386 protein-coding genes, 5 tRNA genes, 4 rRNA genes and 4 pseudogenes (2 of these 399 only partly in view) are annotated in these 461373 nt (G+C 59.6%); 207 read left to right on the top strand and 192 right to left on the bottom strand.

Translation table 11 applies throughout. From position 1 onward, the window contains the following. A protein-coding gene (locus HU730_RS13565; protein WP_186527040.1) for a DUF6543 domain-containing protein crosses the window boundary here: on the top strand, positions 1–1956 show its final stretch. The gene continues 2655 nt to the left of window position 1, outside the view; only the last 1956 of its 4611 coding nucleotides appear in the window; its start codon lies beyond the left edge, outside the window; the stop codon is at positions 1954–1956. Positions 1957–1961: 5 nt separating this feature from the next. Here the strand turns inward: HU730_RS13565 and HU730_RS13560 are convergent, their stop codons facing one another. Next, positions 1962–3500 (bottom strand): PLP-dependent aminotransferase family protein, encoded by a 1539-nt coding sequence (locus tag HU730_RS13560; protein ID WP_186527039.1) that lies wholly within the window; start codon positions 3498–3500, stop codon positions 1962–1964. A gap of 87 nt (positions 3501–3587) precedes the next feature. Between HU730_RS13560 and HU730_RS13555 the strand changes: the two genes are divergently transcribed. The 3 genes from HU730_RS13555 to HU730_RS13545 are packed head-to-tail and all read left to right on the top strand — an operon-like array spanning position 3588 to position 5351. Beyond that, positions 3588–4226, top strand: a complete 639-nt coding sequence (locus tag HU730_RS13555) for an FMN-binding negative transcriptional regulator (protein ID WP_072445660.1) — start codon at positions 3588–3590, stop codon at positions 4224–4226. After that, the gene (locus HU730_RS13550) at positions 4223–4669 is read left to right on the top strand and encodes a GNAT family N-acetyltransferase (RefSeq protein ID WP_054916939.1); all 447 of its coding nucleotides are present in this window, start codon (positions 4223–4225) and stop codon (positions 4667–4669) included. The genes HU730_RS13555 and HU730_RS13550 overlap by 4 nt, the downstream gene beginning before the upstream one ends. A gap of 10 nt (positions 4670–4679) precedes the next feature. Next, positions 4680–5351: a GNAT family protein gene (locus tag HU730_RS13545; protein WP_034129143.1), complete on the top strand. Its 672-nt coding sequence runs from the start codon at positions 4680–4682 to the stop codon at positions 5349–5351. A 126-nt stretch (positions 5352–5477) separates the two neighbouring features. On the opposite strand, the gene HU730_RS13540 is transcribed toward HU730_RS13545, so the two are convergent. Next, a complete protein-coding gene (locus HU730_RS13540) occupies positions 5478–6380 on the bottom strand; it encodes a homocysteine S-methyltransferase family protein (protein ID WP_186527038.1) in 903 nt (300 codons plus the stop codon). Positions 6381–6494: 114 nt separating this feature from the next. Between HU730_RS13540 and HU730_RS13535 the strand changes: the two genes are divergently transcribed. From HU730_RS13535 to HU730_RS13515, 5 genes are all read left to right on the top strand, one after another. Then, the gene (locus HU730_RS13535; RefSeq protein ID WP_186527037.1) at positions 6495–7316 is read left to right on the top strand and encodes an ABC transporter substrate-binding protein; all 822 of its coding nucleotides are present in this window, start codon (positions 6495–6497) and stop codon (positions 7314–7316) included. Continuing rightward, a complete protein-coding gene (locus HU730_RS13530; protein WP_014720547.1) occupies positions 7313–8083 on the top strand; it encodes an amino acid ABC transporter permease in 771 nt (256 codons plus the stop codon). Before HU730_RS13535 ends, HU730_RS13530 begins: the two co-directional genes overlap by 4 nt. 155 nt (positions 8084–8238) lie before the next feature. Further along, positions 8239–11205 carry an autotransporter outer membrane beta-barrel domain-containing protein gene (locus HU730_RS13525; RefSeq protein ID WP_186527036.1) on the top strand — a complete coding sequence of 989 codons (2967 nt, stop codon included), beginning with the start codon at positions 8239–8241 and terminating at the stop codon, positions 11203–11205. Between the two features lie 144 nt (positions 11206–11349). Further along, positions 11350–12645: an autotransporter outer membrane beta-barrel domain-containing protein gene (locus HU730_RS13520; RefSeq protein ID WP_232241578.1), complete on the top strand. Its 1296-nt coding sequence runs from the start codon at positions 11350–11352 to the stop codon at positions 12643–12645. A gap of 333 nt (positions 12646–12978) precedes the next feature. Beyond that, the gene (locus tag HU730_RS13515) at positions 12979–13914 is read left to right on the top strand and encodes a hypothetical protein (protein WP_127880328.1); all 936 of its coding nucleotides are present in this window, start codon (positions 12979–12981) and stop codon (positions 13912–13914) included. 74 nt (positions 13915–13988) lie between these two features. On the opposite strand, the gene oadA is transcribed toward HU730_RS13515, so the two are convergent. After that, positions 13989–15797 (bottom strand): sodium-extruding oxaloacetate decarboxylase subunit alpha, encoded by a 1809-nt coding sequence (gene oadA, locus HU730_RS13510; protein WP_034129149.1) that lies wholly within the window; start codon positions 15795–15797, stop codon positions 13989–13991. An 11-nt stretch (positions 15798–15808) separates the two neighbouring features. Then, a complete protein-coding gene (locus tag HU730_RS13505) occupies positions 15809–17224 on the bottom strand; it encodes an acetyl-CoA carboxylase biotin carboxylase subunit (protein ID WP_003195732.1) in 1416 nt (471 codons plus the stop codon). Positions 17225–17420: 196 nt separating this feature from the next. Between HU730_RS13505 and HU730_RS13500 the strand changes: the two genes are divergently transcribed. Further along, the gene (locus tag HU730_RS13500) at positions 17421–18395 is read left to right on the top strand and encodes a LysR family transcriptional regulator (RefSeq protein ID WP_186527035.1); all 975 of its coding nucleotides are present in this window, start codon (positions 17421–17423) and stop codon (positions 18393–18395) included. On the opposite strand, the gene HU730_RS13495 is transcribed toward HU730_RS13500, so the two are convergent. The 3 genes from HU730_RS13495 to HU730_RS13485 form a co-directional block, all read right to left on the bottom strand. Beyond that, a complete protein-coding gene (locus tag HU730_RS13495) occupies positions 18325–18522 on the bottom strand; it encodes a hypothetical protein (RefSeq protein WP_073526287.1) in 198 nt (65 codons plus the stop codon). The two genes, HU730_RS13500 and HU730_RS13495, sit on opposite strands and share 71 nt — an antisense overlap. 262 nt (positions 18523–18784) lie before the next feature. Further along, positions 18785–19651 carry a transcriptional regulator HexR gene (gene hexR / locus HU730_RS13490; RefSeq protein WP_003177007.1) on the bottom strand — a complete coding sequence of 289 codons (867 nt, stop codon included), beginning with the start codon at positions 19649–19651 and terminating at the stop codon, positions 18785–18787. A gap of 162 nt (positions 19652–19813) precedes the next feature. Beyond that, entirely contained in the window at positions 19814–22687 is a 2874-nt protein-coding gene (locus tag HU730_RS13485) for an EAL domain-containing protein (protein WP_034129153.1), read from the bottom strand. A gap of 277 nt (positions 22688–22964) precedes the next feature. On the opposite strand from HU730_RS13485, the gene uvrD reads away from it, so the two are divergent. From uvrD to HU730_RS13470, 3 genes are all read left to right on the top strand, one after another. Continuing rightward, complete coding sequence (gene uvrD, locus HU730_RS13480) at positions 22965–25148, top strand: DNA helicase II (protein WP_014720554.1); 2184 nt, start codon at positions 22965–22967, stop codon at positions 25146–25148. Between the two features lie 306 nt (positions 25149–25454). Beyond that, entirely contained in the window at positions 25455–26321 is an 867-nt protein-coding gene (locus tag HU730_RS13475) for a Tim44 domain-containing protein (RefSeq protein ID WP_186527034.1), read from the top strand. A 135-nt stretch (positions 26322–26456) separates the two neighbouring features. Beyond that, on the top strand, positions 26457–26864 hold the full coding sequence (locus tag HU730_RS13470) for an SMI1/KNR4 family protein (RefSeq protein ID WP_034129154.1): 408 nt from the start codon (positions 26457–26459) through the stop codon (positions 26862–26864). Positions 26865–26946: 82 nt separating this feature from the next. Here HU730_RS13470 and HU730_RS13465 read toward each other — a convergent pair whose 3' ends face one another. Then, positions 26947–28707, bottom strand: a complete 1761-nt coding sequence (locus HU730_RS13465) for a cation:proton antiporter (RefSeq protein ID WP_057975224.1) — start codon at positions 28705–28707, stop codon at positions 26947–26949. 282 nt (positions 28708–28989) lie between these two features. On the opposite strand from HU730_RS13465, the gene HU730_RS13460 reads away from it, so the two are divergent. Beyond that, positions 28990–29475 carry an acyl-CoA thioesterase gene (locus HU730_RS13460; RefSeq protein WP_003195747.1) on the top strand — a complete coding sequence of 162 codons (486 nt, stop codon included), beginning with the start codon at positions 28990–28992 and terminating at the stop codon, positions 29473–29475. 62 nt (positions 29476–29537) lie between these two features. Here HU730_RS13460 and pdxY read toward each other — a convergent pair whose 3' ends face one another. Beyond that, positions 29538–30410, bottom strand: a complete 873-nt coding sequence (gene pdxY, locus HU730_RS13455; RefSeq protein WP_032878650.1) for a pyridoxal kinase PdxY — start codon at positions 30408–30410, stop codon at positions 29538–29540. A gap of 117 nt (positions 30411–30527) precedes the next feature. On the opposite strand from pdxY, the gene HU730_RS13450 reads away from it, so the two are divergent. After that, the gene (locus tag HU730_RS13450) at positions 30528–30923 is read left to right on the top strand and encodes a DUF3301 domain-containing protein (protein ID WP_003195752.1); all 396 of its coding nucleotides are present in this window, start codon (positions 30528–30530) and stop codon (positions 30921–30923) included. Here the strand turns inward: HU730_RS13450 and HU730_RS13445 are convergent. From HU730_RS13445 to dksA, 4 genes are read right to left on the bottom strand one after another with little or no spacing between them, the layout of a single operon-like run. Further along, on the bottom strand, positions 30917–31879 hold the full coding sequence (locus tag HU730_RS13445) for a CobW family GTP-binding protein (RefSeq protein ID WP_096143027.1): 963 nt from the start codon (positions 31877–31879) through the stop codon (positions 30917–30919). The two genes, HU730_RS13450 and HU730_RS13445, sit on opposite strands and share 7 nt — an antisense overlap. A gap of 44 nt (positions 31880–31923) precedes the next feature. After that, complete coding sequence (locus tag HU730_RS13440; RefSeq protein ID WP_060763878.1) at positions 31924–32568, bottom strand: DUF1826 domain-containing protein; 645 nt, start codon at positions 32566–32568, stop codon at positions 31924–31926. Beyond that, entirely contained in the window at positions 32568–33773 is a 1206-nt protein-coding gene (gene zigA, locus HU730_RS13435; protein WP_014720560.1) for a zinc metallochaperone GTPase ZigA, read from the bottom strand. Before zigA ends, HU730_RS13440 begins: the two co-directional genes overlap by 1 nt. Before the next feature lie 27 nt (positions 33774–33800). Further along, entirely contained in the window at positions 33801–34205 is a 405-nt protein-coding gene (dksA, locus tag HU730_RS13430; RefSeq protein ID WP_034129158.1) for an RNA polymerase-binding protein DksA, read from the bottom strand. A gap of 125 nt (positions 34206–34330) precedes the next feature. Between dksA and HU730_RS13425 the strand changes: the two genes are divergently transcribed. Next, positions 34331–34699 carry a hypothetical protein gene (locus tag HU730_RS13425; RefSeq protein ID WP_034129159.1) on the top strand — a complete coding sequence of 123 codons (369 nt, stop codon included), beginning with the start codon at positions 34331–34333 and terminating at the stop codon, positions 34697–34699. On the opposite strand, the gene HU730_RS13420 is transcribed toward HU730_RS13425, so the two are convergent. Further along, complete coding sequence (locus HU730_RS13420; protein WP_186527033.1) at positions 34696–35907, bottom strand: N-acetylmuramoyl-L-alanine amidase; 1212 nt, start codon at positions 35905–35907, stop codon at positions 34696–34698. The genes HU730_RS13425 and HU730_RS13420 overlap by 4 nt on opposite strands. A 128-nt stretch (positions 35908–36035) precedes the next feature. On the opposite strand from HU730_RS13420, the gene folE2 reads away from it, so the two are divergent. Genes folE2 through HU730_RS13390 form a run of 6 tightly spaced genes read left to right on the top strand, consistent with a single transcriptional unit; the run spans position 36036 to position 41246 of the window. After that, entirely contained in the window at positions 36036–36926 is an 891-nt protein-coding gene (gene folE2 / locus HU730_RS13415; RefSeq protein ID WP_186527032.1) for a GTP cyclohydrolase FolE2, read from the top strand. Then, on the top strand, positions 36923–37591 hold the full coding sequence (locus HU730_RS13410) for an ATP-binding cassette domain-containing protein (RefSeq protein ID WP_186527031.1): 669 nt from the start codon (positions 36923–36925) through the stop codon (positions 37589–37591). Before folE2 ends, HU730_RS13410 begins: the two co-directional genes overlap by 4 nt. Continuing rightward, a complete protein-coding gene (locus tag HU730_RS13405; protein ID WP_034129163.1) occupies positions 37592–38458 on the top strand; it encodes a metal ABC transporter permease in 867 nt (288 codons plus the stop codon). It begins immediately after the preceding gene. Between the two features lie 11 nt (positions 38459–38469). Further along, positions 38470–39348 (top strand): metal ABC transporter substrate-binding protein, encoded by an 879-nt coding sequence (locus HU730_RS13400; RefSeq protein ID WP_054916969.1) that lies wholly within the window; start codon positions 38470–38472, stop codon positions 39346–39348. After that, positions 39345–39905 carry a DapH/DapD/GlmU-related protein gene (locus HU730_RS13395; RefSeq protein WP_054916971.1) on the top strand — a complete coding sequence of 187 codons (561 nt, stop codon included), beginning with the start codon at positions 39345–39347 and terminating at the stop codon, positions 39903–39905. The genes HU730_RS13400 and HU730_RS13395 overlap by 4 nt, the downstream gene beginning before the upstream one ends. A 3-nt stretch (positions 39906–39908) precedes the next feature. Then, the gene (locus HU730_RS13390; protein ID WP_186527030.1) at positions 39909–41246 is read left to right on the top strand and encodes a dihydroorotase; all 1338 of its coding nucleotides are present in this window, start codon (positions 39909–39911) and stop codon (positions 41244–41246) included. On the opposite strand, the gene HU730_RS13385 is transcribed toward HU730_RS13390, so the two are convergent. Continuing rightward, positions 41243–41764, bottom strand: coding sequence for a DUF3617 domain-containing protein (locus HU730_RS13385; protein ID WP_014720569.1), 522 nt, complete (start codon positions 41762–41764; stop codon positions 41243–41245). The two genes, HU730_RS13390 and HU730_RS13385, sit on opposite strands and share 4 nt — an antisense overlap. Positions 41765–41894: 130 nt before the next feature. Between HU730_RS13385 and cls the strand changes: the two genes are divergently transcribed. Beyond that, positions 41895–43334, top strand: coding sequence for a cardiolipin synthase (gene cls, locus HU730_RS13380; protein ID WP_186527029.1), 1440 nt, complete (start codon positions 41895–41897; stop codon positions 43332–43334). Between the two features lie 134 nt (positions 43335–43468). Here cls and cfaB read toward each other — a convergent pair whose 3' ends face one another. The 9 genes from cfaB to HU730_RS13335 form a co-directional block, all read right to left on the bottom strand. Next, positions 43469–44653, bottom strand: a complete 1185-nt coding sequence (cfaB, locus tag HU730_RS13375) for a C17 cyclopropane fatty acid synthase CfaB (RefSeq protein ID WP_014720571.1) — start codon at positions 44651–44653, stop codon at positions 43469–43471. Between the two features lie 87 nt (positions 44654–44740). Beyond that, a complete protein-coding gene (locus tag HU730_RS13370) occupies positions 44741–45529 on the bottom strand; it encodes a DNA-binding domain-containing protein (RefSeq protein WP_054896093.1) in 789 nt (262 codons plus the stop codon). Beyond that, positions 45520–46365: a DUF692 domain-containing protein gene (locus HU730_RS13365; RefSeq protein ID WP_186527028.1), complete on the bottom strand. Its 846-nt coding sequence runs from the start codon at positions 46363–46365 to the stop codon at positions 45520–45522. The genes HU730_RS13370 and HU730_RS13365 overlap by 10 nt, the downstream gene beginning before the upstream one ends. Before the next feature lie 67 nt (positions 46366–46432). Then, entirely contained in the window at positions 46433–46684 is a 252-nt protein-coding gene (locus HU730_RS13360; RefSeq protein ID WP_003195792.1) for a membrane protein, read from the bottom strand. 116 nt (positions 46685–46800) lie between these two features. After that, entirely contained in the window at positions 46801–48687 is a 1887-nt protein-coding gene (locus HU730_RS13355) for a cation-translocating P-type ATPase (protein ID WP_034129169.1), read from the bottom strand. Further along, positions 48684–49718, bottom strand: coding sequence for a protease modulator HflK (locus HU730_RS13350; protein WP_003195796.1), 1035 nt, complete (start codon positions 49716–49718; stop codon positions 48684–48686). The genes HU730_RS13355 and HU730_RS13350 overlap by 4 nt, the downstream gene beginning before the upstream one ends. Next, positions 49715–50716 (bottom strand): protease modulator HflC, encoded by a 1002-nt coding sequence (locus HU730_RS13345; RefSeq protein ID WP_161793234.1) that lies wholly within the window; start codon positions 50714–50716, stop codon positions 49715–49717. Before HU730_RS13345 ends, HU730_RS13350 begins: the two co-directional genes overlap by 4 nt. A gap of 9 nt (positions 50717–50725) precedes the next feature. Continuing rightward, entirely contained in the window at positions 50726–52651 is a 1926-nt protein-coding gene (locus HU730_RS13340; protein WP_186527027.1) for a protease modulator HflK, read from the bottom strand. Positions 52652–52785: 134 nt separating this feature from the next. Beyond that, on the bottom strand, positions 52786–55308 hold the full coding sequence (locus HU730_RS13335) for an RHS repeat-associated core domain-containing protein (RefSeq protein ID WP_186527026.1): 2523 nt from the start codon (positions 55306–55308) through the stop codon (positions 52786–52788). Between the two features lie 434 nt (positions 55309–55742). Here HU730_RS13335 and HU730_RS13330 point away from each other — a divergent pair, with 434 nt between their 5' ends. Genes HU730_RS13330 through HU730_RS13305 form a run of 6 tightly spaced genes read left to right on the top strand, consistent with a single transcriptional unit; the run spans position 55743 to position 61420 of the window. Beyond that, positions 55743–56345 carry a CDP-alcohol phosphatidyltransferase family protein gene (locus HU730_RS13330; RefSeq protein ID WP_060763869.1) on the top strand — a complete coding sequence of 201 codons (603 nt, stop codon included), beginning with the start codon at positions 55743–55745 and terminating at the stop codon, positions 56343–56345. Positions 56346–56373: 28 nt separating this feature from the next. Next, positions 56374–58122 carry a bifunctional alpha/beta hydrolase/class I SAM-dependent methyltransferase gene (locus HU730_RS13325; RefSeq protein WP_186527025.1) on the top strand — a complete coding sequence of 583 codons (1749 nt, stop codon included), beginning with the start codon at positions 56374–56376 and terminating at the stop codon, positions 58120–58122. A 2-nt stretch (positions 58123–58124) separates the two neighbouring features. After that, positions 58125–59423, top strand: a complete 1299-nt coding sequence (locus HU730_RS13320) for a phosphatase PAP2/dual specificity phosphatase family protein (RefSeq protein WP_186527024.1) — start codon at positions 58125–58127, stop codon at positions 59421–59423. Beyond that, complete coding sequence (locus HU730_RS13315; RefSeq protein ID WP_186527023.1) at positions 59413–59856, top strand: hypothetical protein; 444 nt, start codon at positions 59413–59415, stop codon at positions 59854–59856. Before HU730_RS13320 ends, HU730_RS13315 begins: the two co-directional genes overlap by 11 nt. 9 nt (positions 59857–59865) lie before the next feature. Beyond that, on the top strand, positions 59866–60486 hold the full coding sequence (locus tag HU730_RS13310; protein WP_034129175.1) for a lysophospholipid acyltransferase family protein: 621 nt from the start codon (positions 59866–59868) through the stop codon (positions 60484–60486). A gap of 1 nt (position 60487) precedes the next feature. Beyond that, positions 60488–61420, top strand: coding sequence for a phosphatidate cytidylyltransferase (locus HU730_RS13305; protein WP_096143019.1), 933 nt, complete (start codon positions 60488–60490; stop codon positions 61418–61420). 168 nt (positions 61421–61588) lie between these two features. On the opposite strand, the gene HU730_RS13300 is transcribed toward HU730_RS13305, so the two are convergent. From HU730_RS13300 to mnmG, 17 genes are all read right to left on the bottom strand, one after another. Next, positions 61589–61954, bottom strand: coding sequence for a hypothetical protein (locus HU730_RS13300; protein WP_127880317.1), 366 nt, complete (start codon positions 61952–61954; stop codon positions 61589–61591). 84 nt (positions 61955–62038) lie between these two features. After that, positions 62039–63871 (bottom strand): glutamine--fructose-6-phosphate transaminase (isomerizing), encoded by a 1833-nt coding sequence (gene glmS, locus HU730_RS13295; RefSeq protein ID WP_034129178.1) that lies wholly within the window; start codon positions 63869–63871, stop codon positions 62039–62041. A 10-nt stretch (positions 63872–63881) separates the two neighbouring features. Continuing rightward, a complete protein-coding gene (locus HU730_RS13290; protein WP_014720586.1) occupies positions 63882–64649 on the bottom strand; it encodes a DeoR family transcriptional regulator in 768 nt (255 codons plus the stop codon). Between the two features lie 237 nt (positions 64650–64886). Continuing rightward, entirely contained in the window at positions 64887–66254 is a 1368-nt protein-coding gene (gene glmU, locus HU730_RS13285; protein ID WP_186527022.1) for a bifunctional UDP-N-acetylglucosamine diphosphorylase/glucosamine-1-phosphate N-acetyltransferase GlmU, read from the bottom strand. Between the two features lie 123 nt (positions 66255–66377). Next, positions 66378–66794: a F0F1 ATP synthase subunit epsilon gene (locus HU730_RS13280; protein ID WP_003177061.1), complete on the bottom strand. Its 417-nt coding sequence runs from the start codon at positions 66792–66794 to the stop codon at positions 66378–66380. 44 nt (positions 66795–66838) lie between these two features. Further along, positions 66839–68215 carry a F0F1 ATP synthase subunit beta gene (gene atpD, locus HU730_RS13275; protein WP_003195827.1) on the bottom strand — a complete coding sequence of 459 codons (1377 nt, stop codon included), beginning with the start codon at positions 68213–68215 and terminating at the stop codon, positions 66839–66841. Between the two features lie 27 nt (positions 68216–68242). Beyond that, positions 68243–69103: a F0F1 ATP synthase subunit gamma gene (gene atpG, locus HU730_RS13270; RefSeq protein WP_003233565.1), complete on the bottom strand. Its 861-nt coding sequence runs from the start codon at positions 69101–69103 to the stop codon at positions 68243–68245. Between the two features lie 50 nt (positions 69104–69153). Then, the gene (gene atpA / locus HU730_RS13265; RefSeq protein ID WP_003195831.1) at positions 69154–70698 is read right to left on the bottom strand and encodes a F0F1 ATP synthase subunit alpha; all 1545 of its coding nucleotides are present in this window, start codon (positions 70696–70698) and stop codon (positions 69154–69156) included. 21 nt (positions 70699–70719) lie between these two features. Continuing rightward, positions 70720–71256 carry a F0F1 ATP synthase subunit delta gene (locus HU730_RS13260; protein ID WP_003195833.1) on the bottom strand — a complete coding sequence of 179 codons (537 nt, stop codon included), beginning with the start codon at positions 71254–71256 and terminating at the stop codon, positions 70720–70722. Between the two features lie 12 nt (positions 71257–71268). Continuing rightward, the gene (locus HU730_RS13255; RefSeq protein WP_003195835.1) at positions 71269–71739 is read right to left on the bottom strand and encodes a F0F1 ATP synthase subunit B; all 471 of its coding nucleotides are present in this window, start codon (positions 71737–71739) and stop codon (positions 71269–71271) included. A gap of 56 nt (positions 71740–71795) precedes the next feature. Next, positions 71796–72053 carry a F0F1 ATP synthase subunit C gene (gene atpE / locus HU730_RS13250; RefSeq protein ID WP_002555987.1) on the bottom strand — a complete coding sequence of 86 codons (258 nt, stop codon included), beginning with the start codon at positions 72051–72053 and terminating at the stop codon, positions 71796–71798. Between the two features lie 133 nt (positions 72054–72186). Beyond that, on the bottom strand, positions 72187–73056 hold the full coding sequence (gene atpB / locus HU730_RS13245) for a F0F1 ATP synthase subunit A (RefSeq protein WP_003195886.1): 870 nt from the start codon (positions 73054–73056) through the stop codon (positions 72187–72189). Positions 73057–73072: 16 nt separating this feature from the next. Then, complete coding sequence (locus tag HU730_RS13240; RefSeq protein ID WP_010565865.1) at positions 73073–73480, bottom strand: F0F1 ATP synthase subunit I; 408 nt, start codon at positions 73478–73480, stop codon at positions 73073–73075. A gap of 148 nt (positions 73481–73628) precedes the next feature. After that, positions 73629–74501, bottom strand: a complete 873-nt coding sequence (locus tag HU730_RS13235) for a ParB/RepB/Spo0J family partition protein (RefSeq protein WP_003195890.1) — start codon at positions 74499–74501, stop codon at positions 73629–73631. A 9-nt stretch (positions 74502–74510) separates the two neighbouring features. Beyond that, positions 74511–75308 (bottom strand): ParA family protein, encoded by a 798-nt coding sequence (locus tag HU730_RS13230; protein ID WP_005792605.1) that lies wholly within the window; start codon positions 75306–75308, stop codon positions 74511–74513. A gap of 18 nt (positions 75309–75326) precedes the next feature. Continuing rightward, positions 75327–75971, bottom strand: coding sequence for a 16S rRNA (guanine(527)-N(7))-methyltransferase RsmG (gene rsmG / locus HU730_RS13225; protein ID WP_003195893.1), 645 nt, complete (start codon positions 75969–75971; stop codon positions 75327–75329). Then, entirely contained in the window at positions 75968–77860 is a 1893-nt protein-coding gene (mnmG, locus tag HU730_RS13220; RefSeq protein ID WP_034129260.1) for a tRNA uridine-5-carboxymethylaminomethyl(34) synthesis enzyme MnmG, read from the bottom strand. Before mnmG ends, rsmG begins: the two co-directional genes overlap by 4 nt. A gap of 541 nt (positions 77861–78401) precedes the next feature. On the opposite strand from mnmG, the gene HU730_RS13215 reads away from it, so the two are divergent. The 3 genes from HU730_RS13215 (at position 78402) to HU730_RS13205 (ending at position 82378) form a co-directional block, all read left to right on the top strand. After that, positions 78402–78908, top strand: coding sequence for a sigma-70 family RNA polymerase sigma factor (locus tag HU730_RS13215; RefSeq protein WP_034129182.1), 507 nt, complete (start codon positions 78402–78404; stop codon positions 78906–78908). Then, positions 78908–79852: a FecR domain-containing protein gene (locus tag HU730_RS13210; protein WP_034129183.1), complete on the top strand. Its 945-nt coding sequence runs from the start codon at positions 78908–78910 to the stop codon at positions 79850–79852. Before HU730_RS13215 ends, HU730_RS13210 begins: the two co-directional genes overlap by 1 nt. Positions 79853–79942: 90 nt before the next feature. Next, complete coding sequence (locus HU730_RS13205; RefSeq protein ID WP_186527021.1) at positions 79943–82378, top strand: TonB-dependent siderophore receptor; 2436 nt, start codon at positions 79943–79945, stop codon at positions 82376–82378. Positions 82379–82396: 18 nt separating this feature from the next. Here HU730_RS13205 and mnmE read toward each other — a convergent pair whose 3' ends face one another. The 5 genes from mnmE to rpmH form a co-directional block, all read right to left on the bottom strand. Further along, positions 82397–83767: a tRNA uridine-5-carboxymethylaminomethyl(34) synthesis GTPase MnmE gene (mnmE, locus tag HU730_RS13200; RefSeq protein ID WP_186527020.1), complete on the bottom strand. Its 1371-nt coding sequence runs from the start codon at positions 83765–83767 to the stop codon at positions 82397–82399. A 79-nt stretch (positions 83768–83846) separates the two neighbouring features. Beyond that, positions 83847–85529 (bottom strand): membrane protein insertase YidC, encoded by a 1683-nt coding sequence (gene yidC, locus HU730_RS13195; RefSeq protein WP_054898311.1) that lies wholly within the window; start codon positions 85527–85529, stop codon positions 83847–83849. A gap of 2 nt (positions 85530–85531) precedes the next feature. Then, positions 85532–85777 (bottom strand): membrane protein insertion efficiency factor YidD, encoded by a 246-nt coding sequence (gene yidD, locus HU730_RS13190; protein ID WP_019816912.1) that lies wholly within the window; start codon positions 85775–85777, stop codon positions 85532–85534. Further along, complete coding sequence (gene rnpA / locus HU730_RS13185; RefSeq protein ID WP_003177079.1) at positions 85770–86174, bottom strand: ribonuclease P protein component; 405 nt, start codon at positions 86172–86174, stop codon at positions 85770–85772. The genes yidD and rnpA overlap by 8 nt, the downstream gene beginning before the upstream one ends. A gap of 16 nt (positions 86175–86190) precedes the next feature. Next, positions 86191–86325 (bottom strand): 50S ribosomal protein L34, encoded by a 135-nt coding sequence (rpmH, locus tag HU730_RS13180; RefSeq protein ID WP_003213577.1) that lies wholly within the window; start codon positions 86323–86325, stop codon positions 86191–86193. A 585-nt stretch (positions 86326–86910) separates the two neighbouring features. Here rpmH and dnaA point away from each other — a divergent pair. The 4 genes from dnaA to gyrB are packed head-to-tail and all read left to right on the top strand — an operon-like array spanning position 86911 to position 93116. Beyond that, positions 86911–88428 (top strand): chromosomal replication initiator protein DnaA, encoded by a 1518-nt coding sequence (dnaA, locus tag HU730_RS13175; RefSeq protein ID WP_034129187.1) that lies wholly within the window; start codon positions 86911–86913, stop codon positions 88426–88428. Positions 88429–88466: 38 nt separating this feature from the next. Next, positions 88467–89570, top strand: a complete 1104-nt coding sequence (gene dnaN / locus HU730_RS13170; RefSeq protein ID WP_003187250.1) for a DNA polymerase III subunit beta — start codon at positions 88467–88469, stop codon at positions 89568–89570. 20 nt (positions 89571–89590) lie between these two features. Beyond that, positions 89591–90694, top strand: coding sequence for a DNA replication/repair protein RecF (recF, locus tag HU730_RS13165; protein WP_003187251.1), 1104 nt, complete (start codon positions 89591–89593; stop codon positions 90692–90694). Positions 90695–90698: 4 nt separating this feature from the next. Further along, entirely contained in the window at positions 90699–93116 is a 2418-nt protein-coding gene (gene gyrB / locus HU730_RS13160; RefSeq protein WP_003187253.1) for a DNA topoisomerase (ATP-hydrolyzing) subunit B, read from the top strand. Positions 93117–93220: 104 nt separating this feature from the next. On the opposite strand, the gene HU730_RS13155 is transcribed toward gyrB, so the two are convergent. Continuing rightward, on the bottom strand, positions 93221–93943 hold the full coding sequence (locus HU730_RS13155) for a response regulator transcription factor (RefSeq protein WP_054917009.1): 723 nt from the start codon (positions 93941–93943) through the stop codon (positions 93221–93223). A 409-nt stretch (positions 93944–94352) separates the two neighbouring features. Between HU730_RS13155 and HU730_RS13150 the strand changes: the two genes are divergently transcribed. Beyond that, positions 94353–96632 carry a CHASE2 domain-containing protein gene (locus HU730_RS13150; RefSeq protein ID WP_186527019.1) on the top strand — a complete coding sequence of 760 codons (2280 nt, stop codon included), beginning with the start codon at positions 94353–94355 and terminating at the stop codon, positions 96630–96632. 181 nt (positions 96633–96813) lie between these two features. On the opposite strand, the gene HU730_RS13145 is transcribed toward HU730_RS13150, so the two are convergent. The 4 genes from HU730_RS13145 to glyQ all read right to left on the bottom strand — a co-directional run bounded on the left by HU730_RS13145 (position 96814) and on the right by glyQ (position 101210). Then, positions 96814–97584, bottom strand: coding sequence for a lysophospholipid acyltransferase family protein (locus tag HU730_RS13145; protein ID WP_003187258.1), 771 nt, complete (start codon positions 97582–97584; stop codon positions 96814–96816). An 82-nt stretch (positions 97585–97666) separates the two neighbouring features. Beyond that, entirely contained in the window at positions 97667–98203 is a 537-nt protein-coding gene (gene gmhB / locus HU730_RS13140) for a D-glycero-beta-D-manno-heptose 1,7-bisphosphate 7-phosphatase (RefSeq protein ID WP_161793233.1), read from the bottom strand. Between the two features lie 2 nt (positions 98204–98205). Then, positions 98206–100260, bottom strand: coding sequence for a glycine--tRNA ligase subunit beta (gene glyS / locus HU730_RS13135; protein ID WP_186527018.1), 2055 nt, complete (start codon positions 100258–100260; stop codon positions 98206–98208). Beyond that, the gene (glyQ, locus tag HU730_RS13130; RefSeq protein ID WP_003187265.1) at positions 100257–101210 is read right to left on the bottom strand and encodes a glycine--tRNA ligase subunit alpha; all 954 of its coding nucleotides are present in this window, start codon (positions 101208–101210) and stop codon (positions 100257–100259) included. The genes glyS and glyQ overlap by 4 nt, the downstream gene beginning before the upstream one ends. A gap of 81 nt (positions 101211–101291) precedes the next feature. On the opposite strand from glyQ, the gene tag reads away from it, so the two are divergent. Together tag and HU730_RS13120 are read left to right on the top strand one after the other, a co-directional pair. Beyond that, positions 101292–101849, top strand: coding sequence for a DNA-3-methyladenine glycosylase I (gene tag / locus HU730_RS13125; protein WP_034129191.1), 558 nt, complete (start codon positions 101292–101294; stop codon positions 101847–101849). Positions 101850–101889: 40 nt separating this feature from the next. After that, positions 101890–102777 carry a lysophospholipid acyltransferase gene (locus HU730_RS13120; protein WP_014716285.1) on the top strand — a complete coding sequence of 296 codons (888 nt, stop codon included), beginning with the start codon at positions 101890–101892 and terminating at the stop codon, positions 102775–102777. A 183-nt stretch (positions 102778–102960) separates the two neighbouring features. Here HU730_RS13120 and HU730_RS13115 read toward each other — a convergent pair whose 3' ends face one another. The 5 genes from HU730_RS13115 to def form a co-directional block, all read right to left on the bottom strand. Continuing rightward, positions 102961–103272 (bottom strand): tetratricopeptide repeat protein, encoded by a 312-nt coding sequence (locus HU730_RS13115; protein ID WP_034129192.1) that lies wholly within the window; start codon positions 103270–103272, stop codon positions 102961–102963. Between the two features lie 134 nt (positions 103273–103406). Beyond that, positions 103407–104780: a Trk system potassium transporter TrkA gene (trkA, locus tag HU730_RS13110; RefSeq protein ID WP_014716287.1), complete on the bottom strand. Its 1374-nt coding sequence runs from the start codon at positions 104778–104780 to the stop codon at positions 103407–103409. Between the two features lie 22 nt (positions 104781–104802). After that, complete coding sequence (gene rsmB, locus HU730_RS13105; RefSeq protein ID WP_034129193.1) at positions 104803–106113, bottom strand: 16S rRNA (cytosine(967)-C(5))-methyltransferase RsmB; 1311 nt, start codon at positions 106111–106113, stop codon at positions 104803–104805. Next, complete coding sequence (gene fmt / locus HU730_RS13100; protein ID WP_186527017.1) at positions 106110–107063, bottom strand: methionyl-tRNA formyltransferase; 954 nt, start codon at positions 107061–107063, stop codon at positions 106110–106112. Before fmt ends, rsmB begins: the two co-directional genes overlap by 4 nt. A 69-nt stretch (positions 107064–107132) precedes the next feature. Continuing rightward, positions 107133–107639: a peptide deformylase gene (gene def, locus HU730_RS13095; protein ID WP_020301426.1), complete on the bottom strand. Its 507-nt coding sequence runs from the start codon at positions 107637–107639 to the stop codon at positions 107133–107135. A 135-nt stretch (positions 107640–107774) separates the two neighbouring features. Here def and HU730_RS13090 point away from each other — a divergent pair, with 135 nt between their 5' ends. The 3 genes from HU730_RS13090 (at position 107775) to HU730_RS13080 (ending at position 110350) form a co-directional block, all read left to right on the top strand. After that, positions 107775–108551: a hypothetical protein gene (locus HU730_RS13090; RefSeq protein ID WP_034129195.1), complete on the top strand. Its 777-nt coding sequence runs from the start codon at positions 107775–107777 to the stop codon at positions 108549–108551. Positions 108552–108614: 63 nt separating this feature from the next. Beyond that, a complete protein-coding gene (dprA, locus tag HU730_RS13085) occupies positions 108615–109718 on the top strand; it encodes a DNA-processing protein DprA (protein ID WP_034129196.1) in 1104 nt (367 codons plus the stop codon). A 74-nt stretch (positions 109719–109792) separates the two neighbouring features. Continuing rightward, positions 109793–110350 carry an L-threonylcarbamoyladenylate synthase gene (locus HU730_RS13080; RefSeq protein WP_034129197.1) on the top strand — a complete coding sequence of 186 codons (558 nt, stop codon included), beginning with the start codon at positions 109793–109795 and terminating at the stop codon, positions 110348–110350. 111 nt (positions 110351–110461) lie between these two features. Here HU730_RS13080 and HU730_RS13075 read toward each other — a convergent pair whose 3' ends face one another. Beyond that, on the bottom strand, positions 110462–111439 hold the full coding sequence (locus HU730_RS13075) for a quinone oxidoreductase (RefSeq protein ID WP_034129198.1): 978 nt from the start codon (positions 111437–111439) through the stop codon (positions 110462–110464). Positions 111440–111617: 178 nt separating this feature from the next. Here HU730_RS13075 and hemF point away from each other — a divergent pair, with 178 nt between their 5' ends. Next, entirely contained in the window at positions 111618–112550 is a 933-nt protein-coding gene (gene hemF, locus HU730_RS13070) for an oxygen-dependent coproporphyrinogen oxidase (protein ID WP_060763857.1), read from the top strand. Beyond that, entirely contained in the window at positions 112550–113368 is an 819-nt protein-coding gene (gene aroE / locus HU730_RS13065; protein ID WP_034129199.1) for a shikimate dehydrogenase, read from the top strand. Before hemF ends, aroE begins: the two co-directional genes overlap by 1 nt. Before the next feature lie 128 nt (positions 113369–113496). On the opposite strand, the gene HU730_RS13060 is transcribed toward aroE, so the two are convergent. From HU730_RS13060 to betC, 3 genes are all read right to left on the bottom strand, one after another. Continuing rightward, entirely contained in the window at positions 113497–115065 is a 1569-nt protein-coding gene (locus HU730_RS13060) for a SulP family inorganic anion transporter (protein WP_060763856.1), read from the bottom strand. A 219-nt stretch (positions 115066–115284) separates the two neighbouring features. After that, a complete protein-coding gene (gene choX / locus HU730_RS13055; protein ID WP_186527016.1) occupies positions 115285–116199 on the bottom strand; it encodes a choline ABC transporter substrate-binding protein in 915 nt (304 codons plus the stop codon). An 18-nt stretch (positions 116200–116217) separates the two neighbouring features. Beyond that, entirely contained in the window at positions 116218–117732 is a 1515-nt protein-coding gene (gene betC, locus HU730_RS13050) for a choline-sulfatase (RefSeq protein WP_127880304.1), read from the bottom strand. A 103-nt stretch (positions 117733–117835) separates the two neighbouring features. Between betC and HU730_RS13045 the strand changes: the two genes are divergently transcribed. The 6 genes from HU730_RS13045 (at position 117836) to HU730_RS13020 (ending at position 123504) form a co-directional block, all read left to right on the top strand. Further along, a complete protein-coding gene (locus HU730_RS13045; RefSeq protein WP_186527015.1) occupies positions 117836–118786 on the top strand; it encodes a LysR family transcriptional regulator in 951 nt (316 codons plus the stop codon). Between the two features lie 30 nt (positions 118787–118816). Continuing rightward, positions 118817–119143 carry a DOPA 4,5-dioxygenase family protein gene (locus HU730_RS13040; protein ID WP_014716300.1) on the top strand — a complete coding sequence of 109 codons (327 nt, stop codon included), beginning with the start codon at positions 118817–118819 and terminating at the stop codon, positions 119141–119143. A gap of 176 nt (positions 119144–119319) precedes the next feature. After that, a complete protein-coding gene (locus HU730_RS13035; protein WP_186527014.1) occupies positions 119320–120279 on the top strand; it encodes a 2-dehydro-3-deoxygalactonokinase in 960 nt (319 codons plus the stop codon). 1 nt (position 120280) lies between these two features. After that, positions 120281–120901, top strand: coding sequence for a 2-dehydro-3-deoxy-6-phosphogalactonate aldolase (locus tag HU730_RS13030; protein WP_054898859.1), 621 nt, complete (start codon positions 120281–120283; stop codon positions 120899–120901). 48 nt (positions 120902–120949) lie between these two features. After that, on the top strand, positions 120950–122098 hold the full coding sequence (gene dgoD, locus HU730_RS13025) for a galactonate dehydratase (protein WP_003187297.1): 1149 nt from the start codon (positions 120950–120952) through the stop codon (positions 122096–122098). A gap of 101 nt (positions 122099–122199) precedes the next feature. Continuing rightward, entirely contained in the window at positions 122200–123504 is a 1305-nt protein-coding gene (locus HU730_RS13020) for an MFS transporter (RefSeq protein ID WP_032894350.1), read from the top strand. A gap of 33 nt (positions 123505–123537) precedes the next feature. On the opposite strand, the gene HU730_RS13015 is transcribed toward HU730_RS13020, so the two are convergent. From HU730_RS13015 to trpB, 3 genes are all read right to left on the bottom strand, one after another. Beyond that, entirely contained in the window at positions 123538–125196 is a 1659-nt protein-coding gene (locus tag HU730_RS13015) for a BBE domain-containing protein (protein WP_096143004.1), read from the bottom strand. A gap of 187 nt (positions 125197–125383) precedes the next feature. Then, on the bottom strand, positions 125384–126193 hold the full coding sequence (trpA, locus tag HU730_RS13010) for a tryptophan synthase subunit alpha (RefSeq protein ID WP_186527013.1): 810 nt from the start codon (positions 126191–126193) through the stop codon (positions 125384–125386). Further along, positions 126193–127419 (bottom strand): tryptophan synthase subunit beta, encoded by a 1227-nt coding sequence (gene trpB, locus HU730_RS13005; RefSeq protein ID WP_186527012.1) that lies wholly within the window; start codon positions 127417–127419, stop codon positions 126193–126195. Before trpB ends, trpA begins: the two co-directional genes overlap by 1 nt. 108 nt (positions 127420–127527) lie before the next feature. Between trpB and HU730_RS13000 the strand changes: the two genes are divergently transcribed. Further along, the gene (locus HU730_RS13000; protein ID WP_186527011.1) at positions 127528–128424 is read left to right on the top strand and encodes a LysR family transcriptional regulator; all 897 of its coding nucleotides are present in this window, start codon (positions 127528–127530) and stop codon (positions 128422–128424) included. Positions 128425–128432: 8 nt separating this feature from the next. Here the strand turns inward: HU730_RS13000 and HU730_RS12995 are convergent, their stop codons facing one another. Continuing rightward, on the bottom strand, positions 128433–128759 hold the full coding sequence (locus HU730_RS12995) for a DUF883 family protein (RefSeq protein WP_003187304.1): 327 nt from the start codon (positions 128757–128759) through the stop codon (positions 128433–128435). A 157-nt stretch (positions 128760–128916) separates the two neighbouring features. Between HU730_RS12995 and HU730_RS12990 the strand changes: the two genes are divergently transcribed. Further along, complete coding sequence (locus HU730_RS12990; protein WP_005783406.1) at positions 128917–129132, top strand: dodecin; 216 nt, start codon at positions 128917–128919, stop codon at positions 129130–129132. A 116-nt stretch (positions 129133–129248) separates the two neighbouring features. Further along, complete coding sequence (locus tag HU730_RS12985) at positions 129249–129476, top strand: DUF1161 domain-containing protein (protein WP_034129210.1); 228 nt, start codon at positions 129249–129251, stop codon at positions 129474–129476. Positions 129477–129613: 137 nt separating this feature from the next. On the opposite strand, the gene HU730_RS12980 is transcribed toward HU730_RS12985, so the two are convergent. Then, on the bottom strand, positions 129614–130615 hold the full coding sequence (locus HU730_RS12980; RefSeq protein WP_060763850.1) for an LLM class flavin-dependent oxidoreductase: 1002 nt from the start codon (positions 130613–130615) through the stop codon (positions 129614–129616). A 217-nt stretch (positions 130616–130832) separates the two neighbouring features. On the opposite strand from HU730_RS12980, the gene HU730_RS12975 reads away from it, so the two are divergent. Next, a complete protein-coding gene (locus tag HU730_RS12975) occupies positions 130833–131264 on the top strand; it encodes an OsmC family protein (RefSeq protein WP_034129212.1) in 432 nt (143 codons plus the stop codon). A 212-nt stretch (positions 131265–131476) separates the two neighbouring features. Beyond that, positions 131477–131716 carry a DUF1161 domain-containing protein gene (locus HU730_RS12970; protein WP_003187312.1) on the top strand — a complete coding sequence of 80 codons (240 nt, stop codon included), beginning with the start codon at positions 131477–131479 and terminating at the stop codon, positions 131714–131716. Between the two features lies 1 nt (position 131717). Here HU730_RS12970 and HU730_RS12965 read toward each other — a convergent pair whose 3' ends face one another. Further along, positions 131718–132140 carry a hypothetical protein gene (locus HU730_RS12965; RefSeq protein ID WP_034129213.1) on the bottom strand — a complete coding sequence of 141 codons (423 nt, stop codon included), beginning with the start codon at positions 132138–132140 and terminating at the stop codon, positions 131718–131720. 110 nt (positions 132141–132250) lie between these two features. On the opposite strand from HU730_RS12965, the gene HU730_RS12960 reads away from it, so the two are divergent. Then, a complete protein-coding gene (locus tag HU730_RS12960) occupies positions 132251–133294 on the top strand; it encodes an aminopeptidase (protein ID WP_060763849.1) in 1044 nt (347 codons plus the stop codon). A 95-nt stretch (positions 133295–133389) separates the two neighbouring features. Here HU730_RS12960 and HU730_RS12955 read toward each other — a convergent pair whose 3' ends face one another. Together HU730_RS12955 and HU730_RS12950 are read right to left on the bottom strand one after the other, a co-directional pair. Next, on the bottom strand, positions 133390–134049 hold the full coding sequence (locus tag HU730_RS12955; RefSeq protein ID WP_034129215.1) for an HAD family hydrolase: 660 nt from the start codon (positions 134047–134049) through the stop codon (positions 133390–133392). Continuing rightward, the gene (locus HU730_RS12950) at positions 134046–134588 is read right to left on the bottom strand and encodes a gamma carbonic anhydrase family protein (RefSeq protein ID WP_034116625.1); all 543 of its coding nucleotides are present in this window, start codon (positions 134586–134588) and stop codon (positions 134046–134048) included. Before HU730_RS12950 ends, HU730_RS12955 begins: the two co-directional genes overlap by 4 nt. A 101-nt stretch (positions 134589–134689) precedes the next feature. Here HU730_RS12950 and prlC point away from each other — a divergent pair, with 101 nt between their 5' ends. Both prlC and HU730_RS12940 read left to right on the top strand, forming a co-directional pair. After that, entirely contained in the window at positions 134690–136741 is a 2052-nt protein-coding gene (prlC, locus tag HU730_RS12945) for an oligopeptidase A (RefSeq protein WP_034129216.1), read from the top strand. Then, complete coding sequence (locus HU730_RS12940; protein WP_020301415.1) at positions 136738–137013, top strand: YheV family putative zinc ribbon protein; 276 nt, start codon at positions 136738–136740, stop codon at positions 137011–137013. The genes prlC and HU730_RS12940 overlap by 4 nt, the downstream gene beginning before the upstream one ends. A 105-nt stretch (positions 137014–137118) precedes the next feature. Here HU730_RS12940 and HU730_RS12935 read toward each other — a convergent pair whose 3' ends face one another. After that, positions 137119–137769: a dual specificity protein phosphatase family protein gene (locus HU730_RS12935; RefSeq protein ID WP_034129217.1), complete on the bottom strand. Its 651-nt coding sequence runs from the start codon at positions 137767–137769 to the stop codon at positions 137119–137121. A 275-nt stretch (positions 137770–138044) separates the two neighbouring features. Here HU730_RS12935 and HU730_RS12930 point away from each other — a divergent pair, with 275 nt between their 5' ends. From HU730_RS12930 to HU730_RS12905, 6 genes are all read left to right on the top strand, one after another. Further along, positions 138045–138797 (top strand): gluconate 2-dehydrogenase subunit 3 family protein, encoded by a 753-nt coding sequence (locus HU730_RS12930; protein WP_034129218.1) that lies wholly within the window; start codon positions 138045–138047, stop codon positions 138795–138797. Positions 138798–138799: 2 nt separating this feature from the next. Continuing rightward, the gene (locus HU730_RS12925; protein ID WP_032894333.1) at positions 138800–140584 is read left to right on the top strand and encodes a GMC family oxidoreductase; all 1785 of its coding nucleotides are present in this window, start codon (positions 138800–138802) and stop codon (positions 140582–140584) included. Between the two features lie 12 nt (positions 140585–140596). Then, on the top strand, positions 140597–141895 hold the full coding sequence (locus HU730_RS12920; protein ID WP_072445700.1) for a cytochrome c: 1299 nt from the start codon (positions 140597–140599) through the stop codon (positions 141893–141895). An 82-nt stretch (positions 141896–141977) separates the two neighbouring features. Next, complete coding sequence (locus tag HU730_RS12915; RefSeq protein ID WP_034129221.1) at positions 141978–143036, top strand: PA0069 family radical SAM protein; 1059 nt, start codon at positions 141978–141980, stop codon at positions 143034–143036. 228 nt (positions 143037–143264) lie between these two features. Beyond that, complete coding sequence (locus HU730_RS12910) at positions 143265–143996, top strand: carbonic anhydrase (RefSeq protein ID WP_003187331.1); 732 nt, start codon at positions 143265–143267, stop codon at positions 143994–143996. Between the two features lie 85 nt (positions 143997–144081). Then, the gene (locus HU730_RS12905; protein WP_034129222.1) at positions 144082–145623 is read left to right on the top strand and encodes a SulP family inorganic anion transporter; all 1542 of its coding nucleotides are present in this window, start codon (positions 144082–144084) and stop codon (positions 145621–145623) included. A gap of 168 nt (positions 145624–145791) precedes the next feature. On the opposite strand, the gene HU730_RS12900 is transcribed toward HU730_RS12905, so the two are convergent. Continuing rightward, a complete protein-coding gene (locus HU730_RS12900) occupies positions 145792–146439 on the bottom strand; it encodes a hypothetical protein (protein ID WP_003187334.1) in 648 nt (215 codons plus the stop codon). Positions 146440–146808: 369 nt separating this feature from the next. Here HU730_RS12900 and coxB point away from each other — a divergent pair, with 369 nt between their 5' ends. The 4 genes from coxB to HU730_RS12880 all read left to right on the top strand — a co-directional run bounded on the left by coxB (position 146809) and on the right by HU730_RS12880 (position 151188). Further along, a complete protein-coding gene (gene coxB, locus HU730_RS12895) occupies positions 146809–147936 on the top strand; it encodes a cytochrome c oxidase subunit II (RefSeq protein WP_096142997.1) in 1128 nt (375 codons plus the stop codon). Positions 147937–147994: 58 nt separating this feature from the next. Next, positions 147995–149578: a cytochrome c oxidase subunit I gene (gene ctaD, locus HU730_RS12890; protein WP_003187339.1), complete on the top strand. Its 1584-nt coding sequence runs from the start codon at positions 147995–147997 to the stop codon at positions 149576–149578. A 135-nt stretch (positions 149579–149713) separates the two neighbouring features. Then, complete coding sequence (locus HU730_RS12885; protein WP_054920935.1) at positions 149714–150265, top strand: cytochrome c oxidase assembly protein; 552 nt, start codon at positions 149714–149716, stop codon at positions 150263–150265. A gap of 35 nt (positions 150266–150300) precedes the next feature. After that, positions 150301–151188: a cytochrome c oxidase subunit 3 gene (locus tag HU730_RS12880; protein WP_186527010.1), complete on the top strand. Its 888-nt coding sequence runs from the start codon at positions 150301–150303 to the stop codon at positions 151186–151188. Positions 151189–151194: 6 nt separating this feature from the next. Here the strand turns inward: HU730_RS12880 and HU730_RS12875 are convergent, their stop codons facing one another. Then, a complete protein-coding gene (locus HU730_RS12875) occupies positions 151195–151398 on the bottom strand; it encodes a twin transmembrane helix small protein (RefSeq protein WP_186527009.1) in 204 nt (67 codons plus the stop codon). 31 nt (positions 151399–151429) lie between these two features. Between HU730_RS12875 and HU730_RS12870 the strand changes: the two genes are divergently transcribed. From HU730_RS12870 to HU730_RS12850, 5 genes are read left to right on the top strand one after another with little or no spacing between them, the layout of a single operon-like run. Continuing rightward, positions 151430–152194, top strand: a complete 765-nt coding sequence (locus HU730_RS12870; protein WP_186527008.1) for an SURF1 family protein — start codon at positions 151430–151432, stop codon at positions 152192–152194. Beyond that, complete coding sequence (locus tag HU730_RS12865) at positions 152160–152744, top strand: hypothetical protein (protein WP_096142995.1); 585 nt, start codon at positions 152160–152162, stop codon at positions 152742–152744. The genes HU730_RS12870 and HU730_RS12865 overlap by 35 nt, the downstream gene beginning before the upstream one ends. A gap of 10 nt (positions 152745–152754) precedes the next feature. After that, a complete protein-coding gene (locus tag HU730_RS12860) occupies positions 152755–153834 on the top strand; it encodes a COX15/CtaA family protein (protein ID WP_186527007.1) in 1080 nt (359 codons plus the stop codon). Next, a complete protein-coding gene (gene cyoE, locus HU730_RS12855) occupies positions 153822–154721 on the top strand; it encodes a heme o synthase (protein ID WP_186527006.1) in 900 nt (299 codons plus the stop codon). The genes HU730_RS12860 and cyoE overlap by 13 nt, the downstream gene beginning before the upstream one ends. Then, positions 154718–155353: an SCO family protein gene (locus HU730_RS12850; protein ID WP_054897237.1), complete on the top strand. Its 636-nt coding sequence runs from the start codon at positions 154718–154720 to the stop codon at positions 155351–155353. The genes cyoE and HU730_RS12850 overlap by 4 nt, the downstream gene beginning before the upstream one ends. A 129-nt stretch (positions 155354–155482) precedes the next feature. Here HU730_RS12850 and HU730_RS12845 read toward each other — a convergent pair whose 3' ends face one another. The 3 genes from HU730_RS12845 to HU730_RS12835 are packed head-to-tail and all read right to left on the bottom strand — an operon-like array spanning position 155483 to position 157986. Beyond that, positions 155483–156253 carry a MetQ/NlpA family ABC transporter substrate-binding protein gene (locus HU730_RS12845; RefSeq protein ID WP_003187353.1) on the bottom strand — a complete coding sequence of 257 codons (771 nt, stop codon included), beginning with the start codon at positions 156251–156253 and terminating at the stop codon, positions 155483–155485. A gap of 51 nt (positions 156254–156304) precedes the next feature. Beyond that, positions 156305–156979: a methionine ABC transporter permease gene (locus tag HU730_RS12840; protein WP_003187354.1), complete on the bottom strand. Its 675-nt coding sequence runs from the start codon at positions 156977–156979 to the stop codon at positions 156305–156307. Then, positions 156979–157986: a methionine ABC transporter ATP-binding protein gene (locus HU730_RS12835; protein WP_014716332.1), complete on the bottom strand. Its 1008-nt coding sequence runs from the start codon at positions 157984–157986 to the stop codon at positions 156979–156981. Before HU730_RS12835 ends, HU730_RS12840 begins: the two co-directional genes overlap by 1 nt. Positions 157987–158251: 265 nt before the next feature. On the opposite strand from HU730_RS12835, the gene katE reads away from it, so the two are divergent. Next, positions 158252–160393, top strand: a complete 2142-nt coding sequence (gene katE, locus HU730_RS12830; protein ID WP_186527005.1) for a catalase HPII — start codon at positions 158252–158254, stop codon at positions 160391–160393. A gap of 86 nt (positions 160394–160479) precedes the next feature. Here katE and HU730_RS12825 read toward each other — a convergent pair whose 3' ends face one another. The 4 genes from HU730_RS12825 to HU730_RS12810 are packed head-to-tail and all read right to left on the bottom strand — an operon-like array spanning position 160480 to position 163282. Beyond that, positions 160480–161199 (bottom strand): PA5502 family lipoprotein, encoded by a 720-nt coding sequence (locus HU730_RS12825; RefSeq protein WP_089041585.1) that lies wholly within the window; start codon positions 161197–161199, stop codon positions 160480–160482. A 37-nt stretch (positions 161200–161236) separates the two neighbouring features. After that, positions 161237–162025 (bottom strand): zinc ABC transporter permease subunit ZnuB, encoded by a 789-nt coding sequence (gene znuB / locus HU730_RS12820; RefSeq protein ID WP_034129232.1) that lies wholly within the window; start codon positions 162023–162025, stop codon positions 161237–161239. Further along, positions 162018–162788 carry a zinc ABC transporter ATP-binding protein ZnuC gene (gene znuC / locus HU730_RS12815; protein ID WP_003187361.1) on the bottom strand — a complete coding sequence of 257 codons (771 nt, stop codon included), beginning with the start codon at positions 162786–162788 and terminating at the stop codon, positions 162018–162020. Before znuC ends, znuB begins: the two co-directional genes overlap by 8 nt. Beyond that, entirely contained in the window at positions 162788–163282 is a 495-nt protein-coding gene (locus tag HU730_RS12810) for a Fur family transcriptional regulator (protein WP_169921969.1), read from the bottom strand. Before HU730_RS12810 ends, znuC begins: the two co-directional genes overlap by 1 nt. Before the next feature lie 46 nt (positions 163283–163328). Here HU730_RS12810 and HU730_RS12805 point away from each other — a divergent pair, with 46 nt between their 5' ends. Further along, positions 163329–164258 (top strand): zinc ABC transporter substrate-binding protein, encoded by a 930-nt coding sequence (locus HU730_RS12805; RefSeq protein WP_003187364.1) that lies wholly within the window; start codon positions 163329–163331, stop codon positions 164256–164258. Between the two features lie 107 nt (positions 164259–164365). Here HU730_RS12805 and HU730_RS12800 read toward each other — a convergent pair whose 3' ends face one another. Next, the gene (locus HU730_RS12800; protein WP_054920916.1) at positions 164366–165319 is read right to left on the bottom strand and encodes a homoserine kinase; all 954 of its coding nucleotides are present in this window, start codon (positions 165317–165319) and stop codon (positions 164366–164368) included. A 56-nt stretch (positions 165320–165375) separates the two neighbouring features. Beyond that, entirely contained in the window at positions 165376–165666 is a 291-nt protein-coding gene (locus HU730_RS12795) for a DUF2782 domain-containing protein (RefSeq protein WP_016978788.1), read from the bottom strand. A gap of 74 nt (positions 165667–165740) precedes the next feature. Here HU730_RS12795 and polA point away from each other — a divergent pair, with 74 nt between their 5' ends. Continuing rightward, positions 165741–168536 carry a DNA polymerase I gene (gene polA / locus HU730_RS12790; RefSeq protein ID WP_186527004.1) on the top strand — a complete coding sequence of 932 codons (2796 nt, stop codon included), beginning with the start codon at positions 165741–165743 and terminating at the stop codon, positions 168534–168536. A gap of 271 nt (positions 168537–168807) precedes the next feature. Here polA and yihA read toward each other — a convergent pair whose 3' ends face one another. After that, positions 168808–169449 (bottom strand): ribosome biogenesis GTP-binding protein YihA/YsxC, encoded by a 642-nt coding sequence (yihA, locus tag HU730_RS12785; RefSeq protein ID WP_003187369.1) that lies wholly within the window; start codon positions 169447–169449, stop codon positions 168808–168810. A gap of 192 nt (positions 169450–169641) precedes the next feature. Between yihA and HU730_RS26720 the strand changes: the two are divergent. The 6 genes and pseudogenes from HU730_RS26720 (at position 169642) to HU730_RS12760 (ending at position 175121) form a co-directional block, all read left to right on the top strand. Beyond that, positions 169642–169849, top strand: a pseudogene (locus HU730_RS26720) (cytochrome). A gap of 33 nt (positions 169850–169882) precedes the next feature. Beyond that, positions 169883–170509: a cytochrome c4 gene (locus HU730_RS12780; RefSeq protein WP_014716340.1), complete on the top strand. Its 627-nt coding sequence runs from the start codon at positions 169883–169885 to the stop codon at positions 170507–170509. A gap of 167 nt (positions 170510–170676) precedes the next feature. Continuing rightward, positions 170677–171312 carry a thiol:disulfide interchange protein DsbA gene (gene dsbA, locus HU730_RS12775; RefSeq protein ID WP_014716341.1) on the top strand — a complete coding sequence of 212 codons (636 nt, stop codon included), beginning with the start codon at positions 170677–170679 and terminating at the stop codon, positions 171310–171312. A 10-nt stretch (positions 171313–171322) separates the two neighbouring features. Then, complete coding sequence (locus HU730_RS12770) at positions 171323–172201, top strand: endonuclease/exonuclease/phosphatase family protein (RefSeq protein WP_034129237.1); 879 nt, start codon at positions 171323–171325, stop codon at positions 172199–172201. After that, positions 172198–174255: a diguanylate cyclase gene (locus tag HU730_RS12765; protein WP_034129238.1), complete on the top strand. Its 2058-nt coding sequence runs from the start codon at positions 172198–172200 to the stop codon at positions 174253–174255. The genes HU730_RS12770 and HU730_RS12765 overlap by 4 nt, the downstream gene beginning before the upstream one ends. Before the next feature lie 89 nt (positions 174256–174344). After that, the gene (locus HU730_RS12760) at positions 174345–175121 is read left to right on the top strand and encodes an N-acetylmuramoyl-L-alanine amidase (protein WP_034129239.1); all 777 of its coding nucleotides are present in this window, start codon (positions 174345–174347) and stop codon (positions 175119–175121) included. 137 nt (positions 175122–175258) lie between these two features. On the opposite strand, the gene HU730_RS12755 is transcribed toward HU730_RS12760, so the two are convergent. Both HU730_RS12755 and algB read right to left on the bottom strand, forming a co-directional pair. Next, a complete protein-coding gene (locus HU730_RS12755; protein WP_034129240.1) occupies positions 175259–177046 on the bottom strand; it encodes a KinB sensor domain-containing domain in 1788 nt (595 codons plus the stop codon). Between the two features lie 10 nt (positions 177047–177056). Continuing rightward, a pseudogene (algB, locus tag HU730_RS12750) lies at positions 177057–178402 on the bottom strand (sigma-54-dependent response regulator transcription factor AlgB). A 389-nt stretch (positions 178403–178791) separates the two neighbouring features. Here algB and HU730_RS12745 point away from each other — a divergent pair. From HU730_RS12745 to HU730_RS12725, 5 genes are all read left to right on the top strand, one after another. Then, positions 178792–179076 (top strand): hypothetical protein, encoded by a 285-nt coding sequence (locus tag HU730_RS12745; RefSeq protein ID WP_020301400.1) that lies wholly within the window; start codon positions 178792–178794, stop codon positions 179074–179076. A gap of 77 nt (positions 179077–179153) precedes the next feature. Continuing rightward, the gene (locus HU730_RS12740) at positions 179154–179318 is read left to right on the top strand and encodes a DUF1328 domain-containing protein (RefSeq protein WP_003187386.1); all 165 of its coding nucleotides are present in this window, start codon (positions 179154–179156) and stop codon (positions 179316–179318) included. Positions 179319–179320: 2 nt separating this feature from the next. Next, positions 179321–179788, top strand: coding sequence for an inhibitor of vertebrate lysozyme family protein (locus HU730_RS12735; protein WP_034129242.1), 468 nt, complete (start codon positions 179321–179323; stop codon positions 179786–179788). A gap of 713 nt (positions 179789–180501) precedes the next feature. After that, positions 180502–181833, top strand: a complete 1332-nt coding sequence (gene gltP, locus HU730_RS12730) for a glutamate/aspartate:proton symporter GltP (protein WP_003187390.1) — start codon at positions 180502–180504, stop codon at positions 181831–181833. 97 nt (positions 181834–181930) lie between these two features. Then, the gene (locus HU730_RS12725) at positions 181931–183160 is read left to right on the top strand and encodes a spore maturation protein (RefSeq protein ID WP_186527003.1); all 1230 of its coding nucleotides are present in this window, start codon (positions 181931–181933) and stop codon (positions 183158–183160) included. Positions 183161–183252: 92 nt separating this feature from the next. On the opposite strand, the gene lptE is transcribed toward HU730_RS12725, so the two are convergent. From lptE to HU730_RS12630, 19 genes are all read right to left on the bottom strand, one after another. Continuing rightward, positions 183253–183864, bottom strand: a complete 612-nt coding sequence (lptE, locus tag HU730_RS12720) for an LPS assembly lipoprotein LptE (protein ID WP_070415401.1) — start codon at positions 183862–183864, stop codon at positions 183253–183255. Beyond that, on the bottom strand, positions 183861–184799 hold the full coding sequence (locus HU730_RS12715; protein ID WP_003187394.1) for an MlaD family protein: 939 nt from the start codon (positions 184797–184799) through the stop codon (positions 183861–183863). Before HU730_RS12715 ends, lptE begins: the two co-directional genes overlap by 4 nt. A 1-nt stretch (position 184800) precedes the next feature. Next, complete coding sequence (locus HU730_RS12710; RefSeq protein ID WP_186527002.1) at positions 184801–185604, bottom strand: ATP-binding cassette domain-containing protein; 804 nt, start codon at positions 185602–185604, stop codon at positions 184801–184803. After that, entirely contained in the window at positions 185601–186749 is a 1149-nt protein-coding gene (locus HU730_RS12705) for an ABC transporter permease (protein WP_034129245.1), read from the bottom strand. Before HU730_RS12705 ends, HU730_RS12710 begins: the two co-directional genes overlap by 4 nt. Before the next feature lie 54 nt (positions 186750–186803). After that, a complete protein-coding gene (locus HU730_RS12700) occupies positions 186804–187835 on the bottom strand; it encodes a DUF5924 family protein (RefSeq protein ID WP_003187399.1) in 1032 nt (343 codons plus the stop codon). Positions 187836–187903: 68 nt separating this feature from the next. Next, on the bottom strand, positions 187904–189286 hold the full coding sequence (locus tag HU730_RS12695; protein WP_060763820.1) for a pitrilysin family protein: 1383 nt from the start codon (positions 189284–189286) through the stop codon (positions 187904–187906). A 58-nt stretch (positions 189287–189344) separates the two neighbouring features. Continuing rightward, a complete protein-coding gene (locus HU730_RS12690; protein WP_003187402.1) occupies positions 189345–191003 on the bottom strand; it encodes a Na/Pi cotransporter family protein in 1659 nt (552 codons plus the stop codon). Positions 191004–191275: 272 nt separating this feature from the next. Beyond that, positions 191276–192043, bottom strand: a complete 768-nt coding sequence (locus tag HU730_RS12685) for a TerC family protein (RefSeq protein WP_186527001.1) — start codon at positions 192041–192043, stop codon at positions 191276–191278. A gap of 67 nt (positions 192044–192110) precedes the next feature. Next, the gene (locus HU730_RS12680) at positions 192111–193418 is read right to left on the bottom strand and encodes a CitMHS family transporter (protein WP_003187405.1); all 1308 of its coding nucleotides are present in this window, start codon (positions 193416–193418) and stop codon (positions 192111–192113) included. Positions 193419–193826: 408 nt separating this feature from the next. Beyond that, complete coding sequence (locus HU730_RS12675) at positions 193827–195788, bottom strand: DUF4105 domain-containing protein (protein WP_186527000.1); 1962 nt, start codon at positions 195786–195788, stop codon at positions 193827–193829. Continuing rightward, the gene (locus HU730_RS12670; protein WP_186526999.1) at positions 195785–196105 is read right to left on the bottom strand and encodes a DUF2388 domain-containing protein; all 321 of its coding nucleotides are present in this window, start codon (positions 196103–196105) and stop codon (positions 195785–195787) included. Before HU730_RS12670 ends, HU730_RS12675 begins: the two co-directional genes overlap by 4 nt. A gap of 39 nt (positions 196106–196144) precedes the next feature. Then, a complete protein-coding gene (locus HU730_RS12665; RefSeq protein WP_034129249.1) occupies positions 196145–196453 on the bottom strand; it encodes a DUF2388 domain-containing protein in 309 nt (102 codons plus the stop codon). 105 nt (positions 196454–196558) lie between these two features. Then, positions 196559–196879 carry a DUF2388 domain-containing protein gene (locus tag HU730_RS12660; RefSeq protein ID WP_034129250.1) on the bottom strand — a complete coding sequence of 107 codons (321 nt, stop codon included), beginning with the start codon at positions 196877–196879 and terminating at the stop codon, positions 196559–196561. 330 nt (positions 196880–197209) lie between these two features. After that, complete coding sequence (locus HU730_RS12655; RefSeq protein WP_003187413.1) at positions 197210–197425, bottom strand: DUF1127 domain-containing protein; 216 nt, start codon at positions 197423–197425, stop codon at positions 197210–197212. Between the two features lie 318 nt (positions 197426–197743). Further along, complete coding sequence (locus HU730_RS12650; protein ID WP_003187414.1) at positions 197744–199237, bottom strand: acetyl-CoA hydrolase/transferase family protein; 1494 nt, start codon at positions 199235–199237, stop codon at positions 197744–197746. Positions 199238–199466: 229 nt separating this feature from the next. Further along, entirely contained in the window at positions 199467–200903 is a 1437-nt protein-coding gene (locus HU730_RS12645) for an NAD(P)(+) transhydrogenase (Re/Si-specific) subunit beta (RefSeq protein ID WP_054920888.1), read from the bottom strand. After that, positions 200903–201223 carry an NAD(P) transhydrogenase subunit alpha gene (locus HU730_RS12640; protein WP_003187417.1) on the bottom strand — a complete coding sequence of 107 codons (321 nt, stop codon included), beginning with the start codon at positions 201221–201223 and terminating at the stop codon, positions 200903–200905. Before HU730_RS12640 ends, HU730_RS12645 begins: the two co-directional genes overlap by 1 nt. Positions 201224–201238: 15 nt before the next feature. Next, the gene (locus HU730_RS12635) at positions 201239–202360 is read right to left on the bottom strand and encodes a Re/Si-specific NAD(P)(+) transhydrogenase subunit alpha (RefSeq protein WP_034129252.1); all 1122 of its coding nucleotides are present in this window, start codon (positions 202358–202360) and stop codon (positions 201239–201241) included. Between the two features lie 452 nt (positions 202361–202812). Beyond that, positions 202813–203712 carry a LysR family transcriptional regulator gene (locus tag HU730_RS12630; RefSeq protein WP_034129262.1) on the bottom strand — a complete coding sequence of 300 codons (900 nt, stop codon included), beginning with the start codon at positions 203710–203712 and terminating at the stop codon, positions 202813–202815. Between the two features lie 156 nt (positions 203713–203868). Between HU730_RS12630 and HU730_RS12625 the strand changes: the two genes are divergently transcribed. The 9 genes from HU730_RS12625 (at position 203869) to HU730_RS12585 (ending at position 214453) form a co-directional block, all read left to right on the top strand. Beyond that, the gene (locus HU730_RS12625) at positions 203869–205050 is read left to right on the top strand and encodes an acyl-CoA dehydrogenase (protein WP_003187423.1); all 1182 of its coding nucleotides are present in this window, start codon (positions 203869–203871) and stop codon (positions 205048–205050) included. Positions 205051–205063: 13 nt separating this feature from the next. Beyond that, positions 205064–206284, top strand: a complete 1221-nt coding sequence (locus HU730_RS12620; RefSeq protein WP_186526998.1) for a CaiB/BaiF CoA-transferase family protein — start codon at positions 205064–205066, stop codon at positions 206282–206284. Positions 206285–206852: 568 nt separating this feature from the next. Beyond that, positions 206853–208389: ribosomal RNA gene (locus HU730_RS12615) — 16S ribosomal RNA — on the top strand. A 124-nt stretch (positions 208390–208513) separates the two neighbouring features. After that, a tRNA-Ile gene (locus tag HU730_RS12610) sits at positions 208514–208590 on the top strand. A 10-nt stretch (positions 208591–208600) separates the two neighbouring features. Next, positions 208601–208676 (top strand) — tRNA-Ala (locus HU730_RS12605). 238 nt (positions 208677–208914) lie between these two features. Then, a 23S ribosomal RNA gene (locus HU730_RS12600) occupies positions 208915–211806 on the top strand. A 151-nt stretch (positions 211807–211957) separates the two neighbouring features. Then, positions 211958–212073 (top strand): 5S ribosomal RNA (gene rrf, locus HU730_RS12595). Between the two features lie 109 nt (positions 212074–212182). Continuing rightward, positions 212183–212298: ribosomal RNA gene (gene rrf / locus HU730_RS12590) — 5S ribosomal RNA — on the top strand. Together the 16S, 23S and 5S rRNA genes with 2 tRNA genes alongside form the textbook arrangement of a ribosomal RNA operon. Before the next feature lie 274 nt (positions 212299–212572). Next, entirely contained in the window at positions 212573–214453 is a 1881-nt protein-coding gene (locus HU730_RS12585) for a methyl-accepting chemotaxis protein (protein WP_034125396.1), read from the top strand. A gap of 63 nt (positions 214454–214516) precedes the next feature. Here HU730_RS12585 and HU730_RS12580 read toward each other — a convergent pair whose 3' ends face one another. The 4 genes from HU730_RS12580 to HU730_RS12565 all read right to left on the bottom strand — a co-directional run bounded on the left by HU730_RS12580 (position 214517) and on the right by HU730_RS12565 (position 220677). Then, positions 214517–217894, bottom strand: coding sequence for an amino acid adenylation domain-containing protein (locus HU730_RS12580; RefSeq protein WP_186527896.1), 3378 nt, complete (start codon positions 217892–217894; stop codon positions 214517–214519). Further along, on the bottom strand, positions 217891–218838 hold the full coding sequence (locus tag HU730_RS12575; RefSeq protein WP_186527895.1) for a diiron oxygenase: 948 nt from the start codon (positions 218836–218838) through the stop codon (positions 217891–217893). The genes HU730_RS12580 and HU730_RS12575 overlap by 4 nt, the downstream gene beginning before the upstream one ends. After that, positions 218835–219593: a DUF3050 domain-containing protein gene (locus HU730_RS12570; protein WP_186527894.1), complete on the bottom strand. Its 759-nt coding sequence runs from the start codon at positions 219591–219593 to the stop codon at positions 218835–218837. The genes HU730_RS12575 and HU730_RS12570 overlap by 4 nt, the downstream gene beginning before the upstream one ends. Before the next feature lie 373 nt (positions 219594–219966). Next, positions 219967–220677, bottom strand: a complete 711-nt coding sequence (locus tag HU730_RS12565) for a GntR family transcriptional regulator (protein WP_186527893.1) — start codon at positions 220675–220677, stop codon at positions 219967–219969. Between the two features lie 249 nt (positions 220678–220926). On the opposite strand from HU730_RS12565, the gene lapG reads away from it, so the two are divergent. Beyond that, positions 220927–221619 (top strand): cysteine protease LapG, encoded by a 693-nt coding sequence (gene lapG / locus HU730_RS12560; protein WP_034125401.1) that lies wholly within the window; start codon positions 220927–220929, stop codon positions 221617–221619. A 14-nt stretch (positions 221620–221633) separates the two neighbouring features. Further along, positions 221634–223580: a cyclic di-GMP receptor LapD gene (gene lapD, locus HU730_RS12555; protein WP_186527892.1), complete on the top strand. Its 1947-nt coding sequence runs from the start codon at positions 221634–221636 to the stop codon at positions 223578–223580. Positions 223581–223602: 22 nt separating this feature from the next. Here lapD and HU730_RS12550 read toward each other — a convergent pair whose 3' ends face one another. Then, complete coding sequence (locus HU730_RS12550) at positions 223603–223941, bottom strand: hypothetical protein (protein ID WP_003187438.1); 339 nt, start codon at positions 223939–223941, stop codon at positions 223603–223605. A gap of 150 nt (positions 223942–224091) precedes the next feature. Further along, positions 224092–241779 carry a retention module-containing protein gene (locus HU730_RS12545; RefSeq protein ID WP_217862455.1) on the bottom strand — a complete coding sequence of 5896 codons (17688 nt, stop codon included), beginning with the start codon at positions 241777–241779 and terminating at the stop codon, positions 224092–224094. 339 nt (positions 241780–242118) lie between these two features. On the opposite strand from HU730_RS12545, the gene HU730_RS12540 reads away from it, so the two are divergent. From HU730_RS12540 to HU730_RS12490, 11 genes are all read left to right on the top strand, one after another. After that, on the top strand, positions 242119–243474 hold the full coding sequence (locus HU730_RS12540; protein ID WP_034125411.1) for a TolC family outer membrane protein: 1356 nt from the start codon (positions 242119–242121) through the stop codon (positions 243472–243474). A gap of 41 nt (positions 243475–243515) precedes the next feature. Further along, a complete protein-coding gene (locus HU730_RS12535; protein ID WP_034125412.1) occupies positions 243516–245672 on the top strand; it encodes a type I secretion system permease/ATPase in 2157 nt (718 codons plus the stop codon). Further along, positions 245662–247026, top strand: a complete 1365-nt coding sequence (locus tag HU730_RS12530; protein WP_014716369.1) for an HlyD family type I secretion periplasmic adaptor subunit — start codon at positions 245662–245664, stop codon at positions 247024–247026. The genes HU730_RS12535 and HU730_RS12530 overlap by 11 nt, the downstream gene beginning before the upstream one ends. 213 nt (positions 247027–247239) lie before the next feature. After that, positions 247240–248112, top strand: a complete 873-nt coding sequence (locus HU730_RS12525) for a TauD/TfdA family dioxygenase (protein WP_186526679.1) — start codon at positions 247240–247242, stop codon at positions 248110–248112. 60 nt (positions 248113–248172) lie between these two features. Beyond that, a complete protein-coding gene (locus HU730_RS12520; protein ID WP_034125414.1) occupies positions 248173–249093 on the top strand; it encodes a LysR family transcriptional regulator in 921 nt (306 codons plus the stop codon). Between the two features lie 227 nt (positions 249094–249320). Then, positions 249321–250856, top strand: coding sequence for an MFS transporter (locus HU730_RS12515; protein ID WP_034125415.1), 1536 nt, complete (start codon positions 249321–249323; stop codon positions 250854–250856). Between the two features lie 15 nt (positions 250857–250871). Further along, positions 250872–251930, top strand: coding sequence for an HlyD family secretion protein (locus HU730_RS12510; protein ID WP_032878511.1), 1059 nt, complete (start codon positions 250872–250874; stop codon positions 251928–251930). Further along, on the top strand, positions 251927–253372 hold the full coding sequence (locus tag HU730_RS12505; protein ID WP_186526680.1) for an efflux transporter outer membrane subunit: 1446 nt from the start codon (positions 251927–251929) through the stop codon (positions 253370–253372). Before HU730_RS12510 ends, HU730_RS12505 begins: the two co-directional genes overlap by 4 nt. Positions 253373–253446: 74 nt before the next feature. Continuing rightward, positions 253447–253956, top strand: coding sequence for a sigma-70 family RNA polymerase sigma factor (locus tag HU730_RS12500; RefSeq protein WP_054922440.1), 510 nt, complete (start codon positions 253447–253449; stop codon positions 253954–253956). Further along, positions 253953–254903, top strand: a complete 951-nt coding sequence (locus HU730_RS12495) for a FecR domain-containing protein (protein ID WP_186526681.1) — start codon at positions 253953–253955, stop codon at positions 254901–254903. Before HU730_RS12500 ends, HU730_RS12495 begins: the two co-directional genes overlap by 4 nt. Before the next feature lie 92 nt (positions 254904–254995). Continuing rightward, positions 254996–257455, top strand: a complete 2460-nt coding sequence (locus HU730_RS12490; protein WP_186526682.1) for a TonB-dependent siderophore receptor — start codon at positions 254996–254998, stop codon at positions 257453–257455. A 62-nt stretch (positions 257456–257517) separates the two neighbouring features. On the opposite strand, the gene HU730_RS12485 is transcribed toward HU730_RS12490, so the two are convergent. From HU730_RS12485 to HU730_RS12470, 4 genes are all read right to left on the bottom strand, one after another. Next, entirely contained in the window at positions 257518–258738 is a 1221-nt protein-coding gene (locus HU730_RS12485) for a type II toxin-antitoxin system HipA family toxin (RefSeq protein ID WP_186526683.1), read from the bottom strand. After that, positions 258716–259075, bottom strand: a complete 360-nt coding sequence (locus HU730_RS12480; protein ID WP_060764916.1) for a helix-turn-helix transcriptional regulator — start codon at positions 259073–259075, stop codon at positions 258716–258718. Before HU730_RS12480 ends, HU730_RS12485 begins: the two co-directional genes overlap by 23 nt. Before the next feature lie 205 nt (positions 259076–259280). Then, positions 259281–259985 carry a DUF3142 domain-containing protein gene (locus HU730_RS12475; protein ID WP_096144436.1) on the bottom strand — a complete coding sequence of 235 codons (705 nt, stop codon included), beginning with the start codon at positions 259983–259985 and terminating at the stop codon, positions 259281–259283. Then, positions 259982–262144, bottom strand: a complete 2163-nt coding sequence (locus HU730_RS12470) for an outer membrane assembly lipoprotein YfiO (protein WP_186526684.1) — start codon at positions 262142–262144, stop codon at positions 259982–259984. Before HU730_RS12470 ends, HU730_RS12475 begins: the two co-directional genes overlap by 4 nt. 193 nt (positions 262145–262337) lie before the next feature. On the opposite strand from HU730_RS12470, the gene HU730_RS12465 reads away from it, so the two are divergent. From HU730_RS12465 to HU730_RS12370, 20 genes are all read left to right on the top strand, one after another. After that, entirely contained in the window at positions 262338–263918 is a 1581-nt protein-coding gene (locus HU730_RS12465; protein ID WP_186526685.1) for a glycosyltransferase family 39 protein, read from the top strand. Positions 263919–263950: 32 nt separating this feature from the next. Continuing rightward, positions 263951–264196, top strand: coding sequence for a DUF2789 domain-containing protein (locus tag HU730_RS12460; protein ID WP_054896848.1), 246 nt, complete (start codon positions 263951–263953; stop codon positions 264194–264196). A gap of 100 nt (positions 264197–264296) precedes the next feature. Continuing rightward, positions 264297–265769, top strand: coding sequence for a Fic family protein (locus HU730_RS12455; RefSeq protein ID WP_186526686.1), 1473 nt, complete (start codon positions 264297–264299; stop codon positions 265767–265769). Positions 265770–266435: 666 nt separating this feature from the next. Then, a complete protein-coding gene (locus tag HU730_RS12450; RefSeq protein WP_186526687.1) occupies positions 266436–266855 on the top strand; it encodes a MarR family transcriptional regulator in 420 nt (139 codons plus the stop codon). Then, the gene (locus HU730_RS12445; RefSeq protein ID WP_034125425.1) at positions 266852–268930 is read left to right on the top strand and encodes an FUSC family protein; all 2079 of its coding nucleotides are present in this window, start codon (positions 266852–266854) and stop codon (positions 268928–268930) included. The genes HU730_RS12450 and HU730_RS12445 overlap by 4 nt, the downstream gene beginning before the upstream one ends. Next, the gene (locus HU730_RS12440) at positions 268927–269136 is read left to right on the top strand and encodes a DUF1656 domain-containing protein (protein WP_003187469.1); all 210 of its coding nucleotides are present in this window, start codon (positions 268927–268929) and stop codon (positions 269134–269136) included. The genes HU730_RS12445 and HU730_RS12440 overlap by 4 nt, the downstream gene beginning before the upstream one ends. Beyond that, entirely contained in the window at positions 269133–270023 is an 891-nt protein-coding gene (locus HU730_RS12435; protein ID WP_105225341.1) for an efflux RND transporter periplasmic adaptor subunit, read from the top strand. Before HU730_RS12440 ends, HU730_RS12435 begins: the two co-directional genes overlap by 4 nt. Next, a complete protein-coding gene (locus HU730_RS12430; protein WP_057977820.1) occupies positions 270020–271462 on the top strand; it encodes an efflux transporter outer membrane subunit in 1443 nt (480 codons plus the stop codon). The genes HU730_RS12435 and HU730_RS12430 overlap by 4 nt, the downstream gene beginning before the upstream one ends. A gap of 81 nt (positions 271463–271543) precedes the next feature. Beyond that, the gene (locus HU730_RS12425; RefSeq protein WP_019819550.1) at positions 271544–272176 is read left to right on the top strand and encodes a hypothetical protein; all 633 of its coding nucleotides are present in this window, start codon (positions 271544–271546) and stop codon (positions 272174–272176) included. A gap of 252 nt (positions 272177–272428) precedes the next feature. Next, positions 272429–273925, top strand: coding sequence for a YdgA family protein (locus HU730_RS12420; RefSeq protein WP_186526688.1), 1497 nt, complete (start codon positions 272429–272431; stop codon positions 273923–273925). Between the two features lie 336 nt (positions 273926–274261). Then, on the top strand, positions 274262–276742 hold the full coding sequence (gene pgaA / locus HU730_RS12415; protein WP_089042756.1) for a poly-beta-1,6 N-acetyl-D-glucosamine export porin PgaA: 2481 nt from the start codon (positions 274262–274264) through the stop codon (positions 276740–276742). Positions 276743–276754: 12 nt separating this feature from the next. Continuing rightward, positions 276755–278752, top strand: a complete 1998-nt coding sequence (gene pgaB / locus HU730_RS12410) for a poly-beta-1,6-N-acetyl-D-glucosamine N-deacetylase PgaB (RefSeq protein WP_186526689.1) — start codon at positions 276755–276757, stop codon at positions 278750–278752. 2 nt (positions 278753–278754) lie between these two features. After that, complete coding sequence (pgaC, locus tag HU730_RS12405; protein WP_034125430.1) at positions 278755–280095, top strand: poly-beta-1,6-N-acetyl-D-glucosamine synthase; 1341 nt, start codon at positions 278755–278757, stop codon at positions 280093–280095. Between the two features lie 2 nt (positions 280096–280097). After that, on the top strand, positions 280098–280574 hold the full coding sequence (gene pgaD, locus HU730_RS12400) for a poly-beta-1,6-N-acetyl-D-glucosamine biosynthesis protein PgaD (RefSeq protein ID WP_034125431.1): 477 nt from the start codon (positions 280098–280100) through the stop codon (positions 280572–280574). A 455-nt stretch (positions 280575–281029) separates the two neighbouring features. Next, the gene (locus HU730_RS12395; protein WP_186526690.1) at positions 281030–282751 is read left to right on the top strand and encodes a ShlB/FhaC/HecB family hemolysin secretion/activation protein; all 1722 of its coding nucleotides are present in this window, start codon (positions 281030–281032) and stop codon (positions 282749–282751) included. 30 nt (positions 282752–282781) lie between these two features. Continuing rightward, complete coding sequence (locus tag HU730_RS12390) at positions 282782–290938, top strand: DUF637 domain-containing protein (RefSeq protein WP_186526691.1); 8157 nt, start codon at positions 282782–282784, stop codon at positions 290936–290938. Next, complete coding sequence (locus tag HU730_RS12385) at positions 290935–291336, top strand: hypothetical protein (RefSeq protein ID WP_054896839.1); 402 nt, start codon at positions 290935–290937, stop codon at positions 291334–291336. Before HU730_RS12390 ends, HU730_RS12385 begins: the two co-directional genes overlap by 4 nt. A gap of 1317 nt (positions 291337–292653) precedes the next feature. Continuing rightward, complete coding sequence (locus tag HU730_RS12380; RefSeq protein WP_232104052.1) at positions 292654–293025, top strand: hypothetical protein; 372 nt, start codon at positions 292654–292656, stop codon at positions 293023–293025. A gap of 210 nt (positions 293026–293235) precedes the next feature. Further along, positions 293236–293628, top strand: a complete 393-nt coding sequence (locus HU730_RS12375; RefSeq protein WP_106117644.1) for an SMI1/KNR4 family protein — start codon at positions 293236–293238, stop codon at positions 293626–293628. Between the two features lie 74 nt (positions 293629–293702). After that, positions 293703–293921, top strand: coding sequence for a hypothetical protein (locus HU730_RS12370; protein ID WP_217862448.1), 219 nt, complete (start codon positions 293703–293705; stop codon positions 293919–293921). 38 nt (positions 293922–293959) lie between these two features. Here HU730_RS12370 and HU730_RS12365 read toward each other — a convergent pair whose 3' ends face one another. After that, positions 293960–294217: a hypothetical protein gene (locus HU730_RS12365; RefSeq protein WP_005783616.1), complete on the bottom strand. Its 258-nt coding sequence runs from the start codon at positions 294215–294217 to the stop codon at positions 293960–293962. A 254-nt stretch (positions 294218–294471) separates the two neighbouring features. Between HU730_RS12365 and HU730_RS12360 the strand changes: the two genes are divergently transcribed. The 7 genes from HU730_RS12360 (at position 294472) to HU730_RS12330 (ending at position 300512) form a co-directional block, all read left to right on the top strand. Continuing rightward, a complete protein-coding gene (locus HU730_RS12360) occupies positions 294472–295164 on the top strand; it encodes a hypothetical protein (protein WP_078819981.1) in 693 nt (230 codons plus the stop codon). Between the two features lie 453 nt (positions 295165–295617). Beyond that, on the top strand, positions 295618–296298 hold the full coding sequence (locus HU730_RS12355) for a CsgG/HfaB family protein (protein ID WP_005783620.1): 681 nt from the start codon (positions 295618–295620) through the stop codon (positions 296296–296298). A gap of 29 nt (positions 296299–296327) precedes the next feature. Continuing rightward, positions 296328–296690, top strand: coding sequence for a DUF4810 domain-containing protein (locus HU730_RS12350; RefSeq protein WP_003187504.1), 363 nt, complete (start codon positions 296328–296330; stop codon positions 296688–296690). Continuing rightward, the gene (locus HU730_RS12345; protein WP_005783625.1) at positions 296687–297337 is read left to right on the top strand and encodes a DUF799 domain-containing protein; all 651 of its coding nucleotides are present in this window, start codon (positions 296687–296689) and stop codon (positions 297335–297337) included. The genes HU730_RS12350 and HU730_RS12345 overlap by 4 nt, the downstream gene beginning before the upstream one ends. Before the next feature lie 201 nt (positions 297338–297538). Beyond that, positions 297539–299161, top strand: a complete 1623-nt coding sequence (locus tag HU730_RS12340) for a VWA domain-containing protein (protein WP_186526692.1) — start codon at positions 297539–297541, stop codon at positions 299159–299161. A gap of 194 nt (positions 299162–299355) precedes the next feature. Next, positions 299356–299928 (top strand): RNA polymerase sigma factor, encoded by a 573-nt coding sequence (locus HU730_RS12335; protein ID WP_186526693.1) that lies wholly within the window; start codon positions 299356–299358, stop codon positions 299926–299928. Then, positions 299925–300512 (top strand): hypothetical protein, encoded by a 588-nt coding sequence (locus HU730_RS12330; protein ID WP_186526694.1) that lies wholly within the window; start codon positions 299925–299927, stop codon positions 300510–300512. The genes HU730_RS12335 and HU730_RS12330 overlap by 4 nt, the downstream gene beginning before the upstream one ends. A gap of 48 nt (positions 300513–300560) precedes the next feature. Here HU730_RS12330 and HU730_RS12325 read toward each other — a convergent pair whose 3' ends face one another. After that, entirely contained in the window at positions 300561–301592 is a 1032-nt protein-coding gene (locus HU730_RS12325; RefSeq protein WP_105225355.1) for an SDR family oxidoreductase, read from the bottom strand. A 116-nt stretch (positions 301593–301708) separates the two neighbouring features. Here HU730_RS12325 and HU730_RS12320 point away from each other — a divergent pair, with 116 nt between their 5' ends. Beyond that, complete coding sequence (locus HU730_RS12320) at positions 301709–302578, top strand: LysR family transcriptional regulator (protein ID WP_186526695.1); 870 nt, start codon at positions 301709–301711, stop codon at positions 302576–302578. A 146-nt stretch (positions 302579–302724) separates the two neighbouring features. Here the strand turns inward: HU730_RS12320 and HU730_RS12315 are convergent, their stop codons facing one another. From HU730_RS12315 to HU730_RS12300, 4 genes are all read right to left on the bottom strand, one after another. Then, entirely contained in the window at positions 302725–303318 is a 594-nt protein-coding gene (locus HU730_RS12315) for an SHOCT domain-containing protein (protein WP_189673499.1), read from the bottom strand. Between the two features lie 124 nt (positions 303319–303442). Next, positions 303443–304060: a hypothetical protein gene (locus HU730_RS12310; RefSeq protein WP_032901746.1), complete on the bottom strand. Its 618-nt coding sequence runs from the start codon at positions 304058–304060 to the stop codon at positions 303443–303445. A 183-nt stretch (positions 304061–304243) separates the two neighbouring features. Beyond that, positions 304244–304915: an RES domain-containing protein gene (locus HU730_RS12305; protein ID WP_186526696.1), complete on the bottom strand. Its 672-nt coding sequence runs from the start codon at positions 304913–304915 to the stop codon at positions 304244–304246. Between the two features lie 493 nt (positions 304916–305408). Next, positions 305409–305485 (bottom strand) — tRNA-Arg (locus HU730_RS12300). Positions 305486–305680: 195 nt separating this feature from the next. Here HU730_RS12300 and HU730_RS12295 point away from each other — a divergent pair. The 11 genes from HU730_RS12295 to HU730_RS12245 all read left to right on the top strand — a co-directional run bounded on the left by HU730_RS12295 (position 305681) and on the right by HU730_RS12245 (position 314401). Next, positions 305681–306397: a Crp/Fnr family transcriptional regulator gene (locus HU730_RS12295; RefSeq protein ID WP_047712299.1), complete on the top strand. Its 717-nt coding sequence runs from the start codon at positions 305681–305683 to the stop codon at positions 306395–306397. 87 nt (positions 306398–306484) lie between these two features. Beyond that, positions 306485–307027 carry a sigma factor-like helix-turn-helix DNA-binding protein gene (locus HU730_RS12290; RefSeq protein ID WP_186526697.1) on the top strand — a complete coding sequence of 181 codons (543 nt, stop codon included), beginning with the start codon at positions 306485–306487 and terminating at the stop codon, positions 307025–307027. Between the two features lie 103 nt (positions 307028–307130). Continuing rightward, complete coding sequence (locus HU730_RS12285; RefSeq protein WP_003187543.1) at positions 307131–307358, top strand: RebB family R body protein; 228 nt, start codon at positions 307131–307133, stop codon at positions 307356–307358. A gap of 18 nt (positions 307359–307376) precedes the next feature. Further along, the gene (locus HU730_RS12280; protein ID WP_186526698.1) at positions 307377–307949 is read left to right on the top strand and encodes a hypothetical protein; all 573 of its coding nucleotides are present in this window, start codon (positions 307377–307379) and stop codon (positions 307947–307949) included. Positions 307950–308016: 67 nt separating this feature from the next. After that, positions 308017–308658 carry a hypothetical protein gene (locus HU730_RS12275; protein WP_229999321.1) on the top strand — a complete coding sequence of 214 codons (642 nt, stop codon included), beginning with the start codon at positions 308017–308019 and terminating at the stop codon, positions 308656–308658. A 40-nt stretch (positions 308659–308698) separates the two neighbouring features. Then, positions 308699–309022 (top strand): hypothetical protein, encoded by a 324-nt coding sequence (locus HU730_RS12270; protein ID WP_186526699.1) that lies wholly within the window; start codon positions 308699–308701, stop codon positions 309020–309022. 80 nt (positions 309023–309102) lie between these two features. Continuing rightward, on the top strand, positions 309103–309417 hold the full coding sequence (locus tag HU730_RS12265; RefSeq protein WP_003187550.1) for a RebB family R body protein: 315 nt from the start codon (positions 309103–309105) through the stop codon (positions 309415–309417). Between the two features lie 50 nt (positions 309418–309467). Next, positions 309468–309782: a RebB family R body protein gene (locus HU730_RS12260; protein ID WP_003187551.1), complete on the top strand. Its 315-nt coding sequence runs from the start codon at positions 309468–309470 to the stop codon at positions 309780–309782. 296 nt (positions 309783–310078) lie between these two features. Continuing rightward, positions 310079–311521 carry an NADP-dependent succinate-semialdehyde dehydrogenase gene (gene gabD / locus HU730_RS12255; protein WP_003187552.1) on the top strand — a complete coding sequence of 481 codons (1443 nt, stop codon included), beginning with the start codon at positions 310079–310081 and terminating at the stop codon, positions 311519–311521. Positions 311522–311698: 177 nt separating this feature from the next. Further along, complete coding sequence (gene gabT / locus HU730_RS12250) at positions 311699–312976, top strand: 4-aminobutyrate--2-oxoglutarate transaminase (protein WP_186526700.1); 1278 nt, start codon at positions 311699–311701, stop codon at positions 312974–312976. 222 nt (positions 312977–313198) lie between these two features. Continuing rightward, positions 313199–314401 (top strand): HDOD domain-containing protein, encoded by a 1203-nt coding sequence (locus tag HU730_RS12245; protein WP_034125447.1) that lies wholly within the window; start codon positions 313199–313201, stop codon positions 314399–314401. A gap of 141 nt (positions 314402–314542) precedes the next feature. Here the strand turns inward: HU730_RS12245 and HU730_RS12240 are convergent, their stop codons facing one another. Then, a complete protein-coding gene (locus HU730_RS12240; protein WP_034125448.1) occupies positions 314543–315544 on the bottom strand; it encodes a sensor domain-containing diguanylate cyclase in 1002 nt (333 codons plus the stop codon). Positions 315545–315732: 188 nt separating this feature from the next. Beyond that, the gene (gene desA, locus HU730_RS12235) at positions 315733–316917 is read right to left on the bottom strand and encodes a delta-9 fatty acid desaturase DesA (protein ID WP_032894197.1); all 1185 of its coding nucleotides are present in this window, start codon (positions 316915–316917) and stop codon (positions 315733–315735) included. A gap of 166 nt (positions 316918–317083) precedes the next feature. Between desA and dibA the strand changes: the two genes are divergently transcribed. The 6 genes from dibA (at position 317084) to HU730_RS12205 (ending at position 323426) form a co-directional block, all read left to right on the top strand. Beyond that, the gene (dibA, locus tag HU730_RS12230; RefSeq protein WP_186526701.1) at positions 317084–319000 is read left to right on the top strand and encodes a phosphodiesterase DibA; all 1917 of its coding nucleotides are present in this window, start codon (positions 317084–317086) and stop codon (positions 318998–319000) included. 297 nt (positions 319001–319297) lie between these two features. Continuing rightward, complete coding sequence (oscA, locus tag HU730_RS12225) at positions 319298–319480, top strand: sulfur starvation response protein OscA (RefSeq protein ID WP_003170956.1); 183 nt, start codon at positions 319298–319300, stop codon at positions 319478–319480. Positions 319481–319544: 64 nt separating this feature from the next. Next, positions 319545–320555 (top strand): sulfate ABC transporter substrate-binding protein, encoded by a 1011-nt coding sequence (locus HU730_RS12220; protein WP_014716420.1) that lies wholly within the window; start codon positions 319545–319547, stop codon positions 320553–320555. 194 nt (positions 320556–320749) lie between these two features. Next, on the top strand, positions 320750–321568 hold the full coding sequence (cysT, locus tag HU730_RS12215) for a sulfate ABC transporter permease subunit CysT (protein ID WP_032894195.1): 819 nt from the start codon (positions 320750–320752) through the stop codon (positions 321566–321568). 13 nt (positions 321569–321581) lie between these two features. Further along, positions 321582–322454, top strand: a complete 873-nt coding sequence (gene cysW / locus HU730_RS12210) for a sulfate ABC transporter permease subunit CysW (RefSeq protein ID WP_034125450.1) — start codon at positions 321582–321584, stop codon at positions 322452–322454. Positions 322455–322457: 3 nt separating this feature from the next. After that, entirely contained in the window at positions 322458–323426 is a 969-nt protein-coding gene (locus tag HU730_RS12205; RefSeq protein WP_034125451.1) for a sulfate ABC transporter ATP-binding protein, read from the top strand. A 56-nt stretch (positions 323427–323482) separates the two neighbouring features. On the opposite strand, the gene HU730_RS12200 is transcribed toward HU730_RS12205, so the two are convergent. Further along, on the bottom strand, positions 323483–324052 hold the full coding sequence (locus HU730_RS12200; RefSeq protein ID WP_254914076.1) for an Mpo1-like protein: 570 nt from the start codon (positions 324050–324052) through the stop codon (positions 323483–323485). An 83-nt stretch (positions 324053–324135) separates the two neighbouring features. Between HU730_RS12200 and HU730_RS12195 the strand changes: the two genes are divergently transcribed. Further along, positions 324136–324822 (top strand): Crp/Fnr family transcriptional regulator, encoded by a 687-nt coding sequence (locus HU730_RS12195; protein ID WP_054920347.1) that lies wholly within the window; start codon positions 324136–324138, stop codon positions 324820–324822. Here HU730_RS12195 and uraH read toward each other — a convergent pair. The 3 genes from uraH to HU730_RS12180 form a co-directional block, all read right to left on the bottom strand. Continuing rightward, a complete protein-coding gene (gene uraH / locus HU730_RS12190) occupies positions 324817–325227 on the bottom strand; it encodes a hydroxyisourate hydrolase (protein WP_014716425.1) in 411 nt (136 codons plus the stop codon). The genes HU730_RS12195 and uraH overlap by 6 nt on opposite strands. A 27-nt stretch (positions 325228–325254) precedes the next feature. Then, complete coding sequence (locus HU730_RS12185; protein ID WP_034125453.1) at positions 325255–325728, bottom strand: heme-binding protein; 474 nt, start codon at positions 325726–325728, stop codon at positions 325255–325257. A gap of 195 nt (positions 325729–325923) precedes the next feature. Then, positions 325924–326928, bottom strand: a complete 1005-nt coding sequence (locus HU730_RS12180; protein WP_186526702.1) for an AraC family transcriptional regulator — start codon at positions 326926–326928, stop codon at positions 325924–325926. A gap of 101 nt (positions 326929–327029) precedes the next feature. Between HU730_RS12180 and HU730_RS12175 the strand changes: the two genes are divergently transcribed. After that, entirely contained in the window at positions 327030–328100 is a 1071-nt protein-coding gene (locus tag HU730_RS12175) for a fatty acid desaturase (RefSeq protein WP_186526703.1), read from the top strand. Here the strand turns inward: HU730_RS12175 and HU730_RS12170 are convergent. Together HU730_RS12170 and HU730_RS12165 are read right to left on the bottom strand one after the other, a co-directional pair. Beyond that, on the bottom strand, positions 328087–328902 hold the full coding sequence (locus HU730_RS12170) for an ABC transporter ATP-binding protein (RefSeq protein ID WP_057975339.1): 816 nt from the start codon (positions 328900–328902) through the stop codon (positions 328087–328089). The genes HU730_RS12175 and HU730_RS12170 overlap by 14 nt on opposite strands. Then, a complete protein-coding gene (locus HU730_RS12165) occupies positions 328899–330497 on the bottom strand; it encodes an ABC transporter permease (protein WP_186526704.1) in 1599 nt (532 codons plus the stop codon). Before HU730_RS12165 ends, HU730_RS12170 begins: the two co-directional genes overlap by 4 nt. A gap of 278 nt (positions 330498–330775) precedes the next feature. Between HU730_RS12165 and HU730_RS12160 the strand changes: the two genes are divergently transcribed. Next, a complete protein-coding gene (locus tag HU730_RS12160; protein ID WP_020302215.1) occupies positions 330776–331777 on the top strand; it encodes an ABC transporter substrate-binding protein in 1002 nt (333 codons plus the stop codon). Between the two features lie 103 nt (positions 331778–331880). Here the strand turns inward: HU730_RS12160 and HU730_RS12155 are convergent, their stop codons facing one another. After that, on the bottom strand, positions 331881–332801 hold the full coding sequence (locus HU730_RS12155) for a LysR family transcriptional regulator (protein ID WP_003187586.1): 921 nt from the start codon (positions 332799–332801) through the stop codon (positions 331881–331883). A gap of 184 nt (positions 332802–332985) precedes the next feature. Between HU730_RS12155 and HU730_RS12150 the strand changes: the two genes are divergently transcribed. Then, complete coding sequence (locus HU730_RS12150) at positions 332986–333891, top strand: TauD/TfdA family dioxygenase (protein WP_186526705.1); 906 nt, start codon at positions 332986–332988, stop codon at positions 333889–333891. A 125-nt stretch (positions 333892–334016) separates the two neighbouring features. Here the strand turns inward: HU730_RS12150 and HU730_RS12145 are convergent, their stop codons facing one another. From HU730_RS12145 to HU730_RS12135, 3 genes are all read right to left on the bottom strand, one after another. Next, positions 334017–335624, bottom strand: a complete 1608-nt coding sequence (locus HU730_RS12145; RefSeq protein WP_186526706.1) for an alkaline phosphatase family protein — start codon at positions 335622–335624, stop codon at positions 334017–334019. Positions 335625–335866: 242 nt separating this feature from the next. Beyond that, positions 335867–336328, bottom strand: coding sequence for an HIT family protein (locus HU730_RS12140; RefSeq protein WP_186526796.1), 462 nt, complete (start codon positions 336326–336328; stop codon positions 335867–335869). Between the two features lie 104 nt (positions 336329–336432). Next, a complete protein-coding gene (locus HU730_RS12135) occupies positions 336433–337377 on the bottom strand; it encodes a LysR family transcriptional regulator (protein ID WP_186526707.1) in 945 nt (314 codons plus the stop codon). Positions 337378–337532: 155 nt separating this feature from the next. Here HU730_RS12135 and HU730_RS12130 point away from each other — a divergent pair, with 155 nt between their 5' ends. Continuing rightward, positions 337533–339848: a TonB-dependent receptor gene (locus tag HU730_RS12130; RefSeq protein WP_186526708.1), complete on the top strand. Its 2316-nt coding sequence runs from the start codon at positions 337533–337535 to the stop codon at positions 339846–339848. Here HU730_RS12130 and HU730_RS12125 read toward each other — a convergent pair. Together HU730_RS12125 and HU730_RS12120 are read right to left on the bottom strand one after the other, a co-directional pair. Next, complete coding sequence (locus tag HU730_RS12125) at positions 339819–341006, bottom strand: CynX/NimT family MFS transporter (RefSeq protein ID WP_034125463.1); 1188 nt, start codon at positions 341004–341006, stop codon at positions 339819–339821. The genes HU730_RS12130 and HU730_RS12125 overlap by 30 nt on opposite strands. Further along, positions 340993–341454 (bottom strand): nucleoside deaminase, encoded by a 462-nt coding sequence (locus HU730_RS12120; RefSeq protein ID WP_096143916.1) that lies wholly within the window; start codon positions 341452–341454, stop codon positions 340993–340995. Before HU730_RS12120 ends, HU730_RS12125 begins: the two co-directional genes overlap by 14 nt. Before the next feature lie 105 nt (positions 341455–341559). Between HU730_RS12120 and HU730_RS12115 the strand changes: the two genes are divergently transcribed. From HU730_RS12115 to HU730_RS12060, 12 genes are all read left to right on the top strand, one after another. Continuing rightward, positions 341560–342411 (top strand): LysR substrate-binding domain-containing protein, encoded by an 852-nt coding sequence (locus HU730_RS12115; protein WP_005783745.1) that lies wholly within the window; start codon positions 341560–341562, stop codon positions 342409–342411. 235 nt (positions 342412–342646) lie between these two features. Next, positions 342647–343459, top strand: a complete 813-nt coding sequence (locus HU730_RS12110) for an energy transducer TonB (RefSeq protein WP_096143915.1) — start codon at positions 342647–342649, stop codon at positions 343457–343459. Positions 343460–343484: 25 nt separating this feature from the next. Beyond that, complete coding sequence (locus tag HU730_RS12105) at positions 343485–344207, top strand: MotA/TolQ/ExbB proton channel family protein (RefSeq protein ID WP_096143914.1); 723 nt, start codon at positions 343485–343487, stop codon at positions 344205–344207. 1 nt (position 344208) lies between these two features. Then, positions 344209–344610: a biopolymer transporter ExbD gene (locus HU730_RS12100; RefSeq protein WP_034125467.1), complete on the top strand. Its 402-nt coding sequence runs from the start codon at positions 344209–344211 to the stop codon at positions 344608–344610. A gap of 186 nt (positions 344611–344796) precedes the next feature. Then, positions 344797–347727, top strand: coding sequence for a DUF6543 domain-containing protein (locus HU730_RS12095; RefSeq protein WP_080757646.1), 2931 nt, complete (start codon positions 344797–344799; stop codon positions 347725–347727). A gap of 192 nt (positions 347728–347919) precedes the next feature. Next, positions 347920–348501 (top strand): alpha/beta hydrolase, encoded by a 582-nt coding sequence (locus HU730_RS12090; RefSeq protein ID WP_034125468.1) that lies wholly within the window; start codon positions 347920–347922, stop codon positions 348499–348501. A 46-nt stretch (positions 348502–348547) separates the two neighbouring features. Continuing rightward, positions 348548–349474 carry a sigma 54-interacting transcriptional regulator gene (locus HU730_RS12085; RefSeq protein ID WP_072445750.1) on the top strand — a complete coding sequence of 309 codons (927 nt, stop codon included), beginning with the start codon at positions 348548–348550 and terminating at the stop codon, positions 349472–349474. Between the two features lie 106 nt (positions 349475–349580). Next, a complete protein-coding gene (locus HU730_RS12080) occupies positions 349581–350363 on the top strand; it encodes a MetQ/NlpA family ABC transporter substrate-binding protein (protein ID WP_034125470.1) in 783 nt (260 codons plus the stop codon). A gap of 364 nt (positions 350364–350727) precedes the next feature. Then, positions 350728–351393 (top strand): amino acid ABC transporter permease, encoded by a 666-nt coding sequence (locus HU730_RS12075; protein ID WP_096143913.1) that lies wholly within the window; start codon positions 350728–350730, stop codon positions 351391–351393. Next, a complete protein-coding gene (locus HU730_RS12070) occupies positions 351374–352033 on the top strand; it encodes an amino acid ABC transporter permease (protein ID WP_034125471.1) in 660 nt (219 codons plus the stop codon). The genes HU730_RS12075 and HU730_RS12070 overlap by 20 nt, the downstream gene beginning before the upstream one ends. Then, the gene (locus tag HU730_RS12065; protein ID WP_034125472.1) at positions 352030–352806 is read left to right on the top strand and encodes an amino acid ABC transporter ATP-binding protein; all 777 of its coding nucleotides are present in this window, start codon (positions 352030–352032) and stop codon (positions 352804–352806) included. Before HU730_RS12070 ends, HU730_RS12065 begins: the two co-directional genes overlap by 4 nt. Further along, positions 352803–353651 carry a transporter substrate-binding domain-containing protein gene (locus HU730_RS12060; protein WP_034125473.1) on the top strand — a complete coding sequence of 283 codons (849 nt, stop codon included), beginning with the start codon at positions 352803–352805 and terminating at the stop codon, positions 353649–353651. Before HU730_RS12065 ends, HU730_RS12060 begins: the two co-directional genes overlap by 4 nt. A gap of 112 nt (positions 353652–353763) precedes the next feature. Here the strand turns inward: HU730_RS12060 and HU730_RS12055 are convergent, their stop codons facing one another. Continuing rightward, the gene (locus tag HU730_RS12055) at positions 353764–354927 is read right to left on the bottom strand and encodes an AAA family ATPase (RefSeq protein ID WP_034125474.1); all 1164 of its coding nucleotides are present in this window, start codon (positions 354925–354927) and stop codon (positions 353764–353766) included. A gap of 121 nt (positions 354928–355048) precedes the next feature. Here HU730_RS12055 and HU730_RS12050 point away from each other — a divergent pair, with 121 nt between their 5' ends. The 4 genes from HU730_RS12050 (at position 355049) to HU730_RS12035 (ending at position 362665) form a co-directional block, all read left to right on the top strand. After that, positions 355049–356131 carry an efflux RND transporter periplasmic adaptor subunit gene (locus HU730_RS12050; protein ID WP_034125475.1) on the top strand — a complete coding sequence of 361 codons (1083 nt, stop codon included), beginning with the start codon at positions 355049–355051 and terminating at the stop codon, positions 356129–356131. Then, positions 356128–357198 (top strand): efflux RND transporter periplasmic adaptor subunit, encoded by a 1071-nt coding sequence (locus HU730_RS12045; protein ID WP_054920307.1) that lies wholly within the window; start codon positions 356128–356130, stop codon positions 357196–357198. Before HU730_RS12050 ends, HU730_RS12045 begins: the two co-directional genes overlap by 4 nt. Continuing rightward, positions 357195–360260: an efflux RND transporter permease subunit gene (locus HU730_RS12040; protein ID WP_032894148.1), complete on the top strand. Its 3066-nt coding sequence runs from the start codon at positions 357195–357197 to the stop codon at positions 360258–360260. The genes HU730_RS12045 and HU730_RS12040 overlap by 4 nt, the downstream gene beginning before the upstream one ends. 218 nt (positions 360261–360478) lie before the next feature. Beyond that, entirely contained in the window at positions 360479–362665 is a 2187-nt protein-coding gene (locus tag HU730_RS12035) for a glycoside hydrolase (RefSeq protein ID WP_186526709.1), read from the top strand. Between the two features lie 108 nt (positions 362666–362773). Here the strand turns inward: HU730_RS12035 and HU730_RS12030 are convergent, their stop codons facing one another. Next, positions 362774–363400: a class I SAM-dependent methyltransferase gene (locus tag HU730_RS12030; RefSeq protein ID WP_060764945.1), complete on the bottom strand. Its 627-nt coding sequence runs from the start codon at positions 363398–363400 to the stop codon at positions 362774–362776. 176 nt (positions 363401–363576) lie between these two features. On the opposite strand from HU730_RS12030, the gene HU730_RS12025 reads away from it, so the two are divergent. After that, positions 363577–364680 carry a hypothetical protein gene (locus tag HU730_RS12025; RefSeq protein ID WP_186526710.1) on the top strand — a complete coding sequence of 368 codons (1104 nt, stop codon included), beginning with the start codon at positions 363577–363579 and terminating at the stop codon, positions 364678–364680. 2 nt (positions 364681–364682) lie between these two features. Here the strand turns inward: HU730_RS12025 and HU730_RS12020 are convergent, their stop codons facing one another. The 11 genes from HU730_RS12020 to HU730_RS11970 form a co-directional block, all read right to left on the bottom strand. Further along, complete coding sequence (locus HU730_RS12020; RefSeq protein ID WP_003187635.1) at positions 364683–365327, bottom strand: methionine ABC transporter permease; 645 nt, start codon at positions 365325–365327, stop codon at positions 364683–364685. Next, the gene (locus tag HU730_RS12015) at positions 365317–366432 is read right to left on the bottom strand and encodes an ATP-binding cassette domain-containing protein (protein ID WP_060772800.1); all 1116 of its coding nucleotides are present in this window, start codon (positions 366430–366432) and stop codon (positions 365317–365319) included. The genes HU730_RS12020 and HU730_RS12015 overlap by 11 nt, the downstream gene beginning before the upstream one ends. Then, positions 366429–367244: a MetQ/NlpA family ABC transporter substrate-binding protein gene (locus tag HU730_RS12010; protein ID WP_186526711.1), complete on the bottom strand. Its 816-nt coding sequence runs from the start codon at positions 367242–367244 to the stop codon at positions 366429–366431. Before HU730_RS12010 ends, HU730_RS12015 begins: the two co-directional genes overlap by 4 nt. A gap of 138 nt (positions 367245–367382) precedes the next feature. Further along, positions 367383–368741, bottom strand: coding sequence for an LLM class flavin-dependent oxidoreductase (locus HU730_RS12005; RefSeq protein WP_054896664.1), 1359 nt, complete (start codon positions 368739–368741; stop codon positions 367383–367385). Then, the gene (locus HU730_RS12000) at positions 368741–369934 is read right to left on the bottom strand and encodes an SfnB family sulfur acquisition oxidoreductase (RefSeq protein WP_186526712.1); all 1194 of its coding nucleotides are present in this window, start codon (positions 369932–369934) and stop codon (positions 368741–368743) included. The genes HU730_RS12005 and HU730_RS12000 overlap by 1 nt, the downstream gene beginning before the upstream one ends. A 39-nt stretch (positions 369935–369973) precedes the next feature. Next, positions 369974–371215 (bottom strand): SfnB family sulfur acquisition oxidoreductase, encoded by a 1242-nt coding sequence (locus tag HU730_RS11995; protein WP_106118291.1) that lies wholly within the window; start codon positions 371213–371215, stop codon positions 369974–369976. 185 nt (positions 371216–371400) lie between these two features. After that, positions 371401–372189 (bottom strand): hypothetical protein, encoded by a 789-nt coding sequence (locus tag HU730_RS11990; protein ID WP_186526713.1) that lies wholly within the window; start codon positions 372187–372189, stop codon positions 371401–371403. A gap of 371 nt (positions 372190–372560) precedes the next feature. Then, positions 372561–373307, bottom strand: coding sequence for an L-cystine ABC transporter ATP-binding protein TcyN (tcyN, locus tag HU730_RS11985; RefSeq protein WP_014716461.1), 747 nt, complete (start codon positions 373305–373307; stop codon positions 372561–372563). Between the two features lie 3 nt (positions 373308–373310). After that, complete coding sequence (gene tcyL / locus HU730_RS11980; RefSeq protein WP_003187646.1) at positions 373311–373976, bottom strand: cystine ABC transporter permease; 666 nt, start codon at positions 373974–373976, stop codon at positions 373311–373313. Further along, positions 373976–374770, bottom strand: a complete 795-nt coding sequence (gene tcyJ / locus HU730_RS11975; RefSeq protein WP_014716462.1) for a cystine ABC transporter substrate-binding protein — start codon at positions 374768–374770, stop codon at positions 373976–373978. The genes tcyL and tcyJ overlap by 1 nt, the downstream gene beginning before the upstream one ends. Positions 374771–374958: 188 nt before the next feature. Next, positions 374959–375954: a D-cysteine desulfhydrase gene (locus tag HU730_RS11970; RefSeq protein WP_060764948.1), complete on the bottom strand. Its 996-nt coding sequence runs from the start codon at positions 375952–375954 to the stop codon at positions 374959–374961. Positions 375955–376120: 166 nt separating this feature from the next. On the opposite strand from HU730_RS11970, the gene epsC reads away from it, so the two are divergent. The 3 genes from epsC (at position 376121) to mgrA (ending at position 380573) form a co-directional block, all read left to right on the top strand. Next, entirely contained in the window at positions 376121–377047 is a 927-nt protein-coding gene (epsC, locus tag HU730_RS11965; protein WP_014716464.1) for a serine O-acetyltransferase EpsC, read from the top strand. 399 nt (positions 377048–377446) lie between these two features. Further along, positions 377447–379408: a choline transporter BetT gene (gene betT, locus HU730_RS11960; protein WP_167514232.1), complete on the top strand. Its 1962-nt coding sequence runs from the start codon at positions 377447–377449 to the stop codon at positions 379406–379408. Positions 379409–379535: 127 nt separating this feature from the next. Continuing rightward, a complete protein-coding gene (gene mgrA / locus HU730_RS11955; protein WP_034125489.1) occupies positions 379536–380573 on the top strand; it encodes an L-glyceraldehyde 3-phosphate reductase in 1038 nt (345 codons plus the stop codon). A gap of 140 nt (positions 380574–380713) precedes the next feature. Here mgrA and tauD read toward each other — a convergent pair whose 3' ends face one another. The 7 genes from tauD to HU730_RS11920 form a co-directional block, all read right to left on the bottom strand. Further along, entirely contained in the window at positions 380714–381550 is an 837-nt protein-coding gene (gene tauD / locus HU730_RS11950) for a taurine dioxygenase (RefSeq protein WP_186526714.1), read from the bottom strand. A gap of 14 nt (positions 381551–381564) precedes the next feature. Continuing rightward, positions 381565–382401, bottom strand: a complete 837-nt coding sequence (gene tauC / locus HU730_RS11945) for a taurine ABC transporter permease TauC (RefSeq protein WP_034125491.1) — start codon at positions 382399–382401, stop codon at positions 381565–381567. Next, the gene (gene tauB, locus HU730_RS11940; protein WP_054896655.1) at positions 382398–383177 is read right to left on the bottom strand and encodes a taurine ABC transporter ATP-binding subunit; all 780 of its coding nucleotides are present in this window, start codon (positions 383175–383177) and stop codon (positions 382398–382400) included. The genes tauC and tauB overlap by 4 nt, the downstream gene beginning before the upstream one ends. A 17-nt stretch (positions 383178–383194) precedes the next feature. Continuing rightward, a complete protein-coding gene (gene tauA / locus HU730_RS11935) occupies positions 383195–384172 on the bottom strand; it encodes a taurine ABC transporter substrate-binding protein (protein ID WP_034125493.1) in 978 nt (325 codons plus the stop codon). 259 nt (positions 384173–384431) lie between these two features. Next, positions 384432–386015 carry a glutamate--cysteine ligase gene (gene gshA, locus HU730_RS11930; protein WP_186526715.1) on the bottom strand — a complete coding sequence of 528 codons (1584 nt, stop codon included), beginning with the start codon at positions 386013–386015 and terminating at the stop codon, positions 384432–384434. Positions 386016–386229: 214 nt separating this feature from the next. Then, positions 386230–386613, bottom strand: a complete 384-nt coding sequence (locus HU730_RS11925; RefSeq protein ID WP_052199927.1) for a PaaI family thioesterase — start codon at positions 386611–386613, stop codon at positions 386230–386232. Next, the gene (locus HU730_RS11920; RefSeq protein WP_054896653.1) at positions 386613–388937 is read right to left on the bottom strand and encodes a Tex family protein; all 2325 of its coding nucleotides are present in this window, start codon (positions 388935–388937) and stop codon (positions 386613–386615) included. Before HU730_RS11920 ends, HU730_RS11925 begins: the two co-directional genes overlap by 1 nt. A 357-nt stretch (positions 388938–389294) precedes the next feature. On the opposite strand from HU730_RS11920, the gene ompR reads away from it, so the two are divergent. Further along, positions 389295–390035 carry a two-component system response regulator OmpR gene (gene ompR, locus HU730_RS11915; RefSeq protein WP_003187669.1) on the top strand — a complete coding sequence of 247 codons (741 nt, stop codon included), beginning with the start codon at positions 389295–389297 and terminating at the stop codon, positions 390033–390035. 117 nt (positions 390036–390152) lie between these two features. Further along, positions 390153–391466 carry an ATP-binding protein gene (locus HU730_RS11910; RefSeq protein ID WP_003187671.1) on the top strand — a complete coding sequence of 438 codons (1314 nt, stop codon included), beginning with the start codon at positions 390153–390155 and terminating at the stop codon, positions 391464–391466. 140 nt (positions 391467–391606) lie between these two features. Here HU730_RS11910 and rimK read toward each other — a convergent pair whose 3' ends face one another. From rimK to HU730_RS11895, 3 genes are read right to left on the bottom strand one after another with little or no spacing between them, the layout of a single operon-like run. Beyond that, complete coding sequence (gene rimK / locus HU730_RS11905; protein ID WP_186526716.1) at positions 391607–392512, bottom strand: 30S ribosomal protein S6--L-glutamate ligase; 906 nt, start codon at positions 392510–392512, stop codon at positions 391607–391609. Beyond that, complete coding sequence (locus tag HU730_RS11900) at positions 392509–392958, bottom strand: ATP-dependent zinc protease (RefSeq protein ID WP_169856571.1); 450 nt, start codon at positions 392956–392958, stop codon at positions 392509–392511. The genes rimK and HU730_RS11900 overlap by 4 nt, the downstream gene beginning before the upstream one ends. Before the next feature lie 46 nt (positions 392959–393004). Further along, entirely contained in the window at positions 393005–393784 is a 780-nt protein-coding gene (locus HU730_RS11895) for an EAL domain-containing protein (RefSeq protein ID WP_054896652.1), read from the bottom strand. A 116-nt stretch (positions 393785–393900) separates the two neighbouring features. On the opposite strand from HU730_RS11895, the gene HU730_RS11890 reads away from it, so the two are divergent. After that, entirely contained in the window at positions 393901–394308 is a 408-nt protein-coding gene (locus tag HU730_RS11890) for a S4 domain-containing protein (protein WP_003236026.1), read from the top strand. A 138-nt stretch (positions 394309–394446) separates the two neighbouring features. Here HU730_RS11890 and HU730_RS11885 read toward each other — a convergent pair whose 3' ends face one another. Further along, positions 394447–395250 (bottom strand): phosphatase PAP2 family protein, encoded by an 804-nt coding sequence (locus HU730_RS11885; RefSeq protein ID WP_034125497.1) that lies wholly within the window; start codon positions 395248–395250, stop codon positions 394447–394449. A gap of 124 nt (positions 395251–395374) precedes the next feature. Here HU730_RS11885 and hslO point away from each other — a divergent pair, with 124 nt between their 5' ends. Next, a complete protein-coding gene (hslO, locus tag HU730_RS11880; RefSeq protein WP_054920269.1) occupies positions 395375–396277 on the top strand; it encodes an Hsp33 family molecular chaperone HslO in 903 nt (300 codons plus the stop codon). Between the two features lie 179 nt (positions 396278–396456). Then, the gene (locus HU730_RS11875) at positions 396457–397998 is read left to right on the top strand and encodes a phosphoenolpyruvate carboxykinase (protein WP_005783824.1); all 1542 of its coding nucleotides are present in this window, start codon (positions 396457–396459) and stop codon (positions 397996–397998) included. Positions 397999–398055: 57 nt separating this feature from the next. Here the strand turns inward: HU730_RS11875 and HU730_RS11870 are convergent, their stop codons facing one another. The 3 genes from HU730_RS11870 to HU730_RS11860 all read right to left on the bottom strand — a co-directional run bounded on the left by HU730_RS11870 (position 398056) and on the right by HU730_RS11860 (position 400225). Continuing rightward, positions 398056–398919, bottom strand: a complete 864-nt coding sequence (locus HU730_RS11870; protein WP_254914072.1) for an EamA family transporter — start codon at positions 398917–398919, stop codon at positions 398056–398058. A gap of 191 nt (positions 398920–399110) precedes the next feature. Beyond that, a complete protein-coding gene (locus HU730_RS11865) occupies positions 399111–399467 on the bottom strand; it encodes a DUF1493 family protein (protein ID WP_186526717.1) in 357 nt (118 codons plus the stop codon). A gap of 281 nt (positions 399468–399748) precedes the next feature. Beyond that, the gene (locus tag HU730_RS11860; protein WP_186526718.1) at positions 399749–400225 is read right to left on the bottom strand and encodes a hypothetical protein; all 477 of its coding nucleotides are present in this window, start codon (positions 400223–400225) and stop codon (positions 399749–399751) included. 94 nt (positions 400226–400319) lie between these two features. On the opposite strand from HU730_RS11860, the gene HU730_RS26925 reads away from it, so the two are divergent. After that, on the top strand, positions 400320–400517 hold the full coding sequence (locus HU730_RS26925; protein ID WP_089042063.1) for a hypothetical protein: 198 nt from the start codon (positions 400320–400322) through the stop codon (positions 400515–400517). Here HU730_RS26925 and HU730_RS26700 read toward each other — a convergent pair. The 3 genes and pseudogenes from HU730_RS26700 to HU730_RS11845 all read right to left on the bottom strand — a co-directional run bounded on the left by HU730_RS26700 (position 400514) and on the right by HU730_RS11845 (position 401098). Beyond that, a pseudogene (locus tag HU730_RS26700) lies at positions 400514–400762 on the bottom strand (hypothetical protein). The gene HU730_RS26925 and the pseudogene HU730_RS26700 sit on opposite strands and share 4 nt — an antisense overlap. Further along, positions 400752–400928, bottom strand: a pseudogene (locus HU730_RS26695) (cell filamentation protein Fic); the annotation flags it as partial. The pseudogenes HU730_RS26695 and HU730_RS26700, both read right to left, overlap by 11 nt. Next, on the bottom strand, positions 400928–401098 hold the full coding sequence (locus tag HU730_RS11845; protein ID WP_186526720.1) for a YhfG family protein: 171 nt from the start codon (positions 401096–401098) through the stop codon (positions 400928–400930). The pseudogene HU730_RS26695 and the gene HU730_RS11845, both read right to left, overlap by 1 nt. A 175-nt stretch (positions 401099–401273) precedes the next feature. On the opposite strand from HU730_RS11845, the gene HU730_RS11840 reads away from it, so the two are divergent. The 3 genes from HU730_RS11840 to HU730_RS11830 all read left to right on the top strand — a co-directional run bounded on the left by HU730_RS11840 (position 401274) and on the right by HU730_RS11830 (position 405056). Further along, positions 401274–402449 (top strand): tetratricopeptide repeat protein, encoded by a 1176-nt coding sequence (locus tag HU730_RS11840; protein ID WP_186526721.1) that lies wholly within the window; start codon positions 401274–401276, stop codon positions 402447–402449. Between the two features lie 225 nt (positions 402450–402674). Next, positions 402675–404612 (top strand): RecQ family ATP-dependent DNA helicase, encoded by a 1938-nt coding sequence (locus HU730_RS11835; protein WP_054920256.1) that lies wholly within the window; start codon positions 402675–402677, stop codon positions 404610–404612. A gap of 12 nt (positions 404613–404624) precedes the next feature. After that, the gene (locus HU730_RS11830; protein ID WP_186526722.1) at positions 404625–405056 is read left to right on the top strand and encodes a thioesterase family protein; all 432 of its coding nucleotides are present in this window, start codon (positions 404625–404627) and stop codon (positions 405054–405056) included. A gap of 146 nt (positions 405057–405202) precedes the next feature. On the opposite strand, the gene HU730_RS11825 is transcribed toward HU730_RS11830, so the two are convergent. The 3 genes from HU730_RS11825 to fdhD all read right to left on the bottom strand — a co-directional run bounded on the left by HU730_RS11825 (position 405203) and on the right by fdhD (position 409218). Then, a complete protein-coding gene (locus tag HU730_RS11825; protein WP_034125502.1) occupies positions 405203–405685 on the bottom strand; it encodes a YMGG-like glycine zipper-containing protein in 483 nt (160 codons plus the stop codon). Positions 405686–406033: 348 nt separating this feature from the next. Then, on the bottom strand, positions 406034–408382 hold the full coding sequence (locus tag HU730_RS11820) for an FdhF/YdeP family oxidoreductase (protein WP_186526723.1): 2349 nt from the start codon (positions 408380–408382) through the stop codon (positions 406034–406036). Further along, complete coding sequence (gene fdhD / locus HU730_RS11815; protein ID WP_089042069.1) at positions 408379–409218, bottom strand: formate dehydrogenase accessory sulfurtransferase FdhD; 840 nt, start codon at positions 409216–409218, stop codon at positions 408379–408381. Before fdhD ends, HU730_RS11820 begins: the two co-directional genes overlap by 4 nt. A gap of 242 nt (positions 409219–409460) precedes the next feature. On the opposite strand from fdhD, the gene lysM reads away from it, so the two are divergent. Continuing rightward, a complete protein-coding gene (gene lysM, locus HU730_RS11810; protein WP_032894105.1) occupies positions 409461–409901 on the top strand; it encodes a peptidoglycan-binding protein LysM in 441 nt (146 codons plus the stop codon). Between the two features lie 127 nt (positions 409902–410028). Here the strand turns inward: lysM and yrfG are convergent, their stop codons facing one another. Continuing rightward, on the bottom strand, positions 410029–410694 hold the full coding sequence (gene yrfG, locus HU730_RS11805; protein ID WP_186526724.1) for a GMP/IMP nucleotidase: 666 nt from the start codon (positions 410692–410694) through the stop codon (positions 410029–410031). 87 nt (positions 410695–410781) lie between these two features. On the opposite strand from yrfG, the gene nudE reads away from it, so the two are divergent. Next, positions 410782–411348 carry an ADP compounds hydrolase NudE gene (gene nudE / locus HU730_RS11800; RefSeq protein ID WP_014716485.1) on the top strand — a complete coding sequence of 189 codons (567 nt, stop codon included), beginning with the start codon at positions 410782–410784 and terminating at the stop codon, positions 411346–411348. Then, a complete protein-coding gene (gene cysQ / locus HU730_RS11795; protein ID WP_186526725.1) occupies positions 411345–412181 on the top strand; it encodes a 3'(2'),5'-bisphosphate nucleotidase CysQ in 837 nt (278 codons plus the stop codon). Before nudE ends, cysQ begins: the two co-directional genes overlap by 4 nt. Before the next feature lie 127 nt (positions 412182–412308). On the opposite strand, the gene HU730_RS11790 is transcribed toward cysQ, so the two are convergent. The 7 genes from HU730_RS11790 to rfbB are packed head-to-tail and all read right to left on the bottom strand — an operon-like array spanning position 412309 to position 419378. After that, positions 412309–412764, bottom strand: coding sequence for a thioesterase domain-containing protein (locus HU730_RS11790; protein WP_186526726.1), 456 nt, complete (start codon positions 412762–412764; stop codon positions 412309–412311). Positions 412765–412790: 26 nt separating this feature from the next. Further along, complete coding sequence (locus HU730_RS11785) at positions 412791–414176, bottom strand: sigma-54 dependent transcriptional regulator (RefSeq protein WP_186526727.1); 1386 nt, start codon at positions 414174–414176, stop codon at positions 412791–412793. Next, positions 414173–415981: an ATP-binding protein gene (locus tag HU730_RS11780; RefSeq protein WP_034125510.1), complete on the bottom strand. Its 1809-nt coding sequence runs from the start codon at positions 415979–415981 to the stop codon at positions 414173–414175. The genes HU730_RS11785 and HU730_RS11780 overlap by 4 nt, the downstream gene beginning before the upstream one ends. A gap of 34 nt (positions 415982–416015) precedes the next feature. Next, positions 416016–416885 carry a dTDP-4-dehydrorhamnose reductase gene (rfbD, locus tag HU730_RS11775; RefSeq protein WP_186526728.1) on the bottom strand — a complete coding sequence of 290 codons (870 nt, stop codon included), beginning with the start codon at positions 416883–416885 and terminating at the stop codon, positions 416016–416018. Then, positions 416882–417427 carry a dTDP-4-dehydrorhamnose 3,5-epimerase gene (gene rfbC / locus HU730_RS11770; RefSeq protein ID WP_054922633.1) on the bottom strand — a complete coding sequence of 182 codons (546 nt, stop codon included), beginning with the start codon at positions 417425–417427 and terminating at the stop codon, positions 416882–416884. Before rfbC ends, rfbD begins: the two co-directional genes overlap by 4 nt. Continuing rightward, complete coding sequence (rfbA, locus tag HU730_RS11765) at positions 417424–418299, bottom strand: glucose-1-phosphate thymidylyltransferase RfbA (RefSeq protein WP_003187717.1); 876 nt, start codon at positions 418297–418299, stop codon at positions 417424–417426. Before rfbA ends, rfbC begins: the two co-directional genes overlap by 4 nt. After that, positions 418296–419378 carry a dTDP-glucose 4,6-dehydratase gene (gene rfbB, locus HU730_RS11760; protein ID WP_054896641.1) on the bottom strand — a complete coding sequence of 361 codons (1083 nt, stop codon included), beginning with the start codon at positions 419376–419378 and terminating at the stop codon, positions 418296–418298. Before rfbB ends, rfbA begins: the two co-directional genes overlap by 4 nt. 153 nt (positions 419379–419531) lie before the next feature. Here rfbB and HU730_RS11755 point away from each other — a divergent pair, with 153 nt between their 5' ends. From HU730_RS11755 to HU730_RS11745, 3 genes are all read left to right on the top strand, one after another. Further along, entirely contained in the window at positions 419532–422441 is a 2910-nt protein-coding gene (locus tag HU730_RS11755) for an aminotransferase (protein ID WP_186526729.1), read from the top strand. Positions 422442–422562: 121 nt separating this feature from the next. Continuing rightward, a complete protein-coding gene (gene aguA / locus HU730_RS11750) occupies positions 422563–423669 on the top strand; it encodes an agmatine deiminase (protein WP_034125515.1) in 1107 nt (368 codons plus the stop codon). Positions 423670–423904: 235 nt separating this feature from the next. After that, positions 423905–424120, top strand: coding sequence for a hypothetical protein (locus HU730_RS11745; RefSeq protein ID WP_054922627.1), 216 nt, complete (start codon positions 423905–423907; stop codon positions 424118–424120). Positions 424121–424570: 450 nt separating this feature from the next. On the opposite strand, the gene HU730_RS11740 is transcribed toward HU730_RS11745, so the two are convergent. Continuing rightward, complete coding sequence (locus tag HU730_RS11740; RefSeq protein WP_186526730.1) at positions 424571–426646, bottom strand: TonB-dependent siderophore receptor; 2076 nt, start codon at positions 426644–426646, stop codon at positions 424571–424573. A 407-nt stretch (positions 426647–427053) separates the two neighbouring features. Here HU730_RS11740 and HU730_RS11735 point away from each other — a divergent pair, with 407 nt between their 5' ends. After that, positions 427054–428340: an OprD family porin gene (locus HU730_RS11735; RefSeq protein WP_034125518.1), complete on the top strand. Its 1287-nt coding sequence runs from the start codon at positions 427054–427056 to the stop codon at positions 428338–428340. 81 nt (positions 428341–428421) lie between these two features. Here the strand turns inward: HU730_RS11735 and HU730_RS11730 are convergent, their stop codons facing one another. Genes HU730_RS11730 through HU730_RS11720 form a run of 3 tightly spaced genes read right to left on the bottom strand, consistent with a single transcriptional unit; the run spans position 428422 to position 431759 of the window. After that, positions 428422–429999, bottom strand: coding sequence for a M48 family metallopeptidase (locus HU730_RS11730; RefSeq protein WP_186526731.1), 1578 nt, complete (start codon positions 429997–429999; stop codon positions 428422–428424). A gap of 13 nt (positions 430000–430012) precedes the next feature. Beyond that, complete coding sequence (locus tag HU730_RS11725) at positions 430013–430378, bottom strand: hypothetical protein (RefSeq protein WP_014716500.1); 366 nt, start codon at positions 430376–430378, stop codon at positions 430013–430015. Between the two features lie 16 nt (positions 430379–430394). After that, entirely contained in the window at positions 430395–431759 is a 1365-nt protein-coding gene (locus HU730_RS11720; protein WP_186526732.1) for a CHASE2 domain-containing protein, read from the bottom strand. Positions 431760–432062: 303 nt separating this feature from the next. On the opposite strand from HU730_RS11720, the gene HU730_RS11715 reads away from it, so the two are divergent. The 5 genes from HU730_RS11715 (at position 432063) to HU730_RS11695 (ending at position 438598) form a co-directional block, all read left to right on the top strand. After that, the gene (locus HU730_RS11715; protein ID WP_072445772.1) at positions 432063–432839 is read left to right on the top strand and encodes an AraC family transcriptional regulator; all 777 of its coding nucleotides are present in this window, start codon (positions 432063–432065) and stop codon (positions 432837–432839) included. A gap of 104 nt (positions 432840–432943) precedes the next feature. Beyond that, complete coding sequence (locus HU730_RS11710; RefSeq protein WP_186526733.1) at positions 432944–433882, top strand: EamA family transporter; 939 nt, start codon at positions 432944–432946, stop codon at positions 433880–433882. Position 433883: 1 nt separating this feature from the next. Continuing rightward, the gene (locus tag HU730_RS11705) at positions 433884–435686 is read left to right on the top strand and encodes a cobalamin-dependent protein (protein ID WP_186526734.1); all 1803 of its coding nucleotides are present in this window, start codon (positions 433884–433886) and stop codon (positions 435684–435686) included. A gap of 1044 nt (positions 435687–436730) precedes the next feature. Continuing rightward, on the top strand, positions 436731–437669 hold the full coding sequence (locus tag HU730_RS11700; RefSeq protein ID WP_032894056.1) for a retron St85 family effector protein: 939 nt from the start codon (positions 436731–436733) through the stop codon (positions 437667–437669). Continuing rightward, on the top strand, positions 437666–438598 hold the full coding sequence (locus tag HU730_RS11695) for a retron St85 family RNA-directed DNA polymerase (RefSeq protein WP_084570990.1): 933 nt from the start codon (positions 437666–437668) through the stop codon (positions 438596–438598). Before HU730_RS11700 ends, HU730_RS11695 begins: the two co-directional genes overlap by 4 nt. A gap of 39 nt (positions 438599–438637) precedes the next feature. Here the strand turns inward: HU730_RS11695 and HU730_RS11690 are convergent, their stop codons facing one another. After that, positions 438638–440242 carry a DUF6119 family protein gene (locus HU730_RS11690; RefSeq protein WP_254914067.1) on the bottom strand — a complete coding sequence of 535 codons (1605 nt, stop codon included), beginning with the start codon at positions 440240–440242 and terminating at the stop codon, positions 438638–438640. Between the two features lie 242 nt (positions 440243–440484). On the opposite strand from HU730_RS11690, the gene HU730_RS11685 reads away from it, so the two are divergent. Both HU730_RS11685 and HU730_RS11680 read left to right on the top strand, forming a co-directional pair. Continuing rightward, positions 440485–441087, top strand: a complete 603-nt coding sequence (locus tag HU730_RS11685; RefSeq protein WP_186526736.1) for a hypothetical protein — start codon at positions 440485–440487, stop codon at positions 441085–441087. A 191-nt stretch (positions 441088–441278) separates the two neighbouring features. After that, on the top strand, positions 441279–441911 hold the full coding sequence (locus HU730_RS11680; RefSeq protein ID WP_186526737.1) for a hypothetical protein: 633 nt from the start codon (positions 441279–441281) through the stop codon (positions 441909–441911). Between the two features lie 315 nt (positions 441912–442226). Here HU730_RS11680 and HU730_RS11675 read toward each other — a convergent pair whose 3' ends face one another. After that, entirely contained in the window at positions 442227–442502 is a 276-nt protein-coding gene (locus HU730_RS11675) for a hypothetical protein (protein WP_186526738.1), read from the bottom strand. After that, a complete protein-coding gene (locus HU730_RS11670; RefSeq protein WP_186526739.1) occupies positions 442499–443491 on the bottom strand; it encodes an integrase domain-containing protein in 993 nt (330 codons plus the stop codon). Before HU730_RS11670 ends, HU730_RS11675 begins: the two co-directional genes overlap by 4 nt. Positions 443492–444634: 1143 nt before the next feature. Here HU730_RS11670 and HU730_RS11665 point away from each other — a divergent pair. Next, positions 444635–446623 (top strand): RNA-binding domain-containing protein, encoded by a 1989-nt coding sequence (locus tag HU730_RS11665; protein WP_186526740.1) that lies wholly within the window; start codon positions 444635–444637, stop codon positions 446621–446623. Positions 446624–446632: 9 nt separating this feature from the next. Here the strand turns inward: HU730_RS11665 and HU730_RS11660 are convergent, their stop codons facing one another. After that, the gene (locus HU730_RS11660) at positions 446633–447955 is read right to left on the bottom strand and encodes an integrase arm-type DNA-binding domain-containing protein (RefSeq protein ID WP_186526741.1); all 1323 of its coding nucleotides are present in this window, start codon (positions 447953–447955) and stop codon (positions 446633–446635) included. Positions 447956–448125: 170 nt separating this feature from the next. Next, a tRNA-Thr gene (locus HU730_RS11655) sits at positions 448126–448201 on the bottom strand. Positions 448202–448529: 328 nt separating this feature from the next. Here HU730_RS11655 and bcsQ point away from each other — a divergent pair. Further along, the gene (bcsQ, locus tag HU730_RS11650; protein WP_181124095.1) at positions 448530–449426 is read left to right on the top strand and encodes a cellulose biosynthesis protein BcsQ; all 897 of its coding nucleotides are present in this window, start codon (positions 448530–448532) and stop codon (positions 449424–449426) included. Positions 449427–449667: 241 nt separating this feature from the next. Here bcsQ and HU730_RS11645 read toward each other — a convergent pair whose 3' ends face one another. The 5 genes from HU730_RS11645 to HU730_RS11625 form a co-directional block, all read right to left on the bottom strand. Beyond that, positions 449668–450855 (bottom strand): methyltransferase, encoded by a 1188-nt coding sequence (locus HU730_RS11645; RefSeq protein WP_186526742.1) that lies wholly within the window; start codon positions 450853–450855, stop codon positions 449668–449670. Further along, complete coding sequence (locus HU730_RS11640) at positions 450836–451525, bottom strand: ABC transporter permease (RefSeq protein WP_032803763.1); 690 nt, start codon at positions 451523–451525, stop codon at positions 450836–450838. Before HU730_RS11640 ends, HU730_RS11645 begins: the two co-directional genes overlap by 20 nt. A 38-nt stretch (positions 451526–451563) precedes the next feature. Continuing rightward, positions 451564–452259, bottom strand: coding sequence for an ABC transporter permease (locus tag HU730_RS11635; RefSeq protein WP_005783890.1), 696 nt, complete (start codon positions 452257–452259; stop codon positions 451564–451566). A gap of 74 nt (positions 452260–452333) precedes the next feature. After that, complete coding sequence (locus tag HU730_RS11630) at positions 452334–453086, bottom strand: ABC transporter substrate-binding protein (RefSeq protein WP_014716503.1); 753 nt, start codon at positions 453084–453086, stop codon at positions 452334–452336. A gap of 13 nt (positions 453087–453099) precedes the next feature. Then, entirely contained in the window at positions 453100–453873 is a 774-nt protein-coding gene (locus tag HU730_RS11625) for an ABC transporter ATP-binding protein (protein ID WP_010213906.1), read from the bottom strand. A 555-nt stretch (positions 453874–454428) separates the two neighbouring features. On the opposite strand from HU730_RS11625, the gene gabP reads away from it, so the two are divergent. After that, positions 454429–455820: a GABA permease gene (gene gabP / locus HU730_RS11620; RefSeq protein ID WP_034125525.1), complete on the top strand. Its 1392-nt coding sequence runs from the start codon at positions 454429–454431 to the stop codon at positions 455818–455820. A gap of 311 nt (positions 455821–456131) precedes the next feature. Here gabP and HU730_RS11615 read toward each other — a convergent pair whose 3' ends face one another. Next, entirely contained in the window at positions 456132–456545 is a 414-nt protein-coding gene (locus HU730_RS11615) for a hypothetical protein (protein WP_034125526.1), read from the bottom strand. 158 nt (positions 456546–456703) lie between these two features. Between HU730_RS11615 and HU730_RS11610 the strand changes: the two genes are divergently transcribed. Both HU730_RS11610 and HU730_RS11605 read left to right on the top strand, forming a co-directional pair. Further along, entirely contained in the window at positions 456704–457669 is a 966-nt protein-coding gene (locus HU730_RS11610; RefSeq protein WP_057975373.1) for an arsenic resistance protein, read from the top strand. Between the two features lie 87 nt (positions 457670–457756). After that, positions 457757–459364, top strand: coding sequence for a hypothetical protein (locus HU730_RS11605; RefSeq protein ID WP_127880507.1), 1608 nt, complete (start codon positions 457757–457759; stop codon positions 459362–459364). Positions 459365–459400: 36 nt separating this feature from the next. On the opposite strand, the gene HU730_RS11600 is transcribed toward HU730_RS11605, so the two are convergent. The 4 genes from HU730_RS11600 to mutY all read right to left on the bottom strand — a co-directional run. Further along, positions 459401–460072 carry a hypothetical protein gene (locus HU730_RS11600; protein ID WP_060764861.1) on the bottom strand — a complete coding sequence of 224 codons (672 nt, stop codon included), beginning with the start codon at positions 460070–460072 and terminating at the stop codon, positions 459401–459403. Between the two features lie 172 nt (positions 460073–460244). After that, positions 460245–460320: transfer RNA gene (locus tag HU730_RS11595), tRNA-Phe, on the bottom strand. Positions 460321–460423: 103 nt separating this feature from the next. Then, positions 460424–460696: an oxidative damage protection protein gene (locus HU730_RS11590; protein WP_034125530.1), complete on the bottom strand. Its 273-nt coding sequence runs from the start codon at positions 460694–460696 to the stop codon at positions 460424–460426. Then, positions 460693–461373, bottom strand: partial view of an A/G-specific adenine glycosylase gene (gene mutY, locus HU730_RS11585; RefSeq protein ID WP_034125531.1) — the 3' portion only. The gene runs 387 nt beyond the window's last position; the window shows 681 of its 1068 coding nt (coding positions 388–1068); the start codon falls outside the window, past its right edge; it ends in the stop codon at positions 460693–460695. The genes HU730_RS11590 and mutY overlap by 4 nt, the downstream gene beginning before the upstream one ends.

The raw sequence follows: 461373 nt of genomic DNA, 5'->3' as shown, positions 1-461373 counted from the left end.
GTTGGTGAGCGCTGGTTCGAAGTCATCGTGGATGACAACGACAGTGTCATTATCATCGACTCCAAATCTCCCTTGCGTACAGGCCCGCCGCTGATCGGCAATCTGGCGGGCCAGTGGTTTGTCGACATACGCCTGCGACTGCGCGGCGGCGGTCTTCGAAACCGCCGGCGGGCGGTCAAGGTCGATCAGCCTGCGCGCATTGCAGCACTCAAGACCCAGCTCAACGCTTTTGACGCCGTCGCCGCCAGTCAACAACTGGACGTGCTTGAATCAAAGCCCGCGCTGGACGCTACCCCGGGGCCGTCCACGGACCTGCAGCGTACAGCGTTCATCGATAAGGTCGACAGGCGGCTGGCGGCGTACGACGAAGCGATCAGCCAGCTGAAGTCCTTGAGTATCATCGACACGGTACCCACCTACCAGAGCAACATGAGCGGTTACCTGAAACAACAGGTGCAACTGACACAGATAGCCATGGAGCAACAGGTGGAGAGCTACAGGAAAGCCTTGAAGGCGTCGTTGCCGGTTCTTGATGCCGAGGTAGACATTGACTATAAAAACCAGGCAAAAAGCGCACACACCCTGTCCACTCTGAACCTTGGCATCATCAGGCGGCTGGAATTCATCAACGACCGCTTCAACGAACTTAAAACCCTGGGAGATGAAGGCGCGGCGATCATTCGTAAAACCATGCGAGAGTTGCCGCAGCTCACGCTCATTGAACTCAAATCTCTCGAGATCGGCTTGGGCCGTTACCTGTGTATCGATGAAACGCAAAGCCAGATTCCAGCCACCGTGCGTGAGCGAATGGGCCAGATCGTCGATTCAGCCGAAATCAACGTTGAAAGTTTCAGTGAGATTGTTGAACGCGGTAATGGCGCCTCGCTGGATGATCGTATCGAGGTGCTCAACAGCCTCGTTGAGCAATTTTCCAGCGCCGACCAACGCCTGCTGGATCTGCACGCCGATTACCCACAGCACTTGCTCAAACCTCGCCTCGAACGTTTTCGCCTGCAAATAAGCGAGTTCAGCCAACGGGCCATCCACGACCTGGCCTACCTGCTGCGAGAGAAAAAAGCCCAGCAGCCCAAGCCCGGCAGCTCCAGGGCCGAGCCCGCCCCAAGGCGTAAAGTGATCAAGACACGTCATCACGGCTTGGTGATGGGTGAGCCCCGCCAAGCAGACAGTTCGTTGGTCGACGTCAAGGCACACATGACCGGCAAGGTGCTCGCCACGTTTCATGAGAAGGCACCGGGAGTCTGGGTTAAACGGCAGAAAGCCCCATCGCAGCCAAGCGCACCGGTAGCTGTGGATCTGGACACCAGCATCAACGCGGGGCAAGCGCTATTGGATGGCGAACAAGCTGAAACCCGTAAATACCAGGGTTTCTCCAGGAAACCCTGGCATGCGCCGCAGGATATTCAAGACATGTTCGATGATCATGCAAAGGCGCTGGAAAAAGCCTCAAACGATATCGAAGAAGCCCTGACCCAGCGCAATCTTACTGAAAGCGATCACGCTTCTGCCGCCTCAACCAAGCGCCAGCTCAACGACGCGGCGCAACGCCTCTATCGGCTTGGTAAAAAACACTACATCGACATGATCAAGCATCAAGCGCCAACCGCCGAACGGGTTGACTGGCTCAACAGCCAAGGGTTGATCCGCATCGTCAAGGTCATCAGCCGCCGCCCCCTCAAGGGGCCCAAAAAGGACTATCTGGACGAGTACGAGATTCGCGACAAAGAAAACGGCACTGTGCTGTGGTACGCGCACTTTCACTATGAAACAAAAGATGCCGCGCTGGAAAACTTCACCAAGGATCACCTCAAGACCCGCGAGCAACAACGTCTAGGCGGTGCCTATCAGCGCACCGGCCCCAGTGACTGGGACATGATTGAAATCCATCGCAGCAGCATCGGCGCCCAACTGGCCCAATCGCTGTTCTTCAACACCTGATCGGCTTATGGCAGCCAAGCCAGACGCAAACGCTCCAGCGCCTGCGCAATGCCCGACTCAGGCACGGCAGCAAACCCCAGCACCAGGCCGGCGCGTTGGTCCGGCGGTGTGCTGGAGTCTGGCAGCCAATAGGTGCTCAAGCCGTTGATCTCTACACCGACTGCATGAGCTTGCTTTAGCAATTGTTGCTCGCGGGACACGCTGTCGACACGCACCGTCAAGTGCAGTCCCGCTGCAACGTTGGGCAATGGGCCAACACCGGGTAATGCCTCTGGCCATCCAGCCAACAAGGCATTGCGTCGGCTCAACGCAGCACGGCGCATCCGGCGAATGTGGCGCTGGAAATGCCCCGCCGCCATGAACTCGGCCATCACCGCCTGGGTGCTGACTTCGGAGTGACGCACGTCCACCGCGCGGCGCCGGGTGAAGGCTTGCACCAGGCCCGGTGGCAACACCAGGTAACCCAGGCGCAACGCCGGGAACGCCACCTTGCCGAAGGTGCCCACGTACAGCACGCGGCCACTGCGATCCAGCGCGGCCAATGGTGACAGCGGCGCGCCGCTGTAGCGGTACTCGCCGTCATAATCGTCCTCCACGATCCAGCCGCCTGAACGCTCGGCCCAGGCCAGCAATTCCAGGCGGCGTGCCAGGCTCATCACCACGCCCAGCGGATACTGATGGGAAGGCGTGACATACGCCACGCGGCAATCATTGAGGGTACTGAGCACCTGGCAATCCATGCCCTCACCGTCCACCGGCACGCCGTGCAGTCGCCCCCCGGCCAAAGCGAATGCATGGCCGGCCGCGCGATAGCCAGGGTTTTCCACCGCCACGCCATCCCCAGGCTCCACCAGCAACTGTGCACAAAGGCTGATGGCCTGCTGTGCGCCGCTGGTGATCACAATTTGTTCAGCCGTGCATTGCATGCCACGCGAGCTGCGCAGGTACGCGGCGATCAAACCGCGCAGGCGGCCATCACCTGCCGGGTCGCCATAGCACAGCTGTTCCAGGTCGGGTTTGCGCCAGAACGCCCCATTCAGCTTGGCCCATACCTCAAACGGGAACAGATCGAAGGCGGGTACGCCCACGCGAAATGCCCGAGGCGGCCCCGAAGGCGGCTGAGGCAGGTGGTGGTCTTTTACCCGCGCCAACCCGGCACTGTGGATAACTTTGTCATCCAAATCCTCAGGTAAATTTGCGCATTTTGTGGATAACCCTGGGGATAAGCCTGTTGACAACCCTGTGGATACTTTTGTGGATAGTTTTTGGGGCATCGGCAATTGGGCAACATAGGTGCCATCACCCACCCGGCTCTCGATAAACCCTTCGGCATACAACTGGTCGTAGGCGCGCACCACGCTGTTGCGGGAAATCGACAAGGCTGTCGCCAAATCGCGGGTTGCGGGCAACCGCGTGCCGCTGACCAATCGCCCATCCAATACCCGCTGGCGCAGGGCCTCATAAAGCTGGCGCGTGAGGCCCTGGCGGCGGTCCAGCTCGATACCGGCGGGGTTGAAGGACAGCGGTGGCGAAACAGGCGGCATATTGGACCTATGAAAATAGCGCGAGATGGCTCTTACAACGAACCAATAGCCTGCCTAGGATGCAGGCATTCGCCAAGGAAAATCTCCATGTACACACCCCGAGCCTTTGCTCTCGATGACTTGCCCGAAATCCAGCAACTGATCCAGCACACCCGTCTGGCGCAGTTGGTAACCGTGGGTGAAAACGGCCTGCAAGCCAGCCACTTGCCTTTGCTGCTCAACCCCGATGAAGGGCCCAACGGCACGCTGTACGGTCACCTGGCCAAGGCCAACCCGCAATGGCGCGAGCTGCAAAATGGCGGTGAAGCGCTGGTGATCTTCGCCGGTGCCGACGCCTATATCAGCCCGGCGTTTTACCCCGCCAAGGCCGAGCACGGCAAAGTGGTCCCGACCTGGAACTACATCGCCGTGCACGCCTATGGCACGCCTGCGGTGTTCAGCGACGCCGAGCGCTTGCTCAAGGTGGTCACCGCCCTCACCGACCGCCATGAAAGCGCCCGCGCCCAACCCTGGCGTGTCAGCGACGCACCGGCGGACTACATCGACGGCATGCTCAAGGCCATTGTCGGCTTTGCCCTGCCGATCGAACGCCTGGTGGGCAAACGCAAACTCAGCCAGAACCGCAGCGCCGCCGACATAGCCGGTGTCCGTGACGGCCTGGCCGCCAGTGCCGATGTACGTGACCAGACCCTCGCCCGCTTTATTCCCCAAGGAGTTTCAGAATGAGCTTGATCGACATTCGCCAGGTCACAGCCGCCGACCAAGCCGCCTGGCTGCCGCTATGGCAGGCCTACTTGGCGTTCTACAACACCGAATTGCCGGACGCCGTCAGCCAAAGCACCTGGCAACGCCTGATCGACCCCAGCGAGCCGACCCATTCGGCACTGGCCTGGCAGGACGGCAAGGCGGTGGGCATGGTCAACTTCATCTACCATCGCTCCAACTGGAGCATCGAGAACTCCTGCTACCTGCAGGACTTGCTGGTTGACCCAGCCCAACGTGGCACGGGGGTCGGTCGCAAGCTGATCGAATTCGTCTACGCCACCGCCAAGGCCGATGGCTGCTGCAAGGTGCACTGGTTGACCCATGAGACCAACGCCACGGCGATCCAGCTCTATGAGCGCATCGCCGAACGCCCAGGCTTCATCCAATTTCGCAAAGGTCTTTAAGGAGCACTGCATGATCAATTCCCTCGCTGATTGGAAAGGCGTCCCGGCGCCGACTGCGCAACTGCTTGAAGGGCGTTTTATCCACCTGGAAAAGCTCGACCCGGCGCGCCATGCCGATCAACTGTGGCAAGCCCTTGACGGCCCAGGGGCCGATCCGAAGCTGTGGGATTACTTGCCCTACGGCCCGTTCACCGAGCGCAGTGCCTTCGACGCCTGGTTGAACAATCACGCCGCCCACAGCGACCCGTACTTTTTCAGCGTGATCGACCGTGCGACGGGCCAGGTTCAGGGCATCCTCAGCCTGATGTCCATCGTCCCGGCGCAAGGCCGTATCGAAATCGGCCACGTCACCTTCGGCGCACCCATGCAGCGCTCGCCGAAAAGCACCGAAGCGGTGTACCTGCTGGCCAAGTATGCGTTCGAGCAGGGCTACCGTCGGCTGGAGTGGAAGTGCAACAACGGCAACGCGCGGTCCAAGTACGCAGCCGAGCGCTTGGGGTTCAGTTTTGAAGGGGTGTTCCGCCAGCACATGGTGGTCAAGGGGCAGAACCGCGATACGGCGTGGTATTCGATCCTGGATTCGGAATGGCCGAAGGTCGGTGCCGGGTTTGAGGCGTGGTTGTCGGAGGCGAACCAGAGTGGTTCGGGCCAGTTGAAGACACTCACAGAGTGTCGGGATTAATACTCACATGTGTGGGAGCTGGCTTGCCTGCGATACAGACACCTCGGTGTATCAGGCAAACCAGTTGATGCCATCGCAGGCAAGCCAGCTCCCACATTGGAGGGTGGCGACTCTCGGAACTTAGGCTCAGCCAGCCAACTTCTGGGCCAGCACCGCAATATGCTCCGGTCCGATGCCGCAGCACCCACCCAAATGGCTAGCGCCGCGCGCTTGCCAATCGGCCGCCCATTGCAAGTAACCGGGCGGGTCGAGGTCGTCGCGCAACGGGTCCAGACCATCGTTGGCCGTGGCTTCCTTCGGTTGCGGTGGGAAAGCGTTGGCGTAGGCGCCGATCTGAATCGCTACACCCAATCGTTCGAAAGTTGCCCGCGCCGCATCAATGGCCGCGCCGATCACTTCCGGCTGGCTGCAGTTGAACAGCAATACCTGCACACCCAGTTGCGCCGCCGCCTCGGCTGCGTCCGCCACCGGTTCGCCGGAGCGCAAGCGCGGCACCTCGTCGGTGTCTTCGTCTTTCAAGGTAAACGACAGCCAGAACGGCTTGCCATCTTTCGGCAACCCGGCATGGATCGCACGCGCTTCAGCGATTGAGCTCTGGGTTTCCGCCAGCCACAGATCGACATGCGGCGCCAGGCCGTTCACCAAGCGGGTGAGCAACTCACTGACGCGCTCGGCCTGGAACAGATCTGGGCGATAAGAGCCAAACAGCGGTGGCAGTGAGCCGGCTACCTGCACGGCTTTACCGGAGGCCTGCACCGCCCGTCGCGCCAACTCACCAGCCAGGGCGGCGAGCGTCTGCCCTTCTTGGGCAAACCGCGCTTCGCCAATGTGGAACGGCACCACCGCGTAACTGTTGCTGGTGATCACATTGGCACCACTGTCGATGTAGGCCGCGTGCACCGCCTCCACCGCTTGCGGCGCTTCGCTCAAGGCCAGTGCCGACCATTCCGGCTGACGGAACGGCGCGCCACGGCGTTGCAGTTCACGGCCCATGCCACCATCGAGAATTACTGTGCTTACTGCGCCCATATGCTTTTTACTCATATGCTTATGAAAATAACTCACTATGAGAGTCGTTCTTATAACTATTTAATGCGTACCGTTCGGTTAATAACAACCTCTTTTTTATTCAGGTGTTCGATTTTGAAATTCAGACCGCTGTTGGCCCTGGGCCTGACGATGTTGGCTGCTTCAACCCAAGCCTTTGGCGGTGCCACGCTGGATCGTGTCGAGCAGAAGAAAGAGCTGGTCGGCGTGCTGATGGAAAGCTATCCACCGTTTTCATTTCTCAATGACCAGAATCAGCTCGACGGTTTCGACGTGGACGTGGCCAAGACCGTGGCGCAAAAACTGGGCGTGAAGTTGCGCCTGGAAACTCCGTCCTGGGACGTGATCGCCGCCGGCCGCTGGAGCGGACGCTACGACATCTGCATCTGCTCCATGACCCCGAGCAAGGCACGCGCCGAGGTGTTCGACTTCCCGGTGGAGTACTACGCTTCGCCCGCCGTGATCGTGGTCAATGCCAAGGACGACCGCATCCACGACGCCCGGGACCTGACCGGCAAAAAAGTCGGCCTCACCAGCGCCTCGAGCTACGAAAGCTACCTGAACAAGAACCTGGTGATCGAAGGCGCCGAAGACACGCAGTTGCAGTACCCGTTCGAGGAGGTGCAGATCGCCCCGTACGACACCGACAACGTGGCGTTCCAGGATCTGGGCCTGGGCGCTGGCGTGCGCCTGGATGCGATCCTCACCAACCTGGTCACCGCGCAGCCGCGCCTGACCCAGGACGAGCGTTTCAAGCTCGCCGGTGCGCCGCTGTACTCGGAGCCCAACTCGGTGGCCATCGAGAAAGGCGACCCGCAGTGGGACAGCAAAGTGCGTGAGGTCTTCGCCCAGCTCAAGCAGGACGGCACCTTGAGCGCGCTGTCGCAAAAATGGATCGGCGCCGATATAAGCCGATGAGTTTTCGCCTACGGCTTTACCTGACCTGGGCGGCGCTGTTCGCGCTGTTTGCGAGTTTCTTCCTTAGCTTTGACCTGAAGTTCTCGATCATCCTCGACAAGCTGCCCAACCTGGTCGGCCTGCACCTTGCGCCCAACGGCTTCCTGCAAGGCGCGGCGCTGACGCTGTTCTTGTGCCTGTGCGCCATTGTCGCGTCGTCGGTGCTGGGCTTTATCACCGCGTTGGGGCGCCTGTCCAAAAGTGCCGTGGCGTTCGGCATTGCCAGTTTCTACGCCTCGTTCTTTCGCGGCACGCCGCTACTGATCCAGATCCTGTTGATCTACCTGGGCCTGCCGCAATTGGGGCTGGTGCCAGGCGCCATCGTCGCCGGGATCATCGCGTTGTCACTGAATTACGGCGCCTACCTGAGCGAGATTTTCCGCGCTGGCATCCTCGGCGTGCCCCATGGTCAACGCGAGGCTGCGCTGGCCCTGGGCATGCGCGACAGGGCGATCTTCTGGCACGTGACCCTGCCCCAGGCCATGCGCACCATCATCCCGCCGGCCACTAACCAGTTCATCTCGATGCTCAAGGATTCGTCGCTGATCTCCGTGATGGGCGTGTGGGAAGTGATGTTTCTGGCGCAGTCCTATGGCCGCTCAAGCTACCGCTATATCGAGATGCTCACGACGGCGGCGATCATTTATTGGGTGATGTCCCTGGGGCTCGAATTGATCCAGGCGCGGATGGAGCGGCATTTCGGCAAGGGCTACGTGCGGCGCGGTTGACGTGCAGAATGTGCAATATATTGCAGCGCTCAGGCTGAATAGGCTCAAGGATCTGCAATAGATTGCATATTCATTGTCGTCATCTTTTCGACACATTCCTGCAACTCCCCTTCGCTATACAGGTCGACTCGCTTGCCATAACAAGGTCGCCCAGCATGCCCCCGTCTCCTCAACGCCTCGCGCTCGCCATCACCCTGTTGGCCAGCGGTGGTTTCATCGAAGCAGCCGCAGCCAAAACCCTGCAGATCGACACGCCTACTACCCAGGGGCAAACCTTGGGGGACAGTGATACGTTGACCACGTCGGCGCCTGGCAGCATTACAACCTCTGGGGTGGCGGTGACGCTCAAGGACGGCACCCGCGGTGCGGGGGTGGTGGTGACTAACGCGGGCAAGCTGGTCTCCAGTGGCGGTCGGGGTATCGACAGTTCAGGAAGTGTCAGCGGGGAGCGCAGGTACGGTATTTACAACCTTGCCGGCGGGGTGATCCAAGGCGCCAATGATGCGTTGCGCATCAACAGTAACGTTGCCAGCGGCAGCGTGCTGATCGACAACAGCGGCACCATTCGCTCGGCCACCGGCCAAGGGCTGGACCTGGATGCGCTGCGCAGCAGCAACGTCACCACCACCATCATCAACCGTGCCGGTGGCTTGATTCGCGGGGAGGCCAGCGACGGCATGAAGACCGGCGCCAACGCCACTATCACTAACTACGGCGAGATTTCCACCGGCAACACCTTCTCCCGCGATGACAAGTTCGATGGCGTGGACATCGACTCCGCCAGCGGCGTAACGGTCACCAATTACGGCCTGATTTCCGGTGGCCGCCATGGCATCACCACGGACGAGGGCGCCACGCTGACCAACTACGGCACGGTGATCGGCCGCAACGGCTCGGGCTTTGGTTCCGATGGCGACGGCACTGTGATCAACCACGGCACCATCACCGGCGCGTTCTCCGGGCTGCAACCGGATGGCGACGGTGACGGCGTGGACATCGACAAGATCGCCCATATCGAAAACTACGGCGTCATCCAGGGTGTCGGCGCCGGGGGTGTCGACAAGAACGGCTTTGCCAACGGCAGCGAAGGGATCGCCCTGGGCGGCGGCGCTATCTACAACGCCAAGGGCGCGCTGATCAGTGGAGCGAACAATGCCATCCTGGTGGACGACGGCAGCGACGGACCGGGGCTTGCGACTACCACCCTGGAGAACCACGGCACGATTCAGGGCCTGGATGGCTTTGGTGTGAAGTTCGTCGGCAACTACGCCGACACAGTCATCAATAGCGGCACGATCAGTGCCAGCAATGGCCTGGCCCTGGACTTGGGCGGCGGTGACGACCACGTGATCTTGCGCAATGGCAGCCGCTTTATCGGCACGGTGGACGGCGGCAGCGGTTACGACCGACTGACCCTGGACGACGTCGCAGGGGGCAGTTTTGGCGACAGCCGCAACCTTGAATGGCTGGAGGTCAAGCAAGGCATCTGGACGTTGACCGGCCAGGGTGATTTCAGCGACGGCGGCGAGATTTCCAGCGGTGCCAAGCTGGTCAACCAAGGCGGCATTGCCGGTAATGTGACGGTCGATGCAGGCGGTGTGTATGCCGGCGGCGGCTCGGTGGGCAGCCTGCTGATGAACGGCACCCTGCAGACCAACACCGCATTGGGTACCGCCAGCATCAGCCGTGACTTGCGCATGGGCAGCGGCTCGACCCTCGCCTATGGCGTCAACGCCGACGGCAGTAGCGCACCGATCAAGGTCGGCGGCACCGCTTACCTTAATGGCGCAACCCTGGCGGTCAACCCCGGCGAAGGCACCTACCCGTGGCAAAGCCATTACAGCGTGCTGCAAGCCGGCAGCATCAACGGCACGTTTGGCAAGGTCACCAGCGACTACGCCTTCCTGACCCCAACCCTGGATTACAGCGCCACTCAGGTCGGCCTCACGTACACACGTAACGACATCGCCTTCAACCAGTTCGCCAGCACCGCCAACGGTGCCAGCGCCGCCAGCAGCCTGGCGGGCCTGGGCACGAACAATCCGCTGTACAACGCCCTGCTCAATACCACCACCGCCACAGCCGGTGCAGCCATCGAGCAACTGGCGGGCAGCAGCACTGCCAGCCTCACCAGCGCCACCCTCAATGCCAGTGCTCAAGTTGGCAACAGCATGCTCGCCGCCATGCACCAGGTGGGCGGCGGTGCGGGACTGCTGGTGGGGCTGGACGGCAAAGACACACCCGCACTGGCGGCCACCGGCGTACCCGCCGAGGTGCGCAACCTCAATGACCCGAACGCCCGCGGCCGCCTGTGGCTGCAAGGTATCGGCAGCTACGGCAAGCTCGACGGCGAGCACGGCAGTAACGGTTTGACCCAACGCACCAAGGGCACAGTGCTCGGTGCCGATTGGGCGCTGGACGGCGACTGGCGCCTGGGTGTGCTGGGGGGTTATTCCAAGACCGACCTGGACACCGCCGGTGTGGACGGCAGCGTCGACAGCTGGCACGCCGGCGTCTATGCCCTGCGCCAGAGTGGCCCACTGGCCTTGCGCCTGGGTGCTGCTTACAGCGGGCACCAAGGCGACAGTAAACGCACGGTGGCCTTCAACGGTTTTAACGACCGCCCCAAAGGCGACTATGACGCCAACAGCCAGCAGGCTTTTGCTGAACTGGGCTACGCCCTTGGCACAGGTCGCTTGAGCGCAGAGCCGTTCGCCAACCTCGGCTACCAGCGCTACCAGCGCGACGGCTATAAAGAAAAAGGCGGCGCCGCTGCGTTACACGTCAAGGGCCAGACCCAGGACAACTTCAGCAGCACCTTCGGCCTGCGCCTGGCGCACCTGAGCCAGCTGGACAACGGCGTCAGCCTCACACCCCGCGCCAGCGTTGGCTGGAAGCACACCTATGGCGATGTCGACAGCACCACCGGCCAGGCTTTCCTGGCGGGGGGCACGGCGTTCAATGTGCAAGGCAGCGCCCTGGATCGGGACAGCCTGTTGCTGGAAGCGGGCCTGGACCTGGGCTTATCCGCCCGCCATCGCCTGGGCCTGGGCTATACAGGCGAAGTGGGCGGCAACAGCCGCAACCATGCACTGACCGGCCAATGGCAGATGAGTTTTTAATCGCACCGTACTAGAGACAACTCCCGCAAATCAGGGGTCGATGGCCTGACAGTTATCCCCCCCTCACCTCGCCTAAATTCCCGGCCTCATTAATCAAGAGGTTGGGACTGCATGCCATTCACCTTACAGCGACTCGTGCTCGTCATGTCCTTCGGGCTGGCCGCCAGCAGCATTCAATTTGCCCAAGCGCAGGGAAGCGTGGAACACGTGTTCGATCGGTCCGGGATCACAGAACTCACCGGGTCAATCAATCGTGACGGCGTCTTGCATCGCCTTTCGACAGACGCCCCCGTCGATTTTTACCTGGCCGAACACACAAACACTCGCAACGGCCAGCGCCTGGCCCTGGCCGTGGACGCGGCGGTCAAATCGCTACTTGAATCAGACAAACTCACCCCCTGGGACAGGTACGAACTGGGCAATATCGGCGAATACCTCAATAACCTCGCACCGGGGAAGGTCGCTCAGGCCCTCGAACAACTCGCGGGCAGCCAGAACGCCAACCTTGCCGCAGCCACCCAAATGAGCACGCAACAGGTCAGCGACACGCTGCTCTCGGTCCTGCGCGACCTGCCAGCAAACGTCGCAGACGATGCCGATGGCCGCATCTGGGTAAAAGGCCTCAGCCACAACGGCAAACTTGACGGCCAATATGGCAGCGTCGGGTTGCAGCAAAGCACCAAGGGCGTTGTTCTGGGCGCCGACTGGGCAGTCGATCACGCTTGGCGTGCCGGTGTGGTGGGAGGCAAATCCGAAAGCGAGTTTGAGCACAAGCGTTTCAAAGCAGCGCTCGACAGCTGGCATCTGGGCGCATACGCCGTACGCCAGGACGGCCCGCTGGCTCTGCGCCTGGGTGCCATCTACAGCAACCATGACGGGCAAAACAAACGCGGTGTCGATATCGACTTCTTGGGTTATCGCGAGCAACTCAAAGGCAAATACACGGCCCAAAGCCAAACCGTGTTTGGCGAAATGGGCTACCAGCTGGGCAAGGATACGTTAAGCGTCGAGCCGTTCGCAGGCTTGGGGTACCAGCGCTACCATCGTGAAGGCTTCAAGGAAAAAGGCGGCTTTGCGGCGTTGAATGTCGGTGCGCAAACCCAGCAAAACCTCAGCAGCACCCTGGGGCTTCGCTTGGGCAGCCTTTATCGTTTTGATAACAACATGAGCCTGTCCCCGCATTTGAGCACCCACTGGAAGCACCTCTACGGCGACGTGCAAAGCAGCGTGAAGCAATCTTCCCGACTGATTGACCTGACCGGAGAAAAGAGTGATTTCACCGTCGATGGCGTCTCGCTGAACCGCGACAGCCTGGCCCTGCGCACGGGGTTGGACATAGGCCTTTCTGCTCATCAGGCACTGAGCGTCGCGTACACCGCTGAGGTCGGCAGTAACAGCCGTAACCATGGGCTGGTAGGCGAATGGAAGATGGGGTTTTAAGACAGCAACTGAGGAAACTTCACGCTCAAGCCGGTTACAACGCCTGACATTAAGCCGGTGATTGTGCTCGCTACACTCCGGCCTCCTACACCGAAGAGGCCGGAAACCATGATCTCGCCATTCTCGTATATCCCTTCCATGGGCATGCTGTTTGCCCATGGCACCCAGTCCCTCGCCGCTGCCGTCACCCCGGCCACACCAGCAGAGCCACCTGCACACCCGCCAGCGTTGTCTGGCGAGCTCAAGACTGCCCATAGCCAACCGTCCAATGGCTTGCTCAATACCCATACCATCAAACTCATGACTACCCCAGGCTCAGCGAGCAGTCACGGTATGAATATCGACCACTTGGCCAAACTGACCCAAAGCGACGCCAACCTGGCTAACCCCCACCTCATGACAGCCGTTGAAATCGTCAACAGCCCGGATGTACAGATCAAGGCGCCTGTTCATGGCTTGGTCAGCTCCGGGCTCACCTCCGTCTGGCTGGATAACCGAGGGGGCATCACCGGTGCAACAGGCACGGGTGTGAAGCTGGACGGAAATAAAGCCGATGAAGTGACCAATCAGGGCGTTATCACCGGCGGCAACGGCGTAGCCCTCGACATGGGAGGCGGTGACGATCTGTTGATTATCAAGAAAGGCAGCCGTTTCAACGGCGAAGTGGATGGGGGCAGTGGCACCAATCAGGTGATTCTCGACGATGCTGAAGGAGGGACTTTTGAAGGGGCGACAAGAATGCAGCATCTGTGGGTCGGCAAAGGCTCCTGGGAGCTGACCGGTGCACTGCACGCCAACCGACAAGGCAAGGTGTACAGCGACGCGACGTTGATCAACCGTAGTGGGATCAAGGGCACAATGGATATCGAGCCGGGCGCGAGCTACTCCGGCGGTAACGTCGACAATCTTAACGTAGCCGGCACCCTGCTGCTCGACCCCGCGATTACGGCGCGGACAAGGATCACCAATGATCTGAATCTGAAACCAGGATCGAGCGTGAATTTCAAAATCGGCGTGGATCAACAGCACTCCGTGCTGAACGTCGGCAACACATTAACGTTGGGGAACCCCACCCTGCACCTTGACGTACAGCCAGAGAGCGACGAGTTGCTCAAGCGCCAGCTACCCATCGCCAAAGCAACCACCATTGATGGGAGGTTCGGCGCCATCAGCAGTAACCTGACCACCCTGGAACCTGAATTGATCTACACCCCGAAGGGCATTTTTGTCGAATTCAAACGCAAGGAGAGCCCGGCAATCACCGCCTGATGGTCAAAAAATCAGCAAAAAAAAGGGGGCACATGCCCCCCCGAGGTTTAAGCGGTAGTTGGAAGGCTGAGTAATCAGCCTTCGATCTCGATCAGGATTTCCCCAGGGTTCACCCGGTCGCCCTTGGCCACATGAACAGCGGCGACCTTGCCGGCAATCGCTGCCTGCACTTCGGTCTCCATCTTCATGGCTTCGGTAATCAACACGGCCTGGCCGGCCTTGACCACGTCGCCGACCTTGACCAGCACATCGACGATATTGCCCGGCATCGCCGTGCTGACATGGCCCGGTTCGGTCGCGTGCTTGCGCTTGCTGCCGCCGCTGCTGACAAATTCGTTTAGCGGCTCGAACACCACTTCTTCCGGCATGCCGTCGATGGACAGGTAGAAGTGACGCTTGCCTTCGGCCTTTACACCGACACCGGTGATATCCACACGGTAGCTTTCGCCGTGCACGTCGATAACGAATTCGGTCGGTACACCTTCACCGCCAGCACGGGCCACGCCGCCCGCTTCCGGGATCGGCAACAACACTTCAGGGGCCAGGGTGCCGGCATCGCGTTCTTCGAGGAACTTGCGCCCGATATCCGGGAACATGGCGTAGGTCAGCACGTCTTCTTCGGACTTGGCCAATGCGCCGATTTCGCCACGCAGCTTGGTCATCTCCGGCTTGAGCAAGTCCGCCGGGCGCACGTCGATCACGTCTTCGCTGCCGATGGCCTGGCGGCGCAGTTTTTCGTTCACCGTGCCCGGCGCCTTGCCGTAACCGCCTTGCAGGTAGAGCTTCACTTCGTTGGTGATGGTTTTGTAGCGCTCGCCGGCCAATACGTTGAAGAACGCCTGGGTGCCAACGATCTGCGAGGTCGGCGTTACCAGTGGCGGGAAGCCGAGGTCTTCACGCACTCGTGGAATCTCGGCCAGCACTTCGCTCATGCGGTTCAGAGCGCCCTGCTCTTTGAGCTGGTTGGCCAGGTTGGAGATCATCCCGCCCGGCACCTGGTTGACTTGCACACGGGTGTCGACGGCGGTGAATTCGCTCTCGAACTGGTGGTACTTCTTGCGCACGGCGTAGAAGTACAGGCCGATCTCTTGCAGCAGTTCCAGGTCGAGGCCGGTGTCGAACTCGCTGCCTTTAAGGGCTGCGACCATCGACTCGGTGCCCGGATGGCTGGTGCCCCAGGCAAAGCTGGAGATGGCCGTATCGATGTGGTCGGCACCGTTTTCGATGGCCTTGAGTTGGCACATCGCGGCCAGGCCGGCGGTGTCGTGTGAATGGATAAAGATCGGCAGGTTCTGCTCGGCTTTGAGTGCCTTGACCAGTTCGCCAGTGGCGTAGGGCGTGAGCAGGCCGGCCATGTCCTTGATCGCGATGGAGTCGCAGCCCATGGCTTCCAATTGCTTGGCCTGGGCCACGAACGCTTCCACGGTATGCACTGGGCTGGTGGTGTAGGCGATGGTGCCTTGTGCATGTTTGCCAGCGGCCTTGACCGCTTCAATGGCCACGCGCAGGTTACGCACGTCGTTCATCGCATCGAAAATGCGGAACACGTCGATACCGTTGACCGCCGCCTTGGCCACGAAGGCCTTGACCACGTCGTCGCTGTAATGGCGGTAGCCCAGCAGGTTCTGGCCGCGCAGCAGCATTTGCAGGCGCGTGTTAGGCAACGCGGCACGCAGTTGGCGCAGGCGCTCCCACGGGTCTTCCTTGAGGAAGCGCACACAGGCGTCGAAGGTTGCGCCGCCCCAGACTTCCAGGGACCAGTAGCCGACTTTGTCGAGCTTGTCGCAGATCGGCAGCATGTCGTCGGTACGCATGCGGGTGGCCAGCAACGATTGATGGGCGTCGCGCAGGATGGTGTCGGTTACGAAGATCTTCTTGCTCATTGTTATATTCCTCACAGGCCTGCGTGGGCGGCGATGGCGGCGGCGATGGCCAGGGCCAGCTCTTCGGGTTTGCGCTTGATCGAGTAGTTGGTCAGCTCAGGGTGGCTTTCCACAAAGCTTGTATTGAACTGGCCGCTACGGAATTCCGGGTTGCGCAGGATTTCCTGGTAATAGGCGGCAGTGGTCTTCACGCCTTGCAGGCGCATGTCGTCCAGGGCACGCAGGCCGCGGTCCATGGCTTCTTCCCAGGTCAACGCCCACACCACCAGTTTCAGGCACATGGAGTCATAGAACGGCGGGATGGTGTAGCCGGTGTAGATCGCCGTGTCGGTACGCACGCCGGGGCCGCCAGGGGCGTAGTAACGGGTGATCTTGCCGAAGCTTGGGAGGAAGTTGTTCTTCGGGTCTTCAGCGTTGATACGAAACTGCAACGCGAAACCACGGTGCTGGATATCTTCCTGCTTGACCGACAACGGCAGGCCGGAGGCGATGCGGATTTGCTCGCGAACGATATCGATGCCGGTGATTTCTTCGGTGATGGTGTGTTCCACCTGCACCCGCGTGTTCATCTCCATGAAGTACACCTCGCCCTCGGCGAGCAGGAACTCCACGGTGCCGGCGTTCTCGTAGCCCACAGCCTTGGCGGCGCGCACCGACAGATCGCCGATGTAGGCGCGCTGTTCGGGGGTCAGTTGCGGGCTGGGGGCGATTTCGATCAGCTTCTGGTTGCGACGCTGGATCGAGCAATCACGCTCGAACAGGTGCACCACGTTGCCAAAGCTGTCACCGAGGATCTGCGCTTCGATGTGCTTGGGGTTAACAATGCATTTTTCCAGGAACACTTCCGCCGAGCCGAAGGCCTTGGTGGCCTCGGAAATCACGCGGGGGAAGGCTTGCTCGAGTTCTTCGCGACTGTTGCAACGACGAATGCCACGGCCGCCACCACCGGAGGTGGCCTTGAGCATCACCGGGTAACCGATACGGTCGCCTTCAGTGAGGGCTTCGTGGATGTCGGCAACGTTGCCTTCGGTGCCCGGCGTGACCGGCACACCGGCCTTGATCATGCTGCGGCGCGCTTCGGTCTTGTCGCCCATGCGGCGAATCACTTCTGCCGAGGGGCCGATGAACTTGATGCCGCGCTCGGCACAGATATCTGCCAATTCGGCGTTTTCCGACAGGAAGCCGTAGCCGGGGTGCAGCGCATCGCAGCCGGTTTCCACCGCCAGGTTCACCAGCTTGCGCGGGTTCAAGTAACCGGCGAGCGGCTCGGCACCGATGCTGTGGGCTTCGTCGGCACGCTTGACGTGCAACGCATGGCGGTCGGCGTCCGAATAAACCGCGACCGAGCGAATGCCCATCTCGGCGCAGGCACGCACGATTCGTACGGCAATTTCACCACGGTTGGCGATCAGGATCTTTTTTATCACTTGGAAATTCCCTTGAGCCGATTGCTGCGTTCTTCGACCCGCTTGAGGCGGGTCGGCGCGTGACCAAATGTTTCATGACAGTCGCGAGACACACACTATGCGCACAGGAGAATTAACAAAAATCAATAATTATTGGGTTGTGTATAAGTAAAGACTTATAGTTGGCCGGACGACCGGAGAGCTAAGGGCTTATAAAATGCGTAAGTCATTGATGCGTATGACATTGCGTCAATTGCAGATCTTCAATGAAGTGTGTGATTTGCGTTCCTACAGCCGTGCCGCCGAGGAAATGTCACTCACCCAACCGGCGGTCAGCCTGCAAATTCGCCAGCTGGAAGAACTGGTCGGCCAGCCGCTGTTCGACTATGTCGGCAAAAAACTCTACATGACCGAGGCCGCCGAAGCCTTGCAACGGGCCAGCCGCGATATTTTCGGGCGCCTGGAAAACCTCGATATGCAGCTGTCGGACATGCAGGGTTCACTGCAAGGCCAACTGAAACTGGCGGTGGAGTCCAGCGCCAAGTATTTCGTGCCGCACCTGTTCGCCGCCTTCAAGCGCCAGCATCCGGAAGTGCAATTGCAGCTCACGGTGGTCAACCGTGCCCAGGTGATCCGCAGGCTCTCGGACAACCGCGACGACCTGGTAATCATGTCCATGGTGCCTCAGGACATGGGCCTGGAATTCCTGCCGTTTCTCAACAATCCGATTGTCGCCGTGGCGCTGCCAGATCATCCGTTGAGCCTGCAAGGGCCACTGCGCTTGCAGGACCTGGAGCCTTATACCCTGCTCATCCGCGAGCCGGGCTCTGGCACGCGACTGGCCTGCGAGGAATACTTCAAGGAAAAACGCGTGCACTTCACCCAGACGGTGGAAGTGGCCTCGGCCGAGGCGCAGCGTGAATGTGTGAGTGCAGGGTTGGGCGTGGCATTGCTGACGCGCCACGCCTTGAACCTGGAGCTGGCCACCGGCGGGCTCACGGAGCTGCCGGTGGAAGAACTGCCGCTGTACCGCAGTTGGTGCCTGGTACAGGCCAAGGCTAAACGCCTGTCACCGGTGGCCCATGCGTTCCTGGGCTTTATTCGCAGCGAACGGGTGCAGATCAGCGCGCTGGCTGAGCGTTTCGCTGGGCAGCCACGGGTGCCTGCCAATGCAGTTCCGGGTAGTCACTGATGCTCTGGAGCAACTGGCGCTCCTCGCAACGGTCTTCGATGGCGCGACGGAACGCCATGCGGCGCTGGTCTTCCTGCTGACGACGGGTCTTGACGGTGCTGTTGCTGTCTTCGTAGGGCCGGGTCATTTGGAGTCTCCCAATGCGAGTACGGGGAGTACAGGATGGGCGTGGGGGATGACGGTTTGGCGGCGCGGGGATTACAGGATGATGAATCTTGCGAAATTGACGCAAACTCCCTGTGGGAGCTGGTTCGCTGTGGCGAGCAAGCTTGCTTGCGCTGGGGTGCGAAGCGCCCCCAAAAAGCCGGAGACTGCTGCGCAGTCAGCGGGAGCAAGCTCCCTCGCCACAGCAAGCCAGCTCCCACACTTTGACCGAGTATGGCCTGGGCTTAGTCGTCGAGGGCTTTGACGGATTTTGGCGAGAGGCGAAGGCTACGCAAGCTGCGCTTCACGCTCTTGAGGTGGTTGACCAGGCTCGGGCCACGGGCCATGGCCACGCCCATCGCCAACACGTCGATAACCACCAGGTGGGCAATGCGCGAGGTCAGCGGCGTGTAGATTTCGGTGTCTTCATGCACGTCGATCGCCAGGTTCACCGTGGACAACTCGGCCAATGGCGTCTGGCTCGGGCACAGGGTAATCAACGACGCGCCGCTCTCACGCACCAGGTTGGCGGTGATCAGCAGGTCTTTGGAACGACCTGATTGGGAAATGCAGATGGCCACGTCAGTGGGCTTCAAGGTCACCGCCGACATCGCCTGCATGTGCGGGTCGCTGTAGGCCGCGGCGGTCAGCAGCAGGCGGAAGAACTTGTGCTGGGCATCGGCCGCCACCGCGCCGGACGCACCGAAGCCGTAGAACTCGACGCGCTGGGCCTGGGACATTGCGGTCACGGCCTTTTGCAGCTCCACCGGGTCGAGCTTCTCACGCACTTCCATCAAGGTGTGCAAGGTGGTGTCGAAGATTTTCAGGCTGTAGTCGGCAACGGAGTCGTCTTCATGGATTGCAAACTGGCCGAAGCTCGCACCGGCAGCCAGGCTTTGCGCCAGCTTGAGCTTGAGGTCCTGAAAGCCGGAGCAACCAATGGCGCGGCAGAAGCGCACGATGGTCGGCTCGCTGATGCCCACGCTGTGGGCCAGGTCGGCCATGGAACTGTGCATCACGGCCGCAGGGTCAAGCAGCACATGATCGGCAACCTTGAGTTCCGATTTGCGTAACAGGTGGCGCGACTGGGCGATATGTTGCAACAGGTTCAAAGGGCAGGACTCTTGTTATTGGCAGGCGCCAGGGATGTAGCAAGCTTGTAGTTATACTACAAGAATTGTCGTTTTGCCCGTTAGATGCATCACTAAATCGCCCTGCTCCCCTCTGATTCAGCGGGCAGCCGCTATGTAGCCATAAACGCGGCCTACGCTGCGTTAAGAAAAATCTGCGTTTTTGCGTAACAAATCCGCCAGCCCTTCGGCCCTCATGGGCGGGCTGATCAGGTAACCCTGTACCTCGTCACACTGCTCACCGCGCAGGAAATCCAGCTGCTGCTGATCCTCCACTCCTTCGGCCACTACCTTGAGCGCCAACCCGTGGGCCATGGCGATGATCGCACGGGTGATGGCCGCATCCTCGCGCCCCTGGCCAAGCCCCCGGATAAAGGCCTGGTCGATTTTTACGTAGTCCACCGGGATACGCTTGAGGTAGCTGAGGGACGAATAACCGGTGCCAAAGTCGTCGATGGCCAGCTTCACCCCCAGGTCGCGCAGTTGCTGGAAGGTGGCGATGATGTGTTCAACGCTGTCGAGCAACTGGCTTTCGGTCAGTTCCAGCTCCAGGTACTGCGGGTCCAGTGCGGTTTCCTCCAGCACTTGGCGCACCAGGCTGACCAGCTTGCCCTGGCGCAGCTGATGCACCGACAGGTTGACCGACACGCGAATCGGCGCCAGCCCCTGACGCTGCCATTCGCAGGCCTGCCAGCAGGCCTGGCGCAGCACAAATTCGCCCAACGGCACGATCAAGCCGGTTTCTTCCGCCAAACCGATAAAGTCACTCGGCGGCACCATGCCCCATTGCGGATGCTCCCAGCGGACCAACGCCTCGGCAGCCTTCAGCTTGCCAGTGACCAGGCACAGCTTGGGTTGGTAAAACACCGTGAGCTGACGCTCGTCGATGGCTTTGCGCAGGTGGTTTTCCAGCTGCAAACGCTCCAGGGTGCTGGCTTGCAGGCTGTCGGTGAAGAACTGGAAATTATTCCCGCCCAAATGCTTGGCGTGCTGCATCGCCATATTCGCCTGGCTGACCAGTGCAGAAATCTCCCGTGCGTTATCAGGCAGCAGGCTGACGCCCATAGAGGCGCTTACCACCAGCTCATGGCCCTCCACGTTCACCGGCACGCGCAGCTTCGCCAGCAACCGGGTCGCCACCCGCGCCAGGCTGGATAAGTTGCCATAGGCGTCAAACAGTACGGCGAACTCATCACCGGACAGGCGCGCAATGGTGTCGGCCTCCGGCAGCGCGTTGATCAAGCGCCGCGCCATTTTCTGCAGCAGTTGGTCGGCCACTTCATGGCCCAGGCTGTCATTGAGCAATTTGAAGCGGTCGAGGTTGATATGCAGCAGCGCGAGGCTGCGACCGCCTTGGCGCACCCGCTGGTGAGCTTCGCGCAGCCGTTCGCGAAACAGCGAGCGGTTGGCCAGGCCGGTCAACTCGTCGTAGTGGGTGAGGTAGCGCATGCGCTCTTCCGACTCGCGCCGGGCGGACAGATCGGCGAAGAATCCTACGATATGACTGACGTTCCCCCGTACATCACGCACCACATTCAGCTGTAGCCATTGCGGGTACAGTTCGCCGTTCTTGCGCGTCTCCACCAATTCGCCCTGCCAGGTGCCGTGGCTGAGCAATGCCTGGCGGATCAGCGGGAAGTGGCGCCGCGCATCGCGACTGCTGGGCAGTTCCACGACGTTGCGGCCAAGCATGTCGTCGATGTCGAAACCGGTGACGCGGCTGAACGCCTGGTTCACGGCGATCAGCGCGTAGTTCGGGTCGAGGATCACAATGCCTTCGCTGGCCGCCTCGAACACCGTCGAAGCCAGGCGTTGCTGCTCCTCCACCGCCTTGCCGGCGCTGATGTCGCGGCGCGTGCCCAGCATACGGATGACGCGGCCACTGGGCGCGCGCTCCACGGCGCGCCCGCGGTCTTCGATCCACACCCAATGCCCATCGCCATGACGTATCCGGTACTCCACCTGATAGTCCTCGCTGCGGCCTTTGAGATGCTCTACCAGCGCGTGCTTGAGCAGTGGCAGATCGTCGGGGTGCAGGCGCGGTTTGAGGTGGCTGAGCATCGCCGTGACGTATTCGGGCTCCAGGCCAAACAACTCCTTGAGTTGCGTGTGGTGGACCTCGTCGGTTTGCAGGTTCCAGTCCCACAGGCCCAGTTCACTGGCTTGCAGGGCCATGGCCAGGCGCGCTTCGCTTTTACTCAAGGCGAGGCTGGCAGCATCCAATTGCTGGCTGCGTTGCGCCACACGATCTTGCAGACCGACCTGGGCTTCACGCAAGTTCTGCTCCACCTCGCGGCGCTGCTCGACTTCGCGCACCAGGTCCTGGTTCAACTGCTCACTGCGTTGCTGCGCCTGCTGTAAATGCTCGATCAGGGCCTGGTTCTGGAAACGGCGCAACAACCCGCGCTGGATCAGGCGGTTGACCTGCCACGCGACCAGGCTCAGGGACGCCAGCAGGATCAGCCCGAGGACGCCCCAGCCTTTTTGCTGCGGGGTGCCATTCCAGAACAGGTAGACGATGGCCGGCACCAGGCACGGCAAGGCAAACGACAGGTAAGCCCAAAAGCTCACGGCATAGGCCACGCTGGCCGACAAGGTGGCGGCGCCGATCAGGCCAAACACCCAGGCCTGATGCATGAAGCTGTCCGTGGGCACCAGGGCAATGGCCGCAACGGAGAGGGTCAGGCCACTGACCGCCGAGCCGAGCATGAACATACGGCGCCACACGGGCTGGGCCTGCCGGCTGGGCATGGCCGAATCAAAGGCTGCCACTTGAATCACGCGCATCGCCACCAGGGCAAGCAGCCAGAGCAGCCAGACGCTGTCCAGCAGGTACTGATTGGGGTTCCACAGCAACCAGGCGCAGACCAGGCCGTTGACCAGCATCAGCAGCGTCGGCAGCAACGAACCTTGATACAGCAGGCGCGTGCGCTCAACCGCGATTTCGGTTGCATAGTGTTTACGGATGACCTGTGCCGGGGCCGGCGAGGGGCCAAACAGGTCGGTGCTAAGGGTCATAGGCGGTGTTCTTATAATGGTGAGCCCGAAACGTCGACGGAGCATACACAAGCAAGCGCCTGGGCCAAACTGCTACAAGTCATAAAAAACCTCCTGCGATTGGCCGCAAACCTTTGGCCCAGACCGCTTGAGCAAGACACGGCATGGGCTGCGGGCGATGACCAACCGGTCATCACCCCCGTCAGAATGTTCGCCCGTCGATAGCTTGCAGGCGTTTTGCATCGACCATCCGGCATTGGGATTTGCCCAGGCCCCCCAAGGCCCATAGAATGCGTCGATGCGCGATGATCTCTCTCTTTTGCTGAACTCCCTCAACGATGCCCAACGCCAGGCCGTAGCGGCCCCCGTTGGCCGTCAGTTGGTCCTGGCCGGTGCTGGCTCCGGTAAAACCCGAGTGCTGGTGCACCGTATCGCCTGGTTGATCCAGGTCGAAAACGCGTCCCCGCATTCCATCCTGTCGGTGACCTTCACCAACAAGGCCGCTGCCGAGATGCGTCATCGCATCGAGCAGTTGATGGGCATCAGCCCGGCGGGCATGTGGGTGGGCACCTTCCACGGCCTGGCGCACCGCCTGTTGCGGGCGCATTGGCAGGAAGCCGGCCTGAGCCAGACCTTCCAGATTCTCGACAGCGACGACCAGCAACGCCTGGTCAAGCGCGTGATCCGCGAACTGGGCCTGGACGAACAACGCTGGCCGGCGCGCCAGGCACAGTGGTTTATCAACGGCCAGAAAGACGAGGGCCTGCGCCCGCAACATATCCAAGCCAGCGGCGACCTGTTCCTGGCCACGATGCGTAGCATTTATGAGGCCTATGAAGCGGCCTGCGTGCGCGCCGGCGTCATCGACTTCTCCGAACTGCTGCTGCGTGCCCTCGACCTGTGGCGCGACAACCCCGGTTTGCTGGCCCATTACCAGAAACGCTTCCGCCATATCCTGGTGGACGAGTTCCAGGACACCAACGCCGTGCAGTACGCATGGTTGCGTCTGCTCGCCAAGGGCGGTGACAGCCTGATGGTGGTGGGCGATGACGACCAGTCGATCTACGGCTGGCGTGGCGCGAAAATCGAGAACATCTACCAGTATTCCGAAGACTTCCCGGACGCGGTGACCATCCGCCTGGAGCAGAATTACCGCTCCACCGCCGGGATCCTCAAGGCGGCCAACGCCTTGATCGCCAACAACACCGGGCGCCTGGGCAAAGAGCTGTGGACCGACGGCGGCGAAGGCGAAGCGATCAACCTATACGCGGCGTTCAATGAGCACGATGAAGCGCGCTACGTGGTCGAAACCATTGAAAGCGCACTGAAAACCGGCCTGGCCCGCAGCGATATCGCGATTCTGTACCGTTCCAACGCCCAATCACGGGTGCTGGAAGAGGCCTTGCTGCGCGAGCGCATCCCGTACCGCATCTATGGCGGCCAGCGCTTCTTCGAGCGCGCCGAAATCAAGAACGCCATGGCCTACCTGCGTTTGCTTGAAGGCCGTGGTAACGATGCAGCGCTGGAGCGGGTGATCAACATCCCGGCGCGTGGCATTGGCGAGAAAACCGTCGAAGCGATCCGCGACCATGCGCGCCATGCCGATGTGTCGATGTGGGAAGCCATGCGCTTGCTGATCGCCAACAAAGGCCTGACTGGCCGTGCTGCGGGGGCGTTGGGGGTGTTTGTCGAGCTGATCGAGAACCTGGCCGCCAAGTGCGCAGAGATGCCGCTGCACCTGATGACTCAGACCGTGATCGAGCAGTCCGGGCTGATCGCCTATCACGAAGCGGAAAAAGGCGAGAAAGGCCAGGCCCGGGTAGAAAACCTTGAGGAACTGGTCAGCGCCGCCCGCGCGTTCGAAAACACCGAGGACGACGAAGAGCTGACGCCGCTCGCCGCCTTCCTGGGCCACGCCTCGCTGGAAGCCGGCGATACCCAGGCCGACGAGCATGAAGACAGCATCCAGCTGATGACCTTGCACAGCGCCAAAGGCCTGGAATTCCCTTATGTGTTCCTGGTGGGCATGGAAGAAGGCCTGTTCCCTCACAAGATGAGCCTGGAAGAGCCCGGCCGCCTTGAAGAAGAACGCCGCCTGGCCTACGTGGGCATCACCCGGGCTATGCAGAACCTGGTGATGACCTACGCCGAGACCCGACGCCTATATGGCAGCGAAACCTACAACAAGGTGTCGCGCTTCGTACGTGAGGTGCCGAAAGGGCTGATCCAGGAAGTACGCTTGTCCAACAGCGTCAGCCGCCCGTTCGGCGGTGGCCAGCAACAGAACTCCAGCAGCATGTTTGCCGGTTCCGAAATACCGGAAACCCCGTTCAGCCTGGGCCAGCAGGTCAAGCATGCGATCTTCGGCGAAGGCGTGATCCTCAACTTCGAAGGCGCAGGCGCCCAGGCGCGGGTGCAGGTGAACTTCGCCGAGGGCAGCAAGTGGCTGATGATGGGTTACGCCAAGCTCGAAGCGGTCTGAGCTGATCACCTGTGACCATAGATTGCTTCCGCTGGCGTGCGCAGCGCGCCCGTTTTTTGGGGCTGCTGCGCAGCCCAGCGGGAGCAATCTCTGGCCACAATAAGCCCACCATCATGAAACACTGCGTAACATGAAGATTATTGGCCCAGCCTTGTTTTAGAGGCGTGCGGGCCAATATCTGTAATTGGTCCTACAGACCCTTCGGATTTGGTCTTACGCAAAAGCCCGAAACATTATGCCGCTAGCCTCTGCCACGACACCTGTGCAACATGGCGCGCGTGCAATCCACAAATGGGAATTCCCTATATGAAACGTTTTCTTAGCATCGCCATGGCGTTGTGCATCGGCCTGACGATGAGCCTCGACGCCAACGCCAAACGCTTCGGTGGCGGCAAAAGCTCGGGCGCGGCACCGACTCGCCAGACCAGCCAAATGGCTCCATCCGCCGGTGCCGGCGGTGCTGCGGCTACTGCAGGCGCAGCCGGTGCCGCTGGCGCTGCTGCCAAGGCCGGCGGTGCTTCGCGTTGGCTGGGCCCACTGGCCGGCATCGCCGCCGGTGGCCTGCTTGCGTCCATGTTCATGGGCGACGGCTTCCAGGGCATGCAGATCTTCGACATCCTGATCATGGGCGTCATCGCCTTCCTGGTCTTCCGTTTTATCGCCGCCCGTCGCCGCAAGCAGCAGGAGCATCTGGCTCCAGCCGGCGCGCCGATGCAGCGTGAAGCGTTCGAACAGAAGCCTGCCATGGGTTCGATCTTCGGTGGTTCGGCAGCCCCTGCCGCCCGTCCGGTGATCAACGCACCGGCCTGGTTCAACGAAGAGCGTTTCGTCGAGGCGGCCCGCAGCCACTTCCAGTCCCTGCAACAGCACTGGGACGCCAACGAAATGGACAAGATCTCCGAGTTCGTGACCCCGCAGCTGCTGGAATTTCTCAAGCGCGAACGTGCCGAGATCGGTGACGCCTTCCAGTCGACCTACATCGACGACCTGCGCGTACAGCTCGATGGCGTGGATGATCGTGCCGACAAGACTATCGCCACCCTGACCTTCAGCGGCGTGTCGAAGTCCTCGCGCTTCGACCAGGGCGAAGTGTTCAGCGAAAGCTGGAATATGGAACGCGCCCAGGGCGACGACCAGCCATGGCTGGTCGCCGGTATCCGCCAGAACGGCTAATACCTGCGCGTTTGAGCAAGCGGTAACAAAAACCCCGGACATGTCCGGGGTTTTCTATTTCACGGTTGCACTTATAGCGAGCTACTGTATAAAACGCCCCTATAAACCGCGCCATCTAGCAAGAGGATCCCGGCCGTGGAAGAAATCATCGAACAACTGCGTGAAGCCAACGAACCGGTCCCGGTTCCTTTGGAGCTGCCTGACGAAGACCTGCTGGTGGAAATCGAGGAACAACTGTTCATCGACATCCCCTTTGTCTTCCGTGAATTCCTGCTGACCGTCAGTGACGTGGTCTACGGCAGCCTGGAGCCGGTGACCGTCACCGACCCACAGTCCCACACTTACCTGCCAGACGTTGCCGCCAACGCCTGGGATGCCGGTGTTGATCGCAGCCTGATCCCTATCTGCCAGGACGGCGACGACTACTATTGCGTCGAAGAAGACGGCACCGTCGTGCTGTGGTCCGGTGAGGAAGAACTGGTTACTGAAGAAACCTGGGAATCGGTGTGGCACTGGGCACGGGACGTCTGGCTGGAAAGCTGAGTCCCCTGACCTCTGGCAACCGGCTTTTGTGGCGAGGGAGCTTGCTCCCGCTGGGCGGCAAAGCAGCCCCCGCCAACGCCAGTCAGTGTTCCGTATCCTTGTGGTTATCCAGCGTCTCCAGCAACGCAACCTGCATCCGCGTATGCACACGGATAAACCAGCGCCAGAGCACTGCAGCCACCGCCGCCGTGACCACGGCAATCAACACCAGCAACTTGTTGGTCGGCAGAATACTGGCCGACAAGGCTGCCAATAGCAGGAAGATCACCAGCAGCGACAAGAGGGGGATCAGCTCCGCAATCACCCTTCGCACACGTTGGGTATGCCTCCCGGCCATTTCTGGTTTCACGCTCATCTCCGCCAGCAGCATCGACAGCGCCTTGAGCTTGCGATACGCCGCAATCAGAAACGGCAACGACACCAGCAGCGCCCCGCCCCAGATCAACGCCTTCTGCCAACTCTGATCGCTGACCCAGCCCTCGAGATACCCACCGATGCGCTCCGCGAAAAAGCTGCCGGCAAAGAAGATCGCGATCACCAACGCCAGGTTTACCCCGACCTGCAGAATGATCTTGCGGATCATCGCGGCCAACATTGCCCCCTCGCCCTGAGGCTGAATGCTGCGCAGCCATTCGCCATACATGCCGAACACTCGGCTCATACGCTTGGGCATCACCGCCGCGATCTTCAATGACAGCGGGTCCGCGCCACGAATCAGGTAGGGCGTGAGCAGCGTGGTGATCGCCGAAACGGCCACCGCCACTGGGTACAGAAAGTCGCTGGTGACCTGCAGGGTCATCCCCAGCGCTGCGATGATGAAAGAAAACTCGCCAATTTGTGACAGCCCCATACCCACCCGCAGCGAGGTGCGACCATCATTGCCGGCGATAAACGCGCCCAGCCCGCAAGACAGCATCTTGCCCAACACCACGGCCACGGTGATCACCGCAATGGGCCAGGCGTATTGCAGCAGGATCTGCGGGTCGATCATCAAGCCAATCGCCACGAAGAAAATCGCGCTGAACATGTCGCGAACGGGTTCGATCAAGCGTTCGATCTTAATCAACTGCCGGGATTCAGCCATGATCGCGCCGATCAAAAAGGCCCCGAGCACCATGCTGTATTCCAACTTCACCACCAGCAGGCAGAAACCAAAGCACAGCCCCAATACCGTGATCAGCAGCATCTCGTTGCTTTCAAACTTCGCCACATAAGCCAGCAGGCGCGGCACCAGCAAAATACCAATCACCAGCGCAACGATCATGAACAGCGAGAGCTTGCCGACAGTGGAGAACACCTCGCCGGAGCTGACCGTGCCACTCACGGCGATGCTCGACAGCAAGGCAATGATGCCGATACCCAGGATGTCCTCCACAATCAGCACACCGAAAATCAGCTGGGCGAACCGCTGGTCTTTCATCTTCAGGTCGTTGAGAGCCTTGACGATAATGGTGGTCGAGGAGATTGCCAGGATCGCGCCGAGGAACAGCGAGTCCATGGTGCTCCAGTCGAACCAGCGGCCGATCTCGTAGCCGATCCAGATCATCAGTACGATTTCCAGGAACGCCGCGATAAACGCCGTGGCCCCGACTTTGAATAGCTTGCGCAGGCTGAATTCCAGGCCCAGGCAGAACATCAGGAAGATGACCCCCAGCTCCGCCAGGGTCTTGATCGTGTCTTCATCGTGGATCAGGCCAAACGGCGGAGTGTGGGGGCCGATAATGAAGCCGGCGACGATGTAGCCCAACACCACCGGCTGCTTGAAGCGGTGAAACAGGATGGTGACCACCCCTGCCACCAGCATGATCACGGCCAAGTCCTGGATAAAGCTGATGGCGTGCATGGCGAGGGGCTCCTTGAGGGTGCCGGCGCTTTTCCCACTTCCGGCCGCGCCTTTGAAGGGTCGGAAAAGTCTGCCTTGATCGTAAGAAAAGCCCTGAGAAGGGCTTTTGAAGGGTAACACCGCGACTTCTGCTGGAAAGCCGGTGCAATATATGGAAACAGATCGCTGCGCGCGTGACGGCAAGCCGCCTGACGGCGTCCCGTTAGGGATGGCGCTGCAAAGACTTTGAGTACCCGCAGAGGTGCCTCCCCCCAACCAATGCCTACAACCCGTGAGTGTGCTATGGAACCCGGAAACGCCCAGCTGTCGATGACGGTACTGATGACCCCTGACATGGCCAACTTCTCTGGCAATGTGCACGGCGGCACGCTGCTCAAGTACCTCGACGAAGTGGCCTATGCCTGCGCCAGCCGTTATGCCGGTCGTTATGTGGTCACGCTGTCAGTAGATCAGGTGATCTTTCGCGAGCCGATTCATGTCGGTGAGCTGGTGACCTTCCTCGCGTCAGTCAACTACACCGGCAATACGTCGATGGAAGTGGGCATCAAGGTGGTGACCGAGAATATCCGTGAACGCTCGGTGCGCCATACCAACAGCTGCTTCTTCACCATGGTGGCCGTGGACGACCAGCGCAAACCTGCCGCCGTACCGCCGTTGCAGCCGCAGAACAGCGAAGACAAGCGCCGCTTTGTGCAGGCTCAGCAGCGTCGGCAGATTCGTCAGGAACTGGAAAAGCGTTACCGGGAAATCAAAGCCGACGCGCCGTAATTTGTAAACCCAATCAAAATGTGGGAACGGGCTTGCTCGCTCCCACATTGGATTCTGTGTCATTACAGGCTGATCGGTGTGGCTTCGAAGCGCACACGAGGGTGGGCAATACGGTCCTGGGCCCGCACCAGTTCCAGTTCATAACTGGCGCAAGCCTGGGTTTCCAGCAGCACTTCATGCACGGCTGCGGCGGTGAATTCAAAGGCAGCCACCAGGCTATCACCCAACAGCACCCGCGCCAGAAACAGGCCCGACGTCAGGTCGCCCACGCCCACTGGCTGGCGCGGAAACGCCAGCAGGGGCCGGCGCAAGTGCCAACTGCCCTCAGCTGTCACCAGCAGCATTTCAAAACCTTCTGGCAGTTTGCCTGGGTAATCCAGGTGCTTGACCAACACCGCCTTGGGCCCGCGCGCCAGCAAGGCCTTGGCCATCGCCAGGCAATCGAACAGCGATTGCGGCTTGCGCCCGGCAAAACTATCCAGCTCCAGTTGGTTGGGGCACAGGAAGTCCGCCATGGCGGCGGCTTCATCCAAGAGGAAATCGCTGACCTCCTGCGGCACGATGCAACCCTTTTCCGGGTGGCCCATCACCGGGTCGCACAGGTACAGCGCCTTGGGGTTGATCGCCTTGATGCGCGCCACACCGCTGAGGATGGCGCGGCCCTGGTCGGCACTGCCCAGGTAACCGGACAGCACCGCATCACAGTTGCCCAGCTCGCCAATCGCGGCAATACCCTCCACCAGCGCAGGAATTTGCTGCGGCGCCAGCACTTCGCCCGCCCACTGTCCATACTGTGTGTGGTTGGAGAACTGCACCGTGTTGAGCGGCCAGACGTTCACCCCGACCCGCTGCATGGGGAACACGGCGGCGCTGTTTCCGGCGTGGCCGAAGACCACATGAGACTGGATCGCAAGCAGGTGAGGTGTACGTTTCATGCGGGAGATTTCCGTAAAACCGTTGAATTTCTGGCCGAGCAGTATGCGACTAAACGCAGCCTGTACGACAGACCGGCGACACAGTTAAGCTGCGCTCACTTTGTTGGAGTTCATGGAATGCTGACCCTGGGAAACATCTTCGTCTTGATGCTGCTGGCCACCGGCGCCGCCTGGGTTTGGCATAACCACGGCCTGCGTGAACGGGCGCTGGCGCGGGTCAAGCAGCATTGCGCCAAGCTCGATATCGAGCTGCTTGACGGTGCCGTGGCGCTCAAGCGCATCGGTTTCGTCAAGGATGCCAATGGCCGCCGACGCCTGGCGCGCATCTATAATTTCGAGTTCACGGTGACCGGCGAAACCCGGCATGCCGGGGTCATCACCCAATTCGGCGCCCACAGCGCGCAGATCGAACTGGCGCCCTACCCGTTCGAAACCAAGGAGCCGCTGCCCAGCGCCGAGATCATCGAATTGAGCCAGTGGCGCCAGGACCACGCCAGCAAGAAACATCAGTAACGGCAGGCTGCCAGGGCGCTTTGCAATGCGGCCACGTTCTGTGGTGCGCTGAAGATCAACTCAACACGTGAATCGCGCCGCCAAGCGCTGGGTTGCCAGTGCAGTGGGCTGTTATCTACAGCGTTGGCAGACACCCAACCCTCAACGCTGTGGATAACCAATTTGGCACGGCGCCAGCCCAAACTCGATAGCCACTGATGCAGACGGCTGACATCGAATCGCTGGCTTGGGTGCCAGCGCCAGCCGATGCTCCAGCCGCCCTCCTGGCTCTGACTCAGACAGATCGGCAGCCCCGGGTCGCTCCAGATCGCCGGCATTTGCCCCACCGCTTCAGGCACGCCGAGATTATCCACCGCTACGTGGGCCTGTGCTTTCAAACCGGGCAACCGGTCGAGTGGCAGTTGCGCCTGGCGTGTCCAATGGAGCGGGCAATCGGGTAATTGCGCTTCAATCGCCTGACGTTGCACCGCAGTCAGCGTCTCGTCCTTGTTCAACACCAGCAGACCGGCACTGGCTAACGCCTCCTGTTGTGCTTGCGGCAACGGCCTGCCCGCCGCCAACGCCTGGGCATCGAGTACCAGCACGCAAGGCTGCACGGCCAGCACGTTTTGCCATGGTGCGTGCCGCAGTTGCTTGAGCAATTGCGCCGGATGGCCCAAGCCTGAGGGCTCGATAAACAACCGGTCCGGCTTAGCCTTACGCAACAAGCGGCCCAGCCCTACCTGGAACGGTGCACCGTTCACACAGCACAAACAGCCGCCAGCCACCTCGCCCAAGGCGATGCCGTCATCGTCTTGTGTGAGTAGGGCTGCGTCCAGGCCGATCTGGCCGAACTCGTTGATCAGCACCGCCCAGCGCTCGTTGGCCTGGCGCTGGGCAAGCAGGTGCTTGATCAGGCTGGTCTTGCCGGCGCCCAATGGCCCTGCAATCACATGGGTAGGAATGTTCTGCAACATGAGAGGCATCGTTCAGGCCGTGTAGAGCGTTTGATCCTACGCGGTTATGCCAGCCAATCCAGTGTCAGGATCAACCGTCGCTCATCGGCCTTGAGCACTGGCGAGCGGTGGATCAGCCCATGTCCTTCATTGCCGTGCCATTTGGTGCCTTTAAGCAGCGCCACTTCACCGCAATGGATCTGCTCGATGCGCTCAGTGGGCTCGGCATCCGCCTGGCTCAATGTGCGCCGGTCCATAACGCCTTCGCGCAACCATTGGCTACCGATACCGGCGTAGGTGGTGATCAGCCGAACAGGCACGTGATCAACGTGAAAACGCGGACACATGGCCTTGTCCAATAGCCGTAAACGCACGCCGATGCGCTTGGCGCCCAGCAGGCAGGCGAATGCACTGACCAGCCACGACACATCGGCGATAAACCCATCGTAGCCTTCAAGATCGCGACAACTGGACGCCAAACCCTGCAAGTTCGGCACGGAGTCTTCGCTAACCAATTCGACCACCATGGACTCGGCCAACGGTTCATTGAGCGCCACCAGCAAAGCGCCAAACTCAGCGATATGCAGGGGCAGTTGGCGCTGCCAGATTGCCAGGTTGACGCCGTCGTTGAGGATATCGGACAGCGCCAGCGGCGTTTCTCCACAGCTTTGGCGGATGACAGGGCGTAGGGGAATGACCGGGGCCAGCATCAGGCGACCTGCTCGTACCAAGGGCCAAACGGGTCGGGTAGCTGGCGCCAACCTTCGACACCCAGGGCCATTTCTTCGTCGGTGAGCAAGCAGGCGTCCAACTCGGTACGCATCTGGGCAAAGTCGATGTTTTGCCCGATAAACACCAGTTCCTGACGGCAGTCACCCGTGCTCAACTGCCAGTTAGCCATGATCGCCGCCACGCTTTCTTCGTCCTGAGGCCACTGGCTTTTCGGCACAAAGCGCCACCAACGCCCGGCAAACCCATGGCGCATCAACCCGCCCGCCTGGGACCAACTGCCCGCATCCTGATGTTTGCTGGCCAACCAGAAGAAACCCTTGGAGCGCAACAGCTTGCCGTTGACCCAGGGGCGGTCGATAAAGTCGAAAAACCGCTGTGGATGGAACGGCCGGCGCGCACGGTAAGCCGTGGACGCTATGCCGTATTCTTCGGTTTCCGGCACATGCTCACCGCGCAATTCCTGCAACCAGCCCGGGGCCTGGGCGGCGCGTTCGAAGTCGAAACGGCCAGTGTTGAGGATTTTGTTCAGCGGCACTTCGCCCATAACCATCGGGATGATTTCCGCCTGGGCGTTGAGGCGCTCGAGGATGGCCATCAGTTCTTCGCGCTCACGGCTGCTGATCAGGTCGATCTTGCTGATCAGGATGACGTCGGCGAATTCGATCTGTTCGATCAACAGGTCGGTGATGGAACGTTCATCCTCCTCACCGAGGGTTTCGCCCCGTGAAGCCAGGCTTTCGGCGGCCTGGTAGTCGAGCAGGAAATTCATACCGTCGACCACAGTGACCATCGTGTCCAGGCGTGCAATGTCGGCCAGGCTTTGCTCGTTTTCATCGCGAAAAGTGAAGGTTTCGGCCACGGGCAAAGGTTCGGAAATACCGGTGGATTCGATCAGCAGGTAATCGAAACGACCTTCTTTGGCGAGTTTTCCCACCTCTTCAAGTAAGTCTTCACGCAAGGTGCAGCAGATGCAGCCATTGCTCATCTCCACCAGCTTTTCTTCCGAACGATTGAGCGTGACATCACGCTGCACCTCGCTGCCGTCGATGTTGATTTCGCTCATGTCGTTGACGATCACCGCCACCCGCAGGTTGTCGCGGTTGCGCAGGACATAGTTGAGCAGAGTGCTTTTACCGGCACCGAGAAAGCCGGACAACACGGTCACAGGGAGACGATTGGGCATCAGGTATTCCTCATCAAGGTTGGCCGGTCAAACTGCCCGTCTATGGCGTTCGCGCAGCTCTTCACGTTCTTTGGCTTCGATACATAAGGTGGCGGTGGGACGCAGCAGCAGGCGTTGCAGGCCGATGGGTTCGCCGGTTTCACGGCACCAGCCGTATTCGCCACGAGCCAGCAGCTCCAAGGCGTCGTCGATCTTGTCCAATAGCTTCTTTTCACGCTCCAGCAGGCGCAGTTGCCATTGGCGTTGCTCTTCGGCACTGCCGATATCCGCCAGATCGCTGTTGGTTTCCTGCTCGCGCAGCGCCTGGAACTCTGCGTCGATACGGGCTTGCAGGTCATCGCGCTGAGCCAGCAGCAGTTCGCGGAAGAAGCGCTGCTGGGCCTCATTCATGTAGTCGGCCGCTGGTTGGGCCAAAAGGTCGTGTTCGGTCATGGAAGCGGTTCGCGGGTCGGGCTGTGCATTTATGTTATAGTATAACAATACAAATAAGCCAATCCCTCTTGCTCGCCGCGACGAAGGGCGCAATGCTGGGTCACCTGCCTATGTTGAGAACCTCGATGAAATACCTGCTGTGCGCGCTGCTATTGGCAGTCGCCGGGCCTGCCTGCGCCCAGGCACCCAGCCTGTTGGCCAACTGCACACGCAGCGCCAACCTGCTGGCGTGTGTGGACCCGTTGGGCAATGCCTATAGCGTGGCAACCGTCGGCAGCACTACGTATCTGCGCGGTTTCGAAGTGATCGGCAAACGCTATTGGGCGCAGACCAACAGCCGTTATGGGCAACTGACGTTTTTTACCGGGTTGGCATCGGATGGCGAGGCGTGGGTCGGCTACACGCGGCGCGTGGGCTGGACCACCATCAACCGGTTTTCCAGCTCAGGGGGCGCCAGCGCCAAGTTCACTTGCAGCCGAATGACCGGCTGTTAGACCTGGCTGTTTTTCTGCGCCTGCACCCAGGCCATGTAGCTGTTCATGGGTGGGTTCTTCTGGAAGTAACGCTTGAGTCCTTCGAAAAGGCCATCCGCCACCGCCTGTTGATGGCGCGCCGTCACCAGCCGCTGGGCATCCCGAGGGTTGGAAATGAAACCCGTCTCCACCAGGATTGAAGGCACGTCCGGTGACTTGAGCACGGCGAACCCCGCCTGCTCCACACGTTTCTGATGCAGGCTGGTGATGTTTTGCAGACTGCCCAATACCGAGCTACCCAGTTGCAGGCTGGAGGCGATGGTCGCATTCATCGACATGTCGAGAATGACCCCGGCCAGCATCGGATCCTTGTCCTTCAGATTGAGCAAGGTGGTGGCGCCCAGCAAGTCGGCGCCATTTTCGCGTTGGGCCATGAAGCGGGCCGTGGCGGAGGTGGCGCCCCCTTCAGACAACGCATACACCGAAGCGCCCGACGCGGTCAGCCGTGGCGCGGCGTCGGCATGTACCGAAATAAACATATCGGCCTTGTGCTGACGGGCGATGTCCACGCGCTTGCGCAGCGGCACGAAGAAGTCGTCGTTGCGCACCAGTTTTACGTCAAAACCCTTTTCGCGCTTCAAGCGTTTAGCCAACAACTGGGCAATCGACAGCACCACATCTTTTTCGCGCTGGCCCTTGGAGCCAATGGCACCTGGGTCTTTGCCGCCATGGCCAGGGTCGACCACCACGATGATGTCGCGCTTGGGATGCGCCTTGTCTACCGGCGTCACCAAGGGTGCCGGCTCAGCGGCGATTTGACGGGGCGCACGGGTCGCGTTGGTCAAATCCAACACCAGGCGATGGCCTTGGCCATCCTGGGGCGGCAGCACGAAGCTGTTGAGCTGCATGGGCTCGACCAGGTCCAGCACGATGCGCGTATCGCTCTTGCCGAAATGCCCGGAACGGATCGAGGTGATCCCACTATTCTCCAACGCCAATTGGGAAAAGTCGCCGCTGAGCCCGGCGCCACTCAAGTCGATGATCAAGCGGTCCGGTGAGGTCAGGGAAAAGGTCTTGTATTGCACCGGGCCGCTGAGGTCGAACACCAGGCGCAGCTTGTCCTCCGAGCGCCACAGGCGTGCATTGCGAATCTGCGTGGCGTAAGCCCCCAAAGGCAAGGCGAACAAGGGGCTGACCAGCAGCAGGTTGAGGAGCTGACGTCGGTGCATGGCATATACCGCAGATAAAGGAGTGTCCCTACTCGATATGACTGAACAAAGGCTGGAGCAGAAAATTCATCGTAGCTCGTATTGTTATACTATAACATGTCGAATCATTTCCAACGATGGACCTGCTTATGAATGCGCTGACTCTGCCGGACATTGCCGCGCAGGCTTCACGCCAAGCCTTGCCACTCGACTGGGTGGGTATGTGCGGCATCGCCTTGCCGATCCTGATTGACGGTCAACACCTGGCCGCCACCGCTGACGCGGGCGTAAGCCTGGACGACGGCACGGCCCGTGGCATTCATATGTCACGCCTGTACCTGGCTCTGGAAATGCTCGATCAACAGCCGCTGACACCTGCACTGCTGCGTAATGTACTGCAGCGTTTTCTCGACACACATGAAGGTTTATCTAAGAACGCTTACCTGCGCATCCACACCCAGTTGTTGCTTAAACGACCCGCCCTGGTCAGTCCGCTAGCCGGCTGGAAGAGCTACCCGATGAGCATCGAAGCGCGTCTGGAAAACCAGATGTTCCACGTGGAACTAAAAATTGACGTTACTTATTCCTCAACCTGCCCTTGCTCCGCCGCACTCGCCAGGCAGTTGATTCAGCAGCAATTTGTGGATGATTTCGCCAACACGCCGTTGCAGCACGAAGCGCTGCTGACCTGGCTCGGCAGTGCCAACGGCATCGTCGCCACACCCCATAGCCAACGCAGCAGCGCGCAGTTGCACGTTCAGTTGCAAGGTACTGACCTGCCGATAATCGACTTGATCAACGCTGCCGAAGCCGCGCTCGGTACCGCCGTACAAACCGCGGTGAAACGCGCAGACGAACAAGCCTTCGCCCTGGCCAACGGGCAGAACCTGATGTTCTGCGAAGACGCCGCTCGCCGCCTGAACCTCGCCTTGAAACGCTCGGATGCCATCAAAGCCTTCCACCTCAAAGTGATCCACGCCGAAAGCCTGCACGCGCACGATGCCGTGGCTGAAAGCCGCTGGACGAGAGACTTTGCATGATCACCTGTAACTCTTTGCGCTGGGGTGCCCCTGGGCAACCGCTCACCCCGGCACTGGATTTGACCCTGGAAAAAGGCAGCCTCACCGGCATCATCGGCGCCAATGGCACAGGCAAGAGCAGCCTGCTCAAAGTCATCGCCGGCCTGCAAAAGCCGCTGGCGGGAAAGGTCATTGTGGATGTTCCACGCCGTGGCGGCCTGGCATTCCTGCCCCAGCAGCAACACTTGGACCGCCAGTTCCCCATCAGCCTGCAAGAGCTGGTCGCTGCCGGTTTCTGGGGCACCCAACACACCGCGCAACAACGCAGCCAACGCCTGCACGCGGTACTCGAAGACTGGTGCCTGACTGGCTTGGAACACCGACCGTTGATGGCATTGTCCGGAGGCGAATTGCAGCGCGCCCTGCTGGCACGCATGAGCCTGGCCGACGCATCCGTCCTGCTGCTCGACGAACCTCACGCAGCCCTCGATGAGGACGGTCAGGCGCTGTGCTGGAAACACATCCACGCTTGGCACAACGAAGGCCGCACCTTGGTGATCGTCTGCCATGACCTGGCCTCCGTGCGTCACCACACCCAGCACGCACTGCAGATCAAAAACACCGGCTGCGTATTCGGCTCCAGCAAAGAGCTGATCCGCCCGCAACCGCAGATGCAGGTGGCCTGAATGCACTTCACTGCCCACTTATGGATGCCGTTTCATGAGTTCGTCTTTATGCGCCGCGCACTCATCGGCGGTTTGGTACTGGCTTGCAGCACCGCGCCGCTAGGAGTGTTTCTGATCCTGCGGCGCATGAGCCTGATCGGTGATGCGGTGGCCCACGGCATCCTGCCCGGCGCTGCCCTAGGTTTCTGGTTCGCCGGCCTGAGCCTGCCCGCGCTGACCCTCGGCGGCCTGGGTGCAGGCCTGAGCATGGCCGGCCTGGCCGCGTGGATCACCCGCCGCACCGGGCTGCGCGAAGACGCCAGCCTCGCCGCCATCTACCCCATCTCTTTGGCCGCCGGCGTGCTGATCCTGGGCCTTGCCGGCAAGCGTCTGGACCTGCTGCACCTGCTGTTCGGCTCCGCCCTGGCCGTGGATCAAACCACACTGACCGGCATGCTCTGGGTCTCGGGTTTTAGCCTGATCGCTATGGCGCTGATCTACAAACCGCTGCTGCTGGACACCCTCGACCCGCTGTTCCTGCAAACCGTCAGCCGCCGCGGGCCCCTCGCCCATGGCGTGTTCCTGACCCTGGTGGTGCTGAACCTAGTGATCGGTTTCCAGGCCATCGGCGCGTTGATGGTGGTCGGCTTGATGATGTTGCCGGCCATCGCCTCACGCTTCTGGAGTCGACGCCTGCCAGTGCTGATCGGGGTATCGGCGCTGCTGGGATGCCTGTCGGTGTGGTTGGGCCTGCTGCTGTCGTTCTACTACTCACTGCCCAGCGGCCCGGCGATCGTGCTGGTGGCAGGCGCTGGGTATTTGTTGTCCGTGGTGTTCGGTCCGGTGCACGGCTTGTTGCGCCGCCCGCCTTTGCTCACATCCCAATGAGGTGTTTCCCGATGCGCGCTCTATTCGTGCTGTTCAGTCTGCTGCTGCCGCTTTCGATGGCCCACGCCGCCGACAAACTGCAAGTGGTCACCAGCTTCAGTATTCTCGATGACATCACCCACCAGATCGGTGGCGAGCATATCCAGATCAGCAACATGGTCGGTCCGGACGCCGACGCCCATACCTATGAACCCACGCCGGACGACGCCAAGGCACTGCTCAAGGCCAAGGTCATCATCAAGAACGGCCTCGGTTTCGAGCCGTGGCTGGACCGCCTGGTCACCAGCACCGAAACCAAGGCAACGGTGGTCACCGCCAGCAAAGGTGTGATTTCCCACACCATGGACGAGGATGGCGAAACTATTCCCGACCCGCACGCCTGGCACAACCTGGCCAACGCCGAAATTTATGTGAGCAATATCACCAAAGCGCTGGTAGCCGCCGACCCTGCCAACAAGACCGCCTACCTGAGCAACAGCCAGGCCTACCTCAAGCAAATCCATAGCCTGCTGGACGAGGCCAAGGCCAAGTTCGGCGCCCTGCCACCGGGTAACCGCCGCATCGTCACTTCCCACGACGCTTTCGGTTACCTGGGCCAAGCCTATGGCATCCAGTTCCTCGCACCCCAGGGCTTGTCCACCGAACGTGACCCTTCGGCCGCAGAAGTTGCCGCACTGATCACCCAGATTCGCAAGGACAAGGTCAAAGCCGTGTTCATGGAAAACATCAAAGACTCGCGCCTGCTCAAGCAGATCGCTGACGAAAGCGGCGCACAGATCGGCGGCACGCTGTACTCCGACGCCCTCGCCGCAGAAGGCCCGGCCAGCACCTTTATCGGGCTGTTCGAATACAACCTCAACACCCTGTGCGCCGCACTGAGCCAGCCATGATCCGCAAAAATCCTTCCGGCGACCTGCCGGTGATTGCCGAATCGGCCTACGTCGACAAGACCGCGATCATCTGCGGCAAAGTCATCATCGGTGAGAACGTGTTCGTTGGCCCTTACGCCGTGATCCGCGCCGACGAAGTGGATGCCAGCGGCGCCATGGACCCGATCACCATCGGTGCCAACTCCAACATCCAGGACGGCGTGGTCATCCACTCCAAATCCGGCGCAGCAGTGACCATCGGAGAATTCACCTCTATCGCTCACCGCTCCATCGTCCACGGCCCCTGCACAGTGGGCGACCGCGTGTTTATTGGCTTCAACAGTGTGCTGTTCAATTGCGCCGTGGGCGATGGGTGCGTGGTGCGCCACAACTCGGTGGTCGACGGCCGCGACCTGCCCGCCGCTTTCTACGTGCCCTCCACCACGCGTATCGGCCCCAACACCGACTTGTCGCACTTCCCGCCGGTGAGTGTCAGCGCCTCGGAGTTTTCCGAAGACGTGGCACGCACCAACGTCGACCTGGTGCGCGGCTACAAAGCCCTGCAAAACGAGTTCTGAACCATGAGCCGCCTGCTGATCCGCAACGCCCGCCTGGTCAACGAGGGCCAGGTATTCGACGCCGACGTACTGATCGCCAATGGTCGTATCGAGAAGATTGCCGCCAGCATTCAAGGCGATAACGAACCGGTGGAAATCGATGCCAACGGCCAGTGGCTACTGCCAGGGATGATCGACGACCAGGTGCATTTTCGCGAACCCGGCGCGCCGGAAAAAGGCAGCTTCTACAGCGAATCCCGCGCGGCGGTGGCCGGCGGTATCACCAGCTTCATGGACATGCCCAACACCCAACCGGCCACCCTGAACCTGGAAGCCCTTGCCGATAAAAAGCGTCGTGCCGCACTGCATTCAGTGGCCAACTACGGCTTTCATTTCGGCGTGAGCAACGACAACCTCGACATCGTCGCCAACCTAGACCCCCGTCAAGTGGCGGGGGTCAAGGTGTTCATGGGCGCCTCCACCGGCAATATGCTGGTGGACGACCCACGCATTCTGGAGCGCCTGTTTGCCGAGGTGCCAACCATTCTGCTCGCTCATTGCGAGCACACGCCCAGCATCCTGGCCAACGAGCAGCGCCTGCGCGAACGCTTCGGCGAGCATATTCCCGCCGTCGCCCACCCGCTGATCCGCGATGCCGAGGCCTGTTATCGCTCGTCATCGTTTGCCGTTGAATTGGCCAAACGCCATGGCACGCGTCTGCATGTGTTGCATCTGACCACCGCTCGCGAACTGGCGTTGTTCGAAGACAAGCCCCTGGCCGACAAGCACATCACCGCCGAGGTCTGCCTGCACCACCTGCTGTTCGATGACCGCGATTACCACCGCCTCGGCCACCAGATCAAATGCAACCCGGCGATCAAGACCCGCGCCGACCGCGACGCGCTGCGCCTGGCGTTATTGAGTGATCGTCTGGATGTGATTGGCACCGACCATGCGCCGCATACCTGGGCGCAAAAACTGTTGGGTTATCGGCAAGCGCCCTCGGGCATGCCTCTGGTGCAGCATGCCCTGCCGGCGTTACTGGAGTTGGTGGCCGACGGGCATTTGCCCCTGACCACTCTGGTAGCCAAGACCAGCCACCGCGTGGCCGACCTGTTTGCCATTGCTGATCGCGGCTACGTGCGCGAGGGCTACTGGGCCGACCTGGTACTGATCAAACCGGAGCCTGCTGGCAAGCCGGTCAACAGCCAGCCTATCCTCGCCCGCTGCGGCTGGACACCCTTTGCAGAACGCAGCTTTCGCCACAGCGTGAGTACCACACTGGTCAGCGGCCACTTGGCCTGGCACAACGGCCAAGTGGTCAACAGTTGCCAGGGCTTGCCCCTGCAGTTTGGGCGTTAAGCGCGGGGTTTGACCGAACCGCAATCGTTGCCCAGCCACTGGGCGTGGCTGTCCAGGCTACCCTTCTGCTGGATCCCGGTGGCATTGAAGGTACCGTTGACGCTGGTGGTGAATTCTTTCTGGCTCTGGAACGTTGCCACGCCAGTGCCCTGGGCTTTCGGGCAACTGAAACGGAATTTCCACTGGTTGCCGCTCTTGTCGGTGACTTCCTGTTTGCAGCCCGATTGAGGGTCGGTCAGGGGGATCGAATCGGAGGCCACCTGAGCCGGGGTCAGGCACACCTGTACGCCTTTACCGGCCATGTTGATGCCTTGCTTTTCGAGCATGGCGCGCTGTTCAGGGGTCATCTGTTGCTTGAGTTGACCGAGGATCAGCGACAAGTCCGGCAGGTCCTGGTTATCGACTTTCATATTGCTGGTGGTCAATTCCCACAAGCCCGGCGCCAGCATCTGCGCCTGCGCCGCCACAGGCAGCGACAAACCAACAACCATGGCCAAACCAAGCAGACGAGCATTCATCGGGTAACTCCTGGGTAATTGTGGGCGTTAGACGTCGCAAAGCAGCCAGTGTTGCATGGCAAATAAAATAGCGACATTCACAGCCGTTCATGGTCTGTTACGCACTGGACTGCCTGGAGTTACGTCGTTCATGGATTTCTTTGGCCCGCACCTGCTCGCCTACGTCATTGCCACGCTGCACTTTCTCGGAACGCTCGCCGCGATCCACGCAGTACTGACCGTGCGCACCGCACAAGGCTCGATTGCCTGGGCGTTGTCACTGATGTTCATGCCCTACCTGACGCTGATCCCCTACCTGATTTTTGGCCGCAGCACCTTCGACGCGTACATCCAGGCCCGTCGCCAGGCCAACCAGGAAATGCACACGGCCATCACCGAACTGAACTGGCGCCCGTGGGTGGAGGAAGCGCTTGCGGCGCGCAACTCCAGCGCCTACGCCTCCTTGCGCGCCATGCCCAAGCTGGGCCGCATGCCCTGCCTGGCCAACAACGAAGTGCGCCTGTTGATCAATGGCGATGCCACCTTCGGCGCGATCTTCGAGGCTATTCGTAACGCAAAGACCGCCGTGCTGTTCCAGTTTTTCATCATTCACGATGATGAACTGGGCCGCCAATTGCAGGCCCTGTTGAAGGAAAAAGCCGCTCAGGGCGTGGCCATTTACGTCCTGTACGACCGCATCGGCAGCCACGCCCTGCCCCATCGTTATGTGCAAGCGCTGCGTGACGCAGGCGTGCAGGTCAAGGCATTCGCCACCCGCAGTGGCTGGCTCAATCGCTTCCAGGTCAACTTCCGTAACCATCGCAAGATCGTCGTGGTGGACGGCATCACCGGTTTTGTCGGCGGGCATAACGTAGGCGATGAATACCTGGGTAAAAAACCGCCCCTGGCGCCATGGCGCGATACCCATATGCAGGTCACAGGCCCGGTGGTGGCTTGCCTGCAGGAGTCGTTTGCGGAGGACTGGTTCTGGGCCGCACGGGAACTGCCGCCGCTGATCCTGCCGGATGCCTACCCGGAAGACGGCGTGCTCTGCCAGTTGCTCGCCAGTGGGCCAGCGGACCCTTATGAAACCTGCTCGCTGTTTTTCGTCGAGGCCATCCATGCGGCGACCGAGCGCGTGTGGATCACCAGCCCCTACTTCATCCCCGACGAGGCGGTATTTGCCGCCCTGCGCCTGGCGGTATTGCGCGGAGTCGATGTGCGCCTGCTGCTGCCGTCACGGCCCGACCACCGCATCGTATATGCCGCGTCCAGCCTGTATGCCAACGAAGCGGTGCGCGCGGGCGTGCGGGTGTTTCGCTACACGCCGGGCTTTTTGCATCAAAAGGTGGTGTTGGTGGACAGCGAAATCAGCGCAATTGGCAGTGCCAACATGGACAACCGTTCGTTCCGGCTGAATTTTGAAGTGATGCTGCTGACGGTGGATGAAGCCTTCGCCAGCCAGGTTGAGCAGATGCTGCTGGACGACTTTGCCCTGGCCCATGAAGTCAGCCAGGAAGAAAGCCGCGAGACCCGTCGCCTGCAACAACTGGGGATGCGCGTGGCGCGCTTGATCTCACCCATCCTCTAACCGCCAACACACAACCAATAATGTAGGAGCGAGCTTGCTCGCGAAAAACTCACAGGCGCCGCGTTCATTCAGCTAGTACGCGTTATCGTTGACGTTTTTCGCGAGCAAGCTCGCTCCTACGGTTTTGAGCGTGATCAGCGGTAGAGGTCTTCCCGCGTCCACGGCAGTTCATGCCCGCCATCGGCATGGGGTTTCACTGCCAGTATCTGGTGCAGATTGATCCAGCCTCGGGCAAACGCATAAGCGCAGCCAGCCAGGTACAGCCGCCAGATGCGTAGCGCCTGTTCCGGTACCATCTTCGCCGCTGCTTCCAGGTTGTCTTCCAGGCGTTCGCTCCAATGGTCCAATGTGCGGGCGTAATGCATACGCAGGCTTTCGACATCGACCACTTCCAGCCCTGCTTCACTGATCTCGGCGGTCATCATGGCCAGGTGCGGCAGTTCGCCGTTAGGGAACACGTAGCGCTCGATAAACTCGCCGGCGCCACGGCCTACGGGGCGGCCATCGGTGTGCTTGGCGGTAATGCCATGGTTCATCACCAGACCACCTTCACGCACTGCGCCGAACAGGGTCCGGCAGTACTGCGCCAGGTTGGCGTGGCCGACGTGTTCGAACATGCCCACGCTCACCACTTTGTCGAAACGGCCGTCCTGGGGCAGGTCGCGGTAGTCGAGTAATTGCAGGTCGACCTGGTCTTCCAGGCCTTCGGCTTTCACCCGCTCCTTGGCCAGCGCCAGTTGTTCCTTGCTCAAGGTGATGCCGAACACCTTGACCCCGAACTCCCGCGCGGCATAGCGCGCCAGCCCGCCCCAGCCGCAGCCCACATCCAGCAGATATTCACCCGGCTGCAGCCGCAACTTGCGGCACAGGTGGCGGAATTTGTCTTGTTGGGCCTGGTCGATCGACTCGCTGCCGGTTTCGAAATAACCGCAAGAGTAGGCCATGTCCTGGTCCAGCCATAGCTGGTAGAACTCGTTGGACAGGTCGTAATGGTAGGAAATGGCCGCCGCGTCGGTGGCCTTGTCGTGAATCGAGCGCACCGGACGACTCTCCTCGTCGTCATCGACCAAGGCGTGACTCAACTCGTCACATACCCTGATCACTTCGGTGATGGAGCCTTCCAGCTCCAGCTTGCCCTCGACGAAGGCTTCGCCCAGTGAGTCGAGCGTTGGATGGGTCAGCCTGGATACAACCGTGGGATCCTTGACCACGATGGTGACGCTGGGCTCAGGGCCCAAGTTGAATTCATGGCCGTCCCAGAGTCGAAGACGCAGCGGTAGCTGAAGATTCTGTAAGGCCGGTGGAAGTTGCGCGAGCATGAGTAGTCCCCCCTAGTTTCAGACGTCTGCTGTGAGGGTAGACCATGCCAAACAAAGTAGGAAGCTATCGAATGAATAGCTCCCCTTCTATGGCGCTCGGCGCTCGAGCAAACCTTCCTGGACCCACTGTTTCAGCCAAGTGGCCGCTTGCAGCGACGCCCCCTCTGAATAAGTGACCGCCAGCTCAATACACAGTTCTGAAAAATTCCAGCCCATGGTCACCATGCCCGACAGCGCACAGGCTTCAGCGGCTTCCAGGCTGCGGTAGTGGCAGCGGTTCTGGTTGCGCCACACCAGGCAGATTTGCGCCGGTTCCAGCGCCTGGCTGCCGGGGAAATCCGACTCATCCTTGCTGGCTCGCCAGATCGCCACCGTGTTGAAACGGCAAAGCAGCTGCTGCACCGAAGGCGCCAGCGCAACCTGCAAGGTGGGCCAGTCTTCAGGCGCCAAATGCGCCATGTCATTCAAGGTCAGCGGCTCCCCTTCGGCGGCGTCAAACGCCAAGGTGAACGCCCACTCCAGGCGTGCCAACTCAGCCAAAGGCGCACTTTGCGCAGCCATCAAATGCTCAACGATAAACATCGCAAAGCGCTCGCCCAACCAGCGCACGCTGTAATGGGCCGACGGATAACGGCGGATGTAGGCCTCGGTCAGTGAGCAAAACTGCTCATCTCCCAGCCAATACCAGATGGCACCGAAGTCATGGCGCAGTACCTCTTGCAGACGCGACAGGTAAGCGTTGTGGTAAATCGCCAGGCCGGTGTCCACATCCAATGTCGGCCCTCCCAGCAAGGTGGCGGCAAAGCCACTGCTGGCCGCGGGCGCTTCGGATAATAGATGCTGTTCAAACGCCAACTGCCAGTCGATCAGGCGCATAACGCTCTCCGGGCCAAGGCGCTGGCACCCAACTCACGGGCTTTGTTCAACTCGGTGAGCAACTCTTCGAAGGGCGGAAAATGGTCATCGCGTTCCAACAAGGTCGACACTGGGCCCAAATGCTCCAAAGTTTGCTGATAAAGCGCCCACACCGGGTCGCACACTGGATGGTCATGGGTATCGACCACATAGTCGCCATAATCCATATGCCCCGCCAAGTGTAGTTGGCGAATGCTTTCGGCTGGCAGGTTACGAATGAACGTCCAGGCATCAAAGCCATGGTTGCGTGCGCTGACGTAGACGTTGTTGACGTCCAGCAGCAACTGGCATCCGCTCAGGTGGGCCAAGGCGTTGAGGAACTCCCACTCGGTGAATTCATCCGCCTTGGAACGCACGTAGCTTGAGACATTTTCCAGCACCAGCGGGCGCTGCAACACGTCCTGCACCTGACGCACGCGGCCGGCCACGTGGTAGAGGCTTTCTTCGGTGTAAGGCAGGGGCAGCAAGTCATGTAACTGATGCGCGCTGCCACGGCTCCAGCACAGGTGATCGGAAATCCACGCCGGCTGAATGCGCTCTGCGAGCTGTTTGATGTCGTTCAGGTAATCCGTATCGAGGGCATGTGGCCCGCCGATGGACAACGACACACCGTGCATCACCAAGGGGTAACGTTCGGCTATCGCATCCAGGTAGTACAAGGCCTTGCCGCCCTGCACCAGGTAATTCTCGGAGATCACTTCGAACCAATCCACGGCCGGCGACTGTTCTAGGATCTGGTGGTAGTACTCACTGCGTAAACCCAGGCCGTAACCCAGACTTGGAAGGGACGCGGACATGACTCACTCCAGGGCAAAGTGTCCGCAGCGGTAGCAGGCAGCCGCCGCGGTTGCACTTGTTTGCCGGTTACTCGCCGACTTTACCGCCAGCAGCGTCGCAGGCCGATTTGGTCATGGCCTTGAAGCCCATCCCTTTACACTCGCCCTGGCCCTTGCACGCGTGGTCCTTGGTTTTGCAGTCGTTCATACCTTTGCAGGAGGTCACGCCGTAGCAGTGAACGGTGGCGTCTGCCGCTTGTACCTGGGTGGCCACACCCGCGAACAGAGAAGCAGCGGCCATTGCGAGGGCGGCACCAGCAGCAGCGGATTTAATGCTCATTGTTGTATTCCTCATGATCAGTAGTGGAGCCGGTCCGAACGGATTGTTCAGTCTCGACACAGCACTAGAGTGAGGCCTCCTGTCGGCGTTACAGCCGTGAGCAAATATTTCTGAAATTATTCGTCGAGTTTCAACAGCGGCTCCTGGAAGCGCAGTAAACGCCCGGCGTTCCCCAATACCAGCAAGGTGCTGAGGTTATGCAGCACCGCCGCGATCATCGCGCCCGCCGCCCCCAGCCAGCCAAATGCGGCGAACACCACAATGGCCAGTGTCCAGCCCAAGCCAATGATCACATTGACCTGCAACGTCTGCCGACACTGGCGACTCAAGCGCACACAGGTGCCCAGGCGGCGCAAGTCGCTGCCGATCAACACCACGTCCGCCGAGGCTAGGGCGATGTCCGCACCGCCCGCGCCCATGGCTACACCGACCACGCCGGCCTTGAGCGCCAGGGAGTCGTTGATGCCATCGCCCACCACCATTGGCCTGAAGCCACTGCTGATTTCGCCCAGTACGCGGTTGAGCTTGTCTTCCGGCAGCGCTTGGGCTTCGACATCACTGATGCCCACGTCCAGCGCCAGGCTGTCGGCCACGCTTTGGCGGTCGCCGGTCAGCAGCAGTTGGCGGCCCAGGCCCAAGTCACGCAGCTCTTGCAGGGCCTGGCGCGCTTCGGGTTTGACGCTGTCGGCCAACAGCAGCCAGGCGAGGAACTCGCCGTTCAACGCCAGCCCGGCAATCGGGCCATCATGGGTGGGCACGGCGGTGGTGACGATGCCCAACTGTTCAAACAACTCCGGCCGTCCCAGCGCCGCTTCGCCCTGCTCGGTCTGGGCGACCACGCCCAGGCCCTGACGCTCGCGGATGTCGCTAAGCACCAGCATCTGCTCCTGGGTCGCCAACCCCGCCAACGCTCGGCTGACCGGATGACTGCTTGCCGAACCGAGGCTGGCCGCCAGGTTCAGCAGCGCTTGGCGATCCGGCGCGGCGGTTTCGATGGACTGCAAACGCAGGGTGCCAAAGGTCAGGGTGCCGGTCTTGTCGACCACCAGTGATGTCAGGTCGGCCAGTTCTTCCAGGAACGCCGAGCTGCGAATCAGAATGCCATGGCGCGCCGCCACGGCGATCCCCGCAATCGCGGTGGCCGGCGCCGACAGCACCAAAGCGCACGGACACGCCGCCACCAACACCGCCAGCATCGCCTGCGCATCGTTGGTGACAAACCAGGTGACCGCCGCCAGCAACAGCACCAACACCATATAGCTGCCGGCGTAGCGCTCCAGCAGCCGGGTGATCGGCGGCTTGGAACGCTCGGCGTTCTGCATCAGCGCAATGACTTTGCCCAACGTCGATTCGTTGCCGGTACGCGTGACCTCAAGGCGCAGCAGGCCATCGAGGTTGATCGCCCCACCAAACACCTGCACGCCCACGCTGGCTTCCAACGGCACCGACTCGCCGGTGATCGGCGCCGTGTCCAGGCTCGCCTGGCCGGACAACACCACGCCATCGGCCGGCACGCGGTCACCGGCACGCACTTCGACGACATCGCCGGTGTTCAAGGTGCCGTTATCCACTTCGGTGATGCTGCCGTCCGCCTGCACCAGGCGGGCGTGGCTGCGGGTGAGTTTGCCCAGGGCATGGATCGCTTCCTGGGAGCCAATCACGCTGCGCTCTTCCAGCACATGGCCAAAGATCATGATGATCGGCAGCAACGCGGCGGTGAGCAGATCACCGGTGGCCCAGGCGCCGAGCATGGCCAGGGCGATCAATTGGTCGGTGATGCCGTGCAGGCTCGGAAAGCGCAGGCTGTACCAGGCCGAACGCATCACCGGCACCGCCACCAACAGGGATGCCACGCCAAGCAGCAACTGGCTGACGCCGCTCTGGTCGGGCGCGAGCCAGCGCCACACCAGGCCCAGCACGAGCAAGCCCAGGGCGAGCATCGCCAAGGTCAATTGCCGGGCAGCGCTGCGCTGTTCGGCAGAGGTCAGCATGGGTGCGCTCATTGTTCGGCTCCCTGGATGATCAAGCGGGAGTCGTCTTTGGGATCGACGGTGGTCACTGAACCGGCCTGGCCGAGAATCTTCGGCAAGCGTTCACGGTACAGGCGCAACAGCAAACCGGGGTCTTTGACCTGGGCCAGGCTGGCAACGGTAGCGGTCTGCGCCTGGGCATTGGCCAAGCGCTCACTGGCCTGGGCATGGGCGACTTGCACCTGGCGATCAGCTTCCTGGTTGGCGGTCTGGGTGAGTTTTTCCGCTTCAGTGCGGGCGTTGGCCACGGCTTTATCGGCTTGCTGGCTGGCGGTCAATACCGCGTTGAACGCATTCACCGCAGGCCCTGGCAGGCTCGATTGCACATCGACGCGGGTGGCTTCGATACCCAGCCCCAAGCCGCTGGCCGCCAACTCCGCCAGGCGTTTATTAATGCCTTGCACCAGGTCGCCGCGCAGCCGCTCACGGCGCTCGGCGGCGCCATTGTCGCTGCCGATCAGTTCCGGGCGTGCTACCAGGATGGTGTCCAGATCCCGCGCTGCGGTGAGGGCCACGGCGCTGCGTGTCACCAACCGATCCAGGGCCGGCAGCACGTGGTCGCCCTGCAACACAAAGGCGTAGGGTTCGGTCACCTTGTAGAACACCCGCACGTCCAACTGCACCACCCCGGCATCGCCGGTCAGCAGGTAGCCGGAGCCGGCCAGGGCATCGCTCAAGGGCGTGGCGAAACTGGCCACGCGATCGGCCTGCAGCGCCGCATCGGAACGCAGCAGGTTTTCCACCCGCCGTTCGATCACCCGGTCGGCCGCTGGCAGCAGGACGACTTGTTCGAAAGGCTGCGGCCAAGCCAGCAACAATCCGGCGTTCTGAATGCGATCGAGGGCGCCAAAATGCAGGACCACGGCGCGATTCTGCGGGTCGATCTGGCGCACATTGGAAAAGGCCCAGGCCAACGCCGCCAATACGGTGACCGCGTACAGTGCCAGGAACGTCAGGCGCCCGGCCTGGATCCACGGGCTGTCCGGGCTTTCAGGCTCGCTCATGGCTGCAGGTCCTTCGGCCCATCCACCAGGGCGCGAAACGGCGCGGCGTCGGTGCGCAGGATGATCTTGGTCCCCGGCGTGACCACCGTGCCCAAGGTATCCAGCGAACGCAGCAGGTTGTACAGCTGCGGATTGCCAGCGTAGGCGCGGCCATAAATCTGCGCGGCTTCAACCCGCGACTGCGCTTCGATGTCGGCGGCTTTCACGGTGGCATCGGCCTGCATGATGCGCGCATCACGCTCGGCAGCGGAGCGGATCTGCGCCGCTTCGCGCTTGCCCACGGCGGTGCGTTCGGTGGCGATGGTTTCACGCTCGGCGCGCATGCGGTCAACCGTGGCGGTGAGGGTCACCGATGGCAACGTCAAACGCTCGATACCGACCTGCGCCACGCGCACACCATAGGTGGTGAGCAATTGTTGATCAATCTGCTGGCGCAACTGCGCTTCAAAATCGGCGATGCGCACTTGGCTGGCGTCGGTATTGATCAAGCTGGACAGGTCAAAGCTGGCTGCCGTGGTTTCCAACGCAGAGCCGACGAAGGTACGAATCTGCCGCGCCGCCTCATCCGGCTGGTTCTGCACCGCACGCATAAAACGCTGCACGTTGTCGGCATCGCCCTGCACCTGCCACGCCACATAGGCCTGCACAATAATCCGCAAGCCATCGCGGGTGCCCACATCCTGCAAGCCGCTGGACGTAGTGCGCAGGCGCAGGTCCACCGGGATCGCTGCTTCGAACGGTGCCGGCCAGCGCCAGCCCAGGCCCGGCTCCAGCAGCACGCGCGCAGGGTTGCCGAAGCGGGTAATCACCGTGGCCTCGCCGGAACGCACTTGCACCAGGCTCGCCGCTGCCACGGCAAACAGCACCAGCAACACCGCCCACGCCATGCGCCGCCAGGGAAAAGGCCCGGTCGCCTGCTCATCGCCGTGATGGTGATGGTGGTGGCCGTGATGGTGGTGATGACCGTGATCATGATCGTGGGAATGAGCGCTCAACAGACGAACTCCTTATTGAACGGCTTTGCGCGGCGCCGACGGGTCGGCGGGCAAGGTAAAAGAACGTAGATCGATCGTCGGCGCACTGTCGGCACCCAAACGATGATCCAGAATAAGCAGCTTGGCCTGAGCCAGGCCCTGGCTCAGTTGGCCCAGGTACTGTTCCAGCACGAAGGCTTGGCCCGCAGCGGCGTAGGCTTTTTGTTCGGCGGCAAAGCGCAGGTTCGCTGCTTGGGCGCCGGCATTCACTTCGCGGGCACTGGCCTGGGCCTGATCGCGGGCGGTACTGGCTTGAAGCAGCGCCTGGTTGGTCTGTTCGCTGGCGGCACCGCGTTCACGGGCGATCAGCGCCTGGGCGCCAATCTGGGCGGCTTGCACACCGTGATAAGCGTTGGCGGCCCCGGCCGGCGGATGGATCGCCTCGACCACCGTGGCGAGGATTTCCACACCGCTGTCGAGGGTTTGCAGGTCGTCTTGCACGCTGCGACCAATCTCGTCGGCGAGGCTGGTGCGCTCCTCCCCGAGCAATTCATCCAGGGTGCGCGAGGCAAAATCGTGCACCAGGATGCGGCTGGCGGTGCTGCGGATCAGGGTCGGGATATCCGCGCTGTTGTAGGTGGCGGCAAGCGCAGCCTGATCGGTGAGGCCGATGCGGTAGACAAAGCGCACGTCCATGTTGACGATCTGGAAGCCCTGCTTGTTGCCACTGCTGCTGGCAATAACCTGGGATTTGTCATTCACATGGCTGGCGTCCCACAGGCGGTTGGCGATCAACGGCGCCGGGCCTTCGGCTGCGGCCAACTGCGGTGTGGCGGCGTCACTGACGCTGGTCGCCAGCTCATGCACCACGCCGTTTTCCACGTTCAGTACGCGGCCCAACGGCCACGGCAAACCCGCATGCAGCCCGGGGCCGAACACCTCAACCGGTTTACCAAAACGCTCATAAATCCCACGGCCTTGCAGGGGCACTTCATGCACACCGGTCAGCGCCCAACCTACCCCCAGCACCACCAGCAGCACCGGGAAAAACGCTCGGCGCATGTAAGTGAAGGCCCAGATCTGGCGCAGGTCGATGCCAAAACGGTTGTGCAGTTCATGCTGCAACGCCAGCAACGGCTGCGGCGGCCAACGCAGCAGGCCGGCAATGAAACTCTGCGCCATCAAGCGCGGTTCGAGGCGCGGCTGGCGCGGGCTGAACAGCGAGAGCACGCCCCGGAGCAGGAACTCCAGCGCCACCAGCGCCGGCAACAGGCCGACGAGTGTCGCCAGGCGCAGCGGCCACACCGACTCCGCATTGGCAAACAGCAGGCAGATCGCGCTGAGCACCAAGCAGATAATTGCCATCCGGCTCAACTGCGCCAGCTGCGAGGCTTCCGGCCATTGGGCGGCAGTTTCCTGGGCCAGGCGGCGTTCGAATACCAGCAGGCCAAACGCCAGGGCCAATGCGAGCGCTGCGCCAATACTTGCCGACTGCCCGATGGCGGCAGCGGGCAAGCCCAGGTTCCAGAACTGCAGGATGCTGACCAGCGCCAGCAACGACCAGCCGCCCAACCACAGCACCGGTGCGCCAATCTGCGCCAACAGGCCGTTGCCGAACCGGTTGATCAGGCCCTTATGCCAGGGTGTGGGCTCGATGGATTGTTCGACCGCTTCACCGCGCGGCACTTCCAGCGCCTGGGCACGCCAATCGGCCACCCACCAGGCCGACTGCAAGCCGGCCACCAGCAGCAGCAAGGCCGACGCGCAGTTGATCAAAACCACCGGCCAGATCGACACGGGTGCAAACAACGCTACGAACAGCGCCAATATCCAACCACTGAGGGCCAGGGTTGTCAGGCCGATACCGGCCTGGCGCAATCGACGGGCGTGGAACAGCCCCTGCTGAAAACGCGCGAGGCCTTCAACCGAAGCCCCATCAGCCTCTAGATCCACTTGCATCTGCTCAACGCCCATTTGCACACAATTCGTTACGATATAACACGAAGCGTGAAATTTTTGTTCTCAACCCCGTTCGCACATTTAGGTCGAGGAGCACTCGCAAAATATCCGTCGGCTGTCCGGCCTTCACAGAGTTACCTCAGGGCACGTCGGGCACTGCTACCTTGAATGACTCTACGCATGTTTCGCCAAACACGATGGGCAACCCGTGAGACAGGGTTGCGCGCCGCACGGCGCAAGTCTCGCTCTACTGCTCGAGTCAAAGCCTCCAGGGACGGGCTCCTAACCATCGGAGCGGGTTCGAGAACAGGCTGAGGCTCGACATGAACCTCTATGATGTCAACGTCCGCCCCCAGTTGATAATCGTAAACTTCCTGTCGCGTGATACCCGTAGCACGCAGGCCGAAAGCAGTCATGATTCTCTGAGTTGAACGGCCATTGCCCTCACTGGCCAAAAACCGCTCCAGCATGCCTTCCTGCTGCTGCGTAGCAAGCAGAGCCTCATTGTTTTGAACGTTCCAGCGCACAATGGCTTGCGGTAAAACACCGTAAAAATTGTTATGCCTTGAAATCACTTCATACTGATGCCAGGTAACGTCGGTAGCATTGGGCCCCTCTACTGGCGCACGGTAGTTTTCCATCAAGCGCCAGCGGCCGGGCAAGAATTCGTTTCTGAACCGATACCTGCCTGGGATTGAAGCAGACGTGTAAGTAGACTCAACGCGGTGCTCGCCATACATACGGTGAGTCATGCTCCTCTCCACGGCGTCCCGGCGCTCGGCGGCGACGTGAGCATCCACGTCACGACGCCGGAATGTCTCTGGATTCTGTCGATAAGCCGGAACATGGGCACTGGAGGAATTATCCGAATAGTCGTCGGCGACTTCCGGAGCCCTGCCATCGTGGTCTCGATACCGGAGCGGATTATTTCGGACCATTCGATACAGATTCAGCCCATCGATTTCGCCCGAGGGATCCGGGTTGATCCAGCGCATCAGCCATGGCGCATAGTAACGCGAACCGTAATAGTACAATCCGGTCGCATCCCGCTCTTGGCCTGAATAACGGATGGTCTTGCCATTAACATGAGTCTGACTTCTGACCGCCCACCACGCCGTACCACCGAAGGGGTAATACCCCTCATGACTGATCACGTCGCCATATTCATCGAGTTCCAACGCAACGCTGCCCAGATGGTCATCAACGTTGTAGCGCCACTGTGGGACAGGTAGTCTCTTGCGACCGTTCGCTCGCCAGTTTAACCGTCGAACTTGACTGCGCCCTAACGCCACGCTGATGACATGCAGGACTTCTCCCGTCGCCGTATCGCTGTGTATCTCCAAACCCGGCAGATACATGACCTGGGCCACATGCTCAACAGACTTTGCCTGCCACACTCGTACCTTGCGTCCACGCTGCCCAGTGCCATGGTAGAAATACCGTTCGTTATCCGCAGGCCCCGCCTTGCGCAGCACCTGGGTGACTTGGTGCAATTGATTACGGGCGTCCCATGTCATCCTCTGCGCGCCGTCCAACATCAACAAATTGCCGTTTGCATCAAACCCATTGGCTAAATCCGGTGGATTCATCTCATCGGCCATGTACATGCTTCGATTACTACGCTCGGCTGTCTTCATCATGCGCAAGGGTTCGCTGCCATGCTTGAGCGTGATTAGATTTCCGCCGAGGTCATAGGTGTAAACCTGCGTGTAGTTACGCAACCGACTCGCGTCACCTCCTCCTGGTAGTACAACACCGGGCAGGCCAGGCTGAATGCCGGCCAGGACGCTTTCCCGTCCGGTGGCCTCAATCAAATGGTAAAGCGTGTCGTAGCGATAAGTGCTAACGGGGACAATTCGTTGAGAATCAAACCATTGGGTTGGTTGTGCCCGGTCCTCCAAGCATTGCAGGTTACCCACGGGGTCCCACTGATAATGTAGGTCCTGGAGTACTTTATCCTGCCGGATTGTGTTCAGTCTTAATAGTCGCCCACTGCGGGCGTCGTAGCCGGGCCGGGAAATGACACCATTACCCGCCAGCTGGGATTCGACTTGACCACAAGCGTTATAGCGGACCGCGCTGAGCAGCAATTGCTCCGGTTTTCCATCCTCAGTCAGACTGGATTGAACCAGTTCACCCGCCACGTTGTAGCAATGGCTCTGCACATTCGCCAACGCATCGGTTTGGCGGAGCAACTGATTCAACGCATCGTGATGCCATTGCGTGAGATACCGCATTGCCGCGCCTTGGTGATCTGTCTCCAATAACGCGTCGCGCTCATCCAAAGACTCAGGCCAATCCGCGGGTACCAATGCCTTGAGAAACTGTTGAGTCTGGCCTGCAACGTGCCCCAGCAAACCGTAATCGACAAAAACCTGGCTGCCGACCCCATCGTCATGCCGAACCAGCCGACCGCAACGATTGCCCATTTCAGTCGATGATCCGTACGTCAGCCGCTCGACGAAGGTCTGGAGAGTGGTCGCTGACTCTTCGCTCACACTAACCTGACGTATTTGGGAGTCATAGCACACCCGCCGGACAGTACCCCGCCCATCCCAACTATGCAGCGTTTGAGCTGCGTCGCCCACAAGGTTGACACGCCAGCCCGCATCTACGCTTTCAACACGCAACAGCTGGCCCGACAGACTATGGGTCATAACTTGGTTGGGCTCCCCTGTTTCACCACCCGTTGCCCACAATCGCGTGTCCCATTGTGCATGCACTCGACCAAGGACATCGCGCGAATACCTTTCGGTACGTGCCTGCAGTGCCTCGTCTAATGTCTGTCGGTGATACGCAACGACCGCTACTTGCAACCTACGCGCGTCTGTCACCCTCAGAGTCGGTGTCTGTCGGTGCAAAGTCGAAGACATTTGCGACCCTCTGCGTGTGTAGAGATGTAACTATAGACACGAACTCGATCACCTGCTGTTGAGGCCCCATAGGACGCTCCCACAAGCGGTGATTGATTATGCTCAAGAGCGTGACTAATCCCCTATAAACACGAGCCATCACTGGTGTCGGCTGCGATTAGTCGGCACACTTCAAAACAGTTTTTCGCGGGTTCACGGACAAGGAAGCGCCACCCCCCATGATTTCCATCTACCAACTCAAACCGCGTTTTCAAAACCTGCTGCGGCCTCTCGTGCAGCGCCTTTATGACAACGGCACCACCGCCAACCAGATCACCGTGCTGGCCGGGGTTGTTTCCCTGCTGGTGGGGCTGTTGATCGCGGGCTTTGCCCAACACCTCTGGCTGTTTGCACTGATCCCGCTGTGGATGATTGTGCGCATGGCGCTCAATGCCATCGATGGCATGCTGGCCCGGGAATTCGGCCAACAGTCGCGCCTCGGTGCTTACCTCAATGAATTGTGCGATGTGATCGCCGACAGTGCGCTGATCCTGCCCTTTGCATTGATCCCCGATGTGAGCCTGGCGCCGGTGCTGCTGGTGACGCTGCTTGCGGTATTCAGCGAATACGCCGGAGTGCTGGGGCCGATGGTGGGCGCGTCGCGCCGTTATGACGGGCCCATGGGCAAGAGTGATCGGGCGTTCGTACTCGGGGTGCTGGCCACGGGTGTGGCGCTGGGATGGCTCGGCGCCGGTTGGGTGGAGGCGGTGATGTGGCTGGTCGCCGCCCTGCTCGCCTATACCTTGGTCAACCGGGTGCGTCAGGGCCTCAAAGAACAATAATCTCTCCCTTCTGCATAAGGATTTTGCGATGCGCGAACAGCAACAGCACACCTTCAGTACCCATGATGGTGTCGAGCTTTTCTATCGGCACTGGCCGGCCACGGCAGGTGTCGGGCCGCGCAAGGCGATCCTGTTGTTCCATCGCGGCCATGAGCACTCGGGGCGTATTGCCCACTTGGTGGATGAACTGGGCCTGCCTGAATTCGACTTCTTCGCCTGGGACGCCCGTGGCCACGGCCAATCCCCAGGCGAGCGCGGCGACAGCCCCAGCTTTGCCACCAGCGCCCGCGATGTGCAGACTTTCTGTGACCACATCAATGCCACCTACGGCATCGAGGAGGAAGACATCGCCGTCATCGCCCAAAGCGTCGGCGCGGTGATCGCGGCCACCTGGGTTCATGATTACGCGCCAAAAATCCGCGCCCTGGTGCTCGCCTCGCCAGCCTTCAAGGTCAAGCTGTACGTGCCCTTCGCCCGCCCCGGCCTGGCACTGATGCGCAAGTTTCGTGGCAACTTTTTCGTCAACAGCTACGTCAAGGCCAAGTTCCTCAGCCATGACCCCGAACGCGTGGCGTCCTACGACAGCGATCCACTGATCACCAAGGCCATTTCGGTGAATGTGCTGCTGGGCCTTTACGAAGCGGCCGACCGGGTTGTCGCCGACGCCCAGGCGATTCAGGTGCCGACCCAACTGCTTATTTCGGGCTCCGACTTTGTGGTGCACCGTAAACCCCAGCAGCAGTTCTTCGACCGCCTCGGTAGCCTGAAAAAAGAGCTGCATATCCTCCCCGGCTTTTTTCACGACACCCTCGGCGAACGTGATCGCGCCGTGGCTGTAACCAGCGCCAAGCGCTTTATCTTGCAGAACTTCGCCCACCCGCTGGACCGCGCTTCTTTACTGGATGCAGACAAACTTGGCGCCACGTGCGCCGAATCCGAATCCCTCGCCGCGCCGTTGCCACGCAATTCACTGCGCGACCTGTACTGGCGCATGACCCGCGCCAGCATGGGCTTGGGCAAGAACCTGTCGGATGGGGTGAAGCTGGGCTTCGACACCGGCTTCGATTCCGGCAGCACCCTGGACTACGTGTATCGCAATAAGCCTACCGGCAAGGGCGGGCTGGGGCGGATGATCGATACCAACTACCTCAATTCCATCGGCTGGCGCGGTATTCGCCAGCGCAAGCTTAATGTCGAGGAACTGCTGCGCCTGGCCATGGCCAAGCTGCGTGATGATCACCGCGAAGTCCGTATCGTCGATATCGCCGCCGGCCACGGCCGTTACATTCTTGAAGCCTTGCAGGGCGTCTCGCCGTTGCCGGAGTCGATCCTGCTGCGCGACTACAGCGATATCAATGTGCGCGACGGTGGCGCGCTGATTCGCGAAAAGGGTTTGGGGGACATCGCCCAGTTCGTCAAAGGCGACGCGTTCGACCGCGCCGACCTGGCCGCCCTCGACCCCAAGCCGTCCCTGGCCGTGGTGTCTGGCCTGTACGAATTGTTCGCCGATAACGCCATGGTCGGCGGTTCACTGGCGGGCCTGGCCGAAGCCGTGGAGCCAGGTGGTTACCTGGTCTACACCGGCCAACCTTGGCACCCGCAGTTGGAGCTGATTGCCCGTGCGCTTACCAGCCACCGTCAGGGTCAGGCTTGGGTGATGCGCCGGCGCAGCCAGCCGGAAATGGACCAACTCGTCGAAGCAGCGGGCTTTCGCAAGATCACCCAGCGCGTGGATGAGTGGGGCATTTTCACCGTGTCCCTGGCACAGAAGATCTGAACATGCGCGAAACCGGTTTATTGAAACCTGCGGTGCTTTGGCTGCTGCTGTTGGCGCCGCTGTTTTTCAGCACCTACGGCTTCGCCACCTGGGTCACCAGCCAGCGCAGCGACGTCGGCACCCTGGTGTTCGGCTGGGAAACACACATGCCGTTCTGGGCATGGACCATCGTGCCCTACTGGTCCATCGACCTGCTTTACGGCTTCTCGTTGCTGCTACCCAACACGCGTCATGAGCTCAAACAGCATGCGCTGCGCCTGCTGAGTGCGCAGGTGATAGCCGTGAGTTGCTTCCTGATCTGGCCACTGCGCTTCACGTTTGAGCGGCCGGAACTGGACGGTGTGTTCGGTTGGTTGTTTGCGGTGCTGGCCGGTTTTGACAAGCCCTTCAACCAGGCGCCTTCGCTGCATATCGCGCTGCTGGTGATCCTGTGGGTGATGTACCAACGGCATACTCAAGGATTCTGGCGTTGGGTGGTGCACGGCTGGTTCGCGCTAATCGGGGTTTCGGTGCTGACCACTTATCAACATCACTTTATCGACTTACCCACAGGCGCCCTCGCGGGGTGGTTGTGCGTGTGGTTATGGCCGATGGAGCACCCGAGCCCCTTACTGAATGCACGGCTGACGCGGGATAACCAACGATGGCGGCTAGGGATACGCTATGGGCTGGGCGCAGTGATACTGACAGTGCTGGCCTGCGTATGCGGTGGCGCTTGCCTGTGGCTGCTATGGCCTGCGGTTTCTCTGGGGTTGATCACGGCCAACTACCTCGTACTCGGCGCGTCGGGCTTTCAAAAACGTGAGGATGGCCACCTTACGCCTGCGGCACGCTGGTTATATGCACCTTATCTAGCGGGCGCCTGGATCAATTCGCGGCTGTGGACGCGCAAACATCCTCAGGCCGATCCGATTGTGGATAACGTCTGGCTCGGGCGTATTCCTGCCACCCGCGAGCTGGGTTCATTCAAGGCCATTGTCGACTTATGCGCCGAACTGCCGATTAATCCACAGGGCCGTGCTTACGCCCGCGTGCCCGTGCTGGACCTGATCGCCCCAACCCCCGACGAATGCTTGAAAGCGGCCCACACCATTGAACGCCTGCAAGCGAGCGGCCCCCTGTTGGTGTGCTGTGCCCTCGGTTACTCACGCAGCGCCACTGCCGTCGCCGCCTGGCTGTTGAACACGGGGCGAGCCACCACGGTTGAGCAAGCGCTGGCTATTATTCGTACAGCGCGGGCCGATGTGGTCCTGCACCCCGAACACCGTCAAGCATTGGAGGGTTTGCCAAATGCCTGCTGATATGGAACTCCAGGTCGTCGCCAGCCTGTTGCGCCGCGGCCGCTCCCTGGATCAGTTATCCACAGGCCTGACGTTGCTAGGCGTGCTGTTCGGCCTCGCCCAACTGCTGTTGGCCAGCATTTCCACCATTTGTCTGCTGTTGGCCCTGTGGATGATCGTGCTGGGCCTGCTGCAAAAGTATTGGGCGCTGCGGGTGGCCTTTGACGCCGACCTGTTCGCCCTGCTCGCTCGCGACACCACCCGCGCGCCAGACCTGGACCAGGCCCTGCAAACCCTTGGCCTGCAATCGCCCAAGCGAGCCGGTCGGCCATGGACTGAACGCCGTCGCGGCGCCCTCAAACTGCTGCGTAAACAAGCCTGGCTGCTGGGCGCGCAAGCGCTGTTGACCCTGGGCGTCATTCTCGCCAGCCCTTGGCTACCTTTCGCCGGATAAGGAATTCCCATGTTCGAACCCGTGGTCGCCACGCTGATTACTTCCATGGCCCGCACCGTCACTGGCGCCCGCAGCCTGTGGCTGGGGTGCGCGCCGGTCCCGGTGCAGCGGATCTACTTCGCCAACCACAGCAGCCACGGCGACTTCGTCCTGGTGTGGGCATCACTGCCGCAGAACCTGCGCAAATTCACACGCCCGGTGGCCGGCAGTGATTACTGGAACAAGAGTGCGCTGCGCCGCTACATCATCAATCGAGTGTTCAATGGCGTGCTGATCGACCGTGAGCGCAAGGACCCTGTGGACAACCCATTGCAGCCCATGCTTGCGGCGTTGGAGGGCGGCGATTCGCTGATCATTTTTCCCGAAGGCACGCGCAATCTGGAGGATGGCTTGCTGCCGTTCAAAAGCGGTTTGTACCACCTGGCAAAGAGTTACCCACAGGCCGAGCTGGTCCCGGTGTGGATAGCCAACCTGAACCGGGTTATGCCCAAGGGCCGCGTATTGCCACTGCCCTTGTTATGCACCACCAGCTTCGGTGCCCCCCTGCAACTGGAAGAAGGCGAAGACAAAGCCGACTTCCTTGCCCGCAGCCGCGACGCCCTGCTCGCCCTTGCCCCGGAGCATTCCTGAGATGGATAGCCAAACCCTGATGTTATTTGGCGGCATCGGCGCGATCCTGGTCATCGCGTCGCTGATCGGCCTGATCCTCAAGCTGCGCACCCGTGGCAGCCCGAATGCCGTGATCGACAACCTCAACGCCCGCATCAACGCCTGGTGGGTGATGGTGGTGGTGATCGGCATCGCGTTCTGGCTCGGCACCGGCGCGGTGATCCTGCTGTTCTACGCGGTGTCGTTCTACGCCCTGCGCGAGTTCCTCACCCTCACGCCCACCCGACGCAGCGACTACCCGGCCCTGGTGGCCGCGTTCTACCTGGCCCTGCCGCTGCAATACCTGCTGATCTACGCCGACTGGTACGGGCTGTTCTCGATCTTCATCCCGGTGTACGTGTTCCTGCTGCTGCCGATCCTCGCCTCCCTGGGCGGCGACAGTACGCACTTTCTGGAACGGGCATCGAAGGTGCAATGGGGGCTGATGATCGCCGTGTTCTGCGTGTCTTTCGTCCCGGCACTACTGACCTTGGACATACCGGGCTACGAAGGCCGTAACCTGCTGCTGATCGCCTACCTAGTGATCGTGGTGCAGCTGTCGGACGTGTTGCAGTACGTGTGCGGCAAGCTGTTCGGCAAACACAAGATCGCGCCCAACCTGTCGCCTTCGAAAACCGTGGAAGGCTTTGTCGGCGGGGTCCTGTTGTCATCCCTGATCGGCGCAGCACTGTGGTGGACCACACCATTCAATCCCTGGCAGTCGTTCCTGATCGCGCTGCTGATCAACTTGCTGGGGTTTGCCGGCGGGATCGTGATGTCGGCGATCAAGCGCGACCGCGGCGTGAAGGATTGGGGGCATATGATCGAAGGGCATGGCGGGATGCTGGATCGGCTGGATTCGGTGTGCTTTGCGGCGCCGATTTTCTTTCATCTCGTGCGCTACTGGTGGACCTGACCCACCCCTTTCTCAAACCCGATGGAGGTCAAAATGTGGCAGCTGGCTTGCCTGCGAAAGCGGTAGTGCAGTAACAGATGCAGCGACTGACACGCCGCCTTCGCGGGCAAGCCCGCTCCCACAGGGGATATGCGCCTACCTGTAGGTTTTATGGTGCTTTCAATACCTCTAGCCAGTGATCTCGATATAGCTCGACTCTCCGCCTCCGGTCGCACCCGATAGCCAGCCCCAAACGAAACTGAGGGTAGTGCGCCCGGCGTGACCAACACCTACCGTGCCTCGTGACCACCCTGCGAGCAGCTCCCCGTCCAGGGTGACACACTGATAAAGCAGTTCGATAGTGTCTGGGCCGGTCACCCGCCCGACCTGCGTTCCCAGGCGAATTCGGCCACCCTGATAAGTGCTCGAAATCACCCCGTCTTCGACTTTGTAATGAAACACGGTGCCGGTACCGGACAAGCCTTGCGCGTTATTCGCGACCACAAACCGACGATTGTGCAGACGTGCGTGGACGGTAGAAGAAGGGCTTTGCATCAATACGCATCCTTGAATTGAGCGAATCCAGAACGAAAAAAAGGGGCTGTTTAAAACAGCCCCTTTTGGGTACGCCAGTGAGGCTTATTCCACCGTCACCGACTTGGCCAGGTTACGCGGCTGGTCAACGTCGGTGCCTTTGAGCACGGCGACGTAGTACGACAGCAACTGCAGCGGGATGGTGTAGAGGATCGGCGACAGTGTGTCGTGGATGTGAGGCATGTTGATCACATGCGTGCCTTCACCATTGGTCATGCCGGCCTTCTCATCGGCGAAGACGATCAGTTGGCCGCCACGGGCGCGTACTTCCTGCAGGTTGGACTTGAGCTTCTCCAGCAGTTCATTGTTTGGCGCCACGGTAACCACTGGCATATCGTCATCCACCAGGGCCAATGGGCCGTGCTTCAGCTCGCCGGCCGGGTAGGCTTCGGCGTGGATGTACGAGATTTCCTTGAGTTTCAGCGAGCCTTCCATCGCCACCGGGTATTGCGCGCCACGGCCCAGGAACAGGGTGTGGTTCTTGTCAGCGAACAGCTCGGCGACTTTTTCCACGGTGCTGTCCATGGCCAAGGCTTCACCCAGGCGGGTCGGCAGGCGACGCAGTTCTTCCACCAGGGTGGCTTCGACACCTTCGGCGAGGGTGCCGCGCACTTGGCCCAAGGACAGGGTCAGCAGCAACAGGCCCACCAGTTGGGTGGTGAAGGCTTTGGTGGAGGCCACGCCGATTTCGCGACCGGCCTGGGTCAGCAGGGTCAGGTCGGATTCACGCACCAGGGAGCTGATGCTGACGTTGCAGATCGCCAGACTGCCGAGGAAGCCCAGCTCCTTGGCGTTGCGCAAGGCAGCCAGGGTATCGGCGGTTTCACCAGACTGGGAAATGGTCACGAACAGGGTGTCGGGCTGCACCACCACCTTGCGGTAGCGGAACTCGCTGGCGACTTCGACCTGGCACGGGATGCCGGCCAGTTCTTCCAGCCAGTAACGCGCCACCATACCGGCGTGGTAGCTGGTGCCACAGGCGACGATTTGCACATTGCGCACTTTGGCGAACAGTTCGGCGGCTTGCGGGCCGAAGGCGTTCACCAATACTTGGTTCTGGCTCAGGCGACCTTCCAGGGTGCGCTGTACCACGGACGGCTGCTCGTGGATTTCCTTGAGCATGAAGTGGCGGAACTCGCCTTTGTCGGCGGCTTCGGCGCCATCGCGGTATTGCACGGCTTCGCGCTCGACGGATTGACCATTCACATCCCAGATCTGCACGCTTTCACGGCGGATGTCGGCAATGTCGCCTTCTTCCAGGTACATGAAGCGGTCGGTCACTTGGCGCAGGGCCAGTTGGTCAGAGGCAAGGAAGTTCTCGCCCAGGCCCAGGCCGATCACCAATGGGCTGCCACTGCGTGCGGCAACCAGGCGGTCAGGCTGGCTGGCGCTGATCACGGCCAGGCCGTAGGCGCCATGCAGTTCCTTGACCGTGGCCTTGAGGGCGGTGGTCAGATCGCTGTGATCCTTGAGCTTGTGGTTGAGCAGGTGGGCGATCACTTCGGTGTCGGTGTCCGAGGTGAAGACGTAGCCCAGGCCCTTGAGTTGTTCACGCAGCACTTCATGGTTTTCGATGATGCCGTTGTGCACCACGGCCAGGTCGCCGGAGAAGTGCGGGTGAGCGTTACGCTCGCACGGTGCACCGTGGGTGGCCCAACGGGTGTGGGCAATGCCCAGGCGACCTACTAGCGGCTCACCGGCCAGGGCTTGGTCCAGTTCGCTGACCTTGCCCGGGCGGCGCATGCGCTCCAGCTTGCCGGCGTTGGTGAAGACGGCCACACCGGCGCTATCGTAACCGCGGTATTCGAGGCGCTTGAGGCCTTCGATCAGGATGGCAGTAACGTTACGTTCGGCGACTGCGCCAACAATTCCACACATGGTGCTTCTCCTAGATGATTGCCGCGCATATCAGCGTAATGCCGCGGGCTTGGATCTGGTCGCGGGCCTCGAGCGGCAGGCGATCATCGGTAATAAGGGTATGGACGCTGCTCCAGGGCAGTTCCAGGTTGGGAATCTTGCGGCCGATCTTGTCGGACTCGACCATCACCACCACTTCACGGGCGACCTCGGCCATGACGCGGCTCAAGCCCAGCAGTTCGTTGAAGGTGGTGGTGCCGCGCTGTAAATCGATGCCATCGGCACCGATGAACAGCTGGTCAAAGTCGTAAGAACGCAGGACCTGCTCGGCGACCTGGCCCTGGAACGAATCCGAATGCGGGTCCCAGGTACCCCCGGTCATCAACAGCACCGGTTCATGTTCCAGTTCGCTCAAGGCGCGGGCCACGTTCAGGGAGTTGGTCATCACCACCAGGCCCGGCTGATGGCCCAGTTCGGGGATCATCGCGGCGGTGGTGCTGCCGCTGTCGATGATGATGCGCGCATGTTCACGCAAACGCTTCACGGCCGCACGGGCGATGGCGCGCTTGTAGACCGAGATGGGCTGGGCAGCGTCACCCACCAGCTCTTGGGGCATAGTGATTGCACCGCCGTAGCGACGCAGGAGCAAGCCGTTACTTTCGAGGGCAGCAAGGTCCTTGCGGATGGTCACTTCCGAAGTTTCGAAATGTTTGGCCAATTCGTCCACGCTGACTTCGCCCTGTTCGTTGAGCAAGGTCAGGATATTGTGGCGTCGTTGGGGGGTGTTTCGTTTCGACATGGTAGTGATAAGTTTCGTTTCGAAAGATAACGAAGGCAATCAAAACCTATTGGTGAAAGATCGTCAAGAGGCGGAAGGCATTTTGTACAGCTTTCGGACATGCCACTAAACAACTATGGGAGCTGGCTTGCCTGCGATAGCTGCGTGTCAGGCGACATCATGATGAATGTCAGACCGCTATCGCAGGCAAGCCAGCTCCCACAGGAGTGAGTCTCAACCTATCGAGTTGTGGATAACTCAGCTCTTTTTGATTTTGACCGGGCGTTTCCAGCCGTCGATGTTGCGTTGGCGAGCGCGGGCAACGGCCAGTTGGGACTTATCCACATCCTGGTTGATGGTCGAGCCCGCTGCGGTGTTGGAACCATCGCCGATGGTCACGGGAGCAACCAGCGAGTTATTGGAGCCGATGAACACGTCTTCACCAATGGTGGTCTGGTACTTATTGGCACCGTCATAGTTGCAGGTGATGGTGCCAGCGCCGATGTTGGTGCGTGCGCCGATGACGGCATCGCCCAGATAAGTCAGGTGGCCGACTTTGGCGCCTTCGCCGAGGTGAGCGTTTTTCAGTTCGACAAAGTTACCCACATGGGCCTGGGCCCCCAGCTCACTACCCGGACGCAAGCGCGCAAACGGCCCGGCATCGCTGCCCTCGCCCATCACGGCACCGTCGATATGGCTGTTGGCCTTGACCACCACGCCTTTGCGCAAGGTGCTGTCCTTGATCACGCAGTTCGGGCCGATGACCACACCGTCTTCAATGATCACGCGGCCTTCGAGGATCACGTTGATATCGATCAAGATGTCGCGGCCCACCGTGACTTCGCCACGTACATCGAAACGCGCCGGGTCTCGCAGGGTCACGCCCTGGGCCATCAGGCGCAGGCCTTCGCGCAGTTGATAGTGACGTTCCAGCTCTGCCAGTTGTTTGCGGTCGTTGGCGCCCTGCACTTCCATCGGATGATGGGGCTGCTCGGTGGCGACCAGCAGGCCATCGCTGACGGCCATCTCGATGACGTCTGTGAGGTAATACTCGCCTTGGGCATTGTTGTTGGACAGGCGGCTCATCCAGTCGGCGAGCTTGTTGGCAGGCACGGCGAGAATGCCGGTATTGCCTTCAGTAATCGCGCGCTGGGCTTCGCTGGCATCCTTGTGTTCAACGATGGCAGCCACCTTGCCGTCGGCGTTGCGCACAATGCGGCCGTAGCCCGTAGGGTCATCCAGCTCAACGGTCAGCAGGCCCATCTGGCCAGGCACCACGTGCTTGAGCAGGCGTTGCAAGGTTTCCACTTCAATCAGCGGGACATCGCCGTAGAGGATCAATACCGTGTCCGCGGTGATGAAAGGCACAGCCTGCGCGGTCGCGTGGCCGGTGCCCAGTTGCTTGTCTTGCAATACGAAATTCAAATCGTCCGCGGCAAGGCGTTCCCGTACCACATCGGCACCGTGGCCAATCACCACATGAATACGTTGTGGGTCCAATTGGCGGGCGCTGTGGATAACATGGCCCAGCATGGAGTTGCCCGCGACCGGATGCAGTACCTTGGGCAGGGCTGAACGCATGCGGGTGCCCTGGCCTGCGGCGAGAATGACGATTTCAAGAGACATGAATGGCTACCAATCCTGGGCGGTCCGGGTTCAGACCAAAGAAGTGTTTTGCAAAAAAAGAAAAAGGGTAGCCGAGGCTACCCTTTTTAATCAATCACGCATCAAGCAAAACGGCGTGGCCGCTTACTTCTTGCGGATCTGCTGGAGAGTACGCAGCTGGGCTGCGGCCTCGGCCAGACGGACTGCAGCAGCGCTGTAGTCGAAGTCTGCGCCTTTTTCGTTCAGCGCCTTCTCGGCAGCCTTGACGGCTTCCTGAGCGGAGGCTTCATCCAGGTCGCCAGCACGTTGCACGGTGTCGGCAAGTACCTTGACCATGTTCGGCTGAACCTCGAGGAAACCACCAGAGATGTAAAACACCTCCTTTTCCCCGCCTTGCTTGGTCAGAGTGATCGGACCTGGCTTCAAGCTGGTGATCAATGGCGCGTGGCCCATGGCAATACCCAGGTCACCGAGTTCGCCGTGTGCAATCACCATTTCTACCAGACCGGAGAAGATTTCCCCTTCCGCGCTGACGATATCGCAATGGACTGTCATAGCCATCTGATTGCCTCAACCTGATGAGCGCCCGTTTCCGGGCGCCAGGATTACAGTTTCTTGGCTTTCTCGATCGCTTCTTCGATGCCGCCGACCATGTAGAACGCTTGTTCTGGCAGGTGGTCGTAGTCACCGTTGAGGATGCCTTTGAAGCCAGCAATGGTGTCTTTCAGGGAAACGTATTTACCCGAGGCACCGGTGAAGACTTCAGCCACGAAGAACGGCTGCGACAAGAAACGCTGGATCTTACGAGCACGGTTTACCAACTGCTTGTCGGCTTCCGACAGCTCGTCCATACCCAGGATCGCAATGATGTCCTTCAGTTCTTTGTAGCGCTGCAGCACGTACTGAACGCCGCGAGCGGTGTCGTAGTGCTCCTGGCCGATCACGTTCGGGTCCAGCTGGCGCGAAGTCGAGTCGAGTGGATCGACCGCTGGGTAGATACCCAGGGAAGCGATGTCACGGGACAGAACGACGGTGGCGTCCAAGTGGGCGAAGGTGGTGGCTGGCGACGGGTCGGTCAAGTCATCCGCAGGTACGTATACCGCCTGGATCGAGGTGATCGAACCTTCCTTGGTCGAAGTGATACGTTCTTGCAGAACGCCCATCTCTTCAGCCAGGGTCGGCTGGTAACCTACTGCAGAAGGCATACGGCCCAGCAGTGCGGATACTTCAGTACCGGCCAGGGTGTAACGGTAGATGTTGTCGACGAACAGCAGAACGTCGTTACCTTCGTCACGGAACTTCTCGGCCATGGTCAGGCCAGTCAGGGCTACGCGCAGACGGTTTCCCGGCGGCTCGTTCATCTGACCGTAAACCAGTGCCACTTTGTCCAGAACGTTGGAGTCCTTCATCTCGTGGTAGAAGTCGTTACCCTCACGAGTACGCTCACCCACACCTGCGAACACGGAATAACCGCTGTGCTCGATGGCGATGTTACGGATCAGTTCCATCATGTTTACGGTCTTGCCTACACCGGCACCACCGAACAGACCGACTTTACCGCCTTTGGCGAACGGGCAAACCAGGTCGATAACCTTGATGCCGGTTTCCAGCAGGTCGTTGCCGCCCGCTTGTTCTGCGAACGAAGGTGCTGCGCGGTGAATGCCCCAGCGCTCTTCGGTGGCAATCGGGCCAGCTTCGTCGATCGGGTTGCCCAGTACGTCCATGATCCGGCCCAGAGTCGCTTTACCGACCGGTACGGAGATGGCAGCGCCAGTGTCGACAACGTCCAGACCGCGCTTCAAGCCTTCGGTGGAACCCATCGCAATGGTACGAACTACGCCGTCGCCCAGCTGCTGCTGAACTTCCAGGGTAGTTTCCGCGCCTTGTACTTTCAGCGCGTTATAGATGCTCGGTACGCTGTCGCGTGGAAATTCCACGTCGATAACGGCGCCGATGATTTGAACGATACGTCCGCTACTCATAGCTGGATCCTCTGAATATTTGAACCGTTAAACCGCGGCAGCGCCGCCGACGATTTCCGAGATCTCTTGGGTGATCGCAGCCTGACGCGCCTTGTTGTAGATCAGCTGCAAATCGCTGATCAGATCACCGGCGTTATCGGTAGCGTTTTTCATCGCGATCATCCGCGCCGCTTGTTCAGCTGCGTTGTTCTCGACCACCGCCTGGTACACCTGCGACTCCACGTAGCGCACCATCAAGCCGTCAAGCAGCTCTTTGGCGTCTGGTTCGTAGAGGTAGTCCCAGTGGTGCTTGAGTTCCTGATCCGGAGTCGCCACCAGTGGAATCAATTGCTCCACGGTTGGCTGCTGGGTCATGGTGTTGATGAACTTGTTGGATACCACGGAGAGGCGATCAATACGGCCTTCCAGGTAAGCATCCAGCATCACCTTCACACTGCCGATCAAATCATTGATCGACGGCTCTTCACCCAGGTGGCTGATAGCTGCAACGACGTTACCGCCGAAGTTGCGGAAAAAGGCCGCACCCTTGCTACCAACAACACACAGATCAATCTCGACGCCGTTTTCGCGGTTTACCGCCATGTCCTTGACCAGGGCCTTGAACAGGTTGGTATTCAGACCACCGCACAAACCACGGTCACTGCTCACTACCACATAACCCACACGCTTGACGGCGCGGTCGATCATGAACGGGTGGCGGTATTCCGGGTTGGCGTTGGCCAGATGCCCAATTACCTGGCGGATACGCTCCGCATAAGGACGGCTAGCAGCCATGCGCATTTGTGCCTTGCGCATTTTGCTGACCGCCACTTTTTCCATGGCGCTGGTAATTTTTTGCGTGCTTTTGATGCTCGCAATCTTACTGCGAATCTCTTTTGCGCCTGCCATGTAACACCTATCAGGTTAGCAAGCGGGAGCCTTGCGGCTCCCGCTGCGGCTTACCAGGTTTGGGTGGCCTTGAACTTCTCGATACCGGCTTTCATGCCAGCGTCGATATCGTCATTGAAGTCACCCTTCACGTTGATCTTCGCCATCAATTCGGCGTGATCGCGGTTGAAGTAAGCAATCAGCGCTTGTTCAAAGCTGCCGACCTTGGCGATTTCAACGTCGGTCAGGAACCCACGCTCAGCGGCATACAGCGACAACGCCATGTCAGCGATCGACATTGGGGCGTATTGCTTCTGCTTCATCAGCTCGGTAACGCGCTGACCATGCTCAAGTTGCTTACGGGTCGCTTCGTCCAGGTCAGAAGCGAACTGGGCGAATGCCGCCAGTTCACGATACTGAGCCAGAGCGGTACGGATACCACCGGAGAGCTTCTTGATGATCTTGGTCTGAGCGGCACCACCCACACGGGATACCGAAACACCGGCGTTCACTGCAGGGCGGATGCCCGAGTTGAACATGGCCGATTCCAGGAAGATCTGACCGTCGGTGATGGAAATCACGTTGGTCGGAACGAACGCGGAAACGTCGCCAGCCTGGGTTTCGATGATCGGCAGTGCGGTCAGGGAACCGGTTTTGCCGGTCACTGCGCCGTTGGTGAACTTCTCTACGTACTCTTCGGAAACGCGGGATGCGCGCTCCAGCAGACGGGAGTGGAGATAGAACACGTCGCCTGGGTAAGCTTCACGGCCTGGTGGACGGCGCAGCAGCAGGGAAATCTGGCGATAAGCCACTGCTTGCTTGGACAGATCGTCATAAACGATCAGCGCGTCTTCACCGCGGTCGCGGAAGAATTCACCCATGGTGCAGCCGGAGTACGGTGCCAGGAATTGCAGCGCAGGAGATTCCGAAGCACTGGCAGCCACGATGATCGTGTTGGCCAGGGCGCCGTTTTCTTCCAGCTTGCGAACTACGTTGGCGATGGTCGATTGCTTCTGACCGATGGCTACGTAGACGCAGAAAATGCCGCTGTCTTTCTGGTTGATGATCGCGTCGATCGCCAGAGCGGTTTTACCGATCTGACGGTCACCGATGATCAGCTCACGCTGGCCACGGCCGACTGGGATCATGGCATCGACAGCCTTGTAGCCAGTCTGTACAGGCTGGTCTACCGACTTACGCCAGATCACGCCTGGAGCAACTTTCTCGACCGCGTCGGTCTCGGTGTTGCCCAGTGGACCTTTACCGTCAACAGGGTTACCCAGTGCGTCGACTACGCGACCCAGCAGTTCCTTACCAACCGGAACTTCCAGGATGCGGCCTGTGCACTTGGCGCTCATGCCTTCAGCCAGACTGGTGTACGCGCCCAATACAACGGCACCTACGGAGTCTTGCTCCAGGTTGAGGGCCATACCGTAGACGCCGCCCGGAAACTCGATCATCTCGCCGTACATTACGTCGGCCAGACCGTGAATCCGCACGATGCCGTCAGATACGCTGACGACAGTGCCTTCGTTACGGGCTTGGGAGGTCACATCGAGCTTGTCGATGCGGCCCTTGATAATTTCACTTATTTCGGAAGGATTGAGTTGCTGCATTGCTCTGCTGCCCCTTCAAACTCAAGATTTCAATGCTTCGGCAAGTTTCGCGATTTTGCCGCGAATCGAGCCATCGATAACCAGGTCGCCGGCACGGATAACAACACCACCAATAAGCGATGCGTCCTCCGAAGCTTGCAGGCGCACTTCCCGATTGAGTCGTGCACTGAGAACCTTGGCGAGTTTGTCTTGCTGTTCTTGGTTCAATGCGAAAGCACTGGTCACTTCAACGTCTACCGATTTCTCTGCTTCGGCCTTGTACAGGTCGAACAGAGCGGCGATCTCCGGCAATAGCGGGAGACGGTCGTTTTCGGCAATGACGTGGATGAAGTTCTGCACCTTCACATCAAACTTGTCGCCGCACACTTCAATAAAAGTGGCGGCCTTGTCTGCGCTCGTCAGGCGCGGGGCCTTGAGCACGCGCTGCATTGTGTCGTCTTGCGACACTGCTGCAGCCAGGCCGAGCATGGCTGACCAAGAGGCCAGCTGCTGGTGGGCCTGGGCGTGCTCGAAGGCTGCCTTAGCGTAAGGTCGGGCCAACGTGGTCAGTTCTGCCATGATCGCCCTCGCTTAAATTTCAGCAGCCAGTTTGTTAACCAGCTCCGCGTGCGCGTTTTGATCGATTGTGGCACCGAGGATCTTCTCAGCACCGCCAACGGCCAGAGCACCCAGTTGGGCACGCAGCGCGTCTTTGACACCGTTCAGTTCCTGTTCGATCTCGGCATGAGCCGAAGCCTTCACACGGTCAGCTTCGACGCGGGCTTTTTCAACAGCCTCTTCGACGATCTGGTTACCGCGTTTCTTGGCTTGCTCAATGATCTCGGCTGCCTGTGCTTTAGCTTCGCGCAGTTGCTGACCCACTTTCTCGTGGGCCAACTCCAGGTCGCGAGCTGCACGGCTGGCAGCGTCCAAACCATCCGCGATCTTCTTCTGACGTTCGTGCAAAGCCGCGATGACCGGAGGCCACACGAACTTCATGCAAAACACTACAAAAATGAAGAACGCAACGGATTGGCCAATCAGGGTTGCATTAATGTTCACGCCAACACCTCGCTCATTCGTTGTCCATCACCCCAATCACTCGAAAAGTCGAGTGATTAGCCAGCGAGTTGACCAACGAAGGGGTTCGCGAAGGTGAAGAACAGTGCGATACCAACGCCGATCATGGTCACGGCGTCGAGCAGGCCGGCGACGATGAACATTTTAACTTGCAGCATTGGGACCATTTCTGGCTGACGCGCTGCGCCTTCCAGGAATTTGCCGCCCAGCAGGCCGAAACCAATGGCAGTACCCAGGGCGCCCAGGCCGATCAACAGTGCAACAGCGATAGCGGTTAGACCAACTACAGTTTCCATCTTTCCTCCCGACTTTTACGTCGTATGGTTTAGGTTTTTTAGATTTTAAAGCGGTAAAACAAATCGTTTCATAGCCCTGTTGGGCCACCTTCCCGTTTGACCGGGAAGGACATCAGACTAGTCGAGACTGGTCTTAATGGTTCTCTTCGTGCGCCATCGACAGGTAGACGATGGTCAGCATCATGAAGATGAAGGCCTGCAGGGTAATGATCAGGATGTGGAACACAGCCCACGCCCACTGCAGAACTACGCCCAGGCCGCTAAGCCAGAGCAGACCGCTGCCGAACATCACAGCGATCAGAATGAACACCAGCTCGCCGGCATACATGTTGCCGAACAGTCGCAGAGCCAGGGAAATCGGCTTGGCGATCAGGGTGACGAATTCCAGCAGGAAGTTCACCGGGATCAGCAGGGCTTGAACGAAGATGTTCTTGCTGCCGAACGGGTGCAGGGTCAGTTCGCCAATGAAGCCGCCGATGCCCTTGACCTTGATGCTGTAGAAAATGATCAGCGCGAATACCGACAGAGCCATGCCCAGTGTGGCGTTCGGGTCAGTGGTGGATACGGCGCGGAATGGAATGTGCGGGTCGCCGGAGATCGCCATGGCCAACTGAGGAATCCAGTCCACCGGAATCAGGTCGACGGCGTTCATCAGGAACACCCAGACGAAGATGGTCAGTGCCAGCGGTGCAATCACCGGGCTACGGCCATGGAAGCTGTCTTTCACGCTGCCATCGACGAATTCGACCAATACTTCAACGAAGTTCTGCAAAGCACCTGGCTGACCGGAAGTCGCCTTCTTTGCCGCCATGCGGAAAATCAGAACGAAGATCAGGCCCAATGCGACCGACCAACCCAGAGTATCCAGGTGGAAAGCCCAGAAACCCATTTCTTTGGCTTCTGCTGCGGTGTGGGCAAAGCCCCAGCCGCCATTAGGAAGCTGACCGAAGGTCAGGTTCTGCAAGTGGTGCTGGATATAGCCCGAAGCGGTTGTTTCTGCCATGGTTGCCTCAAACGCCCTAAGGTTTCGAAAGTCTTGTTTTCATTAGCAGGGGAGCGAACCAGCTGACCAGTTGGGTCAACACGAAGACGCCGAATACAGCCAGCGGCGCCAATGGCTTCACACCTGCAAAGGTCAGTGCAAACAGCACTGCCGTCAAAATCAGTTTCCCCGCCTCGCCGGCATAAAAAGACCGGACGATAGCCTGGGCTGCTCGGGCGCCGGAAAACCGAAAGGCCCTGTGAGCAAAATACATATTGGGCAGCAAGGCTATCAGGCCTCCGCAGAGTCCTGAATACCCGGCTACGACTCCATGCCAATACCAAAGCGCCAATGCGGCGATCAGCAAAATGACAAATTGAGCCAGTAGAACCGGAAAAACAGCCAAGCGATGGAACGGCAACGTGTTTGGCGTGCGGGTTTCCATCACTCTTGCTCCTCAATGGTCGGCTGCCGGAAATCAATAACTTGGCATAATTTGTGCCGACAAAATGCGCGCAGAGTATAGGGGCGGTTCAGCCCCTATTCAACTGTCGGGTAGTGATTTCCGATCACGCGCTACATAAGCAAATGTTTCAGCGGATGTGGGCAAGGACGCCTTGAAGCTCGTCAAGGGAGTTATATCCGATGACCAATTGCCCTTTGCCCTTCTTGCCGTGACGAATTTGCACCGCAGAGCCCAGGCGCTCAGCCAGGCGCTGCTCGAGTCGCGCGATATCCGGATCAGGTTTGGCGGTTTCGACCGGTGCAGGTTTGCCGCTGAGCCACTGGCGCACCAGCGCTTCAGTCTGACGCACGGTCAGGCCTCGTGCGACAACGTGTCGCGCCCCTTCAACCTGTTGATTTTCCGGCAAACCGAGCAACGCACGGGCATGGCCCATTTCCAGGTCGCCGTGGGACAACATGGTCTTGATCACTTCCGGCAGCGCGATCAAACGCAACAAGTTGGACACGGTGACGCGGGACTTGCCCACTGCCTCGGCCACTTGTTGCTGGGTGAGCTGGAATTCCTGCTGCAAACGCTGCAACGCAATCGCTTCTTCGATCGGGTTGAGGTCTTCACGCTGGATATTCTCGATCAACGCCATGGCGATCGCGGTTTCATCCGGTACATCGCGCACCATCGCCGGGATGGTTTCCTTGCCGGCCTGCTGGCTGGCACGCCAGCGGCGCTCCCCGGCGATGATCTCAAAGCGGCCACCGCCAATGGGGCGCACCACGATGGGCTGCATCACGCCCTGGGCCTTGATCGAGTTGGACAGTTCTTCCAGGGCCTGGGGGTCCATGTCCCGACGTGGCTGGTATTTGCCCCGCTGGATCAGGTCCAGCGGCAAGTGCTGCAGCTCGCGCTCGTCGGCCTGCACCGCTTGTTCTTCAAGCGATGTGACGGTCGGACCACTCAACAGTGCATCCAGTCCACGTCCGAGACCTCGTTTCTTGACGGCCATGGGGATTCCTTAAGTTGGCTGGGCTGCAGCGGTGCGTGAATTACGGCGTTGGCGGCGAACCATCTCGCCAGCCAATGCCAGGTAGGCAATGGCACCACGCGAGGATTTGTCGTACGCCAGCGCGGGCATGCCATAGCTTGGCGCTTCGGCCAGGCGGATGTTGCGTGGAATCACGGTGTCGTACAACTGATCGCCAAAGTGTTCCTTGAGCTGCGCCGACACATCGTTCATCAGGCTCAGGCGCGGGTCATACATCGTACGCAGCAGGCCTTCGACTTTCAGGTTCGGGTTGAGCAGCTCGGCAATTCGCTTGATGTTATCCACAAGGTCGCTCAAGCCTTCGAGAGCGAAGTACTCGCACTGCATGGGGATAATTACCCCATCGGCGGCAACCAGCGCGTTAAGCGTGAGCATCGACAGCGACGGTGGACAGTCGATCAAAATGTAATCGTAGTTTTCGCGAATGGGCGCCAGGGCGCTGCGCAGACGGCTTTCTTTCATCTGCATTTCCAGCAGCACCACTTCCGCCGCGGTCAGATCGCGGTTGGCCGGCAGCAGTTGGTAACCGCCGTGCTCGGAATAGTGCATGGCCTGGGCCAGGTCGCATTCGCCAATCAGCAAATCGTAGACCGAGTTTTCCAGGCCGTGTTTATCCACACCGCTACCCATGGTGGCGTTGCCCTGTGGATCGAGATCGATCAACAGCACCCGACGCTTGGTCGCGACCAGGGATGCTGCGAGGTTGATACAGGTGGTGGTTTTACCCACGCCACCTTTCTGGTTCGCTATCGCGAATACCTTAGCCATTCTTGCTTGTGTTCCCAATCATGCCGTGCGGCGCAGTATCAGCAGATGGCGTTGGCCTTGGCAACCAGGTACGGCCAAGGCGTGTTCGCTATCGAGGTGGAAGTCTGCCGGCAATGCTAACAGCTCGTCGCTTGGATGAACGCCCTTCATTGCCAACCAGCGGGTATCACGGTCGCCCAGGTGGCGTGTCCAGTTGCTGAAGTTCTCCATGCTGCTGAACGCCCGAGACACGATCCCGTTGAAAGGCAGTTCAGGCGTGAATGCTTCGACACGACTGTGGATAACTTGCAGGTTATCCAGCTTGAGTTCGAGTTTGACCTGGGTCAGGAAGCGGGTTTTCTTGCCGTTGCTGTCCAGGCAGGTCACGTGGGACTCGGGAAACAGGATCGCCAACGGGATGCCAGGCATGCCGCCGCCGCTGCCCACATCGAGCCAACGGCCATTTTCGATAAACGGCATCACGCTGAGGCTGTCGAGCAAATGCCGCGACACCATCTCGTCTGGGTCACGCACTGCTGTCAGGTTGTAAGCCTTGTTCCATTTGATCAACAGGGCCAGGTAGCCCAGCAGTAGCTCATGCTGGGCTTCGGTCAGGGCTACGCCCAACTGGCGCGCTCCTGTGGATAACTCTTCGGCGTGTTGCGAGGTGACCAACGAACTCAAGCGCTTTGCTCCAACTGACGGCCCGCGCCGCGTTTTTTCAAATGAATCATCAACAGCGAGATGGCTGCCGGAGTGACGCCAGGGATACGTGAAGCCTGCCCGAGGGTTTCCGGCCGAGTTATCCCCAACTTGCTTTGAATTTCTTTCGATAACCCGGAAATTCCGGTGTAGTCGATATCCACAGGCAGTTTGGTGTCTTCACTGGCGCGCAGCCGAGCGATCTCGTCCTGCTGGCGATCAATGTAGCCTGCGTATTTGGTCTTGATTTCAACCTGTTCGGCAACCTGTGGGTCTTCTGCGCCCTGGCCAGTCACTTCGACCAGACCAGCGTAGTCGATTTCCGGGCGGGAAAGCAGGTTGAGCAAGTTGTACTCATGGGTCAACGGCGTGCCGAATTTTTCTGCAATTGCGTCGCCTTGCTCCGTGCCCGGGCGAACCCAGGTACTTTTCAGACGCTGTTCTTCGAGCGCAATGCTTTCGCGTTTTTTGCAGAAGGCCGCCCAGCGGGCGTCATCGACCAGGCCCAGCTCGCGACCTTTTTCGGTCAAGCGCAGGTCGGCGTTGTCTTCGCGCAGGATCAGGCGGTATTCCGCCCGAGATGTGAACATCCGGTACGGTTCCTGGGTACCCAGGGTAATCAGGTCGTCGACCAATACGCCGATGTAGGCTTCATCGCGACGCGGGCACCAGCTGTCTTTGCCTTGTGCACGCAATGCTGCGTTGGTCCCGGCCAGCAAACCTTGGGCCCCGGCTTCTTCATAACCGGTAGTGCCGTTGATTTGGCCGGCGAAGAACAGGCCGCCGATCACTTTGGTTTCCAGGCTGTATTTCAGGTCGCGCGGGTCGAAGTAGTCGTACTCGATGGCGTAGCCCGGACGCACGATGTGCGCGTTTTCCATACCGCGAATCGACTGCACGATCTGGATTTGCACATCGAACGGCAGCGAAGTGGAAATTCCGTTGGGGTACAGCTCGTGGGTGGTCAAGCCTTCGGGTTCGATAAAGACCTGGTGGCTTTCCTTGTCGGCAAAGCGGTGGATCTTGTCTTCGATCGACGGGCAATAACGCGGGCCAATGCCTTCGATCACCCCGGAATACATCGGCGAACGATCAAGGTTCGCGGCAATGATTTCGTGGGTTTGGGCGTTGGTGTGGGTAATCCAGCAGCTGACCTGTTTCGGGTGCTGTTCTTTGGAACCCATGAACGACATGACCGGGATCGGCGTGTCGCCGGCTTGCTCGGTCATCATCGAGAAATCCACAGAACGCCCATCAATGCGTGGCGGGGTTCCGGTTTTCAAACGGCCGACGCGCAGCGGTAGTTCACGCAGACGTTTTGCCAAGGCAATCGACGGCGGGTCACCGGCACGACCACCGGAATAATTTTGCATACCGATGTGGATAAGTCCGCCGAGGAACGTGCCCGTGGTCAGTACGACCGAATCTGCATGAAAACGCAGACCCATTTGCGTAACGACACCGCGTACCTGGTCCTGCTCGACGATCAAGTCATCGGCGGCCTGCTGAAATATCCACAGGTTCGGCTGGTTTTCCAGGGTTTCGCGTACCGCTGCCTTGTACAGGATGCGGTCGGCCTGAGCCCGGGTAGCACGTACGGCCGGGCCTTTGCGGCTGTTGAGCACGCGAAATTGAATACCACCCTTGTCGGTGGCCATCGCCATTACCCCGCCAAGGGCATCGATTTCCTTGACCAGATGGCTTTTGCCAATCCCGCCAATTGCGGGGTTGCAACTCATGGCACCGAGGGTTTCCACGTTATGCGTCAGCAACAGGGTTTTTACGCCCATGCGTGCTGACGCCAGTGCTGCCTCGGTACCGGCATGACCGCCGCCGATGACGATCACTTCAAAACGGGAAGGGAAATCCACCACGCACCTCGTGCCTGCTTATGTAGGTAATCAGGAATTGTTTGTTGAAAGGGTTCTACAGCTTTGGCGGCAAGTATAGGGACTTCGCCCTCCCTAAAGAACCCTTTGCACAAAATTTAACCAGCTGTGGATGAATCACAGACAATAGAAATTAAAAGAGAGAAATTTATTAAATCTTTGTTTTTATGTTTATTTATACTGAGCAACATTTCTGTGGATAGATCTCTGAAGGCCTTTATTTTCAATGTGTACAGCGATTAAAAACGTTGTGGTCATCTGCCGATGAGGCCTTTGGATAAGTGCTTTAAGCCTGTGGATTAAACGACTGGTTATCCACAGGTGGGTTTTTACTCAGGTTTCAGGCCCTGTTATCAACTGGGCACAACCGCTGTTATTCACAGGGCTTAATCCACAGAAACGGCCGATTTCGTCCACGGCAAAGCTGGGAATTAATCCTGGGTGGGACAAAAACAGATCTATTGTGGGAAAACACTGGGCCAGTTAATAATAGCGATTATCATTAACCTACCTTGTCGCGCCTATGCCTTCCTCCTCACATACCGCAGCGGTCCAGCACATCTATGAACAGCACCATTCGTGGTTGCGCGGATGGCTCAAGGGAAAATTGCATAACGCCAGCGATGCAGCCGATGTGGCCCACGATACGTTCGTGCGCATGCTCGGTGGATGTCACGCAGCGCAGATCCGTGAACCACGGGACTATCTGGCCACCATCGCGAGGGGCCTGGTGATTGACCGCTATCGGCGGCACGCCATCGAGCAGGCCTACAGGCAAACCCTGGCAGAGCGTCCCGAAACCACAGCTATCAGTGAAGAAGACAAGGCAATCATCATCGAAACCCTGGTGGCTGTGGATAAAGCGCTGTCCGGCCTGGGTGAGCGGGCACGGCGAATTTTCGTGCTCGCACAGATTGAAGGGCTGACTTATCAACAGATCGCCGATCAACTGCAGGTATCGCTGACCACGGTGAAGAAACACATGATCCGCGCCCTCACCGAATGCTCCCTGATCATGGCCAGCCGGTAATGGTCAGCCCCGACCGCAAGACGTTCGAGGCCGCTGCCAGTTGGTACGTGCAATTTCAGTCGCAACCACCGACGCGCGCACAACATCAAGCCTGGCAGCAGTGGCTTAATCGTGACCCATCCCACCAGGCGGCTTGGAACCAGATGGAGCAGTTGCAGCGCAGCCTTGGTGCCCTGTCCCCTGACCTCACACGCCGCGCGTTGTCCACCACGCAACAGCGGCGCCAGGTCCTCAAGTGGATGCTGGTGCTCGGCGGCAGTGGCTATCTGGGGTGGAACGTCCAGCAACATACGTCGCTGGGCAACGTATGGGCTGATTACCGCACGTCGGTGGGCCAGAGGCGACGCATCGAGCTGGCGGATGGCACGCAGATCAATCTCAATACTCATACCGCTATCGATGTGGCATTTGATGGGCGACAACGTTTGATCCGTCTGCGCGAGGGTGAAGTACTTATCCACACCGGCACACGGGGTGGGCACTTACCGTTTTATGTCGAAACTCGCCAAGGCCGGGTCCAGGCGCTGGGCACTCGGTTTACTGTGCGCCAACTGCCGGACGCCACGCGGGTTGGTGTCTTGGAAGAACGGGTTGAGATATCCCCCGGCGACCAACCCGAACTTCGCCGCACTATTGGCGCGGGTGAGAGCGCAGAGTTTGATCGGCGCAATGTGCGCGCTGCCCAGCGATATGGCGGAGTACAGGCCGCCTGGGTCGATGGCCAACTGATCGTGCTCGATGCTCGGCTGGGAGAAGTTATCGATGAGTTGGCGCGCTATCGGCCGGGCGTACTGCACTGCGACCCAGCCTCTGCAGGCCTACGCGTTTCCGGAACCTTCCGTCTGGACTCAACCGATGCCGTCCTCACTAACCTGCAAGCGAGCCTGCCGATTCAAGTGAAATACTTTACGCGCTATTGGGTGTCGGTCACCCGGATCGGCTGATCGAAAAAATAATCCACAGAGGGTTATCTTTTTTTGACCTGGTGCGGCCCTACAGGTAATCACGACGCTACCTTCAGGGCTTACTCACCTATGCGCCTTCCCACCCCGCTTCGCAAACGACTTTCCTGCCACAGCATGACCTACGGTCTGCAGTTCATCACCGCTACCACCGGTGTGTTGTTAGCCACCGCCGTCACGGCCGCCAGCGCAACGCAACACTATGCAATTGCCGCTGGCCCGCTGGACAATGCGTTGAGCCAGTTTGCTGCCAAGGCCAATGTGATTCTGTCCTTCTCCCCCCAGCAAACCGCGCGTTTGAATACGCCGGGGCTGCAAGGTGACTATTCGGTGGACCAGGGCTTTGCGCTGCTGCTGCAGAACTCGGACCTGCAGGCGGTCGCACAAGCTCCCGGCAGCTATGTATTACAGGCGGCCCCTGCTGGCCGACTCACGTTGGCACCGACCACTGTGAGCACTTATCAACAGGGCGGCTTCAATCAAGAGATCGCCGGGGATGTAGGCTACAAGGCGCAGAACAGCCGGATCGGCACGAAGACCAGCACACCGCTGTCCGAGACTCCGCGTTCGGTGTCCGTTGTCACTGGCCAGCGTATCAAGGACCAGAAATCTCAAACCCTGACAGACGTGTTGGGCTACGTACCGGGAATCTTCGCCCCACCGTTCGCGGCGGGCGACGGCTTGGCAGGCGATCTGTTTTTCATTCGCGGTTTCAACGCCACGGATTACGGCTACGGCCTGCTGCGAGATGGCCTGCGGGTGCAAGGCAATCGATACGACACCACCAGCGAACCCTACGGCCTGGAACGGGTCGAGATTTTCCGCGGCCCGTCTTCCCTGCTCTACGGTGAAAACGCACCCGGTGGTTTGGTTAATCTGGTGAGTAAACACCCGACTGCAACCCCGCAAGGCGAGGTGCAGGTGAGTTATGGTTCGAATAATCGACGCCAGTTGGGTGTGGATATCTCGGGCCCGCTCAACGACAGTGACAATATTCTGGGCCGGGTGGTGATGCTGGGGCGTAAATCCGACACACAGACCGATCACGTCCCGGACGATCGTCTATATATCGCGCCATCCCTGACCCTGAACTTCGACGACTACAACACCCTGACGCTGCTGGCCAACTACCAGAAAGACCATACCAACCTGGAACTTGGCCTACCCGCCGCCGGTACGCTGCTTACAAATCCCAACGGGAAGCTGTCCAAACACACCCTGCTGGGCAATCCGGACTGGAACACATTTGAACGCGAAGCGTGGAGCACCGGCTATGAGTTCAGCCACAGCTTCAATGATGACTGGCAGTTCCGTCAGAACTCGCGCTATATGCAGTCACGCATCAACCGGCACGAAACCTGGCCTGGCTCATTGAATAACGGTGGCTTCGGCACCCGGCTGAACATGAACGCCTATGACCGCTACAACAAATCGATGGTCTATTCCCTGGATAACCAGCTCGAAGGCAAGTTCCAGGTGGGCGGCCTGGAAAACACAGTGCTATTGGGCGCCAGCTATGACCGAACCTCGTTCAATCAAGACTGGGATGCTGGTTTCGCCGGCACCATCGATGTGTATAACCCGGTGTACCTGCGCGACCCGCTCACTCCCCTGGCAGTGCAAAACACTTTGCTTGAACAGCAGATGAAAGGGGTTTATGCACAGATCCAAAGCAAATACGACCATTGGCTCTTTCTGCTCGGAGGCCGCCAGGATTGGGTCGACAGCAATTACCGAGACAAGGTCAAGCCATCGAGCAATATCAACTCACAGGATCGTAAATTCACTTACCAGGGCGGGGTGATGTACCAGTTCGACAACGGCCTTACGCCGTATGTCAGCTATTCCACCGCGTTTGTCCCCGTGCAGCAGATCTCCAACGCCGGCTCGCCGTTGAAACCGATCACCAGCAGCCAATATGAAGTGGGCGTTAAGTACGAACCGATCGGCTGGGATACGGCGATGACCGTGTCGGTGTATGACCTGCGCAAGCAGGACGATACCTACCTCGATGCCACCACCAACAGCTATCGCCAAGTCGGTGAAAGTCGCGCCAAGGGCGTGGAAGTCGAGGTCAACAGCAACATCAGCTCCAACTTCAACGTGACGGCGGCCTATACCTACACTGACGCCCGGATAACCGAGGATTCGGCCACTTCGCTGGTAGAAGGCCGTCAGATGACAGGCGTGCCGCGTAACCAGGCTTCGGTGTGGGGCAAATATCGCTTTCTCGACGGCCAACTCAAGGGTTTCTCCCTGGGCGGCGGGGTGCGCTATTTCGACAGTACCTTTTCCTACACCCCGCCTACGCTCTACGGGAAGCTGGACGCAGGAAGCGTCACCTTAGTGGATGCGGCACTGGGTTATCAGATCAACCCACACTGGTCGGTGGACCTGAACGCCAAGAACCTGTTCGACAAGGAATATGTATCCGGTTGCAACGATGCGGGGCGTTGCTATTGGGGTGACAGCCGTACCTTGCTCGGTACGGTGTCTTACAACTGGTAGACGAGGTGGATAACTCGGCTATTTGCCAATGCAAAAGCTGGAGAAAATCCGCCCCAGCAAATCATCCGAGCTGAAAGCGCCGGTGATTTCACCCAGCAGCTGCTGCGCCTGACGCAAATCTTCAGCCAGCAGCTCCCCAGCCCCCGCCAAGGTCAGCTGGGCCCGCCCGTGCTCCAGGGCCGCGCTGGCATGACGCAGCGCTTCCAGGTGCCTGCGCCGCGCACTGAAGCTGCTTTCCGAGGTCTGTTCGTAGCCCATGCATGCTTTAAGGTGCTCGCGCAGCAATTCCAGACCCTCGCCGGCCGATTTCGCGCTCAAGCTGATAGTGACGTGGCCATCTTCACTGGTTTCCAGGGCGATGGCTTCACCCGTAAGGTCGGCCTTGTTACGAATCAAGGTGACTTTGGCCGGGTCTGGCCGTTGTTCAAGAAATTCCGGCCACAAGGCAAAAGGATCCACAGCTTCAGGTGCAGTGGCATCCACCACCAGCAACACACGATCGGCTTCGCTGATCGCCTTGAGCGCACGTTCCACGCCGATCTTTTCCACCTGGTCGTCGGTATCGCGCAGACCTGCGGTGTCGACCACGTGCAGCGGCATACCGTCGATGTGGATATGTTCACGCAAGATATCCCGGGTAGTGCCGGCGATCTCGGTGACGATGGCCGCCTCGCGCCCTGCCAGAGCATTGAGTAGGCTGGATTTGCCGGCATTGGGCCGGCCGGCAATCACCACCGTCATACCATCGCGCAGCAAGGCGCCCTGCCCGGCTTCGCGCAGCACTGTGGATAACTCATCGCGGACTTTATCCAGCATCGCCAATACATGGCCATCCGCCAGGAAGTCTATTTCTTCTTCCGGAAAATCAATCGCGGCTTCGACGTAGATGCGCAGGCTGATCAGTTGCTCGGTCAAGTTATGCACACGCAGGGAAAAAGCCCCCTGCAATGAACGCAATGCGTTACGTGCAGCCTGTGCAGAACTGGCTTCGATCAAATCGGCGATGGCTTCGGCCTGGGCCAGGTCGAGCTTATCGTTCAAGAATGCGCGTTCGCTGAATTCCCCTGGTCTGGCCAGGCGGCAACCCAATTGCAAGCAGCGCTGCAGCAGCATGTCCAACACCACAGGACCACCGTGCCCTTGTAGTTCAAGGACATCTTCACCAGTGAACGAGTTAGGCCCTGGAAAATAGATGGCCAGCCCCTCGTCCACTACGCTGTGGTCGGCATCCAGGAACTGGCCGTAATGGGCATAACGGGGTTTCAGCTCCCGGCCGCTGATAGCCTTGGCTGCCACGCCCGCCAATGGCCCGGAAATTCGAACGATGCCGACACCGCCCCGACCTTGAGCGGTAGCGACAGCAGCAATGGTTTCACGAGGAGCGCTCATCAGCGGGTTCCAGAACAAAAGTGACGGAAAGCAAAACGCCCCACTAGGGGGCGTCTTGAGTGGTTATCCACAGAGTAAATTACGCCTCGGCTTTTTTGGTAGCCGCTTCGATTTTACGTGTGATGTACCACTGTTGAGAGATCGACAACACGTTGTTGACCACCCAGTACAGTACCAAGCCAGCAGGGAACCACAGGAAGAAGAAAGTGAAGATGATTGGCATCATTTTCATTACCTTGGCCTGCATCGGATCCGGCGGGGTTGGGTTCAGACGCTGCTGGATAAACATGGTCGCGCCCATGATGATCGGCAGGATAAAGAACGGGTCTTTGATCGACAGGTCAGTTATCCACAGCATGAACGGCGCCTGGCGCATTTCAACGCTTTCCAGCAATACCCAGTAAAGCGACAGGAACACCGGCATCTGTACCAGAATCGGCAAGCATCCACCCAGCGGGTTGATCTTCTCTTTCTTGTACAACTCCATCATGGCCTGCGACATTTTCTGCCGGTCATCACCATGTTGTTCTTTCAGCGCGGCCAGTTTCGGGGCCACGGCACGCATACGCGCCATCGACTTGTAGCTGGCTGCCGACAGAGGGAAGAAAAGCCCTTTGATCAGCATGGTCAGGAAGATGATCGACCAGCCCCAGTTACCCACGATGCTGTGGATATGTTGCAACAGCCAGAAGATCGGCTGGGCAATGAACCACAGGAAGCCGTAGTCCACAGTCAATTCCAGGCCTGGGGACAACTCTTTCAGTACCGCCTGGCTTTTAGGGCCGGCGTACAGGGTAGCGCTGGTTTCAGCCTTGGCACCTGGAGCGACGGTCAACGCCGGGCCAGTGAAGCCAATGATGTAATTGCCCTGGCTGTCCTTGCGGGTTTGAACCAGGTTCGCGTCACCCTTGTTCGGAATCCAGGCGGTCACGAAATAGTGCTGCAGCCACGCTACCCAGCCACCTTGGACGGTTTCTTTCAGCGTGCCCTTGTCGATATCTTTCATCGACACTTTTTTGTACGGCTCGTTACTTGTCCAAAGGGCGGCGCCCAGGTAAGTGGCGGTACCGGTGGCGGTGCTGGAAGACGGATCGGAGCTGGCGTCACGCTTGAGCTGGGCAAACAGGTTGCCGCTCCAGGCTTTGTCGCTGGTGTTGTCGATCAGGTAAGTGACCTTCAAATCGTACAAACCGCGGGTAAAGCTGAAACGCTTGATGTAGTTGACACCGTCGAGGCTGAATTTCAGGTCGACGTTCAACTGGTTCTGGCCGTCTGCCAGTTGATAAGTCTTTTGTTCGGTCGAATAAACCGGACGACCGGTAGCACGTGCATCCGGACCATTGGTACCGGTCAGGCCGCTTTGTGCCAGATAAGTACGTTCACCGCCGTTATCAAACAGTTGGAACGGCACATCCGGATGGTCTTGGCGACGTGGATACAGCGGCAGCTTCAGCTGTGCGATATCACCACCCTGTGGGTCGATAGCCAACTCGAGCACATCCGTTTTCACGTGGATGAGGTCTTTGTTGGTGACCACTGGCGTTTCTAACGGGGCACTTGTCTCGCCATTCGCGCTGGGTACATCGGCACTCGCGGACGCATTGTTACCCAGCGGGGTGTCCGGAATAGCCGGCGCAGCCTGATTGGTAGCAACATTCTGAGTCGGCAGGGCAGCCTGACCGTAGTCCTGGTTCCATTTAAGGACCATGACATAGGACACGATTGCCAGGGCGACGATCAGGATTGTGCGTTTAATATCCATGATTACTCGGCCATCGAAGAAGAACGGGAGGTAGGGATAGGTGGAACCGGGTCATAACCACCGGGATTCCACGGATGACAGCGACCTAAACGACGAAAGGTCAGCCAGCCACCGCGCAGAAGACCATGATTTTCTATGGCCTCTAACGCGTAGCAGGAACAACTGGGGTAGAAACGACAGTGACTGGCCATCAGAGGACTAATGGCATAGCGATAAAACTGGATCGGAACGATTGCCAGTTTACGCATCAAGGCTGTCTACCCCTACAGTTTCGGTGCTGACTGCTGGTGCTGGCTTGTGGGTACGCGCCAAACGTTTCCAGAGCTTGCCGAAATGCTGAATCAATTCGGGGTTTTCTACATCACCCAAGCCTTTGCGCGCGACGATAACAATATCCCAACCAACCAGAGTGTCCTGGTGGAGGCGAAACGATTCGCGCATCAGACGCTTGAGGCGATTGCGCTCAACGGAGAGCTTTACGCTCTTCTTGCCGATCACCAACCCGAGACGGGGGTGATCAAGATCGTTGTTGCGCGCAAGGAGCAGGAGATTTTTCCCCGGAACCTTGCCGGTGGGGGAGTCAAAGACTGCCTTGAAATGCCGGGGGGTTAGCAGACGCTTTTCCCGACTGAAGTCCTGACTCACCACCAGTACCGGATTATCAAACTGCCAGACGCGCACGACCTTTGGCGCGGCGACGCGACAGGACAGCACGGCCGTTCTTGGTAGCCATGCGAGCACGGAAGCCGTGAGTACGGGCGCGTTTGATGGTGCTTGGTTGGAAAGTACGTTTCATGGCGTTGTTACCTGGTTCGTCCACAACGGGCCGGAATGGCCCCCGTTTTAAGAGACCGGCGATTCTAGAGAAAGCAAGCCTCTAGGTCAATTTCCAACCAGCTTTTCCTTTAATTAGATGTCGACGGGGTTCTGACGACCTTCTCTCCGTTTGGCTTCCATCTGGCAGGCGATAGATATAAAAATAAAGAAGGAAGTTATTTAAAGCTTTTCTGTAAAGCTTATAAAAGCTAGGGACGCGATCATCTGTGGATAACTGCTTTGAGCCCTTGTTCCACGCGTTGTACAGAGAATGACAACACGGGGGAGAAGCGGTGCTCTGCCTGTGCTGCGCTATCGGATAAGCTGTGTGTGGAACGGGTAGTTATCCACAGGCCAGTTACCCACAGACTTTTGACCCCACTTGTGCAACGAGCTCAGGTGGGTTTATCCACAGAGCTTATGCACAGACCACTGGTCGCCTTTTTAGCGGTTAAGGCATTGATTTTGGCTGGCCTGTGAGCAACCTACATGTGGATAAGTGGACGGCTGGCCGCTACAATGGCGGCTGTTTTTGCCTCACCGGCTTTCAACTTAGGGGATATCCGTGTCAGTGGAACTTTGGCAGCAGTGCGTGGAGCTTTTGCGCGATGAGCTGCCTGCCCAGCAATTCAACACCTGGATCCGTCCGCTACAGGTCGAAGCCGAAGGCGACGAGTTGCGTGTCTATGCGCCCAATCGTTTTGTCCTCGACTGGGTCAACGAGAAGTACCTGGGCCGCGTTCTCGAATTGCTCGATGAACATGGCAACGGTCTGGCTCCTGCTCTCTCCCTATTAATAGGCAGCAAGCGCAGCTCGGCTCCCCGCGCCGCGCCGAATGCGCCATTGGCCGCCGCTGCGTCGCAAGCCCAGGCCGCTGTGGCGCCTGTCGCCGCAGCACCTGCACCGGCAGCTGCGCCGTCCAAGCCGTCCTCGCGCAAAAATGCGCCAGAGAATGAGGAGCCGTCCCGCGACAGCTTCGACCCGATGGCCGGTGCCAGCTCCCAACAGGCACCTGTGCGCTCCGAGCAACGTACTGTGCAGGTAGAAGGCGCGCTCAAGCACACCAGTTACCTGAACCGCACCTTTACCTTCGAGAACTTTGTCGAAGGCAAGTCCAACCAACTGGCCCGAGCGGCCGCCTGGCAGGTCGCCGATAATCCCAAGCATGGTTACAACCCGCTCTTCCTTTATGGCGGCGTGGGCTTGGGTAAGACGCACTTGATGCACGCCGTTGGTAACCACCTATTAAAGAAGAACCCGAATGCCAAGGTGGTTTACCTGCATTCGGAGCGCTTCGTGGCCGACATGGTCAAGGCCTTGCAGCTCAACGCAATCAACGAGTTCAAACGTTTCTACCGCTCCGTTGATGCCCTGTTGATCGATGACATTCAGTTCTTCGCCCGCAAGGAACGTTCCCAAGAGGAGTTCTTCCACACCTTCAACGCCCTGCTCGAAGGTGGCCAGCAGGTCATCTTGACCAGTGACCGTTATCCGAAGGAAATCGAAGGCCTGGAAGAACGTCTGAAGTCGCGTTTCGGCTGGGGCCTGACGGTTGCAGTCGAGCCACCGGAGCTGGAAACCCGTGTTGCGATCCTGATGAAGAAGGCCGACCAGGCTAAAGTCGATCTGCCGCACGATGCTGCGTTCTTCATCGCCCAACGCATCCGTTCCAACGTGCGTGAGCTGGAAGGCGCGCTCAAGCGGGTCATCGCTCACTCGCACTTCATGGGCCGCGATATCACCATCGAGCTGATTCGCGAGTCCTTGAAAGACTTGTTGGCCTTGCAGGACAAGCTGGTGAGTGTGGATAACATCCAGCGCACCGTGGCCGAGTACTACAAGATCAAGATTTCCGACCTGCTGTCCAAGCGCCGTTCGCGCTCGGTCGCACGTCCACGTCAGGTTGCCATGGCCCTCTCCAAGGAGTTGACCAACCACAGCCTGCCGGAAATCGGTGATGTGTTCGGCGGACGCGACCACACCACGGTCTTGCATGCATGCCGCAAGATCAATGAACTTAAGGAATCCGACGCGGATATTCGCGAGGACTACAAGAACCTGCTGCGTACACTGACTACGTGATGACACCAGCGCAGCTTATTAAGGCAAGGGACTAGACCATGCATTTCACCATTCAACGCGAAGCCCTGTTGAAACCCCTGCAACTGGTCGCAGGCGTCGTCGAGCGCCGACAGACCTTGCCGGTGCTTTCCAACGTATTACTGGTGGTCGAGGGGCAGCAGTTGTCCTTGACCGGTACCGACCTGGAAGTCGAACTGGTGGGTCGCGTCCAGCTCGAAGAGCCCGCGGAACCGGGCGAGATCACCGTGCCGGCGCGCAAGCTGATGGATATCTGCAAAAGCCTGCCCAACGATGCGCTGATCGACATCAAGGTGGATGAGCAGAAGTTGGTGGTCAAGGCAGGCCGTAGCCGTTTCACCCTGTCGACCTTGCCGGCCAATGACTTTCCAACCGTAGAAGAAGGCCCGGGCTCGCTGACGTGCAGCCTGGAGCAAAGCAAGCTGCGTCGTTTGATCGAGCGCACCAGCTTCGCTATGGCTCAGCAGGACGTGCGTTACTACCTCAACGGTATGCTGCTGGAAGTATCGGAAGGCATCATCCGCGCCGTGGCCACCGACGGTCACCGTCTGGCAATGTGCTCGATGCGTGCCGATATCGGTCAGCCGGATCGTCACCAGGTGATCGTTCCACGCAAAGGTATCCTTGAACTGGCGCGTTTGCTCACCGAGCCGGACGGCAACGTCAGCATCGTGTTGGGCCAGCACCACATTCGTGCCACCACCGGCGAGTTCACCTTCACCTCCAAGCTGGTCGACGGCAAGTTCCCAGACTACGAGCGTGTGTTGCCTAAAGGTGGCGACAAGCTGGTGGTCGGTGATCGTCAGGCCCTGCGTGAAGCCTTCAGCCGTACTGCGATTCTGTCCAACGAAAAGTACCGTGGTATTCGCCTGCAACTGGCCAACGGCCAACTGAAAATCCAGGCCAACAACCCGGAACAGGAAGAGGCGGAAGAAGAGGTGGGTGTCGACTACAACGGCGCATCGCTGGAAATCGGCTTTAACGTGAGCTACCTGTTGGACGTGCTGGGTGTCATGACCACCGAACAGGTTCGTCTGATCCTGTCGGACTCCAACAGCAGCGCCCTGGTGCAAGAATCTGACAACGACGACTCGGCTTACGTTGTCATGCCGATGCGCCTGTAATCATGCTCAGCAGAAGCTAGATGTCCCTTAGTCGCGTCTCGGTCACCGCGGTGCGCAATCTGCACCCGGTGACCTTCTCCCCTTCCCCCCGCATCAACATCCTCCATGGCGCCAACGGCAGTGGTAAAACCAGCGTGCTGGAAGCCATCCACCTGCTGGGGCTTGCGCGTTCCTTCCGCAGTGCCCGTTTGTTACCCGTGATTCAGTACGAACAATTGGCCTGTACCGTATTTGGCCAAGTGGAACTGGCTGAGGGCGGACATAGCAGCCTGGGGATATCGCGTGATCGCGGTGGCGAATTTCAGATCCGAATCGACGGGCAAAATGCGCGCAGCGCAGCGCAACTCGCCGAGATCCTACCGTTGCAACTGATCAACCCCGACAGCTTTCGATTGTTGGAGGGGGCCCCGAAAATTCGTCGGCAGTTTCTCGACTGGGGCGTGTTCCACGTGGAACCACGCTTCATGGCCACTTGGCAGCGCCTGCAGAAGGCCCTGCGGCAGCGGAACTCATGGCTGCGGCATGGTACACTTGACGCCGCTTCGCAAGCAGCCTGGGACCGTGAACTGTGCCTGGCCAGCGACGAAATAGATGAATACCGCCGCGCCTATATCAAAGCCTTGAAACCAGTCTTTGAGCAGACCTTGAGCGAGTTGTTGGACCTCGAGGGGCTGACGCTGAGTTATTACCGGGGTTGGGACAAAGAGCGTGAGCTGAGTGCAGTGCTCGCAACGTCCTTGCAACGGGATCAGCAAATCGGACACACCCAGGCCGGCCCCCAGCGCGCTGATTTGCGCCTTAGATTAGGTGCACACAATGCTGCGGATATCTTGTCCCGCGGCCAGCAGAAGTTGGTGGTCTGTGCATTGCGTATCGCGCAGGGCCATTTGGTTAGCCAGGCTCGACGCGGTCAGTGTATTTATTTGGTGGATGACTTGCCGTCAGAACTCGACGAGCAGCACCGCCGCTCGCTATGCCGCTTGTTGGAAGACTTACGCTGCCAGGTGTTTATCACCTGTGTAGACCACGAATTATTGAGGGAAGGCTGGCAGACGGAAACGCCAGTCGCTTTGTTCCACGTGGAACAAGGCCGTATCACCCAGACCCACGACCATCGGGAGTGAAGGCATGAGCGAAGAAAACACGTACGACTCGACCAGCATTAAAGTGCTGAAAGGTTTGGATGCCGTACGCAAACGTCCCGGTATGTACATTGGCGACACCGATGATGGTAGCGGTCTGCACCACATGGTGTTCGAGGTGGTCGATAACTCCATCGACGAAGCTCTGGCCGGTCACTGCGACGACATCAGCATTATCATCCACCCGGATGAATCCATCACCGTGCGTGATAACGGTCGTGGCATCCCGGTAGACGTGCACAAAGAAGAAGGCGTTTCGGCGGCAGAGGTCATCATGACCGTGCTCCACGCTGGCGGTAAGTTCGACGACAACTCCTATAAAGTATCCGGTGGTTTGCACGGTGTAGGTGTGTCGGTAGTGAACGCCCTGTCCGAAGAACTGATCCTCACTGTCCGCCGTAGCGGCAAGATTTGGGAGCAGACCTACGTCCACGGCGTACCACAGGAACCGATGAAAATTGTCGGCGACAGTGAAACCACCGGTACCCAGATCCACTTCAAGCCATCGGAAGAAACCTTCAAGAACATCCACTTCAGCTGGGACATCCTGGCCAAGCGGATTCGTGAACTGTCTTTCCTTAACTCCGGTGTCGGCATCGTCCTCAAGGATGAGCGCAGCGGCAAGGAAGAGCTGTTCAAGTACGAGGGTGGCCTGCGTGCGTTCGTTGAATACCTGAACACCAACAAGACCGCGGTCAACCAGGTGTTCCACTTCAACATTCAGCGCGAAGACGGCATCGGCGTGGAAATCGCCCTGCAGTGGAACGACAGCTTCAACGAGAACCTGTTGTGCTTCACCAACAACATTCCGCAACGCGATGGCGGTACTCACCTAGTGGGTTTCCGTTCCGCGCTGACGCGTAACCTGAACACCTACATCGAAGCGGAAGGCTTGGCGAAGAAACATAAAGTCGCCACCACCGGTGACGATGCCCGTGAAGGCCTGACGGCGATTATCTCGGTCAAGGTACCGGATCCGAAGTTCAGCTCCCAGACCAAAGACAAGCTGGTGTCTTCCGAAGTGAAGACCGCGGTTGAACAGGAAATGGGTAAATACTTCTCCGACTTCCTGTTGGAAAACCCGAACGAAGCCAAGCTGGTCGTCGGCAAGATGATCGATGCTGCACGCGCCCGTGAAGCCGCGCGTAAGGCCCGTGAGATGACCCGCCGTAAAGGTGCGCTGGATATCGCCGGGCTGCCAGGCAAACTGGCTGACTGCCAAGAGAAAGACCCTGCCCTCTCCGAACTGTATCTGGTGGAAGGTGACTCTGCAGGCGGTTCCGCCAAGCAGGGTCGTAACCGTCGCACCCAGGCCATCCTGCCGTTGAAGGGCAAGATCCTCAACGTTGAGAAGGCCCGCTTTGACAAGATGATTTCTTCCCAGGAAGTCGGCACCTTGATCACGGCATTGGGCTGCGGTATTGGCCGCGATGAGTACAACATCGACAAGCTGCGTTACCACAACATCATCATCATGACCGATGCTGACGTCGACGGTTCGCACATCCGCACTCTGCTGCTGACCTTCTTCTTCCGTCAGTTGCCGGAGCTGATCGAGCGTGGCTATATCTACATCGCCCAGCCGCCGTTGTACAAAGTGAAAAAGGGCAAGCAAGAGCAATACATCAAAGACGACGACGCCATGGAAGAGTACATGACGCAATCGGCCCTTGAAGATGCGAGCCTGCACCTGAATGACGAAGCGCCGGGCATCTCGGGTGAGTCGCTGGAGCGCCTGGTCAACGACTTCCGTATGGTCATGAAGACGCTCAAGCGTTTGTCGCGCCTGTACCCTCAGGAGCTGACCGAGCACTTCATCTACCTGCCAGCCGTGAGCCTGGAGCAGTTGGGCGATCACGCCGCCATGCAAGATTGGCTGGCCCAGTACGAAGTACGCCTGCGTACTGTGGAGAAGTCCGGCCTGGTATACAAAGCCAGCCTGCGTGAAGACCGTGAACGTAACGTATGGCTGCCAGAGGTCGAACTGATCTCCCACGGCCTGTCCAACTACGTCACCTTCAACCGCGACTTCTTCGGCAGCAACGACTACAAGACCGTAGTCACCCTCGGCGCTCAACTGAGCACCCTGCTGGACGACGGTGCTTACATTCAGCGTGGCGAACGCAAGAAGCAGGTCAAGGAGTTCAAGGAAGCCTTGGACTGGTTGATGGCGGAAAGCACCAAGCGTCATACCATCCAGCGCTATAAAGGTCTGGGCGAGATGAACCCTGATCAGCTGTGGGAAACCACCATGGACCCTGCTCAACGTCGCATGCTGCGCGTGACCATCGAAGACGCCATTGGCGCAGACCAGATCTTCAACACCCTGATGGGTGATGCGGTCGAGCCTCGTCGTGACTTCATTGAGAGCAATGCTTTGGCGGTGTCTAACCTGGACTTCTGATCAGGCACATCAGCTAAAAACAAAAGGCCAACGCTTAGCGTTGGCCTTTTTTATTGGTCTGCAGACTCGAATTCTTAAATGCTCCACGTGGAACATCGGCGTACTCAATTTTGCGCGGCGGGTGTCACACTCTCCAACCGATACCCGTACCCATAGATCGTCAACAGCTGCCAACCGCGATCAGCTGTCAGCCCTAGCTTGTTACGCAGGCGGTAGATATGCGTGTCCAACGGCCGCGACGACACCATTTCTTCGTGGCTCCAGAACCGCTCATACAGGTACTCGCGAGACAACGGTCGGGCCAGGTTGGCAAATAGACAACTTGCCAAACGGTATTCTCGTTCTGTCAGGTTGATGGGTTTGCCCGCTCGGGTGACGGTCAGTTCGGCATCGTCGAAAGTCAGATCGTTAAAGCTCTGCACTTCCTGGGTGGCCGACTTTTGCAAACCGTGGCGCCGCAGGACGGCGCTGACTCGGGCTTTGAGTTCGTTGGGCCGAAACGGCTTGCTGACATAATCATCCGCCCCACTATTCAACGCCGTTACGATGTCACTCTCGGCATCGCGACTGGTGAGCATGATGACGGCAGGGGGCGATTCCATGTGCTCGCGAGTCCAGCGCAATAACGCGATCCCGGAGATGTCCGGCAGTTGCCAGTCAAGAATCAGCAGGTCAAAGGTTTCCCGGCGTAGCTGGCGCAGCAGGTCTTCACCACGTTCGAAAAAATGCAGCGACCAAGGCTGTTCAGTCGGGCCGGGAATCTGTCGCAGTGTCTGTTCCACCCGTCGCAACTCCGCGGGTTCGTCATCCAGTATTGCGACACGCATGGGTGGGGTCCTTCCTACAAAAAACGAGAGCTTGGATAGGGGCACATGCTGTACAAATGCCGGCCTCTGAATCTGAATAATTATGGGCGGATTTTACGGTGCTCGTATCTCTCGATACGCTGAAAGCGCCGTAAACGCCACCCACTACGTCCTCAAAGAAAGATACCGGCTCCAGTCGGTCAAGAAAAGGGTCGGTGCCGATCGCCTCGCTGGTGCGTAATGCCTGCTTGAATGTGCGGTATCGTTCATTGCGCGGCCGCGGGAACTCCTCCAATGAGACCCAAATAAGCTTCACTGGTTTCAGAACACCGTATGCACTTCATCGCAACCCCATGGAGAGGGATCCTGGGCTTATGAAATCTTTACTCAATGACCATCGACTCCTTGGCACCCTTTTGGCGGTAGCCCTGTGAACCTATGGCGCAAAGCCGAGAAACGCCAACCTACCCAGGCGCAGCTTTTGTTTCATGGGCTGGTTCGTGAATGGCTGTTGATCGGTTTGGTGCTCCTGCCCTTCACCGCGTACTTATCCTTGAGTGCGGGGCTGGCACTCAACAATCCGCTCTATGACAGCCTGCGCCGCCTGACGCCGTTACCGGCAGATCCACGGATCGTTCTGGTGACCATTGATACGCCCAGCCTGGAAGCACTAGGCCCGTGGCCCTGGCCGCGCAGCGTGCATGCCGAGCTGATTGAACGCCTGAACGCCGCACAGCCAGCGGGCATTTTGTTTGACGTGATCTTCAGTGAGCCCGGCGACAATAATGACGACCAACAACTGGCCGATGCCGTCTGCAAAGCCGGCAATGTATTGCTGCCCATCGCCGGGGACAGCAGCGTCAGCCCCAGGGCCCAGATAACGCCGTTGTCGCCACTCCTCAAGTGCGCCAAGGGCGTCGGGCACATCAACGTCGAAGCGGATAACGACGGAGTGGTGCGCAGCGTGTATCTACGTGAAGGCCCTCCGGGAAGCACACTTCCTCAGTTGGCGTGGCTGGCATTCGCCATGAGCGAGCACGCCGAGACGATGCCGGGCCTGCCGCAAGAGCCTACTGGAGGTCACTGGCACCAGGAACATGAAATCCGTGTGCCGCTCACTTCGGAACCAGACCATTTTCCCAGTGTGTCCTACGTCAGCGTATTGCGCGGCGAGGTACCTCCCGAGTCGCTGCGTGGTCGCCTGGTTCTGATCGGCGCCTCAGCCTATGGCATGGCCGATCGTTTCGTGACGCCGCTCTCTTCCACCGTAGGTACTACAGCGGGCGTTGAGATCCAGGCGGACGTACTGAATGGTTTATTGCAGGGCCGCAGCATCGTCGATTTGCCCGGCTGGCTGGCGGCGTTGCTGGCAACGTCCCTGGTGGCCCTGCTGTTGGGCCTTCTGCTTGTGCGCCCACGCTACGCCCTGTGGATGACCTTGGCAGGCATGGCCGTGGCTTTGCTGGGCTCATGGGCCTTATTGCGCCTGGGCCACTGGTGGAGCCCCGCAGCGTGCCTGATCGGTTTGTTGCTGAGTTACCTGATCTGGAATTGGCGACGTCTGAGCGTGATCCTCGCCTACTTTGGCTGGGAACTGGCACGCCTGGATAACGAGCCCAAGGTGCTTCCGGAACGTCGTCGCGCGCCCGCCAGTAAGGGCGATGTGCTGCAAGGGCGGATCTTTGCCCTTGAACAAGCCGTCAGCCGTACCCGCGATACGCGGCGCTTTATGGCTGATGGCTTGGAGTGCCTGCCGGTAGCGACCCTGATTACCGATCCCCAGGGCAGTATCCTGTTGGCCAACCGCGTGGCCCGTGAAGTATTCGGCAATGATCTGGTCGGCGAAAACCTCGTCGAACAGCTCGCCGATCTGGGTTATCCCCCGCTGCATAATGGTGTACGCCCTGCCCTCTCGGCGCTGGAGCTGGTCGAGTTTCGCGATATCCACCAACGCAGTTTGCGCATGGAACTGGCCCCTTTGCTGCCTGCCGAAGGGGATTTCGCCCTCGGCTGGTTGTTGAGCCTGACGGACCTGAGCAAGGAGCGTGAAGCCCAGCAGCATCGCGAGACGATGCTGCGTTTCCTTTCCCACGACCTGCGTGCGCCACATTCAGCGATCCTCGCCCTGCTGGACGTGCACAACGGGGAGTCCCCGGTGTTTACTCAGATCGAACAGCAGGTACGGCGAGCCTTGAGTCTGACCGAATCCTTTGTGCAATTGGCCAAGGCTGAAGCGGACGGTTACCAGTTCCAGCCCACCCTGTTTGCCATGCTGGTGATGGACGCCTTTGATCAAGTGGCGGTGATTGCTCAGTTGAAGGGCATCCATTTGCTCCATGACCTGGATGAGGCGGATGAAGCCATGGTCTATGCCGACCAATCGCTGCTCACCCGGGCATTGTTCAATGTGCTGGAGAATGCGATCAAATACTCCCCATCTGGCACCACCGTCAGGTTAAGGCATGGCAGTGCGCAAGGCTGGTTGGAATGCGGGATAAGTGATCAGGGGCCGGGGATTGCGCCGAAGGATCTACCGGAGTTGTTCAACCAATACCGACGTTTCGATTCGGCCCAGGGCAGTGAAGGTCTTGGGTTGGGCCTGACTATGGTCAAGGCGGTAGTAGAACGGCATGGAGGGCGGATCGTGTGCGAAAGTGAGCTAGGCAAGGGCTCGACGTTTATCCTGCTGCTGCCGCTATTGGAGGACTGAAAAAGCGGCTTTTTTGCTGTGCATAAAAAACCGGTCACAAGGACCGGTTTTTTTATGAAGAAAAAACTTATGCACGTTTTTCTGAATTTTATGAGCTTCAGAAATATGTAAGTAAATCAGCTTGTTATGAAGCAAAAAAGCCAATTCGCCAACAAAGCGTACACAGGTTATCCACAGATCCTCAAACGGCCGGCGTCTCCACCACCACCGGTTCCGGAGGCAGGGAGCCCATGGCCCGTTGCTGCGCCTCATTCCACGCCGCAGCGCGGTCGTTCAGGGCGGCGATGGCACGTGGTCCTTCGCCTTCTGCATACATCGGTTCGCCGATCACTACGGTGATAGTCCCTGGGCGTTTAGCCCAGCCAGTCTTGGGCCAGAACTTGCCAGCGTTATGCGCAATCGGCAGCACAGGCAGGTTGGCGTTGACCGCCAGGGCGGTACCACCGCGTGAGAACTTGCCCACTGTGCCGTAGGGGACCCGCGTGCCCTCAGGGAAGATCAGCACCCAGACGCCGTCCTTGAGCAACTCATCGCCCTTCTTGGCGACATGCTTGAGCGCAGCCTTGGGGTTGTCCCGGTCGATGGCGATCGGACGCAACATGGCCATGGCCCAGCCGAAGAATGGCACATACAGCAACTCGCGCTTGAGCACCTGGCTCAACGGCGAGAAATACGCAGAGAGGAAGAACGTCTCCCAAGTGCTCTGGTGGTTCGAGAGAATCACGCACGGCTGATCAGGAACGTTTTCAGCGCCCTTGACCTCGAAACGAATATTCAGGAACACCTTGCTCAGCCACAAAGCGCAGCGGCACCAGTAGACATTGATAAAGCGATAGCGCGCCTTGAAGGGCAGGAAGGGTGCAATAAAAAAGCTCAGGGTGCACCAGAGAAACGAACTGGTGCCCAGCAGCAGGTAAAAGAAAAAGGTTCTGATGGCCTGCAAGATCGACATGGCGGCATTTACCGTTGCGGGACACGGCCCGCCTGTTAAAAGCGCACTCCCGAACAGTCCTTGGTCAGGAAGTCGAGGGCGGCTAGTTGTTGATAAGTTCTGCGGCAACGGCCGCCAGATCGTCAAAAATCAAGGTGCCTACCGGCAGGTTTTTAGCCTGGGTCTTTTCGCCTTTTCCGGTTTTAACCAAAACTGGCTGAGAGTCGACGGCTTTGGCCGCCTCCAGGTCACCGAGGCTGTCCCCGACGAACCATATCCCAGCCAAGGGCACCTTGTAATGTTCTGCAATAATTTTCAACATGCCAGGCTTGGGCTTGCGGCAATCGCAGCCTTCGTCCGGCCCGTGGGGGCAGTAGACCACCAGCCCTACCTCACCGCCCTGTTCGGCCACTAGCGTGCGCAACCGCGCGTGCATGGCGTCCAGGGTGGCGATGTCGTAGTAACCGCGGGCGATGCCGGACTGGTTGGTGGCGATGGCCACTGTCCAGCCGGCTTTGCTCAACTGCGCGATGGCCTCGATCGAACCGGGCAGCGGGATCCACTCCTCCACCGACTTGATGTAAGCGTCGGAGTCGTAGTTGATCACCCCGTCCCGATCGAGAATCAGCAGTTTCAACATGGTCAGCCCAGTACGGAGATGTCGGCGATATTGATGAACAAACCACGCAGACGCGCGAGCATGGCGTAACGGTTTTTCCGTACGCCGGCATCTTCGGCATTGATCATCACCGCTTCGAAGAACGCGTCTACCGGTTCACGCAGAGACGCCAGGCGCGCCAACGCTTGCGCGTAGTCACGCTCGGCGATCAGCGGCTTCACGGCGTTCTCTGCCTTGGCGATGGCCGAGTTCAGCGAGAACTCCTTGGCGTCGGCAAACAGGCCAGGGTCGACTTCGGCACTGCCGAGGTTATCGGCCTTGCTCAGCAGGTTCGACACGCGCTTGTTCACGGCGGCCAGGGCATCGGCTTCCGGCAGCTTGCGGAACGCTTGCACGGCTTGTACACGCTGGTCGAAGTCCAGTGCCGAACCCGGTTGCAGGGCACGTACCGACAGGTAGACGGAAACGTCCACGCCTTCGTCTTCGTAACGCGCACGCAGGCGGTCGAACACGAACTCCAGCACTTGCTCGGCCAGGCCGGCTTGCTTGACCTTGGTGCCGAACTGGCCGACGGCGAATACCACGGCCTGGGTCAGGTCGAGGTCCAGCTTCTTGTCGATCAGGATACGCAGCACGCCCAATGCCGCACGGCGCAGGGCATACGGGTCTTTGCTGCCGGTGGGCAGCATGCCGATACCGAAGATACCCACCAGCGTATCGAGCTTGTCGGCAATCGCCACAGCCGCACCCGTCAGGGTGGTCGGCAGTTCTGCACCGGCACCGCGTGGCATGTACTGCTCGTTCAGGGCCAGGGCGACATCGTCCGGCTCGCCGTCGTTGAGGGCGTAGTAGTAACCGGCAACACCTTGCATCTCAGGGAACTCGCCGACCATTTCGGTGGCCAGATCGCACTTGGACAGCAAGCCGGCACGCGCAGCCCATGCGGCATCACCGCCAATACGTGGGGCAATGTAGGCCGCCAGCTTGGACACACGCACGGCCTTGTCGTAGACGCTGCCGAGTTTTTCCTGGAACACCACGTTTTGCAGGCGCAGGTTGAAGTCTTCCAGCTTCTGCTTCTTGTCTTGCTTGAAGAAGAACTCGGCGTCGGTCAGGCGCGGGCGCACGACTTTTTCGTTACCGGCGATGATCTGCTGCGGGTCTTTGCTTTCGATGTTGGCGACGGTGATAAAACGCGGCAACAACTTACCGTCCACATCCAGCAGGCAGAAGTATTTCTGGTTGTCCTGCATGGTGGTGATCAAGGCTTCTTGCGGCACATCGAGGAAACGCTCTTCGAACGAGCACACCAGCGGCACCGGCCATTCCACCAGGGCGGTCACTTCGTCCAGCAGGCTTGGCGGCACGATGGCGGTGCCTTCCTGCAGGCGGGCCAATTCTTCGGTGCGCTTGCTGATCAGCTCGCGACGCTCATTGGCGTCGGCCAGCACATAAGCAGCGCGCAGGTCGTTGAGGTAGTTGGCCGGCGAAGTGATACGCACGCTTTCTGGATGATGGAAGCGGTGACCACGGGACTCACGACCGGCCTTCTGGGCGAGGATGGTGCAATCGATGACCTGGTCACCGAGCAGCATCACCAGCCATTGGGTCGGACGCACGAACTCTTCCTTGCGCGCACCCCAGCGCATGCGCTTGGGGATAGGCAGGTCGTTCAGGGAGTCTTCAACGATGGTCGGCAACAGGCTGGCGGTCGGCTTGCCGGTGATGACCTGGCTGAAACGCAGTTTCGGGCCACTTTGGTCGATCTCGCTCAGCTCTACGCCACACTTCTTGGCAAAGCCAAGGGCGGCCTGGGTCGGGTTGCCGTCGGCATCGAAAGCTGCCTGACGCGGTGGGCCGTCCAGGTTGATGTTGCGGTCCGGCTGCTGGGTTTCCAGCGCGGTCAGCAGCACAGCCAGACGGCGCGGCGCGGCGTAGACTTTTTTGGCTTCAAACTTCAGGCCGGCAGTCTGCAGGCCTTTTTCGATACCGGCCAGGAACGCATCGGCCAGGGTATTGAGTGCCTTGGGTGGCAGCTCTTCGGTGCCCAGTTCAACCAGGAAATCTTGAGCACTCATTGTGCAGCCTCCAGCTTAGCCAACACTTCATCACGCAAATCCGGGGTTGCCATCGGGAAGCCCAGCTTGGCGCGAGCCAGCAGGTAGGCTTGGGCGACGGAACGCGCCAGGGTGCGCACACGCAGGATGTATTGCTGGCGCGCAGTAACCGAAATAGCACGGCGGGCATCCAGCAGGTTGAAGGTATGGGACGCCTTCAACACCATTTCATAGCTTGGCAACGGCAGCGGCTGGTCGAGTTCGATCAGGCGCTTGGCTTCGCTTTCATAGAAGTCGAACAGTTCGAACAGCTTGTCGACGTTGGCGTGTTCGAAGTTGTAGGTGGACTGCTCCACCTCGTTCTGATGGAACACATCGCCGTAGGTCACCTTGCCGAACGGGCCGTCAGCCCATACCAGGTCGTAGACCGAGTCCACGCCTTGCAGGTACATGGCCAGGCGCTCAAGGCCATAGGTGATCTCGCCAGTGACCGGGTAGCACTCGATGCCGCCGGCTTGCTGGAAGTAAGTGAACTGCGTCACTTCCATGCCGTTGAGCCAGACTTCCCAGCCCAGGCCCCAGGCGCCCAGGGTTGGCGATTCCCAGTTGTCTTCGACGAAACGAATGTCGTGCACCAGTGGGTCCAGGCCCACATGCTTGAGCGAGCCCAGGTACAGCTCCTGGAAGTTGTCCGGGTTGGGCTTCAATACCACCTGGAACTGGTAGTAGTGCTGCAGACGGTTCGGGTTTTCGCCGTAGCGGCCGTCAGTCGGGCGACGACTGGGCTGCACATAAGCGGCGTTCCAGGTTTCCGGGCCGATGGCCCGCAGGAATGTAGCGGTGTGGAAAGTGCCGGCGCCTACTTCCATATCGTAGGGCTGAAGTACCACACAACCTTGCTCGGCCCAGTATTGCTGGAGGGCGAGGATCAAGTCTTGGAAGGTACGCACGGCTGGCGTAGGCTGGCTCACGAAATTCACCTGTTACTTGGGCTGCGATTTAAAGAGCGGGAGTATACCCGATTCGGCCCCGCCACCACTCCCTGGAGCCTTATGCCACGCTGCTTTTGGTGTTCTGAAGATCCGCTGTACATGGCTTATCACGATCAAGAGTGGGGAACGCCGCTGCGCGATGCGCAGGGTTTGTTCGAGTTGCTTTTGCTCGAAGGGTTCCAGGCAGGCCTGTCCTGGATCACCGTTTTACGCAAACGCGAGCATTATCGAAAGGTCTTGTTCGGGTTTGATGCGCAGCGCCTGGCCCAGTTGAGCGACGAAGAAATCGAGGCGCTGATGCAGGATCCCGGCATCGTGCGCAATCGCTTGAAGCTCAATGCCACCCGGCGCAACGCCGCGGCCTGGCTGGCGCTGGAAGACCCGGTGGGGTTGCTGTGGTCGTTTGTCGGCGGCAAACCCAAGGTCAATCACTTCAAGGATCGCAGCGACGTCCCGGCGATCACGCCCGAAGCCGAAGCCATGAGCAAAGCCTTGAAAAAGGCCGGCTTCACTTTCGTCGGGCCGACCATCTGCTACGCCTTCATGCAGGCCTCGGGCATGGTCATGGACCACACCCAGGACTGCGACCGTTACGCGGACTTGGTCAACGCCGGTTAGAATGCCGGCTTTGCGCACCACACACGATCAGGAGTGAACTGTGGAAAAGTTTAAAGGCGCCTTGCTGGTAGGCGCTCTTCGGTTGTTTGCCCTGCTGCCCTGGCGCGCTGTACAAGCCGTCGGCACAGGGATCGGCTGGATCATGTGGAAAACCCCCAACCGTTCCCGCGATACGGTGCGGATCAACCTCTCCAAATGCTTCCCGGACATGGACCCGGCAGAGCGCGAGCGCCTGGTGGGCCGCAGCCTGATGGACATCGGCAAGTCCCTCACCGAAAGCGCCTGCGCGTGGATCTGGCCGGCGCAGCGCTCCATCGACCTGGTCCGCGAAGTCGAGGGCCTGGAAGTGCTGCACGAGGCCCTGGCTTCTGGCAAAGGCGTGGTGGGCATCACCAGCCACCTGGGCAACTGGGAAGTGTTGAACCACTTCTACTGCAGCCAGTGCAAACCGATCATTTTCTATCGCCCGCCCAAGCTCAAGGCCGTGGACGAGTTGCTGCGCAAGCAGCGCGTGCAGTTGGGCAACCGCGTGGCGGCTTCCACCAAGGAAGGCATTCTCAGTGTGATCAAGGAAGTGCGCAAAGGCGGCCAGGTGGGTATTCCTGCCGACCCGGAGCCGGCTGAGTCCGCCGGGATCTTCGTACCGTTTTTTGCCACCCAGGCGCTCACCAGTAAATTCGTGCCGAACATGCTCGCGGGCCACAAGGCCGTTGGCGTATTCCTGCACGCCCTGCGCCTGCCGGACGGCTCGGGCTACAAGGTGATCCTGGAAGCGGCGCCGGAGGACATGTACAGCACCGACACCGCGACGTCCTGTGCGGCGATGAGCAAGGTAGTTGAGCGCTATGTAGGTGCTTACCCAAGCCAGTACATGTGGAGCATGAAGCGCTTCAAGAAGCGCCCGCCGGGTGAGGCGCGGTGGTATTGATTCACTACTGACTTAAATTCGCTGCGAAACCAATGTGGGAGCGGGCAAGCCCTAATGCCTGTAGGAGCGAGCTTGCTCGCGAAAAACTTCAGCGATAACGCGTGTTTCCTGAATAAACGCGGCGCCTATTGGTTTTTCGCGAGCAAGCTCGCTCCTACAGGTAGTAGGCAAGTCCCCTTCCAATCAAGCCTGGCGGTCGAGTTTCTTCAGGAACACTGCCATCTCTTTTTCGGCCTGCTTGTCGCCGTGGGCCTGGGCCGCTTCAATGCCTTTTTCCCACGCCTGTCGTGCGGAGGCACTGTCACCCTGGGCCTGGTGCGCCTTGCCCAACAACTTCCACGCCGCCGAATACTTCGGATCGAACTCGACGCATCGCTGCAAATGCTCGGCCGCCTTTGCGTTGTCCTTCAGGTCCAGATAACCCTTGCCCAGGCCAAAGCGCAGCAGCGAATTATCCACACCCTTGGCGAGCATTTTTTCCAGGGATTCGAGCATGACTGTGCGTCCTTTAGCTATATAGCGGTTTCGATATCGTCATCGCGGGCAAGCCCGCTCCCACACTTGAACGCGATCACATGTGGGAGCGGGCTTGCCCGCGATGGCGGCGGCAGGCTCACACAATTTTTTAATCAGAAAAAACTCAGCCCCACGTGGAACAGCTTCTCAACATCGCGAATATGTTTTTTATCCACAAGGAACAAAATCACGTGGTCTCCGGTGGCGATCACCGTATCGTCATGGGCAATGATCACTTCTTCATCGCGAATGATCGCGCCAATGGTGGTACCGGGCGGCAGGCCGATATCGCGGATCGCCTTGCCAATCACTTTGCTGGACTTGGAGTCACCGTGGGCAATCGCCTCGATGGCTTCCGCTGCGCCACGGCGCAACGAGTGCACGCTGACAATGTCGCCACGGCGCACGTGGGCGAGCAAGGTACCGATGGTCGCCAACTGCGGGCTGATGGCAATGTCGATATCGCCGCCCTGGATCAGGTCCACATAGGCCGGGTTGTTGATGATGGTCATCACCTTCTTCGCCCCCAGCCGCTTGGCCAGCAAGGACGACATGATATTGGCTTCGTCATCGTTGGTCAGGGCCAGGAAGATATCCGCGTCGGCGATGTTCTCTTCCATCAGGAGATCACGGTCCGAGGCGCTGCCTTGCAGTACGACAGTGCTGTCGAGGGTGTCGGACAAATGCCGACACCGCGTCGGGCTCATCTCGATGATCTTCACCTGATAGCGGCTTTCGATGGCTTCGGCCAAACGCTCGCCAATCTGCCCACCGCCGGCGATGACGATGCGTTTGTAGCTCTCGTCGAGCCTGCGCATTTCGCTCATGACCGCACGAATGTTCGCCTTGGCGGCGATGAAAAACACTTCGTCGTCAGCCTCGATCACCGTGTCGCCCTGGGGCAGGATCGGCCGGTCACGGCGGAAAATCGCGGCGACGCGGGTTTCCACGTTTGGCATGTGCTCACGCAGCTGGCGCAGTTGCTGGCCCACCAGCGGCCCGCCGTAATAGGCCTTCACTGCCACCAGTTGCGCTTTGCCTTCGGCGAAGTCGATGACTTGCAACGCACCTGGAATTTCGATCAGGCGCTTGATGTAGTGGGTCACCACCTGTTCCGGGCTGATCAGTACGTCCACCGGAATGGCGTCGTTGTCGAACAACCCGGCGCGGGTCAGGTAAGCCGCTTCCCGCACCCGAGCGATCTTGGTCGGGGTGTGGAACAGGGTGTGGGCGACCTGGCAGGCGACCATGTTGGTCTCGTCGCTGTTGGTCACAGCCACCAGCATGTCGGCATCGTCGGCACCGGCCTGACGCAGCACCGTCGGAAACGACGCGCGACCTTGCACCGTACGAATGTCCAGGCGGTCGCCCAGGTTGCGCAGGCGCTCGGCATCGGTGTCGACCACGGTGATGTCGTTGGCTTCACCGGCCAAATGTTCGGCCAGCGTGCCACCAACCTGCCCTGCTCCAAGGATGATGATTTTCATCCGGTCACTCCCTTAAAACCATTCAGCCGCGCGCGGCAGCGATCTTGATCAGTTTGGCGTAGTAGAAGCCATCGTGCCCGCCTTCCTGCGCGAGCAGTTGGCGACCGTGGGGCTGCTTGATACCGGCGCTAGTGGCGAGGTCCAGTTCGCGCGCGCCGCTGGTGCGGGCGAGGAAAGCTTGGATGACCTCGGTATTTTCGGTGGGCAGCGTGGAGCAGGTGGCGTAAAGCAGGATGCCGCCGACTTCCAGAGTCGGCCACAGCGCGTCGAGCAGTTCGCCTTGCAACACCGCCAGGGCGGCGATGTCGTCGGGCTGGCGGGTCAGCTTGATGTCCGGATGACGTCGGATCACGCCGGTGGCGGAGCAAGGAGCGTCCAGCAGGATGCGCTGGAATGGCTTGCCGTCCCACCAGGTGGCGGTGTCGCGGCCGTCGGCGGCGATCAGGTCGGCGTTGAGGCCCAGGCGTGCAAGGTTTTCCCGCACGCGCACCAGGCGCTTGGCCTCAAGGTCCACAGCCACCACACCGGCCAGGTCTTTTTCAACCTCAAGGATGTGACACGTCTTACCGCCTGGCGCGCAGCAGGCGTCGAGTACGCGCTGGCCTGGGGCCAAATCGAGCAGATCGGCAGCCAATTGCGCGGCCTCGTCCTGCACGCTGATCCAGCCTTCGGCAAAGCCCGGCAGGCTGCGTACATCGGCGGCGACTTCCAGCACGATACCGTCCGTGCTGTACACGCACGGGGTGGCGTTGATGGCCGCGCCGACTAGTAATTGCAGGTATGCATCCCGGCTGTGGTGGCGACGGTTGACCCGCAGGATCATCGGCGGGTGTGCGTTGTTGGCCGCGCAGATAGCCTCCCATTGCTCGGGCCAAAAGGCCTTCAGGGATTTTTGCAGCCAGCGCGGGTGGGCGGTGCGCACCACCGGATCATGTTCCAGCTCGGCCAACAGCGTTTCGCTTTCACGCTGGGCGCGGCGCAGCACGGCATTGAGCAGGGCCTTGGCCCAGGGCTTTTTCAGCTTGTCGGCGCAACCGACGGTTTCACCGATAGCGGCGTGGGCCGGCACGCGGGTGTAGAGCAACTGGTAGAGGCCCACCAGCAACAGCGCCTCGACATCCGCGTCCGCCGCTTTGAACGGTTTTTGCAGCAGCTTGGCGGCCAACGCAGACAACCGTGGCTGCCAACGGGCGGTGCCAAAGGCCAGGTCCTGGGTAAACCCGCGGTCGCGGTCTTCAACCTTATCCAACTGCGTCGGCAGAGAACTGTTGAGCGAAGCCTTGCCATTGAGCACAGCGGCGAGAGCCTTGGCGGCGGCCAGACGTGGGTTCATTGAGTGACCACTCCAAGCGTGGTGCCCAGGGCGAATTTCTCACGACGACTGTTGAACAAATCGCTGAAGTTCAGCGCCTTGCCGCCGGGCAATTGCAGACGCGTCAGGCACAGCGCCTGTTCACCGCAAGCCACCAACAGGCCGTCTTTGCTGGCGCCGATGATCTCACCGGGAGCGCCTACGCCATCGGCCAGGATCGCGGCCAACACTTTCAAGGCTTCGCCGTTCAGGGTGCTGTGGCAGATCGGCCATGGGTTGAAGGCACGTACCAGGCGCTCCAGCTCCACGGCTGGGCGGCTCCAGTCAATGCGCGCTTCGTCCTTGTTCAGCTTGTGGGCGTAGGTGGCCAGGCTGTCGTCTTGGATTTCACCTTGCAGGGTGCCGGCAGCCAGGCCAGCGATGGCCTGGATCACGGCGGGCGGCCCCAGCTCAGCCAGGCGGTCGTGCAGACTGCCGCCGGTGTCTTGGGCGGAGATCGGGGTGGTGACTTTGAGCAGCATCGGCCCGGTATCCAGGCCGGCTTCCATGCGCATCACGGTCACGCCGCTCTCCTGATCGCCCGCTTCAACGGCGCGCTGAATCGGCGCCGCACCACGCCAGCGTGGCAGCAGTGAAGCATGACTGTTGATGCAACCCAGGCGCGGTATATCCAGCACAGCCTGAGGCAGGATCAAACCGTAAGCCACCACCACCAGCAGGTCGGGCTTCAGCGCGGCCAGTTCGGCCTGGGCGTCGGCGTTACGCAGGGTCGGCGGCTGCAGCACAGGAATGTTGTGCTCCAGCGCCAACTGCTTGACCGGACTCGGCATCAGTTTTTGCCCGCGACCGGCCGGGCGATCCGGCTGGGTGTACACCGCGACGATGTCATAAGGGCTGGCAAGCAGCGCCTTGAGGTGTTCGGCGGCAAATTCAGGAGTGCCGGCAAAAACAATGCGCAATGGCTCGGTCATGGGAGTTCTCGGTTAAAAACAGTCACAAAAGAAAAAGGCTTGCCGCAGCAAGCCTTTGGAAGAAGGGCATCAGGCTTGCTGGCGATGCTTTTTTTCCAGCTTCTTCTTGATGCGGTCACGCTTGAGCGTGGACAGGTAATCGACAAACAGCTTGCCGTTGAGGTGGTCGCATTCATGCTGGATACACACCGCCAGCAGGCCTTCGGCAACCAGTTCGAAAGGCTTGCCGTCACGGTCCAGCGCCTTGATCTTCACGCGCAGCGGGCGTTCCACATTCTCGTAGAACTCCGGCACCGACAGGCAGCCTTCCTGGTATTCGCCCATCTCTTCGGTCAGCGGTTCGAACTCAGGGTTGATGTACACCCGAGGTTCGCTGCGATCTTCCGACAGGTCCATGACCACGACACGCAGATGCACGTTGACCTGGGTAGCGGCGAGGCCGATGCCCGGGGCTTCATACATTGTTTCAAACATGTCATCGACCAACTGACGAACCTTGTCGTCCACTACGGCCACCGGCTTGGCGATCGTGCGCAGGCGCGAGTCGGGAAATTCGAGGATGTTCAAAATAGCCATAAGCGTAATTGCTGCACATGTGAGGAAGAGACAAATCGGCGGTGGGATGGACCCATACGGCCGGTGTGAAACGCTCGGAAGCCGCGAAGGCCATGGCATTTCACGCGAACGCACATAATAAAGGAGATTCACCCCATGAGGAAATCGCTACTCGTCTTGCTGCTGTGGGCCCCGTTCGCCACGGCGTTGATTGCGCAACCCACTGAGCGCCTGGATCAGGCAGCGCAACAGGCCATCCAGCATTTTTTACTGCACAACCGTATTTTTGACTCGCCCGAGGACCTGGATAACGCGCCTTACATTATTGCGGCGCAAGGCGGGCGCGTGCTGGGTGCCAACGACGAGCGTGTGCATGCGCGCGGGCGTCTGGACCCGGCCCAGCCGAGCTACGGGATCTTTCGCCGAGGCAAGGCCTACACCGACCCCGTTACCCAGGAGTTACTCGGCATCAATGCCGACGACATCGGCACTGCGCGCTTTGTGCTTGCCGACAGCCTCACCACCCTCGCAGTGCAACGGGTGACCCAGGAAATCCGCCCAGGCGACCGCTTGTTGCGCGCCGAGCCTCCCGTTGCTTTGGCGAACCTGGAGCCGTGCAAACCTGCACCCTTGATTACAGGGCATATCATCGACATCCCCAAGGGCGTCACGCAGATTGGCGTGCTCGACGCTGTGACCCTGAACAAGGGCCGCCGCGATGGCCTGGTGGAGGGCCAACTGCTGACGGTGATCAAGGCTGGCGCCACCGTGCGAGACGCCCTCACCGGCACGCCCACGCCACTCCCGGATGAGCGAGCCGGCACCCTTCTGGTGTTTCGTACCTATGAAAAGCTCAGCTATGCCCTGGTGCTCAGTGCTTCACGGTCGCTAGCCGTGCAAGACCGTTTCGAGACGGCTGATCAAGCGCAATAAATAGCCTGCTAAATAAGTTACCAACAGAGTTATCCACAGCTTGTTCCGGTCAAGGATGATCATATGAATCCGATAAACAGTAGCGATATTTCCCCGGCAGAGCTGGAAGCCCGGCTACGCTTGCACAGGCTGCCAGAACTGGGGCCCAAGCGTTTTCACGTATTGATCGAAGCCTTTGGTTGCGCTTCCAAGGCCCTGAGTGCTCCCGCCAGCGCCTGGCATTCCCTCGGTTTGCCCGCCGTCAGTGCCGAGGCCCGACGTAGCCCCAAAGTCCGTGACGGTGCCAGTGAAGCGTTGGCCTGGCTGGGGCGCCCGGCCCAGCATTTGCTGATGTGGGACCAACCTGATTACCCGGCGTTGCTCGCGCAGATCGACGATGCGCCGCCGTTGTTATTCGTGGCGGGCGACCCCGGTATTCTGGAAAAACCACAGTTGGCCATGGTGGGAAGTCGGCGTGCCTCTCGCCCGGGCATGGACACGGCAGCGGCCTTTTCCCGTAGCCTGGCGAGCGCCGGTTTTGTCATCACTAGTGGGCTGGCGGTGGGCATTGACGGCGCGGCGCACCAGGCGGCATTGGACGTAGGCGGCCATACCATCGGCGTGCTCGGCACTGGCCTGGAAAATTTTTATCCACAGCGCCATCGCAGGCTCGCCGCGGCGATGATTGCCCAAGGCAGCGCCGTGGTTTCCGAATTTCCGCTGGATGCCGCGCCCCAGGCCGGCAATTTCCCACGGCGCAACCGGATTATCAGCGGGCTGTCGTTAGGCGTGCTGGTGGTGGAGGCCAGTATGGCCAGCGGCTCGCTGATCACCGCACGCCTGGCGGCGGAGCAAGGGCGCGAGGTGTACGCGATTCCGGGTTCCATCCACCACCCCGCCGCCAAGGGCTGTCATCAGCTGATCCGTGATGGCGCGGTGCTTGTGGAAACCATCGAGCACATTCTTGAAAGCCTGCGCGGTTGGCAGCGGTTGTCCCATGCTGCGCCGGTGCCCGTGATCCATCCGTTGGTGGCGCTGCTGCACGCGGCACCGCATAGCAGCGAAGCCTTGGCGATTGCCAGCGGTCGGCCGTTGTCCCAAGTACTGGCCACCCTGACGGAACTGGAGTTGGAGGGCCAAGTGATTTGCGAAAGCGGGCGCTGGCTGGCGCGGTGCCCGCTTTTGTAGTGGCCCGTTTTTGGCGCTAGGTTTTGTAACGAAGATCGGTAAACTGCCCAGAGCTTTAGTCCGGAGAGTAAACAATGGTCAACAGGTGGCGTGTGCTGGAAGCCGCACGGGAAATTCGCGCAGGCGCAGTGATCGCCTATCCGACCGAAGCGGTTTGGGGCCTGGGCTGCGACCCGTGGAACGAAGAAGCAGTGGATCGACTGTTGGCGATCAAGAACCGTTCGGTCGACAAAGGCCTGATCCTGGTGGCGGATAATATTCGTCAGTTCGACTTTCTGTTTGAAGATTTCCCGCAAACGTGGATCGAACGCATGGCCAGCACTTGGCCAGGGCCGAATACCTGGCTGGTGCCCCATCAAGACTTGCTGCCTGAATGGGTCACGGGTGTGCATGACACCGTAGCGCTGCGGGTCAGTGATCATCCGTTGGTGAGAGATTTGTGCGCCCAGGTCGGCCCGTTGATTTCCACCTCGGCCAACCCTCAGGGCCGCCCGGCGGCCCGCACGCGGCTTCGCGTAGAGCAGTATTTTCGCGGGCAAGTGGACTTGGTGTTGGGCGGCGCCCTGGGTGGGCGCAAGAACCCGAGCCTGATTCGGGACCTGGTGACGGGTGATGTGGTGCGCCCCTCGTAAGGTGCAGCTCGTTCCCACGCTCTGCGTGGGAACTCCGCATTGGACGCTCTGCGTCCGCTTGTGACGCAGAGCGTCACGGTATGCATTCCCATGCAGAGCGTGGGAACGATCTTAAGGCAGCAGGATGGTTGAGCCAGTCGTGCGCCGCGCCGACAACTCCGTCTGCGCTTTGGCCGCCTCCGCCAGCGGGTAGCGCTGGTTGATATCAATGCGCACCTTGCCGCTCTTGATCATCGAAAACAGATCGTCCGCCATCGCCTGCAAGTTTGCCGCACTGTTGGCGTAGGTCGCCAACGTTGGCCGGGTTACGTACAGCGAGCCCTTCGCCGACAGAATCCCCAGGTTCACCCCATCCACCGCACCCGACGCGTTGCCGAAGCTCACCACCAAACCCCGCGGCGCCACGCTGTCCAGTGAGGTCAGCCAGGTGTCCTTACCGACGCCGTCGTACACCACCGGGCACTTCTTGCCGTCAGTCAATTCCAGTACACGTTGTGCGACATCTTCCTTGCTGTAGTCGATGGTTTCCCAGGCGCCGAGCGATTTGGCCAGGGCGGCTTTTTCCGGGGAGCTGACCGTGCCGATCAACTTCACCCCCAGGGCCTTGGCCCATTGGCAGGCCAGGGAACCCACTCCACCCGCAGCGGCGTGGAACAAAATGGTTTCACCGCCTTTGAGCTCATAGGTCTGGCGCAACAGGTACTGCACGGTCAGGCCTTTGAGCATGGCACCGGCGGCCTGTTCGAAGCTGATCTCATCCGGCAGGTGCACCAGGTTGGCCGCAGGCAACACATGCAGCTCGCTGTAGGCACCCAGCGGGCCGCTGCCGTAGGCCACGCGGTCGCCAACTTTGAATTGGCTGACTTCACTGCCCACCGCGTCCACCACGCCAGCGCCTTCCGCACCAAGGCCCGATGGCAGCGCGGGCGGCGCGTAGAGGCCACTGCGGAAGTAGGTGTCGATGAAGTTCAGGCCGATGGCCTCGTTGCGCACCCGAACCTGCTGTGGGCCAGGCTCCGCTGGCGTGTAGTCCACATATTCAAGTACTTCGGGGCCGCCATGGGCGCTGAACTGGATACGTTTGGCCATCTGCACTTCTCCTTGGGTTCGAATCTGCGTAGCCCCCTATCGGACTCCTAAGCTTGATCCTCGTCAACTGCTGTGCACCTAAGTGCAGTGGCATCTAGGCGCAGTGGTATCCTGTGCGCCCATTTGCCGCCGACGCCCCATGGGCCTCGCGTAGCTTTGCCCGATTCAAGGTGATGCCATGACTACCCGCACCGAGGCCGTTAAAGCCTACCTGCTTGACCTGCAAGACCGCATTTGCAGCGCCCTGGAAACCTTCGAGACGGACACTCGCTTTATCGAAGACGCCTGGACCCGGCCAGCCGGCGGTGGCGGTCGTACCCGTGTGATGGAAAACGGTTCGGTGATCGAAAAAGGCGGTGTCAACTTTTCCCACGTGTTTGGCAGCGGTCTGCCACCGTCTGCCAGTGCCCATCGCCCTGAACTGGCGGGCCGTGGGTTTGAGGCCCTGGGTGTGTCGCTGGTGATCCATCCGCATAACCCGCATGTACCGACTTCCCACGCCAATGTGCGGTTTTTCATCGCTGAAAAGGAAGGTGAAGAACCGGTGTGGTGGTTCGGTGGTGGCTTCGATCTCACCCCGTATTACGGCAATGAAGAAGACTGCATTCATTGGCACCGCGTGGCCGAGCAGGCCTGTGCACCGTTTGGCCCGGGCGTGTACTCACGCTACAAGGCCTGGTGTGACACCTACTTCCACATCAAGCACCGCAACGAGCCCCGTGGCATCGGTGGCCTGTTCTTCGATGACTTGAACGAGTGGGGCTTTGACACCTGCTTCGCCTTCATCCGCGCCATCGGCGATGCCTACATCGATGCCTACCTGCCGATTGTGCAGCGTCGCAAGGCCATGGCGTACACCGAGCAACAACGCCAGTTCCAGGAGTTCCGCCGGGGCCGCTACGTTGAGTTCAACCTGGTCTATGACCGTGGCACCCTGTTCGGCCTGCAATCGGGCGGGCGTACGGAGTCGATCCTGATGTCGCTGCCACCTCAGGTACGCTGGAGCTACGACTGGAAGGCCGAAGCCGGCAGCGAAGAGGCGCGCCTCACCGACTACTTCCTGCAAGACCGTGACTGGCTCGGCGTTGCCGCGCCCAAGGCGGCGGTGTGATGGACCGTTATGTTGTGTTCGGCAACCCCATCGGCCATAGCAAGTCGCCGCTGATTCACCGTCTGTTCGCTGCCCAGACCGGCGAGCAACTGGACTACAGCACGATGCTCGCGCCGTTGGAGGACTTCACCGCCTGTGCCCGTGAGTTCTTCCAACACGGCCGTGGCGCCAACGTGACCGTGCCGTTCAAGGAAGAGGCCTATCGCTTGGCCAATACCCTGACCGAACGGGCTCAGCGCGCCGGCGCCGTAAACACTTTGAGCAAATTGGCTGACGGCACGTTGTTGGGCGACAACACCGACGGCGCGGGCCTGGTGCGCGACTTGACGGTCAATGCCGGGCTGAGCCTGCAAGGCAAACGCATCCTGTTGTTGGGCGCCGGTGGCGCGGTACGCGGTGCGCTGGAGCCGTTGCTGGCGCAGCAACCCTCGTCGTTGATCATCGCCAACCGCACCGTGGAAAAGGCCGAGCGACTGGCTGAGCTGTTCGATGACCTGGGCCCGGTGTCTGCCAGTGGTTTCGACTGGTTGCGTGAGCCGGTGGATGTGATCATCAATGCCACGTCGGCCAGCCTGTCAGGCGATGTACCGCCGATTGCCGGCAGCCTGATCGAGCCGGGCAAGACCTTCTGCTACGACATGATGTACGCCAAGGAACCCACCGCATTCTGCCGCTGGGCGAGCGAGCAAGGCGCGGCGGTGGCGATGGATGGCCTGGGCATGCTGGTGGAACAAGCGGCGGAAGCCTTCTTGCTGTGGCGCGGTGTGCGTCCGGATTCGGCGCCCGTACTGGCCGAACTGCGCCGGCAATTGGCCTGATCCCACACGCTGATGTGGGCACACTTAATGTGGGAGCTGGCTTGCCTGCGATAGCAATAGGTCAGTTACCCATGTGCTGGCTGATCCACCGCTATCGCAGGCAAGCCAGCTCCCACAGTTGATCGGGTTTAGTCTTCGAAATGGAGGGGGCAGTTATCCGGCCCCTCCAGCTTCATCAGTTCCTCTACCACCTGCGGCCTGGCCCCACGCAACGTCAAGCTACGGCCCAACCCCGCCAACCGCCGCGCCTCCTGGTGCAGCATCTCCACCCCGGAATAGTCGATAAAGTTTATCTGCTGCGCCTCGATCACCACCCGCTCACCCTGCAGACGTTGCAGGCGCACTTGCAGGTAATGGCTGGCGCCAAAAAAGATCGAGCCGCCCACCCGCAACACATCCGCTTCACCGTCGCGCCAGTGTTGCACCCGTGGCTGCGAGGTGCGCTTGAGGTAGAAAAACAGCGACGCCAGTACCCCGGCATAGATCGCCGTTTGCAGCTCCAACAACAAGGTGGCGACACAGGTCAGGCTCATCACCACAAATTCGGCGCGGCTGACCCGGAACAGCGCACGAATGCCGCGGTGGTCCACCAGGCCCCAGCAGATCAGCAGGATACTCGCCGCCATGCTCGGGATCGGAATATGCGCAATCAACGCTGCGCCAAATAACGCGAATAACGCCACCCACAGGGCCGAAAACACCCCCGCCAATGGCGAACAGGCACCCGCCTCATAACTGAGGCCCGAGCGGGTGAACGATCCGGCTGACAGGTAGCCGGAAAAAAATCCGCCCACGATGTTGGATAAACCCTGGGCGCGTACTTCCTGGTTGGCGTCGAGCAGTTGTTGCGAGCGGGCGGACAGCGAACGGGCAATCGACAGGCTGGTCACCAACCCCAACATCCCCACCGCCACGGCACTGGGCAGCAGGCGCAGCACCAGATCCAGATCCATCGGCAACGGGCTGAACGGCGGCAGTTTGCCAATAAACGAACTGACCCGTGCCACATGCCCGAACATCGCCGGCCACAGCCATGCCGCCACGCTGCCCGACACCAAGGCGATCAACAGTGTCGGCCAGCGTGGCATCAGGTACTTGAGCAGCATACCTGTCAGCAACGTCCCCAGCCCCAGGGCCAGGGACGCGTGGTCCCACTCGCCACGATGGTCGATCAGCGCCAGCAGGCCATTGATAGCCGTGGCCTGGCTCGGTAAATCCAAGCCGAGCAGGTTGGGCAGTTGCCCCAAGGCGATCACTACGGCGGCGCCCAGGGTGAATCCCAGCACCACCGAATGGGAGACAAAGTTCACCAACGCGCCGAAGCGCAGCAGGCCGAGCAACCACTGGAATACACCGGCAAGGAAGGTCAGCAACAGGATGAGGGTGATGTAGTCCTGGGAGCCTGGCACGGCCAGTGGGCTGATGCTGGCGTAAAGCACAATGGAGATGGCGGCCGTGGGCCCGCAGATCAGGTGCCAGGACGAGCCCCACAGGCAAGCGATCAATACCGGGATGATGGCGGCATAGAGCCCGTATTCGGGTGGGAGACCGGCGATCAGTGCGTAGGCAATCGACTGCGGCAGCGCAAGCACCGCGCCGCTGAGGCCGACGATGGCATCCCGGCCGACGCTGGCGCGGGTTTGGCGCGGCAGCCAGCGCAGGAAGGGCAAAAGTGTATGGCGGTTGGGCCGGGGCATCGCAGGCTCGGGTAAAGGGTTTTGGCAAGAGTATCAATGCATGGGTACTTGTGGGAGCTGGCTTGCCTGCAATGCTGGCGCCTCGGTGTGACAGGCATACCGGGGTGATGCTATCGCAGGCAAGCCAGCTCCCACAGGGTCAGCGGCAAGCGTCAGAGTGATCGTTCCCACGCTCTGCGTGGGAATGCTGCTCGGGACGCTCTGCGTCCGATTTTAACGTCAGAGTTTGGCTTTTACCGCTGGCAACGCCTCCTGGCCATCCAGGGTTTTCACGCCCTCCAACCATTGGTCCAACACTGCCGGGTTGGCCTTGATCCACGCCTTCGCCGCCTGCGCATTGCTGACCTTGTTGTTGGCCACGTCAGCCATGATGCTGTTCTCCATGGCCTGGGTAAAACTCAGGTTGGTCAGCAGTTTGCCGACATTGGGGCACGCTTGTGCGTAACCCTTGCGAGTCAAGGTATAGACGCTGCCGGTGGCACCAAAGTACTGCTCGCCGCCCTTGAGGTAGCGCATTTTCAGTTGCACGTTCATCGGGTGCGGGGTCCAGCCGAGAAAGGTGATAAAACGCTGTTTTTTCACCGCTCGCGAGACCTCTGCGAGCATCGCCTGTTCGCTGGACTCGATCAGCTTCCACTGCCCAAGGTCGAAATCATTCTTCTTGATGATCTCCTGCAGCGAGATATTGGCTGGCGCGCCGGAGCCAATGCCGTAGATCTTCTTGTCGAACTTGTCGGCAAATTTATTCAGGTCGGCAAAGTCATGCACCCCGGCGTCCCACGCATAGTCCGGCACGGCGAGGGTGAACTCGGTGCCCTCCAGGTTCTTCGCCAGTTGCACCACATCGCCGTTGGCCACGAACTTGTCGTAGAAGCCTTGCTGCGCCGGCATCCAGTTGCCGAGGAAGACATCCACCTGGCCGTCCTTGAGCCCGCCGAAGGTAATCGGCACCGCCAGGGTGTCGACCTTGGGTTGATAGCCCATGCCCATCAGCAAGAAACTGGTGATAGCGTTGGTGGCGGCAATATCGCTCCAGCCTGGGTCGGCCATCTTTACCGTTTCGCAGCGAGTGTCTGCGTACACCTGGGCGCTGCTGAGCATCACCAAACTCAGTACCACGTTCAACTTTTGCATGGCCTTCCCTCTGTCTACTTATTGGTTTTGGCAGGGTTGTGGAAAACGTGCTTTGCGCTCCAGGTCATCAAGGTCGATATGGTTGCGCATGTACTGCTGACTGGCGTCTACCAGTGGCTGGTGATCCCAGCTCTTGAGCTTGCCATGGGTCAGCGCTTCAAACACCAGTCGGCGACGGCGTTGGCTGGCGAGCACCTGTTGATGGATCGCCGGGATATCCCATTTAGCCCGCGCTTCACGCAAGAACGCCTCGAACAATGGCCGATGTTCAGCTGACTGGCTGAGGTTTTCCTGCTCGCTCGGGTCGTTGTGCACATCGAACAATAGGCAAGGATCGTCCTCGCTGTAGATGAATTTGTAGGCGCCCCGGCGAATCATCATCAATGGGCTGACGGTGCCTTCGGCCATGTATTCGCCAAACACTTCGTCATGCCCGCCCTGCCCCTGCAAGTGCGGGACCAGTGAGCGGCCGTCCAGCGGCAAGTGCGGGTCCAGTTCCCCGCCGGCCAATTCCACCAGGGTGGGCAACAAGTCGGCGGTCGACACGGCCTGGGTGACGCGGCCAGCGGCGAACTGCCCCGGCGCACTGATCAGCAGCGGCACGCGGGCGGCCATTTCAAACCAGTGCATTTTGTACCAGAGGCCGCGCTCGCCAAGCATGTCGCCGTGGTCGCCAGAGAAAATGATCAGGGTGTCGTCGGCCAGGCCGGTGTCTTCCAGGGTCTGCAGCAGCTTGCCGACGTTGCTGTCGATGTAGCTGCAGGCACCGAAGTAGGCGCGGCGGGCGTCGCGGATCTTATCCACAGGCAGCGGTTTGTCCCACAAGTCATAAACCTTGAGCAGCCGCTGGGAATGCGGGTCGAGGTCGGCCTGGGGCGGCGTCGCGGGCATTGGGATGTCGGTGTCTGCGTACAAGTCCCAGAACGGCTTGGGAATGGTGTAAGGGTCGTGGGGATGGGTCATCGACACCGTCAGGCAAAACGGCTGGTCACCTTCCTCACGGATATGGTCGAACAGATATTGCTGGGCCTTGAACACCACCTCTTCGTCGAAATCCAGCTGGTTGGTGCGCACGCACGGGCCGGCTTGCAGCACCGAGGACATGTTGTGATACCAGGTAGGGCGTACGTCTGGCTCATCCCAGTTCACTGCCCAGCCGTAGTCGGCGGGATAGATGTCGCTGGTCAGGCGCTCCTCATAGCCGTGTAACTGGTCGGGGCCGCAGAAGTGCATCTTGCCCGACAGTGCGGTGCGGTAGCCCAGGCGGCGCAAGTAGTGGGCATAGGTCGGCACATCGGCGGGGAAATCGGCGGCGTTGTCGTAGGCGCCGATCTTGCTCGGCAACTGGCCGCTGACCAAGGTGAAGCGCGACGGTGCGCACAGCGGGCTGTTGCAATAGGCGGCGTCGAACACCACGCCTTGTGCCGCCAGGCGGCTGAGGTTGGGCAGCTTGATCGGGGAAGGCCCGTAGAACGGCAGCATCGGCGCGGCCATCTGATCGGCCATGATGAAAAGAATGTTCTTGCGCTTCATGGTTTCTCGGCATTCCATAGGCAGTGTTTATGCCAATGAGCATGCGGCCCATGAATTATGGGGTAAAGCCCATGAGCAGCAATGACTAGGATAAGTTGAGCTTATGTATGAAGCGCTGGGTGACCTCTCTCTCGATTTGCTGCGCGCCTTTGAGGCAGCGGCGCGTCATCGCAGTTTCACCGCGGCCGCGATGGAGCTGGGCACCACCCAACCGGCGGTCAGCCAGCAAATCAAACGCCTTGAAGAGCAACTGGCGATCCGCCTGTTTGATCGCATTTACCGCGGCATCGAACTGACTGACGCCGGTGCCCTGCTGTTCGAGCATGTGCAAGGCGGCCTGCAGAACATCAACCAGGGGCTCGGCGCCATCACTCAACAAAGCCAGCATGAAGTGCTGCAAGTCGCCACCGACTTTGCCTTCGCCGCCTATTGGCTGATGCCACGCCTGCATCGTTTTCACCAGGCCAACCCGCAGGTGGATGTCAGCCTGGTCACCAGTGAGCGCAACCCGGCCACCCTGCGCAGCGATATTGATGTGGCGGTGCTGTTCGGCGATGGCCGTTTCAAGCAGGGCGAGAGCCTGTGGTTGTTCAATGAGGAAGTGTTCCCGGTGTGCAGCCCACAGTGGCTCAAGGAGCAGGTCGCGCCCCTGACGGTGCAGACCTTGCAAGACTGCCCGTTGCTGCACCTGCGCCAGGAAAACAACAGCCAATGGTTTGACTGGAACGGCGTGTTCCGCGAACTGGGTATCACGGCTGCGCCGACCCCGGGGCAATTGCGCTTCGACAACTACACCTTGCTGATCCAGGCCGCGATTGCCGGCCAGGGCGTCGCCATCGGCTGGCGCCACCTGGTGGATAACCTGCTGGAGCAGAATTGGCTGTGCCGGCCGATCAGCTCCATGGTGATCTCGCGCTTGGGCTATTACGTGGTGCAACCCCAGCGCAAACGCCGCGGACAGTTGGTGGACCGCTTTGTCGAGTGGCTTGTGGCGGAACAGGCCAACAGTGCGCACTCGTTGACCGGGCTGGCCCTGCCGTCGATTGCGGTCTAGGATCGGCCCACAGTGGAACCGGAGTCAGTCATGCAACGTATCAAGGGCTACCACGCCCATATCTACTTCGACGCCAGCACGATTGAGCAGGCGCGCACGCTCTGTGAGGACGCCGCCAAGTTGTTCCCGCTGCGCATGGGCCGTGTGCACGAGCGGCCCGTGGGCCCGCACCCGGATTGGAGTTGCCAGCTGGCGTTCGAGCCGGAATATATCGGTGTGGTGTTGCCGTGGCTGGCGCTGCATCGCAATGGTCTGGTGGTGTTCCTGCACCCTGAAACCGGTGACGACCTCAAGGACCACACCGATTACGCCATCTGGATGGGCGCGATGCGCGAGCTGGACTTGTCGATTTTTTAACCTTCCTTACCCGATAAATCCGCGGCCTTCCCTAAGTAAAAACAAGAATGGTTGTAGGATTTATCTTGTCTTGTCTCATTATATGGGATTGATATTTATATATTGAGATATTCCGCTCCCTAGGTTTATATTCGCCCATCTGCTTTTTTCAGCACCCACTCATTTCAGGTGAAGCGATGCAGGCGCAATTGATCGCGCTCGATTGGGGGACCAGCTCCCTTCGTGCTTACAAACTCGGCCCCGCGGGCGTTGTGCTGGAACAGCGCTCGCAAGCCTGGGGCATCATGCATTTGCCCACAGAGCCCCGGGAAATAGCCGGTGTGCTATGCACTGACGGCTTTGAACTGGCGTTCGATAGCGCCTGCGGCGATTGGCTTGATGCCCAGCCCGGGCTGCCGGTAATCGCTTGCGGCATGGTCGGCAGCGCACAGGGTTGGAGCGAGGCGGCCTATCGCAGCACGCCGGTGGATGTCGCCAGTCTCGGCCAGGCGTTGCATGGCATACGCAGCCTGCGTGGGGTGCAGGTGCATATCGTGCCGGGGGTGATCGAGCAAGTGGGTCTGCCCAATGTCATGCGTGGCGAAGAAACCCAAGTACTCGGCGTACTGCAAGGCCTTGAGCCCCAGGTGTTGATCGGCCTGCCCGGCAGCCATTCCAAGTGGGTCGAGGTGGTGGAAGGCCGCATTACCCATTTCGATACCTTCATGACTGGCGAAGTGTTTGCGGTGTTGAGCAAGCACAGCATCTTGGGGCGTACCCAACAAGCGAGCGAGCAGTTCCAGGCCGAGGCGTTTGATCAAGGCGTGCGCGTGGCGCTGTCCAACGATGGCCAGCGTGGCGTGCTTTCAACCCTGTTCAGTGCCCGTACCCTTGGGCTCACTGCGCAGCTGGCGCCCGACCAGCAACCCGATTACCTCTCTGGCCTGCTCATCGGCCATGAGCTCGCCGGCTTGCCAGATTCGGCCAAACATCAGCCGATCATCCTGGTCGGCGCTGCTGCACTTTGCGCCCGCTATCAACGCGCCCTCGCCCTTTGCGGATTTGCCCACGTCAGCCTGGCGCAAGAAGCCACCGAGCGTGGCCTGTGGCAACTGGCGCAAGCCGCCGGGCTCATTCGACCTGTACTGGAGGCCTGACATGCTCAAGCAAGCACTCGCACAAAACGGTTTGATCGCCATCCTGCGCGGCCTACGCCCCGACGAAGCCCAGGCGGTCGGCCAGGTGCTGTACGACGCGGGTTTTCGCGTGATCGAAGTGCCGCTCAACTCGCCAGACCCTTACGCCAGCATTCGCACCCTGCGCGACAGCTTGCCCGCCGATTGCCTGATCGGTGCCGGCACGGTGTTGACGCCTGAGCAGGTCGAACAGGTCAAGGCGGCCGGAGGCCAGGTGATCGTCATGCCCCACAGCGATGCCAAGGTGCTGCGTGCCGCCAAAGCGGCGGGCCTGTACTTGTCGCCTGGGGTAGCCACGCCTACCGAAGCCTTTGCCGCACTGGCCGAAGGCGCCGATGTGTTGAAGCTGTTTCCGGCCGAGCAGATGGGCCCTTCAGTGATCAAGGCATGGCTGGCGGTATTGCCGGCGGGCACGTTGCTGCTGCCGGTGGGCGGCATTACCCCGGACAACATGCAGGTGTTTACCGACGCCGGCGCCAAGGGCTTCGGATTGGGTTCCGGGCTGTTCAAGCCGGGCATGACAGTGGATCAGGTTGCGAGCCGTGCCCAGGCTTATGTTGCCGCCTGGAAAGCCCTGAGCTGAGAGCATATTCCGCGCCCACAGGCGCTGCATCTATAAGAGAGACAAGAGATGAAAATCACCAAACTGACGACCTTTATCGTTCCGCCGCGCTGGTGCTTCCTCAAGGTCGAAACCGACCAGGGTGTGACCGGCTGGGGTGAGCCTGTGGTCGAGGGCCGCGCTCACACGGTGGCCGCCGCCGTCGAAGAACTGTCCGACTACCTGATCGGCAAAGACCCTCGCAATATCGAAGATATCTGGACCGTGCTCTATCGCGGCGGCTTCTACCGAGGCGGCGCGGTGCATATGAGCGCCCTCGCCGGCATCGACCAGGCGTTGTGGGACATCAAGGGCAAGGCCCTCGGTGTATCGGTCAGCGATCTGCTGGGCGGCCAGGTGCGTGACAAGATCCGTGTGTACTCATGGATCGGCGGTGACCGCCCCGCCGATACTGCCCGTGCCGCCAAAGAGGCGGTGGCCCGTGGCTTCACAGCCGTGAAAATGAATGGCACCGAAGAATTGCAGTTTGTCGACAGCTTCGAAAAAGTCGACCTGGCCCTGGCCAACGTCGCTGCTGTGCGCGATGCGGTCGGCCCTAACGTGGGTATTGGCGTCGACTTCCATGGCCGCGTGCACAAGCCGATGGCCAAGGTGCTGATGAAAGAGCTCGACCCGTACAAACTGATGTTCATTGAAGAGCCGGTGCTCAGCGAAAACTACGAAGCGCTGAAAGAACTGGCCCCGCTGACCAGTACGCCGATCGCCTTGGGTGAGCGCCTGTTCTCGCGCTGGGATTTCAAGCGGGTGCTCAGCGAAGGCTACGTCGACATCATCCAGCCGGACGCCTCCCACGCAGGTGGTATCACCGAAACCCGCAAGATCGCCAACATGGCCGAAGCCTACGACGTGGCCCTGGCCCTGCACTGTCCGCTGGGCCCGATTGCCTTGGCGGCATGCCTGCAGCTGGATGCGGTTTGCTACAACGCGTTTATCCAGGAGCAGAGCCTGGGTATTCATTACAACGAAAGCAACGATCTGCTCGACTATGTGCGTGATCCAGGCGTATTCGACTATGACCAGGGCTTTGTGAAGATCCCCAACGGCCCAGGACTGGGCATTGAGATCAACGAGGAGTATGTGGTTGAGCGCGCGGCCATCGGCCATCGCTGGCGCAATCCGATCTGGCGCCATGCCGATGGCAGTTTTGCCGAGTGGTGATTTCCACCTGATTGAAACGCGCTAAAAAATGTGGGAGCAGGCAAGCCAGCTCCCACATTGAGCGCGTTCCTTCCTCAACAAATATAAAAAGAGGCACCCCCATGCACCCTGAATCCCTCACCGGGCAGGCTTCTTTAGTCACGCCTAGCAGAAAGCGCTTTTTCATCATGGTGCTGCTGTTCATCACCGTGGTCATCAACTACCTCGACCGTAGCAACCTGTCGATTGCCGCGCCCGCGCTGACCAGCGAGCTGGGGATCGACCCGGTGCAAGTCGGGCTGATTTTCTCTGCCTTCGGTTGGACCTACGCCGCCATGCAAATCCCGGGTGGCTGGCTGGTAGACCGGGTGCCGCCGCGCATTCTCTACACGGCCGCCCTGCTGCTGTGGTCGATTGCCACCGTGATGCTCGGTTTCGCCGCCAGCTTTATCGCGCTGTTCGTGCTGCGCATGGCCGTGGGCGCGTTGGAGGCGCCGGCCTATCCCATCAACAGCCGTGTGGTCACCACCTGGTTTCCCGAGCGCGAGCGCGCCACGGCTATCGGCGTCTATACCTCCGGGCAATTCGTCGGCCTGGCGTTCCTCACTCCGGTACTGGCGTGGCTGCAGCACCAGTACGGCTGGCACATGGTGTTTGTGGTGACCGGGGGCGTCGGCATCCTGTGGGCCGCGATCTGGTACGCGGTGTACCGCGAGCCCAAAGATTTCAAAGGCGCCAACGAAGCCGAAATCCAACTGATCCGCGACGGTGGCGGGCTGGTGGACATGCAGGCTAAAACCGTCAAGGCACCCTTCAGCTGGACCGACCTCGGCATCGTGCTGAGCAAACGCAAGCTGTGGGGCATCTACCTGGGCCAGTTTTGCCTGAACTCCACGCTGTGGTTCTTCCTGACCTGGTTCCCGACGTACCTGGTGAAATATCGCGGCATGGACTTTATCCAGTCTGGCTTGCTGGCCTCCTTGCCGTTCCTGGCCGCGTTTGTGGGCGTGCTGTGTTCGGGGGTGTTTTCCGATTGGCTGATTCGCCGTGGGGCATCGGTGGGCTTTGCGCGCAAGTTGCCGATCATCAGTGGGCTGCTGATTTCCACGGCGATCATCGGGGCCAACTATGTGGACTCGACGGGGTGGGTCATCGCGTTTCTGGCGGTGGCGTTTTTCGGCAATGGCCTGGCGTCGATCACCTGGTCGCTGGTGTCGACCTTGGCGCCTGCCCGTCTGTTGGGGCTGACCGGCGGGGTGTTCAACTTCATCGGCAACCTGGCGGCAATTGCCACGCCTATCGTGATTGGCTTTCTGGCCAGTGGCTCGTCATTTGCGCCGGCCATTACCTACATTGCGGTCCTGGCGCTGCTCGGCGCGCTTTCCTACATATTGCTGGTCGGCAAAGTCGAGCGGATCGAGCTGTAAAAAGGGCGACCTTCGGGTCGCCCTTTTTTCGTTCTACGGCACCGACATCTCGTTGCGAAATATATTGTGCGGGTCCCAGCGCTGCTTGGTACGGCGCAAGCGGCTTTCGATCATCAGATCGGGAAAGAAGATTTTGTACCACTGGGGGTTTTTGCCGTTGGCCGGATTACCGCCTGTGTAGGTCATGTCGAGGTCGGGGTAATTGATGTAGCAGCCTTCGAACGCATTGTTGAGCGGTACGCCTTGCGCATCGGCAAACGCATTGACGTACAGCCCTCGGATCCAGTCGGCATGGGCTTGATCCGCGGCCGCGCTGTCGTCGTGCCAGTAACACTGGGGTTGCCACTTGAGGAAGGACGAACGCTGGGCGGCCGACGACTCCTTGCGCACGGGCGCGCTGGCGGCGTTGATCTGGCCGCCGAAGGACTGAATCTGGATCAGGCTTTGTGTCAGGTGGTTGTCAGGGTCCGGCCAGGTCAGGGTAGTCCAGATGGCCTGTAACACTTGGGGGCTGAACTCACCTTTCTGATAGGCCGATTTATAGCGCCCACGCTGATTGTCTCCCGAACCATTCAATGTTTGCTGGCACACCAGCCAGTCCAGGCGCCGCGCCGCAGCCTGGGCGGATGAGACTGAGTCGATGAGGCGCCCGCCGGCTGTGCCGGGCGGCAAATGGACCACATGAAACGGCACCAGCGACTCGGTGGCAGGTAAGCCGATGGCCGTGAGCATCTTGTCGACAAAATCATCGAAGGGCGCACGGTCGTTCAGCTCACCCTCCTTGTCCACATAATGGATGCCCAAGGTGATATTGCCTGTGTGCTCGTGGCGCATTTCCAGTTTGGTCGCCAGGCCCCAGGTGTCCGGGTTGCTCTGATGACTGGCGAACCATCGCTGGTAAGCCACCAGCAGGTTGTTAAGTGCATCCTGAGTCAGTGCTGACCAATCCCATTCCAACACCAGCCACAGTACTTCTTTGGGGGCCGGTGGCAGGTCCTTGAAGTAATAGCTGGTGATAATGCCGAATTGACCACCCCCCGCACCGCAGCACGCGGCGAACAGGTCCAATTCGTCCTGTTGGGTGCTGTCCCTGCTGACATGGCGCGGTTCTAGCCCTTTGCCTTGGCTGTCAGGCACCAGGATATCGACCCCGCTGAGCCAGTCACACACCAGTCCATACTTGCGAGACAGCAGCCCATAGCCGCCACCGCAAATGTGTCCGCCCAGGCCCACGCTATAGCATGAGCCGCCGGGCAAGGTTTTGTTGGCCAGCTTGTACAAAGCGCCATAGGTGTCCCAGTTCTGGCCGCCGGCCTCCAGGCGAAAGCGGTAGCGAAAGGGCTGCGTGGGGTTCAGCTCGGAACCGATCTGGCCGTTGGCATCGTAGATCACTCGGTTCAGCGCGCTGATATCCAGGATCGACAGCACCTCATTCGGGCTGTCGGGCATCTTGTTGGCGACAAACCCTTCGTAGCAATGACCGCCGCTGCGTACGGTGATGCGTCCATTGGGCAGGGCCAGTGCCTGGGCGGCGGCGTCCATGATGTCTTGCGGGCTGCGGCAAAGGTAAATCAGGTTGGCGCCATTGGGCGAAGACTGGCCCTGCACATTGCCCAAGGGCCAGCGTAGATTGAAACCCTTTTGCAGGGTTGAGTGACGACGGTCTGAAACGGTGACGAGATCAAATGCCATGATGTACTCCTAAGAGCCAAGAATGACTTCTGATGCGGCTAACTTAACGACCGAGGGGCAAGGACTGCGGGGCTTGCGAAGGTGGTTAGACGGCAAAGGGCACGAAGTGCATTAAAAAAGGAGGTGGGCGACATGCCCACCTCCTTTGAAGCCTAGCGTATAAGCTGCGGTCGTTGCGCCGTGCAACTTACTTGCGTGCGTTGCGCACACCTTCCGACAGCGCTGCGCACAGGGTCAGCACGCCATCAATGGCTTGCTGGTCGTTCTTGGCCGTGGCGATGTGATCGATCAGCGCCGAACCCACTACCACCCCGTCCGCCAAGCGTGCGATGGCCGCTGCCTGGTCGGGTGTGCGGATACCAAAGCCGATGCTGATCGGCAGGTCGGTATGGCGGCGCAGACGGGCCAAGGCTTCTTCGACGTGTTCCAGGGTGGCGGCACCCGCCCCGGTGACACCGGCGACCGACACGTAATACACAAACCCGGAGCTGCCATTGAGCACAGTAGGCAGGCGCACGTCATCGGTAGTCGGCGTGGTCAGGCGGATAAAGTCGATACCTGCGGCCTGGGCCGGGTCGCACAGCTCGCCGTTATGCTCGGGGGGCATGTCCACCACGATCAGGCCGTCGACGCCAGCTGCCTTGGCATCGGCAATGAACTGCGACACGCCGTATTTGTGGATCGGGTTGAAATAGCCCATCAACACCAGCGGCGTGTCGTCGTTGTCCTGGCGGAACTCGCGAACCATCTGCAGGGTTTTCAACAGGTTCTGCTTGGCGGCCAGTGCGCGGATATTGGCCAGCTGGATGGCCGGGCCATCGGCCATCGGGTCGGTGAAGGGCATGCCCAGCTCGATCACATCGGCGCCGGCGGCCGGCAAGCCCTTGAGGATCGCCAGCGAGGTGTCATAGCCGGGGTCGCCAGCGGTGACGAAGGTCACCAGGGCGGCGCGATTTTGTTCCTTGAGTTGCGCAAAGCGGGTTTGCAGGCGGCTCATCAGTGTTTCTCCTGCTTGGACTGTTCCATATGGTGCATCACGGTCTGCATGTCTTTGTCGCCACGACCCGAGAGGTTGACCACCATCAGGTGATCCTTGGGCAAGTTTGGCGCGCGCTTGAATACTTCAGCCAGGGCGTGGGCGCTTTCCAGTGCCGGAATGATCCCTTCCAGGCGGCAGCATTTGTGGAAGGCTTGCAGGGCTTCGTCGTCAGTCACCGAGGTGTACTGGACGCGGCCGATGTCATGCAACCAGGCGTGTTCCGGGCCGATGCCGGGGTAGTCCAGGCCTGCGGAAATCGAGTGGGCGTCAATGATCTGGCCGTCGTCGTCCTGCAGCAGGAAGGTGCGGTTGCCGTGCAGCACGCCCGGTACGCCGCCGTTGAGGCTGGCAGCGTGCTTGCCGGTTTCGATGCCATGGCCTGCGGCTTCAACACCGATGATTTCGACGCTGGTGTCATCCAGGAATGGGTGGAACAGGCCCATGGCGTTGGAACCGCCGCCGATGCACGCTACCAGGCTGTCCGGCAGGCGGCCTTCCTGGGCTTGCAGCTGGGTGCGGGTCTCCTTGCCGATCACGGCCTGGAAATCGCGCACCATCGCCGGGTATGGGTGTGGCCCGGCCACGGTACCGATCAGGTAGAAGGTGCTGTCGACATTGGTTACCCAGTCACGCAGGGCTTCGTTCATGGCGTCTTTGAGGGTGCCGGTGCCGGCGACCACGGGGATGACCTCGGCGCCCAGCAGCTTCATGCGGAACACGTTGGCCTGCTGGCGCTCGATGTCGGTGGTGCCCATGTAGATCACGCATTGCAGGCCAAAGCGCGCCGCCACGGTTGCGGTGGCCACGCCGTGCATGCCGGCGCCGGTCTCGGCGATGATGCGTTTCTTGCCCATGCGCCGGGCCAGCAGGATCTGGCCGATGCAGTTGTTGATCTTGTGCGCGCCGGTGTGGTTGAGCTCTTCGCGCTTGAGGTAGATTTTGGCGCCGCCGCAGAACTCGGTCAGGCGTTCGGCAAAATACAGCGGGCTTGGGCGCCCGACATAATCGCGCTGAAAGTAGGCCAATTCTTCGTTAAACGCCGGATCTACCTTCGCCGCTTCGTATTCACGGGCCAGGTCGAGAATCAACGGCATCAGGGTTTCAGCGACGTAGCGGCCGCCGAACGCACCAAACAGGCCGTTGGCGTCAGGGCCGTTGCGTAGATCGGTCTGGTACTGAGTCATGGGACGCTCCAGGAAAAATGTGTTTAAAGGCAATGACGGTCACTCTACTCGTGACGCTCTGGCCTGAAAACCGATAAGATCGCCGCAACCTGTCAGGAAAACTCACAGATGAGCCGCGACCTTCCTCCCCTCAACGCCCTGCGCGCTTTTGAAGCCACCGCTCGCCTTAACAGCGTCAGCCAGGCTGCGGAGCTATTGCACGTGACCCATGGTGCGGTCAGCCGCCAGTTGAAAGTGCTGGAGGAGCACTTGGGCGTGAGCCTATTCATCAAGGATGGGCGCGGCCTTAAACTCACAGATGCCGGCGTCAGGCTACGAGATGCCAGCAGCGAGGCTTTAGAGCGGTTGCGCGACGTGTGCGCCGAACTCACCCAACGCGGCGCTGACGCGCCCTTCGTTCTTGGTTGTTCAGGCAGCTTGCTGGCGCGTTGGTTTATCCCTCGGCTGGGGCGGTTGAATGTTGACTTGCCGGATTTACGCTTGCACCTGTCGGCAGGCGAAGGCGATCTGGACCCGCGCCGCCCGGGGCTGGATGCCTTGCTGGTATTCGCTGAGCCGCCGTGGCCGGCGGATATGCAGGTGTATGAGCTGGCCAGCGAGCGCATCGGCCCGGTCTTGAGCCCCCGCTTCGCCGGTTTTGAACAACTGCGTCAGGCCCCAGCGTCGGATCTGCTGGAGCAACCCTTGCTTCACACCACCTCACGTCCGCAAGCCTGGCCCAGTTGGGCACGGCAACACGGCCTAGAGCCCGGCGCGCTGAAACTCGGCCAGGGGTTTGAGCATTTGTATTATCTGCTGGAAGCGGCGGTTGCCGGCTTGGGAGTGGCAATTGCGCCAGAACCGCTGGTGGCAGAGGACCTGCGAGCGGGTCGCCTGGTGGCGCCTTGGGGGTTCAGTGAAACCCCGGCGCACCTGGCGTTGTGGCTACCCAAGCGCGCCGCAGACGGGCGCGCCGGGCAGTTGGCGCAATGGCTCAAGGCTGAGCTGTTGCGTCAACCGATGTAACCGGTCAATCAGTCACCGCGTTTGCACAGCAGATAAGCCGCCAGCAGGCCCAGCGCGCCAACGGCGACACCGGCGGTCGTCCAGGGGTGCTCTTGTGCGTAGTCACGGGTGGCAGCGCTGGTTTCGCGGATTTTGACTTTGCTTTCTTCGTAGGCGTCGCTGATCAGGTGGCGAGAGTGCTTGAGGGCGTTCTCGGCATTGCTTTTCAAGGCCTTCAGCGTTTTGCGCGACTCATCGGACGCGTCGTCCTTGAGGCTCTCCAGCGATTTGAGCAGGCTCGAAATCTCGGCTTCCATGCTTTCCAGCGACGCTTTGCGTAAAGAAGTGTTGGCCATGTGGACATCTCCTGAAGTGATTGAGTGGCGTGTGTAGATACCGACTGCGCCGGTTTCAGAAAGTGCAGTAATTCTGAACTTTCGCCTCCCAACGGTCGCCTGAAGCAGTACGCACATTCGCTGCTAGTCTTGATTGACGACCTAAAGGAGAAACGCCATGAGTGATCATCACACGTACAAGAAAGTCGAACTGGTAGGCTCTTCCACCACCAGCATCGAAGACGCGATCAACAATGCCCTGGCTGAAGCCAACAAAAGCATCAAGCATCTGGAGTGGTTTGAGGTGACCGAAACCCGTGGTCACATCAAAGATGGCAAGGCTGCGCACTTCCAGGTCACGCTCAAAGTGGGATTCCGCATTGCCAGTAGTTGATCGGCAGAGTTGAACTTTGCCCGCTGGCCGATTGCCATAACCTGCGCTACAAACAACGGGTGCCGACGCGATGAGCGTCGGCACGCTCTTTTTGATCAGCGCAAGGAAAGTAACGGATGAAGAAGTTTCTGTTAGCGGTAGGGTTGTTGAGCATTGCGGGTACCGCTATGGCGGCGGGCAAGCCTTGTGAAGAGCTGAAAAGCGAAATCGCAGCGAAAATCGACGCCAACGGCGCTTCGGGGTATTCGCTGGAAGTGGTGGACAAAGGTGCTACGCCAAGTGACCAGAAAGTAGTTGGCACCTGCGAAGGTGGCACCAAGGAAATTGCCTACAAGCGCGGCTAACCCCGTGCTGTATAAGCGACGCACCTGTGGCGAGGGAGCTTGCTCCCGCTGGGCTGCGTAGCGGCCCCAAAAAAATGGGAGCGCTGCGCACTCCAGCGGGAGCAAGCTCCCTCGCCACAGGTATATCGATTGACCATTCAGCCCTTCATTACTTGTGCAAGCAGCTCGTAGGAATGAATCCGGTCTGCGTGCTCATACAGGTCACTGGTAAAAATCAGCTCATCAGCACCGGTCTGCTCGATCAACACCTCCAACTTGCCGCGAATCTTCGCCGGGCTGCCCACCATGGCCAAGCCGAGGAAGCTACCGACCGCATCTTTTTCATGGGGCAACCACAGGCCGTCCATGGTTTTTACTGGAGGGCGCTGCACCAGGCTCTGGCCGCGCATCAACGCGAGAATACGCTGGTACACCGAGGTGGCCAGGTAATCGGCCTGCTCATCGGTGTCGGCCGCCACCAGCGGAATGCCGAGCATCACGTAGGGCTTGTCCAGCACCGCCGAAGGCTTGAAGTGATTGCGATACACGCGAATTGCCTCATGCATCAAGCGCGGTGCGAAATGGGAGGCGAAGGCGTAAGGCAAGCCACGCTCACCGGCCAATTGTGCGCTGAACAGGCTTGAACCCAGCAGCCACACCGGCACATTGGTGCCGGTGCCCGGTACCGCGATAACCCGTTGGTCGGGCATACGCGGGCCGAGGTAGGCCATCAGCTCGGCCACATCTTCGGGGAAGTCATCGGCACTGCCGGAGCGTTCACGGCGCAGGGCGCGGGCGGTCATCTGGTCGGAACCGGGCGCGCGCCCCAGGCCCAGGTCAATACGACCGGGGTAGAGGCTTTCCAGCGTACCGAACTGCTCGGCGATCACCAGTGGCGCGTGGTTTGGCAACATCACCCCGCCAGACCCCACGCGAATGGTCGAGGTGCCGCCTGCCAGGTAACCGAGCAGTACCGAGGTGGCCGAACTGGCGATGCCGTCCATATTGTGGTGCTCAGCTACCCAGAAACGGTGGTAGCCGAACTTCTCCACATGCTGGGCCAGGTCCAGGGAATTGCGCAGCGACTGCGCCGGGCTGCCGTTGGCGCGTACGGGCACCAGGTCGAGGGTCGAGAACTTTACGTCGGACAGCGATTTCATAAGCCTGCTTCTCCAATGGGGGCGCAGGCTTTCTAGACGAACCAAAACCTGCCGCTTCATGTGCATGCTCTATGCAATGAGGGCATATACCCGAGATTCAATAGGTAGCTCTGAAATTTCCTACTAGATTGCTAGGTTTCTCTTACGAATGAACTTTGTTTTGACGTCTATCCTCAGAACCCTTACCGACGCAAAACCACCGTTCGAGGAGAAAGCTATGAGTATCGTTAAAAAGGCATCCGCGCATTGGGAAGGCGACCTGAAGACTGGCCTGGGCTCCATTTCCACCGAAACCGGCGTGCTGCGCGAAGCGCCCTACGGCTTCAAGGCCCGCTTCGAGGGCGGCAAGGGTACCAACCCTGAAGAATTGATCGGCGCGGCTCACGCCGGCTGTTTCTCCATGGCGTTTTCCATGATTCTCGGCGACGCCGGGCTCAAGGCTGAAAGCATCGACACCCAGGCCGAAGTGACTCTGGACCAGGTCGAGGGCGGCTTTGCGATTACAGCAGTGCACCTGATCCTGAAGGCCAAAATCCCAGGCGCGAGCCAGGCACAGTTCGATGAACTGAGCAAAAAAGCCAAGGAAGGGTGCCCGGTCTCCAAGGTACTGAATGCAACCATCACCTTGGATGCCACGCTGGTCAACTGACACAGCAGGCATCTTATGTGGGAGCGGGCTTGCTCGCGAATGCGGTGGATCAGCCGATATCTTCGGTGACTGATACTCCGTATTCGCGAGCGAGCCCGCTCCCACATTTTTAGTCCTGCGTAAAATCAGAACTCGTGTTTGTAAAATGTGGTCGAATAGCCCATGCAGCCTAGGCGCACACTCGTGCGCAGCGCATTCAGGGAGCTCCACACATGAAACGTTTTGCCTTGGCAATCATCTGCGGTGTATTGGCCACTTCGGCCGTGGCCGCGCCAAAAGATTGTGAAGAGCTCAGGAAAGAAATCGAAGTGAAGATCCAGGCCAAGGCGATTCCGTCCTACACCCTGGAAATCATCACCGCCGAAGAAGCCAAGAACCATGACGAAGCCATGATTGTCGGCTCATGCGAAAACGGCACCAAGCGCATCATCTATCAAAAGAACAACGACTGACTCAGATGCAGTTCACGCTGCGCTCTTCGGCCAATAGTTGGCGGGTTGAGTCGTACAGCCGGATGTTGGGCGTGAACGCCAGTGAGCGCCCTTCCAACACATAGCGCTGGCCGGCCTGAAAGTTGTTGTACTGCAGCGTCATGAAGCAGGTGCGATACATCATCTGGCTGAGGCCACCCAGGCCGCCGCCAGCGGGCACTTCAAAGTCAAAGCGCACCATCAGCTCGTGAGGGCCGGGAGGCATTTGAAAAAAGCGCCCGTCGTCGAGGTTTTTCCCGTCCAGGCGCTGAGCCATTACCAACTTGGAACCCGGGGTGGGCGTGGTGAAATCGACCCAGGCCTGCTGCGGGTCCACGGGGGGGATGGGGGTCGAGGCGCAAGCGCTGAGGAATACAGCGGCGACGGGAAGCAAGAGCTGGCGCATGGCAGGTACTCAACACGAGAAGAGGCTTGAGTATAAACACGCCACGCCGTGGAAAAATCCCCGGCAAGCGCGATAGTCTGGCGAACCCATCACCCAGGAGCAGTCAGTGCATGATCAGGCGTTTTCTTCCAGGACTGATGGTTTTGCTGCTCAGCGGCTGTTCCAGTGTCAGTTATTACAGCCAGTTGGCGAGTGGCCAGTGGCACCTGTTGCGGGCCCGGGAGCCGGTTGCCGAGGTCATCGCCGACCCTGCTCGCCCGCCACTGCTGCGTGAGCATCTGGCTCAATCGCAGAAAGCTCGAACCTTCGCCAGTGAACACCTGCATCTGCCGGACAATCAAAGTTACCGGCTTTATGCCGATATTGGCCGACCCTATGTGGTCTGGAATGTCTTCGCCACGCAGGAATTTTCTCTGTCACCCCAGAACCATTGCTTTCCCATCGCCGGTTGCGTCGCCTATCGCGGCTACTACAACCAAGGTGCGGCCCGGGGCGAGGCGGCGCTGTTGCGGCAACAGGGCATGGATGTGTCGATCGGCGGCGTGGAGGCCTACTCCACCCTGGGCTGGTTCAACGACCCGATCATGAGCTCGATGATGAGCTGGGGCGATGAGCGCCTTGCCACGCTGATTTTCCATGAGCTGGCCCACCAGCGCTTCTACGTGAAGGATGACACCGAGTTCAACGAGTCCTATGCCAGTTTTGTCGAGCAGGAGGGCACGCGCCAATGGCGTGCGGCGCGGGGCCTGGCGCCTGTCGGCGATGCGGCGTTGAAGCAACGCGATCAATTTATCCGGCTGATTCTCGATACCCGTAGACGCCTGGAGGCGTTGTACGCGCAGCCGTTGGCAGCGGACGCGATGCGCCGTGCCAAAGCGGCGCAATTCGAGCAGTTGCGTAGTGAATACCGGCACCTGCGTGATAGCCAATGGGGTGGTGACAAGCGTTATGACGCCTGGATTAACCAGCCGATGAATAACGCGCGGCTTTTGCCGTTTGGGTTGTATGACCAATGGGTGCCGGCGTTTGCGGCGTTGTTTGCGCGGGAAGGCGGGGATTGGGTGAGGTTTTATGCGGCGGTGGAGCGGTTGGGCGGGTTGCCGGTGGAGCAGCGTAAAGCGGCGTTGAGGCAGTTGGAGACGGTTGGTCGTTAGGGCCTTATCGCAGGCAAGCCAGCTCCCACAGTTGACCGCATCCTCATGTTGAAAATCGGTCAACTGTGGGAGCTGGCTTGCCTGCGAAAGCGGTCTCAAGGACGCTGCAAAAACGCCTGATGCATCTGGTCCAACGTCTCGAAATGCCAGGTCGGTGCCTCGGCACTCAGCTCTTCAAAACTACCAAACCCATACCCCACGGCGGCCGAATCCAGCCCATTACTGCGTGCGCCGATCAGGTCATGCTTGCGATCACCGATCATCAAGGTGGTGGCCGGGTCCAGCCGTTCCTCACGCATCAAATGCGCGATCAACTCGACCTTGTTGGTACGCGTGCCGTCCAGTTCGCTGCCGTAGATCACCTTGAAGTACTTGGCAAAGTCGAAATGCCGCGCAATCTCGCGGGCAAATTCCCACGGTTTGGAGGTGGCTACGTACAGCTGACGCCCTTGGCTGTTCAACTCTTCCAATAACGGCATGACGCCGTCGAACACGCGGTTTTCGTACAGGCCGGTGACCTTGAAGCGCTCACGGTAGAAATTCACCGCCTCCCATGCCTTGGCCTCGTCGAAGGCGTAAAACTGCATGAACGCCTGCAGCAAGGGCGGGCCGATGAAGTGTTCGAGTTTGGTCAGGTCGGGCTCATCAATGCCCAGTTTGGCCAAGGCGTACTGGATCGAACGGGTAATGCCCTCGCGTGGGTCGGTGAGGGTGCCGTCCAGGTCGAACAGGACGGTGGGGTGATGCAGGGTCATTGATCGAATCCTTCAGCCAGGTGCAGGTCTTTGAGCTTCACGTAGTTCGCAGCGCTGTAGGTGAAAAAGGCGCGTTCTTTGTCAGTCAATGCGCGAACCTGTTTGACCGGGCTGCCCACATACAAAAAACCACTGTCGAGTTTCTTGCCTGGCGGCACCAGGCTGCCGGCGCCGATGATCACGTCGTCTTCGACCACGGCGCCATCCATCACGATACTGCCCATGCCGATCAGGATGCGGTTACCCACGGTGCAGCCATGCAGCATGACTTTGTGGGCGATGGTCACATCGTCGCCGATCAGCAACGGGAAACCCTCAGGATTGAACGGCCCCGCATGGGTAATGTGCAGCACGCAGCCGTCTTGCACGCTGGTGCGCGCACCGATGCGGATGCGATGCATGTCGCCACGGATCACTGTCAGCGGCCAAACCGAGCTGTCAGTGCCGATTTCGACATCGCCGATCACCACCGCCGAAATATCGACAAACGCCCCGGCGCCGAGGGTTGGCGTGTGGTTCTGATAGGTGCGAAGGGTCACGATAGCCTCTCTCTCTTCTGCTGATAGCTGCGGTGGGTGTTGATTGTAATTAAGATGGCCCCATCTTTGTTCTACATGTTTCTTCAGCCAAGGTGCCCACCGTGAGCGCGAACAACCCTCTTTTGCAGTCCTACGACCTGCCGCCGTTCTCGGCGATCCGTGCCGAGCACGTGCAGCCGGCCATCGAACAGATCCTCGCCGACAACCGCGTGGCAATCGCAGAGATCCTGCAAAGCCAGGGTAAAAATCCGACGTGGGCAGGCCTGGTCCTGGCCATGGATGAACTCAATGATCGCCTTGGCGCGGCCTGGAGCCCGGTCAGCCACCTCAATGCCGTGTGCAACAGCGCCGAACTGCGCGAAGCCTACGAGGCGTGCCTGCCGGCATTGAGCGCCTACTCCACCGAAATGGGCCAGAACCGTGAGCTGTTCCAGGCCTTCGAAGCCCTGGCCAACAGCCCGGAAGCTGCCGGTTTCGATGTGGCGCAAAAAACCATTCTGGAACACTCCCTGCGTGACTTCCGCCTGTCGGGTATTGATTTGCCGCCGGAGCAGCAAAAACGCTACGCCGAGGTGCAGAGCAAGCTGTCCGAGTTGGGCAGCAAATTCTCCAACCAGTTGCTGGACGCCACCCAGGCCTGGACCAAGCACGTCACTGATGAGGCGATACTTGCCGGCCTGACCGATTCGGCCAAGGCGCAAATGGCTGCCGCCGCCCAGGCCAAGGGCCTCGACGGCTGGCTGATCACGTTGGAATTCCCCAGCTACTACGCCGTCATGACCTACGCCCAGGACCGCGCCCTGCGTGAAGAGGTTTATGCCGCCTACTGCACCCGTGCGTCGGACCAGGGCCCGAATGCCGGTCAGAACGATAACGGCCATGTGATGGAGCAGATCCTCGACCTGCGTCAGGAACTGGCCCAATTGTTGGGTTATGCGTCGTTCTCGGAGCTGAGCCTGGCCACCAAGATGGCCGAATCCAGCGACCAGGTGCTGAGCTTCCTGCGCGACCTGGCCAAGCGCAGCAAGCCGTTCGCCGCCCAGGACCTGCAGCAACTCAAGGCCTACGCCGCCGAGCAAGGCTGCGCTGATCTGCAGAGCTGGGACAGCGGTTTCTACGGCGAAAAACTGCGTGAGCAGCGCTACAGCGTGTCCCAGGAAGCGCTGCGCGCCTACTTCCCCATCGACAAAGTGCTGGGCGGCCTGTTTGCCATTGTGCAGCGCCTGTACGGCATCGAGATCGCTGAGCTTAAAGGCTTCGACACCTGGCACCCGGATGTGCGCTTATTCGAGATCAAGGAGAACGGCGAGCACGTCGGACGCTTCTTCTTCGACCTGTATGCCCGCGCCAACAAGCGTGGCGGTGCCTGGATGGATGGTGCCCGTGACCGCCGCCGTACCCTTGATGGCGTGCTGCAAAGCCCCGTCGCCAACCTGGTGTGCAACTTCACCCCGGCCGACAGTGGCAAGCCTGCCCTGCTGACCCACGATGAAGTCACCACCCTGTTCCACGAATTCGGCCACGGCCTGCATCACCTGCTCACCCGCGTGGAGCACGCCGGCGTATCCGGTATCAACGGTGTGGCGTGGGACGCGGTGGAACTGCCGAGCCAATTCATGGAGAACTGGTGCTGGGAGCCTGAAGGCCTGGCGCTGATCTCCGGCCACTACGAAACCGGCGAGCCCCTGCCCCAGGACCTGCTGGAAAAAATGCTCGCGGCGAAAAATTTCCAGTCCGGCCTGATGATGGTGCGTCAGCTGGAGTTCTCGCTGTTCGACTTTGAACTGCACGCCACCCATGGCGATGGTCGCAGCGTGGCCCAGGTACTTGAAGGCGTGCGCGATGAAGTCTCGGTCATGCGCCCACCGGCCTACAACCGCTTCCCCAACAGCTTCGCTCACATCTTCGCCGGCGGTTATGCGGCGGGTTACTACAGCTACAAATGGGCGGAAGTGCTGTCGGCGGACGCGTTCTCCAAGTTTGAGGAAGACGGCGTGCTCAACGCCCAGACCGGGCGTGCCTTCCGTGAAGCCATCCTGGCCCGTGGCGGCTCCCAGGCGCCGATGGTGCTGTTCGTCGATTTCCGCGGACGCGCGCCGTCGATTGACGCACTCTTGCGCCACAGCGGCTTGAGTGAGGACGCGGCAGCATGAGTGAAGGGCCTGTGATTACCAAAAAGCAATTTATCGCCGGGGCGGTCTGCCCGGCGTGCAGCGAGCCGGACAAGTTGAAGATGTGGACCGAAGATAGCGTACCGCACCGCGAATGCGTGGCCTGCGGGTATACCGATACGCTGAATGATCAAGGCCTGTCGGTGCCCAAGGAATTGGGCACTAGGGTCAATACCACCGCGTTGAAAGCGCCGGCCGATCCTAAGGTGCAGGCAGTGCAGTTCTTCCCGAACCCGAAGCTGAAAAAAGACTAAGCCGGCACTCACTGTAGGAGCGAGCTTGCTCGCGAAGAACTCAACAGCGCGGCGTTTATCCAGGAAAACGCGCGTTATCGTTAACCTTCGCGAGCAAGCTCGCTCCTACAATTTTTTTTCTTCCTTACCCGTTGTGGTGATCCAGCCTTTCATTGAGCACAACGCAAAGGCGCTGGTGCTGCAATCCCCATTCGCCAAAGCTGTGCGCAACTTGTCGACATCGGCTTTCATCATGTAGCGAACGCCATCCTTGAAACCATTGCTGCTGCCAAAGCCGCCCAAGGTCATTTCGTTCAGCGCGTCCTCCTTGCTCCACCCTTGAACCACCACCCGATACATCGCTGCCATCAGGCCGGTGCGGTCGGCGCCGTGCTTGCAATGCATCAACACCGGGCCATCGGCCTCTGCTGCCTGAATCGCTCTGATTGCCGCCAGCACGTCGGCATCGTCGACGTGGTTGGTTCGATAGCTCAACTGCACCTGTTTGATATCAGAGGATTGGAGCCACTGCGTATCAGATTCTGGCAAGAAGTTGATGACCGTAACGATCTTGAGTTTTTGCAATAACGGCAGCGCATGTCCATCCGGCAATGCGCTGCGATAGAGCGTGGGTGTCATCTGGTGCAGGTTGTATTGGTTACCCACCGGCTGGGCCCACTCCGGCGAGCGGATCGACGCAGCCTCATCGGCTTGTACGGTGCTGAACAGGCTCATGAGCGCCAGGCCGAGAACGAGGAGTAAGCGTGTGTTGAACATGAACGTCGTGACCGAGCTAGGAAGTGGCTGATGGGCCGCAGATTCACTCAAAGCGGGTCAATACGGCGTGAGGTCCGTGTCAAAGAATCGTGATGCTTGCGATCTGATCCGGTGTTTTTGTCACCGAATCGACGCCTCTGAATTCTTAGCCTGCTATCATTTGTAACTAATGTTTGCCATTGTGCCGTGTCTGCTTGGATCCAATTAGCGGCAAAGCCTTCACGCTGCTCCCAGAAGCGGCGGATAAACCCGTGACCACATGATGAGGTGTACCTATGTCTGATCAAGATCAAGACAACCCCCGGCGTGACTTTTTACGCAAATCCTTGACCTTGATCCCGGTGGTCACGGTTGCCAGCACCGGCCTTGGCGGTTCGATGTTAATGGCCACTCCGGAACCGGCCCAGGCCGAGCCGGCCAAACCCGCGGTCAGCGACAAAGCCTACGAGCCAAGTTATTTCACGGCCGAGGAATGGGCGTTTATCAACGCCGCCGTCGAGCGCTTGATTCCCGCTGACGCCCAAGGCCCAGGTGCCCTGGAAGCTGGCGCGCCGGAATACATCGACCGCCAGATGAACACCCCTTACGCCAGTGGCGCCCTGTGGTTCATGCAAGGCCCGTTCAACGCTGATGCGGCGCCGGAGATGGGCTGGCAAAGTAAATTGGTACCCAAGGAGATCTATCGCCTCGGCATTGCTTCTACGGATGCGTGGTCGAAAGCGTTCAACGGTAAGGCTTTTGCTGCGCAAGACAGCGCTACCCGAGACGATATGCTGCGACGCCTGGAGGCTGGCGGCAGTGAAGTCGCTGCGCACTTCGACGCGGTGCCGCCCAAGATGTTCTTCAACCTTTTGCTGCAAAACACCAAGGAAGGCTTCTTCTGCGACCCTATCCACGGCGGTAATAAAGGCATGGTCGGCTGGACCATGATCGGCTTTCCCGGCGCCCGCGCCGATTTCATGGATTGGGTGGAACGCAACGAGCAATACCCCTTCCCGGCTGTTTCCATTCGCGGCGAGAGGGCGTAAACGTGGCGACCATCATGAAGAAAGTGGATGCAGTGATTGTGGGCTTCGGCTGGACGGGCGCGATCATGGCCAAAGAGCTGACAGAAGCGGGCCTCAACGTGGTAGCGCTGGAGCGCGGCCCGATGCAGGACACTTATCCAGACGGCAACTATCCCCAGGTCATCGACGAATTGACCTACAGCGTGCGTAAGAAGCTGTTCCAGGACATCTCCAAAGAAACGGTGACCATTCGCCACAGCGTGAATGACGTCGCCCTGCCCAATCGTCAGTTGGGCGCGTTCTTGCCGGGCAATGGCGTTGGTGGTGCGGGGCTGCACTGGTCGGGCGTGCATTTTCGCGTTGATCCAATTGAGCTGCGCATGCGCAGCCATTACGAAGAGCGCTACGGGAAGAACTTCATTCCCAAGGACATGACCATCCAGGACTTCGGCGTCAGCTACGAAGAGCTGGAGCCGTTTTTCGACTATGCGGAAAAAGTCTTTGGCACCTCCGGGCAAGCCTGGACGGTCAAGGGCCAACTGGTCGGTGAAGGCCGTGGCGGCAACCCCTACGCGCCGGATCGCTCCAACCCGTTCCCGCTGGAGGCGCAGAAAAATACTGTCTCCGCCCAGCTGTTTCAGAAAGCGGCGACCGACGTAGGTTACAAACCTTACAACCTGCCTTCGGCCAATACGTCGGGGCCGTACACCAACCCCTACGGTGCGCAGATGGGCCCGTGCAACTTCTGCGGGTTTTGCAGTGGCTACGTGTGCTACATGTACTCCAAGGCTTCGCCGAACGTGAACATCCTGCCGGCCTTGCGCCAGGTGCCCAACTTCGAGCTGCGGCCCAATTCCCACGTGCTCAAGGTCAACCTCGACAGCACCAAGAAGAAAGCCACCGGCGTGACCTACATCGACGCCCAGGGCCGCGAGTGTGAACAACCGGCTGACCTGGTGATTCTTGGCGCCTTCCAGTTCCATAACGTGCGCCTGATGCTGCTGTCCGGCATCGGCAAACCCTACGACCCGATTACCAACGAGGGTGTGGTAGGCCGCAACTTCGCCTACCAGAACATGGGCACCATCAAGGCGTTCTTCGACAAGGACACCCACACCAACAACTTTATCGGCGCGGGCGGCAATGGCGTGGCCATCGACGACTTCAACGCCGACAACTTTGACCATGGCCCCCACGGCTTCGTGGGTGGTTCGCCGATGTGGGTCAACCAGGCGGGCAGCCGGCCGATTGCCGGTACGTCCAACCCGCCGGGTACGCCAGCCTGGGGCAGTGCCTGGAAGCGCGCCACCGCCGATTATTACACCCATCAGGTCTCAATGGATTCTCACGGTGCCCATCAATCCTACCGGAGCAACTACCTGGATCTGGACCCGGTTTATCGCGATGCCTACGGCCTGCCGCTGCTGCGCATGACCTTCGACTGGCAAGAAAACGATATCAAGATGAACCGCTTCATGATGGAAAAAATGGGCAAAGTGGCCCAGGCCATGAACCCCAAGGCCATCGCCGTGCTGGGTAAAAAGGTTGGTGAGCATTTCAATACCGCCTCCTACCAGACCACCCACCTCAACGGCGGCGCGATCATGGGCACCGACCCGAAAACCAGTGCGTTGAACCGCTACTTGCAGAGCTGGGATGTGCACAACGTCTTTGTCCCTGGTGCTTCCGCTTTCCCACAAGGCTTGGGCTACAACCCTACCGGCCTGGTGGCAGCGTTGACCTACTGGTCGGCTCGCGCGATTCGCGAGCAGTACCTCAAAAACCCCGGCCCGCTGGTTCAGGCATAAGGAGCGATGACCATGAAAGCACTCGTTATCGCCTCCCTGGCGCTGTTCAGCAGCTGCTCGATCAGCGCCGCCGAAACCGATCTGATCAAGCAGGGTGAATACCTGGCGCGCGCCGGCGACTGTGTTGCCTGCCATACCGCCAAGGGTGGCAAGCCCTTCGCTGGCGGCCTGCCGATGGAAACGCCTATTGGCGTGATCTACTCCACCAACATCACCCCGGACAAGACCGGCCTGGGCGACTACAGCTTCGAGGATTTCGACAAGGCCGTGCGCCATGGTGTCGCCAAGAACGGTAGTACGCTTTACCCGGCGATGCCTTACCCGTCTTATGCACGTGTCAGCGACAGCGATATGCAAGCGCTGTATGCGTACTTTATGAAGGGGGTCGAACCGGTTGCCCAGGAAAACAAGGACAGCGATATTCCCTGGCCCTTGAGCATGCGTTGGCCGTTGGCGGCCTGGCGCTGGATGTTTGCCCCGGCAGTCGAGGCGCATCAGCCGCAAGCCGCTGCCGACCCGGTGATCGATCGCGGTGCCTACCTGGTGGAAGGTCTCGGACACTGCGGCGCCTGCCATACGCCGCGTGCCCTGACCATGCAGGAAAAAGCCCTGAGTGCCACGGACGGCAGCGCCTTCCTCTCTGGCAGTGCGCCGTTGGAAGGCTGGATTGCCAAAAGCCTGCGCGGCGACCACAAGGACGGCCTCGGCAGCTGGAGCGAAGAGCAACTGGTGCAGTTTCTCAAGACCGGCCGCAGTGACCGCAGTGCGGTGTTCGGCGGTATGAGCGATGTTGTCGTCCATAGCATGCAGTACATGTCGGAAGATGACCTGACCGCTATCGCGCGATACCTCAAGAGCCTGCCGGCAGTCGATCCGAAGGACCAGCCGCACCAATACGACAAGCAGGTAGCGCAAGCGCTCTGGAAAGGTGATGACAGCAAGCCGGGCGCCTCGGTGTATATCGACAACTGCGCGGCCTGCCACCGTACCGACGGCCATGGCTATACGCGGGTATTCCCGGCGCTGGCGGGCAACCCGGTGTTGCAGACGGCAGATGCCACGTCGTTGATCAACATTGTGTTGAACGGCGGCACCTTGCCGGCCACCCATGCGGCGCCATCAACCTTCACTATGCCAGCGTTCGCCTGGCGTCTGTCGGACCAGGAAGTGGCGGATGTGGTCAGTTTTATCCGTGGCAGCTGGGGCAACCAGGGCGCGCCGGTCAAGGCGAGCGATGTGGCGGACCTGCGCAAAAACGATCTGCACACCACCTCGGGCGATGACCTGGGGCAGGTGACGCAAAAGCACTGATAAGTTCGCTGGCCGCCCAACGGCACTGGTCAGAAACCTCGCGCCTCGATACTGTATATAAAAACAGTATAGAGGCGTTTTCATGTCTACTGCGCTGCCGCCCCGTGGCCGGGGTACGGCCACCAATCTGCATAATCGCTTTGCACCCACCGTCAGCGTGGCCGAGGACGACGGTTGGTACCAGGAAGTGCCGCCGACCCAAGGCACCGAAGTGCGTATCGAAACGGCCAAGACCATCATCACCCGCAACAACTCGCCGGACTTGCCGTTTGATCGGTCGATCAACCCGTATCGTGGTTGTGAACATGGTTGCATCTACTGCTATGCGCGGCCCAGCCATGCCTATTGGGACATGTCGCCCGGGCTGGACTTTGAAACCAGATTGATTGCCAAGAGCAATGCGGCCGATGTGCTGGAACAGCAGCTGTCCAAGCCGGGCTACGTGTGTGCGCCGATCAACCTGGGCTCCAATACCGATCCGTACCAGCCAATCGAGCGCGAATACCGGATCACCCGGCAAACCCTTGAAGTACTGCTGCGCTACCGCCACCCAGTGACGATCATCACCAAGGGCTCGCTGATCCTGCGCGACCTCGACCTGCTGACCGAGTTGGCCCGCCAGCGCCTGGTGGGGGTGATGATCAGCCTCACCAGCCTGGACGACGAACTCAAGCGCATCCTGGAACCGCGCACGGCGGCCCCCAAGGCACGGCTGCGGGCGATTCGGGTAATGCGCGACGCAGGCATCCCGGTGGGCGTGCTTTGTTCGCCAATGATCCCGATGATCAACGACAGCGAGCTGGAGAGCCTGCTTACCGAAGCTCACGCGGCCGGCGCACAAAGCGCGGCGTATATGATGCTTCGCCTGCCGTTGGAGGTGGCGCCGTTGTTCGAGGAGTGGCTGGCGGCCCATTACCCCCAGCGAGCAACCCATGTGATGAGCCTGGTGCGTCAAGTACGCGGGGGTGAGGTGTATGACAGCCGGTTTGGCGTGCGTATGCGCGGTGAAGGGCCGTTTGCCGATTTGCTGGCGCAGCGTTTCAGCAAGGCGATCAAGCGTCTGGGGCTGAATCGGCGGGAAGGGTTCAACCTTGATTGCACGGCGTTTTGCCCACCGGGCAGGCAGATGGCTTTGTTGTAGACTGAGGGAGAGACGTGCACCTTTGCTGTAGGAATAGTCGCGTTTTGACATCACTGAAACCCGCGTTCTAGAGCGGTTCATTCAGTTTGAGTTAAGTTTCGACGGTTACCTTGTTCAGCGAGTGACTGATGAGTCGGCGGCCTGGCCGGTGCTTGTTTTACAACTATTTCACCGCCATGGCGTCGAACTGACCTGAACCCTCCCCTGCATTGATCAAGAGGATGAATCATGAGTGACAAGGATAAACAGCCGTTGGCTGCGTCGGCTTCAGCCCCTCAGGTGGCGGAATCCGCCGATGCAGCGCTGCAGCATATCGTTGACGGCTTTTTGCATTTCCATCACGACGTCTTCCCCCAGCAGGAAGAACTCTTCAAGAAACTCGCCACCGCCCAGAGCCCACGGGCGATGTTCATCACCTGCGCCGACTCGCGCATCGTGCCCGAGCTGATCACCCAGAGCTCCCCAGGCGACCTGTTCGTGACCCGTAACGTCGGTAACGTGGTGCCGCCCTACGGCCAGATGAACGGCGGTGTTTCCACGGCTATCGAATACGCTGTGCTCGCCCTTGGCGTACAGCACATCATCGTGTGCGGGCATTCGGACTGCGGCGCCATGCGTGCCGTGCTCAACCCCGACAGTCTGGAAAAGATGCCGACGGTCAAGGCCTGGTTGCGTCACGCCGAGGTCGCCAAGACCATGGTCCATGACAACTGCGACTGCGCCAACGAAGGCGAGAGCATGGCGGTGCTGACCGAAGAAAACGTCATCGCCCAACTGCAACACTTGCGTACACACCCTTCCGTGGCTTCGCGCATGGCCAATGGTCATTTGTTTATCCATGGTTGGATCTACAACATCGAGACCAGCGAAATTCGGGCCTACGATGCGGACAAAGCGGCGTTCCGACCGCTGAACGGCACCGAGCCGATCCCTTCAGCGACGCCTAAAGCGCGCTTCTAAAACACTTCCCTGCCGGGTAATGCGGTGGCTGCCATGGATGCAGCCAGGCTTTACCGCGCCCGGCGAATGCCTCGGGAGAGTCATCATGCGTGCTGCTCAATTGAAAGCTGTATTGCCACGGGAGCTGCTCGCCTCGGTGGTTGTTTTTCTGGTCGCCTTGCCACTGTGCATGGGCATCGCGATTGCGTCCGGCATGCCGCCGGCCAAGGGCCTGATCACTGGCATCATCGGCGGCCTGGTGGTGGGCTGGTTGGCCGGCTCGCCGCTGCAGGTCAGCGGCCCGGCGGCGGGTCTGGCGGTGCTGGTGTTCGAGTTGGTGCGCCAGCACGGCATGCTGATGCTGGGGCCGATCCTGTTGCTGGCCGGCTTCCTGCAATTGGTTGCCGGGCGTTTGCGCCTGGGCTGCTGGTTTCGCGTCACCGCGCCGGCGGTGGTCTACGGCATGTTGGCCGGGATTGGCGTGTTGATCGTGCTGTCGCAGGTTCATGTGATGCTCGACGGCGCGCCCAAGCCTTCAGGGCTGGATAACCTGGCCGGCTTCCCGGCAGCGCTGGCTGCAGCAATTCCTACCTTCGGCGGCGGGCTCGGCTGGCAGGCTGGCGTACTTGGTTTGTCGACGATGTTGGTGATGTACCTGTGGGACAAATTCCGCCCGCAACAACTGCGGTTTGTGCCTGGTGCGTTGCTTGGCGTGGGCCTGGCGACTGTAGCCAGCCTGGTGCTGGCGTTGCAGGTCAAGCGCGTGGAGGTCCCGGAAAACCTTGCGGACGCTATCGACTGGCTGCGCCCCAGCGACTTGCTGAACCTGGCGGATCCACAGTTGCTGATCGCGGCATTCGCCGTGGCGTTTATTGCCAGTGCCGAAACCCTGCTGTCTGCCGCAGCGGTGGACCGCATGCACAGTGGTCAACGTTCGGATTTCGATAAGGAATTGTCGGCCCAAGGGGTGGGCAACATGCTCTGCGGTCTGGTTGGCGCTTTGCCCATGACCGGCGTGATCGTGCGCAGCTCGGCTAACGTCCAGGCCGGGGCAACCACGCGTCTGTCGGCGATGTTCCATGGCCTGTGGCTGCTGGGTTTCGTGCTCTTGCTGTCGAGCGTGCTGCAGAGCATTCCGGTCGCGAGCCTGGCGGGTGTGCTGGTGTACACCGGCATCAAGTTGGTAGACATCAAGGCGTTCAAGGCGCTGGGCCGCTATGGGCGGATGCCGATGTTCACCTATGCGGCCACGGCACTGGCAATCATCTTCACCGATTTGCTGACCGGTGTGCTGGTGGGGTTTGGGCTTACATTGGTGAAGCTGGCGTTCAAGGCGTCGCGCCTGAAAGTCAGTCTGATCGACCTGCCCCAGGAAGGTGAGATGGAGCTGCGTTTGACGGGGGCGGCGACCTTTCTGAAGGTGCCGGCGTTGACTCAAGTGTTGTCGGCGGTACCTGCGGGGACCACCCTGCATGTGCCGTTGAGCAACTTGAGTTACATCGACCACTCTTGCCTGGAGTTGCTGGAAGAATGGGGCCGGGCCAATGCGGCCAAGGGCTCGACGTTGGTGATCGAGGCTCGCGGTTTGAAGCGTCGGCTGGAAGGTCGGGTGAGAACGACAGTGGGGATCGGCTCAGCGCCTGCCTGAACACCCCCCCAAACTCTGGGTGTCACTGTTCTTTGTAGGAGCGAGCTTGCTCGCGAGAAACGCTAACGATAACGCGTGCTTGCTGAATAAACGCGGCGTCTGTGAGTTTTTCGCGAGCAAGCTCGCTCCTACAAAAAGCTTGTCCAGCTCCCCTGTTGGATCTGCGATTTATGCCGGCTGATCCAGCGACAGCTCAACCCCAAGCTGGCGCGACAGGCATGGCCAGCGCTTCCAGGACGCTTCGGTCTGCGGGCTCTTGAGCTGTTCGCGATAGGCCTCGACCGATTCCAGCGCAAAGCTTTCCTCGTTAAGCATCTCATCCACCGCCAGGTGCACGGCTTCATCCAATTGGTTGGCGAAGTCTTCACCGATCAGTTGATGGGCGATCACGTTGGCCACGGTGGTATCCGCTGGAATCAGCGGCTGGCCAAAATGCTTGATATACAGATCGTTCACTTCTTCGACCAGGCGATGCGCCAGGTAGGCCTCATCCAGCAGGCCATCAAGGCCGTCGTGGCCGGCCAGAATCGCTGGCGGCTGCAGGAAGAAATGTTCAGCGATTTTCAGTACCGGTTTGATCTGGCTTTCAATCCCGGCCTCACGGGCCACGTCATTGGCGGCGTCGAGCAAATCAGGAACCAGATCGATGTAAGCGGTCACAAAACGGGTCATGACCATGTTGCGATCACCGTCAGCCAAGGCGATGGACGAATGCAGGTGCGGCACTTGTTTTTTCAGCTGGCTGACGAGCTGGCCAGTGCTGGCTTCGTGTTGATGGGCACGGGAAATCTGCTCGCGCAATGCGGCGGTGTTCATGAGGGCTCCAGTGAAGCAGGCGTAGGAAAAGGGAGAAGATAAGGTAGTTCGTTTATACGAGCGCCTAAGACGCATTTGTCATAATTATTTCATGGTTATAGGTACGGGTTATATCGAAATGCCATCGTTCGTCGGATAAACGATTCCGCCGCCCATTTTACGGGCTCCGTCTGTCTGTTTCTATTCATTTGCCCCCACACATTGCGGGGTTGCTAGGGCTGTCTATACTCGGTTTTGTACGCAATTAGCTGATGACGCCCAACTGCATGACGCAGGCAAGGCTTGGCGGTTGTAAGCAGTATGGAAGCCGCTCCCTTCGCCGCAGGTGCAAACCGGCGGGATAACAAGAAACATAAAGGGGAACCCGCAATGACGCGACATCCACACGTTTGGATGGGCCTCCTGTTGTGGTCGGTATTCGGCCAGGCGAACGCCGCCTGGACTACGAATATGGCGCCAGGGGCTACTGAAGTCAGCCACGCTGTGTTTGACCTGCACATGACCATTTTCTGGATCTGTGTGGTGATCGGCATCGTCGTGTTTGGCGCGATGTTCTGGTCGATGATCCTGCACCGCCGGTCTACGGGCCAGGTAGCGGCGAAGTTCCACGAAAGTACCACCGTGGAAATCCTCTGGACCGTGGTGCCCTTGCTGATCCTGGTGGCCATGGCCATTCCGGCCACCAAGACCCTGATCAACATCTACGACAGCAGTGAGTCGGATATCGATATCCAGGTCACCGGCTATCAGTGGAAGTGGCACTACAAATACCTGGGCCAGGATGTGGAGTTCTTCAGCAACCTGGCCACCCCCGCCGAGCAGATCCATAACCAGGCCACCAAGGGTGAGCACTACCTGTTGGAAGTCGACCAGCCGCTGGTATTGCCGGTGGGCGCCAAGGTGCGCTTTCTGGTGACCGCTGCCGATGTGATCCACTCCTGGTGGGTGCCGGCCTTTGCGGTCAAGCGCGATGCTATCCCTGGCTTCGTCAACGAAGCCTGGACCCGCGTCGAGAAGCCCGGCATCTACCGTGGTCAGTGCGCCGAACTGTGTGGCAAGGACCATGGCTTCATGCCTATCGTGGTGGAGGTCAAGTCCAAGGCCGACTACGACACCTGGCTGGGCGAGCGCAAGGAGGAGGCCGCCAAGCTCAAGGAGCTGACCTCCAAGGAGTGGACGCTGGACGAACTGGTGGCCCGTGGCGACAAGGTCTATCACACCACTTGCGTGGCCTGTCACCAGGCTGAGGGCCAAGGCTTGCCACCGATGTTCCCGGCGCTCAAGGGCTCGAAAATCGCCACGGGGCCGGCCAAAGACCATCTGAGCATCGTGTATCACGGCAAGCCCGGCACCGCGATGGCAGCTTTCGGCAAGCAGCTCTCGGAAGTGGATATCGCCGCTGTGGTGACCTATGAGCGTAACGCCTGGGGCAATAACAAAGGCGACATGGTCACTCCCAAAGACGTGCTGGCTCTGAAACAGGCGGAAAGCAAATGACGACTTTCATTGCCAATGCCCTGAATCGTCCCGCTCACTCGCTTGCAGGAGAACGGCCATGAGCACTGTGATCGACCATGGTCATGCCGACCACGCCCACGGCCCCGCCAAGGGCCTGATGCGCTGGGTGCTGACCACCAACCACAAAGACATCGGCACCATGTACCTGTGGTTCGCCTTCACCATGTTCCTGCTCGGCGGCTCGTTCGCCATGGTGATCCGCGCCGAGTTGTTCCAGCCGGGCCTGCAGATCGTGCAGCCGGCATTCTTCAACCAGATGACCACCATGCACGGCTTGATCATGGTATTCGGCGCGGTGATGCCGGCGTTTGTCGGCCTGGCCAACTGGATGATCCCGTTGATGATCGGCGCGCCGGACATGGCCCTGCCGCGCATGAACAATTTCAGCTTCTGGCTGCTGCCGGCGGCGTTCCTGCTGCTGGTGTCCACCTTGTTCACACCCGGCGGCGGGCCGAATTTCGGCTGGACCTTCTACGCCCCGCTCTCCACCACCTATGCCCCGGAAAGCGTGACGTTCTTTATCTTTGCCATCCACCTGATGGGCATCAGTTCGATCATGGGCGCGATCAACGTGGTCGCCACCATCCTCAACTTGCGTGCGCCGGGCATGACCCTGATGAAAATGCCGCTGTTCGTATGGACCTGGCTGATCACCGCGTTCCTGCTGATCGCGGTGATGCCGGTACTGGCGGGCTGCGTGACCATGATGCTGATGGATATCCACTTCGGCACCAGCTTCTTCAGCGCGGCCGGTGGTGGCGATCCCGTGCTGTTCCAGCATGTGTTCTGGTTCTTTGGGCATCCCGAGGTGTACATCATGATCCTGCCGGCCTTTGGCGCGGTCAGCTCGATCATCCCCACCTTCTCGCGCAAGCCGCTGTTCGGCTACACCTCGATGGTCTACGCCACCGCGAGCATCGCGTTCCTGTCGTTCATCGTGTGGGCGCACCACATGTTTGTGGTGGGCATTCCGCTGGTGGGTGAGCTGTTCTTCATGTACGCCACCTTGCTGATCGCCGTGCCTACGGGCGTGAAGGTGTTCAACTGGGTCAGCACCATGTGGCAAGGCTCACTGACGTTCGAGACGCCGATGTTGTTTGCGGTGGCCTTTGTGATCCTGTTCACCATCGGCGGCTTCTCCGGGCTGATGCTGGCGATTGCCCCGGCGGACTTCCAGTACCACGACACCTACTTTGTGGTGGCGCATTTCCATTACGTACTGGTGCCCGGCGCGATCTTCGGGATCTTCGCTTCGGCCTACTACTGGCTGCCGAAATGGACCGGCCACATGTACGACGAAACCTTGGGCAAGCTGCACTTCTGGTTGTCTTTCGTGGGCATGAACATGGCGTTCTTCCCCATGCACTTTGTGGGGCTGGCTGGTATGCCGCGCCGGGTGCCGGACTACAACCTGCAGTTCGCTGACTTCAATATGGTCTCGTCCATTGGTGCCTTCATGTTCGGCGCCACGCAGATCTTCTTTCTGTTCATTGTCATCAAGTGCATCCGTGGCGGCCCGCCTGCGCCGGCCAAACCGTGGGATGGCGCCGAAGGCCTGGAGTGGAGCGTGCCCTCGCCGGCGCCGTATCACACCTTCACGACGCCGCCGGAGGTCAAATGAAGCCCTCCCTATACTCCCCCTGTGGGAGCGGGCTTGCCCGCGATGGCGGTAGGTCAGGCGCTGAATCTACCAGCCCTCAGGCCCTCATCGCAGGCAAGCCAGCTCCCACAGAAAGTCCAAAGCCAGGTGGGCGCCATGGCTGACTCCGTACCGCTCAAGCGCCTGGTCACCCGCCTGCTGATCCTGGTGCTGGCAATGTTCGCCTTCGGCTTCGCCCTCGTGCCGATCTACGACGTGATGTGCAAGGCGTTCGGCATCAACGGCAAGACCGCCGGGCAGTACGAGGGTGAGCAAATGGTTGACCCCTCGCGCCAGGTGCGGGTGCAGTTTCTGTCCACCAACGCCATCGACATGGTCTGGGAATTCCACTCCAAGGCCGATGAGATTGTGGTCAACCCCGGTGCAGTCAACGAGATGCTGTTCGTGGCCTACAACCCCACTGATAAGCCGATGACCGCCCAGGCGATACCCAGTATTTCCCCGGCCGAAGCGGCGATGTACTTCCACAAGACCGAATGCTTTTGCTTCACCCAGCAAGTGTTGCAGCCCGGTGAGCGCATTGAGATGCCCGTACGTTTCATCGTCGACCGAGCGATGCCCACGGATGTGAAGCATTTGACCCTGGCGTACACGTTGTTCGATATCACTGCACGCCAGCCGCCCGTGGCCGTCAGGACCGGGGGCTAGCTACTGTTTGCCCCCTCAATCAGGAGAGCGAATACATGTCGACTCATGATACGTACTACGTACCAGCGCAAAGCAAATGGCCAATAATTGCCACGATTGGCCTGCTGGTCACCGTGTATGGCCTGGCCGTGTGGTTCAACGACTTGAAGGCCGCGCGCCCTGAATCCCACGGGCCGTGGATCTTTTTCGTCGGCGGTTTGCTGCTGGCCTACATGCTGTTTGGCTGGTTTGGCGCGGTGATCAAGGAAAGTCGTGCTGGGCTGTACAGCGCCCAGATGGACCGCTCGTTCCGCTGGGGCATGACCTGGTTCATCTTTTCGGAGGTGATGTTCTTCATCGCCTTTTTCGGTGCGCTGTTCTACGTGCGCGTCTGGGCTGGGCCTTGGTTGGCGGGCGAGGGGCCCAAGGGCATTGCGCACATGCTGTGGCCGAACTTCGAGTTTGCCTGGCCCCTGCTGAACAACCCCGACCCCGAGCTCTACCCTGCGCCCAAAGGCACCATCAGCCCCTGGGGCCTGCCATTGGTCAATACCATCCTGCTGGTGAGTTCCAGCGTGACCATCACCATTGCCCACCATGCCCTGCGCAAAGGCCATCGTGGTGCACTGAAACTCTGGCTGGCGATCACCGTGCTGCTGGGCTTGGCGTTTCTTGGATTCCAGGCCGAGGAATACATCCACGCCTACAAAGAGTTGGGCCTCACCCTGGGTTCAGGCGTGTACGGCGCGACGTTCTTCATGCTCACGGGCTTTCACGGCGCCCACGTGACTATCGGCACCATCATTCTGTTTGTGATGCTGATGCGCATCCTGCGCGGGCATTTCAATGCCGAGCACCAGTTCGGTTTCGAGGCGGCCAGTTGGTATTGGCACTTTGTGGACGTGGTGTGGATCGGGCTGTTTTTCTTTGTCTATGTGCTGTGACGCCGCTTACCACGGCGCATGAGAGACCAATTGGCCGCTGAAAAAGCCCCAGGCGATCAAGCCCACGGTGATCACGGCCAGCGTGACACGCACGGTCAAGGCAGTGACGAGGCGGTTGGAGTTGCCCTCGTCCTTGACCAGGAAGAGCAAGCCACTGAACAGGCTCACGACGGTCGCGATCAGCATCAGGGCAATGGCGGCTTTGAGCATGGTCTGGCTCCGGGCTAATTGGGGAGGGGCGATGAGATCGAGTATAGCCAGTGCCATGCAACGCTTTCGTCCGGGCATCGCGCCGACGCTGGTGGTACTGGTGTTGCTGCCATTGATGGTGGGCCTGGGGTTTTGGCAATTGTCCCGCGGGCACGAAAAGCAACTGTTGGTAGGCCGTTATGCCGAGCGCCGCGCCGCCGAGCCGGTCAGCAGTGCGCAGCTCAATGACATGGCTGATCCAGCCTTCCGTCGTGTTCACCTTCGCGGGCAACTGGATGGTGAACACAGCGTATTGCTGGATAACCGCATGCGTGACGGCAAGGCCGGTGTCGAGTTGCTGCAACCCTTTCATGACCAGGCCAGCGGCCTGTGGCTGTTGCTCAATCGCGGCTGGCTGCCCTGGCCGGACCGGCGTATCGCGCCCGCCTTTACTACTCCTGAACAGACGCTGAACCTCGACGCCTGGGTGTACGTCGCCCCCGGCGAGACCTTCCAACTGCATGCCGACCCGGCCAGCACGCAATGGCCGCGCCTGCTTACCGCACTGCACCCCGCCGCGCTGTGGGACGAACTGGGGCGCAGCGGTTTTGACTATGAACTGCGTGCCGAAGCGGGCCCCGGTACCTACGAAACCACCTGGCCCGTCGTCGCCATGGGCCCGGAAAAACACCTGGCCTACGCTGTGCAATGGTTCGCCATGGCCATGGCGTTGCTGGCGCTTTACCTCTACCTCGGATGGCATAACAAAAAGGAGAAGCCCCATGGGAGCGGCCATGAATCCACCCAGCACATCTGACACGCCTGATCGGCGCAAGGGGCGCTGGCAGCTGATTTTGATCTTGATGATGGTGATCGGCCCGATGGCGCTGGCCACCTTCATGTACAAATTGCAGTTCTGGGTGCCGGACAGCCGCAGCTATCACGGCGAACTGATCGGCAACGGCCAAACCCGCGCCGACATTGGCGTGCAGGCCGATGAACAGCGCTGGCAACTGCTGGTCACCGCCCCCGCCGCCTGTGCCGCTGATTGCCAGCAACTGGTGTACCTGGCGCGCCAGCTGCAGATCAGCCTTGGCCGGGATGCATCCCGTGCCAGCCATGCCCTGGCCGGCGCGCAACCGTTGAGCAGCGAATACGAGGCCAAGCTCAAGGCCGAATATCCACAGCTGCAGCGCTACCCGCTGGATGTGTCGACCTTTACCAGGAACGCTGCTGCGCCCGGCGATGCGCAACTGTGGATCGTCGACCCCCACGGCAATCTGGTGCTGCGCTACGACGCCAAGGTCAAAGGCAAGGACTTGCTCAACGACCTGCGCTTGCTGCTGAAACTGTCGAACATCGGATAAGGGCACCCTCATGGCCAAGCCTGGATTTCGCCTCGCGCTGTTTGCCACGCTTCTGGCGTTGTTTGTCGTGCTGCTCGGCGCCTATACCCGCCTGACTCACGCCGGTCTCGGCTGCCCGGACTGGCCGGGCTGCTATGGCTTTATCAGCGTGCCGCAAAGCGAAGCCCAACTGGCCCATGCCGAGTTGCACTTTCCCGACACGCCGGTGGAGGCCGACAAAGGCTGGGCCGAGATGACCCATCGCTACTTCGCGGGCAGCCTGGGCCTGTTGATCGCGCTGCTGGCGGCGCGTTCGTGGCGTCATCGACGTGATCCGGGCCAGCCCGTGAAGCTGCCGCTGTTCCTGCTGGCGGTGGTGTTCGCCCAAGCGGCGTTTGGCATGTGGACCGTGACCTTGAAGCTCTGGCCGCAAGTGGTCACAGGGCACCTTTTGGGCGGCTTTGCGACCTTGAGCCTGCTGTTTCTGCTGACCCTGCGGCTGTCCGGCGTACTACCGGCGCTGGTCGTGCCCAAGCGCCTGCAATATTGGGCGACGGCGGGCCTGGTGCTGGTGATCGGGCAGATCGCCCTGGGCGGCTGGGTCAGTTCCAACTACGCGGCGGTGGCCTGTGTCGATTTGCCCACCTGTCATGGCCAATGGTGGCCGACGGCAGACTTCGCCAATGGTTTTCACCTGACCCAGCACATCGGCCCCAATTACCTGGGCGGGCAGCTCGACAGCGAGGCGCGCACTGCTATCCACCTGACGCATCGCATCGGCGCCGTGCTGGTCACGCTCGTGCTGCTCGGTTTGGCTTGGCAACTGCGAGCAGTAGGGATGACGCGCCTGGCCGGCCTGCTGTTGATCGCCCTGGCTGCGCAGATCTGCCTGGGGCTGAGCAATGTGGCGTTCGGCTTGCCCCTGCCGGTGGCGGTCGCACACAACGCCGGCGGGGCAGCGTTGTTGTTGACGCTGGTGCTGGTCAATTATCACGCGCGCACCAGCCTGGTTCGGGTGCGTCACCCGCGCCTGTTCGGCTGGCGTTTTATCCCGCGCAAACAGGTGTCGGGCCTTATCACCCTTAAAGGAGAGCTGCCATGGCGACCGTGATCGGCGCACGTCGCGACCGGGCGATCTGGCGTGACTATTTGGAGCTGACCAAGCCCAAAGTAGTGGTGCTGATGTTGATTACTTCGCTGGTGGGCATGTTCCTCGCCACCCGCGCCGGGGTGCCCTGGACAGTGCTGGTGTTCGGCAACCTCGGCATTGCCCTGTGTGCCGGCGGCGCGGCGGCGGTGAACCATGTGGTCGATCGACGGATTGATGCCGTGATGGCGCGCACTCACAAGCGGCCGATGGCTGAGGGGCGTGTCTCGCCGATGGCGGCGTTAGCGTTTGCGTTGTTCCTGGCTATTGCAGGATTAGCCCTGCTGCTCGCGTACACCAACCCGCTGGCGGCCTGGCTGACCTTGGCTTCGCTGCTGGGTTATGCGGTGATCTATACCGGCTTTCTCAAGCGAGCAACGCCGCAGAATATCGTCATCGGCGGTCTGGCCGGTGCGGCGCCGCCGCTGTTGGGTTGGGTGGCTGTTACTGGGCATGTGAGTGCCGAACCCTTGCTGCTGGTGCTGATCATCTTTGCCTGGACTCCGCCACATTTCTGGGCCCTGGCCATTCACCGCAAAGAGGAATACGCCAAGGCCGACATCCCGATGCTGCCGGTCACCCATGGCGAACACTACACCAAGGTGCATATCCTGCTGTACACCTTCGCCCTGCTGGCGGTGAGCCTGATGCCCTACGTTATCCACATGAGCGGGCTGCTCTACCTGGGCTGTGCGCTGGTATTGGGTGCGCGCTTTCTGCAATGGGCTTGGGTGTTGTACCGTGGCAGCCAGCCGCACGCGGCGATTCACACGTTCAAGTACTCTATCTGGTACTTGCTGCTGCTGTTTATCGCCCTGCTCGTAGACCACTACTTATTGTTGAACCTATGACTCGAACTCAAAAAACCGTCTTCATCCTCGTGGCCCTGGTGGCGTTGATCATGGGCCTGACCGTCAACAAAGTGCTCTCGGGCAAAGGCCAGGGCGATCCCACTGCGCTGATCGACGCCGGCATCATTCTGCTGCCGCAAAGCCGCCAGTTGCCAACGGTGACCATGACCGACCAGGAAGGTCAGCCGGTGGTGGTCAATGAGTTGAAGGGCAAGTGGAGCCTGCTGTTTTTCGGTTACACCTTCTGCCCGGATATCTGCCCGACCACCCTCGCCCAGCTTCGCCAGATCAAGAGTGAGCTGCCCAAAGAGGCTGTGGACAAGTTGCAGGTGATCCTGGTCAGCGTCGATCCACACCGCGATACCCCGGCGCAGCTCAAGCAGTACCTGGGTTACTTCGACCCACAGTTCCAAGGCCTGACTGGCGCTAACGTGGAGGATGTGCAGAAGGTCTCGAATGCGGTGAGCATTCCCTTCATTCCGGCGGATACCAGCAAGCCGAACTATACAGTCGACCACAGCGGTAACCTGGCACTGATCGGCCCGGATGGTACTCAGCGTGGGTTTATTCGTGCGCCGTTGAACAACCAGAAACTGGTGGCGCAGTTGCCGGGGTTGCTACAGCGCAAGTGAGCACCTGATGATCGTTCCCACGCTCTGCGTGGGAATGCAGTTAGGGACGCTCTGCGTCCCCAAGCGTGACGCAGAGCGTCACAAGAGGCGTTCCCACGCGGAGCGTGGGAACGATCAGGTCAGGAGAGATCAGAACGCTGGCTTGATCGCGCCTTTGTACTTCTCTTCGATGAATTTCTTCACTTCAGGCGTGTGCAGGGCTGCAACCAGCTTCTTCACCGCGTCCGCATCCTTGTTGTCTTCGCGGGTCACCAGGATGTTCACGTAAGGCGAATCGCTGCCTTCTATCACCAGGGCATCCTTGGATGGGTCCAGCTTGGCTTCCAGGGCGTAGTTGGTGTTGATCAGCGCCAGGTCGACCTGGGTCAGCACGCGCGGCAGGGTGGCGGCTTCCAGTTCGCGGAATTTCAGGTTTTTATCGTTGCCGGTGATGTCCTTGATGGTCGACAGGATGTTGGTCGGGTCCTTCAGGGTGATCAGGCCGTTCTTGGCCAGCAGCAACAGCGCACGGCCGCCGTTGGTGGCGTCGTTCGGGATCACCACGTTGGCGCCGTCAGGCAGGTCGGCCAGTTTTTTGTACTTGCTGGAGTAAGCGCCCAGAGGTTCGAGGTGCACAGCGCCGACGCTCACCAGGTGAGTGCCTTTGGCCTTGTTGAATTCATCCAGGTACGGCTGGTGCTGGAAGAAGTTGGCATCCAGGCGCTTTTCAGCCACCTGTACGTTCGGCTGCACGTAGTCGGTGAAGACTTTGACCTTCAGATCCACGCCTTCTTTGGCCAGGGCAGGCTTCACGAATTCGAGGATTTCGGCGTGAGGCACCGGCGAAGCAGCGACCGTAATGGTCTCGGCGTGGGCGGAAAACGCAGCCACGGCGGCGAAAGCAACCAGTAGTTTTTTCATCCAGCAAGCTCCTTGTTCGGGCATCTGCCGGCTATGTGCCGGCAATGGCCGTTATTTACGAGAAAAGTGCACCACCAGCCGGTCGCCGACGGTTTGCAGAATTTGCACCAGAATCAACAGCATCACCACAGTGACCACCATCACATCGGTCTGGAAACGCTGGTAGCCAAAACGGATTGCCAGGTCGCCCAGGCCGCCAGCACCGACCACACCAGCCATCGCGGTGTAGGAAACCAGTGTAATCGCCGTCACCGTAATCGCCGCGAAGATGCCAGGGCGGGCCTCGGGCAATAGGGCATTGGTGATGATCTGGCGGGTGGTGGCACCCATGGCCTGGGTGGCTTCGATGATGCCACGGTCCACTTCGCGCAGGGCGGTTTCCACCAGGCGCGCAAAGAATGGCGTGGCACCGACGACCAGTGGTGGGATCGCGCCGGCGACACCCAGCGACGTGCCGGTGATCAGTACCGTGAACGGAATCATCACGATCAACAGGATGATGAACGGCAGCGAGCGCAAGATATTCACGATCAGCGACAACAGCGCGTACAGGCCTTTTTGTTCGAACAGCTGGCGCGGGCTGGTCAGGAACAACAGCACGCCCAGGGGCAGCCCCAGTAGCACGGTGAAGAACAGCGAGCCGAACAGCATGGTCATGGTGTCGCCGGTGGCGAGCCAGATTTCAGACCAGTCGATATTGGCGAAGAAACTCAGGAAAACGTCCATCAGCGCAGCACCTCCATGTGAACGTCGGCGGCGGTGAAGCGTGCGAACGCGGCTTCCATGTCACCGCCGGTGACGGCGAGGGTCAGTTGCCCGTAAGGGATGTCTTTGATGCGGTCGATACGACCGGCAAGAATGCTGTAGTCCACACCGGTTTCCCGTGCAACGGTACCCAGCAGTGGCGCGTAGGTCGCATCCCCTTGGAATGTCAGGCGCACGATACGGCCTGGCACATGGGCAAAGTCGTCGCGCTGCTCGCCTTCGTCCACCTGTTCGGCTTCTTGTACGAAGCGTTTGGTGGTCGGATGCTTGGGGTGCAGGAACACGTCGGCCACCGAGCCTTGCTCGACGATCACGCCGGCGTCCATCACGGCGACCTGGTCGCATACGCGGCGGATCACGTCCATTTCATGGGTGATCAACACGATGGTCAGGTTCAGCTCGCGGTTGATCTCGGCCAGCAGTTGCAGGACCGATGCCGTGGTTTGCGGGTCGAGGGCGCTGGTGGCTTCGTCGCACAGCAGGATTTTTGGCTTGGTCGCCAGGGCTCGGGCGATGCCGACGCGCTGTTTCTGGCCGCCGGACAACTGCGCCGGGTACTTCTTGGCGTGGTCCGACAAGCCGACGCGGGCGAGCAGCTCAGCCACACGTTGGTCGATTTCCTTGCGCGACAGTTCACCGGCCAGGGTCAGCGGCAGCGCGACGTTGTCAGCGACTGTCTTGGACGCAAGCAAGTTGAAGTGCTGGAAGATCATCCCGACCTGCTGACGGAAGCGGCGCAGGCCGTTGGCATCCAGGGCGGTGACTTCTTCACCGTCGACCGTGATCTGCCCGCCGCTGGGTTCTTCCAGGCGGTTGATCAGGCGCAGCAGTGTGCTTTTACCCGCACCCGAGTGGCCAATCAGGCCAAACACCTGGCCGTTGGCGACGCGCAGGCTGGTGGGGTGCAGGGCGGGGATATCCTTACCGGCGACGCGGTAGGTTTTATGGACGTTTTGAAACTCGATCACGTAGCGAACCTTGTGGGGCGCATTGAAAAGGGATCAGCGGTTAGCCGGGCGCGCATTTTAGCCTGTCCGTATAGCGTTTCTTAGCATTTATTTCGTATTCATCCAGTCATTTGGCAATAACGCGATCAAAGGTCATAAAAAAGGAACGGTGCAAAACCCAGTCAGTCACTACTTAAGCAACTCGATTTCCCAGGTGCCGTGCCTGGGGTTTTGCTCAAACGAGCCGGGGACCGCTCTGGCCACTTTGAATAAGGAGTTTTGACTGATGAGTACCAAGAAGCCAGCCACCCCGCCGAAGAGTGAACTCGCGGGCACTGATACCCTGGACCGTGGCAACACCAACGCCAAGCTGCAGGCGTTGGAAGAATTCCGTTCCGATGCAACCGGCCAGGCCCTGCGCACCAACCAGGGCGTGAAAATTTCCGATAACCAGAACAGCCTGAAAGTCGGCGCTCGCGGCCCGTCGCTGCTGGAAGACTTCATCATGCGTGAAAAGATCACGCACTTCGACCATGAGCGCATCCCTGAGCGCATCGTGCATGCCCGTGGTACGGGGGCCCATGGCTATTTCCAGAGTTACGGCGACCATTCGGCGCTGACCAAGGCAGGTTTCCTGCGCACGCCTGAGCATAAAACCCCGGTGTTCGCACGTTTTTCCACGGTGCAGGGCCCGCGTGGTTCCGGCGACACCGTGCGTGACGTGCGCGGTTTTGCCGTGAAGTTCTTCACCGACGAAGGCAACTTCGACCTGGTGGGCAACAACATGCCGGTGTTCTTCATCCAGGATGCGATCAAATTTCCTGACTTCGTCCACGCGGTGAAACCCGAGCCTCATAACGAAATTCCTACCGGCGGTTCGGCCCACGATACGTTCTGGGACTTTGTTTCGCTGCAACCGGAATCCGCGCACATGGTGATCTGGGCCATGTCCGACCGCGCCATTCCAAAAAGCTTGCGCGCCATGCAGGGCTTTGGGGTGCACACCTTCCGTTTGATCAATACCGAAGGTAAGTCCAGCTTCGTGAAATTCCACTGGCGTCCAACAGTCGGGACCTGCTCGTTGGTATGGGATGAGGCGCAAAAGCTGGCCGGTAAAGATACGGACTACCACCGTCGTGACCTGTGGGAAGCGATTGAAAGCGGCGATTACCCCGAGTGGGAGCTGGGCGTACAGATCGTGGCCGAAGAAGACGAGCACACGTTTGATTTCGACTTGCTCGACCCGACCAAGATCATTCCAGAAGAACTGGTACCGATCACGCCGCTGGGCAAAATGGTGCTCAACCGTAATCCGGACAACTTCTTCGCTGAAGTCGAGCAGGTTGCGTTCTGCCCGGGCCACATCGTGCCGGGCATCGATTTTACCAACGACCCATTGCTGCAGGGCCGGCTGTTTTCCTACACCGATACCCAGATCAGCCGACTGGGCGGGCCGAACTTTCATGAGATTCCAATCAACCGGCCTGTCGTGCCTTTCCATAACGGCCAGCGCGACGCTCAGCATCGCACCGTGATTGATAAGGGGCGTGCGTCCTACGAGCCAAACTCTATTGATGGTGGTTGGCCGAAAGAAACCCCTGCCGGTCCTACCGATGGTGGCTTTGAGTCCTACTACGAGCGCGTCGATGCCAACAAAGTGCGTGAGCGCAGCGAATCCTTCGGTGACCATTTCTCCCAGGCGACGCTGTTCTACAACAGCATGAGCCACCACGAGAAAGAGCACATCATCGCGGCCTATAGCTTCGAACTGGGCAAGGTGGAGCGCGAGTTCATCCGTGCGCGCCAGGTCAACGAGATTCTGGCCAATATCGACTTGGAGCTGGCCAAGCGCGTTGCGCAGAACCTGGGCTTGCCGGCGCCGACCAAGGGCACCGTGCCAGCCCGTGAAACGTCGTTGAAAGAATCGCCTGCCTTGAGCCAGGTGAACTTGCTGTCGGGCGATATCAAAACGCGCAAAGTGGCGATTCTGGCAGCCAACGGCGTTGATGGTGCGGCCATTGACGCGTTAAAAGCCGCGCTTGAAGCTGAAGGCGCCCATGCCAAGTTGCTGGGGCCTACTTCGGCGCCGGTGACCACCGCGCAGGGCAAGACGCTGCCGGTCGACGCCTCGATGGAAGGCATGCCGTCCATTGCCTTCGACGCAGTGTTTATCCCGGGTGGCAAAGAGTCCGTGAAGGCGCTGAGCGGTGATGGCGTGGCGTTGCATTACGTACTGGAAGCCTACAAACACCTGAAGGCGATTGCGGTAGCCAGCGATGTGAAGCCGTTGCTGGACCTGCTGAAACTGGAGGAGGATGCGGGGTTGATCGTGGGCGCGGATGCCAAGGCGTTCAAAGCGTTTTTTGCGGCGATTGCCCAGCATCGAGTGTGGGCGCGTGAGCCGAAATCCAAGGCGATTCCGGCTTAACTTATCGGTTGTTTGTTAGATCGTCATCGCAGGCAAGCCAGCTCCCACACTGTTCAAATGTGCGAGCTGGCTTGCCTGCGATGCTTTTAGTCCGTCTTGCGCGGAATCAGCACAACCTGCGCCGGAATATGTTTCAGGATTTGCCGGTGAATCTTCAGGTCATACCCCGAATCAATCCGCTTGACCCGCTTGGTCAGTAACGTGGCCAGCCACGGGTAATCCTGGGTGCGTGGCACCTGGATGCTGACGTCGCACTGGTAATTCACCACATCGGTGGCGATGGCGTCCAACTGATGGCGCATGTCTTCAACATCCGCAAGGTTCAGCGCCACGGTGGTGCTCGGCGCTGCCGGGTCGATGACCTTGGCGGCAGGCTTGGCCTCAGCGGCTTTCAACGCAGCTTCTGCCTGGTCCAATTCGGCTTTGCGCGCATGGCTGATGGCGCTGTTGACGCCACCGGTCAGCGCAGGGGCCTTGGGCATCAAGGCGCGGGCGCGGCTCAGGGCCGTGGCTGCCGCGTTGACGTCGCCTTTTTGCAGCACGATCTGGCTGCGCTGCAGGTAGGCTTCGGCCAATTGACGCTGGTAGGCCTCAAGTGCCGGGTCATTGGGCGATTGGGCCTGCAATGCAGCCAGTTGGTCTTCGGCGGTGGCCAATTCGCTGCTGGCCAGGTTTTGTTCCAGCTGCGCGATGGCCGCAGCCCGCGGATCCGGAGCCTGGGGGGCAGCGGGCGGCGTACTTTGGCAGGCGCCCAGCAGCAGTGAAAATGCGGCAAGGAGCAGATAACGGGAGGTGAACGGCTTCATTCCTGCGACTCTCTATTTGCGCAAAAAGCGAGCAAGTCTACACCCCTCGACGGGGCAGGACAAAACTCAGCAGAAACAGGGCGGCCGCCGTAACCACAATCGACGGCCCGGCCGGTGTGTCCTTGAACCAGGACAGCGCCAGGCCACCACACACTGCAAGCATCCCCAGGAGGCTGGCGCCAATTGCCATCTGCTCCGGAGAGCGAGCGTGGCGCTGGGCAGCGGCGGCTGGAATGATCAGCAGCGACGTGATCAACAATACGCCGACAATCTTCATCGCGACAGCAATCACCACGGCGATGAGCAACATCAAGGCCATACGCAGGCCTGCGACGGGCAAGCCTTCTACCTTGGCCAGTTCTTCATGCACGGTGATCGCCAGCAACGGGCGCCACAGGGCCACCAGCAACACCAGCACCGCAGCGCTGCCGCCGAGGATCCAGGCCAGGTCGGTCGGGCTGATCGCCAGCAGGTCACCGAACAGGTAGGCCATCAGGTCGATGCGCACTTCATGCATGAAGCTCAGCACCACCAGGCCCAGGGACAAGGTGCTGGGTGCGAGGATGCCCAGCAGGGTGTCGGAGGCCAGTGGCTGGCGTTGCTGCAGGGTCACCAGCAGCACGGCCAGCAGCAGGCAGCCGACGGTCACGGCGATGGCCGGGCTTACATCCAGCAGAAAGCCCATGGCCACGCCCAGCAAGGCGGCATGGGACAAGGTGTCGCCGAAATAGGCCATGCGTCGCCAGACCACGAACGAGCCCAATGGGCCCGCCACCAGTGCCAAAGCCAAGCCTGCCAGCAGGGCGTAGAGCAGAAAATCAGCCATGCTTGCAGCTATCTCCATGAACGTGGGGGGTATCGACGACGGCGCCATGCAGGTCATGGGCGTGGTCATGGTGGTGATGGTAGATCGCCAGGCTCTGGGCGTTCTTGCCGAACAGCTCCACGAACGCCGGGTCGCCACTGACCTGTTCCGGGTGGCCGGAGCAGCACACGTGGCGGTTGAGGCAGACCACTTGGTCGGTGGTGCTCATGACCAGGTGCAAGTCGTGGGAGACCATCAGTACGCCGCAACCATGGCGGTCGCGCAGGCGGGTGATCAGGCTGTACAGCTCGGCCTGGCCGGCGACATCGACGCCTTGCACGGGCTCATCGAGTACCAGCAGCTCGGGCTCGCGCAGCAAGGCACGGGCCAGCAGCACGCGCTGCATTTCGCCGCCGGAAATACTTTGCACCGGGTTGTCGATGACGTGTTCGGCGCCGACTTCCTTAAGCGCGGCCTGGGCGCGGGCGCGGTCTACGCCAGGCACCAAGCGCAGGAAGCGCAATACGGAGAGCGGCAATGTCGGGTCCACATGCAGCTTTTGCGGCATATAGCCCACGCGCAGCTTGGGCTTGCGCCAAACCGTGCCGCTGTGGGGCTTGAGCAGCCCGAGCACGGCGCGCACCAAGGTGGTCTTGCCAGCGCCGTTGGGGCCGATCAGGGTGACGATTTGCCCCGGTTCCACGCTCAGTGCGATGTTCTCCAGCACGTTTTGCCCGGCGAACGTGACCCCGACCTGCTCCAGGCGGATTAACGCATTGCTCATCAAACCCCCTGGCAGCCTGCGCACAGGCCGACCACTTCGACCGTTTGCCCTTCGACCTTGAAGCCGACGTCGGCAGAGCTTTTGATAATGGCGTCGCTGATGCTTTTTTGTTCAAGCTCAATGGCGGCGTGGCACTCGCGGCAGATCAGGAACTGGCCCTGATGCGCGTGCTCCGGGTGGTTGCAACCGACAAAGGCGTTAAGCGAGGCGATACGGTGCACCAGGCCGTTTTCCAGCAGGAAATCCAACGCACGGTAAACGGTGGGCGGCGCGGCGCGGCGGCCGTCCTGCTCGCTGAGGACGCCGAGAATGTCGTACGCGCCCAAAGGCTTGTGGCTCTGCCACACCAGCTCCAGCACCCGGCGACGCAAGGCGGTCAGGCGCAAGCCTTTCTTTGCGCACAGGGTGTCGGCCTCTGACAATGCGGTGTGCACGCAGTGAGAGTGGTCGTGGGGACGGCTGGCAAGCGGTGTTTTAGGCATGAGCGGCGACAGATATTTGATAGAGACGTTATTATGTTACCCGTTCCTACGCCATCGAGTGGTCATCGTGTCCCGACTTTTTCCCGTTTTTGTCGTATTTGTCACCAGTTTGTTCGTTGCCGGTGCCGCTCAGGCCGAGGTCAAGGTGCTGACAAGCATCAAGCCCTTGCAACTGATTGCCGCTGCCGTGCAGGACGGCGTGGCCGTTCCAGAGGTGTTGCTGCCGCCGGGGGCGTCGCCGCACAACTTCGCTTTGCGCCCATCCGACGTACGGCGTGTGCAGTCGGTGGACCTGCTGTACTGGATCGGGCCGGACATGGAAACGTTTTTGCCGCGTGTGCTCAAAGGTCGTACGGCGCCAACGGTGGCCGTGCAGGATCTGCCAGGCATGAAACTGCGCATCTTCGGCGAAGATAGCCACTCTCATGCCGATGAAGCCGACGAACATGATCACGATCACCGCCCAGGCAGTGTGGATGCGCACCTGTGGCTATCCACGGTCAATGCACGTGTGATCGCCGCTCGGATGGCGGCCGATCTGAGCGCTGCCGACCCAGCCAATGCCGAGCGTTATCAGAGCAATGCGAAGGCCTTCGAAGAACGCCTGAACGCGCTGGATGCGCGCCTGAAGCAGCGTTTGGCGGGCGTTGATGGCAAACCTTATTTCGTGTTCCACGAAGCCTTTGATTACTTCGAAGAGGCGTACGGTTTGAAGCATGCTGGCGTGTTCAGCGTGGCCGCCGAAGTGCAGCCGGGCGCGCAGCACGTAGCGGCGATGCGCGCTCGTTTGCAGGAAGTGGGCAAGACTTGCGTGTTCAGCGAGCCGCCGTTGCGACCTCGCTTGGCCGAAACCCTGGTGGCCGGGTTGCCGGTGAAGTTGGCGGAATTGGATGCATTGGGTGGCTATACGCCAGCTACCGCGCAGGGTTATGAGCAGGTACTGGAAAAGCTTGGCAATGACCTGGCCGGTTGCCTGGAGTCGCTCTAACACGCAACACAAAACCCCTGTGGGAGTGGGCTTGCCCGCGATAGCGCAGTGTCAGTCGATACTGCTATTGCAGGCAAGCCAGCTCCCACATTGACCGAGTGGGTCTTTTAAAGTGCGAACGGCAGGTGGACCGTGACCTGTTGACGCTGCGCCAAGCGGTGCTCGAACTCAGCCGGGTCATGAATCAACACATCCTGCCCTGCAAATGATTCGGCCGCGATCAGCCGGGACAGCCAGAACCGTACGCACGCCACGCGCAGCATGGTCGGCCATAGCTCGGCTTCCTTCGCGGTAAACGCCCGTAGCCCCGCGTAAGCGCCCAGCAGCGCCCGGGCACGGTGACCGTCAATCACGCCATCGGCATCCGAGCACCAATCATTCAAGGCGATTGCCACGTCGTAGAGCATCGGCCCCGAACAGGCGTTGTAGAAGTCGATCAGGCCTGTCAGGTGCGTGCCTTCAAACATCGCGTTATCGCGAAACAGATCGGCGTGCACATTCGCCCGCGGCAGGCCGAGGATGTCGGCCTTGTGGGCGTCGATCTCGGCCAGCGCATCGCGCAACAGGCGTTGCTGGGCCTCGTTCAGGTGCGAAATGAGTTGCGCGCCCTCGCAGAGCATCCAATCCAGGCCGCGGTCGGTCTTGCGTTCAAGTACCTTTTCGCCCTGGGTGGCCAAGTGCAGGTGGCCGAGCAGTTCGCCAACCTGGGTGCAATGCTGTGCATTGGCCTCCTTGATGTGCTTGCCCGCCAGGCGCGGTTGCAGCAAGGCCGGTTTGCCCTTGAGTTCGCGCAAAGCGATGCCGTCGGTGGTACGCAGGGCGTACGGCACAGGCAGGTCGGCGTCATGGAGCACGTCGAGCAGTTCGATGAAGAACGGCATTTCTGCCACCGGGCCACGCTCAACCAGGGTCAGGACGAACTCGCCCTGCTCCAGGCTGATAAAGAAATTGGTGTTTTCGCTGCCGGCGGCAATCCCCTGGAAATCAAGCAGGCGGCCGAGCCCATAAGGGGCGAGAAAGGTTTCCAGCTCAGGCCGAGCCAGGGGGGTGAACACAGACATGGTTAAAACTGCCGTTACGGGCGCTGCGGTGGGCAGCGCCGGTTAAAATTAAGAAATCATTTCCATTCGAAGATCTTCCATGACGGGATCAGCATATCCGGCTGGTCAGAGCGGATGAAGTTCGCGTCGGTGCCGTCCGCACGTACCAGAAAGTACGGTGGTGCGCCCTTCGGGGTGACCTTGATCGCGTACAGAAAGCCGTTTTGGCGGTATTCCTGGATGGTTTTGTCGCCTTCCGTGCGAATGGTAACTTCCGGATCACCTCCAGGGGCACTGTCTGCCGCCATGGCAGCCATCGGAGCGAGTGCAATCAAACCGGTCAACAGCAGGCGATTGAATGTACGCATGATAACCTTGTCCCTTTGTTTTCATTGGTCCGGCTATTCTAGCGCCTGACCCGCCGAAAAGGTTGATCCTGCTCATGAGCCAAGCGCCCCTCGTCCTGGTGGACGGTTCTTCTTATCTGTATCGCGCCTTCCACGCGCTGCCACCGCTGACCACCTCCAAAGGCCTGCCCACCGGTGCGGTGAAGGGCGTGTTGAACATGCTCAAAAGCCTGCGCAAGCAGTACCCGGACAGCCCATTTGCGGTGGTTTTCGACGCCAAGGGTGGGACTTTTCGCGATGAGATGTACGCCGAATACAAAGCCAACCGCCCGAGCATGCCTGATGACATGCGCCTGCAGATCGAGCCGCTGCATCAAAGCGTGATCGCTCTTGGCTTCCCGTTGCTGTGCGTCGAGGGCGTCGAGGCCGATGACGTGATCGGCACCCTGGCTCGCAGCAGCGCGGCCGCCAGCCGCCCGGTGGTGATCTCGACCGGTGACAAAGACATGGCGCAGCTGGTGGACGGCCACATTACCTTGGTCAACACCATGACCGGTAGCTCGATGGACATCGAGGGCGTTAAGGAGAAATTCGGCGTCGCTCCGGAGCAGATCATCGACTATCTGGCGTTGATGGGTGACTCGTCCGACAACATTCCCGGCGTTCCGGGCATTGGCCCCAAGACCGCCTCCGGCTTGCTGGTGGGAGTCAATGGCGGCCTCAAAGAGCTTTATGAGCAGCTGGATATTGTGCCGACCCTGCCTATCCGTGGGGCCAAGACCCTGCCGGCCAAGCTGGAGGAGCACAAGGAGATGGCATTCCTGTCCTATCAGTTGGCGACGATCAAGATCGATGTGCCGCTGGATATCGGGTTGGATGATTTGCACCTGATCGAACCGGATCGCGAAAAGCTGCTGGAGCTGTACACGCTGCTTGAGTTCAAGAGCTGGTACGACGAAATCCAGCGCGATGCCAAGCGTGTCGAGCTCAAGTCGGCGAGCGAGGTTGCGCCTGCCGCCGAGATGCCGGTCGAGGCTGTTATATCAGTACCAGTAGAGGCGGTTTACACCACTATTCTGGATCTGGCCACCTTCGACGTGTGGCTGAAAAAACTCCACGATGCGCCGTTGTTTGCTTTCGACACCGAAACCACCGGCATCGACGCCCAGCAGGCGCAATTGGTCGGGGTCTCGTTTGCTGTGCAGCCCCATGAAGCCGCCTACATCCCGCTGACCCATTCCTATATCGGCGCGCCGGATCAATTGGACCGCGACACCGTGCTGCTGGCCCTGAAACCGCTGCTGGAAGACCCGACCAAACTCAAGGTGGGCCAGCACGCCAAGTTCGATATGAACATCCTGGCCAACTGCGCCATTGGTGGCGACCCTGCACAGGGCATTACCGTGCGCGGCATCGCCTTCGACACCATGCTCGAATCCTACGTGCTCAATTCCACCGCGACCCGGCACGATATGGACAGTCTGGCGAAGAAGTACCTGGACCACGACACGGTCAGCTTCCAGGACATCGCCGGCAAAGGGGCCAAGCAACTCACGTTCGATCAGATCGCCCTTGAGCAAGCCGGCCCCTATGCGGCCGAAGATGCCGACGTGACCTTGCGCCTGCATCAGCACTTGTACGCGCAACTGGCGGCGATCCCGAGCCTGGCCAGTGTGCTGACGGACATCGAGATGCCGCTGGTGCCGGTGCTGGCACGCATCGAGCGCCAGGGCGCACTGGTAGACAAGGACCTGCTCGGCATCCAGAGCATCGAACTGGGTAACAAGATGGTCGAGCTGGAGCGCCAGGCGTACGAGATCGCCGGTGAAGAATTCAACCTGGGTTCGCCCAAGCAGCTTGGGGCGATCCTGTACGAGAAGCTCGGCATGCCGGTGCTGAAAAAAACCGGCAAGGGCCAGGCATCCACGGCTGAGGAAGTGCTGGCCAAACTGGCCGAAGATGATTTTCCGCTGCCCAAGGTACTGATGCAGTACCGCAGCATGAGCAAGCTCAAAAGTACTTATACCGACCGCCTGCCGGAACAGATCAACCCACGCACCGGGCGTATTCATACGTCTTACCATCAGGCCGTCGCGGCGACCGGGCGCTTGTCCTCCAGTGATCCGAACTTGCAGAACATCCCGGTGCGCACCGCCGAGGGGCGGCGCATTCGTCAGGCGTTTGTCGCGCCCAAGGGCTACAAGCTGCTGGCGGCGGACTATTCGCAGATCGAGCTGCGGATCATGGCGCATTTGTCCAAGGACGAAGGCCTGATGAACGCCTTCCGCAATGACCTGGACGTGCACACGGCCACGGCGGCCGAAGTGTTCAAGGTCGAGTTGAATGAGGTCACGTCCAACCAGCGCCGCAGCGCCAAGGCGATCAACTTTGGCCTGATTTACGGCATGGGCGCCCAGAAGCTGGGCAAGGACATCGGCGTCGATACCAAGACCGCCAAGGCTTACATCGATGTGTACTTCGCTCGCTATCCAGGGGTGCGCGAATATATGGAGCGAACCCGCGCCCAGGCGGCGGATCAGGGGTATGTCGAAACCTTCTTCGGGCGGCGCCTGTACTTGCCGGATATCAACTCCAACAAGCCCCAGGAGCGCGCGGCGGCCGAGCGCACAGCGATCAACGCGCCGATGCAGGGTACGGCGGCGGACATTATCAAGAAAGCCATGGTGCAGGTGGATAACTGGCTGGCCGAGTCGGGCCTGGATGCCAAAGTCATCCTTCAAGTGCACGACGAATTGGTGCTGGAGGTGCGTGAAGACCTGGTCGCGCAGGTCAGCGAGAAGATTCGCGAGCATATGAGCGCGGCGGCTCAGTTGGACGTGCCTTTGGTGGTGGACGTAGGCGTAGGCGATAACTGGGACGAGGCGCACTGATTCCGCGGCTTTGCCATCACCGTCAGTGGTGGCGAAGCGGTTTAGATCGGAAACCGTCGTCAGTTATTTCCAATAGTTTTTTGAGCCTGTCGGAACTTAACCTGTGAACTGCCACTCAGAGTTACTGAATGGGTGGTGAAGCCCTTCAATGCTCCTATGTTGTGTTAAGTGTTGGCAGATAATTCCAGACCCCGCCCTAGCGGTCCGGAACTTGAACCCCGAACTTCCCCTCCCCAAAAGAAGTCCGGGGTTTTTTTTGCCCGCAGAAAAGTTACTCGGCGATTTCTGCGCCCTTGTCCGCCAATTCCATCCAGCCGGCCAGTACGGTGTAGGCCTCTTCAAGGCCCATGCGCTTGGGGGCGGAGAACAGCTGAATCGTGATGGTATCGCCCCAGCCCTTACGGATTTCGGACTGCACTTTGAGCAGGGTGTTCTTGGCTGCGCCGTAGGTGAGTTTGTCGGCCTTGGTCAGCAAAATGTGCATCGGCATGCCGCTGGCGACAGCCCAGTCGAGCATCAGCAAGTCGAAGTCGGTCATTGGATGGCGGATGTCCATCATCAGGATCAAACCCTTCAAACTCTCGCGACCGCCCAGGTAAGCCTCAAGGTGACGCTGCCAGTGCAGCTTCAGCGGGATAGGTACTTTTGCATAACCGTAGCCCGGCAGGTCGACCAGACGCCGATCATCGTCTAGCTTGAAGAAATTGAGTAGTTGCGTGCGGCCCGGGGTTTTCGAGGTGCGCGCCAGGCTGGCGTGAGTCAGGGTGTTCAGTGCGCTGGATTTACCGGCGTTGGAACGGCCGGCAAAGGCGACTTCAAAGCCCTCGTCATCGGGGCATTGGTCCACTTTGGCGGCGCTGAGCATGAAGGTGGACTGTTGGCACAGGCCGAGGATGGGGTTCTTGAGTTGCATGAGATTTCCGATGTGGGCGGTGCCGAGAAAGGGTGCGGCAAGCGGTGTCGTTTCCGTTTCAGTAGCGCCAGTATATAATGCCGCAGATTTTGTGTGTGCTTTGTCCCAGCGAAGGATGAGGTTCACGGGAGCGAAAGACCTTTATTGCGCATTAGAACGCAAAACGCTCTCAAACCCTGAATAGGTCGATGTATGGACCGACGGTTGCTCGCTTCTGCTGCCCTGATTCCGCTTTACGGCGCTCAGGCTACACAGGATCAACCGAGTTTGCATGGTCAGGCTGACGCAGTGCGTGACCCAGGGTTTCAAGGCAATGCCGCCGCGTGGTTTGTGCATGGACTGCAGTACTGAGGATTACCAGGCCGTCATTGATTTGATGGTGAGTAAACCCGGTAGATAACTCTTAAACCCTTAGCCGTAGTTGGATTAGCTGATGAACAAACTGATCGTGAGTCTGCTGTTGACCTTGGGCATCACAGGCGCTGCCGTCGCTGCAGAGGGCCCCGTCAAAGGTGATGCCACTGCCGGTCAAGCGAAGGCCGCCGTGTGTGGTGCCTGCCACGGCCCGGATGGTAACAGCCCGGCGCCGAACTTCCCCAAACTGGCCGGCCAGGGTGAACGCTACCTGAGCAAGCAGATGCACGACATCAAGGACGGCAAGCGCACGGTGCTGGAAATGACCGGCCTGCTGACCAATCTCAACGATCAGGACCTTGCGGACCTCGCGGCGTATTTTGCCAGCCAGAAGGGTAGCGTGGGAGCTGCCGATCCTAAATTGGTCGCCCGCGGAGAGCAGTTGTTCCGTGGCGGTAACCTGGAAAAAGGCTTGCCCGCCTGCACTGGTTGCCACTCGCCCAATGGCGCAGGCAACGCTGCCGCAGGCTTCCCGCACCTGAGCGGCCAGCATGCCACCTACATCGCCAAACAGTTGACCGACTTCCGCAAAGAAGAAGCCGGCCGGGCCAACGATGGGGACGCCATGACCATGCGCACTATCGCTCGCAAGCTGAGCGACGAAGATATCGCAGCCCTCTCCAGTTATATCCAGGGCCTGCACTGACGGGGCTGGGCGTTAACGCTCGATTAATCCCGCGATGCAAGCATAAAAAGGGTGGCTCAGGCCGCCCTTTTTTGTGGCCGCTGCCGTTACACTAACGAACTCATGTCCGCGTAGACCTGTCACAACAAAGGTCGCGTGAGGCGACTTTATTTGTCCAGGAGTAAAGCATGCGTAATCTGATCCTCAGCGCCGCTCTCGTCACTGCCAGCCTCTTCGGCATGACCGCACAAGCTGCCGATGTGCCGCTTGAAGCCGGTAAAACCTATGTTGAGCTGTCTAATCCGGTTCCGGTTGCGGTACCCGGCAAGATCGAGGTGGTGGAGCTGTTCTGGTACGGCTGCCCGCATTGCTACGCCTTCGAGCCGACTATCAACCCATGGGCTGAAAAGCTGCCCAAGGACGTTAACTTCCGTCGCATTCCTGCCATGTTCGGTGGCCCATGGGACGCCCACGGCCAACTGTTCCTGACCCTGGAAGCCATGGGTGTTGAGCACAAGGTCCACAACGCTGTCTTCGAAGCGATCCAGAAACAAGGCAAGCGCCTGACCAAGCCGGACGAAATGGCTGACTTCGTTGCTACTCAAGGTGTCGACAAGGACAAGTTCCTCGCGACCTTTAACTCCTTCGCTATCCAGGGCCAAATCAAACAGGCCAAGGAACTCGCGCAGAAGTACGGCGTGCAAGGCGTTCCAACTCTGATCGTCAACGGCAAATACCGTTTCGACCTGGGCAGCACCGGTGGTCCTGAAGCGACCCTGAACGTTGCCGACCAACTGATTGCCAAAGAACGCGCTGCCAAGTAAGGGGCTCGCCATGCGCCGCTGGGGTACCGAGCGTGTCGTTGGCCTGCATGAACCGCAGGTCAACGAGCATCACCTGGAGTCCACAGGCCTGCCGGCAGACAGCCGCTTGCGCCTGCTCAGCTTCAATATCCAGGTGGGCAACAGTACCGAGAAGTATCGGCACTACCTCACGCGTGGCTGGCAGCACCTGCTGCCCCACAAGGGGCGTACCGGTAACCTGCAGAAAATCGGCGACCTGCTAAGCGACTTCGACTTGGTCGCCCTGCAGGAAGCCGACGGCGGCAGCCTGCGCTCCGGCTATATCAACCAGGTGGAACACCTGGCTCAGCTGGGCGCCTTCCCGTACTGGTATCAGCAACTCAACCGCAACCTGGGGCGCCTGGCGCAGCACAGCAATGGCGTACTCAGCCGCCTCAAACCCACTGCCATTGAAGATCACCCCCTGCCAGGCCCCAAAGGGCGCGGGGCGATCCTTGTGCGTTTTGGCGAAGGCCCGGAAGCCTTGGTGGTGGTGATGATGCACCTGGCCCTCGGGGGGCGTACGCGCAACCTGCAACTGGCCTACGTGCGTGAATTGATTGGTAACTACAAGCACCAGGTGCTCATGGGTGACATGAACACCCATGCCAACGACCTGCTGCAGAATTCTCCGCTGCGCGACCTGGGGTTACTGGCCCCGCAAGTCGAAGCCACGTTTCCCAGCTGGCGCCCGCAGCGCTGTCTTGACCATATCCTGCTCAGCCCAAGCCTCACACTGGAAAGTGTGCAGGTGCTAGCGCAGCCCATTTCCGATCACCTGCCGGTCGCGGTAGAGATTCGTCTGCCGGGTTCGCTCACGGCTGATGCATTACCCGCGTTGAGCCCAGGCCCTCGCGGATCCCTTGCATGAGCGACGACGCCCAGCGCTGGAAAGAGAAATACCTCCAGAGCATCGAGCAACAAGACAAACTCGAACGCCGCTGGGCTGCCCGCCTCGATTTGCTGCGCCGCGGGCTGGTGCGCAGCACGCTGGCCGCTGAAGGCACCGACCGCGCCGTCGATCAATGCATGAAGGAAATGCGCGATGTCGTGCGCACGGACGACATGGACGCTGCCCTCGCCGCTTTACTGCCACGCCTGGAAAAGGCCGTGCTGGATTCGGAGCAGCGCCGCGAAACCCGTGTCGACCAGATCAGCACCGCGCTCACCGCCTTGGTCACCCAGTTGCAAAAGCTGCCGTTGCCCCGCGAGGTGGCTCGCCCGCTGAAAACCTTCGCCAAGCAACTCGATGGTCGCGTGGCACAAGCGCGGGAGATACCCCTGCTACTCAGTGAGCTGAGCAGCCTGCAGGGGCAGGCGCTGAATAATCTGGAGCCTGAAGGCGATACCGCACGCACAGGCCCGGGCCTGTTGCAACGCCTGTTCGGTAGTAAGGAGGCCGCCAGTGAAGCATTGCCGGTTGACGCTGAGCCACTGCCGGCAATGCAATTGGCAGCGCCAAAGCCTGCAGCGCCCAAACCCGCACCCGAACCGGAAGAACTTGCGCAATCGGAAGAGCTGACCCAAGCCTTGCGTGCCTTTGCACCGCTGTCACCCACACCCGTGGCCTTGAAGGCTGCGCCTGTTGCCGCGGCCGAAGGGCAAGAGGTCGCCAGAGAAACGCCGGTATTCGACGCTCCAGAGCTGCCGTCGATTGCGCCTGCGCAATTACCGGAGCCCGACGTGCAGGCGCCACCGGTTGCGGAGCCTGCTCACGAAAGCGCACTCGCTGCCTTTATCGAACCGCCGCCGGCTCCAGTCGAAACGCCGGATGAGACCACCATCGGCAGCCTGTCGCTGCCCCCCGTGCTGGAAAGCCCCGAGCCTGACGAGCTGCAACCGGACGGCACCTACGCCCTGCCCGATTCGCCTGAACCGTCCTACAGTTCGGTGGCCAAGCACATTGAAGGCACTTTGCTCGGCCTGCTGGAAGACCTTTCCCTGCCCGAACGTCACCAGCCCCAGGCCGAGGCGATGCGTGAGCGTCTCGCCCATGGTTTGAATTGGTACGAACTGCTGCCGATCCTGGATGACCTGGCCGTGCTGATGCTGGCGGTCACCGACAGTGGCCAGCATGAGTTCGAGGCTTATCTCAAGCAGCTCAACGAGCGTCTCGAGGCATTCCAGGGGCATTTGCAGGTCGCCAGCGACGGCCACGCCGACAGCAGCCTGGCCGCGCGGGAGTTGGACACACAGATTCGCGAGCAGGTGGACGGCCTGCAAAGCAGCGTGCAGGACGCCGCCGACCTGGACAGCCTCAAGCAGGTGCTCGAAAGCCACCTTGAAGGCTTGCTCGGCACCATGGATGAACACCAGCAACAGCGTGACCTGCGCGAACAGGAAGTGGCCGCACGCCTCAAAGGCCTGGCTGAACGCGTGGCCCATATGGAGCAGGAGGCCCAGGGATACCGCGAGCACCTGGAGGTGCAGCGCCAGAAGGCCTTGATCGATCCGCTCACCGGGCTGCCCAACCGTGCGGCGTGGAGCGAACGCCTCGATTACGAAGTCAACGCCTGGCATCAGCGCGGTAACAGCCTGTCGCTGGCCATGCTCGACCTGGACCACTTCAAGCGCATCAACGACGGCTACGGTCACCTGGCAGGGGACAAGGTCTTGAAGATCATCGCCAACGTGCTGAGCAAACGCCTGCGGCCGACTGACTTCATCGCGCGGTTTGGTGGTGAAGAGTTCGTGCTGCTCATGCCCGACTCAGCCTTGGCGGATGCCCTGGCCGTAGGTGAAGTATTGCGTGAGGCCATTGCAGCGTGCCCGTTCCACTTCAAGGGCGAGCCGGTAACGATCACGGTGTCCATGGGCGTGGCGCAGTTTCAACCCGGCGAGCGCAGTGACCTGGCGCTCAAGCGTGCCGACGAGGCACTCTACAGGGCAAAGGCTGCGGGGCGTAATCAGGTGCAGGCGGCATAAAAGATGTTCCATTTTGTGATTTGACCGCCTAGCCATGAACCTTACGTTACACTGTTGCATTATCGTCTTTCAGTGTAATGCCTCTCGCCATGAAATCCTTGTATATCGCTTTAGCGTTTCTTCTGCTCGCCGGCTGCGCCAGTGGCCCGCGCCTGAACACCAGCCATCCTTCGGTTAACCACGACAACCGCGTGCAGTTCGTTGTGGTGCATTACACCTCGACCAACCTTGAACGTTCCCTGGCGCTGTTGACCCATGGCCAGGTCAGCAGCCATTACCTGATCGGCGACGACGCCTCCGGCACCATCTACAAGCTGGTGGATGAAAGCCAGCGCGCCTGGCACGCCGGGCAAAGCGAGTGGATGGGGCGCACCTGGCTCAACTCCAGCTCCATCGGCATCGAGATCGTCAACCCAGGGTTCAGTGATACGCCGACTGGGCGTGTGTGGTACCCGTATTCCGAAGCGCAGGTGCAGTCGCTGATCGTGCTGCTCAAGGACATCAGCAAGCGCAATGGCATCGACCCCAAGAACATCATCGGGCACAGCGACATTGCCCCACTGCGCAAGCTGGACCCAGGCCCGTTGTTCCCTTGGAAACGCTTGGCGGCAGAAGGTCTGGCCGTGTGGCCGGATGCCCAGGCAGTGGCCCGGTTCCAGGTGCAGTACGCCGCGCAGTTGCCGAGCATTACCTGGTTCCAGGAAGAGCTGGCGCGCCTGGGCTACCAGACGCCGCAGACCGGTGAGCTGGATGTGGCCACAAGGCACGTCATCGCTGCGTTCCAGATGCGCTTCCGGCCATCGCTGTTTGATGGCACCCCGGATGCTGAAAGCGCCGCGATCCTGCGAGCCTTGAATCACCGCTGAAGGTGTAACAATGTTGGAGCGAGCTTGCTGTGGTGAGGGAGCTTGCTCCCGTTCGACAGCGAAGCTGGAGCCGGCTTTTTTGAGGGGCGCTTCGCACCCCAGCGCAAGCAAGCTTGCTCGCCACAGGGTTCTCGCTCCTACAGGGGTAATGCCATATAGAACTGCGTACCCTGCCCCGGTCGTGAGTACACACCCATGCGGCCGCCGTGCAATTGCACGATTTCCTTGCACAGTGCCAAGCCCAGGCCCGCACCGCCCTTCTTGCGGCCCACCTGTACAAAGGGTTCGAAGATTCGCCCTTGCTGGCCGTAGGCAATGCCTTCGCCGTTATCCTCGACGCTGATAATCACCCGCTCGCCATGCCGTCGTGCCTGCAGGCGAATCTGCCCGCCTTCGGCGGTGTGGCGCAGGGCATTGCCCAACAGGTTGTCGAGCACCCGCTCCAGTTGCACTTGGTCGGCATACAGCCGTGGCAACTCAGGCTGAGCTTCTACCAGCAACTCAATGTGCTGGGCGTTCGCAGGCTCAGCAAACCGAGCCCGTGCGTGCTCCAGCAAGTCGGTGACATCGCACGTGCCCAGGGTGAGTTTTTGCAGGCCGTTCTGGTAGCGCGAGAAGTTGAGCAGGTCGTTGATCAACTGCATCAGGCGCTGCATTTCTTCATTCACCGTATCCAGCAGGTCCGCCTCGCGGGAGTCCGGTGGGAACTTGGCCCGCTCACGGAACAAGCCGAAGGCCATGTGCATGCCGGTAACCGGCGTGCGCAGCTCATGGGAGGCGCGCAATACGAACTCGCTGCGCACCCGTTCGAAGGCGCGCTGTTCAGTCACATCATGCAGCACCATCACGGCCCCGAGAATGTGCCCCTGTGTATGGCTAACCGGGGTCAGGCTGTAGGTCAGCAGGCGCAACTCACCCTCGACTTCCACCTCCAGATCGTCCGGGGCCCGCTCCAGGTTGCCGCCGCGCAGCACCAGTTGCAGCTGTTCATCCATTTCCGCACGACCCATGGCTTCACCAAGGCCTTGACCCAGCCGCTCCTCATCCCAGCCCAATTGGCGCTGCGCTACAGGGTTGAGATGCTCCAGGCAGCCTTGGCGATCAATCATCAACAGGCCGTCATCGATACTGTCGAGCACCGCTTGCAGGCGCTGTTGGCCGGCCAGCAGCTCATCGATGTTAGTGGCCTGATGTTGGCGCAACGCTTCGGCCATGATGCCGAAACGTCGGGTCAACAGGTTCATTTCCGCTGCGGAGGAGATCGGCAGCGTGACTTCAAAGTCGCCCTGCCCGATCTTGTCGGCGGCCTTGGCCAAGGCTTCGATGGGACCACCGAAACGCCGGGCGATGCCATGGGCCGTGACGAAACCGATGATCAGCACCGCGAGCCCTACCAGCCCGAGCAGGCCCGCTATCAACAGGGCGCGCTCACGGGATTTATGTTCACTGGTACTGATATTTTCCAGGGCTCGCTTGTGTTCGGCGATCAAGCCGTTGCGCAGTATGTTGAAGGTCTCGGTGAGCTTTTCCTTGCTGCCCGCAGGCGGTGATGTCTGCTGGGATTGGTCAAACGCCTTGAGCAGATTCTGGTAATCCGAGCGTGCCTGGCTGAAACCATGGTTTTTGCCGTCGACCTGCTCATGGGCGATGCCCTGGTCCAACAGATCGAAATAATGCTGCTTGGAGGCTTGCAGGGCGTCTGGGTCGGGACGCTTCTCCAGCATCATGATCAACTGGTCGCCCAGGCTCTGACGCAATTTGAGCCCCAGGTCCAGGGTGATGAAATTACTGCGGATCAGCGATTCCTGGGTCTTGGCCATTTGCATGACGCTGACCAAGCCCAGGACCAACCCCAGCAAAGCCACGGTAATCAAGGCTGAGATGCTCAGGAATAACCGGGTGCGCAGTTTCATCGCGAGCTTCATAAGGTCCTGTTCAAAGGTTGTACTGCTTGCGTTTGCGGTACAGCGTCGACGCATCGATGCCGAGTGTGCGGGCCGCTTGGTCCAGTGTGTCGCTGGTCGCAAGTACGGCGCCGATATGGGCTTTCTCCAGCTCGTCAAGGCTCAAAGCCGACCCGATACGCGGTGCATTGTTGGCCGGTTGCTCAGCCATCCCCAGGTGGCTGATCTCAACCTTCTCCTGGGGGCAGATGATGCTGGCGCGTTCCACTACGTTGCGCAGTTCACGAATATTGCCGGGCCAGCGGTAGTTCAGTAGCGCTTCGCGGGCATTATCGCTGAAGCCGCGCGCCGGGGTGCGTATTCCTTGACGAAGCGGGCAAGGAAGCGGTCAGCCAGGGTCAGGATGTCTTCACTGCGTTCGCGCAGCGGGGGCAAGTGCAAGGTGATGACATTCAGACGGTAGAGCAAGTCTTCACGGAAACGGCCATCGCGCACCATGTCTTCCAGGTTCAGGTTGGTGGCTGCGAGGATGCGCACGTCAGCGCGGCGGGTGACCGGGTCGCCCACGCGCTCATACTCTTTGTCTTGGATAAACCGCAGCAACTTGGGTTGCAACGTGAGGGGGAAATCGCCGATCTCGTCGAGAAACAGCGTACCGCCGTCCGCCTGGTTCACTCGGCCCAGGGTGCTTTCACTGGCGCCGGTGAATGCGCCGCGGCTATGGCCGAACAGTTCGCTTTCCATCAGTTCGGCGGTCAGTGACGGGCAGTTGATGGTCACGCAGGACTTCTTCGAGCGTTTGCTCCATCCGTGTATCGCCCGGGCCAACTCACCTTTACCGGTGCCGGACTCGCCGAGAATCAAGATATTGGCGTCCGTCCCGGCCACCTGCCGCGCGGTTTCCAACACCACCATCATGGCCGGGCTATGGGAGTCCAGGCCGTCTTTGGGCTGGCGCACCTCGCCTTCCAGCGCTTCCAGCCGCGCAGAGAGCTGACGCACCTCCAGTTGCTTGGCCGTGGCCAGGCGCAGTTGGTCGGGGCTGCAAGGCTTGACCAGGTAGTCGGCGGCGCCAGCCTGGATGGCGTCCACGGCGGTATCCACGGCCGAATGGGCGGTCACAATCACCACGCGCATCCACGGAGCCTGCACGCGCATCTGGGCCAGCACGTCCAGGCCATTGTCCTCGCCCAGGCGCAGGTCGAGGAAGCACAGGTCGAACACCTGACGCTGCATCAGGGCATCGGCCTGTGCGGCACTGTTCGCGGTGGCGACGGTGTAGCCCTCATCTTCCAGGCAATAGCGGAAGGTGCGCAGGATCGCGGATTCGTCATCCACTAAAAGAATGCGGCCTTGAAGTTCCTTGGCTGAATCCATCTGTCCCGCACTCCTTAACTATAAATGTGATGGTGTTTAGTCCCGGAATAATCGGGCAAGTTGCATGGTTTATTCTGATTCATAAAAGGCTTCTTCGTGCAGCTATCTGCGCGCCTTCCTACAGACGACGTCTGAGGGCATTTTCCCTTCCTTTCACCCTTCGATCCTTCGATGTGTGCGCTGGGTGTCTGGTTCCGACCCCCGACCATCGTGCATTTCGCACGGCCTGCAAGGAGGCATCGTGCAGGATGCTAGGCGACGAATCTATCGAGCAAGTGTAAATGCTTGATTTTATTGTGTTTTATTTTGCAATAAAGCTGGCATGCACTCTGCAATATCTCCCCCAAGAGCGTCATGAACGAATAATCAGAATGCGGGAGTAATGCAGCATGACTCGCCAAAGCCTCAGCCAATTGCGTGTATCGCCGCTGCGCTTGCAGCAGGGCCTGTTCGCCAGCCTGGCCTTGATGGTTACGTTGATTGCCGGCCAGCAGTTGCAGCATTGGCAGGAGCGTGCGCAGCCAGCCCCGCAATTTGAACGTCCCGTCATGACTCAGACCCATTTCCGTTCCATTGGCAGCGCCAGCGCCGATGTGACTGCCCCGCAATTGAGCCTGGTAGACCAGGGTTCCACCCTGGACGAACTGCCGGCCCATGACCGTTGGGTGTTCTAGGCAAAAAATGTCGCTCGTGTTGAGCGGCTGCACGGTATCACCGCTGTTACCCCTATAGAAGCATAAGGAGAATCACCATGTTGAGTTGGGCAATCACATTTCTGATCATCGCCATTGTGGCCGCAGTCCTGGGCTTCGGTGGTATCGCTGGCACCGCCACCGGCATCGCCAAGATCCTGTTTGTGGTCTTCCTGGTGATGTTTATCGCTTCGTTCTTCTTTGGTCGCAAAGGCCGAGGTTGAATATGGTCAGCCTGCCTTTTAAAGCCCTTGCTGCCGCCCTGCTGTTGGGCGGCAGCGGCCTGGCCATGGCCGCCAACGACGGTCAATCCCGGGCTAACGAATTGCTCAGCGCGGATCCGCAGTACCGTGAAACCTGGCAAGACGTGGTGAAGAAAGAGGAACGCCTGCCCGAATGGGTGATGAACCTGTCGGGCACGGCCGAGCAAATGAATGCCGTTGAGGAAGATGGCGACAAGTACTTGGTCGGGCCGCTTTGTGAAACCGCAGACACCTGCCTGAACAAGCGCCTGATCGTTGCCTTCAGCCTCGACAAGGAAGATGCCTATGCCATGTTAGTGGAAGTCCCGGCGGGTTTGCCAGCGGACAAGTCCCCGACACGGCACGCCGATTACCGTTTCCTCGGTAAGCCGGACGAGGGTATGCAAAAGCTGCTGATGGAACAGCTCAAGAAAGATCCGAATTGGTACTAGGTTCCGTGTGACGGAGCCGGCGTCCATAGAAGGAAGCCCTTGTGCTTCTTTCTGTTTGCATCGCTCCTTGAGTGATGCATGACCAGGGGGCCGGGTTGCTCTGATCGATCAGGATCGGCGTGACCTACGGGTACAGGGAGTACCTGCGCAAGGGCCGGGTCAGGCGAAAAGCTGCGACGCAAGTTCACAAGACCTCAAGCTTGCTGAACTTGCGGCGGGCTTATGACTCTCATTCCCGCGTTTCATGCCGCCTATAGCCGTAGTTTTGTTTTTTTGCGTGTGGCCAACCATTACTGGGTATGTCGGCGTGACCATCTATCGAGAATTTTTCAATCGCGCTATAGGATCTTTCCGGCCCTAGGTGATGGATTTCTCAGACATTTCTGTCAGCCAATCGAAGTCGTCCAGTATCTCTGCGCGAGCCTGATTTGGCTGCTTAACGGCATATTCACCCGCTCGAATGGCGGATACGAACTGACCGTTTGGACAAATATTTTCAAAAAAAGCCATGCCGATTCGGCATAGGGTAGGCGTTTACGGCATTAGACGTCGCTCCCTTGCATGGGAATAGTTGCGCCTTTTTTCGCCTGCCAGTAAGCCATTTCGGCCACGCTGCGGTGACCTTCCATGGAGGCAGATGCACACACTTTTTCGCTTTCGAGCGTTGCAGCTGGCGCATTTGCCGTAAGTCCACTTGAAGCAAGGGTAATGACATGAAGAAGGCAAAGCTAAGCCTCGCCTGGCAGATCCTCATCGGTTTGGTACTGGGCATTGCAATCGGTGCCGTGCTCAACCATTTCAGTGCTGAAAAGGCCTGGTGGATCAGCAATGTGTTGCAGCCGGCGGGCGATATCTTTATCCGCCTGATCAAGATGATCGTGATCCCGATTGTGATTTCTTCGCTGATCGTCGGCATTGCCGGTGTAGGCGACGCGAAAAAGCTCGGTCGTATCGGCGTCAAAACCATCCTCTACTTCGAAATTGTCACCACCATCGCCATCGTGGTGGGCCTGTTGCTCGCCAACCTGTTCCACCCAGGCGCGGGCATCGACATGAGTACCCTGGGTACCGTCGATATCTCCAAGTACCAGGCGACTGCCGCCGAAGTGCAGCATGAACATGCGTTCATCGAGACCATCCTCAACCTGATCCCCTCGAACATCTTCGCCGCAGTCGCCCGAGGCGAGATGCTGCCGATCATCTTCTTCTCGGTGTTGTTCGGCCTGGGCCTGTCGAGCCTCAAGCCTGAACTGCGCGAACCGCTGGTGACCATGTTCCAGGGCGTGTCCGAGAGCATGTTCAAAGTCACCCACATGATCATGAAGTACGCCCCTATCGGTGTATTTGCACTGATCGCGGTGACGGTCGCCAACTTCGGCTTCGCCTCGCTGCTGCCGCTGGCCAAGCTGGTGATCCTGGTTTACGTCGCGATCCTGTTCTTCGCCTTCGCGGTCCTGGGTTTGATCGCACGCCTGTTTGGCTTCTCGATCCTCAAGCTGATCCGCATCTTCAAAGATGAGTTGGTATTGGCTTACTCCACCGCCAGCTCCGAAACCGTGCTGCCGCGTGTGATCGAGAAGATGGAAGCCTACGGCGCGCCGAAAGCGATCTGCAGCTTCGTGGTGCCGACCGGCTATTCGTTCAACCTTGACGGTTCGACCCTGTACCAGAGCATCGCGGCCATCTTCATTGCCCAGCTGTATGGCATCGACCTGTCGATCGGCCAGCAACTGATGCTGGTACTGACCCTGATGGTGACCTCCAAAGGTATCGCCGGCGTGCCGGGCGTGTCCTTCGTGGTGTTGTTGGCGACTCTGGGCAGCGTGGGCATCCCACTGGAAGGCTTGGCGTTTATCGCCGGTGTCGACCGTGTGATGGACATGGCGCGTACCGCCCTGAACGTGATCGGCAATGCCTTGGCCGTACTGGTTATCTCCCGTTGGGAAGGCATGTACGACGACGCCAAGGGCGAGCGCTACTGGAATTCCCTGCCGCACTGGCGCAGCAAGGAAGCCCTGCCTACGGCACAAGCCACCCGTAGCTGATTGCAGATTGATCGAAAACAAACCCCGGAAAATTCCGGGGTTTGTCGTTTCTGCCAGCCCCGTTATCATTCGCCCCATCTTTCGGGGGACTTATCTGATGCTCAATGGCCTGTGGCTTGGCTTCTTTGTCGTGGCAATGGTGTCAGCACTGGCGCAATGGCTGGTGGGCGGTAACGCCGGGATCTTCGCGGCGATGGTCGAAAGCATTTTCGCCATGGCCAAATTGTCGGTGGAAGTCATGGTGCTGCTGTTCGGTACCCTGACGTTATGGCTGGGCTTTCTGCGGATTGCGGAAAAAGCCGGGATCGTCGATTGGCTGGCCAAGGCCCTCGGCCCGCTGTTTCGCCGCCTGATGCCTGAAGTGCCCGCCGGGCACCCCGCGATAGGTTTGATCACCCTCAACTTTGCCGCCAACGGCCTGGGCCTGGATAACGCCGCCACGCCCATCGGCCTGAAAGCCATGAAGGCGCTGCAAGAGCTCAACCCCATCCCCAATACGGCGACCAACGCTCAGATCCTGTTCCTGGTGCTCAACGCGTCCTCGCTGACGCTGTTGCCGGTGACCATTTTCATGTACCGCGCCCAGCAAGGCGCCGCGGACCCGACGCTGGTGTTCCTGCCGATCCTGCTGGCCACCAGCGCCTCGACCCTCGTGGGCCTGCTGTCGGTGGCGGTGATGCAGCGTCTGCGGCTGTGGGACCCTGTGGTGCTGGCCTATCTGGTCCCCGGCGCGTTGATGCTTGGTGGCTTCATGGCGCTGCTGGCGACCCTGTCTGCCACAGCGCTGGCCGGTTTGTCGTCGATCCTGGGCAACCTCACGCTGTTTGGCCTGATCATGCTGTTCCTGGTGATCGGTGCGTTGCGCAAGGTCAAGGTGTACGAGGCCTTTGTCGAAGGCGCCAAGGAAGGCTTCGACGTGGCCAAGAACCTACTGCCCTATCTGGTGGCGATGCTGTGTGCGGTTGGCGTGTTGCGTGCCTCGGGCGCCTTGGAGTTCGGCCTGGAAGGGATTCGCCATGTGGTGGCCTGGACTGGCCTGGATACGCGCTTTGTCGACGCTCTGCCGACCGCAATGGTCAAGCCGTTCTCCGGCAGTGCGGCACGGGCGATGCTGATCGAGACCATGCAGACCCAGGGTGTGGACAGCTTTGCGGCGTTGGTGGCGGCGACGATACAGGGCAGTACTGAAACCACGTTTTATGTGCTGGCCGTGTACTTCGGCTCGGTAGGCATCCAGCGGGCGCGGCATGCGGTGGGATGTGCGTTGTTCGCGGAGTTTGCTGGTGTGGTCGCGGCTATTTCGGTGTGCTACTGGTTTTTTGGTTAAGGCCACAATCGTTATCGCAGGCAAGCCAGCTCCCACAGTTTGATGTGTGAACGCAGTAAAATGTGGGAGCTGGCTTGCCTGCGATGAGGCCTTCAAGGTTTCAGAGCGGTATTGCCCTGGCTGACTACCCAATCCACCACCTGCTTATTCAACTGATCCCCAGCCTGGCCAAAAGCAGCCACCACCGCTGGCACCTTGGCGTCACTCACCGGCTGCCTCACTTCAAACCGGCGGCTGGCGATAATCCTTTGATCACGCCCACGCACCAATCGCGCGTCGAGGCGAATCACCACTTCCACCGCTTTGCCTCGATACTCACTCTGAAACGCCTGCAACTGCCCGCCCAGTTCATAGTCGGCTTGCAGGTTGGTCTCGTCGGTACTCAACAACGTCACGCGCCCGTCGCGCTGGAAGCCATCCAGCAGGCGATTACGCAGCAGCACCGGCGCCGGGTCGCTCCAGCGTGAATTCGCGTAGTTGCTGATCAAGTTGCCATCTGGCACTACGGCGATGCGCGGGCTATCGAGAAACTCGCTGGTCTGCGGCTTGGTCACGCGCAGCGACCAACTCACCGGCGTGCCTTGGCTGGCCGGTTGGGCGGACGCCAGGCGGTACACGTCCGAAGGGTCCGGCTTGGGCAGGATCGAGCACGCGCTGACCAGTGCCAGGGCCATGGGGACGATCATGTGGTAAGCACGCTTCATGGCGTGAACTCCTTGTTCTTGTCACTGCCCAGCAGGTAACCGCTGGGGTTGGCTTCCAGGCGGCGAGAGATGGCGCGCAGCGAGCCGAGGGTTTCACGCAGCTCGCGCACGGCTGGCGCCAGCTCGTTAAGGCCCTGCATGCCGCTGTTCACCGAGTCCTGGTTATTGGTCAGCAAGGTATTGATGGTGGCGGTGCTTTGCTCCAGGGATTTCATCGCCTGCTCGGCGCTCCCGAAGGCTTGCTTGCCTTGTTCACTGAGCAAACCATTGGCGCTGCGCATCAGCACGGTGGTTTGCTCCAGCGCCGCGCCCGCCTGTTTGCTCACCTGCATCAATTGCTGCATCACCACCTTGATGTCGCCGCGTTGCTCGGCAATGGCGCCGGTGGTTTGTTGCAGGTTATCCAAGGTGTTGCTCAGGCGTTCGACGTTTTCCCGCGAGAACAGGTGGTTGGCGTTGTGCAGCAGCAGGTTGACGCTGGTCATCAGGTCGTTGCTGTTATTGAGCAGGCGTGCGATAGGCGATGGCGACGCGATGATTTCCGGCAGGTTGCCGTCCTTGCCCTTGAGCTCCGGGCTCTGCGGGGTGCCCCCACTGAGCTGGATGATCGAGGTGCCGGTGATACCGGTCAGGGCCAGTTTGGCCTGGGTGTCTTCCTTGATTGGCGTTTGCCCGGCCAGGCGGATGCGCGCCAGGACGCGGCGTGGGTCTTTGGGGTCCAGACGCAGGCTGATGACATCGCCCACCTTGATGCCGCTGTACTGAACCGCACTGCCCTGGGACAGGCCGCTGACCGCTTCGTTGAAGATCACTTCGTAATCCTGGAAGGCGGTATCGACGCTGGACTTGGCCAGCCACAGGCCAAACAGCATCGCGCCGACCACCACAATTACGCTGAACAGTCCGATCATCACATGATGGGCTCGGGTTTCCATGTCATACCTCGTTGAGCGATTGAGCGGCATCCAATGCCGCGCGGCCCCGGGGGCCGTGGAAATATTCGTGAATCCAGACGTCGTCCGTTTCCGAAACGACATCGATGGCGTCGGCCACCAGCACTTTCTTCTGCGCCAGCACCGCCACACGGTCGGTGATGGTGTACAGCGTGTCGAGGTCGTGGGTGACCAGGAACACACTCAAGCCCAACGCATCGCGCAGGGTGAGGATCAGTTGGTCGAATTGCGCCGCGCCAATGGGGTCGAGACCGGCGGTGGGTTCGTCCAGGAACAGGATGTCCGGGTCCAAGGCCAGTGCGCGGGCCAGGGCGGCACGTTTGATCATGCCGCCGGACAACGAGGCCGGGTATTTATCGGCCGCCGACAGCGGCAACCCTGCCAGGGCCAGCTTGACCGCCGCCAAGTGCTCGGCATCGGCGCGGCTGAGGCCGGCGTGCTCGATCAATGGCAGAGCCACGTTCTCGGTCACCGTCAGCGAGGAAAACAGCGCGCCCTTCTGGAACAGTACGCCAAAGCGGCGTTCTACCAGTGAGCGTTCATGTTCAGGCAGGCTCGGCAGGTTTTTGCCGAACACCCGTACTTCGCCTTCGCTGGGGCGCCGCAGGCCAACGATGCTGCGCAACAACACGGATTTACCGCTGCCAGAGCCCCCCACCACCGCCAGGATCTCGCCTTTGTACAAATCCAGGTCGAGGTTCTCATGCACGCTTTGGCTGCCAAAGCGATTGCACAAGCCACGCACTTCAATCACCGCCTCAGTGGGCGCACGGTGTAGACGACTCACCAGCCCATCTCCATGAAAAACATCGCCGCGACCGCATCCAGCACGATCACTACAAAGATCGATTGCACCACGCTCGATGTGGTATGCGCGCCGACTGACTCGGCACTGCCGCTGACTTTGAAACCTTCCAGGCAGCCAATGGCCGCGATCAAAAAGGCAAAGATCGGCGCCTTCACCATGCCCACCAGAAAGTGCTGCACGCCAATGTCCGATTGCAGCAGCGAAAGAAACATCGCCGGCGAAATATCCAGGGCCACCGCACACACCACGCCACCGCCGACGATCCCCGAGAGCATCGCCAGGAAAGTCAGCATCGGCAACGCCACCAGCAGCGCCAGCACGCGCGGCAATACCAACAGCTCCATGGGGTCCAGGCCCAGGGTACGGATGGCGTCGATTTCTTCGTTGGCTTTCATGGAGCCGATTTGCGCGGTGAATGCACTGGCGGTACGGCCGGCGATGAGGATTGCGGTGAGCAACACGCCGAATTCACGCAGGAAGGAGAACGCCACCAGGTCCACGGTAAAGATCGTCGCGCCGAAGCTCTTGAGCACGGTGGCGCCGAGAAAGGCCACGACGGCGCCGACCAGAAAGGTCAGCAGCGCGACGATAGGCGCCGCATCCAGGCCCGTCTGTTCGATGTGGGCGACCATGGGCGTCAGGCGCCAGCGCTTGGGCCGCCAAATACCGCGAGCGAAGGTTTCGAGGATCAGGCCGATAAAGCCCAACAGCTTCATTGCGTCTTGCCAGACCGTGTCTACTGCGCGGCCGATGCGAGCCAACACTTGAATGCCGGCGGCCTCTTCCGGCTCTTTGATCGGTACGCAAAAGTCATTCAGGGAGCGGTAGACGGTCTTGAGCAGTGCACGGTCGGCGGCTGCCAGGGTGCAATCAGTCTGTTCGGCAGAATGTTCGATGCGTGCAGGACCCAGCAGCTCCACCAGCAGTGAGGCGCCGGCGGTATCCAGCGCACCGAGACCGTTGAGGTCAATGCGGGCGCCGGCGTCGTATTGGCCGTCGAGTGTGGCCGACAGCTTCTTCAGGTGGGCGTAGTGGGCCAGCGTCCAGTCGCCGGTAATCCGTAGCGAAGGCGGGGTGCTGGACGTATCAAGATGGGCCGCGCCGGCCGTCGTGCGAGTGGTCATAAGCTCCGAGCTTGTTTGGCTATCCACAATTGCTACGTAATAGCACGATCCGGCTTACTTTGGGTTGTCCGCTTGTGCTGTGTCTATCACCTTGAAGCGCAGAACGCCTATGACTTGGCCGTCTTCGGTGAGCACCTGCACTTGCCAGCGCCCCACGGCGTCACCCGGGAAATTCTGCTTGTGGGTCCAGGCGCGATAGCCCTCCTTGCGCCCACCATGGATGTCCAGGGCAATGCGGTCGACTTCCTGGCCGTTGAATTTCCACACATGGTAGATCCGCTCATCCAGCCCGCGTGGTGCGTTGATGGCGGTGTACGCATACAGCCCACCGCTGCGCAATTGGGCGGCGGTGACTTGCTTGAGGTCGTCGCCCGGCGTGCGGTCTTGCAGTTGGGTGCTGATGGCGACTTCGGTCATCCACAGGGTGGCGGGCGGTACCCAGCTGCGCAGGAACCAGCCGGCGCAGCCGATGGCGGCCGTTACCCCCAGCAGCATCGCCCAGCCCTTGAGGCTACGCAGCGGCAGGCTGACGGCCAGGCTCGGGATCGACAGGACCATGGCCACGCCCAACGCCAGTTTGTAACTCTGGGCGGTGGTCAGGTGCATGATGATCGGCAGTGCGGTCAGCAACGCGGCGAATAGGGTCAGGGTGTGCAGGGCCAGGAACAGCGAGCGTTTGGGCGCCAGCCATTTGTAATACAGCGGGTCGATGATCGACACCAGCGCCGCTGCGCCGAGCAGGCCAGTGAACAACGATTGGCCGCTGTTCCAGGCGGTGGTGACGAAAAAGAACGGCAGGACGAAAAACAGACTTTCCTGGTGGATCATCTGGGTGGCGTAGCGCAGCAGCGGTTCAGGGATCTCGCGATTGAAGACTTTGGTGAACAGTTGCGTAAAGCTGTTCTCCAGCATCAGCCACAACCAGCTCACCAGCATGATCACCGCGATCCAGCTGGCCATGCCCTGCTGGCGGTCTACCAAGATGAAGCTGCCCACCCCCGAGATGAAACCGCCGAGTGCGATCACCCCTGGGTAGCGCTTGATCAGTTCTATAACGCGCTGGATGAGGGGCGGCAAGTTCGGCATGGGCGGTTCACTGGTTGTGGGAAAAATCTCAGACAGAATAACGCCTTGGCCCGATATTCTGCGCCTCATTACTCAACAGGTTTGCGATAAAGCCTCAGGCCGATCAAACCAAGGATGATCAGGCCCAGTACGCCCGCACCGATCCAGGTCAAGGCGTCATAACTCAACAGCGGTTTTTCGATGCGCCAGTAGCCCGGCTGCTGGAACGCTTCGCGCATGGCCTGGTTGGTTTGCGCCAGGCTCACGGCCTTGATGCGTTTGACCGGGTCGCTGAAACGTCCATTGGAGTAGTCGCCGGCCGCACTCCAGTAATAGTCGGCCAGTGCGCTGTTGCCTTGCACTGCCCAGGCTTGGCGGGCAATGGCGGCTTGTTGCAGGCGTGTGAATACCGTTGGGTCGAGGCCATCCTTGAGCAACTGGGCCTTGAGGTCTTGCAAGACCTGCTCGGCTTCAGGGAGGTTTTCTCGCTCAAGGTCGGCATTCAGGCTGAGGAACCCAACGCCGCCGAGCACTTCGCGTTCCACCCACGGGCCGTAGGACAAACCGTGCTTGAGGCGCAGTTGCCGGTAAAGCGCCCAGTCGAGGTAGTCCTTGAGCAGGTTGTAGGTTTCATCATGCTGGTCGTCCAGCACCGGCTCTGGGAACAGCCAGTGCAGCTTGGCGCCATCGCCCACCCAGCCGCGGATCAGGTCGCGGTGGCCGGCGGCGGTATGCTGGATTTCCGGGAGGGGGCGATGTTCGCTCGGCTCCACTGGGTCGAGTTGACCATAGGTGCGTTCCAGGTAGGCGGGCAGCAGTTTGTCGAGATCGCCCACGACGATCAGGGTCATGTTGTTCGGCGCGTACCATTCTTTGCGCAGCTTCTCCAACTGGTCGCGGGTGAGGTGGCTGACCTCGGCGCGTTCGGCGCACTTGAGGCCCAACTCCACGGCCAGTTGGTTGCTGGCGCTGTGACCGAGGTCCTGGCGATCCAGCAGGCGTTGCAAGTGTGAATAATGGCCACCGTCTTCGCGCTCCACCACTTGCTTGGCGGCATTGATATGGGCGTCGGTCAGTTGCGTGCGCGTGAGGATTGCCAGCAGCAGGTCCAGCACCTTGCGTTGGTTCTGCGCGGGCGCCTCGATCACGAAGGTGGTGTCGGCGTTGCTGGTGTAGGCGTTCCACTCGCCGCCCAGGGCTTGCATGCGGTCTTCGAGGTCGCCTTCGCCGCCGCCGTCGATACCGCTGAACAGCAAGTGCTCGAACAAGTGCGGCAGCTCTTTTTCTTCGCAACCGAAGTCGTCCAGGCCCACACCAACCACCAGGCGAATAGCGACATGCCCACGCTCGGTGCCGGGTTTGAGCAGCAGTTGCAGGCCGTTGGGCAAGGTGTAGCCCTCGACTTGCAGGCGGTCAAAGGCAAAGGCGTGTACCGAGCCCAAGAGCAGGCAGGCGAGTAACAGGCGACGCATAGCAAGCTTCCTGGCGAATGAGGTCCACTGTTTACTGACTTCGCTCGCGGGCGTACGTTCAGGGCGAATGGGTAATGTCGGCAATACTTTCAGCCGAGAGCGCGCCAGTGTCGGACGTTTCCAACACTACATAAGCACTGCTGCAGAACAACGAGTTCAAGCGTTTCATGTCGGCAATCAGTTCCAAGTGCAGGGAACTGGTTTCCAGGCTCTGCACGATCTTGCGCTGCAGGCGGCTGACATGGGCGTGGGCCAGGCGGCGTTCCTGGGCGCGGAAGCGGCGCTTTTCGCGCAGTAATTGGCGGGCGCTTTCCGGGTCGCCGCTGAGAAACACCGACAGGCCCAGGCGCAGGTTGGCGATCAACTGGCTGTGCAGGCCACTGAGTTCCTCCAGGCCCACTTCGGAAAATTGCCGGCGTTGCGAAGTCTTCTGTTGCTGGACTTTGCGCAGCATGCGTTCGATCAGGTCACCGGCCAATTTCAAGTTGATTGATAGCTCGATGATTTCGGCCCAGCGGCGGTTGTCCTGTTCACTCAGGTCTTCACGGGGCATTTGCGCCAGGTAGAGTTTGATCGCGCTGTAGAGCGCTTCGACATCATCGCTCAGGCTGCGCATTTCTTGGGTAACGGCGGTTTGATTGCCGCGCAGCACTTCCTGCATCGAAGTGAGCATATTGTCGATCAAGTCACCCAGGCGCAGGGTTTCGCGGGCGGCGTTCGCCAGGGCCAGGCTTGGGGTATTCAATGAGGCCAGGTCCAGATGGCGTGGCTTGGCCTTGCCATTGGTTTCGGGGCGTTCCGGCAGCAGCCATTCGCACAGGCGTGCCATGGGCCCGATGGTGGGTAACAGGATCAGGCAGCGGCTGACGTTGTAGAGCAGGTGGAAGGTGATGACCATGCCCTGGACGCTGTAGTCCAGGCCGTCCATCCAGCCTACGAGCGGGTCGAGCACCGGAATGATCAGCAACAGACCGATCAATTTGTACAACAGGCTGCCCAGGGCCACTTGACGACCGGCAGTGTTTTGCATGCTGGTGCTGAGAAAAGCCAGTACACCGCTGCCGATGTTGGCGCCGATCACCAAGCCGATGGCCACGTGCAAGCCGATCACGCCGGCACCGGCCAGTGTGGCCGTGAGCAACACCGCAGCAAGGCTGGAGTAGGAAATCATGGCGAACAGCGCGCCGACCAGGGCGTCCAGCAAGATATCGCCGGTCAGCGAAGCGAAGATGACTTTGACGCCCTGGGCATGGGTAATTGGCCCGGCGGCTTCGACGATCAATTGCAGCGCGAGGATGATCAGGCCCAGGCCGATCCCGACCCGGCCCAACTGCCCTGCCCGCGTCTGCTTGCGCGACAGGAAGAAAATCACCCCGAGGAATATCAGCAGCGGCGACAGCCAGGACAAATCGAACGTCAGCACCCGCGCCATCAAGGCCGTACCGACGTCGGCGCCAAGCATGGTGGCCAAGGCCGGCGTGAGGCTCATCAGCCCCTGGCCGACGAACGAAGTCACCAGCATCGCGGTGGCGTTACTGCTTTGCACCATGGCCGTCACCAGGATACCGGCGACAAATGCCAGCCAGCGCTTGGACATGTTCTGCCCGATGACTTGGCGCAAATTGGAACCGTAGACCCGCAGGATGCCGGTTCGGACGATATGCGTGCCCCAGATAAGCAGGGTCACGGCGGAAAGCAGATTGAGCAAGGTCAGCATGCTCGGCCCCCCGTGTGGGTGCGCTCCAGCAGGAGCGAAGGAAAGTTACCGCGTGCCGCTCTACGTCTTGTACCTAAGCTGTAGTTGGCGAATGGGCTCTGCGCCAGCATCGCATAGCTAAACTCGGGATTGAAACAAAACTGTCATGAAGATCGTTCCCCACGCTCGGCGTGGGAACGCATCCTGTGACGCTCTGCGTCACTTTGCGGACGCGGAGCGTCCGAGAGGGCATTCCCACGCGGAGCGTGGGAACGATCACTCGCGGGTCAAATTTACTGACCCGGAATGTCCTTGCGCAGTTTCACTGGGTCCTGCTGTTTCTTCTTTTTCGCGATGGCGGTACGCATCTTGATGTTCACCGCTTCCACCGCCAGCGAGAACGCCATGGCGAAGTAGACGTAGCCTTTTGGCACGTGTACGTCGAATGATTCAGCGATCAGCACGGTACCCACGACCAGCAGGAACGACAGCGCCAGCATTTTCAGCGACGGGTGCTTGTCGATGAACTCGCTGATAGTGCCGGCAGCCAGCATCATCACCAATACCGCAACGACGATGGCGGCAACCATCACCGGCACGTGGGAAACCATGCCGACGGCGGTAATCACCGAGTCCAGGGAGAACACGATGTCGATGATGGCGATCTGGATAATGGTGTAGATGAACTTGCCACCGGCGCCTTTGGGCTCGTCTTGGGTTTCATCTTCACCCTCCAGCGCGTGGTACATCTCCTGGGAGCTTTTCCACAGCAGGAACAGACCACCGAAGAACAGGATCAGGTCACGACCGGAGATGCCCTGGCCAAACACCACGAACAGGTCGGCGGTCAGTTGCATGACCCAGGTGATCGACAGCAGCAACAGGATGCGCGTGACCATGGCCAACGCCAAGCCGAAGATCCGAGTGCGTGCGTGCATATGCTTGGGCATGCGGCTGACCAGGATCGAAATCATGATGATGTTATCGATGCCCAGGACGATCTCAAGGGCCGTCAGGGTGAAGAAGGCAATCCAGATTTCCGGATTGGTCAGCCATTCCATGTGTATTCCTTTGAGCAAGTGTTAACCGCGCAAGCCGTAGCGCCGCGCGGTGAGTGAGTCGGTACGATTATAGAGTGCTGAACAGCGGAAAAATCCCCATCAGCAATGCGGCGAACATTATGCACAGGCACACCAACACTGCCCACTTGAGCGTGAAGCGCTGGTGATCGCCGAATTCGATACCCGCCAGAGCAACCAGCAAGTACGTCGAGGGTACCAGTGGGCTGAGCAAATGCACGGGTTGCCCGACGATCGACGCCCGCGCCATTTCCACCGCGGTGATGCCGTAATGGCTGGCAGCTTCGGCCAGTACCGGCAGTACGCCGTAGTAGAACGCATCGTTGGACATGAAGAAGGTGAACGGCATGCTCACCAGCGCGGTGATCACCGCCAGGTAAGGGCCCATCGCTTCGGGGATGACCGCCAACAGGCTCTTGGACATGGCGTCGACCATGCCGGTGCCCGACAGGATGCCTGTGAAGATACCGGCGGCGAAGATCAAGCCCACCACCGCCAATACGCTACCGGCGTGAGCCGCGACGCGGTCTTTCTGCTGCTGCAGGCATGGGTAGTTGACGATCATGGCGATACTGAACGCCACCATGAACAGCACCGGCAGCGGCAACAGGCCGGCAATCAGGGTGCACATCAACGCCAGGGTCAGGGCGCCGTTGAACCAGATCAGTTTCGGACGGCGAGCGTCGGGGAATTGCGACACGCTGATTTCGCTGTGGTCGATCTCGTCGCCCTGCAGGTGCAATTCACCCAGGCGCGCACGTTCGCGCTTGCCGTACATGTAGGCAATCACCAGGATCGCCACCACACCGGCGGCCATGGCCGGGATCATCGGTACGAAGATGTCCGACGGGTCTACATGCAGCGCACTGGCGGCGCGTGCCGTCGGGCCGCCCCAGGGGGTCATGTTCATGACGCCACCGGCGAGAATGATCAGGCCCGCCATGATCCTTGGGCTCATGCCGATGCGCTGGTACAGCGGCAGCATGGCCGCGACGCAGATCATGTAGGTGGTGGCACCGTCACCGTCCAGAGAGACCACCAGGGCCAGTACCGCGGTGCCGACCGACACCTTGAGCGGGTCGCCCTTGACCATCTTGAGGATCTTGCGCACGGCCGGGTCGAACAGGCCGGAGTCGATCATCAAGGCAAAATAGAGAATGGCGAACATCAGCATCACGCCGGTCGGCGCAAGCTTGGTGATGCCTTCGAGCATCATCGGGCCGATCTTCGGTGCGAAACCGCCGAACAGCGCGAACAGGATCGGCACGATGATTAAGGCGATCAGCGCGGACAGGCGCTTGGTCATGATCAGGAACATGAACGTGATGACCATGGCAAAGCCAAGGAAAGTCAGCATAGGAATACTCCAGGCGTAGCGCGGCTAGGGAATGGCGGACCGAGTGGCGGTCAGCGCAGAACGAAAGGCACGAGGCGTACGGGTGGAGTTGGAGCGAACAGGCGGGTACGAGCGGACATCGGGAATCACCATTGTTGTTGTTAACAGCCGGTCTGTTGCCGGCAGTGAGGGCGATCCTAGACGGGGAAGCTTTCAGCCAGCTTTCGCTGAGAAAACAGCTGATGAAGGGCAGGCACTCGTTCTTCAGGTTGACGCAGAACAAAATGTGGCTGGCTTGCTTTTGTAGGAGCGAGCTTGCTCGCGAAAAACGTCAACGATAACGCGCGCTTCCTATAGAAACGCGGCGCCTGTTAGTTTTTCGCGAGCAAGCTCGCTCCTACAAGGGCAAGCCAGCTTACACAGTGGTGTTCAGGGCAGTTCGAGGCCACCGGCGGCTTTATGCAGCGCTCGTAGGTGTTCACCTACTTGTTTGAGGTTGGCTTCACAGGCGGCAATCTCGGCGGCGCGGGATGGATCGAGCAGCGCCCTCACCTCTTTATCCAGCTCGCCGGTCAACGACTGCAACTGCTTCTGGCGTTCGGCGCTCTCCGATTCCAGGCGTTTGGCTTCTGAGGGTTGCGGCAGGCCATAACCTCCACTGTCCAGCAACTCGGCCGGGCGACTCAGGAAGCCGCTGTTGGCGAGAATTTGCTGCAGCGTGTTGTTGGCTTTCTCCATGCCGCCGTATTTCAGCTCGCGGGCATTGAGATAGCGTTGTTTGACCTCATCCTGGGCGAGCATCAGTTGTTTGCGATAGCTGGCCTGCTCCAGCAGCAACAGCGCGGCGCTGGTACGCAGGTCGGCCTGGCTGAACCATTGGCGACGCGCTTGCGCATCCAGGGACAACCAGTCTTCGACCTGGGTCTGCTTGATCGGCAGTTGCTTGCGCAGCACATCGAACATGGCCTGGTAGCGCTCGCGGAACGAGTCGAAGTGATACCCCAGCCGCAGTGCCTCGCGCTTGTCATTCAATACGCTGGTATCGGCCATGCCGCGGGCGCTGAGCACTTCCAGCAAACCGTTGGGGGTGATGTTGTCCAGGCCAGTCAATTGCGGGTTGGCGCTGCCGCTGCGCAACAGTTTCAGGCTTTCGACCGCACAGTTGTTGGAGATAAAGAAGTAGTTGCCGTCATAGCTCCAGTGCATCTCAGCCGCATGTTCGACGGTGTCGTTGATTTCCTGGCGGCTGAGCTTCAGCGGCACCGACGCCAGGCCACGCAGTTCGGTTTTGGTGTACTCATCAATGACCTGGGCCAGCGGCAGTACGAACAGCCGCGACGGGTATTTGCCCACCAGGCCATCCCAGCTCGACAGCTGGACGTCACCGACGAAGGCACGGTAAGACAGCACCAGATGCCGGTCCAGATCCAGCCGGCAATCCGGGCCACGCGGGCGGCCTGGAGCGCAAATCACCAGGCGCAACATGCTATGGCCCCAACGGCTCACCAGGTTCTGGTTGGCTTCGGCAAGCAGATAGTCGATTTCATACACGCGTTCCGGATCGATCTGGCCCAAGGGCGTCTTGGCGAAATCGTTGCCCGCGTTCAGGAAGGCATAGGTGCTGGCGCAGGTGTCCTGTCCGGGCGGTGCCCAGCCGAAGTGATCCTTGTAATAACGGAACAGCGCGGGGCGGCGACAGGCGTAGCTGGGGTCCAGGAGGAAGTACTCCATGTTGACTGCTACGAATTCCAGCGGGCTGGTGGTTTCGTAGATGTCCGGGCTGCGTACCACCTGATGGTTGTGCTGCTCACGCTCGCCGCGGCGACCGACATATTGTGGCCAGCCGGCGAGGTCCAGCAGGCGCGGGTCGTCACTGAGGGTAAAGCGGCGGTCGTTCTGGCCACGGCACTGGTCGGGCAAGCCGATCAAGCCGGTGATGTTGTTCTGACGGCTGCAGCGCTGGATCAGCGTGCGCTCGTCCTGGGACCACAGGCGCGCACGGTCATAGATGTGGGTCAGTTCATGCAGCACGGTGGCGAGCATTTCCCGGCGCACAGTACCGTGGGGGCGATTGGTTTTCTGGGTGGCGGCGCTGCCGTCAGTCAGGCTGGCGAGCAGGTTCTGGTTGAGGTCCAACTCGGACACCAGGGACGCCTGGCCGTAGGCGTTGTCAGGCATCTTGTCGGTCCAGCCGACATCAATACGTCGGTCCAATTGCTCGACAAAGCGCGGCGGCAAGGAGCGCAGCGCTTCATCCAGCAATGCCTGGCTGGCCTGCTGTTCGGCCGGGCTCAAGCCTTCGGTCTTGAGCCGCAGTTGCAGGCCGGCCTGGGCTGTACTTGCACACAGCAGCACGGCCCCGGCCAGGAGCCAGGTTTTGAGACGCCTCACAGAGCGAGGATAGCTTCGGCGAGGGTCTGGTCGCTGGCATTACGGGCTTCTGGCACGCGGGTGCGAAGGGTATCGAACGCGGCTTCCAGCTGGGCGCCACGGATCTCGCCATTGGTGGCGACGAAACTGGCGGCGTCATCGTGGGCTTCGCGCACGATCTTGGAGTCGCGGATGGAGGTGGTGGTGTCCGAGGTGAAGTCAATGGTGCGCGCCGAGGCGCGCACGACGATGTTGCTGGTGGCCTTCAAGGTTTGCGCCTGGGCGACATCGGCCAAAAACAGCAGGCCGAGGGCGGCGACGATCAGCGGGCTACGCATGGGGTGACTCCAATGACAAAGATAGAAATACAACGATGATTATTGGACGAGAATTGCCTGCGCCAGTTCAAGGTCGCTTGCATGAAGTTTTGGCTGGGTACGGCGTAGATAGTCCAGCGCGGACTCCAGGCGTGCGCCCCGCCATTGGCCGTCAGTGGCAATGAAAGCGGCAGCATCATCCCGAGCGGCCATGACCAACTTATTGTCGAACGGCGCAGAGGTCACTTTGCTGGTGGCATACCCGCTGACAACAGTGCTCTGGGTGGACACATCCAACGCTGAAGCCAGGGGTGACCAGCAGGCGCAAAACAGTACAGGAACAATCAATAAACGGTATGAAAAAGCCATGGGACTCGACAACTGAAAGCGAGCGCCAAGGCTAGCGCAACGGCCGGGCGAGAGCCAGCACCGAGCCAGACGGGAGCGGCGGGCGCCCCGTCTGGTTGCCGTGGATCAGATAGCCAGGATGGCCTGTGCCAGCTGTGCATCGGTAGCGGTATTCAATTGCGGCGCTTGTTGACGGATCTGGGCCAGGGCGCTTTCCAGTTTCACGCCACGGATGGCGCCTTCGCTGGCGACAAAGCTGGCGGCGTCATCTCGGGCGGCTTGTACGACCTTGTTGTCGCGCAGGGATGAAGTGGCATCAGACGTGGCATCGGAGGTTGCCTTCAGAGCGCCGACGATCGAGTCGGTCGTCATGATCAGGCTGCTCGCGTTGGCATTGGCAGCCAGGGTCAGCACAGCGGCAGTGCACAGCAGGCGAAGACGGGTCATGGGGTAACTCCTGTAGACGAATAATAAGGTGGCGCGAAACGGCCACAATGAAACGGACTGGGACTGTCGAGCATCAGACGCACGCTCTACAGGGTTCGCCACGTGGTGAGTGGATATTAGGCGTGTACCGGGCTATTCGGAAGCCTGCAATTAAACTGTACCTGTCATATTCTTCTAATTTTAAACTGTATCTGTAGGTTTGGATTGAGCCATTCCAATGCGCTGTCGCAGATACAACAAAGCCCGCCTCCGGTTACCCGGGGCGGGCTTTGCTTTGACAAATCAGGGTGCTGGCAGTGGACCCGTGAGGTCAGGGCCAGCGGGCGCCACTTAGCGCCAGAACGGCTTGCTCAGCTCTTCGTAGCGTTGAGCTTCGCTGATACCGGCGTCAGCCAGCAGACGCGAATCCAGGCGAGCCAGTTGGTGGCGGCTGGAGATGCGGCGCTGCCACAACATCAGGTTGGCGAGAACGCGCAAAGGCAGGGAAGCCTGGGTGTTTACAGCTTTTTCTTCGAAGAACAGTTCGGAACTGAGTGTACGTTCCATGATGACATCCTTCCGCTTGTGGCGGGATTAGGTAGTGGTTTAACTGATGCCAATGATCCTCTTCCGAGGCAAGACTCTCTAGATACAGTTCACCTGTATTGTGAGAGGCCAGTTAACTGTTTAACGAGGCTGTACGGTACGAAATTGGGGCAACTGTACCTGTGCGCACTTAAAGGGTGCGAAATTGCTATTTTTGAGCATGGGTGTGGGATATTTCGGTAGGAAATGACCGGTACAGCAGTACAGTTTTTTTCATAAGTGTGTGTGGGTTCACCGAGCTGATCAAACTGTCTTTGCATCAGCCCGGATCTGTACTCATCAAGCCTTGAGCATGTGCCCGGTTTCTTCCAGATTGATGTGCCAACTCAGTGCTTCGCGCAGGATGTGCGGCGTATGCCCGCCGATGGCGCAGGCCGCATCGAAGTAAGTGTTGAGCGCATCGCGATAGGCAGGATGCACGCAGTTATCGATGATGACCCGGGCGCGCTCCCGTGGCGCCAGGCCCCGCAGATCGGCAAGGCCTACTTCGGTGACGAGAATGTCCACGTCATGTTCGGTGTGGTCCACATGGCTGACCATCGGTACCACGCTGGAAATCGCGCCGCCTTTGGCAATGGACTTGGTAACGAAGATCGCCAGGTGCGCATTGCGGGCGAAATCCCCGGAGCCACCGATGCCGTTCATCATCCGCGTGCCGCAGACATGGGTGGAGTTGACGTTGCCGTAGATATCGAACTCCAGCGCGGTATTGATGCCGATGATGCCCAGGCGGCGTACCACTTCAGGGTGGTTGGAAATTTCCTGCGGGCGCAGCACCAATTTGTCTTTGTAGTGCTCCAGGTTGCCGAACACATCGGCATTACGCCGCTCCGACAAGGTAATCGAACTGCCGGAGGCAAAGCTCAGCTTGCCGGCGTCGATCAGGTCAAAGGTCGAATCCTGCAACACTTCCGAGTACATGGTCAGGTCTTCGAACGGCGACTCGATCAATCCGCACATCACTGCGTTGGCAATATTGCCGATGCCGGCTTGCAGCGGGCCGAGTTTGTTGGTCATGCGCCCGGCATCGACTTCTTGCTTGAGGAAGTTGATCAGGTGATTGGCGATGCCTTGGGTGTCGCTGTCAGGCGGCGTTACCGTAGAGGCGGAGTCCGCCTGGTTGGTGATGACGATGGCGACGATCTTCTCGGGCGGGATCGGAATCGCGGTGCTGCCAATACGGTCGTCGACTTTCACCAGCGGGATTGGCGTGCGCGTCGGCCGGTAGGTCGGGATGTAGATGTCGTGCAGCCCTTCCAGGTTCGGGTTGTGCGCCAGGTTGATCTCGACGATCACCTGTTTGGCAAAAATCGCGAAGCTGGCCGAGTTGCCTACGGAAGTGGTGGGCACGATATGCCCCTGCTCAGTGATCGCGACGGCTTCGATCACGGCGATGTCTGGCAATTTGAGCTGATTGTTGCGCAGTTGCTCGACGGTTTCCGACAGGTGCTGGTCGATAAACATCACCTCGCCGGCATTGATCGCCTTGCGCAGGGTGCTGTCGACTTGAAAGGGCATGCGTCGTGACAGTACGCCGGCTTCGGTCAACTGCTTGTCCAGGTCATTGCCCAGGCTGGCGCCGGTCATCAGGGTAATTTTGAGCGGCGAAGTCTTGGCGCGTTCGGCCAGGGCGTGGGGGACGGCCTTGGCTTCACCGGCACGGGTGAAGCCGCTCATGCCGACGGTCATGCCGTCCTCGATCAGTGCAGCGGCGTCTGCCGCGCTCATGACCTTGTTCAACAACGAAGGCAAGCGGATACGATCACGGTACATGAATTGTTATCTCTGGCTACGGAAAGCAAGGTGGGCAGTGTAGTGATTTCAAAAAGTTTCGGCCCGCTACCATGGTCGAATGCCAGGTCGCGATTTAGAGCCTTTGGTCGGGTTTCATGTGTGTGCAAAGCGGGACGCGGAACACCCCGTTTCCACGCAGAACGGGGGAACCATAAAAAAACCCCAGCCTACGTGAGGCCAGGGTTTCGGGTATTGCGCTGGCGCAGTGTTATTCGACGGCTTTGACCATGTCTTCGATGACCTTCTTGGCATCACCGAACACCATCATGGTCTTGTCCAGGTAGAACAACTCGTTATCCAGGCCCGCATAGCCGCTGGCCATCGAGCGCTTGTTGACGATGATGGTCTTGGCCTTGAACGCCTCGAGGATCGGCATGCCGGCGATGGGTGAGTTCGGGTCGTTCTTGGCGGCCGGGTTGACCACGTCGTTGGCGCCCAATACCAGCACCACGTCGGCCTGGCCGAACTCGGAGTTGATGTCTTCCATCTCGAACACCTGGTCGTAAGGCACTTCGGCCTCGGCCAGCAATACGTTCATGTGCCCTGGCATACGGCCCGCCACCGGGTGGATCGCGTACTTTACGGTGACGCCGTGGTGGGTCAGCTTCTCAGTCAGCTCCTTGAGCGCGTGTTGTGCCCGCGCGACCGCAAGGCCGTAGCCTGGGACGATAATCACGGTGTCCGCGTTGGTCAGCAGGAAGGTGGCGTCATCAGCGGAGCCGGACTTCACCGGGCGTGCTTCTTTGGAGCCCGTCGCAGCGCCAGCATCCGGCGCATTGCCGAAACCGCCCAACAGCACATTAAAGAAGGAGCGGTTCATCGCTTTGCACATGATGTACGACAGGATCGCGCCGCTGGAGCCCACCAGGGAACCGGCGATGATCAGCATCGAGTTGTTCAGCGAGAAACCGATGCCCGCCGCTGCCCAGCCGGAGTAGCTGTTGAGCATCGACACCACCACGGGCATGTCGGCGCCGCCAATCGGGATGATGATCAGCACACCCAGCACGAAGGCCAAGGCCAGCATCAGCGCGAACGCAGTGAGGTTGCCGGTGAACATGAACGCCAAGCCCAGGCCCAGGGTTGCGAGGCCGAGCACCAGGTTCAGTTTGTGTTGGCCGCCGAACTGTACCGGTGCGCCTTGGAACAGGCGGAACTTGTACTTGCCCGACAGCTTGCCGAATGCGATCACCGAGCCGGAGAAGGTGATTGCACCGATAGCGGCACCGAGGAACAGTTCCAGGCGGTTACCGGCCGGTATCGAATCGCCCAAGTGCTTGACGATGCCCAGGGACTGCGGCTCGACCACGGCGGCAATGGCGATGAACACCGCTGCCAGGCCGATCATGCTGTGCATGAAGGCGACCAGCTCGGGCATCTTGGTCATTTCAACACGCTTGGCCATGATCGAGCCGGCGGTACCGCCAACCAATAGGCCAACGATGACGTAGCCGATACCGGCAGTCGCCAGTTCAGCCCCCAGCTTATAGATGAGGCCGACGGTAGTGAGTACCGCCAGCGCCATGCCGAGCATGCCGAACAGGTTGCCGCGCCGCGAAGTGGTCGGGTGCGAGAGGCCTTTGAGGGCCTGGATGAAACAGATCGACGCGATCAGGTAGAGCGTCGTCACGAGATTCATGCTCATTACTTGGGCGCCTCTTCTTTTACTTTCGGGGCTTTCTTCTTGAACATTTCAAGCATTCTGCGGGTGACCAGGAAGCCACCGAAGACATTTACCGCCGCCAGGGCCACGGCCAGTGTGCCCATAGTCTTGCCCAACGGGGTGACGGTCAGCGCGGCAGCCAGCATGGCGCCGACGATGACAATCGCGGAAATGGCGTTGGTCACGGCCATCAGCGGCGTGTGCAATGCGGGTGTTACGTTCCAGACCACGTGATAACCGACATAAATCGCCAGCACAAAGATGATCAGGTTGTAGATACCGGGGGAGATAAGCTCTTCCATCGTCTGAATCCCTGCTTAGGCGTTTTTGCGGATGACTTGGCCGTCGCGGCACATCAGGCACGCGGCGACGATGTCGTCTTCGAGGTTGATTTCAAACTGCCCTTCCTTGGTGAAGACCAGCTTCAGGAAGTCCAGCAGGTTGCGCGCATACAAGGCCGACGCATCGGCGGCGACAGCGCCCGCCAGGTTGGTCGGGCCGCAGATGATCACGCCGTTTTCCACCACGACCTGGTCGGCCACTGTCAGCGGGCAGTTGCCACCTTGGGCTGCAGCGAGGTCAATGACCACCGAGCCGGGTTTCATCTGCGCTACGGTATCGGCGCTGAGCAGGGTCGGAGCCTTGCGGCCCGGGATCAGGGCGGTGGTGATGACGATATCGGCCTGTTTGGCGCGTTCGTGCACGGCCAGGGCCTGGCGCTGCATCCAACTGGTGGGCATCGGGCGTGCGTAGCCCCCGACACCGACGGCGCATTCACGCTCTTCATCGGTTTCGTAGGGAACGTCGACAAACTTGGCGCCCAGGGATTCGATCTGCTCCTTAACCGCCGGGCGTACGTCGGACGCTTCGATCACCGCGCCCAGGCGCTTGGCCGTGGCGATGGCTTGCAGGCCCGCCACGCCGGCGCCAAGGATCAGTACGCGTGCGGCTTTTACAGTGCCGGCAGCAGTCATCAGCATCGGCATGAAGCGCGGGTAGTGGTGAGCGGCCAGCAACACGGCCTTGTAACCGGCGATGTTGGCTTGCGAAGACAGCACATCAAGGCTTTGAGCGCGTGAAGTGCGCGGCGCGGCTTCCAGGGCGAAGGCGGTGATGCCGCGCTCGGCGAGCTTGGCGATGGTTTCGTTGCTGAACGGATTGAGCATGCCCACCAATACGGTGCCACTTTTGATCAGCGCAAGTTCGCTGTCGCTGGGGGCAACCACTTTGAGAATCAGCTCGGCGCCAAATGCGTCGTTGGCGCTGCCAATGGTGGCGCCTGCCGTTTCATAGGCACTGTCGACGATGCTGGCATTGATGCCTGCGCCGCTTTGTACAGTGACCTTATGGCCCTGGCCGATCAGCTTCTTGATGGTTTCCGGGGTGGCAGCCACCCGCGTTTCACCGGTCTGGGTTTCGAGAGGAACACCAATGTGCACGTCAAATCTCCTGCATGATCTTTTTGCTTTTGATCTTTTTGTAAAAAGGCCAGTGCACCGCGAGTGGTGCAACTGGGGCGGCCGATCAGCACGATCCCGCTGAAATGACAGCGGGGCGCGGCATTTTGCAGGCGAACTTTACGGCCATCAAGGGATTATGACGGGTGACGAAAAATTAACTACAAGTCACCCTGTGACTGATTGTCGCAACAGGCTGAAATAACCTCTTTAAATACAGGTCTTTAAAGGCGTTCAGGCGTTTTCGGTCCGTTTTTCCATTGCCAGTGTGAATAGTCGTGCATTGACCGGTAAGAGTCGCTACGAGCCATGAAATACATGGCTTTTAGCCTTATTTTTGGCTGACAAGTACAGTCTGTTTAAATGCGACATATACGTACATCTGTAGGCTCTTAATTTATTTGACTACAAAGTCAGTAATTGCGCTTTGTCCTTCATTTACTTGGGTTGTAGCGTCTTGACTGGTCGACCAGCCAGTCCCTGAATGCATGCAGAGAGGCAGATTCGACCTTTCTGTCAGGAATCATCAGGTAATAAGCCTTTTCGCTGGTCAGTGCTTCAGTGCTGGCGATTACCAATTGTTGCTCCTTCAGCTCCTGCTGGATGAGGAAAGGAGGGATCAGTGCGATGCCCATGTCATGTATGGCCGCTTGAGACAGCATCGAGAATAGCTCGTATCGAGGGCCTGTCATGTCGCGAGGGATGCTCAGTTGTTGGGCGTTGAACCATTGGCGCCAGGCGTAGGGGCGTGTGGTCTGCTGCAGCAGTGGCAGCTCGGCGATCTGTTGAGGGGTGAAGTGCGTGCGGTCGCCGAGTAAGCGCGGGCTGCAGACCGGTACTGGGTTTTCGCCCATCAGCCTGTGGGATTGCGTACCCGACCAATCGGCATCTCCGAAGTAGATCGCCGCATCGAACTCGGTATCGGCGAACAGGAAGGGGCGTGTGCGGTTCGTCAGGTTCACCGTGACTTCCGGGTGCTGATGTTGAAAGTCCTTCAGGCGTGGGATCAGCCACTGCGTGCCGAAGGTGGGCACCACCGCCAGTTCGATCACATTGGCGCCTTGCTGGCCCATTACCGACAAGGTGTCGCGCTCCACGGCGTCCAGCTGTGTTGCAACCCTACGGCTATAAGACAGCCCCGCCTCCGTCAGCTTCACGCCGCGGCGTGAGCGGCGAAACAGCTCGACACTCAAAAACTCCTCCAGGCTGGCGATCTGTCGGCAAATCGCGCCTTGGGTGATGGAAAGCTCCATTGCTGCCTTGGTGAAGCTCTCATGGCGGGCTGCTGCCTCAAAGCTGATGAGTGCGGTGGTACTGGGGATTTTCCGGCGCATGTACATTGCCCTCACAGATAAAGCGCATTTATGGGCTTTTTGAGTGTTACGAAGTGAGAAATTAGCACAAGCCTATGCAAAAACCTCGTTTGCCCTCTGCGCAGACCGCGCCTAGTCTGGATCCACGACTTCTGATTTTTTCGCGAGGACTTATTCATGGCTGGCAAGGCAAGCTTCAACTGGATCGATCCACTGCTGCTGGATCAACAGCTCACCGAAGAAGAGCGCATGGTGCGTGACAGCGCCGAGCAATTTGCGCAGGACAAGCTGGCTCCTCGTGTGCTCGAAGCCTTCCGCCATGAAAAGACAGACCCCGCTATTTTCCGTGAGATGGGCGAAACCGGTTTGCTGGGGGCAATGATCCCCGAGCAATACGGCGGCAGCGGGTTGAACTACGTCAGCTACGGTTTGATTGCTCGTGAGGTCGAGCGTGTCGACTCCGGCTATCGCTCGATGATGAGTGTGCAGTCTTCCCTGGTCATGGTGCCGATCAATGAGTTTGGTACCGAGGCGCAAAAACAGAAGTATTTGCCCAAACTGGCCTCTGGTGAATGGATCGGTTGCTTTGGGCTGACCGAGCCCAACCATGGTTCCGATCCGGGCGCGATGATTACCCGTGCACGCAAAGTGGATGGCGGCTACAGCCTGACCGGCGCGAAGATGTGGATCACCAACAGTCCGATTGCGGATGTGTTTGTGGTGTGGGGTAAAGACGATGCGGGAGATATCCGTGGCTTTGTCCTGGAAAAAGGCTGGAAAGGTCTGAGCGCTCCGGCTATCCACGGCAAGGTGGGGTTGCGGGCTTCCATTACCGGTGAAATCGTCATGGATAACGTATTTGTGCCGGAAGAAAATATCTTCCCGGATGTACGTGGTTTGAAAGGGCCGTTTACCTGCCTTAACTCGGCACGGTACGGGATCTCCTGGGGTGCGCTGGGGGCTGCTGAGTTCTGCTGGCATACCGCGCGCCAGTACACACTCGATCGCCAGCAGTTTGGTCGCCCATTGGCTGCCACTCAGCTGATCCAGAAGAAGCTGGCAGACATGCAGACCGAGATTACCTTGGCCCTGCAAGGTTGCCTGCGCCTGGGGCGGATGAAGGATGAGGGTACGGCGGCGGTGGAGATCACTTCGATCATGAAGCGTAACTCGTGTGGCAAGTCATTGGACATCGCGCGCATGGCCCGGGACATGCTGGGCGGTAACGGCATCTCTGACGAGTTCGGGGTGGCACGCCACCTGGTCAACCTGGAAGTGGTCAATACCTATGAAGGGACCCATGACGTGCATGCCTTGATCCTGGGGCGCGCGCAAACCGGTCTTCAAGCGTTCTATTAATGGGAGCATGGGCATGGGCGCGCTTTCGCATCTGCGAGTGCTGGATTTGTCGAGAGTACTCGCGGGCCCTTGGTCCGGGCAGATTCTTGCAGACCTTGGGGCCGAGGTGATCAAAGTCGAAAGGCCGGGCAGCGGCGATGACACGCGCGCTTGGGGCCCTCCCTTCCTTAAGGATGCGGATGGCGAGAACACCAGTGAGGCGGCGTACTACCTGTCGGCCAACCGTAATAAAGAGTCGGTGACCATCGACTTTACGCGACCTGAAGGCCAGAAACTGGTACGCGACCTGGCTGCCAAGTCGGACATCCTGATCGAAAACTTCAAGGTGGGTGGCCTTGCGGCGTATGGGCTGGACTACGAGTCCCTCAAAGAGGTTAACCCGGAGCTGATTTACTGCTCCATCACGGGGTTTGGCCAGACGGGCCCCTATGCGATGCGCGCCGGTTACGACTTCATGATCCAGGGTTTGGGTGGGCTCATGAGCCTGACGGGGCGGTCTGAAGGGGATGAAGGCGCCGGGCCGGTAAAGGTTGGCGTAGCCTTGACCGATATCTTGACCGGGCTCTATTCGACCGTGGCGATTTTGGCTGCGCTAGCTCATCGCGATCACGATGGTGGTGGGCAGCACATCGACATGGCTTTGCTGGATGTGCAGGTGGCTTGCCTGGCGAATCAGGCGATGAATTACCTGACCACCGGGACGCCGCCGAAGCGCCTGGGCAACGCTCACCCTAATATTGTGCCCTATCAGGATTTCCCCACTGCCGATGGAGATTTCATTCTCACCGTAGGCAATGACGGGCAGTTCCGTAAATTCGCTGAAGTCGCTGGGCAACCACAATGGGCGGATGACGTGCGTTTCGCCACCAATCGCGCACGGGTGGCTAATCGCGCGGAGCTGATTCCCTTGATTCGCCAGGCGACGGTCTTCAAGACTACCGCTGAGTGGGTGTCGCAGCTGGAGCGAGTGGGCGTGCCGTGTGGGCCGATTAATGATCTGGCGCAGGTGTTTTCCGATCCTCAGGTCAAGGCGCGTGGCTTGGCGGTGGAGTTGCCTCATGCATTGGCGGGGATGGTGCCTCAGGTTGCGAGCCCGATACGCTTATCCAAGACGCCTGTGGAGTATCGGAGTGCGCCTCCTCTATTGGGGGAGCATACGCTTGAGGTGCTGCAGGGAGTTCTGGGGCTGGGAGCTGCTCATGTGGCTGCGTTGAAGGAGGCGGGTGTTATTTGAGTTTTCCCTTCTATATAGAGGCGCAGTGGGGGAGTTGGTTGTTTTTTAACCGAAGCTAACTTATTGATAGAAAAGCAAAATTAAGAGTTGACGGCGAATTATATCTGTCTATAATTCGCCCCACTTCCGGCGCAGTCGAAACGGAAAACTCTTTGGTAAACAATGAGTTATGCAGTTTTCGGCAGCAAGTTGCTTCAGTTCATCGAAGCCGAAAGGAAGTTGAAAAAGAGGTGTTGACAGCAGCGTGTAACGCTGTAGAATTCGCCTCCCGCTTACGAGAGATCGCAAGCGCAAGTGGTTGAAGTTGTTGAAGAAATCTTCGAAAACTTCTGAAAATAACCACTTGACAGCAAATGAGGCTGCTGTAGAATGCGCGCCTCGGTTGAGACGAAAGATCTTAACCAACCGCTCTTTAACAACTGAATCAAGCAATTCGTGTGGGTGCTTGTGGAGTCAGACTGATAGTCAACAAGATTATCAGCATCACAAGTTACTCCGCGAGAAATCAAAGATGTAACCAACGATTGCTGAGCCAAGTTTAGGGTTTCTTAAAAACCCAAAGATGTTTGAACTGAAGAGTTTGATCATGGCTCAGATTGAACGCTGGCGGCAGGCCTAACACATGCAAGTCGAGCGGTAGAGAGAAGCTTGCTTCTCTTGAGAGCGGCGGACGGGTGAGTAATGCCTAGGAATCTGCCTGGTAGTGGGGGATAACGTTCGGAAACGGACGCTAATACCGCATACGTCCTACGGGAGAAAGCAGGGGACCTTCGGGCCTTGCGCTATCAGATGAGCCTAGGTCGGATTAGCTAGTTGGTGGGGTAATGGCTCACCAAGGCGACGATCCGTAACTGGTCTGAGAGGATGATCAGTCACACTGGAACTGAGACACGGTCCAGACTCCTACGGGAGGCAGCAGTGGGGAATATTGGACAATGGGCGAAAGCCTGATCCAGCCATGCCGCGTGTGTGAAGAAGGTCTTCGGATTGTAAAGCACTTTAAGTTGGGAGGAAGGGTTGTAGATTAATACTCTGCAATTTTGACGTTACCGACAGAATAAGCACCGGCTAACTCTGTGCCAGCAGCCGCGGTAATACAGAGGGTGCAAGCGTTAATCGGAATTACTGGGCGTAAAGCGCGCGTAGGTGGTTTGTTAAGTTGGATGTGAAATCCCCGGGCTCAACCTGGGAACTGCATTCAAAACTGACTGACTAGAGTATGGTAGAGGGTGGTGGAATTTCCTGTGTAGCGGTGAAATGCGTAGATATAGGAAGGAACACCAGTGGCGAAGGCGACCACCTGGACTAATACTGACACTGAGGTGCGAAAGCGTGGGGAGCAAACAGGATTAGATACCCTGGTAGTCCACGCCGTAAACGATGTCAACTAGCCGTTGGAAGCCTTGAGCTTTTAGTGGCGCAGCTAACGCATTAAGTTGACCGCCTGGGGAGTACGGCCGCAAGGTTAAAACTCAAATGAATTGACGGGGGCCCGCACAAGCGGTGGAGCATGTGGTTTAATTCGAAGCAACGCGAAGAACCTTACCAGGCCTTGACATCCAATGAACTTTCTAGAGATAGATTGGTGCCTTCGGGAACATTGAGACAGGTGCTGCATGGCTGTCGTCAGCTCGTGTCGTGAGATGTTGGGTTAAGTCCCGTAACGAGCGCAACCCTTGTCCTTAGTTACCAGCACGTAATGGTGGGCACTCTAAGGAGACTGCCGGTGACAAACCGGAGGAAGGTGGGGATGACGTCAAGTCATCATGGCCCTTACGGCCTGGGCTACACACGTGCTACAATGGTCGGTACAGAGGGTTGCCAAGCCGCGAGGTGGAGCTAATCCCATAAAACCGATCGTAGTCCGGATCGCAGTCTGCAACTCGACTGCGTGAAGTCGGAATCGCTAGTAATCGCGAATCAGAATGTCGCGGTGAATACGTTCCCGGGCCTTGTACACACCGCCCGTCACACCATGGGAGTGGGTTGCACCAGAAGTAGCTAGTCTAACCTTCGGGAGGACGGTTACCACGGTGTGATTCATGACTGGGGTGAAGTCGTAACAAGGTAGCCGTAGGGGAACCTGCGGCTGGATCACCTCCTTAATCGACGACATCAGCTGCTCCATAAGTTCCCACACGAATTGCTTGATTCATTGAAGAAGACGATAGAAGCAGCTTTAAGCTCCAAGCTGATAGCTCTTAGCTAATCAGTTACGCGCTCGAAATTGGGTCTGTAGCTCAGTTGGTTAGAGCGCACCCCTGATAAGGGTGAGGTCGGCAGTTCGAATCTGCCCAGACCCACCAATTTTGTTATGGGGCCATAGCTCAGCTGGGAGAGCGCCTGCCTTGCACGCAGGAGGTCAACGGTTCGATCCCGTTTGGCTCCACCATTAACTGCTTCTACTTGTTAGAGTTTAGAAATGAATATTCTGAAGTGAATATTGATTTCTAGTCTTTGATTAGATCGTTCTTTAAAAATTTGGGTATGTGATAGAAAGATAGACTGAACGTTACTTTCACTGGTAACGGATCAGGCTAAGGTAAAATTTGTGAGTTCTCTTAATTGAGAAATTCGAATTTTCGGCGAATGTCGTCTTCACAGTATAACCAGATTGCTTGGGGTTATATGGTCAAGTGAAGAAGCGCATACGGTGGATGCCTTGGCAGTCAGAGGCGATGAAAGACGTGGTAGCCTGCGAAAAGCTTCGGGGAGTCGGCAAACAGACTTTGATCCGGAGATGTCTGAATGGGGGAACCCAGCCATCATAAGATGGTTATCTTGTACTGAATACATAGGTGCAAGAGGCGAACCAGGGGAACTGAAACATCTAAGTACCCTGAGGAAAAGAAATCAACCGAGATTCCCTTAGTAGTGGCGAGCGAACGGGGACTAGCCCTTAAGTGGCTTTGAGATTAGCGGAACGCTCTGGAAAGTGCGGCCATAGTGGGTGATAGCCCTGTACGCGAAAATCTCTTAGTCATGAAATCGAGTAGGACGGAGCACGAGAAACTTTGTCTGAATATGGGGGGACCATCCTCCAAGGCTAAATACTACTGACTGACCGATAGTGAACTAGTACCGTGAGGGAAAGGCGAAAAGAACCCCGGAGAGGGGAGTGAAATAGATCCTGAAACCGTATGCGTACAAGCAGTGGGAGCCCACTTTGTTGGGTGACTGCGTACCTTTTGTATAATGGGTCAGCGACTTATTTTCAGTGGCGAGCTTAACCGAATAGGGGAGGCGTAGCGAAAGCGAGTCTTAATAGGGCGTCTAGTCGCTGGGAATAGACCCGAAACCGGGCGATCTATCCATGGGCAGGTTGAAGGTTGGGTAACACTAACTGGAGGACCGAACCGACTACCGTTGAAAAGTTAGCGGATGACCTGTGGATCGGAGTGAAAGGCTAATCAAGCTCGGAGATAGCTGGTTCTCCTCGAAAGCTATTTAGGTAGCGCCTCATGTATCACTGTAGGGGGTAGAGCACTGTTTCGGCTAGGGGGTCATCCCGACTTACCAAACCGATGCAAACTCCGAATACCTACAAGTGCCGAGCATGGGAGACACACGGCGGGTGCTAACGTCCGTCGTGAAAAGGGAAACAACCCAGACCGTCAGCTAAGGTCCCAAAGTTATGGTTAAGTGGGAAACGATGTGGGAAGGCTTAGACAGCTAGGAGGTTGGCTTAGAAGCAGCCACCCTTTAAAGAAAGCGTAATAGCTCACTAGTCGAGTCGGCCTGCGCGGAAGATGTAACGGGGCTCAAACCATACACCGAAGCTACGGGTATCACGTAAGTGATGCGGTAGAGGAGCGTTCTGTAAGCCTGTGAAGGTGAGTTGAGAAGCTTGCTGGAGGTATCAGAAGTGCGAATGCTGACATGAGTAACGATAATGGGTGTGAAAAACACCCACGCCGAAAGACCAAGGTTTCCTGCGCAACGTTAATCGACGCAGGGTTAGTCGGTCCCTAAGGCGAGGCTGAAAAGCGTAGTCGATGGAAAACAGGTTAATATTCCTGTACTTCTGGTTATTGCGATGGAGGGACGGAGAAGGCTAGGCCAGCTTGGCGTTGGTTGTCCAAGTTTAAGGTGGTAGGCTGGAATCTTAGGTAAATCCGGGATTCTAAGGCCGAGAGCTGATGACGAGTTACCTTTTAGGTAACGAAGTGGTTGATGCCATGCTTCCAAGAAAAGCTTCTAAGCTTCAGGTAACCAGGAACCGTACCCCAAACCGACACAGGTGGTTGGGTAGAGAATACCAAGGCGCTTGAGAGAACTCGGGTGAAGGAACTAGGCAAAATGGCACCGTAACTTCGGGAGAAGGTGCGCCGGTGAGGGTGAAGGACTTGCTCCGTAAGCTCATGCCGGTCGAAGATACCAGGCCGCTGCGACTGTTTATTAAAAACACAGCACTCTGCAAACACGAAAGTGGACGTATAGGGTGTGACGCCTGCCCGGTGCCGGAAGGTTAATTGATGGGGTTAGCTAACGCGAAGCTCTTGATCGAAGCCCCGGTAAACGGCGGCCGTAACTATAACGGTCCTAAGGTAGCGAAATTCCTTGTCGGGTAAGTTCCGACCTGCACGAATGGCGTAACGATGGCGGCGCTGTCTCCACCCGAGACTCAGTGAAATTGAAATCGCTGTGAAGATGCAGTGTATCCGCGGCTAGACGGAAAGACCCCGTGAACCTTTACTATAGCTTTGCACTGGACTTTGAATTTGCTTGTGTAGGATAGGTGGGAGGCTTTGAAGCGTGGACGCCAGTCTGCGTGGAGCCATCCTTGAAATACCACCCTGGCAACTTTGAGGTTCTAACTCAGGTCCGTTATCCGGATCGAGGACAGTGTATGGTGGGTAGTTTGACTGGGGCGGTCTCCTCCTAAAGAGTAACGGAGGAGTACGAAGGTGCGCTCAGACCGGTCGGAAATCGGTCGTAGAGTATAAAGGCAAAAGCGCGCTTGACTGCGAGACAGACACGTCGAGCAGGTACGAAAGTAGGTCTTAGTGATCCGGTGGTTCTGTATGGAAGGGCCATCGCTCAACGGATAAAAGGTACTCCGGGGATAACAGGCTGATACCGCCCAAGAGTTCATATCGACGGCGGTGTTTGGCACCTCGATGTCGGCTCATCACATCCTGGGGCTGAAGCCGGTCCCAAGGGTATGGCTGTTCGCCATTTAAAGTGGTACGCGAGCTGGGTTTAGAACGTCGTGAGACAGTTCGGTCCCTATCTGCCGTGGACGTTTGAGATTTGAGAGGGGCTGCTCCTAGTACGAGAGGACCGGAGTGGACGAACCTCTGGTGTTCCGGTTGTCACGCCAGTGGCATTGCCGGGTAGCTATGTTCGGAATAGATAACCGCTGAAAGCATCTAAGCGGGAAACTAGCCTCAAGATGAGATCTCACTGGAACCTTGAGTTCCCTGAAGGGCCGTCGAAGACTACGACGTTGATAGGTTGGGTGTGTAAGCGCTGTGAGGCGTTGAGCTAACCAATACTAATTGCCCGTGAGGCTTGACCATATAACACCCAAGCAATTTGAGTCGAAAGGCCAGATTGCGGTGTGTGAAGACGCAATGAACCGAAAGTTCGACGCTCACAAAATACCACGATCTATCACATACCCAATTTGCTGAAGCGAGGCCAGCTGGCCACGACTCAGTACCCGAATTTCTTGACGACCATAGAGCATTGGAACCACCTGATCCCATCCCGAACTCAGCAGTGAAACGATGCATCGCCGATGGTAGTGTGGGGTTTCCCCATGTGAGAGTAGGTCATCGTCAAGATTAAATTCCAAAACCCCTGTCTGCTAACGCAGACAGGGGTTTTGTTTATGTAGAAGCTCATGAATTTCACCGGCACGTTGCCAACGCAACGGTCTGGTACACAGAATTTCTTGACGACCATAGAGCATTGGAACCACCTGATCCCATCCCGAACTCAGCAGTGAAACGATGCATCGCCGATGGTAGTGTGGGGTTTCCCCATGTGAGAGTAGGTCATCGTCAAGATTGAATTCCGAAACCCCTGTCTGCTAACGCAGACAGGGGTTTTGTCGTTTAGGGCGGCCCACCGCAGCAAATCTGCCTTACGGCTACCGCCTGTCGGTTTCCTACGTTAAAAGAAGATGCTTCTCACAAATTCCTAAGATTTGTCGAAGTTTGGCCGAAAGCCTGACGAGCCATGCGTGCACCGAAATAGAGCGACCGCAGAGTCCGCCTATCCCGTTACATGGAATGTTCCACTCGGCACGCTCACCCCCCTTTGGCAAAAGAAGTCGATGAAATGAATCTCAAGTTCAGTCATAAAATTCTGTTGGCCGCGTCAGGCGTCGTGGTTTTAGCCTTCGCGTTATTTACCCTCTACAACGACTACCTGCAGCGCAGCACCATCAGGCAAAACCTTACGTCGTCCATCCAGCAATCCGGCGAGCTTACCGCCAGCAGTGTGCAGAACTGGCTCAGTGGTCGCATCCTGGTCCTCGAGAACCTGGCGCAGAACGTTGCCCACCAGGGCAGCGCCGCCGACCTCCCAGGTTTGGTCGATCAGCCAGCATTCACCACCAATTTCCAGTTCACCTATGTAGGTCAAACCAATGGGGTATTCACACAGCGCCCTGACGCGAAGATGCCTGACGACTACGACCCCCGTCAGCGCCCTTGGTACAAGCAAGCAGTAGTGGCGGACAAAACCATGCTTACTCCGCCTTATATGGCGGCTGTGGGCGGTCAGATCGTGACAATTGCCATGCCGGTGAAAAAGAATGGCGAGTTGTTGGGTGTTGTCGGTGGTGACCTGAGCCTGCAGACACTGGTGAAGATCATCAACTCGGTAGATTTCGGTGGTATCGGCCATGCGTTCCTGGTCAGCGGTGATGGCCAGGTCATCGTCAGTCCGGACCAGGACCAGGTGATGAAGAATCTCAAGGACATCTATCCCGGCACCAACGTGCGCATTGAGAAGCTCAATCAGGACGTTGTCCTCAACGGTCAGGATCGCATCCTTTCCTTCACGCCTATCAGCGGCTTGCCTGGCGCTGACTGGTACATCGGCCTTTCGATCGACAAAGAAAAAGCCTATGCCCCGCTGGGCAAATTCCGTACTTCGGCCTTGATTGCGATGTTGATTGCCGTTGTGGCTATTGCGGTGCTCCTGAGCCTGTTGATTCAAGTACTGTTGCGCCCGTTGACCACCATGGGCGTGGCCATGCAGGACATTGCCCAAGGCGAAGGTGATTTGACCCGACGTCTCGACGTGACCAGCAAAGACGAGTTCGGCGAGGTCGGCAGCGCATTCAACCAGTTCGTCGAGCGAATTCACGCGTCGATTTCCGAGGTGTCTTCGGCAACGCGCCAGGTGCACGATTTGTCCCAGCGTGTGATGGCTTCATCCAATGCGTCGATCATCGGTTCTGACGAGCAGAGCGCGCGTACCAACAGCGTGGCCGCAGCCATCAACGAGCTAGGGGCCGCCACCCAGGAAATCGCGCGCAACGCTGCTGACGCGTCCCAGCATGCCAGTGGTGCCAGCGAACAAGCTGACGATGGTCGTAAAGTGGTGGAGCAAACCATTCAGGCGATGTCGGAGCTTTCGCAAAAGATCAGCCTGTCCTGCACTCAGATCGAAACCCTTAATGCCAGTACCGATAACATCGGACACATCCTGGATGTGATCAAAGGCATTTCCCAGCAAACCAACTTGCTCGCCCTAAACGCGGCGATCGAAGCGGCCCGTGCGGGCGAAGCAGGGCGTGGTTTTGCCGTCGTGGCGGATGAAGTGCGTAATTTGGCGCACCGTACCCAGGAGTCGGCAGAAGAAATCCACAAGATGATCACTTCGCTGCAAGTGGGTTCGCGCGAAGCCGTGACCACCATGAACGCCAGCCAGGCTTCCAGCGAAGAAAGCGTCGAAGTCGCCAACCAGGCAGGTGAGCGTCTGGTCAGCGTGACGCAACGTATCGTTGAGATCGATGGGATGAACCAATCCGTCGCGGCCGCCACTGAAGAGCAGACTGCAGTGGTTGAAACCCTCAATGTCGATATCAACCAGATCAACTTGCTGAACCAGCAGGGTGTGGCCAACCTCAACGAGACGCTCAAGGACTGCGATGCGCTGTCCCAGCAGGCCAGCCGACTGAAGCAATTGGTCGATAGCTTCAAGATCTGATCCTGACCGCATCGGAGCGAGGCCTCTCGCTCCGATCGCTTGGTCTCACGTCCAGGGTGCTATTCAGAGGAAGCTGATAGCGCGCAGATAGTCGCAGCCTTTGCGTAACAGCGCCTGGCTCTTGGGTGGATAGCACATGCCCATTTTTTCCACGCCCCACCGGGCATTGTCGTAACGGATCATCGACGTGTCACCGATGTCCTCGCCCAGTCCGTCCAGGTAAAAGCCCAGCACTCCGAACAACGCGTTATTGCGGCTCACTTTGCGCAGCGCCCGTTGCCAGTGTTCAATGCTTACTCGGTCAAAAGCGTGCCCAGCCTCGCTGAAGGCGTCGAGGTACTGGTCCCAACTCAAGGGCAGCGGGTTGTGCAGGTTGAACACGTTTCGCCCAGGGTCAAAGCGCACGCTGTGGTAGGCGATGAAACGCGCCAGGAAGTCCACCGGCATCAGATCGAAATTGGCGTCCAGTCGCGGGACCATCCCTAATTGCAGAGACCCCTTGAGCATCAACATCAAGCGGTTTTTCTGTGGCTGGCAAACGCCGTTCTGGCTGTTGAAGCTGATATTTCCCGGCCGATGAATATTGACCCAGGCCCCTTGCTCGACTGCCCGTCCTAATAGCCGCTCGGCTACCCACTTGGAGAGGTTGTAGCCATTTTTCACATAGAGCGGCAGTGCGCGTCGGGCAGGCGCTTCAAGCACGGACCCGTCGACGTCCACGCTGCTGCAGGCTGACAGCGTCGAGATGAAATTGAGGACCTTCTTGCAATGGGTCTCGCAAAGACGCAGGCATTCCAGCACCGGCTCGACGTTGTCCTTGGCGAGTGAGGCGTAATCCATCACATGATTGACCTGCGCGGCGTTATGCACCAACACGCCGTAATGACGGGCGAGGTGCTCGTACACGTCGTCGGCCAAGCCCAGGCGAGGTTTACGAATATCGGCGGCGTATACCTGTACTCGGCTCAGGTCCAGATGTTCCAAGCGGTATTCGCGCAATGCCTGGGCGAACCTTGCCGCTGCCGAATGGCCGGGCAACTCGCGCACCAGGCACGCCACGTCCTGCGCCCCGCCAGCCAGCAGTGCCTGGACAATATGAACCCCGACAAAGCTGTTCGCGCCGGTGACGATGGCTTTGCGCGAGTCTCCCGCAAGGGTCTCGGGCAGCACCTCGACCTCCAGTGCTCGCGTCGCATCTTGTTCCATCTGGTCGGCTGGTGTATCCGGCAGCGCACTGCCATCCATGAGTGCGGCCAATGTGCGGATGGTCGGCGTCTCAAAAAAGGGGCTCAGGCAGAAGCTGCGGCCAAACTGCTCGCGCAGGCGTAGCAACAGGGTCGACAACAGAATGGAGTGGCCACCGAGGTTGAAAAAACTCTCATCAATCGAGAGTTCGCCTGCGGGTAATCCCAGCAGCTCACCCCACACGTCAGCCAGTTGTGCCTGCAAAGGGTCTTGTATGCGACAGCGATCCATCCCGATGGGTATGGGTATTGGCATGGCCAGCAAGGCCTTGCGATCGATCTTGCCGTTATTCGAATGGGGCATGCATGCCAGTTCGCTCCAAGCGCTGGGCTGCATATGCACGGGCAACCACTGCAGAGCATGTTCCTTCAGGCTTGCCAGCGTAGCGCCAGATTCCGGCTGGGCCGCAAAGCCGATGACTCTGTGTGCCGTATCGATCACCACTGCCACTTGGCGAAACAAGCGACTATCGCGCAAGCACTGTTCAATATCCTGAGGCTGAACTCGAAACCCGCGGATCTTGACTTGCTCATCCCTGCGGCCGCCCAGTTCGATGCCCTCTTGCGTCCATTTTGCCAAGTCGCCGCTGCGATAAGCCTGTAGCACTTGGCCATTTGGCAGTGTCAGCGTCACGAACGGATTGTCGGCCCGCGAGAGTGTATTCGAATAACCCAGGCTTACTCCGGGACCGACAATGTACAAGTCGCCCATTACCTGTTCATCCACGGGCTGCAGGTTCTCGTCGAGAATCAGTACCTGGCTGTTAGCGATGGGGAGGCCGATATTGCGATGGCTGTCACCTCGTTGGAATATCCGATGGGTCGCCAACACAGTGGCCTCGGTCGGCCCATAGAGGTTATGCAACTGGCATTGACTGGCCAGTTGTTCGATCACGCAGGGCTCGCAGAAATCACCTCCGGTCAGTAAATGAGTCATGCCCAACGGCTGATCCAGCGGCAGGATGCTGAGCAGTGCCGGTGGCACAAACCCATGAGTGACGCGTTGCTTGCGAATCAGCTCTACCAGTTGCTGAGGGTCGTGACGTTGGTCTGGGCTGGGCACAATCAACTCGGCGCCGGCGATCAATGCAGGGAAAATATCGATCAGTGAAGAATCGAAGCCCAGTGGCGAGAATTGCAGGACGCGACTGTGTTGATCCAACGCCACGCAACTGACGAGCCAGGCCGTGAAATGCGCCAGGTTGTATTGGCTCAGCAGTACCCCCTTGGGCTTGCCCGTCGTACCCGAGGTGAACAGTGCTACGCACGGCTCGTCGGCACGGGGGTGACGGTGCATCAGCGGTTGCGTCATGTCGGCGCTGTGCGCGGCCACCTGGCTCACATCAAGTGAAACGAAACGCTCTCGCAATGGGTGCTGGCCATTCTCCAGCAGCACACAGGCCTTGAGGCTGGTCAGCATGCAGTGCTGGCGTTGCTCCGGGTGGTCAGGCACCAGCGGCAAATACACGGCGCCACAGCCAAGCACCGCGAGAATGCTGGCGTACAACTCGGCAGATTTCTCCAGGCATACGCCGACCACTTGTGGAGCCTCGGCATCCTCCAGCAAGGGAAGCAGGCGTTGTTGAATAGCCATGGCTTGTTGCTGGAGCTGCCGATAAGTCAGCGCATGACCGGCGATGTTCAGCGCTGTTCGATGCGCGAAGGTATTGAGGCTGGCCTGCAGCCGTTCGATCATGGGCGTTCGGGCCGCGTGCAGTAAGGCAGGGTCCGCCGTGTGGTTGAACCGGTGCATGAAAGCCAAGGCATCCAGCGCTTGCAGGCCCTGTTCAGGCCAGGCGTTAGCAGCGGCCGTTGCCGAGAAATAAGCGGGGTCTCTTGAAAAACCGCAGACCAACAAAGCAGCCCACTCCACCACTGCATTCGTTGCCTGCTGACGCAACCGCTGCCCATTGCCGCTGGGTTCCTGGGCAACGTCGTGCACCGTCAGCAGGCTCCGCTCCCGGTCGTAGCAGCGTAACTGTAATGAGGGCAGCCCGTGTTCGCAGAGCGGGCCGATACCCACGCGCAAGCTTAACCATGGCGCACTGGCGGGCGAGGGCGGCAGCGGCTGACTCCCGTCTTCAATAACCAGATCCACAGACCCCGTTCCTGCCACATGCCCATATTGCTCCAGCTCCTGCCTGAGCGCCGCCAGAGCGTTACCGGTACCACGCCACTCGATCTGCAAGCGCCTCATGCCAACCTCCTCGATACGGGCAGGTAGTCGCGCAGGGCTCGTGCCACGCTGGGGGTTTGCAGTACGCCGCTGTGGTGCAGTAGGCCCATGATATTGGCCAGCAGCGGATGTTGGGGGGTGATGGGAAAGTCCAGCGCCTGGATTTCGTCGCGCAGTGTCCGGCGCGTATCGGCACTGATAGCCAAGTGTTCGATCAGTTGCAGATCGAAGTCTTTCTGTAGGTCGTTGGTCAGGTAGTGCGTCAGGAACACGGGCAGGGCTTGAGCAATGTGGTCGCGATCTTCAGAGCTTGCCGATTGCCAGTAGAGGTGCACCAACTGTGTCCAGAACCGCGCATGCCGCCCTTCATCAAACAGATGATCGGCCATCAGGCCGCGGACAGAGGATTTGACGCTGCCATCTTTGGAAAACGCTGCGACGTCATGGGTGACGGTGTTCTCAGCGATGGCGACGCCGATCAACTCTACGGCATCGTGCAAGTATGCCGGTACCTGTGCCTGGGCTGCCGGCAGCGCGCGGCCCAATTCAATTTGCCCGGGTAGATCGAGCGGTTGGATTCCGGTCATCTCCACGGCTTGCTGCAGGAAATCCAGCGCGACCAGCGCGTGGTAATCCTCGTCGACAACGACCGTCATCGCATCGTAGCGGCAGGCGAGCGGGAAGGGCAGGGAGAAGCGATTTTTAGCGATGCTGCGCGCGGTTTTGTCGACGATCTCTGTTTCGAAAATCACCACGTCATTGATGAATTTATAGAAGCTTTGCACCAGCACGAAGTCGCGCCATTGCGGGCAGTGCTTGAGAAAGGTTGCACTCAGCACCAGAGGCTGACGGCACAGGGGGAAGATGAGTTTGTCGTCGTCTTCCAACATCCGCCGGGGGCGTGTGCGGATGGTTGCGCGACGCTCCCAGTCGTCGGCAAAGGATTGGTAATGAGCGGCGTTCACGGACGTACCTCTTGCATCGAGGCCAGTACGTCGTCCCAGAGGGTAATACGACTCTGCACGGCGCCCAGGGCGGCGTTATCGGCCTGTTGCTGACGGCTGGGGTCTGCGTCGACCAGGCGCTGTAGCAACTGTTGCGCCGCGGGCTCGTGATCATCGCTGTCTATTTCGATATGGCGGCTGAGGTAGTGACATAGCGTAGGGGCCTGCCGACCTATGAAAGCATGGCTATGCAAAAGCCTTTCGAACATTGACGGAATCACACACTCTCGGCCATGCAGGAACGCCGCCGCCACACAGTGGGTCGGAGCGCTCAGGGCAATTTGTAAGGTGCTGTCGACGAAGCGGACCACGCCCTGGGGCGCATCGATCATCTGCAAGGCTGCGCTTACCTCCACTCCCTGGCGCTGCAGGTCGATAAAGCGAGTGATTGCGATCGTGCTGGCGCCCACTTCCGTCATTGCGTCCAGGTACAGCTCGAAGTGGCTGCAATAGCCCCGCGTCGGGTGCTCGTCCGACTCTTCCGCCAGCACGATTTCATTAATCAAGCGGGCAGCGTGCGGGTCAGTGGAGGGGAGCCAGGGCAACTGCATGCAAGTGAGGTCCTGTTGCAGGCGTTTGGTCAGGCTCATGAAATCCCAGACAGCAAAAACATGGTGTTTCATGAAGTGTTGTAACTTGCCGAGGCTGGTTATTTCTATAAATAACGGATGATCAAAAAGTTGTCGTTTTTTTTGCGCGAGTGAATGTGGGTACATGGTTGACGCCTATGAGTTGTTGCGAGTGCTCTAAAAGCAGTGTTGAAATATTATAGTTGTGAGTGCGAGAGTAACTTGAGCGCGGCCACGCGCACGGCGAGGCCCTTGCACTAGGCAGACGCAGTGGATGGAAAGGTGTGTGTTGCTGGGAAAAGATAATAAGCTGGTTGAATGTTTGAACCGGTATACAAATGTATTAGATGTTTTTCCCGATATTTATGTGTGTGGTGATTACCCAGCTATACGTGGGATTTTGCTGCGCACTGAGTCGGCTTTAATTATGATTGGGTTCTTTGTTTTTTCTGATGGAGCAACAATCCCTGATAAGAAAGTTGCTACATCACCTAAGGATCAAGGGCAAAAGCGAAAAAACCTACTGAGTGGGGTTTTTTTCGGCGCTATCAAGGCCGCTGAGGTAGGTCGCGATCACCTCCATGCCTCGCATCAAGTGGTTACGCAGCGTCAGGATGCTCTCCTCGACCTTCCTCTGCGCTACCAGGCTCAGCAGTTCGCGGTGATCCTCCTGGGAAGTCTCCCCCAGCCCCATCGCCTCAAGGTTGAAGCGCAGGAAGCGCTCCTCCTCATTCAATCCGTGTTCGACCAAAGTGAGCAGCCGCTGGTTGGGCGCCTTGCCGTACAACACCATGTGAAACAGGCGATTGAGCCGACCAATCTCGGTGTAGTCTTTCTCGCTTTCCAGTGCGTTGATACAGGCCTCAGCTTGAGCAAGGTCCGCGTCGGTGAGCAACGGAATCGACAGGCGCAGGGCCTCGGACTCCAGCAACATGCGCAGGGCATAGGTCTCGGCCGAATTGTCCTCGATCAAGGGAGCAACGACGGCACCCTTGTGAGTCACCACATGCAACAAGGATTGCGCCTCCAGCTGGCGCAACGCTTCGCGTACCGGCATGCGACTGACGCCGAACAGGCTGGCCAGTTCTTGCTGGCGCATGGCGGTGCCACAGGGCAATCGCCCATCAAGGATGGCATTACGCAACGTTTCTTCGATAACGGAGCGCGCAAGATGGGCGGGAATAGGCCCGCTGATTTTGATGCTGCTTAATGGGTTCGGCTTCTGCGTCACGGTTGCGCTATCCTCCTTTCTTGAATAATAGTCTGGCTAATTGGATCCAAAGAACACTAAAGATGGGCCAGGTGCTTGTCAAATAGCCAAAGTTTCCGTTTGTAAGGGCTTACACAGCATACTTTGTGTCTCTCACAAGGGCGGTTATAAAAACGCCGCCTCCTGCGATGATTGCACTGTGCCATTGTTTTTTGTAGGGCCAGGCTTCACCATCCCTGTAAATTCCGTCTCTTTCACGGACTGAACATTTTGGCGGTAAGTTTTAATCCCTATCGACTGCTTTGCTGGCTTTTATCAGCAACTTTACTGGCCGGCCTGATGCTCGGCGGGCTGCGTGCCGATTGGGATTTCTCGCAAATCAGCCGCAAGGCTACCGCCGTCTACGGGCCTTTGGGTCAAGGCCAGCAGCGTATCGACGCCTGGCAGCGGTTATTGGTGAGCGAAAAACAGGTCAGCGAGCAGGAGCAGCTCAAGGTCGTCAATTTGTTCTTCAACAAGCAAATGACCTACGTGGAAGACATCGATCTCTGGCACGTTGTGGATTACTGGGAGACGCCCGTCGAGGCACTCTGGAAAGGTGCTGGTGACTGTGAAGACTACGCCATCGCAAAATATTTCAGTTTGCGTCACCTGGGCGTGTCCAGCGACAAATTGCGCATTACCTACGTCAAGGCCCTGCGGCAGAATCGGGCGCACATGGTCCTGACTTATTATTCGAGCCCCGACGCCGTCCCACTGGTGCTCGACAGCCTGATGGATGAGATCCTGCCGGCTACCCGTCGCACCGATCTGGTCCCGGTGTACTCATTCAACGCCGAGGGGTTGTACTTGCCTGGTGCCAAAGGCAACAAAAAAGTCGGTGATACCAAACGCTTGTCGCGCTGGCAGGATGTGTTGAGAAAAATGCGTGCGGAAGGCTTCCCAGCCGAGCCTGCCAACTAGGAGTAACTGATCGGATGTCTCTGTTCAAACAGCTATTGATCGCAATCTGTCTGTTCCTGGTGGTCGCCTTCAGCGGCAGCTTCATGGTCAGCCTGGAAAGCTCGCGCACCCAATACGTCAACCAATTGCGCTCCCACGCCCAGGATGCCGCGACGGCATTGGCGCTGTCGCTCACCCCGAATATCGATGACCCAGCCATGGTGGAGCTGTTGGTCAGCTCGATCTTCGACAGCGGTTACTATGCCAGCATCCGCGTCGTGGACCTGGCCACCGACAAAACCATCGTCGAGCGCAGCGGTATTCCCGACAACAACGGCGTGCCCAACTGGTTCGTCAAGCTGATCGGACTGGAGCCGGCGGGCGGTGATGCCCTGGTCAGCCGTGGCTGGGAACAGGCCGCACGGGTAGAAGTGGTCAGCCATCCGATGTTCGCCCTGGCCAAGCTCTGGCAAAGCGCCCTGGGTAGCCTGGGCTGGTTGCTCTTGTGCGGTGCGGTCAGCGTGGTGCTCGGTGGGCTGTTGCTGCGCCGGCAATTGAAGCCGTTGGACTATATGGTCAAACAGTCCCACGCCATTGCCCGCCGTGAGTTCCTCAGCCTGCCTGACTTGCCCCGCACACCTGAACTGCGGCGGGTGGTGCAGGCCATGAACCAGATGGTGGAAAAGCTCAAGGCGCTGTTCCAGGAGCAGGCCGAGCGTAGCGAAAAACTGCGCACCGAATCCTATCAGGACAACCTCACCGGCCTCGCCAACCGCCGTTATTTCGAGATGCAGCTCAACGCCCGCGTCAGTAACCCGGAAGAGACCAACTCCGGCTACCTGCTGCTGCTGCGGGTCAAGGACCTGGTCGGCCTCAACCAGCGCCTGGGTGGTCAGCGCACCGACCAGTTACTGCAAGCGGTTGGCGAACAACTACTGCGCCAGTGCGCGCCGTACCCGGAAACCCATAACCTCGTCACCCGTATTCGTGGCGGTGAGTTCGCCGTGCTGGCGCCGGGGTTGATGCGTGAAGAAGCGGTGCAGCTGGCGCAAAACCTGGAAAGTACCTTGCTCAGTCTGCAAGCGACCGGCGCCAGTGACGTTACGCCGGTCGCCTATATCGGCCTGGCGCCGTTCAGCCATGGCGACGCGCCCCAAGCCCTGCTGACCCTGGCCGACCAGGCCCTGGCCCAGGCCCAAGCGCAGGGCGACACCAGTTGGGTGTGCCTGGACCGCAGCGCCGCCGCCAGCGTGGGAGACGATCACCATGCCTGGCACACCTTGTTGGACCAGGCCCTGACCCAGCAGCGCTTCCAGCTGTACTTCCAGCCGGTTGTCGCCAGCCAGGACCCACAATTGGTCTTGCATTACAAAGTACTGTCGCGCTTGCAGGACGAAGACGGCCACACCATACCGGCCGGGCGCTTCCTGCCGTGGCTTGAGCGCTTTGGTTGGTCAGCCCGCCTGGACCGCCTGATGCTGGAGCAGGTGCTCAAGCAGATGGCCAGCCACACCGAGAACCTGGCGCTGAATCTTTCGGCCGCGACCTTGCAAGATACCCAGGCCCTGAACCGCGTTTATGACCTGCTACGCCAGCACAGCAACCTGGGCCCGCGCCTCACCCTGGAGATTGGTGAGGAGCAACTGCCTGAGCAGCCCGTGCTGGAACAGATGACCCAGCGCCTGCGCGAACTGGGCTTCTCCCTCAGCCTGCAACGTTTCGGTGGGCGGTTCAGCATCATCGGCAACCTGGCGCGCCTGGGCTTGGCGTACCTGAAGATCGACGGCAGCTACATTCGCGCCATCGACCAGGAAAGCGACAAGCGCCTGTTTATCGAGGCCATCCAGCGAGCGGCCCATAGCATCGACCTGCCGTTGATTGTCGAACGTGTAGAGACCGAGGGCGAACTGAAGGTGATTCGTGAGATGGGGATTTTCGGCGTGCAGGGCCAACTGTTTGGCGAGCCCGCCCCCTGGAAATAATTCACCTGTAGGAGCGGTTGGATTAAATCAATCCTTTCTCGTCATCATCGATCAACTGGCTCAACCCACCCAACGCTTCCCTCGCCTGGTTACGGTCCATCAACTTGGCCTGGGCTGCCGGCGGCAGGTCGGTCACACTGATCACCCCCTTGCGGGTCAGCACCTGGATCAAGTCATCCAGCACCCGGATCATCTCCAAGTCGCTCTGCTTGAGCTGGGCCAGGCTGGTTTCCACCACTTCGTTGGCGTACCAGGCCTGTATCTCATGATGATCGGCCGGCAGGGTTTCAGTGGATTCGGTAAAGGCAGCAGCCTCTACGCGAACCAGCGCGCCCTGTGCATCACGTTGCACGTAAAACATAACAACCCCTCGAAAATGCGCCACAGGCGTTCAACAGCATAGGTCAACGCTGCGTGTATGGGCGTGAGTATGCGATGCGCCGTCCGCCAGGGCCAGCGACCCGTAGGCCAAAAAATCGGCCGCCTGGAAGGGCGGCCGATCAATCGCGTCTTAGGTGTGATCGATCTTGATGGTCGGGTCGGCACCACTGATCAGCGAGTTGATGCTGGTGTGGGACCAATCGTTGCCTTCCAGTTTGATCGTCACATCAGCATTGGCCAGGCCACCGGCGGCGTTGAGCTTGCCTTCACTGCTCACTTGCAGGGTCGACACACCTTCTACCGTGGTGATCTTGAGGTAATTGTCGATGGTGCTGTCGGTTTCACCTTTCAACAAATCGCGCAGGTCAATGCGGTCGCCTTCGGACGCCTTGAAGTCCTTGATCACATCGTTGCCGATGTCGCCCGCCTTCCACACGAAGGTGTCGGCCCCCGAGCCACCGATCAGGATGTCGTTGCCCTGGCCGCCAATCAACGTGTCGTTACCCGTGCCACCCAGCAGGATGTCATTGCCTTTGCCGCCGTCCAGAAGGTCGTTGCCGCCCTGGCCGAACAGGATGTCATCGCCAGCCCCGCCCAACAGTGTATCGCCGGCATCTTTGGCGCCGGAGACGTCGAAGTCCACATAGTGCTCGGTGACGTACTGGTGAACGTTAGAGGCAGTCACTGCCGAGACAGCCACGCCGGTCTTCTGTGCGACAAAGGCCTGCAGCGCGTTGTAACCCTCGCCATTGATCCCGCTGAAGCTCACCAGGTCGCCGAAGAGGATGTCGTTGCCGTCGCCACCGCTGACGGTGTCCGCGCCCGGCAACGTCGCCTCTGTGTGGCCGAGGATAGCGTTGGCCAGGTCCTTCGGATCGATGTTGGCCTGTGGCTTGCCATCGCTGTCGTACGGTGCCAACTGATTCAGGCTGACCCCACTGTTGAGGCCGATGGCTTCTACGCCACCTGTGGACAGACCTTTAAGCAGTGCGAACGCGCTGTTGGAGTTGAGGGTGGTGGAGTAGTCGGTATCGTAGCCGAGGCCGCCTTGCACCGATATTTCATAGGTGCCATCCCCTTGGGCGTGGATGATTCCCTTGTTGTACCCCCAGCCGTAAGACCAGAGGGTTACCTTGCCGGCAGAGTTGATATCAAGGTAGTTATTCGAATCGATGTTGATCCGGGTGGCGGTACCTATGGTGTAGTTGTTCATGGTGACGACATCATCGAGCCTGACGTTGCCGTACAAGTATGGGTTGGTCTGCTCGGACGCTTGGTAAAACGTCGGCTGACCATCGGTGATGAAGTACGTTGTATTGATAGCGCCAGTGTTGCCAGTCGCCTGGGCACTCTTGAAGAAGTTGGCCGCGGCCTTGAACACGTCTTCGTAGTTGGTCCCGCCGGTAGACACCATGGAATCCAGGACTTTCTGCAGCGAGTCCAATGCACCTGGGTCTTTCAGGTTGACTGTCACCGTGCGATTGACCTGGTCGCTGAAATCCGCCAGGAAGATATTCACAGTGCCAGAAGTGCTGGCGCCGATACTGTTTTTCAGCGAGTTGAACGTGGTGGTCAGCGAGGTTTTTGCCGCTGCTATCGAGTCCGCACCCATACTGCCCGATGTATCGATCATGAACGCGATGTTGTAGTTCTTGCCCTGCACCACGTTCAAGCCGGCGACGTCGGCCACGACAATGTCGTTGCCATCGCTGCCATTGATGGTGTCGCTGCCCGAGGTGCCGGTGACCGAATTGTAGGTCGCTGGATGCACCGTGACGGGCAATTGCGCGGTGGTGGTCGCTGAACCGCCGATGCTCTCGGTGGAAGTCGAAGTGACCGTCAGGTTGAACTGGCCGCTGTAGTAGGTCGGCGGCTTGATGGTCAGGGTGTTCAGGTCCCAGCCGGTGACATTCACTTCGCCCACGGTTTTACCCGCAGTAAAGGTGTGCCCAGACGCGTCGGTAAGCACCGAGCCTGCCGGAATGCCACTGATCTTCACGCTCAGGGTTTCGGAGCCGTCGGTATCGGTCAGCGCAGTGGTGACTTTGGACAGTTTGACCGTGCCGTTTTCCTGGCCTTCGTTGAGCTTGTAGCCCACGTAGTAACCGTCGCCGTTGCTGCCATGCAGGTCGGATACGGTGACGCCGGCGTTGGTCAGGTCGGTAAGGCCGGTGTACAACGGCACGGTGCTGGTGCTCAGGTTCTGCACCGCCCCGCCGTTGACCGACAGGTTGACGTCAAAGCTGCCAGGCCCCGCTTGGTTGGCCTGGTAGATCTCAAGGCTGTAGTAACCAGTGGTCGTTGGCGTGAACGAGCCGCTGAACTTGCCGCTGTTGGTACCCCACAAACCGCTCGCAACGTCTTTACCGCCAACGTTGACCACCACGCTGTCATCGGCGATACCGCTGAAGGTGTAGCTCTTGCCCGCTTCCATGTAGATCAGGCCGGAGATCTTGGAACCAGAGCCAGCGGCCACGTTGTCGACGGACTCGACGTTGGTCACCACAGAGGTGCTGTTGGGTGTGCCCGCGTTATCGATGGCTTTTTTCAGCACGTCCGGTGCAGCACCGTTGCCGTTGTTGCCGAGGCCGGCGATGCTGTTCCAGCCCTGTTTGACCAGGCCGGTCGAGGCAACGCTGTTGTCGGCCACGCTCAGGGTCGGTGCGTCGGCCACTGGGGTGATATCGACTTTCACCGTAGCGCTGGTGCCCAGGTCCTTGCCATCGGTTGGCTGGAACTTGAACTGCGCGTAATCCGCCTGCTTGTTACCCACGCCAGTGCCGCCGTAACCGTCGGCGCCGGACTCGTTGGCGTTCGGCATAAAGCGCAGTTGGCCGCCATCGATCTGAGCCTTGGTAAAGGTCTGGCCGCTGGTCACGTTGGTCCAGGTGCTGCCGTCCGCCGCCAGATACTGCAGCTTGCCGGCTACCGGCAGCTCGGTGATTTTCACCCCGAGGCTGGCTTGTGGCGAGTCCACATCGCTCACGCCGAAGTTGGCCCAGGTCAGGGCCAGCGCCGTGTCTTCCGTACCGGTCACAGCACCGCCAGTGGCCACTGGTGCATCGTTGACCGCTACCACGTTGACTGTGGTGGTGGCCACGTTGGAGTAGTTGCCGCCATCGGTCACCGTCACGGTGATGGTGCGCGGTGTGGTGCTCGGGTCGTGGCTGTTGTTGGTGAACGTGATGTTCTGGATACGTTGCATGTAGTCAGCCAGCGTTGCGCTGCCGGACAACGTCAGGGTAATAGTGCCCGTCTGGTTGTTGGTGCTGACGCTGATGCCATTCACGCTATTGCCCAGGTTCAGGGCATCACCGGCCTGTGCGTTGGTCAGCGTGACCGTCGCGCCCGTCAGCAGTGTGCTGTCTGGGTCAGTGATCTTGATATCCGTATCGGCGATCGACACGCCCGGCCCGGCGGTACCCTCGGTAAATGTCGTCTTGTAATCGGCACCCGTGGCGCCGCTGGAGTTGTTGGCATCCAGGTCGATCACCGGCGGCGCATCGTTGTCGAGGATGTTGGTGGTGACGGTGCCTTTGTCGATCACCAGGTTCTCGAAGTTGCCTCCGGTGACCTTGTCGATGGTGATAACGATCTGTTCCGTAGGCTCGGTGATCTTGTCGTCGAGCGTGCGGATATCAAACGGCACGCTGCTGGAGCCTGCCGGGATCTTCACGGTGTACACGCCGGTGAAGTCCGAACCGTCAGTGGCGGTGCCGCTGTATTTGAGCGTCACGGTTACGTCGGTTTGCGGCGGGTTGGTCAAGGTCAGGGTGTAGTGGGCTGTGCCACCTTCAGTGACCGAGCCGTCGCCCGTTATGCTGATTTTGGTATCTGTCACTACATCCGTGACCTTGGTGACCGCGGGGCTGGCGTCAACAATCAGATGCTCGTACTTGTCGCCACCGCTGACCACGCCGGTGATCTTGGCGCTGACATCATTGGCGCCGACATAGGCATCGTTCGGTGCGGTAGCTGTCGTGAAGCTGGTGGACTTGCCACTGCCGATGGTGATGGTCGAGCCATTATCCAGCCTTACCACCAAGTCGGAGCCCACGTTGTTCACGGCCGCGCCGTTCTTGTCGACCAGGGACGCGGTGTAGACGATCTGCCCGCCTTCGCTGACCGAACCGGTGGCCTTGAGTACCACGGTCACGTCATCGATGGTGTCGTTGATGGTGGTCGTGGCGCCCGCAGGTGTGATGGTCACACCCTCGAAATTGCCGCCGGTGGTGCCGGTGATCTTGACGGTCTGGGTGCTCTTGTCGATGAACACGTCATCGGTAGGCGCCGGGACGGTCACCGTGCCCACGGTCTCACCTTGCTTGATGGTGATGCTCGAACCGTTGTCGAGCTGGACCAGCATGTCGCTGCCGGCCTTGTTGCTCAAGGTGGCGGTGTAGGTGATCTGGCCGCCTTCGTTGACCGCGGTCGGGGCAGTCAAGGTGACGGTGGTCAGGTCGGTGGAGCCTGGTGTGTCGGTGACGGTGGTGTTCACCGCCGTCGTGCCCGGCACGAGGTTCTCGAAATGCTCGCCACCGGTCACGCCTTTGATGGCGGTGGTGACGGTTTGGTCGCCTTTGTAGACGTCGTTTGGCGCTACGGTGGTGATGGAACCGCTCGACTGATTCACACCGATGGTGATCGTTTTGCCATTGTCCAAGGTGACGGTCAGCGGATTGGTGATGTTGGTCACCGCTGCGCCGTTTTTATCCACAAGGCTGGCGGTGTAGACGATGTTGCCGCCTTCGCCAACGGTGGTGGTGGCGGTCAGAACTACATCCACCTTGTCGATGGTGTCGTTGATCGTGGTGGTTGCGCCGTTGCCTGCCACTTCCAGTTTTTCGAAGTTGCCGCCGGAAGCGTCGGTGATCTTGACGGTCTGAGTGCTCTTGTCGATGAACACGTCATCGGTAGGCGCAGGCACAGTTACGGTGCCCACGGTCTCGCCAGCCTTGATTGTGATCGACGAGCCGTTGTCCAACTTCAGCGTGACGTCGGTCCCCGCCTTGTTGGACAGCGTGGCGGTGTACGTAATCTGGCCACCTTCGTTAACAGCGTTAGGCGCTGTCAGCGTCACAGTAGTGGTGTTGTCGGTACCCGGTGTGTCCGTGACGGTGGTATTCACCGCCGTCGTGCCAGGCACTAAATTTTCAAAGTGCTCGCCACCGGTTACGCCTTTGATGGCGGTGGTGACAGTTTGGTCGCCTTTGTACACGTCATCAGGAGCAACAACCGAAACGCTACCGCTCGATTGGTTTACGCCGATGGTGATGGTTTTGCCGTTATCCAGGGTCACGGTCAGCGGATTGGTGATGTTGGTCACCGGTGCGCCATTTTTATCCACAAGGCTGGCCGTGTAGACGATGTTGCCGCCTTCACCCACGGTAGTGGTGGCGGTCAGAACTACATCCACCTTGTCGATGGTGTCGTTGATCGTGGTAGTTGCGCCGTTGCCTGCGACTTCGAGTTTTTCGAAGTTGCCGCCGGAAGCGTCAGTAATCTTGACGGTCTGAGTGCTCTTATCGATGAACACGTCATCGGTCGGCGCGGGCACGGTTACGGTGCCAACAGTGTCGCCAGCCTTGATCGTGATCGACGAACCGTTATCGAGCTTCAGGGTGACGTCGGTACCGGCCTTGTTGCTCAAAGTCGCGGTATAGGTGATCTGACCACCTTCGTTTGCTTCGGATGGAGCGGTCAGCGTCACCGTGGTGGTGTTATCGGTACCCGGTGTGTCCGTAACGGTGGTGTTCACCGCTGTAGTACCCGGCACCAGGTTTTCAAAGTGCTCGCCACCAGTGACGCCTTTGATAGCAGTGGTGACGGTTTGATCGCCCTTATACACGTCATCAGGAGCAATAACCGAAACGCTACCGCTCGATTGGTTTACGCCGATGGTGATGGTTTTACCGTTGTCCAAGGTTACGGTGAGCGGATTGGTGATGTTGGTCACCGGCGCGCCGTTCTTATCCACAAGGCTGGCGGTGTAAACGATGTTGCCGCCTTCGCCAACGGTGGTGGTGGCGGTCAGGACCACATCGACTTTGTCGATGGTGTCGTTGATCGTGGTGGTGGCGCCGTTGCCTGCAACTTCCAGTTTTTCGAAGTTGCCGCCGGAAGCGTCAGTGATTTTGACGGTCTGCGTGCTCTTATCGATAAACACGTCATCGGTCGGCGCAGGCACGGTTACGGTACCAACAGTTTCGCCAGCCTTGATGGTGATGCTTGAACCGTTGTCGAGTTTCAGCGTGACGTCGGTCCCCGCCTTGTTGGACAGCGTGGCGGTGTACGTGATCTGGCCACCTTCGTTAACAGCGTTAGGCGCTGTCAGCGTCACAGTAGTGGTGTTGTCGGTACCCGGAGTGTCCGTAACGGTGGTGTTCACCGCGGTAGTGCCAGGGACCAGATTCTCGAAATGCTCGCCGCCGGTCACGCCTTTGATAGCAGTGGTGACGGTCTGGTCGCCCCTGTACACGTCATCAGGAGCAACAACCGAAACGCTACCGCTCGATTGGTTTACGCCGATGGTGATGGTTTTGCCGTTATCCAGGGTCACGGTCAGCGGATTGGTGATGTTGGTCACCGATGCGCCATTTTTATCCACAAGGCTGGCCGTGTAGACGATGTTGCCGCCTTCACCCACGGTAGTGGTGGCGGTCAGAACTACATCCACCTTGTCGATGGTGTCGTTGATCGTGGTAGTTGCGCCGTTGCCTGCGACTTCGAGTTTTTCGAAGTTGCCGCCGGAAGCGTCAGTAATCTTGACGGTCTGGCTGCTCTTGTCGATGAACACGTCATCGGTCGGCGCAGGCGCGGTTACGGTACCAACAGTGTCGCCAGCCTTAATGGTGATGCTTGAACCATTGTCGAGTTTCAGCGTGACGTCGGTGCCGGCCTTATTGCTCAAGGTCGCGGTGTAGGTGATCTGGCCGCCTTCGTTAACGGCACTTGGCGCAGTCAGCGTAACCGTGGTGGTGTTATCGGTACCCGGTGTGTCCGTAACGGTGGTGTTCACCGCGGTAGTGCCAGGGACCAGATTCTCGAAATGCTCGCCGCCGGTCACGCCTTTGATAGCAGTGGTGACGGTCTGGTCGCCCTTGTACACGTCATCAGGAGCAACAACCGAAACGCTACCGCTCGATTGGTTTACGCCGATGGTGATGGTTTTGCCGTTATCCAGGGTCACGGTCAGCGGATTGGTGATGTTGGTCACCGCTGCGCCGTTTTTATCCACAAGGCTGGCGGTGTAGACGATGTTGCCGCCTTCGCCAACGGTGGTGGTGGCGGTCAGAAACACATCGACTTTGTCGATGGTGTCGTTGATCGTGGTGGTGGCGCCGTTGCCTGCCACTTCCAGTTTTTCGAAGTTGCCGCCGGAAGCGTCGGTGATCTTGACGGTCTCAGTGCTCTTGTCGATGAACACGTCATCGGTAGGCGCAGGCACAGTTACGGTGCCCACGGTCTCGCCAGCCTTGATCGTGATCGACGAACCGTTATCCAGCTTCAGGGTGACGTCAGTGCCCGCTTTGTTGGACAGCGTGGCGGTGTACGTGATCTGGCCACCTTCGTTAACAGCACTTGGCGCAGTCAAGGTGACAGTCGTGGTGTTGTCGGTACCCGGTGTATCGGTAACGGTCGTGTTAACTGGGGTAGTACCTGGAACCAGATTTTCAAAGTGCTCGCCGCCGGTCACGCCTTTGATAGCGGTGGTGACAGTTTGATCGCCTTTGTACACATCATCCGGCGCGATGGTTGTAATAGAGCCACTCGACTGATTCACACCAATGGTGATGGTCTTGCCGTTGTCCAAGGTAACGGTGAGCGGGTTGGTGATGTTGGTCACCGGCGCGCCGTTCTTATCCACAAGGCTGGCGGTATAGACGATATTGCCGCCTTCACCCACGGTAGTGGTGGCGGTCAGAACTACATCCACCTTGTCGATGGTGTCGTTGATCGTGGTGGTTGCGCCGTTACCTGCGACTTCGAGTTTTTCGAAGTTGCCGCCGGAAGCGTCGGTGATCTGGACGGTCTGAGTGCTCTTGTCGATGAACACGTCATCGGTAGGCGCAGGCACAGTTACGGTGCCCACGGTCTCGCCAGCCTTGATTGTGATCGACGAGCCGTTATCCAACTTCAGCGTGACGTCAGTGCCCGCTTTGTTGGACAGCGTGGCGGTGTACGTGATCTGGCCACCTTCGTTAACAGCGTTAGGCGCTGTCAGCGTCACAGTAGTGGTGTTGTCGGTACCCGGTGTGTCCGTGACGGTGGTATTCACCGCCGTCGTGCCAGGCACTAGATTTTCAAAGTGCTCGCCACCGGTTACGCCTTTGATGGCGGTGGTGACAGTTTGGTCGCCTTTGTACACATCATCCGGCGCGATGGTTGTAATAGAGCCACTCGACTGATTCACACCAATGGTGATGGTCTTGCCGTTGTCCAAGGTAACGGTCAACGGGTTGGTGATGTTGGTCACCGGTGCGCCGTTTTTATCCACAAGGCTGGCGGTGTAGACGATATTGCCGCCTTCGCCGACGGTAGTGGTAGCAGTTAGAACTACATCCACCTTGTCGATGGTGTCGTTGATCGTGGTGGTTGCGCCGTTACCTGCGACTTCGAGTTTTTCGAAGTTGCCGCCGGAAGCGTCGGTGATCTGGACGGTCTGAGTGCTCTTGTCGATGAACACGTCATCGGTAGGCGCAGGCACAGTTACGGTGCCCACGGTCTCGCCAGCCTTGATTGTGATCGACGAGCCGTTATCCAACTTCAGCGTGACGTCAGTGCCCGCTTTGTTGGACAGCGTGGCGGTGTACGTGATCTGGCCACCTTCGTTAACAGCGTTAGGCGCTGTCAGCGTCACAGTAGTGGTGTTGTCGGTACCCGGTGTGTCCGTGACGGTGGTATTCACCGCCGTCGTGCCAGGCACTAGATTTTCAAAGTGCTCGCCACCGGTTACGCCTTTGATGGCGGTGGTGACAGTTTGGTCGCCTTTGTACACATCATCCGGCGCGATGGTTGTAATAGAGCCACTCGACTGATTCACACCAATGGTGATGGTCTTGCCGTTGTCCAAGGTAACGGTCAACGGGTTGGTGATGTTGGTCACCGGTGCGCCGTTTTTATCCACAAGGCTGGCGGTGTAGACGATATTGCCGCCTTCGCCGACGGTAGTGGTAGCAGTTAGAACTACATCCACCTTGTCGATGGTGTCGTTGATCGTGGTGGTTGCGCCGTTACCTGCGACTTCGAGTTTTTCGAAGTTGCCGCCGGAAGCGTCGGTGATCTGGACGGTCTGAGTGCTCTTGTCGATGAACACGTCATCGGTAGGCGCAGGCACAGTTACGGTGCCCACGGTCTCGCCAGCCTTGATTGTGATCGACGAGCCGTTATCCAACTTCAGCGTGACGTCAGTGCCCGCTTTGTTGGACAGCGTGGCGGTGTACGTGATCTGGCCACCTTCGTTAACAGCACTTGGCGCAGTCAAGGTGACAGTCGTGGTGTTGTCGGTACCCGGTGTATCGGTAACGGTCGTGTTAACTGGGGTAGTGCCCGGCACCAGGTTCTCGAAATGCTCGCCGCCGGTCACGCCTTTGATAGCGGTGGTGACAGTTTGGTCGCCCTTGTACACATCATCAGGAGCAAGAACCGAAACGCTACCGCTCGATTGGTTTACGCCGATGGTGATGGTCTTGCCGTTGTCCAAGGTAACGGTCAACGGGTTGGTGATGTTGGTCACCGGTGCGCCGTTTTTATCCACAAGGCTGGCGGTGTAGACGATATTGCCGCCTTCGCCGACGGTGGTAGTAGCGGTCAGGACCACATCTACCTTGTCGATGGTGTCATTGATGGTGGTGATTGCGCCGTCGCCTGCCACTTCGAGTTTTTCGAAATTGCCGCCGGTGGTCTCGGCGATCTTAACGGTCTGGGTGCTTTTATCGATAAACACGTCATCGGTAGGCGCAGGGACAGTGACGGTGCCAACAGTGTCGCCAGCCTTGATGGTGATGCTTGAACCGTTGTCGAGCTTCAGTGTTACGTCAGTGCCCGCTTTGTTGGACAGCGTGGCGGTGTACGTAATCTGCCCACCTTCGTTTGCCTCAGCCGGAGCCGTCAACGTAACGGTGGTGGTGTTATCGGTGCCAGGGTTATCGGTGACAGTAGTGTTCACTGCCGTCGTGCCAGGGACCAGGTTTTCGAAGTGCTCGCCGCCGGTCACGCTTTTGATGGCGGTAGTGACAGTTTGATCGCCTTTGTACACATCATCCGGCGCGATGGTGGTGATAGAGCCACTCGACTGATTCACACCAATGGTGATGGTCTTGCCGTTATCGAGGGTGACGGTCAGCGGATTGATGATGTTAGTCACCGGTGCGCCGTTTTTATCCACAAGGCTGGCGGTGTAGACGATGTTGCCGCCTTCACCAACGGTGGTGGTGGCCGTCAGGACCACATCGACCTTGTCGATGGTGTCGTTGATCGTGGTCGTTGCGCCGCTGCCTGCAACTTCCAGTTTTTCGAAGTTGCCGCCGGAAGCGTCGGTGATCTTGACGGTCTGAGTGCTCTTATCGATGAACACGTCATCGCTAGGAGCGGGCACGGTCACAGTGCCAACCGTGTCGCCAGCCTTGATGGTGATCGAAGAGCCGTTATCCAACTTCAGCGTGACGTCGGTACCGGCCTTATTGCTCAAGGTCGCGGTATAGGTGATCTGGCCACCCTCATTCGCTTCGGTCGGAGCTGTCAGCGTTACGGTAGTGGTGTTATCGGTGCCCGGTGTATCAGTAACGGTGGTGTTAACCGGGGTAGTACCTGGAACCAGATTTTCGAAGTGCTCGCCGCCGGTAACACCCTTGATAGCGGTGGTGACGGTTTGATCGCCTTTATAGACATCATCAGGAGCAAGAACCGAAACGCTACCGCTAGTCTGGTTTACGCCGATGGTGATGGTCTGGCCATTATCCAAGGTGACGGTCAACGGGTTGGTGATGTTAGTCACCGGCGCACCGTTTTTATCCACAAGGCTGGCGGTGTAGACGATGTTGCCGCCTTCGCCAACGGTGGTGGTGGCCGTCAGGACCACATCAACTTTGTCGATGGTGTCGTTGATCGTGGTCGTTGCGCCGTTGCCTGCCACTTCGAGTTTTTCGAAGTTGCCGCCGGTGGTTTCGGTGATCTTGACCGTCTGCGTGCTCTTGTCGATGAACACATCATCGTTAGGCGCAGGGACGGTCACAGTACCAACGGTTTCGCCAGCCTTGATGGTGATCGACGAGCCGTTATCCAACTTGAGCGTGACATCAGTGCCCGCTTTGTTGGAAAGCGTGGCGGTGTACGTAATCTGCCCACCCTCGTTTGCCTCGGACGGAGCCGTCAGCGTCACGGTGGTGGTGTTATCGGTGCCTGGGGTATCGGTGACAGTGGTGTTCACTGCCGTCGTGCCAGGAACCAAGTTTTCAAAGTGCTCGCCACCGGTCACGCCTTTGATAGCGGTGGTGACGGTCTGGTCGCCTTTGTACACGTCATCCGGCGCGATGGTGGTGATGGAGCCGCTCGACTGATTCACACCGATGGTGATGGTTTTGCCGTTATCCAAAGTCACCGTCAGCGGATTGGTGATGTTAGTCACCGGTGCGCCGTTTTTATCCACAAGGCTGGCGGTGTAAACGATGTTGCCACCTTCGCCAACGGTGGTGGTGGCCGTCAGGACCACATCAACTTTGTCGATGGTGTCGTTGATCGTGGTCGTTGCGCCGTTGCCTGCCACTTCGAGTTTTTCGAAGTTGCCGCCGGTGGTTTCGGTGATCTTGACCGTCTGCGTGCTCTTGTCGATGAACACATCATCGTTAGGCGCAGGGACGGTCACAGTACCAACGGTTTCGCCAGCCTTGATGGTGATCGACGAGCCGTTATCCAACTTGAGCGTGACATCAGTGCCCGCTTTGTTGGAAAGCGTGGCGGTGTACGTAATCTGCCCACCCTCGTTTGCCTCGGACGGAGCCGTCAGCGTCACGGTGGTGGTGTTATCGGTGCCTGGGGTATCGGTGACAGTGGTGTTCACTGCCGTCGTGCCAGGAACCAAGTTTTCAAAGTGCTCGCCACCGGTCACGCCTTTGATGGCGGTGGTGACGGTCTGGTCGCCTTTGTACACGTCATCCGGCGCGATGGTGGTGATGGAGCCGCTCGACTGATTCACACCGATGGTGATGGTTTTGCCGTTATCCAAAGTCACCGTCAGCGGATTGGTGATGTTAGTCACCGGTGCGCCGTTTTTATCCACAAGGCTGGCGGTGTAAACGATGTTGCCGCCTTCGCCAACGGTGGTGGTGGCGGTCAGGACCACATCGACCTTGTCGATGGTGTCGTTGATCGTGGTCGTTGCGCCGTTGCCTGCTACTTCGAGTTTTTCGAAGTTGCCGCCGGTGGTTTCGGTGATCTTGACCGTCTGCGTGCTCTTGTCGATGAACACGTCATCGGTAGGCGCAGGGACAGTCACGGTGCCAACAGTGTCGCCAGCCTTGATCGTGATCGACGAGCCGTTATCCAGCTTCAGGGTGACGTCAGTGCCAGCCTTGTTGCTCAAGGTCGCGGTGTAGGTGATCTGACCACCTTCGCTCGCCTCGGTGGGAGCTGTCAGCGTTACGGTCGTGGTGTTATCGGTGCCCGGTGTATCAGTAACGGTGGTGTTAACCGGGGTAGTACCTGGAACCAGATTTTCGAAGTGCTCGCCGCCGGTCACGCCTTTGATGGCGGTGGTGACGGTTTGATCGCCTTTATAGACATCATCAGGAGCAACAACCGAAACGCTACCGCTCGATTGGTTTACGCCGATGGTGATGGTTTTACCGTTGTCCAAGGTAACGGTCAGCGGGTTGGTGATGTTGGTCACCGGCGCGCCGTTCTTATCCACAAGGCTAGCGGTGTAGACGATATTGCCGCCTTCACCAACAGTGGTAGTGGCGGTCAGAACTACATCAACCTTGTCGATGGTGTCGTTGATCGTAGTGGTCGCGCCGCTGCCTGCCACTTCGAGCTTTTCGAAGTTGCCACCACTGGTTTCGGTGATCTTGACGGTCTGGGTGCTCTTATCGATGAACACGTCATCGGTAGGGGCGGGCACGGTCACAGTGCCAACAGTGTCGCCGGCCTTGATGGTGATGCTTGAACCGTTGTCGAGTTTCAGTGTTACGTCAGTGCCCGCTTTGTTGGAAAGCGTGGCGGTGTACGTAATCTGTCCACCTTCGTTAACAGCGTTAGGCGCTGTCAGCGTCACAGTAGTGATGTTGTCTGTACCTGGTGTATCAGTAACGGTGGTGTTAACCGGGGTAGTACCTGGAGCCAGATTTTCGAAGTGCTCGCCGCCGGTCACGCCTTTGATAGCAGTGGTAACGGTCTGGTCGCCTTTGTACACATCATCAGGAGCTAGAACCGAAACGCTACCGCTCGATTGGTTTACGCCAATAGTGATGGTCTGGCCGTTATCCAAAGTCACAGTCAGCGGATTGTTGATGTTGGTCACCGGCGCGCCGTTTTTATCCACAAGGCTGGCGGTGTAGACGATGTTGCCGCCTTCGCCGACAGTGGTAGTGGCCGTCAGAACTACATCGACCTTGTCGATGGTGTCGTTGATCGTGGTGGTTGCGCCGTTGCCTGCGACTTCTAACTTCTCGAAGTTGCCGCCAGTGGTCTCGGTTATCTTGACGGTCTGCGTGCTCTTGTCGATGAACACGTCATCGGTAGGGGCGGGCACGGTGACGGTCCCAACAGTTTCGCCAGCCTTGATGGTGATCGACGAGCCGTTGTCCAACTTCAGCGTGACGTCAGTGCCCGCTTTGTTGGAAAGCGTGGCGGTGTACGTAATCTGCCCACCCTCATTCGCCTCGGTGGGAGCTGTCAGCGTTACGGTCGTGGTGTTATCGGTGCCCGGTGTATCAGTAACGGTGGTGTTAACCGGGGTAGTACCTGGAACCAGATTTTCGAAGTGCTCGCCGCCGGTCACGCCTTTGATGGCGGTGGTGACGGTTTGGTCGCCCTTGTACACATCATCAGGAGCAACAACCGAAACGCTACCGCTCGATTGGTTTACGCCGATGGTGATGGTTTTACCGTTGTCCAAGGTAACGGTCAGCGGGTTGGTGATGTTGGTCACCGGCGCGCCGTTCTTATCCACAAGGCTGGCGGTATAGACGATATTGCCGCCTTCACCAATGGTGGTGGTGGCGGTCAGGACCACATCGACTTTGTCGATGGTGTCGTTGATCGTGGTGGTTGCGCCGTTGCCTGCGACTTCTAACTTCTCGAAGTTGCCGCCAGTGGTCTCGGTGATCTTGACGGTCTGCGTGCTCTTGTCGATGAACACGTCATCGGTAGGCGCAGGGACAGTGACGGTGCCTACGGTTTCGCCAGCCTTGATGGTGATGCTTGAGCCGTTGTCGAGTTTCAGCGTGACGTCGGTGCCGGCCTTGTTGCTCAAGGTCGCGGTGTACGTGATCTGGCCACCTTCGTTAACTGCATTTGGCGCAGTCAGGATGACAGTCGTTGTGTTGTCGGTACCGGGGGTGTCGGTGACAGTGGTGTTCACTGCCGTCGTGCCAGGGACCAAGTTTTCAAAGTGCTCGCCACCAGTGACGCCTTTGATAGCGGTAGTGACGGTCTGGTCGCCTTTATAAACGTCATCCGGCGCGATAGTGGTGACAGAGCCACTCGACTGGTTCACACCGATGGTGATTGTCTTGCCGTTATCCAAGGTCACGGTCAGCGGGTTAGTGATGTTAGTCACCGGTGCGCCGTTTTTATCCACAAGGCTGGCGGTGTAGACGATGTTGCCGCCTTCGCCGACAGTGGTAGTGGCCGTCAGAACTACATCCACCTTGTCGATGGTGTCGTTGATCGTGGTGGTCGCGCCGTTGCCTGCCACTTCGAGTTTTTCGAAGTTGCCGCCAGTGGCCTCGGTGATCTGAACGGTCTGAGTGCTCTTATCGATGAATACATCATCGGTAGGCGCAGGGACGGTGACGGTGCCAACAGTTTCGCCAGCCTTGATGGTGATCGACGAACCGTTATCCAACTTCAGCGTGACGTCAGTGCCCGCTTTGTTGGAAAGCGTGGCGGTGTAAGTGATCTCGCCACCCTCATTCGCCTCGGTCGGAGCCGTCAGTGTCACGGTAGTGGTGTTATCGGTGCCCGGTGTATCGGTAACGGTCGTGTTAACTGGGGTAGTACCTGGAACCAGATTTTCAAAATGCTCGCCGCCGGTCACACCCTTGATAGCAGCGGTGACGGTCTGATCGCCTTTATAAATATCGTCTGGCGCCACGGTGGTAACGGTGCCGCTGGATTGGTTAACACCGATAGTAATGGTCTGACCGTTATCCAAAGTGACGGTCAACGGGTTAGTGATGTTAGTCACCGGCGCGCCGTTTTTATCCACAAGGCTAGCGGTGTAGACGATGTTGCCGCCTTCGCCAACGGTGGTGGTAGCGGTCAGAACCACATCAACTTTGTCGATGGTGTCGTTGATCGTGGTGGTCGCGCCGTTACCTGCAACTTCCAGTTTTTCGAAGTTGCCGCCGGTGGTTTCGGTGATCTTGACCGTTTGGGTGCTCTTGTCGATGAACACGTCATCGGTAGGGGCGGGCACGGTCACGGTGCCAACGGTTTCGCCAGCTTTGATGGTGATGCTTGAGCCGTTGTCCAACTTCAACGTGACATCAGTGCCCGCTTTATTGGAAAGCGTGGCGGTATACGTCACCTGACCACCTTCGTTCGCCTCGGTTGGGGCTGTCAGCGTCACAGTGGTGGTGTCGATCGAATCGGTAATGGTGGTAACCGCTGGCGTGGTGCTCGGCACCAGGCTCTCGAAATTGCCGCCAGTCGCGCCCGTAATCGTCGTACTGACGGTGCTGCCGTTGACGTAGACGTCATTAGCTGGCGTATCAACGACAATGCTGCCTATCGACTCACCCGCTTTGATGGTGATCACCGAGCCATTGCTCAAGGTGACATTCACAGGCGTCTGCGCCGGGTTGGTCAAGGTGGCGGTGTAGGTGATCTGACCGCCTTCGGTCACGGTCGAACCAGCGGTCAGGGTGACCGTGGTGGTGTCGATCGAATCGGTAATGGTGGTGACCGCTGGCGTTGTATTCGGTACCAGGTTCTCGAAGTTACCGCCCGTTGCGCCCGTGATGGTGGTGCTGACGGTAGAGCCATTGTTGTAAACGTCGTTGGCCGGCGTATCAACGACAACGCTGCCTGTCGACTCACCCGCTTTAATGGTGATCACCGAGCCATTGCTCAAGGTGACATTCACAGGCGTCTGCGCCGGGTTGGTCAAGGTGGCGGTGTAGGTGATCTGGCCGCCTTCGGTCACGGTCGAACCCGCGGTCAGGGTGACCGTGGTGGTGTCGATCGAATCGGTAATGGTGGTGACCGCTGGCGTGGTATTCGGTACCAGGTTCTCGAAGTTACCGCCCGTTGCGCCCGTGATCGTGGTGCTGACCGTCGAACCATTGTTGTAGACGTCGTTGACCGGTGTATCGACCACAACGGTACCCGTCGATTCGCCCGCCTTGATGGTGATCACCGAGCCATTGCTCAAAGTGACGTTCACCGGGGTCTGCGCTGGATTGGTCAGGGTGGCGGTGTAGGTGATCTGGCCGCCTTCGGTCACGGTCGAACCAGCGGTCAGGGTGACCGTGGTGGTGTCGATCGAATCGGTAATGGCGGTGACCGCTGGCGTGGTATTCGGTACCAGGTTCTCGAAGTTACCGCCCGTTGCGCCCGTGATCGTGGTGCTGACCGTCGAACCGTTGTTGTAGACGTCGTTAGCTGGCGTATCTACGACAACGCTGCCCGTCGATTCACCGGCCTTGATCGTGATCACCGAGCCATTGCTCAAGGTGACATTCACCGGCGTCTGCGCCGGGTTGGTCAAGGTGGCGGTGTAGGTGATTTGACCGCCTTCGGTCACGGTCGAACCAGCCGTTAGAGTGACCGTGGTGGTGTCGATGGTGTCGGTGATCTGCGTCACGGCCGGGTTAGGGTCGATGGTCAATACCAGGTTGCCGCCACCGGTGGTGCCCGTAACGCCCACGCTGATCTGGCTCGGGTCGTTGTACGGGGTGTCGTTGGGCGCCAGGGGTACGTTGACCGTACCGGTCAGTTGGCCTGACGGGATAGTAATCACCGCGCCATTGGACAAGGTGACGGTAAGGTCGCTGCTGGATGGCCGCGTCACGGTCGCGGTGTAGGTCAGCACACCACCGGCTTCGGTGATGGTGGGGGTTGCGCTCAGGGACAGGGTCGAAGGCTGCAGCACCAGGTTGCCCGCGTCAGCGGAGCCTGGGGCACCGGTCAGCGCGTTGAGAGCCGAAGTGCCCTGACCAAGCGTACCGGTGGGGAAGCCGATGGTCGGATCAACACGGCCGGCGGTCGCATCCAGCACCACGAAGCTGTGGCCACCCCCGGCTGCGCCGTTACCGGCAGCGTTTGCGCCGGCGGCGGTGGCTTCCAGGTCGGTGGTCGGGTCGGCGCCAGCGGCGATGGCTTGTTGCAGCTCGGCAACCGATGGCGCGGCTTGCTCGCTGGCAGCGGCGAGGTCGAGGCTGGAGTCCGGCAGGTCGGCGCTCCACTGGGTGTCACGGCCCAGGTCCAGAATGCGACCGTCGGCCAGCTCCAGGCTCACGGCGCCCGACATACCGGTGTCGATCTGGTCGCCCGCGAACAAGCGATCACCTTCAACGAGGACGCGCCGAGCACCTTCCGGAGAAATAACGAAAACTTGACCAACAATGCTTTTGACGATGGCAACAACACTGCTCATTAAAATTTTCTCCGGCGATCCGTTTCGACAAATTCCATTTCGCAGCGCGCTATTAGGGCTGCCAATTGGGAGGGCGTAGTCTATATATGCATTGACGTCAAATAATTGGCTAGATTTTTTAGCTATCTAGTTAGTGCCAAACTATTGACCTTAGGGCCGCCATCCTAAACAATCGGCCCCGTAATGTCACATTGATATTTATGCGGCGAACCGTCCTACATGTGTGTGAAGCAGTTCCGCTTTTTGAACTTTCCGACGTACGGTCATTACGGCAGCCATTATCCGACGCAGCGGTGCCACTCGCTGTGATTTGAGACAAGAAGTCCTAGGGAATTTTAAATGCGTCTGCACCTGTTTAAGGCAATACCGTTCGTTCTCGCCGCCAGTTTCGTACAAGCCCAGACACTGCCCCAAGCCATGCAACAGGCATTGGATGTACACCCGGAAATCCAGGCAGGTGTTAACAGCCGCATCGCTGCCGATTACCAATTGCGCGCCGCACAAGGCGGCTACCTGCCGCGTGTCGACCTGAACGCCGGTTACGGCCGCCAAGGAACCGACAACGCCACCACCCGCGCCAACAACCCTGGCGGCAATCACTGGGACACGCTCAACCGCGGTGAATCCAGCCTGCGCCTGCAGCAAATGATTTTTGACGGTTTCGCCACCTCCAGCGAAGTCGGGCGTCAACAAGCCAACGTTAATTCCCGCGCTTACTCTTTGCTCGGGACTTCGGAGCGCACCGCGCTGACCGTTGCCCAGGTTTACCTGGAAGTATTGACCCGTCGTGAGTTCGTACGCCTGGCCGAAGATAACCTGCGCAACCACGAACGCATCTACGACCAGATCAAGTTGCGCACCGAGCGCGGCGTCGGCAACGGTGCCGACCAGGACCAGGCCGAAGCGCGCCTGGCCCAGGCCCGTAACAACTTGATCACCGAGCAGACCAACCTGGCCGATGCGCAGGTCAACTACCTCAGCGCCGTCGGCCAGATGCCCGACGAACTCGAGCGCCCGGCCCCATTCATGGCCATGCTGCCGGCAGACCTGAATGAAGCGCGTCGCCAGATGCTCGACAACAGCCCGATCCTGCGTTCGGCCGAGTCGGATATCTCTGCCGCCGAGAAGCAGTACGACGCCGCCAAGTCCAACTTCTATCCGCGTTTTGACGCTGAATTGGGTACCAACGCCGACAACAACGTCTCCGGTGATCCCAACCACAGCAATGGTTGGGAAGCCATGGTGCGCATGCGCTTCAACCTGTTCGCCGGTGGTAGCAACAAGGCCGACCTGCAATCGAAGTCCTACCAGGCCAACCAGGCGCTGGACATCCGTAACAATGCCTTGCGCCAACTCAATGAAGAACTAGGCTTGGCCTGGAACGCCCTGAACAACGCCAATGCGCAATTGCCGGTCGCCCAGCAGTACGTGGATCACAGCACCCGCGTACGCACGTCCTACCAGCAACAGTTCAGCCTTGGTCAACGTACTCTGTTGGATTTGCTCGACAGCGAAAATGAATTGTTCACCGCTTCCCGTCGCCTGGAAGAAATCAAGAACATTCAGTTATTTACTCAGTACCGAATCAAGGCGACCATGGGCGAATTGCTCAAGAGCCAGGGAGTGGTTGCACCAATGGCCTCCGTCGTGCAGAACGACGTGAAACCTAAAGTCCAACTGCCTGGGATGAATTGAGCCACCCCAATAGCCCCATCTGTTAGTCGAGAGTGCCCCGCGTGGAACCTGAAGTCAGTCGAGTCCATCTCAGTCATGATCCACGCGCACTGCACGACGACCCGTTACTTGACGGGTTGTTGGCGCTCTGCGCCCTGCATCAAAAACCGGCCAGTGCGGCCATGCTCACCACCGGCCTGCCGCTGCCTTCGCAACGCTTGAGTGCCGAACTGCTACCGCGTGCCGCTGCGCGGGCCGGGTTGCAAGGCCGGCTGCTGCAACGCAAGTTGGAACAGATCCCGACCATTGCACTGCCGGCGCTGCTGTTGCTCAAGGACGGTCGCAGTACCGTGCTGGTGGGCTGGGAGGGCGAAGATGAAGCGCGGATCCTGCTCAGCGAAAGCGACGGCGGTGAAGTGCTGATCAAGCGCGAAGCACTGGCCGACGACTACATCGGCAAAGTCTTCTTTGCACAGCCGCAGCACAAGTTCGACGTCAACCACGGCAGCCTGATTCCGCGGGCGCGCTCGTGGTTCCGTGACACCCTCATGCGTTCACGCTGGCTCTACACCGACGCCATCGCCGCCAGTTTCCTGATCAACATCATCGCCATGGCCGCGCCGCTGTTCGTGATGAACGTGTACGACCGCGTTGTGCCGAACCAGGCCACCGCCACCCTGTGGGTGCTGGCCGTGGGCATCTGCGGTGCCTACCTGTTCGACCTGATCCTCAAAAGCCTGCGCAGCCTGTGCCTGGACCTGGCCGGTAAAAAGACCGACCTGATCATCTCGGCCACGCTGTTCGAGCGCATCGTCGGCATGTCCATGAAATACCGCCCGGCGCGGGTCGGCAGCTTCGCGCAGAACATCCATGAGTTTCAAAGCCTGCGCGACTTCCTCGCGTCGCTGACCCTCACCAGCCTGATCGACCTGCCGTTTACGCTGCTGATCTTCCTGGTCATCGCCATTCTCGGCGGGCACCTGGTGTGGATCCCGGTGCTGGCGTTCCCACTGGCCCTGGGCATCGGCTACGCCTTGCAAAAGCCCCTGGTCGCGACCATGGAACGCACCATGGCGCTGGCCGCCGAGCGCCAGTCGAGCCTGATCGAAACCCTCGCCGGGCTCGATGCGGTCAAGGTCAACAATGCCGAGAGCGAGCGTCAGTACGGCTGGGAACAGACCATCGGCACCCTGAGCCGGCTTGAGCTGCGGGTGAAGTTGCTGTCGGGCCTGTCGATGAACATGACCCTGCTGATCCAGCAACTGGCCGGCGTGATCATGATCGTGTTCGGCGTGTACCAGATCATCGACGGCAACCTCAGCATGGGCGGCCTGATTGCCTGCTACATGCTCAGTGGTCGTGCCTTGAGCCCGTTGGCCTCGCTGTCGGGCCTGCTGACGCGCTATCAGCAAGCCAAGGTCACCATGACCTCGGTGGACCAGATGATGGAGCTGCCCCAGGAGCGCAACTTCGAAGAGCGCCCCATGAGCCGTCGCACCCTGCAAGGCGCCATCGAGTGCCGGGGCCTGAACTTCACTTACCCGAACCAGCAGAACCTGGCGCTGAAAAACATCAACCTGGTGATCAAGCCAGGTGAAAAAATCGGCATCATCGGCCGCAGCGGCTCGGGCAAAAGCTCCCTGGCCAAGCTGATCGTTGGCCTTTACCAACCCGACTCCGGCTCCTTGCTGGTGGACGGCGTGGACGTGCGCCAGATCGACGTGAGCGAACTGCGCCACAACATCGGCTATGTCGCCCAAGACATTCAATTGCTGGCCGGCACCCTGCGCGACAACCTGGTCAGCGGTGCGCGCTACGTCGAGGATGAAATGGTCCTGCAAGCCGCCGAACTGGCTGGCGTGCACGAATTTGCCCGCCTGCATCCCCAAGGCTACGAGCTGCAAGTCGGCGAGCGTGGGCAGAACCTGTCCGGCGGCCAGCGCCAGAACGTTGCACTGGCCCGTGCGCTGCTGCTCAACCCGCCCATGCTGCTGCTGGACGAACCCACCAGCGCCATGGACAACACCGGTGAAGAACGCTTGAAGCAACGCCTGCAAGCCGTGGTGCAAAACAAAACCGTGGTGCTGGTCACGCACCGAGCCTCACTGCTCTCCCTGGTTGATCGCCTGCTGGTGGTCGACCGTGGGCAGATTCTCGCGGACGGCCCGAAAGCCGTGGTCATGGAAGCGTTGAAGAAGGGGCAGATCAGTGTTGCTTAACTCCATCAAGAGTGCGGTCGGCCGCTACTTCAAAGGCTCCGATTCGCTGCAGGGCCAGCCGCTGCCCGAGGTCAACAAGGCGCTGATCGAAGATGCGCCACGGGTCATCCGCCTGACCATCTGGGCAATCATCGCGTTCTTTGTATTTCTGGTGGTGTGGGCCGGTTTCTCCCAGATCGACGAAGTGACCCGTGGCGACGGCAAGGCGATTCCGTCGTCCAAGCTGCAGAAAATCCAGAACCTTGAAGGCGGCATCGTCGCCGAGCTGTACGTCAAGGAAGGCCAGATCGTAGAGGCTGGCGCGCCGTTGATTCGTCTCGACGACACGCGGTTTGTCTCCAACGCCGGGGAAACCGAAGCCCTGCGCCTGGCCATGCAACTGCGTGTCGAGCGTTTGAGCGCCCAGGTGGATGACCGCCCGCTGAACATCCCTGACGAGGTGCTCAAGGCCGCGCCGAGCCAGGCCGCCAACGAGCGCTCCTTGTATGAAAGCCGCCGCCAGCAGTTGAAAGACGAAGTCGGCGGCTTGCAGGAACAACTCGTGCAACGCCAACAGGAACTGCGCGAGTTCACCTCCAAGCAGGGCCAATACCGCAGCCAGTTGTCCCTGCAACGCCAGGAAATCAACATGTCCGAGCCGCTGGTGGCCCAGGGCGCGGTGTCGCCGGTAGAAGTGCTGCGCCTCAAGCGCGCCGAAATGGAAACCCGCGGACAGTTGGACGCTACCACCCTGGCGATCCCGCGTGCTGAATCGGCGATCAAGGAGGTGCAACGCAAGATCGATGAAACCCGCGGCAAATTCCGCAGCGAAGCCCTGACCCAACTCAACGAAGCCCGTACAGAACTGAACAAGGCCGAGTCCACCGGCCGCGCGCTGGAAGACCGGGTCAGCCGCACCCTGGTCACCTCGCCCGTGCGCGGGATCGTCAAGCAGTTGCTGGTCAACACCGTTGGGGGTGTGATCCAGCCGGGCAGCGATATGGTTGAAATCGTGCCGCTGGACGACACCCTGCTGGTAGAAGCCAAGATCCGCCCGCAAGACATCGCCTTCCTGCACCCAGGGCAGGAAGCGGTGGTCAAGTTCACCGCTTACGACTACACGGTCTACGGTGGCCTGAAGGCCAAGCTCGAACGCATCGGCGCCGACACCATCACGGATGAAGACAAGAAGACCACCTACTACATGATCACTCTGCGCACCGACCGCAGCCACTTGGGCACCGATGAGAAGCCGCTGCTGATCATCCCCGGCATGGTTGCTTCGGTGGATATCATCACCGGCAAGAAAAGCATCCTAAGCTACCTGCTCAAGCCGATCATCAAGGCGCGGGCCGAGGCGTTGCACGAGCGTTGATCTTCAGCGCCTGTCCGACCTCATCGCAGGCAAGCCAGCTCCCACATTTGAATGTGTTCACCAATCAGAATGTGGGAGGGGGCTTGCCCCCGGTGAGCCGTCAGCATCACGCTACAGCTCAAACCAAACGCCATATCCATATGCGCTAACGGTATTTAAGCTTCCATCCTTATGCCTATAAATTCACTCCCCTGTCCGCCGGGAATGAATCAAATGTCTGCCACCACCGCCCTCCAAACCTTTGACATCCACCCCTTCCCCGGCAGTGTCGGCGCCGAGATCATCGGCCTGGACTTATCCCGCCCAGTCAACGACCAGGACTTCGCCCGCATCCATCGCGCACACTTGGACTACCACGTCATCGTGTTCCGCGACCAACGCATCACCCCCGAACAACAGATCGCCTTCAGCCGCCGTTTCGGCGTGTTGCAGATCCATGTGCTCAAGCAGTTCCTGTTGGCCAACCACCCCGAGATCCTGATCGTTTCCAACATCATCGAGAACGGCCAATCCATCGGCCTGGGGGATGCAGGCAAGTTCTGGCATTCGGACCTGTCATACAAAGAACTGCCCAGCCTGGGTTCGATGCTGCATGCCCAGGAACTGCCATCTGAAGGCGGCGACACTCTGTTCGCCGATATGCACAAAGCCTGGGAGCACTTGCCAGGTCACCTGCGCAACGCGGTCGAAGGCCGCAGCGCCGCGCATTCCTACACGGCGCGCTACAGCGAGACCAAATTCGAAGGCAACTGGCGCCCAACCCTTACCCCCGAACAGCTCGCCCAGGTTGCCGAAGTGGTGCACCCCGTTGTGCGCACCCACTCGGAAAACGGCCGTAAGGCGCTGTTCGTCAGCGAGGGCTTCACCACCCGTATCGTCGGCCTGCCCGATGACGAAAGCCGTGACCTGCTGGCCCAGCTCTACGCCCACAGCGTGCTGCCGGAAAACATCTACCGCCATCAGTGGCAGCCCCACGACCTGGTGTTCTGGGACAACCGCTCGCTGATCCACCTGGCCGCCGGGTGCCCAAGCCATCTGCGGCGCAAGTTGTACCGCACCACCATTCAGGGTGATGCGCCTTTCTAACGCGATAAAGCCTGCTAGGATTGCGCCCAGTTCACTCCCAACCGATTACGAGTGCTTGGCATGCAACTACCGGACATGAACCTGCTGGTCGCCCTCGACGCGTTGCTCGACGAGGGCAGTGTGGTGGGCGCCGCGCGGCGGATGAACCTTAGCCCGGCCGCCATGAGCCGCACCCTCACGCGTATCCGTGAAGCGGTCGGTGACCCTATCCTGGTGCGTGCCGGCCGTGGCCTGGTGCCGACGCCCAAGGCGCTCGAGCTGCAAGGCCAGGTGCGCAATGTGGTGGAGCAGGCTGCGTTGCTGTTCCGTTCGGCGGACCAAGTCGATTTGAGCACCTTGCGCCGCCGCTTCAGCGTGCGCGCCAATGACTTTTTCATCGGCGTGTATGGCGGGCGACTGTTCGACACCATGGAGCGTGTGGCGCCGTTGTGTGAGCTGCGCTTTGTGCCCGAAGGCGACACTGACGATGAAGCCCTGCGGGAAGGGCGGTTGGACTTGCGGGTGAGCAACACCATGCCTGCCAGCCCGGAAGTGAAGGTGCAAAACCTGTTCTCCACCACCTTTGTCGGCCTGGCACGACAAGACCACCCGCTGTTCGACGAAGAAATCACGGCGGCACGCTTTGCCAGCTACTCCCACATCAGCATCTCCCGGCGCGGCATCGCCCGTGGGCCCATCGATACGGCGTTGAATGCCCAAGGCCTGGAGCGCCGTGTGGCCATGATCGCCCCAGGCTTTCACGGTGCGATGTTCATGCTGCCCGATTCCGACCTGCTGCTGCCGGTGCCCAAGGAAGCCCTCCTGAGCGCCAAGCGTCTGAACCTGCCACTGCGTGCATTTGCCTTGCCGATTCCACTGCCAACCCTGGTCCTGGCCCAATCCTGGCACCCACGTTTCGACAAAGACCCGGCGCACAAATGGCTGCGTGAAACCATGCGCGAAAGCTGTCATGCCACCTGGCTAGAAGCCCAGCCGGTATAAAGCGAACGCGGATGAATGTGGGAGCTGGCTTGCCTGCGAAGGCGGCGTGTCAGTCACTGAATCTCTTACTGAACTGGCGCTATCGCAGGCAAGCCAGCTCCCACAGGGTTCAGTGTTGATGTTCAAAGTTGCGCCTGGCGCACTTATAACCTGCCAACAAGTAACTTTTTGTCATGAGAGTGCCTGATTAAACTGCTCGGGTATTTCTCATTCCGAGTTACCTGTTCATGACGTCCCTCGCTGCCCCCGTCCTCCAGGCCGCAGCCAAACCTACGGCCCCGAGCCCACCCGTGTTCGGCCCGCGCATCATCATCGGCTTGCTCGGCGTGTTGCTGGCGGTGCTGGTCTCCGGTCTCAACGAGATGGTCACCAAGGTTGCTCTCGCCGATATCCGTGGCGCGCTGTACATCGGCTTTGATGAAGGCACGTGGTTGGTCGCCGCCTATACCGCCACCTCCGTGGCAGCCATGGCCTTCGCGCCGTGGTGTTCGGTGACGTTTTCCCTGCGTCGCTTCACCCTGTGCGCTATCGGTTTGTTCACCGTGCTGGGCATCCTTTGCCCGTTTGCGCCGAACTACGAAAGCCTGCTGCTGCTGCGTACCGTGCAAGGCCTGGCCGGTGGCGCGCTGCCGCCGATGCTGATGACCGTGGCGCTGCGTTTTTTGCCGGCCAACGTCAAGTTGTACGGGTTGGCCGGTTACGCACTGACCGCCACCTTCGGGCCCAGCCTGGGCACGCCGCTGGCGGCGTTGTGGACCGAATACGTCGGTTGGCAGTGGGCGTTCTGGCAGATCGTCGCGCCGTGCCTGCTGGCCATGGCGGCCGTGGCCTATGGCTTGCCACAAGACCCGCTGCGCCTGGAGCGCTTCAAGCAGTTCAACTGGCGTGGTTTGCTGTTGGGCTTCCCGGCGATTTGCATGCTGGTGATCGGCCTGTTGCAAGGCAATCGCCTGGACTGGTTCGAGTCGGGCCTGATTACCTTCCTGCTGTGTGGCGGCACAGTGTTGCTGGTGCTGTTCATGCTCAACGAATGGTCACAGCCGCTGCCCTTCTTCAACCTGCAGATGCTCGGCCTGCGCAACCTGGCCTTCGCCCTGATCGTGCTGGCCGGCGTGCTGATGGTGCTGACCTCGGTGATCATCATCCCGTCCAGTTTCCTCGCCCAGGTCCAGGGTTACCGGCCGCTGCAAACTGCGCCGGTGATGCTGCTGATGGCGCTGCCGCAGTTGATTGCGCTGCCGCTGGTGGCGGCGCTGTGCAACCTGCGCTGGGTCGATTGCCGCTGGGTGCTGGGCATTGGCCTGAGCATGTTGGTGCTGTGCTGCATCGGCAGTTCTCACCTGACTTCGGCGTGGATTCGTGACGACTTTTACGGCTGGTACCTGCTGCAGATTTTCGGTCAGCCGATGGCCGTGTTGCCTCTGCTGATGCTGTCCACCGGCAGTATCCAGCCCATCGAAGGGCCGTTTGCCTCGGCCTGGTTCAATACCGTCAAAGGCCTGGCTGCTGTGATCGCCACTGCGGTGCTGGATACATTGACCACCCAGCGCGGGCATTTCCATTCAACCATGTTGGTGGACCGCCTGGGCAATTCGCCCCTGGCCGACGCTGACGCGCCGGGCCTCGCCCACCGCTTGCACGAGCAGACCGTGGTGCTGACCTCTTCGGATCTTTACGTCGTCATGGCCGGTGTCGCGGTGGCGTTGATCCTGCTGATTTTCTGGATGCCCACGCGGATCTATCCGCCTCGCGCTCCGGCCTGACCTCAAGGACTTTCCATGAAACGCAAAGACAAAATTGCCGTCTCCGTTATTGCTGTATTTGCCGTCGGCGTGTTGGTTTACCTGGTTGCGCCGGGCGTACTGGGCAGCAAGCACCAGACCACCAACGACGCCTTTGTCGCCGCCGACTTCACTCTGGTGGCGCCGCGGGTGGCAGGCTTCATCAAGGAAGTGCTGGTAGAAGACAACCAGCGCGTCAAGGCTGGCCAACTGTTGGCGTTGATCGACGACCGCGATTTTCGCGCCGCCGCCCAGGCCGCCGATGCCGACACCCTGGTCGCCCAGGCCCAGCTGAAAAACGCCAGCGCGACCCTGGAGCGCCAGAGCTCGGTGATCGCCCAGGCCCAGGCCACCGTGGCAGCAGATCGCGCAGAAGTGGCGTTTGCCGAGCATGAACTGAATCGCTACAACCACCTCGCTGGCGTCGGTGCGGGCACCGTGCAGAACGCCCAGCAAGCCAAGACCCGCATCGACCAGGCTACCGCGCGCCTGGCCAAATCCACCGCCGTGCTGGCCGCCGAACGCAAGCAGGTGGAAATCCTCACCGCCCAGCGCGACGCCGCCGAAGGTGGGCTCAAACGCGCCCAGGCCGCGCTGGAAATGGCCAGTTATCAGCTGTCTTACACGCGCATTGTCGCACCGGTGGATGGCATGGTCGGTGAGCGTGCGGTGCGGGTCGGCGCCTATGTGACACCGGGCAGCAAGATCCTCGCGGTGGTGCCACTGGCCGAAGCCTACGTGGTGGCCAATTTCCAAGAGACCCAACTGTCGCATATGCACGCGGGGCAAGCGGTGCAAGTCAGCGTCGACAGCCTTGACGGCGAACTGCTCAAAGGCCATCTGGAAAGCCTGGCGCCTGCCACCGGGGTGACCTTCGCCTCGGTCAAGCCCGACAACGCCACCGGCAACTTCACCAAGGTGGTGCAGCGTATTCCGGTGAAGATCGTCCTCGAACCGAACCAGCCACTGACCGAGCGTTTGCGCGTCGGCATGTCGGTGGAAGCCAGCGTCGACACCCGGCCGGTCGCGCAACAGCGTGAGGTGGCCCAGCAATGAAACACCTCGCCTGGCTCACCTTGAGCCTGATCAGCCTGAGTGCCTGCACGGTCGGTCCCGACTTCCAGCGGCCCGAGAGCCCGCAGATCAATCAATGGAGCGAACCTCAGGGCCGACAAGCTGCCGGCCGTGCCGTCAGCGATCCCTTGCAGGAGCGCTGGTGGGACGTGTTCCACGACGCGCAGCTCTCAGCCCTGACACGCCGCGCCCTCAGCGATAACCTCGACCTGAAGTTGGCCAGCAGCCGCCTGCAACAGAGCCGCGCGGTACGTCAGGTAACCACCGCCGAGCGCTACCCGAATGTCGATGCGGGCGGCGGCTACCAGCGCAAACGTAACAGTGGCAAAGGCTTGAACGACCCCTCCGGCGAGAATGGCCGCGCAGCCTTCAACCAATGGGACATGGGCTTCTCGGCCTCTTGGGAGCTGGATTTCTGGGGCCGGGTCAAGCGTGAAACCGAAGCAGCCGACGCCACGCTGGAAGTTGCCGAAAACGACCGTCGCGCCGTGTTGTTATCGGTGCTGGCCGAGACTGCCCAGGACTATATCCAACTGCGCGGCGTCCAAAACACCCGTGCCGTCACCGAGCAAAACCTTGATGTTGCGCGCCACAGCCTCAAGCTCTCGCAATTGCGGTTGGCCGACGGCGTGGCCACCGACCTGGATGTGGCCGAAGCCGCCGCCCAGGTCGCGGCTATCGAAGCGCGCCTGCCGGATTTACAACAGCGCCAGGACCAATTGATCAACGCCCTTAGCCTGCTGATGGGCGAGCCGCCTCAGGCCTTGCACGCGCAGTTGTCCAAAGACGCTCCCGTGCCGCAAACCCAACGCCAGGTCGCGATCGGCCTGCCATCGGAACTCGCCGAGCGTCGCCCCGACATCCGCCAAGCCGAAGCCCGCCTGCACGCTGCCACTGCCAGCATCGGCGTGGCCAAGGGCGACTTCTACCCGCGCATCACCCTGTCTGGCAGCCTCGGCTCCCAAGCCATGCAGCTCTCGGATTTCGGCTCCTGGGGTTCCCGTGCCTTTGCCTTCGGCCCGCAATTGAGCCTGCCGCTGTTCAACGGCGGGCGCCTGCAAGGCATGGTCGATTTGCGTGAAGCCCAGCAACAGGAAGCGGCGCTGGCCTACCAGCAAACCGTGCTACGCGCCTGGCATGAAATCGATGATCAACTGTCCCGCTACAACGCCAGCCAACTGCGTCGCGACAGCCTGGCCGAAGCGGTGCGCCAGAACCAGATCGCACTGACCACTGCGCAACATCAGTACGTCGAAGGCGTGGCGGATTTCGTCAACGTACTCACCGTGCAAAGCGCATTGCTGGCGACGCAGGAGCAGTGGGTGGAAAGCTCCACCGGCGTGTCGTTGGCCATGGTCGGGCTGTACAAAGCGCTGGGAGGAGGGTGGGAGTCGGTGTACCCGTTGCAGACCGCTGTGCGCTGAGCGAGAAAGAGTTTTTGTCAGTCGCCAAATAAGATGTAATGATAATTGCTCTCAATAACACTTCTGAGCTTTTCATGGGCATCGCGACTGACGGCCAGCAACAGCTTCACATCCTGTACCGCGACCATCATGGCTGGCTGCAAGGCTGGTTGCGCAAGCGCCTGGGCGACCGGGAACAGGCCGCCGATGTGGCTCAGGACACCTTCCTGCGCCTGCTGGTGGCCGGGCGCTTCCCGGGTGACAAAGAAAGCCGCAGCTACTTGGCGCAGATCGCCCGCAACCTGGTGATCGACCAATGGCGCCGCCTGCGCATCGAGCGTGCGTACCTGGAAAGCATCGCGCACCTGCCCGAGCCCGAGTCGCCTTCCCTGGAAACCCGCGCGCTGATCCTCGAAACCCTGATGCAGATCGACGCCATGCTCGACCGCATGCCCGACAATGTACGCCGTGCGTTTTTACTTTCGCAGTTCGAAGGCTTGAGCTATGCGCAAATCGCCGTACGCCTGGGCGTCACCGTCAGCTCGGTGCAGAAGTACATGACCCGCGCCATTGTCGCCTGCTACCAGGTGGTGTACGAAGAATGAAACACGACGCGCCTATCGCCCCCGCGATTGTCGAGCAAGCCAGCGAGTGGTTGATGCTGCAATGGGGCGACGAGCTCAAGGGCGAGCAGCGCCAGGCGTTTGCCCGCTGGCAGGCCGCTGACCCGGAACACCGCCGCGCCTGGCAGCGCTTGCAGCAGCTGCAACACACCCTGGGCGGCGTACCTGCCGACAGCGCTCGCGCAGTATTGCGCGACACCCCGGATACCCAACGCCGGGCCGCGCTCAAACTGCTCGGCCTGCTGTTGGTGGCCGGTGGCAGCGGCTACCTGGTGCAACGCGGTGAAACCTGGCAAGCGGCCTTTGCAGAGCTGCGTACCGCCACGGGCGAAATTCGCCATATGACCTTGAGCGACGGCACGCAACTGGACCTTAACAGTGACAGCGCCGTAGACCTGCGTTTCAGTGCTACCGAGCGGCGTATTCGGCTGATCCGAGGCGAGGTCCTGCTGACCAGCGGCCACGACGCCTCGCGCCCGTTGATCGTCGAAACGCCAGCCGGTGATGTGCAGGCGTTGGGCACGCGCTTTGCGGTGCGTGAACTGCCCGACGGCAGCCGCGTGGATTTGTACGAAGGTCGCCTGCGGGTCACGCCGTTGCAGGGTGCGCCGGTGCATATGCAGGCAGGGGACAGCCTGTGGTTCAACGCGCGTCAAAGCACCGCGTTGCCGGCAGTGAGCGCCAATGCCGGCAGTTGGACCGAGCACCGTCTGGTTGCCGAGCGCCAGCCGTTGGGTGAGTTCGTGGCGCAACTGAGCCGCTACCGCCCGGGCCTGTTGCGCTGTGATCAGGCGGTGTCAAAGCTGCTGTTGACCGGCGTGTTCCCGCTGAACGACACCGACGCGATCCTGGCGGCCTTGGAGCGTTCATTGCCCGTGCACGTGCAGGCGGTGACCCGTTACTGGGTAACGATCAAGGCGCGGGTCTGAAAATACTTTGTACAGGGCTTGTCGGTTTCTGCGGCCCGTTCGGGATACCTCTTGAAAGCCAATCAAGAAGCGTTCTCACGGGGAGTCCTGCCATGTCGCACCACCCAATCCAACCTTTGGCCCGCGCGCTGCGTCGTGGCCTGTTTGCCGGCCTGCTGGCAACGGCGCCTGTACTGCCGAGCATGGTTCAAGCCGAAGAAAGCACCGAAGCGCTGCGCAGCTATGACATTCCCGCGGGCAGCCTCGACCAGGCGTTGAACCGTTTCGCCAGTGCCTCAGGCATCTTGCTGTCGGTTGACGCATCGCTCACCGACGGCAAGCGCAGCGCCGGCTTGAAAGGGCGTTACGGCGTAGGTTCGGGGTTGCAGCGCTTGCTGGCGGGCAGCGGTTTGGCGGCGGTGCAATCCCAGGGCGGTTGGTCGTTGCAGGCCCTTTCCGGCGACGGAGCCTTGCAGTTGGGCGCGACCCAGATAAGTGGCCGGCAGGAGCAGGAAAGCGCCTGGGGCCCGGTGGACGGTATTGTCGCCAAGCGCAGCGCCTCGGGCAGCAAGACCGACTCGGCGCTGGTGGAAATTCCCCAGACGATCAACGTGATCACCGCCGCCGAGATCAAGGCACGTGGCGCCCAGAGTGTCACCCAGGCGTTGCTCTATACCCCCGGCATGACGGCCGGCGGCTTTGCCGACCGAGTCAAACTGTTCGACGAGCCGACGTCACGCGGCTTCTCGCCCACGCCGCTGTACCTGGACGGTCTGCACCTGCCTTATGGCGGTGGCAGCACCGGGGGCGCGTTGCAGATCGAACCGTATTCCTTGGAACGCATCGAAGTGCTCAAAGGCCCGGCGTCCGTGCTTTACGGCCAGAACCAGCCGGGCGGTATCGTCAATATGGTCAGCAAGCGCCCCAGCGAAACGCCGATACACCAAGTGGTACTGGAAGCCGGCACCTACGAACACAAAAGCGCGGCCATCGACCTGAGCGGCCCGTTGGACGAGGAGGGGCAGTTTCTCTACCGCCTGACTGGCCTGGCGAATGACGCGCAAGACGAAATCAACTACGTCGAAAACAAGCGCCAGTTCATCGCCCCCAGCCTCACCTGGCGCCCCAACGACGACACCAGCCTGACCCTGTTCGCCCAGTACCAGAAAGATAAAGGCGTGCCCGAAGCCCAAGGCCTGCCGGCGTCCGGCACGCTGTGGGACAACCCCAACGGCAAGATCAAGCGCGATGTGTTTATCGGCGAGCCGGGCGTCAACCAGTACAACCGCGAGCAATACGTGCTGGGTTACGAAGTTTCCCATCGCCTCAACGACATCTGGACCCTTAAGCAAAACGCCCGTTACGCCGAGGTCGACGACCGCTACACCGCGCCCTTGCACGGCTACCGCTTTGTCGCCAACCCCAATACCGGCGTGCAGGACCAACGCTACCTGCAACGCTTCGGCGTGGACTGGTCGCAGACCAACAAAGTGTTCGGCGTGGACAGCATCGCCCAGGCTGAATTCGACACGGGCGCACTGTCCCACACCTTCATCGTTGGCCTGGACTACTACCATTCCAACTCGCAGTTCCATGGCCTGTATGACCGCAACCCGCCGATCATCGACCTGTTCAAACCGGTGTACGGCCAGCCCTTGAACTTCGGCCAACCGTACCGCTGGGACCGCACCATTACCCAGACCGGCCTGTATCTGCAGGACCAGATCAAGCTGGATAAATGGGTGCTGGTACTCGGTGGCCGCTATGACTGGGCGAATGTGGTGAACAAGGAGCCGATACAGGACACCCGCTTTGCCAGCAAAGACCAGGCATTCACCGGCCGTGCGGGCCTGGTGTACCTGTTCGATAACGGCGTATCGCCCTTCGTCAGTTATTCGGAATCCTTCTTGCCGCTGGCCGGCACTGATGCGAACCGAAAACCCTTCGAACCCTCCACCGGCAAACAATACGAAGTCGGCGTGAAGTTCCAGCCACCGGGCCAGAAGAGCTTCATCCAGGCCTCGGTGTACAAACTGGATCAGGAAAACGTGCTGACCACCAACCCGGTGGACACCACCTTCAGCACCCAAAGCGGCGCCCTGCGCTCGCGGGGTGTTGAGCTGGAAGCCAAGGCCGTCTTGAGCGACGCCTGGGAAGTGGTCGCCTCGGCTGCGCGCAATGACGTCAAATACACCAAGGACAACGATGGCCGCCAAGGTCGCCACCCGGCCGGCATCTCCCCACTCACCGCCTCGATGTGGGTCAACTACACCGTGCTCGGCGACACGCACACGCCCTTGGCAGGGTTGGGCGCGGGCTTAGGCGTGCGTTATGCCCGTCAAAGCCTGGGCGACGACTACGAAGGCGCTTTTAATGTACCGTCCTACAGCGTCTACGATGCAAGCCTGAGCTACGACCTGGGCGCCTCGCCGCTCAAGCTCAAGGGCGTGAAACTGGCGATGAACGTGCAGAACCTCAGCAACAAGACCTACGTCTCGCAGTGCACCAGTGATTTGGATTGCTACTACGGGGAAGGACGCACGGTGGTGTCGAGCCTGACGTACGATTGGTAACTTAGCGTTTAGGTGATATTTGCTGCGGCGCGCACCCTTCAAGGGTGCGCTCTGTTGCCGCCCTACACCAGGTCCGCTGCAAATCGTGTACACACATTGGAAAGCATGCGTACCTCGGCACCGCTACAGCCTGCCGCTTCGAAAAAGCCGGAGGCTTCTCGCACGACGGCATACATATCCGTGACGATGGACCTTGCTTCATCCGCCCCCAACCCAAAGCGTTCAGGCGTACTCAGCAAATTACTGACAGACGATACCCGGCCTTCATTGCCGATGATGAGCGCCTGCAAGCCTAGTTGGGTAGGGTGGGGCAACACGTCAAATACTGGCGCAAGGGAATAGCCCGAGGCGCTGGTCAGCAGCAGCCCGGTTTGTTTCAGGTGGTCGTCGCTATTGCCGATGAGCACATTGAAGGCCATGCGCTTGTAAAGCTCACGCATGTCAAAGGTGGCATCGTCGCTGACCTTCTTCAATACGTCGGCGATCCTGGAGTAGGAAACGGCACCGTCAGCCGCATCAACCCGCATTCTCGGCTTCTCAGTGCTTACCAGAGAGTTGCAGCTGACATAGTGCTCGCGACCAGCGGCTTCATGTCGGTCAAAACGCTCGACCATCAAGACCGGTTTGCCGGCGACCTCTACCAACTTGTGCTTGGCTGCGGGTAGACCTGCTGCATCCGCCATTTGAAGGCTGGCGAATTCCGCCCGTGGCTGGTCGAACACATCGTCGCTACGGCCGAGTTTAGCTATCCATTCCTTGCCTTCATGGGTCACGGTGACCTTCGGCCTGGCGCCGCCCATGGAACTCCCAAACTCGAATAACCGTGCGATTTCCGCAGGCAGGTCGACGTCACCCTTCTCGACTCGATCAAGGCCCACCATGATTTTCTCAAGGTCTTCAAATTGCGGGGGTTGGTGCAGGGTTGGCAACTGACTTCTTGACGCACTGAACAGTAGGCAACCCACTCCTGCTCCCCGCGAGGCAAGTAGCCATTCAACTTCGTTTTGTGGATGCTGTTTGTGGGTCGCCAGCAGAACACGCCGGCCCCAATTGTCGGGCGTTGCGTCGTCGAGCACACCAAACATGCGCGTCGAGGAATACTGGTTGGGGGTCAGTGGCAAACTCAGCGGGTCAATCGCAAATGCGTCGGGCCGCGCGAGCCAACTGTTGGCGTAGCGAAAAACGAATCCATTCCCATGCATGGCCACCTCGCCAACAGGAACCGGGTCACCGACTAAGTGAGCTGAAAAAACAAAGGCATTACCAATCGGCTTCCAGGACATCGGGTTCTCCTTCAGTGCGAATTCGCTCAGGCTCACGGGCGAGGCTCATGGTAATGCCAACCTGGTCAAGTTCTGGTGACGCAATGCTCGCCATACCTTCTTCCAAGTCCATCGCGCTAAGTACATTCATCAGCACGCCGAGGGATACGCCGGCCTCGCCCTGCCTCAGCCGCTGATACGTCTGCCGCGTAATGCCCGCGCGGCTGCATATGGTGGAGATTTTCAACCGGCGACGAATGCGGGCTACTTCGATACCGTTCCCGATACCTCTCATTAGCTCAGCGCTTCTCTCTGAGATGTACCCTTTGTGCGGGTAGGGTTTCGCTGTTTCTTGCATGATATATCACTCTTTAAAGCAATAAAGGTAACTTATATCATCCAAGCCTCTAAGACTACCTGCAAAAAACCGGCTCGATGCTAAGGTTTTTTGTAGGAGCGAGCTTGATCGCGAAAAACTCACAGGCGCCGCGTTCAATCAGGAAACACGCGTTGTCGTTGACGTTTTTCGCGAGCAAGCTCGCTCCTACAGGTGTTACCAAACTTCAAAGGTTTTGCAAAAACACCACATACCCCCGAAACCACTCATTGCCCCGCAGATACCCCGGCTCTTGCCACTCCCCGCCCTGAATCAAGCCAATCTTGAACGGCACCCCCAGCCGATTCATCCGCGGCAAATACGCCGCGTAATCCGGGATGCTGTGACGCCCTTGATAGGTCTGCACCACCACTTCATCCACTACACCCTTGAGCTGGGCGATGGCGGCCGGGTCGGCGTTGCTGCTCCAGTCCATCAGGCCGGTGATGCTCAGGCGCAGGCCGGCGGGCAGGCGTTGGCGCAGGTCGCGCAGGAAGTCGGCGTATTCATGCAGGTATTGGGTGCGGGCATCGAAGTCGATCTGGATACCGACCACCGGGTTGCCGGCGTCACGCCAGCGTTGCACCTGGCCCAGCACCTGGGTGTAGACCCGTTCCGGCCAGCGCAGGGTGTGGGCGCGGTACACCACCCAGACGTCGCCTTGAGTAATGCGCGGCACGCTCATGCCCTGGGCGATCAGTTGTACACCGCGCTGGGGTGCGCGGCGCGTGGCGTTGATCTGGCCTTGCAGGATGTACAGGGTTTTTGCCTGCTTGATGACCGGCTGGGGCGTGACGCCACTCCACAGCCAGAAGGCGTCGTAGTCGCCTGCGTCAACGGCGCCAAAAGCCGGGCTTGCCAGCAACAGCAAGCCTAGCCACAGCGATTTCACCAGTAGTACTGCAGCGATTTGCCCCACTGGGTATCGGCAAAACTGCTCTTGAGTTGGCGGAACCAGGCTTTGCGCACTGCCGGCGCAACGTCTTCGCCGCCGCAGCTGTTGTAGCCGGCCGGCGCGTAGCAGTTGATGGCGCGGAACAACGCATAGGCCTTGTCGGTTTTCGGCGCCTTGGCGTTGGCGATCACCTGTTTGTAGCCGTCCAGGCGCGAGAAGGTTTCACCCTTGAAGTCCGAGGCGGTACTGCCCAGGCTGCCGGCGGCGCGGGGTTGTTCCAGGGGCATGCCGTCCAGACCGTTGCGCAGGATGAACTCGCCGAAGCAGTTCAAGGCGTGCGGGTTTTTGGCCTCGTCCTGCAAGGTCGCGGCGGTTTGCGCGATGCTTGGGCAGGCGTAGCCGGATTCGGCCTTGTCGCCGTTCCACTGGAACAGCTTCAAGGTCTGGCCGCTGGTATAGGTGTAGCCCAGGCTGGTGCCGAGTTTGTCGCCAGAGAGCGAGGCCTGCTTGAGATCATCGGCGAAGGTGGCGTACTGGCCGCGCAGCAGGTCTTTGTAGAGCAGCACGAATTGCGCACTCTGGCGCTCGGTCGGGTCGCTGGCGTTGGCGATCTGCTGACGCAGCAGGTCGGGGCCGGCGACGTTGCGCAGCAGGATGTAGCGCACTTGCTTGGCGCTGATCGGTGAGTCGGCGGCGAACACCTTGGCCAGTTGGCCGCTGCGCTCGTAGTTCATGGCCAATGCCAGCTCCAGATGGTCACGTTGCAGCGGTTGCTTGGCCAGCGGCAGCAGTTGCAGCCACAGGGCTTCGGCGCCGTTCCAGTCCTGCTTGGCCTCCAGGGCGAGGGCGCGCAGGGTCTGTTGGCTGAAGGCGAAGTAATCCAGGCTCGATGGCACATCCGCAGGCAGGTGCTTCAAGGCCGTGTCGGGTTGGTGCTCGACATACAGGGCATAGCTGGCTTGCAGGAAGTCAAACAGCGCCGGCTCAGTGGCGAAGGTGCTCTTTTGCTTATCCAGGTCTTCGCGGCTCAACAGCGGCGGGGTGTGGGCGCGCATCGCCATCAGGTCGCTGACCACTTGCAGCATCGGGCTGTTCGCGGCTTTGTTGCCGACCATCAGTAACTTGAGGTCGGCCTCTTCCACCAGTTCGTCCACGCTCACATTGCGCTGGGCGTCGGTGGCCTCGGTGAATTGCCAGGTGAAGTCTTCGGCAAGCTTGGCGTCGTCGTTCGCCAGCCAGTGCACACGGCGCAAGAGCCCACGGGCGGAGGCGACGTAATCGCCCTGTGGGTAAGTTTTCAGGTAACCGAGAAAGCCTTGCTCGGCATCGCTCAGGGCCGACTTATCCACATGCTCGCGTTGCGGCATGCCGTATTCGTCGAAGGCTTCAGCCTGGGCCTGATTCAGCGACGTACGCGCAGTCATGTACAGCGCCGTTTCCTTCAGCCACGGCACATCGCTGGTGGCGGCGGCGGCGAACCCGCGCTCGGCGTAATCGAAGCGCCCGCTGTAGAAGTCGCCAGCGGCCTGCAAATAGGTGCGAAACAACTGGGCGTTGGCCGAGGAGGTCAACTGCGCGTCCACGACTTGGCGGCTCCAGTCACAGGTTGTCAGCAGCTGCAGGCGTGCTTTTACCAACACATCGCGCTCGGCGGGCGGCATCTGGGCCTTGATCACCTGGCTGATAAACGCCGTGGCGCTGTCATCGTCATTGCTGCGGCAACGGCTGCCTTCGCCATTCAGGAAGGCCTGGCCTGCGGTCTTGTACTCCTCGCGCTTGATACCCAGGGGCTGGAGCAAAGTGTCGAGTTCGGCTGTGCGTGAATCGTCAGCCTTGTTGTCAGGCTCCTCATTCGTGGCCGGAACCGGCACCAGGCGGTACACCGGAAACGGCACCGGGCCAAAGCCTTGCGCCAAATCGTCTTCGCCCAAGGCATTCGGAGCCAGGGGCGCAGCTTTTTTGTCGGCCAGCAACAGGCGCAGGTTGACCCGGCTGTCGTTGCCCGGGCTGAGAAAGGGCTGGTTGCTGCACGGCTCGTAGCTGTCACGCGATACCCGCCAATCGGGGTAACACGAGTCGTCAGAGCTGGCCTGGGCCGGTAGGGAAAAACCGGCCAACAGGGCCAGGGCCAGAGGTGACAGCAAACCGATGCGCATAACGTTTCCTTGATCCTGAGTCCTTGGAGAAGGGCCAATAATAGCCTGATCCGACACGTGCTTCGGTGAAGGCCTACACAAATTGCTGATTTGTCCGATTCCAGCGGCGAGGCCAGGGCTTTTGGCCTAGAGTGGCGGTGTTTGCGCATGCGCAGTGTTTGTCCTGTAAGAGGGCAGTAGTAGCGGAGTCGATATGCGTCGGTCTGTGGTAGAGCAACACGAAAAAGTCGGGGCATTGCCTGCCTTTCATCGCTTGAGCTGGGAAGGTGCCGGCTGGCTCAGCCGCCTGTGGTGGGTGCCGATCCTGGCGCTGGCCATGGCCCTGCGGTTTTACCACCTCACCTCGGCGGCGATCTGGGGCGACGAAGGCTCCAGCCTGTTACTGAGCGAATACGCCCTGGCCGACCTGTGGTTTCACGCGGCCCATGATGTGCACCCGCCGCTGTACTTCTTGCTGCTGCGCGGTTGGATCGAGGTGTTCGGCGACAGCATCGGCTCGATTCGCAGCCTGAGTGCGATCCCCGGTATTGCCGTAGTGGGCCTGGGCATCTGGCTGACACGGCAACTGTCCACCCGCCGCGCGGCCGTGCTGGCGGGGATCCTGTTGGCGCTGCTGCCCACGGCGGTGCGCTACAGCCAGGAAGTGCGCATGTATTCGCTGCTGGGCGTGTGGCTGCTGGGCGCCACGCTGGCGCTGGTGTACTGGGTGAGGCAGCCCGAGCGCGCACGTTATTTGGCTGTGTATGTGCTGCTGATGAGCGCCGGGTTCTATACCCACTACTTCACCGCGCTGTGCGTGCTGGTGCATTGGGCGTACCTGGGGTCGCAGGCGCCGGGTCAGCGCTTGATCACGCGACCTGCCTGGTGGGTCGCCAACGTGGCGATAGTGTTGCTGTATCTACCCTGGCTGCCCAACCTGCTGGACCTGGTGCAGCACGTCGAACAGCTCAAAGTCGGCGGCGACATTGGTTGGGAAGAGCCAGTCAATCTACTGTCGCTGCCATCGATGGTCTGGCAGTTCCTGTTGCAGGATGACGGTCTCGGCCTGTGGCCGCCGCTGTTCTGGCTGTTCCCCCTGCTGCTCGCCGGGGTGGTTGTATCGACGGCCTGGCGCAATAACGCGGCGCGCCTACCGGCACTGTTTTGCCTGCTACCGCTGCTGCTGGTCTATGGCGTGTCCTTTATCTCGCCCGTGTTTATCGAGCGATACCTCACGGTGTATGCGTTAGGTCTGCCGATAGTCCTGGCGCTTGCCATCGACCGTTTGCCGTCCCGTTTGTCCTGGCTGGGCGTGGCGTTGTTCGCACTGTTTGTTGGCGTAGAACTGCTGGGGTTAAAGAACAACTTCGAGGTGGATGAACACGACCAGTTCAACGTGCCGGTGGAGTTCGTCAATCGCAACTACCAGGAAGGCGACCGCATCGTCCTCAGCGACATGATGTGGTACCTCAGCTACGTGTATTACGACCAGACCGACGCCCAACTTCAGCTCTACACACCCCCCAAACCCGACGGGACTGCCACTCGCCCGAACGCCTATGGTTTCGGCACACTGGTGGACCAGGACGGTGGCCGCATCTATCTGGACCGCCTCTCAGCACTGCCTGCTCAAACGCGACGGGTATGGTTGATCAGCAGCAACGAAGCCCCGGATGAATTCGCGCCACTGCCCAACGGCTGGCGCGAACTCAGTCGCCAGGACGGCGGTGGCGCCAGGGCGCGGTTGTTCGTGCTATGCAACGCACCGGCGCCGCAACCTGAAGGCTGCCGCTAGACTCACTTCAACCTACTTATGAGGAACCCTCCATGGAATCGCCAGTGCACAGCCTACCGGCTTTGTTCAAACAGCTTGGCTTACCGCACGACCCGGTCAGTATCGAGCAATTTGTCGCCTCTCATTCGCCGCTCAAGCCGGAGTTGAAACTGGCGGATGCGTTTTTTTGGAGCGACGCCCAGAAGGCATTTTTGCGTGAAGAGATTCTGGATGATGCGGATTGGGCGGTGGTGGTGGATGAGTTGAACTTGATGTTGCGGAGTGGGCGAGAGGTGTAAAAAAATATCCAAATAAGGGCGAGTATGTAAAAAAAAATGGTGAGCGGTAAAAAAAACTGGGCTTTAATCGCCTAAGTGAATTTTTTCTGGAAAGCTCGCCATGCCAACAGTCGGATACGCTCATCTGTGTGATGCGCTGGATCTAAAGGTTATCGCACCCTTGAGGACTGCGATGATCAAGCCGGTGACCAGGATTACCTTGATCGGCGACTGCCTGGCAGTTCCCCATTCGGTGGCGCCCGCCCAACATGCGCTGTTTGAGCATGTGTTATTTGCGCTTAAGCATGAAGGCGTGAACCTGGCGATACTTGCCCAGGTGTTTGAACAGCTCGGCCCAGAACCGTTTTTGAACGCGCTGGCCGACTCGCCTAACGGTGCGTTTATCCGAAAAGCCTGTTTTCTGTGGGAAGGCTTTACCGGGAAAATGCTGGATCACACCCTTCCTGTTCGTGGTCGCGTTGTTCCCTTGTTCGATCCCCAGCGCTATGTAACCGGCCCGAGCATTCGCAACAGTCGTTGGCGAGTGGATTTTAACGGTTTGGGCTCTTTACATTATTGCGCCACCGTAGAGCGAACGCCTGAGCTGGAAGCGTTGTTGGCGCTTGATGTATTGGCTCGTGCCAAATCCTTCATGGCCACCCTCCCTCCCGAAATGATGGACCGCGCCATCCAGTGGGCATACCTGCACGAAACCCGCGACTCATTTGCCATCGAAAAAGAACAACCCAGCGAAGAAAAATCCCGCCGCTTCGTCCAACTCCTGCGCCAGGCCCACGAAGGCCGGTTGCTCACCGAGGACTACTTGGTCGAGCTGCAAAACAGCACCATCTCCAATCCGTTTGACAAAGCCGTCGCGTTTCGCCACGAACAGAACCATCTGCACAACGGGCTACGCGGCGCAGCCGGTGTGAGCTACGTGCCGCCAGCTCCCGCGCTTTGCCAGGAATTAATGGAAGAGCTGATGGCCTTCGCCAACCAGCCCGTGCGAGACGTCGATCCTTTAGTGGCGGCCGCGGTCACCGCTTTTGGTTTCGTCTTCCTGCACCCGTTCATGGACGGTAATGGGCGCCTGTCTCGCTTCCTGATTCACCAGACGCTCTGCCACTACGGCGCACTGGAAAATGGTTTGCTGCTACCGGTCTCTGTCGCCATGAAACACGAGGAACAAGCCTATCTGGAGGCACTCAAGACCTTCTCCCAGCCGACTCGGGAATTCTGGAACGTCACCTGGCTGGACGCCGACCACATGGCGATCGACTTCATCGGCCACCCCTCGATCTATCGCTACTGGGATGCGACCCGTTGCGTCGAATTCACCCTGCAAATGGCCCGCCGCGCACTGGAAGTGGAACTGCGCGAAGAAACCGAATTCCTCGACCGTTATGACCAAGTGATCAAAGCGGTGAACCAACGCTACGACGTGCGCGGCAGCGATCTGTCGAAGCTGGTGATGATGTGCCTGGATAACGGTGGGAAGCTTTCCAAGCATCGGCGTAAGCAGTTTCAGTACAGTGTGGCGGAGGAGGTGTTTGAGTTTATTGAGGAGGACAGCTTGAGGTTGATGGGCGAGTAAGAGGTCATCCAGTCACGCCAGATGAGGCGTATGAAAAAAAGGAATTCCGTATCTGAGTGATGTGATAAGCGCCTCAGATGTTTTGCGAGAGCACAGTGATGTGCAAGTTGTCATGTTTATGGGGGCGTTGGTTTTACAGGCCTCAATTTTTGCATCCTGTGCCATGTTTTTTCTTCAGAAAAAATCAGTCAGGTGGCTTGTCTTTTTTCAAACCCCCTTACGACTTGTGCACATTATTCCGTCCGTTTCGCTCCTGTTGATTGGCGCTCGAGTTTTCCCGCATTACAACGTACTGGCAATGGCTGGATTGATCGGTGCGTCGGAGATTTTAAAAGTCTGGAGCGTGTGGCGATGGAGCAAAAAATGCTGACGCTGACCTAATGTGGGAGCGGGCTTGCCCGCGAAAGCGGCGTGTCAGTCACTGAATATTCAACTGAACCACCGCTTTCGCAGGCAAGCCAGCTCCCACATTTTGTTTGTCGTATGGCGAATATCAGCGATTTGCTGATGCCTACCCTAAAACCCGCTTTACTCAAGCCACATCCCACCACTCATCTGCGAAATTGTTTCAAAACTTGACGATGCTCCATGCATCGACCATATTGATAGTTAGCAAACTAACTGTATGCGAACTATCCAGTGCCTCAATCCCTCGAACAACTCCAGATGAGCCTCAGCAGCAGCATGGTGGTGGGCGCCCGTAATTGGCGCAAAATCTGCCAGACCACGCTGGTGAGCTATGGCATCTCCGAAGCCTGCGCCGTGCCGTTGTTGATGATCGGTCGCTTGGGCGACGGGGTACACCAGGTCAAAGTAGCCCAGGCTTCCGGTATGGAAAGCCCATCACTGGTGCGCCTGCTCGACCGGCTGTGCGGTGACGGTTACGTCTGCCGCACCGAAGACATCCACGACCGCCGCGCCAAGGCCTTGAGCCTTACCGAGCGTGGCCGTGAGCTGGTGCAGGCGGTGGAGGCGCAACTGGTGCGCCTGCGCAAGGACGTGTTGGCGGATATCGCCCGCGACGATCTGCAAGCGGCACTGCGTGTATTGCGCGCCTTCGAAGCGGCCGAGGCTGTGTCGCCTTGAACGGATTTTTTACCGGCTTCCCGCCTGCCCGCGATTGGTTCTACGGGGTGCGTACTTTCGCCGCGTCGATGATCGCGCTGTATATCGCCATGCTCATGCAGATGCCGCGTCCGTACTGGGCGATGGCCACGGTGTATATCGTATCCAGCCCGTTTGTCGGCCCTACCAGTTCCAAAGCCCTGTACCGCGCCATCGGCACCTTGATGGGCGCGGCGGCGGCGGTGCTGTTTGTGCCGATGTTCGTGCAGTCACCCTACATTCTGGTGGTGGTGATTGCGTTGTGGACCGGCACCTTGCTGTTTCTGTCCATGCACCTGCGCACCGCCAATAACTACGCCCTGATGCTGGCCGGCTACACCTTGCCGCTGATTGCCTTGCCGGTGGTGGATAACCCCTTGGCGGTCTGGGATGTGGCGGAGGCGCGTACCGAAGAAATCTTCCTCGGCATCGCAGTCGCAGCGGTGGTGGGCGCGATGTTCTGGCCTCGGCGGCTGATGCCGGTGTTCGATGGCTCGGTGGCCAAGTGGTTCAGCGACGCGCAGGTCTATAGCCAGCGCTTTCTCAGCCGCAAGGTCGACCCGCAAGAAGTCAGCAACCTGCGCGGCGGCATGGTCGCCACCTTCAACACCCTTGAATTGATGATCGGCCAGCTGCCCCACGAAGGCGCACGCCCGCAGACGGTACGCAACACCAAGGAACTGCGCGGGCGCATGATTCACCTGCTGCCAGTGATCGACGCTTTGGACGATGCGGTGTACGCCATTGAGCACCGTGCGCCAGAGTTTCTCGATCAGCTCACGCCGCTGCTGGAAGATGCCAGCGCCTGGCTGCAAAGCACCACCGAAGCCGCGCCACTGGAAAGCTGGCGCCTGCTGCGCGACAAGATCGACGCCGCTCAACCCCAGGGCGAAGCGCTGGATGACCGTCATACGTTGCTGTTCTCCAACGCCCTGTACCGCCTGGGCGAATGGGTCGACCTGTGGCAAGACTGTCGTAGCCTGCAAGCCGCCATCCAGTGTGAAAGCCAGGACACCTGGCGCGCCGTCTACCGCCACTGGCGCCTGGGACGGCTCACGCCGTTCCTCGACCGTGGGCTGATGTTCTACTCGGCGTTCTCCACCGTGACCGCGATCATCGTCGCCTCGGTGCTGTGGATTCTGCTGGGCTGGACCGACGGCGGCAGCGCGGTGATCCTTGCCGCCGTCGCCTGCAGCTTTTTCGCCTCGATGGACGATCCGGCACCGCAGATCTACCGGTTCTTTTTCTGGACCGCCATGTCGGTGCTGTTCGCCAGCTTGTATCTGTTTCTGGTGCTGCCCAACCTGCATGACTTCCCCATGCTGGTGCTGGCCTTCGCCGTGCCGTTTATCTGCATCGGCACCCTTACGGTTCAGCCACGCTTCTACCTGGGCATGTTGCTGACGCTGGTGAACACCTCGTCGTTCATCAGCATCCAGGGCGCCTATGACGCGGACTTTCTCAACTTCGCCAACGTCAACCTGGCCGGGCCCGTTGGCCTGCTGTTCGCGTTCGTGTGGACGTTGATCGCCCGACCCTTCGGCGCTGAATTGGCGGCCAAGCGCCTCACCCGTTTCAGCTGGCGCGACATCGTCAGCCTCACCGAGCCCGCCACCCTGGCCGAGCACCGGCACATGGCCGTACAAATGCTCGACCGCCTGATGCAACACCTGCCGCGCCTGGCCCTCACCGGCCAGGACACGGGCATCGCTCTGCGTGACCTGCGCGTGGCGCTGAACCTGCTCGACCTGCTGGCCTACTCGCCACGCATCCTCGGTGTGCCACGGGTGTTGCTCAACCAGGTGGTGGAAGGCGTGGGCGGTTACTTCAAGGCCTGCCTCAAGGCGGGTGAACGCTTGCCCGCGCCCAGCGGTCTGCTGATGACCCTGGACCGCACGCGTCGCGCCCTCAATGGCCAGGGTCTGCAAGACGAAGACGACACGCGCCTGCATCTGCTGCACGCCTTGGCCGGCCTGCGTCTGGCGCTGTTGCCCGGTGTGGAGTTCATTGGCGGTACAGAGATGGAAGCGCCGTTACCTGATGGAGCGCCTTTATGATCGGTGACCTGGATATCAGTGGGGTGTTCCTGCCTACGCTGCTGGTGCTGATGGGCATTACTTATGTGTTGTTTCTGGTGGTGCACGGGCTGTTGACGCGCATGCACTTCTATCGCCTGGTCTGGCACCGGGCATTGTTCAATGTGGGGCTCTACGCGCTGTTGCTGGGCGCGGTGGACTCACTCAGTCGATATTTGATGACATGAAAAACCCTTTTTTGACTATCGGCCGTGTCGTCCTGACGTTGTTGATCGTGAGTTTCGCGGTCGTCGTTGTGTGGCGCATGGTCATGTACTACATGTTTGCGCCCTGGACCCGTGACGGCCACATCCGTGCCGACATCGTGCAGATCGCCCCGGACGTTTCCGGGCTGATCCAGCGCGTTGACGTGCGCGACAACCAGTTGGTGACCAAGGGCCAGGTGCTCTTCGCCGTCGACCAGGACCGCTTCAAGCTGGCCCTGCGCCAAGCCCAGGCCGCCGTGGCCGACCGCCAGGAAACCCTGGCCCAGGCCCAGCGCGAGTACAAGCGTAACCGTGGCCTGGGCAACCTGGTGCCCAGCGAGCAACTGGAAGAGAGCCAGTCCCGCGTCGCCCGCGCCCAATCGGCACTGGCCGAAGCGCAAGTGACGGTGGACTCCGCCCAACTCAACCTCGACCGCTCGGTGATCCGCAGCCCTGTGGACGGCTACGTCAACGACCGCGCACCGCGTACCCAGGAGTTCGTCACCGCCGGGCGCCCGGTGCTGTCGGTGGTAGACAGCAACTCCTTCCACATCGACGGCTATTTCGAAGAGACCAAACTCGACGGTATCCACGTCGGCATGGGCGTGGATATCCGTGTGATCGGCGACAACGCGCGCCTGCATGGCCACGTGCAGAGCATCGTCGCCGGTATCGAAGACCGCGACCGCAGCAGCGGCTCCAACCTGTTGCCCAACGTCAACCCGGCGTTCAGCTGGGTGCGCCTGGCCCAGCGGATCCCGGTGCGTATCGCCTTTGATGACGTGCCGGCGGACTTTCGCATGATCGCCGGGCGCACGGCGACGGTGTCGATCATTGACGACAAAGTTAAAGACGGGGACAAACCATGAAGCGGCTTCTGGCAACCGCTTCCCTGGGGTTGTTGCTGTCGGCCTGCCAAGTTGTAGGCCCGGATTACAAACTGCCGGAACAGGCCGCAGTCAACCGTGGCGACCTGCAAGGGCCGATCATGGGTGAAGGCAAAAACGTGGTGTCGGCACCGGTGCCGGCGGATTGGTGGAAGCTGTACAAAGACCCGCGCCTGGACGAACTGGTACGCCAGGCCATGGCCTCCAACACCGACCTGCGCGTGGCCGCCGCCAACCTGCAGCGCTCGCGTTATCAGGTGCAGCAGGCCGAATCCGCTGGCGGCTGGAGTGCCGGCGTCAAGGCCGAGGCCCAGCGTTTGCAGGAATCTGGCGAGGCCTTCTTGCTGCCGGACAAAGTCCCGGTAGGCAATATCGGTAGCGTCGGGATTACCACGTCCTATCAATTCGACCTGTTCGGCACCTTGCAGCGCGGCATCGAAAGCGCCCAGGCCAGCGCCGATGCCACCCAGGCCGCGGCGGATATCGCCCGCATCACCCTGGTGGCCGATGTGGTGCGCTCCTATACCCAGGTGTGCGCGGCCAACGAAGAACTGGCGATTGCCAACGAGTCCCTCGACCTGCAAGCCCAGAGCACCAAACTGACCCAGCGCTTGCGAGATGCCGGGCGTGGCGATGAGACCCAGGTGACTCGTTCGCAAACCCAATACAAATCCCTGCGCGCCGATATACCGCGTTATGAAGCCTCGCGTCAGGCGGCGCTGTTCCGGCTGTCGATGTTGCTGGCCAAACCTGTCGACCAACTGCCAGCCGGCACGGGCACCTGTGCCGAGCTGCCACATATTGCTCAACTGCTGCCGGTAGGCGATGGCGCCACGCTGCTCAAGCGCCGCCCGGACGTGCGCCAGGCCGAACGCCAACTGGCCGCCGCCACGGCACGCATCGGTGTGGCGACCGGCGCGTTGTACCCGGATATCAGCATCGGCGCCACGGTCGGCACCGTCGGCTTGTTGGAGAACCTCGGCACGCCTGCCACCAACCGCTGGGGCTTTGGCCCGATGATCAGCTGGACTGTACCGACCAACGGCGCTCGCGCCCGCGTGCATGAAGCTGAAGCCGCGACCCAGGGTGCCCTGGCCCACTTCGACGGCGTGGTGCTCAACGCCATCCGCGAAACCCAGACCGGCCTGGCCCAATACACCGCCGTGTTGCAACGCCGCGACGCCCTGGCCGACGCCGAACAGTCGGCGCGAGAAGCCGCCGGCCAGACCCATCGCTTCTTCCAGGCCGGCCGCGAATCCTTCCTGGCCGACCTGCAAGCCACGCGCACCTACACCGATATGCGTGCGCAACTGGCGGCGGCCAACACCCAGGTTGCCATGAGCCAGATCGACCTGTTCCTGGCCCTGGGCGGCGGTTGGGAAAGCGGACGAACGCAAGGGGAAAAACCCGGCAAACCGTGAGGTGATTGCTATGCTTTCTTGGGTGAGGCCCGCTGGCGCCTCACCCGACAAAGCTCGCGTTTGCTCATGGGGATTCCAAGAATGAAAAACCCTTATGCTCCCGCTTTCTGGTGCGTGCTCTTCGCACTGGTTTTGTTATCGGCCGCGTATTTTTACGGCGTCATGCTCGCCCATCAACTCGACAAGGCCATGGTGTTCCTCGACAGCGCCTGCCTGGTGATCGGCACCTTATCCATCGGCGTGGTGGCCTGGGCGTCGTATCAAAACCAGCGGGTGAAGAAAAAACTCCTCGAACAGGGCAAGACCCGCGTGGCGATCTGGGACACCAAGGTCGCCCTGCGCCGTGTCGAAACCGTGTTCGATCGCTATTTCTGGGGCAGTTACTGGCAGCCGGGGCGCACGTTCCAGGAAGTCATGGGCGACCTCACCGGCACGCCGCTGGAAAAAAGCCTCGAAGTCCTGAAAAAACAATGTGTGCTGCTGGATCGGCAAGTTGCTGACGGTAGGCACTGGCTGGATAACGCGCGGGAATTGTCCGACGTGGCCACGCAAATGGCCCGGGAGCGCTACCAGCTGGACTTTTGCGACCCCAAGGCCGACACCCCCGGCAATGCCGTGATACATCGTGAGTTCGAGGTGCTGGTGTACACCTGGACCGCACGCTTGAAGAGTTTTGATCACCAACTGGATGAAGTCGAACAGGAGTACTCCTGAACTCCTGCTGAACTGATCCCTCTGAAAGGTTGGGCCGTTTACGCCTGCCAGTGCTAATCTTCCCCAGCCTTTGGCCACACGGGCCACGACTGTAGGAGCGAGCTTGCTCGCGAAAGACGCCAACGATAACGCGTGCATTCTGAATGAACGCGATGCCTATGCGTTGTTCGCGAGCACGCTCGCTCCTACAGGAACCCCTACAGGGTTCAAGGAAGACAGCCCACTTCTCACAGGATTTGATCAGGTCACTTCATGAATAAGCCAGCCGTTGTTTTCTTGGGTTTTGTTGTCGCCGTCGGCGCCGTCAGTGCGGGCGGTGCCTGGTACACCGGTAAACAACTGGAGCCGGTCCTGCAAACCGCTATCCAGAGCGCCAATAAAGAACTGCAGACCTCCATGGCCGGCGTCGATGGCAGCGTGACCCTGGAGCTGGTGTCCCTGGACCGTGGCGTGTTCAGCAGCACCGCGCACTATCGCCTCAAGGGCCAAGGCAGCGTGTTCGGCGAAGACAACCCGAACCCCGAATTGCTGTTCGTCGACCACATCGAACACGGCCCGCTGCCGTTCTCGCGCCTGGTGACCCTCAAGTGGTTGCCGGTCATGGCCACCAGTCACTACGAACTGGAAAAGAACCCCACCACCGAAAAATGGTTCGCCGCCAGCAAAGACGTGTCGCCGCTCAAAGGCGTGGCGAATATCGGCTATAGCCGTTCGGTCAGCGGCAACATCGAATTGCTGCCCCTGGAGTTCAAGGACGCCACTTCCTCGGTGAGCTTCTCCGGCGCCAACCTCAACTTCGACAGCAGCGCCGAAGGCCAGAAGGTCAAGGCCGAAGGCTTCATGAACAGCCTCAAGGTTGCCGCAGTGGACGCCGAAGGCACACCGTTCGAAGCGGAGCTGGCCGGCTTGACCGTCGCCAGCAACCTGGAAAAAACCACCTTCGGTTTCTACACCGGCCAGAACACCGTGGAGCTGACCGACACCAAGGTCACCTTCGGCCCGCAGAAAGCCGTGCTGACCCTCAAGGGTTTCGAGCAGAAAGACTCCAGCGAAACCAAGGACAACAACCTGGCTGGCCGCGTCGACTACAAGATCGACGAGATCGGCTACCAGGGCAAAGCAGTCGGTTCGGCCGCCATGGCCGTGAGCATGAAGAACGTCGACATTCCGGCGATGCTGGTGCTGACCAAGCTCTACCAGGACAAGATGCAACCGGTGCAAGCTGCCGCTGCTGCCGGTCAACCGGTGCCGGAGCTGCAAATGACCGAAGCCGAGCAAGCCCTTGCGGAAGCCAACGTCAACCAGGTGCTGGCCGCCAAGCCGCAACTGGCCGTGGAAAACCTGTCGCTCAAAACCACCCGTGGCGAAAGCAAGTTCAACCTGGTGGTGGACCTGGCCAAGCCAACGTCCATGGAGCTGCCGCCGGTTGAACTGGGCAAGCAAATGGTCTCGCTGCTGGATGCCAACCTGACCCTGTCCAAGCCGATGATCAGCGACGTGGCGGCCCTTCAAGCCCAGGTGGGCGGCGTGACCGACCCGCAAGCCATCGAACAGCAATCGCAGATGGCGGCCGAGATGGTCAGCAGCATGGCGGTCGGTACTCAACTGGCGACCCTGGTGGGCACCGACGTGGTTTCCAAGCTGCACTACGCCAACAACGAGGTGACCTTCAACGGCCAGAAGATGACCGTTGAGCAGTTCCTCAGCTTTGTGATGTCCAAAGCCGGTGCGGTCAGCGGCGCCCAATAAACCTGAAATGCGATAAAAAAATGTGGGAGCTGGCTTGTGTGGGAGCTGGCTTGCCTGCGATAGCATCGCCCCGGTCTGGCTGAACGACCGAGGTGCCTGCATCGCGGGCAAGCCCGGCTCCCACACAAACCCGGCTCCCACTTTTGTTTTGTGTGAGGGCAAAAAATCGCGGTCGTACAATTCTGAACAATTGTTCTGAATTGTGCTTCCCCCTACTTCCCTAAGGGATAGTTCCTACAGGAAAGCTAGGTCGGGTCCCGAGACGCCGACACCCTGAAGCGTTTCGCTCAGGACCATCTATCGTTAGAGCTTTCCGTGTGTAAGGAAGCTCACGACATGCTGCGAAACCACCCCTACAGTGCCTCAGGCCGGTTGCGTCTGCTTATCGGAGCCGCACTGTGCAGCCAATTGCTGGTCCCAGGCCTTGCATTTGCCGACCCTGCCTACGACGCCCTGATCATCCAGGCCCGCAACGGTCACTTCACGCCGGCGCTGACCCAACTTCGCCAACTCTCCGCCGAACGCCAGACCCCAGGCCAGGTCAGCGACCACCTGGTGATCGCCGGCTGGGCCGGGCAAGACGCCGAAGTGCTCAAGGTGTACGAGGCGCAAGGCAAGCATCGCAACCTCACCACCCAGGCACTCGCCACGGTGGCGCGCACTTATCGCAATCAAAAGCAGTGGGCTCAGGCCGAAGCGGTCTATCGCCAGGCGCTGCTGCGTGAACCCAATAACGTCGACCTGCAACTGGGCCAGGCCCTCACCCAGGCCGATGGCGGCAAAGCCAACGAAGCGGTACAACGCCTGCGCACGCTGGTGGCGGCGCAACCCAATGACCCCAATCGCCGCATGGCCCTGGGATATGCGCTGACACGTGCCGGCCTGAACTACGACGCGCTGTTCGAATTCGACCAAGCCTTTATCCGCGCCGGTGACAAACCCGAAGTGGCCCGTGAATACATCGTTGCCCTGCAAAAGGCGCGGCTGCCGGAGCCGGCACTGCGCCTCTCGGCCAAGCGCCCGGGGCTGGTGGACGCAGTCACCCAGCGCCGCCTCGAAGGTGACCTTGCCGCCGAGCGTGTGCGCATGGCTGAGTTCGCCACACGCAGCGAGAAGGAACGCTACGTCATCGCAGACCGTGCCCTGCAGGACTACGACAAACTGATCAGTCGCTGGGCGCCGGACGCCACAGCCAAGGACGACGTCATCCGCTGGCGCATTGACCGCCTGGGCGCGCTCAAAGCGCGAGCACGGCATGCCGAGGTGATCCGCGATTACCAGACCCTCACCGGCGAAGGCGTGCAACTACCTACCTACGCGTTGCGTTGGGTTGCCGGCTCTTACCTGGAACAGCGCCAGCCGGAAAAGGCCGAGCCGTTGTACCGCCAGGTACTCACCGCCCCCGACACCGATGCCAGCTATCGGGTCGATGACAGCACGGCGCTGTTCTACGCCTTGTTGGAAAGCGACAAGGTCGAAGAGGCTCGCCAGGTCGCTAACAACCTGGCCAAGGAGCAAAACCCCCGCGTTGAGCTCAAGGGCTTGCCCATTGGTAACCCCAATGACAACTGGATGGACGCGCAACAATTATCCGCCCAGGCCGGTACCTATGGCGGTGACCTGCCCGGCAGCGAAGCCAGCCTGGAAGCGCTGGTGGCCAAGGCACCGGGCAATGTGGGCCTGCGCCTGGCCCAGGCCGACATGTACCGCGCCCGCGACTGGCCGCGTCGCGCCGAAGGCACGCTCAAGGAAACTGAAACCCAGGCTCCCCGCGATATCGGCCTGGAAGTCTCCCAGGCCTATACCGCCATGGACTTGCAAGAATGGCGGCAGATGGACGCGCTCACCGACGACGTGCTCGCCCGTAACCCGGACAACCGTCAGGTGCAGCGCCTGAGCCGCCTGCGCGATGTGCACGACATGGCCGAGTTGCGTGTCGAGGCCTACACCGGCAAGAGCTACGGTGGCGGCAATAACAACGACGCTGGTGCCGTCTCCGGCAGCCGAGACTGGGGTATTGAAAGCGTGATCTACACGCCTCCCATCGACGAAGATTGGCGCCTGTTCGCCGGTGCCGGCTATGCCACCGCCGACTTCCAGGAGGGCACTGGCCAACATCGCTGGCAGCGCGTGGGCGTGGAGCGTCGCACCCGTGACATGACCATCGAAGCCGAAGTGTCCAACCATTCCTATGGCGACGGTTCCAAGCAAGGCGCCAGCGTGTCGATTGCCCGCGACATCAACGACCACTGGCAATACGGCGGCAGCCTTGGTTATTTGCTCAGCACCACGCCGTTGCGGGCCCTGAATGACGGTGTCACAGCCAACGGCGGCAGCGGTTTTATCCGCTGGCGCGCCAACGAAAGCCGCGAGTGGAAACTGACCCTCAGCCCGTCCCATTTCAGCGACGGCAACGACCGCTTCGAAGCCTTGCTCACCGGCCGCGAGGGCCTCTACAGCTCGCCCCATGTGCAAGTGGACCTGGGCCTGGAAGTGGGCGCCAGCCGCAACAGCAAGGAAGACACCGTGTACTTCAACCCGAAGTCGGACTTCACGGTGTTGCCCATGATCAACGTCAATCACGTGCTCTATCACCGCTATGAAACCCAGTGGAGTCAGCAGTTCCAAATCGGCGCGGGTACCTACAGCCAGCGTGACTACTCCACCGGCGGTATTGGCCTGATTGGCTACGGCCAACGCTATCGCTGGAATGACGTACTGGAAATGGGCGCCAACCTCAGCCTGATCAGCCGACCTTATGACGGTGATCGCGAACGCGATCTGCGCCTGCTCGTCGACCTCACTTACCGTTTCTAAAAGAGCCTGACCATGACCGTCCTCAGCCGTTGCTTGTTGGTCCTGGGTGTAATGCTGGCCGCCGCCTGCGCCCAACAACCCGCGCCCTACACTCCACCCGCCGAACGGCCGATAGCGCCCAACGAAGCGCCGTGGCCGAAGAACCACTTCCTGGGCATTGCCTATCACGACGTAGAAGATCGCGACCCCGATCAAGCCGTGGTGGCGGTGCGCACCGAGCGTTTGATCGAGCAGCTGGCGTGGCTGCGTGAAAACGGCTACCAGGCGGTCAGCGTCGACCAGATTCTGGCAGCCCGGCGCGGCGGCCCGGCATTGCCGCCCAAGGCGGTGATGCTCAGCTTCGATGACGGTTATTCCAGCTTCTACACCCGCGTGATGCCGATTCTGCGTGCCTACCACTGGCCTGCATTGCTGGCACCGGTGGGGTCTTGGATCGACACGCCGTTGAACAAACCGGTGGATTTTGCCGGTACGCCACGACCACGGGGAGAGTTCCTGACGTGGCAGCAGATTCGCGAGGTGTCGCAGTCTGGCCTGGTGGAAATCGCCGCCCACACCGACGCCAATCACAAAGGCATCCTGGCCAACCCCCAGGGCAACCTGGAACCGGCCGCCACCACGCGAAGCTTTGACCCCAAAACCAACGGCTACGAAAGCGAAGCGCAGTTCCAGGCGCGTATGCGGGCTGACGTCGCCGCGATTTCGAACAAAATCCGAACCGTCACCGGCAAGGCGCCGCGTGTATGGGTGTGGCCGTACGGGGCCGCCGATGGCACCTCGTTGGCGGTGGTCAGCGAGCACGGCTACGAGATGGCGCTGACCCTGGAGGACGGGCTCGACGACCTCGGCAACCTGATGAACAGCCCACGCTTTCTGGTGGCCTCAGACCCGGACGGCGAGCATTTTGCCAACAGCATGGTCGCCGTGCAGACCAAAGCGCCGATGCGCGTGCTGCACGTAGACCTGGACAACGTGTACGACCCCGACCCGGCCCAGCAGGCACGCAACCTCGACGTGCTGGTTCAGCGCGTGGTGGACATGGGCGCTGGCACCGTCTTCCTGCAAGCCTTTGCCGACCCCAAGGGCGACGGCCTGGTGCATTCGCTGTACTTCCCCAACCGCCATCTGCCGATGCGTGCTGACCTGTTCAACCGGGTTGCCTGGCAATTGCACACCCGTGCCCATGCCAGTGTGTACGCCTGGATGCCGGTGCTGAGTTTTGCCCTGGACCCCAAGCTGCCGCGTGTGACCCGCTGGGACCCGAAAACCGGCCAGGTCGGCCCCGACCCGGATCAATACAAACGCCTGTCGCCATTTGATCCCAAGGTGCGGCAGGTCATCGGTGAGATCTACCAAGACCTGGCGCGTGTAGGGCCGATTGACGGCATCCTTTACCACGATGATGCGGTGTTCAACGACTTCGAAGACGCCAGCCCCGCAGCACTCAAGGCCTATGCGGCCCAAGGCCTGCCGGACAGCATCGCTGCCCTGCGTGCCGACCCGGCCGTGATGCAGCGCTGGACCCGTTTCAAAAGCCGCTACCTGATCGACTTCACCCATGAGCTCACCGCCAAGGTTCGCGCCATCCGTGGGCCGCAGGTACTCACCGCGCGCAATATCTTCGCCGAGCCGATGCTCAACCCCGGCAGCGAAACCTGGTTCGCGCAGAACCTCGATGACTTCCTCCAGGCCTATGACTGGACCGCGCCGATGGCCATGCCGTTGATGGAAGGCCAGGAAGTGAAAACCTCCAACGCCTGGCTGGAAAAACTCATCGCCACGGTCAAGACGCGCCCCGGCGCGATGCAAAAAACCATCTTCGAATTGCAAGCCAAAGACTGGCGCACCCAGGCCGCACCGGATATCAGCGCTGAGCAACTGGCAGAGTGGATGGGTGTACTCAAACGCCAGGGCGTCACCAGTTTCGGCTACTACCCGGACAACTTCCTGGAAAACTCCCCGGACTTGAAGACCATCCGTCCGGCCCTCTCCAACCAATGGAACCCTTGATCATGGTTGACAGAATCCTGGCTCTATTCGTGTTGGCACTGGTACTGGGCTTGCCCCTGGGCCTGATCTTCCTGGTGACCGGGCAGTTCCTGATGGACTTCGTGTTCTTCTACCCGTTGTTCATGTCGGCGCTGTGGATCGCCGGTGGCCTTTACTTCTGGCTGCATTGGGAACGCCACTGGCCGTGGAAAGAAGACACGCCGGCGCCGACCCTGGCCGGCGAGCCGCTGATCTCGATCATCATCCCTTGCTACAACGAGGGCGATAACGTCGCTGACACCATTGGCGCGGCCCTCGGCCAGTTGTACCCGAACATCGAAGTGATCGCGGTCAACGACGGCTCCAGCGACAACACCGCCGCAGTTCTCGATGCCCTGGCGTTGCAACACCCGCGCTTGCGCGTGCTGCACCTGGCGCAGAACCAGGGCAAAGCCGTGGCCCTGCGCATGGGCGCCGTGGCCGCCCGCAGCGAATACCTGGTGTGCATCGACGGCGATGCCTTGCTCGACAAAAACGCGGCCGCCTACATGGTCGCGCCGATGCTCGACAACCCGCGCCTGGGGGCCGTCACCGGCAACCCGCGCATTCGTACCCGCTCGACCCTGATCGGCCGGGTGCAGGTGGGCGAGTTCTCCTCGATCATCGGTTTGATCAAGCGTACCCAGCGGGTATTCGGTCGGATCTTCACGGTCTCCGGTGTGGTGGTGGCGTTTCGCAAGAAGGCCCTGGACCGCATCGACTACTGGAGCACCGACATGATCACCGAGGACATCGATGTCAGTTGGAAGCTGCAACTCGATCACTGGGCGATCTTCTACGAGCCGCGCGCGCTGTGCTGGATCCTCATGCCCGAAACCGTCGGCGGCCTGTGGAAACAACGCCTGCGTTGGGCCCAGGGCGGCGCTGAAGTGCTGTTCAAGAACATCCGTGGCATCTGGCAATGGCGCCACCGCTACCTGTGGCCGCTGCTGTTCGAGTACTGCCTGTCTACCGGTTGGGCCTTTACCTTCCTGCTGTCGGTGATCTTCTGGGCCGTGGGTAAATTCGTCTCGCTGCCGGCGGCGATCACCGTGAGCTCTTTGGTGCCGCCCGCGTTCACCGGGCTGGTGCTGGCGATGGTGTGCCTGCTGCAGTTTGCGGTGAGCATCCTGATCGACCGACGCTACGAAAAAGACCTGTGGAAAACCCTGTTCTGGACCGTGTGGTACCCGATGGTGTTCTGGCTGGTCAGCCTGCTCACCACCCTGGTCAGCTTTCCCAAGGTGTTGTTCAACCAGCATCAGAAACGCGCCCGCTGGGTCAGCCCGGACCGCGGTATCAAACCTGCACAAGAGGAGGCGTGATCATGAAACTGGTCAGAACTCGCCAAAACACACTGATGTGGATCGTCGATGTGCTGCTGACCCTGCTGGCCTGGGGTGGGTTGATCTGGCTGCTGGCGCGAGGCATCAGCGCTATGCTTGAAACCCACGGCGGCCCACGCATCGAGGCGCCTATCTTTGCTGCGCTCAACACCTTGCAGGTTTACCTGTGGATCGCGCTGTTCAATGCGGTGATCCTGATCAGCTGGGCACGTTATCAGCAGCATCGCGGGCGCAAATTCGCCCAGCGCCGTGCCGAGGCCAATGCGCTGAGCGACCAGCACCTGAGTGAAAGTTTCAACTTGGGCGACGGCGACCTCGAACAACTGCGCCGCCCCGGCGTGCTGGTGATTCACAACGATGAAGAGGGCGGCGTCGAAGAAGTGAAGTCCCACGTCTCCCGCGACGTCGAACGCCCCGGCCTGACCCTGGTACCCGACAAAGACAAGGGCATTATGTAGGAGCGAGCTTGCTCGCGAAAAACGCCAGCGATAACGCGTGCTTTCTGAATAAACGCGGCGCCTGTGAGTTTTTCGCGAGCGAGCTCGCTCCTACAAAATGGCGCGAGTGCTCCCCACCTGATTCAACGCACGTGTCGCAATTCCGATAAATGGGATCCAATTCACAAAACCCCCGCGAACTTTTCCCCCTTCTCCGGTACTAACCTAACTCGGCGAACATCTGATGGCTAAGTAATGGCAGTCGGAAAGTCATTCGTCGAATCGCCATCAAAACAGTTGCCACTTGTCGGAATAATCACTGCAAGTGCCCGACTTAAACTCTTTTGATGAAAAATTATCATTAATAATCAACAGGTTAGAAAACTAATCAGTCGAACGGCTCCACGTCGCCCGTTTCTAGGCGGGCTGGAAGTTCGATGTTAGTTTCGCGGCCCTTGATTTTCGATGGATCGAACATGTCTTCGTTATTGCCACGGACCCGGTTACTGCTCTGCACCCTCCTGCTCACCTGCATGGGCCTGAACAGTGCATCCGCCGCCCCCACGCCTGGCGATCAAGACTTGATCCGCGACCGGCAGAACCGCTTGCTTGAAGAGCAACAGCGGCGCCTCCAGGAGCTGCAGGATCTGCCCGGCAAAGCGGACAAGCCCCAAGCCCCGGCAACCCCGGCCGACACCCGTTGCTTCCCGATCAAAACCATCGAACTCAAAGGCGCCGACAGCCTGCCGGCGCCCGACCGCGAGCGCTTGCTCAAGCCCTACATCGGCCAGTGCCTGGGCGTGTCCCAACTGAACGACCTGCTCAAAACCATCACCGACTACTACCTCGGCAAAGGCCGCGTCACCAGCCGTGCCTACCTGCCGCAGCAAGACCTCTCCACCGGCCATCTGCAAGTGCTGGTGGTGGAAGGCAAACTCGAAGCGTTGCGCAGCGCCGAAGGCAGCACGGTGACCGACCGCGAACTGGCCATGGCCTTTCCCGGCAAAGTTGGCGAAGCACTTAACCTGCGTGAAATCGAGCAACTGGTGGACCAGCTCAACCGCCTGCCGTCCAAACAGGCGCAGATGGAACTCACCCCCGGCAAGCAAATCGGCGGCAGCGACGTGGTGGTCAAGAACACCGCGCAAAAGCCCTGGCGCGCCAGCCTGTCGCGCAACAACGATGGGCAGAAAAGCACCGGCGAACAGCAATGGGGCGCTGGCCTTGAGTGGGACAGCCCACTCGGCCTGGGCGACCAACTGATGCTGCGCGGCGGCCACGACGCCATCAGCGACCACCAGAAAACCTCGAAAAACACCATGCTCTACTACAACCTGCCCTGGGGCTGGTGGAACTTCAGCTACACCTACAGCGAAAGCGACTACCGCACCTACGGCGTGACCGACGGCTTCAAATTCAAGCAGGACGGCGACAACCAGAACCACCAACTGCGCGCCGAGCGGGTGATCCATCGCGACGATGTGAGCAAGACCTCGGTCAACGTCGGCCTGGCGCACCTGCGCACCAACAACTACATCCTCGACGCACGCACCGAGGCCAGCAGCAACCGCCTCAGCGAACTGCAACTGGGCGTCAACCACGGTCGGCGCATCGGCAGTGCCTTCGTCAACCTGGACCTTGGCATGCAAAGCGGCATCGGCCTGCTCGACGCCCAGTCTCAAGACGAGCGTGACCCGCTCGGTCGGCGCCAGCCCAATTCGCGCTACCGCAAATACACCGCCACCGTCAGCTACCTGCAACCGTTCAGCCTGTGGGGCGAGTCGTTCAGCTTCAGCAGTTTGGCCACCGGCCAACGCAGCGAAGACATTCTGTTTTCGCCCCAGCGCATGAGCCTCGGCGGCTCGGCCTCGGTGCGCGGTTTCAAGGACCAGTTGCTGACCGGCGACAGCGGCGGCTACTGGCGCAACGAAGTGCGCTGGGCACGCCCGGTGACCCTCGACTGGATGCGCCCGGCCTTCGCCGAGTACGGCGCCAGTGTCGGCTACGACCAAGGCGTGATCCGCAACGACCGCTACAACGGCAACGTGCATGGCCGGGTGTCCAGCAACTCCCTGGAGCTGTTCGCCCGTGGCAAACACGTCAGCACCAGCGTGACCTTTGCTCATTCGTTAGAAAGACCCGGTGTAGTCACCGAGCGCGAAGCGCCGATCTACTTCCGCATGGATTTTTTCCTGTAATTCAACGCCCCGCTGCATGAGAGCCTGACAATGGATGTTCGCCAATTCGCCTTCCTGGCCCGCCAACCTTCTGCCGCCCTGAAGCGCAGGGACGCGTTCTTCGGCCTGCCCAAGCGCGGGCTGGCGTTGATCCTTGCCAACGCACTGTTCTGGCAGCCGCTGCTGGCCCAGGCCGAGGGCATTGTGGTCAGTGCGCCGGGCACGACGGTCGGCCAGGCGGGCAATGGCGTGCCGGTGGTAAACATCGCTACCCCCAATGGCGCGGGCTTATCCCATAACCAGTTCAAGGACTACAACGTCGGCCCCAACGGCGTGATCCTCAACAACGCCAACGGCACCATGACTAACACCCAACTGGGCGGGATCATTGTCGGCAACCCCAACCTCAAGGGCGGCGCGGCGAACGTCATCCTCAACGAAGTCAACGGCGGCAGCCCCAGCCAGTTGCGCGGCTATACCGAAGTGGCGGGGCAGTCGGCCAAGGTCATCGTCGCCAACCCGTACGGCGTGACGTGCAGCGGTTGCGGCTTTATCAACACCCCCAACGTCACCCTCACCACCGGCAAACCGGTGCTCGACGCCAGCGGCCAATTGCAGCGCTATGAAGTGGATGGCGGCGCCGTGACCATCGACGGCCAGGGCTTGAACGCCAGCAACGTCGAACGCTTCGACATCATCACCCGCTCGGCCAAGATCAACGCACAAATCAACGCCCGCGAACTCAACGTGATCGCCGGGCGCAACGACGTCGATGCGCAAAGCCTGAAAACCACCCCCCGCGCCGATGACGGCAGCGCCAAGCCGGAGCTGGCGATCGACTCCTCGGCCCTGGGTGGCATGTATGCCGGCGCGATCAAACTGGTGGGCACCGAAGCCGGTGTGGGCGTGAAGCTCGACGGCACCCTGGCCGCCAGTGGCGGCGATATTCAGCTCGACGCCAACGGGCGCCTGAGCATGGCGCAGGCGGCGGCCACCGGTAACGTCAAGATCACCGCGCAAAACATCGACCTCACCGACAAGGTCTACGCCAACGGCAACGTGCAGGTCACCAGCGCCCAGGCTTTGGTCAACCGCAAGAGCATCGCCGCCGACCAGCGCATCGAGATCAACGCGGCCAGCGTGAACAACCCCGGCATCATCGAAGCCGGCGTCGCCGCCGATAACAGCCGCAACACCACCGGCGATCTGGTGGTAAACGCGCAAACCGTCACCACCAGCGGCAACCTGTTGGCCAGCCGCGCACTGGCGATTACCGCCGCGCAGGCGCTGACCAACCAGGGCGCGATCATCCAGGCGAAGACCGTCGAGGTCAGCAGCGCCAAACTCACCAACCAGGGCGCCAGCGCTCGCCTGTTTGGCGAGCAGAGCCTGGCGATCAACTCGCCGGCCATCGTCAACCTCGGCGGCTTGATCCGCTTCGGCGAAGGCCAGGCCGCCACGCTCAACAGCGCCTCCCTGGACAACCGCCAGGGCCGTATCGAAATGGCCGGTGGCAGCCTAGTGCTCACCAGCGCCGACCTGAACAACAGCGGTGGGCAAGTCATCGCCAACGACCTGACCGTCAACGCCGGCAGCCTGAACAACCAGAACGGCGTACTAGTGGCCAAGACCGCGACCGTCACTGCCAGCAACCTCGACAACAGCCTCAAGGGCCTGATCCAGGCCGACGGCGGCGCGCTCAACCTCGCCGTTTCCAACACCTTCAACAACAATCAGGGTTTCGCCCAGGCCAGCACCGATCTGAACGTTACGGCCGGCACCCTCAGCAGCAACGCAGGCGGCGTACTGAGCGCCGACACCGGCAAGCTCACCCTCACCGCCGCACAACAGCTCAACAACGCCCAGGGCCGCTTGCAGGCCGGGCAGGGCGATATCGAACTGCACGCCGCCAACCTGGATAACCAGGGCGGCACGATCGTCGGCAAGCAACTGCTGCTCGACGTGGCCGGCGGCGACATCGACAACCGCGCCGGGCGCGTGTTGGGTGACCACCTCGACGTGCGCGCCTCGGGCCTCGACAACCGCAACGCCGGCCTGCTGGCCGGTGGTGCCCTGGGCGTAAGCCTGCTGCTCAAAGGCCCGGGCCAGTTGCTCAACGCCCAGGGCCGCATCCAGAGCGAGGGCCTGCTGCAACTGCAAGGCGAGCGCTTGGACAACAGCGCCGGCATCCTGCTGGGCCAGACCGTCGACGTCACCGCGCAGACCTTCACCAACAGCAACAAAGGCGCGCTGGTCAGCAACGGCGGCGACGTGGTGCTCAAGGTCAGCGACCTGCTCACCAACGTCGGCGGCCAGATCGACGCGGGCGAACGCAGCGTGCTGGTCAAGCAGCTCACCACCCTCAACAACGACGGCGGCACCCTGCGCGGCAAGCGCCTGGACATCGCCGCCCAGCACCTGAACAACGACAACGGCCAACTGCTGGCCGGCGCCGAAGGCCTGAGCTACAGCGGCCAGGATGTAAGCAACCGCAAAGGCCTGATCCTCAGCGGCGGCGCCCTCACCGAACTGAACACCACCCGCCTGGATAACCAGGGCGGCACCGTGCAGGGCGACAGCCTGAGCGTCACCGCCAACAGCGTCGACAACGCCAGCGGCGGCCTGATGGCCAGCCTGGTCGGCAACCTGCAACTCACCGTAGAAGCCCTGGCCAACCGTGGCGGCAAGCTGTTCGGCAAAGAACAAGTGACCGTCAGCGGCGCCAGCCTCGACAACAGCGCGGGCGGCCAGGTCAGCGGCAATCAGATCAACCTGACCTCACGCGACACCCTCACCAACCAGGGCGGCCTGATCGAAGCCAACCAGGGCCTGACCCTTACCGGCGGCAACCTGGATAACAGCGCCAACGGCCAACTGCGTGCATTGGGCGGCGCCAGCAGCAAACTCAACCTCAGCGGCGCGCTGAACAACCAGAATGGCACCCTCGAATTCGGCAGCCAGGCCTTCAGCCTTGACGCTGCCAGCCTCAACAACCAGAACGGCATGCTGCAACACGCCGGCACCGGCCTGTTCCACCTCAACACCGCCAGCCTCGAAGGCAGCCAGGGCAATATCCAGGGCATGGGCAGCGCCGACTGGGCATTCGGTAAAGTCGATGGCCTGGGCCGCGTGCAACTCAACGACGTGCTCACCTACAAGAGCGACCAAGGGCTGGCCCTCAAGGCCGGCGACCGCATGGCCAGCGCCAAGGGCTTGATCCTCAACGTGGCCAGCCTGGACAACGGCGGCGAACTGCTCAGCGATGGCGACATCAGCATCACCACCGGCGATATCACCAACAGCGGCCGCGTCTCGGCCCTGCAAACACTCACCGTCGCCGCCAACAACCTCAGCCAGAACGGCGGCCGCCTGGCAGCCACCAATACGCGCCTGACCCTGGGCGGCACCCTGGACAACCTCGGCTTCCTCACCGCCCGCCAGCAACTGGACATCGCCGCCGCGCAAATCAACAACCGTGGCACCCTCGGTGCCCAGGGCGCAGTGAACCTCACCGCAGTCAACGGCATCACCAATGCCGCCGACACGCTGCTGTTCAGCGGCGGCGACATGACCTTGCGCAGCAATGGCTTCAGCAACAGCTATGGCGATGTCTACAGCAAAGGCAACCTGAGCTTCGCCGCCCGCGATGGCGGGCGTGCCGTGCTGTTCAGCAACCGCTCCGGCACCGTGGAAAGCGAAGGCTCGATCGCCATCAATGCGGGCTTTATCGAAAACGCCAAAGACGCATTCGAACTCGGGCAAACGCTGACCACCGGCAGCTTGAGTTGGATCTGTGGCCAGCACTGCGGCGAGAGCGACAACTGGGAACGCGGCGAGATCACCATCTACGAGACGTACCTTGAGGCGGCGACCAAGGACTCGGTAGCGGCACGCCTGGTGGCGGGCAAAAACATGCTGCTGCAAGGCGACAACGTGCAGAACCGCTACAGCCTGATGGCCGCCAATGGCGACCTGAGCATCACCGCCGGTGACCTGCTCAACCAGGGCGCCGCCACGCGCACGGGCCAGCGCAAGCTTGTCATCGGCACGCCAGGTCACGTCTCCGACGATTTGTTTGAACGCATGCAATACGTCGACGTGCCCGCGTTCAATGCGGCCACGGCGGCCGGGAATTTCGACAAGGCGCGCTTCGAAGAACTGAAAAGCCGCTCACCCAATAGCCTGCCGTTCGCCTACGCAAGTGACGTGACCACCTGGACCAACAACAGCGGCCCCGGCTACGACGCCACCCTGCAAGCGGGCGGCACGGTCAACCTCAACGTCGCCCGCACCCTGCAAAACGGCACGCTGCACAACAACACCTTGGCCCAGTTGACCGGCACCCTCGGCGACGACCAGACCGGCATCCCCGTCGGCGGCATCAATATCAACCTGAGCAAACACGTCAACGACCCGAGCGCCCAGGCGCCCGGCAGCGTATTGCCCGTGGTAGGCGTGGCCCCTGGTGGCGGCTTCGTGCCCGTGGACTACACCGGCACCGCGTTTGCCCCGGTCGACCCCACCACCTCGCCCACCTTCCAACTGCCCAAGGGCGAGTACGGCCTGTTCGTCAAAAACGCCGACCCCGCCAGCCACTACCTGATCGAAACCAACCCCGAGTTCACTTCCGTATCGGGCTTCCTCAGCTCCGACTACCTGCTCGGCAAGCTCGGCTTCAACGCCGACAACGCCTGGCGCCGCCTCGGTGACGGCCAGTACGAAACCCGCTTGATCCGCGACGCCGTGCTCGCGCAAACCGGCCAGCGCTTCCTCGCCGGCGGCCTGTACAGCGACGCCGACCAGTTCCGCTACCTGATGGACAACGGCCTTGCCAGCAAAGACGCCCTGCGCCTGAGCCTGGGCGTGGCCCTCACCGACCAGCAAGTCGGCGCCCTGACCCACGACATCGTGTGGATGGAAAACCGCGTCATCGACGGCCAGACCGTGCTCGTACCGGTGCTGTACCTGGCCCAGGCCGACTCGCGCAACGTGCGCGGCAACAGCCTTATCCAGGGCCGCGACCTCAACCTGGTCACCGGCGGTGACCTGATCAACGTCGGCACCCTGCGCGCCAGCAACAACCTCTCCGCCATCAGCAGCGGCAGCATCTACACCGGCGGCCTGGTCGAAGCCGGCAACAACCTCAACCTGCTCGCCCAAGACAGCATCCGCAACGCCATGGCCGGCGAAATCCGCGGCAAACAAGTCAGCCTCACGGCGCTCAAAGGCGACATCACCAACGAGACCACCGCCATCCAGGTACGTGACGGCGCCGGCATGCGCACCCTCACCGACACCAGCGCCGGCACCATCGTCGCCCGCGAAAACCTCGCCATCGACGCCGGCCGCGACCTCACCAACCGAGGCGCTCTCACCGCTGGCAACGACGCCAACCTCACCGCCGGCCGCGACCTCAACCTCATCGCCGCCAGCGACACCCGCGTCAAACACGAAACCCGCGACGGCGGCGAGAAATCCAGCATCACCACCGACGTCAAAAACCTCGCCGCCAGCGTCACGGCGGGCGGCAACCTCAACATGCAGGCCGGGCAAGACGTCAACATCATTGGCAGCACCGCCACCGCCGGCAAAGACCTCAACATCGCCGCCGGCCGCGACCTCAACGTCGCCTCGGTCAGCGACATGCACAACGTCGAGGGCAAGGAAAAGGACGGCAAAAAGCGCATCAAGACCTCGGACGACCAGACCACTCAAGTGGCGAGCGTACTGACGGCGGGTGGGGATTTTGTCAGCCAGGCGGGGCGTGATACCACGATTGTGGCGAGCAGGATCAGTGCGGGGAATGAGGCTTATCTGTATAGCGGGGATAAGTTGAGTTTGTTGGCTGCGCAGAACAGCACCTACAGCCTTTACGACATGAAGGAGAAGGGGGGCTGGGGCGCGAAGAAGACCAAGCGTGATGAGGTGACCCACGTCACGAATGTGGGGACTGAGATCAAGACTGGTGGTGATCTGTCACTGGTCAGTGGCGGTGATCAGTTGTATCAGCGGGCCAAGCTTGAGAGTGGTAACGACCTGGCGATCACCAGTGGCGGTGCGGTGACGTTCGAGGCAGTCAAAGACCTGCACCAGGAGAGTCACGAGAAAAGCAAGGGTGACCTGGCTTGGACCAGCGCCAAGGGCAAGGGTAATACCGACGAGACGTTGCGCCAAAGTGAGTTGAAGGCACAGGGTGAGTTGGCGATCAAGGCGGTTAACGGGCTGAAGATCGACATTAAACAGATTGATCAGAACACGGTTAGCCAGACGATTGATGTGATGGCCAAAGCAGACCCACAGTTGGCTTGGTTGAAAGAAGCCGAGAAGCGTGGGGATGTGGATTGGCGGCAAGTGCAGGAACTGCATGATTCGTTCAAGTACAGCCATTCCAGCTTAGGCCAAGGAGCCATGCTGGCGATCATCATCGTAGTGACAGTTTTGACGGCTGGGGCCGCAAGTAGCGTCGCGGGCGCTGCTGCGGGTGCCAGTGCCGGGTCTGGTACGGCAATGGCTGCGGCAGGCAGTTCGGCTATGGTCTCAGCTGGTACGGCGGTTGGGACCGCAGCAGCCGGTTGGGGCAACGTTATGGCAACTGCTGCGTTAACTTCAGTTGCCAGTGGAAGCACCGTCAGCTTCATCAATAACGGCGGAAACATCGGTGCAACTTTTCAAGACATTACGTCAAGCAAAGCCTTGAAGGGGTATGCAACTGGGGCGTTAGCTGCAGGTTTTACCGCTGGCGTGCTTGATCCTGCGTTTGGTGTAACTGGCGACAACGTCAATCACATTACAAAAGGGTTTGACCTCAGTTCCGCGTCTGACATCGGTAGGTTTGCCGTCTATTCGGGGGCGCAAGGAGTTGCCCAAGCAAGTTTAAGCACTGCTATTCAAGGCGGTAGTTTTGGAGACAATCTCGGTAGTTCCCTACGGTCGCAGTTGCAGAGCACGTTGCAAGCGGTCGCCTTTAACGCTGTAGGCGATTACTCGAAAGGCCAAAAATGGTCAGAATCAGGGCCTCAAAAAATCGCTCTGCATGCTTTGGTTGGCGGGCTTTTGAGTGAAGCTGGCGGCGGCAGTTTTGCTACGGGCGCTCTCGCTGCTGGAGCTAACGAAGCACTGGTAACCTCACTGGCGAAAGTGGTAGATGGCGATCCAGCGTTGTTGCTAGCCGCTTCGCAATTGGTCGGAATTGCGGCCGCTGGTGCGACTGACGGTGACGTGCAGAAAGGTGCTGAAATCGCGAAAAATGCCACGGCCTATAACTACCTAAATCACCATGAAGTTGATGATTTAGTTAAGGATTTGAAAGGGTGCCGTGGGGCAGCCAGCCCTTCATCCTGCCGTAGCGATGTGGCTACTAAGTACGCAGGAATCAGCGATAAGAAAACTGGCATTACGCTGCTGAAGTGTGATGATCCTACGAGTTGTAATGCGCAGCGCCTAGACGTGGAGGCGGGTAATGCAGCGCTGGATAAATATGATCAGAGCGGCGGGCTCAACAAAGCAGAACAGTCTATCGTTCGGGGCTTCCAAGATAAGAATCAGGACGACACGCGCCTCGCGGTGCAGCAAACTATGAAGGGTGATCATGCCGAAATGGTTGGCATGATGTTCGGCGGTGGGTTAGGAGGGGCAGGTAAGGTTGCTGGGCGAGTCGTTGAAGGAGCAGAGTTAGGAGCAGCCAAAGGCGCTGCGTCTAAGAATGCAAACGCAACAAGCATGTTTACGGATTCCGAAACCGCTGCACTGGCCGAGAGGAATGTTATAGAAGGGGCGGCTAAGGGCGCGGCTCCGAAAGTAGCCGCAGAGGGAAAGGTAGGTGGACAAACCTTCCAAGACGTCAATCAGACCTCTCGTCCGCTCAACGAGGCAGACCCGAAAATACCTTCGTTGATCACGGATAGGATTGCAGATAAAGCTGCTACGAATCCTGGCAAGCTTTATCCAAACGGAAATATGAAAGATGCCCACGCAGAAATAGGTGTGATTCAGCAAGCATATAGCTCTGGTAAAACTGCGGGGGCGGACATGTCCATGACGGTCGCAGGAAAAGATGTATGCGGTTTCTGCAAAGGTGACATTGCTGCTGCCGCAGAAAAAGCTGAGTTGAAATCGCTCACCGTGAAAGCTATAGATGATAAAACGGGACTTCCGAAAAACTATTACTGGGAGTCAGGCATGAAGTCCATTAAGGAGAAAAATAGATGATAATTGGAGGGTATACACTTAATCCTGAACACGGTAGATTGCAAATCCCTCTTGTTCGCCAACCGTCCCTGGAAGATGTGAAGTCCATTATAAGCAAGTATAGAAAATTTGACGGTGTCGCTTCGTTGTCTATTTCACCGACGCCTGAATATGGACCGTATGAAATCAATCTTTACGCTGATTCTGGAAATTATCTTTTGATGCTAAATCAATACCTTGAAGATGGTGAGCACGTCGTGCGTACTCTTAATAATACGTCGATGGGGACAAGTTCAGTTGAGATTTTGGGCGACTATTACCCGGCGAGTTTCATAACTAGAGATATAGGTGTCGTTACTTCTTGTTTTCAAGAGTTTTTGAATTTTGGTGATGTGAGTTCGTTCGTCTTGAGTGCATAGAAATAATAGAAATGTAATAAAAGAGTAAAAGGGGACAGATTTATTTTAATTCGAGATGGCGGTAAAGCCCTATTAAATAAATCTGTCCCCTTTATTCCAGTCACGGTACTCCAGTCAGCAATATATTAAACCAAATTCCAGGGTTTAATGGGTTTGCTACATTGCACGATGGTTGGATGATTAACTTGAAAGCTCACAAACAAGCTGATATGTCGTTTTTTGAAAATTTGGGCAGCATGCCGCCTGCTCTGCTTGTAAATTATGGAGCACTGTACGATAAGTACCGCCCAGCAATTGAGTCGCAGAAAAAGCGTGAAAATTAATAAATGGCTTTTGGTAGTATTATTGTCGGCCTTGGCTGGCTGCGCACCTTCCCATTCCAATTGGGAAAATGGAATGAATCTATGGGTAGGTACTCATTTCGATTCCCACCTTTACAAAGACTGCACTCGAGGATGTGGCGACTCATATTGGTCGCCTGTAAATAAAAATAAGACCTTTGATAAGGTTGTTGATGAAAACGGAGGCAGGCGGTATTACATAAGTTGGATTAGAGATTGCCGATATTCGGTTTTTGTCGCTGCGGATCGGCTAATAAAGTCATGGAGATACGAAACTTCTAACGTAAAAGGATGTTATGTCTTTTAACTGTTGTTTTAAGGGAAAAGAAAAGAGAGAAAAGGGGGCGAGAGAAAAGGAAGAGAAAAGGGGGCGGATTTATTTAAATGGCTAAGTAAAAAATAAATCTGTTTCGAATGGAGCTGCGATCGAAGGGGACAGATCTATTTGCATGGAGCCGTTTCGGTGAAGAGTCGAATATAGGATATATTTTTTTTAGAGCAGAAAAGGGGGCAGATTTATTTAAATTAGAGTTGAAGAGCATATTAAATAAATCTGTCCCCTTTTGTTCCTTTTGTTCTTTTGTTCGCAACGGCCCGTGAGAACTCTTATCCAGGACGAATCAGGCCGGTATTGGTTGCAAGGGCAAGGTGGGGGAAAATTACCCCTTCAGGTTCTTACGATTTTGTCACATTGCCGGATGGGACTATCAAGGTAAGCCGCCCAAATGTGAATGAGCAATTTTCAACCCATCTGGGGTAGCGTGGGGGGGAAGTTAAATATGCCGGCTCTATACGCTTTGGTAATAATGACGGTCCAGAGCGAGGAAAAATAACAAGATGGGATAATAGTTCCGGTCATTATCAGCCACCTGCTACTCTAAAGGCTAACTCTGGGTTACCGGAAAACTCATTTAATCCAAGGGAATAGTTTGGTATGGATTCAAGATTGATATCACTCTGTAAAGAGTTGGCGAAAATGACTTCTGATCAGGCGGCAGCTTGGATATTGAGCCGGTACCCGCTTACTTCAGATAATTGGGGTGAAGCTTTATTACTCCTTCCTCATAGATCTTGGAAAAAACCAGGGCAGAAACGTTTAGCGGATTATTATTTTAAGAAAATTCCGTTCTCTAGCGCTAGAGGATATGAAACCTTCGCGTCAATTATGCCAGTTAAGTTAATGGTTGCATGCATTAACGATGCATTGCCCAAAGATCCTAGCAGGCTCGAGTTATTGTTTTATCATCTTGTCCCAGTGCTTAAGCGTTTTGCGAAGAATGATGCAGATCGAAAAATTATTGAGACTTTACTTTCGGCTTTTTCGATAAATTTTCCAAAAGATAATTGAGAACAAAAGGAGGCGGTTTGTTTGATCTTGCTAGAGAAGTGAAAAAAGGGAGCGGAAAAAAAGGGAGCAGATTTATTTGAATTAGGGTTGAAAAATCTATTAAAAAAATCTGTCCCCTTTTTCTGATTTCCGGATCAGCATCAGGGTGGAATACATCGTGCTGGAGGTGTGCCCAGAGAGATTTTTTCAGATAAAAAGTAGGGGGTGAAGGTGGATATTAAAACTTTTTTGAAGAGTAAGAAAGAAGAGCATTTGCTTGATGGCTTGGCTGCTGTAGATGATGTCAGTCTTAATGCAATAAAGGTAGGGCAGAAAAATGCTCCTGATGATTACTTGGAGTTTTTGCAGGAGTTCGGAAGTGGGGAAATTGAAACAGCCGGATTTATGCTTTATAACGGCCTCCTAGAGGCAAGTGATATTTTTGATGATGAGACTGCGGCGCAATTCGAAAGTGTTATGATTTTTGGTGATGATATGCAGGGGCGATGTGTCGGTTTTGATAAAAATGATAAATGGGCTGTAGTGAAAATAGACTCTGCAGATATGAGTGTTAAGAAGTTATGTGAAACATTTTCTTTGTTTGTTTATAGTTTGTTGAGGTGACTCTGGGAGAAAAGGGAAGGAAATGGGAAGGGAAAGTGATTAAGCCTAGATCAAGGTGGCAGGCGTTTTTGTTATTGTTGATTTATCTGTTTTTATTGTTTTTGTTGGTGGGGGTTATCGCAAAGCTCATGGGGGCGCTGGTTAATTATTCAAAGATTGGTGTATGGGACTTTAGTTGGGCTGAAATCGTAGATATGTTACCCGGTGTTTTTGCCTATGCAATACCTACTGGGGTAGGCGTTTGGATACAGTCCTGGTTGAAAAATCGTAAAGAGAGTGGCCAAGGGAATTGAGCGCAAAGCGGGCGACACAAAGGCCGCCCGATTTTCACTCAGGACGGATCGGCATTAAGCCTGCGACTGATGACATCCAGCAAATCACACCCATCGCGCAGCGGAATGGCCAGCAAATGGGCGAAGTCTGAAAGTACTACGGCATCGCTGCTGAGTTGTTCGCGGAAGGCCAGGTTTTCCAGCAGTTGGGTGACGGCCCGAATGCGGTGCACGGCGGCGTCGTGAAGGACGTCGAGAGGTGCCTGGGTGTCGATGATCAGGGCTGGGACGGTGCAGTCGTGGCCGGTTAGGGGAATGTATCGATTCATCATTAAGCTCTCTGGATTATTGAGGGCTCGTTCTTCGGGTCGCCAAACCCGGTCGCTTTTTGAGCGACGGCCGGACTATAAGCCGCACCACCAAGCCCGCGCAAGGCATCAAAATGCCGCTGCTTCGGAGCGTGCCCGCAGCCGCTAACGTCTTGCCACCTATTGCCGACATACTGCCCACGAACAAACGCACTACGACTATGCAAATCCGAAAGCCTCACCCCAAACATTAAAGGACCAATGTGAAAAACCTCCTCCTCATTCTCTTCGCCACCCTCATCCTCGGCGGCTGCGTCAGCCACCCCCTCACTCCCGAAAACCGCGCGCAGATCAAGACCGTCAAAGTCCTGCCCGTGAAGTGGGAAAAGAACATGGTGTACTTCGGCCGCGAACAGGCCTGGGGCGCGGCCCTGGGTGCCGGGGTTGGCGCAGGTGTTGGCATGGCCAGCGGGGCGTCCAAGCTGGGTACTGCGGCGTTGAGTGGCGCCGGGTTTGCCGGCGGCATGAAGCTTGGGCAGTTGGCCGAGATGCCGACGCCGGTGGCTATTCTGACGGTGATGGAGGCGGAAAAACTCGATGTAGGCGTGTTGCTCAAGCAGGGCTTTGTCGATGAGTTGGGTAAGACTTCGACGCTCAAGGTGGTCGGCGATGATGAGCCCGCCGATGCGCAGATTCAGCTGACCGTGTCCGAGTGGGGCTTTCGCCTGACCCAGGGTTTCAGCAGTGTGATTTATCCGACCCTTAACGTGTTAGCGCAGATGGATCGCGGCGATGAGATGATCTGGCGCACCTTTGAAGCGGTTACGCCGTTCAATGGCCAGAACGTCTATGGCTACACGCCGCTCACTTACCGCACTGACCCTGAAGCCTTGCGCCGGGCGTTGACCGGGATTACGCAGATCTCTGCGCAGTATCTGGTGAAGGAGCTCAAGTAGGGCTGTGCGAAGGCTGGCGGCTGTTGGTGGGCGGGCTTGGGCTAATGCCAGTGAGTTAAGGATTTTTTTGTAGGAGCGAGCTTGCTCGCGAAAAACCTACAGGCGCCGCGTTTATTCAGAAAGCACGCTTTATCGTTGACGTTTTTCGCGAGCAAGCTCGCTCCTACAGTAGACGTGTGCTTATGAAGGCCGTGTGTCTGTTGCTGCACTACCGTTTTCGCAGGCAAGCCAGCTCCCACATTTGATCTTCGTTGCTTCGAGTATTGCGGTCGGCAGTAGGCTAAGCCCCCCGACCTATGGCCGAAACAACTTGAGAACCGCTCTCAACCCCGTAAAATGCCGCAGCCGTTGCATCACCGTCTTTCAGGGAAGAATTCAGGCCAGTGCGTTTTCAGGCTGCCTTTCTCCTTGGAAAACCCAGCAACGCTGATTTCCTCACCCAAGGAGCACTCTGTGAAGACACTGTCCAAAATCCTGCTGTCGGGCCTCACCGCCGCGGCGCTGTTGACCGTGGCCGGTTGCGCCACCGAGAGCAACCGCGCGATGCCGGTGGAGCAAGTCGCCAGCGCCCACGTGGCCTATTCCGGCGTGCGTGTGCCGATTGCCGTGGGCAAGTTCGATAACCGCTCCAGCTACATGCGCGGCATCTTCTCCGATGGCGTTGACCGTCTCGGCGGCCAGGCCAAGACCATCCTCATCACCCACTTGCAGCAGACCAACCGCTTCAGCGTGCTGGACCGCGACAACATGGGCGAAATCTCCCAGGAAGCCAAAATCAAAGGCACCGTGCAGAAGCTCAAGGGCGCTGACTATGTGGTGACTGGCGATGTGACCGAGTTCGGCCGCAAAGAAACCGGCGACCGCCAGCTGTTCGGCATTCTCGGCCGTGGCAAGACACAAGTGGCCTACGCCAAAGTCGCGTTGAATATCGTCAACATCAACACCTCCGAAGTGGTGTATTCCACCCAGGGCGCCGGTGAGTACGCGCTGTCCAACCGTGAAGTGATCGGCTTCGGCGGCACCGCCAGCTATGACTCCACCCTCAATGGCAAGGTGCTGGACCTGGCCATGCGCGAAGCGATCAACCGCCTGGTCGACGGCATCAACGCTGGCGCCTGGAACCCGCGTAACTGATCAGCCACACCACAAGGAGCAGTACACGGATGAGCAAGGCAGTGAAATTGGCGCTGACGTTGGCAGCAGTCGCGACGGTAGCCGGGTGCCAGACGGCGCCCCAGCCCCTGTATCAATGGGAGAGCTACCAGCCGCAGGTTTACGAGTACTTTAAGGGCGAGCCCAAGGAAGCGCAGGTGGAAGCACTGGAGCGCGATCTGCAGAAGATCAACGCCAGTGGCCGCAAGGCACCGCCGGGTTACCACGCGCACCTGGGCATGCTGTACATGAACATGGGCAAGGATGACCAGATGGTGCAGGAGTTTCGCACCGAGAAGGCGCTGTTCCCCGAGTCTGCTGCGTACATGGACTTTCTGTTGAAAAACGCCAAAGCCGGAGTCGCCACTAAATGAGCCTGTTAAAACTCACCGGCGCCTTGCTGGCCCTGGCGTTACTCGGCGGTTGCGCCGCGCCCAAGACGGTTGATTATTCGGCGTACAAACAGGCGCGGCCCAAGTCGATCCTGGTACTGCCGCCGATCAACGAATCGCCCGAAGTGCAGGCGTCCTACAGCCTGGTGTCGCAAGTCACCTACCCGCTGGCCGAAGCCGGCTACTACGTGTTGCCGATTGCCCTGGTGGACGAAACCTTCCGCCAGAACGGCCTCACCACCGCCAACGATATCCAGGCCGTACAACCGGCCAAGCTGCATGACATCTTTGGCGCGGACGCGGCGCTGTACATCACCATCAGCGAGTACGGCACTCAGTACATGCTGATCTCCAGCGACACCTCGGTGACGGCCTCGGCCAAACTGGTGGACCTGCGCACCGGCACCACCCTGTGGACAGGTTCGGCGCGCGCGTCGAGCGAGGAGGGCAACAACAACGGTGGCGGCCTGGTGGGCATGCTGATCACGGCGGCGGTCAAGCAGGTGATCAACAGCTCCACCGATGCGGCACACCCGATTGCCGGTATCACCAGTGCGCGGTTGCTGTCGGCAGGGCAACGCACCGGCATCTTGTACGGCCCGCGTAACCCCAAGTACGGCACGGACTAAGAGAACACCGCCACACAACTGTGGGAGCTGGCTTGCCTGCGATAGCGGTGGGCCAGTGCTGGAAAGGCTGCCTGACACACCGCTATCGCAGGCAAGCCAGCTCCCACATTGATCGAGGTGAATTTCGAGGGTTTAACCCGAACCCAACCTACCTCGCGTCTGACCTTGTGAACGGCTCATTCATTCACGAGGTTCAGCCCCATGTCCCGCCCTCTGCTTTACCTGCGTCCCGCTGCCCAAGGCTTCACCGTTACCCTGCTGGTGGCGCTGGCCGGGTGTGGGCTGTCTTCCTCTCCCGAGGTGGCCAAACCCGCACAACCCATCGCCGAGTTGCACAGCGCGCCGGTTGAGGGCGCGATGGCCAAACGCATGGCCATGCCCGCACCCATGAGGGTGCGTGAAATGGCGATGATGAATGACCGCAGCGAACCCCGAGAGCAATACGCCAACCTGCCCGACAACCCTGTGCACCGCGTTACCGAAACCCCCGTCTCCACCTTCAGCGTGGATGTCGACACCGGCAGCTACGCCAACGTAAGGCGCTTCCTCAACCAAGGCCGCCTGCCGCCCGAAGGCGCGGTTCGGTTGGAGGAAATGGTCAATTACTTTCCCTATGACTACGCACTGCCCACCGACGGCTCACCCTTTGGCGTCACCACCGAAGTGGCCGCCACACCGTGGAACCCGCGCACAAAACTGCTGCGCATTGGCATCAAGGCTTCCGATAAAACCGTGGCAGAACTGGCGCCCGCCAACCTGGTGTTCCTGGTGGACGTGTCCGGCTCCATGGACCGCCGCGAAGGCTTGCCGCTGGTCAAAAGCACGCTGAAATTACTGGTGGATCAACTGCGCGATCAGGACCGTGTGTCGTTGGTGGTGTATGCCGGTGAATCCCGGGTGGTGCTCAAGCCCACCTCGGGCAGTGAAAAAGCCAAGATCCGCAACGCCATCGAGCAACTCACCGCCGGCGGCTCCACGGCGGGCGCGTCCGGCATCGAACTGGCCTACCAGATGGCCCGCGAAGGCTTTATCGATCAAGGCATCAACCGCATCCTGCTGGCCACCGACGGCGACTTCAACGTGGGCATCAGCGATTTTGATAGCCTCAAGCAAATGGCCGTGGCCCAGCGCAAAAGCGGCGTATCGCTGACCACCCTCGGCTTTGGTGTGTACAACTACAACGAACACCTGATGGAACAACTGGCCGACGCGGGCGACGGTAACTACGCCTACATCGACAACCTGCGCGAAGCGCGCAAGGTGCTGGTGGAGCAACTCAGTTCGACCCTGGCCGTGGTGGCGCGGGATGTGAAATTGCAGGTGGAATTCAACCCGGCCCAGGTCAGCGAATACCGCCTGCTGGGTTATGAAAACCGCGCCTTGAAACGTGAGGATTTCAACAACGACAAGGTCGATGCCGGCGAGATTGGCGCAGGGCACACGGTGACCGCGCTGTATGAAATCGTACCCAAGGGCGAGAAGGGCTGGTTGGAGCCTCTGCGTTACGCCGCGGCGCCTGCGACCGAAGGCAAATCCGATGAGCTGGCGATGCTGCGGGTGCGCTACAAACCAGCTGCGGGCGGTAACAGCCAGTTGATCGAACGCCCTATCGCCAACCAGGCCACCCCAGCCAGCGACGACCTGCGCTTCGCGTCTGCCGTGGCCGCCTTCGCCCAACAGCTCAAGGGCGATGGCCGCTACACTGGCACCATGAGCTTGCAAGACACCGCCAAATTGGCGCGCTCGGCCCGCGGCGATGACCCTTTCGGGCTGCGCAACGAATTCGTGCAACTGGTGGAGTTGGCCCAAAGCCTCAAACCCTGACCTCGCTCACAACCGAGATCAAATGTGGGAGGGGGCTTGCTGCTAAAGCTTTTTGTAGGAGCGAGCTTGCTCGCGAAAAACTCACAGGCACCGCGTTTATCCAGGAAGCACCCGTTATCGTTGACGTTCTTCGCGAGCAAGCTCGCTCCTACAGTAATCCTGCTTCGGCTGACAAAAAGGAGTTCGCCCATTACATGGCCGTTCCAGATGACTCACCCAGCGACGAATCGCTGCTGGCCCGCTACCGAACCGGTGACGCTGGCGCCTTCCAAACCTTGTACACGCGCCACCGCCAGGGCCTGTACCGCTTCCTCGTGTCCCTGTGCAACAAAGCCGAACTGGCCGAAGAAATCTACCAGGACACCTGGCTCAGCCTGATCCGCAGCACCACCCAGCCACAAGGCCGGGCGAGTTTTCGCACCTGGTTGTTCCAGATCGCCCGCAACCGCCTGATCGACCACTGGCGCAAGCACGGCATCCACAACCCCCTGCACGACAGCTACGATGAACAGCTCCACGCCCAGGCCGATGACAGCGACGGCCCCGAGCAACAACTGACCCTCAGCCGCGACCAGGCGCGCCTCGACGCGGCCCTGCAAGCGTTGCCCGAAGACCAGCGCGAAGTGTTTCTGCTACGCCTGCACGGCGACCTCGAAGTACCGCAAATCGCCACCCTCACCGGCGCCCCGCTGGAAACCGTAAAAAGCCGCTTGCGCTACGCCATGCAAAAATTGCGGCGCCTGCTGGCCGAGGAGGTACCCGTATGACTGACTCCCGACACACCCCAGACGACGCGCTGCTCCAGCACTATCGTCAACACAGCACGGGCGAGCCGCCCGCGTCCCTCGACGCCTTCATCCTCAACGCTGCCCGTCGCGAAGCCCCGCAGCCGCAACCCAGCCTGTGGCAACGCTGGCTGCAAGCCTGCCAACGCCCGCGCTGGCAAATGGCATTTGCCACCGTCGCCGGGTTGGCACTGATGATCGGCGTGGTCATGCGCTCCCCCGTGCCGCAACCCGAAATCTCCACCGCGACATTCTCTGCGCCGCACCACGAAGAAGCCGCCCAGCCAGCGCCGCAAGCCTTCTCCGCCCCCGCGCCAATGGCCCGGATGGCGATAGCGCCACGGGTTGAAAGTGCGCCTGCTCAAGCCGAAAGCGCAGTGGCGGATCAGCCAGCGCTGAAACTCAGCAAACGGGCGCTGCCTACGTTGGAAGCAGGTCTGCAGGAAATTGTGAACCTGCGCCGAGCGGGTGAAGCCAGGGCCGCGGATGAAAAACTGCTGGCGCTGTACCAACGCTTTCCCGAGGAGGACTTGCCGGCACGGCTAGAGGCGTTGAAACAGCATTGAACCTGCCGCCACGAACCAGCCCCAGGCCTGTCGACCTGGGGCTTTTTATTACAACCCGCCGTAGGCCCGGGACCACGCCACGGTGTCTGTGAGGGTCTGCTCCAGCACACGAAAACTCAGCCCCAGTTCCTCTTCACTTTTACGGTGGTCAAAGCGGGTACGGTGCTCCTCGCGTATCAACAACCGCAATGTCGCCATACTCAGCAAGATGGGCTTTCCAGTCAGGTACGCATAGGCCTCTTGCACCGCTGCCAACAGGTACAGCGCCGGCAGCGGCAGTTGGCGCGAGGGCACCTTGACCCCGGCAATACGCCCCAGCGCCGGAATCAGCTGGCGCATGGTCAAGTTGCGACCGGCCGCGAGATAACGCTCGCCCCGTCGCCCGCTCTGGGCGGCAGCAATGTGCGCCCAGGCCACATCGCGGGCATCGACCAGCGAAAAGGTGCCAGGAATCAGCCCCGGCAACTTGCCGTTGATCACGTCCCGGACCAACTGCCCCGAAGACGTCGGCCCACGGTCACCCGGCCCCCACATCCAACCGGGCAAAACCATGCAAGCGTGCATCTGCGGGTGGCTTTCAAGAAACCTCAGCACCTCCCGCTCAGCCAGGATCTTGCTGCGGTAGTAGTCATCCGCATCGGCTTCGGCCCGTAGGCACGTCTCGTCGATCGGCGTACCGGGGGCGCCGTCGAGCACGGCAATCGACGAGGTATGCACAAACCGTCGCACACCGGCGTCATAGGCCTGTTGCAGCAGAGCTCGCGTACCGACGACATTGATCTTCTCCAGTTCCTCCCAATGGCTGCCGCCCTTGTAGTTATCCCGAAAAAACGCCGCGCAGTGAAACACCGTATCGCAGCCTTGCAACGCGGCCGCGAAGGCATCCACATCCGCCATGTCCCCCACCACCTGTTCCACACCCGGCAAATCGCCGAACTGCTGCGCACCCTTGGCCGCCGAGCGCACCAGCGCCTTCACCGCATAACCCCGTGCGACCAGCTCCCGTACCAGGTTATTGCCCAGCAAGCCGGTGGCACCGGTCACAAAGGTGCTGCGCAAGCGATTGGGGTTCGTGTTCATACAGGCCATTCCATTTATTGAGAAGGCCAGTAGATATACCGGTCAGCCCGCGCCGTAAAAACAGCGCCTGCGGCATAATGGCTTTGCACATCTGCACACCAGGGAAGCGCGGAGATATGGCATTGCAGGCAAATTGGGACGATCTTCGACTGCTGCTGGCAGTCTCACGGCGCGGCAGCTTTTTACAGGCAGGCCAATTACTGGGTATCGCGGCCTCTACCGTCTCCCGCCGCCTCACCCAACTGGAAACCGCCCTGGGCGAACCACTGGTGGAACGCGGCGTGGAAGGCTGCCGGCTCACCTCCCGAGGCCAAGCCCTGGTAGACGTCGCCCTGGCAGCCGAATCCGGCCTACGACGCCAGGCCCCCGCCGACGGCACGCCAGCAACCCTCAGCGGCACCGTGCTGGTGAGCGCCGGCGAAGGCTTTTCTGCCAGCGTGCTCGAAGCCGCCAGCCGCTTCACCGCGCAGCACCCAGGCTGCTCCGTAGAGCTGCAGGTCACCACCGACTTCCACAAAATCGTACGAGGCGTGGCCGACATCGCCATACGCACCGCACACTTGGGCGAACCTTCCCTGATCTACCGAGGGCTGGGCAAACTCGCTTACGGCGTGTTCGCAACCGCCGAATACCTGCAACGGTTTCCTGCGCTAACGCCAGCCACTGCCGCCAGTATCGCCTTGCTGCCACCGCTGGACTTGCTACCGCAAATGCGCGCCGCGAAAGCTGCCGGGCTGGACCATGCGCCGATTAGGGTGAGTTCGTTTGCGGTGCAGCTTGAATCGGTGAGGCGGGGGATGGGGGTGGCGGTGTTGCCGCGTATTTTGGCGACGGGGTTGAGTGAGGTTTTCCAGGAGATAGAACTGCCGGCGATGGAGGTTTATTTGGTTACGCGACCGCAGGCGTTGAAGCAGGGGCATATTCAGGGGTTTTTTGGGGTGTTGGAGGGGGTGTTGCGCGGTGAAATCTCTAACTTGGATAAGTAGAATTTCAGGAGCTCATGAGAGTTTCACAATACTCAGCCAATACTTCATTGGTATATAGACCCTCAGCCGCGCTTAGCGCCATCGAGTTGCGCGTGCAACTGATAACAAAAAGTCCCGAAGGACGTTCAATAGGTTCTCCATTTGCTTCATCGTTGAAGGAGCTTCTTTCTCGCATCGTTAAACTCTTGCTCAGTGATATGACCGTCCTCTTTTAGTTTTGCCCATTTAATCAGTTCGTCAGCGACAGAGAACGTACGAAGCCTTTCGCCTTTGATAATATCAACCTCATTGGTGTCAGTGGGTGTTTTCGTTTTACCGGAAAAAATACCGTTCGCTTCAACCCATTGTGCGTGGCAACGCAGCGGGCTTAGAAAGAGGATGTTCAGAAAGATGATGTACAGCAAGGCGATACCTGCCAAGGCAGTCGAAAGAATAAACTCCTCGAACTGACGATGCCATCTGTCAGATAAGCTAAGCGTTGTTGCGAAATACAAGGCGAATAGCCCGCTGCCCATTACTGCGAGATATAGGTAACCTTTGTAAATCCGCGCTGCGGTTTCGATGTGACTGAAATCGCCGTTCTTCTTCATCATCACCAAGCCAAAAATCAAAAATATGGCGGGAATGATTCCGACGATAAAAAATAATGAAGGGAGCAATAGGAGTACAAAAATCAGAAGCTTGCTTTGTTCGGTGCTAGACAGAGGTGTGTTGGTGATTTTTTCGTCAGCGTTTATCAAGTTATATTCCAAAGGCTTTGATTGTTATTGAAGTAGGGGCGGGCCACCATTATTGAGAATATGGTCTGCCCCTTATTTTTACTGGATTAAATCGCTTGTCCAGAACGTGTGGGAATAAATACGTTCATTCTTCCTCGCGCAGTTCGGCGGGCGCGCGCTTTTCCAGGTTCGCCAAAACGACTTTCTTGAAGCTCGATGAGAGGCGGCTTAATCGTCTATGCATCATGATCGAGTAAACGAATGCGACGAAGCAGAAAGTCGTTGTCAGAGTTTTGTATTCAGGCGACGCATAAAGATAAGCGACAACCGTACCTGCCAAAGCATTGAATGCCGTGCCGCGAGCAATTCGGTCCCTGCTGACATAGCCTTCCATAGTTCTTACAGCATCCGCAGGAGAGTATGCCATGATCGCGGCGGTGTTCTTGTAGGGCTCTCTTTTGGGAGTACCTACAATAAAATGATATATCCATGCGAGAGTATTCAGTGTTTTCGGCGAAATACTCACCTGCTTATTAACCCATCCCGTCAGTTCTCTGGTTCTACGTATAATATATGAGGATGTGGCGTCGACATAAATTCCCAAGATATACGCAATGGGCAGGTAGATCAGAATTAATGTTTCTCTATGATCGTTGATCGTGTGTAACAGCAGTGGGTAGTAGTTCAGAACAACCGCTGTCAGCCAAGCCGATGCGACGACGCCAGAAATCAAGTACTCGATCAGTGCTACTGCAAATTGCATTACGCCTCCATTGAAAAAGTGTTCATTGTTCTAGTGACAAGCTTTGTGTGCGCCGGGTTATTTTAGTAGCTTGTGAGTTTTATATGTAGGGTAGTAGCTTGAATGGTGTTGTGTTGGGTTGTTCATAGTTGTTTCGTTTGATAGAGTTTTTAGTTATTTTTCTAAGCTGAGCGATCCTCTGTTCTACCTTGTTGTGTTCAGCCATGAATCGTGATTTATTATCGTGGTACACCAGCGTCGTGAGCCGTTTTTTTTCTTTATGTCAGGTAAAAGTATTTTCAAATGGTAAGGCCGATAATGCTCATCGCATCGTGCAAGCCAACCGACTTGCAGGTATGCGGCAGGTAGTTTTTCCTCATCCATCGCGAGGTTTGTTATAGAGCTAATTTCTCCCCATGTTGCGTCGTTGTGTTTTTCCATGACCCTTACGGAGTCATACGCGATTCCATGATGCGCATCATACTTGAGGTATTCATTGTATATGCGGGTTATGACGGGGTAAAAGTTTTCATCTTTACTTTTGAGTAATGAATTTATTAGTTTTGTGTATTTTGAGGCGTTAGGTGGGGTGTATATAAAATGCGTATCGGTTTTGAGTATAAAATAACTATAAAGAAAATGCTCGCCGGGCTCTATTCCACACTCTTTCAGTGCCACAAATGCATGGTCGGCCAAATACAGCGTGCGTTCTCCTGCGGCATTGAAGCGGCCAATACGGGTTTGTGCAACTTCGCCCTCTGGAGGGAAAAAATCGCTAACCGTTAGAGGGTTTTTTAATAGTGTTCTCAGCTTTTCATCTCGTACTCTGCGAACCCTTGAAAAAATTGACCCTTTACAGTAAGTACGTAATTCCAAGGGCAATACCCCGGAACTGAATGTGTCGGGCATCGAATCGGGTATTAGGTACTTGCGTATGGCGGCGCAGTAACCGTCAACACCTATAGTGGGATCGAATTTTTCGAATTTTGGGGCGGGCGGCGAACCAAATTTAAGTTCGAAGTACAAAGAAGGCGTTTTTCTTAAGTCCATTTAATGATTGACCAACGTCCGAGGCGTGCATTTGTGTGATGGGTAAAGAGTAGTCACTGGGACAGTGCCCAAACAGTATGACTGACTCCGCCTGCCTGCAACACACTGCGTCAACAGGCGACAGATTTATTTTTCAAACCATCGTGAAGCCGCACAAAGCTGGAAACATCATGACAGCTGATGGAAAGCTGCTGGCGCAGCATAAGCGCTTTCCGAACGAGGACTTGCCAGCGCGGTTGAAAGTGCTGCAAAAGCACCGAATCAACACCCACAAAAAAAGCCCCAGATCTCCCGACCTGAGGCTCTTCCATTTCACATCTGGTGCACCCGGCGGGATTCGAACCCACGACCCCTGCCTTCGGAGGGCAGTACTCTATCCAGCTGAGCTACGGATGCTTGTGCGGGCGACATCATACCCATGTCGACCTGATGCGTCCATTCCGGCATTTGCCCCGCCCCCTGTCGTCCATTTCCGACAAAAAATGGCTAATTGCCACCCTCATTCACAACTCCCCGCGCCGCACGTCCCTTTGTTTGCTTTGCTCTTGTGGCTTTACACCGCTTCCACGCCGCAATTCCTCAGGTGAACGCATGCATTCCAAAGGAACCGTGATGCTCGATCTCCCGCTCAGACAAACCCTGCTGGCTCGCTCCGATTTGTTTCGAGGTATGCCGGAGCATCTCTTGCGCTACGTCGCCACCCATATGGTGGAGCGCACGCTGGATGATCGTGAGCTGTTGTATTTCAAGGATGACACCCTCGAATTCATTGCGTTGGTGGTGGAGGGGCGGATTTATTCGGTGGTGCATGGGCCGGATGGGCGCGAGCAGATTATCGGCAGTACCGGGGCCGGGCAGGTGGTGGGGGAGACGGCGTTGATCAAGGATCATGGGCGCGAGTCTTCCACCTTTGCCAGCGGGCCCACGCGGTTGTTGCAGTTGGGTAGCCGGCATTTTGCTGTGTTGTTTGAGGAGCCTGTGTTTCTGCGGCGTTTGTTGATGTTGATGATGCTGCGTTTGCTGCACGCCATCGAGTTGCTGGAGTTGGTGTGTTTGCATCGGCTGGAGTCGCGGTTGGCGCGGTTTTTATTGGCGAACCTGGGCGAGATCGACCTGGCGTTGGCCTTGCCCAGTGTGTCGTTGCCCGCAAGCCAAGGGGTGTTGGCGTCGATGCTGAATACCAGCCGGCCCAAGCTGAATGTGCAGCTGCAAGTGTGGCGGCGCAGTGGGGTGATCAGCGGCGATCTGGAGCGCATGGTGATCAACGATGTCGAGCATTTGCGGCGCAAGGCTTTTGCGCTGAATTAGTTGTGGCGGTGTTCCCCAGGTAACAGCGTACCCCCGTCGAGCCCTCGCAGACTGGCCCTTCATCAAGGATGCACAGGAGTGCTGGCGATGGGGATGACTGTTCAGTTCAAGGATCAATGGGCCGCCGATGACCGTTTGTTCGAAGCGAGTTGGCGCGCTGTGCAGGGTGAGCTCAGGCGCCGGGCGTTGCGGCGGGCCAAGGGCAATCTGGATCAGGGCCAGGAGTGGTTGGCGGCCACGGCGATCAAGGCCCTGTTGTTTTTTCGGCGTTCGCCGGAGCGCATTCGTGACCCCGAGGGGTTTCTGTTTCTGGTGCTCGATCATGTGTTTCTCGACAGCCTGCGGCGCAGCAAGCGCGAGGGGCGGTTGTTCGATGATTCGGTGGACCTTGAACACGATCACCTGGCCGCGCTCGCCGCGCCCTGCGCTTCGGTGCTGGAGCGGGTGGAATGTTATGAACGCCTGGAGCAGCTCGAGGCGCACGTCGCACGGTTACCGCTGTTGCAGCAGCGCTTGTTCGAGATGCGCTTTGTCGACGACCTGCCTTACCCGCAAATCGCCGCCGAGTTGCACGTGAAGCTGCCGCTGGTGCGCAAGCGTGTGCAACTGCTGCGCAGTGCCTTGCGCTGAAGGTGATTCACACATGTTGGCGTGGGGCGTTCTAGTGGTATGAGCGCAGCACGCCGCCGCTATCCACACCCAAACCTGGGTGAATGCCATCAAGGAGAGATGTATGACAGAGGTCAACAGCCAGATCACCGACGCGGTCACTCAAACCAACGTCAAGGTGGTGGCCGAGGCGCCAGCCCAGGCCATCGCGTCCCTGTACCAGGTGGCCAGCAGCGCGGCGGGCCTGTCGTTGCAGAACGCGGTCAACAGCCAGCAGGCGATGAATCAGATTTCCAACGCGGTGATCTCCAAGGCCGTGGCGCTGATCATGCAGATTGGCGAGAAGGGCTGAGCCCTCGGGAGATTGATTATGTCGTGGTTCAGCAGAAAGAAACCCGCCGCCTCCCAAGCAACGCCCGCCGCCGACCCGACTGCGTCGGCGCACGCCGCACCGGCCTCGCGCTCGATCATGGCGCGCATGAACGAGCACCTGCTCAACCAGGTGAGCACGCCGTCATCCGACAGCACGGCGGCGCTCAATAGCCAGATTGTGCAGGCGGTGCAGTTCACCAATTCGCAGAACTTTGCCTACGCCCCGGCGCAGATCGCGGTGCCGGCCGACATGATGATCAGCCAGGCAGCCGGGCTGGTGGCGCAAGCGGCGGCGGGGTACTTCGATGGGGTCAGCAAGATCGCCCTGGCGGCCCAGGCCGTGCTGCTCCAGCAAATGACCGAGAACATCGTCAAGGACAACCTGCCGGCCGCTGCCGAAGACGCCTTGGGCGCCTTGGCCACCGACCTGCTGGTAGGCGCCGCTGCCGCCGTGGCTGCCGCTGCCGGTGCGATGGAAGCCGAAGCCGCCAGCGTGGCGATCGACAAGATCGACCAGAGCATCGCCAAGTACGCCGACACCTTGGCCAACCGGGCCGCGCCCACGGCCTGAACCGAGCACAGCGCTTCGGCGTTCTGCTGGGGCGGTGCAACAGCAACTTGAAAGCAACTTTTCTTGAATGAGGAGCGACATCATGGACGTTGGAGATCTTATTTTTTCGGTGAAGCAAGAAGATGACAGTACGACGCGGGCTTTCATCAAAGCCGGTCAGTTGGTCAAAGCCAAGGTGTTCTCACAGGACACGACGTATTTGAATGTGGTCCACCCGGCAATTGCGGTGAGCAAGACCATGGTGATCGAAAGCGTCGGCACTGGCCTGGCGTTGACTGACGTGAGCCTGGAAAAACCCCCTCGCACCGCCATGGTGTTTTCCTGCCGTGACACTGAGCTGGGGTTTGCGGCGGCGCTGGCGGCCAAGCAGTTTTATTTCGACAAGCTCGGCGATGAAATCGACGGCAGTTATAGCGCGTGGAACGCGATGCTTTCTGCATTCAAGAACTGGAAGGCCAACGACACCCTGCAGGCTCGGATCAATGAGTCGATAGCGATAGGCAGCGGTTCCTTTTGCTCACAATTCGCGGCCAACGCTTATGAGGTCGGCAACCTCTACAACGCGGCCAATCTGGTTCCGCCACCGCCGGCCATCTTCAATCGGCAACCCTCAGCGATGACACCGGCAGAGCTCGCGACGTTCTGTGCTGCGTCGCCGCGTTTTTTCTTTGCCGGTTTCTGGGAAGACGGCAGAGAGGTGCGGCTTTAGCGGCCCTTTTGCAGGCGACGTAAAACCCAAGGAGATCGACATGGCACCCCCTTCCACACCCTCGGTCCTGTCCACCGACGACCGCCAACGGCTCGAAGCGATGCTGCGCAACCCGCAGATTTTCGCCGGAACGCCCCAGGCCATCGTCGACGAAACCCTCAAGCGCGCCACCCAGGTGCTTGAGCAATCGAAGGCCAACGAACAAGCGCTCAAGACCGCTGCCCTGCAACGTGAAGCGGCCCTGCGCCAGGTGTTGGACGGCGCAGCTCCCGACCAGGATGCGCAACGCAAGGAAGTGCGGGCATTGATCCAAGGGTTGATCGCCCAGATTGAAGCGGCGCTGGGCCCCACTACGAAACCTTGACCCTGCGTTTCACAGCGCCTGTTTCGCAACGTTCATTGATGAACACGGAATGCACCGTGTACTAAATAAGGAAATTGATCATGCCATTAGTCAACGAGCAAATTACCGACGCGGTCACCCAGACCAATGTCAAAGTGGTGGCCGAATCGCCTGCGATGGCGATGAGCACTATCTATCAATCCATGGCGCAGGCCACGGCGATTCTGTTCCAGAACGCGGTGTCGGCCCAGCAGCAGCAAAACACCCTGGCCCAGGCGGCCACCAACCAGGGCGTGATGCAGATCTACAGCGTCGATACCACCGCAGGTGCGGCGGCCACCGAGAAAGTCGCCCAGGGCGGCGTGTCGGATAACCTCACCAGCCTGTTGACCGTGCTCAAGTCGTTCCAGCCTTAAGCACTGAGCAATAACGGATGTTGTTCTTTCTCAACCCAGGAGTTTCAACCATGAGTACAGTCAGCCCGCAAATCACCGATGCCGTCACCCAGACCAACGTCAAGGTGGTTGCCGAATCACCCGCGATGGCCATGAGCACCATCTATCAATCCATGGGCCAGGCCACGGCGATCCTGTTCCAGAACTCGGTCTCGGCCCAACAGCAACAAAACACCCTGGCTCAGGCGGCCACCAACCAGGGCGTGATGCAGATCTACAGTGTCGACACCACCGCTGGCGCCGCCGCCACCGAAAAAGTCGCCCAGGGCGGCGTGGCCGACAACTTGACCAGCCTGCTGGCCGTGCTCAAGTCGTTCCAACCTTAAGCTGCAAGGCCCCCAACAGCCCCGGCGCCCACAAGGCTCCGGGGCTGTTGTCGTGTGTGCGTTTGATCCGAAAGATGAATCGGATGCGCCATATTCGTTCTTTTTTTCGAACATCCTATTGCCCTGTACCCCCATTGATCCTAGGATTCGTTTGAGATTTCAAACGCTCTGTCTCCCGTGCGCTCTTTCATTTTTTCTGCGCGCTGGGGCTGATTTCCCTGACGGCAGCCCACAAGGCGCCTTTCAACAACTCTAATTCGCTCCGCGTGCGCGCGGTGCTGTTAAGGAAAGCCGACATGCAGCTTAAAGACACCCAGTTGTTCCGCCAGCAAGCCTTTATCGATGGCGCTTGGGTCGATGCGGACAATGGTCAAACCATCAAGGTCAACAACCCGGCCACGGGCGAGATTCTCGGCACCGTGCCGAAGATGGGCGCCGCGGAAACCCGCCGCGCCATCGAAGCCGCCGACAAGGCCCTGCCAGCCTGGCGTGCACTCACCGCCAAGGAGCGCGCCAACAAGCTGCGCCGCTGGTTCGAACTGCTGATCGAAAACCAGGACGACCTCGGCCGCCTGATGACCCTCGAACAAGGCAAGCCGCTGGCCGAAGCCAAGGGCGAAATCGTCTACGCCGCCTCGTTTATCGAGTGGTTCGCTGAAGAAGCCAAGCGCATTTACGGTGACGTGATCCCCGGCCACCAGCCCGACAAGCGCCTGATCGTGATCAAGCAGCCTATCGGCGTGACCGCCGCCATCACCCCGTGGAACTTCCCTGCGGCGATGATCACCCGCAAAGCCGGCCCAGCCCTGGCCGCCGGTTGCACCATGGTGATCAAGCCGGCCTCGCAAACCCCGTTCTCGGCCCTGGCCCTGGTTGAGCTGGCGCACCGCGCCGGTATCCCCAAAGGCGTGCTCAGCGTAGTCACCGGCAGCGCTGGCGACATCGGCGGCGAGCTGACCAGCAACCCCATCGTGCGTAAATTGTCCTTCACCGGCTCGACCGAAATTGGTCGCCAACTGATGGCCGAATGCGCCAAGGACATCAAGAAAGTCTCCCTGGAGCTGGGCGGTAACGCACCGTTCATCGTGTTCGACGACGCTGACCTGGATAAGGCCGTCGAAGGCGCGATCATCTCCAAGTACCGCAACAACGGCCAGACCTGCGTCTGCGCCAACCGCCTGTACATCCAGGATTCGGTGTACGACGCCTTCGCTGAAAAGCTCAAGGTGGCGGTGACCAAATTGAAGATCGGTAACGGCCTGGAGGACGGCACTACCACCGGCCCGCTGATCGACGAAAAAGCCGTGGCCAAGGTGCAGGAACATATCGCTGATGCCCTGAGCAAAGGCGCCAAGTTGTTGGCCGGTGGCAAGGTCATGGAAGGCAACTTCTTCGAGCCGACCATCCTGGTCGACGTGCCGAAAAACGCCGCCGTGGCCAAGGAAGAAACCTTCGGCCCGCTGGCGCCACTGTTCCGCTTCAAAGACGAAGCCGAAGTGATCGCCATGTCCAACGACACCGAGTTCGGCCTGGCTTCCTACTTCTACGCCCGCGACCTGGGCCGTGTGTTCCGCGTGGCCGAGGCCCTGGAATACGGTATGGTCGGCGTCAACACCGGGTTGATCTCCAACGAAGTGGCGCCGTTCGGCGGCATCAAGGCCTCCGGCCTGGGCCGTGAAGGCTCCAAGTACGGGATCGAGGACTACCTGGAAATCAAATACCTCTGCCTGGGTATCTAAGGCACGGGATTGCAGTAAACGCAGAGGGCACGAGAGCGCTGCCCCTTTGCGTGTTTCACATGGTTATTCGCAGTGGCCGGGAAAGCTGTGGCAGTCGATCATCGCATGCTGCCGTAGTTGCCTCCCCGCCACCTATCCTTGAGCCACGCCGCCCGATGAGCGGCGAATGAGGACTTTATGAGCAAGACCAACGCATCCCTGATGAAACGCCGCGAAGCCGCTGTACCGCGCGGTGTTGGCCAGATTCACCCGATCTTCGCCGACTCTGCGAAGAACGCCACCGTGACCGACGTTGAAGGTCGCGAGTTCATCGACTTCGCCGGCGGTATCGCCGTGCTGAACACCGGCCACGTGCACCCGAAAATCATCGCGGCCGTGACCGAGCAACTCAACAAGCTGACCCACACCTGCTTCCAGGTATTGGCCTACGAGCCCTACGTAGAAGTGTGCGAAAAAGTCGCCGCCAAGGTGCCAGGTGATTTCGCCAAGAAAACCCTGTTGGTCACCACCGGTTCCGAAGCGGTGGAGAACGCCGTGAAGATCGCCCGCGCCGCCACAGGCCGTGCCGGTGTGATCGCCTTCACCGGCGCCTACCACGGCCGCACCATGATGACCCTGGGCCTCACCGGTAAGGTCGTGCCTTACTCGGCCGGCATGGGCTTGATGCCGGGCGGCGTGTTCCGTGCGCTGTACCCGAACGAACTGCACGGTGTGAGCGTCGACGACTCCATCGCCAGCATCGAGCGCATCTTCAAGAACGATGCCGAGCCGCGTGATATCGCCGCCATCATCATCGAGCCGGTGCAGGGCGAGGGCGGCTTCTACGTCGCGCCGAAAGCCTTCATGAAGCGCCTGCGCGAACTGTGCGACAAGCACGGCATCCTGCTGATCGCCGACGAAGTGCAAACCGGTGCCGGCCGTACCGGTACCTTCTTCGCCATGGAACAGATGGGCGTTGCCGCCGACCTGACCACCTTCGCCAAATCCATCGCGGGCGGCTTCCCGCTGGCCGGTGTGTGCGGCAAGGCCGAGTACATGGACGCCATCGCTCCAGGCGGCCTGGGCGGCACCTATGCCGGTAGCCCGATTGCCTGCGCAGCAGCCCTGGCCGTGATGGAAGTGTTCGAAGAAGAGCACCTGCTGGACCGCTGCAAGGCCGTGGGCGAGCGCCTGGTGACTGGTCTCAAGGCCATCCAGGCCAAGTACCCGGTGATCGGCGAAGTGCGTGCCCTGGGCGCGATGATCGCGGTCGAGCTGTTTGAAGACGGCGACACCCACAAGCCAAACGCTGCCGCCGTTGCCTCCGTGGTAGCCAAGGCACGTGACAAGGGCCTGATCCTGCTGTCCTGCGGTACCTACGGCAACGTATTGCGCGTACTGGTGCCGCTCACCTCGCCGGACGAGCAGTTGGACAAAGGCCTGTCGATCATCGAAGAGTGTTTCTCCGAACTCTGACCAACCTTAGTCACTGTGGCGAGGGAGCTTGCTCCCGCTGGGGCGCGAAGCGGCCCCGCTCTTTGATTTGGGACTGCTGCGCAGTCCAGCGGGAGCAAGCTCCCTCGCCACAGGTTACAGCCCGTACAAAAAAACCGCTTCGGCGGTTTTTTTGTGCCTGCTTCATTGTACGCACGCGCCTGCATTGTCTAAGGTGCAAGCATTGCCGATGGAGCGTGCTGGATGACTGCTGTTGATTTACCCGCTGTACCCCGAGTGTTAATCGCCGAAGCAGACCCTTGGTCGCGGGATCTGCTCAAGCAAGTGCTGTTGAATGTGCGCTGTGACGCACGGCTGGATGTGTGCGCCGATGGGCAGCACGCCGCCACGCTGTTGGGCGAAAAAACCTATGACCTGATCCTGGCGGATTGGGAGTTGCCGGGCGTGGATGGCTTGAGTCTGCTGCGCAGCGTGCGCCAGAAGCGCCGTTCGCTGCCGTTTATCTTGCTGAGCAGTCGTAACGACAGCGCCAGCGTGCGCGAAGCCTTGCCCCTGGCGCCCACCGCCTACCTGACCCGCCCGCTGAACATGGAAAGCCTGACCCAGCGCTTGCAAGACCTGCTGCTCAACGAAGGCGAAAGCGTGTACTGCGAAATCCCACCGCTGGCGCCGGGCATGACCTTGCCAGCCTTCCTCGAGCGGCGCCGCGAGGTCTGCGATGGGGCGCCGTTGCGTGTGGATGTGAAAACCGCCGTGCAACGCAGCCTGGGGCCCGAAGGCCTGGACCTCAAGCAGTTGGAAGACCAGGTGCACAGCGACCCGCAAATCACGGCCGTATTGATCGCCGCCGCCAACAGCGCCGGCTACCACGGCACGCCAGTGCAGACCCTGTCAGAGGCCCTGCATAAGTTGGTGCCCGGCCAGAGCATGAACCTCATCCTGGGCCTGGCGCTCAAGCACAACGTGGTGTTGGGCGACCCTGGGCTGGTGGCCTATGCCGAGCGGCACTGGCAATTGTCCCAGGACAGCGCCGACTACGCCCGGCGCCTGGCGCGCATGCTGGAGCTCGACCACCAGCGCTGCTACAGCGCCTGCATCCTGCATCGCTTGGGCGACCTGGCCTTGTTGCGCTGCCTGGAAGACTGGCGCCAGGGCGGCGGCGCCCTGGATGATGAAGCCATCGGCGAATCTCTCGACGCCTTTGGCGCTGCCTACGGTTCGGCGTTGCGCACGCGTTGGCGCTTGCCGCTGGAGTTGCGGCAGTTGATCGCAGGGATCTATTCACTGGAAGGCGGGGTGTATTCGCGCGAAGCCCTGGTGGTGAACCTGGCGGTGCAAATGGCGCGGCTGACCGAGCACGAAGGGCTGGAAGAACTGGCGGGCAGCAAGACGGCGCGGCTGCTCAAGGTCGGCTTGTCGGAACTGACCCGAGTGCGCAAAACCTGAAACACACACCGAACGCATGTAGGAGCGAGCTTGCTCGCGAAAAACGTCAACGATGACGCGGGCTTCCTGGATAAACGCGGCGCCTGTGAGTTTTTCGCGAGCAAGCTCGCTCCTACAAAAAGGCATAAATGCCAAGCGGTGTTACCCGGCGATAACACGGTTCTTGCCTTGGCGCTTGGCCTCGTACATCGCCGCATCCGCCCGAGCAAACAGGCTGTCGAGGGTGGAGTCATCTTCACGCAGGCCGGCCAGGCCCTGGCTGACGGTCACATTGAATTCATGCCCCTCGTAGCTGAACACCAACGCCTGGATTTCCTTGCCCAACCGCTCGGCCACCTGCAGGGCCATCTCCGGTGGGCAACCCGGCAGGACGGCGGCGAATTCTTCGCCGCCAATGCGCCCGAACAGGTCGCCACGGCGCAATACCCCGCGACCGCTTTCCGCGATGCGCCGCAGCACCTGGTCGCCCTCCAGGTGGCCGTAGGTGTCGTTGATGTCTTTGAAATCATCGATGTCCAGCAACAGGAACGCCAGCGGGGTGCCCTGCACGCAGGCGTTGTCGAAGGCCTGGTTGGCGAGTTCGAAGAAGTGTCGGCGGTTGCTGCTTTGGGTCAGTACGTCGGTGGTGGCGAGGCGATGGAGTTCCAGCTCAAGTTGCTTCTTTTCGGTGATGTCTTCGGCGATGCCCACCACGATCAGCGCTTCACCGGGCACCACCTGCTGGTTGATGTAGCACTTGTCACTCAACCAGCGGATCTGCCCGTCAGCGGTGATGATGCGGTACTCGCGGTCCTCCACGGCGCCCTGTTCCAGCACACGGGCCAGGCTGTGTTCGGCGTAGTCGAGGTCTTCGGGGTGGACGCTGTTGCGCCATTCACGGTGGTCGGCCAGCAGCAGGCCGGCGGAGCGGCCAAACAGGCGCTCGTACGCCGGGCTCACATACAGCACACGGCGTGTTTCCCAATCGATGGCCCACAGCACGGCGTTCACGCTGACCAGCAGGGAACTGAGCAGTTGCTCACGCTCACTCAGCCGCTCGACTTCACCTTGAGCATGCATAAGCGCCAACAGGGTCGCCGCCGCGGCCGGGCGCGGCGGCTCTGCGGTGGGCACATCGGGCAGGCTGGGCTTTTCGTGAACCATCGGTACAACTCTCTCTGGGCGCGCCGCAGGGTGCAAAAGCGGTCACTACAAGGGGTCACCATGATGGCGAAGTGTTCTTTGAGAGAGGGGAATTGCGGTGAAGTTCCGTGATCAGCATGCATTGTCGGTGCCCGGAAAATGGCGCCAAAAAGCCAGTGCGTGGGAGGGCGAGCCCTCCCACGGCGCCCTCACGCCGCTGTAGGACGCAACGAGTAAGTCTTCAACTGGTGGGCAAAATCGCGCAGGGATTGGATGCCGCTGGCCTCGGCTTCATGCACCCATTCCTTGATCGCTGCCAGCATGTCGTGGCCGTTGGAACTGGTCTTGAGCCAGATCTGCTGCAGCGCCAGGCGCTTCTCGTAGATCACCGTGAGGGCATGGCTGTGTTCCAGCATGCTCTGGATGCGCAAGTGGTGGCGGTCTTCCAGCAGACTGGTTTCCCGCGACAGCAGGCGCTTGGCGCGGTGGAACTGGTGGCGCACCGAATGATCGACCTTCTCCAGCTCCTGCTTGACCAACGGGCCAATCACCAACTTGCGGTATTGGGCCATGATCTGGAAGCGGTTGTTGAGGATCGCCATGGCGGTGTCCATGTCCAGGCTGCCCTTGCCTTCGACGCGGTGGGCGATGGGGGCCACGCGCTGCACCTTGGCCAGGCGCAGGAAGCTGAACACTTTGATCCAGGCCCAACCCAGGTCGAACTCCCACTTCTTCACCGACAGCTTGGCCGAGTTAGGGTAGGTGTGGTGGTTGTTGTGCAGCTCTTCGCCGCCGACGATGATGCCCCACGGAACCAGGTTGGTGGCGGCGTCACGGCATTCGAAGTTGCGATAGCCCACGGCGTGGCCCAGGCCGTTGATGACGCCGGCGGCCCAGAACGGAATCCACATCATCTGGATCGCCCAGATGGTGATACCGATGGTGCCGAACAGCAGCAGGTCGATTACGCCCATGAGCGCCACGCCCAGCAGCGGGTAGCGCGTGTAAAGCTTGCGTTCGATCCAGTCGTCCGGGCAGTTTTTGCCGTAGATACGCAGGGTCTCGGGGTTTTCCGCCTCGGCGCGGTACAGCTCGGCACCTTTGCGCAGCACGGTGGACAAGCCCTTGATCACCGGGCTGTGCGGGTCATCGACGGTTTCGCACTTGGCGTGGTGCTTGCGGTGAATGGCGGTCCATTCGCGGGTGTTCTGCGCCGTGGTCAGCCACAGCCAGAAGCGGAAGAAGTGTTTAAGGCCGGCATTGAGCTCGAGCGAGCGATGGGCCGAATAACGGTGCAGATAGACAGTGACCCCAATAATGGTCACGTGGGTCATCAACAGCGTGACTGCCACCAGTTGCCAGGCGGACAGATCAAGAAAACCGTTGTACCACATAGGCTGTATGGCCCTCAGATAAAGAAAAAAACAGCACCCGCATTATCACTTCCTTTGCAGATAAAACCAGTCACCGTTTCAGATAAGACTTACAAAGTGTTTCCTACTCTATAATCCTGATCCTTTGTAGGGCGATTCTGGTTATTTAGTAAGGATTACTAAGCATATGCTGTTTTCATACCGAGGTGCCCTACGTGCGGGGTTGGTGTACCTGCTGGTTTCCATTCTTTGGCTCCAGCTCAGCCATTACCTATTAATCAACTTTATCGATGAACCCCTGGAGCTGGGACGTTGGCTGCAAGCGCGTGGTTATGTGTGGGTCAGCCTCAGCGCCTTGCTCATCTACTGGATAGGCCGGCGTTTTGCCCGTGCCCATGCGTTGCAACAACCCCTGAAAGAGAACCGCGAGCGCCTGCGCCAGGCCGCTGCGGTGTTCGATTGCACCCGCGAAGGGGTGCTGGTCACCGATACCCAAGGGCTGATCGTGCACGTTAACCGCGCTTTCATGGAGATCACCGGCTACCAGTGCGAAGACGTCATGGGCCAACGGCCAAGCCTGTTCAAGTCCGGGCGCCACTCGGCGCATTTCTACCAGCAAATGTTCCAGGCCCTGGAAAGCACCGGCGAATGGAGCGGCGAAATCTGGAACCGCCGTAAAAGCGGCGAGGTTTACCCCCAGTGGCAAACCATACGGGTGATTCACGACGACCAGGGCCAGGTCAGCCACTACGTGGCGGTGTTTTCGGACATCAGCGCCATGAAGAACTCCGAGCACGAATTGGCGCACCTTGCCCATCACGACCCGCTCACCGACCTGCCCAACCGCCTGCTGTTCACCGATCGCGCCGAGCAGGCCCTGGCTTCCGCGCAGGTGCATAAGCGTGGCTGCGCTCTGCTGTTGATGGACCTGGACCACTTCAAGATCATCAACGACAGCCTCGGCCATAACGTTGGCGATCAGTTGCTCAAACTGGTGGCCGAACGCCTCAGCGGCCTGTTTGGGCCGGGGGTTACCCTGGCGCGCCTGGGGGGCGACGAATTTGCCGTGCTGGCAGAAAGCTGCCCGCAGGTGGTGCAAGCGGCGGCCTTGGCGCAGCGCATGCTCAACGCCATGAAGGATCCGTTCATTTTTGACGGCAACCAGCTGTTTATCAGCGCCAGTATCGGTATCAGCCTGTTCCCCAGTGACGCCCTGAGCGCCGAGCAACTGCTGCGTAACGCCGATTCCGCGTTGTTCAAGGCCAAGAGCGCCGGGCGCGAGAGCTACGCGTTGTATACCGAAGAACTGACCGCCCACGCCCAGCATCGGGTGGAAATCGCTGGCGAGCTGCGTCGCGCCCTCGACCAACATGAGCTGCGCGTCTATTACCAGCCGGTGCACGACCTGCATGACAGCCGTTTGGTCGGCGTTGAAGCACTGGTGCGCTGGCAGCACCCGGAGCGCGGCCTGGTATCCCCGGGCGAGTTCATCCCCATCGCCGAACGCACCGGGCTGATTGCCGAGATCGATGCGTGGGTGATGGACCAGGCCTGCCGCCAAATGTGCCAGTGGCTGGCCGACGGCGCGCCGCTGAGCTTTATCGCAATCAATGTCTCCAGCCGCCTGTTTGCCCGGCGCGAGCTGTATGAGCAAGTGGCCCAAGTGCTGCACGCCACTGGGCTGGATCCGGCCTTCCTGGAGCTGGAGGTCACCGAGAGCGCAGTGATGGACGACCCGGAAGTCGCACTGGAGCAACTGCACCGCCTGCGCGAACTGGGCCTGCGCCTGGCGATCGACGACTTTGGCACCGGCTATTCCTCGTTGTTGCGCCTCAAACGCCTGCCGGTGCAGAAGCTCAAGATCGACCAGGGCTTTGTGGCGGGCTTGCCGTGGGACGAAGACGACGCCGCGATTGTGCGCGTGGTGATCGCCCTGGCCAAAAGCATGGGCATGCAGGTGCACGCTGAAGGGATCGAGCAGGTGGAACAGGCACGGTTCCTGCTGGATCAGGAATGCGACATGGGCCAGGGGTACTGGTTTGGACGGCCCATGCCGGCTGATGAAATCGACTGGACCCGAGCACCTCTGATCCGCCAGGACTGACGCGGTCAATGTGGGAGCCGGGCTTGCCCGCGAAGGCGGTGTGTCAGTCACTGTATCTGTAACTGCACCACCGCTTTCGCAGGCAAGCCAGCTCCCACAGGGGTTCTGCGGCGCCTGTGTGTGAGCGTTTTTTCTGCCGAAACCCTTGCAACCCCATGCCCTATCAGAAAATTCTTTCTGGTTATATAAACATTCTTAAATAGTATTTTTAAGAATATCCGCGCTTATCTACTATCGCCCTCACGCCGCAAGCAGTGCCGCCACTGCCAGGCACTACTCATTTTCAGGAGCGAGACCATGAGCGCATCTCTACGTAGCGTTGACGGCCAGGACGAAGCAGCCATTTTGCGTGAAATCCAGAGCGCCCTGCGCGATCTGCGGTTTGGCGCGGTGGAAATCACCGTACACAACGCCCAAGTGGTACAGATCGAACGCAAGGAAAAATTCCGTCTGCAGAACCCCGGTAACAAACCGAGCTGAGCAAGAACGGCGATAGACCCGCAATTAAAAGAAAAGCCAACACCCAAGAATTTCAGGAGCTTCTATGTCGTCGATTCGCCGTTATGCCTTGGCCGCATTGGCCAGTGCCGTGTTTGCCGGTTCCGCCGTTGCCAAGGACTACGAGTTGCTCAACGTCTCGTACGACCCCACCCGTGAGCTGTACCAGGATTACAACGCTGAGTTCACCAGCTTCTGGAAACAGTCCCACCCCGGCGACAACGTGAAGATCCAGCAGTCCCACGGTGGCTCGGGCAAGCAAGCACGCGCAGTGATTGACGGCCTGCGCGCCGACGTAGTGACCCTGGCCCTGGCCGGTGACATTGATGAAGTCGCCAAGCTGGGCAAGACCCTGCCGGAGAACTGGCAGACCCGCCTGCCGGACGCCAGCACGCCCTACACCTCCACCATTGTGTTCCTGGTGCGCAAGGGCAATCCCAAGGGCATCAAGGACTGGGGAGACCTGATCAAGAAAGACGTGTCGGTGATCACGCCCAACCCGAAAACCTCCGGCGGTGCACGCTGGAACTTCCTCGCCGCCTGGGCCTACGGCCTCAAGGCAGGCGGCAGCGAAGCCAAGGCCCAGGAATACGTCAAAGAGCTGTTCAAGCACGTGCCGATACTGGACACCGGCGCACGCGGTTCTACCATTACCTTCGTCAACAACGGCCAGGGTGACGTGCTGCTGGCGTGGGAAAACGAGGCGTTCCTGGCCTTGAAGGAAGACGGCGGCGCCGACAAGTTCGACATCGTCGTGCCGTCCCTGTCGATCCTGGCGGAACCGCCGGTGGCTGTGGTCGACAAGAACGCCGAGAAAAAGGGCAACACCGAGATCGCCACTGCGTACCTCAACCACCTGTACAGCCCGGCGGGCCAGGAGATTGCGGCGAAGAACTTCTACCGTCCACGGGATGAAAAAGTCGCCGCCAAATACGCCCAGCAGTTCCCGAAACTGGACCTGGTGACTATCGACAAAGACTTCGGCGGCTGGAAAACTGCCCAACCGAAATTCTTCAATGATGGTGGTGTGTTCGACCAGATCTACACGGCGCAATAATCAACACCGACTATTGCGCGGGGCTTGTTGTGGCGAGGGAGCTTGCTCCCGCTAGAGTGCGAAGCACTCCCAAAACCGGTACTCACGGTACATCGTGGTTGCCTGGTTCTGGGGCTGCTTCGCAGCCCAGCGGGAGCAAGCTCCCTCGCCACAGTGGGCCGCACGCATATCCGTTCCGCTAACCAAGGACTCTTATGTCGCGTCGTATCTCCCCCGTCATACCCGGCTTCGGGCTGACGCTGGGCTACACCGTGGTGTACCTCAGCCTGATTGTACTCATCCCCCTGGCGGCGATGTTTGTACACGCCGCTCAACTCACCTGGGATCAGTTCTGGAACATCATCTCCGCGCCTCGCGTGCTGGCGGCCTTGAAGCTGAGCTTCAGTACCGCGCTGTACGCCGCACTCATCAACGGTGTGATTGGCACTTTGTTGGCCTGGGTGCTGGTGCGCTACACCTTCCCCGGGCGCAAGGTCATTGATGCGATGATCGACCTGCCGTTCGCCTTGCCCACTGCCGTCGCCGGTATTGCGCTGACCGCGCTGTACGCACCCAACGGCCTGGTTGGCCAGTTTGCCACCGACCTGGGTTTCAAAATCGCCTACACCCCCCTGGGTATCACCCTGGCGCTGACCTTCGTCACGTTGCCCTTCGTGGTGCGCACGGTGCAGCCGGTACTGGCCGATATCCCCCGGGAAATCGAAGAGGCCGCCGCCTGCCTCGGCGCCAAGCCGTTGCAAGTGTTCCGCTACATCCTAGTGCCGGCATTGCTGCCCGCCTGGCTGACCGGCTTCGCCCTGGCCTTTGCCCGAGGCGTGGGTGAGTACGGTTCGGTGATCTTCATCGCCGGCAATATGCCGATGAAAACCGAAATCCTGCCATTGCTGATCATGGTCAAGCTCGACCAATACGACTACCGCGGCGCCACCTCCATTGGTGTGCTGATGCTGGTGGTGTCCTTCGTCTTGCTGCTGCTGATCAACCTGTTGCAGCGGCGCATCGAACGTCCATAAGGAGGCGCGGAACATGTCCCAATCGTCTATTTCCGTCGCGTCCTCGGCCAACGCCGCCCGCCGTGGCAGCGCGACCTCGCGACGTATCCTGATCGGCCTTGGCTGGCTGGTATTCGTGCTGTTCCTGCTGCTGCCATTGCTGGTGGTGGTGTCCCAGGGCTTGAAGAACGGCCTCGGCACGTTCTTCAGCGCAATCCTTGAGCCCGACGCGCTGTCGGCGCTGAAACTCACGGTGATCGCCGTGCTGATTTCGGTGCCGCTCAACCTGGTGTTCGGCGTCAGCGCCGCCTGGTGCGTGAGCAAGTACTCGTTCCGTGGCAAGAGCATCCTGGTCACGCTGATCGACCTGCCGTTCTCGGTGTCGCCGGTGATCGCAGGCCTGGTATATGTGTTGATGTTCGGCGCCCAGGGCTTCTTCGGGCCGTGGCTGCAAGACCACGACATCCAGATCGTGTTCGCCCTGCCGGGCATCGTGCTGGCGACCATCTTCGTCACCGTGCCGTTCGTGGCCCGTGAGCTGATCCCGCTGATGCAGGAGCAGGGCACCCAGGAAGAAGAAGCCGCACGCCTGCTGGGCGCCAATGGCTGGCAGATGTTCTGGCATGTCACCGTGCCGAACATCAAGTGGGGCCTGATCTACGGCGTGGTGCTGTGTACGGCGCGGGCCATGGGCGAGTTCGGCGCGGTGTCGGTGGTGTCCGGCCACATTCGCGGCGTCACCAACACGCTGCCGCTGCATGTCGAGATTCTCTACAACGAATACAACCACGTTGCCGCGTTTGCGGTGGCCAGCCTGTTGCTGATCCTGGCGCTCTTCATCCTGCTGCTCAAGCAGTGGAGCGAGAACCGAATCAACCGCCTGCGCAACAGCGCGGGTGAGGAATAAGTCATGTCGATCGAAGTCCGTAATGTCAGCAAAAACTTCAATGCCTTCAAGGCCCTGGACAGCATCAACCTGGATATCCAGAGTGGCGAGCTGGTGGCGTTGCTGGGCCCGTCCGGCTGCGGCAAGACCACGCTGCTGCGCATCATTGCCGGCCTGGAAACCCCGGATACCGGCAGTATTGTGTTCCACGGCGAAGACGTCTCCGGCCACGATGTGCGTGATCGCAACGTGGGCTTTGTGTTTCAGCACTACGCGCTGTTTCGCCACATGACCGTGTTCGACAACGTCGCTTTCGGCCTGCGCATGAAGCCGAAAAACCAACGCCCCACCGAAAGCCAGATTGCCAGCAAGGTTCACGAGCTGCTGAACATGGTGCAGCTTGATTGGTTGTCGGACCGTTACCCGGAACAACTCTCCGGTGGCCAGCGCCAGCGTATCGCCCTGGCCCGCGCCCTGGCGGTGGAGCCCAAGGTGTTGCTGCTCGACGAACCCTTCGGCGCCCTCGACGCCAAGGTGCGTAAAGAACTGCGCCGCTGGCTGGCGCGCCTGCACGAGGACATCAACCTGACCTCGGTCTTCGTGACCCACGACCAGGAAGAGGCCATGGAAGTCGCCGACCGTATCGTGGTGATGAACAAGGGGGTGATCGAGCAGATCGGTTCACCGGGCGACGTCTACGAAAACCCGGCAAGCGACTTTGTCTATCACTTCCTGGGGGACTCCAACCGCCTGCATTTGGGCGAAGACAAGCACCTGCTGTTCCGCCCCCACGAAGTGTCGTTGTCACGCCATGAACTGGAAGATCACCATGCGGCGCAAGTGCGGGATATTCGGCCGTTGGGCGCGACCACTCGCGTGACCTTGAAGGTTGAAGGCCAGAGTGAATTGATCGAGGCCGAAGTGGTGAAAGACCATGACAGCCTCACCGGCCTGGCGCGGGGCGAGACCCTGTTCTTCAAACCCAAAACCTGAGCCTCACGTGATCGTTCCCACGCTCTGCGTGGGAACGCCTCTGGTGACGCTCTGCGTCACGCTTTTGGACGCGGAGCGTCCTGGCCTGCATTCCCACGCAGAGCATGGGAACGATCAAGACCGCGCCGCGCCACCGGCCCAGAGCGCTCTTCAATCTGGTGCTTGAGGTCCTGCCGCAACCCCAGCAAAAACGCCAACTCCGCCACCACAAACAACGGCCCCACGATCAGCCCGGACACATCGTCCACAAAGGCAGGCTTCCTGCCTTCGTAGTAATGCCCGATGAACTGAATCACCCAGCCCACCACAAACATCCCCACGCCGCTGCTCAGCCACACCGCCGTGCTTTGCGCCGCCAGCACATGCCCGGCCCACACCGACAAGCCCATCAGCATAGTCATCAACACGCCCAGGGCCAGTTCCAGGCGCAGATAAAACCACGCCGAAAACAGCGCCAACAGCACCGCAGGTGATAGCCACAGCCCGCCCACCGACCATTCGGGGCGCGACAGCAGCACGGCTACGGCCACCACAATCAACGGAATACCGATGAAGTGGCTGGCGATGTTGCGTGGGTCGCGGTGGTACGCGGCGTATTGACTGAGGTGGTCGACGAGGCTTTTCATTGTTGTTCCTCCTGTAGGATGTTTGATCATGCCCTGTCAGTCGGTGCCTAACTGTCAACTGGGCGACAATCTTCGGAGTTCGCATGGACACAGGGACATGGCACGCGCAATTGGCTCGCGGTCATTGGTTCAGCCATTTGCCGCCAGACTTGCAGCGTAGCCTGCTGGGGGCGGCGCGGTTGCGTGTGCTGACGGCGGGGCAGTACCTGTTCAAGCGCGGTGACCCGCCGTGCGGCGTGTATGCGGTGCTGGAAGGCACGGTGCGCATCAGTGCGGTCAGTGCTCAGGGCAAGGAAGCGGTGTTGAGCCTGGTGGAAACGCCCTACTGGTTCGGCGAGATCTGCCTGTTCGACAACTTGCCGCGCACCCACGATGCCTTGGCCACGGGTGCTTGCAGGCTGCTGCAGGTGCCGCAGTCGGCGATGCTCGGCATTCTCGAACGGCATCCGCTGTTCTGGCGGGAGATGGCGCTGTTGATGAGCCATAAACTGCGGCTGTCGTTGATCAATATCGAACAGATAAGCCTGATGCCCGCCTCAGAGCGGCTGGCCCATCGGTTGTTGATGATTGCCCAAGGCTACGGCGAAGTGGATCAGGCGCGCCGCGTGCTGCAACTGCCCCAGGAGGATCTGGCGGCGATGCTGGGCCTGTCGCGCCAGACCATCAACAGTCTGCTCAAGGCGCTGGAGCAACAGGGCATTATCGGCTTGAGTTACGGTGCCATCGAGATACGCGACCTCAATGGGCTGCGGCTGGCCGCGGGCCTATGAACCGCGATAGGTAGAGAAACCGTAAGGGCTGAGCAACAGCGGGATGTGGTAGTGCTGGTCGGCCTGCTTGACCTGGAATATCACCGGTACCTCAGGGAAAAACGTCTCGCGGTTAGCCTTCTTGTAGTAATCGCCGGTCTTGAACACCACGCGGTACTCGCCCGGCTGCATGCTGCGGTTGGCCGGGAACAGCTCGGCGATGCGGCCTTGCTGGTTGGTGACACCTTCAGACAGCGACTGCCACTTATCGCCCACATGCTGTTCAAGGGTGACATTGACCCCGGCGCTTGGCAGGCCATTTTCCAGGTTGAGTACGTGCACGCTCAGGGGGTTGCCGTCGGCCAGGGCCAGGTTGCACAGGCCACTCAGGCTCAGTGCGGCGAGGGTCATGCTCAAGGTTTTCATCGCGAAGTCCTTTTGAGGGAAGTGGAATCAAGGGGTGATTTTCAAGCCCAGTTGCTCGGCGGCCTGTACGGCGCAGGCTTCATCCTGCGCGGCGCCACCGGCACCGGCGATGCCTAGGGCACCGACCAGTTCGGCGTCGGCAAACAGCGGCACGCCACCGCCGAGCAACAGCAGCTCGGGCAAGCTGTTGAGGTTGGCGGCTTCCGGGTTATTACGCGCCCGTTCGGCAAACAGCCGGGTCGGGGTTTTTGTCGACAGCGCCGTGTACGCCTTGCGTTGGCTGGCGAGGCTGTTGTGCGGGCCGACACCGTCAGCGCGCAGGCCCAGCAACAGGTTGCCACCGCGGTCGAGTACGGTCAGCGCAGCGGTGCAGTGGGCCAGGCTGGCGTCTGCCAGTTGGCGAGCGGTGTGCAGATCCAGCTCGGCATGGCGTGGTAATTGTGGCGCCGCCTGGGCGACGGTGGCCACGGCGAGGCTCAGGAACAAGGCAGTGCGGTACATAGTGAGGGCTCCAGAAAGCAGGCCGTCACGGTAACCAGCGGACGCGGACAAAAGCCGCACAATTGGATGACAGGTTTGTAATCAAACTCAGGGATTTGTGGTGGTTGTACTGGCCTCATCGCAGGCAAGCCAGCTCCCACATGATGTGAACCCCATTCCCCAGTGGGAGCTGGTTTGCCTGCGATGAGGCCCTTCCTACTGCAACCCGTCGCGAAACTGCCCCGGCGTCATCCCCGTCCAGCGCTTGAACGCACGATTGAAACTGCTGGTATCGGCAAACCCCAGCAAATGGCTGATCTCGGCCAATGAGCACTGCGGGTCGCGCAGGTGCAATAACGCCAGGTTTTGCCGACACTCATTGAGCAAGGCGTCAAACCGACACCCTTCATCGGCCAGATGCCGCTGCAGGCTGCGCAAGCTCAAATGCAGCGCTTGAGCAATGTGTTCGGCGCTTGGCTCGCCGTCTGGCAATTGCGCCTCGATGGCGGCGCGCACCTTGCGTTCCCAGGTCAGCGGTTGCAGTTGGGCGAGGGTGCGCTTGAGCACGGTTTCGTTGTGTTCGGCCAGCTCCGGGTTGGCGTCGTCCAGATGGCTGTCGAAGTCGCTGGCGGCGAATTCCAGGCGGTCTTCGTCGGCGGCAAACCGTACCGGCGCGCGAAATACCCTGTGCCACGGCTCGGGGTCGGCGGGTTCCGGGCGCCGCAGGTAAACGGCCAACGGCGCATAGTCGCGACCCAGGCGGTTGCGACACGTGCGCACGTAGATCGCCGCAAAGGCATCAATCGCTTCCGGCGCGGGCGCAGGGCTGCCTGGGGGTTGGAGCAGGCGAAAACGGTAGACGTCGCCGTGGCGGCTCAGCTCCAGGTCCAAGGCATCACTGACCACTTGGTGATAGCGCACGATGCGCTCGAACACCTCGCGCAAGCTGCCGCTGGCCACCAATGCGTAACCCAGCGCATGAAAGGTGGTGGGGCTGACAAACCGCGACACTCGCAGCCCAATCGCCGGGTCGCCACTGGCCTGTACCGCCAGCGCCCATAGGCGCGTGGTGGCCGACAACCGGTAGCGGGCGTTGGGGTCGTCCATCTGCTGCGGGTCGAGCCCGGCCTCGGCGCACAGCGCGGCGCTGTCGAAGCCCAGGGCGTCGAGCTGCTTGCGCAGGGCACGGGTCCAGCTGGCGAGGGAAGTGGGTTCGGTCATGGCAATTGGCGCTTGTGGTCAACAGATTGGCGTGCGCGGCTAGCGTCCTGCGCTAGGGTTGGGTGCAGGATGCAGGCATCACTTCACAAGAGAATGGAAGCATGGACGGTACTTCTGCAAGCCCCCAGCCGTTGAACGCACAACAGCGTTCGGCGCATATCCGCGAGGTGGTGATGGCCGAAGGCGTGCGCTTGCGCCAGCGGCACCCCTGGTTGTTGCATCAGGACGCGCTGGGCGCAGGCATCCTGGCCTTTGCCCTGCTGGGCATGTTCGGCTCGGCAGCGCTCTATATCAGCGGTCATATGGCCTGGTGGGTGTGTCTGCTGCTCAATGCCTTCTTCGCCTCGCTCACTCACGAGTTGGAACACGACCTGATCCACAGCATGTACTTTCGCAAGCAACGCGTGCCCCACAACCTGATGATGGGCCTAGTATGGCTGGCGCGGCCAAGCACCATCAACCCATGGATACGCCGGCACCTGCACCTCAACCATCACAAGGTCTCGGGCACCGAAGCCGACATGGAAGAGCGCGCGATCACCAATGGCGAACCCTGGGGCATCGCACGGTTGCTGATGGTGGGGGACAACATGATGTCGGCCTTGATCCGCCTGTTGCGCGCCAAGACCTGGCCGCACAGGTTCAGCATCCTCAAGCGCGTGCTGCTGGTGTACGCACCGCTGGCCTTGCTGCATTGGGGCGCGTGGTACGTCTTCCTGGGCTTTCATGCCGCCAATGGGATTGCCAGTTTGATGGGCGCGCCCATTCAGTGGTCAGCCGGTACCTTGCAAATGATGCAGGTGATCGATATCGCTGCGGTGGTGATCATCGGCCCGAACGTGTTGCGCACCTTCTGCCTGCACTTTGTCAGCTCCAACATGCATTACTACGGCGATGTGGAACTGGGCAATGTGATGCAGCAAACCCAAGTGCTGAACCCTTGGTGGCTGTGGCCGTTGCAGGCGTTCTGCTTCAACTTCGGCAGCACCCACGGCATCCATCACTTTGTGGTGAAAGAACCGTTCTACATCCGCCAGATGACCGCCAAGGTGGCGCACAAGGTCATGGCCGAGATGGGGGTGCGCTTCAATGATTTGGGCACGTTTGCGCGAGCCAATCGCCTGGAGCCCCAGGAACACCCGCGCACTGAGCTCTCTTTCAGCAAGCAATAAACGCCAATGGCAGGTCGCGGATCTGTTCGCGCACCGGCGGTTGGTAATGGTCGTCGCTGGTTAATTCGTGCAACAGCTCTTCGCGTAGCTGGTGGAATTCAAAACTGCTGCGCTGGCGCGGATGAGGCAGGGCGATCTCGACGACCTGCTTGATTCGCCCCGGACGCGGCTCCATCACCACCACGCGATCGGCGAGGAAAATCGCCTCTTCCACATCGTGGGTCACCAGTACCGTGGTGATCCTGGCGCGGGCACGAATCGCCAGCAGTTCGTCCTGCATCTGCTGGCGCGTCAGTGCATCCAGGGCGCCGAAGGGTTCGTCCAGCAACAGGATGCGCGGGCTGGCCACCAGGCCGCGGGCAATCGCCACCCGTTGCGCCATGCCGCCGGAGAGTTGGTGGGGGTAGGCGCGAGTGAAATCGGTGAGGCCCACCAGTTCGATAAAGTCGCTGATGCGCCGGTTGCGCTCGGCCTCGTTCAGGGGCTCGTTGACCAGGCCCAGGCCGATGTTTTGCGCCACGGTCAGCCACGGGAACAGGCGGTGCTCCTGGAACACAATGCCGCGTTCGCCGCCGATCCCGCTGACGGCTTTGCCATCGACCTGGATCTCGCCGCGAAACTGCGTATCCAAGCCCACCAGCAAGCGCAGCAGTGTGGATTTCCCGCATCCGCTGGAGCCGACAATCGCAACAAATTCCCCTTCGGCCACCTCCAGGTTGAATTCACGGATGGCTTCCAGTTCGAAGCCATCGACGTCGAAGGACTTACCCACGTGGTTGAAGCTGACAATCGGTGCGTTCATGCGTGTCTCCAGCGGGTGGCACGGGTTTCGATGCGTTGGCCGATCAGGTTCAGAGCGGCGCCGGTGAGGCCGACCAGCAGCATGCTGCTCATGATCAAATCCATGCGCAGCAACTGTTGGGCGCCGATCATCAGGCTGCCGATGCCGCCATCTGAGGGCATGAAATATTCGGCGCCGAGGGTGCCCATCCAGGCGTAGATCAGGCTCAGGCGCAGGCCGGCGAAAATCCCCGACGCGGCGCCCGGCAGTACCAGGCGGCGCAAGCGTTGCCAGAGGTTCAGGCGCAGCACCTGCGCGGCTTCGCGCAGCTGGGGCGACAAGTTGAGCACGCTGCGCTGGGTGGCAATAAACAACGGGAAGAAGGCGGCGAGGGCGATAAACACCCACTTGGCCAGTTCACCCAGGCCGAACCAGGCGGTGAGCAGCGGCACCCAGGCGAAAATCGCGATCTGGCGCAGCGCGGACAAAGTGGGGCCAAGTAGCCGCTCACTGCGCCGCGACAGCCCCAGCCACAGGCCCATGGCAAAGCCCAGGCTACCGCCCAGCAGCAACCCGCCCAGGGCCCGGCCAAGGCTTTTGCCCAGCGCCGTAGTCAGGCTGCCATCCAGCACGCCCGCCACGCTGGTTTGCAGCACCGCCCAGGGGCTGACCAGAATGTTTGGATCGACCCAATCCTGCTGAGTCGCTACTTGCCATAACGCCAATAGCAGCAGCGGCAACAGCCAGGGTTGCAAGCGCTGCCAGCCTTCGTAGCGTGTCCCGCGTCGAATCTGCGCAGTGGCCGGATGGGGCCAGTGCACCCACTTGCGGTCCAGCCAGCCGATGCCGCGGTCCATCACCACACCCAGCACGCCAATGACCACGATGCACACGAAGACGATATCGAGCATGAACAACTGGCGCGCCCACACCATCAGGTAACCGATGCCTTCGCTGGAGGCCAGCAGCTCCACGGCCAGCAGGGAGGTCCAGCCCGCCGCCAGGGCCAGGCGTACACCGGCCATGAACGCAGGCAGTGCGGCGGGCAGGACCAGACGGCGGATCAGCAAGTGGCCAGGCAGGCGCAGTACACGGGCGGCTTCGCGCAGGTTGGGCTGGGCGTCGCGAACGCCTACCAGGGTATGCAGGGTCACGGGCACCACGATGGCTTTGACCAACACCACCAGCTTGAGGGTTTCGCCAATGCCGAAAAACACCATGAACAGCGGGATCCAGGCCAGGGTCGGCACTTGCGCCAGCGCGCTGAACGTCGGGAACACCAAGCGCTCGGCGCGCGCACTGAAACCCAGGAACGCGCCCAGTATCGCGCCGGCACTGACACCGGCCAGCAGGCCCCAGAACAAGCGCTGCAAGCTGATGGCCAGATGGCTCCATAACTCGCCGCCGGCCAATTCCACCGCGCTGCTCCACACCAGGGCGGGAGTGGGCAGAATCTGCTCGCTCATCCAATGATTGCGGCTGGCCAGCCACCATAAGGCAAACAGCGTGAGCGGCAGCAGCCACGGCAATAGACGCTGGCCCAGCTGCGGCCAGCGCGGCGCGATGCCTTTGGGCAGGGCCGCCAGCGGCAGGCTAAGAAGTGAAATTCGGGCCATGGAAGACCTCCGAATGCGTTATGTGATTTCGATCTTACAAAAGCGCGATCAAGATGATTGTGAGATAAGAAAAGTCATTTAAAGCTTCACGCCGCCACGCATCCAATGCATTCGAAGAATATTTTCGATGCTGTTTATGCATATGCCTCTGGAGGCTGCGGCTTAGCCTGCATATTTCTAAAAGCTATTAAATTGTGAATTTATAGTATTTAAAGTTTTGTTCAGTCTGTGCCTACTTTTTGCTCCCAGGCGACCGTCGCCCACCAGGAGCTGCGCTTATGAAACTGCCCTTTAAACGTCTGATCAGCCTGTTCGCCGGCACCGCCCTGGCCGGGTTGGTGCATGCCGCCGACCTCAAGGAAATCCGCATCGCAGTGCCCGACCTCAGTGCCGGCAGCCAGCACAGCGGCGGTGGCATCACCGACGTGTTGCGTGAACAGCAGATCTTTGAAAAAGCCTTTGCCGACCAAGGCATCAAGATCCAATGGAATTACTTCAAGGGCGCCGGCCCGGTGATCAATGAAGCGTTCGCCAACGGCCAGGTGGACCTGGCCTATCTGGGCGACCTGGCAGCGATCATCGGCCGCTCCAATGGCCTGGATACGCGGCTGCTCAGCGCCTCTGCACGGGGAGTGAAACACTACCTCGGCGTGGTGCCGGGCTCCGGCATCAAGACCCTGCAAGACCTCAAGGGCAAGCGCGTGGCGGTGTTCCGTGGCACGGCCAGCCAGTTGTCGTTCGACAGCGCATTGGCCAGCCAGGGCTTGAGCGAGAAGGACCTGAAGGTGATCAACCTGGACTTCAACGCGGCCGCTGCCGCCCTGGCGGCCAAGCAGATTGACGCCACCTGGGGCGGGTCCACCCTGACGGCGTTGCAGGCCAAAGGTTTGGCAGAGATACCGCTGACCACCAAGGACCTGGGCGATGCCGGCAGCATCCAGGCCGTGCTGGTGGGCAGCTCCAAATTCGTCGATGAACACCCAGACGCCGTGGCCACGTTGCTCAAGGCCCAGCAGCAAGCGGTGCAGTGGTTGACCGATGACAACAACAAACAGGCGTACATAGCGCTGGTATCAGGGCTGGCCAGTTACCCCCCGGTGATCCTCACCAATGATTTGAAAGACCAGAAACTCAGCGAAGTTTTCCCCTCGACCCTAGACCCGGTGTTCCTGGGCAAATTGCAGGATGCGGTGGACCTGGCGTCCAGGGAGAAGTTGATTCGCAAGTCGTTTCAGGTGAGTGATTGGGTGGCGCCTGGGCTGGTGGCGGCAGGGCTCTGAGCTTGTCGGTGCCTGGGCTATCGCCATCGCAGGCAAGCCAGCTCCCACACTTGAACGTGTTCACCGCTCAATGTGGGAGCTGGCTTGCCTGCGATGAGGCCCTTCAAACCGCCACACTGACCTGCTGGCTATCCACCTCCACCAAGGTCTCGATCATCGCCTTCGCCGCCGGCGACAACCGCGACCCCGTGCGGCTGACGATCCCGCAGCGTGCGCTCAGGGTATCCATGTGCTGCGGCAAGTTGCGCCAGTGCAGCAGCACCAGCGCCCCCCTGGCAATGTCCTCGGCAAAGGCTTCTTCAGTGCCGACGCCGATGGCATTGGTTTGCAGCACGATGCTCACCAGTGCCGGGAAGTGCTCGGTCTGGATGCTCGGTGAAAAATCCATGCGCCCACTCAGGTTCGCCAGCAGTTTGCGAATGCCTTGGGAGATCAGCGGCGCCGCCAGCGGGTAATCGAACATATCGTTGGTGGACAGGCTGTCCTTGGCCAGCAAAGGATGCCCAGGGCGGCAGAAAAACACCCCGCGTTTGGGGGTGAGTGCGCGGGTCTGGAAATTCGGGTCGGCTTCGAACTGGCGGATGTCGGCGATAAAGAATTCAATCTCTTCACGGCTCAGACGGCGGCTGAGGGTTTCCCAGTTATCCACCTGAAACGTGGTGCGGATTTTCGGGTGGGCGTTGATAAACCGCGCCACCGCATCCGGCACCAGTTTCACGGCTGGCGCCGGGCCGCAGCCGAAGCGCAGGTCGCCGGCGTCGAGCTTGGTCATGCGCGTTACTTCACTGCTCAGCAGCGCTGCGCCATGCACCAGGCTCAGGGCGTGCTGCAACACCACCTGGCCTTCCGGCGTGGGGCGCAAGTCCTTGTGACCGCGGTCTACCAACACGCAACCGAACTCCTGTTCCAGCCCCTGGATGCTGCGGCTGAACGCTGGTTGGGTGATGCCCATGGCGTCCGCGGCACGCACGAAACTGCGGTGTTCGTTGAGGGCGATGAAGTAGCGCAGTTGGCGAAGATCCATATGCTTTTCCGGCATTTTAAAAATAGGTCGAAGGCATTTGCGACCGAGCAAGCTGAGGTTTTAAATGCAAGCTCTTATTCCGTCAACGAAGCATTCATTCATTTGCTAGACCTAAATTGCATATGGATAGAGCGTTGCTGGAAGCGTCCCCCCACCGTTTCGCAGGCACATGAGGGTCATCACAATGAGCAACGCCGCATTAGCCGTTCAATCCATCGCCCAACCACTCGATATTCACCCGGTAGCCGGGCGGATCGGCGCCGAAATCCGTGGCATCAAATTGTCCGGTGAGCTGGATGCCGCCACCGTCGAGGCCATCCAGCAGGCGCTGGTGCAGTACAAGGTGATTTTTTTTCGCGAGCAGACCCACCTCGATGACCAGAGCCAGGAAGCCTTTGCTCACCTGCTCGGCGAGCCAATTGCCCACCCGACGGTGCCGGTGCGGGACGGCACGCGGTTCTTGATGGAGTTGGATGGCACCCGTGGCCAGCGCGCCAATTCCTGGCACACCGACGTGACGTTCGTCGATGCCTACCCTAAGGCCTCGATCCTGCGTTCGGTGCTGGCGCCTGTGTCCGGCGGCGACACCGTATGGGCCAACACAGCCGCTGCCTACAATGACCTCAGCGTGGAACTGCGCGCACTGGCTGATCACCTGTGGGCGGTGCACAGCAACGAATACGACTACGCCGCACGCAAGCCGGATGTGGCGGTGGAGAAGCTGGAGGAATACCGCAAAGTATTCACTTCCACGGTGTATGAAACCGAACACCCGGTGGTGCGCGTGCATCCGGTCAGCGGTGAGAAAACCCTGCTGTTGGGGCACTTCGTCAAACGCCTGAAAGGCTACTCCCAGGCAGAGTCGGCGCAGTTGTTCAACCTGCTGCAAGGCCATGTCACCCGCCTGGAAAACACCGTGCGCTGGCGCTGGAACACCGGTGACGTGGCGATCTGGGATAACCGCGCCACCCAGCATTACGCGGTGGACGACTACGGCACCCAGGAGCGCATCGTGCGCCGGGTTACGCTCAAGGGCGATGTGCCGGTGGGGGTGCAGGGGCAATCAAGCAAAACCACTAAAGGTCTTTAAGCCGGGTGAGGATAAAAAATATGGGAGCGGGCTTGCTCGCGGATGCAGTGGGTCAGTTGATGAATACGTCGACTGACGCTGCGCATTCGCGAGCAAGCCCGCTCCCACATTTGGATTTGTGGTGTTTACCAGACTCCGATCTTCACCACTTTCTCTGCCTCTGGCTCACCATAACGAAACCATTGCCCGCGCACCTCAACCTCCGTGTGGCTGATGGTGGTGCGCCGTTTCAACCCGCGCAACCAGTCGAACAGATAACCCAAGTGCGTCTCGCGCACCTCGGCATAGGCAGGATCGCTGCCCAGGTCGTGCAGTTCTTGCGGGTCGTTTTCCAGGTCGAACAGTTGCGGGCGAAAGCCGTCGTACGCCAGGTACTTCCAGCGCTCGCTGCGCACCATGGTCATGCGGCAACGGTCGATGGGTTGCTCCAGACGCTCGCGAGCCGGGGCCTGGAAGGCGTAGTCGTATTCGGCAATGGCATAGCGGCGCCAAGTGGGTTGCTCGCCCTGCAGCAATGGAATCAATGAGCGGCCTTCCAGGCGATGGTCGGCGGGGGGCAAGCCCAAGGCGTCGAGGAAGGTGGGCAGGGCGTCGATGGTTTCCACCAGACGCTCATCCACGGTGCCGCGGCTGACATCGGCGCTGGCACGTGGGTCGCGCACGATCAGCGGTACACCCACCGCAGGCTCAAGCAAGAATTCTTTTTCACCGAGGAAATGATCGCCGAGGAAGTCGCCGTGGTCGCTGGTAAACACGATCAGCGTGTCGTCCCAGCGGCCAGCGCTTTGCAGAAAGTCGAACAGCCGCCCGAGTTGATCGTCAATCTGTTTGATCAGGCCCATGTAGGTCGGAATCACCGTGAGGCGCACCTCGTCACGGGAAAAGTTCAGGCTCTCCTGGTGTTGGCGAAATGCCTGGTACACCGGGTGATCGCTGGTGTGTTCAGGTTGAATCGGCGCCTGCACATGCTCGGTTCCGTACAGGGCGTGATACGGCGCCGGCGCGATGTAGGGCCAGTGCGGCTTGATATACGACAGGTGCAGGCACCAGGGCTGTTCACCTTGTTCGTCGATAAAATCGATGGCGCGGTCGGTGGTGTAGACGGTCTCCGAATGTTCTTCGGCCACCCGTGCGGGTTTGCCGGCGTTGCGCATATGCCAGCCGCTGAGCACTTCGCCGTTCTCACCTTCGGCGGCGTTGGCCCATTCGTGCCAAGGGTTGCTGCCGTGGTAGCCGTGATCACGCAAGTATTGGGTGTAGGGCGCGGATTCGCGCTTATCCTCGAACAGCGGGCTGTCGGGGTAGATGCCGTCGTGACGCAGATATGCATCGAAACCGACCTCATTGAGTGGCTCGGCCTGGGCACTGTCGGGGTCTATCTGCAGGCGCTGCAAGGCCTCAAGGTTCGGCGTGGCGTGGGTCTTGCCCACCAGGGCGGTGCGGATGCCGTGGGGGCGCAGGTAGTCGCCGATCGTCAGCTCCTCGAGCGGCAGCGGCACTGCGTTCCACGCCACCTGATGGCTGCTGACATAGCGCCCGGTGTAGGCCGACATGCGCGACGGGCCGCAGATGGTGCCTTGTGTATAGGCCCCACTGAAACGCACACCGGCGGCGGCCAGGCGGTCGATATTCGGCGTATGCAGATGGGCATGGCCGTAGCAGGATAGGTAGTCGCGGCGCAGTTGGTCGCACATGATGTAGAGCACGTTGCGCACGGGTTTTGGTTCAGACATAGGAATTTACCGAACGGAGGACAGGTGGGTTTTTTCGCCGTTCGAGGGGCGCTCTGGCAAGTGCATTTGGGGACTGGGTTCTATGCATTGAGTGCATGGGTGTGGCTGCTGGCGTCATCGCAGGCAAGCCAGCTCCCACAGTTGAAATGCATTTCCCTGTGGGAGCTGGCTTGCCTGCGATGACGGCCTGACAGCAGATACATATCTACCTGACTCCCCGCGATCAAATGGTGGGAGCAGGCTTACCCGGCGAAGGACCTGATGTGAGCGGCCAGTCCTGCCAGCGCTTTATCATCTGCCCTGGAAGCGTCATGGGAGGAGAAATAGCCTTCATAACGCTCAAAATATTTGTCCTGGGTCGAACTGATTTTTTTGAAGGCGCTATCTTCCCCGGTCCCATGCATCGGGAATAATTTGGCGTGCAGATGATCGACGCCATAACCCTCCAGAATCATGCCCGTTCTAGCCACACCTATTAGCGCTTTGTCCAAAAGCGTCGCCGTCTTCTTGGCTGCGATGACCAAGTCACACAGCACGGTGTCCGGTTCGGCAAACGCATAGCTGCCGTGATGGGTTTTGGGGATAACCACACTGAACCCCGGCGTATTGGGAAATATGGAGAGAAATGCCATGTGGGTCTGGTCTTCCCACAGGAGGTGGGAGGGTGCAGTACCGCGGGCAATGCTGCAAAAGATACAGTCCATCAAACGCGCTTCCTCGTGCGGGTCAAAAGGTAGACTCTCTTGTATGTGATCTTTGTTATCTAATGATGACTTCACTGACGTTGCGGGCCGCTTTCACCGCTTAGTCAGACCGCAATATTTTCCAACGCATAAGCATCCTCGTCTCTCTCATCAATCTCCTTGATCTGCTCAATCATCGCCTGCGCCAGCGGCGACAACCGATACCCTGCACGGCTGACGATCCCGTAGCGGGTGTAGCGCTCCTCCAGGTTTTCGTCCAATCCCTCAATCTGCAAACACACCAGTTCACCGCGGGCCATGTGCAGCACGTCACTGTTGGCGCTGACGATGCCAATGGCGTCCGAGCGCAGTACCACGCCCATCAGGCTGTAACCGTTTTCGCACTCCACATTGGGCTGGTAATCCGGCCGGCCGCTAAGGTCGACGATGACTTTGCGCAGGTTCGGCGGGCGGATGGTCACTGCCAGTGGGTAGCTCATCAGTTCGGCGGCGCTGACGCTGTTACGCGCGGCCAGGGGGTGCCCGGCGCGGCAGCAGAAGTGCCAACGGCGCGGGCGCAGGCGGTGGGTGTGGTAGTCGGGGTTGGCTTCGAAGTGGCGGGTGTCGGCGACGAAGAATTCGAACTCTTCGCTGAGCAGGCGCTTGCCCAGGCTTTGCCAGTCATCCACCTGGAACTGCACGCGGGCCTTGGGGTAGCGCCCGATAAAACTGCCGATGGCACGTGGTACTAACCCAGCTGCCGGCGCGGGGCCGCAACCGAAGCGCAGTTCACCGGCTTCCAGGCCATTGAACTGGCTGATTTCGTTGGCCAGTTGTTGTGCGCCACTGACCAGGCGCCGTGCATGTTCGAGCAGCACCAGGCCTTGTTTGGTGGGGGCCAGGTCTTTGCGTCCACGGTCCACCAGTTGGCAACCGGCACTGTGTTCCAGGGCCTGGATGCTGCGGCTGAACGCCGACTGCGACAGGTTCACCGCTGCGGCTGCCGCGACGAAACTGCGCTGTTCGGCGAGGGCGATGAAGTGGCGAAGCTGGCGCAGATCGATATGCATTTTTCACATCAAAAATATCCGGGAAATGCATTGGCTATGCATTACGTCGACTCCTTATAAAGGCTATCTCTTATGCAGTAAATGTTCGTAAAAACATAAATAAATAACCTTCAGGAATATGAGGCGACGAGTATTCCGGGGTTTTGGAGCCGCTTATGAGTTTGTTCAAGTCCTTGCCCCTGGCTGTTCTAGTGGCCGGTAGCAGCAGTTGGTCGCCGGCCCAGGCCGCTGAAACACCCGCGCCTGCCGGCAAGGGCGAAAGCGTCAGTGGCCAACTGGAAACTGTCACGGTCACTGCCCGGCGGCGTACCGAAAGTGCCCAGGCCGTGCCGACGCCCATGAGCGTGCTCGGCGGCCAGGCCCTGGAAACCCAGCGGGTGTACCGCATCCAGGATTTGCAGCAACTGGTGCCCAGCGTCAACGTCGCCTATATGCATGCGCGCCAGTCCAGCGTGTCGATCCGCGGCCTGGGCAACAACCCGGCCAGCGATGGCCTGGAAGGCAGCGTGGGGCTGTATATCGACAATGTCTACCTCGGGCGCCCGGGCATGGCGGTGTTCGACCTGATGGACATTGAGCAGCTTGAAGTTTTGCGCGGCCCCCAGGGCACGTTGTTCGGCAAGAACACCACTGCCGGGGTCATCAACATCAGCACCCGCGCACCGAGCTTTACCCCGGAGCGCAGCATCGAAACCTCCCTGGGCGAGGACGGTTATTTCCAGACCAAGGGCACGATTTCCGGCCCCCTGACCGATGATCTGGCAGGGCGTTTCTCGGCCTATCGCACCCGCAGCGACGGCGACATCAAGAATGAACACGACGGCCATGATCTGAACGGCGGTTCACGCCAGGGCTTTCGCGGGCAACTGCTGTACAAGCCCAACGAAGCGTTCAACCTGCGCTGGATCGGCGACTACAACGAAGAAGACTCCAGCGCCGGCACCCGCGTGCTGTACAGCACCGGGCCGACCATCAATGGCACCAACCTGTATCAATCCCGGGCCAACGCGGCAGGCGCCACCCTGGTGGACGGCACCCATCGCAAGGTCAACCTGGACAACGACCAGCACGTCACGGTGTTCCAGGGCGGTACCTCGCTGGAAGCCAATTGGACGCTGCCCAGCGACTTCACCCTGACCTCGGTGAGTGCTTACCGCTGGTGGAATTTCACCCCGCGCAACGATGATGGCCTCAACGTACCGGCGTCGTATAACGCCGGGGTTTCGGTGGAAGATAAGCAGTGGTCCCAGGAATTCCGCTTGGCGTCGCCCAGCGGTGGTTTCTTCGATTACGTGCTCGGCGCCTACTACTTCGGCTCCGACCTGGATAACAAATCCTTTGCCTACTACGGGCCCAAGGCCGATATCTGGAACGGCACGCCCGCCGGTGCGTTGAGCAATGTGAGCAGTGTGGGCAACGGGCATATCCGCACCGACAGTTTCGCGCTGTTCGCCCAAGGCACCTGGCACCTGACCGAGCGCCTGGATTTCACCGCCGGTGTACGCGGCACCTACGAAGAAAAAAGCGCCTGGGTCACGCGCAATGCGCCCGTCGGTGGCGCGGCGGTCAGCGGGGCCGCCGCCATGGCGCGGCGTGGGCGTACCGGGGCCTATGACTCGGGCGACCTGTCGCAATACAGCGCTACGCCGTCGGGGCTGCTCAATCTCAGTTATCACTTCAATGAAAACCTGCTGGGCTACGCGACGCTGTCCCATGGCGAGAAGTCCGGCGGTGTGAACCTGGCGGTGGGGTCTGCGCCGACGGCCGGTGCCGACTCGTTGCTGATCGGCACCGAGCGCGCCAACAACGCCGAGCTAGGCTTCAAGAGCACGTTGTGGGACCGCCGCCTGCAGCTCAATGCCAACCTGTTCTGGACCCAGGTCAACGGCTACCAAACCAACGCCTACGACCAGGACAACCGCGTGCAGTACCTGACCAACGCCGGCTCGGTACGCTCGCGGGGGGTGGAAGTCGAAAGCACCCTGGTGCCGATCAAGGGCCTGACCCTGAACATCAACGGTTCCTTCAATGACGTGACGTACCTGTCTTACAAGGATGCGCCATGCCCGCCGGAAACCAGCCTGCGTCCCGGTGCGCCTGCGTCCTGCGACTTGAGCGGCCACCAGGTGGTGGGCGCGTCCAAGTGGATTGCCAACGCCAACGGCGAATACAAGTGGAACCTGGCGAACGGCTTCGAACCCTATGTCACCGCCAGCTATGCGTTCCGTTCCAAGGCGGTGGGCACGGTGGAGGATTCCGACTACGGGCAGATCCCGGCGTATGCGGTGGTCAACCTGTCTACCGGTTTGCGCGGCGACTATGACCAGGGGCAGTGGGATGTGTCGCTGTGGCTGAAAAACGCCTTCGACAAAACCTACTACACCACCCTGTGGACCGGTGGTAACGGCGGTTACGAGGGCCTGCTGGGCACGCCGCGCACCCTAGGCGTGACTGGGCGCTACGACTTCTAGGTCGGTGCGATAGGTGGCCGGGCTGAACACCCGCGTCACCAGCAGCATCGCCACCACCGTCACCGTCAGCACCACCCAGGCACTGACAAAGTTGCCGGTAAGCTCGCGCAGCCAGCCGGTCAGCCACGGCGAAATCGCATTGATCAAAAAGCCCACGCCTTGCACGAACGCAGCCAGTTGCCCCGCTTGGCGTGGGTCGCGATGGTGGTCGAGGGTCAGCAGCAGGCTCAGGGCAAAGCACGCCCCTAACCCGAAGCCGCACAAGGCCACCCACAGGTGGGGATATTCCTGCGGCGCAATGATCAGGCCGAGGTAGCCGATGGTTTGGGCCAGCAGGCTGATGCTGAGCAATGGACGGCGGTCGATACCGCGTTGCGCCAGCACCGGCATCAGCAGGGCGGCCGCCACCTGAAAGATCGTCATGAATGCCAGCAACGACCCGCTGGGCAGCACGCCCCAGCCCAGTTGCTGATAGTAGGCCGGCAGCCACGCGACCATGCTCATGTAGCCGCAATTGACCAGGCCGAAATACAGCGCCAGCAGCCAGGCGCGGCGGTTGCGCAACCCTTTGAACGCAGGCGCCTGCAGTGGATTGCGCGCTGCGCCCAGCGGTAGCCAGGCCCACAGCAGCAATGCCCCCAGCGCCGGCAATAACCACACACCCAGGCCTGCCTGCCATTGCTGGAAATGCGTGGCTATCAACGGGCTGAGCAGCGCCGCCAGCCCACCGCCGGCCATCAGCGACGCCGAGTACACCCCCATCGCTACGGGCACACGGTGATGGAATTCACGCTTGATCATTGCCGGCACCAGCGCCTGGATCAGCGCAACACCCGCACCGCCAAGCAGCGCGGTAACCAGCAGTGCCGAAGCCTGGCCCATCAGCCAGCGCGCCAGGCACGCCAGCAGAATCATCAACAAGCCCAGGGCGATGCCGCGACGCTCGCCCAAGCGAGCCTCCACGCGCACGCCCACCAGTGCCACCAACCCCATGCAGATCACCGGCAGGCTGGTGAGCAGGGCACTGCTCTGAAAGCTCAGGCCGGTGGCCTGGCGAATCTCGCCGAGCAGTGGGCTGATGGAACTGAGGATCGGGCGCAGGTTCAGGCCGAGCACCACCAGCAGGCCCCAGCCGGCGAGGGATTTATTCAGGGTCATGCAGGGTTTTCCACTGGTGATACAGCGCAGTCATTGCGGCATCGGGCAGGTGCTGAATGGGCAGGCGTTGCGCGTCGATGGGCAAGCCAACCTGTTGGCTGATGGCTGCCGTCGACAGGCCGAATGGCTCGGCTATTTCGTTGCTTGCGGCAAACACCACGCGCTCGACGCCGCACAGGTACATGGCGCTCAGGCACATCGGGCAAGGCTGGCCGCTGGCGTAGATCACGCACCCCTCCAGGCGTGCACCCAGCTGCCGGCTCGCTGCGCGAATTGCCAGCAGCTCGGCATGGGCGGTGGGGTCCCGGGTCAGGTGGATCTCATTCACGGCTTCCACCAACACCTCATCGTTGCGCGTCAGCACCGCGCCGAAGGGGCGGCCACCTTGGGCGACGTTGGCGCGGGCCAAGGCAATAGCGCGTTGCAGGTGTGGTTGATCGTTGGTCATACAAGGCCCCGGAGTGCGATGAAAGGTGAAGTATGGTCAGCCAGCAAGGTATGCTGAAATTAAATATAAACATGCCAATCAGTGGCAAACACAATGGTGATGACGTTGTTCGATCCCGTGTTGTTGCGCAGCTTTGTCGCCGTGGTGGACTGCGGCAATTTCACCCGCGCCGCCGAGCGCCTGCACCTGACCCAGTCCACCGTCAGCCAACAGATCCGCCGCTTGGAAGACGCAGTGGCGTGTCAGTTACTCGACCGCGACCAGCGCCGGGTAGTGGCAACCGCCGAGGGTGAGCGCCTGCTCGCGTATGCGCGCCGCATCCTCGCGCTGCACGAAGAAGCCGCCGATGTGCTGATCAACCAGCAAAGCGACGGCGTGTTGCGTCTCGGCGTGCCGGAGGACTTTGCCGCCGAGCGCCTGATGCCGCTGCTTTCGGCGTTTGTGGTGGCGTACCCACGGGTGCGGCTGGAAGTCACCAGTGGCCTTGGCCCCGAATTGCAGCGCCAGTACCGGGGCGGTGAGTTCGATGTGTTGCTGGTCAAGCAGATGGGCGACAGCGACGACTGCGTGGCGTCGTGGCCCGAGCCCTTGTATTGGGTCGACAGCCTGAGCACCCCGGCCCTGGGCCGCGACCCGCTGCCGCTGGTGGCTTTCCCCGTGGGCGGCCTGTATCGCAACGACATGCTGCACCATCTGGAACGGGCCGGCTGGCGTTGGCGCATCGGCTATTCCAGCGCCAGCCTGGCCAGTGTGTGCTCGGCGGTGGCGGCAGGCTTGGGCATCAGTTTATTGCCAGAACGGGTATTGCAACCGGGCCATCGCATACTCGGCCCAGAGAGTGGCTTGCCACCTGTTCATGGCGTGCGATTGGCCCTGTATGGCCGCAGTGGTTTGGGCGCAGCGGGCCAGAGTTTGCTGGGTGAATTGCTGGCCTTGTGCAGTGGAAACCCGCACTGAGCCCATACCTTTGCCGAATATTTTGTATGCCTTTAAGGCATTGAAAGACAACGGCTTGAAGCCAGGCCACGGACCCCGTGGCTTTGGCGTGATCGGCTGTTTTATTTATGCGTTTCTGTTCTATATATAACTTTAAAGATTACTTTAAGAGATAAGTGTCTGGCACCGATGATTCAGCCCTCGACGGGCCTTCACGCTGGCCCGTCGGTTTTTCAAAACCGCAGGGAGTGAATCAATGGGCAAAGTCCAGGCCGCCGCCAGTGCATCTGAGGCGCAGTGGCGTCAGGCACCGAGTGGTGAGTTGGTCGACCTTGGCCGGCCGCATCGCGCGCCGTTGGGTCAATTACGCCTGCAGAAGACCCCGAAGCGTTTTTCCAGCCGCCGCGAAGGGGTTTTGCTCGGGTTGCTGGTGTTGGCGCTGCACGGTGCAGTGATCTATTGGGTGAGCCAGAAACCCACGCCGGTGCTGCCGATTGTGCCGCCGGAAATTCCACCGATGACCATCGAATTTTCCCAGCCGGCGCCGCCGGTGGTTGAGCCGCCACCGCCTGTACCGCCACCACCGCCTCCGCCTGTGGTCGAGCCCCCGCCGCCGCTGGTGGATGAGTTGGCGGCCAAGCCGGCGCCGCCCAAACCCATTGCGAAACCCAAGCCCAAGCCCGTGCCTAAACCTGAGCCCAAGCCGGCCCCCAAGGCCGTCGAGCAGCCACCTGCACCACCGACGCCAGCGCTACCTGCACCGCCCGTACCTGCGGCGCCAGCGCCGGTGACGCCTGCTTCGGCCAACGCCGCGTACCTGAAAAACCCGGCGCCGGAATACCCGTCACTGGCTCAGCGTCGCGGTTGGGAAGGCACGGTGTTGCTGCGGGTGCAGGTGCTGGCCAGCGGTAAACCGGGTGAGATCCAGGTGCAAAAAAGCAGTGGTCGCCAGCAGTTGGATGACGCGGCATTGGCGGCGGTGAAGCGCTGGAGTTTCGTGCCTGCCAAGCAGGGCGATGTGGCCCAGAACGGCTGGGTGAGCGTGCCCATCGATTTCAAGATTCATTAATTATTCAGCGGCGCAGAGGGAAAACATCATGGCATTGGCATCTCCACTTGAATCCATCGAAAGCGCGGTGATCTGGCTGCTGGTGGCCTTTTCGGTCGCCACTTGGGGCCTGGCCTTGCTCAAGGGCGTGCAGTTCGGTCGCCTCAAGGCCCAGGATCGCAAGTTTCACAAACAGTTCTGGGCGGCATCGAGCCTCGACTCGGCCGCCGAACTCGCCGAAACCCAGCCTGGCGCCGCCGCCCGTGTAGCCCAGGCCGGTTATGCCGCGATCCAGGTGGGCGATACCACCCACGCTGCGGATTTGAGCCAGGCGATCAATCACCAGGACCGCCTCGAACGCGCTCTGCGCCAGCAAATTGTGCGTGAGCGCCGCTCCCTGGAAACCGGTCTGGCTGTAGTCGCCAGTATCGGCAGCACCTCGCCGTTTATCGGCCTGTTTGGCACCGTGTGGGGGATCATGGAAGCGCTGAAGGGGATCAGTGCTGCCGGGTCCGCCAGCCTGGAAACCGTGGCCGGGCCCATCGGCGCGGCACTGGTGGCGACCGGCGTGGGGATCGCCGTCGCGGTGCCTGCGGTGCTGGTCTACAACTACTTTTTGCGCCGCCTGAAGCTGACGGCGGCAGACCTGGATGACTTTGCCCACGACTTCTACAGCCTGGCGCAGAAAAACGCGTTCCGCGTGCTGCTGCACCCGGCGCTGACCAAGGCCGGCGCCGGTAGCCCGCAGAAAGTGAAGGAGGCGTCCTGACATGGCCTTCTCCACGCAAGACAGTGATGAGGTGCTGAGCGAGATCAACGTCACGCCGCTGGTGGACGTGATGCTGGTGCTGCTGGTGGTGTTTATCGTCACCGCGCCGCTGTTGACCAACTCGATCCCGATCAACCTGCCCAAGACCCAGGCCGTGGCGCCGGTTGAGCAAAAGGACCCGCTGGTGGTGAGCATCGACGGCGCCGGCAAATTGTTTATCAACAAGGACGAAATCCAGCCGGATCTGCTGGAGTTCAACCTGCAGGCGGCGAAGGCCAAGGACCCCGATGTGCGGGTGCAACTGCAGGCTGACGATGGAGTGAACTACGGCGAAGTGGCACGAGCCATGGCGTCGATTGAGCGTGCGGGCATCACCAAGTTGTCGGTGATCACTGCACGTTAGTTTCAAAAAGTCTCGACAGTTTTTGGGCCGCTTTCCTTGGCAGGGTGCGGCCCTTTTTTTATCTAAGCATTGCATGTTTACAGATGTTGCACAGGAAAAGAATTTACATGCATCCGAGCGTGCAATTCTCGGCTGCATGCTTATTCTGGTCGGCGCATAGAGTGATTTAATTAATGGAGTAATTGCATGTCTATACGCGTTCCTGTCCAAGTCGTGAATACGTTCGTTAATCCCCATTTAACGGTTGAAAAGCCTGAAGAAAAGCCTGCGGTAATGGCATCTTCGAACGATCGTATGGCCGGCCTGAGACATCCATCAGCCTGTATTTTGCCCACGCTGGCTGACTATAAGAGAAAACAGAGTTTACTGCAGGGCGCTGAAGCAAGCCCTACGCCAGGAGGTGGGAGCAACTCGGCATTCAAAAAAAATACTCGTTTAGAATCTTATATCAGCAAGCAAACCGCCGACTTTGTAACGCCCGAAAAAGAAATTTCCACTATTTTATCTGCAAAGATAAAGCAGCAATGGGGTGTGGATATTGATCCAGATAAAACCTATCTGGTGACATTTAAAGATGACAGTGAGGATGAAAAAGAGGTGGTAGAAAAAATCACCCTGACACAAGCGGCATTGAAAAACAGGCAAGATGTAACAATTAAGAAAGATGAAAGCTGGTTCGTAAAGATTGGCAAGTACTTTTCGCCAGCGATATATATTTACAACCAGATTGACGGTTGGGTGCAGGAAGCAAACACTCGACAAGGTATTTATCGGGAGCCCAGTGCGCCGGGCGATGCCCCCTATAACGACGACACCCGCGTTTCCATACCGGTGGATGACTTCAAGGCATTAGTCTGGGATACAGACCGGACCCAACTGTATAAGAAGACCCTTGATGGGTTTTGGGACAAGCACAGCGAATCTTATACGGCATTGAGTAAAATCTCGTTTGTCAAAGCCATCAATCTGCAGCGCCTGGAAGGGAGCCTTGGCCCTGCCGAGACGGCACTCGCCCAGCGAGCGTTGGGGCCTGTTGCGCAAAAGGATTGGTCCAAGCTGACGGTCCAGGATTTTGAAGGGCCTGCCGTGAAGGACCCGGATCTGGACATCGGCCTGCTGAGCATCAATGGGTTTGAGTCGACCGACTTGATGTGTGTGACCGATCGGAAAACCCAGTTGACGTTGCTTTACATCCCTGGCAACTCCTCGCCAATACATCGCTTCGATAATCCGCAGCAAATGACAACGTGGCTGGCCGGGCAAGCCTCGGACCCCGTAAAGCGCGCGTCCTTGTTGACGCACTTTTCCCTCAAGGATCAAGCTGACAGAACGTTTTCAGACGGCGTACGTCAGACCCTGCAGGGGATGGGAAACTGGTCCGATGCGCAGGCATCAGGCAATGCTTTCCTTGCGAGCCTCAACGGTTGGGTGCCGGATCGTTTCATCGCTGTTGAGCAGTTGCACGGCGATCCTTTCGAAGCGGTCAAGGTTCGGCAAAAAGCACGGTCCTATTCGGACGCCGACAATGCGATTGTCAGTGACGGGGACTACACCAAGAACCAGGTGCTGCATGTCGTGGAAGAGGCTACCAAGGTCGCTATGTTCATGACGCCGCTGGCGCTGGTGATGCCCGAAGTCGCTATAGGGCTGGATGTTTTCTTCCTCGCCGCCGGTGCTGCCCAGACAGGTATCGGTATTGATGACGCCGTCCAGGGAAAAGCAACGGCTTCCGACCGCATTGTGTTTGGCGTGTTGAACGCCGTACCGCCGTTGGCCACTCACGCGGGGGCACCACTGGCGAAAGCGCTGACAGAGAGGGTGTCCGGCGGTGGCGTTGCAGCAGGGGTTGATGCTGCAACCCGCACACCCACCCAAGTGACTGAACAAGCGCGCCCATTCTTCAGGCCACCACAACGTGTCAATGGGCATATCGGATACCCGATGGGGCCCGTCTCACCTCCAGTGATCCTTGAGGAGGTCAGGGTTCCCATGGATGACGTAAGGCGCATGATCGGGAAAGACTATATGGTTTATGTCGGTCAATACGGTACCAAAGTTACGTATGACGTCGAAGCGGGTCTTTGGCGCGGGCTCCAAGCCAATGGTCAGGTGAACGACATCTTTTATTGGCGTAAAGGTCAAGGACGGTGGCTGGGTGGCACTCAAGCCGAAGCGATTGAGGCCAGTAAAAATGCGCCTGCTTCGATGACAACCAAAGTACTGAAACTACCGAGAATGCCGGTACTGCCGTCCGGTGCTACAGACGTGCCGAAAGTGATCCACTATTTTTGGGCCGGCAATGAAATGCCGGAAAATCTACTCAATAATATTATGGAAAATTCCCGGAAAAGCCCCGGGTATAAATCGATTGTTCACGTTGATGCCAATGACGCGGATACTTTTCAGAAAATACATTCAGCGTTGGATCATAAAGTGGGCGGGCTTGAAGTTCATGATTTAAAGGCCGATGAAAGTTTTCAGGCTCTGAATGCAGGTCAATACGGCGAGATGTATCAGTTTTTCCGTTCAGGGCGTGGGCAGAATTTAGCGGCGTCATCGGACGTCATGCGCGCTGTGCTAATGAAAAAGTACGGTGGCATCTATCTGGATACGGATGATGCGCTGACCTTTAATGTGGGCGAGGTCACATTGAAAGCCACGCCTAATGATATCTTGATGAACGTGCCGGTTACGTACGAACCTACGGACTTCAATGGCTTCAACACCAGTAATTTTGCCAGTCATCCAGACAACCCTGTATTTGACGAGATTCTGGAGACGGCGTATGAGCGATACAAGGCAAACGAAGAATGGCTAAACGCTAATCGTCCCTTTCTGAAGGAAAACTCGACAGCCGCAGAGCGTCAAATTTATAACGAGTATGAAAAGAAAATTTTCGAAATCACTGGGCCGAGAATGTTTGGTGATGTATTGGCGCAAAAAGAGTATGGATTTTTTTCAGAAGTTGAGGAACTGACGGATCTGATGAATGCGCGTATTTTACTTCCGCAAGCGTATGCGGAAAAACTTACACAAGTGCGTGATTATTATATGGCGATGAATCATAAGCTCGGAGTTGCTATCGGCTCGGAACACTCTATGCATCATTCTCGCTGAGGTTGGCTCGGTCATTGCGCCGCGGTGGCAGGGGCGCAATGGCCGGTTTTAATGAAGGGCTTGGTAAAAGCAAGTTCTGAAAAGGGTGCAAATTCCTTTTGGTTATTAATAAATTCTTTTTTATTCCTTATTGGTGCGTGAGCCTCACCCTATACTGACCAGCAACGTTAAACGCTGCAGGAGGGCACACCCATGCACAGCGAGTCGATTCGTTATCTGATCGTGCCGGGCTGGCAAGGATCGCCAGAAGATCATTGGCAAACCCATTGGCAAAACAGCTTGCCCAACAGCGCACGGGTGGAACAGGCCGATTGGCTGACGCCGCGTCGCGAGGATTGGGTCGCCGCACTGGCCGAGGCCATCGCTGCCGACAGCACGCCGGTCATCCTGATCGCTCATAGCCTGGGTTGCATCACCGTGGCCCACTGGGCCGCCACTGCCCCCGTGCACTTCTTGCGGCAGGTACGCGGCGCATTGCTGGTGGCACCGGCGGATGTCGAGCGTCCTGCGTGTGCCCCTGCACTGCGCAATTTCGCCCCTATTCCAACTGACCTGCTGCCATTTCCCAGCCAGGTGGTCAGCTCCGACAACGACAGTGCCGTAAGCGCCCCCAGGGCTCTGGAACTGGCGCGTCAGTGGGGCGCCGAAGCCGGCATCTTGTCGGGCGCCGGCCATATCAATGTGAAGTCCGGCCACCGGCGCTGGGAGCAAGGGTTTGCTTACCTCTATCGCCTGCAACATCGCCTCGAGCACCACGCTCGGCGCAGCGCCTAATATTTTCAACGCCCCGTCCCTGTGTGGATTGGGGCGGGAGCCTGCCATGAGTCTGCATGAAACCTTCGGCCAGCCATTGCTGACCTTCCCGGACGCGGAAAAGAGTCCGCTGAGTATTCGCGCCAAAGCTCTGGTGTTTGTCGATCCACGCTCACGCCAACTGCGCGAAGAGCTGGAAAGCCTCGCACCGCGAGCCTTGCCTGTGCTGATCCGCGGCGAGACCGGTAGCGGTAAAGAACTGCTGGCACGGCATATCCACCGTGGCAGTGACCGTACTGGCCTGTTTGTCTCGGTCAATTGTGGCGCAATCAGCCCCACCTATGCCGATGCCGAGTTGTTTGGCTATGCCGCCGGCAGCCACAGTGGCGCGGCCAGTAGCCGCGCGGGTTGGTTCGGCTCGGCCAATGGCGGCACCTTGTACCTGGATGAGATCGGCGACTTGCCGCTGCCGATCCAGGTGAAATTGCTCGCGGCTTTGGAAAACCACGAAGTCACCCGCGTCGGTGCCCCCCAGCCCAGCCCGGTGGATGTGCGCTTGGTGGCCGCCACCAGCATCGACCTGGCCCAGGCCGTGGCCGTGGGCAAGTTTCACGAGCGTCTGTTCCATTATTTGAGTGAGGGCCGGTTGGACCTGCCGGCGTTGCGCGAGCGGGTGGGGGATATCTTGTCCCTGGCCGAATATTTCCTCGGCATCTACAGCCAGCGCCTGGACCTGCCGGTGCCACTGATCAGCGACGCCGCCCAGCAGGTGCTGGAACACCACACTTGGCCGGGTAATACCCGCGAACTGGAAAACGTCATTCACTTTGCCTTGCTGGTGAGTAGTGGCGATGAAATCTTGCCCGAGCATTTGAACTTGCCAGCCGCGGGTTCGCCGCTGGAGCAAGTGCGACGAATTTTGGCCAGCGCCAGCCCGGCCGAGCAGGAATCGGTGCGTAAATTCCTGTATGAGCAAAATGGAATATCAACGTGAATAAAAGATATTGTTCGGGAATAAAAAATCTAGGTATTGTCCTTTCCACGCCTCGATAGCACTTCGCTGGCACCTCACATAAAAACGGTCGTTAGAAGGACATTGCATGAAAAAGGTTCTGTTGTTTACCGCTCTGGCGGCTGCCCTGACTGCTGGCTTTGCCCAGGCCAGCGAGAAACTGGTGGTGGCTGCTACGCCGATTCCCCACGCCGAAATCCTCGAGCTGATCAAGCCGACCCTGGCCAAGGAAGGTGTGGACCTGCAGATCAAAGTCTTTACCGACTACGTACAGCCGAACGTGCAAGTCGCTGAGAAACGCCTGGACGCCAACTACTTCCAGACCCTGCCGTACCTGGAAAACTTCAACAAGGGTAAAGGCACCAATCTGATTACCGTGGTGGGCGTGCACGTTGAACCCTTCGGCGGCTACTCGAAAAAGATCAAGAAAATCGAAGATCTGAAAGATGGCGCCACCGTGGCGATTCCGAACGAAGGCTCCAACAGCGGCCGCGCCCTGTTGCTGCTGCAAAAGGCCGGTGTGATCACCCTCAAAGACCCGACCAACGCCCTGGCCACGCCGAAAGACATCGCCAGCAACCCGAAGAACCTGAAGTTCAAAGAGCTGGAATCGGCCCTGCTGCCACGGGTGCTGGACCAGGTTGACCTCGACCTGATCAACACCAACTACGCCCTGGAAGCTGGCCTGAACCCGGCCAAGGACGCGCTGATCATCGAAGACGCCAAATCACCTTACGTAAACTTCCTGGTGGCCCGCCCGGACAACAAGGACAGCGATGCTATCCAGAAGTTGGCCAAGGCCCTGACCAGCCCGGAAGTCAAAGCTTTCATCGAGAAGAAGTACAACGGCGCGGTGGTGCCAGCGTTCTGATGTAAGCCAAAACCCCCTTCAAGGTTTCAACGCCGACGGCTACTACAGCGTCGGCGTTTTTTTATCTGAAATACAGTCAAAACTGTGCGATTGCTCGTTCCCACGCTCCGCGTGGGAACGTCTCCTGTGACGCTCTGCGTCACGACTTTAGAGCGGACGCAGAGCGTCCTGGGGCTGCATTCCCACGCAGAGCGTGGGAACGATCGACAGCTCCCACAGAGGTTAGGTTTTTGGGTGATATCAATATGCTATTTCGGTATTTAAACTTTGATTTTTATACCTTTAAAGTTCGCGCTAGCTGACGTTATCCACGTCGGCACGGACTGCGCTCGCGGCATTACCCATGCGGCGATATGGACTGCACATGACCTTCGATTTCGCTTTTATCCTCAGCACCCTGCCGGCGTTTCTCAAGGCCGTGGGTGTGACGCTGCAAGTCGGCCTGATCGCCATTGCCACGTCCTTGCTGGTGGCGCTGATCAACGCTGCGCTGCTGGTGTTTCGTACGCCTTACCTGTCGCGCCTGGTGACGCTCTATGTGGAGCTGGCGCGTAACACGCCGCTGTTGATCCAACTGTTCTTCGTCTACTTCGCGCTGCCGGCCCTGGGTTTCAATATTTCCGGGTTCTGGGCGGCGATCATCACCATGACCTTTCTGGGCGGCGCCTACCTCACCGAGGTGCTGCGCGCCGGCGTGGAAGCGGTGCCGCAAGCGCAAATCGAGTCGGGCAAGTCCATTGGCCTGTCCGACTGGCAACTGTTGCGCCATGTGATCCTGCCCCAGGCCGGCATCCTCAGCCTGCCGGCGCTGTTCGCCAACTTCATTTTTCTGCTCAAGGAAACCACCGTGGTGTCGGCGGTGGCGGTGCCGGAGATTCTCTATACCACCAAGAGCTATATCGCCCTCTACTATAAAACCTACGAAATGCTCGCTGTGCTGACGCTGATTTGCGTGCTGTTGTTCTTGCCGTTGTCGCTGTTGCTCAGCCGCCTGGAAAGGAGGCTCCAACATGGCCAGTTCGGGTCTTGAGTTGCTCTGGGTGTCGTTGCCGCAACTGGGCAAGGGCGCTGCGCAAACCCTGTCAATTTCGTTTTTGAGCATCGCCTTCAGTACGGTTGGCGGCGTGCTCTACGGCGTGCTGCGCACTTTGAATAACAAGGCGATCAACGGCGTGTTGCGGGTCTACCTGGAACTGTTCCGCGCCATTCCGGTGCTGGTGTGGTTGTACCTGCTGTTTTTTGGCGTGCCGATCTTCTTCGGCCTGAGCATCCCGAGTTTCTGGTGCGCGGTGCTGGTGCTGTCGTTGTGGGGCGCCAGCGAGGTGGGCGAAGTGGTGCGTGGCGCGCTGCATTCGCTGCCCCGTGGCCAGCGCGAAGCGGGCTTGTCGATTGGCCTGTCCGGCCCACAGTTGTACGGCTATGTACTGCTGCCCCAGGCCCTCAAGCGCATGACGCCGCCGACCATCAATGTGTACACGCGCATCATCAAGACCAGCTCCCTGGCGGTGCTGATCGGCGTGGTGGATGTGATCAAGGTCGGCCAGCAAATCATCGAGCGCACCTATGAGTCGGTATTGATCTACGGTGCGCTGTTCCTGTTTTTCTTCTTTATCTGCTACCCGTTGTCAGCCGCCTCCAAGGTGCTGGAACGGCGCTGGGCCCAAGCATGAGCGCATTGATCGAGTTCCAGGGTTTCAACAAATTCTTCGGCGAGGCGCAGGTGCTCAAGGGTATCGACCTGAGCGTGCAACGCGGCGAAGTGGTGGTGATCCTCGGCCCCAGCGGCTGTGGCAAAAGCACCTTGCTGCGTTGTTTGAACGGGTTGGAAGTGGCACACAGCGGCAGTCTGCGGTTCGCCGGCAAAGAGCTGCTGGATAAAACCACCGACTGGCGCCAGGTACGCCAGGACATCGGCATGGTGTTCCAGAGCTACCACCTGTTCCCGCACATGAGCGTGCTCGACAACATCCTGCTCGGCCCGCTCAAAGTGCAAAAGCGCGACCCCCGGGAGGCCCGTGAGCAGGCGGAAAAATTGCTGGAGCGCGTGGGCCTTGCCGACAAGCGCGACGCCTTCCCACGCCAGCTTTCCGGCGGCCAGCAGCAACGCATCGCCATCGTCCGCTCGTTGTGCATGAACCCCCAGGTCATGCTGTTTGACGAAGTCACCGCGGCCCTCGACCCGGAGATGGTCAAGGAAGTGCTGGAAGTGATCCAGGACCTGGCCCGCGATGGCATGACCCTGCTGATCGTTACCCACGAAATGGCCTTCGCCCGCGCCGTCGCCGACCGCGTGGTGTTCATGGAGGCCGGTCGCATCCTCGAACACAACACCCCCGAGGCATTCTTTACGAACCCGCAGACCGCGCGCGCGCAGCAGTTCCTGGAGAAGTTCTCCTTTGTTTCAACACTGCCCAAAAAGATCAAGGAACTGGAGCTGATATGAAAAAGTTACTGCTGCCACTGTTTGCCGTCGCCTTGCTGGCCGGCTGCGATAAAAAGGCCGAAGAGCCGGTAAAACCCGCGGCTGTGAGCTACATCGACAAAATCAAAGCGCGGGACAAGCTGATTGTCGGCGTGTTTACCGACAAGCCGCCATTCGGTTTTGTGGACGAAGCGGGTCGTTATGTCGGCTTCGATACCGACATCGGCCGTCAATTCGCCAAGGACCTGTTGGGCGACGAAAACAAGGTGGAATTTGTCGCCGTGGAACCGGCCAGCCGCATTCCGTTCCTGCAAAGCGACAAGGTCGACCTGATTCTCGCCAACATGACCGTGACGCCTGAACGCAAGGACGCGGTGGACTTCACCAACCCCAACCTGAAAGTCGCGGTGCAGGCTCTGGTGCCGAATGACAGCGCCGTCAAAAGCCTGGATGACCTGGCAACCCGCACGACCATCGTCACCACCGGCACCACGGCGGATATCTGGCTGACCAAGAACCATCCGGACTGGAAGCTGCTCAAGTTCGAGAAGAACTCCGAGTCGCTGCAAGCTCTGTCGGCCGGCCGTGGTGATGCCTATGCCCAGGACAACCTGGTGCTGTTCAGCTGGGCCAAGCAGAACCCGGGTTACCGCGTGCTGGAAGAGAAGCTGGGTGATGAGGCGCCGATTGCCCCGGCGGTGAAGAAGGGCAATACCGAGCTGCGTGACTGGGTGAATGCCGAGCTGGCGAAGTTGGGCGAGGAGAAGTTTCTGCTCAAGCTTTATGACCAATATGTGCGAAAAGAACTGAGCGATGACACCAAGCCTGAGAGTGTGATTGTCGAAGGCGGTAAGTGGCAGGGCTGATTGATCACCCCGTCCTTGTAGGAGCGAGCTTGCTCGCGAAGAACGCACAGGCAACGCGGGCTACCAGATAGCGCTGCGTTATCGTTGACGTTTTTCGCGAGCAAGCTCGCTCCTACTCCGGCCAATGCCACGCCGGCGCATCCAAAATGCCCTGCCCTACAATTCGCGTTTCCCCCATCACCTTCTCCAACACAATCGAGTTACACCCCTCATCCTGCTGCAACGCTGCAATCAAGCGGCTGGCATGGCTCACCACCCACACCTGGCACTGCTTCGACGCCTGGATAATCAAGCGCGCCAGTGCCGGCAACAGGTCGGGATGCAGGCTGGTCTCCGGCTCGTTCAGCACCATCATGGTCGGCGGGCGTGGGGTCAGCAGTGCTGCGATCAGCAGCAGGTAACGCAGGGTGCCGTCCGACAGCTCCGCCGCCGACAACGGGCGCAGTAAGCCTTCCTGATAGAACTCAATGGCAAAGCGTCCGCCCTGCAACGGTTCGATATGCAACCGTGCGCCGGGGAAGGCATCACTGACCGCGTGCTGCAACGCCTCGACATCGCCCACTTCGCGAATCGTCTGTAACGCGGCCGCCAAATCCCGACCGTCGTGATGCAGCACCGGCGTGCGCGTGCCTAATTGCGGCTGGCGTACCGGCGCATCCACATCGCTGCGAAAGTGATCATAAAAGCGCCAGCCACGGATGCTTTCGCGCAGCAGCAACACTTCCGGCGAACCGCGCAGGCTGCCGACCTGATCGAACAGGCTGTGATAGTTGGGCGTGTGTTGGGCCAGCACGTCCCAGGCGCGGCCATCACGGGCGCGTACCATCGGTCCCGAGCGCTGAACCAGCAGGCTGGCCGGGCGATAGAGAGGGCCGGCCCAGATACATTCCTTTTTAATCTCCGGGTCCAGTTTGAACTCGCTGCCGGGAACCGGGATGGGCATGCCCAGGGAGATGGCGTAGCTGAAGTCCTCCCCGGCAAAGCCCAGGCGCAAGCGTTTGACGCCTTGGGCGACCACGGCCTCCACCGGTACTTCGCCATTGCGCATGCGCCGGCTGATGTTTTCCGGCCCGGCCCAGAATGTGGAATCCAGCCCGCCTTCGCGGGCCAGCGCATTGATCACCCCACCCTGGGCAGTTTCGGCCAGCAGGCGCAGGGCGCGATACAGGTTGGACTTGCCGCTGCCATTGGGCCCTGTCACCAGGTTCAGCCGGTCCAGGGGCACCACCAATTTGTTGATCGAGCGGTAATTGGCCACCGCGAGGGTTTTAAGCATGTGTATTTAGTCAGCATGGGAACCATTGGAGTATGGGATCCTCCATGCAGATAAGGAACCCTGATCTAAGCTCACAGTCGCATACACACTTGAACGTCGGCATCACGCAAAAGGAGCCTGCATGGGCGGTCGCACCTCGACATTTATTTTCAGCCTTGGCCTCCTGGCGCTGCTCAGCGGCTGTGGCCAGGACAAAGCCGAGCCCAAGCAGCATTCACGGGTGTTCGTGCAAACCGTGCAGTCGGCGGATTTCGCCGCGGCGGTGACGCTGACCGGTGATATCCAGGCGCGGGTGCAAACCGATCTGTCCTTTCGCGTGGGCGGCAAGATCATCCAGCGCATGGTCGACGTGGGCGACCGCGTCACAGCCAGGCAAGTCCTGGCCAAGCTCGACCCCAAGGACCTGCAAACCAACGTCGATTCGGCCCAGGCCCAGGTCGTGGCCGAACAGGCGCGGGTCAAGCAGACCGCCGCCGCCTTTGTGCGCCAGGAAAAACTCCTGCCCAAAGGCTATACCAGCCGCAGCGAATATGACGCCGCCCAGGCCGCGCTGCGCAGCAGCCAAAGTGCCCTGGCCGCCGCCCAGGCGCAGTTGGCCAATGCCCGCGAACAATTGGGCTACACCTCGCTGATTGCCGATGCCCCGGGGATCATCACGGCGCGCCAGGCCGAAGTCGGCCAAGTGGTACAGGCCACCGTGCCGATCTTCAGCCTCGCCCGCGATGGCGAACGTGACGCCGTGTTCAACGTGTATGAGTCCTTGCTGGTGGAGCCGCCGCCCGACGCGCCGATTACGGTGAGCCTGCTGGACAACCCGAGCATCAAGGCCGTGGGCAAAGTCCGCGAAGTCACGCCCGCCGTGGCCGCCAATACCGGCACCGTCCAAGTGAAGATCGCCCTGCAAAGCCTGCCCAAGGGCATGGAACTGGGGTCGGTGGTCAGCGCCACCGCCAATGGCCCGGCCAAGGCGAGCATCGAGCTGCCTTGGTCAGCGCTGACCAAAGACCTCAACGAGCCAGCCGTGTGGCTGGTGGACGGCGAAGGCAAGGCGCAGTTGCACAAGGTCACCGTGGCGCGCTACCTCACCGGCAAAGTGATCATCGGCGAGGGCCTCAAAGGCGGTGAAAAAGTCGTGATAGCCGGTGGGCAATTGCTGCACCCCGGCATGGTCGTCGAGATCGCCCAACCCGGAGCGCAGCCATGAAGCAATTGACGCTCATTGTCGCCGCCAGCCTGTTGCTGATGGCCTGCTCCAAGGAAGAGGCGCCGCCCGAACCCATACGCCCGGTGCTGTCCATGGAAGTGAAGGCTGAAGACCAGGAAAACCTGGGCCGTTTCGCCGGCACCATCCAGGCCCGCTATGAAAGCAACCTGGGTTTCCGTGTGCCGGGCCGCATCGCCCGTCGCGCTGTGGATGTCGGCGCCGAAGTGGAGAAGGGCGCCCTGCTCGCCGTGCTTGACCCCACCGACCAGCAGAACCAATTGCGCGCTGCCCAGGGCGACCTGGCGCGCGTACAGGCGCAGTTCATCAACGCCCAGGCCAACGCTCGGCGGCAACAGGAGCTGTTCAACCGTGGCGTCGGCGCCCAGGCCCAGCTGGATGTGGCCCAGACCGACCTGAAAACCACCCAGGCGACCCTCGACCAGGCCCGTGCTTCGGTCAACCAGGCCAAGGATCAGCTCAACTACGCCGAACTGCGTACCGACCATGCCGGCATCGTCACCGCCTGGAATGCCGAAGCCGGCCAGGTGGTCAGCGCCGGCCAGCAAGTGGTGACCCTGGCCCGTCCGGACATCAAGGAAGCGGTGATCGACCTGCCCGCCGGCCTGGCTGAACGCTTGCCTGCCGATGTAGTGTTCCTCGTCGCCGGCCAACTGGACCCCAGCGTGCACACCACTGCCGTGGTGCGTGAGATCGAGCCTCAGGCCCAAAGTGCCACGCGCACCCGTCGCGCACGCCTGAGCCTGGCCGAAACCCCGCCGGCGTTCCGCCTGGGCACGGCAATCAGCGTGACTTTGAGCACCGCCATCGCCCCGCGTATCGAACTGCCCCTGAGCGCCTTGCAGGAAGTCGACGGCAAGACCCGTATCTGGCTGCTCGACACCCAGAGCCAGACCGTGCAACCCCGCGAGGTCACGGTTATCAGCCGTGATGCTCACAGCGCCTTGCTCAATGGCAGCGTCAAACCCGGCGAGCACATTGTCACCGCCGGCGTGAACAGCCTGAAACCTGGGCAAAAAGTCAAAATCGACGAGGACAGCCCGCGATGAAAGGGAGCTTCAACTTATCCGACTGGGCCCTCAAGCATCAGTCCTTCGTCTGGTACCTCATGTTCGTCGCGCTGCTGATGGGCGTGTTCTCGTACATGAACCTGGGCCGTGAAGAAGACCCGTCGTTCACCATCAAGACCATGGTGATCCAGACCCGCTGGCCGGGCGCGACCCAGGAAGAAACCCTCAAGCAGGTCACCGACCGCATCGAGAAAAAACTCGAGGAACTCGACTCCCTCGACTACGTGAAAAGCTACACCCGGCCGGGCGAGTCCACGGTGTTCGTGTTCCTCAAGGACACCACCAGTGCCAAGGCCATCCCGGAGATCTGGTACCAGGTTCGCAAGAAGATCGATGATATCCGCGGCACCTTCCCCCAGGGTTTGCAGGGGCCGTCGTTCAACGATGAATTCGGTGACGTGTTCGGCTCGGTGTATGCCTTTACCGGCGATGGCCTGTCGATGCGTCAGCTGCGTGATTACGTGGAGCAGGTGCGCGCCGAAATCCGTTCGGTACCAGGGCTGGGCAAGGTCGAAATGATCGGCCAGCAGGACGAAGTGATCTACCTGAATTTCTCCACGCGCAAACTCGCGGCACTGGGGATTGATCAGCGCCAGGTCGTGCAAAGCCTGCAATCGCAGAATGCGGTAACGCCGGCCGGGGTGATCGAGGCTGGGCCGGAGCGGATTTCGGTGCGCACCTCCGGGCAGTTCGCCTCGGAGAAAGACCTGGCCAACGTCAACCTGCGCCTCAATGACCGTTTCTACCGGCTGGCGGATATTGCCGACATCAGCCGTGGCTATGTGGACCCGGCGCGGCCGATGTTCCGCTTCAACGGCAAACCGGCGATTGGCTTGGCCATCGCCATGCAGAAGGGCGGCAATATCCAGTCGTTCGGCAAGGCCCTGCACGGGCGCATGGACGAGCTGACCGCCGACCTGCCGGTGGGCGTCGGCGTGCACAAGGTGTCCGACCAGGCCGAAGTGGTGGAAGAAGCCGTCGGCGGGTTTACCAGCGCGTTGTTCGAGGCGGTGATCATCGTGTTGGTGGTGAGCTTTATCAGCCTCGGCATGCGCGCCGGGTTGGTGGTGGCGTGCTCGATTCCGTTGGTGCTGGCGCTGGTGTTCGTGTTCATGGAATACAGCGGCATCACCATGCAGCGCGTGTCGCTGGGCGCATTGATCATCGCCCTCGGCCTGCTGGTGGATGACGCGATGATCACCGTGGAGATGATGATCACGCGCCTGGAAAAAGGCGAAACCAAGGAACAGGCGGCGACATACGCCTATACCTCCACGGCCTTCCCGATGCTCACCGGCACGCTGGTGACCGTGGCCGGCTTCGTGCCGATTGGCCTCAACGCCAGTTCGGCGGGCGAGTACACCTTTACCTTGTTCGCGGTGATTGCCGTGGCGATGCTGGTGTCGTGGGTGGTGGCGGTGCTGTTTGCGCCGGTGATCGGCGTGCATATCCTCAGCGCCAATGTGAAACCGCACAACGCCGAGCCGGGGCGCATTGGCCGTGCCTTCAATGGCGGCATGCTGTGGGCCATGCGCAACCGTTGGTGGGCGATTGGTATCACCGTGGCGCTGTTCGTGGCCTCGGTGTTTTCCATGCAATTTGTGCAGAACCAGTTCTTCCCGTCGTCGGACCGTCCGGAAATTCTCGTCGACCTGAACCTGCCGCAAAACGCCTCGATCAACGAGACGCGCAAGGCCGTTGACCGCCTCGAAGCGATCATCAAGGACGACCCGGACATCGCCCGGTGGAGCACCTACATCGGCCAGGGCGCGATCCGTTTCTACCTGCCGCTGGACCAGCAGTTGGAAAACCCCTACTACGCGCAACTGGTGATTGTGAGCAAGGGCCTGGAAGAGCGTGGCGCCCTGATCGCCCGCCTGCAACAACGCTTGCGCGATGATTTTGTCGGTATCGGCAGCTACGTGCAGCCGCTGGAAATGGGCCCGCCGGTAGGGCGGCCGATCCAGTACCGCGTGTCCGGCAAAGACATCGACCAGGTGCGCAAACACGCCATTGAACTGGCGACCTTGCTGGATCAGAACACCCACCTGGGCGAGATCATCTACGACTGGAACGAGCCGGGCAAAGTGCTGCGCGTCGACATCGCCCAGGACAAGGCGCGGCAACTGGGGCTTTCGTCGGAAGACGTGGCGCAGTTGATGAACAGCGTGGTCAGCGGCGCGGCGGTGACCCAGGTGCACGACGATATCTACCTGATCAACGTGGTCGGCCGCGCCGAGGATGCCGAGCGCGGTACGCCGGAAACCTTGCAGAACCTGCAGATCGTTACGCCCAACGGCACCTCGATTCCATTGCTGGCGTTCGCCACCGTGCGTTACGAGCTGGAGCAGCCGCTGGTCTGGCGTCGTGACCGCAAGCCGACGATTACCATCAAGGCCGCGGTGCGCGATGAGATGCAGCCGACCGACCTGGTCAAGCAGTTGGCGCCGACCATCGAGAAATTCAGCGAAGGCTTGCCGGTGGGCTACAAAGTCGCCACCGGTGGCACTGTGGAAGAAAGTGGCAAGGCTCAGGGACCTATCGCCAAGGTGGTGCCGTTGATGCTGTTCCTGATGGCCACCTTCCTGATGATCCAGTTGCACAGCGTGCAGAAGATGTTCCTGGTAGCCAGCGTCGCGCCACTGGGGCTGATCGGCGTGGTGCTGGCGTTGATTCCCACGGGCACGCCCATGGGCTTTGTGGCGATCCTGGGTATCCTGGCGCTGATCGGCATCATCATCCGCAACTCGGTGATTCTGGTCACACAGATCCACGAGTACGAAGAGGCCGGCTACACGCCGTGGGATGCGGTGGTGGAAGCCACAGAGCACAGGCGCCGGCCGATTCTGCTAACGGCTGCGGCGGCGAGCCTGGGCATGATCCCGATTGCACGAGAGGTGTTCTGGGGGCCGATGGCCTACGCGATGATCGGCGGGATCATCATTGCGACGTTGCTGACGTTGCTGTTTCTGCCGGCGCTGTATGTGGCCTGGTACAAGATTCGCGAGCCGAAACAGGAACATCAGCCACAACAGGATTAATTCTGTAGGAGCGAGCTTGCTCGCGAAAAACGTCAACGATAACGCGTGCTTCCTGAGTAAACGCGGCGCCTGTGAGTTTTTCGCGAGCAAGCTCGCTCCTACAAAAGAGCCTTAACTGACTGAGGCTGTGTGAAGCTTCTGAAAAATCCCGACGTCATCCTGGCTGACCCTTGCATGTTGTACCCTCTGGTCCTCATTCCAAACCCAGGTCGGTCCTCATGCAGTGCCTGCGTATCACCTTGCTGTTTTGCGCGTTGCTCCTCGCACCGCCTGCCTTCGCCGCCACCGTACTGGAAAACGCCTTGTGGCGCGTCGAACTCGACCCCGCCACCCTGGCGCTGCGCGTGACACCCGCAGGCCAGACTTCGGTGCAGGCATCCAGCGGTGTGGCCACGCATGCCGTCAGCCAATTGCAGAACACGCCTGATCAAGCCACTTGGCAATGGGACAACGGCGCCTATCGCCTGACCGCCCGCCTGCAACAGCGCGACCTGGCCTTGACCATCAACGCCCGCGAGCCCGGTGAGCTGGCCCTGCTGCGCCAGCCTGCCGAGGCCATGGGGCGAGGGTTGATCTGGCCCTTGGCCGAGGGGCATTACGTGCCTGCCAATGCCATCTGGAAGACGTTTCTGCTGGAGCGGGGTGAGTTCAATACCACCCAGGACCTGAGCCTGCCGCTGTGGGGCGTGGATCACGGTGGCTTCACGTTGAACTGGCTGTTGACCAACCCCTACAACAACCGCCTGCAATGGCAAGCCGACGGCAACGGCCTGGCCCTCTCCGCGGCCCATGAATTCACCTCGCTGGCGCCTGATGCGCCGATGACGCTGCGGCTGTACCTGGGCGATGCCGACCCATTGGCTGGCGCCAAGCGCTATCGCCAGTGGCTGGTGGAGCAGGGCCGCTATGAACCGTTGGCGGACAAGCTGCGGCAAACACCTGAAGCCCAGAAGCTGCTGGGCGCCAGCCATGTGTACCTCTGGGACAACGGCCTGCTGGCTTTGGGCGATGTGCGTGATTGGCCCAAACTGATCAAACGGCTGCGCAGCCATGAACTCAAGACGCTGATGGACAAGGAGAGCGCACAGCTGCTGGCGCAGCCCACTCCCTTGAATCGCTATGAGCAAACCGTGCTGCTGCGCGGTGTCAACGCGGCGATCAACACCAAGGCCCGGCAGGCCTGGCAAGTCGAAGACCCAGACATGACCCGCCTTGCCGCCCGCTACGGTGAGCTGCGCAGTGAACTGGCCGTGGACTTTGCGGGGGCCTTGAGTGACAGCCCGCAAACCTGGGGCAGTAGCGCCATTCAAACCCTGCGCGACGCCGGGTTGCAGCGTCTGTTACTGACCTTGGGCGAAGGTTGGGAGGGTGGCCTCTGGCATCCCGAAGCGATTCGCGCGGGGGTGGAAGCCGGTTTTCTGATGGCGCCTTACGACTCCTATGAAACGGCCCTGTCCGCCACCGAAAACCCCGATTGGACCACTGCCCACTTGGGCACCAAGGCCTATCGCGACTGCGCGATCGTGTTGAAAGACGGCAAGCTGAAAACCGGTTTCCAGAAGTCCGGCCATTACACCGACCCGCGGTGTGTCCGGCCGCTGCTGGAGGCGCGGGTGAAGGCGGTACACGCCAAGGCTGGCTTCAATGCCTGGTTTCTCGATGCTTACGCCACCAGCATGCTGTTCGACAGCTATCGCAGCAACGCCAGCATGACCCAGGCACAAAACGCCGAAGGCAATATCGACGCCTCCCGCTGGATCAACACCGTGCCGAAGCTGGTCACAGGCTCTGAAGACGGTAACGCGATCACCGCCCAGGGCATCCTGTTTGCCCACGGCATGCAGACCCCGGTGATCGGCTGGGGTGACCGCGAGATGACCCATGACCCGCAGTCGCCGTACTTCGTAGGCAACTGGTACCCCACGGAGCAACCGGCGGTGTTCTTCAAATCGGTGCCGTTGAAGGAGCCGTTTCGCACGCTGTATTTCGAACCGACGATGCGCCTGCCGTTGTATCAGGCGGTGTTCCACGGCTCGGTGATCACCACCCATCATTGGCTGTTCGACAGCCTCAAACTGAGCAATGTGCAGGGCGACAATGAACTGACCCAACTGCTCTACAACGTGCCGCCGCTGTACCACCTCAGTGCTGCGACGCTCAAGGCGCGGCTGCCGATTATTCAGCGCCAGGACCGCTTCTTCCGGCCGTTGCACCAGCGCTTGGCGACCCAGGAAATGACTGGTTTCCGTTGGCTGACGGTGGACAAACAGCTGCAGCAAACCACCTTCGCCGATGGAACGCGGCTGGTGGCGAATTTCTCGGCGGTGGAAAAACAGGGGTATGCCGGGCGCAGTGTGACGGTGCTTGTGGCGGGGGAGGAGCCGGTGGTGTATCAGGTGAAATAACGCTGCCCGTTACGGCGCCATCGCGGGCAAGCCCGCTCCCACAGGGGAATGCATTCCAAAGGTGGGAGCTGGCTTGCCTGCGATGAAGCATGTACAGGCGATGCAGCACTAAATCTTACGCCACACACTCGCCAACCAAGGCTGCTGTTCCCGCGGCAACCCGGCCGGCCGGTAGTAATGCTCCAACTCTTCAAACCCTGCCGCGGTCAGCAAGGCCTGCCACGCCCGCAGGTCGTGATAAGAGCCATACCGCGGCCCATTCCAGCCCTCTTGGTTCTCACCCCGAGGGTTGGAGCTGAACAGCACGCCCCCAGGCTTCAACGCGCCGTGCAGCTCTTTGAGCACTCGGGGCAACTCCTGCTTGGGAATATGAAACAGCACCGCATTGGCAAACACCCCATCGAAGCGTTCGGCGGGCAGGTCCAGCTTGAGAAAGTCCTGCTGCAACACCTCACAGCCACTGTCTTCGCGGGCCATCTGCGCAAAACGCTCGGAGCCATCCAGGCCCACGGCGATATGCCCCATGCGCGTAAACGTCTGCAAATCCCGCCCTGGCCCACAGCCGAAATCCAGCACGGTGAACGGCGGCGTGCCCTGGATATGCCGCAACAGCGCGTCGATGTTCTGGCTCACATCGTGATCGCGGGTGCCTTCACGGAAGTCTTCGGCCACCTTGTTGTAGTGGCCCAGGGTGGTGGAGGTGATCTGGTTGAGGTCGTCGGGAGCAAGTTTCATGGCATGGCGCACGGCTGCGGCTGAGGTAGGGGGACTATACCCCGGCCCATTCATCAGTTGAAAACCGTGTATCCGCTGTAGGGCGCTTCACGGCGGTCGCAGTGCGCGCATCCGACAGACCGCCACGGGAAATTGTGGGTAAGATTCGGCCCTCATTTGCAGAGGGCTACACATCCATGGAAGAGGAAAAATGTTCACCCGTTGGCAACGACACCGCACCGAACAAGGTCGACCAATACGCCACGAGATTGAGCAATGGCCTGTTGTGGCTCAATGAGCGTGCCTGGCCGCTGACGGTGGGGATTCTCTCGGTGGCAGGCCTGTACCTGTACCAGTACATCCAGATTGAAAAGGTGCCGCTGAGTATCTTGTCGGCGTCGGCGTTCACCGCATTGCCAGCGATGTTCGCCATGTTGGTATTTGTGATCGGCATGATGGGTGCATCGATCCTGGTGCCCACGTTCATCTTATTCACGCGCCTGAACGGCACCGGTGTGCGCCTGAGTGATCAACTCAATCTCAGCCCGCAGTCGCCGCAAGAGACGGCCCAGCACAGGAGGTTACTGGGACATTGGGCGGCCAGCCTGTTGGTGATGTTTGTGTTCTGGATGTGCGCCGTATACCTGTCCGTGAACGCCGAAAGTGGGCTTTTGCTGACGCTCAGTTGGATCGTGGCGATCATGGCGGCGGTAGTGGCCTATGTCGGCATCATCATTCGTGCGCGCCCCGCCGATGTTGCCCTGCGTGAGTTGTCCGGCGAGTTCTGGCTGGCCAGTGCTGGCGCCGGGGTCGTTCAAATGGTGGTCATTCTGATGGTGACGGTGCCGGTCTCCCGCGCCTTCAGCGAGTACTCCGACAGCGCCGTGTTCTTTGCGCCGTTCATGGCCGCCGAAATGGCCGTGCTGTTCCTGATCCAGGGGAGCGCCGCCTGCTTGGTGGTGCGCATGCGCGTCCAGAAAAACCCGGTGGCGTTCGCCTCATTGGTGGCCTTTGCGCTCATCGTTTTACTCGGGCTGATCCCGGCGAGCGGGGCCAAGTTGGGTGGCCTGCCGCTGCAAGGCTCCGCCTCGGGAGGGCGCGTTTGTACGTTGATGACCTGGGCGGCAGAGGCCAAGGTCCCCGGCGCGCTGGTAGACACCGACAACCCCAAGCGCAGCGTAAAACTGCGAGTGATGGCCGACTCGGATGGCAGCTACATCGTGCGGCCCTGGCAGGCCAAGGAAAAAACCATCACCTTCGTGCCCCGTGCCAGCGTTGCCCAACTGGATGAGTGCCCGTGACGTCAGCGCTTGTTCAATACCCGCGCCAATCGGTCCCCGCTCAGCTGGATCACCGCTACCAGCACCACCAGCAGCACAATCACCGTGAGCATGATCTGCGTATCGAAGCGCTGGTAGCCATAGCGGTAGGCAATATCGCCCAGGCCACCGGCGCCGATCGCCCCGGCCATGGCCGATGAGTTGATCATGGTCACCAGGGTGATGGTGAAGCCGCCGACGATGCCGGGTAACGCCTCTGGCAACAGCACATGCCAGATGATGTGCCAGCGACGGCAACCCATGGCCTGCGCGGCTTCGATCAGGCCATGGTCGACCTCGCGCAAGCTCACTTCAGCGATGCGTGCAAAGAACGGCGTGGCGGCGATGGTCAGCGGTACCACTGCCGCCCAGACGCCATAGGTGGTGCCGACGATCAGGCGCGTGAACGGGATCAGCGCCACCATCAGGATCAGAAACGGAATGGAGCGGAACAGATTCACGAACGCTCCCAGCACGCGGTTAAGGGCCGGTGCCTGGTAGATGCCGCCCTTGTCGCTGGTGACCAGGAAGACCGCCAGCGGAATGCCCACCAGCAGCGCGATCAGCGACGACACCCCCACCATCAACAAGGTGTCGATGGCGCCCTGCACTAAACGATCAAACCACATAGCCCAGCACCTCCACCTGTTGTGCCCAATTGGCCGCGCGTTTGCGCAGTTCTTCGGCGTTGTGCGGCGATCCATTCACCGCCAGCAGCAGTTGCCCCAAGGCATGCCCCTGGATGCGTTCCACGCCGCCTTGCAGTAAACGCACACGGCCGCCGAGGGCACTGAACAGTGCCGCGAGGTCTGGCTCCAGGGTGTCGCTGCCGGTGAACTGCAGGCGCAGTACCAGTGCGGCGTCGGCCGAGGCTGGCGTGGGTTGCAGGCGGCTTTGCAACTCTGGCGGCAAGCCGTGTTGCAGCGGTGCGAGCAGGGTCTTGCTGACCTCATGTTGCGGATCGCCAAACACCTGCCACACCGGGCCTTGCTCGACGATACGCCCGTGCTCCAGCACCACCACGCGGTCGCAGATGTCGCGGATCACCGCCATCTCATGGGTGATCAGCACGATGGTCAGGCCCAGGCGCTGGTTGATCTCGCGCAGCAGGCCGAGGATCGACTGGGTGGTTTCCGGGTCGAGGGCCGAGGTGGCTTCGTCGCACAGCAGAATCTCGGGGTCGTGCACCAGCGCGCGGGCGATGCCGACGCGCTGCTTCTGCCCGCCGGACAGCTGCGCCGGGTACGCCTTGTGTTTGTCTTGCAGGCCTACCAGCTCCAGCAGTTCATGCACCTTTCGCGCGCGTTGTGCCTGGGGTACACCGGCGACCTTGAGCGGCAACTCGACGTTCTGCCACACGGTCTTGGCCGACATCAGGTTGAAGTGCTGGAAGATCATGCCGATGCGTCGCCGCAGCGCCACCAGGTGGTCTTCATCGAAGCTGCCGATGTCTACCTGGTCGATCAGCACCCGTCCGCTGCTGGGTTGTTCCAGGCGGTTGATGGTGCGGATCAGCGATGACTTGCCGGCGCCGCTGCGGCCGATGATGCCGAACACTTCGCCACGCTGGATCGCCAGGTCAATGCCTTGCAGCGCGTGCACCGTGCCGTCATAGGTTTTGCCCAGGTTGATGAACCGCACATGGGCGCGGTTCAAGTCCGGGTGCAGTTCAGTCTGTTCGGCGTGGCTGGGCGCAGGGGCCAGATCGTGCAATCGGGCGTTGGCGGCACTCATGGTTTAGCTTCCCAGCCGACCTGGTAGAGTTTGCCGAGGGACTTGTCCAAAGCCGCACGCACCACCGGCGAGTGCTGGTAGATATCGACGAACTTGATTACCCGTGGGTCAGTTTTGCTCTTGGGCTGGATGACGAACTGAATCACGTATTCCGGGTGGTCGAGGCCGTCGAACAGCAGCGCCGACTCGGCATCGAAGGTCTTGGACAGGCGGATGTACGCCGGGTAGCCCTGCACCAGATCGGCGTCGTCATAGGCGCGCACCAGTTGCACCGCTTCCACTTGCAGGATCTTGATGTTTTTCGGGTTGGCGACGATGTCTTCTTCGGTGGCTTTGTAGCCCACACCCGGCTTGAGGGTGATCAGCCCGGCCTTGGCCAGCAGTTGCAGGCCGCGACCGCTGTTGATCGGGTCGTTGGCAATCGCCACGCTGGCGCCTGCGGGCAGCTCGTTGAAGTCTTTGTACTTTTTCGAATACAGCCCGACGTTATTGATGATGCCTGGCGCATACGGCACCAGGTCAAACCCGGCGGCGGCCTTGGCGTTTTCCAGGAAGGGGATGTGCTGGAAGTAGTTCACGTCGATATCGCCGGCGGCGAGGCTGACGTTGGGCGCGATCCAGTCGGTGAACTCCACCAGTTCGACCTTCAGGCCCTGCTTGCCGGCCTCTTCTACGGCGGCTTCCAGCGGAATGGCGAAGGCAGCGGTGGTGCCGATTTTCAGCGGGGCGTCGGCGGCAAATACCGCCGAGCTGAATAAGCCGAAGGCCAGGGCCAGTGCTTTGACTGGGTGGTTTAGGAATGTCTTTTTCATAGTGGTTTTCCAGTCATAAGGTCTTAGGTAGCTAGATCGTTCCCACGCTCCGCGTGGTAATGCCGCCAGGGACGCTCCGCGTCCCACAAGCGAACGCAGAGCGTCCAAGAGGCATTCCCACGCGGAGCGTGGGAACGATCAAACAATGTGGCGGTAGGTAGAGCCGGTGTGTTGGTTGGGTAAGCGAGCCGTGTCGTGGAAGACTTTTTCCCGCAGCGTTCCCTGCGCATATTCCGTCTTGTACGAGCCCCGTCGTTGTAGCTCCGGTATCACCAGCTCAATGAAATCCACATAGCTCTCCGGCGTCACAATGCGCGTCAGGTTGAAACCATCCAGCCCGGTTTCGCTGATCCAGGATTCCAGCTCATCGGCCACCTGTTCAGGCGAGCCCACCAGGGTGATATAGCGCCCGCCCAAGGCGTGCTGTTCAAGCAATTTGCGCCGGGTCCAGTCGTTGTTCTGCAGGTTCTGGGTGGCCGACTGGATCGCGTTGCTTTTGACGTACTGGATGGGTTCGTCCAACGCGTACTGGGCAAAATCAATCCCGGTCGAGGCCGAGAAGTGCGCCACGCCGGCTTCCGCGCTGGCGTAGCTGAGGTACTCGGCGTGCTTGTTCCAGGCCAACGCTTCAGTGGCGCCAACGATGACGTTAAGGCCCATGAACACCTTGATGTCGTCCGGGTTGCGCCCAGCCTCCACTGCGCTGGCGCGCACCTTGTCCACCTGGCGCTTGGTCGCGGCTTTGTTCTGCCCGCTGATAAACACGCACTCGGCATGCCGCCCGGCGAACAGCAAGCCGCGCTCGGAACTGCCAGCCTGGAACAGCACCGGCGTGCGCTGCGGCGAGGGCTCGCACAGGTGGTAACCCTCCACCTGATAGAACTCGCCGTGGTGCTCTACCTTGTGCACCTTGCCCGGTTGCGCATACACCCGCGCTTGGCGATCGTTGCGCACCGCGTCGTCTTCCCAGCTGCCTTCCCAGAGCTTGTACAACACCTGCAGGTATTCATCGGCCTGGTCGTAGCGCCGGTCATGCTCGACCTGTTCGGTAAGGCCCATGGCCTTGGCGGCGCTGTCGAGGTAGCCGGTGACAATGTTCCAACCCACCCGGCCACGGCTCAGGTGATCCAGCGTCGACATGCGCCGGGCGAACAGGTACGGCGGTTCGTAGGTGAGGTTGGCGGTAAGGCCGAAGCCAAGGTGCTGGGTGACGGCGGCCATGGCCGACACCAGCAGCAACGGGTCGTTGACCGGTAGCTGGATCGACTCCTTGAGGGGCACGTCAATGGAGTCCTGATAGACGTCATACACGCCGACGATATCAGCGATGAACAAACCGTCGAACAACCCGCGCTCCAGGATCTTCGCCAGTTCAGTCCAGTATTCGAGGGTCTTGTACTCGGTCGAGTTGTCTCGTGGATGAGCCCACAAACCGTGATTGATGTGCCCGATGCAGTTCATGTTGAAAGCATTGAGCAGGATCTTTTTTTTGCTAATCAGATGGTCCCCCGCAGCGGCGGGTTTTCATCGTTGAGGTAGTAGTTGCCGACCGCATGGTATTTCCAACGCACCGGGTCGTGCAGGGTGTGCACCCGGGCGTTGCGCCAGTGGCGGTCCAGGCCGTGTTCGGCCAGGGTCGCCTGGCTGCCAGCCAGTTCGAACAGGGTGCTGCCGGCCGCCAGGGAGATTTCGGTGCTCAGGGCGCGTATTTCGGCAACGGCGATGGAGGCTGCGGCGACGGTCTGGGCATTGCTGTCGGCCTGGGCGCGGTCGAGGAATTCACCCGAGCGTTCCAGCAAGGCTTCGGCGGCGTGCAGCCGGCTGCTCAGGTGGCCGAAGCTCTTGAGTGTCAGCGGGTCTTCGGTGGCGTTGTCGTTGCCGGCGTCGATCCATGGGCGGGTCTTGGTGCGCACAAAATGCAAGGCGTCCTCAAAGGCCGCACGGGCGATGCCGGTGTCGATGGCTGCGTGGAGGATCTGCGCCAGCGGGCCGACGGTGGTCGGGCGTTCGAAAGCGCTCTGGAACGGCACCACGTCTTGCGCCGCGACCCATACGTTGTCGAACACTACCGAGCCGCTGCCGGTAGTGCGCTGGCCGAACCCGCTCCAGTCGTCGATCACCGTCAGTCCCTCGCTGTCACGCGGTACGAAGGCCAGTTGCTGCACGCCATTTGCATCCACTACCGAAGTGGGGATGCGCTGGGCGTAGATCGCGCCGGTGGCGTAGAACTTGCGCCCGTTGATGCGAAAGCCGTCGCCGTCACGGGTGAGGCTGGTAATGCGGTCGTGGGCGGTCTTGGTGCCCAGCTCCGCCAAGGCGTTGCCAAAGCGTTGGCCGGCCAACACCTCGGCGTACAGGCGTTGCTGCTGTTCGGGGCTGCCGTTCACGCGCAGTACTTCGAGGGCATAGAAATGGTTTTGCGGAATCTGGCCCAACGAGCCATCGGCCTGGGCGATCAGTGCGATGACCTTGGCCAGGGTGACGTTGGACACGCCCGCGCCACCGTAGGCCTTGGGCACGCTGATGCCCCACAGGCCAGAGCGGGAAAACACGTCCAGTTCGGGCAATGGCAGGCGGCGTTCGCGGTCGCGCTGGGCGCTGTCGCGGCGCAAGTCTTCAGCAAGATCGCTGGCGACAATAAGCGCTTGTTCGTCGCTGGTGATGACCGCGACGGGGTGAGAAAGGGTCATGAGTTTCTCCAGAAGCTCGTGGAAAAGTGTTCTGGTTGGTTAAATCCAGGAATGACGAGCCGGCAAGGTGCCGTTGAGCCGATAGGCGCCGATGGCGTGGTACTTCCAGCGCACCGGGTCGTGCAGGGTGTGCACCCGGGCGTTGCGCCAGTGACGGTCAAGGTTGAATTCGGCCAGGGTGGCGCGGCTGCCGGCCAGTTCAAAGAGCTTCTCGGTGACTTGTAACGCCACTTCGGTGGTCAGCACCTTGGCCTCGGCCACGGCAATCGAGGCGTGGGCGGCGGACTGCGCGGTGATCGGTGCGGCGCTGACCTGGTCAAGCACCTGGCCGGCCTTGCGCAGCAGGGCTTCGGCGGCGTGCAGTTCGATCTTCAGCTTGCCGATATCAGCGATCACATACAGGTCGTCGCTGGCCCGTTCGACCTTGGCGTCGATCCACGGGCGTGAGCGTTCACGCACGAAGGCAATGGCATCGTCGAGGGCGCCTCGGGCGATGCCAGCGTCGATGGCGGCCTGGATCAGTTGCGACACGGCCCCCTGGATATTCGGGCTTTCGCCCAGGCGCCAGTTGTCGATGACCAGTTCCGGCTCCACGGCCACGCGATCAAGCAAGACGGTACCGCTGGCGGTGGTGCGTTGGCCAAAGCCCGACCAGTCATCGACGATGCGCAGCCCCTCGCTGCCGCGCCGCACAAAGGCCATGACCTGCTTGCCGTCATCGTTCAACGCTTTTATGGCGACCCAGTGAGCAAAGAGTGCGCCGGTGGAGTAGAACTTCTGGCCGCTGACCACGTACCCATCACCTTCGGCCGTAATGCGTGCCTTGAGCTCCAGGGTATTTTTGGTGCCGCGTTCCGGGCCGCCGTTGCCGATGCGCCAGCCGTCGAGCACGCTCTGGAACAGCTGCTTTTTCTGACGCTCGGTCGCGGTGCCCTGCAATACGTACAAGATGCCGAAATGGTTCTGCGGGATCTGCCCGAGTGCCGGGTCGGCTGCGCTGATGATCGCGAAGACTTCGGCCAGGGTCACAAACGACACCTGTGGGCCGCCGTATTCCCGGGGAATGGAAATACTGCCTAAGCCGCTGCGGGTGAACTGTTCGAGCTGCGCCCAGGGCAGTTTGCGTTGCTGGTCGCGCTGGGCGGCGTGCAGGCGTGCAGCCTGGGCCAGTTCGTGGGCTGCACTCAGTGCCTGAGCGTCGTTGCGCAATACCGTGGCGGGCGACAGTAGGGGGGCTACGTCCAGATCACTCTGGGGGGGTGTTAGAGCCAAGTTAGACATCAGCGCCGCTCCTTGGCTGCACGCAATGCCCTGGCGTTGCGCACCGGGGTAATTCTGACCATACCGACCTCGCATTCAATGAAATAAACAGAAAAATCAGGAATGTCCGGTGGTCCGGTGCATATACCCTAAGCGTGTTAATTATTTAAATAAACTAACTTTTAGGAATATGCATAGAAGGGCTGTCACCCCGGTTCACAGGGTGAACCGAAGCGACGCGGTTGATAGCCCGGTGCGGGCGAGGCAGGGCGGGGCGGTGTGCAGGCGGCGATGCGCAGCGTGCGTGCGGGCGCCCAGCGGGAGTTGTTACCCACGCGGTCGAGAATGCAGTAGGTGACTTCCAACCGGCAGTCGTCGCCGGCTTCGACAATCACGTGGGGCGGCACCCACACCTGCACCGCCAGGCCGACGCTGTTGGCTTGGATGCGGGGCAGGTCCAAGCGTACATCGCCCCAGCGCAACGTAATGGCATCGCCCGTGCTCATGTTCAGGTAAGGCTCGATGGTCAGCGGAATGCCGCGCCTTACCTGGCTGCTGTTGACGCCGTGGCGGCGAATCGTCTCGGGCAAGTTCACGGGCGCCAGATTCTGGTTTTCAGTGTCGCCTTCAGGGTTCAGGCGCGGCGAAGGCTGACCGCCGGGATAGCTGGTCTTGACCCGCACCAGCGTGACCGCCGAGCGCATCGGGCCATGGCCGATCTGCAAGACCTGGTAATGGACGCGTGCCGGTCCGTCCTGCACAAAGCTCTGCGGTACGCACAGGTGGGTGCACGTGCCGATCCTGCAGGCCGTCACCTTGCGCGAGGCGGCGAAGCAGTTGTTCCAGAAGAGTTCGATCAGGTCGCCTTCTTCCATGCTCGGGTAGGGTGAAATGTCGACCTGCAAGTGGGCGGAGGCCAGGGCGCTGATGCCGTTTCCAATAGCCTGGGGAAGCTTTGGGGCACTGAGCGTGGCCGGGGTTTGAGTGTGTGTCATAAGTAATCTCCTTGATGCAGCCAGCAGCAATCGTTCCGAAACCTGGACGCACAGGCGCAAGGGGGTTCGAAAGGCACGATTCAGTCAGTAGCCGGGATAGGATCCAATCCTCAAGGCGCTAGATAAGAGGGTTGACCAAGGAGCGTCAATGGAGGCAAAGGGCTAAACGGCGGGTTTGGCGAGATTCAGAAGGGGCTGACGGGGAGGGGGATTTTAAGGCGCTTGCGACGGGGGCTTTTACACGCTCAACCTGCAACCCGTTGTAGGAGCGAGCTTGCTCGCGAAGAACGCCCAGGCAACTCGGTCAATCTGATTCACCGCGTTATCGTTAACGTTCTTCGCGAGCAAGCTCGCTCCTACACTGGGAGGCGTCAGTGGGCGAGGAATTTGCTCAGGAACTGCTTGGTACGTTCTTCCCTGGGGTTGGCAAACAGCGCCTTGGCTTCGCCCTGTTCGACGATCACGCCCTTGTCGAAAAAGATCACCCGGTTGGCCACATCACGGGCAAAGCTCATCTCGTGGGTGACGATGACCATGGTGCGGTTTTCTTCGGCCAGGCTGCGAATGGTCGCCAGGACTTCGCCCACCAGTTCCGGGTCGAGGGCCGAGGTGGGTTCGTCGAACAGGATCACCTCCGGCTCCATGGCCAATGCGCGGGCAATCGCCACACGCTGTTGCTGGCCGCCGGACAGCCGCCGCGGGTACGACGCTTCCTTGCCCGCCAGGCCGACCCTGGCCAACAGCTTGCGCCCCAGTTCGGCCGCCGCTTCCCGTGGCATCTTCTTGACCACAATCGGGCCTTCGATGACGTTTTCCAGCGCGGTGCGGTGGGGGAACAGGTTGAAGTTCTGGAACACAAAGCCCACATGCTGGCGCAGGCGCCGCACCAGGCCCTGTTGCTGGTTGAGCGGCCTGCTGCTGTCGATCTCGATGTCACCCACCTTGATACGGCCGCTGGTGGGTTCTTCGAGGAAGTTCAGGCAGCGCAGGAAGGTGGTCTTGCCCGAACCGCTGGGGCCGATGATGGCGACCACTTCGCCTTCCTTGACCTCCAGGTCGATGCCGTTGAGCACCACCTGGCCGTTGAATTGCTTGGTCAATTTTTCAACCACGATCATGCTTCAAGACTCCAGGTCATGCCGGTTGACCCGGTCTTCCAGACGATTTTGCAGATGCGCCAGGATGCTCGCCAGGATCCAGTAGATCAGGGCCGCGGACAGATACATGGTGAAAATTTCGAAGGTACGTGCCGACACCAGTTGGGCCTGGCGGAACAGCTCGGGCACCTGGATGGTGGCGGCCAGCGCCGTGTCCTTGACCAGTGAAATAAAGCTGTTACCCAAAGGCGGCAACGCCGTGCGCATCGCCTGGGGCAGGATGGCCCTGCGCAACGTCTGCGCACGGGTCATACCGATACTGGCAGCAGCTTCCCACTGGCCACGCTCGATGGAGGCGATGGCGGCCCGCAGGATTTCACACGCATAGGCAGCCATGTTCAGCGAAAAGCCGATCATGGCGGCCGGGATCGGGTCCAGCTCGATGCCCACTTGTGGCAAGCCGTAGTAGATCAGGAACAGCTGCACCAGTAACGGCGTGCCGCGAAAGAACGACACGTAGACCCGGGCGGTCCAGCTCAAGAGCTTGAAGCGCGAGAGGCGCATCAAGGCCAGGCCGAAGCCCAGCAGCAGGCCGAAAAACATCCCGCCCAGGCTGAGGATTACCGTGTAGTACGCGCCCTTGAGCAGAAAGGGCGCGGAGTCCAGCGCGAGTTGGAAACCTGCTTCCATTATTGCGTGACGTCAGCGTTGAAGTACTTCTCGGACAGCGTCTTCAAGGTGCCGTCGGCGCGCAGTTTGTCCAGAGCCTTGTTCACCGCATCGAGCAGCTCGGGCTCACCTTTGCGCAGGGCGATACCGGATTCCTGACGGGAGAAGGCGTCGCCGGCAGCGGCGGTGTCGGGGGCTTTCTTGGCGTATTCCAGGGCGGCCAGGCGGTCGATCAGGATGGCGTCGATACGGCCGATGCGCAGGTCCTGGAACTTGGTCGGATCGTCGTTGTAGGTCTTGATAATGGCTTTTGGTTGGTTGTCCTTGAGCCATTGTTCGTAGTTGGTGCCCAGGCCCACACCGACTTTCTTGCCGGCCAGGTCGTCGGCTTTCTTGATCGAGTCGACGTTCTTTTTCAGCACCAGCGCCTGGATGCCGGACACGGTGTAAGGCTTGGAGAAGTCATACTTTTTCTTGCGCTCTTCGGAGATGGTCACCTGGTTGACCACGGCGTCCAGGCGCTTGGATTCCAGCGCGGCGAGGATGCCGTCCCAAGGGGTGGCTTGCAGCTTGACCTTGACACCCAGCTCCTTGGCCAGCGCCTCGGACAGTTCCACTTCGAAACCGCTGAGCTTGCCGCTTTCATCGACAAAGCTGAACGGCGGGTAGGTGCCTTCCAGGCCGATCTTGATCTCGCCGGCCTTCTTGATGGTGTTCAATTGCTCGCCGGCAACGGCCTGGCCCAGCCAGCCAGCGCCAAGCGCGAGGCCCAAAGTGCCAACCAACAGCGTGCGACGAAATGCAGAAATAGTCATGGAAAGCCCCTGTGTTTTTATGGTGAGCGAAGCAGGTGACGCGGTAGTCGTATCCTGCCCTAAAGCGCGAAGCGCGTCTTCGCCTTCGGCGCGATGATAAGGTGGGTTTTTAAGTCTTGAAAATAATAAAAATACAATTTCATATTCTTTTAAGAAATATGTACAGCTCCCACATCGACAGTATTCAATCAGTTGAATACTGAGTCATAGGCAAACAATGCCGGCGCGCCACCGGTATGCAGGAAAATGATCGGCCCCTCTTCAAAGCGCTGGCGCCCGATGCCGTCGAGCAAACCGGCCATGGCCTTGCCGGTATACACCGGGTCCAGCAACAGACCTTCCTGGCTGGCCAAAAGTTTGATCGCCGAGAGGGTGCCAGCGTTTGGCTCGCCATACCGCGGCCCGAAATACTCGTCCCACAGGATGACCTTGAAGGCGTCGGGAATAGCCACACCGAGCAACTCGGCGGTGCGTTCGGCCAGGCCCTGCACTTTCGGGAATTGCGCTTGCTCGGTGCGCGACACGGTGATGCCGATCACTGGCAACTGCGGCAGTGCTTCGCTCAAGGCCAGGGCCAGGCCGCTGTGGGTACCCGCACTGCCAGAGGCGAGCACCACGGCGGCGAATTGAATGCCGCTGTCTTCAATTTGCGCGGCCAACTCCAGCCCGGCGCGCACGTAGCCCAGCGCGCCGAGTGCATTGGAACCGCCGATAGGCACCAGGTACGGCTTCTTGCCGTTACTGCGCAGGCGGTCGGCGAGGGCGTTGAGTTGGTCGTCGGCGTTGTCGAGGTTTTCCACCAACTCCACTTTGGCGTCGAACAGCTCCAGCAGCAGGCGATTGCCGTTGCCCAGGTAGTTGGGGTCGTCGGTGCCGGTAGGGTTTTCCAGCAGGGCAACACAGCCCAGGCCAAGCCTGGCGGCGAGCGCGGCGGTCTGGCGCACATGGTTGGACTGGATCGCGCCGGCGGTGACCAGGGTGTCGGCGCCCTGGGCGATGGCGTCGGCGGCCAGGTATTCGAGTTTGCGCAGCTTGTTGCCGCCCATGGCCAGCGGCGTGGTGTCATCACGTTTGACGTAGATGTCCCTGCCCAGCCAAGCCGACAGCCGCTCGAGCTTTTCCAGGGCCGTGGCACTGCCCAGTAGTTCCAGACGGTTAAAACGGTCGAGCTGTTGTTTGATCATGGTTACGCACGGTGGCTGAGTGATTGGGGGACTATAGGCAGGCACTTTTCATCGGGCAACCGCCAATCGCTTATGACTAAAGGTTCTTAGCTCCACACCATTGGTTCTTAAGAGCTGCCTAGGTGCATACCGTAAAGTGATGGCCATTTCGTCAGGAGTGAATACCGTGAGTGAGCGTTCCAGTCATTGGCAATTGCAGACCATCGTCAGCCAACTGCGCGGCGCCCGCGACCAGTGGCGAACGCGCAATGGGCGCTTGAGTGGCGAGCATGGTGGCCGCGAGTTGCCGTCCCGCGAGGCGGTGGCACAGATTCTTGAAGCCTTGTGCGGCGCCCTGTTTCCGATGCGCCTGGGCCCGGCGGACTTGCGCGAAGAAAGCGAAGACTTCTACGTGGGCCATACCCTCGACGTCGCGCTAAACGCCTTGCTCGCCCAGGCGCGCCTGGAGTTGCGCTATGCCGCGCGCCAGAGCGGTGAGGACGACAGCGAAGTCAACGCCCACGCCATTCGCCTGATCCAGGATTTCGCCCTGGCGTTGCCATCCTTGCGCAGCCTGCTGGACACCGACGTACTGGCCGCTTACCACGGCGACCCGGCTGCGCGCAGTGTGGATGAGGTGCTGTTGTGCTACCCGGGCATCCTGGCCGTGATCCACCATCGCCTGGCCCACCACCTGTACCGCGCCGGCCTGCCGCTGTTGGCGCGGATCAGTGCGGAAATCGCCCACTCGGCCACCGGTATCGATATCCACCCCGGCGCACAGATCGGCCCGAGTTTCTTTATCGACCACGGCACAGGCGTGGTGATTGGCGAGACCGCGATCATCGGCGAGCGCGTGCGCATCTACCAGGCCGTGACATTGGGCGCCAAACGCTTTCCGGCGGATGAAGATGGGCAATTGCAGAAAGGCCACCCGCGTCACCCTATTGTTGAAGATGATGTGGTGATTTACGCCGGGGCGACGATCCTGGGGCGGATCACCATTGGCCAGGGTTCGACCATCGGCGGCAATGTGTGGCTGACCCGCAGCGTGCCGGCCGGGGCGAATATCACCCAGGCGAACTTGCAGCATGATGATGGGGCGCAGAAGTAATACCTGAGTCAAACGCCGGTCAGTGTGGGAGCTGGCTTGCCTGCGATAGCGGTGTATCAGTCAACAGATGGGTGGCTGACCCAGCGCTATCGCAGGCAAGCCAGCTCCCACATTTCGTATGTATTTCACCGTCGGGTTGCTGAACGATTCGTCTCCTCCACGCGTCATACCAATCCCTGAGCTAGTGTAGGAAACACCTACCACTCAGCCCTGCGATTAGTCCAAGACCGCCTATTCATGTTTAACTTGAACGTTCGTTCAAGTTAAACCGGTGGTTCGCTGCCCGCTCACAACAGGAGGCTTACCTTTGCTGAGTCCGTTTTTTACAGCCATATCCCGCAACCTTGAGGTGCATCGTTCATGAGTGCATCGTCCACCCCTTCCAGCGGCATGGTGCGCATGAATGCGCCCGTGTTCTATTTTGCCGCCACCGTCATCCTGCTGTTCGGCATCACGGTCATCGCTATCCCGCAACAGGCCGGTGCCTGGCTGCTGGCGGCGCAGAACTGGGCGGCCAACACGGTCGGCTGGTACTACATGCTGGCGATGACGCTGTATCTGGTCTTCGTGGTGGTCACCGCGCTATCGGGCTACGGCAAGATAAAACTCGGTGCCGACCACGACGAGCCCGAATTCAGTTACCTTTCCTGGGCCGGCATGTTGTTCGCCGCCGGGATCAGCATCACGCTGTTTTTCTTTTGCGTCTCGGAGCCGTTGACGCACTTGGTGCAGCCGCCCCAGGGCGAAGCAATGAACGCCGATGCGGCGCGCCAGGCCATGCAGGTGTTGTTCCTGCACTGGGGCCTGCATGGCTGGGGCGTGTTCGCGTTTGTCGGCATGGCCCTGGCGTATTTCGCCTACCGGCATAACCTGCCGCTGGCGTTGCGCTCGGCGCTGTACCCGCTGATCGGCAAGCGCATCAATGGCCCTATCGGTTACGCGGTGGATGGCTTTGGCATCATTGCCACGGTGTTCGGCCTGGGCGCCGACATGGGCTTTGGCGTACTGCACCTCAACTCTGGCCTGGACTACCTGTTTGGCATTGCCCACACCCAGTGGATCCAGGTGGGCCTGATCACCCTGATGATGGGCGCGGCGATCATCGTGGCCGTGGCCGGCGTCGACAAGGGCGTGCGGGTGATGTCCGACATCAACATGCTGCTGGCCTGTGCGCTGCTGCTGTTCGTGTTGTTCGCCGGGCCTACCCAGCACCTGCTCAACACCTTGATCCAGAACATCGGTGACTATCTGGGGGCGTTGCCCACCAAGAGTTTTGATGTGTACGCCTACAACAAGCCGAGCGACTGGCTGGGCGGCTGGACGGTGTTCTACTGGGCCTGGTGGATCGCATGGTCGCCGTTCGTGGGCCTGTTTATCGCGCGCATTTCCCGTGGCCGCACCATCCGCGAATTCGTGTTTGGCGTGCTGCTGATTCCGCTGGGCTTCACCCTGGCGTGGATGTCGATCTTCGGTAACAGCGCCATCGATCAGGTGCTCAACCATGGCATGGCTGCACTGGGCCAGTCGGCGATCGATGACCCATCGATGAGCCTCTACCTGCTGCTGGAAACCTACCCGTGGAGCAAGACGGTGATCGCGGTCACGGTGTTCATCAGCTTTGTGTTCTTCGTGACCTCGGCTGACTCCGGCACTGTGGTGCTGTCCACCCTCTCGTCCAAAGGCGGCAACGCGGATGAAGACGGGCCGAAGTGGCTGCGTGTGTTCTGGGGCGCGATGACCGCCCTGGTCACCAGTGCGTTGCTGTTCGCCGGCAGTATCGACTCGCTCAAGTCTGCGGTGGTACTGACCTCGCTGCCGTTCTCGCTGATCCTGCTGCTGATGATGTGGGGGCTGCACAAGGCGTTCTACCTGGAGTCGCAAAAGCAGATCGCGCAGTTGCATTCCCTGGCACCGATCTCCGCTTCGCGCAAAGGCCGAGGTGGCTGGCGCCAGCGTTTGAGCCAGGCGGTGCATTTCCCATCCCGCGATGAGGTATACCGTTTCCTCGACACCACGGTGCGCCCGGCGATTGAAGAAGTGACCGCAGTGTTTGTCGAGAAGGGCCTTACGGTGGTGACCCAGCCCGACCCGTCCAACGACAGCGTCAGCCTCGAAATCGGCCATGGTGAAGAACGTCCGTTCATCTACCAGGTGCAGATGCGTGGCTATTTCACACCGTCGTTCGCCTTGGGCGGCATTGGCAAGAAAGAGATCAACAACCGCCGCTACTATCGGGCCGAAGTGCACTTGAGTGAGGGCAGCCAGGACTATGACCTGGTGGGCTACACCAAGGAGCAGATCATCAATGACATCCTCGACCAGTACGAGCGCCATCTGCAGTTCTTGCACATGGTGCGCTGATAGCGTTCCTCTCAAGTAGCTCTTTGCTGTAAAAGGAAGAGGCAGACTTAAGCGATTCAGCTGCTTAAAAGGCCCGGGAATATGCCTATTCCCGGGCCTTATTTGCCCTAGATCAAGAGAGGATTCGATGACGTACATTGCTGCCGAAAACCGCTATGAATCTATTCCTTATCGCCGCGTAGGCCGCAGTGGATTGGTGCTGCCGGCACTGTCCCTGGGGTTGTGGCACAACTTTGGTGACAGCACCCCGATCGACACCCAGCGCGCATTGCTGCGCACGGCGTTCGACCTGGGTATCAACCACTTCGACCTGGCCAACAACTACGGCCCACCCTACGGCAGCGCCGAGATCAATTTCGGTCGGTTGCTGCGCGAAGACTTCAAGCACTATCGCGACGAGTTGATCATCTCCAGCAAAGCCGGGTGGGACATGTGGCCCGGCCCTTACGGCCAGGGTGGCGGGTCGCGTAAATACGTATTGGCGAGCCTGGACCAGAGCCTGCAACGCCTGGGCGTCGATTATGTGGATATTTTCTACTCGCACCGTTTCGACCCCGACACGCCCCTGGAAGAGACCGCCAGCGCCCTGGCCACCGCCGTGCAGCAAGGCAAGGCGTTGTACATCGGTATCTCGTCTTACTCCGGGGTTAAAACCCGCGAAATCGCAGCGTTGCTCAACGAGTGGAAAGTGCCGTTGTTGATCCACCAGCCGGCCTACAACCTGCTCAACCGTTGGGTGGAAAAAGACCTACTGGACACCACTGAAGAACTCGGCGCCGGGGTGATCGCCTTCACGCCGCTGGCCCAGGGTTTGTTGACCGATAAATACCTCAACGGGGTACCGGCCGATGCGCGGGTCAATCGTCCGGGTGGTGGCTCGTTGCAGGCCCAACACCTGTCCGAAGCCAACATCGCCCATGTACGCGGCCTGAATGAAATCGCCAAACGCCGTGGCCAGAGCCTGGCCCAGTTGGCGCTGGCGTGGACGTTACGTGATCCACGGGTAACCAGTGCGCTGATCGGCGCAAGCCGGCCGGAGCAGATTATCGAGAACGTCGGGGCGTTGAAAAACTTGAGCTTCAGTGCAGAAGAACTGGCGGAGATTGATCGGTTTGCGCAGGAAGGTGGGATCAACCTGTGGGAAAAACCGTCCACCGCTGAATAACCTTACACCACTGGGTGATCGTTCCCACGCTCTGCGTGGGAATGCAGCCCCGGACGCTCGGCGTCCGCTTTAAAGTCGTGACGCAGAGCGTCACAGGGGGCATTCCCACGCAGAGCGTGGGAACGATCTCTCGCCAAGCGTTAGAACGGCACATCCCCAAGAATCGTCGCCCGGTGCATCACCCGCCGCTGCGGCCGGTAGTCATCCACGGCGTAATGCTGGGTGACGCGGTTATCCCAGAACGCCACATCATTCTCGTGCCAGCGCCAGCGAATGGTGAATTCCGGGCGGGTGGCGTGGGCGAACAGCAGCTTGAGAATGGCCTCGCTTTCGGCCGGTTCCAGTTCATTTATTCGGGTGGTGAAGCCGTCGCTGACGAACAGCGATTTACGTCCACTCACCGGATGCGTGCGCACGACTGGGTGCGATAGCGGCGGGTTTTTCTTGCGGGTTGCTTCCCAGCGCACAAGGTCCTCGGCGGTGTTGCCAAAGCGCTCCAGCGGGAACGACTTGGTGAAGTCGTGTGTGGCGGTGAGGCCATCGAGCAAGCGCTTTAGCGGGTCAGACAGTGCTTCATAAGCCGCAATCCCACTGGCCCACAAGGTATCGCCGCCGAACGCTGGCAACAGCTTGGCGCTGAGCACTGCGCCCAGAGCAGGCGTGGGCAGGAACGTCACGTCGGTATGCCACACCGCGTTATCACGCACATCCGTGACGGCGGTGTCGAGGATCAGCACTTCGGGCTGTTCCGGCACGTTGGGGTAGATCGGGTGGATGTGCAGGTCGCCAAAGTTTGCCGCGAACCGTGCCTGTTGCGCAGGGGTGATCGGCTGGTCACGGAAGAACAGCACCGAATAGTCGAGCAACGCCTGTTCAATGGCGTCGCGCTGTTCGGGAGTCAGCGGCTGGGTGATATCGACGCCGCCGATCTGGGCGCCCAGGGCGGAGCTTAATGGGGTAACGGTCAGGCTGCTCATTGTGGGTTCTTCACTCAGTGTGCTTGGCCATGCCAGGGCACTAATTTACGCTGCAGGGCGCGCAGGCCCATTTCCATGGCGAAGGCGATCAGGGCGATGACCAGGATGCCCAGCACCACCACATCAGTGACCAGAAACTGCGCCGCCGACTGCACCATGAAGCCCAGGCCGCTGGTGGCGGCAATCAACTCGGCCGCCACCAGGGTCGACCAGCCCACGCCCAGGCCGATGCGCACACCGGTGAGGATATCGGGCAGGGCGCTGGGCAGGATCACATGGCGAATCAGTTGCGCGCGGCTGGCGCCCAACGACTGCGCCGCGCGTAATTTGGCCGGGTCGACGGTGCGCACCCCAGTGGCGGTGGCGATGGCAATCGGGGCGAAGATAGCGAGGTAGATCAGCAGCACCTTGGACAGCTCGCCAATGCCGCACCAGATCACGATCAACGGCAGGTAGGCCAGGGGCGGAATCGGCCGGTAGAACTCGATCAGCGGATCGAGAATGCCACGGGCGATACGGTTGGCACCGATGGCGATCCCCACCGGCACGGCGGTCAGTACTGCAAAGCCCAGGCCCAGGCCGATGCGACTGAGGCTCGCGCCCAGGTGCTGCCACAAAGTGGAATCCATGTAGCCGGTGGTTGCCAGCAGCCAGCCTTTTTGCAACACGGCGGACGGTGGCGGCAGGAACAAAGGTTCGATCAAACCGGTGGCGGTCACCGCCCACCACAGGGCAAGCAAGGCCGCCAGGGTCAGCAGGCTGATCCAGCGCGTGCTCAGGCGACGGCGCAGCGGGATCACGGCATGTGTCGCAGGCTCGGTGGCCGTGGCGGGAAGTTCGTAGCTGCTCATGCGTACACCTGCCGTTGGGAGAACACTTTGCCCAGCACATGCTCACGGGTTTCGATAAAGCGCGGGTCGGATTTGATTGCGCGGGCTGATTCACCGGCGGCGTAACGTTGGCCGAAATCCAGCTGCAAGCGTTCGACGATCTGGCCGGGGTTGGGCGCCAGCAAGATCAAGTCGGTGGCCAGAAACACCGCTTCTTCAATGTCGTGGGTAATCAGGAATACCGGCTTGGCCGTGCGCCGCCACACTTGCAGCAGCAACTCCTGCATCTGTTCACGGGTGAAGGCATCCAGGGCGCCGAAGGGTTCGTCCATCAGCAGTACACGCGGGTCGGCCGCCAGCGCACGCGCCAGGCCGACGCGTTGCTTCTGGCCACCGGAGAGTTGCCAGATGCGGCGGTTGTCGAAACCGGCCAGGTCCACCAGCGCGAGCATTTCACGCGCCCGCACGTCGCGCTGCGCCTTGGGCACGCCGGCCAGTTCCAGGCCGAAAGCCACATTGGCCAGCACGTCCTGCCAGGGCAGCAGGGCATCGTCCTGGAACACCACGCCGCGCTCGGCGCTGGGGCCTTTGACCGGCACGCCATCGAGGGTGATACGCCCGGCAGACGGTTCGACGAAGCCGGCAATCAGGTTCAACAACGAGGTCTTGCCGCTGCCGGACGGGCCCAGGGCGACCAGCAATTGCTGGGGCCCAAGCTCCAGTGAAATATCGGACAGTACCGGTTCCGGGGCGCCTGGGTACTGTGCGCTGATGCGCTCCAGTTGTAGCAAGGCCATCGCAGTGAACTCCTGAGTCAGTTGGTAATGAACTTGGCGCTGACATAAGGGGCGTAGTCGGGCAGCACGGCCTCGACCTTGCCTTGCTCCTTGAGGAACGCAGCGGTGTCGGTGACGGCCTTGGTGGTCGGTGCGCCCAGCAGCGTTACCTGGTCGGCGGCCAACGGGTAGACGTTGCCTTGCAGCAGCAACGGGATATCGCTGGCCTTGGCGCCGGAGAGTTTCACCAGTTTGTCGACGTTGCCGGAATCGGCGAGCCAGGCTTGTGGGTCTTTGCGGTAGGCGGCGTAGGCATCCAGAGTGACCTTGGCGAAGGCGGTGACAATCTCTGGGTGCTTCTCGGCGAAGTCCTTGCGCACGATCCAGGCATCGAACGTCGGCGCGCCGAACTTGGCCAGCTCCCCGGAGGTGATCAGCACCTTGCCGGTTTCCTTGGCCACGCCCAGGGCTGGGTCCCAGACATAGGTGGCGTCGATATCACCGCGCTTCCAGGCGGCAATGATGGCCGGCGGGGCGAGGTTGAGAATGGTGACTTTGGCCGGGTCGATGTTCCAGTGTTTAAGGGCGGCGAGCAGGCTGTAGTGGCCGGTGGAAACGAAGGGCACAGCGATTTTTTTGCCGACCAGGTCCTGAGGGCTGTTGATCCCCGAACCGTTACGCGCCACCAGGGCTTCGGCGCCGCCGATCTGGGTGGCGACGAGGAAGGTTTGCACCGGGACTTTACGGGTTATCGCGGCGGTGAGCGGGCTGGAACCGAGGTAGCCGATCTGCACGTCGCCGGACGCGATGGCGGCGATGATGTCGGCGCCATTGTCGAATTTGCGCCAGTCGATCTTGGCGTTGGTGGCTTTTTCATAGGCGCCGTCGGCTTGGGCGACTTTGGCCGGGTCCACGGTGGTCTGATACGCAATGGTCACGTCCGCCGCCTGGGCAAACAGGCTGGCACCGGCCAGGGACAATGCGGCCAACAGGCGCAGAGGGGTCAGCAGTTTCAAAGGGAAGCTCCTCAATCAGGCGGCCGAGGGTCGGCGTGAGAGGAGACTAAATGATCTAAGAATTCGAAAATAAATAACTTTTTCGAATTAGCTTATGAGGGTAAATGGCGAAGCCTGTTTTCAGGCTGGCAGAATAATGTGGGAGCTGGCTTGCCTGCGATAGCGGTGTATCAGTCAACAGGTGGGTTGCTGACCCACCGATATCGCAGGCAAGCCAGCTCCCACACAAGCCAGCTCCCACAGGGGAGCGAGCCTGAGGTTAGTTGCTGATGGCGAGGATGCTTGCCTGGTACGAACCGACAAACACATCGAAATCGCCTACTTCGTTCTGCTCCAGCTCTGCCTGTTGCGCCAGCGACGCACGGGCCAGTTCTTCAAAGTGCGCTTGTTCCTCAGGCGCCAAAGGTTCTTTGCGGAAGTATTCGGCATGGACTTCGCTTTGATGCAGGGAGAACTGCGCAAAGCTTTCCTTGCGCTCAGCCATGGCTGCCAATACCTGAGCCGACGGCGTCAGGGATGGGTCCTTGACCTTGGCCAACTGGGCGTCCAATGCCTCGCTGTGCTCGGAGATGCCATGGCTCTGATCGAGCAGGGCGGCCAGCGGGGCAATCTTCTCCAGCAACTCGGCCGCCCACTCCTTCATGTCAACCGGCTGGCCGTCACGCTGCAATTGCAGGCCCGGACGGCGGCCTTCCTTGACCACGCTGAGGAAGTTGGAGGTGGCGTTGCCGCACTCGTTGTTGGCGAACAGTGGGCTGTCGTTCAGCGCGCAGTACAGCAGGAATGCGTCGAGGAACCGCGACTCTGGCAGGTCGATACCCATCGGCAGGAACGGGTTGATGTCCAGGCAGCGTACTTCGATGTACTGGATGCCGCGGGCCATCAACGCCTGGATCGGCCGCTCGCCGGTGTAGGTCACGCGCTTGGGACGGATGTTGGAGTAGTACTCGTTTTCGATCTGCAGGATGTTGGTATTGAGCTGTACCCACTCGCCATCCTTGTGCGTGCCGACTTCTACATAGGGCGCGTAGGGTGTTGCCACCGCTTCGCGCAGGCTGTCGGTGTAGCTGGCCAAATCGTTGTAGCACGGCGTCAGGCCGGCCTGGGCGTTGCTCTGGTACCCCAGGTCGCTCATGCGCAGGCTGGTGGCGTAGGGCAGGTACAGCGTGTCGGCGTCGAGGACTTCAAGCTGATGCGAGCGTCCGCGCAGGAAGCCGGCATCCAGGGCTGGCGAGGCACCGAACAGGTACATCAACAGCCAGCTGTAGCGCCGGAAATTACGGATCAGCGCGATGTAGGCCGTGGATTGATAGTCACGGTCGGTGCCGACAAACCCTTCTGTTTCCTTGAGCAACGGCCATAACGCTTCCGGCAGGGAAAAGTTGTAGTGGATGCCGGCGATGCACTGCATGGTCTTGCCGTAACGCAGGGCCAGGCCCTTGCGGTACACGTACTTGAGCTGGCCGATGTTGGAGGTGCCGTAGTAGGCAATCGGAATATCTTCCTCGGCCGGCAACGGGCACGGCATCGAGGGGCTCCACAGGTATTCGCTGCCCAGCTTGGTGTAGGCAAAGCGATGGATCTTGTCCAGGCTGCTCAGAGTATCGGCCGGGTTTGGCAGGGCAGGGGTGATGAACTCCAGCAGCGATTCCGAGTAGTCGGTGGTGATCTGTTCATTGGTCAGCGCGGCGCCCAGGGCTTCGGGGTGCGGCGTTTGCGCCAGTCGACCTTCGTTGGTGACGCGCAGACATTCGCGCTCGATGCCGTGCAAGCATTGCTCTAGCAGGGAGAGGTGTTCGCGCTTGCCGAGCAGGGCCAGGCGGCGGTTGAGAAGTTCGCTCAAGTTGGATTCCTTCACGCGTCAGTCGCCCCAATATGGGGGTGGGCAGGACGGTCTACAAGGGTGAAGTTGAAACTGGCGTGATCGCCTGGTTTTGAGTCGATTTGACCCGCTCTGAATTTGCCGACTTCACTCCATGAATTGGGCTACAGCGCAGCGAGAAAATTCCGACGCTGTTATCGCAGCGCCGAAATTAACTCAAATCGGGGGTGGGGAGCTATAGGACAGCGAACGTGCCCTGTGCTTTTGCGACAAGTCTTTCGCTCTGATACACGTCGGCCTCGACCACCAGGGTGCGGCGACCGGCGTGGATCACCCGGCTGGTGCACAGCACCTCACCGTCTTCCACGGCGCGGATATAGTTGATCTTGCATTCGATGGTGGCGCTCTGCTGGTCGAAACCATGGGCGCTGGAACAGGCCAGGCCCATGGTTATATCCACCAGGCTGAAAATCGCCCCGCCATGGAGCTTGCCCGCGCGGTTGCGCAGATGCGGCTCCAGGGTCAGGGCCACCTCGGCAACGCCCTCTTCCAGGCGTTGCAGGCGGCAGCCGATCAGTTCGCTGAATGCGCTCTGGGTCAAACCGGCCGGAATTTCCATCAGCGCTTCTTCAACTGTTTAGCGTTGGCAAACAGCGACGCCATGGCGTTGTTGCTTGGCGCGGCGGTGGTGGTTTCCTTGCGCGGGGCGTTGTTCTGCGACTGGCGCGGCGCCGAACCGGGGCGAGCGCCACGGGCACCATCGATTTTCTCGCCGGGGGTATCGCTCATGCGCATCGACAGGCCGACGCGTTTGCGTGGGATGTCGACTTCCATGACCTTGACCTTGACCACGTCACCGGCTTTCACCGCCTCACGTGGGTCCTTGATGAACTTCTCCGAAAGCGCGGAGATATGCACCAAACCGTCCTGATGCACGCCGATGTCCACGAACGCGCCGAAGTTGGTCACGTTGGTCACCACGCCTTCGAGGATCATGCCCGGTTGCAGGTCCTTGAGGTCTTCGACGCCGTCCTGGAACTCGGCGGTCTTGAACTCGGGACGCGGGTCGCGGCCAGGCTTTTCCAGCTCTTGCAGAATGTCGGTGATGGTCGGCACACCGAAGGTTTCGTCGGTGTACTTCTTCGGGTCCAGGCGCTTGAGGAACGCGGCATCACCAATCAACGAACGGATATCGCGGTCGGTTTCGGCGGCAATGCGTTGCACCAGCGGGTAGGCCTCCGGGTGAACTGCCGAGGCGTCCAGGGGGTTATCGCCGTTCATGACGCGCAGGAAGCCGGCCGCTTGTTCAAAGGTTTTTTCACCCAGGCGTGCGACTTTTTTCAGCGCAGCACGGGTTTTGAACGCGCCGTTTTCGTCGCGATGGCTGACGATGTTCTGCGCCAGGGTCGCGTTGAGGCCCGAGATTCGCGCCAGCAGTGCCACCGAAGCGGTGTTCACGTCTACGCCCACGGCGTTTACGCAGTCTTCCACCACCGCATCCAGGCCGCGTGCCAGTTTCAGCTGCGATACGTCGTGCTGGTACTGGCCGACGCCGATGGATTTAGGGTCGATTTTCACCAGTTCGGCCAACGGGTCTTGCAGGCGACGAGCGATGGACACCGCGCCACGGATCGACACGTCGAGGTCCGGGAATTCCTTGGAGGCCAGCTCCGACGCCGAGTACACCGAAGCGCCTGCTTCGGAGACCATGACCTTGGTCATCTTCATGGCTGGGTATTTTTTGATCAGCTCGGCGGCCAGCTTGTCGGTTTCGCGGCTGGCGGTGCCGTTGCCGATGGCGATCAGGTCCACCGCGTGCTTGGCGCACAAGGCGGCCAGGATCGCCAGGGTCTGGTCCCACTTGTTGTGCGGTACGTGTGGGTACACGGTGGCGTGGTCCAGCAGCTTGCCGGTGGCGTCGACCACCGCGACCTTGCAACCGGTGCGCAGCCCCGGGTCGAGGCCCAGGGTGGCACGCGGGCCAGCCGGTGCGGCCAACAGCAGGTCGTGTAGGTTATGGGCGAACACGTTGATCGCTTCGGTTTCGGCGCCGTCGCGCAACTCGCCCAGCAGGTCGGTTTCCAGATGAGTGTAGAGCTTGACCTTCCAGGTCCAGCGCACCACTTCGCCGAGCCACTTGTCTGCCGGGCGGTTCTGGTTCTGGATGCCGAATTGTTGACCGATCATGCCTTCGCACGGGTGCATGGTGCCCGGCAGCTCGTCACCGACTTTCAGCGCGGAGCTGAGAATGCCTTCGTTACGGCCGCGGAAAATCGCCAGGGCGCGGTGGGACGGCATGCTTTTGAGCGGCTCGTCGTGTTCGAAGTAGTCGCGGAACTTGGCGCCTTCTTCCTCTTTGCCGGCGATGACGCGGGCGCTGAGGATGGCTTCCTGCTTGAGGTAGGTACGCAGTTTTTCCAGGAGGCTGGCGTTTTCGGCGAAGCGCTCCATCAGGATGTACTTGGCGCCTTCGAGGGCGGCCTTGACGTCGGCGACGCCTTTTTCCGCGTCGATGAAGCGCGCGGCTTCGGTTTCCGGGGTCAACGATGGGTCGTTGAACAAGCCATCGGCCAAATCACCCAGGCCGGCTTCCAGGGCGATCTGGCCCTTTGTACGACGTTTCTGTTTGTACGGCAGGTAAAGGTCTTCGAGGCGGGTCTTGGTGTCCGCGAGTTTGATGTCGCGTTCCAGTTGAGGGGTCAACTTGCCCTGTTCCTCGATGCTGGCGAGAATGCTGATACGCCGTTCGTCGAGTTCTCGCAGGTAGCGCAGGCGCTCTTCCAGGTGACGCAGTTGGGTGTCGTCGAGGCTGCCGGTCACTTCTTTTCGGTAACGGGCGATGAAGGGCACGGTGGAGCCTTCATCCAGTAGAGCGACGGCCGCTTCGACCTGTTGTGGGCGTACACCGAGTTCCTCGGCGATGCGGCTGTTGATGCTGTCCATAAAACCACCTGAAATTCTTAAAATCAGCGCGCCGGCCCGTAAAAACAAGGCTCGGCGAGGCTGGTTGAGCGGCCCGACTGGCGCCGCTGCCTGGGTCAAGAGGCTGGCTATTGACCCTCGAAATCGAAAAAGTCACGACAAGCGGGTAAAAAAAGCCCGGCAGCAAACGGTAACGATCTGACGTTGCCCTGCACGGAGGCGCCGCATTATAACCAGCGTTCTGCCCTTGGGGGCTACTGCGCCGCAGCTTGTAGGGCGCGGGTTCGCTGGCAGTAGATGAAAAATCTGCTAACAATGCACACGGTGCGTATAACGGCAGCTACGCCATAATGCGCGCCGAGATAAGAGGAGCATCCAATGAGCAGCACCGCACAAACTGCTGAAGGCGAAAAAATTCTCATCGTTGATGACGATCCGGGGCTGAGCAGCCTGCTGGAGCGTTTTTTCAACTCCAAGGGCTATCGTGCCCGCGCGGTGCCGAACACCGAACAGATGGATCGTCTGTTAGGGCGTGAAGTTTTCAACCTGGTCGTACTCGACCTGATGTTGCCCGGTGAAGACGGCCTCACTGCCTGCAAGCGCCTGCGCGGTGCGAACAATCAGATCCCGATCATCATGCTCACCGCCAAGGGCGATGAACTGAGCCGCATCAAGGGCCTGGAGCTGGGCGCTGATGACTACCTGGCCAAGCCGTTCAACCCCGATGAGCTGATGGCGCGGGTCAAGGCCGTGTTGCGTCGCCAGGCACCGGCGGTACCGGGTGCACCGGGCAGCGAAGACGAAAGCGTCACCTTTGGCGATTACGAATTGTCGCTGGCCACCCGTGAGCTCAAGCGCGGTGAAGAAGTGCACATGCTCACCACCGGCGAATTCGCAGTGCTCAAGGCCCTGGTGATGAACGCTCGCCAGCCGCTGACCCGTGACAAGCTGATGAACCTGGCCCGTGGCCGGGAATGGGACGCCCTCGAGCGCTCCATCGACGTGCAGATTTCCCGATTGCGCCGGATGATCGAGCCAGACCCGTCCAAGCCGCGGTATATCCAGACGGTGTGGGGTGTGGGTTATGTGTTTGTGCCGGATGGCACCGCAACCAAGTGACCGATGATTTGCAGGGGCGGGTATCCTGGCGTTTGACTCCATGAGGGTCGACGGGATGCCCGGCGTCTGCAATTCTGCGAGCGCCGCTCGTTCCTGCAAGGTGTGCAGCTTTCATCTATGAAAACCCCGCTGTGGTTCCCACAAAGTTTCTTCTCCCGCACCCTCTGGCTGGTGCTTATTGTCGTTCTGTTTTCCAAGGCGCTCACGCTGGTTTATCTGTTGATGAACGAAGACGTGCTGGTGGACCGGCAGTACAGCCATGGTGTCGCCCTGACGTTGCGTGGTTATTGGGCGGTAGACCCTGAGAACCGCGAAAAAGTAGCCAAGGCGTCGACGCTGACGCGGGTTGACGGCGCTGGTGTGCCTGAAGGCGAGCAGCATTGGCCTTACAGCGAGATCTACCAGCGCCAGATGCAGGCCGAGTTGGGTGCCGACACCGAGGTGCGGCTGCGTATGCATGTTTCGCCTGCGCTGTGGGTGCGAGCGCCAAGCCTGGGGGATGCCTGGATCAAGGTTCCGCTTTATCCGCACCCGCTGAGGGGGCAAAAAATCTGGAACGTGTTGGGCTGGTTCCTGGCCATTGGCTTGCTTTCAACGGCGTCCGCGTGGATTTTCGTCCGCCAGCTCAACCAACCCCTCAAGCGCCTGGTGTTTGCCGCTCGCCAACTGGGCCAGGGGCGCAGTGTGCGCTTGCCGGTCAGCGACACGCCCAGTGAGATGACCGAGGTGTACGGCGCCTTCAACCAGATGGCAGAAGATGTCGAACAGGCCGGGCGCGAACGCGAGTTGATGCTGGCGGGGGTGTCCCATGACTTGCGCACGCCACTGACGCGATTACGGTTGTCCCTGGAGTTGATGGGGGACCATACCGACCTCACCGATGACATGGTGCGCGACATCGAGGACATGGACGCTATTCTGGACCAGTTCCTGGCGTTCATCCGTGACGGGCGGGATGAAGTGGTCGAGGAGGTCGACCTCACCGACCTCGTGCGTGAGGTGGTTGCGCCCTATAACCAGAATGGTGAGCAGGTGCGCACGCGCCTGGAGCCGATCCAGCCGTTCGCATTACGCCGGGTGTCGATGAAGCGCCTGCTGAACAACTTGATTGGCAACGCCTTGCACCATGCCGGTTCCGATGTGGAAGTGGCGGCGTACGTTTCTGGCGACAGTGCCGCGCCTTACGTGGTGCTGAGCGTGATGGACCGTGGCACAGGAATCGACCCGGCTGAGCTGGAGGGTATCTTCAACCCCTTCACCCGTGGTGACCGCGCCCGAGGAGGCAAGGGCACGGGGTTGGGGTTGGCGATTGTGCGGCGTATTGCGTCGATGCATGGCGGCAATGTCGAGTTGCGCAACCGGGAAGGCGGCGGGTTGGAAGCACGGGTGCGGCTGCCGCTGGGGTTGATGCTGCCTAGAGACGCTGTCTAACAAGCAATATGAATGCAAATGTGGGAGCTGGCTTGCCTGCGATAGCGGTAGTTCATTCAACGACGATGTTGAATGTACCGGCGTCATCGTAGGCAAGCCAGCTCCCACAGTGGTTTGCGGCGTGTGGCAGATGTGGGTATTCAGCCCTTTCCCTTGGTCCGAGTCATATTCGGCCCGCCATTCTTCTCCAGATGCTGAATGATGATCCCCGCCACATCCTTACCGGTGGTGGTTTCGATCCCTTCCAGGCCCGGCGATGAGTTTACTTCCATCACCAGGGGGCCATGGTTGGAGCGCAGGATGTCCACACCCGCTACGCTCAGCCCCATCACCTTTGCCGCCCGCAGCGCGGTCATGCGCTCTTCCGGGGTGATCTTGATCAGGCTGGCGCTGCCGCCACGGTGCAGGTTGGAGCGGAACTCACCGGGCTTGGCCTGGCGCTTCATGGCTGCGATCACCTTGTCGCCCACCACGAAGCAGCGAATGTCCGCGCCGCCCGCTTCCTTGATGTATTCCTGCACCATGATGTTCTGCTTGAGGCCCATGAACGCCTCAATCACCGACTCCGCCGCCGTTGCTGTTTCACACAGCACCACCCCGATGCCCTGGGTGCCTTCCAGTACCTTGATCACCAGCGGTGCGCCATTGACCATCTCGATCAGGTCGGGAATGTCGTCCGGAGAGTGGGCAAAACCGGTGACCGGCAGACCGATACCCCGGCGCGACAGCAGTTGCAGGGCGCGCAGCTTGTCCCGCGAGCGCGCAATGGCCACGGATTCATTCAGCGGAAACACCCCCATCATTTCAAACTGGCGCAATACCGCGCAGCCATAGAACGTCACCGAAGCGCCGATACGCGGGATCACCGCATCAAAGCCTTCCAGGGGCTTGCCCCGGTAGTGGATCTGCGGCTTGTGGCTGGCAATATTCATGTAGGCACGCAACGTGTCGATCACCACCATTTCATGGCCACGTTCAGTGCCGGCCTCGACCAGGCGGCGGGTGGAATACAGACGCGGGTTTCGCGACAGCACAGCAATCTTCATGCAGCACCTGGGGCAGAAATAGTGGAGACCGGGAACACCGGCTTGTCTTGAACGTACTTGAGGCCCGGATTGACCACCAACTGGCCGTCAATCAGCGCCTTGGAGCCCAGCAGCAGGCGGTAACGCATGGCTTTGCGACAGGCGAGGGTGAACTCCACCCGCCATACCCGATCACCCAGGGCCAGGGTGGTGCTGATCACGTAGCGCACCTGTGCATGGCCGTTGGAGCTCTTGATGGTTTTCATCGTCACCAGGGGCGCTTCACAGCGGCGGTGACGCAGTTGCACCACGCTGCCCAAGTGCGCGGTAAAACGCACCCACTTTTCACCGTCGCGCTCAAAGGGCTCGATATCGGTGGCGTGCAGGCTTGAGGTACTGGCACCGGTGTCGATCTTCGCCCGCAGGCCCGCCACTCCCAAGTCGGGAAGTGCCACCCACTCACGCAGACCCACAACGGTCAAATGGTCAAATGTCTTCAATATGGTTAACCGGTCAATTCGCCCAGGCTTGAGGAGATACCTCAGCCAACGCTTTGAATGCAGGCTTGGCGAACCAGAAGCCCTGCATCAGAAATATTCCGCAGTCGGACAGGAAGTCGCGCTCGCCGGCACTTTCGATGCCCTCGGCGATGACAGTAACCCCCAACTGCTCACAGATTGTGACAATCCCCCGGACGATCACCTGACGGACACGATCCTGGTCGACATCGCGAATCAGCGCCATGTCGAGCTTGATCAAGTCAGGTTGGAAATCGGCCAGCAGGTTCAGCCCCGAATAGCCCGCGCCGAAATCGTCGATGGCGGTCTTGAAGCCGAATTCGCGGTATTCACGCAGAATATTCGTCAAATGGCGATAGTTATCTACGTGCTCGCTTTCCAGGGTCTCGAAAATCAGCCGGTCCAGCGGGAAATTGTGCGCCCGGGCGGCCTCCAGAGTGCTGCGGATACACAGTTCCGGACGATATACAGCATTGGGCATGAAGTTGATGGAAAGGTGAGTCTGCATGCCCAGGGCTGCGGCACCGGCGATGGCCTTGGTCCGGCAGCGCTGGTCGAAGCGGTAGCGATTGGTTTCGTTGACCTGAGCCAGCACCGACAGCGCGCCTTCTCCCTGGGGACCGCGCACCAGGGCTTCGTTGGCGAAGATCGAATGGTCACGCAGGTCTACGATAGGCTGGTAGGCGAACGCAAAGTCGAACCCCAGAGGCTCGCTTTGCTGGCAACCCACGCACCGCTGGTTGGGCGAGGTGAGTGAGAGGGGAAAGTCGGTCACGGCGTATCCTCGCGAAAACAGGGTGCTACCTGGCGTATCTTAGGTGAGCCTTGGGGTTTATGCGTCGAAGGGTTTCAACGGTAAAGTTGCGACATTTTTCAGAGCGAGGAATTCAAGTGGCTCAAAAGCAGGAAGAGGAAGAGAAGGTCCGGCTGGACAAGTGGTTGTGGGCAGCGCGGTTCTACAAGACCCGCGCTCTGGCCAAGGCCGCTATCGAGAGCGGCAAGGTGCATCATCGCGGCGAGCGCTGCAAGCCGGGAAAGGAGCCGCGCGTCGGCGACGAGTTTCAGATTCGTACAGGCTTTGATGAAAAAACCATCGTAGTACAGGCGCTTTCCATCGTCCGCCGGGGCGCGCCTGAAGCGCAGGCACTGTATGCCGAGACCGAAGCCAGCATCGCCAAGCGCGAAAACGCTGCGGCCATGCGCAAGGCAGGGGCTTCAGGCCTGACCACTGACGGCAAGCCGAGCAAGAAGCAGCGCCGCGATCTGTTCAAGTTTCGCGGCAGCGGCAATGACGATTGATTGCACGAGTCGCCCATGCAAACTCGATCAAATGTGGAAGCGGGCTTGCCCGCGAATACGGTGGGTCAGGCACAGATGCATTGATTGACACCCCGCGTTCGCGAGCAAGCCCGCTCCCACTTTTAGTAGCCCTGGGGGTTACGGAGTTGTGCGCATGACACTCAACCGCCCAATAACGGGCAACTTGCTCAGTAGCCCGAAAAGCGGCGCCGTCATCCGCAACAAAGCGCCCGACACCTTCGCCGCAAACGGCGTGTAATACCCCCACCCCAGCGCCAACAGCGCCAGCAGTACGCCACCGATATAATCGTCCTGGCCCCAGTGCGCGCCGGCTACCAGCCGCGGCATCATGAACAGCAGCGCCAGGCCCCAGATCACCAGCACCTGGCCGATGCGCCGGGCGAACACGCTCATGAACATCGCCCAGATCAATAGCACCGAAGCATGGTCGCCGGGGAAGCTCTGGCTCGAGCGGTCCTTCAATTCCCAGGTTTTCTCCAACCCTGGGAAAAAGTCGCTCATTTGAATCGCGCCGCTGATGACCATCGACGGGCTACTGTGCTGCCAGCCCATGTGCGCCGCGAGTTTTGAGAACAGCATGCGGATAAACAGCAATAGCAGCAGAATGCCGAGGAAGCCAAAAAACGCCTGGCGCACCTGTACGGCCTTGAACACCCAGTCGCCGCGGATCAACAGCGCCAGCAAAATCACGCCGACCACTGCATCAAACGGCCGCAGGCTGGCCACGGCCCACACATGTAGCCAGGTCGAGTTCGTGGCCAATGGGCCATTGAGCAGATGAAACAGCCACTCGTCGAAAATCACACAGAGCATCTGGCCCGTGGGCCACAGCCAAAAACACAGCAGTCCGATAGCGAGTAGATTGCAAAGAGCCCATCGCCGGAGGTTCCAGTTGGCTTGGAACAAACCCGGATTGTTCATAAACTGTCCCTCATCGCTCTATTCAGCTCCTTGAATTCAGGAGAAGTCGCACCAAGATGGTGCTAAAGCGTTTAATTTTATAAACCTTGTAATCATTTTGTCATCACTTCAGATACCCAGACCTATGACTGATCTACCGGATACCGACTTCACCCAACGCTTCATCTTCGATGAGAGCGATGCCCGCGGCGAGATGGTTTCGTTGGAGCTCAGCTATGCCGAAGTCCTTGCCAAACACGCCTATCCGGAGCCGGTCGCGCAATTGCTCGGCGAGTTGATGGCCGCCGCGGCGCTGCTGGTGGGCACCATGAAGTTCGACGGTTTGCTGATCTTGCAGGCTCGTTCCGAAGGGCCAGTGCCCATGTTGATGATCGAGTGCTCGAGCGAGCGCGAGATCCGTGGCCTGGCCCGTTACGAGGCTGACCAGATTGCCGCAGATGCCACCTTGGCCGACCTGATGCCCAACGGCGTCCTGGCACTGACTGTCGACCCGACTGAAGGCCAGCGGTACCAGGGTATTGTCGACCTCGACGGCCAGACCCTGTCGGAATGCTTCACCAACTACTTCGTTATGTCCCAGCAAGTGGGCACCAAGTTCTGGCTTAACGCCGACGGCAAGCGCGCCCGTGGTTTGCTGGTGCAACAACTGCCGGCCGATCGCATCAAGGATGAGGATGATCGTGCCGAAAGCTGGCGGCATATCATCGCCTTGGCCGACACCTTGAAGGCCGAAGAACTGCTGGGCCTGGACAACGAAACCATCCTGCACCGCCTCTACCACGAAGAGGCCGTGCGCCTGTTCGACGCACAGGGCCTGCATTTTCACTGCAGTTGCTCGCGCGAGCGTTCCGGTAACGCGCTGGTCAGCCTGGGCCTGGAAGATGCGCAAAATCTGGTGGTGGAACATGGCGGCCATATCGAGATCGACTGCCAGTTCTGCAACCAGCGCTACCTGTTCGACGCGGCTGATGTAGCGCAATTGTTCGCCGGCGCAGGCAGCGACACCCCTTCCGACACCCGCCACTAAAACGTTTAAGCACAGGTAAATCACCTGACAAACGCCGGATTAGAGGTGTTCTGACGGGAGGGCCCTACTCTTTTTGGGCTTTTCTGGCATAATCCGGCCCACTTTTTTCGCGGTAGTAGTGCGCAACTTTCTACTACAAAACGTTTGGAGCACTCGGCCATAGGCCGACGGGGAACCTCATGACGCAAGCCAATAACGCCGTATACACCGATCTGAGTGTTGACGATCTGGTCAAAGAAGCCCTGCAGCGCGGTGAAGGCGTGCTTGCCGATACTGGCGCGCTGGTCGTAGAAACCGGTCACCGCACCGGTCGTTCGCCGGTTGACCGTTTCATCGTTGAAGAGCCGTCCACCCAGGACGCCATTGCCTGGGGCCCGATCAACCGCAAGTTCCCGGCTGACAAGTTCGATGCCCTGTGGGCTCGCGTCGAGGCGTTCAATAACGCGCAAGAGCATTTCGTTTCCCATGTTCACGTAGGGGCTGCAGAAGACCACTACCTGGCCGTGAAAATGACCACCCAGACTGCCTGGCAGAACCTGTTCGGTCGTTGCCTGTTCATCAACCCGGCCCAGTACAACCCGGCCGGTCGTGAAGAGTGGCAAGTGCTCAACGTGGCCAACTTCGAGTGCGTGCCAGAGCGTGACGGCACTAACTCCGACGGTTGCGTGATCCTCAACTTCGCCCAGAAAAAAGTACTGATTGCCGGCATGCGTTACGCCGGTGAAATGAAAAAAGCCATGTTCTCGGTGCAGAACTTCCTGCTGCCGGCTGCCGACGTGCTGCCGATGCACTGCGCCGCCAACATCGGCGAAGCAGGCGACGTGACCCTGTTCTTCGGCCTGTCCGGCACTGGCAAGACCACCCTGTCCGCCGACGAAAGCCGTTACCTGATCGGTGACGACGAGCACGGCTGGGGCGAAGGCGTGGTGTTCAACATCGAAGGCGGTTGCTATGCCAAGTGCATCGACTTGTCCGAGAAGAACGAGCCGGTTATCTGGAAAGCCATCAAGCATGGCGCGGTGCTGGAAAACGTCGTGATCGACGAGGCCAAGCACGCCGACTACGCCGATGTCAGCCTGACCCAGAACAGCCGTGCCGCCTACCCGCTGGAGCACGTTGCCAAGCGTTCCGAGAAGAACCTGGGCGGCGAGCCAAACGCGGTGATCTTCCTGACTTGCGACCTGACTGGCGTACTGCCGCCTGTGTCGATCCTCAGCGAAGAACAGGCGGCCTACCACTTCCTGTCCGGCTACACCGCTCTGGTGGGCTCGACCGAAATGGGTTCGGGCAGCGGCATCAAGTCGACCTTCTCCACCTGCTTCGGCGCGCCGTTCTTCCCACGCCCGGCTGGCGAATACGCAGAGCTTCTGATCAAGCGTATCCGTGGTTTCGGCTCCAAGGTCTACCTGGTCAACACCGGCTGGACCGGCGGCGGTTACGGCGTTGGTAAACGCTTCAACATTCCGACCACTCGCGGCGTGATTGCAGCGATCCAGAGCGGTGCGTTGATCGGTGCGCAAACCGAACACCTGGACACCATCAACCTCGACGTGCCATTGGCCGTACCGGGCGTTGAAACCGGCCTGTTGAACCCACGCAACACCTGGGCTGACAAGGCTGCCTACGACGAAGCAGCGAAGGCGCTGGCTGGCCTGTTCATCGAGAATTTCAAGAAGTTTGAAGTCAGCGATGCGATCAAGGCGGCGGGTCCTAAGTTGTAAGATTCGCTGGTTGTAAAAAAGCCGCCTCTTAAGTAGGCGGCTTTTTTGTGCGCGACGTTAGCCGGCGATATGCAGTACCACTGCACCGACCAGCACCAGTACGACGCCTGTCACCTGCACCGCTGACAACCGCTCCTTGAAAAATACAAACCCCAGGATCGCCGCGATCCCTCCAGAGAGCGTACTGATCACCGTCACCACCGACACCGAGCCGGCCATTGCGCCCCACGAAAACGCCGAGAAACCGCCGAGGTTCATCAAGCTCGCTCCGGTCAACGTCGCGCAGTTTTTCAGTGGCGGGATCTTCAGGCCATCCTTGATCTTCAGCACCATCACCACCAGCACGCACAGGCCTACCAGGTAACCCAGCCACAACATGGTGATTGGCCCCAGCGCTGGCAGTGTGTAGCGGCCTTGCAGCCAGAAACTGGTGCCGTACAAGGTTGCGGCGAACATGGCGTAGGCAATGGACAGGCGCGGGTTGTTGTGAGGCGTACCGTTGTCCTTGTGAATGCTGGACAGCAAAACGCCGATCACGCACAGGGCGATGCAGCCCAGTTGTATCAGGCTGATGTGTTCACCGCTGGCCCAGGACAGCAAGGTGGTCACGACCCCATAGGACGTCACCAATGGCGCGACGATGGCCGCTTTGCCCAAGGCAAAGGCTTTGGACAGCGCAAGGGCGCCGGACACCGTCAGCAGAGCGGCGGCGACGCCCAGGAGCCAAACGCTTAACGGTGCATCAAGGGATTTGAAAAGGAAGGCTGGGAAAATGACCAGCAGGAGGGTCATGATCAAAAAACCGAGGGCTTGGCCGAAATACACCGCGCGTTTAACGCCAACGGCTCGGGCGTTGAGGCCCACCAGAAAGTCCGTGCCGCCCCAGAGCAGGGCGGCCAGCAGGCCCATTGTTACGTCCATGTAAGGTCCTTGTTATTTATACGGCTCGCCAGATTAGCGCAGATCCAGTGTGGGAGCAGGCTTGCCCTAATACTGTAGGAGCGAGCTTGCTCGCGAAAAACGTCAACGATAACGCGTGCTTGCTGAATGAACGCGGCGCCTGTGAGTTTTTCGCGAGCAAGCTCGCTCCTACAAAAAATCCTTCATTGGATTCAGCTCAGGTTTTCCAGCGTCTGCGTGTCCCAGCGGTGGGTCTTGATCGCCAGGTAGAGCATGCCGATGGTCAGCGGAATTTTGTCACCACGGCCTTTGGCGCGACGCTTCAGGAACACGTCGAACACCGGCGGCTGGAAGTAACGATAAGCGTCGTAGTCGCTCAGGTCGACACCAAAATCCTGCTCCAGCGCCTCCATGAATTGCTTGGCCTCAGCACCATCGCACCCGAGGTCGAAGTTCAGTGAGGTGTGCAAGCCAATGGTCTTGTGTGTTGGCAAGCCGATTTCTTCATGCAGCAATTGCAGGAGCTGCTGCATGACAGGGTCTTCGGGGAAGTTGGGGGCCAGGTTCATAGTGGGGGTGCGTAGGAGTGGGTGAGGGGGCCTTTTACGTTGCAGGCGGTATTTGTTTCGCGTGACGAAGAGAGCCAAGCCTATCAAGAACAAGGCCAGGGGAAGAAGTTGAATGTTCAGGACAATGGCGATGTAGGGTAACCAGAACAACAGAAGCAGTCCCGTTACGATGAAGGTAACGGCGAAACGCGTTCTTAACGTGCCGTCAGTGATTTTGTAATACAGCAGTAGATGGAGAGCGAACAATAGCGCTGTTTGTAGGTAAAGCCATTGACTAAAGTTCATCTGGAGTACACATGCATTGAGACGCTTGAGCGCTGCGGGCCTATGCCACCGCTGACCTGAGCATCCAGGCCAATGACGATGTCTGCGCTGTGAAAGTTGCGGATCCTGCGAGAAATCAAATCGCTGATAGCGTTCTCGACTATCGATTCTGCTTTACTGGATATGATCCCGACAGGGGCTGCAACTGCGCCAGAAATGATTTCTTTTATGAGGTTGTTCCGATTGTTCAAGCTATCTGCCTGCTTCCTGGTCAGTGGCTTTGAGACGGCCACTGTCATGACGCAGGGTAGATCTCGGGCAAGCATCTTTTCGTACAACTTCTGAAGCCGCAAGCGGACCCCTATCGCTGAAGCTTTTGCTTCCAGCAAGCAAAGTGTGGCTAGCTCTTGTCGATTGTTTAGCATCACGATGAGTCGAATTACCGTGAAAGTGATGCCATAGTGGCCGATATATTGAGTCCTTTCGATGTTCACGGTTTTTTCCGAGACAGTTGATAGGAGGTTATGTTCAGTCGGCTACGCGTAACTGGTATAGAGGGTTGAACGGGTATTTGAAGCAGTTTGGGAAATGGATGGCGTGACGTTTGGCGGTGTCTTACAAAAGCCTCCGGCATTTATGGCTTGCAACGATGTAATGGGTAAAGCTGATCAGTGTAGGAGCGAGCTTGCTCGCGAAAAACTCAAGGGCGCCGCGTTTTTTCTGATTTACCGCGTCATCGTTGGCGATTTTCGCGAGCAAGCTCGCTCCTACACAGGTGTTGCTTAGACTTGCGCTTGTTCAGGTTGCAGCTGAATGTGTTGCGTGGCTTCCAACAAATCACGGCCGTCCTGAACGAGCAGGTACAGCGCATTAATGATGTGGGAAATGTCTTTGAAGTCAGCGTGTTCGAAGGTCAGGCAAGAGAAAGTTTCCAATCAGTCGCTGACGGCGCGGATACGCTGGTGGGCGGCGGATTGGATGTCTTTGGCTGATGCTTGAGTGTCGATGAGAAGCGGGTGACAGGCGATCAAGGTCGTAGGGCGGCGGAAAGAGTGGAAGGTTGCCTACGGCGATTTCGGATAATTCCCGCTCGGCCTGGTGCAGGCGTGCCTCATCGAGCAAATGGAGGCGGTTGCGCAGAGTGCTGCTACCGGGGTAGCAGTATGGGGCCTGGCCCACCCCGTATTTGTCGAGCATCAGCTAGAGGTGTTGCGGTACTTGGCAAGGACGGCTTCGCGTGTCGGCAGGGGTTTGTCGACGTCGGTCGGTTGGGTATCCAACCCTTCCAGGCGCAGGCTGGCCAAGTAATTGGAACGCCGGATCTTGTGATAGTGATCCTGTTTTTGCTCAAACGTCAGTTCGCTCATCGCTGCGTCCTCTTGGGGAGCAAGGCTTGAATGTAGCGCAATGCGTAGCTCGGTAGGCGGGATAAAGCGCCCGTCACAACTTGTATAAAAAATCTGCCAGCGAGCTCATTTCAGCGTATGTTTCACCGCAAAATCTTGTAGGGCGATTCCGCCCACTACTTAAAGGGAGTTAAGCATGGGTTTGCTTCGTGTCGCCTCGGCGATATCTTTGTGTGCGGTGGCGTTTTCTGCCCAGGCCGAGCAGTTGCCGATTGAAGTGCTCAGCGCGGTGGTCAAGGACCAGAAAATCGCCGATGCCGAAGTGCTGCTGCAACGTAACGGCGCGCAGAACGTGGTGGGCCGTACCAACGCGCAAGGCCAGGTGACGCTGACCAGTGAAGCGGCTGACGATGCCAGCAACCTGCTGATCATCAAGAAGCCTGGCTATTCCAACCTGGTGGTGAAGTGCCCGTGCAAAGGCATGACCTATGCCATCAGCCCGGTGATGGAAAATCTCGACGGCCTGCGTGTGGTGTTGACCTGGGGCAAGGCTCCGCGCGACCTCGACTCCCATATGATCTTCCCCGGCAATAACATCTTCTTCAACAATAAAAAGGGCACCGACGCCGAACTGGACGTGGATGACACCGATAGCTATGGCCCGGAGACCATCACCCTGCAGAAAAAGCATTACGGCGAAAGCTACGTCTATGCCGTGCACGACTATTCCAACAGCGGCTCTCCCACCTCCAGCGAGTTGTCCAACAGTGAGGCCAAGGTGTTCGTGTACATGGGGCAATCCCTGGTACGCACCTACTATGTGCCGCAGAACCGCACGGGCAACCTGTGGACTGTGTTCCGCATGACCGGCAGTGGCGACTTCCAGGACATCAACACCTTCACCGGCGTGAGAGTTGGCGCCGAAGATGTACTCAACGAGGTCAAGCCGTTGCTGGACGACAGTGTGGCCGTCACTGCCGTGACGGCGAGCACGTCGGCACAGGCCGATGCGAAGAAGCTGAACCTCAAGGGCGAAGCGGCCTACCAGGCCGGTAACCTGGATCAGGCCATCGACTTCTTCCGTCAAGCCATCGAGCTGGATAACAGCTTCGGCAAGGCTTACGGCAACCTTGGCCTGGCGTATCAGAAAGCCGGCAATACCGCGGAGTCGATCTGGGCCAACCGCAAGGCTATCGCCCTGGCCACCGGTACCAATGCCGCGACTGTGCGCGCCGGTGCTTACTACAACATTGCACGCATCTACGAAGCGGCCGGGCAGTTCCCGGATGCGCTGCGTCATTACCAGTTGGCCAAGGAGCAAAAGGCCAACCCGGTGTATGACACTGCGATCGAGCGGGTGCAGAACCGCTGATTCAGCAGTAGCTCGGTTGTGAAATGTGGGGGAGGGTTTGCCAGCTCCCACATTTTTAATCTGCTGCTTCCTGTTACTTTCTCAGAAAACTCCCACTTCGGCCCTGAGCCATCCCTCCCCCTGTGTATCATCCTGTCTCTTTTTTCCTTGCGACCTTTCTCGATTCGCTGAGATTCCCGGGCTATGTTTTTGAGCCAACTCAGCGGTCAATGGAGTGACAGCCTTATGCACGACACCCTCCAGCAGGTCTTTGGTTACCCACACTTTCGCTTGGGCCAGGAAGAGACGGTCAGCGCCGTGCTGGCTGGGCGATCTGCCGCCGCCATTTTCCCTACGGGCTCGGGCAAATCCTTGTGTTACCAGTTGTCGGCCGTGTTGCTGCCGCACCTGACGCTGGTGGTGTCGCCGTTGCTGGCGTTGATGCAGGACCAATTGGGTTTCCTGCAGCGCCATGGCATTTCGGCGGGCAGTATCGACTCGGCCCAGAGCCGTGATGAGGCCAATGATGTAATGGCCCGTGCGCGATCGGGCGAGCTCAAGATTCTGATGATTTCCGTGGAGCGTTTGAAGAACGAGCGTTTCCGTAATTTCCTGAACAGCGTGCAGATCTCGTTGCTGGTGGTAGACGAGGCGCACTGTATCTCCGAATGGGGCCACAACTTCCGTCCGGATTATTTGAAGCTGCCGGACTACCAGCGCCAGTTCAACATCCCTCAGGCGCTGTTGCTGACGGCCACGGCCACGCCCAAGGTGATCGCTGACATGCAGGCCAAGTTCGCCATTGCTGCCGAAGATGTAGTGACCACGGGCTTCTATCGGCCCAACCTCAACCTGCTGGTGGAACCAGTCAGCGGCCATGACAAGCGCCGCAGGCTGGTGGAGTGGATGAAAGCGCGGGCCAACCAGCCGAGTATCGTCTACGTCACCTTGCAGAAAACCGCCGAGCAGATTGCCGAGCATCTGAACCGCCACGGCATTCAGGCCGAGGCGTATCACGCGGGGCTGCCCCATGAAAAACGCGAAGGTATCCAGCAGCGTTTCATGGGCGGGCGTTCCAATTGCATTGTCGCAACCATCGCGTTTGGCATGGGCATCGACAAGAGTGACATCCGCAATGTCGTGCACTTCGACCTGCCCAAGTCCATCGAGAACTACAGCCAGGAAATCGGCCGCGCAGGGCGTGACGGGCAGCCGTCGGATTGCCTGGTGTTGGCCAACCGCGACAGCCTCAATGTGCTGGAAAACTTCGTGTACGGTGATACGCCGGAGCAGCAAGGCATTTTGCGCGTACTGGAGGAGTTGCAGGCCGCGCGTAGTGAAGGGCAGTGGGAGTTCCTGCTCAGGTCGCTGTCGGACCACAGCAATATTCGCGAGTTGCCGCTCAAGACGCTCCTGGTGCAGTTGGAGCTCAAGGGCGTGATCGCGCCGCGCTATGCGTTTTATGCGGAATACCGTTTCAAATACCTGATCGAGCCCGAGGCCTTGCTGGCGCGTTTTACCGGCGAGCGGCAGCAGTTTGTCGCGGCGATCATCCAGGTGTGCAAGCGCGCTAAAACCTGGGCGACGGTCGATTTCGATGCGCTTTATCAACAGCACAATGCCGAGCGTAGTCGGGTGGTGAAGGCACTGGATTATTTTCAGGAGCAGGGCCTGATCGAGCTCGAAAGCAAGCAGATGACTGAGGTCTACAGTTTGCTCGACACCCATTTCGACCCCCACGCGTTAAGCGCCGAGTTATACACAGGCTTCAAGCAGCATGAGGTGACGGAGGTCGCGCGGATTCACGCCATGCTCGACCTGTTCGCCACCGACCACTGCCTGGGGCAACGTCTGGCGCACTACTTTGGTGATGATAATGCGCCCCGGCGTTGCGGGCATTGTTCGGTATGCCACGGCCAGGTCGCCCATCTGCCGGCGCCGCCGAGCCTGCCGCCGCTTGTGGATAAAAACTTTATGGGGCTGTGCGGTGATTTTATCCACAGGCATCATGAGCACACGGGGCACTTGCCGAATGCGGAGCGTTTGACGCGGTTCCTTGGCGGTATCAGCGTACCGTTGTTTACCAAGTTGAAGGCGCGGGGCATTCCCGGTTTTGCTGCGCTGGAAGACTACCCCTACGCCGAGGTGCGCGACTGGGCCCATGCTCAATTGGATCAACTTTGATGAGACTTGCCGATGCCTGACTCAACGCCTGTGCGCGACGATTACCGCCACTTCCAACCGATCACCACGCGTTGGCACGACAACGATGCCTACGGCCATGTGAATAACGTCACTTACTACAGCTTCTTCGATACAGCCGTTAATACTTACCTGATCGAACAGGGCGGGCTGGATATTCATGACGGTGAGGTGGTGGGGTTTGTGGTGAGTTCCGCCTGCGATTACTTCGCCTCGATTGCTTTTCCCGAGCGCATTGAAATCGGCCTGCGGGTAGGCAAGCTGGGCAATAGTTCGGTGCAGTATGAGCTGGCAGTATTCAAGGCGGGCGAGCAGGAGGCGTGTGCGGCGGGGCGCTTTGTCCATGTGTTTGTGGACCGAGCCTCGAACCAGCCAGTGCCGATTCCGGCAATGTTGCGCGAAGCGATGCAGCGGCTGCTGGTTTGACGCACCTACAAGCAATACAGACCAAATGTGGGAGCCGGGCTTGCCCGCGATGGCGCAGTATCAGGCAGTACGTCTAAACCTGTTTCACTGCTATCGCGGGCAAGCCCGGCTCCCACATCGGATGTGTTCGTCGGAGCGCGGGTTTATCAGTCGCGATAACGATGCTTGTTCTTGCGATGCCCATAGGCATGGCCGCGACCTGGGTGGCCATCGCGGTAGTAGCGACGATCATCACGGTCGCGATCGCGGTAATGGCGGCTGTCGCGATCACTTTCGTTACCCATGTAGTTGCCTAGCGCGCCGCCCGCGCCACCGCCGGCTGCGGAGCCGATCAGTGCGCCGGTGCTGCCGCCAACGCTGCGCCCTACGACGTTACCGCCGGCTGCGCCCAGTGCGCCACCAATGGCGGCTTCGCCACGGCTACGTTTGTCGGCGCCGACTGCACTACCGCCTGCGCCGCCCAGGGCCGCGCCAATGGTCGAACCGGTGTTGCCGCCCAACTGCTGGCCGACAACAGAACCTAGTACCCCACCCAATGCGCCGCCTACACCGGCTTCGGTGGTGCCGCCTGCCATGGCTGCGCCACTGACCAGGCCAAGGGACAACAAGAGAATCGAGGAGAACTTCATTCAGGGAAACCTCAAGGGATGACGGCGCGATCCTGAGGTTGTATCGAGGCGCTGACAATCGAAATCCGACCGGCGGCAGAGGTTGTATACAATTTGCTAAGTTGCTGTTTTGTATGGGGAACTTAAGTCGTTTTTACGGGTCTTTAGCTACTTCGGAAGGGCCGCTTTTATGCAAAAGCGGCCTTTTTTTGTGCCTGCCGAATGTGTGTTGCTTGTGCTGGCCTCTCGCGGGCAAGCCCGCTCCCACATTCGATCGGTCCACACAGTCCCAATGGTGAACCCATCCCAGTGTGGGAGCGGGCTTATCCGCGAAAGCGGTAGTTCAAGCAACACATATCTCGGATCAAGTCAGGCCGAGCGCGCCATGATCAACCCATTGTCACTCGCCGCTTCCAAGCGAATCGCAACAAACTTGGACGTTGGCGTATGGCTACCATCGCCAGTGCTTTCCAATGGCACCAATGGGTTCACTTCCGGGTAGTAAGCCGCCGCCTGCCCCGCCGGAATATCAAATGCCAGCAGCGTAAAGCCCTTCACGCGGCGCTCACGGCCGTCTTCCCACAGCGACACGATGTCTGCCTTCTGCCCCGGCTTGAAGCCCAGGCGGATGATGTCGGCTTCGTTGACGAACAGCACGTCACGCTGGCCTTTGACCCCGCGATAACGGTCGTCCAGGCCGTAGATGGTGGTGTTGTACTGATCATGGGAGCGCATTGACTGCATGATCAGGTCCGGCACTCGGCCCGTGGCGTGGGTGCGCTCGTGGATCAGGTCTTTAGGCAAGATGTTCGGGCGGAAGTTGGCTCGACCTGATGGAGTGTTCCAGCGGCGTGCGCCGGCGGAGTTGCCCAGATAGAAGCCGCCTGGATGTTTGATCTTCTCGTTGAAGTCCTTGAAGCCTGGGATGGTGTCGGCGATCAGGTCGCGGATGCGCCCGTAGTCGGCCACCAGCCAGTTCCAATCCACGGGCTTGCTGCCCAGGGTGGCGGCAGCAATGCCCGCCAGGATCGCCGGCTCGGACTTCATCAGTTTCGACAGCGGTTGCAGTTGGCCGTTGGAGCCGTGGACCATGCTGAACGAGTCTTCCACCGTCACCGCTTGCGGGCCGTCGGCCTGGATGTCTATGTCGGTGCGGCCCAGGCACGGCAGGATCAACGCATCTTTACCGTGCATCAGGTGGCTGCGGTTGAGCTTGGTGCTGATCTGCACGGTCAGGTCGCAATTTCGCAGCGCTTCAAAGGTACGCGTGCTGTCTGGCGTGGCTTGGGCAAAGTTGCCGCCCAGGCCGATAAAGACTTTGGAGCGGCCTTCAAGCATGGCGTGAATCGCTTCCACCACGTTATGGCCATTGTCGCGAGGCACCTGGAACTGGAAACGACGCTCCAGCGCGTCCAGAAACGCCACCGGTGGGCGTTCGTTGATGCCCATGGTGCGGTCGCCCTGTACGTTACTGTGGCCACGCACCGGGCACAGCCCGGCACCTGGGCGGCCGATATTGCCGCGCAGCAGCATCAGGTTGGCGATTTCCTGGATGGTCGGCACCGAGTGGCGGTGCTGGGTAATCCCCATCGCCCAGCACATGATTACATTCTTGCCTTTGGCGTACATGCGTGCCGCTTGCTCGATCTCCACCAAGGTCAGGCCGGACTGCTCGACGATCTCCTCCCACGAGGTGTCGTCGATCTGACCCAGGTATTCCAGGACGTTGGCAGTGTGCTCATTGAGGAAGTCGTGGTCGAACACCGCTTCCTTGCCTTCGGCCAGGGCTTGGCGTTCCCACAGCAGCAGGAACTTGGCCATGCCACGCAAGATAGCCATATCGCCACCCAGCGCCGGGCGGAAGTAGGCGGTGTTGGTCGGCTTGTCGCCGTTGGTGAGCATTTCCAGCGGATGTTGCGGGTGCTGGAAGCGCTCCAGTCCGCGCTCTTTCAGCGGGTTGATACACACCACCTGAGCGCCGCGTTTCACCGCTTCGCGCAACGGCTCGAGCATGCGTGGGTGGTTGGTGCCGGGGTTCTGGCCCCAGACGAAAATGGCATCGGCATGTTCGAAGTCATCAAAGGTTACGGTACCTTTGCCCACGCCGACACTCTGCGCCAGGGCTACGCCGCTGGCTTCGTGGCACATGTTCGAGCAGTCCGGGAAGTTGTTGGTGCCAAAGGCGCGTACGAACAACTGGTACAGGTAGGCGGCTTCGTTGCTGGCGCGGCCCGAGGTGTAGAACTCGGCCATGTTCGGGCTGGGCAGCGCGTTGAGGTGCTTGCCGATCAGATCGAACGCTGCATCCCAACTGATGGGCAGGTAGCGATCGCTCTCGGCGTCATAGCGCATGGGCTCCGTCAGGCGGCCCTGATACTCCAGCCAGTAGTCACTTTGCTCCAGCAACGCCGTGACGCTGTGCTTGGCGAAGAAGGCCGCATCGACACGGCGCTTGGTGGCTTCCCAGTTGACCGCCTTGGCGCCGTTTTCGCAGAACTTGACCATGCCGCTTTCCGGCGAGTCGCCCCAGGCGCAGCCCGGGCAGTCGAAGCCGCCGTTCTGATTGGTCTTGAGCATCATGCGCAGGTTTTTGAGGGCGTTGTCACTGGTCAGCCAGGCTTGCGCCACACTGATCAGGGCGCCCCAGCCACCGGCTGGGCCTTTATAGGGCTTGTAGCGTGGGGTGGGGGTCTGGTCGGCTTGGTGGTGAAGGCTCATGGCTGGTGCTCCATCGCAGGGCTATAGACCCGTGGCGCGCTTTTTTGCGGCAGGTGGATGAGGTTGAGGTTGTGCCGGCGTGCCCATTGCAGGGCTAGGCCGGTGGGCGACGACAGGCTGACCAGGGTCTGGATGCCCGCGCGCAAGACTTTCTGAATCAATTCGAGGCTGCAGCGGCTGGTAACAATCGCCAGGCCGCCGTCGGTCGGAATCTTTTGGCGGATCAACGCGCCAATCAGTTTATCCAGGGCGTTATGCCGGCCGATGTCTTCGCGACCCATCAGCAATTCGCCCTGGCTGTTCATAAAAACCGCCGCATGCACGGCGCCGCTGTGCTGGCCCAGGGGTTGGAATGCGCTGATACGCTGGCGCAGGCCGTCGAGCCACTGCGCCGGCGGCAAGGGCGCGCCGGGCAGTACCTGGAGGTCGGGCAATGCTTGCTCTACCGCTTCCACGCCACACAGGCCGCAGCCGCTGGTGCCCGCCAATTGGCGGCGTTGCTGCTTGAGGTTCCAGAACGCACGGCTGGAAACCTGTACCTGGGCGTACTGGGCTGCGCCTGAACCGCTGATTTTCAGGTCATAAATGTCGTTAACGTCGGTGATAATGCCGCTGCCTAGGCTGAAACCTACAATGAAGTCTTCCAGGTCCGTAGGCGTCACCAGCATCACCGCCTGGCTGATATCGTTATAGGCAATCGCCAACGCCACCTCTTCGGCCAGCGCAGTGCTGGCGAATTCAGTGTGTTCAAGATTGCAATAGTGATAGCTCTGGCTGGCGACGGGCGCGGTCGATTCGAGAGCGGGCGCCGCGCAGTGAGGGCGCTTGGCGTTCATGGGGCAGTACCACCGGCGGATTGATCAGTGATTAGACTAGGCGCGACAAAGGGTCGCGTCTAATCGCCTGTATTGATCTATTGATAGAGGGCGTCGATCAAGGTTCACCCGCGTTTTAGTTGGGCTTATTCCAGGCAGGGGTGATTGCGATACTTTTGAGTCTTTAGCCAGTCTGGAACCCAAGTCGGCAGGACTGGTCTAGTCTTGGGCATCTGGAAATTAAATCCCAAGGAGAGCGCACCATGAGTATTTTTAGCTTTATCAAAGAAGCCGGCGAAAAGATTGTCGACCTGTTGACGCCGGGTAATGCGAACGCTAGTGAGCAGTTGAAGGAGCATGTGAGCAAGGTGGGCCTGGGTAATCCAAACGTGCAAACCACGGTGGATGGCGACAAGGTCACAGTGACCGGTGAAGTGGCCACGCAGGAAGAGAAAGAAAAGATCCTGTTGGCGCTGGGCAACATTGCCGGCGTGGCAAGTGTGGATGACCAGATTACTGTCAGTGGTCCAGTCGTGGTGGCTTCACGCTTTGTTGTTGTGAAAAGCGGTGACACTCTCAGCGCAATCTCTAAAACGGTCTACGGCGACGCGAATAAGTACAACAAGATTTTCGAGGCTAACAAGCCACTGTTGTCGCACCCGGACAAGATCTACCCAGGTCAAACACTGCGCATCCCTGAGTAATACGCAGGATAAAATGAGCAAGCTCGCCCTTTTGTAGGAGCGAGCTTGCTCGCGAAAAACTCACAGGCACCGCGTTTATCCAGGAAGCACGCGTTATCGTTGACGTTTTTCGCGAGCAAGCTCGCTCCTACATAAGCCCGGCGATGAGTTCTCGATAATCCCCGACGGCCGCAAATTCTGCGGTGTCCTTTGAGCCTTTTTTGCTATCAGGTTCTTTCACTGCCAGTAAATGTCCCACGCCGAAATCCCGGGCACTGCGCAGGATCGGCAAAGTGTCATCTATAAACAGGCTACGGGCCGGGTCAAAGTGGATATCCGCTTGTAAGGCCTCCCAAAATTGCGGGTTTTCCTTGGGGAAACCGTAGTCGTGAGAGCTGATCAATCGCTCGAAATACGGCGCCAGTTCAATGCGCTCCAACTTCAATGACAGCGAATCACGATGAGCGTTGGTGATCATGATCACGCGCTTGCCGGCCTGTTTGATCGCCGCCAGGAAGGTATCGGCATCCGGACGCAGGGCAATCAGGTGGGCGGTTTCCAACTTGAGTTCGCGCACCGGGATCTTGAGCTCGGCGCTCCAGAAATCCAGGCAATACCATTGCAACTGTCCGGCGTTACGCTCGAACAGTGGCTGCAACTCCATCTCGGCCATGGCTCGGCTTACGCCGTGCAGGTCGGCATAGCGTTGCGGCAGGTGTTCCATCCAGAAGTGGTTGTCGTAATGCAGGTCGAGCAGGGTGCCGTCCATGTCCAGCAGGACGGTGTCGATGGCGTGCCAGGGCAGAGAGGGCATGGTGGGGTCTCATGTAAGTAAAAATATCCGACACAGACAATCGGAAAAGCCACGGTATAGTAACCCGATCACGCCAAGGAGCCGTTTATGCGCCAGAAACCCACTGTCCTCGCCCGCGAAATAGTCGCCAGTAGCCGTTTGTTCCGCGTGGAGGAAGTGCAATTGCGCTTTTCCAATGGCGTTGAGCGGACCTATGAGCGTCTTGTCGGGCGTGGCACGGGCTATGGCGCCGTGATGATTGTGGCGATGATCGATGAAGATCATGCAGTGCTGGTGGAAGAATACTGCGGCGGCACTGACGAATATGAATTGTCGTTGCCCAAAGGCCTGATCGAGCCCGGCGAAGACGTGCTTGCAGCGGCAGACCGCGAACTCAAGGAAGAGGCCGGCTACGGTGCACGGCAGTTGGAGCACATCACCGAGCTGTCATTGTCGCCCGGCTATATGAGCCAGAAGATCCAGGTGGTGTTGGCTACCGATCTCTACGAAGAGCGTCTTGAAGGTGATGAGCCCGAACCAATGCGGGTAGACCGGGTCAACCTGCGTGAGCTGTCGGCGCTGGCGCAAAACGAGCAGTTCAGCGAAGGTCGCGCCCTGGCTGCGCTGTATCTGGTGAGAGACCTGTTGACCCAGCGTGGAGCGTTCACCGCATGAGCGAACTGTTTTTAGGCCACCCGTTTATCGCACCGGTCATTGAACTGGCTCGGCAGGCGGGTGAAGCCATCCTGCCGTACTGGCTTGCCGAGGTAGCCGTGACGTCCAAGGCGGATGATTCTCCCGTGACGGCTGCCGACCTGGCTGCCCATCATCTCATTCTCGCAGGCCTCACCGCGCTGGACCCAAGCATTCCAGTGCTGTCTGAAGAGGACGCCGATATCGATCAGAGCGTGCGTGCCGGCTGGCAGCGTTGGTGGTTGGTGGACCCTCTGGATGGCACCAAGGAATTCATTTCTGGCAGTGAAGAGTTCACCGTCAATATTGCATTGATCGAACAGGGCCGCGTGGTGTTCGGCGTGGTGTCGATACCGACCACTGGCCGTTGCTACTTCGGCGGCGCGGGCCTGGGGGCTTGGCGGTCGGACGTCAATGCAGCGCCCAAGCAGATTCAAGTACGCCAGGCTCCGGCCTCGGGTGAGGCCTTTACGGTGGTGGCCAGCCGTCGTCATACCAGCCCTGAGCAGGAGCGCCTGCTCAATGGCCTCAGTGAAGGCTTGGGCGAGTTGAAACTGGCGAATATCGGCAGCTCCTTGAAGTTTTGCTTATTAGCCGAGGGCAGTGCCGATTGTTATCCGCGCCTGGCGCCGACCTCGCAGTGGGATACCGCAGCGGCCCAGGGTGTATTGGAAGGAGCTGGGGGTGAAGTATTGGAGTTGAATGGCAAGCCGTTCAGTTACCCGGCGCGGGAGTCGTTGCTGAACCCGTTCTTTCTGGCGTTGCCGGCCAAGGCGGCGTGGCGTGAGCGGCTGTTGACCCTGGCCAGATCTTAAGGCCACTGCAGAGCAAAATGTGGGAGCGGGCTTTCCCGCGATGGCGGAGTGTCAGTCATACAGGTATTGGCTGATCCACCGCTATCGCAGGCAAGCCCGCTCCCACAGTTGTTTTTTGTCATGGCTGCTAGCGATGCAGGACGTATTGGCCGGTAAAGACGACGGCACGCTCTGCACTGCCCTCATTCACAATCCACGTCTCCAGCGCCAACCGCGCCCGCCCATAGCGCTGATAGGTCGCCACGAAGCGCTTCCAAATCTTTTCATCCGGCGCCGCGCAAATGGCTGTCGCGTCCTGGGTCACCGGCAGTGGGTAGCTGATCTGCCCTTCTTGAATCACGATGTGCCCGTCTTCAATCCCGGCTTCACGCAGCTTCAGGTGCAGCCAACCCCAACCCGCCAGCACCGCGCCGCAGTAGAGGCTGCCGCCGAACATGGTGCTCTTGTGGTTGATATTGGCTTGCAAGGGCAGGTGCAGTTGCAGTTGGTCGTGTTGCAAGTCGAGCACCCTGAGGCCCATTTCCCGGGTGAGTGGGATGTCGTGGTGGAGGATGGATTCCAGGTAACGGCTATCACGGCTCATGGCGGCCTCTTTGTAGGTGGACGATGTCATTCGTCATCGGCGCTCTGGCCGGCACTGTCGGCGAAGTTCAGGCCGTGTTTGCGCAGTTTGTCGTGCAAGGTTTTGCGCGGTACGCCCAGGGCTTCGGCGAGGCTGCGCACAGAGCTGTGGGGGCGGGTCAGTTCGGCGGCGATCAGGCTTTTTTCGAACTGTTCGACTTGCTCGCTCAGGCCTCCGGGTGTGGAGGTCAGCACACCGGCCGCGGGATGGTCCTGGGTGTTATCCAGGGCCAACTCCAGGCCGAGGGCGAAACGCTCCGCGGCGTTTTGCAGTTCCCGCACATTGCCTGGCCAGCTGTGGCGCAGCAACAGCGCGCGCTGGCCCGGTTGCAGTTCGTGCAAGGGCAGGCCGTGGCGGCTGCTGGCCTCGTCGGCGAAGTGCTGGAACAGCATCAGCGCATCTTCGCCCCGTTCTCGTAGCGGGGGGATGCGCAGCGGCGCCACATTGAGGCGGTAATACAAGTCGGCACGGAAGCGGCCCTGGTCGGCGGCCTGGCGCAGGTCTTCCTTGGTGGCGGCGATAATGCGGATATCCAGCGGGATCAGCTGATTGCCACCCAGGCGTTCCACGACGCGCTCCTGTAAAAGGCGCAGCAACTTGACCTGTACATCCAGGCTCATGCTTTCAATTTCATCCAGAAACAGCGTGCCGCCATTGGCAAACTCGAACTTGCCGATACGGCGCTTTTGCGCGCCGGTAAACGCGCCGGGTTCATGGCCGAACAGTTCGCTTTCCACCACCGATTCCGCCAGTGCTCCGGCGTTGATCGCCACAAACGGGCCGCTGCGTCGGCTTGAGAGGTCGTGCAGGGCGCGAGCGACGACCTCCTTGCCTGCCCCGGTTTCGCCGAGGATCAGCACATCGGCCTTGGTCGCGGCCAGTGCACCGATTTGCTCGCGCAGGCGCAACATCTGTGGCGAGTGCCCTACCAGGCGCGTACTGAGTTGCTGGCGGTCGCTGAGAGCCAGGCGCAGGCTGCGGTTGTCCAGCACCAGCCGGCGCAGGGCCAGGGCACGGCGCACGCTGTCGAGCAGCGCGTCGCTGGCGAAGGGTTTCTCCAGGAAGTCATAGGCGCCGGCACGCATGGCTTGCACCGCCAGCGGTACGTCGCCGTGGCCGGTGATCAGCAGCACCGGCAGGTCGGGGTCCTGGCCGTGCAGTTCAGCCAGCAGTTCCAGGCCGCCCATGCCGGGCATGCGAATGTCGCTGACTACCACGCCCGGCCAGTCGCGGGACAGGCGTGCGGTGAGCCCGTTGGCTTCTCCCAGGGGCAGGACTTTCAGGCCTGCCAGGTCCAGGGTCTGGCACAGGGCCTGACGCAGGTGTGGATCGTCGTCGATCAATACCACCTGAATCGAGTTGTCGATACTCATACACTGCGGTCCTCGGACGGTTGCAGACTGACGCCCGGCGAGCCGGCGCGCAATTTCAAGGTTAACAGCGCGCCGCCCTCCTTGTGGTTGGCGAACAACAGTTCGCCGCCGAAGGCGCGCATCAGGGTGTCGCAGATCGCCAGGCCCAGGCCCAGGCCCTGGGTGCGCGTCTTGGTGGTGTAGAACGGCTCGCTGGCGCGGCCCAGGGCTTCCATGCAAAAGCCCGGGCCATTGTCGCGAATGTACAGGTTGACGCCCTGGGGCGTGGTTTCGGCACTCAGCCAGAGTCTGCGTGGCGGGCCTTTTTCGGTGAGGGCGTCCAGAGCATTGGCCAGCAAGTTACCCAGCACCTGGCGCAGACGGGTTTCACCGGCCTGCACCCACAAGGTCGCCTCTGGCAAGTCGCGAATCAACTCCACCTCCATCGAACGCCGACGCTTGGCCAGTAATGCCAGGGCGTCATCCAGTGCCGGTTGCAGGGCCACGCTCTCCGGCGCGTGACGGTCACGGCGGGCGAAGGCACGCAAGTGGGCGATGATCGAGGCCATGCGCCCGGTCAATTCACTGATCAGCTTGAGGTTGCCGCGGGCATCGTTGGTGCGCTCATGGTCGAGCAGGATCTCGGCGTTTTCGGCATAGCTGCGAATCGCCGCCAGTGGCTGATTCAATTCATGGCTGATACTCGCCGACATGGTGCCCAGCGCCGAGAGTTTACCGGCCTGGACCAGATCATCCTGGGCGCGCACCAGTTCTTGCTGGGCATGCTCGCGCTCCAGCACTTCCTGTTTAAGGCGCCGGTTAAGGCCCTCCAGGTCGCTGGTACGCTCGGCCACGCGCATTTCCAACTCGCGGCGGGCCTTGGCTTCGAAGGCGATGCGTTCCAGATAGTGCCGGCGGCGCTGCATCAGCAACCCCAGCAACAGCATCAGCACCAACAACGTGGCACCGCCCACGGCGACGACCGTGCGCACCGGGCGGTTGATCAGCGAGCGCGGCGCGAGGATTTCCACGTTCCAGCCGGTCTCGGCGATAGCCGTGGACTGGCGCAGCCAAGCGCTGCTGCTGAGGCTCAACGGCTGCGGGTCGCGGGTGGGGTAGGGCTGGATAGCAATGATGGCCTGGCGTTCTTCGGCGGTCAGTGGCCGCGTGGCGCGGAATCGCCATTGCGGGCGCGAAGTGAGGATCACCACGCCGTTGTGGTCGGTGACCAGCAATTGTTCCGGGGTATTGCCCCACAGGCTTTCGGTGTGGTCCAGGTCGACCTTCACCACCAGCACGCCGATGATGGTATCGCCGTCACGCACCGCGGCGGCGAAGAAGTAGCCGCGCTTGGCCGAGGTGGTGCCCAGGCCGAAGAACCGTCCGAGGCGCCCGGCCATGGCTTCGCTGAAATACGGACGGAAGGAAAAGTTGCGCCCCACAAAGCTGTCTTGTTTGTCCCAGTTGGACGCGGCGAGGGTCTTGCCGGTGGTGTCCATCAGATACATCACCTCTACCCCGGCCTGGGCGGCGACGTCCTTGAGCAACTGGTTGGCATTGACCAGGTGGGTGCTGACGTGGGGCGCGCCCAATGCAGTGCGCAGGGCCGGTAAGTCCCCGAGGATCTGCGGCAGTATTTCGTAGCGGTGCAGGGTGCCCAGCAAGTTGGCGACGTAGAGGTCGAGGGTCTGGCGGTTTTGCCCGGCCAGCTCGCTGCGGTAATAGCGCTCGGCCAAATGCTCCAGCGGCCACAACAGCGGTGCCAGGCACAGAGCCAGCAGGGCGAGGCTGCGCCAGCGGGGTCTTCGCGGAAGGGGTGGGGTCATGGAAGTCGCGCCTGTGGGTACAGGCGCATTATGCCTAGTGCTGCTGTGCAAGACACTCGTGCAATGCGTCTTGCCACTGGGGCTGGCTGACGTGCCATTGCTGTTGCAGGCGGGTGCAGTCCAGGCGCGAGTTCAGCGGGCGCTTGGCGGGGGTCGGGTAGGCGCTGGAAGGGATCGGCTCCAGCTCGGCGCAGGCCTTGCCCTCGGCGCGCAGTTGCTCGCCAATGGCTTGGGCAAAGCCGAACCATGAAGTCTCACCCTGGGCAGTGAGGTGGTAAACACCCCAATCCCCTGCCTTACCGGCCTGCCACTGCTCGATCAGCACGCGGGTGCTGTTGGCGATAGTCCCGGCCCAGGTCGGCGCACCGATCTGGTCGGCCACGATGCGCATCTGCGGTTTTTCCTGCAGGAGGCGCTGCATGGTCAGCAGGAAGTTCTTGCCGTGGCTCGAATAGACCCAACTGGTGCGCAAGATCAGGTACTCGCCGCCTGCAGCCGCAATCGCCTGCTCGCCCGCCAGCTTGCTCTGGCCGTACACACCCAATGGGTTCGGCGTGTCGCTTTCGGTGTACGGGGCAGGTTTGGTGCCGTCGAACACGTAGTCGGTCGAGTAGTGAATCAGCGGGATACCCAACGCCTTGGCCTCTTCGGCGAGGATGCCGGGGGCGATGGCATTGATGGCGAACGCAGCGTCCGGCTCGCTCTCGGCCAGATCGACGGCGGTGTGGGCCGCCGCGTTGATGATCAGGTCAGGGCGATGGGTGCGTACTTGCTGGCGGATAAGGTCTGCGTCTGCCAGGTCAAGCTGGTCGCGGCCCAGGATGAGGAGTTCGCCCAGGCCCTTGAGCCGCTGTTGCAGCTCCTGGGAGACTTGGCCGTGTTGGCCGGTGATGAGGATTTTCATGGGAACAAGTCAGCTTCCATCAGCAGTTTGCCGACCTGATCCTTGGCGGAGAGTTGCGGCGGTTCGGCCAGCTCCCAGTCGATGGCCAGCGTCGGGTCATTCCAGAGAATGCTGCGCTCGGCGCTTGGCTGGTAGTAGTCGGTGGTTTTGTACAGGAACTCTGCGTACTCACTCAACACCACGAAACCATGGGCGAAGCCTTCCGGCACCCAGAGTTGGCGATGGTTCTGTGCCGACAAGCGGACACCCACCCACTGGCCAAAGTTGGGTGAGCTGCGACGGATGTCGACCGCTACGTCCAACACTTCACCGTAGGTAACACGTACCAGCTTGCCCTGAGTGTGTTCAAGCTGATAGTGCAAACCTCGCAGCACGCCTTTTTGCGAGCGTGAGTGATTGTCCTGTACGAAATTACGCTTGAGCCCGGTGGCCGTTTCAAAGGCGCGCGCATTGAAACTTTCGTAGAAGAAACCGCGTTCGTCGCCGAATACCTTTGGCTCGAGGATCAGTACGCCGGGTAGTGTGGTTTCAACTACATTCACTGGGTCTCTCCGGCAAGCGAGTAGAGGTATTGGCCGTAGCCGGTCTTGCCAAAGTACTTGGCGCGCTCCAGCAGATAATCACGATCGATCCAGCCATTTTCATAGGCGATCTCTTCCAGGCATGCCACTTTCAAGCCCTGGCGGTGCTCGATGGTCTGAACGTAGGTCGAGGCTTCCAGCAGGCTGTCATGGGTGCCGGTGTCGAGCCAGGCGAACCCACGGCCGAAGCGTTCAACGTGAAGATCGCCACGCTGAAGGTAGGCATTGTTGACGTCGGTGATCTCCAGCTCGCCGCGTGGCGAAGGCTTGACCGCCTTGGCGATCTTGATCACGTCGTTGTCGTAGAAGTACAGGCCGGTCACGGCATACGGTGACTTGGGCTTTGCCGGTTTTTCTTCGATGGAAAGGGCGCGGCCCTCTTTATCGAAATCAATCACACCGAAGCGCTCCGGGTCTTTCACCCAATAGCCGAAAACAGTAGCGCCCGAGGAGCGCTCGGCTGCGGTGCGTAACTGATCGCCAAAATGCTGGCCGTGGAAGATGTTGTCCCCCAGAATCAGGCACACCGCGTCATCACCGATGAACTCTTCGCCAATGATAAATGCTTGAGCCAGCCCGTCCGGGGAAGGCTGTTCGGCATACGTGAAACGCACGCCAAACTGGCTGCCGTCTCCCAGCAGGTTTCGGTACTGCGGTAGGTCTACCGGAGTGGAGATCACCAGAATGTCCTTGATGCCTGCGAGCATCAGCACGGATATCGGGTAGTAGATCATCGGCTTGTCATACACCGGCAACAGCTGTTTGGACACTCCCAACGTAATGGGGTGTAGGCGAGTGCCGGAGCCGCCAGCCAATACAATTCCCTTCATCATGCGATTAGATCCTTCAAGTCGGTGTTGCCCAATCGTTCTCCCTGATAACTGCCGTCCTGGACCCTGCTGCACCATTCCAGATTATCGAGGTACCACTGTACGGTTTTGCGCAGGCCGGTCTCGAAGGTTTCTTCCGGGACCCAGCCCAGTTCGCGTTCGATCTTGCTGGCGTCGATGGCGTAGCGTTGGTCGTGGCCTGGGCGATCCTTGACAAAGGTGATCAGGTCAGTGAATTTCTCCACACCGGCTGGGCGTTGCGGCGCCAGTTCTTCCAGCAGGGCGCAGATGCCACGTACCACGTCGATGTTCTTCTGTTCGTTGTGGCCGCCGATATTGTAGGTTTCGCCCACAACCCCAGTGGTGACCACTGTGAGCAGCGCACGGGCATGATCCTCGACGAATAGCCAGTCACGCACCTGCAGACCATCGCCATACACCGGCAGTGGCTTGCCCGCCAGGGCGTTGAGAATCACCAGCGGGATCAATTTTTCGGGGAAATGGAACGGCCCGTAATTGTTCGAGCAGTTGGTCAACAGCACCGGCAGGCCATAGGTGCGCTGCCAGGCGCGTACCAGGTGGTCGGACGCTGCCTTGCTCGCGGAATACGGCGAGCTCGGTGCGTAAGGCGTGGTCTCGGTGAAGAGGTCGTCCACGCCGTGCAGGTCGCCATACACCTCATCAGTGGAGATGTGGTGGAAACGGAATGCGCTTTTTGCCGGCTCTGCCAGCTTCTGCCAATAGGCTCGCGTGGCTTCCAGCAGGCTGTAGGTGCCAACGATGTTGGTCTGGATAAAATCCGACGGGCCGTCAATGGAGCGGTCGACATGGGACTCGGCCGCCAAGTGCATGATCGCATCGGGTTCGAAGCGTGCGAGCAAGGCGCTGACGGTGGCCTGGTCGATGATATCGGCCTGGACAAACTCATAGCGGCTGTTGGACGCGATGCTGGTCAGCGACTCGAGGTTGCCGGCGTAAGTCAGCTTGTCCAGGTTGAGCACCTCGTGCTCGGTGTGCTGGATCAGGTGGCGGATCAGGGCTGAGCCGATAAAGCCAGCGCCGCCAGTAACGAGAATGCGCATATCGGAGGGCCCTTTCCTTAGATAGACATTATGCGGATGAAGCATAGCTTGAGTGGTGCGAGCCGGGTGGTGCAAGCGCTGTATTACTGGGGGGTTGCCTTGTGCCCCTGAACAATGGCGATATAGACGCCTGAAAAAACAAAGGTCGTCACAATGTCGTTAGCCACGTTGACCCACCGTGCCAGCTTGTCTTGCCCACAAGTAACCCCCGAGCAAGCAGCATGCCTGCTCGAGCGACACTATGGAATAACGGGCAAATTACACTCATTGGGCAGTCAGCAAGACCTCAACTATAGAATTGACAGCACGCGGGGCCGCTTCGTTCTGAAAATCTGCCGGGGTGACTACGCCGCGGTTGAACTCCAGGCCCAGCACGCAGCGCTCAACAGTCTGGGTACGCACCCCGGCCTGCGTGTGCCCAAGGTCGTCCAGACCTTGGCGGGTGAGGAGTTGCTGACGGTCAATGTCGATGACCAAACCCTGCACCTGCGGCTATTGGACTACATCGACGGCCAGCCCCTGACGCATTTACCCCACCTGAGCCGCACCGTGATCGAAGGCTTTGGTGAGCTGTGCGGGCAGATGAGCCTCGCGCTGGCAGGTTTCGAGCACCCTGGCCTGGAGCGCACCCTGCAATGGGACCCGCGCCACGCGCAAGCATTGATCACCCACCTGCTGGCAACCTTGCCCGACCTGCCGCAGCGTGCTGCTTTGGAGCAGGCAGCCAGGCAGGTCGAGGCGCATGTCCAGCCGTTGGCGGCACACCTGCCTTGGCAAGCGGTGCACATGGACATCACCGACGACAACGTGATGTGGCAGCGTGATGCCCAGCGGCACTGGCGCATACAAGGCGTGATCGATTTCGGCGATCTGGTGCACACCTGGCGAATTGCCGATCTGTCGGTGACCTGCGCGGCGCTGTTGCACCATGCCGACGGTGATCCGTTTGCTCTCTTGCCGGCGATCCAGGCCTGCCACGCGGTCACGCCGTTGCAGCGTGAAGAGCTGGAGGTGTTGTGGCCGTTGATCGTCGCCCGCGCGGCGGTGTTGGTGCTCAGCAGTGAGCAGCAGCAACGCTTGGACCCGGACAACGTTTATCTAAAGAAAAACGCCGAACACGAGTGGGAAATCTTCCATATCGCCACGTCGGTGCCCTTCGAACTCATGCAAGCGGCGATTCTGCGCAGCGTCGGCAAAACATTACCGCCCGTCGCCAACCAAGACTTCGCGCCTTTATTGCCAGGCTTGGTGGGCCGCGAGTTTGCGCTGATCGACCTGGGCGTACTCAGCCCGCATTTCGAGGCTGGCAATTGGGAGACTCCCGGCATCGATCGGCGCTTGCTGGATCAAGCGGCGACGGTGCATGGGCTGGCGGCCAGTCGTTATGGGCAATACCGCTTGTCGCGCACCCGCCCCGACAGTGCGCTAGAGCCCGAGACCTTCCCCCTGCATGTCGAACTGCATCTGCCCCACGGCACGGTGCTGGAAGCACCCTTTGCGGGAATGCTGCGTGAAGGTACCGACGGCTTGCTGTGTTTGCACGACGGCGGTCTGAGCCTGCGCCTGTGGGGCGTGCGCACATCACTCAAGCCGGGCGCAACCTTGGTCAAAGGGCAGGTGCTGGGCGAGGTTCATGCGCCGTTGACTGTGCAGTTGTGCCGCGCCGACCTTGAGCCACCGCTGTTCTGCACACCTTCCCGGGCGTTGGCGTGGCAGGCGTTGTGCCCGTCACCCGCAGCTCTATTGGGCCTGGCCTGTGATGCGGAGCCGGAACTGGACCCAGAAGCCTTGCTGGCCCGGCGTGATGCCAGCTTTGCCCGCTCCCAGAAGCACTACTACGCCGACCCACCGCGTATCGAGCGCGGCTGGCGTAACCACCTGATCGATATGCAGGGCCGATCGTACCTCGACATGCTCAACAACGTGGCCGTGCTGGGCCATGGCCACCCGCGCATGGCTGAAGTGGCGGCTCGGCAGTGGTCGTTGCTCAACACCAACTCGCGGTTTCACTACGCGGCGGTTGCCGAGTTCTCCGAGCGCCTGCTGGCGTTGGCGCCGGAGGGCATGGACCGGGTGTTCCTGGTCAACAGCGGCACCGAGGCCAATGACCTGGCGATTCGTTTGGCCTGGGCCTACAGCGGCGGGCGCGACATGCTCAGTGTGCTGGAGGCCTATCACGGCTGGTCGGTGGCGGCGGATGCTGTGTCCACGTCGATTGCCGATAACCCCCAGGCCTTGAGCAGCCGCCCGGATTGGGTACACCCCGTGACCGCGCCCAATACCTACCGCGGTGAATTCCGCGGGCCGGACAGCGCGCCGGACTATGTACGAAGCGTGGAGCATAACCTAGCGAAAATCGCCGCGAGCCAGCGTCAATTAGCCGGGTTCATCTGTGAGCCGGTGTACGGCAATGCCGGCGGCATCTCCCTGCCACCGGGTTACCTGCAACAGGTGTATGGCCTGGTCCGTGCCCAGGGAGGCGTGTGCATCGCCGATGAAGTGCAGGTGGGTTACGGCCGCATGGGGCATTTCTTCTGGGGGTTTGAACAGCAAGGTGTGGTGCCTGACATCATCACCATGGCCAAAGGCATGGGCAACGGCCAGCCGTTGGGTGCAGTGATCACCCGCCGAGAAATTGCCGAGGCGCTGGAAGCCGAGGGTTACTTCTTCTCCTCATCAGGAGGCAGTCCGGTCAGTTGCCGGATCGGCATGGCGGTGCTGGATGTGATGGAAGAGGAAAAGCTGTGGGAAAACGCCCAACTGGTAGGTGGGCATTTCAAGGCACGGTTGGAGGAATTGATCGATCGCCATCCGCTCGTCGGTGCCGTGCACGGTTCGGGCTTCTATCTGGGCCTTGAACTGGTGCGCGATCGCCAGACCCTCGAACCTGCGACTGCAGAAACCGCCTTGTTGTGTGACCGGCTGCGGGAGCTGGGGATTTTCATGCAGCCTACCGGTGATTATCTGAATATCCTCAAAATCAAGCCGCCGATGGTGACGTCCAGACGCAGTGTGGACTTCTTTGTGGACATGCTGTCGAAAGTGCTGGATGAGCAACTGTGATTTATCGATTGTTATCGGCTATTTTTTGCAGGCGCGAGCACCTATCATGTTTTTAGTCTGTTAAAGCCGATTTTTATCCATTATAAAGTTGCCCTTGACCCCATTCGGAGCCCTGATCGCCATGACCACCTTGCACAGCACACCTCGCGCCGATGGCTTTCACATGCCTGCCGAATGGGCGCCCCAGACCCAGACCTGGATGATCTGGCCCGAGCGCCCAGACAACTGGCGCCTGGGCGGTAAGCCTGCTCAGGCGGCCCATGTGGCGGTGGCCAAGGCCATCGCACGTTTTGAGCCGGTGACCGTCGCGGTCTCCGCCAGCCAGTACGAAAACGCCCGTGCCCGCCTGGACGTACCCAATATCCGCCTGGTGGAAATGTCCAATGACGACGCCTGGGTTCGCGACACCGGCCCCACTTTCGTGATCAACGGCAGTGGTGAAGTACGGGGTGTGAACTGGGACTTCAACGCCTGGGGTGGTTTTGACGGCGGCCTGTATGCACCGTGGAACCGCGATTCCCAGGTGGGAGGCAAGATCCTCGAGATGGAGCGCGCACCGCGTTACCGCACTGAAGGCTTTGTGCTTGAAGGCGGTTCGATTCATGTCGACGGCGAAGGCACCCTGATCACTACCGAAGAATGTCTGTTGAACCGCAACCGCAACCCGCACCTTGATCGTGCGGCCATTGAGGCGGTGCTCAGCGATAACCTGGCGGTAGACAAGATCATCTGGTTGCCGGATGGCCTGTTCAACGACGAAACCGACGGCCATGTGGATAACTTCTGCTGCTACGTGCGCCCGGGCGAAGTGCTGTTGGCCTGGACCGATGACCCGCAAGACCCGAACTACCCACGCTGCCACGCAGCCATGGACGTGCTGCAAAGCAGCACCGATGCCCAGGGCCGCTCGTTCATCGTGCATAAAATGCCGATTCCGGGTCCGCTGTATGCCACTGAGGAGGAATGCGCCGGGGTAGACCTGGTTGACGGTAGCCAGGAGCGTAATCCGACCGTGCGGTTGGCCGGTTCCTACGTCAACTTCCTGATCGTCAATGGCGGCATCATCGCGCCGAGTTTCGATGACCCGTTGGACGATCAGGCCAAGCAAATCCTGCAGAACCTGTTCCCACAACATGAAGTGGTGATGGTGCCGGGCCGCGAATTGTTACTGGGTGGGGGCAATATCCATTGCCTGACCCAACAGCAGCCAGCTCCGCAGCGAAAGTGAGTGCAGTTGTAACAGCGCCTTGATGGCGTACGAGCACCGCGCGTTTGCAGTGTTCCCCGCAAGCCCGCGACCCAGCCCGGTCGCGGGCTTTTTCATGCCTGCATGCTGGTGAACAGGGCACATTGGCATAGCTCTTGTATCGCTGTGGTTACAGTGGCCCAAGGGGGATGACCGTGCAGTTCTGTCACAAACCTTGAGTAAGTTAGCCGCTCACGCAGCAGGAGAGAGCGCTGAAATGAATGCCGATGTCCACCTGATGAACACGCGTACGTTCCACCCTTTGCGGGTCGACGCAGACGCCATCCATGCGTTGGCCCTTTGGTTGAAGGCGAACGGCTCGCCACAGGTCAGGCAATTGCCTGATTTGCGCAGCGTGATGAGTGAGCGCTACCCGGTTGGGTTGTTTACGGAGGACGAAGTGCAGGCGTTGTGCGAGTTGATGAGCAACTAAAGAACACCTGAAACCGACTGTGGGAGCTGGCTTGCCTGCGATGGCGGTGGCTCAGTTGAAGATTGGGTGACTGGCACACCGCTATCGCGGGCAAGCCAGCTCCCACAGGGATCTGTGCCAGGCGCTGATGTTGTGGGCACTACCTAGCCAGTGTGGGAGCTGGCTCGCCTGCGATGGCGGTGGCTCAGTTGAAGATTGGCTGACTGGCACACCGCTTTCGCGAGCAAGCCCGCTCCCACAGGGATCTGTGCCAGGCGCTGATGTTGTGGGCACTACCTAGCCAGTGTGGGAGCTGGCTTGCCTGCGATGGCGGTGGCTCAGTTGAAGATTGGCTGACTGGCACACCGCTATCGCGAGCAAGCCCGCTCCCACAGGGATCTGCGCCAGGCGCTGATGTTGTGGGCAATACCTAACCAGTGTGGGAACAGGCTTTGGTTCCCATGAGGTGTGTCAGAAGCTGTAGGTACCGGTGACTACCAGGCTTCGCGGCTCGCCTGGTTGAATCTGCGCCGCACTGGTCGCCGAGGCGTAGTAGTTTTTATCAGCGATATTGTTCAGTGCTGCCCGCACGTCCCATTCTTTCTGACGGAACCCGGCCAGCGCGTCCCAGCGGCCATAACCAGGCAACACCACGGTGTTGAGGTTGTCGGCGTAACGATCGCCCACCAGGGTCAAACCGGTTTCCGCGTACCAGCCCATCTCAGGCTTCCAGGTGATGAACAGGCTGGCGTTGCGCTTGGCCACGTCGCTGATCCGTTTGCCCTCAAACCCGTTGTTGTCCTTCTCGACCTTGGCATCTTGCAGGCCTACGCCGCCGCGCACATACCAGTTGTCGACGATCTTGCCGGTGGCGGTCAGCTCCACGCCGCGTGAGCGTTGTTCGCCGGTGAGCAGGGTAATGGTACGGTCCAGCGGGTCGCTGGTGCGGCGGTTGTAGAGTTCCAGCTCGTACACAGCCAGGGTGGTGCTCAGGCGCTCATCGAACCAGTCGCTCTTCACGCCGATTTCTTTTTGCTTGGTCAACTCCGGGCTCAGGTCGTTGACGTTGCCGGTGGCGTTCGGCGTGATGCCGATCAGGCCGCCGCCTGCTGGGGTGAAAGTCTTGCTCCACGAGGCGTAGAACGAGTGGTGCTCCAGGGGCGTCCACACCAGGCCGACGCGCGGGCTGGTGCTGTGGCTTTTCACGTTCTGTTGGATGTCGAGCAGCTTGTTGGCGGTGTCCACTTCGAAGCGGTCGTAACGCAGCCCGCCCAGCAGTTGCCACTGGTCATTCAGGCGCAGTTGGTCCTGTATGTAGAGGGCGCGGCTTTCGACTTCGGTGTGGTTGTTACTCGACAGTCGCATGCTCCCGGTGTGGCTCAGGCGGCGGTTGGGCTGGTTGAGGTCCAGGCTCGGCACCGTCTTGCCATCCCGAGCGGAGTACAGCTTCGGATCGCGGCGCTGGCTGCCCAGCTCAATACCGGTGAGCAGGCGGTGTTCCAGGCCAAAGGTGTCGAAACCGCCTTCCAGCTCCAGGTTGTTGAACACGTTGCGGGTGGTCAGGTCCTGCTGCCAGTGTTGGCGGCTGACGGTGTTGGTTTTCGGGTCATAGCCGGTCTGGTAAGTATTGTCGAAATCGCTGTCGAGCTTGAACACGCCGAGGGTGTGGCGCAGCTGCCAGTCGGCGTTGAGCTCGTAGGCAAGTCTGGAACGCAGCGACTGGGACTTATCGTCTATGTAATCGCCGTGATCAAAGTAAGTGGTGCTGCGGCTCACATCCGCCGGGCGCCCGTTGACACCAGGAATGCCACGGTCTGGGGTGCGGTTGTAGCGGCTGTATTCGTATTGCACCAGCCAGTTCAGCTCTGGAGTGAGCTGCCAGCTCATCGACGGCGCGAACAACTGGCGGTTGCCGCTGATGCCATCGCGAAAGCTGTTGTTGTCCTGGTTGCCCATGTTCAGGCGCAGGCTGATGTTATCGGTGGGGTCGGTACTCAGGTCGGCATACAGGCTGCGCAGATCGTTGCTGCCGCCTTGGGCTTCGATGCTGGACTTTTGCCCTGGGCTTGGCAGTTTGCTCACCCGGTTGACGATCCCGCCCTGGCCGCCTCGCCCGTAAAGCACGGCGGCCGGTCCCTTGAGCACTTCGATACGCTCGATGTTATGCAGGTCACGTACGTACTGGCTGTCGTCGCGAATGCCATCCAGATAGAAGTCATTGCTGGCGTCGAAACCGCGTATGCGCAGGCTGTCGAAGCGTGTATCGGCGCCGCTGCTGACGTTGGGGATACCGCTCAATGCCTGGCCCAGATCGTTGGTGCCATAGGAGCGCAGGCTCTCGGTTTTGACTGAGTCGATCGCCTGGGGCACATAGCGAACAGCCGTCGCGGTGCGTGTGGCGGTGCTGGTCTCTTTGACCCGTGGGTCGTCTTCGTCTGCTTCCACGCTGATCGAGGTTTCGGGCAGGACCGTGGCCGCACCGGCAAAACTAGCAGACAGCAGGACAGAGAGCCCAAGGGAGAGAGGCGTCAGGCGAGGGGCAGGCATGGGAGTGTATCCAAATGACATGGCAGGAAAATTGTGCGCGAATGGTAATGCTTTGCATTTGCGCGCGTTATCTATTCCCTAACGCATTGCATTCGAATTTGTTACTTAATGTGTTTCCAAAGGCTGATCAAGGTGTTTTCAACGCTTTCATCCCGCCGCTTTAGCCCGCCGCTTAGACGAATATCGCCTAAATACAGACGATTCACGAAATTGACACATAGTTCAACGCCCGCATAGGATTGCGCCCAACGCCTGTGGCTAACCACCATGACTAAATCCAATAAAAAAGGCCCGCGGCAGTTCAGTCGTCCGCGGGCCTTCTTTTTGCTGGCAAGGTCGACACCAGAAAAGCAACAGGAGCCTGGTGTCACAGCGCGTACTCAACCCGTAATAAGGAATATAAGAAAATGTTGAAGCAACGGATGAGTCTGATCGCTCTGGGGATTTTGAGCGCATCGACAGCAATGGCAAACGACCAGGAGCAATCCAAGGGTTTCGTTGAAGACAGCCACCTGAACATCGCAGCACGTAACGCCTACATCAGCCGTGACTACAAAAACGGCAAGCAGGACAAAGCTGAATGGGGCCAAGGCTTCATCGGCAAGTTCGAGTCCGGCTTCACCCAAGGCACTGTCGGTGTGGGTGTGGATGTGATTGGCCAATACGCTATCCGCCTGGATGGTGGTAAAGGTCGCAGCGGCGCTGGCGGTATCGACTTCTTCAAGCAAGGTGACAGCGGAGAAGCCGCCAACGACCTGGCCAAAGGCGGCGCAGCCGTCAAGGCGCGTATCTCCAACACCGTGATCAAATACGGTCAGCAGATGCCGGCCGTGCCGGTCCTGCAATACGACAACTCGCGTCTGCTGTCGGAAACCTACGAGGGCACCTCGATCGTTTCCAAAGAAATTGCCGGCCTGCAACTGGATGCTGGTCACTTCACCAAGGAAGCTCGCAAGAGCGCCGAGGGCAGCGACAGCGGCCGTTTGAAGAGCATCAACTACATCGGTGGTAGCTACAAATTCACCGAAAGCCTGTCGGCTGCTTTGTACGCCTCCGACATGCAGGACGTGCTGAAGAAGCAATACGTCAACGTCAACTACGTGCTGGCCCTGCCAGAACAACAGTCGCTGACATTTGACTTCAATGGCTACAAAACCAAGCTGGACCGCAGCTTCGCCCTGGAAAACCAAGGTGATGCGGACGCTCGCGACAACAAGATCTGGAGCCTGGGCGCTACCTGGGCCGTTGGCGCGCACAGCTTCACCCTCGCTCACCAGCGCAGCACCGGTGACACCGGCTACCTGTACGGTGGCTACCGCAACGCTGGCGGCATTGGCGACGGCGGCAATACCATCCTGCTGGCCAACTCCTACTGGTCCGACTTCAACGGCAAGGACGAGCGCTCCTGGCAAGCAGGTTATGGCATCGACTTCGCCACCTTCGGCGTACCGGGCCTGACCTACAACATTGCCTACGTGCGCGGCACCAACATCGACGACGGCACTGGCCGTGGCGATGGCACCGAGCGTGAAATCTGGAACCAGTTCAAGTACGTGGTACAGAGCGGCCCAGCCAAAGACCTGAGCCTGCGTGCCCGTGCCTCGTGGTTGCGCGTTTCCAACAACGCCAGCAACTACAACGTAGGCGGTAACGAAATCCGTCTGTTCGCCGACTACCCGATCAACGTTTTCTAATTGATCGAATGTCGTGCCTGATGCCAGGCGATAAAAAACCCCGACTGGTTCGGGGTTTTTTATTGTCCGCTCGCGGGGGCGTCAGGCTTTGACCGGTGCGAGCTTTTTGCAGTTCTCTTTGCGCGTCGGGTACTGCTCGCATTTGCGCAGCACGCTTTGCACCTGCTGCGCATTCTGCAGTTGCTGGTTGGCCAACAGCTTCTCGGTAATAAACAGTTCCTCCGAGCCCAGGTTGCGTTCCGCCTTGTCGATCATCGCCAGGGCCGATTGCCCGTCACCGCGCTTGAGGTGGTAGCTGATCATCAAGTCATAGGTGGAAGGCCCTGCCAGGGACCAGTCCTTGATCGCCTGCAACTCTTTCACCGCTTCGCTGTTTTTGCCCTGGGCCAGGCGCACGGTATAGGCGGTGCGCCGAATGCTCGGCTGGTCTTTTACCGACGAGGCCAGAGCCTTGCGAATGAAAGCGTCAGCCTGCGGCACCTTGTTTTTCTCCAGGGCATCAATTGCGAAGTACGCGTCTTTATAGCCCTGCAAAGCCTTCGCCACCTGGGGCGTATTCTTCATTTTCGACCAGCTTTGCGGGTTGACCCGGGCGCGGCGTTCCTGGCGGTATTCGCGTTGCAAGTACTGGCGCAGCTCGGTGTCGCGGTCCATCGCCGACATATGTGAGCGGTTGAAGTATTGGCTGGTCGCGGTGATGCCGGTGGTCAAGCCATCCTTGACCAGCACGTCCAGCTCTTTGGTGAACTGGTTGAGATTGAACTGCTGCAGCGAATCCTGCATGGCATTCTTGCGCGCCGTGAGGAACCCCGTGAGCAAGGGCTTCTGCTTGCCCTGGAAGTCGTTGAGGCGCTCCAGACTATGGGTGGCGGCTCGCGGCGCGTAACCGGCACGGATCATCAAGTCGGTGCCCAGCAAGTCGGCCTGGTCTTCCTGGCTGCGGCCCCAGGCGGTGCTCCATACCTGATCGGAAAAGGTATTGGCCAGGGCGGTATACAGCACGGTGTTGCCGATGGTCTTCTGGGTGCCGGCTGGGTCTTTACTGAACAGTTTCATCGTACCGGAGCTGCGGTCCACGCCCGTATCGGCAGCCATGGTGGCCAAGGCGACCGTGGAGGCGACGGTGGTGAACATGTCTTTCTGTTGCTGGAAAGCGGCCATGCGGTCATGGTGATGCAGCAATACGTGGCTCATTTCATGGCCCAGCATCGCGGCGATTTCGTCTTCGCTGGCGACGTTGTCCAGCATGCCCAGCGGCACGAACAGGTTGCCGTAGGGGTCTGCCGACGGCCCGAAGCCATAGCTGTCGGTGATCTTCACCTGCAGCGGCGGCAACTCCCCCGGCCAGCCCTTGGACAAGCGCGTGACGATGCCCTGCAAGTAGCCTTGCAGCATCGGGATATCCACCAGGTTCTGCTGGCGCGCTTCAGCGGCCGGTACCGCACGCCCGTCGTAGCTCAAACGCTGCTGGCTCTGGCGCTGTGGGTCGAGCTTGTAATACTGGCGTACGTCGCTGTTATCCACGTAATGGCCCTGAACCCGGGACTGGGTCGAGGGCCCCACCAGGTTCATAAACGCCTGGTCTGCGCCTTTCAAGGTGGCGCAACCACTGAGCACCGAACTGGCCAACAGGCTGGCTGCTACTAGATATCCCTTCACCGCAACGCTCCTTTTATTGATTGCAGCCGGCACCAAAACCGATGGTGGAGTTGTTGCGGCTGTCCTTGGCCTGGCTTTTGGTCAGGCCCTGGCAGGGCAGGTCGACGACGTTCAGCGGGGGCTCGATGCGCAAATCCATGGTGTCCAGCCACACCTTCTGGCCTGCCAGTTCTACCTGCACCAGGTCCAGTGCCTGGTTGTACTGCAACACCGGCAGGGGCTGGGTGGGCGCGTCCTTTTTCGCCAGCTCACGTTGTTGCTTGCCCTGCTCGTCCAGCACTGTCACCGGGTCGGCGAGGAACGCCTTGATACTGTGGGTTTCTGCCCAGGCGCCCTGGGTGAAGAGGGCGGCGAGCAAGACGATGAGGCTTCTGTTCATCCTTGGTTTCCTTGAGTCAGATAGCAGAGCGGTGCACTCGGCGATCGCGGTCGAAGAAGGCTTCGATCCGCTCGCTGAACAGCACCAACGACAGCAACACAATGCCCAGCACGTTGACCGGGGTGATGTCATTGAGGCTCAGCAACACACTAACCCCCGCCAACATCGACATCACCAACAGCCACGACGGGCACGGCGAGGTAAAAAACCAGATTTCCTGGCGCCGCCACCGGCTCCAGGTGCGATGGCCCGCCAGGCGACGTGCGTGCAGCGCCTTGAGCACTGCGATCAACGCCAGCAGCCCGAGCTCCAGCAGGTCCAGCCAATTGAACGGCAGGTGGGGGAAATTGGCCGGTTCATGGTCGTAGTCCATGCCCGCATTGATCAGGTTGTCCAGCGCCATGGCGTGCAGGTAAACGCCAGGGAGTTGGCCGTGTACCGGCGACTCCACCAAGTCCCCGGTGGAAGCGATATTGGCGCCCACCAACACCAGGCGGTCGCGCAGTAAGTCGGCGACCAGTGCCTGGTCATCGGGGTCGCTGACCTCCAGGTCACTGGCCGACAACGTCAGCGTATAAGGGCAGCGCGCCTGGGCCGAGTCGTCGAGCTTCCAGAACACCGCCTGAAATAACTGCGCCACCCCATCCAGCAAAAAATGCCGTGCCGGCGCGCAGTGGCGGATATCGGCAATACGTGCCTGTTCGGGCGCCAGCTTCAGCCCCCACTGCACCGCGATGGGCTGGCGCTGCGCAGCGGCTTGCACATCCACCGGCGGCTGCTTGCAGTGCTGCGTGGCACAGAACACTCGATACAGCGACAGGGCGGGAGTTTCCATCAGCCCTGCCTGTGTGCGCATCGCCAGTGGATACTTGTCATCCACCCCTTCCCATACAACCAGCGCCGGCTGGCTCACCTGCATGAACGGCGCCAGCGTATTCGCCTGGCCCGCCTCTGCGCGAGTCAACCCAGTATTGGCCAGCCACAACGGGATGCCTTGGCGTTGATAACGCTCAAACACATTCGCCAGCAACTGGCTGCCCCGCGTCGGGTCGCCAAACGAGTGGTCGTGGCTATAAAGCAAATCCACAAACACCGCCTGGGGCTTGTACGCCAGCAAGCGCTTGAACAACTTGCTCTGCTCGCCATAGGGCATGGGCCACGAACTGTTATTGCGCATCAGGTAGGCATCATCGATCAACACCACCGCCACCCGCTGCTGCCCAAGGCTCGGGTAGTGACTGGCGAACATACGATTGAGCCACTGCGCCGACGCCTTGTCGCTGGAACTGGCCAGGCCGAAAGGATCAAGAATCGCCAGCAACACGATGATGACCGCCAGCCAATAGCGGCGGTATTTGAACAGCGGGGGTTTGGACAACATCCATGTCTCGATAAAAACGCAAGCAAGGCGGGGTTTTTAACGGAGTGGGGAGGGGGTGTCAATTGGAAAAGTGGCTATGTGCCATATCGCTATGGGCGCATGGGTCGTCATTCGTAAAAAGCCCTGGCCTATCCAGGCCAGGGCTTTGCGCTGTGGGCGCCGGGCTTGCCCGCGATGAAATCAGCCCGCGTCCCGCACGAGTTTTTGCCGATGACTCGTCGCATCTCCCCTGAGCGCTCGCGGGAGTGGCACCGGGTTCTCTGACTCAGGCATGATGTGAACCTGAGCCAACGGAGAGGCGCTATGGGCAGTCACGATAACCCAGCGGTTTCACTGGCCCTTCGTTCGTATTCGGGCCAAGTCGAATTGCACGATCACGACTTTCATCAGCTCGTGCTGCCGCAGTCCGGCTCCATGGACATCGAAGTCGACGGTCGGGCCGGCAAGGTCGACTGGAGTCAGGGCGTGGTAATTCCTGCCGGTGCTCGCCATGCGTTTCTGGCGCAAAAGGCCAATACCTTTCTGGTACTCGACGTGCCGGCCACGACGTTCGGCGGGCCCAAGAATCTCGACCTGTCGACCAGACTCCAGGCCGACAAACGCTTTTTCCCAGTAGGCCCGGAAATCCGCCATTTACTTGAATACGCCAGCCGCAGCGCGCCCTTGCTGACCAGTTCACCTCAGGTGGCGGAGTCCTGGAGTACTTTGCTGCTGTCTTCGCTGACGCTGCCGCCCGGAATCATCCCTGAGCATGGTCAGTTCACCCTGGCACGGGCACTCGCTTACATCGAAAGCCATCTGGACAGCCGGCTTAGCGCCACCGAGATTGCACGGGTGGCAGGCACCAGCGAGCGGCAACTCTACGTGCTGTTCGCTCGGCATTTGAATAGCACGCCTTTTGCGCATATCGCCACCTTGCGTCTCAACCGTGCCATCGACTTGCTGTGCGAAACCGCGCTGTCGATCACCGAGATCGCCCACCGCGTCGGTTATGCCGATCAAAGTGCACTCACCCACGCCCTGAAAAAGAACCGCGACCTGACCCCGGCCACGGTGCGACGAAGTTCGCGGGTAAGGTGAATCCGGCAGGCCTGAACAAATCTTCAGCAGTGCTCATCAATACCCGCCCGGCCGGACCTTTCTATGATTGCCCCACCGACAAGGATAAATCAGACGGGGCGTAGATGACCGAAGTGACGCGCATTGCCAAAACACAGGTGTCTGTCAGAGCCGCAGCCTCGGCCACCGCCATCGGCGTGATCGCGGTGTTCCTGTGGTCATGCCTGGCGTTGCTGACCAGCCTCACCGAAGGCATTCCACCCTTCCAACTGCTGACCCTGAGTTTTGCCGTCGCGTTTGTAGCGAGCCTGTGCATCCTTGGCCGCAACGGCATGGCGGGGTTTCGCAGCTGGCGTCAGCCCTGGTCGGTATGGGCGGTCGGTTTTCTAGGGATATTCGCCTACCACGCGCTGTATTTTTTCGCCCTCAAGGCTGCCCCGGTTGCCGAGGCGAGCCTGATTGCCTACCTGTGGCCACTGTTGATTGTGCTGCTCTCGGCCTTCAGCGCGAGGGAACGGCTGCGCAAACGCCAGTTACTCGGCGCGCTGCTGGGGTTGGCCGGTACGGCGTTTATCATGCAACAGCGCGCCTCGGATGAAGCCGCCGCCATGCCGGTAGCCGGCTACCTGGCCGCCTTCGCCTGCGCGCTGGTCTGGTCGTCCTATTCGGTGATCAACCGCCGTTTCAGTGACGTGCCAAGCAGCATCATTGGTGGCATCTGTGGCCTCGTCGCAGTGGCCGGCCTGGTCTGCCATCTGGCGTTTGAAACCGCGGTCATTCCAAGCGCCGGGCAATGGGCGGCCATCGTCGGCCTTGGCCTGGGGCCGGTGGGCCTGGCGTTTTTCGCCTGGGACCACGCCACCAAGCACGGCAGCCTGGCGATGCTCGGCGCTCTCTCCTATCTGGCCCCCCTGATCTCGACCCTGCTGCTGGTGGCCATAGGGCAAAGCCATGCCAGCCCGATCCTGATTATTCCCACACTGCTGATTATCGTCGGCGCCGTTATCGCCACCTCGAAAACAGGCCAGCCCAACGCCGACATCACTGTTGTAAAGGAGCTTTGAGATGGACCTGATTGCCTCTGAAGGCGCCACAAGAATTGAACGCGACCTGCCACGATTCAGCGTGGCGCCCACTCGTCCTGCGCTCCAGCATCTGGGACTACCGTCATTGAAGTCCAGCCGCAGCGGCATTCGCCGCCGCGCAAATGGCGAAGCGCCACGTGTGTTGCTGTTCGTGCCGCCTTACACGCGGCTGATTGAGCCGGTACCGCTGGGCAGCGCATTTGCCGACATCGGCATCGACACGTTCGAAGTAATGAAACGCGCCGGCACGCCCATTGGCCTGTTGCGCATCGCCACGGTGGCCAAGCGCGCCGGCTACGACGTGCAGATCGTCGACGCGCCATTCGCCGGCTGGTCCCAGGAAAACACTCTGGTGAACGTCGATCAGGGCCATTTGGTCCGCTATGGCCTCACCGATGTGCAAATGCGCAAGATCATCGAAGATGCACAACCGGACATCGTCGGCATCCAGTGCAACTACACCGTGCAATGGGGCAACGCCCGGGCGCTGGCCGACCTGGTGAAATCCATCGATCCAAATTTGCTGCTGGTGACGGGCGGTGCCCATTCCAGCGGTGACTGGCAGAATGCCTTGCTGGACTCGCCTTTCGATTTCACCCTGATCAACGAAGCGGATCGCGCCTTCACGCTGCTGCTCGACGCGGTCACCCATGAAGGCGGCAATGTCGACGCGGTGCCGGGCATTGCCTATCGCAGCTACAGTGGCCAACTAGTTCGACCGACGCGCAAATCCAGCTACTTGAGCATTGTCCCGGCCCGGCAGGATCTGGATGAGCGGCTGGGCGTCATGCCGTTGCCGGATTTCAGTTTCCTGAACATGAACAACTACTTGCAGCCCTATCATTCCTCCGGTGCGCGGGTGCGCAAGACCGGCGCCTGGGCGCAGATCTTTTCCACCATAGGCTGCAACGTCAATTGCAACTTCTGCTATATCCCCAAAATCAACGGCCCCTGGCGGGCATTGGGGCTGGACTGGTTCGACCTGCATCTGGCGGATTTGGTCAAACAAGGCGTGACCGAGGTGTTGATCGAAGACGATCACTTGATGCATGACCCGCTGTACGCTATGGAGGTCGGCAAGCTGTTGAAGAAACACCATTTGCCGTGGGTCGAGGAAGGTGGGCTGAGCCTGTTCAATCTGGTGCTGCTGCACAAGGGCGAGCGATTTCTGGCGGAACTTGATGAGCAGGAACTCAAAAGCCCGCACTACCGCAACGTCATCGCTGCCATTCGCGGCGGTCTCACGGCGAAGACGTTTATCCGTTCAATCGCCGACAACGGTTGCTACAACATTTACCTTGCGGTGGAGAGCGCCAACGAAGAGAGCCTGGTGAACTCCAACAAGTCGCGTTTCAACGCGATTCAGCAGGCAACCTTTGAGATCATCCAGATGTTTACCGAGTGCGGAATTCAGGTGACGGGCGGCTTCATGCTCGGCTTCGTCAACCCGCCGGCCTCGGCTGCCGAACAGCCGTTCATCGAAAGCCTGGGGCAAATCGGTAATACCATTGATTATGCCGTCAGCCTTATGGGCGCAGGCATGGCCTACGCCAACCCGTTTATCGTGACCCCGATTCCGGGCACCGAGATGTGGGCATACCAACAGCAGTATGTGGTCCGTCACTACGACAATGGCTGGTCTCACGAAAAAGCCACCATGGCCACCGAGCAATGGAGTGCCGAGGACATCGAAAAAGCCCGTATGGAATTGCTGGTACGCGCCAATGGTGCTGATCGGGTGCGGGAAATGGTGCGGCGCGGAACGTGGCCAGTGGATGTCTGATTTTTTACACAGCCCTACTCGTTCAATGACTTCGAGCGAGTAGCCAAACAACCTCACACGTCAATTGAGCCACTTACACCATCAGCCTGCTTCTGACCGGTTTTTGACCTTCATCTATAGGTTGAATTTTCCTAAGCGAAGAGTGAGCAAATGCGCGGTCAGTAGCCAGTAATAGCGCGTCGATTCAGCGTATTGGTTCACGTGACGGTTTAGAAACCATGCGGGATGCTTTCGCTGCCAGGTCCATGGATTATCTTTGTGCAAGCGATTAGAAATCTCCGCTTGAATGGTCTTGGCTTGGCGTAGGTGACGTTCGCGAATGCATGCTAGCCGGTGAGAAGATCCGCCAGGAACAGCTCCATGTCGAATGTTTTGCTCGTGCTCGATCATCGTTATAAGCCGATACCACGTCGAGACGACCATGCCCCAGTTCGTCGCTGATTTGTGTGCAGGCCTGCTGATGAAGGATGGGGCGGGCAGGGCGGACGATTGCCCGGGAAAATCGAGGTGATTTTCGGCTGGTATCCATAAGATTTTGGCGGAATCCGACGGAACGCCAAAACGAAAAAACCCGCCAGAAGGCGGGTTTTTCGGGGGTTCCAGAGATTTTGAAAGCTTTCTATGGAACCTTGTATGGTGCGGCACCAGGAGTCGAATCTCATTACTATTATATTAAAAATCAATGGCTTAAGGGGATAGCTTTTGAGGCGCTACCTCTATTTATACCCTGATCGTGGATCAAATAATGGAGGGTGTTCGTTATTGATATGAACGACTATTCGTGATCTGAAAGAGGAATGAGCTAAAAATCCTTAAATTTCGCATATGGCATATTGACAGCCTCAATGCCGTTTGGGATATTCGATCCGTTCTTTACGCGTACAAGCTCGGTCTTGGTACCGATGCTTAGTCGGGCGATTAGCCAGACTCTAGAAAATTGCTTGGATTTATTCCGCAGAGAATATCTGCGGCCCTCCAATCGCGGGCTCATTACGGTCCACAGATATTCTCTGCGGCTGTTTCTTGGTAAAGAACCTCTTCTAAATGACAGATCCTCGACTTGCTGCTCTATCATCGATAAAAATAGAGTCATCAAGAGTCGAGTACTGTAAGTCTCATATCGTTCTTCTGTGTGGTGGCCGGTCCCCTGAAAAGGGGCATCCGGACGATCCCACCCCTTCGGTACAGTCGCTACGTCATGCGCTTGAGACAGACCTAAATAATAGAATTGAGTTCTTCAAGCCTGAGGATGTAACTAATTGGCAAGTTGACGCCATCTTTAGAAATCTGATTGATCTCGAGGTGGAGTTGGCTGCAATGTGCTCTCTGGTGGTTATCATACTAGAGAGTCCCGGAGCAATAGCTGAGCTTGGTGCGTTTTCTCAGTTGAAGGAGTTCAACGACAAAATTGTTGCTGTTTGCTCGGAAGGTCACTTTCAGAATGACTCATTCATAAAATTAGGAATTTTTCGACATATCTCAAACGATAAGCGAACTGCAGTAAAAAGTTATCCATTTGAAGTCGGATTTCCACTTACTATAACTGCTGAGATCATAGAGGATGTCGTAGTTGATGTTCAACATGAATTGGATGAACTGCCGAAATCGCAGCTTCTTAAAGTATCCAACAGCTCCCATATTTTTGTCCTCTTGTATGAGCTTATAAAGCTATTTGTTGCCGTTAAAGAGAGCGAGCTATTGGATTATCTTTCCAAGCTAGGAGTTGAAGCTGGCAGGGATCAACTAAGGGGTAAGCTTTTTCTGCTTCAGCGATTCAGGCTCATTAGTCTTGAGGTCTATAGTGATTCCCAGTTTTACGTCGCAAGAAACTCTGAGTTCCACAGGGTTAATTTTTCTGCGAACTCTTCTGTACCGATAGATAAGCTACGTATTTCTACAGAGTGTAAAGAGTTCTATAATACTTCGGGAAAAGATAATCACCGGCTTAGAGTTATTCGTCGGCTTTTTGGGGGTGGGAAGTGATCGCCCATAAAACGCTTGAGAAAATGTTGGCTGATTTGTCATTGTCAAGCGAACAGTTAGTGCGTGTGGTTTCGAGAGCTCCTTATTCTTATAAAACGTATAGTATTCCAAAAAAGAATGGCGGGGTACGGATAATCTCTCAACCTGCCAGGGAAACAAAGTATGTTCAACATTGGTTGATCCATAACGTTTTTCATCTGTTGCCAATTCATGAGGCGGCATCGGCATATGTAAAAGGTGCAAGCATTAAAAAGAATGCCGAGGCGCACAGAACAAACGAGTACATGGTTAAGCTGGATTTTAAAGACTTCTTCCCGTCTATTAAAATTGATGACCTGATAGCGCACTTTCAGAAAAGCTTGCCTTTTCTTGATTTGCTAGAAACTAGATATATTGCAAGACTGTCATGTATTAATAGAGGGAATGGCGGTGCTCTGAGTATCGGTTCTCCAGCTTCACCAATATTATCGAATTCCATCATGTATGAGTTTGATAGTCTAGTAGCAGAGTGGGCATCTCAAAACAGATTTGTTTATACTCGCTATGCTGACGATTTGACATTTTCCACGGCGTTACCTTACGCTACTGAAACAGTCGTGCCTATAATAAAAAATCTGTTGTCTAGTTTGAAATACCCACGCTTAAGCTTGAATGTTGATAAGACGATACATTTGTCTAAGCGAGGAAGCCGCAGGATTACCGGATTAGTAATCACAAACGATGATAAAGTTTCTCTAGGTCGTGATAGAAAACGAGAAATTAGCGCTCTTGTCCATAAATATGGTCTGGGACTGCTTGAACAAAAAGACGTGTTTAGGCTTCAGGGATTGCTCGGTTTCGCTGCTGATGTAGAACCGTTGTTTTTATCGCGTTTAGGTAAAAAATATGGGATGAAAACTATATTGAATCTTCTGAGAAAGCGCCAGTGAGACTCGCGGGCATTATTGGTCAATCTCCGTGAAAGCGATTCATGGTCTTTCTATTTTGGCGGCGGCTGATATTTTTACGGAGTAACCTCGCTGAGAGAGACTATCATATGCCCTAACAAGGTTCACTTTACTGAAGAAGGGCAGATTGCTTTTCACGTTTGCGACAACGTCGCCCAATATTAGAAAAATCACTTCATATTCTGCGCTTCGAAAGTTGTCGAGTGGAATGATTTCGCGTGCAGCGTTACTGAAAGTACCCAATACCTTTCTGGCTGACTTTCTAAATTCTCGGTCTCCGAGCAATATCTCTGCGGCGACGCTCCCTTGTGCGAAAAGATGGCTTAGTCCAGCAGATCCCCCTTTGCGATGTTTGACGTGTATGAATTGCTTCTCAGTTGAAAGAAGATCGCACAGTTCAACTGAACTAGTTGATTTGTTGCTTTTGATCAGCCTCTTGTCTAATAGGTGATATCCGTGCATCTGAGAGGCCCTAATATTGTAATCACCTTCAGCCTCTATTTTTGCCTTCTCACCTTCTTGCCACACGTAGACCGCTGGAAATTGAAGGTCAGAAATACCTATATTCGCTAAGCTAGAATTGATTCTCCCTATGAATGAGTTGTCAATTTCATACCAGGTTCCTCCAAATATTATGTTGGTTTTGTTCGCGTTTATTATTTCATAATAAATGCATTTGTATATTGAGTGATCAAATTCGTTTTCATGTATATCGAAAACATACAAATGATCTCTTTTGACTGACTCGATAGATATCTTTGCGTTGTCAATCGTAGATAGATATTTTTCCGACGATACAGTCGGTGATCGATCACTTTTCGCTCGGGTAAAACTGAAGCCGGTTATCGAGTCCCATTTTTCTATTTCTGGTAGTGTTATAACTATACTCGGATCACGGTCTTTAATTGCTTCAAGCAGAACCCGGTCTAACTGGTCTATATGTGATTTTTCCTTGATTCTTCTGACGTTGTCTACCCATAGGAAGTCTGTTTTATAGTCATCTTTTAGGTAATGGGTTTTTAAATTTTCAGTTATGGTTGGTAAATCGCTGATCTCCATTTCAATACCAAATGAAAACATTGCGTCACCGCCAGAGATATTTTTGAAGTCTATACCTGGTTTAGGTGTTCCAGTCACAGCTCTCAATATATCTCTAGATATATCAATGCCAAACACACTTATTTCTGAGTCGCGTGCGGCCTGTGATCTTTTTTGAACCGGTTGGTCTTCTAATGTGTGAATATCTACGCTTCTTAAGCTTTCGTGATTAAGAGTATTTAAGGCGGTTTTTAGCCCGAAGTCTTGAGCGAAGTTTGCAAGATTTACTAAGTGTCGGCCATAACCAAAGGTTATTGCGAATATGTCGGTATTTGTTTTTATGAATAATACCGCAGAGCTTGATTTGTTTCCGATCTGTATTACGTTGGTTCCGGTAATTGTGTCAACCAATTCGCTCCAACTCGGCCTTTTTTCAACTGTGCGCTTTACATATAAAACCCCTTCTAAGCCAAAATTTGTATCGAGTTCATATGGGACTACGTCCTTATCCAAAACTAGCAGATCCGAGAAACTGTTGATAACAGTATCTGGTTTCATCATGAACACATTTAAGTGACGATATTTCATTCCTGGCATCCTCCCTTCCCTAGGTGATATCTCTTACATGGCATAACGCTACTCCACCTCTCTAGAAATTGCTATAGTTGAAAGAGCTTAGCAATTGTTTTGGGAGGCTGAGTTTTCCAGTGTGGAAAATGTCCATGGTCGTTGAGAGCTGGCTCGTTAATGATAGGTGTTCGCGTCTGATGGCGCGGGATTTTTCGATCGGTCACGCCGCTGTGTTCGGCATTACGTATTAAGGAAAAAATATGAATAAGCCAGATGTTGCACTAATCTACGAAGAGGGCCTGCCAGGTGAATTGTATGTTGATTTCGAGAAGGCGTTGCACAATCCAAATATCCGAATAGCGATCGAGTCTAGGCCCCCTAGTGGACCTCAAGCATGTCTTGAGTGGTTTATTTTTCCGATTGTCGCGGCTTACATAACAAAACCTTACTTTAAGGCACTTTTTGGGGAAATGGGTAAGGACCATTACTTGCTTCTGAAGGAAAAGCTTTCCGAAACAGCAGGCAAGGTGATGTCTCAGCCTAAAATAGAGCCAGTCCTCTTAGGATCAGCAGGTAAGCTGAGCACGGAAAATCCGTACTCCCTCGCTTTCTCCATATATGCGGAGGCAAATGATGGCAAACGATTTAAACTACTTCTCCCAAAGAAAACGTCAGTAAAAAATGATTACAACGAAATAGTTAATGTTTTTTTGGATTTCCTATCTGAGTATCATGCAGGAATAAAGCAGCTTGACGAAATTGGTTTTGACTCTAACTCCAATTCGCCAAGTGGACTTATATTTGTGCACGTTGATCCAATAACTAAGAGTGTCGAATGGCTAGATCACAGACGCAATGGATAATGTAGGGAGGGCGAGCTCGCAAAAAAGATCGGGCATCGTCAAAAAACCTTCTAATTTCCGATAGGCGAGTTTATTTTTGCGATTGCTATGACAAGGATTAGACCTTTTAAAGGTTTGGCAACCAACTATGGGATTGAGTTTTTAAAAACTTATGCGCACAAATTTTTTATTCTTTATCGGAGTGGTTCGATATGTTTGAGATATTTAACTCTTTGATCGGTCAAGTTGGTGGTGCGGCAATCGTCATTACTGGGCTTTCGGCTTGGCTGGGGAGTATCTGGAAGGATCGCATCAGCTTGAGAGAGAAGGCGACTTTTGATGTTCTTATAGAAAAACTCAAATCAGAGCACTCTCGCCAGACACAGAATCTGGAAAGCGCATTGCAAACCGAGCGTCACCTGGTTCAATTGGGGCATGCAAATCTGATCGAAAAAAGAGCTGTATTTATCGACGAAAGCTACAAGCTTCTCGTTGATCTGCACGAAGCGATATATGAAACTATTCGACCCGATTACTTTGGGAGACAACGACCTTCAATCGCGCAGGCATATGAATCGGCATTGCCAAAGTTCGATGCCTTCGTTGAGGCTTATGAGAAAAATAAAATTTATTTTTCTAAGGCAACGTCAGAAAGAATTTCAGACTTCTATGTTTCGGCTGCTCAGACATTGGATCAGGCTAGAGTAGCCATGCGGTCAGGGGAGGCGCTGGGGCACGGTGAGACGCCTCACCTTCAAAAATTGTTCGAGAAAGTGAATTACGAAATGTATGAGACTCGGACGGCCGTCGAACAGGAATTCAGACAACTAATGCACGTGCAATGAGTAATATCTATTTTTATAGAGATAGACTTATGTCAGTCTTTTCACAACTATACGGATTGAAAACTTCCAGCCAGAAATGGCAAGGTGTGACCGTTGGTCAGTCGGCCACTTTTGGCCGATTCTGTTGAAAAAGTCGGCTTCGATTTCCACGGTAGAAAAATACGCGTCTGAGATTGAAATCCGTGTGTTTAGCAGAAGGTTCAGGGCTCAGATTTGACCTAGCAATATGCAAAAGCGGCGTTTTCACCGCTCGATGTTTGGCTGGCCAAGCCGGATCGACTTTTTCAACACAATCGGCCGATTGCTAATCTTCGCCTAACCCTTGAACTGCCAGGATTTCCCTATACGAAGAGTGAGCAAATGGATGGTCAGGAGATAGTAATAGCGCGTCGATTCAGCGTGCCGATTCAGGTGGTGATTTAGAAACCAGTCGAGATGCTTTTGCTGCCAGGTCCATGGATTGTCACGGTGCCAGCGATTAGACATCGCCGCTTGAATGGCCTTTGCTTGGCGTAGGTGACGCTCGCGTGTGGCATGCGACCCGGTCAGTACGCTTGCCAGGAACAGCTCCATATCGAATGGCTTGCTCATGCTCGTCCCCCGATATACGCCGATACTACGTCGATACGACCATGCCCGAGTTCATAGCTGATTTGGTCTCGGGCCGCCTGATCGAGGCGTCGGTCGAGCTGGTAGCAACTGCCACCGTTGATGGGCGCAGGATGCTGGGTGATTTGCTCATATCGTTCGCACGCATAGGCTGCCCGCAGTTCGTGGAAGCCTTTTAGGAAGCCTTTTAGGTTGTGCGCATGAAGGGTGTCCCGGGCTGGACGGACGATTCGCTTTTGGAAATCGAGGTAGCTTTCGTTCGGTGCAAGCAGGTTGCGGCTGCCGTCGGGCGAGACCTGATCGGCAAACTTCAGCGCGTCACGAATCTGATCATCTACCGTAATCCAACGAGGAGCTGATGCGCCCGAGCGGCCACCTTTGGTGCCGTCCTGAATGTTGATCTTACCGAATTGCTTGGCTTCACGTTTTAGACGGGGTAGGTCCGCCAAAATGGCCTCACGTAAGCGCATGCCGGTGGCTCGCGCTAACTGAGCGATGGCCGCGACGCGCGGCTTCTGGTGTTCGCAAAGCATGTCGACGATCCGCTGCACGTGTTCGCGGTCTTGGCCTTGTGGAACTGTCGTGCGGATGGTGGTGCGCTGCATTTCCAACGCCTTGCTCGGACTCGGCACCTTCACATACTGATCACCGCGAAGTGCCGCCATGGTTCGGTTGACGCTGGACAATCGGTTTTGTGCGGTGGCGATAGCGAGGTCGCCGCGCTCGACTAAGTGGCGTAGATGCGCCGCGTAATCCGACAAGATCTGGCGATCTATCTGCCGTGCATCATTGAGTCTTGGTCCATCATCGGAGCGACACCAGCGCACAAACGATTGCCATCGATCACTGTGCGCCTTGACCGTGCCGTAATGCCCGCCGCCAAATAGATCTTTCAGCGCCTGCGGCCCGGCATAACTCAGTTGTCGGCCATAGCCAAAATTGCGGCCACCTCGCCTACCCACCAGTGCCATGATCGAACTCCTCTCGAAGCCAAAACTTTTAAAACTTTCCCCACATCATCCCGCCAAGAATGTTGAGTGTTATCAGGGATCAAGGCCCCTGCGACTCGTGAGGGGTGTCCACTAACGCGGGATTGGCGGCTCTTTACGACCGGGAGCTTGGGCATCTCATGATCTGGCCTCCTGAGCACTTCCTAGGAAGTGGGCGGGTGGAGGCTGCACTGGCTGACGAGACCAGCGCCGCGAGATCCTGAGTCGGGTGAAGCCAATGAAGCATTGACCGGTGCATGCCTGACTGTCAGTCAGGTGCAGTCCATTCCGTGGGCTGCGGACCATCATCTGCATCGCTGTTGCTGGTGACTTCGGTGTTTGTCACGCCGATTGTCACGAGAGGGAATGCCGCAAAGCCTTGTACGAGTTGGGCTGCAGCAGCGGTAGGAGCGCCCGTCTCTTTCCGGAAGAAAGAGACGGGCGCAGGTTGGCGCAAGGAAATGGCCAAGCGGATAGGTTGCTGCAGGGCAGCTATGAAAGGGAATGAGTTGCCGCAGTGGGCACGCAGGGAAAAGTAGGCATCCATCACATCGCTGTGACTGTGCGAGCCGCCGGACGCTAATTGCACTTTGGGTGAACCACCATGGTGTGGCGTAGCCTTAAAGGTTCTGGCTACCTGGGTTGCTGTCAACGACAGCGCTTTGCCAGATCTTTTCTACGCCTGTGGATAATTCGGGTCAAGGTTCGAATTTTCGGGAATTCTGCGGCTGTGGATGAAATTATCCACCGGTGGAAATCAGTGGTTTTCCACAAACAGTTGCGTGGGCTTTAGATTTTTTAAGTGAGGTCCATCCAAGCAGGGCGGCTTTGCAGCCCCGCTTGGATGGACCCGCGTGGACAAGCGGATCATCGAGATTTCGAGAACGTACGCTTACTTTGCTGCGCCGCGATTGGCTTTTGGCCGTGTGACATTCGTGCAGAGTCGTGAGGAGTGACATCCTCCTGCTGATGGGTGACTGGGAATCGGCTCCACCAGTTCATGATCAGTCTCCGCTCGTCGAGTTGCGTGCGACTATGGAAGACTGAGTACAATCCCCGCACGTATGTCTTTTCTTCGACCTTTTGCAGCTACGTGAAGCCGGCTGATCATTTAGGAAGCCTTTGATGTCACTCAATCCCCACACCCTTGAAGACCTGCCCTCGCTGGTTGAATCTGTCGAGCTCGAATGCAAGCTCGCTCAGGGGCAGGATGGGAAGGGAGAGTTGCCTAAGGATTTCTGGTTAACCTACTCCGCTTTTGCTAACACTCAGGGTGGGGTAGTACTGCTTGGCGTGCGCGAGAAGGATGGGCAGTTCAGCGTCGCAGGCCTATCAAATATCGAGAAAGTACGTACTGACCTGTTCAATACCCTCAACAATCCGGCCAAGGTCAGTGTCAATCTGCTGACTGACCGGGAGGTGGTCGTCAGAGAGCTAGAGGGCAAGCAGGTACTTGAAGTGAAAATCCCGGCGGCTTCGCGTAAGCAGAAGCCGGTATTTCTCAATGGTCAGCCGCTAGGTAACACTTATCGTCGATTACATGAGGGTGATCGGCGTTGCTCTGAGGAAGATGTTCGCCGCATGTTCGCAGAGCAAGTGGAGGACTGTCGGGACGAGCGGATTTTGCCGAATTACGACTTCGCGGACATTGATCCGGACAGTCTGCGTATCTACCGCCAGATGCTTAGCGACATAAAGCCAGGCCATCCAGCGCTGGAGCACCAAGGGATTGAGTTTCTCCGACAGATAGGAGGTTGGCGTAAGGACCGCGCGAACGGAGTCGAAGGGCTGACTCTGGCAGGTTTACTAATGTTCGGACGCTGGCTTTCGATCCAAGAGAGTGTGCCGCATTACTTTGTGGACTATCAGGAGCGGCCGCACGCCAAAACAGAACTACGTTGGGTGGATAGGCTCGTCCCTGATGGAACCTGGTCAGGAAATCTGTTTGATTTCTACCGGCGGGTTTATCGCAAGCTGGTTGAGGACTTAAAGGTACCGTTCGCTCTCAAAGGTGATCAGCGCCAGGATGACACGCCGGTACATGAAGCTCTGCGCGAGGCCTTGGTTAATACCTTGGTCCATGCCGACTATACCGGGCGGGTTTCTGTGTTAGTCGTGAAGCGTCCTGACTTGTTTGGCTTTCGCAATCCTGGCGGCTTACGTCTACCCCTTGAGCAGGTGTTGCAAGGTGGTACCAGCGATTGCCGGAACAGGCTAATGCACCAAATGTTTCTTCTTATCGGCCTTGGCGAGCGTGGTGGTTCTGGGGTTCCGAAAATCTACAGCGGGTGGCGCAGCCAGCATTGGCGACCGCCAGCCCTTTATGAAAAGCCCGAGCCCGAGCAGACCCTTCTTGAGCTTCGCATGTTGGACTTGCTTCCAGAAGGGGTGGTGGAGCAGTTACGAGAGCGATTTGGGGTTCGTTTCGAGAGCTTGGAACATACTGCCAGGTTGATTTTGGCCACAGCCGCGATTGAGCGGGTGGTCAGCCATAATCGTCTCCTTGAGATTTGTGATACTCATGCTCATGACTTGAGCCAACTGCTTGCACGGTTGGTACGCGAGGGATTCCTTGTGCCCGACGGGCGCTCACGGGGCATGATTTATCACCTGCCGGGTGAGCAACTGCCTACGCCGGAGCAAGTGTTCGCAGGTCCGCTACAGAGCTCCGAACATTACGCCGGCAGCTCCGAACATAACGGGGCTAGCTCCGAACATAACGCAGGTAGCTCCGAACATAAGGTCGAGCTGGATATGCAGCGAAACGATGATGGCTGCTTGTTGAGCGATCATATTGACGCGCCGCTGATCGATGCTTTGGACAGGCTTGATGCAGGGTTTCGAGAAAAGCTCGAAATACTGGCTGAGGAGCCGCGCAATCGAGAGCGCATGCAAAAGGATCGTATGCAACAGGTGATTATCACCCTATGCAAGGAGCACTATCTGACGCTCAACGTTTTGGCTAATTTGGTAAAGCGCAGTCCAGATGCCCTCCGTCAGCAGTACCTGAATGGAATGGTGAAAAGTAGGCAGATTCAGTTGGCATTTCCGTCCAAGCCGACTCATGAAAGGCAGGCGTACAAAGCGGACGTTGGTGGGCAGGACGAGGAGTAGGCTAAGGGCCTACTCCCTCAAGCGGCTTTTCGCCTTGAGCCGCATGACGTTCGTCCCGGTCTGGTTTGCAAATTCGTGCGGGGTGACATGCTCCTGCCGGTTGGCCTCCAGATACCGGCTCCACCAGTTCATGATCAGCCTGCGCTCCTCGATGAACTCTGCCTTGTGGATGTAGGCGGCGCGGACGTTGTTCCGCTCCTTGTGGCTCATCTGCCTTTCAATGGCGGTCTCGGACCACAGTCCTGACTCGATCAATGCGCTGCAGGCCATCGATCGAAAGCCATGGCCGCAGATTTCAGTTTTGGTGTCGTAGCCAATCTTTCTGAGTGCGCTGTTCACCGTGTTTTCAGACATGGGCTTCCAGGGCTTGGCATCGCCTGCAAACACCAGGTCGAATTTGCCGGTGAGGACGTGGATCTGTTCAAGCAGAGTCACGACTTGCGGCGATAAGGGTACAAGGTGGATGTCCCCAGCCATCTTCGTACCCCTTGTTGAAAAGGGTACTCCGTCCAACGCGGCTCGAGTGTCCGGTATCTCCCAGGTGCCGCGCTTGAGGTCGAACTCGTTCCAGCGGGCGAAGCGCAGTTCGCTGGAGCGGACGAACACATGCAGCGAGAGCATGACCGTCAGCCGGGTAAGCGCGCGACCTTTGTAGGTGTCGATACGCTCCTGCAATTCAGGCAGACGCGATAAGGGTAGAGCGGGGCGGTGAACCACTCTCGGGGCTTTGATCAAGCCTTCAAGGTCGTAGGCAGGGTTTGCGGTGATCTGCCGAGAACGCTTTGCCTCGCGCATGATGCTCTGCAGGTAGTTTTGTACCCTTAAAGCGATGTCAATCGTGCCGCGCTTCTGGATCGCTTCCAGAGGTTGCATCAGGTCATGGGTGTCCAGATCGACAATGGAGCGAGCGCCGATCAGCGGGAAGACGTGGGTTTTTAGGCGGCTCAGAACCGTCTTGGCGTGGCCCGGTGCCCATTTGGCAGACATCGCTTTGTGCCAGTCCAGTGCGGCGCTTTCAAAGGTTCGACCCTTGATTGCGGCCTGCGTCTTGGTTTGGTGTTTGGTCTCTATGGGGTCGATGCCATTCGCCAGCATCCGCTTGACCTCCAGGCGCTTGTTGCGCGCATCGGCGAGGCCGACCACGGGATAGCTGCCGAACGAGGTCAGTCCTTCGCGTCCATCAGGCTTGATATACCTGAGACGCCAGCCTTTACGGCCATTGGGTTGGACTAGAAGGTAGAGGCCGTCGCCGTCGAAAAGTTTGTAAGCGCGGTCGGTGGGCTTGGCTGAGCGGCAAGCCGAATCGGAGAGTGGAGCAGTGGTGCGCGACATAAGGGTACTCCCCCTTTATCGAATTACCTTACCCCTAACACTACCCCTAAAACGGTTGGATCCACCAGTTTCTGACGGAAATCGATGGAACGCCAAAACGAAAAAACCCGCCAGAAGGCGGGTTTTTTGGGGGTTTCAGAGATTTTGAAAGCCTTCTCTGGAACCTTGTATGGTGCCGGCACCAGGAGTCGAACCCGGGACCTACTGATTACAAGTCAGTTGCTCTACCAACTGAGCTATACCGGCGTGTTAGGGCGACGATTATAGCGATTGGAAAGGTTCTGTAAACCCCTGAATTCTGACTATTTTTGCAAAGTCGGAGGTTTCTTGCGATTAGGCTGTCTTGGGCTCGTTTTCACAGGTTGCAAGCCTGTGGAAAAACACACGCTGAAAAGCCATTAAATTGACTATCTACCGTCCATCTAAAAAATCGAGCATAAAAACAGCAAAATAATGACACTTTCAATCCTTTGTCACAGAATGCCCCCAACAAGGGCGCCTATAAAAAGACCTGCGGCAAGTGCCCGCACTTGCTGACCTTCACGTCTTTAAGCTGCGTCGTGAGGAGCAGGCTATGAGCCTAAGCAAAGAAATTCTGGCGTTGTTTGGTAAAGACGTCACTCATGATGCCGACGGCATCAATGCAAGAATGCACTTTTTCGGCAGTGTTCCTGACGAAAGTATCCACCAACAGCCCATCAATGCCCCGGAGCTGCGCCCTAAAATAGTGGCGTTGGTGTCTATCAATGGCGGTGTGGGCCGCAGCACGCTGGTCACGGCCTTGAGCAGTGGGTTGCAGCGCCTGGGCGAGTCGGTGGTGGCGCTGGACCTGGACCCGCAGAATGCCTTGCATCATCACTTTGGGGTCAGTTCCACCTTGCCCGGAATCGGCCGCACCAGTCTGGAGCATGGGCAATGGGCGCCCTTGCAGCAGTTGGGCTTTGCCGGTTGCCAGGTGATGACCTTCGGCGATATCGATATCCAGCAGCAGGAGAGCCTCGAGCGCTGGCTCAAGCAGGAGCCCGGTTGGCTGGCGCAGCGTCTTGGATGCCTGGGGTTCAGCGAGCGGCACACGGTGATCATCGATACGCCCGCGGGTAATAACGTCTATTTCCATCAAGCGTTGAGCGTTGCCGATGTGGTGCTGGTCATCGTGCAGGCGGACGCTGCTTGCCTTGGGACCCTGGATCATTTGGACCTGCTGCTCGCTCCGCATCTTGAGGGCGAGCGCCCGCCGGTTGTGCAGGTGGTGATTAACCAGGTGGATGAGAGCAACCCCTTCAGCCTGGACATGGTCGAGGCGTTCAAGCATCGCTTGGGCAAAGACCCGTTGGAAGTTCATCGCGATATGGCCATCAACGAGGCGTTGGCCTACTCATCCGACCCGCTGGATAACGTGGCGAAACGGCTGGCCAGTGATGATATCAACGAGGTTTGCCTGTGGCTGAAGGCGCCAAAACAGACCGCATAAAGCGCCCGTTATGCGCGTGGCGCCAGATGCTTATGCACAATCGGTTGGTAACGGGTGTCACGAAACAGCCATTTTGTGCAGCAGTTCTCAGCACGCTGCAACTGCCTGTTTTGTGTGCACTTTATTTTGTGAACAAAAAATGACCAGGCCGGCTTTGGGTGTGAAGTGCCGATATCTAGGGCCTCTGCAAAGTATTCATCAACAGAGTTATCCACAGGGCGCTTGTAGGATTTTTTGCCCTTTATTCGCGCTCGGCCAGCACCATCAGGTTGCGAGGGGTCAACGATGGTTCGCAGAAGCTGCCGACCTCGACGTTGTAGCCCTGTTCCACCATGAACAGTGCCCGGTCCAATACCAGCCACAGTTCCAATGGGCGTCGAAACAAGCCTCTCACTAACTCAAGGTTGCGCACCTCGGCCAGGCGTTGCCAGCCGTGGGCTTCCAGGGCCGGCCAGTTCTGCTCGCCTGTGGATAAGCCCTTGAGGCTTGCCAGTTCCTGGCAATAGTCGGCAAAGGGTTTATCCAGCCAACTGGCGGGCAGGGAAGGTGTTGGCAGGTAGTCGTCGCAGCCACGCAGTTGCCGTTGCAGTTGGTCAAAGCCCAGGCGGCGGGCCATGGAGGTGTCCCGTTGTTGGCGTATACGGTTGCCGGCGGTGACGGTTTCGCTCAGGGGCAGGCCCAGGTCATCAATCGACAGTTGCAGCAAGGAGGCGCGCCCGGCGGCGGAGAGGGCTTGATAACGGTCGGCGGTGATGCGGTTGTAGCAGCAGGGCGCCAGGGCCAGTTGTTTGCAGCCGGCGGCGCTGGCCAGTTGTAGCAGGCGCACATGCAGGTCGCCGCAGGCATGCAGGGCGACCGGCGTGTGTTCGGGCTGGATCGCGACATCCGCCATCACGTCTTGCAGATGATGGGTTGCGGGCAGGTCGTGGCGATCACTCAAGGCTTGGCCGGAGGCGATCAGGGCGGGGTCATACTCCAGGCAAGTCAACCGTTGGCCGGGTTGCAGCAGGCGGCGGCCTAGGTGGCCTTTGCCGGCGCACCAGTCCAGCCAGTGGGCAGGCGTTTGGGTAAAGGTCAGCGCGGCGCCGAAGGCTTCGATCTGTTGCCATTTGCGCCCTGGCACGTCGACATTCAAACGATGGCGAGCGGGCTCAAGGGTGTGCGTGGGTAACTTATCCACAGTAGCGAGGCGCAGCGCGTGAGCGGCCAGCTGTGGAAAAGGTGTGGGCGCGGGCAGGTCGTGGGGTTGGTTGTGACTGGCTTCAGCTTCGGCCAACGAACGCTTGCGCAGCCACTGGGATAACTCGGGATGCTCGGTTTCCCAGGGCAGCTGCAACTGAGTAAAGGGCCGTGGTCGCCACAGCCCTTGGTGTTCGGTCAGGAATGCATCCAGTGCCTGGAAGCGTGCCTCAACGTCCTTGGCATGCATCGACGCGCAGCCATTTTTCCAGCAGTTTGAAGCCGCGCACCAGCACGTAGGCCATCAGCAGGTAGAACAACCCTGCAGCGAAGAAAATCTCCACCGGCAGGTAAGTGCGAGCAATGATGGTGCGCGCCATGCCGGTCAGTTCCAGCAGGGTCACGGTACTGGCCAGGGCGCTGGCCTTGAGCATCAGGATCACTTCGTTGCTGTAGGCCGGCAGGCCGATGCGCGAGGCGCGTGGCAGGATAATGTAGAACAGCGTCTTGGGCTTGGACATGCCCAGGGCCCGCGCTGCTTCGATTTCGCCCGGCGGAATGGCCTGGATCGCACCGCGCAGGATCTCGGCAATGTAGGCGGCGGTGTGCAGGGTCATGGTGGCGGTGGCGCACCAGAACGGGTCGCGCAGGTACGGCCACATGAAGCTGTTGCGCACGGCGTCGAACTGCGCCAGGCCGTAATACACCAGGAACAACTGCACCAGCAGCGGCGTGCCACGGAAGAAGAAAATGTAGCCGTAGGGCAGGGCGCTCACGTACCAGCGGCGCGAAGAGCGGGCGATGCCCAGAGGGATCGCCAGCAGCAGGCCGGCGATCACGGCGATTGCCACCAGCTCCAGGGTCAGGGTTGCGCCCTGGGCCAACTTCGGCAGCCACTTGATGATCACGGCCCAGTTCAGGCCCAGGTCAAAGTGCGATAGCCAGCTGTAGTCGCCGCTCATTGGGTGCTCCTCGCAAAGCCGCGGGCGGCGCGTTTTTCCAGGAAGTGCATGCTGGTCATCGCCAGTACGGTCAGGCCCAGGTACATGAAGGCGGCGACCATGAAGAAGGTGAAGGGTTGCTTGGTCACGGTCACGCCGATCTGCGCGTGGCGCATGATTTCTTCCAGGCCGATCACCGACACCAGCGCGGTGTCTTTCATCAGGATCATGAACAGGTTACCCAGGCCCGGCAGGGCGATGCGCCACATCTGCGGCATGATCAGCCGGGTGAAAATCCGAAACTTCGACAGCCCCAACGCCACACCGGCTTCGCGGTGGCCCTTGGGAATGGCGAGGATCGCGCCGCGGAACACTTCCGTTGCATAGGCGCCGAAGCACAGGCCCAGGGCGATGACGCCGGCGGCGAAGGCACTCAGCGACAGGTCGGGGTTGCCGAAGAACTCACCGAGCGCACGCATCAGGTTGACGGTGCCAAAGTAAATCAGCAGCACCCACAGTAATTCGGGAATACCGCGAACGATGGTCGAATACGCACCGCCCAGCCATTGCAGTGGCTTGTACGGGGAGGTCTTGGCCAAGGCGCCGGCAAGGCCGAGCACCAGCCCCAGGCACAGGGCCGTGAGCGCCAGTTTGACGGTCATCAGCGCGCCGGCGGCAAGGGCCGGGCCGAATCCGTAGAGATCGAAATTCATGGTGTTTTCATATCGCGGCAGGCATTGCTAAAAGCCAGCGCGCTCGCAGGAGCGCGCCGGGCAGGCCGTTCAGATCATTCGATGCTGAACGGGAAGTACTTGTCGTTGATCTTCTTGTAGGTGCCGTCTGCCTTGATCTCTGCCAGGGCTTTGTTCAGGCGCTCGCGCAGCGGGTCGCCTTTGCGTACGGCGATACCAATCTTGTCGCTTTCTACCACCGGGTCGCCTTTGAATTCATAGGCCGAACCGTCTTTGCTCTTGAGCCATTCGTACTGCACGTACTTGTCAGCCAGGATGCCGTCGAGGCGACCGGAGGTCAGGTCGAGGTAGGCGTTTTCCTGCGTGTCGTAGAGCTTGGCTTCGGTGTCCGGCAGCTTGTCTTCCAGATAGGTACCGGCCAGCGTTGCGCGCTGTGCACCGATCACCTTGCCTTTGAGGTAAGTGGCGTCGGTCTTGAAATCCGCAGTGGCTTTGGGCGCAATGAACTGCAGCTTGTTGGAGTAGTACGGGTCGGTGAAGTCAACCGCCTGCTTGCGCTCGTCGGTGATCGACAGCGAGGACACCAGGAAGTCGAACTTCTTGGCGTTCAGGGCAGGGATGATGCCGTCCCAGTCGGACACATACACTTCGCACTTCTCGACTTTCATCTTGGCGCACAGGGCGTCGCCGATGTCCTTGTCGAAGCCGACAACGTTGCCGCTGGCGTCTTTATTGTTGAACGGCGGGTAGGCCGCTTCGATCCCCATCTTCAAGGTTTCTGCCATGGCCGTGGCGCTGAATGCCATCGAGACGGCCGCGGCCAGAAGGAATTTCTTATAGGTCTGCATGCATGTTGCTCCGTTAGCGGTTGCTGGACATGAATTGTTTGCAGCGCGCCGAAAGCGGGTTTTCAAATACCTGCTGTGGCGATCCTTGCTCTTCGACCAGGCCCTGGTGCAAAAACACCACTTCGCTGGATACCTGGCGGGCGAAGCCCATTTCGTGGGTGACCAGCAGCATGGTGCGGCCTTCTTCGGCCAGCGCGCGGATCACATTAAGTACTTCCTGGACCATTTCCGGGTCAAGCGCCGACGTCGGTTCGTCGAACAGGATGACTTTAGGCTGCATCGCCAGGGTACGCGCAATCGCCGCGCGTTGTTGTTGGCCACCAGAGAGTTGCGCAGGGTAGGCGTGGCGCTTGTCGGCGATACCAACCTTGGCCAGCAGGGCCTCGGCCACTTCTATCGCTTCGGCCTTGCTCTGGCCGAGCACGCGCCGAGGAGCCTCGATGATGTTGTCGAGGATGCTCATGTGCGGCCACAGGTTAAAGTTTTGAAACACAAACCCGATTTCGCTGCGCAGGCGGTTGATCTGCTTGCCGTCGGCGGCCATCAGTTCGCCGTTTTTCGCGGCCTTTAGCTTGAGTTCTTCGCCGGCCACCAGGATCTGGCCCTGGTGCGGGTTTTCCAGCAGGTTGATGCAGCGCAGGAAGGTGGACTTGCCGGAACCGGAGGAACCCAGGATCGAGATCACATCGCCGTCGCGAGCGGTCAGCGAGATACCTTTGAGTACCTCAAGCTCACCATAGCGTTTATGCAAGTTGCGGATTTCAAGCGCGGGCGTGGCCTCGGCCATGTGCGGTCCTCATTGTGTTCGTTGCGATCTTCGCTGTTGGGCCGCCTTCCTGGCGAGGCGCCAAGCTAGCATAGCGTTTGGATGACAGCCAACAGCGCTGCGGACGGTTAACCGGTGGTCTGCGGCAGGGTGTCGCATCGGCGCAGCAGTGTGTCGCGCCATCAACAACCTACAGACGTTTGACCCGGAAAGATCCACAGGCTTCGCGTAAAAAAGGGCGCGATGGTGCCAGCTTTGGCCGGGTGTTGGAAGGGTTAACCGGGCAAACGGTCCATATCAGCCCGGTTATGGGGCGTCACGTACTTTTTGTGTGTGTTTTTGGTGCGTCGCAATGCCATGAATGTGAGTCGCACGGTAACGCTATAGCGGAATGCCATTGTTCTCAATGACTTGCGATGAGTAGTGAATTGTCCTACAGCCCCCGCCAACTGTGGTTCTGAAATATTTTGGCGCAAATCTTGCGTAAAAAATAAAGAACGCCCTGTTGGATTCTTTTCACGAGAAAGGCTGCAAGCCGGGCGAACCGTTTTCGCAATTCCTCGCAAAGGTGTGTCAATGAGTAGTACGCAAAGCTCCAATGACCTCGAACAGGGGCTCAAACCGCGTCACGTCACCATGCTGTCGATTGCCGGTGTCATCGGCGCCGGTTTGTTTGTCGGCTCCGGCCATGCGATCGCTGCTGCCGGCCCGGCTGTGCTGTTGGCCTATGCAGCCGCCGGTACGCTGGTAGTCCTGGTGATGCGCATGCTGGCCGAGATGGCCGTTGCGTCACCGGATACCGGTTCGTTCTCTACCTATGCCGACCGGGCAATCGGCCACTGGGCCGGTTTCACCATTGGCTGGCTCTACTGGTGGTTCTGGGTGCTGGTGATTCCACTGGAAGCCAACGCGGCGGCGACCATCCTGCACGCCTGGTTCCCCGACGTGGCGATCTGGGTGTTCACCCTGGTCATTACCTTGCTGCTCACCGCAACCAACTTGTTCAGCGTGAAGAACTACGGCGAGTTTGAGTTCTGGTTTGCGCTGATCAAGGTCGTGGCGATCGTGGGCTTTGTGATCCTCGGCCTGGCCGCGATCTTCGGCTTCTTGCCCACCAGCCAGGTCAGCGGTGTTTCGCACCTGTTCGATACCCAAGGGTTCATGCCCAACGGCATGGGTGCCGTATTGGCGGCGATCCTGACCACCATGTTCTCGTTCATGGGCACCGAGATTGTCACCATCGCCGCAGCCGAGTCGAAGAACCCGGGCCAGCAAATCACCAAGGCCACCAACTCGGTGATCTGGCGGATTGGTTTGTTCTACCTGTTGTCGATCTTCATCGTGGTGTCCCTGGTGCCTTGGAACGATCCGACCCTGGCTGCCGTAGGTTCCTACCAGACCGTGCTGGAGCGCATGGGCATTCCGAACGCCAAGCTGATTGTCGACCTGGTGGTGCTGGTTGCCGTGACCAGCTGCCTCAACTCGGCGCTGTACACCGCGTCGCGCATGCTGTTCTCCCTGGGCCGTCGCGGTGACGCACCGGCCGTGGCCAAGCGCACCAACAAGAGCGGCACGCCTTACTGGGCGGTGTTGCTGTCTACCGGCGCCGCGTTCCTGGCGGTATTCGCCAACTACGTCGCTCCGGCGGCGGTGTTCGAATTCCTGCTGGCCAGCTCCGGCGCCATTGCGTTGCTGGTGTACCTGGTGATTGCGGTGTCGCAACTGCGCATGCGCCAGAAGCGTGCGGCAGCGGGCGAGAAGATCGTCTTCAAGATGTGGCTGTTCCCAGGCCTGACGTACGCAGTGATGGTGTTTATCGTCGGTACGTTGACCATCATGCTGTTCCAGGAAGCGCACCGGGTCGAGATCATCGCCACCGGGGTTCTGAGCTTGCTGGTGGTATTGGCGGGGTTGGTGGTGGCGAGCCGTCGCAAGGCCCAAAGAGTAGGGGCTGCGGCGCTTAACTGACGAGAGACGGTGGTAGCGCACCGCGCAACAATGTGGGAGCCGGGCTTGCCCGCGATGACGGACTGCCAGTCGATATATTCGTCGACTGACACACCGCCATCTCAAGCAAGCCCTAATGCCAGTCAGTTAAGACAGAATCGGTAACTGTGGTGAGGGAGCTTGCTCCCGCTGGGGCGCGAAGCGGCCCCAAAAATGGTACTGCTACGCAGTCCAGCGGGAGCAAGCTCCCTCGCCACAAGTCACTGGTTGTCTGCTCGAGCTCTTAACTGACTGGCATTAGGGCAAGCCCGCTCCCACATTTTTATTTTGTGTCAGTCGGGGGCGTTGGCCAGCGCCTGGGACGCCGCCACGTAATCGGCCTGGAACTGCGGCGACTCAATCCACGCTAACGCCGCGGCTTCGTCATCGCTGTCCGTCGCCCACTGCCGATACTCGATCAGCGCCGCCAGGATAAAGTCGGTCGCTTCTTCTTCGCCTTCCTGCTCCAGCACCAGCGCCAGCAACGGGTGCGCCAGGAACACCGCACACAGCGCCTGCTGGCTGATCTCGCCAGCGGCACGCATTTCGACGAACAGTTCAGTCAAATCCACCGACTCAAGGTCGATGCGGCTGTCGTCGCCAGCAAAAGCATCCGGCTTGTGCGCCACGGCGCGCTGGGTGCGGTTTTGCTTGGCCTTGGCTTTTGCCCGGTGGGCGCGTTTTTGCTGCTTGTTTGGCGAGGCCATGGGCTCAACGTCCTTGGGGGTCTGGTCTGGAGGGTGTATTGAAGCGCAGGTTGGGGTAAATCCCAAGGGTTTCTCGGGCGGCAATGATTGCTGTAGTGCTCGACCTTATCTGCGCGGGTACTTAGGCTGACAGTCTATTGACCCACCAGAGCCCGCCCATGACCCGTGACACCCTGGAACACCATCAGGTCCCGATCTACTTTGTTGCCGTCTTTGTTGCCGTCACGTTTGGCCTGTTCTGGCCCTTGTCGGCGCAGGGCTTCAGCCTTTGGGTGACACCTGCCATCGCCGTGCTGATGTATGCGATGTTTTTGCAGATACCCTTTCTTGAGCTGCGCCAAGGCTTGGGCAACAAGCGATTCATGGCGGCCTTGCTGCTGGCCAATTTCATTCTGGTGCCTTTGCTGGTGTGGGGGTTGACCCGCGGCCTGGTGGAGCGTCCGGCGTTGCTGGTGGGCGCTCTGCTGGTGTTGCTGACGCCCTGTATCGACTACGTGGTGGTGTTTACCCATATCGGCAAGGGCGATTCGCGTTCGATGCTGGCGGCAACCCCGCTGTTGCTTTTGCTGCAACTGCTGCTGTTGCCGGTATACCTGGGGCTGATGTTGGGCGAGCAATCCAGCGTGGTGGTAGCGGCGGGGCCATTTGTAGAGGCGTTCGTGGGGCTGATTGTGGTGCCGATGCTTCTGGCTGTCCTCACCAGCGCGCTTGCGCGTCGTTCGAGCGCTATCGGTCTTTGGAGCAGCGCCTGGGCGTGGTTGCCGGTGCCGGCGATGGCGCTGGTGTTGTTTGTCGTGCTCGCTTCGCACATCACTGCGGTGGTGCGAGATATCAACTTGTTGTTGCCGGTCATTCCAATCTACGTGGCATTTGTACTGTTGGCACCGTTGATGGGCATTGGGGCTGCGCGGCTGTTCGCACTGCCAGCGGTGACGGCGCGGGCGGTGACGTTCAGTGCGTCGACCCGTAACTCGCTGGTGGTTTTGCCATTGGCGCTGGCCCTGCCGGAGGATGTGCGCGGTTTGGCCGCAACGGTGGTGATCCTGCAGACCCTGATCGAGCTGGTTGCCGAACTGCTCTACGTTCGCCTGATCCCGGCAGTGGTGTGGCCCACCAGTCGGTAACCGCGTGAATGTTCAGGTCTGTTCAGGCGCCATTCAGGGGCGCGTTCGGCACCATACGCCAGCGCTTCCCACCTGACAGGTCACCCGATGGATCACCGCAACCGTTTTCGCCTGGAGTCACTGGGTATTTTCCTGGTCGCTCTCTTGTTGTTCACAGTAGGTATCTGGGATCAGCAGCCCCAGGGTTTTGACGGGCGTTGGGCGCTGTTCCTGCAGGAAATGTATCGCCATGGCGCGAGTCTTTTCCCCACCACCTACGGCCAGCCCTATGCGGATTACCCCGGCACCGCGACCTTCTTCAGTTATCTATTCGCGCGCTTGTTTGACGCGCCGAACCACTTGGCGAATGTGCTGCCCACAGCGCTCGCGTCGGCGGGGGTGATCGCGCTGATGTATCGCCTGCTGGCGCCCTACAGCCGTGCCTGGTCGCTGCTGACGGTGCTGCTCACGCTGCTCACCGCCCAGTTGCTCGAGAAGTCGCGCTCGGTGTGCCTGGACCAGATGGTTGCATTGTTATGCGTGGGCAGTTTCTACCTGCTGCACACCGGCGAACGCCTCGGGTCACGGTTGAGGCAACTGGCGGTGTTCCCGCTGTTCATCCTGGGTTTCGCCTTACGTGGGCCGCTGGGGTTGATTGAAGTCTGCGCGGTGGTGTGTGTGTATTGGGCGTTGAGCAAGCCGGGGGAGCGTGTCCGACAGGTGCTGATCCACGGCGTTGTCGGCCTGGTGTTGCTCGCCGCGTGCTGGTGGCTGCTGATGAAGCTTGCGCGGTTCAGTGGTGGCGATGCGTTTGCCGATGAAGTCTTCAAGATGCAAGTCGGCGGGCGTCTGGATGAGTCGGGTGAGCCGTTTTACTTTTATTTCCAACTGAGCTTGTACCGCTACTTCCCGGTGGTGCCGCTGGCGTTCGCGACCCTGTTTGCGTTGCGCCATCGCTGGCCCGAGCGTTGGGCCAATGAGCACCTGCAATTGCTGGTGCGGTTCGGGGGCTGCGGCTTGATGATTCTGCTCGGCCTGTCGGTACCGCATTTCAAGCGCGCTTATTACATTCTGCCGATGGTGCCGATGTTTGCGGCTGTCGCTGCCTATGGGCTGCTTCACGCGCAAGGCTGGCTGGTGGGTGTGCGCCGTTGCTATGAATGGCTCGTCGCGGCGCTGCCGGCGTTGTGCGTGGTTGTGTTGTTTGTGTGTCGACACGCCTGGCATAAACAGGGCTACTGGCCGGAGATTTCCTTGCCGTTGATGATCGGCGTGTTGGTGGTGCTGCAAGCCGCAGCGTTGATTGCCTGGCAGCGAGCATGGCGGTTGGTGTGGCTCAGTCTGATCGCGCTGGTGGCGCAATGGCTGTTGCTTGTGACAGTGATAGAGCCGGCCAAGGACCTGCAATTCGACACCCGGCGGTTTGTCAGCCAGGTGGAGGCGTTGCGCCAGGCGCAGCCAGGTCCCTTGGTGTTTGTCGATCTGGCCCGGGATACCTGGGCGGTGCGCTACATGATGAACCTGGATCACGATGAACAGCCGCTGTTTGTCGGGCGTCACGAGCTTGAGAAGTTGGCGGCGCTGCCCCGGCCCTCCTGGGTGATCGTGTCGCGCAAGGAGACCGCGCTGTTGAAGGGGTCGCCGGTGGAGCACCTGGCGCCGAGCTATCAAGGGCGCTTGAATGACAACCCGTTGATGGTGTTCTTGCTCAAGTAAGGAGGCCCTTGAGCCAAGGGCCTGTCGAGCAGATGATTATTTGCAACGGAAGCTTTCAGGCATCGTGACCGTGTAATTGCGCTGCACGCGGTCCTGGAAATTCAGGTTCTGCAAACCCTGCTGCACCAGGAAGGCTTCGACCTTGGCGGCTTGGCAGTCGTCGTTATAGGACGACGCCCTTAGCAGGTAGACAGCGCGCCTGCTCACTTCATCCCGAGCGGTGACCCGGAAGGTGGTGAGCGTGGTGTAGCCGGTGCGCTCCGAGGTCCCTACCGGGCCGTAGGAGGTGTTTGGAGTGCTGGTGCAGGTCAGTTGGTCGGTCTTTTTCTTGTTCTTCTTGCATTGGGTGGTGGTGCTTTTTGCCACCTGCCCGTATTCGGTGGCGGTATAGCGATACGTCACCTGCTTGCTGTCGACGTCCAGGGTGACGGTCATTTTGATCGGCGCGTGGTTCTTGGGCAGGGTGGTGTCGGTGAAGACATTGCGAAAGCCCTGGTCCTGCATGGCGCGGACCATGTCACGCAGGTAGTAGCGAGCATTGAGTGAGTTTTCATCACTTCCGCCAGTGGAGGTCACCAGCACGGTTGCCTGCCGGTCGAAGTGATAGTCGGGATCAGGCGTCGCGTTGATCGCTACGTCCAGCTGCGTGGCACACCCACTGAGCAGGGCGGTCAGTATTAATAGGGTGCAAAGCAAGAAGCGGGTCATGAAAAAACCTTACAACTGAGATTTGGGTAAAGGCTGAACGATTGAGTCCAGCCAAAAATAACCCTCAATCGTCCTGCTGCGACATCGTGTCCGTAAATGCGTGAGTCGCATTAAATCGCAGGCAATAAAAAACCCCAAGGAACGCATTGTTCCTTGGGGTTTCTCGGTATTTTGGTGCCCAGAGACGGAATCGAACCGCCGACACGGGGATTTTCAATCCCCTGCTCTACCGACTGAGCTATCTGGGCAACGGGGCGCATTAAACGGGTTTTTCAGGGGGTCGTCAAGCAAGTTTTCAAAAAATATTTAATTATTACCGTCGCTTACGTGCAGACCCTGGTTTTTGATCAATTATTGAGCAGGCGGCACGTAGCCGTCGGCCTTGGCGTATTCCTCGCCGGAAAAGAACTTGTCCATTTCGCCGGCCAGGTATTTACGGTCTTCGGCGTTCATCATGTTCAGGCGTTTTTCGTTGATCAGCAGGGTCTGGTGTTTCAACCAGTCGCCCCAGGCTTTGGCGGAGACGTGCTCGTAGATGTCCTGGCCCTTGGCACCTGGGTACGGAGGGCGCTCCAGGGCTGGCAGTTCTTCTTTGTACTTGCGGCACATGATGGTGCGGGTCATGACGAAACTCCTGCGTTCAATACGTCGGCCGCGCGCTTCAGCAGTTTTTTCACCGGGGCGGCAAGGCCCAGGCGCGGCGGGGTGGCGAGGTTATACCAGAGCCAGTCGGCCTCGGCCACGTGATGGGCGGTTTCCTCGACCTGGACCAGCCAGGGTTCGATGGCCAGCTGGAAGTGGCTGAAGGTGTGGACCAGCCCGGGCAGTTCCTGATGCTTGCCCAGCGCCAGCGCGTGCTGGTTGGCGAGGTGATCCAGGTCTTGCAGGTCGTCCAGCTCCGGCAAGCTCCACAAGCCGCCCCACAAGCCCGTAGACGGGCGACGGTAAAGCAGGATCGCGCCCTCGGCGTTGGCCAGCATCGGCATCAGCGTGCGCTTTTGCGGGATGGTCTTGCGCGGCTTCGGGATCGGGTAGCGTGTTTCCAGGCCCAGCATGTGGGCTTCGCAGCCTTTTTCCAGCGGGCACAGCAGGCAACTGGGTTTGCTGCGCGTGCACAGGGTGGCGCCCATGTCCATCATGGCCTGGGTGTAGGCGTTGACGCGCTCAAAGGGCGTGAAGCGCTCTGCGGTGGCCCACAGCTGTTTGGCGACCTTGGGCTCGCCCGGGTAACCCTCTTGCGCGGTAAAGCGCGCCAGCACGCGTTTGACGTTGCCGTCGAGGATCGGCGCGCGCAGGCCCAT

This window comes from Pseudomonas sp. SWRI22 (genome assembly GCF_014268395.2).
In the GTDB taxonomy this organism is placed as follows: Bacteria; Pseudomonadota; Gammaproteobacteria; order Pseudomonadales; family Pseudomonadaceae; genus Aquipseudomonas; species Aquipseudomonas paracarnis.
Note: the sequence above shows the minus strand (reverse complement) of the source record. Positions and strands in the feature narration are given on the sequence as shown.

Coding starts and splice junctions, on each gene's coding strand:
- HU730_RS13560 (WP_186527039.1), bottom strand. CDS start 3,500: ATGCCGCCTGTTTCGCCACCGCTGTCCTTCAACCCCGCCGGTATCGAG.
- HU730_RS13555 (WP_072445660.1), top strand. CDS start 3,588: ATGTACACACCCCGAGCCTTTGCTCTCGATGACTTGCCCGAAATCCAG.
- HU730_RS13550 (WP_054916939.1), top strand. CDS start 4,223: ATGAGCTTGATCGACATTCGCCAGGTCACAGCCGCCGACCAAGCCGCC.
- HU730_RS13545 (WP_034129143.1), top strand. CDS start 4,680: ATGATCAATTCCCTCGCTGATTGGAAAGGCGTCCCGGCGCCGACTGCG.
- HU730_RS13540 (WP_186527038.1), bottom strand. CDS start 6,380: ATGGGCGCAGTAAGCACAGTAATTCTCGATGGTGGCATGGGCCGTGAA.
- HU730_RS13530 (WP_014720547.1), top strand. CDS start 7,313: ATGAGTTTTCGCCTACGGCTTTACCTGACCTGGGCGGCGCTGTTCGCG.
- HU730_RS13525 (WP_186527036.1), top strand. CDS start 8,239: ATGCCCCCGTCTCCTCAACGCCTCGCGCTCGCCATCACCCTGTTGGCC.
- HU730_RS13520 (WP_232241578.1), top strand. CDS start 11,350: ATGTCCTTCGGGCTGGCCGCCAGCAGCATTCAATTTGCCCAAGCGCAG.
- HU730_RS13515 (WP_127880328.1), top strand. CDS start 12,979: ATGAATATCGACCACTTGGCCAAACTGACCCAAAGCGACGCCAACCTG.
- oadA (WP_034129149.1), bottom strand. CDS start 15,797: ATGAGCAAGAAGATCTTCGTAACCGACACCATCCTGCGCGACGCCCAT.
- HU730_RS13500 (WP_186527035.1), top strand. CDS start 17,421: ATGCGTAAGTCATTGATGCGTATGACATTGCGTCAATTGCAGATCTTC.
- HU730_RS13495 (WP_073526287.1), bottom strand. CDS start 18,522: ATGACCCGGCCCTACGAAGACAGCAACAGCACCGTCAAGACCCGTCGT.
- HU730_RS13485 (WP_034129153.1), bottom strand. CDS start 22,687: ATGACCCTTAGCACCGACCTGTTTGGCCCCTCGCCGGCCCCGGCACAG.
- uvrD (WP_014720554.1), top strand. CDS start 22,965: ATGCGCGATGATCTCTCTCTTTTGCTGAACTCCCTCAACGATGCCCAA.
- HU730_RS13475 (WP_186527034.1), top strand. CDS start 25,455: ATGAAACGTTTTCTTAGCATCGCCATGGCGTTGTGCATCGGCCTGACG.
- HU730_RS13465 (WP_057975224.1), bottom strand. CDS start 28,707: ATGCACGCCATCAGCTTTATCCAGGACTTGGCCGTGATCATGCTGGTG.
- HU730_RS13460 (WP_003195747.1), top strand. CDS start 28,990: ATGGAACCCGGAAACGCCCAGCTGTCGATGACGGTACTGATGACCCCT.
- pdxY (WP_032878650.1), bottom strand. CDS start 30,410: ATGAAACGTACACCTCACCTGCTTGCGATCCAGTCTCATGTGGTCTTC.
- HU730_RS13450 (WP_003195752.1), top strand. CDS start 30,528: ATGCTGACCCTGGGAAACATCTTCGTCTTGATGCTGCTGGCCACCGGC.
- HU730_RS13445 (WP_096143027.1), bottom strand. CDS start 31,879: ATGTTGCAGAACATTCCTACCCATGTGATTGCAGGGCCATTGGGCGCC.
- HU730_RS13440 (WP_060763878.1), bottom strand. CDS start 32,568: ATGCTGGCCCCGGTCATTCCCCTACGCCCTGTCATCCGCCAAAGCTGT.
- zigA (WP_014720560.1), bottom strand. CDS start 33,773: ATGCCCAATCGTCTCCCTGTGACCGTGTTGTCCGGCTTTCTCGGTGCC.
- dksA (WP_034129158.1), bottom strand. CDS start 34,205: ATGACCGAACACGACCTTTTGGCCCAACCAGCGGCCGACTACATGAAT.
- HU730_RS13425 (WP_034129159.1), top strand. CDS start 34,331: ATGAAATACCTGCTGTGCGCGCTGCTATTGGCAGTCGCCGGGCCTGCC.
- HU730_RS13420 (WP_186527033.1), bottom strand. CDS start 35,907: ATGCACCGACGTCAGCTCCTCAACCTGCTGCTGGTCAGCCCCTTGTTC.
- folE2 (WP_186527032.1), top strand. CDS start 36,036: ATGAATGCGCTGACTCTGCCGGACATTGCCGCGCAGGCTTCACGCCAA.
- HU730_RS13410 (WP_186527031.1), top strand. CDS start 36,923: ATGATCACCTGTAACTCTTTGCGCTGGGGTGCCCCTGGGCAACCGCTC.
- HU730_RS13405 (WP_034129163.1), top strand. CDS start 37,592: ATGCACTTCACTGCCCACTTATGGATGCCGTTTCATGAGTTCGTCTTT.
- HU730_RS13400 (WP_054916969.1), top strand. CDS start 38,470: ATGCGCGCTCTATTCGTGCTGTTCAGTCTGCTGCTGCCGCTTTCGATG.
- HU730_RS13395 (WP_054916971.1), top strand. CDS start 39,345: ATGATCCGCAAAAATCCTTCCGGCGACCTGCCGGTGATTGCCGAATCG.
- HU730_RS13390 (WP_186527030.1), top strand. CDS start 39,909: ATGAGCCGCCTGCTGATCCGCAACGCCCGCCTGGTCAACGAGGGCCAG.
- HU730_RS13385 (WP_014720569.1), bottom strand. CDS start 41,764: ATGAATGCTCGTCTGCTTGGTTTGGCCATGGTTGTTGGTTTGTCGCTG.
- cls (WP_186527029.1), top strand. CDS start 41,895: ATGGATTTCTTTGGCCCGCACCTGCTCGCCTACGTCATTGCCACGCTG.
- cfaB (WP_014720571.1), bottom strand. CDS start 44,653: ATGCTCGCGCAACTTCCACCGGCCTTACAGAATCTTCAGCTACCGCTG.
- HU730_RS13370 (WP_054896093.1), bottom strand. CDS start 45,529: ATGCGCCTGATCGACTGGCAGTTGGCGTTTGAACAGCATCTATTATCC.
- HU730_RS13365 (WP_186527028.1), bottom strand. CDS start 46,365: ATGTCCGCGTCCCTTCCAAGTCTGGGTTACGGCCTGGGTTTACGCAGT.
- HU730_RS13360 (WP_003195792.1), bottom strand. CDS start 46,684: ATGAGCATTAAATCCGCTGCTGCTGGTGCCGCCCTCGCAATGGCCGCT.
- HU730_RS13355 (WP_034129169.1), bottom strand. CDS start 48,687: ATGAGCGCACCCATGCTGACCTCTGCCGAACAGCGCAGCGCTGCCCGG.
- HU730_RS13350 (WP_003195796.1), bottom strand. CDS start 49,718: ATGAGCGAGCCTGAAAGCCCGGACAGCCCGTGGATCCAGGCCGGGCGC.
- HU730_RS13340 (WP_186527027.1), bottom strand. CDS start 52,651: ATGCAAGTGGATCTAGAGGCTGATGGGGCTTCGGTTGAAGGCCTCGCG.
- HU730_RS13335 (WP_186527026.1), bottom strand. CDS start 55,308: ATGACCCATAGTCTGTCGGGCCAGCTGTTGCGTGTTGAAAGCGTAGAT.
- HU730_RS13330 (WP_060763869.1), top strand. CDS start 55,743: ATGATTTCCATCTACCAACTCAAACCGCGTTTTCAAAACCTGCTGCGG.
- HU730_RS13325 (WP_186527025.1), top strand. CDS start 56,374: ATGCGCGAACAGCAACAGCACACCTTCAGTACCCATGATGGTGTCGAG.
- HU730_RS13320 (WP_186527024.1), top strand. CDS start 58,125: ATGCGCGAAACCGGTTTATTGAAACCTGCGGTGCTTTGGCTGCTGCTG.
- HU730_RS13315 (WP_186527023.1), top strand. CDS start 59,413: ATGCCTGCTGATATGGAACTCCAGGTCGTCGCCAGCCTGTTGCGCCGC.
- HU730_RS13310 (WP_034129175.1), top strand. CDS start 59,866: ATGTTCGAACCCGTGGTCGCCACGCTGATTACTTCCATGGCCCGCACC.
- HU730_RS13305 (WP_096143019.1), top strand. CDS start 60,488: ATGGATAGCCAAACCCTGATGTTATTTGGCGGCATCGGCGCGATCCTG.
- HU730_RS13300 (WP_127880317.1), bottom strand. CDS start 61,954: ATGCAAAGCCCTTCTTCTACCGTCCACGCACGTCTGCACAATCGTCGG.
- glmS (WP_034129178.1), bottom strand. CDS start 63,871: ATGTGTGGAATTGTTGGCGCAGTCGCCGAACGTAACGTTACTGCCATC.
- HU730_RS13290 (WP_014720586.1), bottom strand. CDS start 64,649: ATGTCGAAACGAAACACCCCCCAACGACGCCACAATATCCTGACCTTG.
- glmU (WP_186527022.1), bottom strand. CDS start 66,254: ATGTCTCTTGAAATCGTCATTCTCGCCGCAGGCCAGGGCACCCGCATG.
- HU730_RS13280 (WP_003177061.1), bottom strand. CDS start 66,794: ATGGCTATGACAGTCCATTGCGATATCGTCAGCGCGGAAGGGGAAATC.
- atpD (WP_003195827.1), bottom strand. CDS start 68,215: ATGAGTAGCGGACGTATCGTTCAAATCATCGGCGCCGTTATCGACGTG.
- atpG (WP_003233565.1), bottom strand. CDS start 69,103: ATGGCAGGCGCAAAAGAGATTCGCAGTAAGATTGCGAGCATCAAAAGC.
- atpA (WP_003195831.1), bottom strand. CDS start 70,698: ATGCAGCAACTCAATCCTTCCGAAATAAGTGAAATTATCAAGGGCCGC.
- HU730_RS13260 (WP_003195833.1), bottom strand. CDS start 71,256: ATGGCAGAACTGACCACGTTGGCCCGACCTTACGCTAAGGCAGCCTTC.
- atpE (WP_002555987.1), bottom strand. CDS start 72,053: ATGGAAACTGTAGTTGGTCTAACCGCTATCGCTGTTGCACTGTTGATC.
- atpB (WP_003195886.1), bottom strand. CDS start 73,056: ATGGCAGAAACAACCGCTTCGGGCTATATCCAGCACCACTTGCAGAAC.
- HU730_RS13240 (WP_010565865.1), bottom strand. CDS start 73,480: ATGGAAACCCGCACGCCAAACACGTTGCCGTTCCATCGCTTGGCTGTT.
- HU730_RS13235 (WP_003195890.1), bottom strand. CDS start 74,501: ATGGCCGTCAAGAAACGAGGTCTCGGACGTGGACTGGATGCACTGTTG.
- HU730_RS13230 (WP_005792605.1), bottom strand. CDS start 75,308: ATGGCTAAGGTATTCGCGATAGCGAACCAGAAAGGTGGCGTGGGTAAA.
- HU730_RS13215 (WP_034129182.1), top strand. CDS start 78,402: ATGCCTTCCTCCTCACATACCGCAGCGGTCCAGCACATCTATGAACAG.
- HU730_RS13210 (WP_034129183.1), top strand. CDS start 78,908: ATGGTCAGCCCCGACCGCAAGACGTTCGAGGCCGCTGCCAGTTGGTAC.
- HU730_RS13205 (WP_186527021.1), top strand. CDS start 79,943: ATGCGCCTTCCCACCCCGCTTCGCAAACGACTTTCCTGCCACAGCATG.
- mnmE (WP_186527020.1), bottom strand. CDS start 83,767: ATGAGCGCTCCTCGTGAAACCATTGCTGCTGTCGCTACCGCTCAAGGT.
- yidC (WP_054898311.1), bottom strand. CDS start 85,529: ATGGATATTAAACGCACAATCCTGATCGTCGCCCTGGCAATCGTGTCC.
- yidD (WP_019816912.1), bottom strand. CDS start 85,777: ATGCGTAAACTGGCAATCGTTCCGATCCAGTTTTATCGCTATGCCATT.
- rpmH (WP_003213577.1), bottom strand. CDS start 86,325: ATGAAACGTACTTTCCAACCAAGCACCATCAAACGCGCCCGTACTCAC.
- dnaN (WP_003187250.1), top strand. CDS start 88,467: ATGCATTTCACCATTCAACGCGAAGCCCTGTTGAAACCCCTGCAACTG.
- recF (WP_003187251.1), top strand. CDS start 89,591: ATGTCCCTTAGTCGCGTCTCGGTCACCGCGGTGCGCAATCTGCACCCG.
- gyrB (WP_003187253.1), top strand. CDS start 90,699: ATGAGCGAAGAAAACACGTACGACTCGACCAGCATTAAAGTGCTGAAA.
- HU730_RS13155 (WP_054917009.1), bottom strand. CDS start 93,943: ATGCGTGTCGCAATACTGGATGACGAACCCGCGGAGTTGCGACGGGTG.
- HU730_RS13145 (WP_003187258.1), bottom strand. CDS start 97,584: ATGTCGATCTTGCAGGCCATCAGAACCTTTTTCTTTTACCTGCTGCTG.
- gmhB (WP_161793233.1), bottom strand. CDS start 98,203: ATGTTGAAACTGCTGATTCTCGATCGGGACGGGGTGATCAACTACGAC.
- glyS (WP_186527018.1), bottom strand. CDS start 100,260: ATGAGTGCTCAAGATTTCCTGGTTGAACTGGGCACCGAAGAGCTGCCA.
- tag (WP_034129191.1), top strand. CDS start 101,292: ATGCCACGCTGCTTTTGGTGTTCTGAAGATCCGCTGTACATGGCTTAT.
- HU730_RS13115 (WP_034129192.1), bottom strand. CDS start 103,272: ATGCTCGAATCCCTGGAAAAAATGCTCGCCAAGGGTGTGGATAATTCG.
- trkA (WP_014716287.1), bottom strand. CDS start 104,780: ATGAAAATCATCATCCTTGGAGCAGGGCAGGTTGGTGGCACGCTGGCC.
- rsmB (WP_034129193.1), bottom strand. CDS start 106,113: ATGAACCCACGTCTGGCCGCCGCCAAGGCTCTCGCCGCTGTGCTCAAT.
- fmt (WP_186527017.1), bottom strand. CDS start 107,063: ATGACCGAGCCATTGCGCATTGTTTTTGCCGGCACTCCTGAATTTGCC.
- def (WP_020301426.1), bottom strand. CDS start 107,639: ATGGCTATTTTGAACATCCTCGAATTTCCCGACTCGCGCCTGCGCACG.
- HU730_RS13090 (WP_034129195.1), top strand. CDS start 107,775: ATGAGGAAATCGCTACTCGTCTTGCTGCTGTGGGCCCCGTTCGCCACG.
- dprA (WP_034129196.1), top strand. CDS start 108,615: ATGAATCCGATAAACAGTAGCGATATTTCCCCGGCAGAGCTGGAAGCC.
- HU730_RS13080 (WP_034129197.1), top strand. CDS start 109,793: ATGGTCAACAGGTGGCGTGTGCTGGAAGCCGCACGGGAAATTCGCGCA.
- HU730_RS13075 (WP_034129198.1), bottom strand. CDS start 111,439: ATGGCCAAACGTATCCAGTTCAGCGCCCATGGCGGCCCCGAAGTACTT.
- hemF (WP_060763857.1), top strand. CDS start 111,618: ATGACTACCCGCACCGAGGCCGTTAAAGCCTACCTGCTTGACCTGCAA.
- aroE (WP_034129199.1), top strand. CDS start 112,550: ATGGACCGTTATGTTGTGTTCGGCAACCCCATCGGCCATAGCAAGTCG.
- HU730_RS13060 (WP_060763856.1), bottom strand. CDS start 115,065: ATGCCCCGGCCCAACCGCCATACACTTTTGCCCTTCCTGCGCTGGCTG.
- choX (WP_186527016.1), bottom strand. CDS start 116,199: ATGCAAAAGTTGAACGTGGTACTGAGTTTGGTGATGCTCAGCAGCGCC.
- betC (WP_127880304.1), bottom strand. CDS start 117,732: ATGAAGCGCAAGAACATTCTTTTCATCATGGCCGATCAGATGGCCGCG.
- HU730_RS13045 (WP_186527015.1), top strand. CDS start 117,836: ATGTATGAAGCGCTGGGTGACCTCTCTCTCGATTTGCTGCGCGCCTTT.
- HU730_RS13040 (WP_014716300.1), top strand. CDS start 118,817: ATGCAACGTATCAAGGGCTACCACGCCCATATCTACTTCGACGCCAGC.
- HU730_RS13035 (WP_186527014.1), top strand. CDS start 119,320: ATGCAGGCGCAATTGATCGCGCTCGATTGGGGGACCAGCTCCCTTCGT.
- HU730_RS13030 (WP_054898859.1), top strand. CDS start 120,281: ATGCTCAAGCAAGCACTCGCACAAAACGGTTTGATCGCCATCCTGCGC.
- dgoD (WP_003187297.1), top strand. CDS start 120,950: ATGAAAATCACCAAACTGACGACCTTTATCGTTCCGCCGCGCTGGTGC.
- HU730_RS13020 (WP_032894350.1), top strand. CDS start 122,200: ATGCACCCTGAATCCCTCACCGGGCAGGCTTCTTTAGTCACGCCTAGC.
- HU730_RS13015 (WP_096143004.1), bottom strand. CDS start 125,196: ATGGCATTTGATCTCGTCACCGTTTCAGACCGTCGTCACTCAACCCTG.
- trpA (WP_186527013.1), bottom strand. CDS start 126,193: ATGAGCCGCCTGCAAACCCGCTTTGCGCAACTCAAGGAACAAAATCGC.
- trpB (WP_186527012.1), bottom strand. CDS start 127,419: ATGACTCAGTACCAGACCGATCTACGCAACGGCCCTGACGCCAACGGC.
- HU730_RS13000 (WP_186527011.1), top strand. CDS start 127,528: ATGAGCCGCGACCTTCCTCCCCTCAACGCCCTGCGCGCTTTTGAAGCC.
- HU730_RS12995 (WP_003187304.1), bottom strand. CDS start 128,759: ATGGCCAACACTTCTTTACGCAAAGCGTCGCTGGAAAGCATGGAAGCC.
- HU730_RS12990 (WP_005783406.1), top strand. CDS start 128,917: ATGAGTGATCATCACACGTACAAGAAAGTCGAACTGGTAGGCTCTTCC.
- HU730_RS12985 (WP_034129210.1), top strand. CDS start 129,249: ATGAAGAAGTTTCTGTTAGCGGTAGGGTTGTTGAGCATTGCGGGTACC.
- HU730_RS12980 (WP_060763850.1), bottom strand. CDS start 130,615: ATGAAATCGCTGTCCGACGTAAAGTTCTCGACCCTCGACCTGGTGCCC.
- HU730_RS12975 (WP_034129212.1), top strand. CDS start 130,833: ATGAGTATCGTTAAAAAGGCATCCGCGCATTGGGAAGGCGACCTGAAG.
- HU730_RS12970 (WP_003187312.1), top strand. CDS start 131,477: ATGAAACGTTTTGCCTTGGCAATCATCTGCGGTGTATTGGCCACTTCG.
- HU730_RS12965 (WP_034129213.1), bottom strand. CDS start 132,140: ATGCGCCAGCTCTTGCTTCCCGTCGCCGCTGTATTCCTCAGCGCTTGC.
- HU730_RS12960 (WP_060763849.1), top strand. CDS start 132,251: ATGATCAGGCGTTTTCTTCCAGGACTGATGGTTTTGCTGCTCAGCGGC.
- HU730_RS12955 (WP_034129215.1), bottom strand. CDS start 134,049: ATGACCCTGCATCACCCCACCGTCCTGTTCGACCTGGACGGCACCCTC.
- HU730_RS12940 (WP_020301415.1), top strand. CDS start 136,738: ATGAGTGAAGGGCCTGTGATTACCAAAAAGCAATTTATCGCCGGGGCG.
- HU730_RS12935 (WP_034129217.1), bottom strand. CDS start 137,769: ATGTTCAACACACGCTTACTCCTCGTTCTCGGCCTGGCGCTCATGAGC.
- HU730_RS12930 (WP_034129218.1), top strand. CDS start 138,045: ATGTCTGATCAAGATCAAGACAACCCCCGGCGTGACTTTTTACGCAAA.
- HU730_RS12920 (WP_072445700.1), top strand. CDS start 140,597: ATGAAAGCACTCGTTATCGCCTCCCTGGCGCTGTTCAGCAGCTGCTCG.
- HU730_RS12915 (WP_034129221.1), top strand. CDS start 141,978: ATGTCTACTGCGCTGCCGCCCCGTGGCCGGGGTACGGCCACCAATCTG.
- HU730_RS12910 (WP_003187331.1), top strand. CDS start 143,265: ATGAGTGACAAGGATAAACAGCCGTTGGCTGCGTCGGCTTCAGCCCCT.
- HU730_RS12905 (WP_034129222.1), top strand. CDS start 144,082: ATGCGTGCTGCTCAATTGAAAGCTGTATTGCCACGGGAGCTGCTCGCC.
- HU730_RS12900 (WP_003187334.1), bottom strand. CDS start 146,439: ATGAACACCGCCGCATTGCGCGAGCAGATTTCCCGTGCCCATCAACAC.
- coxB (WP_096142997.1), top strand. CDS start 146,809: ATGACGCGACATCCACACGTTTGGATGGGCCTCCTGTTGTGGTCGGTA.
- ctaD (WP_003187339.1), top strand. CDS start 147,995: ATGAGCACTGTGATCGACCATGGTCATGCCGACCACGCCCACGGCCCC.
- HU730_RS12885 (WP_054920935.1), top strand. CDS start 149,714: ATGGCTGACTCCGTACCGCTCAAGCGCCTGGTCACCCGCCTGCTGATC.
- HU730_RS12880 (WP_186527010.1), top strand. CDS start 150,301: ATGTCGACTCATGATACGTACTACGTACCAGCGCAAAGCAAATGGCCA.
- HU730_RS12875 (WP_186527009.1), bottom strand. CDS start 151,398: ATGCTCAAAGCCGCCATTGCCCTGATGCTGATCGCGACCGTCGTGAGC.
- HU730_RS12870 (WP_186527008.1), top strand. CDS start 151,430: ATGAGATCGAGTATAGCCAGTGCCATGCAACGCTTTCGTCCGGGCATC.
- HU730_RS12865 (WP_096142995.1), top strand. CDS start 152,160: ATGGGAGCGGCCATGAATCCACCCAGCACATCTGACACGCCTGATCGG.
- HU730_RS12860 (WP_186527007.1), top strand. CDS start 152,755: ATGGCCAAGCCTGGATTTCGCCTCGCGCTGTTTGCCACGCTTCTGGCG.
- cyoE (WP_186527006.1), top strand. CDS start 153,822: ATGGCGACCGTGATCGGCGCACGTCGCGACCGGGCGATCTGGCGTGAC.
- HU730_RS12850 (WP_054897237.1), top strand. CDS start 154,718: ATGACTCGAACTCAAAAAACCGTCTTCATCCTCGTGGCCCTGGTGGCG.
- HU730_RS12845 (WP_003187353.1), bottom strand. CDS start 156,253: ATGAAAAAACTACTGGTTGCTTTCGCCGCCGTGGCTGCGTTTTCCGCC.
- HU730_RS12840 (WP_003187354.1), bottom strand. CDS start 156,979: ATGGACGTTTTCCTGAGTTTCTTCGCCAATATCGACTGGTCTGAAATC.
- katE (WP_186527005.1), top strand. CDS start 158,252: ATGAGTACCAAGAAGCCAGCCACCCCGCCGAAGAGTGAACTCGCGGGC.
- HU730_RS12825 (WP_089041585.1), bottom strand. CDS start 161,199: ATGAAGCCGTTCACCTCCCGTTATCTGCTCCTTGCCGCATTTTCACTG.
- znuB (WP_034129232.1), bottom strand. CDS start 162,025: ATGGCTGATTTTCTGCTCTACGCCCTGCTGGCAGGCTTGGCTTTGGCA.
- znuC (WP_003187361.1), bottom strand. CDS start 162,788: ATGAGCAATGCGTTAATCCGCCTGGAGCAGGTCGGGGTCACGTTCGCC.
- HU730_RS12800 (WP_054920916.1), bottom strand. CDS start 165,319: ATGTCTGTGTTCACCCCCCTGGCTCGGCCTGAGCTGGAAACCTTTCTC.
- HU730_RS12795 (WP_016978788.1), bottom strand. CDS start 165,666: ATGCGTACATTCAATCGCCTGCTGTTGACCGGTTTGATTGCACTCGCT.
- polA (WP_186527004.1), top strand. CDS start 165,741: ATGAGCCAAGCGCCCCTCGTCCTGGTGGACGGTTCTTCTTATCTGTAT.
- yihA (WP_003187369.1), bottom strand. CDS start 169,449: ATGCAACTCAAGAACCCCATCCTCGGCCTGTGCCAACAGTCCACCTTC.
- HU730_RS12780 (WP_014716340.1), top strand. CDS start 169,883: ATGAACAAACTGATCGTGAGTCTGCTGTTGACCTTGGGCATCACAGGC.
- dsbA (WP_014716341.1), top strand. CDS start 170,677: ATGCGTAATCTGATCCTCAGCGCCGCTCTCGTCACTGCCAGCCTCTTC.
- HU730_RS12770 (WP_034129237.1), top strand. CDS start 171,323: ATGCGCCGCTGGGGTACCGAGCGTGTCGTTGGCCTGCATGAACCGCAG.
- HU730_RS12765 (WP_034129238.1), top strand. CDS start 172,198: ATGAGCGACGACGCCCAGCGCTGGAAAGAGAAATACCTCCAGAGCATC.
- HU730_RS12760 (WP_034129239.1), top strand. CDS start 174,345: ATGAAATCCTTGTATATCGCTTTAGCGTTTCTTCTGCTCGCCGGCTGC.
- HU730_RS12755 (WP_034129240.1), bottom strand. CDS start 177,046: ATGAAGCTCGCGATGAAACTGCGCACCCGGTTATTCCTGAGCATCTCA.
- HU730_RS12745 (WP_020301400.1), top strand. CDS start 178,792: ATGACTCGCCAAAGCCTCAGCCAATTGCGTGTATCGCCGCTGCGCTTG.
- HU730_RS12740 (WP_003187386.1), top strand. CDS start 179,154: ATGTTGAGTTGGGCAATCACATTTCTGATCATCGCCATTGTGGCCGCA.
- HU730_RS12735 (WP_034129242.1), top strand. CDS start 179,321: ATGGTCAGCCTGCCTTTTAAAGCCCTTGCTGCCGCCCTGCTGTTGGGC.
- gltP (WP_003187390.1), top strand. CDS start 180,502: ATGAAGAAGGCAAAGCTAAGCCTCGCCTGGCAGATCCTCATCGGTTTG.
- HU730_RS12725 (WP_186527003.1), top strand. CDS start 181,931: ATGCTCAATGGCCTGTGGCTTGGCTTCTTTGTCGTGGCAATGGTGTCA.
- lptE (WP_070415401.1), bottom strand. CDS start 183,864: ATGAAGCGTGCTTACCACATGATCGTCCCCATGGCCCTGGCACTGGTC.
- HU730_RS12715 (WP_003187394.1), bottom strand. CDS start 184,799: ATGGAAACCCGAGCCCATCATGTGATGATCGGACTGTTCAGCGTAATT.
- HU730_RS12705 (WP_034129245.1), bottom strand. CDS start 186,749: ATGACCACTCGCACGACGGCCGGCGCGGCCCATCTTGATACGTCCAGC.
- HU730_RS12700 (WP_003187399.1), bottom strand. CDS start 187,835: ATGCCGAACTTGCCGCCCCTCATCCAGCGCGTTATAGAACTGATCAAG.
- HU730_RS12695 (WP_060763820.1), bottom strand. CDS start 189,286: ATGCGTCGCCTGTTACTCGCCTGCCTGCTCTTGGGCTCGGTACACGCC.
- HU730_RS12690 (WP_003187402.1), bottom strand. CDS start 191,003: ATGCTGACCTTGCTCAATCTGCTTTCCGCCGTGACCCTGCTTATCTGG.
- HU730_RS12685 (WP_186527001.1), bottom strand. CDS start 192,043: ATGGAATGGCTGACCAATCCGGAAATCTGGATTGCCTTCTTCACCCTG.
- HU730_RS12680 (WP_003187405.1), bottom strand. CDS start 193,418: ATGCTGACTTTCCTTGGCTTTGCCATGGTCATCACGTTCATGTTCCTG.
- HU730_RS12670 (WP_186526999.1), bottom strand. CDS start 196,105: ATGCGTAGCCCGCTGATCGTCGCCGCCCTCGGCCTGCTGTTTTTGGCC.
- HU730_RS12665 (WP_034129249.1), bottom strand. CDS start 196,453: ATGGCTTTTTCATACCGTTTATTGATTGTTCCTGTACTGTTTTGCGCC.
- HU730_RS12660 (WP_034129250.1), bottom strand. CDS start 196,879: ATGACCCGTCTTCGCCTGCTGTGCACTGCCGCTGTGCTGACCCTGGCT.
- HU730_RS12655 (WP_003187413.1), bottom strand. CDS start 197,425: ATGGAACGTACACTCAGTTCCGAACTGTTCTTCGAAGAAAAAGCTGTA.
- HU730_RS12650 (WP_003187414.1), bottom strand. CDS start 199,237: ATGTACCGTGATCGTATCCGCTTGCCTTCGTTGTTGAACAAGGTCATG.
- HU730_RS12645 (WP_054920888.1), bottom strand. CDS start 200,903: ATGAGCATGAATCTCGTGACGACGCTCTACCTGATCGCGTCGATCTGT.
- HU730_RS12640 (WP_003187417.1), bottom strand. CDS start 201,223: ATGGAAGAGCTTATCTCCCCCGGTATCTACAACCTGATCATCTTTGTG.
- HU730_RS12630 (WP_034129262.1), bottom strand. CDS start 203,712: ATGCGCCGGAAAATCCCCAGTACCACCGCACTCATCAGCTTTGAGGCA.
- HU730_RS12625 (WP_003187423.1), top strand. CDS start 203,869: ATGGCTGGCAAGGCAAGCTTCAACTGGATCGATCCACTGCTGCTGGAT.
- HU730_RS12620 (WP_186526998.1), top strand. CDS start 205,064: ATGGGCGCGCTTTCGCATCTGCGAGTGCTGGATTTGTCGAGAGTACTC.
- HU730_RS12585 (WP_034125396.1), top strand. CDS start 212,573: ATGAATCTCAAGTTCAGTCATAAAATTCTGTTGGCCGCGTCAGGCGTC.
- HU730_RS12580 (WP_186527896.1), bottom strand. CDS start 217,894: ATGAGGCGCTTGCAGATCGAGTGGCGTGGTACCGGTAACGCTCTGGCG.
- HU730_RS12570 (WP_186527894.1), bottom strand. CDS start 219,593: ATGTACCCACATTCACTCGCGCAAAAAAAACGACAACTTTTTGATCAT.
- lapD (WP_186527892.1), top strand. CDS start 221,634: ATGTCTCTGTTCAAACAGCTATTGATCGCAATCTGTCTGTTCCTGGTG.
- HU730_RS12550 (WP_003187438.1), bottom strand. CDS start 223,941: ATGTTTTACGTGCAACGTGATGCACAGGGCGCGCTGGTTCGCGTAGAG.
- HU730_RS12545 (WP_217862455.1), bottom strand. CDS start 241,779: ATGAGCAGTGTTGTTGCCATCGTCAAAAGCATTGTTGGTCAAGTTTTC.
- HU730_RS12540 (WP_034125411.1), top strand. CDS start 242,119: ATGCGTCTGCACCTGTTTAAGGCAATACCGTTCGTTCTCGCCGCCAGT.
- HU730_RS12525 (WP_186526679.1), top strand. CDS start 247,240: ATGTCTGCCACCACCGCCCTCCAAACCTTTGACATCCACCCCTTCCCC.
- HU730_RS12520 (WP_034125414.1), top strand. CDS start 248,173: ATGCAACTACCGGACATGAACCTGCTGGTCGCCCTCGACGCGTTGCTC.
- HU730_RS12515 (WP_034125415.1), top strand. CDS start 249,321: ATGACGTCCCTCGCTGCCCCCGTCCTCCAGGCCGCAGCCAAACCTACG.
- HU730_RS12510 (WP_032878511.1), top strand. CDS start 250,872: ATGAAACGCAAAGACAAAATTGCCGTCTCCGTTATTGCTGTATTTGCC.
- HU730_RS12505 (WP_186526680.1), top strand. CDS start 251,927: ATGAAACACCTCGCCTGGCTCACCTTGAGCCTGATCAGCCTGAGTGCC.
- HU730_RS12500 (WP_054922440.1), top strand. CDS start 253,447: ATGGGCATCGCGACTGACGGCCAGCAACAGCTTCACATCCTGTACCGC.
- HU730_RS12495 (WP_186526681.1), top strand. CDS start 253,953: ATGAAACACGACGCGCCTATCGCCCCCGCGATTGTCGAGCAAGCCAGC.
- HU730_RS12490 (WP_186526682.1), top strand. CDS start 254,996: ATGTCGCACCACCCAATCCAACCTTTGGCCCGCGCGCTGCGTCGTGGC.
- HU730_RS12485 (WP_186526683.1), bottom strand. CDS start 258,738: ATGTCCTGGAAGCCGATTGGTAATGCCTTTGTTTTTTCAGCTCACTTA.
- HU730_RS12480 (WP_060764916.1), bottom strand. CDS start 259,075: ATGCAAGAAACAGCGAAACCCTACCCGCACAAAGGGTACATCTCAGAG.
- HU730_RS12470 (WP_186526684.1), bottom strand. CDS start 262,144: ATGCGCATCGGTTTGCTGTCACCTCTGGCCCTGGCCCTGTTGGCCGGT.
- HU730_RS12465 (WP_186526685.1), top strand. CDS start 262,338: ATGCGTCGGTCTGTGGTAGAGCAACACGAAAAAGTCGGGGCATTGCCT.
- HU730_RS12460 (WP_054896848.1), top strand. CDS start 263,951: ATGGAATCGCCAGTGCACAGCCTACCGGCTTTGTTCAAACAGCTTGGC.
- HU730_RS12455 (WP_186526686.1), top strand. CDS start 264,297: ATGCCAACAGTCGGATACGCTCATCTGTGTGATGCGCTGGATCTAAAG.
- HU730_RS12450 (WP_186526687.1), top strand. CDS start 266,436: ATGAGCCTCAGCAGCAGCATGGTGGTGGGCGCCCGTAATTGGCGCAAA.
- HU730_RS12440 (WP_003187469.1), top strand. CDS start 268,927: ATGATCGGTGACCTGGATATCAGTGGGGTGTTCCTGCCTACGCTGCTG.
- HU730_RS12435 (WP_105225341.1), top strand. CDS start 269,133: ATGAAAAACCCTTTTTTGACTATCGGCCGTGTCGTCCTGACGTTGTTG.
- HU730_RS12430 (WP_057977820.1), top strand. CDS start 270,020: ATGAAGCGGCTTCTGGCAACCGCTTCCCTGGGGTTGTTGCTGTCGGCC.
- HU730_RS12425 (WP_019819550.1), top strand. CDS start 271,544: ATGAAAAACCCTTATGCTCCCGCTTTCTGGTGCGTGCTCTTCGCACTG.
- HU730_RS12420 (WP_186526688.1), top strand. CDS start 272,429: ATGAATAAGCCAGCCGTTGTTTTCTTGGGTTTTGTTGTCGCCGTCGGC.
- pgaA (WP_089042756.1), top strand. CDS start 274,262: ATGCTGCGAAACCACCCCTACAGTGCCTCAGGCCGGTTGCGTCTGCTT.
- pgaB (WP_186526689.1), top strand. CDS start 276,755: ATGACCGTCCTCAGCCGTTGCTTGTTGGTCCTGGGTGTAATGCTGGCC.
- pgaC (WP_034125430.1), top strand. CDS start 278,755: ATGGTTGACAGAATCCTGGCTCTATTCGTGTTGGCACTGGTACTGGGC.
- pgaD (WP_034125431.1), top strand. CDS start 280,098: ATGAAACTGGTCAGAACTCGCCAAAACACACTGATGTGGATCGTCGAT.
- HU730_RS12395 (WP_186526690.1), top strand. CDS start 281,030: ATGTCTTCGTTATTGCCACGGACCCGGTTACTGCTCTGCACCCTCCTG.
- HU730_RS12390 (WP_186526691.1), top strand. CDS start 282,782: ATGGATGTTCGCCAATTCGCCTTCCTGGCCCGCCAACCTTCTGCCGCC.
- HU730_RS12385 (WP_054896839.1), top strand. CDS start 290,935: ATGATAATTGGAGGGTATACACTTAATCCTGAACACGGTAGATTGCAA.
- HU730_RS12380 (WP_232104052.1), top strand. CDS start 292,654: ATGACTTCTGATCAGGCGGCAGCTTGGATATTGAGCCGGTACCCGCTT.
- HU730_RS12350 (WP_003187504.1), top strand. CDS start 296,328: ATGAGCAAGGCAGTGAAATTGGCGCTGACGTTGGCAGCAGTCGCGACG.
- HU730_RS12345 (WP_005783625.1), top strand. CDS start 296,687: ATGAGCCTGTTAAAACTCACCGGCGCCTTGCTGGCCCTGGCGTTACTC.
- HU730_RS12340 (WP_186526692.1), top strand. CDS start 297,539: ATGTCCCGCCCTCTGCTTTACCTGCGTCCCGCTGCCCAAGGCTTCACC.
- HU730_RS12335 (WP_186526693.1), top strand. CDS start 299,356: ATGGCCGTTCCAGATGACTCACCCAGCGACGAATCGCTGCTGGCCCGC.
- HU730_RS12330 (WP_186526694.1), top strand. CDS start 299,925: ATGACTGACTCCCGACACACCCCAGACGACGCGCTGCTCCAGCACTAT.
- HU730_RS12325 (WP_105225355.1), bottom strand. CDS start 301,592: ATGAACACGAACCCCAATCGCTTGCGCAGCACCTTTGTGACCGGTGCC.
- HU730_RS12320 (WP_186526695.1), top strand. CDS start 301,709: ATGGCATTGCAGGCAAATTGGGACGATCTTCGACTGCTGCTGGCAGTC.
- HU730_RS12310 (WP_032901746.1), bottom strand. CDS start 304,060: ATGCAATTTGCAGTAGCACTGATCGAGTACTTGATTTCTGGCGTCGTC.
- HU730_RS12295 (WP_047712299.1), top strand. CDS start 305,681: ATGCATTCCAAAGGAACCGTGATGCTCGATCTCCCGCTCAGACAAACC.
- HU730_RS12290 (WP_186526697.1), top strand. CDS start 306,485: ATGGGGATGACTGTTCAGTTCAAGGATCAATGGGCCGCCGATGACCGT.
- HU730_RS12285 (WP_003187543.1), top strand. CDS start 307,131: ATGACAGAGGTCAACAGCCAGATCACCGACGCGGTCACTCAAACCAAC.
- HU730_RS12280 (WP_186526698.1), top strand. CDS start 307,377: ATGTCGTGGTTCAGCAGAAAGAAACCCGCCGCCTCCCAAGCAACGCCC.
- HU730_RS12275 (WP_229999321.1), top strand. CDS start 308,017: ATGAGGAGCGACATCATGGACGTTGGAGATCTTATTTTTTCGGTGAAG.
- HU730_RS12270 (WP_186526699.1), top strand. CDS start 308,699: ATGGCACCCCCTTCCACACCCTCGGTCCTGTCCACCGACGACCGCCAA.
- HU730_RS12265 (WP_003187550.1), top strand. CDS start 309,103: ATGCCATTAGTCAACGAGCAAATTACCGACGCGGTCACCCAGACCAAT.
- HU730_RS12260 (WP_003187551.1), top strand. CDS start 309,468: ATGAGTACAGTCAGCCCGCAAATCACCGATGCCGTCACCCAGACCAAC.
- gabD (WP_003187552.1), top strand. CDS start 310,079: ATGCAGCTTAAAGACACCCAGTTGTTCCGCCAGCAAGCCTTTATCGAT.
- gabT (WP_186526700.1), top strand. CDS start 311,699: ATGAGCAAGACCAACGCATCCCTGATGAAACGCCGCGAAGCCGCTGTA.
- HU730_RS12245 (WP_034125447.1), top strand. CDS start 313,199: ATGACTGCTGTTGATTTACCCGCTGTACCCCGAGTGTTAATCGCCGAA.
- HU730_RS12240 (WP_034125448.1), bottom strand. CDS start 315,544: ATGGTTCACGAAAAGCCCAGCCTGCCCGATGTGCCCACCGCAGAGCCG.
- desA (WP_032894197.1), bottom strand. CDS start 316,917: ATGTGGTACAACGGTTTTCTTGATCTGTCCGCCTGGCAACTGGTGGCA.
- dibA (WP_186526701.1), top strand. CDS start 317,084: ATGCTGTTTTCATACCGAGGTGCCCTACGTGCGGGGTTGGTGTACCTG.
- oscA (WP_003170956.1), top strand. CDS start 319,298: ATGAGCGCATCTCTACGTAGCGTTGACGGCCAGGACGAAGCAGCCATT.
- HU730_RS12220 (WP_014716420.1), top strand. CDS start 319,545: ATGTCGTCGATTCGCCGTTATGCCTTGGCCGCATTGGCCAGTGCCGTG.
- cysT (WP_032894195.1), top strand. CDS start 320,750: ATGTCGCGTCGTATCTCCCCCGTCATACCCGGCTTCGGGCTGACGCTG.
- cysW (WP_034125450.1), top strand. CDS start 321,582: ATGTCCCAATCGTCTATTTCCGTCGCGTCCTCGGCCAACGCCGCCCGC.
- HU730_RS12205 (WP_034125451.1), top strand. CDS start 322,458: ATGTCGATCGAAGTCCGTAATGTCAGCAAAAACTTCAATGCCTTCAAG.
- HU730_RS12200 (WP_254914076.1), bottom strand. CDS start 324,052: ATGAAAAGCCTCGTCGACCACCTCAGTCAATACGCCGCGTACCACCGC.
- HU730_RS12195 (WP_054920347.1), top strand. CDS start 324,136: ATGGACACAGGGACATGGCACGCGCAATTGGCTCGCGGTCATTGGTTC.
- uraH (WP_014716425.1), bottom strand. CDS start 325,227: ATGAAAACCTTGAGCATGACCCTCGCCGCACTGAGCCTGAGTGGCCTG.
- HU730_RS12185 (WP_034125453.1), bottom strand. CDS start 325,728: ATGTACCGCACTGCCTTGTTCCTGAGCCTCGCCGTGGCCACCGTCGCC.
- HU730_RS12180 (WP_186526702.1), bottom strand. CDS start 326,928: ATGACCGAACCCACTTCCCTCGCCAGCTGGACCCGTGCCCTGCGCAAG.
- HU730_RS12175 (WP_186526703.1), top strand. CDS start 327,030: ATGGACGGTACTTCTGCAAGCCCCCAGCCGTTGAACGCACAACAGCGT.
- HU730_RS12170 (WP_057975339.1), bottom strand. CDS start 328,902: ATGAACGCACCGATTGTCAGCTTCAACCACGTGGGTAAGTCCTTCGAC.
- HU730_RS12165 (WP_186526704.1), bottom strand. CDS start 330,497: ATGGCCCGAATTTCACTTCTTAGCCTGCCGCTGGCGGCCCTGCCCAAA.
- HU730_RS12160 (WP_020302215.1), top strand. CDS start 330,776: ATGAAACTGCCCTTTAAACGTCTGATCAGCCTGTTCGCCGGCACCGCC.
- HU730_RS12155 (WP_003187586.1), bottom strand. CDS start 332,801: ATGGATCTTCGCCAACTGCGCTACTTCATCGCCCTCAACGAACACCGC.
- HU730_RS12150 (WP_186526705.1), top strand. CDS start 332,986: ATGAGCAACGCCGCATTAGCCGTTCAATCCATCGCCCAACCACTCGAT.
- HU730_RS12145 (WP_186526706.1), bottom strand. CDS start 335,624: ATGTCTGAACCAAAACCCGTGCGCAACGTGCTCTACATCATGTGCGAC.
- HU730_RS12140 (WP_186526796.1), bottom strand. CDS start 336,328: ATGGACTGTATCTTTTGCAGCATTGCCCGCGGTACTGCACCCTCCCAC.
- HU730_RS12135 (WP_186526707.1), bottom strand. CDS start 337,377: ATGCATATCGATCTGCGCCAGCTTCGCCACTTCATCGCCCTCGCCGAA.
- HU730_RS12130 (WP_186526708.1), top strand. CDS start 337,533: ATGAGTTTGTTCAAGTCCTTGCCCCTGGCTGTTCTAGTGGCCGGTAGC.
- HU730_RS12125 (WP_034125463.1), bottom strand. CDS start 341,006: ATGACCCTGAATAAATCCCTCGCCGGCTGGGGCCTGCTGGTGGTGCTC.
- HU730_RS12120 (WP_096143916.1), bottom strand. CDS start 341,454: ATGACCAACGATCAACCACACCTGCAACGCGCTATTGCCTTGGCCCGC.
- HU730_RS12110 (WP_096143915.1), top strand. CDS start 342,647: ATGGGCAAAGTCCAGGCCGCCGCCAGTGCATCTGAGGCGCAGTGGCGT.
- HU730_RS12100 (WP_034125467.1), top strand. CDS start 344,209: ATGGCCTTCTCCACGCAAGACAGTGATGAGGTGCTGAGCGAGATCAAC.
- HU730_RS12095 (WP_080757646.1), top strand. CDS start 344,797: ATGTCTATACGCGTTCCTGTCCAAGTCGTGAATACGTTCGTTAATCCC.
- HU730_RS12090 (WP_034125468.1), top strand. CDS start 347,920: ATGCACAGCGAGTCGATTCGTTATCTGATCGTGCCGGGCTGGCAAGGA.
- HU730_RS12085 (WP_072445750.1), top strand. CDS start 348,548: ATGAGTCTGCATGAAACCTTCGGCCAGCCATTGCTGACCTTCCCGGAC.
- HU730_RS12080 (WP_034125470.1), top strand. CDS start 349,581: ATGAAAAAGGTTCTGTTGTTTACCGCTCTGGCGGCTGCCCTGACTGCT.
- HU730_RS12075 (WP_096143913.1), top strand. CDS start 350,728: ATGACCTTCGATTTCGCTTTTATCCTCAGCACCCTGCCGGCGTTTCTC.
- HU730_RS12070 (WP_034125471.1), top strand. CDS start 351,374: ATGGCCAGTTCGGGTCTTGAGTTGCTCTGGGTGTCGTTGCCGCAACTG.
- HU730_RS12065 (WP_034125472.1), top strand. CDS start 352,030: ATGAGCGCATTGATCGAGTTCCAGGGTTTCAACAAATTCTTCGGCGAG.
- HU730_RS12060 (WP_034125473.1), top strand. CDS start 352,803: ATGAAAAAGTTACTGCTGCCACTGTTTGCCGTCGCCTTGCTGGCCGGC.
- HU730_RS12055 (WP_034125474.1), bottom strand. CDS start 354,927: ATGCTTAAAACCCTCGCGGTGGCCAATTACCGCTCGATCAACAAATTG.
- HU730_RS12050 (WP_034125475.1), top strand. CDS start 355,049: ATGGGCGGTCGCACCTCGACATTTATTTTCAGCCTTGGCCTCCTGGCG.
- HU730_RS12045 (WP_054920307.1), top strand. CDS start 356,128: ATGAAGCAATTGACGCTCATTGTCGCCGCCAGCCTGTTGCTGATGGCC.
- HU730_RS12040 (WP_032894148.1), top strand. CDS start 357,195: ATGAAAGGGAGCTTCAACTTATCCGACTGGGCCCTCAAGCATCAGTCC.
- HU730_RS12035 (WP_186526709.1), top strand. CDS start 360,479: ATGCAGTGCCTGCGTATCACCTTGCTGTTTTGCGCGTTGCTCCTCGCA.
- HU730_RS12030 (WP_060764945.1), bottom strand. CDS start 363,400: ATGAAACTTGCTCCCGACGACCTCAACCAGATCACCTCCACCACCCTG.
- HU730_RS12025 (WP_186526710.1), top strand. CDS start 363,577: ATGGAAGAGGAAAAATGTTCACCCGTTGGCAACGACACCGCACCGAAC.
- HU730_RS12020 (WP_003187635.1), bottom strand. CDS start 365,327: ATGTGGTTTGATCGTTTAGTGCAGGGCGCCATCGACACCTTGTTGATG.
- HU730_RS12015 (WP_060772800.1), bottom strand. CDS start 366,432: ATGAGTGCCGCCAACGCCCGATTGCACGATCTGGCCCCTGCGCCCAGC.
- HU730_RS12010 (WP_186526711.1), bottom strand. CDS start 367,244: ATGAAAAAGACATTCCTAAACCACCCAGTCAAAGCACTGGCCCTGGCC.
- HU730_RS12000 (WP_186526712.1), bottom strand. CDS start 369,934: ATGACCCTTTCTCACCCCGTCGCGGTCATCACCAGCGACGAACAAGCG.
- HU730_RS11995 (WP_106118291.1), bottom strand. CDS start 371,215: ATGTCTAACTTGGCTCTAACACCCCCCCAGAGTGATCTGGACGTAGCC.
- HU730_RS11990 (WP_186526713.1), bottom strand. CDS start 372,189: ATGACACACACTCAAACCCCGGCCACGCTCAGTGCCCCAAAGCTTCCC.
- tcyN (WP_014716461.1), bottom strand. CDS start 373,307: ATGATCGTGGTTGAAAAATTGACCAAGCAATTCAACGGCCAGGTGGTG.
- tcyL (WP_003187646.1), bottom strand. CDS start 373,976: ATGGAAGCAGGTTTCCAACTCGCGCTGGACTCCGCGCCCTTTCTGCTC.
- tcyJ (WP_014716462.1), bottom strand. CDS start 374,770: ATGACTATTTCTGCATTTCGTCGCACGCTGTTGGTTGGCACTTTGGGC.
- HU730_RS11970 (WP_060764948.1), bottom strand. CDS start 375,954: ATGATCAAACAACAGCTCGACCGTTTTAACCGTCTGGAACTACTGGGC.
- betT (WP_167514232.1), top strand. CDS start 377,447: ATGAATGCGCCCGTGTTCTATTTTGCCGCCACCGTCATCCTGCTGTTC.
- mgrA (WP_034125489.1), top strand. CDS start 379,536: ATGACGTACATTGCTGCCGAAAACCGCTATGAATCTATTCCTTATCGC.
- tauD (WP_186526714.1), bottom strand. CDS start 381,550: ATGAGCAGCCTGACCGTTACCCCATTAAGCTCCGCCCTGGGCGCCCAG.
- tauC (WP_034125491.1), bottom strand. CDS start 382,401: ATGAGCAGCTACGAACTTCCCGCCACGGCCACCGAGCCTGCGACACAT.
- tauB (WP_054896655.1), bottom strand. CDS start 383,177: ATGGCCTTGCTACAACTGGAGCGCATCAGCGCACAGTACCCAGGCGCC.
- HU730_RS11925 (WP_052199927.1), bottom strand. CDS start 386,613: ATGGAAATTCCGGCCGGTTTGACCCAGAGCGCATTCAGCGAACTGATC.
- HU730_RS11920 (WP_054896653.1), bottom strand. CDS start 388,937: ATGGACAGCATCAACAGCCGCATCGCCGAGGAACTCGGTGTACGCCCA.
- ompR (WP_003187669.1), top strand. CDS start 389,295: ATGAGCAGCACCGCACAAACTGCTGAAGGCGAAAAAATTCTCATCGTT.
- HU730_RS11910 (WP_003187671.1), top strand. CDS start 390,153: ATGAAAACCCCGCTGTGGTTCCCACAAAGTTTCTTCTCCCGCACCCTC.
- rimK (WP_186526716.1), bottom strand. CDS start 392,512: ATGAAGATTGCTGTGCTGTCGCGAAACCCGCGTCTGTATTCCACCCGC.
- HU730_RS11885 (WP_034125497.1), bottom strand. CDS start 395,250: ATGAACAATCCGGGTTTGTTCCAAGCCAACTGGAACCTCCGGCGATGG.
- hslO (WP_054920269.1), top strand. CDS start 395,375: ATGACTGATCTACCGGATACCGACTTCACCCAACGCTTCATCTTCGAT.
- HU730_RS11875 (WP_005783824.1), top strand. CDS start 396,457: ATGACGCAAGCCAATAACGCCGTATACACCGATCTGAGTGTTGACGAT.
- HU730_RS11870 (WP_254914072.1), bottom strand. CDS start 398,919: ATGGACGTAACAATGGGCCTGCTGGCCGCCCTGCTCTGGGGCGGCACG.
- HU730_RS11865 (WP_186526717.1), bottom strand. CDS start 399,467: ATGAACCTGGCCCCCAACTTCCCCGAAGACCCTGTCATGCAGCAGCTC.
- HU730_RS26925 (WP_089042063.1), top strand. CDS start 400,320: ATGGATGGCGTGACGTTTGGCGGTGTCTTACAAAAGCCTCCGGCATTT.
- HU730_RS11845 (WP_186526720.1), bottom strand. CDS start 401,098: ATGAGCGAACTGACGTTTGAGCAAAAACAGGATCACTATCACAAGATC.
- HU730_RS11840 (WP_186526721.1), top strand. CDS start 401,274: ATGGGTTTGCTTCGTGTCGCCTCGGCGATATCTTTGTGTGCGGTGGCG.
- HU730_RS11835 (WP_054920256.1), top strand. CDS start 402,675: ATGCACGACACCCTCCAGCAGGTCTTTGGTTACCCACACTTTCGCTTG.
- HU730_RS11830 (WP_186526722.1), top strand. CDS start 404,625: ATGCCTGACTCAACGCCTGTGCGCGACGATTACCGCCACTTCCAACCG.
- HU730_RS11825 (WP_034125502.1), bottom strand. CDS start 405,685: ATGAAGTTCTCCTCGATTCTCTTGTTGTCCCTTGGCCTGGTCAGTGGC.
- HU730_RS11820 (WP_186526723.1), bottom strand. CDS start 408,382: ATGAGCCTTCACCACCAAGCCGACCAGACCCCCACCCCACGCTACAAG.
- fdhD (WP_089042069.1), bottom strand. CDS start 409,218: ATGAACGCCAAGCGCCCTCACTGCGCGGCGCCCGCTCTCGAATCGACC.
- lysM (WP_032894105.1), top strand. CDS start 409,461: ATGAGTATTTTTAGCTTTATCAAAGAAGCCGGCGAAAAGATTGTCGAC.
- yrfG (WP_186526724.1), bottom strand. CDS start 410,694: ATGCCCTCTCTGCCCTGGCACGCCATCGACACCGTCCTGCTGGACATG.
- nudE (WP_014716485.1), top strand. CDS start 410,782: ATGCGCCAGAAACCCACTGTCCTCGCCCGCGAAATAGTCGCCAGTAGC.
- cysQ (WP_186526725.1), top strand. CDS start 411,345: ATGAGCGAACTGTTTTTAGGCCACCCGTTTATCGCACCGGTCATTGAA.
- HU730_RS11790 (WP_186526726.1), bottom strand. CDS start 412,764: ATGAGCCGTGATAGCCGTTACCTGGAATCCATCCTCCACCACGACATC.
- HU730_RS11785 (WP_186526727.1), bottom strand. CDS start 414,176: ATGAGTATCGACAACTCGATTCAGGTGGTATTGATCGACGACGATCCA.
- HU730_RS11780 (WP_034125510.1), bottom strand. CDS start 415,981: ATGACCCCACCCCTTCCGCGAAGACCCCGCTGGCGCAGCCTCGCCCTG.
- rfbD (WP_186526728.1), bottom strand. CDS start 416,885: ATGAAAATCCTCATCACCGGCCAACACGGCCAAGTCTCCCAGGAGCTG.
- rfbA (WP_003187717.1), bottom strand. CDS start 418,299: ATGATGAAGGGAATTGTATTGGCTGGCGGCTCCGGCACTCGCCTACAC.
- rfbB (WP_054896641.1), bottom strand. CDS start 419,378: ATGCGCATTCTCGTTACTGGCGGCGCTGGCTTTATCGGCTCAGCCCTG.
- HU730_RS11755 (WP_186526729.1), top strand. CDS start 419,532: ATGTCGTTAGCCACGTTGACCCACCGTGCCAGCTTGTCTTGCCCACAA.
- aguA (WP_034125515.1), top strand. CDS start 422,563: ATGACCACCTTGCACAGCACACCTCGCGCCGATGGCTTTCACATGCCT.
- HU730_RS11745 (WP_054922627.1), top strand. CDS start 423,905: ATGAATGCCGATGTCCACCTGATGAACACGCGTACGTTCCACCCTTTG.
- HU730_RS11740 (WP_186526730.1), bottom strand. CDS start 426,646: ATGCCTGCCCCTCGCCTGACGCCTCTCTCCCTTGGGCTCTCTGTCCTG.
- HU730_RS11735 (WP_034125518.1), top strand. CDS start 427,054: ATGTTGAAGCAACGGATGAGTCTGATCGCTCTGGGGATTTTGAGCGCA.
- HU730_RS11725 (WP_014716500.1), bottom strand. CDS start 430,378: ATGAACAGAAGCCTCATCGTCTTGCTCGCCGCCCTCTTCACCCAGGGC.
- HU730_RS11720 (WP_186526732.1), bottom strand. CDS start 431,759: ATGTTGTCCAAACCCCCGCTGTTCAAATACCGCCGCTATTGGCTGGCG.
- HU730_RS11715 (WP_072445772.1), top strand. CDS start 432,063: ATGGGCAGTCACGATAACCCAGCGGTTTCACTGGCCCTTCGTTCGTAT.
- HU730_RS11710 (WP_186526733.1), top strand. CDS start 432,944: ATGACCGAAGTGACGCGCATTGCCAAAACACAGGTGTCTGTCAGAGCC.
- HU730_RS11705 (WP_186526734.1), top strand. CDS start 433,884: ATGGACCTGATTGCCTCTGAAGGCGCCACAAGAATTGAACGCGACCTG.
- HU730_RS11700 (WP_032894056.1), top strand. CDS start 436,731: ATGACAGATCCTCGACTTGCTGCTCTATCATCGATAAAAATAGAGTCA.
- HU730_RS11690 (WP_254914067.1), bottom strand. CDS start 440,242: ATGAAATATCGTCACTTAAATGTGTTCATGATGAAACCAGATACTGTT.
- HU730_RS11685 (WP_186526736.1), top strand. CDS start 440,485: ATGAATAAGCCAGATGTTGCACTAATCTACGAAGAGGGCCTGCCAGGT.
- HU730_RS11680 (WP_186526737.1), top strand. CDS start 441,279: ATGTTTGAGATATTTAACTCTTTGATCGGTCAAGTTGGTGGTGCGGCA.
- HU730_RS11675 (WP_186526738.1), bottom strand. CDS start 442,502: ATGAGCAAGCCATTCGATATGGAGCTGTTCCTGGCAAGCGTACTGACC.
- HU730_RS11670 (WP_186526739.1), bottom strand. CDS start 443,491: ATGGCACTGGTGGGTAGGCGAGGTGGCCGCAATTTTGGCTATGGCCGA.
- HU730_RS11665 (WP_186526740.1), top strand. CDS start 444,635: ATGTCACTCAATCCCCACACCCTTGAAGACCTGCCCTCGCTGGTTGAA.
- HU730_RS11660 (WP_186526741.1), bottom strand. CDS start 447,955: ATGTCGCGCACCACTGCTCCACTCTCCGATTCGGCTTGCCGCTCAGCC.
- bcsQ (WP_181124095.1), top strand. CDS start 448,530: ATGAGCCTAAGCAAAGAAATTCTGGCGTTGTTTGGTAAAGACGTCACT.
- HU730_RS11645 (WP_186526742.1), bottom strand. CDS start 450,855: ATGCATGCCAAGGACGTTGAGGCACGCTTCCAGGCACTGGATGCATTC.
- HU730_RS11635 (WP_005783890.1), bottom strand. CDS start 452,259: ATGAATTTCGATCTCTACGGATTCGGCCCGGCCCTTGCCGCCGGCGCG.
- HU730_RS11630 (WP_014716503.1), bottom strand. CDS start 453,086: ATGCAGACCTATAAGAAATTCCTTCTGGCCGCGGCCGTCTCGATGGCA.
- HU730_RS11625 (WP_010213906.1), bottom strand. CDS start 453,873: ATGGCCGAGGCCACGCCCGCGCTTGAAATCCGCAACTTGCATAAACGC.
- gabP (WP_034125525.1), top strand. CDS start 454,429: ATGAGTAGTACGCAAAGCTCCAATGACCTCGAACAGGGGCTCAAACCG.
- HU730_RS11615 (WP_034125526.1), bottom strand. CDS start 456,545: ATGGCCTCGCCAAACAAGCAGCAAAAACGCGCCCACCGGGCAAAAGCC.
- HU730_RS11610 (WP_057975373.1), top strand. CDS start 456,704: ATGACCCGTGACACCCTGGAACACCATCAGGTCCCGATCTACTTTGTT.
- HU730_RS11605 (WP_127880507.1), top strand. CDS start 457,757: ATGGATCACCGCAACCGTTTTCGCCTGGAGTCACTGGGTATTTTCCTG.
- HU730_RS11600 (WP_060764861.1), bottom strand. CDS start 460,072: ATGACCCGCTTCTTGCTTTGCACCCTATTAATACTGACCGCCCTGCTC.
- HU730_RS11590 (WP_034125530.1), bottom strand. CDS start 460,696: ATGACCCGCACCATCATGTGCCGCAAGTACAAAGAAGAACTGCCAGCC.